The sequence below is a fragment of the Pseudomonas paraeruginosa genome (assembly GCF_003025345.2).
GTDB classification, from domain to species: domain Bacteria; phylum Pseudomonadota; class Gammaproteobacteria; order Pseudomonadales; family Pseudomonadaceae; genus Pseudomonas; species Pseudomonas paraeruginosa.
Genome location: NZ_CP020560.1, coordinates 5471149 through 5882500, shown reverse-complemented (window position 1 = coordinate 5882500; position 411352 = coordinate 5471149). Strand labels below are relative to the sequence as shown.

359 protein-coding genes, 4 tRNA genes, 3 rRNA genes, 1 other RNA gene, 6 pseudogenes and 1 CRISPR repeat array (2 of these 374 running past the window's edge) are annotated in these 411352 nt (G+C 66.9%); of the genes and pseudogenes, 199 read left to right on the top strand and 174 right to left on the bottom strand.

Translation table 11 applies throughout. The features are described 5' to 3' along the window. The 12 genes from B7D75_RS27830 to B7D75_RS27775 all read left to right on the top strand — a co-directional run. Positions 1 to 322, top strand: a 16S ribosomal RNA gene (locus B7D75_RS27830); it begins 1214 nt to the left of the window's first position. Between the two features lie 64 nt (positions 323 to 386). Beyond that, a tRNA-Ile gene (locus B7D75_RS27825) sits at positions 387 to 463 on the top strand. Between the two features lie 28 nt (positions 464 to 491). Then, positions 492 to 567, top strand: a tRNA-Ala gene (locus B7D75_RS27820). A 224-nt stretch (positions 568 to 791) separates the two neighbouring features. Beyond that, positions 792 to 3681 (top strand): 23S ribosomal RNA (locus tag B7D75_RS27815). 143 nt (positions 3682 to 3824) lie between these two features. After that, positions 3825 to 3940: ribosomal RNA gene (gene rrf / locus B7D75_RS27810) — 5S ribosomal RNA — on the top strand. The 16S, 23S and 5S rRNA genes sit together here with 2 tRNA genes alongside, the layout of an rRNA operon. A 402-nt stretch (positions 3941 to 4342) precedes the next feature. Continuing rightward, positions 4343 to 5314: a phosphate ABC transporter substrate-binding protein PstS gene (gene pstS / locus B7D75_RS27805; protein WP_012077967.1), complete on the top strand. Its 972-nt coding sequence runs from the start codon at positions 4343 to 4345 to the stop codon at positions 5312 to 5314. Between the two features lie 419 nt (positions 5315 to 5733). Beyond that, a complete protein-coding gene (locus tag B7D75_RS27800; RefSeq protein WP_079741203.1) occupies positions 5734 to 7767 on the top strand; it encodes an ABC transporter permease subunit in 2034 nt (677 codons plus the stop codon). A gap of 19 nt (positions 7768 to 7786) precedes the next feature. Beyond that, positions 7787 to 9463, top strand: coding sequence for a phosphate ABC transporter permease PstA (gene pstA / locus B7D75_RS27795; protein ID WP_012077965.1), 1677 nt, complete (start codon positions 7787 to 7789; stop codon positions 9461 to 9463). A 15-nt stretch (positions 9464 to 9478) separates the two neighbouring features. Then, the gene (gene pstB / locus B7D75_RS27790) at positions 9479 to 10312 is read left to right on the top strand and encodes a phosphate ABC transporter ATP-binding protein PstB (protein WP_034082758.1); all 834 of its coding nucleotides are present in this window, start codon (positions 9479 to 9481) and stop codon (positions 10310 to 10312) included. Between the two features lie 94 nt (positions 10313 to 10406). Further along, a complete protein-coding gene (gene phoU / locus B7D75_RS27785) occupies positions 10407 to 11135 on the top strand; it encodes a phosphate signaling complex protein PhoU (RefSeq protein ID WP_003156748.1) in 729 nt (242 codons plus the stop codon). A 117-nt stretch (positions 11136 to 11252) separates the two neighbouring features. Beyond that, the gene (locus B7D75_RS27780) at positions 11253 to 12155 is read left to right on the top strand and encodes a response regulator (RefSeq protein WP_053806874.1); all 903 of its coding nucleotides are present in this window, start codon (positions 11253 to 11255) and stop codon (positions 12153 to 12155) included. A gap of 115 nt (positions 12156 to 12270) precedes the next feature. Continuing rightward, entirely contained in the window at positions 12271 to 13170 is a 900-nt protein-coding gene (locus B7D75_RS27775; RefSeq protein WP_003154446.1) for a peptidoglycan DD-metalloendopeptidase family protein, read from the top strand. Positions 13171 to 13203: 33 nt separating this feature from the next. Here B7D75_RS27775 and B7D75_RS27770 read toward each other — a convergent pair whose 3' ends face one another. From B7D75_RS27770 to phoB, 3 genes are all read right to left on the bottom strand, one after another. Continuing rightward, positions 13204 to 14544 carry a hemolysin family protein gene (locus tag B7D75_RS27770; protein WP_012077961.1) on the bottom strand — a complete coding sequence of 447 codons (1341 nt, stop codon included), beginning with the start codon at positions 14542 to 14544 and terminating at the stop codon, positions 13204 to 13206. A gap of 102 nt (positions 14545 to 14646) precedes the next feature. After that, positions 14647 to 15978: a phosphate regulon sensor histidine kinase PhoR gene (gene phoR / locus B7D75_RS27765; RefSeq protein WP_041025438.1), complete on the bottom strand. Its 1332-nt coding sequence runs from the start codon at positions 15976 to 15978 to the stop codon at positions 14647 to 14649. 75 nt (positions 15979 to 16053) lie between these two features. Continuing rightward, positions 16054 to 16743 (bottom strand): phosphate regulon transcriptional regulator PhoB, encoded by a 690-nt coding sequence (gene phoB / locus B7D75_RS27760; protein ID WP_003096653.1) that lies wholly within the window; start codon positions 16741 to 16743, stop codon positions 16054 to 16056. Between the two features lie 175 nt (positions 16744 to 16918). On the opposite strand from phoB, the gene B7D75_RS27755 reads away from it, so the two are divergent. After that, the gene (locus tag B7D75_RS27755) at positions 16919 to 17302 is read left to right on the top strand and encodes a COG4315 family predicted lipoprotein (RefSeq protein WP_003154441.1); all 384 of its coding nucleotides are present in this window, start codon (positions 16919 to 16921) and stop codon (positions 17300 to 17302) included. A gap of 23 nt (positions 17303 to 17325) precedes the next feature. Here B7D75_RS27755 and ubiA read toward each other — a convergent pair whose 3' ends face one another. From ubiA to glcC, 3 genes are all read right to left on the bottom strand, one after another. Then, a complete protein-coding gene (ubiA, locus tag B7D75_RS27750) occupies positions 17326 to 18216 on the bottom strand; it encodes a 4-hydroxybenzoate octaprenyltransferase (RefSeq protein ID WP_043098697.1) in 891 nt (296 codons plus the stop codon). Positions 18217 to 18242: 26 nt separating this feature from the next. Continuing rightward, positions 18243 to 18779 (bottom strand): chorismate lyase, encoded by a 537-nt coding sequence (locus B7D75_RS27745; RefSeq protein WP_012077956.1) that lies wholly within the window; start codon positions 18777 to 18779, stop codon positions 18243 to 18245. 79 nt (positions 18780 to 18858) lie between these two features. Then, positions 18859 to 19614, bottom strand: coding sequence for a transcriptional regulator GlcC (gene glcC, locus B7D75_RS27740; RefSeq protein ID WP_003154433.1), 756 nt, complete (start codon positions 19612 to 19614; stop codon positions 18859 to 18861). 205 nt (positions 19615 to 19819) lie between these two features. On the opposite strand from glcC, the gene glcD reads away from it, so the two are divergent. The 9 genes from glcD to B7D75_RS27690 all read left to right on the top strand — a co-directional run bounded on the left by glcD (position 19820) and on the right by B7D75_RS27690 (position 26907). Next, a complete protein-coding gene (gene glcD / locus B7D75_RS27735) occupies positions 19820 to 21319 on the top strand; it encodes a glycolate oxidase subunit GlcD (RefSeq protein ID WP_107114604.1) in 1500 nt (499 codons plus the stop codon). Continuing rightward, on the top strand, positions 21319 to 22398 hold the full coding sequence (gene glcE, locus B7D75_RS27730; protein ID WP_052150424.1) for a glycolate oxidase subunit GlcE: 1080 nt from the start codon (positions 21319 to 21321) through the stop codon (positions 22396 to 22398). Before glcD ends, glcE begins: the two co-directional genes overlap by 1 nt. A 9-nt stretch (positions 22399 to 22407) precedes the next feature. Next, complete coding sequence (glcF, locus tag B7D75_RS27725) at positions 22408 to 23634, top strand: glycolate oxidase subunit GlcF (RefSeq protein WP_012077953.1); 1227 nt, start codon at positions 22408 to 22410, stop codon at positions 23632 to 23634. A gap of 4 nt (positions 23635 to 23638) precedes the next feature. Next, entirely contained in the window at positions 23639 to 24040 is a 402-nt protein-coding gene (locus tag B7D75_RS27720) for a heme-binding protein (protein WP_043098699.1), read from the top strand. 140 nt (positions 24041 to 24180) lie between these two features. Further along, positions 24181 to 24348 carry a rubredoxin gene (locus B7D75_RS27715; protein ID WP_003098330.1) on the top strand — a complete coding sequence of 56 codons (168 nt, stop codon included), beginning with the start codon at positions 24181 to 24183 and terminating at the stop codon, positions 24346 to 24348. 184 nt (positions 24349 to 24532) lie between these two features. Continuing rightward, positions 24533 to 24700 carry a rubredoxin gene (locus B7D75_RS27710; protein WP_003098329.1) on the top strand — a complete coding sequence of 56 codons (168 nt, stop codon included), beginning with the start codon at positions 24533 to 24535 and terminating at the stop codon, positions 24698 to 24700. Positions 24701 to 24751: 51 nt separating this feature from the next. Next, entirely contained in the window at positions 24752 to 25906 is a 1155-nt protein-coding gene (alkT, locus tag B7D75_RS27705; RefSeq protein WP_003153180.1) for a rubredoxin-NAD(+) reductase AlkT, read from the top strand. Between the two features lie 201 nt (positions 25907 to 26107). Next, positions 26108 to 26380 (top strand): HU family DNA-binding protein, encoded by a 273-nt coding sequence (locus B7D75_RS27695; RefSeq protein WP_003096630.1) that lies wholly within the window; start codon positions 26108 to 26110, stop codon positions 26378 to 26380. 134 nt (positions 26381 to 26514) lie between these two features. Continuing rightward, entirely contained in the window at positions 26515 to 26907 is a 393-nt protein-coding gene (locus tag B7D75_RS27690; RefSeq protein ID WP_003153182.1) for a hypothetical protein, read from the top strand. 72 nt (positions 26908 to 26979) lie between these two features. Here the strand turns inward: B7D75_RS27690 and B7D75_RS27685 are convergent, their stop codons facing one another. From B7D75_RS27685 to oxyR, 3 genes are all read right to left on the bottom strand, one after another. Continuing rightward, the gene (locus B7D75_RS27685; RefSeq protein ID WP_034082748.1) at positions 26980 to 28389 is read right to left on the bottom strand and encodes an aminoacyl-tRNA deacylase and HDOD domain-containing protein; all 1410 of its coding nucleotides are present in this window, start codon (positions 28387 to 28389) and stop codon (positions 26980 to 26982) included. Between the two features lie 89 nt (positions 28390 to 28478). Continuing rightward, positions 28479 to 30554 carry an ATP-dependent DNA helicase RecG gene (recG, locus tag B7D75_RS27680; RefSeq protein WP_107114603.1) on the bottom strand — a complete coding sequence of 692 codons (2076 nt, stop codon included), beginning with the start codon at positions 30552 to 30554 and terminating at the stop codon, positions 28479 to 28481. After that, positions 30551 to 31483, bottom strand: a complete 933-nt coding sequence (gene oxyR / locus B7D75_RS27675) for an oxidative stress transcriptional regulator OxyR (RefSeq protein WP_012077948.1) — start codon at positions 31481 to 31483, stop codon at positions 30551 to 30553. The genes recG and oxyR overlap by 4 nt, the downstream gene beginning before the upstream one ends. Positions 31484 to 31620: 137 nt before the next feature. Between oxyR and B7D75_RS27670 the strand changes: the two genes are divergently transcribed. The 3 genes from B7D75_RS27670 (at position 31621) to B7D75_RS27660 (ending at position 33959) form a co-directional block, all read left to right on the top strand. Then, positions 31621 to 32472: an NAD-dependent epimerase/dehydratase family protein gene (locus B7D75_RS27670; protein WP_107114602.1), complete on the top strand. Its 852-nt coding sequence runs from the start codon at positions 31621 to 31623 to the stop codon at positions 32470 to 32472. Then, the gene (locus tag B7D75_RS27665; RefSeq protein WP_034082740.1) at positions 32472 to 33272 is read left to right on the top strand and encodes an AraC family transcriptional regulator; all 801 of its coding nucleotides are present in this window, start codon (positions 32472 to 32474) and stop codon (positions 33270 to 33272) included. Before B7D75_RS27670 ends, B7D75_RS27665 begins: the two co-directional genes overlap by 1 nt. A 66-nt stretch (positions 33273 to 33338) precedes the next feature. Then, positions 33339 to 33959: a LysE family translocator gene (locus B7D75_RS27660; protein ID WP_012077944.1), complete on the top strand. Its 621-nt coding sequence runs from the start codon at positions 33339 to 33341 to the stop codon at positions 33957 to 33959. A 6-nt stretch (positions 33960 to 33965) separates the two neighbouring features. Here B7D75_RS27660 and B7D75_RS27655 read toward each other — a convergent pair whose 3' ends face one another. The 6 genes from B7D75_RS27655 to B7D75_RS27630 form a co-directional block, all read right to left on the bottom strand. Continuing rightward, positions 33966 to 34694 (bottom strand): hypothetical protein, encoded by a 729-nt coding sequence (locus B7D75_RS27655; protein WP_053814793.1) that lies wholly within the window; start codon positions 34692 to 34694, stop codon positions 33966 to 33968. A gap of 55 nt (positions 34695 to 34749) precedes the next feature. Further along, positions 34750 to 35130, bottom strand: coding sequence for a RidA family protein (locus tag B7D75_RS27650; RefSeq protein WP_003150736.1), 381 nt, complete (start codon positions 35128 to 35130; stop codon positions 34750 to 34752). Positions 35131 to 35191: 61 nt separating this feature from the next. Further along, positions 35192 to 37297: a bifunctional GTP diphosphokinase/guanosine-3',5'-bis pyrophosphate 3'-pyrophosphohydrolase gene (gene spoT / locus B7D75_RS27645; RefSeq protein ID WP_003096603.1), complete on the bottom strand. Its 2106-nt coding sequence runs from the start codon at positions 37295 to 37297 to the stop codon at positions 35192 to 35194. Between the two features lie 65 nt (positions 37298 to 37362). Next, positions 37363 to 37629, bottom strand: coding sequence for a DNA-directed RNA polymerase subunit omega (gene rpoZ / locus B7D75_RS27640; RefSeq protein ID WP_003096602.1), 267 nt, complete (start codon positions 37627 to 37629; stop codon positions 37363 to 37365). Between the two features lie 88 nt (positions 37630 to 37717). Next, a complete protein-coding gene (gene gmk / locus B7D75_RS27635; protein WP_003150735.1) occupies positions 37718 to 38329 on the bottom strand; it encodes a guanylate kinase in 612 nt (203 codons plus the stop codon). A 58-nt stretch (positions 38330 to 38387) separates the two neighbouring features. Beyond that, positions 38388 to 39251, bottom strand: coding sequence for a YicC/YloC family endoribonuclease (locus B7D75_RS27630; RefSeq protein WP_034082732.1), 864 nt, complete (start codon positions 39249 to 39251; stop codon positions 38388 to 38390). A gap of 182 nt (positions 39252 to 39433) precedes the next feature. On the opposite strand from B7D75_RS27630, the gene rph reads away from it, so the two are divergent. Together rph and B7D75_RS27620 are read left to right on the top strand one after the other, a co-directional pair. Continuing rightward, positions 39434 to 40153, top strand: a complete 720-nt coding sequence (gene rph, locus B7D75_RS27625) for a ribonuclease PH (protein WP_003096595.1) — start codon at positions 39434 to 39436, stop codon at positions 40151 to 40153. A gap of 44 nt (positions 40154 to 40197) precedes the next feature. Then, entirely contained in the window at positions 40198 to 40569 is a 372-nt protein-coding gene (locus B7D75_RS27620; protein WP_003150732.1) for a DUF4870 domain-containing protein, read from the top strand. A gap of 60 nt (positions 40570 to 40629) precedes the next feature. On the opposite strand, the gene B7D75_RS27615 is transcribed toward B7D75_RS27620, so the two are convergent. Continuing rightward, positions 40630 to 41409: an exodeoxyribonuclease III gene (locus B7D75_RS27615; RefSeq protein WP_003150731.1), complete on the bottom strand. Its 780-nt coding sequence runs from the start codon at positions 41407 to 41409 to the stop codon at positions 40630 to 40632. An 80-nt stretch (positions 41410 to 41489) separates the two neighbouring features. Here B7D75_RS27615 and pyrE point away from each other — a divergent pair, with 80 nt between their 5' ends. Both pyrE and B7D75_RS27605 read left to right on the top strand, forming a co-directional pair. Beyond that, complete coding sequence (pyrE, locus tag B7D75_RS27610; RefSeq protein ID WP_012077941.1) at positions 41490 to 42131, top strand: orotate phosphoribosyltransferase; 642 nt, start codon at positions 41490 to 41492, stop codon at positions 42129 to 42131. A 20-nt stretch (positions 42132 to 42151) separates the two neighbouring features. Continuing rightward, a complete protein-coding gene (locus B7D75_RS27605; RefSeq protein WP_003150729.1) occupies positions 42152 to 42769 on the top strand; it encodes a hypothetical protein in 618 nt (205 codons plus the stop codon). On the opposite strand, the gene B7D75_RS27600 is transcribed toward B7D75_RS27605, so the two are convergent. Continuing rightward, positions 42749 to 43213, bottom strand: a complete 465-nt coding sequence (locus B7D75_RS27600; RefSeq protein WP_003150728.1) for an acyl-CoA thioesterase — start codon at positions 43211 to 43213, stop codon at positions 42749 to 42751. The two genes, B7D75_RS27605 and B7D75_RS27600, sit on opposite strands and share 21 nt — an antisense overlap. 172 nt (positions 43214 to 43385) lie before the next feature. Here B7D75_RS27600 and B7D75_RS27595 point away from each other — a divergent pair, with 172 nt between their 5' ends. The 3 genes from B7D75_RS27595 (at position 43386) to B7D75_RS27585 (ending at position 46466) form a co-directional block, all read left to right on the top strand. Beyond that, the gene (locus tag B7D75_RS27595) at positions 43386 to 43769 is read left to right on the top strand and encodes a c-type cytochrome (protein WP_043098701.1); all 384 of its coding nucleotides are present in this window, start codon (positions 43386 to 43388) and stop codon (positions 43767 to 43769) included. A 77-nt stretch (positions 43770 to 43846) separates the two neighbouring features. Further along, complete coding sequence (locus B7D75_RS27590) at positions 43847 to 45175, top strand: D-arabinono-1,4-lactone oxidase (protein ID WP_074197294.1); 1329 nt, start codon at positions 43847 to 43849, stop codon at positions 45173 to 45175. A gap of 82 nt (positions 45176 to 45257) precedes the next feature. Then, entirely contained in the window at positions 45258 to 46466 is a 1209-nt protein-coding gene (locus B7D75_RS27585) for a DSD1 family PLP-dependent enzyme (protein ID WP_074197295.1), read from the top strand. Positions 46467 to 46538: 72 nt separating this feature from the next. Here B7D75_RS27585 and B7D75_RS27580 read toward each other — a convergent pair whose 3' ends face one another. Next, positions 46539 to 47489: a SphA family protein gene (locus B7D75_RS27580; protein WP_012077936.1), complete on the bottom strand. Its 951-nt coding sequence runs from the start codon at positions 47487 to 47489 to the stop codon at positions 46539 to 46541. 226 nt (positions 47490 to 47715) lie between these two features. Between B7D75_RS27580 and sphR the strand changes: the two genes are divergently transcribed. Next, a complete protein-coding gene (gene sphR / locus B7D75_RS27575; protein WP_107114601.1) occupies positions 47716 to 48786 on the top strand; it encodes an AraC family transcriptional regulator SphR in 1071 nt (356 codons plus the stop codon). 44 nt (positions 48787 to 48830) lie between these two features. On the opposite strand, the gene argB is transcribed toward sphR, so the two are convergent. The 4 genes and pseudogenes from argB to coaBC all read right to left on the bottom strand — a co-directional run bounded on the left by argB (position 48831) and on the right by coaBC (position 54066). Further along, the gene (gene argB / locus B7D75_RS27570) at positions 48831 to 49736 is read right to left on the bottom strand and encodes an acetylglutamate kinase (protein ID WP_003157944.1); all 906 of its coding nucleotides are present in this window, start codon (positions 49734 to 49736) and stop codon (positions 48831 to 48833) included. 16 nt (positions 49737 to 49752) lie between these two features. Next, positions 49753 to 52358, bottom strand: a pseudogene (locus B7D75_RS29875) (phosphomannomutase/phosphoglucomutase). Between the two features lie 36 nt (positions 52359 to 52394). Further along, positions 52395 to 52850 carry a dUTP diphosphatase gene (dut, locus tag B7D75_RS27560; RefSeq protein WP_003156469.1) on the bottom strand — a complete coding sequence of 152 codons (456 nt, stop codon included), beginning with the start codon at positions 52848 to 52850 and terminating at the stop codon, positions 52395 to 52397. Between the two features lie 7 nt (positions 52851 to 52857). Further along, positions 52858 to 54066, bottom strand: coding sequence for a bifunctional phosphopantothenoylcysteine decarboxylase/phosphopantothenate--cysteine ligase CoaBC (gene coaBC, locus B7D75_RS27555; protein WP_033997367.1), 1209 nt, complete (start codon positions 54064 to 54066; stop codon positions 52858 to 52860). Between the two features lie 139 nt (positions 54067 to 54205). Between coaBC and radC the strand changes: the two genes are divergently transcribed. Beyond that, a complete protein-coding gene (radC, locus tag B7D75_RS27550) occupies positions 54206 to 54880 on the top strand; it encodes a RadC family protein (protein ID WP_043098704.1) in 675 nt (224 codons plus the stop codon). Between the two features lie 356 nt (positions 54881 to 55236). Here the strand turns inward: radC and B7D75_RS29635 are convergent, their stop codons facing one another. Both B7D75_RS29635 and B7D75_RS27540 read right to left on the bottom strand, forming a co-directional pair. Further along, positions 55237 to 55431 (bottom strand): hypothetical protein, encoded by a 195-nt coding sequence (locus tag B7D75_RS29635; protein WP_196622112.1) that lies wholly within the window; start codon positions 55429 to 55431, stop codon positions 55237 to 55239. Positions 55432 to 55456: 25 nt separating this feature from the next. Beyond that, complete coding sequence (locus B7D75_RS27540; RefSeq protein ID WP_034082717.1) at positions 55457 to 57037, bottom strand: ABC transporter substrate-binding protein; 1581 nt, start codon at positions 57035 to 57037, stop codon at positions 55457 to 55459. Positions 57038 to 57392: 355 nt separating this feature from the next. Between B7D75_RS27540 and rpmB the strand changes: the two genes are divergently transcribed. Next, positions 57393 to 57629 (top strand): 50S ribosomal protein L28, encoded by a 237-nt coding sequence (gene rpmB, locus B7D75_RS27535; protein WP_003096556.1) that lies wholly within the window; start codon positions 57393 to 57395, stop codon positions 57627 to 57629. A gap of 11 nt (positions 57630 to 57640) precedes the next feature. Then, the gene (gene rpmG / locus B7D75_RS27530) at positions 57641 to 57796 is read left to right on the top strand and encodes a 50S ribosomal protein L33 (protein ID WP_003096555.1); all 156 of its coding nucleotides are present in this window, start codon (positions 57641 to 57643) and stop codon (positions 57794 to 57796) included. Positions 57797 to 57939: 143 nt separating this feature from the next. Here rpmG and B7D75_RS27525 read toward each other — a convergent pair whose 3' ends face one another. Beyond that, complete coding sequence (locus B7D75_RS27525) at positions 57940 to 58302, bottom strand: cupin domain-containing protein (RefSeq protein ID WP_012077931.1); 363 nt, start codon at positions 58300 to 58302, stop codon at positions 57940 to 57942. A gap of 67 nt (positions 58303 to 58369) precedes the next feature. Continuing rightward, positions 58370 to 59704 (bottom strand): aspartate aminotransferase family protein, encoded by a 1335-nt coding sequence (locus B7D75_RS27520; protein WP_107114600.1) that lies wholly within the window; start codon positions 59702 to 59704, stop codon positions 58370 to 58372. A 228-nt stretch (positions 59705 to 59932) separates the two neighbouring features. Between B7D75_RS27520 and B7D75_RS27515 the strand changes: the two genes are divergently transcribed. Together B7D75_RS27515 and B7D75_RS27510 are read left to right on the top strand one after the other, a co-directional pair. Next, positions 59933 to 61426, top strand: coding sequence for an aldehyde dehydrogenase (locus B7D75_RS27515; protein ID WP_053814790.1), 1494 nt, complete (start codon positions 59933 to 59935; stop codon positions 61424 to 61426). A gap of 146 nt (positions 61427 to 61572) precedes the next feature. Beyond that, positions 61573 to 62736, top strand: a complete 1164-nt coding sequence (locus tag B7D75_RS27510; protein ID WP_107114599.1) for an MFS transporter — start codon at positions 61573 to 61575, stop codon at positions 62734 to 62736. Between the two features lie 3 nt (positions 62737 to 62739). On the opposite strand, the gene B7D75_RS27505 is transcribed toward B7D75_RS27510, so the two are convergent. The 3 genes from B7D75_RS27505 to dadR form a co-directional block, all read right to left on the bottom strand. After that, on the bottom strand, positions 62740 to 64299 hold the full coding sequence (locus tag B7D75_RS27505) for a phospholipase D family protein (RefSeq protein WP_043098706.1): 1560 nt from the start codon (positions 64297 to 64299) through the stop codon (positions 62740 to 62742). 115 nt (positions 64300 to 64414) lie between these two features. Beyond that, a complete protein-coding gene (locus tag B7D75_RS27500; protein ID WP_058129681.1) occupies positions 64415 to 65734 on the bottom strand; it encodes an NAD(P)/FAD-dependent oxidoreductase in 1320 nt (439 codons plus the stop codon). Between the two features lie 177 nt (positions 65735 to 65911). Then, positions 65912 to 66400 (bottom strand): transcriptional regulator DadR, encoded by a 489-nt coding sequence (dadR, locus tag B7D75_RS27495; RefSeq protein ID WP_003096535.1) that lies wholly within the window; start codon positions 66398 to 66400, stop codon positions 65912 to 65914. Positions 66401 to 66553: 153 nt separating this feature from the next. Between dadR and B7D75_RS27490 the strand changes: the two genes are divergently transcribed. From B7D75_RS27490 to B7D75_RS27450, 9 genes are all read left to right on the top strand, one after another. Further along, entirely contained in the window at positions 66554 to 69121 is a 2568-nt protein-coding gene (locus B7D75_RS27490) for a YdbH domain-containing protein (protein WP_107114598.1), read from the top strand. 19 nt (positions 69122 to 69140) lie between these two features. Then, complete coding sequence (locus B7D75_RS27485) at positions 69141 to 69332, top strand: YnbE family lipoprotein (protein ID WP_003096523.1); 192 nt, start codon at positions 69141 to 69143, stop codon at positions 69330 to 69332. Between the two features lie 12 nt (positions 69333 to 69344). Then, the gene (locus B7D75_RS27480; RefSeq protein WP_003155682.1) at positions 69345 to 69689 is read left to right on the top strand and encodes a YdbL family protein; all 345 of its coding nucleotides are present in this window, start codon (positions 69345 to 69347) and stop codon (positions 69687 to 69689) included. A 356-nt stretch (positions 69690 to 70045) separates the two neighbouring features. Continuing rightward, positions 70046 to 71344, top strand: a complete 1299-nt coding sequence (dadA, locus tag B7D75_RS27475; protein WP_012077922.1) for a D-amino acid dehydrogenase — start codon at positions 70046 to 70048, stop codon at positions 71342 to 71344. After that, positions 71319 to 71672, top strand: coding sequence for a RidA family protein (locus tag B7D75_RS27470; protein ID WP_003098273.1), 354 nt, complete (start codon positions 71319 to 71321; stop codon positions 71670 to 71672). Before dadA ends, B7D75_RS27470 begins: the two co-directional genes overlap by 26 nt. Before the next feature lie 90 nt (positions 71673 to 71762). Then, positions 71763 to 72836, top strand: coding sequence for an alanine racemase (gene alr / locus B7D75_RS27465; RefSeq protein ID WP_053814786.1), 1074 nt, complete (start codon positions 71763 to 71765; stop codon positions 72834 to 72836). Between the two features lie 150 nt (positions 72837 to 72986). After that, positions 72987 to 73535: a cupin domain-containing protein gene (locus tag B7D75_RS27460; protein WP_003155686.1), complete on the top strand. Its 549-nt coding sequence runs from the start codon at positions 72987 to 72989 to the stop codon at positions 73533 to 73535. A 203-nt stretch (positions 73536 to 73738) separates the two neighbouring features. Next, positions 73739 to 74167: a c-type cytochrome gene (locus B7D75_RS27455; RefSeq protein ID WP_003096511.1), complete on the top strand. Its 429-nt coding sequence runs from the start codon at positions 73739 to 73741 to the stop codon at positions 74165 to 74167. Between the two features lie 208 nt (positions 74168 to 74375). Continuing rightward, positions 74376 to 76235, top strand: a complete 1860-nt coding sequence (locus B7D75_RS27450; RefSeq protein ID WP_079741201.1) for an acetyl-CoA hydrolase/transferase C-terminal domain-containing protein — start codon at positions 74376 to 74378, stop codon at positions 76233 to 76235. Between the two features lie 7 nt (positions 76236 to 76242). Here B7D75_RS27450 and B7D75_RS27445 read toward each other — a convergent pair whose 3' ends face one another. The 3 genes from B7D75_RS27445 to rep all read right to left on the bottom strand — a co-directional run bounded on the left by B7D75_RS27445 (position 76243) and on the right by rep (position 80840). Then, complete coding sequence (locus B7D75_RS27445) at positions 76243 to 76815, bottom strand: xanthine phosphoribosyltransferase (protein ID WP_003110452.1); 573 nt, start codon at positions 76813 to 76815, stop codon at positions 76243 to 76245. A gap of 163 nt (positions 76816 to 76978) precedes the next feature. Then, positions 76979 to 78697 (bottom strand): thiamine pyrophosphate-dependent enzyme, encoded by a 1719-nt coding sequence (locus B7D75_RS27440; RefSeq protein ID WP_107114597.1) that lies wholly within the window; start codon positions 78695 to 78697, stop codon positions 76979 to 76981. A 133-nt stretch (positions 78698 to 78830) separates the two neighbouring features. Continuing rightward, positions 78831 to 80840: a DNA helicase Rep gene (gene rep / locus B7D75_RS27435; RefSeq protein ID WP_003155692.1), complete on the bottom strand. Its 2010-nt coding sequence runs from the start codon at positions 80838 to 80840 to the stop codon at positions 78831 to 78833. Between the two features lie 187 nt (positions 80841 to 81027). Between rep and B7D75_RS27430 the strand changes: the two genes are divergently transcribed. After that, positions 81028 to 82701 (top strand): putative bifunctional diguanylate cyclase/phosphodiesterase, encoded by a 1674-nt coding sequence (locus tag B7D75_RS27430; protein ID WP_033997355.1) that lies wholly within the window; start codon positions 81028 to 81030, stop codon positions 82699 to 82701. On the opposite strand, the gene B7D75_RS27425 is transcribed toward B7D75_RS27430, so the two are convergent. Then, positions 82691 to 84079, bottom strand: a complete 1389-nt coding sequence (locus tag B7D75_RS27425; RefSeq protein WP_107114596.1) for a NorM family multidrug efflux MATE transporter — start codon at positions 84077 to 84079, stop codon at positions 82691 to 82693. The two genes, B7D75_RS27430 and B7D75_RS27425, sit on opposite strands and share 11 nt — an antisense overlap. Positions 84080 to 84225: 146 nt before the next feature. On the opposite strand from B7D75_RS27425, the gene B7D75_RS27420 reads away from it, so the two are divergent. Continuing rightward, positions 84226 to 85149 (top strand): LysR substrate-binding domain-containing protein, encoded by a 924-nt coding sequence (locus B7D75_RS27420; RefSeq protein WP_034082688.1) that lies wholly within the window; start codon positions 84226 to 84228, stop codon positions 85147 to 85149. 4 nt (positions 85150 to 85153) lie between these two features. Here B7D75_RS27420 and B7D75_RS27415 read toward each other — a convergent pair whose 3' ends face one another. Together B7D75_RS27415 and B7D75_RS27410 are read right to left on the bottom strand one after the other, a co-directional pair. Beyond that, complete coding sequence (locus B7D75_RS27415; RefSeq protein ID WP_162600469.1) at positions 85154 to 86083, bottom strand: fimbrial protein; 930 nt, start codon at positions 86081 to 86083, stop codon at positions 85154 to 85156. Positions 86084 to 86432: 349 nt separating this feature from the next. Further along, positions 86433 to 86921 carry a fimbrial protein gene (locus B7D75_RS27410; protein WP_079383617.1) on the bottom strand — a complete coding sequence of 163 codons (489 nt, stop codon included), beginning with the start codon at positions 86919 to 86921 and terminating at the stop codon, positions 86433 to 86435. Between the two features lie 978 nt (positions 86922 to 87899). Here B7D75_RS27410 and B7D75_RS27405 point away from each other — a divergent pair. After that, positions 87900 to 88949, top strand: a complete 1050-nt coding sequence (locus B7D75_RS27405; protein ID WP_043099358.1) for an HAD family hydrolase — start codon at positions 87900 to 87902, stop codon at positions 88947 to 88949. A 40-nt stretch (positions 88950 to 88989) separates the two neighbouring features. Here B7D75_RS27405 and betT (B7D75_RS27400) read toward each other — a convergent pair whose 3' ends face one another. Then, complete coding sequence (gene betT / locus B7D75_RS27400; protein WP_053814779.1) at positions 88990 to 90978, bottom strand: choline BCCT transporter BetT; 1989 nt, start codon at positions 90976 to 90978, stop codon at positions 88990 to 88992. A 1592-nt stretch (positions 90979 to 92570) separates the two neighbouring features. Between betT (B7D75_RS27400) and B7D75_RS30135 the strand changes: the two genes are divergently transcribed. Further along, on the top strand, positions 92571 to 92744 hold the full coding sequence (locus B7D75_RS30135; RefSeq protein ID WP_204101220.1) for a hypothetical protein: 174 nt from the start codon (positions 92571 to 92573) through the stop codon (positions 92742 to 92744). Positions 92745 to 93012: 268 nt separating this feature from the next. Then, positions 93013 to 93700: a CRISPR direct-repeat array (repeat unit 28 nt; unit sequence GTTCACTGCCGTGTAGGCAGCTAAGAAA). Between the two features lie 133 nt (positions 93701 to 93833). Here B7D75_RS30135 and betT (B7D75_RS27390) read toward each other — a convergent pair. The 3 genes from betT (B7D75_RS27390) to B7D75_RS27380 form a co-directional block, all read right to left on the bottom strand. Then, positions 93834 to 95819 carry a choline BCCT transporter BetT gene (betT, locus tag B7D75_RS27390; RefSeq protein WP_012077913.1) on the bottom strand — a complete coding sequence of 662 codons (1986 nt, stop codon included), beginning with the start codon at positions 95817 to 95819 and terminating at the stop codon, positions 93834 to 93836. Positions 95820 to 95944: 125 nt separating this feature from the next. Beyond that, a complete protein-coding gene (locus tag B7D75_RS27385) occupies positions 95945 to 97438 on the bottom strand; it encodes a YifB family Mg chelatase-like AAA ATPase (RefSeq protein WP_107114595.1) in 1494 nt (497 codons plus the stop codon). Positions 97439 to 97481: 43 nt separating this feature from the next. Beyond that, a complete protein-coding gene (locus tag B7D75_RS27380; protein ID WP_012077885.1) occupies positions 97482 to 97742 on the bottom strand; it encodes an accessory factor UbiK family protein in 261 nt (86 codons plus the stop codon). 439 nt (positions 97743 to 98181) lie between these two features. Between B7D75_RS27380 and glnK the strand changes: the two genes are divergently transcribed. From glnK to sutA, 4 genes are all read left to right on the top strand, one after another. After that, complete coding sequence (gene glnK, locus B7D75_RS27375) at positions 98182 to 98520, top strand: P-II family nitrogen regulator (protein WP_003096476.1); 339 nt, start codon at positions 98182 to 98184, stop codon at positions 98518 to 98520. Between the two features lie 40 nt (positions 98521 to 98560). Then, the gene (locus B7D75_RS27370; RefSeq protein WP_012077884.1) at positions 98561 to 99889 is read left to right on the top strand and encodes an ammonium transporter; all 1329 of its coding nucleotides are present in this window, start codon (positions 98561 to 98563) and stop codon (positions 99887 to 99889) included. 227 nt (positions 99890 to 100116) lie between these two features. After that, positions 100117 to 100542: a secondary thiamine-phosphate synthase enzyme YjbQ gene (locus B7D75_RS27365; protein WP_003156034.1), complete on the top strand. Its 426-nt coding sequence runs from the start codon at positions 100117 to 100119 to the stop codon at positions 100540 to 100542. Between the two features lie 77 nt (positions 100543 to 100619). After that, positions 100620 to 100937, top strand: coding sequence for a transcriptional regulator SutA (sutA, locus tag B7D75_RS27360; protein ID WP_003156037.1), 318 nt, complete (start codon positions 100620 to 100622; stop codon positions 100935 to 100937). Positions 100938 to 101000: 63 nt separating this feature from the next. On the opposite strand, the gene B7D75_RS27355 is transcribed toward sutA, so the two are convergent. Then, positions 101001 to 102386 (bottom strand): aminotransferase-like domain-containing protein, encoded by a 1386-nt coding sequence (locus B7D75_RS27355; protein WP_107114594.1) that lies wholly within the window; start codon positions 102384 to 102386, stop codon positions 101001 to 101003. A 139-nt stretch (positions 102387 to 102525) separates the two neighbouring features. Here B7D75_RS27355 and B7D75_RS27350 point away from each other — a divergent pair, with 139 nt between their 5' ends. Then, a complete protein-coding gene (locus tag B7D75_RS27350) occupies positions 102526 to 103695 on the top strand; it encodes an MFS transporter (RefSeq protein WP_053814775.1) in 1170 nt (389 codons plus the stop codon). Positions 103696 to 103772: 77 nt separating this feature from the next. Here the strand turns inward: B7D75_RS27350 and B7D75_RS27345 are convergent, their stop codons facing one another. From B7D75_RS27345 to lptM, 6 genes are read right to left on the bottom strand one after another with little or no spacing between them, the layout of a single operon-like run. Then, positions 103773 to 104471: an HAD family hydrolase gene (locus B7D75_RS27345; protein ID WP_012077881.1), complete on the bottom strand. Its 699-nt coding sequence runs from the start codon at positions 104469 to 104471 to the stop codon at positions 103773 to 103775. Next, complete coding sequence (gene xerC / locus B7D75_RS27340; RefSeq protein WP_043102157.1) at positions 104468 to 105379, bottom strand: tyrosine recombinase XerC; 912 nt, start codon at positions 105377 to 105379, stop codon at positions 104468 to 104470. The genes B7D75_RS27345 and xerC overlap by 4 nt, the downstream gene beginning before the upstream one ends. Before the next feature lie 19 nt (positions 105380 to 105398). Further along, positions 105399 to 106100, bottom strand: coding sequence for a DUF484 family protein (locus B7D75_RS27335; protein ID WP_012077880.1), 702 nt, complete (start codon positions 106098 to 106100; stop codon positions 105399 to 105401). A 30-nt stretch (positions 106101 to 106130) separates the two neighbouring features. Then, the gene (gene dapF / locus B7D75_RS27330; protein ID WP_058175265.1) at positions 106131 to 106961 is read right to left on the bottom strand and encodes a diaminopimelate epimerase; all 831 of its coding nucleotides are present in this window, start codon (positions 106959 to 106961) and stop codon (positions 106131 to 106133) included. Between the two features lie 9 nt (positions 106962 to 106970). Next, positions 106971 to 108218, bottom strand: a complete 1248-nt coding sequence (gene lysA, locus B7D75_RS27325; RefSeq protein ID WP_034082789.1) for a diaminopimelate decarboxylase — start codon at positions 108216 to 108218, stop codon at positions 106971 to 106973. 10 nt (positions 108219 to 108228) lie between these two features. After that, positions 108229 to 108369, bottom strand: coding sequence for an LPS translocon maturation chaperone LptM (gene lptM, locus B7D75_RS27320; RefSeq protein WP_003096430.1), 141 nt, complete (start codon positions 108367 to 108369; stop codon positions 108229 to 108231). Positions 108370 to 108622: 253 nt separating this feature from the next. Between lptM and cyaY the strand changes: the two genes are divergently transcribed. From cyaY to rnk, 3 genes are all read left to right on the top strand, one after another. Next, positions 108623 to 108958, top strand: a complete 336-nt coding sequence (cyaY, locus tag B7D75_RS27315; RefSeq protein ID WP_034082792.1) for an iron donor protein CyaY — start codon at positions 108623 to 108625, stop codon at positions 108956 to 108958. Further along, the gene (locus tag B7D75_RS27310) at positions 108936 to 109142 is read left to right on the top strand and encodes a DUF1289 domain-containing protein (protein WP_023443218.1); all 207 of its coding nucleotides are present in this window, start codon (positions 108936 to 108938) and stop codon (positions 109140 to 109142) included. The genes cyaY and B7D75_RS27310 overlap by 23 nt, the downstream gene beginning before the upstream one ends. 135 nt (positions 109143 to 109277) lie before the next feature. After that, positions 109278 to 109682 carry a nucleoside diphosphate kinase regulator gene (gene rnk, locus B7D75_RS27305; protein ID WP_003096424.1) on the top strand — a complete coding sequence of 135 codons (405 nt, stop codon included), beginning with the start codon at positions 109278 to 109280 and terminating at the stop codon, positions 109680 to 109682. 43 nt (positions 109683 to 109725) lie between these two features. Here rnk and B7D75_RS27300 read toward each other — a convergent pair whose 3' ends face one another. From B7D75_RS27300 to B7D75_RS27280, 5 genes are all read right to left on the bottom strand, one after another. Then, the gene (locus B7D75_RS27300; protein WP_053806871.1) at positions 109726 to 110442 is read right to left on the bottom strand and encodes a glycine-rich domain-containing protein; all 717 of its coding nucleotides are present in this window, start codon (positions 110440 to 110442) and stop codon (positions 109726 to 109728) included. Positions 110443 to 110483: 41 nt separating this feature from the next. After that, positions 110484 to 113318 carry a class I adenylate cyclase gene (locus B7D75_RS27295; protein ID WP_107114593.1) on the bottom strand — a complete coding sequence of 945 codons (2835 nt, stop codon included), beginning with the start codon at positions 113316 to 113318 and terminating at the stop codon, positions 110484 to 110486. 109 nt (positions 113319 to 113427) lie between these two features. After that, complete coding sequence (locus B7D75_RS27290; RefSeq protein ID WP_003157673.1) at positions 113428 to 113664, bottom strand: TIGR02647 family protein; 237 nt, start codon at positions 113662 to 113664, stop codon at positions 113428 to 113430. Positions 113665 to 113706: 42 nt separating this feature from the next. Continuing rightward, entirely contained in the window at positions 113707 to 114474 is a 768-nt protein-coding gene (locus tag B7D75_RS27285; RefSeq protein ID WP_034082824.1) for a substrate-binding periplasmic protein, read from the bottom strand. A 131-nt stretch (positions 114475 to 114605) separates the two neighbouring features. Continuing rightward, positions 114606 to 114881, bottom strand: coding sequence for a hypothetical protein (locus B7D75_RS27280; RefSeq protein WP_012077873.1), 276 nt, complete (start codon positions 114879 to 114881; stop codon positions 114606 to 114608). Positions 114882 to 114982: 101 nt separating this feature from the next. On the opposite strand from B7D75_RS27280, the gene B7D75_RS27275 reads away from it, so the two are divergent. Then, positions 114983 to 115963: a magnesium transporter CorA family protein gene (locus B7D75_RS27275; RefSeq protein WP_034082820.1), complete on the top strand. Its 981-nt coding sequence runs from the start codon at positions 114983 to 114985 to the stop codon at positions 115961 to 115963. Between the two features lie 39 nt (positions 115964 to 116002). On the opposite strand, the gene argH is transcribed toward B7D75_RS27275, so the two are convergent. Continuing rightward, a complete protein-coding gene (gene argH / locus B7D75_RS27270) occupies positions 116003 to 117397 on the bottom strand; it encodes an argininosuccinate lyase (RefSeq protein ID WP_034082817.1) in 1395 nt (464 codons plus the stop codon). 224 nt (positions 117398 to 117621) lie between these two features. Here argH and algZ point away from each other — a divergent pair, with 224 nt between their 5' ends. From algZ to B7D75_RS27230, 8 genes are all read left to right on the top strand, one after another. Then, positions 117622 to 118698 (top strand): alginate biosynthesis two-component system sensor histidine kinase AlgZ, encoded by a 1077-nt coding sequence (gene algZ, locus B7D75_RS27265; RefSeq protein ID WP_012077870.1) that lies wholly within the window; start codon positions 117622 to 117624, stop codon positions 118696 to 118698. 4 nt (positions 118699 to 118702) lie between these two features. Continuing rightward, the gene (gene algR, locus B7D75_RS27260; protein WP_003157680.1) at positions 118703 to 119449 is read left to right on the top strand and encodes an alginate biosynthesis regulator AlgR; all 747 of its coding nucleotides are present in this window, start codon (positions 118703 to 118705) and stop codon (positions 119447 to 119449) included. A 108-nt stretch (positions 119450 to 119557) separates the two neighbouring features. After that, positions 119558 to 120499 carry a hydroxymethylbilane synthase gene (gene hemC, locus B7D75_RS27255; RefSeq protein WP_012077869.1) on the top strand — a complete coding sequence of 314 codons (942 nt, stop codon included), beginning with the start codon at positions 119558 to 119560 and terminating at the stop codon, positions 120497 to 120499. Further along, entirely contained in the window at positions 120496 to 121251 is a 756-nt protein-coding gene (locus tag B7D75_RS27250) for a uroporphyrinogen-III synthase (RefSeq protein ID WP_034082813.1), read from the top strand. Before hemC ends, B7D75_RS27250 begins: the two co-directional genes overlap by 4 nt. Positions 121252 to 121277: 26 nt before the next feature. Then, positions 121278 to 122405 carry a uroporphyrinogen-III C-methyltransferase gene (locus B7D75_RS27245; RefSeq protein WP_003154603.1) on the top strand — a complete coding sequence of 376 codons (1128 nt, stop codon included), beginning with the start codon at positions 121278 to 121280 and terminating at the stop codon, positions 122403 to 122405. Beyond that, entirely contained in the window at positions 122402 to 123640 is a 1239-nt protein-coding gene (locus tag B7D75_RS27240) for a heme biosynthesis protein HemY (RefSeq protein ID WP_003154606.1), read from the top strand. Before B7D75_RS27245 ends, B7D75_RS27240 begins: the two co-directional genes overlap by 4 nt. Before the next feature lie 177 nt (positions 123641 to 123817). Then, positions 123818 to 124309: a disulfide bond formation protein B gene (locus B7D75_RS27235; protein ID WP_033997551.1), complete on the top strand. Its 492-nt coding sequence runs from the start codon at positions 123818 to 123820 to the stop codon at positions 124307 to 124309. Between the two features lie 262 nt (positions 124310 to 124571). Next, complete coding sequence (locus tag B7D75_RS27230; RefSeq protein ID WP_003154610.1) at positions 124572 to 125054, top strand: Rsd/AlgQ family anti-sigma factor; 483 nt, start codon at positions 124572 to 124574, stop codon at positions 125052 to 125054. 59 nt (positions 125055 to 125113) lie between these two features. On the opposite strand, the pseudogene B7D75_RS27225 reads toward B7D75_RS27230, so the two are convergent. Next, positions 125114 to 125742: pseudogene (locus B7D75_RS27225) on the bottom strand (FKBP-type peptidyl-prolyl cis-trans isomerase). A 125-nt stretch (positions 125743 to 125867) separates the two neighbouring features. On the opposite strand from B7D75_RS27225, the gene B7D75_RS27220 reads away from it, so the two are divergent. Then, positions 125868 to 126998 carry an AlgP family protein gene (locus tag B7D75_RS27220; RefSeq protein WP_107114592.1) on the top strand — a complete coding sequence of 377 codons (1131 nt, stop codon included), beginning with the start codon at positions 125868 to 125870 and terminating at the stop codon, positions 126996 to 126998. On the opposite strand, the gene B7D75_RS27215 is transcribed toward B7D75_RS27220, so the two are convergent. Next, entirely contained in the window at positions 126995 to 127474 is a 480-nt protein-coding gene (locus B7D75_RS27215) for a TIGR02444 family protein (RefSeq protein WP_053814768.1), read from the bottom strand. The two genes, B7D75_RS27220 and B7D75_RS27215, sit on opposite strands and share 4 nt — an antisense overlap. A 45-nt stretch (positions 127475 to 127519) precedes the next feature. Between B7D75_RS27215 and B7D75_RS27210 the strand changes: the two genes are divergently transcribed. From B7D75_RS27210 to B7D75_RS27185, 6 genes are all read left to right on the top strand, one after another. Continuing rightward, a complete protein-coding gene (locus B7D75_RS27210; protein ID WP_034079795.1) occupies positions 127520 to 129436 on the top strand; it encodes an ATP-binding cassette domain-containing protein in 1917 nt (638 codons plus the stop codon). Then, entirely contained in the window at positions 129436 to 130014 is a 579-nt protein-coding gene (locus B7D75_RS27205; RefSeq protein WP_012077863.1) for a mechanosensitive ion channel family protein, read from the top strand. The genes B7D75_RS27210 and B7D75_RS27205 overlap by 1 nt, the downstream gene beginning before the upstream one ends. A 6-nt stretch (positions 130015 to 130020) precedes the next feature. Continuing rightward, positions 130021 to 130779, top strand: coding sequence for a TerC family protein (locus tag B7D75_RS27200; protein WP_034079794.1), 759 nt, complete (start codon positions 130021 to 130023; stop codon positions 130777 to 130779). Positions 130780 to 130989: 210 nt separating this feature from the next. Then, positions 130990 to 131619, top strand: coding sequence for a LysE family transporter (locus tag B7D75_RS27195; protein WP_034079793.1), 630 nt, complete (start codon positions 130990 to 130992; stop codon positions 131617 to 131619). A gap of 106 nt (positions 131620 to 131725) precedes the next feature. After that, positions 131726 to 133627, top strand: a complete 1902-nt coding sequence (locus B7D75_RS27190) for a cytochrome c/FTR1 family iron permease (RefSeq protein ID WP_034079799.1) — start codon at positions 131726 to 131728, stop codon at positions 133625 to 133627. Between the two features lie 66 nt (positions 133628 to 133693). Beyond that, positions 133694 to 134176, top strand: a complete 483-nt coding sequence (locus B7D75_RS27185) for a YaiI/YqxD family protein (RefSeq protein ID WP_058136633.1) — start codon at positions 133694 to 133696, stop codon at positions 134174 to 134176. On the opposite strand, the gene B7D75_RS27180 is transcribed toward B7D75_RS27185, so the two are convergent. From B7D75_RS27180 to B7D75_RS27170, 3 genes are all read right to left on the bottom strand, one after another. Continuing rightward, the gene (locus tag B7D75_RS27180) at positions 134161 to 134634 is read right to left on the bottom strand and encodes a thioesterase family protein (RefSeq protein WP_012077860.1); all 474 of its coding nucleotides are present in this window, start codon (positions 134632 to 134634) and stop codon (positions 134161 to 134163) included. The genes B7D75_RS27185 and B7D75_RS27180 overlap by 16 nt on opposite strands. A 94-nt stretch (positions 134635 to 134728) precedes the next feature. Next, positions 134729 to 135397: an isoprenoid biosynthesis glyoxalase ElbB gene (gene elbB, locus B7D75_RS27175; RefSeq protein ID WP_034079791.1), complete on the bottom strand. Its 669-nt coding sequence runs from the start codon at positions 135395 to 135397 to the stop codon at positions 134729 to 134731. A 167-nt stretch (positions 135398 to 135564) separates the two neighbouring features. Next, the gene (locus B7D75_RS27170) at positions 135565 to 136155 is read right to left on the bottom strand and encodes a DedA family protein (protein WP_012077858.1); all 591 of its coding nucleotides are present in this window, start codon (positions 136153 to 136155) and stop codon (positions 135565 to 135567) included. Between the two features lie 243 nt (positions 136156 to 136398). Here B7D75_RS27170 and hemB point away from each other — a divergent pair, with 243 nt between their 5' ends. Together hemB and ppk1 are read left to right on the top strand one after the other, a co-directional pair. Further along, entirely contained in the window at positions 136399 to 137412 is a 1014-nt protein-coding gene (gene hemB, locus B7D75_RS27165) for a porphobilinogen synthase (RefSeq protein ID WP_033997560.1), read from the top strand. 17 nt (positions 137413 to 137429) lie between these two features. After that, the gene (gene ppk1, locus B7D75_RS27160) at positions 137430 to 139640 is read left to right on the top strand and encodes a polyphosphate kinase 1 (RefSeq protein ID WP_034079790.1); all 2211 of its coding nucleotides are present in this window, start codon (positions 137430 to 137432) and stop codon (positions 139638 to 139640) included. Here ppk1 and ppx read toward each other — a convergent pair. Next, on the bottom strand, positions 139627 to 141132 hold the full coding sequence (gene ppx, locus B7D75_RS27155) for an exopolyphosphatase (RefSeq protein WP_003150181.1): 1506 nt from the start codon (positions 141130 to 141132) through the stop codon (positions 139627 to 139629). The two genes, ppk1 and ppx, sit on opposite strands and share 14 nt — an antisense overlap. A gap of 199 nt (positions 141133 to 141331) precedes the next feature. Here ppx and trxA point away from each other — a divergent pair, with 199 nt between their 5' ends. From trxA to B7D75_RS27130, 5 genes are all read left to right on the top strand, one after another. Next, entirely contained in the window at positions 141332 to 141658 is a 327-nt protein-coding gene (gene trxA, locus B7D75_RS27150) for a thioredoxin TrxA (RefSeq protein WP_003150179.1), read from the top strand. A 243-nt stretch (positions 141659 to 141901) separates the two neighbouring features. Next, the gene (gene rho / locus B7D75_RS27145; protein ID WP_003096334.1) at positions 141902 to 143161 is read left to right on the top strand and encodes a transcription termination factor Rho; all 1260 of its coding nucleotides are present in this window, start codon (positions 141902 to 141904) and stop codon (positions 143159 to 143161) included. 70 nt (positions 143162 to 143231) lie between these two features. Further along, on the top strand, positions 143232 to 145220 hold the full coding sequence (locus tag B7D75_RS27140) for an acyltransferase family protein (protein WP_107114591.1): 1989 nt from the start codon (positions 143232 to 143234) through the stop codon (positions 145218 to 145220). A gap of 78 nt (positions 145221 to 145298) precedes the next feature. Further along, positions 145299 to 146765 carry a 4-hydroxy-3-polyprenylbenzoate decarboxylase gene (gene ubiD / locus B7D75_RS27135; RefSeq protein WP_034079788.1) on the top strand — a complete coding sequence of 489 codons (1467 nt, stop codon included), beginning with the start codon at positions 145299 to 145301 and terminating at the stop codon, positions 146763 to 146765. Further along, positions 146765 to 147733: a CDP-6-deoxy-delta-3,4-glucoseen reductase gene (locus tag B7D75_RS27130; protein ID WP_043099478.1), complete on the top strand. Its 969-nt coding sequence runs from the start codon at positions 146765 to 146767 to the stop codon at positions 147731 to 147733. The genes ubiD and B7D75_RS27130 overlap by 1 nt, the downstream gene beginning before the upstream one ends. Before the next feature lie 35 nt (positions 147734 to 147768). Here the strand turns inward: B7D75_RS27130 and glpT are convergent, their stop codons facing one another. Next, positions 147769 to 149115: a glycerol-3-phosphate transporter gene (gene glpT / locus B7D75_RS27125; RefSeq protein ID WP_043099479.1), complete on the bottom strand. Its 1347-nt coding sequence runs from the start codon at positions 149113 to 149115 to the stop codon at positions 147769 to 147771. A gap of 269 nt (positions 149116 to 149384) precedes the next feature. Continuing rightward, on the bottom strand, positions 149385 to 150362 hold the full coding sequence (locus tag B7D75_RS27120; RefSeq protein ID WP_053814767.1) for an NADPH:quinone oxidoreductase family protein: 978 nt from the start codon (positions 150360 to 150362) through the stop codon (positions 149385 to 149387). A gap of 153 nt (positions 150363 to 150515) precedes the next feature. Between B7D75_RS27120 and B7D75_RS27115 the strand changes: the two genes are divergently transcribed. The 4 genes from B7D75_RS27115 (at position 150516) to B7D75_RS27100 (ending at position 156090) form a co-directional block, all read left to right on the top strand. Further along, positions 150516 to 150935, top strand: a complete 420-nt coding sequence (locus B7D75_RS27115) for a flagellar basal body-associated protein FliL (protein WP_034079784.1) — start codon at positions 150516 to 150518, stop codon at positions 150933 to 150935. Positions 150936 to 151141: 206 nt separating this feature from the next. Next, on the top strand, positions 151142 to 152215 hold the full coding sequence (locus tag B7D75_RS27110) for an HlyD family secretion protein (protein ID WP_003150168.1): 1074 nt from the start codon (positions 151142 to 151144) through the stop codon (positions 152213 to 152215). After that, a complete protein-coding gene (gene rbbA / locus B7D75_RS27105) occupies positions 152212 to 154962 on the top strand; it encodes a ribosome-associated ATPase/putative transporter RbbA (protein ID WP_058175255.1) in 2751 nt (916 codons plus the stop codon). The genes B7D75_RS27110 and rbbA overlap by 4 nt, the downstream gene beginning before the upstream one ends. Before the next feature lie 3 nt (positions 154963 to 154965). After that, a complete protein-coding gene (locus B7D75_RS27100; protein WP_003150166.1) occupies positions 154966 to 156090 on the top strand; it encodes an ABC transporter permease in 1125 nt (374 codons plus the stop codon). A 9-nt stretch (positions 156091 to 156099) separates the two neighbouring features. On the opposite strand, the gene B7D75_RS27095 is transcribed toward B7D75_RS27100, so the two are convergent. The 5 genes from B7D75_RS27095 to B7D75_RS27075 all read right to left on the bottom strand — a co-directional run bounded on the left by B7D75_RS27095 (position 156100) and on the right by B7D75_RS27075 (position 158277). Beyond that, positions 156100 to 156558, bottom strand: a complete 459-nt coding sequence (locus B7D75_RS27095) for an EVE domain-containing protein (protein ID WP_012077848.1) — start codon at positions 156556 to 156558, stop codon at positions 156100 to 156102. Positions 156559 to 156923: 365 nt separating this feature from the next. Next, positions 156924 to 157535 carry a 5-formyltetrahydrofolate cyclo-ligase gene (locus B7D75_RS27090; protein WP_034079780.1) on the bottom strand — a complete coding sequence of 204 codons (612 nt, stop codon included), beginning with the start codon at positions 157533 to 157535 and terminating at the stop codon, positions 156924 to 156926. Between the two features lie 9 nt (positions 157536 to 157544). Beyond that, positions 157545 to 157723: non-coding RNA, 6S RNA (gene ssrS, locus B7D75_RS27085), on the bottom strand. A gap of 33 nt (positions 157724 to 157756) precedes the next feature. Further along, positions 157757 to 158071 (bottom strand): cell division protein ZapA, encoded by a 315-nt coding sequence (locus B7D75_RS27080; protein ID WP_003150162.1) that lies wholly within the window; start codon positions 158069 to 158071, stop codon positions 157757 to 157759. Next, positions 158068 to 158277 carry a TIGR02449 family protein gene (locus B7D75_RS27075; RefSeq protein ID WP_003096314.1) on the bottom strand — a complete coding sequence of 70 codons (210 nt, stop codon included), beginning with the start codon at positions 158275 to 158277 and terminating at the stop codon, positions 158068 to 158070. Before B7D75_RS27075 ends, B7D75_RS27080 begins: the two co-directional genes overlap by 4 nt. A gap of 187 nt (positions 158278 to 158464) precedes the next feature. Here B7D75_RS27075 and B7D75_RS27070 point away from each other — a divergent pair, with 187 nt between their 5' ends. Genes B7D75_RS27070 through B7D75_RS27050 form a run of 5 tightly spaced genes read left to right on the top strand, consistent with a single transcriptional unit; the run spans position 158465 to position 163286 of the window. Next, positions 158465 to 159019 (top strand): YecA/YgfB family protein, encoded by a 555-nt coding sequence (locus tag B7D75_RS27070; RefSeq protein WP_012077847.1) that lies wholly within the window; start codon positions 158465 to 158467, stop codon positions 159017 to 159019. 9 nt (positions 159020 to 159028) lie between these two features. Next, on the top strand, positions 159029 to 160363 hold the full coding sequence (gene pepP / locus B7D75_RS27065) for a Xaa-Pro aminopeptidase (RefSeq protein ID WP_003158101.1): 1335 nt from the start codon (positions 159029 to 159031) through the stop codon (positions 160361 to 160363). 7 nt (positions 160364 to 160370) lie between these two features. Beyond that, a complete protein-coding gene (ubiH, locus tag B7D75_RS27060) occupies positions 160371 to 161555 on the top strand; it encodes a 2-octaprenyl-6-methoxyphenyl hydroxylase (protein WP_053817909.1) in 1185 nt (394 codons plus the stop codon). A gap of 4 nt (positions 161556 to 161559) precedes the next feature. After that, positions 161560 to 162042, top strand: coding sequence for a hotdog fold domain-containing protein (locus tag B7D75_RS27055; RefSeq protein WP_033997565.1), 483 nt, complete (start codon positions 161560 to 161562; stop codon positions 162040 to 162042). Positions 162043 to 162068: 26 nt separating this feature from the next. Beyond that, positions 162069 to 163286, top strand: coding sequence for a 2-octaprenyl-3-methyl-6-methoxy-1,4-benzoquinol hydroxylase (locus B7D75_RS27050; protein ID WP_033997578.1), 1218 nt, complete (start codon positions 162069 to 162071; stop codon positions 163284 to 163286). A gap of 25 nt (positions 163287 to 163311) precedes the next feature. Here B7D75_RS27050 and B7D75_RS27045 read toward each other — a convergent pair whose 3' ends face one another. Further along, positions 163312 to 164133: a hypothetical protein gene (locus B7D75_RS27045; protein WP_012077843.1), complete on the bottom strand. Its 822-nt coding sequence runs from the start codon at positions 164131 to 164133 to the stop codon at positions 163312 to 163314. A gap of 493 nt (positions 164134 to 164626) precedes the next feature. Between B7D75_RS27045 and B7D75_RS27035 the strand changes: the two genes are divergently transcribed. The 5 genes from B7D75_RS27035 to gcvP all read left to right on the top strand — a co-directional run bounded on the left by B7D75_RS27035 (position 164627) and on the right by gcvP (position 172032). Beyond that, positions 164627 to 165625, top strand: a complete 999-nt coding sequence (locus tag B7D75_RS27035; RefSeq protein ID WP_034079775.1) for an extracellular solute-binding protein — start codon at positions 164627 to 164629, stop codon at positions 165623 to 165625. A 67-nt stretch (positions 165626 to 165692) separates the two neighbouring features. Next, entirely contained in the window at positions 165693 to 167321 is a 1629-nt protein-coding gene (locus tag B7D75_RS27030) for an ABC transporter permease (protein WP_034079774.1), read from the top strand. A gap of 141 nt (positions 167322 to 167462) precedes the next feature. Then, positions 167463 to 168545: a glycine cleavage system aminomethyltransferase GcvT gene (gene gcvT, locus B7D75_RS27025; RefSeq protein ID WP_107114590.1), complete on the top strand. Its 1083-nt coding sequence runs from the start codon at positions 167463 to 167465 to the stop codon at positions 168543 to 168545. 46 nt (positions 168546 to 168591) lie between these two features. Beyond that, complete coding sequence (gcvH, locus tag B7D75_RS27020; protein ID WP_034079797.1) at positions 168592 to 168981, top strand: glycine cleavage system protein GcvH; 390 nt, start codon at positions 168592 to 168594, stop codon at positions 168979 to 168981. 174 nt (positions 168982 to 169155) lie between these two features. Next, complete coding sequence (gcvP, locus tag B7D75_RS27015; protein WP_107114589.1) at positions 169156 to 172032, top strand: aminomethyl-transferring glycine dehydrogenase; 2877 nt, start codon at positions 169156 to 169158, stop codon at positions 172030 to 172032. Positions 172033 to 172064: 32 nt separating this feature from the next. Here gcvP and B7D75_RS27010 read toward each other — a convergent pair whose 3' ends face one another. The 4 genes from B7D75_RS27010 to B7D75_RS26995 all read right to left on the bottom strand — a co-directional run bounded on the left by B7D75_RS27010 (position 172065) and on the right by B7D75_RS26995 (position 176367). After that, a complete protein-coding gene (locus B7D75_RS27010) occupies positions 172065 to 172394 on the bottom strand; it encodes a DUF2388 domain-containing protein (protein WP_107114588.1) in 330 nt (109 codons plus the stop codon). A 109-nt stretch (positions 172395 to 172503) separates the two neighbouring features. Further along, positions 172504 to 172974, bottom strand: coding sequence for an NfeD family protein (locus B7D75_RS27005; protein ID WP_033997569.1), 471 nt, complete (start codon positions 172972 to 172974; stop codon positions 172504 to 172506). 206 nt (positions 172975 to 173180) lie between these two features. Then, positions 173181 to 174965 (bottom strand): GspE/PulE family protein, encoded by a 1785-nt coding sequence (locus tag B7D75_RS27000; protein ID WP_012077836.1) that lies wholly within the window; start codon positions 174963 to 174965, stop codon positions 173181 to 173183. 37 nt (positions 174966 to 175002) lie between these two features. Next, complete coding sequence (locus B7D75_RS26995; protein WP_034079771.1) at positions 175003 to 176367, bottom strand: CYTH domain-containing protein; 1365 nt, start codon at positions 176365 to 176367, stop codon at positions 175003 to 175005. A 113-nt stretch (positions 176368 to 176480) separates the two neighbouring features. Here B7D75_RS26995 and B7D75_RS26990 point away from each other — a divergent pair, with 113 nt between their 5' ends. The 3 genes from B7D75_RS26990 to argE all read left to right on the top strand — a co-directional run bounded on the left by B7D75_RS26990 (position 176481) and on the right by argE (position 179705). Next, on the top strand, positions 176481 to 177158 hold the full coding sequence (locus tag B7D75_RS26990; RefSeq protein WP_107114587.1) for a TIGR00153 family protein: 678 nt from the start codon (positions 176481 to 176483) through the stop codon (positions 177156 to 177158). A 46-nt stretch (positions 177159 to 177204) separates the two neighbouring features. Then, entirely contained in the window at positions 177205 to 178473 is a 1269-nt protein-coding gene (locus B7D75_RS26985; RefSeq protein ID WP_042911039.1) for an inorganic phosphate transporter, read from the top strand. Between the two features lie 80 nt (positions 178474 to 178553). Then, a complete protein-coding gene (gene argE, locus B7D75_RS26980; protein ID WP_012077833.1) occupies positions 178554 to 179705 on the top strand; it encodes an acetylornithine deacetylase in 1152 nt (383 codons plus the stop codon). On the opposite strand, the gene B7D75_RS26975 is transcribed toward argE, so the two are convergent. After that, positions 179681 to 180379: a MarC family NAAT transporter gene (locus B7D75_RS26975; protein ID WP_034079770.1), complete on the bottom strand. Its 699-nt coding sequence runs from the start codon at positions 180377 to 180379 to the stop codon at positions 179681 to 179683. The two genes, argE and B7D75_RS26975, sit on opposite strands and share 25 nt — an antisense overlap. Before the next feature lie 336 nt (positions 180380 to 180715). On the opposite strand from B7D75_RS26975, the gene argA reads away from it, so the two are divergent. Further along, positions 180716 to 182014, top strand: coding sequence for an amino-acid N-acetyltransferase (gene argA / locus B7D75_RS26970; RefSeq protein WP_107114586.1), 1299 nt, complete (start codon positions 180716 to 180718; stop codon positions 182012 to 182014). A 39-nt stretch (positions 182015 to 182053) separates the two neighbouring features. Here the strand turns inward: argA and gshA are convergent, their stop codons facing one another. From gshA to B7D75_RS26955, 3 genes are all read right to left on the bottom strand, one after another. Further along, a complete protein-coding gene (gene gshA, locus B7D75_RS26965; RefSeq protein WP_012077830.1) occupies positions 182054 to 183637 on the bottom strand; it encodes a glutamate--cysteine ligase in 1584 nt (527 codons plus the stop codon). A gap of 206 nt (positions 183638 to 183843) precedes the next feature. After that, entirely contained in the window at positions 183844 to 184206 is a 363-nt protein-coding gene (locus B7D75_RS26960) for a PaaI family thioesterase (protein ID WP_394420641.1), read from the bottom strand. A gap of 38 nt (positions 184207 to 184244) precedes the next feature. Then, positions 184245 to 186584 carry a Tex family protein gene (locus B7D75_RS26955; protein WP_107114584.1) on the bottom strand — a complete coding sequence of 780 codons (2340 nt, stop codon included), beginning with the start codon at positions 186582 to 186584 and terminating at the stop codon, positions 184245 to 184247. A 188-nt stretch (positions 186585 to 186772) separates the two neighbouring features. Between B7D75_RS26955 and amgR the strand changes: the two genes are divergently transcribed. Both amgR and amgS read left to right on the top strand, forming a co-directional pair. Then, positions 186773 to 187516, top strand: coding sequence for a two-component system response regulator AmgR (gene amgR, locus B7D75_RS26950; RefSeq protein WP_003096259.1), 744 nt, complete (start codon positions 186773 to 186775; stop codon positions 187514 to 187516). A 94-nt stretch (positions 187517 to 187610) separates the two neighbouring features. Continuing rightward, positions 187611 to 188930, top strand: a complete 1320-nt coding sequence (gene amgS / locus B7D75_RS26945) for a two-component system sensor histidine kinase AmgS (RefSeq protein WP_034079768.1) — start codon at positions 187611 to 187613, stop codon at positions 188928 to 188930. A 78-nt stretch (positions 188931 to 189008) separates the two neighbouring features. Here the strand turns inward: amgS and B7D75_RS26940 are convergent, their stop codons facing one another. The 3 genes from B7D75_RS26940 to rimB all read right to left on the bottom strand — a co-directional run bounded on the left by B7D75_RS26940 (position 189009) and on the right by rimB (position 191745). Next, positions 189009 to 189932, bottom strand: coding sequence for an LD-carboxypeptidase (locus B7D75_RS26940; protein ID WP_042911032.1), 924 nt, complete (start codon positions 189930 to 189932; stop codon positions 189009 to 189011). Between the two features lie 275 nt (positions 189933 to 190207). Beyond that, positions 190208 to 191113: a 30S ribosomal protein S6--L-glutamate ligase gene (gene rimK, locus B7D75_RS26935; protein ID WP_003096254.1), complete on the bottom strand. Its 906-nt coding sequence runs from the start codon at positions 191111 to 191113 to the stop codon at positions 190208 to 190210. A 131-nt stretch (positions 191114 to 191244) separates the two neighbouring features. Next, positions 191245 to 191745, bottom strand: coding sequence for a retropepsin-like aspartic endopeptidase RimB (gene rimB / locus B7D75_RS26930; RefSeq protein WP_003151001.1), 501 nt, complete (start codon positions 191743 to 191745; stop codon positions 191245 to 191247). Between the two features lie 140 nt (positions 191746 to 191885). On the opposite strand from rimB, the gene B7D75_RS26925 reads away from it, so the two are divergent. Further along, positions 191886 to 192281 carry an RNA-binding S4 domain-containing protein gene (locus tag B7D75_RS26925; protein WP_003151002.1) on the top strand — a complete coding sequence of 132 codons (396 nt, stop codon included), beginning with the start codon at positions 191886 to 191888 and terminating at the stop codon, positions 192279 to 192281. Between the two features lie 46 nt (positions 192282 to 192327). On the opposite strand, the gene B7D75_RS26920 is transcribed toward B7D75_RS26925, so the two are convergent. Further along, positions 192328 to 193131, bottom strand: a complete 804-nt coding sequence (locus tag B7D75_RS26920; protein WP_053817903.1) for a phosphatase PAP2 family protein — start codon at positions 193129 to 193131, stop codon at positions 192328 to 192330. A 111-nt stretch (positions 193132 to 193242) separates the two neighbouring features. On the opposite strand from B7D75_RS26920, the gene hslO reads away from it, so the two are divergent. After that, the gene (gene hslO, locus B7D75_RS26915; RefSeq protein WP_058136641.1) at positions 193243 to 194136 is read left to right on the top strand and encodes an Hsp33 family molecular chaperone HslO; all 894 of its coding nucleotides are present in this window, start codon (positions 193243 to 193245) and stop codon (positions 194134 to 194136) included. A gap of 115 nt (positions 194137 to 194251) precedes the next feature. After that, positions 194252 to 195793, top strand: a complete 1542-nt coding sequence (locus tag B7D75_RS26905; protein ID WP_003151006.1) for a phosphoenolpyruvate carboxykinase — start codon at positions 194252 to 194254, stop codon at positions 195791 to 195793. 54 nt (positions 195794 to 195847) lie between these two features. Here B7D75_RS26905 and B7D75_RS26900 read toward each other — a convergent pair whose 3' ends face one another. Then, on the bottom strand, positions 195848 to 196198 hold the full coding sequence (locus B7D75_RS26900; RefSeq protein WP_012077823.1) for a type 1 fimbrial protein: 351 nt from the start codon (positions 196196 to 196198) through the stop codon (positions 195848 to 195850). Between the two features lie 311 nt (positions 196199 to 196509). Between B7D75_RS26900 and B7D75_RS26895 the strand changes: the two genes are divergently transcribed. Continuing rightward, entirely contained in the window at positions 196510 to 197112 is a 603-nt protein-coding gene (locus tag B7D75_RS26895; RefSeq protein WP_034079764.1) for a nitroreductase family protein, read from the top strand. A gap of 16 nt (positions 197113 to 197128) precedes the next feature. Here B7D75_RS26895 and B7D75_RS26890 read toward each other — a convergent pair whose 3' ends face one another. Next, positions 197129 to 198037, bottom strand: coding sequence for a LysR family transcriptional regulator (locus B7D75_RS26890; protein ID WP_034079763.1), 909 nt, complete (start codon positions 198035 to 198037; stop codon positions 197129 to 197131). A 142-nt stretch (positions 198038 to 198179) separates the two neighbouring features. Between B7D75_RS26890 and B7D75_RS26885 the strand changes: the two genes are divergently transcribed. From B7D75_RS26885 to B7D75_RS26870, 4 genes are read left to right on the top strand one after another with little or no spacing between them, the layout of a single operon-like run. Next, positions 198180 to 199415, top strand: coding sequence for a 3-hydroxyacyl-CoA dehydrogenase (locus B7D75_RS26885; RefSeq protein WP_042911025.1), 1236 nt, complete (start codon positions 198180 to 198182; stop codon positions 199413 to 199415). 1 nt (position 199416) lies between these two features. Further along, positions 199417 to 201207: an acyl-CoA dehydrogenase C-terminal domain-containing protein gene (locus B7D75_RS26880; RefSeq protein ID WP_058129704.1), complete on the top strand. Its 1791-nt coding sequence runs from the start codon at positions 199417 to 199419 to the stop codon at positions 201205 to 201207. 26 nt (positions 201208 to 201233) lie between these two features. Further along, a complete protein-coding gene (locus B7D75_RS26875) occupies positions 201234 to 202397 on the top strand; it encodes an iron-containing alcohol dehydrogenase (RefSeq protein WP_058129804.1) in 1164 nt (387 codons plus the stop codon). Positions 202398 to 202419: 22 nt separating this feature from the next. After that, the gene (locus B7D75_RS26870; protein WP_107114583.1) at positions 202420 to 202863 is read left to right on the top strand and encodes an acyl-CoA thioesterase; all 444 of its coding nucleotides are present in this window, start codon (positions 202420 to 202422) and stop codon (positions 202861 to 202863) included. On the opposite strand, the gene B7D75_RS26865 is transcribed toward B7D75_RS26870, so the two are convergent. After that, on the bottom strand, positions 202845 to 203402 hold the full coding sequence (locus B7D75_RS26865) for a chorismate mutase (RefSeq protein ID WP_003157065.1): 558 nt from the start codon (positions 203400 to 203402) through the stop codon (positions 202845 to 202847). The genes B7D75_RS26870 and B7D75_RS26865 overlap by 19 nt on opposite strands. Positions 203403 to 203626: 224 nt before the next feature. Between B7D75_RS26865 and B7D75_RS26860 the strand changes: the two genes are divergently transcribed. Beyond that, positions 203627 to 203848 carry a carbon storage regulator gene (locus tag B7D75_RS26860; RefSeq protein WP_003157066.1) on the top strand — a complete coding sequence of 74 codons (222 nt, stop codon included), beginning with the start codon at positions 203627 to 203629 and terminating at the stop codon, positions 203846 to 203848. 68 nt (positions 203849 to 203916) lie between these two features. Here B7D75_RS26860 and B7D75_RS26855 read toward each other — a convergent pair whose 3' ends face one another. From B7D75_RS26855 to B7D75_RS26835, 5 genes are all read right to left on the bottom strand, one after another. Next, positions 203917 to 204324: a glycine zipper domain-containing protein gene (locus B7D75_RS26855; protein ID WP_012077815.1), complete on the bottom strand. Its 408-nt coding sequence runs from the start codon at positions 204322 to 204324 to the stop codon at positions 203917 to 203919. A gap of 98 nt (positions 204325 to 204422) precedes the next feature. Then, a complete protein-coding gene (locus tag B7D75_RS26850) occupies positions 204423 to 204938 on the bottom strand; it encodes a hypothetical protein (protein WP_012077814.1) in 516 nt (171 codons plus the stop codon). Between the two features lie 309 nt (positions 204939 to 205247). Beyond that, positions 205248 to 207569 carry an FdhF/YdeP family oxidoreductase gene (locus B7D75_RS26845; RefSeq protein ID WP_042911022.1) on the bottom strand — a complete coding sequence of 774 codons (2322 nt, stop codon included), beginning with the start codon at positions 207567 to 207569 and terminating at the stop codon, positions 205248 to 205250. Positions 207570 to 207576: 7 nt separating this feature from the next. Continuing rightward, a complete protein-coding gene (fdhD, locus tag B7D75_RS26840; RefSeq protein ID WP_107114582.1) occupies positions 207577 to 208416 on the bottom strand; it encodes a formate dehydrogenase accessory sulfurtransferase FdhD in 840 nt (279 codons plus the stop codon). Between the two features lie 58 nt (positions 208417 to 208474). Further along, a complete protein-coding gene (locus B7D75_RS26835; protein WP_003156381.1) occupies positions 208475 to 209395 on the bottom strand; it encodes a LysR family transcriptional regulator in 921 nt (306 codons plus the stop codon). A 174-nt stretch (positions 209396 to 209569) separates the two neighbouring features. Between B7D75_RS26835 and lysM the strand changes: the two genes are divergently transcribed. After that, positions 209570 to 210007: a peptidoglycan-binding protein LysM gene (gene lysM, locus B7D75_RS26830; RefSeq protein WP_003156384.1), complete on the top strand. Its 438-nt coding sequence runs from the start codon at positions 209570 to 209572 to the stop codon at positions 210005 to 210007. A 79-nt stretch (positions 210008 to 210086) separates the two neighbouring features. Here lysM and yrfG read toward each other — a convergent pair whose 3' ends face one another. Beyond that, complete coding sequence (gene yrfG / locus B7D75_RS26825) at positions 210087 to 210752, bottom strand: GMP/IMP nucleotidase (protein WP_042911019.1); 666 nt, start codon at positions 210750 to 210752, stop codon at positions 210087 to 210089. 125 nt (positions 210753 to 210877) lie between these two features. Between yrfG and nudE the strand changes: the two genes are divergently transcribed. Next, entirely contained in the window at positions 210878 to 211444 is a 567-nt protein-coding gene (nudE, locus tag B7D75_RS26820) for an ADP compounds hydrolase NudE (RefSeq protein WP_003096206.1), read from the top strand. Then, positions 211441 to 212262: a 3'(2'),5'-bisphosphate nucleotidase CysQ gene (cysQ, locus tag B7D75_RS26815; protein ID WP_058129707.1), complete on the top strand. Its 822-nt coding sequence runs from the start codon at positions 211441 to 211443 to the stop codon at positions 212260 to 212262. Before nudE ends, cysQ begins: the two co-directional genes overlap by 4 nt. Before the next feature lie 46 nt (positions 212263 to 212308). Here cysQ and fabY read toward each other — a convergent pair whose 3' ends face one another. From fabY to B7D75_RS26690, 25 genes and pseudogenes are all read right to left on the bottom strand, one after another. Then, positions 212309 to 214213: a beta-ketoacyl-ACP synthase FabY gene (gene fabY / locus B7D75_RS26810; protein WP_034079755.1), complete on the bottom strand. Its 1905-nt coding sequence runs from the start codon at positions 214211 to 214213 to the stop codon at positions 212309 to 212311. Between the two features lie 457 nt (positions 214214 to 214670). Beyond that, positions 214671 to 215603: a carbamate kinase gene (arcC, locus tag B7D75_RS26805; protein ID WP_012077808.1), complete on the bottom strand. Its 933-nt coding sequence runs from the start codon at positions 215601 to 215603 to the stop codon at positions 214671 to 214673. Between the two features lie 61 nt (positions 215604 to 215664). Beyond that, complete coding sequence (locus B7D75_RS26800) at positions 215665 to 216675, bottom strand: ornithine carbamoyltransferase (RefSeq protein WP_033999888.1); 1011 nt, start codon at positions 216673 to 216675, stop codon at positions 215665 to 215667. Between the two features lie 79 nt (positions 216676 to 216754). Beyond that, positions 216755 to 218011, bottom strand: coding sequence for an arginine deiminase (gene arcA, locus B7D75_RS26795; protein ID WP_034079753.1), 1257 nt, complete (start codon positions 218009 to 218011; stop codon positions 216755 to 216757). A gap of 21 nt (positions 218012 to 218032) precedes the next feature. Further along, complete coding sequence (gene arcD / locus B7D75_RS26790; RefSeq protein ID WP_034079751.1) at positions 218033 to 219481, bottom strand: arginine-ornithine antiporter; 1449 nt, start codon at positions 219479 to 219481, stop codon at positions 218033 to 218035. Positions 219482 to 220264: 783 nt separating this feature from the next. Then, positions 220265 to 221548: a C4-dicarboxylate TRAP transporter large permease protein DctM gene (dctM, locus tag B7D75_RS26785; protein WP_034079750.1), complete on the bottom strand. Its 1284-nt coding sequence runs from the start codon at positions 221546 to 221548 to the stop codon at positions 220265 to 220267. After that, on the bottom strand, positions 221545 to 222177 hold the full coding sequence (gene dctQ / locus B7D75_RS26780) for a C4-dicarboxylate TRAP transporter small permease protein DctQ (RefSeq protein WP_003105527.1): 633 nt from the start codon (positions 222175 to 222177) through the stop codon (positions 221545 to 221547). Before dctQ ends, dctM begins: the two co-directional genes overlap by 4 nt. Before the next feature lie 18 nt (positions 222178 to 222195). Next, positions 222196 to 223191: a C4-dicarboxylate TRAP substrate-binding protein DctP gene (gene dctP, locus B7D75_RS26775; RefSeq protein WP_043099527.1), complete on the bottom strand. Its 996-nt coding sequence runs from the start codon at positions 223189 to 223191 to the stop codon at positions 222196 to 222198. 240 nt (positions 223192 to 223431) lie between these two features. Beyond that, complete coding sequence (gene dctD, locus B7D75_RS26770; protein ID WP_012077802.1) at positions 223432 to 224820, bottom strand: two-component system response regulator DctD; 1389 nt, start codon at positions 224818 to 224820, stop codon at positions 223432 to 223434. Continuing rightward, positions 224817 to 226656: pseudogene (dctB, locus tag B7D75_RS26765) on the bottom strand (two-component system sensor histidine kinase DctB). Before dctB ends, dctD begins: the two are co-directional and overlap by 4 nt. A 61-nt stretch (positions 226657 to 226717) precedes the next feature. Further along, positions 226718 to 227263 carry a dTDP-4-dehydrorhamnose 3,5-epimerase gene (rfbC, locus tag B7D75_RS26760; protein ID WP_003153917.1) on the bottom strand — a complete coding sequence of 182 codons (546 nt, stop codon included), beginning with the start codon at positions 227261 to 227263 and terminating at the stop codon, positions 226718 to 226720. After that, positions 227263 to 228144, bottom strand: coding sequence for a glucose-1-phosphate thymidylyltransferase RfbA (rfbA, locus tag B7D75_RS26755; protein ID WP_003153915.1), 882 nt, complete (start codon positions 228142 to 228144; stop codon positions 227263 to 227265). The genes rfbC and rfbA overlap by 1 nt, the downstream gene beginning before the upstream one ends. Next, on the bottom strand, positions 228141 to 229049 hold the full coding sequence (gene rfbD / locus B7D75_RS26750; RefSeq protein WP_012077800.1) for a dTDP-4-dehydrorhamnose reductase: 909 nt from the start codon (positions 229047 to 229049) through the stop codon (positions 228141 to 228143). The genes rfbA and rfbD overlap by 4 nt, the downstream gene beginning before the upstream one ends. Beyond that, positions 229046 to 230104: a dTDP-glucose 4,6-dehydratase gene (gene rfbB / locus B7D75_RS26745; RefSeq protein WP_033999892.1), complete on the bottom strand. Its 1059-nt coding sequence runs from the start codon at positions 230102 to 230104 to the stop codon at positions 229046 to 229048. The genes rfbD and rfbB overlap by 4 nt, the downstream gene beginning before the upstream one ends. A 233-nt stretch (positions 230105 to 230337) precedes the next feature. Next, positions 230338 to 230413, bottom strand: a tRNA-Thr gene (locus B7D75_RS26740). 73 nt (positions 230414 to 230486) lie between these two features. Beyond that, positions 230487 to 232016, bottom strand: a complete 1530-nt coding sequence (locus tag B7D75_RS26735) for a DHA2 family efflux MFS transporter permease subunit (RefSeq protein ID WP_012077798.1) — start codon at positions 232014 to 232016, stop codon at positions 230487 to 230489. 10 nt (positions 232017 to 232026) lie between these two features. Beyond that, positions 232027 to 233211 carry an HlyD family secretion protein gene (locus B7D75_RS26730; RefSeq protein ID WP_033999894.1) on the bottom strand — a complete coding sequence of 395 codons (1185 nt, stop codon included), beginning with the start codon at positions 233209 to 233211 and terminating at the stop codon, positions 232027 to 232029. 14 nt (positions 233212 to 233225) lie between these two features. Beyond that, positions 233226 to 234698, bottom strand: a complete 1473-nt coding sequence (locus tag B7D75_RS26725; RefSeq protein ID WP_107114581.1) for an efflux transporter outer membrane subunit — start codon at positions 234696 to 234698, stop codon at positions 233226 to 233228. A 3-nt stretch (positions 234699 to 234701) separates the two neighbouring features. Next, positions 234702 to 235172 carry a MarR family winged helix-turn-helix transcriptional regulator gene (locus tag B7D75_RS26720; protein WP_003152836.1) on the bottom strand — a complete coding sequence of 157 codons (471 nt, stop codon included), beginning with the start codon at positions 235170 to 235172 and terminating at the stop codon, positions 234702 to 234704. Between the two features lie 400 nt (positions 235173 to 235572). After that, entirely contained in the window at positions 235573 to 236793 is a 1221-nt protein-coding gene (locus B7D75_RS26715; protein ID WP_107114580.1) for a methyltransferase, read from the bottom strand. A 68-nt stretch (positions 236794 to 236861) separates the two neighbouring features. Next, complete coding sequence (locus B7D75_RS26710; protein ID WP_003152840.1) at positions 236862 to 237554, bottom strand: ABC transporter permease; 693 nt, start codon at positions 237552 to 237554, stop codon at positions 236862 to 236864. Further along, complete coding sequence (locus B7D75_RS26705) at positions 237551 to 238246, bottom strand: ABC transporter permease (protein ID WP_053814745.1); 696 nt, start codon at positions 238244 to 238246, stop codon at positions 237551 to 237553. Before B7D75_RS26705 ends, B7D75_RS26710 begins: the two co-directional genes overlap by 4 nt. Positions 238247 to 238307: 61 nt before the next feature. Then, a complete protein-coding gene (locus B7D75_RS26700; RefSeq protein WP_003096156.1) occupies positions 238308 to 239060 on the bottom strand; it encodes an ABC transporter substrate-binding protein in 753 nt (250 codons plus the stop codon). A gap of 14 nt (positions 239061 to 239074) precedes the next feature. Continuing rightward, complete coding sequence (locus B7D75_RS26695; RefSeq protein WP_053814744.1) at positions 239075 to 239848, bottom strand: ABC transporter ATP-binding protein; 774 nt, start codon at positions 239846 to 239848, stop codon at positions 239075 to 239077. A gap of 248 nt (positions 239849 to 240096) precedes the next feature. Continuing rightward, a complete protein-coding gene (locus B7D75_RS26690; protein ID WP_043099537.1) occupies positions 240097 to 240786 on the bottom strand; it encodes a DUF502 domain-containing protein in 690 nt (229 codons plus the stop codon). A gap of 158 nt (positions 240787 to 240944) precedes the next feature. On the opposite strand from B7D75_RS26690, the gene B7D75_RS26685 reads away from it, so the two are divergent. After that, positions 240945 to 241682 (top strand): SDR family NAD(P)-dependent oxidoreductase, encoded by a 738-nt coding sequence (locus B7D75_RS26685; RefSeq protein WP_003152844.1) that lies wholly within the window; start codon positions 240945 to 240947, stop codon positions 241680 to 241682. 56 nt (positions 241683 to 241738) lie between these two features. Here B7D75_RS26685 and B7D75_RS26680 read toward each other — a convergent pair. From B7D75_RS26680 to B7D75_RS26645, 8 genes are all read right to left on the bottom strand, one after another. Continuing rightward, a tRNA-Phe gene (locus B7D75_RS26680) sits at positions 241739 to 241814 on the bottom strand. A gap of 113 nt (positions 241815 to 241927) precedes the next feature. Beyond that, on the bottom strand, positions 241928 to 243010 hold the full coding sequence (locus tag B7D75_RS26675) for an oxidoreductase (protein ID WP_107114579.1): 1083 nt from the start codon (positions 243008 to 243010) through the stop codon (positions 241928 to 241930). Between the two features lie 27 nt (positions 243011 to 243037). Then, complete coding sequence (locus tag B7D75_RS26670; RefSeq protein WP_003096100.1) at positions 243038 to 243310, bottom strand: oxidative damage protection protein; 273 nt, start codon at positions 243308 to 243310, stop codon at positions 243038 to 243040. A 42-nt stretch (positions 243311 to 243352) separates the two neighbouring features. Continuing rightward, complete coding sequence (gene mutY, locus B7D75_RS26665; RefSeq protein WP_003152859.1) at positions 243353 to 244420, bottom strand: A/G-specific adenine glycosylase; 1068 nt, start codon at positions 244418 to 244420, stop codon at positions 243353 to 243355. After that, positions 244417 to 246669 (bottom strand): AsmA family protein, encoded by a 2253-nt coding sequence (locus B7D75_RS26660; protein WP_107114578.1) that lies wholly within the window; start codon positions 246667 to 246669, stop codon positions 244417 to 244419. Before B7D75_RS26660 ends, mutY begins: the two co-directional genes overlap by 4 nt. Positions 246670 to 246774: 105 nt before the next feature. Next, on the bottom strand, positions 246775 to 247881 hold the full coding sequence (locus B7D75_RS26655; protein WP_107114577.1) for an NAD(P)/FAD-dependent oxidoreductase: 1107 nt from the start codon (positions 247879 to 247881) through the stop codon (positions 246775 to 246777). Further along, positions 247878 to 248114, bottom strand: coding sequence for a hypothetical protein (locus tag B7D75_RS26650; protein ID WP_012077789.1), 237 nt, complete (start codon positions 248112 to 248114; stop codon positions 247878 to 247880). The genes B7D75_RS26655 and B7D75_RS26650 overlap by 4 nt, the downstream gene beginning before the upstream one ends. Before the next feature lie 36 nt (positions 248115 to 248150). Then, positions 248151 to 248549 (bottom strand): acetyl-CoA sensor PanZ family protein, encoded by a 399-nt coding sequence (locus B7D75_RS26645; RefSeq protein WP_034079729.1) that lies wholly within the window; start codon positions 248547 to 248549, stop codon positions 248151 to 248153. Positions 248550 to 248710: 161 nt separating this feature from the next. On the opposite strand from B7D75_RS26645, the gene hisB reads away from it, so the two are divergent. The 8 genes and pseudogenes from hisB (at position 248711) to B7D75_RS26605 (ending at position 254438) form a co-directional block, all read left to right on the top strand. Beyond that, positions 248711 to 249304, top strand: a complete 594-nt coding sequence (gene hisB / locus B7D75_RS26640) for an imidazoleglycerol-phosphate dehydratase HisB (protein WP_003096088.1) — start codon at positions 248711 to 248713, stop codon at positions 249302 to 249304. Further along, positions 249304 to 249942, top strand: a complete 639-nt coding sequence (gene hisH / locus B7D75_RS26635; protein ID WP_012077787.1) for an imidazole glycerol phosphate synthase subunit HisH — start codon at positions 249304 to 249306, stop codon at positions 249940 to 249942. Before hisB ends, hisH begins: the two co-directional genes overlap by 1 nt. Before the next feature lie 3 nt (positions 249943 to 249945). After that, on the top strand, positions 249946 to 250206 hold the full coding sequence (locus B7D75_RS26630; protein WP_003150581.1) for a DUF2164 domain-containing protein: 261 nt from the start codon (positions 249946 to 249948) through the stop codon (positions 250204 to 250206). 48 nt (positions 250207 to 250254) lie between these two features. Next, the gene (gene hisA, locus B7D75_RS26625) at positions 250255 to 250992 is read left to right on the top strand and encodes a 1-(5-phosphoribosyl)-5-[(5-phosphoribosylamino)methylideneamino]imidazole-4-carboxamide isomerase (RefSeq protein WP_043100324.1); all 738 of its coding nucleotides are present in this window, start codon (positions 250255 to 250257) and stop codon (positions 250990 to 250992) included. Positions 250993 to 251002: 10 nt separating this feature from the next. Continuing rightward, positions 251003 to 251773 (top strand): imidazole glycerol phosphate synthase subunit HisF, encoded by a 771-nt coding sequence (hisF, locus tag B7D75_RS26620; protein WP_012077786.1) that lies wholly within the window; start codon positions 251003 to 251005, stop codon positions 251771 to 251773. A gap of 171 nt (positions 251774 to 251944) precedes the next feature. Continuing rightward, entirely contained in the window at positions 251945 to 252691 is a 747-nt protein-coding gene (locus B7D75_RS26615) for a substrate-binding periplasmic protein (protein WP_003150583.1), read from the top strand. Positions 252692 to 252780: 89 nt separating this feature from the next. Further along, positions 252781 to 253533 (top strand): substrate-binding periplasmic protein, encoded by a 753-nt coding sequence (locus tag B7D75_RS26610; protein ID WP_034079727.1) that lies wholly within the window; start codon positions 252781 to 252783, stop codon positions 253531 to 253533. Positions 253534 to 253683: 150 nt separating this feature from the next. After that, positions 253684 to 254438 (top strand): annotated as a pseudogene (locus B7D75_RS26605) (substrate-binding periplasmic protein). Positions 254439 to 254477: 39 nt separating this feature from the next. Here B7D75_RS26605 and B7D75_RS26600 read toward each other — a convergent pair. The 6 genes from B7D75_RS26600 to gpmI form a co-directional block, all read right to left on the bottom strand. Further along, the gene (locus tag B7D75_RS26600; RefSeq protein WP_034079726.1) at positions 254478 to 255959 is read right to left on the bottom strand and encodes a hypothetical protein; all 1482 of its coding nucleotides are present in this window, start codon (positions 255957 to 255959) and stop codon (positions 254478 to 254480) included. 67 nt (positions 255960 to 256026) lie between these two features. Beyond that, positions 256027 to 256803 (bottom strand): divergent polysaccharide deacetylase family protein, encoded by a 777-nt coding sequence (locus B7D75_RS26595; RefSeq protein ID WP_012077783.1) that lies wholly within the window; start codon positions 256801 to 256803, stop codon positions 256027 to 256029. Then, complete coding sequence (gene cptA / locus B7D75_RS26590) at positions 256803 to 258113, bottom strand: proteolytic complex protein CptA (protein WP_034079725.1); 1311 nt, start codon at positions 258111 to 258113, stop codon at positions 256803 to 256805. Before cptA ends, B7D75_RS26595 begins: the two co-directional genes overlap by 1 nt. 28 nt (positions 258114 to 258141) lie before the next feature. After that, positions 258142 to 259428 carry a murein hydrolase activator EnvC family protein gene (locus B7D75_RS26585; RefSeq protein WP_107114576.1) on the bottom strand — a complete coding sequence of 429 codons (1287 nt, stop codon included), beginning with the start codon at positions 259426 to 259428 and terminating at the stop codon, positions 258142 to 258144. A gap of 149 nt (positions 259429 to 259577) precedes the next feature. Next, positions 259578 to 260396, bottom strand: a complete 819-nt coding sequence (locus B7D75_RS26580) for a CPBP family intramembrane glutamic endopeptidase (protein WP_107114575.1) — start codon at positions 260394 to 260396, stop codon at positions 259578 to 259580. A 254-nt stretch (positions 260397 to 260650) separates the two neighbouring features. Further along, positions 260651 to 262198: a 2,3-bisphosphoglycerate-independent phosphoglycerate mutase gene (gene gpmI, locus B7D75_RS26575; protein WP_034081805.1), complete on the bottom strand. Its 1548-nt coding sequence runs from the start codon at positions 262196 to 262198 to the stop codon at positions 260651 to 260653. 325 nt (positions 262199 to 262523) lie between these two features. Between gpmI and B7D75_RS26570 the strand changes: the two genes are divergently transcribed. From B7D75_RS26570 to secB, 3 genes are read left to right on the top strand one after another with little or no spacing between them, the layout of a single operon-like run. Further along, entirely contained in the window at positions 262524 to 262943 is a 420-nt protein-coding gene (locus B7D75_RS26570; protein WP_003096058.1) for a rhodanese-like domain-containing protein, read from the top strand. Position 262944: 1 nt separating this feature from the next. Beyond that, positions 262945 to 263199: a glutaredoxin 3 gene (gene grxC / locus B7D75_RS26565; RefSeq protein ID WP_003155550.1), complete on the top strand. Its 255-nt coding sequence runs from the start codon at positions 262945 to 262947 to the stop codon at positions 263197 to 263199. A gap of 36 nt (positions 263200 to 263235) precedes the next feature. Continuing rightward, the gene (gene secB, locus B7D75_RS26560; protein ID WP_003096050.1) at positions 263236 to 263727 is read left to right on the top strand and encodes a protein-export chaperone SecB; all 492 of its coding nucleotides are present in this window, start codon (positions 263236 to 263238) and stop codon (positions 263725 to 263727) included. Between the two features lie 62 nt (positions 263728 to 263789). On the opposite strand, the gene trmL is transcribed toward secB, so the two are convergent. Next, positions 263790 to 264251, bottom strand: coding sequence for a tRNA (uridine(34)/cytosine(34)/5-carboxymethylaminomethyluridine(34)-2'-O)-methyltransferase TrmL (gene trmL / locus B7D75_RS26555; protein WP_003155552.1), 462 nt, complete (start codon positions 264249 to 264251; stop codon positions 263790 to 263792). Here trmL and B7D75_RS26550 point away from each other — a divergent pair. Continuing rightward, positions 264250 to 264717: a hypothetical protein gene (locus B7D75_RS26550; RefSeq protein WP_003155554.1), complete on the top strand. Its 468-nt coding sequence runs from the start codon at positions 264250 to 264252 to the stop codon at positions 264715 to 264717. The genes trmL and B7D75_RS26550 overlap by 2 nt on opposite strands. Positions 264718 to 265361: 644 nt before the next feature. Here B7D75_RS26550 and ntrC read toward each other — a convergent pair. The 4 genes from ntrC to B7D75_RS26530 all read right to left on the bottom strand — a co-directional run bounded on the left by ntrC (position 265362) and on the right by B7D75_RS26530 (position 269232). Further along, positions 265362 to 266792, bottom strand: coding sequence for a two-component system response regulator NtrC (gene ntrC, locus B7D75_RS26545; protein ID WP_012077778.1), 1431 nt, complete (start codon positions 266790 to 266792; stop codon positions 265362 to 265364). Positions 266793 to 266794: 2 nt separating this feature from the next. Beyond that, the gene (ntrB, locus tag B7D75_RS26540) at positions 266795 to 267871 is read right to left on the bottom strand and encodes a two-component system sensor histidine kinase NtrB (protein ID WP_003155555.1); all 1077 of its coding nucleotides are present in this window, start codon (positions 267869 to 267871) and stop codon (positions 266795 to 266797) included. Between the two features lie 270 nt (positions 267872 to 268141). Further along, the gene (locus B7D75_RS26535; protein WP_034081801.1) at positions 268142 to 268714 is read right to left on the bottom strand and encodes a DUF4124 domain-containing protein; all 573 of its coding nucleotides are present in this window, start codon (positions 268712 to 268714) and stop codon (positions 268142 to 268144) included. Continuing rightward, positions 268711 to 269232: a DUF4124 domain-containing protein gene (locus B7D75_RS26530; protein WP_058129727.1), complete on the bottom strand. Its 522-nt coding sequence runs from the start codon at positions 269230 to 269232 to the stop codon at positions 268711 to 268713. Before B7D75_RS26530 ends, B7D75_RS26535 begins: the two co-directional genes overlap by 4 nt. A gap of 284 nt (positions 269233 to 269516) precedes the next feature. On the opposite strand from B7D75_RS26530, the gene B7D75_RS26525 reads away from it, so the two are divergent. Further along, positions 269517 to 271721: a mechanosensitive ion channel family protein gene (locus B7D75_RS26525; protein ID WP_043100333.1), complete on the top strand. Its 2205-nt coding sequence runs from the start codon at positions 269517 to 269519 to the stop codon at positions 271719 to 271721. Here the strand turns inward: B7D75_RS26525 and B7D75_RS29970 are convergent. Both B7D75_RS29970 and glnA read right to left on the bottom strand, forming a co-directional pair. Beyond that, positions 271718 to 271843, bottom strand: coding sequence for a hypothetical protein (locus B7D75_RS29970; RefSeq protein WP_260394459.1), 126 nt, complete (start codon positions 271841 to 271843; stop codon positions 271718 to 271720). The genes B7D75_RS26525 and B7D75_RS29970 overlap by 4 nt on opposite strands. A 116-nt stretch (positions 271844 to 271959) precedes the next feature. After that, positions 271960 to 273369: a glutamate--ammonia ligase gene (gene glnA, locus B7D75_RS26520; protein WP_003096016.1), complete on the bottom strand. Its 1410-nt coding sequence runs from the start codon at positions 273367 to 273369 to the stop codon at positions 271960 to 271962. Between the two features lie 337 nt (positions 273370 to 273706). Between glnA and thiI the strand changes: the two are divergent. Together thiI and typA are read left to right on the top strand one after the other, a co-directional pair. Beyond that, positions 273707 to 275160 (top strand): annotated as a pseudogene (gene thiI, locus B7D75_RS26510) (tRNA uracil 4-sulfurtransferase ThiI). Positions 275161 to 275377: 217 nt separating this feature from the next. After that, positions 275378 to 277195 carry a translational GTPase TypA gene (typA, locus tag B7D75_RS26505; protein ID WP_003154709.1) on the top strand — a complete coding sequence of 606 codons (1818 nt, stop codon included), beginning with the start codon at positions 275378 to 275380 and terminating at the stop codon, positions 277193 to 277195. A gap of 83 nt (positions 277196 to 277278) precedes the next feature. Here typA and B7D75_RS26500 read toward each other — a convergent pair whose 3' ends face one another. Further along, positions 277279 to 277704, bottom strand: coding sequence for a helix-turn-helix domain-containing protein (locus B7D75_RS26500; protein ID WP_034081795.1), 426 nt, complete (start codon positions 277702 to 277704; stop codon positions 277279 to 277281). 83 nt (positions 277705 to 277787) lie between these two features. On the opposite strand from B7D75_RS26500, the gene B7D75_RS26495 reads away from it, so the two are divergent. From B7D75_RS26495 to B7D75_RS26455, 9 genes are all read left to right on the top strand, one after another. Then, a complete protein-coding gene (locus B7D75_RS26495) occupies positions 277788 to 278372 on the top strand; it encodes an SAM-dependent methyltransferase (RefSeq protein WP_012077771.1) in 585 nt (194 codons plus the stop codon). Positions 278373 to 278511: 139 nt separating this feature from the next. Beyond that, positions 278512 to 282114 (top strand): DUF2339 domain-containing protein, encoded by a 3603-nt coding sequence (locus B7D75_RS26490; RefSeq protein ID WP_107114574.1) that lies wholly within the window; start codon positions 278512 to 278514, stop codon positions 282112 to 282114. Then, positions 282111 to 283505 carry a DUF3999 domain-containing protein gene (locus B7D75_RS26485; protein ID WP_034081791.1) on the top strand — a complete coding sequence of 465 codons (1395 nt, stop codon included), beginning with the start codon at positions 282111 to 282113 and terminating at the stop codon, positions 283503 to 283505. The genes B7D75_RS26490 and B7D75_RS26485 overlap by 4 nt, the downstream gene beginning before the upstream one ends. A gap of 101 nt (positions 283506 to 283606) precedes the next feature. Further along, a complete protein-coding gene (gene estA / locus B7D75_RS26480; protein WP_058146480.1) occupies positions 283607 to 285547 on the top strand; it encodes an esterase EstA in 1941 nt (646 codons plus the stop codon). Positions 285548 to 285702: 155 nt separating this feature from the next. Continuing rightward, a complete protein-coding gene (gene gloA, locus B7D75_RS26475) occupies positions 285703 to 286233 on the top strand; it encodes a lactoylglutathione lyase (RefSeq protein WP_012077767.1) in 531 nt (176 codons plus the stop codon). 139 nt (positions 286234 to 286372) lie between these two features. Continuing rightward, the gene (locus tag B7D75_RS26470) at positions 286373 to 287383 is read left to right on the top strand and encodes a class 1 fructose-bisphosphatase (protein WP_012077766.1); all 1011 of its coding nucleotides are present in this window, start codon (positions 286373 to 286375) and stop codon (positions 287381 to 287383) included. Between the two features lie 4 nt (positions 287384 to 287387). Further along, entirely contained in the window at positions 287388 to 287990 is a 603-nt protein-coding gene (locus B7D75_RS26465) for a DUF924 family protein (protein ID WP_003151639.1), read from the top strand. A 71-nt stretch (positions 287991 to 288061) separates the two neighbouring features. Then, the gene (gene bamE, locus B7D75_RS26460; RefSeq protein WP_003151642.1) at positions 288062 to 288319 is read left to right on the top strand and encodes an outer membrane protein assembly factor BamE domain-containing protein; all 258 of its coding nucleotides are present in this window, start codon (positions 288062 to 288064) and stop codon (positions 288317 to 288319) included. After that, positions 288316 to 288885: a lipocalin family protein gene (locus tag B7D75_RS26455; RefSeq protein WP_033999910.1), complete on the top strand. Its 570-nt coding sequence runs from the start codon at positions 288316 to 288318 to the stop codon at positions 288883 to 288885. Before bamE ends, B7D75_RS26455 begins: the two co-directional genes overlap by 4 nt. A 146-nt stretch (positions 288886 to 289031) precedes the next feature. On the opposite strand, the gene B7D75_RS26450 is transcribed toward B7D75_RS26455, so the two are convergent. After that, on the bottom strand, positions 289032 to 290393 hold the full coding sequence (locus tag B7D75_RS26450) for a formimidoylglutamate deiminase (protein WP_003151646.1): 1362 nt from the start codon (positions 290391 to 290393) through the stop codon (positions 289032 to 289034). 100 nt (positions 290394 to 290493) lie between these two features. Between B7D75_RS26450 and hutC the strand changes: the two genes are divergently transcribed. From hutC to hutG, 14 genes and pseudogenes are all read left to right on the top strand, one after another. After that, positions 290494 to 291246, top strand: coding sequence for a histidine utilization repressor (gene hutC / locus B7D75_RS26445; protein WP_012077763.1), 753 nt, complete (start codon positions 290494 to 290496; stop codon positions 291244 to 291246). Continuing rightward, entirely contained in the window at positions 291243 to 291833 is a 591-nt protein-coding gene (locus tag B7D75_RS26440) for a HutD/Ves family protein (protein ID WP_058175210.1), read from the top strand. Before hutC ends, B7D75_RS26440 begins: the two co-directional genes overlap by 4 nt. A gap of 141 nt (positions 291834 to 291974) precedes the next feature. Beyond that, entirely contained in the window at positions 291975 to 292997 is a 1023-nt protein-coding gene (locus B7D75_RS26435; protein ID WP_053814729.1) for an ABC transporter substrate-binding protein, read from the top strand. A 15-nt stretch (positions 292998 to 293012) separates the two neighbouring features. Then, a pseudogene (locus B7D75_RS29870) lies at positions 293013 to 293485 on the top strand (hypothetical protein); the annotation flags it as partial. 9 nt (positions 293486 to 293494) lie between these two features. Next, the gene (locus B7D75_RS29865) at positions 293495 to 294304 is read left to right on the top strand and encodes a phosphate/phosphite/phosphonate ABC transporter substrate-binding protein (RefSeq protein WP_198927364.1); all 810 of its coding nucleotides are present in this window, start codon (positions 293495 to 293497) and stop codon (positions 294302 to 294304) included. A 324-nt stretch (positions 294305 to 294628) separates the two neighbouring features. Then, entirely contained in the window at positions 294629 to 296308 is a 1680-nt protein-coding gene (gene hutU, locus B7D75_RS26420) for a urocanate hydratase (protein ID WP_079986103.1), read from the top strand. A 140-nt stretch (positions 296309 to 296448) separates the two neighbouring features. Then, positions 296449 to 297885 carry a purine-cytosine permease family protein gene (locus tag B7D75_RS26415; protein ID WP_034081780.1) on the top strand — a complete coding sequence of 479 codons (1437 nt, stop codon included), beginning with the start codon at positions 296449 to 296451 and terminating at the stop codon, positions 297883 to 297885. Between the two features lie 99 nt (positions 297886 to 297984). Further along, entirely contained in the window at positions 297985 to 299514 is a 1530-nt protein-coding gene (gene hutH / locus B7D75_RS26410; protein ID WP_033999913.1) for a histidine ammonia-lyase, read from the top strand. Between the two features lie 207 nt (positions 299515 to 299721). After that, positions 299722 to 300690, top strand: a complete 969-nt coding sequence (locus B7D75_RS26405; protein WP_012077756.1) for an ABC transporter substrate-binding protein — start codon at positions 299722 to 299724, stop codon at positions 300688 to 300690. 24 nt (positions 300691 to 300714) lie between these two features. Further along, positions 300715 to 301566: an ABC transporter permease gene (locus tag B7D75_RS26400; protein WP_012077755.1), complete on the top strand. Its 852-nt coding sequence runs from the start codon at positions 300715 to 300717 to the stop codon at positions 301564 to 301566. Continuing rightward, positions 301563 to 302393 (top strand): quaternary amine ABC transporter ATP-binding protein, encoded by an 831-nt coding sequence (locus tag B7D75_RS26395; protein ID WP_052150478.1) that lies wholly within the window; start codon positions 301563 to 301565, stop codon positions 302391 to 302393. The genes B7D75_RS26400 and B7D75_RS26395 overlap by 4 nt, the downstream gene beginning before the upstream one ends. After that, positions 302390 to 303922 (top strand): HAL/PAL/TAL family ammonia-lyase, encoded by a 1533-nt coding sequence (locus B7D75_RS26390; RefSeq protein ID WP_043099168.1) that lies wholly within the window; start codon positions 302390 to 302392, stop codon positions 303920 to 303922. Before B7D75_RS26395 ends, B7D75_RS26390 begins: the two co-directional genes overlap by 4 nt. Continuing rightward, positions 303919 to 305127 carry an imidazolonepropionase gene (gene hutI / locus B7D75_RS26385; protein WP_034081776.1) on the top strand — a complete coding sequence of 403 codons (1209 nt, stop codon included), beginning with the start codon at positions 303919 to 303921 and terminating at the stop codon, positions 305125 to 305127. The genes B7D75_RS26390 and hutI overlap by 4 nt, the downstream gene beginning before the upstream one ends. Beyond that, positions 305120 to 305920, top strand: a complete 801-nt coding sequence (hutG, locus tag B7D75_RS26380) for an N-formylglutamate deformylase (RefSeq protein ID WP_058129736.1) — start codon at positions 305120 to 305122, stop codon at positions 305918 to 305920. Before hutI ends, hutG begins: the two co-directional genes overlap by 8 nt. Here hutG and B7D75_RS26375 read toward each other — a convergent pair. Further along, a complete protein-coding gene (locus B7D75_RS26375) occupies positions 305911 to 306876 on the bottom strand; it encodes a LysR family transcriptional regulator (protein WP_079383568.1) in 966 nt (321 codons plus the stop codon). The two genes, hutG and B7D75_RS26375, sit on opposite strands and share 10 nt — an antisense overlap. Before the next feature lie 64 nt (positions 306877 to 306940). Between B7D75_RS26375 and B7D75_RS26370 the strand changes: the two genes are divergently transcribed. Genes B7D75_RS26370 through B7D75_RS26360 form a run of 3 tightly spaced genes read left to right on the top strand, consistent with a single transcriptional unit; the run spans position 306941 to position 309509 of the window. Next, positions 306941 to 308191 (top strand): D-amino acid dehydrogenase, encoded by a 1251-nt coding sequence (locus B7D75_RS26370; protein WP_107114573.1) that lies wholly within the window; start codon positions 306941 to 306943, stop codon positions 308189 to 308191. Between the two features lie 24 nt (positions 308192 to 308215). Continuing rightward, the gene (locus tag B7D75_RS26365) at positions 308216 to 308566 is read left to right on the top strand and encodes a RidA family protein (protein ID WP_034081770.1); all 351 of its coding nucleotides are present in this window, start codon (positions 308216 to 308218) and stop codon (positions 308564 to 308566) included. 43 nt (positions 308567 to 308609) lie between these two features. Continuing rightward, on the top strand, positions 308610 to 309509 hold the full coding sequence (locus B7D75_RS26360; RefSeq protein ID WP_053814724.1) for a transporter substrate-binding domain-containing protein: 900 nt from the start codon (positions 308610 to 308612) through the stop codon (positions 309507 to 309509). Positions 309510 to 309513: 4 nt separating this feature from the next. Here the strand turns inward: B7D75_RS26360 and B7D75_RS26355 are convergent, their stop codons facing one another. Continuing rightward, positions 309514 to 309990: an NUDIX domain-containing protein gene (locus B7D75_RS26355; RefSeq protein WP_012077747.1), complete on the bottom strand. Its 477-nt coding sequence runs from the start codon at positions 309988 to 309990 to the stop codon at positions 309514 to 309516. Positions 309991 to 310172: 182 nt separating this feature from the next. Between B7D75_RS26355 and pip the strand changes: the two genes are divergently transcribed. The 7 genes from pip to B7D75_RS26320 all read left to right on the top strand — a co-directional run bounded on the left by pip (position 310173) and on the right by B7D75_RS26320 (position 318984). Continuing rightward, positions 310173 to 311144 (top strand): prolyl aminopeptidase, encoded by a 972-nt coding sequence (gene pip / locus B7D75_RS26350; RefSeq protein ID WP_012077746.1) that lies wholly within the window; start codon positions 310173 to 310175, stop codon positions 311142 to 311144. Next, positions 311141 to 311578, top strand: coding sequence for a D-aminoacyl-tRNA deacylase (gene dtd, locus B7D75_RS26345; RefSeq protein ID WP_012077745.1), 438 nt, complete (start codon positions 311141 to 311143; stop codon positions 311576 to 311578). The genes pip and dtd overlap by 4 nt, the downstream gene beginning before the upstream one ends. 457 nt (positions 311579 to 312035) lie before the next feature. After that, positions 312036 to 313613, top strand: a complete 1578-nt coding sequence (locus B7D75_RS26340) for a glucan biosynthesis protein G (RefSeq protein ID WP_012077744.1) — start codon at positions 312036 to 312038, stop codon at positions 313611 to 313613. Then, a complete protein-coding gene (gene mdoH, locus B7D75_RS26335) occupies positions 313606 to 316188 on the top strand; it encodes a glucans biosynthesis glucosyltransferase MdoH (protein WP_012077743.1) in 2583 nt (860 codons plus the stop codon). Before B7D75_RS26340 ends, mdoH begins: the two co-directional genes overlap by 8 nt. 240 nt (positions 316189 to 316428) lie before the next feature. After that, the gene (locus B7D75_RS26330) at positions 316429 to 317229 is read left to right on the top strand and encodes a transporter substrate-binding domain-containing protein (protein WP_003153866.1); all 801 of its coding nucleotides are present in this window, start codon (positions 316429 to 316431) and stop codon (positions 317227 to 317229) included. Positions 317230 to 317294: 65 nt separating this feature from the next. Next, complete coding sequence (locus B7D75_RS26325) at positions 317295 to 318257, top strand: amino acid ABC transporter permease (RefSeq protein ID WP_003153865.1); 963 nt, start codon at positions 317295 to 317297, stop codon at positions 318255 to 318257. Next, complete coding sequence (locus B7D75_RS26320; protein WP_012077741.1) at positions 318250 to 318984, top strand: amino acid ABC transporter ATP-binding protein; 735 nt, start codon at positions 318250 to 318252, stop codon at positions 318982 to 318984. The genes B7D75_RS26325 and B7D75_RS26320 overlap by 8 nt, the downstream gene beginning before the upstream one ends. 7 nt (positions 318985 to 318991) lie before the next feature. Here the strand turns inward: B7D75_RS26320 and B7D75_RS26315 are convergent, their stop codons facing one another. The 11 genes from B7D75_RS26315 to ubiE all read right to left on the bottom strand — a co-directional run bounded on the left by B7D75_RS26315 (position 318992) and on the right by ubiE (position 327759). Next, entirely contained in the window at positions 318992 to 319453 is a 462-nt protein-coding gene (locus B7D75_RS26315; protein WP_034081767.1) for a UPF0158 family protein, read from the bottom strand. A gap of 109 nt (positions 319454 to 319562) precedes the next feature. Beyond that, positions 319563 to 321506: a methyl-accepting chemotaxis protein McpK gene (gene mcpK / locus B7D75_RS26310; protein ID WP_107114572.1), complete on the bottom strand. Its 1944-nt coding sequence runs from the start codon at positions 321504 to 321506 to the stop codon at positions 319563 to 319565. Between the two features lie 211 nt (positions 321507 to 321717). Continuing rightward, complete coding sequence (locus B7D75_RS26305) at positions 321718 to 322425, bottom strand: 16S rRNA (uracil(1498)-N(3))-methyltransferase (protein ID WP_058146487.1); 708 nt, start codon at positions 322423 to 322425, stop codon at positions 321718 to 321720. Then, positions 322422 to 323225: a twin-arginine translocase subunit TatC gene (gene tatC / locus B7D75_RS26300; RefSeq protein ID WP_012077739.1), complete on the bottom strand. Its 804-nt coding sequence runs from the start codon at positions 323223 to 323225 to the stop codon at positions 322422 to 322424. Before tatC ends, B7D75_RS26305 begins: the two co-directional genes overlap by 4 nt. Continuing rightward, positions 323222 to 323647, bottom strand: coding sequence for a Sec-independent protein translocase protein TatB (gene tatB, locus B7D75_RS26295; protein WP_012077738.1), 426 nt, complete (start codon positions 323645 to 323647; stop codon positions 323222 to 323224). The genes tatC and tatB overlap by 4 nt, the downstream gene beginning before the upstream one ends. Positions 323648 to 323660: 13 nt before the next feature. Continuing rightward, positions 323661 to 323909, bottom strand: a complete 249-nt coding sequence (locus B7D75_RS26290; protein WP_003155137.1) for a twin-arginine translocase TatA/TatE family subunit — start codon at positions 323907 to 323909, stop codon at positions 323661 to 323663. Positions 323910 to 323934: 25 nt separating this feature from the next. Further along, on the bottom strand, positions 323935 to 324270 hold the full coding sequence (locus B7D75_RS26285) for a phosphoribosyl-ATP diphosphatase (protein WP_003155136.1): 336 nt from the start codon (positions 324268 to 324270) through the stop codon (positions 323935 to 323937). Then, a complete protein-coding gene (hisI, locus tag B7D75_RS26280) occupies positions 324263 to 324667 on the bottom strand; it encodes a phosphoribosyl-AMP cyclohydrolase (protein WP_003155134.1) in 405 nt (134 codons plus the stop codon). The genes B7D75_RS26285 and hisI overlap by 8 nt, the downstream gene beginning before the upstream one ends. A gap of 82 nt (positions 324668 to 324749) precedes the next feature. Beyond that, positions 324750 to 326351: a ubiquinone biosynthesis regulatory protein kinase UbiB gene (gene ubiB, locus B7D75_RS26275; RefSeq protein WP_003155133.1), complete on the bottom strand. Its 1602-nt coding sequence runs from the start codon at positions 326349 to 326351 to the stop codon at positions 324750 to 324752. Beyond that, entirely contained in the window at positions 326348 to 326974 is a 627-nt protein-coding gene (locus B7D75_RS26270) for a ubiquinone biosynthesis accessory factor UbiJ (RefSeq protein ID WP_107114571.1), read from the bottom strand. The genes ubiB and B7D75_RS26270 overlap by 4 nt, the downstream gene beginning before the upstream one ends. A gap of 14 nt (positions 326975 to 326988) precedes the next feature. Next, positions 326989 to 327759, bottom strand: a complete 771-nt coding sequence (gene ubiE / locus B7D75_RS26265) for a bifunctional demethylmenaquinone methyltransferase/2-methoxy-6-polyprenyl-1,4-benzoquinol methylase UbiE (RefSeq protein ID WP_034081760.1) — start codon at positions 327757 to 327759, stop codon at positions 326989 to 326991. 135 nt (positions 327760 to 327894) lie between these two features. On the opposite strand from ubiE, the gene B7D75_RS26260 reads away from it, so the two are divergent. The 3 genes from B7D75_RS26260 (at position 327895) to B7D75_RS26250 (ending at position 329693) form a co-directional block, all read left to right on the top strand. Continuing rightward, positions 327895 to 328170 (top strand): polyhydroxyalkanoic acid system family protein, encoded by a 276-nt coding sequence (locus tag B7D75_RS26260; RefSeq protein WP_003095874.1) that lies wholly within the window; start codon positions 327895 to 327897, stop codon positions 328168 to 328170. Positions 328171 to 328312: 142 nt separating this feature from the next. Next, positions 328313 to 328729, top strand: coding sequence for a phasin family protein (locus B7D75_RS26255; protein WP_034081758.1), 417 nt, complete (start codon positions 328313 to 328315; stop codon positions 328727 to 328729). Between the two features lie 10 nt (positions 328730 to 328739). Continuing rightward, a complete protein-coding gene (locus tag B7D75_RS26250) occupies positions 328740 to 329693 on the top strand; it encodes a phasin family protein (RefSeq protein WP_053814718.1) in 954 nt (317 codons plus the stop codon). Positions 329694 to 329736: 43 nt separating this feature from the next. On the opposite strand, the gene B7D75_RS26245 is transcribed toward B7D75_RS26250, so the two are convergent. The 10 genes from B7D75_RS26245 to B7D75_RS26190 all read right to left on the bottom strand — a co-directional run bounded on the left by B7D75_RS26245 (position 329737) and on the right by B7D75_RS26190 (position 342939). Beyond that, positions 329737 to 330354 (bottom strand): TetR/AcrR family transcriptional regulator, encoded by a 618-nt coding sequence (locus B7D75_RS26245; protein WP_012077735.1) that lies wholly within the window; start codon positions 330352 to 330354, stop codon positions 329737 to 329739. 41 nt (positions 330355 to 330395) lie between these two features. Next, positions 330396 to 332078, bottom strand: coding sequence for a class II poly(R)-hydroxyalkanoic acid synthase (gene phaC, locus B7D75_RS26240; protein ID WP_034081754.1), 1683 nt, complete (start codon positions 332076 to 332078; stop codon positions 330396 to 330398). Positions 332079 to 332383: 305 nt separating this feature from the next. After that, positions 332384 to 333241, bottom strand: a complete 858-nt coding sequence (gene phaZ / locus B7D75_RS26235) for a poly(3-hydroxyalkanoate) depolymerase (RefSeq protein ID WP_034081753.1) — start codon at positions 333239 to 333241, stop codon at positions 332384 to 332386. Positions 333242 to 333387: 146 nt separating this feature from the next. Further along, the gene (phaC, locus tag B7D75_RS26225; RefSeq protein ID WP_012077732.1) at positions 333388 to 335067 is read right to left on the bottom strand and encodes a class II poly(R)-hydroxyalkanoic acid synthase; all 1680 of its coding nucleotides are present in this window, start codon (positions 335065 to 335067) and stop codon (positions 333388 to 333390) included. A 417-nt stretch (positions 335068 to 335484) separates the two neighbouring features. After that, positions 335485 to 335856, bottom strand: a complete 372-nt coding sequence (locus B7D75_RS26215; protein WP_012077730.1) for a gamma-butyrobetaine hydroxylase-like domain-containing protein — start codon at positions 335854 to 335856, stop codon at positions 335485 to 335487. Between the two features lie 97 nt (positions 335857 to 335953). After that, positions 335954 to 337297 carry an ATP-dependent protease ATPase subunit HslU gene (gene hslU / locus B7D75_RS26210; protein WP_012077729.1) on the bottom strand — a complete coding sequence of 448 codons (1344 nt, stop codon included), beginning with the start codon at positions 337295 to 337297 and terminating at the stop codon, positions 335954 to 335956. Positions 337298 to 337325: 28 nt separating this feature from the next. Next, on the bottom strand, positions 337326 to 337859 hold the full coding sequence (hslV, locus tag B7D75_RS26205) for an ATP-dependent protease subunit HslV (RefSeq protein WP_003095852.1): 534 nt from the start codon (positions 337857 to 337859) through the stop codon (positions 337326 to 337328). Between the two features lie 120 nt (positions 337860 to 337979). After that, complete coding sequence (locus B7D75_RS26200) at positions 337980 to 338672, bottom strand: SPOR domain-containing protein (protein WP_012077727.1); 693 nt, start codon at positions 338670 to 338672, stop codon at positions 337980 to 337982. A 34-nt stretch (positions 338673 to 338706) separates the two neighbouring features. Next, positions 338707 to 340470 (bottom strand): arginine--tRNA ligase, encoded by a 1764-nt coding sequence (argS, locus tag B7D75_RS26195; protein ID WP_043100575.1) that lies wholly within the window; start codon positions 340468 to 340470, stop codon positions 338707 to 338709. Positions 340471 to 340719: 249 nt separating this feature from the next. Continuing rightward, entirely contained in the window at positions 340720 to 342939 is a 2220-nt protein-coding gene (locus tag B7D75_RS26190) for a primosomal protein N' (RefSeq protein ID WP_043100577.1), read from the bottom strand. 175 nt (positions 342940 to 343114) lie between these two features. On the opposite strand from B7D75_RS26190, the gene rpmE reads away from it, so the two are divergent. The 4 genes from rpmE to B7D75_RS26170 all read left to right on the top strand — a co-directional run bounded on the left by rpmE (position 343115) and on the right by B7D75_RS26170 (position 346964). Then, a complete protein-coding gene (gene rpmE / locus B7D75_RS26185; protein WP_003148783.1) occupies positions 343115 to 343330 on the top strand; it encodes a 50S ribosomal protein L31 in 216 nt (71 codons plus the stop codon). A gap of 74 nt (positions 343331 to 343404) precedes the next feature. After that, positions 343405 to 344157 carry a thermonuclease family protein gene (locus tag B7D75_RS26180; RefSeq protein WP_439795064.1) on the top strand — a complete coding sequence of 251 codons (753 nt, stop codon included), beginning with the start codon at positions 343405 to 343407 and terminating at the stop codon, positions 344155 to 344157. Continuing rightward, the gene (locus tag B7D75_RS26175) at positions 344154 to 345593 is read left to right on the top strand and encodes a M48 family metalloprotease (RefSeq protein WP_033999924.1); all 1440 of its coding nucleotides are present in this window, start codon (positions 344154 to 344156) and stop codon (positions 345591 to 345593) included. Before B7D75_RS26180 ends, B7D75_RS26175 begins: the two co-directional genes overlap by 4 nt. 102 nt (positions 345594 to 345695) lie before the next feature. Continuing rightward, a complete protein-coding gene (locus B7D75_RS26170) occupies positions 345696 to 346964 on the top strand; it encodes a malic enzyme-like NAD(P)-binding protein (RefSeq protein WP_107114570.1) in 1269 nt (422 codons plus the stop codon). Positions 346965 to 347068: 104 nt separating this feature from the next. On the opposite strand, the gene B7D75_RS26165 is transcribed toward B7D75_RS26170, so the two are convergent. Further along, complete coding sequence (locus tag B7D75_RS26165) at positions 347069 to 349540, bottom strand: penicillin-binding protein 1A (RefSeq protein ID WP_012077723.1); 2472 nt, start codon at positions 349538 to 349540, stop codon at positions 347069 to 347071. Between the two features lie 184 nt (positions 349541 to 349724). Here B7D75_RS26165 and pilM point away from each other — a divergent pair, with 184 nt between their 5' ends. The 11 genes from pilM to hemE all read left to right on the top strand — a co-directional run bounded on the left by pilM (position 349725) and on the right by hemE (position 365440). Next, on the top strand, positions 349725 to 350789 hold the full coding sequence (pilM, locus tag B7D75_RS26160; protein ID WP_003110888.1) for a type IV pilus assembly protein PilM: 1065 nt from the start codon (positions 349725 to 349727) through the stop codon (positions 350787 to 350789). Further along, the gene (gene pilN / locus B7D75_RS26155) at positions 350789 to 351385 is read left to right on the top strand and encodes a type 4a pilus biogenesis protein PilN (protein WP_003148777.1); all 597 of its coding nucleotides are present in this window, start codon (positions 350789 to 350791) and stop codon (positions 351383 to 351385) included. The genes pilM and pilN overlap by 1 nt, the downstream gene beginning before the upstream one ends. After that, positions 351382 to 352005 carry a type 4a pilus biogenesis protein PilO gene (gene pilO / locus B7D75_RS26150; protein ID WP_024916549.1) on the top strand — a complete coding sequence of 208 codons (624 nt, stop codon included), beginning with the start codon at positions 351382 to 351384 and terminating at the stop codon, positions 352003 to 352005. Before pilN ends, pilO begins: the two co-directional genes overlap by 4 nt. Then, entirely contained in the window at positions 352002 to 352526 is a 525-nt protein-coding gene (pilP, locus tag B7D75_RS26145) for a type 4a pilus biogenesis lipoprotein PilP (RefSeq protein WP_034082521.1), read from the top strand. The genes pilO and pilP overlap by 4 nt, the downstream gene beginning before the upstream one ends. A gap of 53 nt (positions 352527 to 352579) precedes the next feature. Further along, positions 352580 to 354724, top strand: a complete 2145-nt coding sequence (pilQ, locus tag B7D75_RS26140) for a type 4a pilus secretin PilQ (RefSeq protein WP_053814716.1) — start codon at positions 352580 to 352582, stop codon at positions 354722 to 354724. Between the two features lie 11 nt (positions 354725 to 354735). Further along, positions 354736 to 355254 carry a shikimate kinase AroK gene (aroK, locus tag B7D75_RS26135; RefSeq protein WP_003148769.1) on the top strand — a complete coding sequence of 173 codons (519 nt, stop codon included), beginning with the start codon at positions 354736 to 354738 and terminating at the stop codon, positions 355252 to 355254. A 49-nt stretch (positions 355255 to 355303) separates the two neighbouring features. After that, positions 355304 to 356410, top strand: a complete 1107-nt coding sequence (gene aroB / locus B7D75_RS26130) for a 3-dehydroquinate synthase (protein WP_012077719.1) — start codon at positions 355304 to 355306, stop codon at positions 356408 to 356410. 6 nt (positions 356411 to 356416) lie between these two features. After that, positions 356417 to 358063, top strand: coding sequence for an AAA family ATPase (locus B7D75_RS26125; RefSeq protein WP_053814715.1), 1647 nt, complete (start codon positions 356417 to 356419; stop codon positions 358061 to 358063). A gap of 225 nt (positions 358064 to 358288) precedes the next feature. Further along, positions 358289 to 362734: a glutamate synthase large subunit gene (gene gltB / locus B7D75_RS26120; protein WP_107114569.1), complete on the top strand. Its 4446-nt coding sequence runs from the start codon at positions 358289 to 358291 to the stop codon at positions 362732 to 362734. A gap of 28 nt (positions 362735 to 362762) precedes the next feature. Continuing rightward, positions 362763 to 364196, top strand: a complete 1434-nt coding sequence (locus tag B7D75_RS26115) for an FAD-dependent oxidoreductase (RefSeq protein ID WP_012077716.1) — start codon at positions 362763 to 362765, stop codon at positions 364194 to 364196. 176 nt (positions 364197 to 364372) lie between these two features. Further along, positions 364373 to 365440: a uroporphyrinogen decarboxylase gene (hemE, locus tag B7D75_RS26110; protein WP_034081245.1), complete on the top strand. Its 1068-nt coding sequence runs from the start codon at positions 364373 to 364375 to the stop codon at positions 365438 to 365440. A gap of 256 nt (positions 365441 to 365696) precedes the next feature. Here hemE and B7D75_RS26105 read toward each other — a convergent pair whose 3' ends face one another. Continuing rightward, positions 365697 to 367013 carry an MFS transporter gene (locus B7D75_RS26105; protein ID WP_053817865.1) on the bottom strand — a complete coding sequence of 439 codons (1317 nt, stop codon included), beginning with the start codon at positions 367011 to 367013 and terminating at the stop codon, positions 365697 to 365699. Positions 367014 to 367185: 172 nt separating this feature from the next. On the opposite strand from B7D75_RS26105, the gene B7D75_RS26100 reads away from it, so the two are divergent. After that, positions 367186 to 368091 carry a LysR family transcriptional regulator gene (locus B7D75_RS26100; RefSeq protein ID WP_012077710.1) on the top strand — a complete coding sequence of 302 codons (906 nt, stop codon included), beginning with the start codon at positions 367186 to 367188 and terminating at the stop codon, positions 368089 to 368091. A 90-nt stretch (positions 368092 to 368181) separates the two neighbouring features. Further along, complete coding sequence (locus tag B7D75_RS26095; protein WP_012077709.1) at positions 368182 to 368949, top strand: ParA family protein; 768 nt, start codon at positions 368182 to 368184, stop codon at positions 368947 to 368949. Positions 368950 to 368970: 21 nt separating this feature from the next. On the opposite strand, the gene B7D75_RS26090 is transcribed toward B7D75_RS26095, so the two are convergent. The 8 genes from B7D75_RS26090 to B7D75_RS26055 all read right to left on the bottom strand — a co-directional run bounded on the left by B7D75_RS26090 (position 368971) and on the right by B7D75_RS26055 (position 381780). Then, on the bottom strand, positions 368971 to 369786 hold the full coding sequence (locus tag B7D75_RS26090) for a universal stress protein (protein WP_012077708.1): 816 nt from the start codon (positions 369784 to 369786) through the stop codon (positions 368971 to 368973). Positions 369787 to 369898: 112 nt separating this feature from the next. After that, complete coding sequence (locus tag B7D75_RS26085) at positions 369899 to 370351, bottom strand: PaaI family thioesterase (RefSeq protein ID WP_058129742.1); 453 nt, start codon at positions 370349 to 370351, stop codon at positions 369899 to 369901. Positions 370352 to 370443: 92 nt separating this feature from the next. Further along, on the bottom strand, positions 370444 to 371721 hold the full coding sequence (locus B7D75_RS26080; protein ID WP_053814710.1) for a bifunctional O-acetylhomoserine aminocarboxypropyltransferase/cysteine synthase: 1278 nt from the start codon (positions 371719 to 371721) through the stop codon (positions 370444 to 370446). A 136-nt stretch (positions 371722 to 371857) separates the two neighbouring features. Then, positions 371858 to 372832 (bottom strand): sulfite exporter TauE/SafE family protein, encoded by a 975-nt coding sequence (locus B7D75_RS26075; RefSeq protein WP_034081254.1) that lies wholly within the window; start codon positions 372830 to 372832, stop codon positions 371858 to 371860. 136 nt (positions 372833 to 372968) lie between these two features. Further along, positions 372969 to 374429, bottom strand: coding sequence for a protein adenylyltransferase SelO (gene selO / locus B7D75_RS26070; RefSeq protein WP_053814709.1), 1461 nt, complete (start codon positions 374427 to 374429; stop codon positions 372969 to 372971). Between the two features lie 66 nt (positions 374430 to 374495). Next, on the bottom strand, positions 374496 to 377852 hold the full coding sequence (gene mscK, locus B7D75_RS26065; RefSeq protein ID WP_107114568.1) for a mechanosensitive channel MscK: 3357 nt from the start codon (positions 377850 to 377852) through the stop codon (positions 374496 to 374498). Positions 377853 to 377943: 91 nt separating this feature from the next. After that, positions 377944 to 379686 carry a potassium/proton antiporter gene (locus tag B7D75_RS26060; RefSeq protein WP_012077703.1) on the bottom strand — a complete coding sequence of 581 codons (1743 nt, stop codon included), beginning with the start codon at positions 379684 to 379686 and terminating at the stop codon, positions 377944 to 377946. A gap of 291 nt (positions 379687 to 379977) precedes the next feature. After that, a complete protein-coding gene (locus B7D75_RS26055) occupies positions 379978 to 381780 on the bottom strand; it encodes an acyl-CoA dehydrogenase (RefSeq protein ID WP_034081258.1) in 1803 nt (600 codons plus the stop codon). 279 nt (positions 381781 to 382059) lie between these two features. Between B7D75_RS26055 and B7D75_RS26050 the strand changes: the two genes are divergently transcribed. Then, positions 382060 to 382896, top strand: a complete 837-nt coding sequence (locus tag B7D75_RS26050; protein ID WP_012077701.1) for a 23S rRNA (adenine(2030)-N(6))-methyltransferase RlmJ — start codon at positions 382060 to 382062, stop codon at positions 382894 to 382896. 3 nt (positions 382897 to 382899) lie between these two features. Here B7D75_RS26050 and msrA read toward each other — a convergent pair whose 3' ends face one another. The 4 genes from msrA to aceE form a co-directional block, all read right to left on the bottom strand. After that, entirely contained in the window at positions 382900 to 383547 is a 648-nt protein-coding gene (msrA, locus tag B7D75_RS26045) for a peptide-methionine (S)-S-oxide reductase MsrA (protein ID WP_003156617.1), read from the bottom strand. Between the two features lie 89 nt (positions 383548 to 383636). Continuing rightward, positions 383637 to 386336: a phosphodiesterase DipA gene (dipA, locus tag B7D75_RS26040; RefSeq protein ID WP_033999943.1), complete on the bottom strand. Its 2700-nt coding sequence runs from the start codon at positions 386334 to 386336 to the stop codon at positions 383637 to 383639. A 425-nt stretch (positions 386337 to 386761) separates the two neighbouring features. Beyond that, entirely contained in the window at positions 386762 to 388405 is a 1644-nt protein-coding gene (aceF, locus tag B7D75_RS26030; RefSeq protein ID WP_034081261.1) for a dihydrolipoyllysine-residue acetyltransferase, read from the bottom strand. 144 nt (positions 388406 to 388549) lie between these two features. Continuing rightward, positions 388550 to 391198 (bottom strand): pyruvate dehydrogenase (acetyl-transferring), homodimeric type, encoded by a 2649-nt coding sequence (gene aceE / locus B7D75_RS26020; RefSeq protein ID WP_033999948.1) that lies wholly within the window; start codon positions 391196 to 391198, stop codon positions 388550 to 388552. Positions 391199 to 391479: 281 nt separating this feature from the next. Here aceE and glnE point away from each other — a divergent pair, with 281 nt between their 5' ends. The 15 genes from glnE (at position 391480) to wapR (ending at position 409826) form a co-directional block, all read left to right on the top strand. After that, a complete protein-coding gene (gene glnE, locus B7D75_RS26015; RefSeq protein ID WP_053817862.1) occupies positions 391480 to 394428 on the top strand; it encodes a bifunctional [glutamate--ammonia ligase]-adenylyl-L-tyrosine phosphorylase/[glutamate--ammonia-ligase] adenylyltransferase in 2949 nt (982 codons plus the stop codon). Between the two features lie 55 nt (positions 394429 to 394483). Next, positions 394484 to 395407: a branched-chain-amino-acid transaminase gene (ilvE, locus tag B7D75_RS26010; RefSeq protein WP_003156995.1), complete on the top strand. Its 924-nt coding sequence runs from the start codon at positions 394484 to 394486 to the stop codon at positions 395405 to 395407. A gap of 59 nt (positions 395408 to 395466) precedes the next feature. After that, positions 395467 to 396504 (top strand): lipopolysaccharide heptosyltransferase II, encoded by a 1038-nt coding sequence (gene waaF / locus B7D75_RS26005; RefSeq protein ID WP_034081263.1) that lies wholly within the window; start codon positions 395467 to 395469, stop codon positions 396502 to 396504. Beyond that, a complete protein-coding gene (gene waaC, locus B7D75_RS26000; protein ID WP_043101563.1) occupies positions 396501 to 397568 on the top strand; it encodes a lipopolysaccharide heptosyltransferase I in 1068 nt (355 codons plus the stop codon). The genes waaF and waaC overlap by 4 nt, the downstream gene beginning before the upstream one ends. Then, complete coding sequence (locus tag B7D75_RS25995) at positions 397565 to 398686, top strand: glycosyltransferase family 4 protein (RefSeq protein WP_034081266.1); 1122 nt, start codon at positions 397565 to 397567, stop codon at positions 398684 to 398686. Before waaC ends, B7D75_RS25995 begins: the two co-directional genes overlap by 4 nt. Next, the gene (gene rfaP, locus B7D75_RS25990; RefSeq protein WP_003156991.1) at positions 398683 to 399489 is read left to right on the top strand and encodes a lipopolysaccharide core heptose(I) kinase RfaP; all 807 of its coding nucleotides are present in this window, start codon (positions 398683 to 398685) and stop codon (positions 399487 to 399489) included. The genes B7D75_RS25995 and rfaP overlap by 4 nt, the downstream gene beginning before the upstream one ends. Further along, on the top strand, positions 399489 to 400223 hold the full coding sequence (locus B7D75_RS25985) for a lipopolysaccharide kinase InaA family protein (protein ID WP_003156990.1): 735 nt from the start codon (positions 399489 to 399491) through the stop codon (positions 400221 to 400223). Before rfaP ends, B7D75_RS25985 begins: the two co-directional genes overlap by 1 nt. Continuing rightward, on the top strand, positions 400220 to 400978 hold the full coding sequence (locus B7D75_RS25980; RefSeq protein WP_033999951.1) for a lipopolysaccharide kinase InaA family protein: 759 nt from the start codon (positions 400220 to 400222) through the stop codon (positions 400976 to 400978). Before B7D75_RS25985 ends, B7D75_RS25980 begins: the two co-directional genes overlap by 4 nt. Beyond that, positions 400975 to 402453, top strand: coding sequence for a lipopolysaccharide kinase InaA family protein (locus B7D75_RS25975; RefSeq protein WP_107114567.1), 1479 nt, complete (start codon positions 400975 to 400977; stop codon positions 402451 to 402453). Before B7D75_RS25980 ends, B7D75_RS25975 begins: the two co-directional genes overlap by 4 nt. A 104-nt stretch (positions 402454 to 402557) precedes the next feature. Then, positions 402558 to 404315: a carbamoyltransferase family protein gene (locus B7D75_RS25970; protein ID WP_003157006.1), complete on the top strand. Its 1758-nt coding sequence runs from the start codon at positions 402558 to 402560 to the stop codon at positions 404313 to 404315. After that, positions 404299 to 405435, top strand: coding sequence for a glycosyltransferase (locus tag B7D75_RS25965; RefSeq protein ID WP_107114566.1), 1137 nt, complete (start codon positions 404299 to 404301; stop codon positions 405433 to 405435). Before B7D75_RS25970 ends, B7D75_RS25965 begins: the two co-directional genes overlap by 17 nt. After that, positions 405429 to 406325 (top strand): antimicrobial resistance protein Mig-14, encoded by an 897-nt coding sequence (locus B7D75_RS25960; protein ID WP_033999954.1) that lies wholly within the window; start codon positions 405429 to 405431, stop codon positions 406323 to 406325. Before B7D75_RS25965 ends, B7D75_RS25960 begins: the two co-directional genes overlap by 7 nt. A gap of 3 nt (positions 406326 to 406328) precedes the next feature. Beyond that, on the top strand, positions 406329 to 407750 hold the full coding sequence (locus B7D75_RS25955) for a PIG-L deacetylase family protein (protein WP_107114565.1): 1422 nt from the start codon (positions 406329 to 406331) through the stop codon (positions 407748 to 407750). A gap of 72 nt (positions 407751 to 407822) precedes the next feature. Beyond that, positions 407823 to 408779, top strand: a complete 957-nt coding sequence (locus B7D75_RS25950; RefSeq protein WP_041025535.1) for a glycosyltransferase family protein — start codon at positions 407823 to 407825, stop codon at positions 408777 to 408779. A gap of 162 nt (positions 408780 to 408941) precedes the next feature. Then, the gene (gene wapR / locus B7D75_RS25945) at positions 408942 to 409826 is read left to right on the top strand and encodes an alpha-1,3-rhamnosyltransferase (RefSeq protein WP_003157001.1); all 885 of its coding nucleotides are present in this window, start codon (positions 408942 to 408944) and stop codon (positions 409824 to 409826) included. A gap of 24 nt (positions 409827 to 409850) precedes the next feature. Here wapR and B7D75_RS25940 read toward each other — a convergent pair whose 3' ends face one another. Together B7D75_RS25940 and B7D75_RS25935 are read right to left on the bottom strand one after the other, a co-directional pair. Beyond that, positions 409851 to 411044 carry an O-antigen ligase family protein gene (locus B7D75_RS25940; protein ID WP_107114564.1) on the bottom strand — a complete coding sequence of 398 codons (1194 nt, stop codon included), beginning with the start codon at positions 411042 to 411044 and terminating at the stop codon, positions 409851 to 409853. 7 nt (positions 411045 to 411051) lie between these two features. Next, on the bottom strand, positions 411052 to 411352 hold the end of the coding sequence (locus tag B7D75_RS25935) for a BUD32 family EKC/KEOPS complex subunit (protein WP_058129751.1). It continues 350 nt past the right edge of the window; only the last 301 of its 651 coding nucleotides appear in the window; the start codon falls outside the window, past its right edge; the stop codon is at positions 411052 to 411054.

Sequence of the window (411352 nt, the reverse complement as noted above, 5' to 3'; positions counted from 1 at the left end):
GGCTACACACGTGCTACAATGGTCGGTACAAAGGGTTGCCAAGCCGCGAGGTGGAGCTAATCCCATAAAACCGATCGTAGTCCGGATCGCAGTCTGCAACTCGACTGCGTGAAGTCGGAATCGCTAGTAATCGTGAATCAGAATGTCACGGTGAATACGTTCCCGGGCCTTGTACACACCGCCCGTCACACCATGGGAGTGGGTTGCTCCAGAAGTAGCTAGTCTAACCGCAAGGGGGACGGTTACCACGGAGTGATTCATGACTGGGGTGAAGTCGTAACAAGGTAGCCGTAGGGGAACCTGCGGCTGGATCACCTCCTTAATCGAAGATCCCAGCTTCTTCATAAGCTCCCACACGAATTGCTTGATTCACTGGTTAGACGATTGGGTCTGTAGCTCAGTTGGTTAGAGCGCACCCCTGATAAGGGTGAGGTCGGCAGTTCGAATCTGCCCAGACCCACCAATTGTTGGTGTGCTGCGTGATCCGATACGGGGCCATAGCTCAGCTGGGAGAGCGCCTGCTTTGCACGCAGGAGGTCAGGAGTTCGATCCTCCTTGGCTCCACCATCTAACAATCGTCGAAAGCTCAGAAATGAATGTTCGTGGATGAACATTGATTTCTGGTCTTTGCACCAGAACTGTTCTTTAAAAATTCGGGTATGTGATAGAAGTAAGACTGAATGATCTCTTTCACTGGTGATCATTCAAGTCAAGGTAAAATTTGCGAGTTCAAGCGCGAATTTTCGGCGAATGTCGTCTTCACAGTATAACCAGATTGCTTGGGGTTATATGGTCAAGTGAAGAAGCGCATACGGTGGATGCCTTGGCAGTCAGAGGCGATGAAAGACGTGGTAGCCTGCGATAAGCTTCGGGGAGTCGGCAAACAGACTTTGATCCGGAGATCTCTGAATGGGGGAACCCACCTAGGATAACCTAGGTATCTTGTACTGAATCCATAGGTGCAAGAGGCGAACCAGGGGAACTGAAACATCTAAGTACCCTGAGGAAAAGAAATCAACCGAGATTCCCTTAGTAGTGGCGAGCGAACGGGGATTAGCCCTTAAGCTTCATTGATTTTAGCGGAACGCTCTGGAAAGTGCGGCCATAGTGGGTGATAGCCCCGTACGCGAAAGGATCTTTGAAGTGAAATCGAGTAGGACGGAGCACGAGAAACTTTGTCTGAACATGGGGGGACCATCCTCCAAGGCTAAATACTACTGACTGACCGATAGTGAACCAGTACCGTGAGGGAAAGGCGAAAAGAACCCCGGAGAGGGGAGTGAAATAGAACCTGAAACCGTATGCGTACAAGCAGTGGGAGCCTACTTGTTAGGTGACTGCGTACCTTTTGTATAATGGGTCAGCGACTTATATTCAGTGGCGAGCTTAACCGAATAGGGTAGGCGTAGCGAAAGCGAGTCTTAATAGGGCGTTTAGTCGCTGGGTATAGACCCGAAACCGGGCGATCTATCCATGAGCAGGTTGAAGGTTAGGTAACACTGACTGGAGGACCGAACCCACTCCCGTTGAAAAGGTAGGGGATGACTTGTGGATCGGAGTGAAAGGCTAATCAAGCTCGGAGATAGCTGGTTCTCCTCGAAAGCTATTTAGGTAGCGCCTCATGTATCACTCTGGGGGTAGAGCACTGTTTCGGCTAGGGGGTCATCCCGACTTACCAAACCGATGCAAACTCCGAATACCCAGAAGTGCCGAGCATGGGAGACACACGGCGGGTGCTAACGTCCGTCGTGAAAAGGGAAACAACCCAGACCGCCAGCTAAGGTCCCAAAGTTGTGGTTAAGTGGTAAACGATGTGGGAAGGCTTAGACAGCTAGGAGGTTGGCTTAGAAGCAGCCATCCTTTAAAGAAAGCGTAATAGCTCACTAGTCGAGTCGGCCTGCGCGGAAGATGTAACGGGGCTCAAACCACACACCGAAGCTGCGGGTGTCACGTAAGTGACGCGGTAGAGGAGCGTTCTGTAAGCCTGTGAAGGTGAGTTGAGAAGCTTGCTGGAGGTATCAGAAGTGCGAATGCTGACATGAGTAACGACAATGGGTGTGAAAAACACCCACGCCGAAAGACCAAGGGTTCCTGCGCAACGTTAATCGACGCAGGGTTAGTCGGTTCCTAAGGCGAGGCTGAAAAGCGTAGTCGATGGGAAACAGGTTAATATTCCTGTACTTCTGGTTACTGCGATGGAGGGACGGAGAAGGCTAGGCCAGCTTGGCGTTGGTTGTCCAAGTTTAAGGTGGTAGGCTGAAATCTTAGGTAAATCCGGGGTTTCAAGGCCGAGAGCTGATGACGAGTCGTCTTTTAGATGACGAAGTGGTTGATGCCATGCTTCCAAGAAAAGCTTCTAAGCTTCAGGTAACCAGGAACCGTACCCCAAACCGACACAGGTGGTCGGGTAGAGAATACCAAGGCGCTTGAGAGAACTCGGGTGAAGGAACTAGGCAAAATGGCACCGTAACTTCGGGAGAAGGTGCGCCGGCTAGGGTGAAGGATTTACTCCGTAAGCTCTGGCTGGTCGAAGATACCAGGCCGCTGCGACTGTTTATTAAAAACACAGCACTCTGCAAACACGAAAGTGGACGTATAGGGTGTGACGCCTGCCCGGTGCCGGAAGGTTAATTGATGGGGTTAGCGCAAGCGAAGCTCTTGATCGAAGCCCCGGTAAACGGCGGCCGTAACTATAACGGTCCTAAGGTAGCGAAATTCCTTGTCGGGTAAGTTCCGACCTGCACGAATGGCGTAACGATGGCGGCGCTGTCTCCACCCGAGACTCAGTGAAATTGAAATCGCTGTGAAGATGCAGTGTATCCGCGGCTAGACGGAAAGACCCCGTGAACCTTTACTGTAGCTTTGCACTGGACTTTGAGCCTGCTTGTGTAGGATAGGTGGGAGGCTTTGAAGCGTGGACGCCAGTTCGCGTGGAGCCATCCTTGAAATACCACCCTGGCATGCTTGAGGTTCTAACTCTGGTCCGTGATCCGGATCGAGGACAGTGTATGGTGGGCAGTTTGACTGGGGCGGTCTCCTCCTAAAGAGTAACGGAGGAGTACGAAGGTGCGCTCAGACCGGTCGGAAATCGGTCGCAGAGTATAAAGGCAAAAGCGCGCTTGACTGCGAGACAGACACGTCGAGCAGGTACGAAAGTAGGTCTTAGTGATCCGGTGGTTCTGTATGGAAGGGCCATCGCTCAACGGATAAAAGGTACTCCGGGGATAACAGGCTGATACCGCCCAAGAGTTCATATCGACGGCGGTGTTTGGCACCTCGATGTCGGCTCATCACATCCTGGGGCTGAAGCCGGTCCCAAGGGTATGGCTGTTCGCCATTTAAAGTGGTACGCGAGCTGGGTTTAGAACGTCGTGAGACAGTTCGGTCCCTATCTGCCGTGGACGTTTGAGATTTGAGAGGGGCTGCTCCTAGTACGAGAGGACCGGAGTGGACGAACCTCTGGTGTTCCGGTTGTCACGCCAGTGGCATTGCCGGGTAGCTATGTTCGGAAAAGATAACCGCTGAAAGCATCTAAGCGGGAAACTTGCCTCAAGATGAGATCTCACTGGGAACTTGATTCCCCTGAAGGGCCGTCGAAGACTACGACGTTGATAGGCTGGGTGTGTAAGCGTTGTGAGGCGTTGAGCTAACCAGTACTAATTGCCCGTGAGGCTTGACCATATAACACCCAAACAATCTGACGATTGTGTGTTGTAAGGTGAAGTCGACGAACCGAAAGTTCGCATGAACCGCAAACACCTTGAAATCACATACCTGAATCCGGATAGACGTAAGCACAAGCAAACGGATATCCAACCGAATTGCTTGACGATCATAGAGCGTTGGAACCACCTGATCCCTTCCCGAACTCAGAAGTGAAACGACGCATCGCCGATGGTAGTGTGGGGTCTCCCCATGTGAGAGTAGGTCATCGTCAAGCTCCTATCCCAAAACCCCTGGCCAGCAATGGCCGGGGGTTTTGCTTTGGCGCGCGGAAAAAAGCGCGCTTTCTCGTTTCTTTTCTCGACCGTGAGTGCCGGCGGCGGCTGTCACAATTGCCCTGGAATCTACCCATCCTGCATGAAACGGATGGACGGCTATCTCCCCCAGGCGAAGCGAAAACGCGCCCAGAGAGCCTCCCCGGCCCTTCCCTGAAAGGCTGTAACCCCTGTTTTTCCTGGCTTTCAGGGGTGAGGTGGGGTTTCTCCCAAGGCTTGCGTAAAAATCTCGGAAAGCTGATGGCATTTCATCCAACTGTCATATTCCTTTCATAGAGTCTTCATGCGGCCTGACGATACTGGCCCCCGTTCCATCCAACCCCATCCTGTCCAAGGAGCAAGGCATGAAACTCAAGCGTTTGATGGCGGCCCTGACGTTCGTCGCCGCAGGCGTAGGCGCCGCTTCCGCGGTAGCCGCGATCGACCCGGCGCTGCCGGAATATCAGAAAGCCAGCGGTGTGTCGGGCAACCTGTCGAGCGTCGGCTCCGACACTCTGGCCAACCTGATGACCATGTGGGCCGAGGAGTACAAGCGCCTCTATCCGAACGTGAACATCCAGATCCAGGCTGCCGGTTCCTCCACCGCGCCGCCGGCCCTGACCGAAGGCACCTCCAACCTGGGCCCGATGAGCCGCAAGATGAAGGACGTCGAGTTGCAGGCCTTCGAGCAGAAGTACGGCTACAAGCCGACCGCCGTCCCGGTCGCCGTCGATGCCCTGGCGATTTTCGTGCACAAGGACAACCCGATCAAAGGCCTGACCATGCAGCAGGTCGATGCGATCTTCTCCGCGACCCGCCTGTGCGGCAGCAAGCAGGACGTGAAGACCTGGGGCGACCTGGGCCTGACCGGCGACTGGGCGAAGAAGCCGGTGCAGCTGTTCGGCCGCAACTCGGTTTCCGGCACCTATGGCTACTTCAAGGAAGAAGCCCTGTGCAAAGGTGACTTCCGTCCGAACGTCAACGAGCAGCCGGGTTCGGCTTCCGTGGTGCAGTCGGTCAGCCAGTCGCTGAACGGCATCGGCTACTCCGGTATCGGCTACAAGACCGCCAGCGTGAAGACCGTCGCCCTGGCCAAGAAGGAAGGCGCCGCCTTCGTCGAAGACAACGAGCAGAACGCCCTGAACGGCACCTACCCGCTGTCGCGCTTCCTCTACGTCTACGTGAACAAGGCGCCGAACAAGCCGCTGGATCCGCTGGAGGCTCAATTCCTCAAGCTGGTCCTGTCCAAGACCGGCCAGCAGGTCGTGGTCAAGGATGGCTATATCCCGCTGCCGGCCAAGGTGGCCGAGAAGGCGATCAAGGAACTGGGCCTGTAATCCGGTGACTTGAAAGGGCGGCACGTGTGGCCGTCCAGACATGAAGGCTCTGCCGGCGGGCGCCACGACCCGCCGGCCTTTCCCGCCAGCGAGGCTCTGCTGGCGGGCTTTGTTGCGTCATGTTGCTGTCATCTGTCTGTCATACAGAGCCTTTAGGGTGTCACCCCATGAACGACATGGCCAACTCCCCGATGAATTCCTCCCTTGCTCCCGAGCGGATTGACTTCAATACGCCAGCCCTGCAACGCAAGCGTCGCCTCCGTGCCCTCAAGGACCGCCTGACCCGCTGGTACGTGCTGGTCGGCGGCCTCGCCGTGCTGGCGGCGATCACCCTGATCTTCTTCTACCTGGCCTACGTCGTGCTTCCGCTCTTCCGCGGCGCCGACCTGGAGACCCGTGAAGCACTGACCCCGGCCTGGATGCAGCAGGCCCAGACGCCCCTGTTGCTCAGCATCGAAGAGCAGAACCAGGTGGCCATGCGTGTCGGCAGCCAGGGCGAGATCCTTTTCTTCAACGCCAAGACCGGCGTCGAGCTGAAGCGCGTCGCGCTGCCGCTGCCGGCGGGCAGCGAAATCCGTTCGATCGCCCAGGACCAGCCGGGCAGCCCGACGGTCGCCCTGGGCCTGTCCAACGGCCAGGTGCTGGTGTTCCAGCACACCTACAAGGTCACCTACCCGGACAACAAGAAGACCATCACCCCGGAGATCGCCTTCCCCTACGGCGAAACCCCGATCAGCCTGGATCCCCAGGCCCGTCCGCTTGATCACGTGAGCATCAATGCCGGCGACGACAGCCTGCTGCTGGCCGGTTCCGTCGACAGGCAACTGCTGTTGCTGAGCATGACCCGCGAGGAGAACATGCTGACCGGCGAGAGCACCCTCGACCAGGAGCGCATCGAACTCCCGCAGATCGCCGAGCCGGTCAAGGCCATCTACCTCGATCCGCGCAAGCAGTGGCTGTACGTGATCAACGGACGCGCCACCGCCGACGTGTTCGACCTGCACAGCCGCCAGTTGAACGGCCGCTACAAGCTGCTGGAAGATCCCGGCGCCGCCGTGACCGCGAGCACCCAGCTGCTCGGCGGCATCTCGCTGCTGGTGGGCGACTCCAAGGGCGGCATCGCCCAGTGGTTCATGGCCCGCGATACCGACGGCGAGCCGCGCCTGTCGCATGTCCGCGACTTCAAGCTGGACGGCGCGCCGATCAGCGCGATCGCTCCGGAGCAGCGGCGCAAGGGCTTCATCGCGCTGGACGAGAAGGGCAACCTCGGCGTCTTCCACAGCACCGCGCACCGTACCCTGCTGGTCCAGCCGGTGGCCGACTCTTCCGGCGTGATCAGCCTGTCGCCAAGGGCCAACCGCCTGCTGCTGGAGCAAGGCGGCAAGCTCCACCGCTTCACCCTGGACAACCCGCACCCGGAAATCTCCTGGAGCGCACTGTGGGGCAAGGTCTGGTACGAGAGCTACGACAAGCCGGCCTATGTCTGGCAGTCCACCGCCGCGACCACCGACTTCGAACCCAAGCTGAGCCTCTCGCCGCTGACCTTCGGCACCCTCAAGGCGGCCTTCTACGCGATGATCCTGGCCGCTCCGCTGGCCATCGCCGCCGCCGTCTACACCGCCTACTTCATGGCCCCGGCGATGCGCCGCAAGGTCAAGCCGGTGATCGAGCTGATGGAAGCGCTGCCGACGGTGATCCTCGGCTTCTTCGCCGGCCTGTTCCTGGCGCCCTATGTCGAAGGCCATCTGCCGGGCGTGTTCAGCCTGCTGTTGCTGACGCCGCTGGGCATCCTCCTCGCCGGCCTGCTCTGGAGCCGCCTGCCCGAGCGTATCCGCCTGAGCCTGCCGGCCGGCTGGGAAGCCGCGCTGCTGATCCCGGTGGTCATCGCCGTCGGCGCCTTCGCCCTGTGGCTGAGCCCGCATCTGGAGACCACCTTCTTCGGCGGGGACATGCGCCTGTGGCTGAGCCACGACCTGGGCATCACCTACGACCAGCGCAACGCCCTGATCGTCGGTCTGGCGATGGGCTTCGCGGTGATCCCGAACATCTTCTCGATCGCCGAGGATGCCATCTTCAGCGTGCCGCGCAGCCTCACCTATGGCTCCCTGGCACTCGGCGCCACGCCCTGGCAGACGCTGACCCGCGTGGTGATCCTGACCGCCAGCCCGGGCATCTTCTCGGCGCTGATGATCGGCATGGGGCGCGCCGTCGGCGAGACCATGATCGTGCTGATGGCGACCGGCAATACCCCGGTGATGGAACTGAACATCTTCGAAGGCATGCGCACCCTGGCGGCCAACGTCGCGGTGGAAATGCCCGAGTCGGAGGTCGGCGGCAGCCACTACCGCGTGCTGTTCCTCTCGGCGCTGGTACTGCTGACGTTCACCTTCGTGATGAACACCCTGGCAGAGCTGATCCGTCAGCGTCTGCGCAAGAAATACGCGTCGTTGTAAGCGGCGGAGGTATAGCTCTGTGAAACAGAAACAGGAAACCGTCAAAGCCTGGTTCGGCAGCGGCTCGCCCTGGGTGTGGCTGAACGCCGGCGCGGTGGCCATCGCGGTGATCATGACCATCGGCCTGCTGGCGGTGATCGCGGTGCGCGGCCTCGGTCACTTCTGGCCGGCGAACGTCATCGAGGCGACCTACCAGATCCCCGGCGAAGCCGCCAAGACCGTGATCGGCGAAGTGGTCCAGGCCGAGGAAGTGCCGCGTGCGCGGCTGCGCAGCGCCGGCATGCCGGTGCCGGAGGCCGGCCCCGAGTTCATGACCCGCGAACTGCTCAAGCTGGGCAACCGCGAGCTCTACGGCAGCGATTTCTCCTGGGTGGTCGGCGAGTGGCTGCAGGACATCAAGCGCCCCGAAGCGCTGATGGTTCTCGAACGCCGCGAGTGGGGCAACTTCTACGGCTACCTGCTGAGCGTCAAGGAGAACGGCCAGGTGGTCGCCGAAGGCGACGCCGCGGTAGCCGAACTGCAGAAGCGCATGCAGCGCGTGGATGACCTGTACGCCAAGCTCTACAAGCTGGAGAAAGGCGATATCGGTGCCATCAACCATGGCCTCGAGCGCCTGCGCCTGGAGGAGCGCAAGCTTCAGCTGGACGGCAAGCTGGACGCCGCCGCCCAGGCCGACCTGGCCGCCGGGCGCAGCGAGCTGCAGGCGCGCTACAAGGTGCTGGAGGAACAGCTCAACGGCCTGCACCAGGAGTTCAATCGCGACAGCGTGATGATGCGCGATGCCAGCGGCCGCGAGAGCGAGATCACCCTCGGCAAGCTGGTCCACGCCTACCAGCCCAACGCCATGAGCTTCGGCACCAAGTTCGTCTTCTACTTCAAGAAGCTCTGGGAGTTCCTCAGCGACGACCCGCGCGAGGCGAACACCGAGGGCGGTATCTTCCCGGCGATCTTCGGCACCGTGATGATGACCCTGGTGATGGCCCTGATCGTCACCCCGTTCGGCGTGATCGCCGCGGTCTACCTGCGCGAATACGCCAAGCAGGGGCCGCTGACCCGGGTGATCCGCATCGCCGTGAACAACCTCGCCGGCGTCCCGGCGATCGTCTATGGCGTGTTCGGCCTGGGCTTCTTCGTCTACGTGCTGGGCGGCTCCATCGACCGTCTGTTCTTCCCCGAGGCGCTGCCCGCGCCGACCTTCGGCACCCCCGGGCTGTTCTGGGCCTCGCTGACCCTGGCGATCCTCGCCGTGCCGGTGGTGATCGTCGCCACCGAGGAAGGCCTGGCGCGGATTCCCCGCGCAGTCCGCGAAGGTTCCCTGGCGCTCGGCGCGACCAAGGCCGAGACGCTGTGGAAGATCGTCCTGCCGATGGCCAGCCCGGCGATGATGACCGGCCTGATCCTCGCCGTGGCCCGCGCCGCCGGCGAAGTCGCGCCGCTGATGCTGGTCGGCGTGGTGAAACTGGCGCCGTCGCTGCCGGTCGACGGTAACTATCCGTACGTGCATCTCGACCAGAAGATCATGCACCTCGGTTTCCATATCTACGACGTCGGTTTCCAGAGCCCCAACGTCGAGGCCGCACGGCCGCTGGTATACGCTACGGCGTTGCTGCTGGTCGTGGTGATCGCCCTGCTGAACTTCTCCGCCATCGCGATCCGCAATCGCCTGCGCGAGAAGTACAAGGCCCTGGAAAACTGATTGAGGGAGCTTCCCATGCAACACGAGACCGCCAGCCACGGCATCAACTTCGATGCACTCGGACGCGACCGCCAGAGCCTCGACCTGGCTTCCGAAAGCGTCGAACTGGAAGTGCCCGGGCTGAACCTGTTCTACGGCGCCAAGCAGGCCCTGTTCGATGTCCGGATGAACATTCCGAAGCAGCGCGTGACCGCTTTCATCGGCCCGTCCGGTTGCGGCAAGTCGACCCTGCTGCGCTGCTTCAACCGGATGAACGACCTGGTGGACGGCTGCCGCGTCGAAGGCGAGATCCGCCTCGATGGCCACAACATCTTCGCCAAGGGCGTCGATGTCGCCGAGCTGCGCCGCCGCGTCGGCATGGTGTTCCAGAAGCCCAACCCGTTCCCCAAGAGCATCTATGAGAACGTGGTCTATGGCCTGCGCATCCAGGGCATCAACAAGAAGCGCGTGCTCGACGAGGCCGTCGAATGGGCTCTGAAAGGCGCCGCCCTGTGGGACGAGGTGAAGGACCGCCTGCACGAGTCGGCTCTCGGCCTCTCCGGCGGCCAGCAACAGCGCCTGGTGATCGCCCGGACCATCGCGGTGGAGCCGGAGGTATTGCTGCTCGACGAACCCTGCTCGGCGCTGGACCCGATCTCCACGCTGAAGATCGAGGAACTGATCTACGAGCTGAAGTCGAAGTTCACCATCGTCATCGTCACCCACAACATGCAGCAGGCCGCGCGGGTTTCCGACTACACGGCGTTCATGTACATGGGCAAGCTGATCGAGTTCGGCGACACCGATACGCTGTTCACCAACCCGGCGAAGAAGCAGACCGAAGACTACATCACCGGCCGCTACGGCTAGCGGTTCCCCGGAGGCGCGGCGAGCCCGCGGCCTCCGGCCCTTTCCGTAGCCAGTAGATGCCACCGGTCGCAGCGGTTCCAGAAGGATTCCCCACATGATCAACAAAGACAGTCTCACCCATCACATCTCCCAACAGTTCAACGCCGAGCTGGAGGACGTGCGCAGCCACCTCCTGGCCATGGGCGGGCTGGTGGAGAAGCAGGTCAACGACGCGGTCAACGCGCTGATCGACGCCGATTCCGGCCTCGCCCAGCAGGTCCGCGAGATCGACGACCAGATCAACCAGATGGAGCGCAACATCGACGAGGAGTGCGTGCGTATCCTCGCCCGCCGCCAGCCGGCGGCTTCCGACCTGCGCCTGATCATCAGCATCTCGAAGTCGGTGATCGACCTCGAGCGCATCGGCGACGAGGCTTCCAAGATCGCCCGCCGCGCCATCCAGCTGTGCGAGGAAGGCGAGTCGCCGCGTGGCTACGTCGAGGTGCGCCACATCGGCACCCAGGTGCAGAGGATGGTCCAGGAGGCACTGGACGCCTTCGCCCGCTTCGACGCCGACCTGGCGCTGTCGGTGGCGCAGTACGACAAGACCGTCGACCGCGAGTACAAGACCGCCCTGCGCGAGCTGGTCACCTACATGATGGAGGACCCGCGGGCGATCTCCCGCGTGCTCAACGTCATCTGGGCCCTGCGCTCGCTGGAGCGCATCGGCGACCATGCGCGCAACATCGCCGAGCTGGTGATCTACCTGGTGCGTGGCACCGACGTCCGCCACATCGGCCTGACCCGGATGAAGGAAGAGGTCGAGAACAACCGCGGCGAATGACCCTCTATCGGCAAGGCTCCTTGATCTGGAGCCTTGTTTCTTCGCGCCACCGCAGCAAGGCTTGGCATCCTGCCAGCAGGGAAGGCTATCCTAGGCGAACCTGTCCAGGAGAAGTCGATGAGCAAAGTCAGCGCGCTAGTGGTGGATGACGCCCCCTTCATCCGAGATCTGATGAAGAAAGGGCTGCGCGACAATTTCCCCGGCCTCCATATCGAAGAGGCGGTGAACGGCCGCAAGGCCCAGCAACTGCTCAGTCGGCAGGCCGTCGACCTGATCCTTTGCGACTGGGAGATGCCGGAGATGTCCGGCCTCGAGCTGCTGACCTGGTGCCGCGCCCAGGAAAACCTCAAGACCACCCCGTTCATCATGGTCACCAGCCGCGGTGACAAGGAAAACGTGGTCCAGGCGATCCAGGCTGGGGTCTCCGACTACATCGGCAAGCCATTCTCCAACGACCAGCTGGTGGCCAAGATCAGGAAGGCCCTCAGCCGCAGCGGCAAGCTGGAAGCCCTGGCCGCCCATGCGCCGCGCCGGGAGATCGCCAGCGGCATGGCCAACGATTCGCTGGCGGCGCTGACCGGCGGTCGCGCGGAGGTCATCAGGCCCGCCGCGTCACCGGCGAAGCCGGCCGCCATGCCGAAGCCGGCCGCCGCTCCCGCGGCCAGCGCGCGTCCCGCCGCCAGCGGCAATCCGCTGGGCCAGGCGCAGTTGCGCCTGCCACAGAGCAGCATGCCCTGCGTGATCAAGGCGGTCAGCCTGAAGGAAGCGCAACTGGTGGTGAAGCGTGCCGACCCGCTGCCGCAGGTGCTGGAAAGCGCGGTGCTGGACCTCGAGGAGAACAGCGACGTGGCGCGTCTCAACGGTTACCTGCACGCCATCGCCGCGCTGGAGCCGAAACCGGACAGCGACTGGCTGCTGCTGACCCTGCGTTTCGTCGATCGCGACCCGCAGAAGCTCGACTACCTGTCGCGCCTGATCGCTCGCGGAAGCTCCCAGAAGCACTACGTTCCCGGCGCCTGAACGGCATTTTCCCGACGATCCGTTCACAGCCCGCTCGCTGGCGTCTCGCTCCGGCAATGAAGCGCTGCTAGTCTTGCCGATTCGGGATAACCAGAACGACACGATCCGTGCAGTCATGCTAGGGCGCCTTCTTCTCCTCTGTGGCCTGTTCGCCGCGGCGGCTCCCGCCGCGGCCCTGACCATCTACAAGTACACCGACGCCAACGGCGTGGTGACCTACTCCGATCGCGCCGTGGCCGGAGCGCAGGTGTTCGTCTTCCGCGACCGGATGGTCGAGCGCCTGGAACGGGAAGTGAAGCTGGAGACGAAGAAGCACGCCGGCGGCGAGACCCTGCAGGTGCGCAACGATCTCTACGCGCCGGTCGAAGTCGAGCTGCGCATCCGCAACCCGCGCAATGCCGTCGGGGTGCCCGACGGGCCGATCCGCTGGGTGGTCCCGGCGCGCAGCCAGGTGCGCCTGGCGACCCTGGCGCCGCGCAAGGCCGGCAAGCCGATGAGCTACACGCCGAAGCTGCGCTACGCGCTCGGTGACCCGCGCCAGCAGCCGTTGCTCTACCGCTATCCGCTGCCCTGGCGCGGCGGGCCGTTCCGCCTGTCCCAGGGCGCCAATGGCAAGTACAGCCACTTCACCCCCAAGGGCCGCTACGCGATGGACATCGCCATGCCCGAGGGCACGCCGATCATCGCCGCGCGTGGCGGTACCGTGGTGAAGATCGAGAACAACCAGAGCGGACGCGGCAACAATCCCTCGGGCAACTTCGTGCGCATCCTCCACGACGACGGCACCATGGGCGTCTACCTGCACCTGATGCGCCACTCGGTGCTGGTCGCCGAGGGCCAGCGGGTCCAGGTCGGCACGCCGTTGGCGCGCTCCGGCAACACCGGCAACAGCAGCGGGCCGCACCTGCACTTCGTGATCCAGCGCAACGTCGGCCTGGCGCTGGAATCGATTCCCTACGACTTCGCCCAGCCGGTCGACACCCTGCCGAACTTCGCCATCGTCCGCGAGCCGTGAGAAACGCCGGCGCCGTGGCAGCGCCGGCTCGTTTCAGCCGAGCTTGACGACCTTGGCCAGGACGATCTTCGGACCGCGCATCTTCTTCACGATGATCCGCAGGCCTTCGGTGTCGAGGACTTCCTCTTCCTCCGGGACCCGCTTCAGGGTGTCGTAGACCAGCCCGGCGAGGGTGTCCGCCTCGACGTGGTCGAGGTCGATGCCGAGCAGGCGTTCGAGCTTGAACAGCGGCGTATCCCCGCGCACCAGCAGCTTGCCCGGCTGATAGGCGAGGATGCCGCGCTCGGTCTTGCGGTGTTCGTCCTGGATGTCGCCGACCAGCACCTCCAGCACGTCCTCCATGGTCAGGAAGCCGACCACCTTGTGGTCGGCCTCTTCCACCACGGCGAAGTGCGCGCCGCCCTTGCGGAACTGCTCCAGCAGGCGCGACAGCGGGGTGTGCTTGGTGACGATCTCCAGCGGGCGCACCAGTTCGTCGAGGTCGAAGGTCTCCGGCAGGCTGTCCAGCGCGGACAGCGCCAGCAGCAGGTCCTTGATGTGCAGCAGGCCGATGAACTCGCCCTTGTGGCTGTCCCAGACCGGGTAGCGGCTGTACTTGTGGCGACGGATCACCGCGAGGATGTCCGCCAGCGGCGCGTCATGCTCGAGGTAGACCAGGTCCTCGCGGGAGTTGGCCCAGTCGACCACCTCCAGCTCGCCCAGCTCCACCGCCGAGGCCAGCACGCGCATGCCCTGGTCGCTGGGATCCTGCGCGCGGCTGGAGTGGAGGATCAGCTTCAGCTCGTCGCGGCTGTAGTGGTGCTCGTGGTGCGGGCCGGGCTCGCCCTGGCCGGCGATCTTGAGGATGGCGTTGGCGCTGGCGTTGAGCAGCCAGATCGCCGGATACATCAGCCAGTAGAAGAGGTACAGCGGCACCGCCGTCCACAGCGACAGCAGCTCCGGCTTGCGGATCGCCCAGGACTTGGGCGCCAGCTCGCCGACCACGATGTGCAGGTAGGAAATGATGAAGAACGCGGTGAAGAAGGAGATCCCGCGGATCAGCTCCTCGGAATGCACGCCGAGCATCGCCAGCAGCGGCTCGAGGAGTTCGGCGAAGGCCGGCTCGCCGACCCAGCCCAAGCCCAGGGAGGCCAGGGTGATGCCCAGCTGGCAGGCGGACAGGTAGGCGTCCAGCTGGTTGTGTACCTTGCGCAGGATGGCGCCGCGCCAGCCGTGCTGCTTGGCGATGGTTTCCACGCGGGTGGCGCGGAGCTTGACCATGGCGAACTCGGCGGCGACGAAGAAGCCGTTGAGCAGGACGAGGAAAAGCGCGAAGAGGATCAGGCCGGCATCGGCGAAATAGGTGGCGATGCTGGTACTAGGAGAAGGGTCCATGAGGGTGTGCGGTAGCCAAAAGGCCCTTAAGAATGAGGGGCTGTGCCGTCGCTTGCAAGTCTTGGCCGCGCCCGCGTCCGCCCGTGGCGGCGCGGAATGCGGTCACTCCAGAGCCCTGCGCTCGCGTTCGGCGACCTGCGCCGGAGCGAAATGGCAGGTGAAGGTGCTGCCCTTGCCGGGCACGCTGCTGATTTCCAGGCGCGCGCGGTGGCGGATCAGCACATGCTTGACGATGGCCAGGCCGAGACCGGTGCCACCGGTGTTCGAGGCGCGGCTGGAATCGACCCGGTAGAAGCGTTCGGTCAGGCGTGGCAGGTGCTTGGGGTCGACACCGATACCGGTGTCCTGCACCGACAGGTGCGCGCCCTGTTCGTCGGCCCACCAGCGGATGCGGATCTCGCCCTCGTCGGGGGTGTACTTCACCGCGTTGAACACCAGGTTGGAGAAAGCGCTGCGCAGCTCCGCCTCGCTGCCCTTGAGCTGCACCGCGGGCGCGGCATCGAGGCTGATGCGGTGGTTGCGCCCGGCGGAGAGGGCCTGGGCGTCGTTGCGGATGCTGGCGAGGAGGGCGTCCACCGCCACCGGCTTGTTGTCGCCGGGGTAGTCGGTGGCTTCCAGCTTGGCCAGCAGGAGCAGGTCGTTGAGCAGGTTCTGCATGCGCCCGGCCTGCTGCTGCATCTGCTGCAGGGCGCGCAGCCAGCGCGGGTTGACGTCCTCGACGTTGTCCAGGAGGGTCTCCAGGTAGCCGGCGATCACCGTCAGCGGCGTGCGCAGCTCGTGGGAAACGTTGGCGACGAAGTCCTTGCGCATCTGCTCCAGCTGGTGGACCCGGGTGACGTCGCGGACCAGCATCAGATGCTCGCGGTTGCCGTAGAGGGTGATGTGGAACTGCAGGCGCAGGCGTTCGTTGATCGGCGAGGGGATTTCCAGCGGCTCGCGGTAGTCCTCCTGGTCGAAGTATTCCTTGAAGCGCGGATGGCGGATCAGGTTGCTCACCGGCTGGCCGCCGTCCTGCGGGGTCTTCAGGCCGAGCAGGTTTTCCGCGGCGAGGTTCCACCATTCCAGGTTGCCGTCGCTGTCGAGCATGATCACCGCGTCGCGCAGGGCCGCGGTGGATTCCTGGATGCGGTCGATCACCGCCTGCAGGCGCCCGCGGGCGCGCTGGTTGCGACGTTGCAGGTGGTAGATGTTGTCGAAGACTTCGCCCCACAGCCCGTAGCTGTCCGGTGGCGGCTCGTCGGGCTGGTGGTTGCGCAGCCACTGGTGCAGGCGCAGCAGTTGCCAGAGGGTCCAGCCGAGGTAGAGGCCCAGGCCGAGGGCCAGGGCCCAGCCGTAATGGCCGCTGGCCACGCCGAGCACGAGGCTGGCGGCCAGCACGAGAAGCAGGTGGCGGATCAGCGCTCCACGCCAGTCTTGGTTCACGACGGATTGCATCCTGTCCAGCGGCGGTCCGTCACGGACCGACCAGGGGTAACGGCTCCGGCCGCGGGGCGGCGGCCGGGAGCGGGGTCAGCTCTTGGTGGAGAAACGATAGCCGGTCCCGCGGACAGTCTGAACCAGATTTTCGTAGACCTCGCCCAGCGCCTTGCGCAGGCGACGGATATGCACGTCTACGGTGCGCTCCTCGACGTAGACGTTGCCGCCCCAGACCTGGTCGAGCAGTTGGCCGCGGGTATAGGCGCGCTCCTGGTGAGTCATGAAGAACTGCAGCAGGCGGTACTCGGTGGGGCCCATCTCGGCCGGCTTGCCGTCGATGGTCACGCGGTGGCTGATCGGGTCCAGCAGCAGCCCGCCGACCTCGATCGGCGCCTCGCTGTCGCCCGGGCCGGTGCGGCGCAGCACGGCCTTCAGGCGGGCGACCAGCTCGCGCGGCGAGAACGGCTTGGTGATGTAGTCGTCGGCGCCGACCTCCAGGCCCTGGATCTTGTTGTCCTCCTCGCCCTTGGCGGTGAGCATGATGATCGGGATGTCGACGGTCAGCTCGTCGCGCTTCAGGCGCCGCGCCAGCTCGATGCCGGAGGTGCCGGGGAGCATCCAGTCGAGCAGGATCAGGTCCGGCTTGCGGTCGACGATCACCGCGTGCGCCTGCTGGGTGTTTTCCGCTTCCAGACACTCGTAGCCGGCCATCTCCAGGGCCACGGCGATCATCTCGCGAATCGGTGCTTCGTCATCAACGATGAGGATTGTCTTGCCAACCATGGTCTTGCCTCGGGTCGATCTGTCTTGCGCCGCATTAGATAACGAAATTGTGTCAGGTATGTGACATAACGGCGTAGTTTCCGCCGACCGCCCGCAGCCGGACTATGCTCAACAGGTCCCGCTGCCGCCTCTCGCGGGCGGCTGAGGCTCCACCTGAAGCTACAGGAGAGACGCGATGAACAGAATCCACCTGGCGCTGGGTCTGGCGCTTGCCCTGCCGGCGTTCGCCGTGCTGGCCCAGGAAACGGTGGCGCCGGCCACCGAGAAGGACGGCGTGCTGGTCGATGGCAAGGGCATGACGCTCTATACCTACGACAAGGACAGCGAAGGCCAATCCGCCTGTTCCGGGCAGTGCGCGAAGAACTGGCCGCCGCTGGCGGCGGCCCAGGGCGCGCAGGCCAGCGGCGACTGGAGCCTGGTCGCCCGCGAGGACGGCACCCAGCAATGGGCCTACTACGGCAAGCCCCTTTATACCTTCATCCAGGACAAGAAGCCTGGCGACAAGAACGGCGACGGCAAGATGGGCGCCTGGCACGTCGCCCAGCCGGACATGGACTAGACGGTCGCCGGCCTGCGCGCCGCTCAACGCAGCGCGTAGTCGGCGACCGTGCCGAGGAAGATCGCCAGCCCCGCCCAGTGGTTGTGCAGGAAGGCGCGGAAGCAGGCCTGCGGGTCGCGGTCGCGGGTCGACCAGGCTTCCCAGGCGAAGCAGGCCGCCGCCACGACCAGGCCGAGGTAGAAGCAGGCGCCCAGCTCGAAGCGGTTGCCGGCCAGCGCCAGCAGGAGCAGGGTCAGGCCCTGCAGGCTGCCGATGATCAGGCGGTCGGCGTCGCCGAAGAGGATCGCGGTGGACTTGATGCCGATCTTCAGGTCGTCCTCGCGGTCGGTCATCGCGTAGTAGGAGTCGTAGGCCACCGTCCACAGCACGTTGGCCAGGAACAGCAGCCAGGCGCTGGCCGGCAGTTCGCCGCGCTCGGCGGTGAAGGCCATCAGGATGCCCCAGGAGTAGGCGGCGCCCAGTACCACCTGCGGGTAATAGGTGTAGCGCTTCATGAAGGGGTAGAGCGAGGCCACCGCCACCGCGCCGAACGACAGCCAGATGGTCGGCGCGTTGGTCAGCAGGACCAGCCCGAAGCTCAGCGCGACCAGGATGGCGAAGGTGATCCAGGCCTCGCGCACGCTGATCTTGCCGGTGGCCAGCGGGCGCGCCTTGGTGCGTGCGACGTGGCCGTCGAAATCGCGGTCGGCGAAATCGTTGATCACGCAGCCGGCGGCGCGCATCAGGGTGACGCCGAGGACGAAGATCAGCAGGTTCTTCAGTTCCGGCACGCCGTCCGCGGCGATCCACAGCGACCACAGGGTCGGCCAGAGCAGCAGGTAGATGCCGATCGGCCGGTCCAGGCGCACCAGTTGGACGAAGTCCCAGGCGCGGGGGTGCAGGCGGGCCAGCGGCTTGATCAGGGTGACGAACATGGGAACCTCCGGAGTCGACCGGAGGATTATACGTCGTCGATTCCCGCCTGGCCCCACAGGCGCGGCAGGAACACTTCCGCCACCAGTACCCCGAGCGCCCCGCGGGCGAAGCGTGAACGACGGCCCCACAGGCCTTCGTCACGGACCTCGGCGGGCAGGCCGGCCGCCGGATAGCGGCAGACCTCGATGGCGCCGCGCTCGAAGGCGCTGTCGCTGAACAGCAACTCGCCCAGCGAGCGGGTGCCGAGCAGCGCCAGGTCGAAGCCCGAGCCTTCCAGGGCGCTGCGCGCCGCCACGCTGCGGGCGAACACCCAGGGCCGGTCGTGGCCGTGCAGGTAGACCTCGCGTACCCAGCCGGTGCTGCCGGGCTCGACGCCCAGTCCCTGGCACTCGTCGTCGCGCAGGAGTTGCCAGCCTTCGAGCAGGGGCTCGACGCGGAACGCGCCGTCGGCCAGGGCGGTCAGGCGCCGGGTCAGCGAGCCCTCGTCGAACAGCCAGTCGAGGACGGCGGGGGAAACGCTGGACAGTTGGTCGGCGCGGAGCCAGGGCGCGTTGCTGGGCATGACGGGACTACGAGACGGCGGCAGAAGGCGGCGAGGGTAGCACGTTCGCCCGGCGGCCGGCCTGCGACGCGGCGGCGCGTCATTCCCAGCCGTTCAGGCGCAGGGTGGCGCGAACCAGGCGCTGTTCCTCCTGCTCGATCTCCCGCAGGTTGTCGCGGATGCTGTGGATATGTTCGCGCGCCGCCCGTTGCGCCTGCTCTGGCTGGCGCTCGCGGAGGGCCGCGTAGAGGCGCGCGTGCTGGCGGTCGATCTGGCGCTTTTGCGATGGCCGGTGATAGAGGTTGTTCACCGAGGCGAACACCGTGCTCAACATCAGTTCGTTCAGCGATTGCAGGGTATGCACCAGCACTGGATTGTGCGACGCCTCGCTGATCGCCCGGTGGAACGCATGGTCGCGGCGGGCGTGCTCGCGGGGATCGACCGGCTGGGTTTCGTCGTGGCTGGCGAGCATCTCGTCGTAGCGCCGGGCGAGCAGGACGAAGTCCGCCTCGGTGCCGCGCAGCGCCGCCAGGCGGGCCGCCTCGCCCTCCAGCAGGGCGCGGACTTCGAGCAGGTCGTAGAGGGTGCGCGGCTGGGAGCCGAACAGGTGCATCAGCGGACTGGCATCGGCGTTGCGGTCGAGGTCGGCGACGAACGACCCACGGCCATGCTCGGTATCGATGATGCCGCGTCCGCGCAGCACCCGCAGGCCCTCGCGCAGGGCCGAGCGCGAGCAGCCGAGCTTGGCCACCAGGCGCCGCTCCGAGGGCAGCGCCTGGCCGACCTTGAGCACGCCGTCGACGATCAGCCGCTCGATACGTTCGGCGACCTGGTCGGCCACCCGCTGTTTCTGCATGGAAGCTCCCGTTGCACTGGTAGGACCAGTTGGCTGTCGTTACTCACTATAGAGGCTGGTGGGCTTTCTACCATGCGCTTCGCGCCCATGGTTCCCGGCGAAACTGGTAGGACCAGTTCGATGCCTGCTGGACCCCGGCCGTCCGCGCGGTACAGGCTGTGGACGCTTGCTGATCCCGCCGACAACCACAACAAGGACAGCCGCCATGAACATCCTCTACGACGAGCGTCTGGACGGTCCGTTGCCGCAGGTGGACAGGGATGCCCTGCTGGCCGAATTGCGCCTCCGCCTGCCCGACCTCGAGCTGCTGCACGCCGCGGAAGACCTGCGTCCCTACGAGTGCGACGGTCTCTCGGCGTATCGCTGCACGCCGTTGCTGGTGGCATTGCCGGAACGTATCGAACAGGTCCAGGGCCTGCTCGCCCTCTGCCATCGGCTGGAGGTGCCGGTGGTGGCGCGCGGTGCCGGCACCGGCCTGTCCGGCGGCGCACTGCCGCTGGAGAACGGCGTGCTGCTGGTGATGGCGCGTTTCCGGCGGATCCTCGAGATCGACCCGCTGGGGCGTTTCGCCCGGGTCCAGCCTGGCGTGCGCAACCTGGCGATCTCCCAGGCCGCTGCCCCCCACGGCCTGTACTACGCACCGGACCCATCCTCGCAGATCGCCTGCTCCATCGGCGGCAACGTCGCGGAGAACGCCGGCGGCGTGCATTGCCTGAAGTATGGCCTGACCGTGCACAACCTGTTGCAGGTGGACATCGTGACCCTGGAGGGCGAGCGCCTGAGCCTGGGTTCCGCCGCCCTGGACAGCGCCGGCTTCGACCTGCTGGCGCTGTTCACCGGCTCCGAGGGGCTGCTTGGCGTGGTGGTGGAGGTCACCGTCAGGCTGTTGCCGCGGCCGCCGCTGGCCAAGGTGCTGTTGGCCAGCTTCGACGATGTGGAAAGCGCAGGGCGGGCGGTGGCCGACCTGATCGGCGCCGGCATCGTCCCGGCTGGCCTGGAGATGATGGACAACCTGTCGATCCGCGCCGCCGAGGACTTCATCCATGCCGGCTACCCGGTTGACGCGGCGGCGATCCTGCTCTGCGAACTGGACGGGGTGGAAGCCGACGTGCACGAGGATTGCGAACGGGTCCGCGAGCTGTTCCAGGCGGCCGGCGCCACCTCGGTGCGCCAGGCCCATGACGAGGCCGAGCGCCAGCGCTTCTGGGCCGGGCGCAAGAATGCCTTTCCGGCGGTGGGGCGGATTTCCCCCGACTACTACTGCATGGACGGCAGCATCCCGCGCCGCGAGCTGCCGCGGGTGCTGCACGGCATCGCCGAGCTTTCGCGCGAATACGGCCTGCGGGTGGCCAACGTATTCCACGCCGGCGACGGCAACATGCACCCGTTGATCCTCTTCGACGCCAACCTGCCGGGCGAGCTGGAGCGCGCCGAGGCGCTGGGCGGCAGGATCCTCGAGCTGTGCGTGGCGGTAGGCGGCAGCATCACCGGCGAACATGGCGTCGGCCGCGAGAAGATCAACCAGATGTGCGCTCAGTTCAATGCCGACGAGCTGACCCTGTTCCACGCCGTGAAGGCGGCGTTCGACCCGGCCGGGCTGCTCAATCCCGGCAAGAACGTGCCCACCCTGCATCGCTGCGCCGAGTTCGGCGCCATGCACGTCCACCACGGTCGACTGCCGTTCCCCGAACTGGAGCGTTTCTGATGAGCCAGCCGTATTTTGATCCGGACGCTGGCGCCGACCATGCCGGCGCGCTGCTCGAGCAGGTCCGCGACGCCCTGGCGCGGCGCGCGCCGCTGCGCATCGTCGGCGGCGACAGCAAGGCATTTCTCGGCAGGCCGGTTGCCGGCGAACCGCTGGCCCTCGCCGAACACCGCGGGATCGTCGCCTACGATCCCTGCGAACTGGTGATCACCGCCCGTGCCGGTACGCCGCTGGACGAGCTACAGGCCGTGCTGGCGCGCGGCGGGCAGATGCTTGCCTGCGAGGCGCCGGGGTTCGGCGGCCGGGCGACGGTCGGCGGGGTGCTCGCCAGCGGCCTGTCCGGACCGCGCCGGCCCTGGGCGGGAGCGGTACGCGATTTCGTCCTCGGCACGCGGCTGATCAGTGGCCTGGGCACCCACCTGCGCTTCGGCGGCGAGGTGATGAAGAATGTCGCCGGCTACGACCTGTCGCGGCTGCTGGCGGGCAGCTTCGGTTGCCTCGGGGTGGTCACCGAAGTGTCCTTCAAGGTGCTGCCCATGCCGCGCCGCCAGGCCAGTCTGAGTCTGGACCTGCCGGTGGCGGCGGCGTTGCGCAAGTTGGCGGAGTGGGGAAGGCAGCCAATGCCGATCAGCGCGGCCTGCCACGACGGCGAGGGTTTGCGCCTGCGCCTGGAGGGCGGCGAGGGCTCGGTACGCTCTGCGCGCGAGCGCCTCGGTGGCGAAGCGCTCGATGACGGCTTCTGGGCCGACCTGCGCGAGCAGCGCCTGCCGTTCTTCGCCGACCCGCGACCGCTCTGGCGCCTGTCGCTGCCGGCGCTGGCACCGGAGTCGCCGCTGCCCGGCCGCCAGTTGCTGGACTGGGGCGGGGCGCTGCGCTGGCTGAAGAGCGACGCGCCGGCCGCAGACATCCGCGAGTGGGCCGCCGCCCATGGCGGCCACGCCACCTGCTACCGCGCCGGCCACGTCGACGCGCCGTTCCAGCCGTTGCCGCCGGCTTTGCTCGGCCTGCACCGGGCGCTGAAGCGCCAGCTCGACCCGCAAGGCATCTTCAATCCCGGGCGGATGTACGCCGAACTCTGAGGAGACGCGATGCAAACCAACCTGTGCGAATCCGCCCGGCAACGCGCCGAGGCCGCCGAAGCCGAGCGCATCCTGCGCAGCTGCGTGCACTGCGGCTTCTGCAACGCCACCTGCCCGACCTACCAGGAGCTGGGCGATGAACTCGACGGTCCGCGCGGGCGGATCTACCTGGTCAAGCAGTTCCTCGAGCGCGACGAGGCCAGCGAGCGCACCCGGCTGCATCTCGATCGCTGCCTGAGCTGTCGCAACTGCGAAACCACCTGCCCGTCCGGGGTGGAGTACCACAAGCTGCTGGATATCGGCCGCGACCTCCTGGCCGAGCGCCTGCCGCGCAGCTTCGGCCAGCGCCTGCTGCGCGGCGGGCTGCGCCTGCTGGCGCCGCGGCCGGCGCTGTTCGGCGCGCTGGCGGCCGTCGCCGGGGGTGTGCGGCCGGTTCTGCCGGAACCCGTGCAGAGCAAGTTGCCACGCCGGATCGCGGCACCAGGAAAACGACCGCGGCCGCGGCATGCGCGGCGCGTGCTGCTGCTCGAAGGTTGCGTGCAGCCGGCGCTGTCGCCGAACACCAACGCCGCCGCCGCGCGCGTCCTCGACCGCCTGGGCATCAGCGTGACGCCGGCCGTCGCGGCCGGTTGCTGCGGCGCCGTGGATTTCCACCTGGATGCGCAGGAACGCGGCCGCCAGCGCGCGCGGCGCAACATCGACGCCTGGTGGCCATTGCTGCGCGAGGGCGCCGAGGCCATCGTGCAGACCGCCAGCGGCTGCGGCGCCTTCGTCAAGGACTACGCCTACCTGCTGCGCGACGACCCGCGATACGCGGCCAGGGCGCGCGAGGTCGCCGCCGCTGCCCGCGACCTGGTGGAAGTGCTTCGCGACGAGCCGCTGGAGTCCCTCGGCCTGCGCTGCGACCAGCGCCTGGCATTCCACTGCCCATGCACACTGCAGCACGCGCAACGACTGGGCGGGGCCGTGGAATCGGTGCTGCGGCGACTGGGTTTTCATCTCGCCGAAGTGCCCGACGGTCATCTCTGCTGCGGCTCCGCCGGCACCTACTCGCTGACCCAGCCGGCGCTGTCCCGGCGTCTGCGCGACAACCGCCTGGACGCCCTGGAAAGCGGCGCGCCGGATGTCATCGCCACGGCCAACGTCGGTTGCCAGGTGCATCTCGACGGCGCCGGGCGGACCCCGGTACGCCACTGGATCGAGCTGCTCGACCAGGCCTTGCCCGGAGGAGAGTGAAACCATGCGCAGCAAGCCGGTACTCGGCCGCGAGGACGTCACCCGTATCCTTGCCGCCGCCCGCGAGGAGGCCCTGCGCCAGGGCTGGGCGGTGAGTGTCGCGGTGGTCGACGACGGCGGCCATCCGCTGGCCCTGGAGCGCCTCGACGGCTGCGCGCCGATCGGCGCCTACATCGCCACGGAAAAGGCCCGCAGCGCCGCCCTCGGACGCCGGGAAACGAAGCGCTACGAGGAAATGATCAACGGCGGACGCAGCGCCTTTCTCTCGGTACCGCTGCTGCAGGCTACCCTGGAAGGCGGCGTGCCGATCCTGTTGGATGGCGAGGTCGTGGGAGCGGTCGGCGTCTCCGGCGTACGCGCCGAAGAGGATGCCCGGGTGGCGCGGGCCGGCGCCGAGGGCCTGTGAGGTGTGAGGCGACCGGCGGGCACCACCCATCTTTGGTTGGCCCTTTCGGCGTGGGCTTGCCGTTCGGGCAGGTTGGCGGACAGGGTGGATTTGTTATAGGTTGCCGGCGCTGAACCGTGGTAACCCGCCCGAGGTAAACAATGAAGAAGTGGCAATGCGTGGTGTGTGGACTGATCTATGACGAGGCCAAAGGCTGGCCGGAAGAAGGCATCGAGGCGGGAACGCGCTGGGAAGATGTGCCTGAGGACTGGCTTTGCCCCGACTGTGGCGTCGGCAAGCTGGACTTCGAGATGATCGAAATCGGCTGAGCCCCGGCTCGCCGGCGGAGAAGGCGGCCCCGGCCGCCTTTTTTCATGTCTGGCCAGCGGCCGCGCAGCGGTTATCCTTGAGTTCTGGGTCCGGTCATTGACTGTCCTGCCGGGGTGGCCCGGCAGCCCCGCCGTTGGCCGGCGAGCGACGCTGAGCTAGGTTCGACGAACGAGGAGGGTGGCGATGCGCAAGTGGCAATGCGTGGTCTGCGGCTTCATCTACGACGAAGCCCTGGGCCTGCCCGAAGAAGGCATTCCGGCGGGAACCCGCTGGGAGGACATCCCGGCGGACTGGGTCTGCCCGGACTGCGGTGTCGGCAAGATCGATTTCGAGATGATCGAGATCGCCTGAGCGAAATCCACAGAAGCGGCGCCCGGCGCCGGCAATCACAGAGGAACGGAAATGAGCGAGCGTGCGCCCCTGGTAATCATTGGAACCGGCCTGGCGGGCTACAACCTGGCCCGCGAGTGGCGCAAGCTGGACAGCGAGACGCCGCTGCTGATGATCACCGCCGACGATGGACGCTCCTATTCCAAACCGATGCTCTCCACCGGTTTCTCGAAGAACAAGGACGCCGACGGCCTGGCCATGGCCGAGCCGGGCGCCATGGCCGAGCAACTCAATGCGCGGATCCTGACCCATACCCGGGTCACCGGCATCGACCCGGGGCACCAGCGGATCTGGATCGGCGAGGAAGAAGTGCGCTATCGCGACCTGGTCCTGGCCTGGGGCGCTGAGCCGATCCGGGTGCCGGTCGAGGGTGATGCCCAGGACGCGCTCTACCCGATCAACGACCTGGAGGACTACGCGCGCTTCCGCCAGGCGGCCGCCGGCAAGCGCCGGGTGCTGCTGCTTGGCGCCGGGCTGATCGGCTGCGAGTTCGCCAACGACCTCTCCAGCGGCGGCTACCAGCTCGACGTGGTGGCGCCTTGCGAGCAGGTCATGCCGGGCCTGCTCCACCCGGCCGCGGCCAGGGCCGTGCAGGCGGGCCTGGAAAGCCTCGGCGTGCGCTTCCACCTGGGGCCGGTGCTGGCCAGCCTGAGGAGGGCCGGGGATGGCCTGGAAGCCCATCTCTCCGACGGCGAAGTGATTCCCTGCGACCTGGTGGTTTCCGCGGTCGGCCTGCGTCCGCGCACCGAACTGGCGTTTGCCGCGGGGCTGGCGGTCAACCGCGGGATCGTCGTCGACCGCTCCCTGCGCACCTCCCACGCCAATATCTATGCGCTGGGCGATTGCGCCGAGGTGGATGGCCTCAACCTGCTCTACGTGATGCCGCTGATGGCCTGCGCGCGGGCGCTGGCGCAGACCCTGGCGGGCAACCCCAGCCAGGTCAGCTACGGCCCGATGCCGGTGACGGTGAAGACCCCGGCCTGCCCGCTGGTGGTATCGCCGCCGCCGCGTGGAATGGATGGCCAATGGCTAGTGGAAGGCTCTGGGACGGACCTCAAGGTCCTCTGCCGGGATACCGCCGGTCGAGTCATCGGCTACGCCCTGACCGGGACGGCGGTGAACGAAAAACTGTCCCTGAACAAGGAGTTACCCGGTCTTATGGCGTAACTGCCTCCTGTCCTGGCCATTCTGCCGTCGAGACATGCGGCAAAATTGTCCGACGATACTGGCGCAGTCCTCGGGAGCATGCCATCCTCCTTCGCGTCTACCGCAGTCTAGAGCCTATGGTTCCGGTGGACTGCGGTGCCTTTGAGCGCTGCTGGGAAGACAGCACGGACACAAAAACAACAAACCGTCAAAGAGGCAACTATGCGTAAACCAGAACTAGCCGCCGCTATCGCCGAAAAGGCCGATCTCACCAAGGAACAGGCCAATCGCGTTCTCAACGCCCTGTTGGATGAAATCACCGGCGCGCTGAACCGCAAGGACAGCGTGACCCTGGTCGGTTTCGGCACCTTCCTGCAACGCCATCGCGGGGCCCGCACGGGGAAGAACCCGCAGACCGGCCAGCCGGTGAAGATCAAGGCCAGCAACACCGTCGCCTTCAAGCCCGGCAAGGCCCTGCGCGACGCGGTCAACTGATCGCCGGGAGCCCGGAGTCAGAGCGGCTCCGGGCTTCACCGAAGACCCTCCCGCGCTCATCGAAAGGACAGCTGTAGTCCATCGCTCGAACAGCTACAATGCGCCGCTCATTTCCTGGATATCGAGACGCGCGCATGAAATTTCGTCTTCTCCTGTGGATGCTCGGCCGCCTGATGGGCAAGGCCAGCCGCGACAACCCCGCCTTCCAGAAACAGCTCGAAGGCAAGGACCTGGTATTCCAGCTGCACACCCTCGATGGCAAGGTGGCGCGTCACTACGTGGTTCGGGACCTGCGCGTGACCAGCAAGCGCGGTAGCCATCCGCAACCGGCGTTTTCCCTTGGATTCAAGGACGGAGCCTACGGTTTCGCCGCCATGACCTCGAAGAACCCGCAGCTGGCGTTCATGCAGGGCATCCAGAACAAGGACATCCAGATCCAGGGAAATCCGGCGCTGGTGATCTGGTTCCAGGGCCTGGTGAAATACCTCAAGCCCAAGAAGAAGGCGCCGGAAAAGAAAGCCGCCTGACGGCGGCTTTCGAATCTTCTCCGAGCCACGCTCGTGGACCGGCGGTAGTGCACTACGCGATGGACTACCCGGTCATCCCGGCAGGCGATTGAACTGCGCCGCCAGTTCGCGCAGGGCGGCTTCGGCTTCCAGCACCTTCCGCACCGCATCCTCGGCCTTTTCCCCGGTGATCCCCAGGCGTTCGTACAGGCCCGTCGGAATCGCTTCCTGTGGGCCATCGCCAATACCCTGGTTGCGCAGCAGCCGGCTGGCCAGGCAGATCAGGTTGGCGTAGACCGCGTTCGGCCCGGTGTAGCCGGGGTCCTGCTGGAAGCGCAGGGCGCAGTAGAGGTCGTCCGGCATATCCCATACGCGCATCAGCCAGGCACCGATCTGCTCACGGGTGATTCCCAGCAGGTGCTGCTCGATGTAGGCGTGACCGAGATGCGGGTTGACTTCCAGGTGCCGGCAGATCAGCGAAAAGTGTGGCGGGAAGACATGCGCCAGGACCAGGTAGCCGAAGTTGTGCAGCAGCCCGCCCAGGTAGCTCAGGCCGGACTCCGGGCGCAACTCGCGCGGCATGGCGCGGGTCAGGCCCTCGATCACCGCTGCGGTGTAGATCGCCTGCTGCCAGTAGGGCGTGGCCTGTTGCGGCTGGTCCTTGGGCAGGGTGAGGGTCTTGCCCAGGGCCAGGCCGAGGGCCAGGTTGATCACCAGGTCGAAGCCGAGCACGCGGACGATCGCGTCCTCCACCGAGCGGATCTTGCCCGGCGCGGCGTAGTAGGGCGAGGCGGCCCAGCTGACCACCTGGGCGGCCAGCGCCGGGTCGGTCTCGACCAGGCCGGTAATGTCGTCGACACTGGCGTTGGGATCGACCCGCAGCTTGATGATCTTCTGCGCCGTCTGCGGTAGCGGGGGAATCTCGATGGTCTGCTCCAGGCGTTGCTGGATGCGTCGGGCGGTGAAGGCCTGTACCGCCTGGCTGATCTCCGCGCGATCGTCGTCCGGACGATCCAGGTTCAGGCTGATGTTCTCCAGCGGTTCGCCAAAGCGTGCGGCGCTAGCCTTGGCCAGCAGGCTGCGGAAATCATTGCTGGCGATTTCCAGGAGGATGCCTGGCTGGCCGGACTCGATCAGCAGGCGCGGTTCCTGCAGCAGGCGCTCGTCGTAGAGGCAGGGCGAACTGGTCAAGGGCGGCAGCGCCGGCAGGCGGTGCAACTCATGCTTGCCGAGCATCCGCTCCAGGCGCTCGGGCTTGATCGCCAGCAGCTTGCGGCCGGTCAGTTCGGTGAGCCGGGCGAGATCCAGCAGCTGGCTCTGCGGGAACAGCACCAGCAGGGTGCCGACGGCGTCGTCCAGCAGCACCGCCTGGACCCGGCGGGCTGCCGGCAGGTCCGTGCCGTCGGCCACTTCACGGCAGGCGATGCCGAGCTTGGCGAGCAGCTGGAGGATGACCTGAGGGGCGTGCGGAGCATCGGCGGAGGCCAGGGCGGCTTCTGTCATGACGAGACCATGAGATCTGGATTTTCCGTCAGTATAACCAGAGCTGCCTTAAGACTGAGACCTACGCCGACCGGCGAGAGCGAAATAGATCACACTTGGCCGTATTGCTGGCCATGCCGCAGCCAGCGCTCGAGCAGCGGGCTGACGTGCTGCGGCCAGTGCGCCAGCAGCGACTGGGCGGCGTCGCGCACTGCCGGCAGGAGATCGGCGTCGCGCATCAGGTCGGCGACCTTGAACTGCAACAGGCCGGTCTGGCGGGTGCCGAGCATTTCGCCGGGGCCGCGCAGCTCCAGGTCCTTCTCGGCGATGAGGAAGCCGTCGCTGGTCTCGCGCATGATGCCCAGCCGCTCGCGGCCGATCTGCGACAGGGGGGGATGGTAGAGCAGCACGCAGTGGCTGGCGGCGCTACCCCGGCCGACCCGGCCGCGCAGCTGGTGCAGCTGGGCCAGGCCGAGACGCTCGGGATTCTCGATGATCATCAGGCTGGCGTTGGGCACGTCGACGCCGACTTCGATCACCGTGGTCGCCACCAGCAATTGCAACATGCCTTCCTTGAAGGCCTCCATCACCACCGCCTTGTCCGCCGGCTTCATGCGTCCGTGGATCAGGCCGACACGCAGTTCGCCCAGCGCCGAGGACAGTTCTTCGTAGGTGGTCTCGGCGGCCTGGCAGGTCAGCTCCTCGGATTCTTCGATCAGGGTGCATACCCAGTAGGCCTGGCGCCCTTCGCGGCAGGCCGCGCGGACCCGCTCGATCACCTCGATGCGGCGGCTGTCGGCGACCAGCACGGTATTCACCGGTGTACGGCCGGGCGGCAGCTCGTCGAGGATCGAGGTGTCCAGGTCGGCGTAGGCGCTCATCGCCAGGGTTCGCGGGATCGGTGTCGCGGTCATGATCAGCTGGTGCGGGCAGAGCCGGCCGTCCACGCCCTTCTGGCGCAGGGCCAGGCGCTGTTGCACGCCGAAGCGGTGCTGTTCGTCGATGATCGCCAGGGCCAGGCGCTTGAACTTCACTTCGTCCTGGAACAGCGCATGCGTGCCGACCACCATCGGCGCGCCGTCGGCGATCCGTTCCAGAGCCGCCGCGCGGGCCTTGCCCTTGAGCTTGCCGGCGAGCCAGGCGACCTCGATGCCCAGCGGTTGCAGCCACTTGCCGAAGTTGACGAAGTGCTGCTCGGCGAGGATCTCGGTCGGCGCCATCAGCGCCACCTGGTAGCCGGCCTCGATGGCTTGCAGGGCAGCGAGGGCGGCGACCACGGTCTTGCCGGCGCCGACGTCGCCTTGCACCAGGCGCAGCATCGGCTCGTCCTGGGCCAGATCGTAGGCGATCTCGGCGCCGACCCGCTGTTGCGCGCCGGTTGGCTGGAAGCCGAGATTGGCGAGGAACTGCTGCGGCAGCCGACGGGCCGGCGGCAGGCGCGGGGCCGCCTGCGAGCGCACGGCTTCGCGCAGGCGTTGCAAGGACAACTGGTGGGTCAGCAACTCTTCGAAGGCCAGGCGCAGCTGCGCCCAGTGCCGGCCTTCGGCGAGCTCCTCGATATCGGCGTCCGGCGGCGGCCGATGCAGGTAGCGGATCGCCTGGTCGAGCGGGCCGAGCTGGTAGTCGCGGGCCAGCTCCGCCGGCAGCCAGTCGGGCAGGCTGCTGGGGCCGAGCAGGGCCAGGACCTGCTGGCTGAGCTGGCGCAGGCGCTGCTGGGTGAGGCCCTCGGTGGTCGGGTAGATCGGCGTCAGGGTCTGCTCCACCGGGATCGGCTCGTCGCCGTTCAGCGCGCGGTATTCCGGGTGGTAGATCTCCAGGCCGGAGGCACCCGGACGGACTTCGCCGTAGCAGCGCAGGTGGGTACCGCGCTTGAGGCCGTCCTTCTGCGCCTGGCTGAAGTGGTAGAAGCGCAGGCTGAGAGTGCCGCTGCCGTCCTGCAGGCGCACCAGCAGGCTGCGCCGGCGCCCCATCACCACGTCGGCGCCGGCCACCACGCCCTCGACCACCGCGTCGGCCCCCGGGCGCAGGGCGCCGATGGCGGTGACGCGGGTACGGTCCTGGTAGCGCAGGGGCAGGTGGAAGAGGATGTCCTGCAGGGTTTCCAGGCCCACGCGAGCGAGTTTTTCCGCCAGCGCGGCGCCTACGCCCTTGAGCGCGGTGACCGGGACCCTGGACAGCTCGGTCATGCGAGTTGCGGTTGTTCCTGGGTTTGCGGACGGGCCACCGAGCACAGGCGGATCGAGTCGGCCAGCACCTCGATGGCGCGCGGCCGCGGGAAGCTGGCGCGCCAGGCGATGGCGACGGTGCGGAACGGCACCGGCGCGCTGAACGGGCGGACCTCGATGACGCCCGGGGCGTAGTGGTGGCTGTCCACCGCGGAGAACGGCAGGACCGACACGCCGAGGCCGGAGGCGACCATGTGGCGGATGGTTTCCAGCGAGGAGGACTCCACCGTGGTGTGCTTGTTCTCGTCGCCCTTGCGCACGGTCGGGCAGGCCTCCAGCACCTGGTCGCGGAAGCAGTGGCCCTCGCCGAGCAGGAGCAGGCTCTTGTCGTTGAGCAGCTCGGAATCGATGCTGGCCTTGGCGGTCCAGGGATGGTCGGCCGGCATCAGCACATAGAAAGGCTCGTCGAACAGCGGCTTGGTCAGGACGTCGGCTTCCTGGAACGGCAGGGCGATGATGATCGCGTCGAGTTCGCCGGTGCGCAGCTTGTCGCGGAGGATGTGGGTGAAATTCTCCTCGATGTACAGCGGCATCTGCGGCGCGACCCGGTGCAGCTGCGGAATCAGGTGCGGGAACAGGTACGGGCCGATGGTGTAGATGGCGCCGACCTTCAACGGCGCGGCCAGCTGGTTCTTGCCGGCCTGGGCCAGCTCGCGGATGCCCTGGGCCTGTTCGAGGACCTTCTGCGCCTGGGCGACGATGCCTTCGCCCACTGGCGTCAGGCGCACGGCGCTCTTGCTACGCTCGAAGATCAGCACCCCCAGCTCGTCCTCGAGCTTCTTCACGCCGACCGAGAGGGTCGGCTGGCTGACGTGGCAACGCTCGGCGGCGCGGCCGAAGTGTTGTTCCTGGGCGAGGGTGACGATGTAGCGCAGTTCGGTGAGGGTCATGGCGGCTCATCCGTTAAGATCGGCCAAGCATAGCGGCTGCACCGCCGCGAACCAACCTTCGGGCGCATGATCGGGCGTGCATTGCAGACGATTCGACGCCTACACTGGCCGCCTTGTTGTAGGAAGGAGACGGCTTCATGTCGCAAACAGTGATGATCGCCGGTTGTGGCGATGTCGGTGGGCGCCTCGGCGAGGCGCTGCTGGCCGATGGCTGGCGGGTGCATGGCCTGCGTCGCTCGGTGGACGCCTTGCCGCAGGGGATCCTGCCGGTGGCCGGCGATCTGCAGGCTCCGGAGTGCCCCGCGCAGTGGCCGGGCGAGCCGCTCGACTACCTGGTATACAGCGCCGCCGCCAGTCAGCACGACGAGGCTGGCTACCGTGCCGCCTACGTCGATGGCCTGCGCCATGTGCTGGGCTGGTTACAGGCCCACGGCCAGCGGCCCAGGCGCCTGCTGTTCGTCTCCAGCACCGGGGTCTACGCGCAGACCGACGGCAGCTGGATCGACGAGGACTCGCCGGCGCTTTCCCAGGCCTATTCCGGACGGATCATGCTCGACGCCGAGCGGGTCGCGCTGGACAGCGGGATACCGGCTAGCCGCGTGCGCCTGGCCGGCATCTACGGGCCGGGCCGGGAATGGCTGCTCAACCAGGTGCGCCAGGGTTACCGGGTGGTCAGCGAGCCGCCGCTCTATGCCAACCGCATCCATGCCGACGATGCCGCGGGACTGCTGGCCTTCCTGCTGCGCGCCGACGCCCGTGGCGAAGCGCTGGAAGACTGCTACATCGGTGTCGACGACGCGCCGGTGGCGATGCACGAGGTGGTCGACTACCTGCGCCAGCGCCTGGGCGTCAGCCAATGGGCCGACGAGCATTCGGTACGCCGCGCCGGCAGCAAGCGTTGCAGCAACCGTCGTGCCCGCGCGCTCGGCTGGGTGCCGCGCTATCCCAGCTACCGCGAGGGCTACGCGGCGGTGCTCGGGGACGCCTGATGGCCGCCAACCGGCTGCTGGCGCGCCCCTGGCTGCCCGGCGTGGAGCTGTTCCATGCGGACTTCTCCGGCCAGGCGTTCGGCCGCCACAGCCATTCGGCCTTCGCCATCGGCTCGATCCTTCACGGCGTCGGCGGCTACCAGTGCCGCGGGCGGCGCCACGCGCTGCCGGCCGGCACCCTGTCGCTGATGAATCCGGAAGAGCCGCATACCGGGCACGCCGAATCCGAGCGGCTGGTCTACCGGATGCTCTATGTCGAAGAAGCGCGCCTGCTCGGCCTGCTCGGCCGCAAACAGTTGCCGCGCGGCTTCGGCGAATTGAACCCGGCCGACGACGGCAGCGTGGCGGCTGGTATGGCGCGGCTGGCCGAGGATTTCCAGCGCAGCGACGCATTGGCGCTGGAAAGCCGCCTGCTGGCCTTGCTCGAACAGGTATTCGTGCGCCACGGCGGCATGCGACCGGCGGCCGCGGCGCCGCGTGACGGCGGGACCACCGCGCGCCTGCGCGATTACCTGGAGGCGCATGCCAGCGAGGCGCTCGGTCTGGACCAGCTGGCGCAGTTGCTGCAGCGCCACCCGCGCCACCTGATCGAGGCTTTCCGGCGTGCCTACGGCGTGCCGCCGCATACCTACCAGCTGCAATGCCGGGTGCGCCAGGCCAAGCGCCTGTTGCTGGAAGAACGGCCGCTGGCGGAACTCGCCCAGCACCTCGGCTTCTACGACCAGGCGCACTTCTCCACGACCTTCCGGCGTTTCACCGGGGTCACACCGGGGCAGTTCCGGCGCAGCGCCAAGACCTGAGTTTTTTCCAATACGGCGCCCGCCGCACCGCACAGACTGGAGGCCTTCACGTTTCGAGGGGCCTTCATGTTCGCCGCGTTCGTCCTTGTCGCCAGTGCCCATTTCGCCGCCCTGCTGTCGCCGGGACCGGACTTTTTCCTGCTGGTGCGCGCCGCCCTGCTGCGTGGCCGGCGCCAGGCCGACGGGGTGGCCGCCGGCATCGCCCTGGCCAACCTCCTGAGCATGCTGCTGGTGCTCGGCCTGCTGGCCAGCGTGCCGGACCCGGCGCACAGCGCCTTGCGCTGGCTGCAGGCGCTCGGCGGTCTGTACTTCCTCTGGCTGGCGGGCCAGGCGCTGCTGGCGCACAGGCGACTGGAAATTCCGGCGCAGCGCGACCTCCCGTCCAGCGGCGGCTATCTGCGCGGGCTGCGCGACGGCCTGCTGGCGAGCAGCCTGAATCCCAAGCTGCCGATCTTCTATGCCGGGCTGTTCGGCGTGCTGGCGCGCTTCAGCCTGCCGGGCTGGGCGCTGGCCCTGTGCCTGGCGTGGATGAGCCTGGTGGTGCTGTGCTGGGACATGGCGCTGGTGCGCCTGCTGGACAGGCCGCGCTGGCGCGGCTGGTTGCAGCGGCGGGTAGGCGCGCTGGACCGACTCTGTGGCGTCCTGCTGCTGGCGCTGGGCGGCTGGCTGGTGCTGGCCGCCCTCTGAGAGGAGTCAGCGCTCCAGCAGCCAGACGCGCTTGCCCGGCACGTAGCTGGGCATCTCGTTGGCGCCGGCGGTGTTGACCGCCTCGAACAGTTGCAGCTCGTCGTCGTCCAGGCTGAACAGCAGTTCGCGGCCGCGGTTGCCTTGTTGCAGCCAGATGCTGTCGTTGTCGCCGCTCATCGCCGCGCAATCGCCGGCCAGGCACAGCGCGTAGCGTTCGGCGCCGGGAAGACCGCTGACCAGGCCGTTGGCCTGGAACTCGACCTTGCCGCCCTGGCCCTGGCCTTCGCGGATCTTCCAGCTGCCCTTCAGGTAGCTGCTGTACAAGGCTCGTTCGAAACCGCTGCCGGCAGGGCTGTTGGCCGCGGGTTGCGGGTCGAGACGGCGGAAACGCTGTTCCGGGCCGTTGGCGCTGGCCTGCTGGATCAGTTCCTTGCCGTCCACTGCGAGGCTCTCCTGGTTGTCGTCGCCATAGAAGGCAACCTTCCAGTGTTCGTCATCGCTCTTGCTCAGGGTCCCTTCGCCGAGTTCGAAACCGTTGCTGAAGGTGGCTTCGCCTGCCTTGCTGTCGAGCTTCCACTCCAGGTTGGGACCATAGGCGAGCAGGGCCTCGCGCAGCTTGCCGTCCTTGCTGGCGGCGTCGATGGCGGCCTGGTTGATCCAGGTGCCGGACGGATCGGACGTGCCGGCGCAACCGGCCAGCAGGGCGGCTGCGGCGAGGAAAATCACGCGGCGCATCGTGCTACTCCATGCAGGGCGACGGGGCCCTGGGGCCCCGTCGCGAACAACCGGCTTACTCGAGGACGACGATGGCGTCCATTTCCACCTGTGCGCCCTTGGGCAGGGCGGCCACGCCGATGGCGGCGCGCGCCGGGTAGGGCTGGGTGAAGTAGCGGCCCATGATCTCGTTGACCTTGGCGAAGTGCGACAGGTCGGTGAGGAAGATGTTCAGCTTGGCGACATCGTGCAGGTAGCCGCCGGAAGCCTCGATCACCGCCTTGAGGTTCTCGAACACCTGGACGGTCTGCGCCTCGAAGCCTTCCACCAGTTCCATGGTCTTCGGGTCCAGCGGGATCTGCCCGGATACGTAGACGGTGTTGCCGGCCTTGATGGCCTGGGAATAGGTGCCGATGGCGGCCGGGGCGTTGTCGGTGTGGATAACGGTCTTGGTCATGGGAACTCCTTGCTGAAATCGAGTGGGCGCGGGGGCGCCGGATGACACAGGAAAAAGCGGGTCAGCTGCGCAGGCGGGTGATCCGGATCACTCCCTTGAGGGCGCGCAGCTTCTTGATGACGCGGGCCAGGTGGACGCGATCGTGCACGCTGACGACCAGTTGTACGACGCTGATGCGGCCGTCGCGCTCGTCCATGCTGATCTTCTCGATGTTGCCGTCGGCCGCGTTGACGCTGGTGGCGAGCAGGGCGATCAGACCACGCTGGTGCTCCAGCTCGACGCGCAGTTCGACGTTGAATTCGCCGGTGACATCCTTGGCCCAGCTGAGCTGGATGCATTTTTCCGGGTTGTGGCGGACTTCGCTGATGTTCTTGCAGCTTTCCAGGTGCACCACCATGCCCTTGCCGGCGGACAGATGGCCGACGATCGGGTCGCCGGGAATCGGCGTGCAGCACTTGGCGTAGCTCAGGACCAGGCCTTCGGTGCCGCGGATCGCCAGCGGACCCTCGGCGCTCGGCGCTTCCTCTCCTTCGCTGGACAGCAGGCGGCGGGCGACCACGTAGGCCATGCGGTTGCCCAGGCCGATCTCTTCCAGCAGGTCTTCGAAGACTTCCATGCGGTACTCGGCGAGCACGGCCTGGATGCGTTCCTGGGGGATCTTCTCGAGGTGGCTGTCGAAGCCGGTGAGGGTCTTGTTCAGCAGGCGCTCGCCGAGGTTGATCGACTCGGAGCGGCGTTGCAGCTTGAGCGCGTGGCGGATATGGGTGCGCGCCTTGCCGGTGACCACGAAGCTCAGCCAGGCCGGATTCGGCCGGGCGCCCGGGGCGGTGACGATTTCCACCGTCTGGCCGCTCTGCAGCGGCTCGGAGAGCGGCGCCAGGCGGCGGTTGATGCGGCAGGCGATGCAGCTGTTGCCGACGTCGGTATGCACCGCGTAGGCGAAGTCGACCGCGGTGGAACCCTTGGGCAGTTCCATGATGCGGCCCTTGGGTGTGAATACGTAGACCTCGTCCGGGAACAGGTCGATCTTCACGTTCTCGATGAATTCCAGCGAGTTGCCGGCGCGCTGCTGCAGCTCCAGCACGCCCTTCACCCACTGTCGGGCGCGGGCGTGGGTGCCCTTGGGCGTCTCGTCGTTGGATTTGTACAGCCAGTGCGCGGCGATCCCGTGGTTGGCCATCTCCTCCATCTCGCGGGTGCGGATCTGGATCTCGATGGGCACCCCGTGCATGCCGAACAGGGTGGTATGCAGCGACTGGTAGCCGTTGGCCTTGGGAATCGCGATGTAGTCCTTGAAGCGCCCGGGGAACGGCTTGTACAGGCTGTGCACGGCGCCCAGCACGCGGTAGCAGGTATCGACCTTGTCGACGATGATGCGGAAGGCGTAGACGTCCATGATCTCGTTGAACGCCTTACGCTTGCCGCGCATCTTCTGGTAGATGCTGTAGAGGTGCTTCTCGCGGCCGATCACCTGGCCTTCCATGCCTTCGCGGGCGAGGCAGTTGACCAGCGACTCCTGGATCTTGCCGACGATCTCGCGGCGGTTGCCGCGGGCCTTCTTCACCGCCTGGCGGATGCGCTCGGCGCGCATCGGGTGCATGGCCTTGAAACCGAGGTCCTCGAACTCCACGCGCATGGTGTGCATGCCCAGGCGGTTGGCGATCGGCGCGTAGATTTCCAGGGTTTCCTTGGCGATGCGCCGGCGCTTTTCGCCGGAGAGCACTTCGAGGGTGCGCATGTTGTGCAGGCGGTCGGCCAGCTTGACCAGGATCACGCGGATGTCGCGGGCCATGGCCATGGCCATCTTCTGGAAGTTCTCGGCCTGGGCCTCGGCCTTGGTCTCGAAGTTCATCTGGGTCAGCTTGCTGACCCCGTCGACCAGTTCCGAGACGGTCTCGCCGAACTGCGCGGTGAGCGCTTCCTTGGCGATGCCGGTGTCCTCGATCACGTCGTGCAGCATCGCGGCCATCAGACTCTGATGGTCCATGTGCATGTCGGCGAGGATATTGGAGACCGCCAGCGGGTGGGTCACGTACGGCTCGCCGCTGCGGCGGCGCTGCCCGTCGTGGGCCTGCTCGGCGTAGTAGTAGGCGCGGCGGACCAGGTTGACCTGGTCCGGCCCTAGGTAGCTCGACAGTCTGTCGGCGAAGGCGTCTATGCCCGGCAAGGGTTCACCCCCTGCCCGTAGGCGGGTTGCGGCGCTCGCAGGCGACGTCGAGCCGAGGCCATGGCTTACAGGGCCTCGGTGTTGGCCTCGTCGTCGAACGCGGCGAACAGCGGTTCGTCCTCGACGATGTCTTCCTGCTGGACGACGTTCTCATCGACCAGGCCGGAAGCGATCTCGCGCAGGGCGACGACGGTCGGCTTGTCGTTTTCCCAGGCCACTTTCGGCTCCTTGCCGCCGGTAGCCAGCTGACGGGCGCGCTTGGTGGCGAGCATGACCAGCTCGAAACGGTTATCGACGTTGTCCAGGCAGTCTTCAACGGTGACGCGGGCCATGGTGTTCCTCGTAACGAAAAGTGAGCCCGACGTTTGCCGGGCGGACTGAATAGTCTAAAAAATCGCCAATCTTTATGGAAGAGCCGATTTAGGCGAGCAGACGACCGAGCAGTTCGGCGTGGCGTTGCTGCTGGGCGTCCTGGCGCAACTGGCGGGCGCGGAAGATCGCCTTGAGGTCGTCCAGGGCGTGGGCGAAATCGTCGTTGATCACCAGGTGATCGTACTCCACGTAGTGGCTCATTTCGCTGACGGCTTCGCGCATGCGCCGCTCGATCACCTCGTCGCTGTCCTGGCCGCGGTTGGTCAGGCGCTGGCGCAGGGCTTCCTGGCTCGGCGGGAGGATGAAGATCGACTGGGCCTCGGGCATCAGCCGGCGTACCTGCTGGGCGCCCTGCCAGTCGATCTCGAGGATCAGGTCGAGGCCTTCGGCGAGGGTCTTCTCGACCCAGCGCTGCGAGGTGCCGTAGAGGTTGCCGAAGACTTCGGCGTGCTCGAGGAACTCGTTGCGCTCGAGCATCTCGAGGAACTCCTCGCGGCGGGTGAAGTGGTAGTTGACCCCGTCCACCTCGCCCGGGCGCATGCCGCGGGTGGTGTGGGAGACGGAGACGCGGACCTCGGGGGCGGCGTCGAGCAGGGCCTTCACCAGGCTGGTCTTGCCGGCGCCGGAGGGAGCGGAAACGATGTACAGGGTGCCGGACATGGGATGTTCCTGGTGCTTCGTGAGGGTTGGAAAAAGATCGGGCGCAGGCGCCCGCCGGTCATTCGATGTTCTGCACCTGCTCGCGCATCTGCTCGATCAGGACCTTGAGGTTGACCGCGGCCTGGGTCGAGCGCGGGTCGAAGGCCTTGGAACCCAGCGTATTGGCTTCGCGGTTGAGTTCCTGCATCAGGAAGTCCAGGCGGCGGCCGGCGGCGCCGCCGGCCTTGAGGACCCGGCGGACCTCGCCGACGTGGGTGGTGAGGCGGTCGAGCTCCTCGGCGACATCGCTCTTCTGCGCCAGCAGGACCAGTTCCTGCTCCAGGCGCTGCGGATCGAGTTCGGCCTTGAGTTCGGCGAAGCGGTCGAGGATCTTCTGCCGCTGGTTGGCCAGCATGGTCGGCACCAGTTCGCGCAGGTTGCCGACTTCCACCAGCATCGCGTCGAGCCGTTCGTTGAGCAGCTTCGCCAGCTCCTGGCCTTCGCGCGAGCGGCCGGCCTTGAGTTGCTCCAGGGCCTGGCCGAAGGCTTCCAGGGCGGCGGCGTTGAGTGCCTGCGGATCGGCCGAGTCGGCCACCAGTACGCCGGGCCAGGCCAGCACGGCGAGCGGATCGAGAGGTGCCGGCTGGCGGATCAGGGCGGCTACGCCTTCGGCGGCGGCGACCAGCTGGCGGGCGCGCTCCTGGTCGACCTGCAGGCTCTTGCCGGCGGTCTCCTCGGCGAAGCGCAGGGTGCATTCCACCTTGCCGCGCGACAGGCCCTGGCGCAGCGCTTCGCGCACGGCACCCTCGAGGTCGCGGAAGGCATCGGGCAGGCGCAGGTGCGGCTCCAGGTAGCGGTGGTTGACCGAGCGCAACTCCCAGCTCAGGGTGCCGTGGGTACCGGCCTGCTCGACGCGGGCGAAGGCGGTCATGCTGTGCACCATGGGTCTACCTCGATAGTCGTGTGGGGAAGTGCGTCCGGCGCCGGCCGCGTGCGGCCCGCCGTGATTCGAGCCGGGCATTGTAACCCACGTCCGGCGGGGCCCGCACGCCGACGGTGGTTGAGAGCCAGGGCAGGCCTCTATAATGGCGGCCAATTCCGCTTTCTCAGTACAGGATAACCACGATGAATCGTCCCAGTGGCCGTGCCGCCGACCAGCTGCGCCCGATCCGCATCACCCGCCATTACACCAAGCACGCAGAAGGTTCGGTGCTGGTCGAGTTCGGCGATACCAAGGTGATCTGCACCGTCAGCGCCGAGTCCGGGGTGCCGCGCTTCCTCAAGGGCCAGGGCCAGGGTTGGCTGACCGCCGAGTACGGCATGCTGCCGCGCTCGACCGGTGAACGTAACCAGCGCGAGGCCAGTCGCGGCAAGCAGGGCGGCCGCACCCTGGAAATCCAGCGCCTGATCGGTCGCTCCCTGCGCGCGGCGCTGGACCTGAGCAAGCTCGGCGAGAACACCCTGTACATCGACTGCGACGTGATCCAGGCCGACGGCGGCACCCGCACCGCCTCGATCACCGGCGCCACCGTGGCGCTGATCGATGCCCTGGCGGTGCTGAAGAAGCGCGGCGCGCTCAAGGGCAACCCGCTCAAGCAGATGGTCGCCGCGGTCTCCGTGGGCATCTACCAGGGCGTGCCGGTACTCGACCTGGACTACCTGGAGGATTCCGCTGCGGAAACCGACCTGAACGTGGTGATGACCGATGCCGGCGGCTTCATCGAGGTGCAGGGCACCGCCGAAGGCGCGCCGTTCCGTCCCGCCGAGCTGAACGCCATGCTCGAACTGGCCCAGCAGGGCATGCAGGAGCTGTTCGAACTCCAGCGCGCCGCGCTGGCCGAATGAGCGGACGCCCGGCGCCCGCCGGGCCCTTGAAGAAGGAGCGCAACATGAACGAGGTATCCGAAGAGGTCGCTGCGAGCCCCGGCCAGGAAGCCCGGCAATGGGCGATGTTCTGCCATTTCGCGGCGTTCATCGGCCTGGTATTTCCCTTCGGCAGCCTGCTCGGGCCGCTGATCGTCTGGCAACTCAAGCGCGAGAGCGATCCGTTCGTCGACGCCCAGGGCAAGGAAGCGCTGAACTTCCAGATCACCGTGGCGCTGGCGATGTTCGTCAGCTTCCTGCTGATGCTGGTGGTGATCGGTTTCTTCCTGCTTGGCCTGGTCTGCCTGGCGGCGCTGGTGCTGACCATCATCGCCGGAATCAAGGCCAACGAAGGCAAGGCCTATCGCTATCCGTTCTGCCTGCGGCTGATCAAGTAGGCTGCACGGGAAATAGAAAAGCCGGCGCATGCGCCGGCTTTTTCGTACCTGGATCGAGCCTCAGATGCTCAGCTGCCAGTCGTAGTCGACGATCAGCGGCGCGTGCTGGGAGAAGCGCGGCTGGCGCGGCAGCTTGGCGTTGCGCACGAAGCGGCGCAGACCGGGGGTCAGCACCTGGTAGTCGAAGCGCCAGCCGAGGTTGAGCATCTCGGCCTGTTCGCTGTCCGGCCACCAGCTGAACTGGTCGCCTTCGCGGCTGACTTCGCGCAGGGCGTCGGCATAGCCGAGGTTGCCGAACACTTCGTCCAGCCAGGCGCGTTCGGGCGCGAGGAAACCCGGCATCTGCTGGCACTCGCGCCAGTTCTTCACGTCGAGCTTCTGGTGGGCGACGTACAGCGAGCCGCAGTAGATGTATTCGCGGCGCTTGCGGCGCTGTTTGCTCAAGTAATGGGTGAAATCGTCCATGAACTTGAATTTCTGGTTCAAGCTCTCGTCTCCGCTCTGCCCGGAAGGCAGCAGCAGGGTGGCGATACTCACCTTGTCGAAGTCGGCTTGCAGGTAGCGCCCGTAACGATCGGCCGTTTCGAAACCTAAGCCGCTGATCACAGCTTTGGGCTGCAAACGGCTGTAGAGTGCGACACCGCCCTGTTCGGGTAGCTCGGCATCGCAGGCATAAAGGAAGTAGCCGTCCAGTTGGAAGGACGGGTCATCCAGATCGAAGGCGGAGGCTCGGGTGTCCTGCAAGCAGATCACGTCGGCATTCTGTGCTTGCAGCCAACTGAGCAAACCGCGCTCGGCCGCAGCCTGAATACCATTCACGTTCACACTGATGATCCGCATAAATGGCCCCCAAAATCACGTGCGTGTATGATACCCGAGCTCAAACGGTTTAGCTAAATTCATGCGGCTTGGTGTCATTCATGCAGGCGTATCAGCGCGATTTCATTCGTTTCGCCATCGAGCGCGGGGTTCTGCGCTTCGGTGAGTTCACCCTCAAGTCCGGGCGCACCAGCCCCTATTTCTTCAATGCCGGCCTGTTCGACAGCGGCCTGGCGCTGGCCCGCCTGGGGCGCTTCTACGCCGAGGCGGTGATCGACAGCGGTATCGACTTCGACGTGCTGTTCGGCCCGGCCTACAAGGGCATTCCCCTGGCCGCCACCACCGCGGTGGCCCTCGCCGAGCAGCACCGGCGCGACCTGCCCTGGTGCTTCAACCGCAAGGAAGCCAAGGACCACGGCGAAGGCGGCACGCTGGTCGGCGCGCCGCTGAGCGGCCGGGTGCTGATCATCGACGACGTGATCACCGCCGGCACCGCGATCCGCGAAGTGATGCAGATCATCGACGCCCAGGGCGCCAGGGCGGCGGGCGTGCTGATCGCGCTGAACCGCCAGGAGCGCGGCAAGGGCGAACTGTCGGCGATCCAGGAAGTCGAGCGCGACTTCGGCATGCCGGTGGTGAGCATCGTGTCCCTGGAGCAGGTGCTGGAATATCTTGCCGGAGATGCTGAACTGAAGAAGCATCTGCCGGCGGTAGAGGCCTATCGCGCCCAATACGGTATCTGAACCTTTCACAAGGGACTGGCATGGTCGGACAGGATGTAGTGCGTTGTCTGGTGGCCCTGGGGCTGGCGCTCCAGGGGCTTTCCTTCGGCGTCCAGGCGGCGCCGGGCGGGGCGGTGGAGCTGTACCGCTACGTCAACGACAAGGGCGTGGTGGTGCTCGACCGCCAGGGTGTGCCGCCGCAGTACATCGGCAAGGGCTACCAGGTGCTCAACGACCAGGGCCGGGTGATCCGCACCGTACCGCCGGCGCCGACCGCCGAGGAGCTGCGGCAGCGCAAGGCGGCCCAGGCCCAGGCCAGTTCCGATGCGCAGTTGCTGCGCCTTTACTCCAGCGTCGAGGACGTCGACCGCGCCCGCGAGCGCCGGCTGGCCGAACTGGATGGATTGAGCAGCGTGGCGCGCGGCAACCTCCAGTCGCTCAAGCTGCAACAGGCCAACCTGCAGGGCCAGGCGGCCAGCCAGGAGCGCGCCGGCCGTCCGGTGGCGCAGGGCCTGGTGGACCAGCTGGATGACCTCAGGCAGGAAGAAGCGCGCCTGCAAGGCGAGCTCGATCGCTTCCAGAAAGCTCGCCAGGACGCGGAAAAGACCTATGCCGCCGACCGCGCGCGGCTGTCCCAGCTACTCGGTACGAGCCCCTGATTCCTCTGGGGCCTGCCGCTCGAACACCCTGATCTTCTCGCGCAGCCAGTCCGGCAGGGGCCGGCTCCGTCGCTCGCGCGCATCCGCATGGACGTAGACCAGCTCGCCGATGGTCAGCAACTGCTCGTCGCGCCAGATGCCCAGCTCGAAGACCAGGCTGCTGCGCCCCAGCCGCGCCACCCGGGTGCCGATCTCCAGCCAGTCGTCGAAATGCGCCGGCGCGCGGTATTCCAGGGTGCTCTTCAGCGCGAACAGGTCGCCGCCGCCGCGCAGCAGGTCGGCCGGGTAGGTCATGCCGAGCTGGCGGTAGTACTCGGTGATGGCGACGTCGAGATAGGTCAGGTAATTGCCGTTGAAGACGATTCCCTGGGGATCGACTTCCGCCCAGCGGACCCGCAGGGCATGGAAGAAGGTGAAGTGCCGCCTCTGTATCGTGTCGCTCATGCCGGTTCCTCGGCGCTGCTGGAACCTCGACTCTAGACCGCCGCCGGCCTGTGGAAAAGGGCTGGCCGCAGAACCCCCCGTCGCTGGCCCGCATTGCCCTCATCCTCCACCCGCCGCCGCCTTACTGTTGCCCGACAGCAACGCACGCGCTGCGCCACGAGAGAGGAACACCATGCCGTCCACGTCCCGCCCCGGGTCGAGTCTTCCACGCCTGCGCCACCTGGGGCTGCTGCCGTTGTGCCTGGCGCTGGTCGCCTGCGGGGATTCGGCGGAGCCGCCTCCGGCCGCCGACGTCCAGCGTGTCCCCGCCGACGCCGCGCTGGCGCAGGTCTATTCCGCTAGCTGCAAGCTCTGCCACGCCGATCCGGCTTCCGGCGCGCCGCTGACCGGCGCCGCCGCGGCCTGGGCGCCGCGCCTGGCGCAGGGCATGGACACCCTGCTGGACCACAGCATCAACGGCTACAAGGGCATGCCGCCCATGGGCATGTGCATGCAGTGCTCGGAAGAGCAGTTCCGCGCGTTGATCGAATTCATGTCCGCCGCACAAGACCGATAAGAGGTACCGGCATGCCAAGCCACCTGTCACGACGCCAGCTCCTGCAGCGGGCGGGGGCGCTCGGCGCCTTCGCCGCCCTGGCGGGCAATCCCGCGCTGGCCGAACTGCTTCGGGCGCCGCGCCTGATTCCCTGGCGCAACTGGTCCGGCGCGCAAAGCTGCCTGCCCCTTGCGCGGGAAGCGCCGAAGGACCTCGACGAACTGCTCCGGGTGATCCGCGAGGCTCCCGGGAAAATCCGCCCCGTGGGTTCCGGCCACTCCTTCAGCGCGCTGGTGCCGACCGATGGCACCCTGCTGTCCCTGGCCTACTTCAGCGGCCTGCTCGGTCACGACGGCGACACCCTGCAGGCCGAGTTCGGCGGCGGTACGCCGATGTCGCAGATGGGCGCGCCGCTCAAGGAGATCGGCCAGGCGCTGGTGAACATGGCCGATATCGACTACCAGACCCTGGCCGGCGCCATCGCCACCTCGACCCACGGCACCGGGGTCGGCTTCGGTTCCTATTCCGCCCAGGTCCGCGGCCTGCAGCTGGTCAGCGCCAGCGGCGAGGTGTTCGACTGCGACGCCGCGCGCCACCCCGAGGTGTTCGACGCCGCGCGCGTCTCCCTCGGCGCGCTGGGCGTGGTGACCCGGGTGCGCCTGCAGAACCGCGCGGCCTATCGCCTGCGCGAGCGGCAGTGGATCGCCAGGACCGAGGAACTGCTGGAGGACGTGGAGAAGAACACCCGCGAGAACCAGCATTGGGAGATGCTGGTGGTCACCCATTCCGACTATGCCCTGTCGATCGCCCTCAACGAGACCGAGGAGCCGAAGACCCCGCCGCCGGACCCGGAGGAGGAGGGCGGCAACCAGTTCGTCAGCCTCATCGAGGGGCTCGACAAGTACGTCAGCGACTTCCCCGAGACCCGCCGCACCCTGCTCAACAGCCTGCGCCATTTCGCCCGTTTCGACGAGCGGGTCGACGACTCCTACGCGGTCTACGCCAATGTGCGCAACGTGCGCTTCAACGAGATGGAGTATTCGGTGCCCGCCGAGCACGGCCCGGCCTGCCTGCGCGAGATCCTCGCGCTGATCCGCGGCAAGGACCTGCGTACCTGGTTCCCCATCGAGTACCGCTACGTGAAGGCCGACGACATCCCCCTGAGCATGTTCGAGGGCCGCGACAGCTGTTCCATTTCCGTGCACCAGCACTACAGCATGGACCATCACAACTTCTTCGCCGCGGTGGAGCCGATCTTCTGGAAGTACGCCGGGCGGCCGCACTGGGGCAAGCTGCATGGCCTCAACGCGCGCCAGTTGCAGACGCTCTACCCGCGCTGGCGGGAGTTCGCCGAGGTGCGCCAGGCGCTGGACCCGGACGGCAAGTTTCTCAATGCGCACCTCTCTTCCATCCTGGGCGTGACCTGAAAGGAGCGACGCCGTGAATCGACGCAAGTTCATGTTCGCCGGCCTCGGTGCCGGCGCGCTGCTGGCCGGTACCGCCGCCTGGCTGCGCCCCGCCGACCGCGGCGGGCCGTACGACGACTATTTCCGCGCGCTGAACCGCGAGCTGAAGGCCAACGGGCCGATGTGCCCGGTAATGCTCATCGACCTCGACCGGCTGGACCACAACATCGACGTGGTGATGCGCTCGGTCCGTCGTGGCGGCAAGCAGTTGCGCCTGGTGGAGAAATCGCTGCCCGCGCCGGGCCTGCTGGAATACATCGGCAAGCGTGCCGGGACGCGCCGGCTGATGTCCTTCCACCAGCCGTTCCTCAACCATGACGCGGTCGTCTTCCCGGATGCCGACATCCTGCTGGGCAAGCCGCTGCCGGTGCGTTCGGCGGAGCTGTTCTACCGCGAGCACAAGGGCTCGTTCGATCCGGCCCGGCAACTGCAATGGCTGGTCGACACGCCGCAGCGCCTGCGGCAGTACCTGGCGCTGGCCCAGGGGCTGGGTACGCGGATGCGCATCAACATCGAGCTGGATGTCGGCCTGCACCGTGGCGGAGTGGCCGACCAGGCCGGGCTGGGCGAATTGCTGGCGCTGATCGCGGCGCATCCGCAGCACCTGGAGTTCGCCGGCTTCATGGGCTACGACCCCTTCGTCGGGATGGGCGTGCCGGGCATCCTCGGCTCGCCCGAGGAACTGTTCGCCAGGGTCATGGCGCTCTACCAGGGCCATGTCGACTTCGCCCGCCAGCGTTTCGCCGCGCTGTGGACGCCGCAACTGACCCTGAATACCGCCGGCAGCCCCAGCTATCGCATGCACGAGAACGAGTCGCTGAGCAGCGAGGTCTCGGTGGGCACCGCCATGCTCAAGCCGAGCCACTACGACCTGCCGTCCCTGGCCGAGCACGTGCCGGCCGCCTACATCGCCACGCCGGTCCTCAAGAGCACCGGCGCGGTGCAGATCCCGGCGCTGGACGGCAAGTCGCGGCTGTTTTCCTGGTGGGACCCGAACCAGCGCGGCACCTTCTTCATCTACGGCGGCAACTGGATGGCCGACTTCGCCTCGCCCGCGGGGTTGCGCAGCAACGGCATCTACGGGCGCAGCTCGAACCAGGAGATGGTCAATGGCTCGCCGGCGGTGGGCCTGGCGGTGGACGACCAGGTCTTCCTGCGGCCGACCCAGAGCGAGTCGGTGCTGCTACAGTTCGGCGACCTGCTGGCGCTGCGCGGCGGGCGGATCGTCGAGCGCTGGCCGGTTTACGCCTAGGGCACGCCTGGCACTTTTCCTCGGCGATGGCGGCAGCCCGCAGATAGCGGGCCGCCGCTGCGTTCCGGCGTCTCAGAGTTCGAACGGGATGGTCAGCTTGGCCCACAGCATGTCGCCTTCGGGGCGGTTTTCCACGTCGAACTCCTTGGCCCAGCGGATTTCCGCGCTGGCGTACTTGAGGAAGGTCAGGTGCACGGCCGGGCCGATGGCGAAGACCTGGCCGCGCACGCCGTCGTCGACTTCCTCGCCGAAACCGAAGACCCGCACGGTGTCGCCGTTCTGCTTGTCGTCGGTGGTCTGCTTCAGGTAGTAGCCGTTCAGGCCCAGGCGCAGGTTGTCGGTCACCCGGTAGCTGGCCGAGTAGTCGAAGTGGAAGATCTGCCCCGAGCGGTAGTCGGTGTCGTGGTTCTCCATGTTGAAACTGTAGGTGGCCTTCAGCGACAGCTCGCTGCGCTCGCTGGGCAACCAGGTGAAGGAGAACAGTGGCTTGTAGGTATAGAAGTTGTTGCTGGTGTTGGCCAGGCGGTCGGCGTCGTACTTGCCGGTGGGGATGGTGATCTCCACGGCGGCGGCCAGGGTCAGGTCCTTGCCCCCGTCCCAGAGGATGATCGGCGCGAGGGTGACGTCGCCCTGGCTTTCCCGCTCGTCGCTCAGGCCGAACACGGCCACCCGCTGGCGAATGTAGGGTTGGGCGATGTAGCCGCCGAGGCGGCCGCCGAAGATCCGCAGCGGGCTCAGGTAGTCCAGGCGGGGGATGATCGCATCGGAGCTGATCTTCACGTCGGCGACCTTGCCGCCGAAGGAACTGATGTTCAGCTTCCGGGCTTCGTAGTGGTTGTAGTAGAGGTTGAAGGCGAACATGTGGTCCGGGAGGTTGTTCACGTCCAGCGGCAGGGTGAAGAAACCGTCGGTTCCGGGCCCGATGTTGTCCACGCCGCCTTCGGTGGCGTGGGCACAGCAACTGAGGGCGAGGGTGGCGCAGGCGAACAGGCGCAAGGGCCTGTGGGGGCGGATCGGATTCATGGGCGGGCTCTTATTATTGTCTGGCGATGCTCGGGGGCACGGCATAGGAATAAGCCCAATCGCGGCGCGGAGGCAGGGCATTGCCGGTCAGCCAGGGGGGGATTTGCGGACATTGCGCAATGCTTTGTTACATCTGCGCGGAACGCTATATGATGGGACGCTCATCCCATGTCGCGATCCACCGCCAGAACAAGAACGAAGCCGAGACCGGCTCAGGATTTCGCCCATGCACAACAATGCCGCCGACGCGCGCTACGAACTGGCCCAGGTATCCACTTTCCTGCTGCAGACGCTGGCCGAGGTGATCGAAGGCCATGGCGTCGATCCCGCGCGGCTGTGCCGGGGCCTGGGCTTCACCGTCGAAGACCTGCAGGACCCCACCCAGCGCATCTCCTACCGCCAGGCCGTGAGCATGATCCAGCGTGCCCTCCAGGCTCTGCCGGAGCGGGGGCTGGGGCTGTGGGTCGGCCACCAGAACGTGCTCGGCACCCTTGGCCTGCTGGGCCATGTGCTGTCGCTGTGCCGGACCTTGCGCGACGCGTTCGACATCGGTGTGCGCTACCAGCACAGTTCGGGCGGCATCGTGACTTCCAGCGTCTACCAGCAGGGCGACACTTTCTTCGTCGAAGTCGAATGCCACCTGCCCAGCAGCGACGTACAGGTGTTCGCCATCGAGGAGTTCTTCGCCAGCCTGCTGGTGTATGGGCGTGCCCTGGTCAGTCCGGGGTTCGAACCGTTGGGCATCGAACTCATCCATGCCGCTCCGCCCTATGTGGACGAATACCTGCGCCTGCTGGGTCCCCAGGTACGCTTCGGCTGCCTGCACAACCGCATGACGATCGCCAGCCATTGGCTGGACATGCGCCTGCCCAACCACAACCTGCCGGCGTTGCGCCAGGCGCTGGCCCTGCTCGAGCAGGAAAGCACCCAGGTGCACCGGAAACTCGACCTGGTCCAGGCGGTGGAACGGGCGATCGCCCGCGACCTCAGCCTGGGCAGCCAGATCGAAAGGATTTCCGCCGAACTGAACATGAGCAGCCGCACCCTGCGGCGTCGGCTGGCCGAGCACGGGCTGACCTTCGAGGCATTGCTGGAGCAGGTGCGGCGAGGGCGGGCGATGAGCCTGTTGGGCAATCCCGGGATGTCCATCGAACGTATCACCGAGGAAGTGGGGTACCGCGACATCCGCAGTTTCCGGCGCGCGTTCAAGCGCTGGACGGGGGTGAGCCCGGCGACCTTCCGCAGCGAGGGTGCGAGTCCGCTGGAGCAGGCGTTCGCGCTGGTCGCGCAACGCTGAGGGGGCACCCTCCTGGCGCGCCGGAGCGCGCCAGGACCGGGCGATCAGTGCCGCTTGCGGTTGCTGATCAGGGTGCCGACGCCGCTGTCGGTGAAGATTTCCAGCAGCACGGCGTTGGGCACGCGGCCATCGATGATGTGCGCGCTGGTCACCCCGCCCTGCACCGCTTCCAGGGCGCAGCGGATCTTCGGCAGCATGCCGCCGTAGATGGTGCCGTCGGCGATCAGCTCGTTGACCTGTTCGGTGGACAGCCCGGTCAGCACCTGGCCCTGCTTGTCCATCAGGCCGGCGATGTTGGTCAGCAGCATCAGCTTCTCGGCCTTCAGCGCCTCAGCCACCTTGCCGGCCACCAGGTCGGCGTTGATATTGTAGGACTCGCCGTTGCTGCCCACGCCGATCGGCGCGATCACCGGGATGAAGTCGCCCTTGACCAGCATGTTCAGCAGCTCGACGTTGACCCCGGTGACTTCGCCCACATGGCCGATGTCGATGATTTCCGGCTTGGTCATCTCCGGGGTCTGGCGGGTCACGGTGAGCTTCTTCGCGCGGATCAGCTCGGCGTCCTTGCCGGTCAGGCCGATGGCGCTGCCGCCGTGGCGGTTGATCAGGTTGACGATGTCCTTGTTCACCTGGCCGCCGAGGACCATCTCCACCACGTCCATGGTCGCCGCGTCGGTGACGCGCATGCCGTCGATGAAGTGGCTCTCGATCGACAGGCGCTTGAGCAGGTCGCCGATCTGCGGGCCGCCGCCATGCACCACCACGGGATTGATGCCGACCGCTTTCATCAGCACCACGTCGCGGGCGAAGCCGGCCTTCAGTTCCTCGCTTTCCATGGCGTTGCCGCCGTACTTGATCACCAGCGTCTTGCCGACGAAGCGGCGGATGTAGGGCAGGGCCTCGGAAAGGACCTTGGCAACCTGGGCGGCGTCATCGCGACTCAGGGTCATGGGGAGCTCCGACATGTCAGAAGGGCACGGGCAGCGAGGAATCCACTGCCTTCAGTTGGTTGCGGAAGACGGTCTTGATGCGCTCCAGTTCGTCCTCGGTATCCGCCTCGAAGCGCAGCACCAGCACCGGTGTGGTGTTGGAGGCGCGGACCAGGCCCCAGCCTTTGGGGTAGTCGACCCGCACGCCGTCGAGGGTGGTGATGTTGCCTTCGCCCCACTGCGCATCGCGTTGCAGCGCCTCGATGATGGCGAACTTGCTCTCCTCGGTGACGGTGATGTTGATTTCCGGGGTGGAAATGTCGCTCGGGAAGGCCGAGAACACATGCTCGCTGTCGCGCTGGTCCTGGCTGAGGATCTCCAGCAGGCGGGCGGCACTGTAGATGCCGTCGTCGAAGCCGAACCAGCGCTCCTTGAAGAACACGTGGCCGCTCATCTCGCCGGCCAGCAGGGCGCCGGTTTCCTTCATTTTCTTCTTGATCAGCGAGTGACCGGTCTTCCACATCACCGGACGGCCGCCGTAGCCGCTGATCAGCGAGATCAGGCGACGGGTGCACTTGACGTCGAAGATGATGTCGGCGCCCGGGTTGCGCGAGACCACGTCCTTGGCGAACAGCATCAGCAGGCGGTCGGGGTAGATGATGGTGCCGGTGTTGGTCACCACGCCGACGCGGTCGCCGTCGCCGTCGAAGGCCAGGCCCAGGTCGGCGTTCTCGGCCTTGACCTTGGCGATCAGGTCCTTCAGGTTCTCCGGCTTGCCCGGGTCCGGGTGATGGTTCGGGAAGTTGCCGTCGACCTCGCAGTACAGCGGGATCACGCTGCAGCCCAGGGCCTCGATCAATTGCGGGGCGATCACCCCGGCGACGCCATTGCCGCAGTCGACCACCACCTTCATCGGCTTGGCCATGGCGATGTCGTCGCGGATCTGCTTGAAGTAGCGCGGCAGGATATCGACCTGCTCGACGCTGCCGACCCCGGACGCCAGGTCGTTGTTCTCGATGCGTTCGCGCAGCGCCTGGATCTGCTCGTTGGCCAGGGTCTCGCCGGCCACCACGATCTTGAAGCCGTTGTAGTCCGGCGGGTTATGGCTGCCGGTGAGCATCACTCCGGACTTGCCCTCGAGCACGTTGGCCGCGTAGTACAGCACCGGTGTCGGCACCATGCCCACGTCGCTGACCTGGCAACCGCAGTCCACCAGGCCCTGGATCAGCCGCTCGACCAGTTCGGGACCGGACAGGCGGCCATCACGGCCGACGGCGACGCACGGCTCGCCGCGGGCGAGGCTTTCAGAGCCGATGGCGCGGCCGATCCAGTAGGCGGTCTCGGCGGTGAGGGTGTCGCCTACCACGCCGCGGATGTCGTAGGCGCGGAAGATGCTGGCGGGCAGCGTCGGGGCTTTTGCAGTGCTCATGATGGGGGTTTGCTCCAATCCCAGGAGGTCCTGGTCTTCATCGAGAATGTCGATATCCAGAATGTCGGTGTTCTGGAACAACGGATCTGCCAGTGCCGGCTCCTCGCGGGGAGGCGCTTTCGTCACCGCCACCGGTGCGACCGGCGCTGCCTTGGCAGGGCTGGGCGCGCTGGCCGGCTCCGGCTTGCGCCGCGGCTGGCGGGCCAGTGCCTGGATCAGCGGGGCGAAGCCCGGCAGGCTGGGCACAGGGGGTTTGGCAGTGCGTTGCCCGCCGAGTTCCTGAAGATACTGACCGAGGGTCAGGACATCCTGGTGCAGGCGGCGCAACAGCGACGAACGGGTGAGGTAGGCGCCGAGCACGCCGCCGAGCAGCGCCAGCAGCGCCGCGAGCCCCAGCAGCAACGGCGAGGCCTGGCTGGCCGCGGTGCTGCCGGGGGTGTAGTTCAGCTTCCAGTTCGGGTTGCCGCTGTCCAGCGCCTGTGCGCCCTGGTCCGGCGCTGCCGTACCGCGTTGCAGCAGCACCTGGGCCGGCGCCCCGGAGAACTGCTGGACCAGTTGCACCTGGCCGGCATCGTCCGGCAGGGGGGCAGGGCGCGCAGCAGCCGTTGCAGGTCGACCGCCAGCAGCAGCGTGCCCTGCAGGCTCTGGTCGGCGCCGCGCACCGGCGCGGCGCTGTACAGCAGCCAGCGCTGGCCGACCTTGTAGGCTTCGGCGGCGACGCTCTGGCCGCTTTCGACCCGGTGCAGGATGTCCAGGGCGGCGAAGCTGACCGGAGCGGGGCTGGCGTTGTCCTGGACGGCCTGGCCCGGCGCGTTCAGGTGGGCATCGACCACGCCGTCCCAGGCCAGCAGGCTGCGCTGGGCGGCCTCGATACGGGCGGCGTCGCCACTCTGCAGGGCTTCGAGGGCGAGGGGGCTGGCCGCGGCGGCGCGGGTGTCGGCGGCGAGCTGCTGCAGGGCCTGGCGCAGGGCGCCGGCCTGGCCGTTGGCCCAGGCGGCGTCCAACTGGCGTTGCTGCTCCTCGCCGGCGCCGCCGAAGACGCCGAACCACAGGAGCGCGCTGGCGGCCGCCACGCCCAACAGGCTGGCGCCGATGCCGGGCAGCAGGTCCTTGCCGTCGGCGCGTTCGGATGGCGCCTTGAGCTGTTTCTTTTCCGCTTCGAGCAGGTCGCCCAACTCGTTCCCTTCCTTGGCGGTGCGCTGGAAAAGCTTCATGCCGCGTCTCCTTGGCGTCTCGTCCTGTGGTCGGGATCAGTGGCTGCCGGAATGACCGAAGCCGCCGGCGCCGCGCTGGCTCTCGTCGAACTGCTCGACCAGCTCGAAATGCGCCTGCACCACCGGTACCAGCACCAACTGCGCGATGCGCTCGCCAACGGCGATGGTGAATGGCGACTCGCCGCGGTTCCAGCAGGACACCATCAGCTCGCCCTGGTAGTCGGAATCGATCAGACCGACCAGGTTGCCCAGCACGATGCCGTGCTTGTGGCCCAGGCCGGAGCGCGGCAGGACCAGGGCGGCGAGGCCCGGGTCGGCGATGTGGATGGACAGGCCGGTGGGGATCAGCAGGGTCTGACCCGGGCCGAGGACGGTGTCCTCCTCGAGCATGGCGCGCAGGTCCAGTCCGGCGGAGCCCGGCGTGGCGTATTGCGGCAGCGGGAAGTCGGTGCCCAGGCGGGGGTCGAGGATCTTGGCTTGGAGAGAGTGCATCGGTAACTCAGTTCTGGTTGAGGCGGTCGGCGATGAACCCGATCAGCTGGCGAGCGATCTTGCCCTTGCTGGTCTGGGCGAAGCTGCTCGGGTGCAGGTCGCGGTCGATCACCGTGATCGCGTTCTCGTCGCTGTTGAAGCCGATCGAGGGGTTGGCCACGTCGTTGGCGACGATCAGGTCGAGGTTCTTGTCCTTCAGCTTGCGTGCAGCGTAGTCCAGCAGGTTTTCGGTTTCCGCGGCGAAGCCCACGCTGAAGGGGCGATCCTCGCGCTGGGCGAGGGTGGCGAGGATGTCGGGATTGCGCACCAGCTGCAAGAGCAAGCCCTCACCGCTGGCAGGGTCTTTCTTCAGTTTGTGCGCGGCGACCACTTCCGGACGGTAGTCGGCGACCGCCGCGGAGGCGATCAGCAGGTCGCAGGGCATCGCCGCCTCGCAGGCGGCGAGCATGTCGCGGGCGCTGACCACGTCGACGCGCTGCACCCGGTCGGGGGTCGGCAGGTGTACCGGGCCGGTGACCAGGGTCACCCGCGCGCCGGCCTCCACCGCCGCTTCGGCGAGGGCGAAGCCCATCTTCCCGGAACTGTGGTTGGTGATGTAGCGCACCGGGTCGATGTTTTCCTGGGTCGGCCCGGCGGTGATCAGCACATGCACGCCGGTCAGCGCCTGGCGCTGGAAGCAGTCGGCGGCGCGCTGCGCCAGCTCGTCGGCCTCGAGCATGCGGCCGAGGCCGACGTCGCCGCAGGCCTGGCTGCCCGCTGCCGGGCCGAACAGGTGGAAGCCGCGCTGGCGCAGCAGTTCGGCGTTGGCCTGGGTCGCGGTGTCGCGCCACATGGCCTGGTTCATCGCGGGCGCCAGGGCGATCTGCGCATCGGTGGCCAGCACCAGGGTGGTCAGCAGGTCGTTGGCCACGCCCTGGACCAGGCGCGCCATGAGGTCGGCGGTGGCCGGGGCGATCAGTACCAGGTCGGCCCAGCGGGCCAGTTCGATGTGGCCCATCGCGGCTTCCGCCGCCGGGTCCAGCAGGTCGGTGTGCACCGGGTGGCCGGACAGCGCCTGGAGGGTCAGGGGCGTGATGAACTCGCGGCCGCCCTGGGTCATCACCACTCGGACTTCAGCGCCCTGGTCGCGCAGGCGGCGGACCAGTTCGGCGCTCTTGTAGGCGGCAATGCCGCCGCCCACGCCGAGGACGATGCGTTTCCGATAGAGCCGCTGCATAGGCCTGCCTTAATAAGGAAATGGATGACATGCGCGTCGGCAGACGCGCCTCCCCAGGTCGTCTGCCGCGCAAAAAGGATGGGCTAAGATAGCACAGCGTCCGCACGGGAACAGCGGGCCGGCTCGATGGGGAAAGCGAATGAGCATCCGCGATTGGCCCGAGGCCGAACGGCCTCGGGAGAAGCTTCTGGAGCAGGGCGCGGCGACCCTGTCCGATGCCGAACTGCTGGCGATCTTCCTGCGCACCGGGGTCACCGGTTGCAGCGCGGTGGAGCTGGCGCGGCGCCTGCTGGGCGAGTTCGGCAGCCTGCGAGCGCTGCTCGAGGCCGACCTGGCGGCGTTCTGTGGCCATCTCGGGCTCGGCGTGGCGAAGTACGCGCAATTGCAGGCGGTGCTGGAGATGGGCCGCCGCCACCTGGCCGAGCGCCTGCGCCGCGACTCGGTACTGGAGAGCCCGCAGGCGGTGCGCGACTACCTCAAGGCGCGCCTGCGCCATGAGCAGCATGAGGTGTTCGCCTGCCTGTTCCTCGATACCCGGCATCGTGTCCTGGCCTTCGAGGTGCTGTTCCAGGGCAGCATCGACGGCGCCAGCGTCTACCCGCGACAGGTGGTCAAGCGCGCCCTGGCGCACAACGCGGCGGCGCTCATCCTCACCCACAACCATCCTTCCGGCGACGCCCGCCCGAGTCTCGCCGACCGCCAACTGACCGCGCGGCTCAAGGAAGCGCTGGCGCTGATCGATGTGCGCGTGCTGGACCACTTCATCATCGGCGACGGCGAACCCCTGTCGCTGGCCGAATACGGCTGGATGTGAGGCTCGGGAAAGGCGCCGCGCGATGCCTGCCAGCAGGCGCCGGCGGATCAGTCCGCTGACCGGTCGGATCGCCAGCCAGTAGGGAGTGAAGCGCAGGCGGCTGGCGCGGTCGGGACAGAACGCCCGGGTTTCCGTGTGCAACAGGGTGCCGCCGGCGCTGCCCTGTGTGCAGCGGAAGCCGAGCACCAGCTTGGCGACGCCGGGCTGGGCGTAGCGGCGGAACTGCTCGCCGTCGGCGATGCGCTCCAGGGCGAAGTCGGCGCGCCAGAAGCGGCCGACCAGGCCGTAGGCGACGGCCTCGTCGCCGCGCCGCTCCAGGCGGGTGAACTCGTGCAGGCCGAAGCGTGGGCGGTTCGTCAGGTCGTTGTGCCGGCCCAGCAGGCCAGCCGCCCAGGAGCCTCGCGCAGGGCGAGAAGGGGGCGTACCAGCGGGTCGTCGAAGCGCACCTGGTCTTCCACCGCATCGGGCACGGCGGCGGCTGGCGCGGCGATCAGCCGCTGGTGGCGTTCGCTGAACTGGTAGCGCGGCAGGTAATGCTGGTCGAGATCCATCGCAACGCCCTCCCTGGCGTTTTCCTCAGGGTTTCACTGCGACCCGGGAAAAATCCTGGCGGCCGAACGGGTTGACCTGGTAGCCCTGTACCTCCTTGCGCGCCAGGGCGTAGGCGGTCGGGTGCGCCAGGGGCAGCCACAACGCCTGCTCGTGGATCAGCTTCTGCGCCTGGTGGTACAGCCTGCCGCGCTGCGCCTGGTCGCTGGCGGCCTTGCCGTCGGCGATCAGCTTGTCGAGCGCGGGCTCGCAATAACGGGCGAAGTTGAGCCCGGACTTGACGCTGGCGCAGCTGAATTGCGGAGTGAGGAAGTTATCCGGGTCGCCGTTGTCGCCGGCCCAGCCCATGAACAGCAGGTCATGCTCGCCGTTCTTGGCGCGACGGATCAGCTCGCCCCACTCGATCACGCGGATGCTGGCCTTGATCCCGACCTCGGCCAGGTCGGACTGGAGCAGTTGCGCGCCGAGGCTCGGGTTGGGGTTGAGCAGGCTGCCGGAAGGGCGGGTCCAGATGTTCAGCTCGGCAAGCTGCTTGCCAGCCAGCAGCTTGCGCGCCTGTTCGGGGTCGTGCGGGTAGGCGGGAATATCCCTGGCATAGCTCCAGGTGTTCGGCGGATAGATGCCGGTGGCGGCGCTGGCGCTGCCCTCGAATACCGCCTGCAGGTAGCTGGCACGGTCGAAGGCGAGGTTGATCGCCTGGCGCACCTCGGGATCGTCCAGTGGCGGATGCTGGGTATTGAGGGCGACGAAGGCGGTCATGAAGGCCGGCGTCTGCTCGACCTTCAGGCTGGCGTCCTTGCGCGCGCTCTCAACGTCCAGCGGCTTCGGCGACAGGGCGATCTGGCATTCGCCGCGGCGCAGCTTCTGCAGCCGCACGTTGGCGTCCGGGGTGATGGCGAAGATCAGCGCGTCGACCGCCGGCTTGCCGGCGAAGTACTCGGGATTGGCGGCGTAGCGCACCACCGCGTCCTTCTGGAAGCGCTTGAACACGAACGGGCCGCTGCCGATCGGCTGGGCGTTGAGCTTCTCCGGGGTTCCGGCCTTCATCAACTGGTCGGCGTACTCCGCCGAATAGATGGAGGCGAAGCCCATGCTCAGCATCGGCAGGAAGGTCGCGTCGGGGTGGTCGAGGACGAACAGCACCTGATGGTCGCCGCTTTTCTCCACTCGCTTGATCAACTGCGGCAACTGCATCGACTGGGCGTGCGGGAAGCCGTTCTGCGCCACCTTGTGCCAGGGATCGGCCGGGTCGAGCATGCGCCGGAAGCTGAATACCACGTCGTCGGCGTTCAGCGCGCGGCTCGGCTTGAAGTAGGCGGTGCGGTGGAAGCGCACGTCCTGGCGCAGGTCGAAGCGGTAGTTCAGGCCGTCGTCGGACACCGTCCAGCGTTCGGCCAGCGACGGCACCACCGCGCCCTTGCCGGCGTCGAACTCGACCAGGCGGTTCATCAGCACGTCGGCCGAGGCGTTGGTGGTGGTCAGCGAGTTGTACTGGACCACGTCGAAGCCTTCCGGGCTGGCTTCGGTGCACACGCTCAGGGCCGCTGCGGCGGCGGGTTGGGCAAACAGCAAGGGGGCGAGGAACAGGGAGAACGCGGCGAGGCGCATGACGGGCTCCATTCGAACGGTTAACATGCCCATCCGCAGCGGTTGGGCGCAGTCATGCAAGGCCGTTGGCGGCCTTGAGTCGCTACCCTAGACCATGCGGCGGGCAGCGACAACGAGGCAAGGCGACGAACGGCACCGGTGCGGACCCCGCACCGAGGCGGGCCGCGCCGCGCCATGGGGTGCTCACCCTTGCGGCGCGGGGCGCCTTTCTGATATAAAGCTGCGCTCTTTTCTGGGGCCACGCTCTCCTTCGTCGGGATGCAGCGGGTAAGACCCCGGTGAAACTGAGTATCGAACTTGAGTTAAAGCAGCCAACCCATGCCGGGTTGGGCATGAGGTTATAGAGGGCTGAGGCATGTCTAGAGTCTGTCAAGTAACCGGTAAGGGTCCGGTTACCGGGAATAACATTTCCCACGCACACAACAAAACCCGCCGCCGTTTCCTGCCGAACCTGCAGCACCACCGTTTCTGGGTCGAGTCCGAGAAGCGCTTCGTGCGTCTGCGCGTTTCCGCCAAGGGCATGCGTATCATCGACAAGCGTGGCATCGAGGCCGTCCTGGCTGACCTGCGTGCCCGCGGCGAAAAATTCTAAGGAGCTGAATCATGCGTGAATTGATTCGTCTGGTGTCCAGCGCCGGTACCGGCCACTTCTACACCACCGACAAGAACAAGCGTACCAAGCCTGAGAAGATCGAGATCAAGAAGTACGATCCGGTCGTTCGTCAGCACGTGATCTACAAGGAAGCCAAGATCAAGTAATTGATCCGGCACCTTGCGAAAAGCCCGCCTCCCGGCGGGCTTTTTCATTTCCGCGCGAATGCGGGCGCTCCGCGGCCGGCGCATAAAAAAGCCCGCCAGGCGGCGGGCAAGGGTAACAAGCATTCGGGGGATGAAGCCGGGGCTCAGGCCTTGGCTTCGAAGATCACGTAGACCTTGCGACAGGCCTCGAGCACCTCCCAGGTGCCCTGGAAGCCGGCGGGGATCACGAAGCGGTCGCCGGCGCGCACGGTCTTGGCGTTGCCGTGGCGGTCGCGCAGCACCGAGACGCCCTGGAGGATCTCGCAGTATTCGTGCTCGGTGTAGTTCACCGTCCACTGGCCGACGGCGCCCTCCCAGATGCCGGCGTTGAACTGCCCGCAGGGGCTGCCGTAGTGGTTGCGCACGCTCTGTTTCGGGTCGCCCTTGAGGACCTTTTCCGGCGCCGGGCTGTAGTGTTCCGGGGCGCTGTTGGCCTGGGCAAAGTCGACGATCTGTTCGATGTTCATGCTGACTCTCGGTTCTTGTGGTTCTGGCCAGGTTCTGGCGGGGCGGCGCCGGGCCGCCCGCCGGGGGTCAGGCGCTGGCGCGGATGGCCTGGGCCAGGCGCTCGACGATCTGGTCGATGTGGGCCCTGTCGATGATCAGCGGCGGCGACATGGCGATGATGTCGCCGGTCACCCGGACCATCAGGTCGTGCTCCCAGAAGCAGCGCTCGAAGACTTCGTAGCCGCGCTTGCCCGGCGCGTCCGCGTGCGGCGCCAGCTGCACGCCGCCGACCAGGCCGACGGCGCGGATGTCGGTCACGTTGGGCAGTTCGCGCAGGCTGAACAGGGCGTCCTGCCAGTAGCCTTCCAGTTCCACGGCTTGCTGGAGCAGGTTGTCGCGGCGGTAGATGTCCAGGGTCGCCAGGGCGGCGGCGCAGGCCACCGGGTGGCCGGAATAGGTGTAGCCATGGAAGAACTCGATGGCGCCCTGCGGGCCCTGCATGAAGGCTTCGTGGATCTTCTCGTCGACGAACACCGCGCCCATCGGGATGCTGCCGTTGGTCAGGCCCTTGGCGCAGGTGAGGATGTCCGGGGTCACGCCCCAGCGCTGCGCGGCGAAAGCTTCGCCGACGCGGCCGAAGCCGGTGATCACTTCGTCGAAGATCAGCAGGATGCCGTGCTTGCGGGTGATCTCGCGCAGTCGCTGCAGGTAGCCCTTGGGCGGCAGCACCACGCCGGCCGAGCCGGACATCGGCTCGACGATCACCGCGGCGATGTTCTCGGCGCCATGCAGGGTCACCAGGCGCACCAGCTCCTCGGCCTTTTCCGCGCCATGCTCGGGCAGGCCGACGGTGAAGGCGTTGCGGGCGACATCGAGGGTATGCGGCAGGTGGTCGACCCCTGGCAGCAGGTTGGCGGAGAAGGCCTTGCGGTTGTTGACCATGCCGCCCACCGACAGGCCGCCGAAGCCTACCCCGTGGTAGCCCAGCTCGCGGCCGATCAGGCGGGTGCGGGTACCCTGGCCGATGGCGCGCTGGTAGGCGAGGGCGACCTTCAGCGCGGTGTCCGCCGACTCCGAGCCGGAGTTGGTGAAGAACACCTTGTTCAGCCCTTGCGGGGCGATTTCCGCCAGGCGCGCGGCGAGTTCGAAGGGCAGCGGGTGGCCCATCTGGAACGGCGGGGCGTAGTCGAGGCTGGCGATCTGCCGGGCCACCGCCTCGCTGATCTCGCGCCGGCCGTGGCCGGCGTTGCAGCACCAGAGGCCGGCGGTGCCGTCGAGGATGCGGCGCCCGCCTTGGGCGATGTAGTGGATGCCTTCGGCGCTTTCCAGCAGGCGCGGCCGCGCCTTGAACTGGCGGTTGGCGGTGAAGGGCATCCAGAAGTTGTCGAGGCTGCTCGACTGCGGCTCGTTATTCATTGTCATAGGCCACCCAGGTTGCACGCGAGGGATGAAGACGCTGGTCCGGGCGAGTCTATGTTTAAAATAATGAACGTGACAAGGGATCCAGAGGGGTTCCTGTCAAATATATTGAAAACAGGCGCTGCTCTGGTTTAGGGTGGCGGACACCACGGGCCGCGCGCCCGCCTTGCAGAATCTGACAGCGCGCCTGTCTCCCAGGCGCCCAGAACACCAATAAGAGGACACGTTGTCATGACCACCCTGACCCGCGCCGACTGGGAAGCCCGCGCCAAAGACCTGAAGATCGAAGGCCGCGCCTTCGTCAACGGCGAATACAGCGACGCCGCCTCCGGCGAGACCTTCGATTGCCTCAGCCCGGTGGACGGTCGCTTCCTCGCCAAGGTCGCCAGTTGCGACCTGGCCGATGCCGAACAGGCGGTCAAGGTCGCCCGCAATGCCTTCGATTCCGGCGCCTGGTCGCGCCTGGCTCCGGCCAAGCGCAAGCAGACGATGATCCGCTTCGCCGACCTGCTGCTGGAGAACGCCGAAGAGCTGGCCCTGCTGGAAACCCTGGACATGGGCAAGCCGATCAGCGACTCGCTGCACATCGACGTCGCCAGCGCCGCCAACAGCCTGCGCTGGAGCGCCGAGGCGATCGACAAGATCTACGACGAGGTCGCCGCCACTCCCCATGCCGAGCTGGGCCTGGTGACCCGCGAGCCGGTCGGCGTGGTTGCTGCCATCGTGCCGTGGAACTTCCCGCTGCTGATGTCCTGCTGGAAACTCGGCCCGGCCCTGGCCACCGGCAACTCGGTGATCCTCAAGCCCTCCGAGAAGTCGCCGCTGACCGCCATCCGCATCGCCCGGCTGGCCGTCGAGGCCGGTATTCCGAAAGGCGTGTTCAACGTGCTGCCGGGCTATGGCCACACGGTAGGCAAGGCGCTGGCATTGCACATGGATGTCGACACCCTGGTGTTCACCGGTTCGACCAAGATCGCCAAGCAACTGATGGTCTATGCCGGCGAGTCGAACATGAAGCGCGTCTGGCTGGAGGCCGGCGGCAAGAGCCCGAACATCGTCTTCGCCGACGCCCCGGACCTGAAGGCCGCCGCCGAAGCCGCTGCCGGCGCCATCGCCTTCAACCAGGGCGAAGTCTGCACCGCCGGTTCGCGCCTGCTGGTGGAGCGCTCCATCAAGGACAAGTTCCTGCCCCTGGTGATCGAGGCCCTCAAGGGCTGGAAACCGGGCAACCCGCTGGATCCGGAAACCAACGTCGGCGCGCTGGTGGACACCCAGCAGATGAACACCGTGCTGTCCTACATCGAGGCCGGTCACAACGACGGCGCCAAGCTGGTCGCCGGCGGCAAGCGGACCCTGGAGGAAACCGGTGGCACCTACGTCGAGCCGACCATCTTCGACGGCGTGACCAATGCGATGAAGATCGCCCGCGAGGAAATCTTCGGTCCGGTGCTCTCGGTGATCGAGTTCGAGGATGCCGAGGAAGCCGTGCGCATCGCCAACGACACGCCCTACGGGCTGGCGGCGGCGGTCTGGACCAGCAACCTGTCCAAGGCGCACCTGACCGCCAAGGCCCTGCGCGCCGGCAGCGTCTGGGTCAACCAGTACGACGGGGGCGACATGACCGCTCCGTTCGGCGGCTTCAAGCAATCGGGCAACGGTCGCGACAAGTCGCTGCACGCCTTCGACAAGTACACCGAGCTGAAGGCGACCTGGATCAAGCTCTGATCGCCTGGGTCGGCCCTTCCGGGCCGGCTCCCTCGAGCCACCCCCGCGGCCGGGTTTCCTTCTGGAAGCCCGGCCGCTGTGCTTCGTGCGCCGGATGTATCCGCTCGCCCCGGCAAGGCTTCCGGGGTGCCAACGGGAGAATTGCAATGCGTTGGGGAAGCTATTTCGCCGTCTGTTCCGCAGTCATCAGCATCGGCCTCGCCCTTGGCCTGACCATGCCGCTGGTCTCGTTGCGCCTGGAGGGCTGGGGCTACGGCAGTTTCGCCATCGGCGTGATGGCCAGCACACCGGCGCTGGGCGTGCTGCTCGGCGCGATGATCGCCGGGCGCCTCGCCGCGCGCGTCGGCACGCCACGGCTGATGCAGCTGTGCCTGCTCACCGGCGCAGCCTCCATCGGCCTGCTGGCGCTGCTGCAGAGCTATCCCGTATGGCTGTTGTTGCGCCTGCTGATCGGCGTGCAGCTCACCGTGGTGTTCATCCTCGGGGAAAGCTGGATCAACCAGCTGGCGGTGGAGAAGTGGCGCGGCCGGCTGGTCGCGCTGTACGGCACCGGTTACGCCCTGAGCCAACTGTCCGGCCCGGTGCTGCTGACCTTCATCGGCACCGCCGACGACCGCGGCTTCTGGTTCGGTGTGTGCCTGCTGGTCGGCGGCTCGCTGTTGCTGCTGGGGCGCGGCGGGGCGCCCAGGGTCGATCCGCACAGCGCCTCCGGGCGTGGCCTGTGGGCCTTCTGCCGGGGTTTGCCGGCGATCGCCTGGGCGGTGGTGCTGTTCGCCGCCTTCGAGGCGATGATCCTCACCCTGCTGCCGGTCTACGGCTTGCGCCAGGGCTTTGCGCAAGCGGTGGCGCTGGCCATGGTCAGCACCGTGGTGGTGGGCGACGCCCTGCTGCAACTGCCGATCGGCTGGCTCGCCGACCGTGTCTCGCGCAGCGGCCTGTTCGGCGGCTGCGGCCTGGTGTTGCTGCTCAGCAGCCTGGCGATCCCGCTGCTGCTGCACACGCCGTTGATCTGGCCGTTGCTGGTGCTGTTCGGCGCCAGCGCCGGCGGGTTGTTCACCCTGGCGCTGATCCTGATCGGCGAACGCTACCGCGACGATGCCCTGGTCCGTGCCAATGCCCATGTCGCCCAGCTATGGGGGATCGGCTGCCTGCTCGGACCGCTGGCCACCGGCGCCACCAGCCAGTGGATCAGCGGTCACGCCCTGCCGTTGATGATGGCGCTGGGCGCGGCGGGCTTCGTGGTGCTGGTGCGGCTGCGCGGGGCGATCCCGGCGGAGGATGGAGCGAGCGGGCTGGAAGCGTCGGAGTGATCCTCAGAGCATCTTCTCCAGCCCGATCATTTCCGCGACCCAGGCATTCAGCCGTCGCCACAGGCTGCCCGGCTCATGCCGCAGGACCTGGGTCCGTCCGTCACGCTCGTCGACCCAGACCAGCTTCGGCCGGCTGCCGCTGCGGTCGATCCGCACCTGGTAGCTGACGCTGGGCGCCATGCCGTCCAGCGCCAGCTGCCGAACCTGTTCGGCCAGCAGCGGACTGTCGACGATGACCCCGACCTCGGTATTCCACAGTATCGAGCGCGGATCGAAGTTGAACGAACCGATGAACACCTTCCGCCGGTCGAAGACCATCGCCTTGCTGTGCAGGCTGGCGCTGCTCGACCCGTGCAGCCGCCAGGGCGCGCCGCTCAGTGGCTGGTCGGGTTTGGCGCGCAGTTCATACAGCTTTACCCCATGCTCCAGCAGTGCCATCCGGTAGGGCGCATAGCCGGCGTGCACAGCCGGTACGTCGGTGGCTTCCAGGGAGTTGGTCAGCAGGCGCACGCGCACGCCGCTGTCGGCCTTGCCGGTGAGATAGCCGAGCCCCTCCCTGGCCGGGACGAAGTAGGCCGAAACCAGGATCAGTTCCTTTTGCACACCCTGGAACAGGCCCGCCAGGTGCGGGCTGAGCAGCAGGTGCGGGTCGGGTTCGCCGCGGCTGAGCACCTTCAGCGGCGCGTCCCAGATCGCCTCGGCGCGCGCCCAGGTCAGGTTCTCCAGCCAGTTGCCCAGGCGGGGCTGGTCGGCGCGGTCGAACAGGTGGCGGATGTAGCCCGACTCCTTGACCGACTCCTTGCGCAGGTAGCGCTGCAGGCCGCGCCGCGCCGAGTCCAGCTCGCCGGGATAGGGCGCGCGCCAGAGGAAGTCCTCGATCGGCCGGCTGATGGCGCTGTTCCAGTACTGGTCGAAGCTGTGCGAGAGCTGGTTGGCGATCGGGCCGACGCCGAGCAGGTCGAGGTCGGTGAAATTCATCTCCGGCTTGGCGTTGAAATACTCGTCGCCGAGGTTGCGGCCGCCGACGATGGCCGCCGTGCCGTCGGCCAGCCACAGCTTGTTGTGCATGCGCCGGTGCTGCTGGGAAAGATTGAACAGCCGGCCGACGCCGCGCGTGATGCCGGTGGCGCGGCCCAGGTGCAGCGGATTGAACAGGCGCACCTGGATGTTCGGGTGGGCGGAGAGTACGCCGATCTCGTAGTCCCAGCCGTCGCTGGCGGTGTCGTCGATCAGGATGCGCACCCGCACGCCGCGGTCGGCGGCTTTCAGCAACTCGTAGGCGAGGGCCCGGGTGGTCAGCCCGTCGTGGACGATGTAGTACTGGATGTCCAGGCTGCGCTGTGCCGCGCGGATCAGCGCGGCACGGGCGACGAAGGCGTCCTCGCTGGCGCCGAGCAGGTGGAAGCCCGACTGGCCGGGGTGGTCGCGGCCCTGGATCGCGGCCTGCCTGGCCAGCCAGGTACCCTCGGCGGGCAGCGCCGCCGAGGGTTGCGGCGGGGGGGCGCTGGCACAGCCGGCGAGAGCCAGGAAGGCCAGCAGGAGTAATCGGCGCAGCAAGGACATCTCCCGTGGAAGCTCGGTCGTCCGGTCGATACCGGTGGTGCGAATTCTAGGAGTTTTCCCCGGAAGAGCGATGCGCCGCCTGATTTTTTCAGAATCCACCGAGCCTCGGGCGGGCTCAGCTCCCGAGTTTTTCCTTCAGCCGGTACCAGGCCATGCCCAGCGCCAGCAGCGGCGAGCGCAGCAGCTTGCCACCGGGGAAGGTGATGTGCGGCACCCTGGCGAACAGATCGAAGCCGTCGCTGTGCTGGCCACTGATGGCCTCGGCGAGCAACTGCCCGGCCAGGTGCGTGGCGTTCACCCCGTGTCCGGAATAGGCCTGGGCGAAGTACACGTTGGGTTGCCCCGGCAGGCGGCCGATCTGCGGCAGGCGGTTGGCGCCGATGCCGATCATGCCGCCCCACTGGTAGTCGATGCGGACGTTCGCCAGTTGCGGGAATACCTCCAGCATCTTCGGCCGCATGTAGGCGGCGATGTCGCTGGGGTCGCGTCCCGAGTAATGGCAGGCGCCACCGAACAGCAGGCGGTTGTCGGCGGAAAGGCGGTAGTAGTCGAGGGCCACGCGCTGGTCGCAGACCGCCATGTTCTGCGGCAGCAGCTGGCGCGCCAGCGCCTCGTCCAGCGGTTCGGTGGCGATCACGTAGCTGCCGGCCGGCAGCACCTTGCCGCCGAGCAGCGGGTTGAGGTCGTTCATGTAGGCGTTGCAGCCCAGCACCAGGGTCTTCGCCCGCACCCTGCCGGTGGCGGTGTGCACCTGGACTTCCGGGCCGTAGTCGATGCGCGTCACCGGCGACTGTTCATGCAGGCGCACGCCCAGTGCCTGCGCCGCGGCGGCTTCGCCGAGCACCAGGTTGAGCGGGTGCAGGTGGCCGGAGCCCATGTCGACCAGGCCGCCGACGTAGCGGTCGGAGCCGACCACGCTGCGCATCTCCGCGGCCGGGACCAGACGCATCTCATGGCGGTAGCCGAGGCCCTGGAGCTCTTCCATGTCCTCGCGGAAGCCCTGGTAGTCGCCGGGCTTGTTCGCCAGGTCGCAGTAGCCCCAGCGCAGGTCGCATTCGATGGCGTACTGCTCGACCCGGCGACGGACGATCTCCACCGCCTCCAGCCCCATCAGCTTGAGTGCCTTCACGCCGTCGGCGCCGATCACCGGAAGGAACTGCTCGACGTCATGGCCGACGCCACGGATCAACTGGCCGCCATTGCGCCCGCTGGCGCCCCAGCCGATCCGGTGCGCTTCCAGCAGGACCACGGAGAAGCCGCGCTGGGCCAGTTCCAGTGCTGTGTTCACCCCCGAGAAGCCGCCGCCGACGACGCACACGTCGGCCTGCTCTTCGCCGGCCAGGGGAGGGCACTCGATGCGTCGGTTGAGCGTGGCGGCGTAGTAGGAGGGGGCGTGTTGGGCGCTATGCACCGGCTGGTGAACGCGGGCGTTCATGTGCGGAATCCTGATTATTATGTTTGGAAAATTTGACGGAGCATAAACGTCAGTCGAGGCGCTCGCCAAGGGCGAAAATGGAAAAAACTGCGAGGTGTTGCCGGGATCGTGTGCGGAAACGACGGTGTTTCCCGTCTATGCCGGGAGTCCTGGCGGACTCCCGGAAAGCGTCGCGGGTCAATCCGGAACCGGTAGGTCGAGCGACTCCTTGACCTCTTCCATGACGATATAGCTCTTCGACTCGCGAACGTGCGGCAGTTTCAGCAGGATGTCGCCGAGCAGCTTGCGGTAGGAAGCCATTTCCGAGATGCGCGCCTTGACCAGGTAGTCGAAGTGGCCGGACACCAGGTGGCACTCCAGCACGTGCGGTAGCTTGAGCACCGCCCGGCGAAACTCTTCGAAGGTATCGCCGGACTTGTAGTCCAGGCTGATCTCGACGAACACCAGCAGGCTGGCCTTCAGGTGCTGTGGGTTGAGCCGGGCGTGGTAGCCCATGATCAGGCCTTCGCGCTCCAGGCGGCGCACACGCTCGGTGCAGGGGGTGGTCGAAAGGCCGACGCGTTCGCCCAGCTCGGTGAAGGAAATGCGCCCTTCCTCCTGCAGGATGCGGAGGATGTTGCGGTCGATCTTGTCCAGCTCGCGCTTGCTCTGATGCTGGGTACGCATGGATGGAGGCTCCCCGTCTGGCTCGGAAAATCCGGAAATTTTCCGCCAATATAACGTCGAAAGCAGGGAAAAACACTGGCCGGGGAAAACGCCTTGATCTTGCGCGAGGGCCCCGCCACCCTTCCCCGGGTCGGCAACGGACAGAGGTAGGACATGCGTTTGCGCAGAAGGACGACGTTGCTGCTGGTAGTTGCAGCGCTGTTGCTGCTGGCGTTCGGCTATGGCTGGCACGCCTGGCGCAGCCTGCTGCGCGAGCAGGGCGTCGAACGCCTGGAATGGCAGGGGCTCGGCCTGTCCCGCGAGGGCATCGGGCTGCGCCGGCTGGCGCTGGAGCGGCGCGGCGCGGATGGCGCCAGCCTGCGACTGGACGTGGAACACGCGCTGCTGCGCTGGCCCGGGCTGTCGGGTTGGCGCCCGCGCCTACCCGGCCTGCGGGTGGAGCAAGTGGCGCTCGCCTGGCAACCGTCCGCCGCGAGTTCCGACGATGATTCGGCTGCGCTGGACTGGACGTCCCTGCGCGAAACCCTCGCCTGGCTGCCGGAACAGATCCACCTCGAACGCTTCCATCTCGACCTGCCTTGTCCCGCCGGCCGCTGCGAGCAGCAAGGCGGGCTGGACATCGGCCGCCCGCCGGGAGCGCTGTTTCCGCTGGCCGCGCAGCTGCGCCTGCAACAGGAGGCACAGCAGGCCCAGCTTGACGCCCAGCTCTTCGAGGAGCCTGCCGGCTGGCGCCTGCGGGGGCGCGCGCAACTCGACCGGCAGGCGCTGCTGACGCTGGATAGCCAGCTCGCGCCAGCCGACGGCGACGGCCTCTGGCAGGGACGCCTGGAGGCGCCCGGCCTGCCGGACACCCGTGGCCTGGTGGCCTGGCTCAATCGCTGGCTGCCGGAGGCGCAGCGCCTGCCCGACGCACCGCAGGCCCTGCGCCTGCAGGCGGACTGGACGATCCGCCTGGCGCCTGGCAGCGACTGGCTGGAGCCGCGCCGGGTGCTCGACGGCGGTGGTTCGGCGGCGCTGCAGGTGCAGGCTCCGCAGGCCTGGCCGCTGCCCGGGCTGGGCAATGTACAGGGCGAACTGCAAGTCCAGCTGGATGGCGACGGCGGCGCCTGGCTGCCACGCCAGTTGCGCAGCGACTTGCGCCTGAGCCAACTGCACGGCGACTGGTTGCAGGCGCTGCCGGCCGAGCTGCGGCCGAGCGCGCTGGGCGTGCGCAGCGAACCGCTGGAGCGCGATGCGGATAGCGTCACGGCGCTGCGCCTGGCGCTTGCCAGCGAAGGCGCGAGTACGTTGAAGCTGGAGACGCGTGTCGACCTGCTGGGCATCTCGCCCTGGGCCGCCAGGCTGGTGGAGGGCCGCTTGCAGGTGGATGTGCCGCGTCTGCAATACCAGGGCTGGAAAGCCGAGCGACTGGTCGCGGAGATTCCCCTGGAGGGCCGGCTGGACGGGCAGCGCGCCAACCTCTCCTTCGGCAAGGGTGCGCGGTTGCAGGCGGCGTCCCTGGCCGAGCCGTCGATGCTGCAACTTGGCCAGCCCCGCCTCGACCTCGCCGGGACCGCTCTCGAACTCGCCTACCGGCCGCTGGCGCTGCATGTCGCCGGGCCGCTGCAGGCGCAGGTCGGACAACTGCGCCAGGCCAACCTCAAGCCGTTGGCCTGGTCCTTCAAGGGGCCGCTCGACACCACCCTCGAGCGCACCAGCCTGAAGGGACGGCTGAGCAATGGCGCGGGGCTGGCGGCGGACATCCAACTGCAGCGCGACGCGAAGACGCCCCTGGCCCTCTCCGCCAGGCTGGCCGAGGTGTTCTTCCGTACCGGCAATCCCCTGGCCGCGACCCTCGCCGACTGGCCGGGGCTGCTCGAACTGGGCAATGGGCGCGCGATCGCCGCGGCCGGCTGGAAGCTCGATGCGGCGGGCGCCTCATCCCTCGACCTGGACCTGACCCTGAAAGGCCTCGACGGCATCTACGACCGCAGCGAGCTGAAGGGCCTGGGCGGCAGCCTGGCCTTGCGCCTGCGCGGCGGTCAGTTGAGCCTGGACAGCCCCGGCCTGAGCCTGGCCGAGGCCAATCCCGGCCTGCCGCTGGGACCGGTGAGTTTCCGCGGGCGCTATGAGGCCCCGCTTTCCGCGCCGGGCAGCGGCCGTTTGAGCTGGCAGACGTTGCAGAGCGGCCTGTTCGGCGGGCAGGCGTCGGTCCCCGCGGGAAGCATCCGCCTGGGCCAGGCCGAGCAGAAATTCGCCCTGCGCCTGCAGGGCATACAACTCGGCGAGATTTTCCGGGTCTATCCGGCGGAGGGACTGGCCGGCGAGGGTACCCTGGACGGCGAGCTGCCGTTGATGCTCAACCGCTGGAAACCGAGCGTCGCCGGCGGCCAGGTCAAGGCCCGCGAGCCTGGCTTCCTGCGCTTCCGCTCGGCGAAGATCGAGGCGCTGGGGCGCAGCAACCCGGGGATGAAACTGGTCGCCGACGCCCTCGACGACTTCCACTATGACGTGCTGCAAAGCAGCGTCGATTATCATGAGAACGGCAAGCTGCTGCTCGGCCTGCGTTTGCAGGGTAGCAACCCGGACCTGGAGAAAGGGCGTCCGGTCAACCTCAACGTCAACCTGGAAGAGGATATCCCGGCATTGCTGACCAGCCTGCAACTGAGCGACCGGGTCAGCGAAACCATTCGCCAACGTGTGCAGGAGCGCATGCAGAAACGCAAGGCTTCGGCGCCATGAGCCACTCAGGAGAACCCCGATGCGCCTGTGCGCTTTATTCGCTGTCCTGCTGCTGGGCAGCCTGACGATGGCCTGCACGCCCACCGTGCAGCTGGCGGCTCCCAGCGAGCCGATCAACATCAATCTCAACGTGAAAATCGAGCACGAGATCTACATCAAGGTCGACAAGGCTCTGGACGGCATCATCAACGAGAACAGCGGCCTGTTCTAAAGGAGCGGATCCATGACAACCCGTAGCAAACTCGGCATCGCCCTGCTGGCCCTCGGCCTCAGCCTTTCCGCCATGGCGATGGACCTCGGCCAGGCCATGTCGGCCCTCGGCGGCGCCAAGGCCCAGGGTCTGGTCGGCGAGCAGGCCGACGGTTACCTCGGCGTGGTCAGCAACAGCGGCCAGGCGGCGGACATCGCCGCGCAGATCAACGCCGCGCGCCGCGCCGAATACCAGAAGGTGGCCAACAGCAGCGGCGCCTCGCTGGCCGACGTGGAGGCCATGGCCGGCAAGAAGGCGATGGAGAAAACCCCTGCCGGGCAGTACGTCCAGGTTGGCGGAAAATGGGTGAAGAAATAGCGCGGAGGCTCCGCGAGCGCTCTGGAACGCTGCTCCGGTCGCAAAGGCCGGGCGGCGTCCGCGGGATTTTCCCTGCCGCGAGCGGTTCCCCCAGGGACTCCTGTCGTTTTCCAGGGTTTCTGCGGCAGGCTTTCCCGAAAAAGCCGCTCCAGGCCTGAAGGCTTTCATTTAAATATGCGGTATTTTTCCGATTTTATGGTGGATGCGCCTCGGTAAAACCCCTCCTTGTCCGGTTTTTTACCTGAGTATCCTCCTAAAATCGGTGATTATTTCTGCTCGCCTCTTCCTATACTGCGCGTATCTACACGCTCAAAATAACAAACGTCCGCGGTTCCTCCGCGACGTGGGAGGCGACAATGCGAGTTCTGGTCCTTGGCAGCGGTGTCATCGGTACCGCCAGTGCGTATTACCTGGCCCGTGCCGGGTTCGAGGTGGTGGTGGTCGACCGTCAGGACGGTCCCGCGCTGGAAACCAGCTTCGCCAACGCCGGCCAGGTGTCCCCCGGCTACGCTTCGCCCTGGGCCGCCCCCGGCATCCCGCTGAAGGCCATGAAGTGGCTGCTGGAAAAGCACGCGCCGCTGGCCATCAAGCTCACCTCCGATCCCAGCCAGTACGCCTGGATGCTGCAAATGCTGCGCAACTGCACCGCCGAACGCTACGCGGTGAACAAGGAGCGCATGGTCCGCCTGTCCGAGTACAGCCGCGACTGCCTCGACGAACTGCGCGCCGAGACCGGCATCGCCTATGAGGGCCGCACCCTCGGCACCACCCAGCTGTTCCGCACCCAGGCGCAACTCGACGCCGCCGGCAAGGACATCGCCGTGCTCGAACGCTCCGGCGTGCCCTACGAGGTTCTCGACCGCGACGGCATCGCCCGCGTCGAGCCGGCCCTGGCCAAGGTCGCCGACAAGCTGGTCGGCGCCCTGCGCCTGCCCAACGACCAGACCGGCGACTGCCAGCTGTTCACCACCCGCCTGGCGGAAATGGCCAAGGGCCTGGGCGTGGAGTTCCGCTTCGGCCAGAACATCGAGCGCCTGGACTTCGCCGGCGACCGCATCAATGGCGTGCTGGTCAATGGCGAATTGCTCACCGCCGACCACTACGTGCTGGCGCTGGGCAGCTACTCGCCGCAGCTGCTCAAGCCGCTGGGCATCAAGGCTCCGGTCTATCCGCTGAAGGGTTACTCGCTGACCGTGCCGATCACCAACCCGGAGATGGCGCCGACCTCGACCATCCTCGACGAGACCTACAAGGTGGCGATCACCCGCTTCGACCAGCGCATCCGCGTCGGCGGCATGGCGGAGATCGCCGGCTTCGACCTGTCGCTGAACCCGCGCCGCCGCGAGACCCTGGAAATGATCACCACCGACCTCTATCCCGAGGGCGGCGATATCGGCCAGGCGACCTTCTGGACCGGCCTGCGCCCGGCGACCCCGGATGGCACCCCGATCGTCGGCGCCACCCGCTACCGCAACCTGTTCCTCAATACCGGCCACGGCACCCTGGGTTGGACCATGGCCTGCGGGTCGGGTCGCTACCTGGCCGACCTGATGGCGAAGAAGCGCCCGCAGATCAGCACCGAAGGCCTGGATATTTCCCGCTACAGCAATTCCCCGGAGAACGCCAAGAATGCCCATCCAGCGCCAGCACACTAACGAGCGTATGAGCCAGATCGTCGTCCACAACGGCACCGTCTACCTGGCGGGCCAGGTGGGCGAGGACATGTCCGCCGGCGTCGAACAGCAGACCCGCGAGACCCTGGCGGCCATCGAGCGGCTGCTGGAAGAGGCCGGCACCGACAAGACCCGGATCCTCTCGGTGACCATCTACCTGAAGGACATCGACGCCGACTTCGAAGGCATGAACCGCGTCTGGGACCAATGGCTGCCGCGCGGCGTCGCGCCGGCGCGCGCCACCGTCGAAGCCAAGCTCTGCGAGCCGGAGATCCTGGTGGAGATGTCGGTGGTCGCTGCGCTGCCCTGAGTTTTGTATGGCCCGGCCGGAGAGCCGGGCTTTTTTTCGCCTGATGAAAGGTGCGCGATGCCGCACCGCGCTGAAGAGAGACCCGTCGCCATGCGCCCCGCCCGTGCCCTGATCGACCTGCAAGCCCTTCGTCACAACTATCGCCTGGCCCGCGAGGCCACCGGCGCCCGCGCGCTCGCGGTGATCAAGGCGGACGCCTACGGGCATGGCGCGGTGCGCTGTGCCGAAGCGCTGGCCGGGGAGGCGGATGGCTTCGCCGTGGCCTGCATCGAGGAAGCCCTGGAGTTGCGCGCGGCCGGCATCCGCGAGCCGATTCTGCTGCTGGAAGGGTTCTTCGAGGCCGCCGAACTAGAATTGATCGTCGCCCATGATTTCTGGTGCGTGGTGCATGCCGCCTGGCAACTGGAGGCGATCGAGCGCGCCAGCCTGGCGCGGCCGCTGACCGTCTGGCTGAAGATGGATTCGGGCATGCACCGCGTCGGTTTCTTCCCCGAGGACTTCCGCGCCGCCCACGAGCGCCTGCGGGCCAGCGGCAAGGTGGCGAAGATCGTGATGATGAGCCACTTCTCCCGCGCCGACGAACTGGATTGCCCGCGCACCGATGAACAGGTCGCCGCCTTCGCGGCCGCGAGCCAGGGCCTGGAAGGCGAGATCAGCCTGCGTAATTCGCCGGCCGTGCTCGGTTGGCCGAAGGTGCCCAGCGACTGGGTACGTCCGGGTATCCTGCTCTACGGAGCCACGCCGTTCGAGCGTGCACATCCGCTGGCCGACCGCCTGCGCCCGGTGATGACCCTGGAATCGAAGGTGATCAGCGTCCGCGAGCTGCCGGCCGGCGAACCGGTCGGCTACGGCGCGCGCTACAGCACCGAGCGCAGCCAGCGCATCGGCGTGGTCGCGATGGGCTATGCCGACGGTTATCCGCGCCACGCGCCGGACGGGACCCTGGTGTTCATCGACGGCAAGCCGGGGCGCCTGGTCGGCCGGGTGTCGATGGACATGCTCACCGTCGACCTTACCGACCATCCACAGGCCGGGCTGGGCAGCCGGGTCGAATTGTGGGGGCCGAACGTCCCGGTGGGCGCCCTGGCGGCGCAGTTCGGCAGCATTCCCTACCAGCTGCTGTGCAACCTGAAAAGAGTGCCGCGCGTCTATTCCGGGGCTTGAGAAAAACTTTCCGAATTCTTTGCGCAGGCATGTCGACCAATCTGTTGTAAATACTGAACAGTGTTGCCATGATACGGCCGACTTGGGGTCGCCAGCCGTGTGCGGCCCCGTTTTGCCTTGCCTGCCAGAAGAATAAGGAGGACTCCACCCTTGGACGTCGGTGCTCGTCTGCAAACCATCCGAAAACTCAAAGGTCTTTCCCAGCGCGAACTCGCCAAACGGGCGGGTGTCACCAACAGCACTATCTCGATGATCGAGAAAAACAGCGTGAGTCCTTCCATCAGTTCGCTGAAGAAGGTGCTGGGCGGTATCCCCATGTCCCTGGTGGAGTTCTTCTCCCTGGACCTGGAGCAGGACAGCCATACGCAGGTTGTCTACAAGGCAGACGAACTGATCGACATTTCTAGCGGCGCGGTGTCCATGCGCCTGGTGGGCAAGGCGCACCCCAGCCGGGCGATCGCCTTCCTCGACGAAACCTACCCGCCGGGCTCCGACACCGGCGAGGAAATGCTCAACCACGAGGGCGAAGAGGCCGGCGTGCTGGTCGACGGGCGCCTGGAGCTGATCGTCGGCAGCGAGACCTATGTGCTAGAGCGCGGCGACAGCTACTATTTCGAAAGCAACAAGCCGCACCGTTTTCGCAATCCCTACGACGTGCCGGCACGCTTGATCAGCGCCACCACGCCCGCAAATTTCTGACCTGAAGCACAAGACCCCGCCGCGCCCGCAGGGCGCCGGCCGACAAGGGGCATGCGGGGCTGCGACCTAATGCCGCAAGGCTTTGCGAGGGTGTGCAATTGTTTCTGCCGGGCTTTCTTTGCCGTTATACTTGCGCCCGCCCGCGCGGCCCGCAGTGATCGGTATCGTGCCCGGGTGTGATAAGCCACGATGAGGGTGTAAGGGTGAACCTGATTAAAAAAATGCTGGCGGCCCAAGCTGCCGTGTTGGCCCTGTGGGCTGTAAGCGCTCAGGCTACGACCACTGACGATGCGATCGCCAAGCGCCTCGAGCCGGTAGGCAAGGTCTGCGTACAAGGCAAGGAATGCGAAGGCGTCGGCGCCGTCGCGGCGGCTGCCGGTGGCGGCGGCGCGCGTTCCGGCGAAGACATCGTCGGCAAGACCTGCAACACCTGCCACGGCACCGGCCTGCTGGGCGCGCCGAAAGTCGGCGACAAGGCCGAGTGGGGCAAGCGCGCGAAGGAACAGGGCGGTCTCGACGGCCTGCTGGCCAAGGCGATTTCCGGTATCAACGCCATGCCGCCGAAAGGCACCTGCGCCGACTGCTCGGACGACGAGCTGAAGGCCGCGATCAAGCACATGTCCGGCCTGTAAACGCGCCGAAGCCTGTGTTGAAAAGCCGCCTTCCGGCGGCTTTTTCGTATCCGCGGGGCGGGTTTTTTTCGCTGGCGGAGCATCCCGCCGGCAAACAGGGTCCAAACTTCCGGCTACCCATTCGCCGGAGGGCAACGTCTTGACCCGAACCTGTTCCATCGACGCCGCGGTCGATCACCTGCTGCAGACCATCGAGGGCCCGATCCGCCTGGGCCTGCCCCTCGGGCTGGGCAAGCCCAACCGGCTGGTCAATGCGCTCTACCAACGCCTGCGCACCTTGCCGGAACGCCAGCTCACGCTATACACGGCGCTTTCCCTGGGGCGTCCCGCCGCCGGTGGCGACCTGCAGCGGCGCTTCCTCGAACCGTTCGCCGAACGGGTCTTCGCCGACTACCCGGAGCTGGACTACCTGCACGCCCTGCGCCGCGACGAACTGCCGGCGAACATCCGCGTCGAGGAGTTCTACCTGCAGCCCGGCAGCCTGCTGGACAGCGCGCCGGCGCAGCAGCACTACATCAGTTGCAACTACAGCCACGTCGCCCGCGACATCAACGCCAAGGGCGTCAACGCCGTGGCCCAACTGGTGGCGCGGCATCCCGAACGACCGGGCAAGCTGAGCCTGGCCTGCAATCCGGACATCACCCTGGACCTGCTGCCGATGCTGGAGAAGCGTCGCGCCGCCGGCGAGGCCATCGTCGCCATCGGCGTGGTCCACGATGACCTGCCCTACCTGCCGGGCGACGCCGAGGTCGAGGAGTCGGTATTCGACCTGCTGATCGACGCGCCGGCGGAAAGCAGCCGGCTGTTCTCTACGCCGAACATGCCGGTCAACCTGCAGGATCACTGCATCGGCCTGCATGCCAGCGCCCTGGTGCGCGACGGCGGCACCCTGCAGATCGGCATCGGCTCGATGGGCGACGCGCTGACCGCCGCGCTGCTGCTGCGCCAGCGCGACAATGCCAGCTACCGCAGGCTGGTCGACGAACTGGGGGTGCGCGCGCGCTGGGGCGCGGCGGTCGAGCGCGATGGCGGCCTGGAGCCGTTCCGCCAGGGGCTCTACGGCTGCAGCGAGATGTTCGTACCGGGTCTGCTGGCGCTGGCAGAGGCCGGCGTGTTGGGCCGCCGGGTCTACCCCGACGAAGCGCGACAGCGTGCCGCCGAGCGCGGCGAGGCACCGGAAGAGGGCGGGGTGTGGCTGCACGGCGGCTTCTTCCTCGGCCCCCTGGCGTTCTACCAGCGCCTGCGCGAGATGTCGCTGGAAGAGCGCGCCGGTATCGGCATGACCGGTATCGGCTTCGTCAACAACCTGTACCGCCAGGAAGAGCTGAAGCGCCTGCACCGGCGCGACGCGCGCTTCATCAACAGCGCCTTCACCGTGACCCTGCTCGGCGCCGGGGTCGCCGACCAGTTGGAGGACGGCCGGGTGCTCAGTGGCGTCGGTGGCCAGTACAACTTCGTCGCCCAGGCCCACGAGCTGGAGGGCGCACGTTCGATCCTGATGCTGCGCAGCTGGCGCGAATCCGGCGGGGAAGTCAGTTCGAACATCGTCTGGCAGTACGCCCACACCACCATCCCGCGGCACCTGCGCGACATGGTGGTGACCGAGTACGGGATCGCCGACCTGCGTGGCAAGAACGACGCGGAAGTGATCGCCGCGCTGCTGGCCATCGCCGACTCGCGCTTCCAGCAGGCGCTGGCCGAGCAGGCCCAGGCGGCCGGCAAGCTGCCGAAGGATTTCGTCCTGCCCGAACGCTACCGCAATAACACCCCGGAGCGCCTGCAGGCTCTGCACAAGGCCCACGCCGCCGTGCTTCCGGAGTTTCCCCTGGGCAGCGATTTCGACGAGGTCGAGCAGGACCTGCTGCGGGCGCTGGGTTGGCTCAAGCGCAAGCTGAAGCTGAGCGAGATCCTCGAGCTGGGCAAGGCCACTCTCGATGCGCCGGAGCCCGAGGCCTACCCGGCGCACCTGCGGCGCATGGAGCTGGACGATCCGCAGGGGCTGCGCGAGGAGCTCTACCAGCGCCTGCTGCTGGCCGGCCTGCGGGCCAGCCAGGAAGAGCGGGGCTGAGTGGCGCTCAGTCGAGGAACTCGACCTGGCCGCCGGCCAGCGACTTGACCCGGGCCAGGGATTCGACCCGGTAGCCTTCGCTTTCGAGCAGGGCGCGGCCGTCCTGGAAGGATTTCTCGATGACGATGCCGAGCCCGGCGATGCTCGCGCCGGCCTGGCCGATCAGGTCGATCAGCGCCTTGGCGGCGTGGCCGTTGGCGAGGAAGTCGTCGATCACCAGCACATGGTCATGGGCGTTCAGGTGCTTGGCCGAAATGGCGATGGTGCTCTCGGTCTGCTTGGTGAAGGAGAACACCTTGGAGATGTACAGGTTGTCCTTCAGGGTCAGCGACTGGTACTTGCGAGCGAAGATCACCGGCACGCCCAGCTCCAGGCCGGCCATGACCGCCGGGGCGATGCCGGAAGCCTCGATGGTGACGATCTTGGTGATGCCCTGGTCGCGGAAGCGTGTGGCGAACGCGTGACCGACCTGCTGCATCAACTGCGGGTCGATCTGGTGGTTGAGAAAGGCGTCGACCTTGAGTACGTGCTCGGAAAGGACGATGCCTTCCGAGCGGATTTTGTCTTTGAGAATGTCCACGGGTGGCTTCCTGCGAAGCGGCTGTCGCTGATGAAGCGCGGCATTGTACCGTCAGCCGGCGCCGCGCGCGACGTCCTCTCGGACGAGCGAACATGATCGAATGGTCAGGAATCCGCCCGAACCCGGCGCGGCCCCGTGGCGGACGGGCCGCGCCTTTGCCGGCTCACTTCAGCAGATTGTTCACCAGCAGCGTCTCGACGTCCTTGAAGCGCCCGCTGAGCACGGCCTTGGCGGCGTACAGGGCGGTATCGGCGACCTGGCCGAACTCGATCTTCGGCGGCATCACCAGTTCCGCAGGGTTGGTATGCACGTCCAGCAACGCCGGACCGGGCTGGGCGAGGAAGTCGCGGACCGCCGCCTCGAGATCCTCGCAGCGGGTCACCTTGCGCCCGTGGAAGCCGATCACCTCGGCGAGACGGGCGAAGTCCGGGTTGAGCAGGTCGGTGTAGTTGTCCAGCAGGCCCTCGACCTTCTGCTCCAGCTCGACGAAGTTCAGCGAGGCGTTGTTCAGCACCACCACCTTGATCGGCAGCTTCTCCTGGATGGCCGTGAGCAGGTCGCCGAGCAGCATGGCCAGGCCGCCATCGCCGGAGATCGAGATCACCTGGCGCTCGGGGTAGGCCTTCTTCAGTCCCAGCGCCTGGGGCATGGCGTTGGCCATGGTGCCGTGGACAAGGCTGGTGAGGGTGCGGCGCTTGCCGTTGCTGTGGATGTGACGCAGCAGCCAGACCATCGCCGAGCCGCCGTCGGCGGTGAACAGCGCATCGTCGTCAGCGTGCTGGTCGAGCAGGGCGACCAGGTGCTGCGGATGGATCAGCTCGCCCTTGCCGGGTTGCTCCTCTTTCTCCAGGGTCTGTAGCGAGCGTTCGCGGTGCTTCAGGCATTCGTCGAGGAAGTCGCGTTCCTGGCGGGCTTCGAGCAGCGGCAGGAGCGCCTCGAGGGTGGGGATCACGTCGCCGACCACGCCGAGGTCGATGGGATGGCGCCGGCCGAGGTGGCTGCCGTCGCGGTCGACCTGGATCAGGGTGGCCTTCTGCGGGTAGAACTGCGCCCAGGCGAAGTCGGCGCCGAGCAGCAGCAGGGTGTCGCACTCGGTCATCATGTGGAAGCCCGACTCGATCCCGAGCATGCCGGTCATGCCCATGTTGAAGGGGTTGTCGTACTCGACGAAGTCCTTGGCCCGCGAAGTGTGCGAGATGGGCGCCTTGAGCCGGTCGGCGAGGGCCACCAGCAGGTCGTGGGCGCCCTGGCAGCCGGAGCCGGCGTAGATGCCGATCTTCTTGCCGTGGGCGAGCAGCCGGGCGACGTCCTGCAGTTCGGCGTCGCTGGGGCGCAGCACCGGTTGCGGGAAGTGCACCGAGAACGGCGGATCGTCCTTCACCGTGGCCTGGCTGATGTCCGCTGGCAGGATCACTACCGCCACGCCGCGCCGGTTGAGCGCCGCCTGGCAGGCCAGGGCCACCACCCGGCGCGCCTGCTCCGGGCTGTGCACCTGTTCGCAGAACACCGAGCAACTGGAATAGATCGCCTTGAAGTCGACTTCCTGGGGGAACTCCATGCCCAGCTGCGGGGTGACGATCTGGCTGGCGATCAGCACCATCGGCGCGCGGTTGCGCTGGGCCTCGTAGACGCCATTGATGAAGTGCAGGCTGCCTGGTCCGCAGGAGCCGGCGCAGGCGGTCAGGCGACCGCTGACATAGGACTCGGCGCCGGCGGCGAAGGCCGCGGCTTCCTCGTGGCGGACATGCACCCACTGGATCTGGCTGCGATGGATGGCGTCGGTGACATGGTTGAGGGTGTCTCCGACGATGCCATAGCAATGGCGGATGCCGGCGGCTTCCAGGGTTTCCACGACGATCTCGGCGACTTTCTTGCTCGACATGAAGCTGTCCTCGAATGGAATTCGTTAGCTAGCTAATTTTGGTCGCGAGCGGAGCGGCAAAAGTTCCTCGCCCGAGGCCAGGCATCGGGCAAGACACTTTTGTGAAAAACGAGACAGTCGAGGCGCGGCGGGCTCAGCGCTTGAGCATGGCGCGGATGTCGGCGAGGGCGGCGTTGCCCTTGGCCGCCTTGACCTCCTGCGGGGCGTCTTCCAGGCCTTCCCATTCGAGGTCTTCGGGGGGCAGCTCGTCGAGGAAGCGGCTCGGCGAGCAGTCGATGATCTCGCCGTACTGCTTGCGCTTGGCGGCGAAGGTCATCGCCAGGTTCTGCCGCGCGCGGGTGATGCCGACGTAGGCCAGGCGGCGCTCTTCCTCCACCGTGTCGGCCTCGATGCTGGAGCGGTGGGGCAGGATCTCTTCCTCCATGCCCATGATGAACACGTAGGGGAATTCCAGCCCCTTCGAAGCATGCAGGGTCATCATCTGCACGCCCTCGGCACCTTCCTCTTCTTCCTGCTGGCGCTCCAGCATGTCGCGCAGGACCAGCTTGGCGATGGCCTGCTCGATGGTCATGTCGCCTTCCTCGTCGCGCTCGAGGGTGTTCTTCAATGCCTCGATGAGGAACCAGACGTTGCTCATGCGGAATTCGGCGACCTTGTCGCTGGAGGCGTTCTGCCGCAGCCAGTTCTCGTAGTCGATGTCCATCACCATGCTGCGCAGCACGGCGATCGGTTCGTTCTCCGCGCACTGCCGGCGGATTCCGTCCATCCAGCGCTTGAAGCGCTGCAGGCGTTCGTGGAAGCGGCTGTCGAGGTGCTCGGCCAGGCCCATCTCGTCGCAGGCGGCGTACATCGAGATGTTGCGCTGGGTGGCGTAGTTGCCGAGTTTCTCCAGGGTCGCCGAACCGATTTCCCGGCGCGGCACGTTGATCACCCGGAGGAAGGCGTTGTCGTCGTCGGGGTTCACCAGCAGGCGGAAGTAGGACATCAGGTCCTTCACTTCCTGGCGGCCGAAGAAGCTGGTGCCGCCGGACAGCCGGTAGGGAATCTGGTGGTGCTGGAGCTTCAGCTCCATCAGCTTGGCCTGGTGGTTGCCCCGGTAGAGGATGGCGAACTCGCTGTAGGGCCGCTCGGTGCGCAGGTGCAGGGTGAGGATTTCCATGGCGATGCGCTCGGCCTCGGCGTCCTCGTTGCGGCAGCGGATCACCCGGATCGGGTCGCCGTGGCCCATCTCGCTCCACAGCTGCTTCTCGAACACGTGCGGGTTGTTGGCGATGAGGACGTTCGCGCACTTGAGGATGCGGCTGGTGGAGCGGTAGTTCTGCTCCAGCATGACCACCTTGAGCGAGGGGAAGTCTTCCTTCAGCTGCATCAGGTTTTCCGGACGCGCGCCACGCCAGGCGTAGATCGACTGGTCGTCGTCGCCGACCACGGTGAACTGCGCGCGGTCCTTCACCAGCAGCTTGACCAGCAGGTACTGGCTGGCGTTGGTGTCCTGGTATTCGTCCACCAGCATGTAGCGCACCCTGTTCTGCCATTTCTGGAGAATGTCCGGGTGTTCCTGGAACAGCTTCACCGGTTGCAGGATCAGGTCGTCGAAGTCCACCGCGTTGTAGGCGCGCAGGGTGCGCTGGTAGTGCAGGTAGACGATCGCCGCGGTCTGCTCCCTGGGGTTGCGCGCCTTTTCCAGCGCTTCCTCGGGAAGGATCAGGTCGTTCTTCCAGGCGCCGATGTAGTTCTTGATCTCGTCGACGCCGTCGTCCCCGGAATACTCCTTCTGCATGATGTCGGTCAGCAGCGCCTTGATGTCCGACTCGTCGAAGATCGAGAAGCCGGGCTTGTAGCCGAGCCGCTCATGCTCCTTGCGGATGATGTTCAGGCCGAGGTTGTGGAAGGTCGAGACGGTCAGGCCCCTGCCTTCGCCGCCGCGCAACAGGCTGCCGACGCGCTCCTTCATTTCCCGCGCGGCCTTGTTGGTGAAGGTCACCGCGACGATGTACTGGGCGCGGATGCCGCACTGCTGGACGAGGTAGGCGATCTTGCGGGTGATCACGCTGGTCTTGCCGGAGCCGGCGCCAGCCAGGACCAGCAGGGGACCGCCGACGTAGTTCACGGCTTCTTGCTGCCGGGGATTGAGTCGGGACATAGGAGCGGGCCGGAAGAGAGGGTCGAAGCGGGCGCGTATTCTAACAGGCTGGCTGGCATCGGGGAGAATTAGCGTGCAAGCTGTGACCGATCCCGAGATCGTCCATGCCATTTTGCTGTAGATTCCCTACCGCATTAGGATGATGCCGTTCGTTCTTTACGAAGATTCTTAAACTTTTGGAGGTTGCTTGTCAGCGCCCGCAGAACCCTTGCGCCTGCTCCTTCTGGCGGATACGCCAGATTGGGCGCCACTGCTAGGTGAACGCCTGAGAGCGTTGGGGCCTGCCTTTTCGCTGAGTGTCGTCAGCACCTGGGAGGGCGCCGCGACCCTGTTCGCCGCCGAGCCCCAGGGCCTGCTGCTGGCCACCCCCGCCTGCCTGCCGCTGGGCATTCCCTGCCCCTGGCCGGTGATCCTGCTGCTGCCACGCGAGCCGACGCAGGCGCCGGCCGGTGTGGTCGACTGGCTGGCCGCCGAGCAACTCTCCGAAGACGGCCTGCGCCGCTGCCTGCGCTACGCCCGCGAGCGCATGGGCCTGCAGGCGACCCTGCAACTGCTCGCCGAACAGGACCCGCTGACCGGCATCGCCAACCGCCAGGGCTTCCAGACCCTGCTCGCGGCGCGCCTGAGCGAATTCGACGGGCGTGGCCTGGTGCTCGGCCACCTCGACCTGGACAACTTCCGCCATGTCAACGACGCCCTTGGCCACCAGGGCGGCGACCGCCTGATCCTGCAGGTGGTCAACCGCCTGCGTGGCTTCATGGAGAACGGCGACCGCCTGGCGCGCCTGGGCAGCGACGAGTTCGCCCTGCTGCTGGACACCCGTCGCGATCCGCAGCGTGCCGAGCGGATCGCCGAACGGATCGTCGAGTGCCTCGGCGAGCCCTACTGGGTCGACGGCGAAAGCATCCTCCTGGGCTGCAGCCTGGGGCTTGCCCACGCCCGCGCCGACGAGGGCGCCGACCCGCTGATGTGGCACGCGCACATCGCCATGCAGCAGGCCAAGAGCCGCCAGGGCTGCACTTTCCATGTCTTCGACGAGCGCATCAATCGCGGCGTGCGCAGCCTCGCCGACCTCGAGGCCGAACTGCGCCGCGCCCTGCGCCGCGACGAGCTGGAGCTGCATTACCAACCGCGCCTGTGCCTGGACAGCGGGCGCATCGTCGGCCTGGAAGCGCTGGTACGCTGGCGCCACGGCGAGCGCGGCCTGCTCACGCCCAGCGATTTCGTGCCGCTGGCCGAGGAGAGCGGGCTGATCGTGCCGCTCGGCTACTGGGTCATCGCCCGCGCCCTGCGCGACATGCAGTGGCTCAATGGCCGCGGCCTGGCGCCATTGCACATGGCGGTGAACCTGTCGTTCCGCCAGTTCCAGGACAGCCAGCTGCTGCCGACCCTGCAACGGCTGATCGAGGAGCACGGCGTGGACGCGCGCTGGCTCGAATTCGAACTGACCGAGACCGCCGTGATGCGCCGCAGCGACCAGGTCCTGCAGACCATGCAGGCGCTCGGCCGGCTGGGCGTGCGCTTTTCGCTGGACGACTTCGGCACCGGTTTCTCCTCTTTCGTCCATCTCAACAGCCTGCCGATCACCCTGCTGAAGATCGACCGCAGCTTCGTCGGTGGCATGGACCTGCGCGCGGAGAACTTCCAGCTGGTGCGGGCAATGATCAACCTGGCGCACAACCTCAACCTGGAGGTGGTCGCCGAGGGCGTGGAGACCCTGCGCCAGCAGGAGCAGCTGCGCGACTTCGGCTGCGACCAGGTGCAAGGCTACTGGATCAGCCGGCCGCTGCCGCTGGCCGAGCTGGCACGCTTCCTCGAGCCCGGCGAGCGGCCGGGCCGCGAGATGCCGCTCAGTAGTTGAGCGCCGTCGCCTCCTGTGCGGAGGTCCCGGGCAGCAGGCGCGCGGTCTTCCATTCGAAGGCCAGGGTCAGGCCGATGGCGGCGCAGGCCAGTCCGCCGGCCAGCCCCCACCAGACGCCCTGGGCCTCCCAGCCGGCGGCAAATGCCAGCAGGCAGGCCAGCGGCACGCCGACCAGCCAGTAGCAGGCCAGGCCGACCAGGAAAGTGGTGCGGGCGTCCTTGAGGCCGCGGATCGCACCCATGGCGATGTTCTGGGTGCCGTCGAACAACTCGAACCAGGCGGCGATCGCCAGCAGCGAGACGGCCATCGCGGTCACCTCGCGGTTGACCGGGTCGGCATGGTCGAGGAACAGGCCGATGATGGTCTCCGGCATCCACCAGAACACCCCGGCGAAGCCCAGCATGCACAGCGCGCCGAAACCGATGCCGACGCGCCCGGCACGGCGCGCCTCGAGCAGGCGGCCGGCGCCGAAGTGCTGGCCGATGCGGTAGGTGGTGGCGTAGGACAGCCCCACCGGGACCATGAAGGCCACATACACCGCCTGGATGGCGATCTGGTGCGCGGCCAGGGCGTGGTTGCCGAGGATGCCCATGCACAGGGTGGCGACGGTGAACATCCCCGACTCGACCGCGTAGGTACCGCCGATGGGCAGGCCCAGGCGGAGGATCTCCGCGATCGTCGCCCGCTGCGGGCGTCCCAGCCCGCGCAGCAACGGATAGGCGGCGTAGGCCGGTTGCCGGCGGATATACAGGGCCAGCAGCAGCGGCATGCCGTTCATGACCAGAGCGGTGACCAGGCCGATGCCGCCCAGGCCCAGGCGCGGCAGGCCGAACAGGCCTTCGATGAAGGAATGATTGAGGGCCAGGTTGGCCAGCGCGCCGAGCACGCTGATCGCCATCACCGGTCCGGCGCGGTCGATGGCGCCGGTGAAGCCGCGCAGGACCATGAAGGCCATGTAGCCGGGCAGGGCGAAGACCAGGCTGCGCAGGAACTGCATGGCGCCGTCCACCGCCTGTGGCGCCTGGCCGAAGGCCAGCAGCAGCGGCCCCAGGTTCCACAGCAGCAGGCCGGCAGCCAGGGCCAGCGCGGCACCGACCCAGAGGCCGGCACGGGTGACCGCCGCGACGCCGGCGGGATCGGCGCTGCCCTGGCGGATCGCCGCCAGGTTGCCGACCGCCGCCACCACGCCGACGCAGAAGGTCGAGACGAAGGCATAGCTGACCGCGCCCAGGCCGCCGGCGGCCAGCGCGTCGGGGCCGAGCCTGCCCATCATCACGGTATCGGTGAAGACCATGGCGACGTAGGCCAGCTGGGCGGCGATCAGCGGCCCGGCCAGGCGCAGGATGGCTTTCAGTTCGACGAGCGAAAGTGGTGACATGGATGAGTACGAATCAGGTCAAGAGGGTTGCCGGCGCTACCCGTCGGCAGGGAGAATACGGTCATTCTCGGTGTGGCTGGCCGTCCCGCGCAAAAGGAAAAAACAGATGCCAGCCATGAGTTGAACTCATGGATAAAGGTTGCCGCATGTCTCGTCGCCTGCCGCCGCTGTATGCCCTGCGTGCCTTCGAGGCCGCCGCCCGGCATGCCTCCTTCACCCGCGCCGCCGAGGAGCTGGCGATCACCCAGAGCGCGGTGAGCCGGCATATCCGCACCCTGGAGGAGCATTTCGGCTGCCTCCTGTTCGAACGTCGCGGACGCCAACTCTTCCCGACCGAGCCGGCGCGGCTGCTGTTGCCGGGACTGAGCGACGGTTTCGGCGCGCTGGAGCGGGCCTGCACCGCCCTGCGCGTGGACGATGCCACCCTGCGCCTTAAGGCGCCCTCGACCCTGACCATGCGCTGGCTGCTGCCGCGGCTGAGTCGCTTCCGCCATCTCAATCCGGATATCGAGGTGCAGCTCACCAGCGCCTGGATGGATGTGGATACGGTGGACTTCCAGCACGAGCCCTTCGACTGCGCGGTATTGCTGGGTAGCGGCCAGTTCAGCGCGGAATGGGAAACGGCGCCGCTGTTCGCCGAGTGGCTGGTGCCGGTCTGCGATCCCGCCGAGGCCGTCGAACCCTGGACCCTCCAGCGCCTGCGCGACAGCGAGTTGCTGCATCCCACGCCGGATCGCCGCGACTGGCGGCGCTGGCTGCAGCGAACCGGGCTGGAGGACGAGGTGTCGCTCAAGGGCGGCCAGGTGTTCGACACCCTGGAACTGGGCATCGTCGCCGCCGCGCGCGGCTACGGGGTTTCCATCGGCGACCTGGTGATGGTGGCCGAGGACGTCGCCCTGGGCCGCATCGGCCTGCCCTGGCCGACCGCGGTGGCCAGCGGCGAGAGCTATCATCTGGTGTGGCCACGGGCGCGCAGCGGGCAGGAGCGTTTCCAGCGGTTGCGCGACTTCCTTCGCGCGGAGGTGGCGGCGATGCGCCTGCCGGCGGTGGAACTGCTGGATAGGGGATGAAGGTTCAGTTGTAGTCGATTACATAGGTCATGCTGGCATCCGCCTTGCCTGGCTTGATTTCGTCTGCCAACCGTACGTAGCTAGCGATGCCCGAGAACCGATAGATTTCGCCTTCCGCTTCCGACCGATGGTGTTCGATCCGTATCGAGCGCGCCTTGGCGAATGGCAGCTTGACGCCCTTATCGCTGACCAGGGCGATGCCTACCCCGCTGGCCACGGACGGTTGACCCGATCCCGAAAGAGCCAGCAAGCCGTCGGCACTGGAGTTCCCTTCAAAATAGACCTTTACCGGGACGGAGGTGTTGGGGTTCAACCCTTCGCAGCGAATGTCGAAGTTGAAGGGTCTGTTTTCGGCCTTTCCGGCTTGCAGATTATCGATAGTCTGCAAACCCATTGGTACATTGGTCACGCCATTGACGGAAGTACAGCCCGCGAACAGCACTTCATTGTTTATGTGCGTGCTGCTGTTTGTCGGTCGGATGGTATAGGTAAGCCCGCCACCGGACAGGGTCACATTGAAAGGGGTGGCAAGCTTTCCGGAAGCGACGCCGATATCGGTGCGTACAAGGCTGATCTTCACCTCCTTCGGGGCATAGCCAGTCAACGTCCTCCAGCTGAAAGGAGGGCTCCAGAAAGCGCTACTCGCATCCAGATTAAGTCCGACCCTGATCCCGATGCCTTTGATATTGGTCCGGTACACTTTGGGTTGGGTCGAGGCCTCCAGCCCATTGAGCGAGATCTGCCACAGCTCCTCGCTGGTACAGTAGTAACTGCCTCCCGCCGTGGACAGGGGGTAGGTGAATGTAGCCAGCTCATCGCCGATGGCTGCGCCTTTCAGGTTGATCTGAGCGGGCAGTGTGAAACTGGCATTCAGTCCGCGATCGATATTGTGCGAACATGCGGCGAAAGCATTCGTCCAGGCCAGGTTGGCCATGAACATTAGGAAGAACGCATACAAGCCATGTCGGTAAACTCCGATTATTGCTTTCCTACACATACACTTTGCTATTCGTTGGACAGGCGCGTTGCCTGATCTGGTATTCCAAATGTGGAAACCACCGTCAGGGGTGCACTACTGTTGGGTTGAAGAGACAGTATTTGTGTAAGTATATTCCTAGGAAATTAACTATAAATTGCCAATTTCCTTTTGTTCTGTAGGAAACTTCCTAGGTTCTTTTGAGAAGGTCACACTGACGGACGACGCTGGCCCCGTGAATCATGGCCTCACATAGAGGCGTTAGGGGCTGGTCGGAAGAAGCGCTGAATCGAGAAGGCGCGAAAGTTCAGTTGTATTCCAGTACATAGCTCAGAGTGGCGTCGGCCTTGCCCGGGATGACCTCGCCGGTCGCGACGTACTTCGCCTTGCCGGAAAAACCGTAGATCTCGGCGTCGGGCGCGCTGTTGCGCCAGGCCAGCGACACCGCGCGTTCCTTGGCGAAGGGCAGGGCCACGCCGTTGTCGTTCTTCAGCTCGATAGCGACCCCCTTGGCCACGCCGGCCTGGCCCTCGTCGCTCAGGCGCAGCAAGCCGTCGCGCACGGCATTGCCTTCGAAATAGATCTTCACCGGCGGCTTGGTGGTGGCGTTCATGCCGTCGCAGCGGATGGTCAGCGAGAATGGGCGTTCTTCCACCTGGCCCTGTTTGACCAGGGCGGCGTAGGGACGGCCCATGTCGACGGTCGGGTCGGAATAGGGGTTGTGGCAACTGGTGAAGTAGATGTTCTGGACCAGGGTAGTCCGCAGGCTGCTGCCGGTGATCGGGATATGCGTCATCGGGGTGGTGCCAAGATAAAACTCGGTGGCGAGATCGAATGGTGCGACCGTTCCGCGGCCCACCTCCATGCCCGTCCGGATGAACTCTATGGCCATGTAATTGGGGAATGGCATGGGATAGGGGTTGCTAGAGGGCCATGTAATCATTGCCTCAAACGGCGGGTATCGGGTTGGCCCCCAACTGCTTAATGCATAGAAGCCGAAGCGGATACCGACTCCCGGTACTCCCGTCTGGTAGACATTCTCGAAGCCGTCAGCGGGGACAAGGCCTGTCTTCAGGGCGGGCATGCCATAAGGGGCTTTCCAGCAACTCCACCATTGGACTCTACCCACTTCTGTGAAGGCTGTGGCCATGACACCGCCGATGGAAGCGGCCTTCAGTGGGATGATTGTGGGTAGCGGGGAAATGATGGCCGAGGTCTGGTTCGTGCCGGAGTTGAAGATACAGTCACCCAGCGCCGAACTGGTCCAGGCGCCGCACAGCAGGGTCAGTCCGGCAACGGCGACGAGGAGTGGCCGAGGGCTGTGGGACTGAGGGCGATGACGGGGCTGAGAACTCATGGCGATGGCTCCTGTTGATTTCTTGGTTGCCTGGAATGGCGCCGGATTAGATGGCAGACCTGGCGAGAAGGATGGAAGCCCACTGGAGGGTTAACTTAGAAAATGCGGCTGTGTTTGGATCGCCTGCTTTTGCCGGACGCCAATGGGATCTTAAGAAGGGGCCATGGCTGTTTCTAGTTGCCTATTCCGAGTGTTTAGTAGGAAAAGTCCTAAGACTATTTCTCTCGTCAACATTCCGCGGTTCGCGATACATCTTCTTCGGCATGCCGCCCCGGGACATCTCCTGGCGCGAACGCGACGCCTCGAGTCGCCGCCATCGCTGCACGGTCCGTTCGCCTGCGCTAGGGTCGTTGCTCGCCGTCCGCCGGGAGTGCGGGCGGCGGAGCCTATCCCTTCCATTGCCCACAGGGACCCGCCATGACCTTCGCCAAGGGAATACTCGCCGCGCTGGCGCTCGTCGGCGTCGCCAGCCAGGCCTGCGCCACCGAACTGGAGCACTGGCCGGCGCCCGCCGCCAGGCAACTGAACGCACTGATCGAGGCCAATGCGAACAAGGGCGCCTACGCCGTGTTCGACATGGACAACACCAGCTACCGCTACGACCTGGAGGAGTCGCTGCTGCCCTACCTGGAGATGAAGGGCGTGCTGACCCGCGACAGGCTCGACCCGTCGCTGAAGCTGATCCCGTTCAAGGACCGGGCCGGGCACAGGGAGAGCCTGTTCAGCTACTACTACCGGCTCTGCGAGATCGACGACATGGTCTGCTATCCCTGGGTCGCCCAGGTGTTCTCCGGTTTCACCCTGCGCGAGCTGAAAGGCTACGTCGACGAACTGATGGCCCATGGCAAGCCGATCCCGGCCACCTACTACGACGGCGACAAGCTGGCGCGGCTCGATGTCCAGCCGCCACGCGTGTTCAGTGGCCAGCGCGAGCTGTACAACAAGCTGATGGAGAACGGCATCGAGGTCTATGTGATCAGCGCCGCCCACGAGGAACTGGTGCGGATGGTCGCGGCCGACCCGAAGTACGGCTACAACCTCAAGCCGGAGAACGTCATCGGCGTCACCACCCTGCTGAAGAACCGCAAGACCGGCGAACTGACCACCGCGCGCAAGCAGATCGCCGAAGGCAAGTACGATCCGAAGGCCAACCTCGACCTCGAGGTCACCCCTTACCTGTGGACCCCGGCGACCTGGATGGCCGGCAAGCAGGCGGCGATCCTCACCTACATCGACCGCTGGAAGCGGCCGATCCTGGTTGCCGGGGATACACCGGACAGCGACGGCTACATGCTGTTCAACGGTACCGCGGAAAACGGCGTGCACCTGTGGATCAACCGCAAGGCCAGGTACATGGACCAGCTAGACGGCATGATCAGGGAGCATTCCGCCGCCCAGGCCAGGGCCGGCCTGCCGGTGACGGCGGACAAGAACTGGGTGGTCGTCACCCCGGAACAGATCCAGTAGACCTGTAGAGCGGCGGCCGGCGAGCGCCGGCCTCCCCCCTTCAGCGCACCACGTGCAGGAAGTGCAGGTGCTTCTCGTACTGGTCGAGGATGTCGCCGATCACTCCCTCGCGGCTCCAGCCCATCACGTCGTAGTCCTGGCCGCCTTCCTGCAGGTGGACCTCGGCGCGGAAGTACTTGCGCGACTCGCTGCAATCCTCGCTGTCGCGCATCACGAAGCTCGGCGTGGCGAAGGCACGCGGGCGGACCTCATAGACGAAGTCGGCCTCGCCACCGTGGCTGACTTCCAGGCGCACCCGACTGTCCTCGCCATCCCTCACCTGGACCTCGTAGCCCTGCTTGCGCAATTCGCCGGCGACTTCCTCGCAGGCCGGCCGCGCCACCTCGGCGATGAAGCGCTTGACGTGGCTGCGCCGCGGGAACATGGCGATGTTGCGCAGGCGCCGTTGCCAGCCGTCGTTGCCGGCGCCGCCGCCGTTGCGGCCGCTGGGGCGCGAGATGGTCAGCGCCTGGTAGCGGATGTCGCGCTTGGTGGCGTCCAGGTGCAGGGCCTTGAACAGGCCCCAGGTCGAGGTCATGAGGATGACCAGAAACGGCAGGGCGCTGGCGATGGTGGCGGTCTGCAGGGCCTTGAGGCCGTCGGCGAGCAGCAGGGCGATGGCCACCAGGCCCATCAGCACCGACCAGAATATCCGCTGCCAGACCGGTGACCGGTCCCTGCCGCCGGAAGCGATCATGTCCACCACCAGGGCGCCGGAGTCGGCCGAGGTGACGAAGAACACCACCACCATCAGCACCGCGAACAGGGAGACCAGGCCGCTCAGGGGAAAATGGTCGAAGAGCGCGAACAGCGCCAGCGAGCTGTCCTGCCTGACCACGTCGGCCAGGTCGGTGAGGCCCTGGTGGAGGATCATGTGGATCGCGGTGTCGCCGAAGATGGTCATCCACAGCAGGGTGAAGCCGGCGGGAACGAACAGCACACCGCAGACGAACTCGCGGATCGTCCGGCCGCGCGAGATGCGCGCGATGAACAGGCCGACGAAGGGTGACCAGGAGACCCACCAGCCCCAGTACAGCAGGGTCCAGCCGCCGATCCAGTCGGTGGGTTCGTAGGCGTAGAGATTGAAGGTCTTGTTGACGATGTCCGACAGGTAGGCGCCGGTGTTCTGCACGTAGGTCTGCAGGAGGAACACGGTGGGGCCGAAGACCAGCACGAACAGCATCAGCAATACCGCCAGGACCAGGTTCAGCTCGGAAAGGATACGGATGCCGCGGTCCAGGCCGCTGGCCACCGAGAGGGTGGCGAGGCCGCAGGAGACGACGATCAGCGCGATCTGCACGGTCTGGTTCACCGGCCAGCCGAACAGGTGGTGCAGGCCGCCGTTGATCTGCAGCACGCCGTAGCCGAGGGAGGTGGCGACGCCGAACACGGTGCCGATGATCGCGAAGATATCCACCGCGTGGCCGATGGGGCCATGGATGCGTTCGCCGATCAGCGGATAGAGCGCCGAGCGCAGGGCCAGCGGCAGGCCGTGGCGGTAGCTGAAGAAAGCCAGGATCAGCGCGACGATGGCGTAGATCGCCCAGGCATGCAGGCCCCAGTGGAAGAAGGTCAGCTTCATCGCCTCCTTCGCCGCCTGCACGGTATCCGGTTCGCCCACCGGCGGGGCGATGAAATGCATCACCGGCTCGGCGACGCCGAAGAACATCAGGCCGATGCCCATGCCGGTGGAGAACAGCATGGCGAACCAGGTGGTGTTGCGGTAGTCGGGCCGGCTGTGATCGGGGCCGAGCTTGATATCGCCGTAGCGACTGACGGCGAGGAACACCACGCTGACCAGGATCAGCGCCACGGCGAGGACATAGAACCAGCTGGCATTGCCGATGATCCATTGCTGGATCTGTTCGAACAGCGATTGCGCCTGTTCCCGGAGCAGGACGGTGAACAGCACCAGGGCCAGGATCAGGGCGGCGGAGGTAAAGAAAACCGGCGGGTTCAGGGTGCTACGCGGGATGTTGGGGGTCTCCATTGGGCAAGCTCTCCTTGCGGTCGGATGGTCACCAGAAGGCGAAGCACCCTAGCACAGCCCGATAGGCATTATTTTTTATAGGAAATTTCCTAATAGTTTTTCTGAATTGACTGTGCACTCATGGGAATCCAGCGCACGAAATGCCGGCTTTTGGTCCGGCCGATGTCGCCATGACGAGCAGGACGACGAGGGAGAGTCGCAGGGCGGAAGGTGGCGAGGTCCGCGGCGGTGGGGCTGGATTGCTCGTGGCCGGAGCCAGGCACGGCGGGCCTGGCCTGGCAAGGGCCTGATGACGACGCAGGCGTTGGAGAGTCCGGCGCAAACCAGAAGGCCGGCGAAAGCCTAATGGCGGTCAGGCAAGTCTTTGAGCGAGAGGCTTCTCGCTCAAGTCGATGAGAAGGCCCAAAAACGGCGCTTCCCTTGCTTAGCGCCGTTTTTTCTTTCCTGGCGGACATTGCCCCGAGGGGTGGCTTTTTCAGGGCGGGCGAATCATGGGAGCGGCGGATAACGGAGCGTTCGCCCTTCAAGGCAGTGAACAGCCGTTGTCTAGAACGTGAGCGGGCTTGGTATTGGGTGGTTCAGCTGCTTTTCGTGCCTGCCTCGACTTCTTGTTTCGCCCTCCCGCCAGACCGTCACAGGCCGGCGTCTGGTTCCGTAGGGCGAATAACCGCTTGCGGTTATCCGCCGCTTATCCGGAGTGTCGGCGGATACCGCCTGTGGCGGTATTCGCCCTACGGCTCTATATCGCTCGCGATTTCTGAGCTGCCTACACGGCAGTGAACGATAAGGCCGCTGTTGTTTGGAACTTGAGCGAGCCTGATGTTGGGTGATCTAGCTGCTTGTCGTGCCTGCCTCGACTTCTTGTTTCGCCTTCCCAGGCGAGTTCCTTTTGCAAGCGTCCAAAAGGAACCAAAAGACTCGCCCCGACATCCGGCCCCAGCCGCTTCTCGGCTGGGGTACCCTCGCTGCATCGTTGCTCCCGGAGGCCCGCCGCCACGGTCCTTCGTGGACCGGGGCGGCTCTCGCGGCGTCCTGCCGCTCGTCCCCCTGCGCAACGATTCCGCTCGGCCTCCTGACGGGGCGGGTTCGCCGCCCCACCACCTGGCGAGTAAGCAGGTCTTCGTGCCTGCCAGATCTCCGCAGGCCGGTGCCTGGTTCCGTAGGGCGGATAACCGCTTGCGGTTATCCGCCGCTTATCCGGGGTATCGGCGGATGCCGCCCATGGCGCTATTCGCCCTACACGCCCCGGAAACGCCGGACAACTCCCCCGAACATTTCCCCAGCCTCTTTCGGACGCCCAGGAATTGGATAAAAACCCAGTAGGAGGATGATGGAGGGGTCGCCAAGACCATCTTCCAAGATGCGCTCCAGCGGCAGAAACGACGCGGGCCGCAGGTGCTTGGAACACCTGCGACCCGCTAACCACAACCCAGCTTACTTAGGAGCTGACCCATGGCTAAGCCGAATGATACGTCTACCCCTTCCGTAACAGAACCGTCCCCCGCTTCATCCCCCTGCTGCCCACCTCGCAGGCCAACCGCTTTCCGCGCAACGCCACGCTGTACCTCGACACCCAGGCGCCGCCCGGCCAGTTGTTCGAGAGTGCGAAAGCGCGCCTGAAGTCGGCGATCAACGTCCTTGCCCTGACCTGCCTGCTCGACGAGAACGAAGAGCCCGGCGACACCCTCGCCTACATCAACGGCGCCTTGCTGAAGCTGGTCAGCGATGCCCTCTCCGAGATCGAAGCGGCACACCCACGCCAGTAGCGCCGTCCCAGGCGCGACGCCCCCGGCCTGGCCGGGGGCTTTGATATGTGATCCATACGAGTCCATTCGCGCGCGAACGGCGAGGTTTATCGCCCGTATCGGCCGTCGCGAAATGGCCTCCAAGGCCCGAAGCTTCCGACCCTTTTTTCGGACAGTTTCTTACACCCTTGAAAATCAATGGCTTGCAAAGGCTCGAAAAAAGAGGGTTTCAGGCCGGGAAAGCCCTGTATTTCTTTTTCCTTCAAATGGTTATAGGTTTTCTGGGCTAGTTCACTGCCGTGTAGGCAGCTAAGAAACGGAAAATCGCCCCGCGCCGGGCGAGCATTTAGTTCACTGCCGTGTAGGCAGCTAAGAAAACAGCGCAAAGGCACTGATCCCCTGCGACCAGGTTCACTGCCGTGTAGGCAGCTAAGAAAAATAGAGGGGCGCGATAGGTGCGACATTCCGGGTTCACTGCCGTGTAGGCAGCTAAGAAAGTCTGGCCTTCCTTGGGCTCGGCTGGAAGGATGTTCACTGCCGTGTAGGCAGCTAAGAAAAACGCTCTGCTGGCTCAACTGATCGAGAGCAAGTTCACTGCCGTGTAGGCAGCTAAGAAATTCTGCATCTGATTCAGTCGACCGATGTGCTTGTTCACTGCCGTGTAGGCAGCTAAGAAATGGACCGTCAGCATTGGCACGGACGGCCCACCGTTCACTGCCGTGTAGGCAGCTAAGAAAAGGCGCTGCTGCTAACGATGCTCGGCCTGGCCGCTCACTGCCGTGTAGGCAGCTAAGAAAGCACCGTCGCCGCCGTGGAACTTGTCCACCAGGTTCACTGCCGTGTAGGCAGCTAAGAAAAGTACGAAGCCGCCATGGCCGAGTGCTGGTACGTTCACTGCCGTGTAGGCAGCTAAGAAAAAAAGAGGGGCGCGATAGGTGCGACATTCCGGGTTCACTGCCGTGTAGGCAGCGAAGAAAAACGGAGGCTTCTCGCCAAGACGATGAGAAGCCCAAGAAAAACGGCGCTTCCCTTGCTCGAGGAAGCGCCGTTTTTCTTAACTGACGGGCATTAGGCGAAAGCCGGCCTTCTGGTTTGCCTGTCGTCCGTGCGTCAGCGCACCACGTGCAGGAAGTGCATGTGCCGCTCGTACTGGTCGAGGATGTCGCCGATCACGCCGTCGCGGCTCCAGCCCATGATGTCGTAGTCCTGGCCGCCCTCCTGCAGGTGGACCTCGGCGCGGAAGTACTTGCGCGCCTCGCTGCTGTCCTCGGTATCGCGCATCACGAAGCTCGGCGTGGTGAAGGCGCGCGGACGGACCTCGTAGATGAAGTCGACCTCGCCACCGTGGCTGACTTCCAGGCGCACCCGGCCGTCCTCGCCATCCTGCACCTGGACTTCGTAGCCCTGCTTGCGCAGTTCGCTGGCGACGTCTTCGCAGGCCGGTCGCGCCACTTCGGAAATGAAGCGGTTGACGTGGCTGCGCCGCGGGAACATGGCGATGTTGCGCAGGCGCCGCTGCCAACCGTCCGTCTCGCCCGCGGCGCCGCGCGTGGTGGGACGGGAGAAGGTCAGCGCCTGGTAGCGGATGCCGCGCTTGGTGGCGTCCAGGTGCAGGGCCTTGAACAGCCCCCAGATCGACGCCAGGAGCACGATGGAGAACGGCAGGGCGCTGGCGATGGTGGCGGTCTGCAGGGCCTTGAGGCCGTCGGCGAGCAGCAGGGCGATGGCCACCACGCCCATCAGCACCGACCAGAAGATGCGCTGCCAGAGCGGCGAGTGATCCTTGCCGCTGGAGGCCAGCATGTCCACCACCAGGGCGCCGGAGTCGGCCGAGGTGACGAAGAACACCACCACCATCAGCACCGCGATCATCGAGATGACGCTGCCCAGCGGGAAATGCTCGAGGAAGGCGAACAGCGCCAGCGAGCTGTCCTGGTTGACCACCTCGGCGAGCTGGGTGAAGCCATCCTGGAGGATCATGTGGATCGCGGTGTCGCCGAACACGGTCATCCACAGCAGGGTGAAGCCGGCGGGGACGAACAGCACGCCGCAGACGAACTCGCGGATCGTCCGGCCGCGCGAGATGCGCGCGATGAACAGGCCGACGAAGGGCGACCAGGACAGCCACCAGCCCCAGTACAGCAGGGTCCAGCCGCCGATCCAGTCGGTGGGCTCGTAGGCGTACAGGTTGAAGGTCTTGTTGACGATGTCCGACAGGTAGGCGCCGGTGTTCTGCACGTAGGTCTGCAGGAGGAACACGGTGGGCCCGAGGACCAGCACGAACAGCAGCAATACCACCGCCAGGCTCAGGTTCAGCTCGGAAAGGATACGGATGCCGCGGTCCAGGCCGCTGGCCACCGAGAGGGTGGCGAGGCCGCAGGTGGCGGCGATCAGCGCGATCTGCACGGTCTGGTTCACCGGCCAGCCGAACAGGTGGTGGAAACCGCTGTTGATCTGCAGCACGCCGTAGCCGAGGGAGGTGGCGACGCCGAACACGGTGCCGATGATCGCGAAGATATCCACCGCATGGCCGATGGGGCCGTAGATACGTTCGCCGATCAACGGGTAGAGCGCCGAGCGCAGGGTCAGCGGCAGGCCGTGGCGGTAGCTGAAGAAGGCCAGGATCAGCGCGACGATGGCGTAGATCGCCCAGGCATGCAGGCCCCAGTGGAAGAAGGTCAGCTTCATCGCTTCCTTCGCCGCCTGCACGGTGTTCGGCTCGCCCACCGGCGGCGTGGTGAAGTGCATCACCGGCTCGGCGACGCCGAAGAACATCAGGCCGATGCCCATGCCGGCGGAAAACAGCATGGCGAACCAGGTGGTGTTGCGGTAGTCGGGCCGGCTGTGATCGGGGCCGAGCTTGATGTCGCCGTAGCGACTCACGGCGAGGAACACCACGCTGATCAGGATCAGCGCCACGGCGAGGACGTAGAACCAGCTGGCGTTGGTGATGATCCACTGCTGGACGTGGTTGAACAGCGATTGCGCTTCTTCCTGGAGCAGGACGGTGAACAGCACCAGGGCCAGGATCAGGGCGGCGGAGGTAAAGAAAACCGGAGGGTTCAGGGTGCTCCGGGGTGCGGTGGGTGTCTCCATATACGCTAGCTCTCCTTGTGATCGGATTGCCCGCCGAAGGCGGAAGACGAAACAGCCTAACACATTCTGATAGCTAATCTGATTCGAGCGGATAGGATCGATAGTTTTGATGAATTGTCAGGGCCTCAACCTGACGCTGACGGCCGGTATTGCAGGGCTTCCGCGAGGTGCTGGCGCTCGATGTGCTGCCTTTCGTCCAGATCGGCCAGCGTCCGGGCTACCTTGAGTATGCGATGCAAGGCGCGCAAGGAAAGTTCCAGGCGCTCTCCGGCAGCCTCCAGCCAGCGACGGTCCGCTTCGGCGAGCGCACAGTTGCGGTGCATGCCCAGCAGGTCGAGGTGGGCGTTGGCACAGCCCTGGCGGGCCAGTTGCCGTTGCCGTGCGGCGCTGACCCGCTCGCTGACCTCGCGGGTGGTGGTTTCGCCGCGGCCCGGCTGCAGGCTGGTGCTTTCGCGGAGCACGCTGACGTGCAGGTCGATGCGCTCGAGCAGCGGTCCGGAGAGCTTGCCGCGATAGCGCTGGACCTGCTCCGGGGTGCAGCGGCAGCGGCCGCTGGGATCGCCGAGGTAGCCGCAGGGGCAGGGGTTCATCGCCGCCACCAGTTGGAAGCGCGCGGGAAAGCGCACCCGGCCGTTGGCTCGGGCGATGACGATCTCGCCGCTTTCCAGCGGCTCGCGCAGCACTTCCAGGACCTTGCGGTCGAACTCCGGCAGTTCGTCGAGGAACAGCACGCCCTGGTGCGCCAGGGTGATCTCGCCCGGCTGCGGGCGGCTGCCGCCGCCGACCAGCGCCGGTGCCGAGGCGGAGTGGTGTGGCTGGCGGAACGGCCGCTGCGGCCAGTGGCTGAGCGGGACGTGGCTGGCCACCGAATGGATCGCCGCGACCTCCAGCGCCTCGTCCTCGCCGAGCGTCGGCAGCAGGCCGGGCAGGCGGCTGGCCAGGAGCGTCTTGCCGGTGCCCGGCGGGCCGCTGAACAGGAGGTTGTGCGCGCCGGCGGCGGCAACCAGCAGGGCGCGCTTGGCCGTTGCCTGGCCCTGTACCTCGGCCAGGTCGGGATAGGGGCACGGTTCGCGGAGCAGCCCGCGCGCCTGGTAGGGCGACAGCGGCGACTGGCCGGAGAGGTGCCCGGCGATCTCCAGCAGGTGCTCGACCGCGTACACCGTCAGGCCGCTGGCCAGGCTGGCTTCTTCGGCATTTTCCTTCGGCACCACCAGAACTCGTCTTGCGTCGCGCGCCGCCATCGCGGCCGGCAATACGCCCCGTACCGGTCGGATCGCGCCGGACAGGGCCAGCTCGCCAAGGCACTCCAGGCCAGCGAGGGCGGCGCCGGGCAACTGGCCGCTGGCGGAGAGGATGCCGAGGGCGATGGCCAGGTCGAAGCGGCCGCCGTCCTTGGGCAGGTCGGCGGGGGCGAGGTTGAGGGTGATGCGCCGGGCGGGAAAGTCGAAGCCGGCGTTGAGCAGGGCGCTGCGCACGCGGTCCTTGCTCTCGCGTACCGCGGTCTCCGGCAGGCCGACCAGGGTCAGCGAGGGCAGGCCGTTGGCCAGGTGCGCCTCGACGCTGACGCAGGGTGCTTCGACGCCGACCTGGGCTCGGCTATGGACAATCGCCAGGGACATGGATCGCTCCTTGATCTCACGCCGCTCGCAGGAGGTTGGCGGATCAGTCGGCGGGCGGCGTCAGCTTGCTTTCGAGTTCCGCCACCTTGGCCTCCAGGGCTTCCAGGCGCGCGCGGGTGCGGGCGAGGACCAGCATCTGGCTGTCGAATTCCTCGCGGCTGACCAGGTCGAGCTTGCCGAAGGCGCTCTGCATCAGGGCGCGGAACTGCGACTCCAGCTCGGCCCTGGGCAACGGCGATTCGCCGGCGAACAGGCGGCTGGCTTGTTGGCTGAGGGCTTCGAAGACGGCTTTGGGCGGCAGCATGGCGAGGGTTCCGGTAACGAGTGGGCGGCAGTCTAGCACGATGTCGGAGTGGCTCGCGGAAGGGCGGTTGCACACTTTTTGCGCAACCGTCGGAGCGCCACTGCGCCGATTTGGTGCGCTGCCTGCGGGCCGGCAAGCCGCGTGACACCTGGGTTTACCGCTAAGGGCTTGAAAATCGGCGGATTTGCCGGAGCTGGCAAGCTTTCTGCTTTGGCCCGGATGAGGCGTGCACTGAAGCAGTACCGGTGCGGCAGATGAGGCGGTTGCGGGAGGCCGGCGGGTCGCGGCATCGAACGGCCGCAACAGGGCCAGGTCGGGGCGGAGGCCTCCGATCGTGCTTCCCAGAGGGACCGGCGCGTTACAAAGCCAGACACTGCGCTTAGACTGTCCTCGGGTTCGTTTTCCTGGGGCGAGTCCACCAAACACGGGAGAGAGTTTCATGAAGCTAGTCACTGCCATCATCAAGCCGTTCAAGTTGGACGACGTCCGCGAGTCGTTGTCCGAGATCGGTGTGCAGGGCATCACGGTGACCGAGGTCAAGGGTTTCGGCCGGCAGAAGGGCCACACCGAACTGTATCGCGGCGCCGAGTACGTGGTCGACTTCCTGCCCAAGGTGAAGATCGACGTGGCGATCGCCGACGACCAGCTGGACCGCGTCATCGAGGCGATCACCAAGGCGGCCAACACCGGCAAGATCGGTGACGGCAAGATCTTCGTGGTGAACCTGGAACAGGCCATCCGCATCCGTACCGGCGAAACCGATACCGACGCGATCTAAGCCCAACCGAACCCCCAAAAAGCCCCAGGAGAATACCAACATGACTCTGCGCAAGATCGCAGGGCTAGGAGCCCTATTGTCCCTCGCTTTGCCGGGCGTCGCCCTGGCCGCCGAGGAGCCCGTCCTGAACAGTGGCGACACCGCCTGGATGCTGATCTCCACTGCGCTCGTCCTGCTCATGACCATTCCCGGCCTGGCGCTGTTCTATGGCGGCATGGTGCGAGCGAAGAACGTGCTGTCGATCATGATGCAGTGCTTCGCCATCACCGGCCTGATCACCATCCTCTGGGTGGTCTACGGCTACAGCCTGGCGTTCGACACCGCCGGGATGGAAAAGGGCGTTCTCAATTTCAACTCCTTCGTCGGCGGGCTGGACAAGGCGTTCCTCAGCGGCCTGACCACCACCGGCCTGACTTCCGCCAGCGCGCTGTTCCCGGAAAGCGTGTTCATCACCTTCCAGCTGACCTTCGCGATCATCACCCCGGCGCTGATCGTCGGTGCCTTCGCCGAGCGCATGAAGTTCTCGGCGATGCTGATCTTCATGGCGGTCTGGTTCACCGTGGTCTACGCGCCGATCGCGCACATGGTCTGGAGCGGCGACGGCGCCCTGATGTGGGACTGGGGCGTGCTGGACTTCGCCGGCGGCACCGTGGTGCACATCAACGCCGGTATCGCCGGCCTGGTCGCCTGCCTGGTGCTGGGCAAGCGCAAGGGCTACCCGACCACTCCGATGGCGCCGCACAACCTCGGCTACACCCTGGTCGGCGCGGCCATGCTGTGGATCGGCTGGTTCGGCTTCAATGCCGGTTCCGCCGCTGCCGCCAACGGCACCGCCGGGATGGCCATGCTGGTGACCCAGATCGCCACCGCCGCGGCGGCGCTGGCCTGGATGTTCGCCGAGTGGATCACCCACGGTAAGCCGAGCGCCCTGGGCATCGCCTCCGGGGTGGTCGCCGGCCTGGTGGCCATCACTCCGGCCGCCGGCACCGCCGGCCCGATGGGCGCGCTGGTCATCGGCCTGGCCTCCGGGGTGATCTGCTTCTTCGCCGCCACCAGTCTCAAGCGCGCGCTGAAGTACGACGATTCGCTCGACGCCTTCGGCGTGCATGCGGTCGGCGGTATCGTCGGTGCGTTGCTCACCGGGATCTTCGCGGCGCCGTCGCTAGGCGGCTTCGGCAGCGTGGAAGACATCGGCGCGCAGTTCTTCGTGCAGTTCAAGGGAGTGGCCTTCACCGTGGTCTACACTGCGGTGGTGACCTTCGTCATCCTCAAGGTGCTGGACCTGGTCATGGGCCTGCGCGTCACCGAGGAAGAAGAGGCGGTCGGCCTCGACCTGTCGCTGCACAACGAGCGCGGCTACAACCTCTGATCCCCCTGGCGCCCGGCATGCCGCCGGGCGCCCCTCCAGCGCTCCCCGCGCGCCTCGCAACGAAAGTCCAGGTCATCCTCCAGGCCTCTGCCAGCACGCTTGCGCGACCTCCCGGGAGGTTGCGGAACCACCGCTTTTCACAGGTCTCGCTCTTACGCTCTTTGCTTTTTCAAATGCCGCGCTAGAATGCGCGGCGCGACGGACCGGAGCCGATTTGGAACAGCAGCATGTGGCAGCAGACCCTGATCACCTTGCGCCCACGTCCACGGGGCTTTCACCTGGTCACCGAGGAAATCCTCGGTGCCCTGCCGGAGCTGCGCCGCTGCCGGATCGGCCTGCTGCATCTGCTTTTGCAACATACGTCGGCTTCACTGACCCTGAATGAAAATGCCGACCCCGCCGTGCGCCGGGATTTCGAGCGCTTCTTCGAGCGCCTGGCGCCGCGGGGCGAAGTCGGCTATGAACACAACGACGAAGGTCCGGATGACCTTCCGGCGCATTTCAAGGCCAGCCTGCTGGGCTGCCAGCTGACCCTCCCTGTACGCGCGGGAGAGTTGGCGCTGGGCACCTGGCAGGGTATCTATCTCGGTGAACACCGGGACAGGGGCGGGGCGCGACGCGTGCTCGCCACCTGGCAGGGCGAGTCAGTATGAATTTTTTCCGGCGGCGCTCATCAAAACGCGCGGCTGGGCTATAACTAACCTGCTTTTGCAGCACCGAGAGGTTGACCATGAGCGAAGAAGAACTGGAACAGGACGAGCTGGACGGCGCTGACGAGGACGACGGCGAAGAGCTGGCCGCGGCCGACGACGGCGAGGCGGACAGCAGCGGCGACGACGAGGCCCCCGCCCCCGGCAAGAAGGCCAAGGCCGCCGCGGTGGAAGAGGAACTGCCCTCGGTGGAAGCCAAGCAGAAAGAGCGCGACGCCCTCGCCAAGGCGATGGAGGAATTCCTTTCCCGTGGTGGAAAGGTGCAGGAGATCGAACCCAACGTGGTGGCCGATCCGCCGAAGAAGCCGGACAGCAAGTACGGCAGCCGCCCCATCTGATTTCGCGTCACCTGGAAAGGCCCGCCTCCCTTCGGGGATGGCGGGCTTTTTCATGTCCGTCGCCTAGGCCCGCTTGCGGAACGCCTCGAAGAACGCCAGGGCACGCGGGTCGCCGGCATAGGCGATATTGATCCGCAGCCAGTCGCTTTCCTCGCCTTCCGGGCTGAAGGCGCTGCCCGGCGACAGCAGCACGCCCAGCCGCGTTGCCTGCGCCTGCAGCTCGGCGAAACCGCGCTCGCCGATGCGGGCCCAGACGAACATCCCGCCGACCGGTTCGGCGAACACTTCCCAGCCATTGTCCTCCAGCACCCGCAGGGCGGCCGCCATGTGCCTGGTCAGGCGCTGGCGCAGGCGCTGCACCAGCTTGCGGTAGCTGCCATTGGCGAGCATGGCGCAGACCACGCATTCGGCGAAGCGCTGGCTGCCGATGCTGGTGTACATCTTCACGTCGGCCAGGCGCCGGATCAGCTCGGGGCTGGCGACCAGGTAGCCGACCCGCAGCGAGCAGCTGAGGGTCTTGGAGAAACTCGCCAGGTAGATCACCCGGCGCAGCGAGTCGAGGGTCGCCAGGCGGGTGCCGGGGCCGTTCTGGAAGTCGGCGTAGATGTCGTCCTCGATGATGTGGAAGTCGTGCATCTCGGCCAGCTGCAGCACCCGGTGGGCTACCGGGGGGCTGAGACTGGTGCCGGTGGGGTTGTGGTACATGCTGTTGATGAACAGGAACTTCGGCCTGTGCGCCTGGAGGATCGCTTCCAGGGCGGCGATGTCCGGGCCGTTCCGGCCGCGGGGCACGCCGAGCATCTTCACGCCATGGAATTTCAGCAGGTTGAACAGGTTGTAATAGCCGGGATTCTCCACCACCACCACGTCGCCGGGCTCGAGCAGGGTCCGCACCAGCAGGTCGAGGGCGTGGCTGGCGCCGGTGGTGGTGAGGATCTGGTCCTGGTGGACATGGATGTCGATCAGGCGCAGGCGTTTCTGGATGTGCTGGCGTAACGTCGGCAGGCCCAGCGGGGTGCTGTAGTCGAACAGCCCGGCCAGTTCGCAGCGGGTGACCTGGCGGATCGCGTAGCTCAGCTGGTCGACTTCCCGCCAGCTGTCCGGGACCCAGCCGCAGCCGAGCTTGAGCTGCGTCGAGGCGCCGCTGAACTGGCCCCAGGCGCTTTCCCCGCCTTCCTGCCACTCGCTGTCGAGTTCGGCGTTGGCCGCGGGCGCCTCGGCGACGAAGAAGCCCGAACCGTGGCGCGATTCCAGCAACCCCAGGGCGACCAGGCGGTCGTAGGCTTCGATCACGCTGGACTGGCTCAGGCGGTTTTCCCGGGCCAACTGGCGGATCGACGGGACCCGCGTGCCGGCGCGGACACGATTGCCGCGCATCCAGCCGCTGACTCCTTCGACGATCTGCTGCACCAGTGGCGCGCTGGCCTCGCGATCGATCCTGAGTTGCATGCCTGGCTCACTGTTCGGTCTTTTTGGGCGAACAGTTAAGCACAAAACACGGAGGGCTGTTCCTTGTTCCGTGAGGACGCCGGAGCGGATAGTCGGGGCGCCCCTCCAGGGGCGACTCGATACCGGAACGGAGGAATGCATGAGCGATACCCGCCGCCACGCCACGCGCCTGGCCTTCGGCCTGTGCCTGATCACTTTCGCGGTGAACCTGCAGGCACCGTTGTACAGCGCCTACGCGCAGCTTTCCGGCTATGGCGCGGCGGCTACCGCCACGGCCTTTTCCGGCTATGTGCTTGGCGTGCTGCCGGTGCTGCTGGTGCTCGGCGGACTGTCCGAGCGGGTCGGGCGCAAGCCGCTGATCATCGTCGCGCTGTTGCTGTCGATGGCCGCCACCGTGGTGACGATGCTCTGGCCGCGCCTGGAGATGCTCGGCGTGGCACGTCTTCTGCTGGGCGTGGGCACCGCCCTGGCCTCGGCCACCGGCACCGTCTACATGAGCGAGCTGATGGCCGGCGAGGACAGCCGTACCTCGGCCAACTGGGTGACCGCCAGCACCTCGCTGGGCTTCGGTATCGGCGCGGCGCTGACCAGCCTGTTCCTGCTGTTCCAGGAAACCCTGGTGCCCGGCAGCTTCTGGGTGCAACTGGGGCTGGCCTGCGTTGCCCTGTTGGCGCTGGCGAGCCTGCCGGACAACGCTCCGCGCGCGCGCAATACGCCGATGCTGCGGCTGCCGTACTTCCCCGCCGGCAGCCTGCCATACAGCCTCTCGATCCTGCTGGCCTGGGCCACCGTCGGCCTGGTCATCGCCGTCCTGCCCTCGGTGCTGGCGGCGCACGGGCTGGCGCGCTGGTCCGGATTCTCGACCTTCACCGTGATCAGCTGCGGCCTGCTGTTCCAGCCGCTGGCGCGGCGCATGCCGCCGGCCCGGGCAACCTGCCTGGGGCTGGTGATCCTGCCGCTGAGCTACGCGCTGCTTGCCTGGGGCGCGAGCCACGGCTCGCTGGCGGCGGTGCTGTTCGGCGCGCTGGGTGCGAGCAGTTCCTGCTATGGCTTCACCTACCTGGGCGGGCTGTCGGCGGTGAACGCCCTGGCCGGCGCGGAGAAGCCGCGGGCCAATGCCGGCTATTTCCTGCTGGCCTACCTCGGCTTCAGCCTGCCGGTGATCTTCACCGGGCTGGTCGCCGACCGTTTCGGCGCCTCGACGGCGCTGCTGCTTTTCGGTGCGCTGCTGGCGGTAGGTGCCGTCCTGGTGGCGCTCTCCATCTCACGCGGTACAGAGGGCGTCAAGGCCGGCGCTTGCCATTCCTAGGGCGACGCTCGAGGCGGCCAGCATGGCTTCTTCAGGGCGTTTCCGCATTCCTGGCCGGGCGCCGACGCAGCCCGGCTTCATTGCAGACGGCCAAGCAACGCGGGCAACTCGGCGAGGCTGCGGATTTCCGCGCTCGGCTCTACCTCTCCGGCCCAGGGCTTGCCGGCCGGGTTGAACCAGATCGCGCGCATGCCGGCGCGTCGGGCGCCGGCGATGTCGTCGCTGGGATGATCGCCGATGTGCAGCGCCGCCGAGGCCTCGACGCCGGCGCGCTTGAGGGCCTCGCGGAACGGCGTCGGATCGGGCTTGCCCACGCCCAGCTCCTCCGCGCAGAGGGCGAACTGGAAGTAGTCGGCCAGGCCCAGCCGGCGCACGTCGGCATTGCCATTGGTGAGCACGCCAAGGGTGAAGCGGTTGGCGAGCAGCTCCAGGGTCGGGTGCACCTCGGGAAACAGGGTGACCCGATGGCGCGCTTCGAGGAATACCTGGAAGCCGGCCTCGGCCAGGCTCTCGGCTTCCGCCTGTGGATAACCGGCGTCGAGCAGGGCATGCAAGAGGATGCGCCGGCGCAGCTCGCTGAGTCGGTGGCGGAGCATCGGCTCGCGGTCCAGCAGGCGGGTACGGATCGCCCAAAGGTGCTCGATGGGCACCGGTCCCAGGCGCGCCGCGTTGCTCGCCAGCCACTCGCGGAGCAGGGCCTCGGCATTGTTCATCACCGGGGCGACGTCCCAGAGGGTATCGTCCAGGTCGAAGGTGATCAGTCGCAGGCTGCTCATGGGTCGTTGCCTCCGTCGGCGTTGCCCTTGCGCTTGGCGCGGGGGTGGGCGCGGTCGTAGACCGAGGCCAGGTGCTGAAAGTCCAGATGGGTATAGATCTGCGTGGTGGCGATGTCGGCGTGGCCGAGCAGTTCCTGCACGGCGCGCAGGTCGCCGGACGACTCCAGCAGGTGGCTGGCGAAGGAGTGCCGCAGCATGTGCGGATGCAGGTGCTGGCCAAGCTCGCGGACGCCCGCCTGGCGTACCCGCAGCTGGACTGCCCGGGGCGTCAGGCGCTTGCCGCCGCGGCCGATGAACACCGCGCCGTCTTCCGGAGTGGCCTGGGCGCGCAGCGGCAGCCAGGCCTCGAGCGCCTGGCGCGCGGCCTTGCCGACCGGAAGTTCGCGGACCTTGTTGCCCTTGCCGCGGACGCGCACCAGGCCTTCCTTGAGATCCAGCCATTCGAGATCGAGCCCGACCAGCTCCGACAGGCGCAGCCCGGACGAATAGAACAGCTCCAGCAGGGCCTGGTCGCGGCGGGCGATGAAGTCGTCCTCGACGGCGCCGTCGAGCAGTTGCAGGGCGCGGTCGGCGTCGAGGGTCTTGGGCAGCTTGCGCGGGCTCTTCGGCGCGCTGAGGCCGTTGGCCGGATCGTGCCGGCAGCGCCCTTCGCGCAGCAGGTACTGGTAGAAGCCGCGCGTCGCCGAGAGCAGCCGTGCCAGGCTGCGGCTGGACTGGCCCTGCTGGTGCAGGCGGGCGACGAAGGTGCGCAGGGTGCGGGTGTCGAGGGCGTTCCAGTCGGCAAGCCCGGCCTTTTCGGCGAGGGCGAGGATCTTCAGCAGGTCGCGCTGGTAGCCGTCGAGAGTGTGCGCGGAAACCTGGCGCTCGCTACGCAGGTGTTCGAGGAAGGCATCCAGGTCGGCGCGCATCTCGGACCGCCCGCCGCGCTCAGCGGACCGAGCGCAGCGGCGAGGAGAAGCGCGGCAGGACGCGGGCGAGGACCTCGGCGACGTAGCCGAGGAACAGGGTGCCGAGGGAGCTCTTGTAGTGCTGCGGATCGGGGCTGCCGATGGCGAGCACGCCGTGCAGGCCCTGGAAACTCAGGGACACCACCGCTGCGGAGCCGATCTCGTCGCGGTCGTTCTCGCCGAACAGGAACGCCAGTTCGTGCGGGCGCAGCACGCCGCAGACGGTCTTGCCGCCGGAGAGCAGGCCGCCGATGGCCTGGTGCGCCTCCGCGCTGCTCACCGAGCGGCCCACCGAGACGCTGCTGTCGCTGAACAGGATCAGGCTCACGTAGGGCACCTGGAACTCGTGGCGCAGGCTGTCCTCGACGGTGCTGACCACGTCTTCCAGGCTGGTCGCGTCGAGCAGGTCGAGGACCAGGCGGCGGGTCTTGTCGAACAGCCGGTCGTTCTCGCGGGCCACGTCCATCAGTTGCGAGAGCCGGTGGCGCATCTCGATGTTGCGCTCGCGCAGCAGGCGCACCTGGCGCTCCACCAGCGACACGGCGTCGCCGGGCTGGTGCGGGATGCGCAGCTCGGGGATCAGTTCGTCGTGTTCGACGAAGAACTCCGGATGCTGGCTCAGGTAGGCGGCCACCTGCTCGGCGTCCAGCGCTGCTGTCGGTTCCTGGCTTTTCTCGGTCATAAGCGTCTCGGTTCTGGCGGGCCGTGGCCCTTACAGGCGGACCTGGCCTTCGTACACGCGGACGGCGGGTCCGGTCATCATAACGGGCTGGCCGGGGCCTGCCCACTCGATGTGCAGGCGTCCGCCGGGGAGATCGATCTGTACCGGCGATTGCAGCCAGCCCTGGCGGATCCCGGCGACCGCCGCGGCGCAGGCGCCGGTGCCGCAGGCCTGGGTCTCGCCGACGCCGCGTTCCCAGACGCGCAGGCGCGCATGGTGCGGATCGAGCACCTGGAGGAAGCCGATGTTGGCCTTCTTCGGGAAGCGCGGATGGACTTCCAGTTGCGGACCGAGGGTGTGTACCGGTGCGCTGTCGACATTCTCGACGCGCAGCACGCCATGGGGATTGCCCATGGATACCGCGGCCAATTCGACGCGCTGGCCATTCACCTCTATCTCATAGGACAAGGCTTCGCGCTCGGCCTGGAACGGTACGTCGGCCGGGGCCAGGCGCGGCGGACCCATGTCCACCGTGACCTGGCCGTCCGGGCGGATATTCAGCTCGATGATGCCGCCCTTGGTTTCTACGCGGATGCTCTTCTTCACCGTCAGGCGCTTGTCCTGGACGAAACGGGCGAAGCAGCGCGCGCCGTTGCCGCACTGTTCCACTTCGGAGCCGTCGGCATTGAAGATGCGGTAGCGGAAGTCGACGTCGGGGCTGCTCGGGGCTTCGACGATCAGCAACTGGTCGAAGCCGACCCCGGTGTTGCGGTCGCCCCAGAGCTTGACGTGCTTGGGTTGCACATGGGCGTGCTGGCTGACCAGGTCGAGGACCATGAAGTCATTGCCCAGCCCATGCATCTTGGTGAAGCGCAAAAGCATGGTCTGGCCTCACTGCGGCAGCAGGCTTTCGCCGGCATAGAGCTCTGGGACGGTCTCGCGGCGACGAACCTCGTGGGCTCGCTCGCCGTCCACCAGCACCTCGGCGGCGCGGCCGCGGGTGTTGTAGTTCGAGCTCATGACGAAGCCGTAGGCGCCGGCGGAACGAATCGCCAGCAGGTCGCCCTCGGCGAGAGCCAGCTCGCGGTCCTTGGCGAGGAAGTCGCCGGTCTCGCAGATCGGCCCGACCAGGTCGTAGCGGCGCGGCGCGGCATCGCGCGGACGTACCGCCTGGACTTCCATCCAGGCCTGGTAGAGAGCCGGGCGGATCAGGTCGTTCATCGCCGCGTCGACGATGGCGAAGTCCTTGTGCCCGGTGTGCTTGAGGTACTCGACGCGGGTCAGCAGCACGCCGGCGTTGGCGACGATCGAGCGGCCCGGCTCGAACACCAGGGTAAGGTCGCGGCCGTGCAGGCGCTCGCGGATGGCGCGGATGTAGTCGCCAGCCAGCGGCGGCTGTTCGTCGCGGTAGCGCACGCCGAGGCCGCCGCCCAGGTCCAGGTGGCGGATGGCGATGCCCCTGGCGGCCAGGCGGTCGACCAGCCCGAGCAGGCGCTCGAGGGCGTCGAGGAAGGGCGCCAGCTGGGTCAATTGCGAGCCGATGTGGCAGTCGACACCGATCACTTCCAGGTGGTCAAGCTCGGCGGCGCGGGCGTAGATCGCCTCGGCCTCGTCGATGGCGATGCCGAACTTGTTCTCTTTCAGGCCGGTGGAGATATAGGGGTGGGTCTGGGCGTCCACGTCCGGATTGACCCGCAGCGACACCGGCGCTTTCACGCCGAGTTCCGCGGCCACCCGTTGCAGGCGCTCCAGCTCCTCGCTGGACTCGACGTTGAAGCAGTGCACGCCGACCTGCAGGGCGCGGCGCATGTCGTCGCGGCTCTTGCCGACGCCGGAGAACACCACCTTGGCCGGATCGCCGCCGGCCGCCAGGACACGCTCCAGCTCACCGCGGGAGACGATGTCGAAACCGGCGCCGAGGCGCGCCAGCACATTCAGCACCCCGAGGTTGGAGTTGGCCTTGACCGCGAAGCAGACCAGGTGCGGCATGCCGGCGAGGGCGTCGGCATAGGCGCGGTACTGCGCCTCGATGTGCGCGCGGGAATAGACGTAGGTGGGCGTGCCGAAACGTTCGGCGATGCGGGAAAGCGCCACCCCTTCCGCGAACAGCTCGCCGTCGCGGTAACTGAATGTGTCCATGGGCGCTCTCTCAGAAACCGTAGCGGTCTTTGCTGTGTTCTTTCTTGGCTTTTTCGTCGTCCGGCAGGTACAGCGGGCCTTTCTGGCCGCAGGCGGCGATGGAGCCGGCGAGGAGGGCGAGCGCGACGAAGGACAGGAACAGCCGCTTCATGACGGAATCCTTGTAGAAAACGTGAATTGTTCCGGAGTATACCGACCCCCCGGCGCCTTGCCTATGCGAGCCGGATCAGGTGCGCCGGGGCCTGTGGGGGTCATGGCGCGGCGCAGAGGAGTGCCCGGGGGTTTCCTCGAGGCTCGCGGCAAAAGAGCGCGGACTACGCCAATACCAGCGTAGAATGGTCGGAATAGGGCGCGATGAAGGTAGGCGCCCGCCTTTTTCCCGTTAGCGAATGCCGAGGCAATGCATGAGTACGATGAATGAAGTGCGCTTCCATGACCTGGTCGACGCGGTCCAGCAACAGGTTGAGGACGCCTTCGACGACAGCGGCCTGGACCTCGACCTGGAGAACGCCGGCGGGGTGCTCACCGTGCGCTTCGAGAACGGCTCGCAGCTGATCCTCAGTCGCCAGGCGCCGCTGTGCCAGCTGTGGGTGGCGGCGAAGTCGGGAGGCTTCCACTTCGACTATGACGAGACCAGCGGCCTCTGGCGCCATGACGCCAGCCGCGAGCCGCTGGGCGCCCTGCTCAACCGGGCGACCCTGGAGCAGGGGGGCGAGGATGTCGAGTTCCCCGGCCTCTGAGGCGCCGCCGGCCGTGGCCTCGCCCTGCCGGCGCCTGTGCTGCCTCGATGACGCGGACGTCTGCGTCGGCTGCGGGCGCTCCCTGGCGGAGATCCGCGAGTGGGGCAAGGCCGACGATTCGCGACGCCGGCAGATCAGGACGCAGGCCGCCCGAAGGCAAGCGCAGGCGGGCCGTCTCTCCTGATAGGGGGGATGTTGCTAATTCCTGCGACTGTGTTAGTGTCCGGGAAAACCCCGCCTTCGGGCGGGGTTTTTGCTTTTTTGCGATTCCTGCTTTTCATCGATCAACCGAACCGGACCAAGGAGCACGCCTGCGATCATGAGCACGCCGCCGATCACCATCACTCGTCTGGACCTGCAGCGCCTGGAGCGCCTGCTGGATGGCCTGGACGAATTCGGACCCGCCGCCGAGGCGCTGGAGGCCGAACTGTCGCGCGCCCAGGTGGTGGGGCATGACGAGATTCCGCCGGGCGTCGTGACCATGAACTCCACCGTGCGCTGCCGCGAGGAAAGCAGCGGCAAGGAATACACCCTGACCCTGGTCTACCCCGAGGACGTCGCCGGCGAAGGCAAGGTCTCGATCCTCGCCCCGGTCGGCACCGCGCTGCTGGGCCTGACCATCGGCCAGACCATCGACTGGCCGGCGCCGAGCGGCAAGACGCTGAAGCTGACCCTGCTGGAAATCGAATACCAGCCCGAAGCCGCCGGCGACTACGCGCGCTGATCCGTTTTCGCCCGTCGCCCTCCGGCGACGGGCACCCCGACTCTCAGTCGCCGCCTCCGCCCCCGCATCCCCCGCCGCCACAACCGCTGCCGCTGTCCCCACCGCTGTCGCCGCCGCAACCGTGGCGCGAATCCTGTCCGTCCGAAGTGAAGGCACTGCCACTGTCGCTGGTGCATCCGGCGCTGCTGCAACCGATGTGGCTGGCGCAGTAGACCGGTGTCGTGCCTTCCTGCCGGGGCGCGCAGTTCAGCGCGTAGCGGAAGCCGTCGGCGATCGCCAGTTCCGTGTCGAGGGCGAACAGCAACGGAAGCCGGCCGGGATTCCGCGGGTCGATCCCTTCGCGGCGGCAGGCCAGCTTCCAGGCGCGCTGGATGCCTTCCTGTGCCTGCTGCGGGCTGCGCATCGCCTGGGCCGGCGTGTGGTGGAGGAAACGCCCGAGTCCCTTGCGGCAGACCTGCTGGTAGAGGCGGGTATGCAGGATCAGCTCGTGCCAGGCGACGTCCACCACCTGGGACGGCATCGCGACCATCCGCTTGCCGGCCAGGCGACACAGCAGCAGGTATTCGCGCAGGCCGTGGAGGACGCGCTGGACCTGTTCCTCGGCAAGGTGCGGATAGCGTTCGCGAACCGCCTGGGCGACCCGTGGCGGCAGGCGCAGCTGCCGGATGAAACGCAGGCGCCGGCGGTCCAGGCCGCGACGGTAGAAATAGCCGCCGGCGAGCGCGGCGCCGGCCAGCAGGGTGATGCCGAGGATAGCCATGGATTACGTCCCTGTCGGGCCCCGCCTGGCGCGGCGGGGCGTCATTGCTCCAGCAGCGCCTGGTTCAGCGCCGTTTCCAGGACGCTTTTATAGCGCAGATAGTGGAGCGTCTGCGGCTGTTCGTCGGCGAACAGCCGCGACAGGTCGAGGTCGGTCAGGTAGCAGGGGTAGGGCTCGGCTTGCGCCCGGTGCGCGAGGATATGCCGGGCCACGGTGCGGTACAGGCCGGCGCCGTATTCCAGTTCGGAGAACTCGCGGTGGTCGCAGTACAGCGTGACCTGCACGCGCTTGCGTTCGCCGCGCTCCAGCACGGCCTGGATCTCGTACAGCGGATGGCTGGCCGGGGCCTCGGGAGCCTCGCGGGGTTCGATGCGTGCGAGCGCGCCAGCGCCGGCGAGCACCTCGTAATAGTGGATGTCCAGGCTTGCCGGTGTCGGTCCCGCCAGCGACAGGGCGCTGCGCCGGTAGAGCAGCGACTGCAGGAAGCGCTGCAACGGCGCGAGCAGGCTGCGTTCGTCGCGCAGCGCCTGGCGCTGGCGCCAGAGCGAGTTGCGTTCGTCCAGCAGGATGATTTCCGCGCTGTCGAAATCGCGCCGGTAGAACACCTGGATGCAGCCCGGGCGACCCATGGACAGGATCGGCCCGAGATCCTCGCCTTCCAGCGCGTGGCGATCCAGCTTCAGGGCGCTGTAGGCGCCGCGCTCGCGGCCCAGGTGCTGGAGCAGGCTGGGCAGGTCGGGCAGGCTGGCGTGACTGACCGACTCCGGGGACAGCTCCAGCAGGTGGTAGTGCTGGCGGACCTGTAGCAGGTAGCGGCTCGGCTGGCCGCCGAGCAGCAATCCGTAGGTTTCCCGGAACAGCGCCTCGACCCGCTGGGCGATGGCCTCGGCCCGGTTGCGGCAGAAGCAGCGCACCGCCAGATCGGGCGGTCGCGGCGGCGCGCCGGGCTTCTCGCGCACCGCGTCGAGGAAGTCGGCGAGACATTCGGGCAGTGCCTGGGGGCCTTCGTAATGACGCACCGTCAGCTCGTTCCAGCTGTTCAGGCCGAGCAGGTCGAGGGTCAGCACCAGGTTGTCGCGCACGCCGGCGTAGCCGAGCACGTCGGTCCGCCCGGTGGCCATGTGCAGGTTCATCTGGCTGTGGTGGCGCAGCGGGTCGATACCGACGTTGACCAGCAGCAGGGCCCTCTTCGATCGCCGTGGCTGGAGCAGCTCGGCGTCGTCGACGGAGGCCAGCGGCAGCGGCAGGAACTGCCGCAGGCTGGCGAGGATGCTGCTCAGCTCGGGTTCGCCGAGGTCGCTCTGTCCCGGGTGCAGGGAGAGGCGGGTGGCACTGTCGATGACGCCGTTGCGATGGCACCAGGCGAGCAGTTCGACCAGCCGGCCGGCGCGTTGCAGCGGCGCGTAGTCGGGCCATTCGCGCACGCCCAGGGCGCCGGGATAGATCGCCCAATGCGGTGGCGCGTGGTCGCTCCCGGCGGGGCGCTGAACCAGCGTCAGCACGTCTTCGCCCAGGTCCGGCGCGATTCCCGGGTTGATGTGCTCCACCTTGCCGGCCTTGCGCTCGAAGGCGGCATACAGGCGCCGGCCGAGCAGGCCGAGGTCGCGGCTGTCGATGCCGCTGTCGGCACCCTGCCGACGGGCGAACTGGAAGAGCAGGCGATAGCTGTAGGTCAGCTCGTTGACCACGCAGCGACGCTCCTCCAGTACCTGGCGCATCTTCCATTGGCTGCGGCTGTCGAGCAGGGCGAAGCGTCGAGGTTGCCACTGCCATTCCGCGGCGAGGCGCTCCATCGACTGCAATTGCCAGTCCTGTCGCGCCTGGCGCTGGCGACCGCCGAGCTTGCGTCCGACCTTGAGGTACAGGCAGCGTCGCACCAGTTCCAGGCGCTCAGGCGCCTGTCGTTCCTGCAGGTAGCGTTCGAGATGGCGGTAGACCAGGACATAGGGATCCAGCGCGTCGAGATCGAGCTGGCCGGCGAATACCTGCTCCTTGAAGCGCAGGGCGACGCAGCCGACCCGCGGGTGCTCGCTGGCGTAGGCCTCGGTGAGCAGCAGCTTGAGCAGCGATTTGTAGGGCGAGTCGATGGCCTTGGACAACTGCCAGAGCCCGGCGGCGATGAACTCCCGCGCGGGAATCCGTGCGAGATGGCCAAGGTCGAGAACTTCTTCGGCGCGGACGAAGCGCTTGCCGAGCAGGGCGCGGCAGTACTCGTCGTAGCGCTGTTCATGGGCCGGTGGCACCAGCCACCACAAGGGGGTGCGTCCGCCGAGCCAGATCGCGCTGCGGTAGAACTCGTCGAGCAACAGGAAGTGCTGGGTATTGCCGCCGTCGTCCTCGCCCCGGCCGAAGCGTTCGACGTCGATCAGGAAGCAGTGCGCCTCGCAGCCCTGGGCGCGGGCCCAGTCCTCGATCAGGGCGCATTTGCGGCGCAGTTCCCGGCGTGCGGCGGCGTCGAGGTCGGCGGCGTGGCAGACCCAGAGGTCGAGGTCGCTCTGTTCCTCCTGGGCCAGGCTGCCCAGGCTGCCCATCAGGAACAGGCCATGGATCGGCTGCTGTCCGGCGTCCTGTCGTCGCGGCTTGTAGCAGAACGAACGGGCCAGGCGCTGGGCTTCGGCGAGCGCCTGTGGGTCCGGCTCGAAGCCGCTCAGGCCAGCCGGCACGGTCGCCGAAAGGTAGCCCGGCAGCAGCGGATGGTTGATGTGGAACAGCAGCGGCAGCAGGCGCAGGACCCGCTCCTGGCGAGCGGACAGGGCCTGCCGGGCACGCTCCAGGCGGCCGGCAGTGATCGCCAGGAAGCGTTGGCGCAGCTGGCCGAGGACCTTGCGGTCGATACCGTCGTCGAGGTCGAGGCTGAGGGCGGGCTGTCGGTTCATGGGCGTCCGGGCACGGGCGGGACCAGACGCCGTGCCTGGCCCCCGACATACCTATGTATCGCCCGGTGGCGCGGCGGCTTGAGCGCCGGGCCACGAACGGGCGCTAGCCTCAGGCGCCCTTGAGGATGGTCAGCAGGCCTTGCGCCTGTTCCGCGGCGTCCAGTCCGAGGCTGGTCAGGTAGCCGCCGTCGGGCTGGTCGATCAGGCCCTTGTCGTGCAGCCGGCGGGCGGCGGCGATCGCCTTGCCGTCGGCGGTGTGGTGGACCTTGAGTCCTTCCTGGGTGTTGTTCAGGTTGAAGAGCGCCAGCAGTTCCAGTTCGTCGATCAGCTCGGGGGTGAAGGCCATGTCGGCTCCTTGCGGTGATGAGCACCGGTGAGTGTAGTTGGACTAGGGAACAGCGTCGGTGGCCTGGCGCCAGCCATCGAGGATCTTCTGGTAATCGCCGTTGGCGAGGATGCGCTGCATGCCCAGCTCGAAGCGCTCGAGCAGGTGTTCGGCCTGCGGGTGGCGGCGCGAGAACGACAGGTACAGTTCCGGGCGATGGATCGTGGCCACCGGCTGGAACTGGTCCTCCAGCTCGGGATGCTCGCTGAACAGCTGGCGGGCGGTGCTGCGGTAGGCCAGGGCATAGTCGACCCGGCCGCGCTGGAGCATGAGGAAGCCGTAGTAGTCCTTGCGCACCGGGATGCGCACCAGGTCGTGGCGACGATCGAAGCCGTCGCCGTATTCATAGCCGAGGGTCACCGCGACCTTCCTGCCGCTCAGCGCCCGCTCCAGGTCCGGCGGCTGCGCCGCGTCGCGTCGCGCCCAGAGCTGGATCTCGGCGCGGAACAGCGGCTGCCGCGGCAGGCGGTAGTCGGCGAGGATGTGCGGGTTCGGCGAGGTGTTGAAGCAACCGGCGATCAGGCCTTTCAGGGCCAGCTTCATGCAGCGCGAGTACGGGTATGGGTTGAGCTGAACCGGCGTATCGGCGGCCTTGAAGGCGGCCCGCACGATGTCCGCGCTCATGCCCTGGATGCGGCCATTCTTGTAGGCGGTATAGGGATACCAGTCGTCTTCGGCGCCGAGCACCAGGGGTTCTGCCGGAACGGCCGCCGCCCGGCCGCAAGCGGCCAGCAGCAGGCAGGCAGAAAGGAATTGGAACCAGGATCGCATCCGGTATCGCTCCGCGAAAGCAGGTGGCACGGAGAGTGGGCGCCACCTTTCTACCAGAGCGGCAGGCGTTTGCGAAACAAAACCGCGTGAATGCCAGGGATATTCGCCGGCATGGGGCGGGCCGGCCTCGCTCATTCGTCGTCCGGCAGCGTCGGCAGGGCGCGCAGCGCCTGCTCGTAACCGGCGCTGTCGAAGGCGCGGTCGGCGGCGAGCATGGCGTTGATCTCGTGGGCCAGCACATAGGCCATCATGCCCAGCGCCTCGTCGCGTTCGTAGCCGACCAGAGTCAGCTTGTTGAATACGGCGCGCGCCGCCGGTGGGTTTTCGCTGTCGATCTGGTTCTCGATGGCCTGGATCAGCTTTTCCTCGGCGAAGCCGTCTTCCTGGTTGTCGTCCTGTTCGCTCATCGGGCGTTCCTCGTTCTGGCGCAAAGTACCGCTTGTGCGGCGGCGGGAAGTTGTCCACCCTGCTTGGCCAATGGATGGCCGCGAGGGCAGCGATACTCGACATGATCACCTATTACGTTCTTTCCGGCGACCGCCTGGAGCGGCACGCCCATGCCGACAGCCAGCAGGGCCTGCCGCCAGGCACCCTGTGGATCGACCTGCAGCACCCGACCGCGGACGAGGAGCGCCTGCTCGAATCGCACTTGCAGGTGAACATCCCGACTCGCGAGGAAATGGCCGAGATCGAGGATTCCTCGCGCTTCTACGAGGACGGCAACGTCCTCTACATGACCACCTCGGTGGTCGGCGGGATCACCGAGCACCGGCCGAACACCGAGGAAGTCACCTTCGTCCTCAGCGAGAAGTGGCTGATCACCGTGCGCTACGCCGACCTGCGTTCGTTCCGCGAGTTCGAGAACCGCTGTATCCGCCAGCTCGACGCCAACCGCAGCAGCACCCAGTTGTTCGCCCTGATGATGGACAGCCTGGTGGACCGTATCGCCGACGTGCTGGAAGCGGTGCAGGGGCAACTGAGCAGCATGTCGCGGGAAATCTTCGCCGAGTCGACCACCCAGACCCGCAAGCCGAAGACCGACCTGCAGCAGATCATCAAGCACCTCGGGCGCAGCAGCTCGCTGCTGTCCAAGCTCAACGACAGCCTGCTCAGCATCAACCGGATGAACAGCTACTTCCGCCAGGGCTGCAATGGCTGGCTCTCCGAGCCGGCCAAGGTCCTGGCGAAGACCGTGGAGCGCGACGTGCGCTCGCTCGACGAGTACCTGGCGAAGATGTCCACCGAGATCAATTTCCTCCTCGACGCCACCCTGGGCCTGATCAACATCGAGCAGAACAGCATCATCAAGGTGTTCTCCATCGCCGCCGTGCTGTTCCTGCCACCGACCCTGGTGGGCACGGTGTACGGCATGAACTTCAAGGACATGCCCGAGCTGGACTGGTCCATCGGCTACCCGATGGCGCTGGGGATGATGGTGGTGTCGGCGATCCTTCCGTACCTGTGGTTCAAGTTCAAGAACTGGCTCTGAGGATCCGCGAGGCGGCGCCGGCCGGCGCCGCCGGGAGGCTCAGCGCTGGGCGAGCAATTGCCGGCCGCGGGCAACGGCGGCGCGGACCTGGTTCGGCGCGGTGCCGCCGATGTGGTCGCGGGCATTGACCGAGCCTTCCAGGGTCAGCACGGCGAAGACGTCGGCGTCGATCTGCTCGCTGAAGCGGCGCAGTTCGTCGAGGCTCATCTCGGCGAGGTCCTTGCCGCTGTCCACGCCATATTTCACCGCGTGGCCGACGATCTCGTGGCAATCGCGGAACGGCAGGCCCTTGCGCACGAGGTAGTCGGCCAGGTCGGTGGCGGTGGAGAAACCGCGCCGCGCCGCCTCGCGCATGACCTCGCGCCGCGGCCGGATCGCCGGGACCATGTCGGCGAAGGCGCGCAGGCTGTCGCGCAGGGTGTCGGCGGCGTCGAACAGCGGCTCCTTGTCTTCCTGGTTGTCCTTGTTGTAGGCCAGCGGCTGGCCTTTCATCAGGGTCAGCAGGCCGATGAGGGCACCGAACACCCGGCCGGACTTGCCGCGCACCAGTTCCGGCACGTCGGGGTTCTTCTTCTGCGGCATGATCGAGGAACCGGTGCAGAAGCGGTCGGGCAGGTCGATGAACTGGAACTGCGCGCTGGTCCACAGCACCAGCTCTTCCGAGAAGCGCGACAGGTGCATCATCGCCAGGCTGGCGGCGGCGCAGAATTCGATGGCGAAGTCGCGGTCGGAAACGCCGTCCAGGGAGTTGCCGCCGATGGCCTCGAAGCCGAGCAACTGGCAGGTGATCTCGCGCTGGATCGGATAGGTGGTGCCGGCCAGGGCGGCCGAGCCGAGCGGCATGCGGTTGACCCGCCTGCGGCAGTCGACCAGGCGCTCGTAGTCGCGGCCGAGCATCTCGAACCAGGCCAGCAGGTGGTGGCCGAAGGTCACCGGCTGGGCGGTCTGCAGGTGGGTGAAGCCGGGCATGATGGTATCGGCCTCCGCTTCGGCCAGGCCGAGCAGGCCCTGTTGCAGGCGGGTGATCTCGGCGAGGATGGTATCGATCTCGTCGCGCAGCCAGAGGCGGATGTCGGTCGCCACCTGGTCGTTGCGCGAGCGGCCGGTATGGAGTTTCTTGCCGGTGACGCCGATGCGGTCGGTGAGGCGCGCCTCGATGTTCATGTGCACGTCTTCCAGGTCGACGCGCCAGTCGAAGCTACCCGCCTCGATTTCCGCCTGGATCTGCTGCAGGCCGTCGACGATGGCGTCACGCTCGGCGTCGCTGAGCACGCCGACCTTGGCCAGCATCGTGGCGTGGGCGATGGAACCCATGATGTCGTGGCGGTAGAGACGCTTGTCGAAGTCGACGGAGGCGGTGAAACGGGCGACGAAGGCGTCGACGGGCTCGCTGAAGCGGCCGCCCCAGGACTGATTGGTCTTCTCTACGCTCATGGTATCTCTCGCTGCAACAAGAAACGGACAGGCCGCGCGGCCTGCGTGACGGGCAAAGTGCGACGATGATAGCAGGCCGGGAGGCAAAACCGGCGGCGCGTCGACGAAGCCGGAGCGAGCGGTGTTTCGCGGTTTTTTGCGGCAGATGGCATTTCGGTACTTTATTTCGCCCGTACGCCCGCGGCCGTCTTGCGGGCGTCACGGGCCTTGCGGAAACTCTGGCGATGCCTATCCGACTCAAGCCCGGCCGTTCGCCCCGGCCGGCCGTCCACGACGATTTCTTCATTCCCGAGCTCTGCGAGGCCGAAGCCCTGTTCACCCTGGTGCTGCTGGCGGAGCTGCTGGTGCTGGTGCTGGTGCTGGCGGAGCCGATGACGCCGAGCTTCAACTGGGTGCGCCTGGCCCTGGCCTCTCTGTTCGTGCAGTGGATCGTGCTGCTCTCGGCGGCGCTGTTCTGCCGCTTGCGGCCGTTGCTCGCGCGCCTGCCGGTGGCGCTGGCGGGGGGCGCCTGCAGCCTGCTGGTGGTGCTCCTGACCCTGGGCTGCACGGCGGTGGCCGAGCACTACCAGCTGGGTGGTGAACTGAGTCGTGCCGGCGAGGTCAACCTGTACCTGCGGCATGCGCTGATCGCGCTGATCATGTCGGCCCTGGTGCTGCGCTACTTTTACCTGCAGAGCCAATGGCGCCGGCAGCAGCAGGCCGAGTTGCAGGCGCGCCTGGAGTCCCTGCAGGCGCGGATCCGTCCGCACTTCCTGTTCAACAGCCTGAACAGCATCGCCAGCCTGATCGGGCTGGACCCGCTCAAGGCCGAGCATGCGGTGCTGGACCTGTCCGACCTGTTCAGGGCCAGCCTGGCCAGGCCCGGCACTTTAGTTACCTGGGAGGAGGAACTGGCGCTGGCGAGGCGCTATCTTTCCATTGAGCAGTATCGTCTTGGCGATCGCCTGCAACTGGACTGGCAGGTGCACGGGGTGCCGGCCAACCTGCCGATTCCCCAACTGACCTTGCAGCCGCTGCTGGAAAATGCGCTTATCTATGGCATCCAGCCGCGGGTCGAAGGTGGCCTGGTGCAGGTCGAGGCGGTCTATCGTGAAGGAGTGTTCCAGCTGTGTGTGAGCAACCCCTACGACGAGGCGCTCGAGTCGCCCCCGTCGAAAGGCACGCGACAGGCGTTACACAATATCGATGCACGACTTGGGGCACTTTTCGGGCCTAAAGCGAGTCTCAGCGTCGAGCGCCGTGACGGACGGCACTACACCTGTCTACGCTATCCATGTGCGCGACTCATGCAGGAAGCCTGAGCTTATGAATGTCCTGATTGTCGATGACGAACCTCTGGCGCGAGAGCGCCTGGCCCGATTGGTAGGGCAACTGGACGGCTATCGCGTCCTCGAGCCCTCGGCCAGCAATGGCGAAGAAGCGCTGACGCTGATCGACAGCCTCAAGCCCGATATCGTCCTGCTGGATATCCGCATGCCCGGTCTGGACGGCCTCCAGGTCGCGGCCAGACTCTGCGAGCGGGAAGCCCCGCCCGCGGTGATCTTCTGCACGGCCCATGACGAATTCGCCCTGGAAGCCTTCCAGGTCAGCGCCGTGGGCTACCTGGTCAAGCCGGTGCGCAGCGAGGACCTGGCCGAAGCGCTGAAGAAGGCCTCGCGGCCGAACCGCGTGCAGCTGGCCGCGCTGACCAAGCCTCCGGCCGCCGGTGGCAGCGGACCGCGCAGCCACATCAGCGCGCGGACCCGCAAGGGGATCGAACTGATCCCCCTGGAGGACGTGATCTTCTTCATTGCCGACCACAAGTACGTGACCCTGCGCCATGCGCAGGGCGAAGTGCTGCTGGACGAACCGTTGAAGGCCCTGGAAGACGAATTCGGCGAACGCTTCGTGCGTATCCACCGCAACGCCCTGGTCGCCCGCGAACGGATCGAACGCCTGCAGCGTACGCCGCTGGGGCATTTCCAGCTTTACCTGAAAGGACTCGATGGCGATGCGCTGACCGTCAGCCGACGGCATGTGGCCGGCGTCAGGCGCCTGATGCACCAGCTCTGACGAGCGCTGGCGATTCGCCGGCGCCCGGGGTGCGGCTATCGGGCCCAGCGTCCGCGCACCCGGGCGCGAACTGTTATGATGCGTGCATCCTTGTGCACGGAATATCCCATGTCGTCCCGCGAAATCCGCATCGCCACCCGCCAGAGCGCCCTCGCCTTGTGGCAGGCCGAATACGTCAAGGCGCGCCTGGAACAGGCCCATCCCGACCTGACCGTCACCCTGCTGCCGATGACCAGTCGCGGCGACAAGCTGCTCGACGCGCCGCTGGCGAAGATCGGCGGCAAGGGCCTGTTCGTCAAGGAGCTGGAGACCGCCCTGCTCGAGGGCGCCGCCGACATCGCGGTGCACTCGATGAAGGACGTGCCGATGGACTTCCCCGAAGGCCTTGGCCTCTACACCATCTGCGAGCGCGAAGACCCGCGTGACGCCTTCGTCTCGAACACCTACGCGAGCCTCGACCAACTGCCCGCCGGCAGCGTGGTCGGCACCTCCAGCCTGCGCCGCCAGGCGCAACTGCTGGCGCGCCGGCCGGACCTGCAGATCCGCTTCCTGCGTGGCAACGTCAACACCCGCCTGGCCAAGCTGGATGCCGGCGAGTACGACGCGATCATCCTCGCCGCCGCCGGCCTGATCCGCCTCGGCTTCGAGTCGCGCATCCGTTCCTCGATCAGCGTCGACGACAGCCTGCCCGCTGGCGGCCAGGGCGCGGTCGGCATCGAGTGCCGCACCGCCGACGCCGACCTGCACGCCCTGCTGGCGCCTCTGCACCACGCCGATACGGCGCTGCGGGTCACTGCCGAGCGCGCGCTGAACAAGCGCCTCAACGGTGGCTGCCAGGTGCCGATCGCCTGCTACGCGATTCGCGAGGGCGACCAACTGTGGCTGCGCGGCCTGGTCGGCCAGCCCGACGGCAGCCAGTTGCTGCGGGCCGAAGGGCGGGCGCCCCTGGCGCAGGCCGAGGCGCTGGGCGTACAGGTGGCCGACGACCTCCTGGCGCAGGGCGCCGAGGCGATCCTCGCAGCGGTCTACGGCGAGGCTGGGCATCCGTGAGCGCCTGGCGGCTCCTGCTGACGCGTCCCGAAGAGGAATGCGCGGCGCTGGCCGCCACCCTCGGCGAGGCGGGAGTCCACTGCAGCAGCCTGCCGCTGCTGGCGATCGATCCGCTGGAAGAGACGCCGGAGCAGCGCGCGCTGATGCTCGACCTGGATCGCTACTGCGCGGTGCTGGTGGTCAGCAAGCCGGCCGCGCGCCTTGGCCTGGAGCGGCTCGACCGCTACTGGCCGCAACCCCCGCAGCAGGCCTGGTTCAGCGTCGGCGCGGCGACCGCGGCGATCCTCGAGGACTACGGCCTCTGCGTAACCTATCCTGAGCAGGGCGACGACAGCGAAGCGCTGCTGGCGCTGTCGGCGTTCCAGGACTCCCTGCGCGTGCATGATCCGAAAGTGCTGATCATGCGCGGCGAAGGTGGCCGAGAATTTCTCGCCGAGCGCCTGCGCGGCCAAGGCGTGCAGGTGGACTACCTGCCACTCTACCGGCGCCGGGCTCCGGAATATCCTCACGGGGAGCCGCTGGCAAGGGTGCGGGCGGAACGCCTGAACGGCCTGGTGGTCAGCAGTGGACAGGGTTTGCAAAATCTGTATCAGTTGGCGGCAGCCGATTGGCCCGAGATCTGCCGGTTGCCGCTGTTCGTGCCCAGCCCGCGGGTCGCCGAAATGGCGCGCGAACTGGGCGCGCAACGGGTGATTGATTGCCGGGGCGCGAGCGCGCCGGCCTTGCTGGCGGCCCTGACGAGCGCCGCCTAGAACTTTCTTGACCAAAGGATGGACCTGTGAGCGAAGCAGTCACTCCCCAAGACGACGCACGAACTTCCACTTCCACCCCTTCTCCCACGCCTTCGGCACCCACGCGTTCCGGCGCCGGTACCGGCCTGGCGCTGCTCGCCCTGCTGGTGGGTTTGGCGGGCCTCGGCGCGGGCGGCTGGAGCTTCTGGCAGGTCCAGCAGTTGCAGGGCAAGGAACGCGACCAGCTGGCGCAACTGGACGACACCCGTGGCAAGACCGAATCCCTGGCCCAGCGCAACCAGCAACTGGCGGCGCGCCTGGACGCCCTGCCCACGGCGGACGAACTGGAAGCGCGGCGGCGCCTGGTGGTGGAGTTGCAAGGCGACCAGCAGCACCTCGGCGAACAATTGAAGAAGGTCCTCGGCCAGAGCCGCCAGCAATGGCGACTGGCCGAGGCCGAGCATCTGCTGCGCCTGGCCAGCCTGCGCCTATCGGCGCTGCAGGACGTGGGCAGCGCCACCGAACTGGTGCAGGGCGCCGACGACATCCTGCGTGCGCAGAACGATCCCGGCGCCTACGCCGCCCGTGCCAAGCTGGCCGCCAGCCTGGAAGCGTTGCGCGCGCTGCCGGAGCCGGACCGCACCGGCCTGTTCGTGCAACTGGCGGCGCTGCGCGAGCAGGTCAACCAGTTGCAGCCGCTCACCCCGACCTTCAAGGAAGGCGAAGGCGGCGCCAGCAACGTTGCCTGGGGCGACGGCAACAGCACCTGGGAGCTATGGTGGGAGAAGATCTCGCGCTACATTCGCATCGACTTCAACGCCGGCCAGGACATTCGCCCGCTGCTGGCCGGTGAACAGCTGGCGCAGGTGCGCCTGACCATCGGCCTGGCCCTGGAGCAGGCGCAGTGGGCTGCGCTGAACGGCAAGCAGGAGGTCTACCAGCAAGCGCTGAAACAGGCCCAGGATGTGCTGGACGGCTATTTCAACGTGGAGCTGGCCGACAGCCGCGCGTTGAAGCTGCGTATCGACGAGCTGGCGAAGCAGCCGGTCACCGTGCAGGCGCCTGACCTCGCGCCGGCACTGAGTGCCTTGCAGGCCTACGTGTCGCGCCGCGAGGCCGCCGGCAACCTGGCGCCCGAGCCGCAGGCGGCGCCGGCCGCGGAGGGTCGTCCATGAGACGCGTCTACCTCCTGATCCTGGCGGTGGTGCTGGTCGCCACGCTGGTGGGGCTGGCGATCTCCGAGCAGGCCGGCTACGTGCTGATCGCCTACAAGAGCTTCCGCTACGAATCCAGCCTGTGGTCGTTCCTCGCCCTGCTGGCGGTGGTCTGGCTGCTGGTGGTGCTGGTGCGCCTGGTCCTGCGCCTGCTCGGCAGCTCGGGGCGGGTGGTCAACCCCTGGTCGCGCTACAACCGCCGGCGTCGCGTACAGATGGCCGAGCACAGCGGCCTGCGCGATCTCGGCGAGGGCAACTGGCCGCAGGCGTTGCGCCATCTGCGGCGGGCGGCGGAGATGGGCGAGCGGCCGCTGATGCATTACCTCGGCGCGGCACGGGCCGCCAACGAACTTGAACGTTACGACGAGGCCGACGACCTGCTGAACCGGGCTCGCGAGCGCGAGCCCGACGCCCAGTTGCTGGTCGGCCTGACCCGCGCGCAGCTGCTGATCAATCGCGGCGACTACCCGCAGGCGCGCAATACCCTCGAGGAGCTCCACGGCCTGCAGCCCCAGCACCGCACCGTGCTGCGCCTGCTGCAGCAACTGTACGTCACCCAGCACGACTGGCAGGCGCTCTGCGTGCTGTTGCCGGAGCTGCGCAAGGAGCGCGTGCTGAAGGATTCCGAACTGCGCGACCTGGAACGCCGGGCCTGGGTGGCCTCCTTGCAGGAGGCCGGCGAGCGCGGCCTGAACGAAGGCGAGACGGCGCTGCAGCCGTTGACCCAGCGCTGGCAGAACGTGCCGTCGGCGTTGCGCGGCGATCCTGCTGTCGTCGCCGGCTATGCCGCCCAGCTTCTGCGCCTGGGCGCCGAGGAGGAGGCCGAGGAGGTGCTCCGCCACGCGCTCAAGCAGGGTTTCGACGCGACCCTGGTGCAGCTCTACGGGCAGGTGCGCGGGCGTGATCCGGCCAAGCAGTTGCAGGCTGCCGAAGGCTGGCTCAAGGAACATCCGGACGATCCCGGCCTGCTGCTGACCCTGGGCCGCCTGTGCCTGGTCAACAAACTCTGGGGCAAGGCGCGGGAGTATCTGGAAGCCAGCCTGAGCTTCCAGCGCAGCGCCGAGACCTGCGCCGAGCTGGGGCGCCTGCTGGCGCAACTGGGCGAAGTCGAGCGCAGCAACCAGCTGTTCCAGGAAGGGCTGGTCCTCCTCGATCGTCGCACGCCGGGCCTGCCGGTGGTGGTGGCCGGGGTCTGAGCGAAGGGGCGCCAGGCGCTGGCGCCCGCGACGGACCATCGGATGACCGTGGCACCTTGTCGCAGAGGGTCGGGAAGGGCTCGGAGCGGACCGCCGCAAGGCCGTCTTGCGGCTTGAAACGGGCGAAGGCTTTCCACTACCGTAGGCGGCCTTTCTTCTCCATCCCGTGGAACCGCCATGCTCCTGGCCAGCCCCCGCCTGCTTTTCCTTCTCGCGTTCCTGGCCTGTGTCGCCCTCATGGGCGGGGCGCTGTACCTGGAACACGCGGTGGGCCTGGAACCTTGCCCGCTATGCATCGTGCAGCGGATCTTCCTGGTCCTCATCGGCCTCGTCTGCCTCGCCGGCGCGATCCATGGGCCGGCCCGGGGCGGACGACGCATCTATTCCGTGCTGGTATTCCTGCTCGCCCTCCTTGGCGGTGCGACCGCCGCCCGTCAGGTATGGTTGCAGACGGTGCCGCTGGAGCAGTTGCCGGCCTGCCTGCCGAGCCTTGACTACATGATGGAGGCGCTGCCGTTCCAGGAGATCGTCCGCCTGGTTCTGCATGGCACCGCCGACTGTGCCGAGGTCAGTTGGACGCTGTTCACCCTGAGTCTTCCGGAGTGGAGCCTGCTGGCCTTCGTCGCCTATCTCGGCTTCTCCATCATGCAGTTCCTGCGCCGCGCCTGAGCGGCTCCTGCGCGTCGCCGCGTCGATCGTGGCGATTTCGGGAAAACCAGAGCGGATGCGGGATACCGATCAAACATCCGTATGAATTTTTCTGTACGGGCGTCTTGAAGGGGTCACCCCGGGGGCATAATCTGGCTTTCCGTAGCGCCGGAGTCCGCCCCTTGCACAGGTGTTCTCCACAGAGCGCAGAGAGTGCGTCAGCAATGCGTCTCGGAGCGGACGATGATTCTCCGGGACGTCCGAAGAGGGAAGCGAGGACAACATGCTCGAAAGCTGCCGTAATGCCCAAGAGCGGTGGGGGGGCGTGCACCAGTTGATCGATCGCTGGCTGCATGAGCGCCAGCAACTGGTGCAGGCCTTCGACGCCCTGAGCGGTATTCAGGCGCCGGCGCCCAACGCCGAAGAACTCCAGCATTTCTGCCAGTTGCTGCTGGACTACGTATCCGCCGGACACTTCGAGGTCTACGAACAACTGACCGCGGAAGGCAAGGCCTTCGGCGACCAGCGCGGTCTGGAACTGGCCAAGCAGATCTTTCCCCGGCTGGAAGCCATCACCGAGTCCGCGCTCAACTTCAATGATCGCTGCGACAATGGCGACTGCCGCGAAGGCGCCTGCCTGATCGCGGAGCTGAAGTCCCTGCGGCAGCAGTTGCACGAACGCTTCGAGCTGGAGGACTGCCTCATCGAGGTCCTGCACACCGCTCACAGCCAGAGCGATGCGGAGGGTTCGGCCGTCCCGGTCTGAGCCGAGGGCCTGCCTCCTCGGAACGGCGCGTTTCCCTATGGAGCGCGCCGTTCTTGTATTCAGCGGGCGCCCAGCAGTTCGATCTCGAAGACCAGCGGGGCGTCTGTCGGGATCAGGTCGCCGGCGCCTTCGTGCCCATAGGCCTGCGCCGAGGGAATCACCACTCGCCAGCGCGCACCGATGGGCATCGCCCGCAACACTGTGCGCCATCCTTCGATCACGCTGTCCAGGGCGAACCACTCGGCTCGCTCGCTTTCATCGAACACCTGGCCGCCAGCAAGCAGGCCGCGATAGCGGACCTGTACCTGGGTTGCGCTGCCGATGCCCATGCCCTGGGCGCGGCGCAGTTCACTGACGAGCACGCCGCCGGTCAGTTCGCGGACGCCGAAGCGGGCTTTTCGTTGGCCAGGAAGCGCGCTTCGACGGGCGTGGTGGGCGCTCGCGCCGGCGTGGAGTTGTCCTGTTGCGCCAGCAGCCGTTCGATACGCTCGGGCGGCAGCTCGAGCTCCTCTGCGCGATAGGCCCGTTCCGGTCCCCTGAGCAGCTCGGCAAGCTCCAGCCCGGGCATTTCCTGCAGCAGTCGGGTGCCCAGCCGAGCGCCTACGGCGTAGGCCAGCTCATCCCTGGGCGGGGCGGCGAAAAGCGGCAGCGGCAATAGCAGCAGGGCGATGAGGAGGTGGTGCGGCATGCGGTTTCTCCAGGCGATTCGGCGGGCCAACCTGACGGGCGCCGCTTGTAGCGCATCGAACCCGTTGGCGAGAGGGGCTGTGCGGGTCTAGTATGGGCGCAACCACGTCCGCCTGGAGGCACGTCATGTCGGCCAACAAGAAGCCCGTCACCACCCCCTTGCACCTGCTGCACCAACTTTCCCATAGCCTTGTCGAGCACCTGGAAGGTGCGTGCAAACAAGCGCTGGTCGATTCGGAAAAACTGCTGGCCAAACTCGAAAAGCAACGTGGCAAAGCCCAGGAAAAGCTGCACAAGGCGCGGACCAAGCTGCAGGATGCGGCCAAGGCAGGCAAGACCAAGGCCCAGGCCAAGGCGCGTGAGTCCATCAGCGATCTGGAAGAGGCGCTGGATACCCTGAAGGCGCGGCAGGCGGACACTCGTACCTACATCGTCGGCCTCAAGCGCGATGTACAGGAAAGTCTCAGGCTGGCGCAGGGCGTCGGCAAGGTGAAGGAAGCCGCCGGCAAGGCGCTGGAAAGCCGCAAGGCTAAGCCTGTCGCGAAACCGGCGGCGAAGGCGGCGGCCGCGAAGCCTGCCGCCAAGTCCGCGGCGAAGCCCGCTGCGAAACCGGCGGCCAAGCCGGCGGCGAAGACCGCTGCCGCGAAGCCTGCCGCCAAGCCCGCGGCGAAGCCTGCCGCGAAACCGGTGGCCAAGCCGGCGGCGAAGACCGCTGCCGCGAAGCCTGCCGCCAAGCCCGCGGCGAAGCCTGCCGCGAAACCGGTGGCCAAGCCAGCGGCGAAGACCGCTGCCGCGAAGCCTGCCGCCAAGCCAGCGGCGAAGCCTGCCGCGAAACCGGCGGCCAAGCCAGCGGCGAAGACCGCTGCCGCGAAGCCTGCCGCCAAGCCAGCGGCGAAGCCTGCCGCGAAACCGGCGGCCAAGCCGGCGGCGAAGACCGCTGCCGCGAAGCCTGCCGCCAAGCCCGCGGCGAAGCCTGCCGCGAAACCGGCGGCCAGGCCGGCGGCGAAGACCGCTGCCGCGAAGCCTGTCGCCAAGCCCGCGGCGAAGCCTGCCGCGAAACCGGCGGCGAAAACCGCGGCCACGAAGCCCGCCGCCAAGCCGGCGGTGAAACCTGCCGCGAAACCGGTCGCCGCTCCCGCCGCGAAACCCACCGCTCCCGCCGTCGCTACCCCGGCCGCCGCTCCCGCCAGCAGCCCTGCCGCTCCGGCAGCACCGGCTGCGGGCAGCAATGGCGCCACGCCGACCAGCGCCTCCTAAGGCGCGGTCTGTGAAGCCGCCGAGCCCAGCAGCCGCAGGGCCCGGCGGCCTTCTTCGGTGTCGATGCCCTGGCTGCAGGCCTGCAGCCAGGTGTCGGCCTTGCGTTCCGTTTCCTGTGCGTCCTGCCAGGCCATGGCCAATTCGGCCAGGCGCTGCAGCTGTTCCCGCTCCGCGCGTAGCTCCTGTGCTTTCACTTCCTCGCGTAGTCCTGCCAGGCAGGCATCCTGGAGGGCCGCTTCGCGCCAGGCGCTGCGCAGCCTGCGCAACGGCTCGATGACGGTCTCGCGCCATGGGCGCGCGACGGACTCCAGGGCCTGGGCCCGCTCTTTCGAGCAGCGCACGCCACGCCTGCCGAGCCAGGCGGCGACCAGCAGCAGGCAGACGTCCGCTCCCTGTTCCTGCAGCGCCAGGCACGCCGCTTCCACTCCCGGACGGGCATACACGTCCACCGCGAATCTCCAGACATCTCCAGTCATACAGCCTCACGCTCTGCGGGGGCGAAACTGATAAACTCCGCCGCCATGATCCGACTCCTCAATCTTACGCTACAGCGCGGGCCGCAACGCCTCCTGGAAGCTGCCGAACTGACCCTGCATGCCGGCCAGAAGGCCGGCCTGATCGGGGCCAATGGCGCTGGCAAGTCCAGCCTGTTCGCCCTGCTGCGTGGCCAGCTCGGCCAGGACGCCGGCGATTGCCAGCTGCCTGCCGACTGGCGCATCGCGCACATGCGCCAGGAGGTCGATACCCTCGAGCGTCTGGCCGTGGACTATGTGCTCGACGGTGACCTCCGCCTGCGCGAAATCCAGACGGCCCTGGCCGCCGCAGAAGCGGCGCACGACGGCACTGCCCAGGCACGCCTGCACACCGAGCTGGACAACGCCGACGGCTATACCGCCGATGCGCGGGCGCGAAAGCTGCTCGCCGGCCTGGGCTTCGGCAGCGAGCAGATGGAGCGCCGCGTCGGCGACTTCTCCGGTGGCTGGCGGATGCGCCTGAACCTGGCGCAGGCGCTGATGTGCCCGTCCGACCTGCTGTTGCTCGACGAGCCGACCAACCACCTCGACCTCGACGCGATCCTCTGGCTGGAGGACTGGCTCAAGAGCTATCCGGGCACCCTCGTGCTGATCTCCCACGACCGCGACTTCCTCGATGCGGTGGTGGACCACGTGGTGCACCTCGAGAACCGCAAGCTGACTCTTTATCGGGGCGGCTATTCCGCCTTCGAGCGGACCCGTGCCGAGCGCCTGGCGCAACAGCAGCAGGCCTACGAGAAGCAGCAGGCGCAGCGCGCGCACATGGAGAGCTTCATCGCCCGCTTCAAGGCCAAGGCCACCAAGGCGCGCCAGGCGCAGAGCCGGATCAAGGCGCTGGAGCGCCTCGAGGAACTGGCGCCGGCCCACGTCGATTCGCCGTTCAACTTCAGCTTCCGCGAGTCGGACAAGATTTCCCGGCCGCTGCTGGATCTCGGCGACGGCCGCCTCGGCTATGGCGACAAGCCGGTGCTGGAGAAGGTCAAGCTGCAACTGGTGCCCGGCGCGCGCATCGGTCTGCTCGGCCCCAACGGCGCCGGCAAGTCGACCCTGATCAAGACCCTGGCTGGCGACCTGCCCGAACTGGGTGGACGCCTGCTGCGCGGCGAGAACCTGGCGATCGGCTACTTCGCCCAGCATCAGCTCGACTCGCTCGATCCGCAGGCCAGCCCGCTGCTGCATCTGCAGCGTATCGCCCCCGGCGAGCGCGAGCAGACCCTCAAGGACTTCCTTGGCGGCTTCGACTTCCGCGGCGCGCGGGTAGACGAGCCGGTGCTGAACTTTTCCGGTGGCGAGAAGGCCCGCCTGGCCCTGGCGCTGATCGCCTGGCAGAAGCCCAACCTGCTGCTGCTCGACGAGCCGACCAACCACCTCGACCTGGAGATGCGCCTGGCCCTGACCATGGCCCTGCAGGAATTTTCCGGGGCGGTGCTGGTGGTTTCCCACGATCGCCACCTGCTCAAGAGCACCACCGACGAGTTCCTCCTGGTCGCCGACGGCCGCGTGGTGCCGTTCGACGGCGACCTCGACGACTACGCCCGCTGGCTGGTCGACTATCGCGCGCGCAAGGCGCCGCAGGCCGAAGCGCTGGCAAGCGTGCCGGCCGAACGCACCGACAGGCGCGCCCAGCGCCAGGCCGCCGCCGCGCTGCGCCAGCAACTGGCGCCGCACAAGCGCGAGGCCGACAGGCTGGAGCGCGAACTCGGCGCGCTGCACGAGAAACTCGCCGCCCTCGAGGCGCGGCTGGGCGACAGCGCATTGTATGAAGCGGCGAGAAAGGACGAATTGCGTGACCTGTTGTCTGAGCAGTCAGGCCTGAAGGCTCGAGAAGGCGAGCTGGAGGAACGTTGGCTGGAGGCGCTGGAAACCCTCGAAGCCTTGCAGAAAGAACTGGAGGCCAGTGAGTGATGGAAGACCTGCAAGTGTTGACGCAGACCTGGAGCGGGCCACTGGTGGTGGCGCTGCAGATCCTGCTCATCCTGCTGGTCGCCTGGCTGCTCCAGCGCCTGGTGCGGCGCACCGTCACCCGTATCGGCGAGCGCTATCCGGTGCCGCCGGAACTTCTCCTGCCGCTGCGTGGCGGCCTGCGCTGGCTGATCATGGTCAGTGCGCTGATCATGGTACTGGAGCGCCTGGGCGTGTCCGCCGAAGTGCTGTGGACCGCGCTGACCGGTTTCGCCGCGGTGGCCGCGGTGGCGTTCTTCGCCATCTGGAGCGTGCTCTCCAACCTGTTCTGTGCGCTGCTGATCTTCACCGTCGGGCCGTTCCGCATCGGCGATCGCGTGGAGCTGATCGACAGCGCCGACAAGCCGGGCGTCAGCGGACGCGTGGTTGCCATCAATCTGTTGTATACGACACTGGAAGAAACCCTCGAGGATGGCTCGCCGGGCCCGCTGCTGCAGGTCCCCAACAGCCTGTTCTTCCAGAAAGCCGTGCGTCGCTGGCGTGGGCCAGGTTTTTCAACTTCAACAAGAAACGGGAAATAAACATCTATGGAATGGCTTGCCAATCCTGAAATCTGGGTCGCGTTCCTGACCCTGACCGCCCTGGAAATCGTCCTCGGCATCGACAACATCATCTTCATCTCGATCCTGGTCGGACGCCTGCCGCCGGCCCAGCAACCGAAGGCGCGCTTCTTCGGCCTGGCCCTGGCGATGGGCACGCGGATCCTGCTGCTGCTCTCGATCACCTGGGTGATGCGCCTGACCACCGACCTGTTCCACCTGTTCGGCCAGGGTATCTCCGGACGCGACCTGATCCTGTTCTTCGGCGGCCTGTTCCTGCTGTTCAAGAGCACCATGGAGATCTACCACAGCCTCGAAGGCGCGGACGAGGAGCAGAAGAGCGGCGGCAAGGCCCATGGCTTCATGGGCATCATCATCCAGATCGCGATCATCGACATCATCTTCTCCCTGGACTCGGTGATCACCGCCGTCGGCCTGGTACAGAACGTACCGGTGATGGTCGCGGCGATCGTCATCTCGGTCGGCGTGATGATGTTGGCGGCCGGCACCATCAGCGACTTCATCGAGAAGCACCCGTCGCTGAAGATGCTCGCCCTGTCGTTCCTCATCGTGGTCGGCACGGTGCTGGTGGCGGAGTCCTTCGAGGTGCACGTGCCAAAAGGCTACGTCTACTTCGCCATGGCCTTCTCCCTGGCCGTGGAGGCGCTGAACATCCGCTTGCGCGGCGCCCTCGCGCGCAAGCGCGGCGAGGAGCCGGTGAAGCTGCGCAAGGGCTCGCCGGACTGAATTCGACCGGAGGGTGGGGCTCCTGCCCCACCGGTCGAGTGAGCACCTGCGGAAAAGCCCGGCATCTGCCGGGCTTTTTCCTGTCCGTTCGAACGCGTCCGCAAAGCCGGGACCATGCGCGTTGTCGGAAAGCCTGTGCGCCCGCCCCGCCTTGGTGCACACTGGCTCTTCGTCTCCGCCGTCAGCCGCGTTCGCTTTCCGAGGTGTGCAATGCTCGTCAGTACCTGGTTCGCCTTTTTCCTCGCTTGCTGGGCGATCAGCCTTTCACCCGGCGCCGGGGCCATCGCCTCGATGTCCTGCGGCCTGCAATACGGATTCGCCAGGGGCTACTGGAACGCGCTGGGCCTGCAGATCGGCCTGGCCTTGCAGATCGCCATCGTCGCCGCCGGCGTCGGCGCGCTGCTGGCCACCTCGGCGCTGGCCTTCAGCCTGATCAAGTGGTTCGGCGTGGCCTACCTGGTATACCTGGCGGTGCGCCAGTGGCAGGCGCCGCCGCAGGCCCTGAGCACCGATGGCGAGCGGCCCCTGGGGCGTCCGCTGACCCTGGTGTTGCGCGGCTTCCTGGTCAATGCCAGCAATCCCAAGGCGGTGATCTTCATGCTCGCCGTGCTGCCGCAGTTCATCGATCCGCACCAGCCGTTGCTGCCGCAGTACCTGATCATGGGCGGCACCATGATCGTCGTCGACCTGATCGTCATGGCCGGCTATACCGGCCTGGCCGCGCGGGTCCTGCGCGTGCTGCGTTCACCGCGCCAGCAGAAGCTGGTGAATCGCACCTTCGCCAGCCTGTTCGTCGGCGCCGCGGGTTTGCTGGCGACGGTGCGTCGCGCGCCGCTCTGAGCTGCCTGGCGTGGCCGCGCGGGCGTGATTGTTACAGAGTATTTCTTGCATGGGCGGGAAGGCGAAGGGACAATTTAATCTCTTCCATTCTCACTTCGTCTTCGCCATGCATCCTCCGAAAATCCTGTTGTGGCTGCTGCCGCTGGTCGGCGTGTTCAGCCTTGGAGCCTTTGCCGACACGGCCGTCGATCCCTCCCAAGCCTTGCATCTGTTGAGCTACCTGGCGGCCGACTACCCGCCGACGGTGAGCGACGGCAAGATCGTCGACCCCAGCGAGTACCAGGAACAGGTGGAGTTCGTCGGCAACCTGCAGGCGCTGATCCTGACCCTGCCGATGCGCCCCGAACGCGCCGACCTGGAGAAAGGCGTCGCCAGCCTGCGCCAGGCCATCGAGCAGCGCCTGCCGGGCAAGGACGTGGCCCTCCAGGCGCGCAACCTGGAAGCCCGCGTGGCGGACATCTACCAGGTGGTGCAGACTCCCGCGATCACCCCCGACCCGAGCCGCGCGGCGCCGATCTATGCCCAGCAGTGCGCGATCTGCCATGGCGACGCGGGCAAGGGCGACGGCCCGGCCGGCATCGGCCTGGAGCCGCCGCCGGCGAACCTTACCGAGCGCAGCCGCCTCGACCACCTGAGCCTCTACGACCTGCGCAACGTCATCGGCCTGGGTGTGGCCGGTACCGACATGCCGGCCTTCGCCGATCAGCTCGACGAACGCCAGCGCTGGGACCTGGCCAGCTACGTGGCCGGGCTGAGCGTCGGCAGCGCGCAGCCGGACAAGGCCCATGCCTACCCGCTGGCGACCCTGGCCACGCAGACCCCGGCCGAGATCGCCGAGCACGATGGCGAGGCCGCCGGCGAAAGCTTCCGCGCCCTGCGTGCCCATCCGCCGCTGGAGCAGCGTGGTCCGGGACAGTTGATCGACTACACCGCAGCGACCCTGGACAAGAGCTTCGCGGTGTATCGCGAAGGCGACCGCGACCAGGCCTACGACCTGTCGGTGGCGGCCTATCTGGAAGGCTTCGAGCTGGTGGAAAGTTCGCTGGACAACGTCGACGCCGACCTGCGTCGCTCCACCGAGAAGCAACTCATGGCCTACCGCCAGGCGCTGCGCGACGGCCTGCCGGAGGCCCGGGTCGCGCAGCAGCTGGAGCTGGCCAAGGGCAAGCTGGCGGAGGCCGCCAAGCAACTCGGCGGCGACTCGCTGAGCTTCTCCATCAGTTTCCTTTCCGCCCTGCTGATCCTGTTGCGCGAAGGGGTGGAGGCCATCCTGGTGCTCGCCGCGATCCTCGCCTTCCTGCGCAACACCGGGCAGGAAAGCGCCGTGCGCGGCGTGCACATCGGCTGGGGCCTGGCCTTCGTCGCCGGCTTCGCCACCTGGGCGCTGGCCGCCTATGTGATTAACATCGGCGGCGCCCAGCGCGAGCTGATGGAGGGCTTCACCTCGCTGTTCGCCTGCGTGATGGTGCTCTGGCTCGGCGTCTGGATGCACGACCGCCGGCACGCGGCGGCCTGGCAGGACTATATCCGCAGCAGCCTGGTGGGCGGCGGCGGCCGCTTCGGTTTCGCGGTGCTGGCGTTCTTCTCGGTCTACCGCGAGCTGTTCGAGGTCATCCTGTTCTACGAGACCCTCTGGCTGCAGGCCGGTCCGGCCGGGCACGACGCCGTGATCGCTGGCGCGGCGACCGCCGTGGTGCTGCTGGTCGGCCTGGCCTGGGTGATCCTGCGCGGCTCGGCGAAGCTGCCGCTGGGGTTGTTCTTCACCATCAACGCGGCGTTGCTCTGCGCCCTCTCGGTGGTGTTCGCCGGACATGGCGTGATCGCCTTGCAGGAAGCCGGGGTGATCGGCACGCGGCCCGTGCCGTTCTTCGACTTCGACTGGCTGGGGATCAAGGCCGACGCCTATTCGCTGGCGGCCCAGGGCCTGGCGCTGCTGGCCATCGCCGTACTCTACGGGCGCAGCCGGATCACCGAGCGCCGCCGCGCGGCGGCCAACGCCTCAGGCTGAGGCGGTTCGCGCAACGACGACGGCCGGTGCGATACTGGCCGTCGTCATTTCTACGGAAGTTCGTTCATGCGTATCTGGATCGATGCCGACGCCTGCCCCAAGGCGGCCAAGGAACTGGTCTGCAAGTTCGCCCTCAAGCGCAAGCTGGAAGTCTGGATGGTCGCCGGCCAGCCGCAGGTCAAGCCACCGTTCGCCTGCGTGCGCCTGGTGGTGGTGGAGAGCGGCATGGACGCGGCCGACGATTACCTGGTGGAGCAGGCCGAGCCCGGCGACCTGGTGATCTGCAGCGACGTGCCGCTGGCCGACCGGTTGATCAAGAAGCAGGTCGCCGCCCTCGACCCGCGTGGTCGCGAGTTCGATGCGCGGAACATGGGCGACAAGCTGGCCATGCGCAACCTGATGGCCGACCTGCGCGAACTCGGGCAGATGGGCGGTGGCCAGGCACCCTATGGCGATCGCGACCGCCAGGCCTTCGCCAACGCCCTCGATCGCCTGCTCACCCGCCTGCAGCGGGAAGCCGGCCTACGCGCGAATCAGCCGCACAAGTAGGTTCCGGTACCGACGGCCACCAGCGCACCGTCGTCGGCGTGCAGTTCCGAACGTATCACCGCCACCTTGTTGCCCGCGCGCAGCGGCACCGCGTGGGCGGTGAACCTCTGGCCGCGTCCCGGGCGCAGGTAGTCGATGCGCAGGTCGATGGTGCCCAGCTTCGACAGCCGCGCCATCCGCTCATGGCCGGGCAGTTCGCGGTGTCGCTCGAGGGCTCCGATCAGTGCCATCGCCCCGCCGGTGACGTCGAGGAGGCTGGAGATCACCCCGCCATGGAGAATGCCCTGGACGAAGTTGCCGATCAGTTCGTCCTTCATCGGCAGGTCGAGGACCACCCTTTCGCGCCCGAGGCTCACCACGTGGATGCCGAGCAGGCGGTTGAAGGGAATGCGCTGGAAGAAAGCCGCCACCAGTTGGTGGACGTCGTCAGGCAAGGAGTGGGAAGGCGTTTCGCTCATCGCGGCGTCTCGATCCGGGGGGATGAGACGCACGCTGGCGCAGTGGCGCGGTTTTGCAAAGGGCGGTGGCGCGACCGCCCTCGTGCTTGGCCGATCAGGCCTTGCCCTGATCCACCAGTTCGAGTACCCGGTCGACCAGCTTGTTGATGCCGGAGGCCGCCTCGGCGATCGACTGCGCGAGCATGTAGGCCGGTGTGCTCACCAGCTTGCGCGCGGCGTCCTCGACGATCTCGTCGACCGGCGCGTCGACGTGCTCGGCACCCATCTGCTTCAGCGCCTCGGCGGTGCCGGCATCGTTGCCGATGGTGCATTGCACCCCGGCGCCGTAGATCTTCGCCGCCATTGCCGGGGCGATGCAGATCAGGCCCACCGGCTTGCCGGCGTCGACGAAGCCCCTGGCCAGGGCCAGCACGTCCGGCTGCACCTGGCATTGCGCGCCGGCGATGGCGAAATCGCTGAGATTCTTCGCCGCGCCGAAGCCGCCGGGCACGATCAGCGCGTCGAAGTCCTCGGCGCGGGCTTCGCGCAGGTCCTTGATCTCGCCGCGGGCGATGCGCGCCGACTCGACCAGGACATTGCGGCTTTCCGGCATTTCCTCGCCGGTCAGGTGGTTGATCACGTGATGCTGGGCGATGTTCGGCGCGAAGCACTGCACCTGGGCGCCGCGCTGGCTGAGGCGGAGCAGGGTGATCACGCTCTCGTGGATTTCCGCGCCATCGTAGACGCCACAACCGGAGAGGATGACGGCAACTTTCTTGTGCATGAGGGCTTACTCCTTGGGAACGCAGGAACCGGGCCGGGCGCCCGCCTGGCCGGGGACTGGATCGCGCAAGCATAGCCAGCCACCGGCCCCGGCGGCCAGCCGGAGCGGAGGGTACAGGAGATTGGAGTACGCGCGCGGGGCGGCTGTTCAGTCGCGGTGGCGGGAATTCACTCGGATTTGTCGGTGTCGCTGCTCGCGCCGTTGCCGCGAGGCGTCTTGAAACGTCGCCACAACCAGAGCAGCAGGCCGATGACGACCAGTCCGCCGAGGACCATCAGTTCGTATTTCTTGATGTTGCCGAGCATGCCTTCCAGCACGCTGCCGAAATAATAGGCCGCCGAGCCCAGCGCGGCGGCCCAGACGATGGCGCCGATGCCATTGAGCAGGAGATAGCGTGCCGGCGGATAGCCGGACAGGCCGATGGCCACCGGCATCACCGTGCGCAGGCCATAGACGAAGCGGAAGCTCAGGACCCACAGGTCCGGGTGGCGGCGCACGTGCTCCAGGGCCTTGTCGCCGAGCTTCTGCCAGCGCGGCTTGCGCGCCAGCAGGCGGCGGCCGTGGCGGCGGCCCAGGAAGTACCAGAGCTGGTCACCGGCATAGCTGCCGAGGAACGCGGTGAGAATGACCGTATCCAGCTGCATGTAGCCGCGGAAGGCGAGGAATCCGGCCAGGACGAGAATGGTTTCGCCCTCGAAGAAAGTACCGAGAAAAAGGGCGAAATAGCCGAAGTCCTGCAGGAATTGTTGAAGCATCATCGGGGCAGCGAAGCGAAATGAACGCGCAGCCTAACTCGGTTGGAGGCCTGGGGAAAGCGTGATCATCATGGCCTGGATCATCGATCATGCAATGAATGGCCTTGGTGGCTGGCTTTTTGCGATGATTGGCGGTGCGGCAGGATGCCGCGACCTTGGGTCACTGTCATCGCTTGTTACCAATCCGTCATAATCAGGGACTATAACTGTCACACTGTGCCCGTTATCTGGGCCCTGGAGTACACCGTGAGCTTCACTCCCGCCAACCGCGCCTACCCCTATACCCGTCTGCGCCGCAATCGCCGCGACGATTTTTCCCGCCGCCTGGTCCGCGAGAACGTCCTTACCGTCGACGATCTGATCCTGCCGGTGTTCGTCCTCGATGGCGTCAACCAGCGCGAAAGCATTCCGTCGATGCCGGGCGTCGAGCGCCTGTCCATCGACCAGTTGCTGATCGAGGCGGAGGAGTGGGTGGCCCTGGGCATTCCCGCGCTGGCGCTGTTCCCGGTGACCCCGCTGGAGAAGAAGTCGCTGGACGCCGCCGAGGCGTACAACCCCGAGGGCATCGCCCAGCGCGCCACCCGCGCCCTGCGCGAGCGCTTCCCGGAGCTGGGCATCATCACCGACGTGGCGCTCGATCCGTTCACCACCCATGGCCAGGACGGCATCCTCGATGACGACGGCTACGTGCTCAACGACGTCAGCGTCGACGTGCTGGTGCGCCAGGCGCTGTCCCACGCCGAGGCCGGCGCCCAGGTGGTCGCGCCCTCGGACATGATGGACGGCCGCATCGGCGCCATCCGCGAGGCCCTGGAGTCCGCCGGGCACACCAACGTGCGGATCATGGCCTACTCGGCCAAGTACGCCAGCGCCTACTACGGTCCGTTCCGCGACGCGGTCGGCTCGGCCTCGAACCTCGGCAAGGGCAACAAGTCCACCTACCAGATGGACCCGGCCAACAGCGACGAGGCCCTCCATGAAGTGGCTGCCGACCTGGCCGAAGGTGCCGACATGGTGATGGTCAAGCCGGGCATGCCGTACCTCGACATCGTGCGCCGGGTGAAGGATGAATTCCGCGCGCCGACCTTTGTCTACCAGGTCAGTGGCGAGTACGCGATGCACATGGGCGCCATCCAGAACGGCTGGCTGGCCGAATCGGTGATCCTCGAGTCCCTGACCGCCTTCAAACGTGCCGGCGCTGATGGCATCCTGACCTACTTCGCCAAGCAGGCCGCAGAACAATTAAGACGGGGGCGTTGACCCCCTCGGGAAGATGAATGAATACGCAGCAAGGACTTGAAGAGATCGAACGCCTCGACACCGACGAAAACGTGGTGGCGAGCGTGGAAAGCGCAGTTGAAGTGAAGATGGCCGAAACGATCCCGGTGGAAACGCCACCCGCGGTGGTACCCAGCGTGGATGACAGCAGCCTGTACATTCATCGCGAGCTTTCCCAGTTGCAGTTCAACATCCGCGTGCTGGAACAGGCGCTGGACGAGTCCTATCCGCTGCTGGAGCGGCTGAAGTTCCTCCTCATCTTCTCGAGCAACCTCGACGAGTTCTTCGAGATCCGCATCGCCGGCCTGAAGAAGCAGATCACCTTCGCCCGCGAGCAGGCCGGCGCCGACGGCCTGCTGCCGCACCAGGCCCTGGCGCGGATCAGCGAACTGGTCCACGAGCAGGTGTCGCGGCAGTACCGGATCCTCAACGAGACGCTGCTGCCGGAACTGGCCAAGCACCAGATCCGCTTCATCCGTCGGCGCCACTGGACGCTGAAGATCAAGACCTGGGTGCGGCGCTTCTTCCGCGACGAGATTGCGCCGATCATCACCCCCATCGGCCTCGACCCGACCCACCCGTTCCCGCTGCTGGTGAACAAGAGTCTGAACTTCATCGTCGAGCTGGAGGGAATGGACGCCTTCGGCCGCGACTCCGGCCTGGCGATCATCCCGGCGCCGCGCCTGCTGCCGCGGATCATCAAGCTGCCGGAAGAGGTTGGCGGCGAGGGCGACAACTACGTGTTCCTCTCCTCGATGATCCACGCCCACGCCGACGACCTGTTCCCCGGCATGAAGGTGAAGGGCTGCTACCAGTTCCGCCTGACCCGCAACGCCGACCTCTCGGTGGATACCGAGGATGTCGAGGACCTGGCCCGCGCGCTGCGCGGCGAGCTGTTCTCGCGGCGCTATGGCGACGCGGTGCGCCTGGAGGTGGTGGACACCTGTCCGCAGAACCTGACCAACTACCTGCTCAAGCAGTTCGGCCTGTCCGAGAGCGAGCTGTACAAGGTCAGCGGCCCGGTCAACCTGACCCGCCTGTTCAGCGTCACCGGCCTGGAAAGCCATCCGGAACTGCAGTACCCGCCCTTCACCCCGGCGATCCCGCGTCTGCTGCAGAAGAAGGAAAACCTCTTCAACGTGCTCAGCAAGCTGGACGTGCTGCTGATGCACCCGTTCGAATCCTTCACCCCGGTGATCGACCTGCTGCGCCAGGCCGCCAAGGATCCGAACGTGCTGGCGATCAAGCAGACCCTGTACCGCAGCGGCGCCAACTCGGAGATCGTCGACGCCCTGGTCGAGGCGGCGCGCAACGGCAAGGAGGTCACCGCGGTGATCGAACTGCGCGCGCGCTTCGACGAGGAGTCCAACCTGCAGCTGGCCAGCCGCCTGCAGCAGGCCGGCGCGGTGGTGATCTACGGCGTGGTCGGCTTCAAGACCCACGCCAAGATGATGCTGATCCTCCGTCGCGAGGACGGCGAACTGCGCCGCTACGCGCACCTGGGCACCGGCAACTACCACGCCGGCAACGCCCGCCTGTATACCGACTACAGCCTGCTGACCGCCGACGTGGCGCTCTGCGAGGACCTGCACAAGCTGTTCAACCAGTTGATCGGGATGGGCAAGACGCTGCGCATGAAGAAGCTGCTGCATGCGCCGTTCACCCTGAAGAAGAACCTGCTGGAAATGATCAACCGCGAGGCCGCCCAGGCCGCGCTCGGCCAGCCGGCGCATATCATGGCCAAGGTCAACTCGCTGACCGACCCGAAGGTCATCCGCGCGCTGTACAAGGCCAGTCAGGCCGGGGTCAAGATCGAACTGGTGGTGCGCGGCATGTGCTGCCTGCGGCCGGGCATTCCGGGGGTCTCGCACAACATCCACGTGCGCTCGATCATCGGACGCTTCCTCGAGCACAGCCGCATCTACTACTTCCTCAACGGCGGCGACGAGAAGCTCTATCTCTCCAGCGCCGACTGGATGGAGCGCAACCTCGACATGCGCGTCGAGACCTGCTTCCCGGTAGAGGGCAAGAAGCTGGTGCAGCGGGTCAAGAAGGAACTGGAAACGTACCTGACCGACAATACCCAGGCCTGGGTGCTGCAGGCCGACGGCAGCTACCAGCGGCTCAGCCCCACCGGCAACCAGAACCCCCGCAATACCCAGGCGACCCTGCTGGAGAAACTGGCCGCGCCGGTGCTTACCGCACGTTGAGGGTGTAGCCGACCCGCTTCAGCCATTCGGCTTCCTGGGCGAAGTCGGCCTGGGTCAGCGGGTTGGCTTCCAGCCAACCGTCGGGGAAGGTAACCGAGAGGCTCTTCGGCTCGGCCTTGAGCTGCACCGAAGGCATTTCCTGGGTGCCACGGATGTGGTGGAACAGGATGGCGAAGCGCAGCACGATGCACAGGCGCACCAGCTTGTCGCCTTCCTCGGCGAACTCCGCCAGCTTGTCCGCCGGGATGTTGCGGCGATGCCCGCGCACCAGCAGCGCCAGCATCTGCTGGTCCTGGCGGGAGAAACCGGCGAGGTCGGAGTGCTCGATCAGGTAGGCGCCGTGCTTGTGGTAATGGTAGTGGGCGATGTCCAGGCCGATCTCGTGGACCCGTGCGCCCCAGCTCAACAGGTCGCGGTGCAGGTCGTCGTCCAGCCCCCAGGCGTCGCTGACTTCGCCGAGCACCTTGAGCGCCTTGGCTTCCACCCGCGAGGCCTGTTCCGGATCGACGTGGTAGCGCTCCATCAGCGAGCTGATGGTGCGCTCGCGCACGTCCTCGTGCTGGTGGCGGCCGACCAGGTCGTAGAGCACGCCTTCGCGCAGGGCGCCCTCGGAGTGGACCATCTGTTCCAGCTCCAGGGCGTCGAAGATCGCCTCGAGAATCGCCAGTCCGGCCGGGAAGATGGTCCGGCGGTCAGGCTTGATGCCTTCCAGGTCGAGCTTCTCCACGTCACCGAGTTTGAGCACCTTGCGCTTCAGCCAGGCCAGGCCGTCCGGGCCGATCTCGCCGTTGCCGTGGCCGCCGGCCTTGATCGCCAGCGCCACCGCGCGGATGGTGCCGGAGGCGCCGACCGCCTGCTGCCAGCCGAGGCGGCGCAGGCTGTTCTCGATGCCCATCAGCTCCAGGCGTGCGGCGGTATAGGCCTGGGCATAGCGGGCCGGGGTGATCTTGCCGTCGCGGAAGTAGCGCTGGGTGTAGCTGACGCATCCCATCTGCAGGCTTTCCCGCAGCTCGGATTCGAAACCCTGGCCGATGATGAACTCGGTGCTGCCGCCGCCGATGTCGCTGACCAGTCGGCGGCCGCCGCTGTCGGGCATGCTGTTGGCGACGCCGAGGTAGATCAGGCGGGCCTCCTCGCGTCCGGAGATGACCTCCACGGGATGGCCGAGGACTTCTTCGGCGCGGCGGATGAAGTCGCTGCGGTTGCGCGCCTCGCGCAATGCGTTGGTGGCCACCACGCGTACCGCGCCCTGGGGCATGCCGCTGATGAACTGGGCGAAGCGACGCAGGCAGTCGAGGCCGCGCTGGGTGGCCTCTTCGCTGAGATTGCGCTCCTCGTCGAGGCCGGCTGCGAGTTGGACCTTCTCTCCCAGTCGTTCGAGGATACGGACTTCGCCGTGGATGTTGGCCTTGGCCAGACAGAGGTGGAAGCTGTTGGAACCCAGGTCCAGGGCGGCAATCAGCGGGAATGCCTCGGCAGGTTTTTGCGGCATGCTTTGCAAGTCCATTGGAAAACTGCGCCATCCTGCCACGACAGGGCGAAGGTCGCCAATGCGGCAGCCGATCAATCGGGAATCACCCGACCAACGATAGAGACTCTCAATCGGATGTGCCTTTCGGCGAGGGTCAAGGCGGGATATGATGGTCGGCACTTTTCGCGTTTCAATTCGCGTCCGACTACGGAGAGATTCCATGAGCGAACATATCGTCAACGTTACTGATGCCAGCTTCGAGCAGGACGTGCTGAAGGCCGACGGTCCTGTGCTGGTGGACTACTGGGCCGAATGGTGCGGTCCGTGCAAGATGATCGCGCCGGTGCTGGACGAGGTCGCCAGGGACTACCAGGGCAAGCTGAAGGTCTGCAAGCTGAACATCGACGAGAACCAGGACACCCCGCCGAAGTACGGCGTGCGCGGCATCCCCACCCTGATGCTGTTCAAGGGCGGCAATGTCGAGGCGACCAAGGTCGGCGCGCTGTCCAAGTCGCAGCTGGCGGCTTTCCTCGACGCCAATATCTGAGTCGGGCCCGCGCCCCTCTGGAAAGCCCCGCGTTCCGCGGGGCTTTTTTTTGCATTCCTGTAGACGCCACGCCGACACGGTGTTAAATTCGGGCTCGCGACGTTTTTTCCGTCGCCTTCTGCATGCCGTCCCGGACGCACTTCCTACTCGAACTTTCTAGCGCTCCTGTCGCCCCTTGCGACACGGCTTTCCCAAGCTCGACGCTTTCTCCAATTCCTCTTTCTGCGTACCTATCTCTTTCCTATGAATCTGACCGAACTCAAGCAAAAGCCGATTGCCGAACTGCTGGAAATGTCCGATGCCATGGGCCTGGAAAACATGGCCCGTTCGCGCAAGCAGGACATCATCTTCGCCCTGCTGAAGAAGCACGCGAAAAGTGGTGAAGAGATCTCCGGCGATGGCGTGCTGGAGATTCTTCAGGACGGCTTCGGCTTCCTGCGCTCCGCCGACTCTTCCTACCTGGCCGGTCCCGACGACATCTACGTGTCGCCGAGCCAGATCCGGCGCTTCAACCTGCGCACGGGCGACACCATCATCGGCAAGATTCGCCCGCCGAAAGAGGGCGAGCGCTATTTCGCCCTGCTCAAGGTCGATTCGATCAACTTCGATCGCCCGGAGAACGCGAAGAACAAGATCCTCTTCGAGAACCTCACGCCGCTGTTCCCCAACGAGCGGATGAAGATGGAGGCCGGCAACGGCTCCACCGAAGACCTGACCGGCCGCGTCATCGACCTCTGCGCGCCGATCGGCAAGGGCCAGCGTGGCCTGATCGTGGCACCGCCGAAGGCGGGCAAGACCATCATGCTGCAGAACATCGCCAGCAACATCACCCGCAACAATCCCGAATGCCACCTGATCGTCCTGCTGATCGACGAGCGCCCTGAGGAAGTGACCGAAATGCAGCGCACCGTGCGCGGCGAAGTGGTCGCCTCGACCTTTGACGAGCCGCCGACCCGGCACGTGCAGGTCGCCGAGATGGTCATCGAGAAGGCCAAGCGCCTGGTCGAGCACAAGAAGGACGTGGTCATCCTGCTCGACTCCATCACCCGCCTGGCGCGGGCCTACAACACCGTGATCCCGAGTTCCGGCAAGGTCCTCACCGGCGGTGTCGACGCCCATGCCCTGGAGAAGCCGAAGCGCTTCTTCGGCGCCGCGCGGAACATCGAGGAAGGCGGTTCTCTTACTATTCTCGCCACGGCGCTGGTGGAAACCGGCTCGAAGATGGACGAGGTGATCTACGAGGAATTCAAGGGCACCGGTAACATGGAGCTTCCGCTGGATCGCAAGATCGCCGAAAAGCGTGTGTTCCCGGCCATCAACATCAACCGCTCCGGTACCCGTCGCGAAGAACTGCTGACCAGCGAGGACGAACTGCAGCGGATGTGGATCCTGCGCAAGATCCTGCACCCGATGGACGAGATTTCCGCCATCGAGTTCCTCATCGACAAGCTCAAGCAGACCAAGACCAACGATGAGTTCTTCGATTCGATGAAACGGAAGTAGTCTTCGAGAGAACTGGACGAAGGTGCTCCGGTCGACCGGAGCGCCTTTTTTCATGCCTGGAGGAAAGTCAATGTCGGGCCTTGCCTATCGACGGGATATCGATGGATTGCGAGCGCTGGCCATCCTGCCGGTGGTTCTCTACCACTTCGGCCTGGGTGGCATCTCCGGCGGTTACGTCGGCGTCGACGTGTTCCTGGTGATATCCGGCTACCTGATCACCTCGATCATCTCGCGCGAGCAGCAGGCCGGGCGGTTCAGCTTCGTCGATTTCTGGGCACGGCGGGCGCGGCGCATCCTCCCCGCGCTGTTCGTGATGATGGCGGCGAGCCTGGTGGTCGGCTGGTTCCTCATGGCGCCACGGGACTACGAGGAACTGGGGCGCTCGGTGCGCTACCAGACGATGTTCGTCTCGAACATCCTGTTCTGGAAACAGGACGGCTATTTCGATGCAGCCTCCGAATTCAAGCCGCTGCTGCACACCTGGTCGCTGTCGGTGGAGGAGCAGTTCTATATCCTCTTCCCGCTGCTGCTGGCGGCGATCTCCGGGCGCCTGCTGCGCTGGCGCCTGGCGATCCTCCTCGGTGTGCTGTCGCTGTCGCTGGCGGCCAGTATCTGGGCCCTGGGCCAGCGCCCGAGCAGCGCCTTCTTCCTGCTGCCGATGCGCGCCTGGGAGCTGCTGGTGGGCGCCGCGCTGGCGTTGCTGCCGGCTAGCCAACGGCGTTTCTCGCCGTGGAGCCTGCAACTGGCGGCGTCCCTCGGGGTGGCGGCGATCCTCCTGCCGGTGTTCCTCTACGACAGCCATACTCCGTTCCCCGGCCTCGCGGCGTTGCCGCCTGTGCTCGGTACCGCCCTGCTGATCTGGGCCAACGGCGCCGGCGAGACCTGGACCCGGCGCCTGCTGGGGCTGCCGCCACTGGTCTGGTTCGGCCTGATCTCCTATTCGCTGTACCTCTGGCACTGGCCGGTCTATGTCTTTGCCCAGTATCACGCCCTGGATGCCCTGGGCCAGCCGATGCGGCTGGGCTTGCTGCTGGCGAGCATCGGGCTGGCGGCGCTGTCGCTGCGTTATGTCGAGGCGCCGTTCCGCGAGCGCAGGCTGTTCGCCGGACGCCGGCAGATGCTCGGCGCGGCGCTGTGCGGCCTGCTGCTGCTGGGCGCCGCCGGCCAACTGGTACGGCACCATGACGGGGTGCCGTCGCGTCTCTCGGAGCAGGCCCTGCGCTATGCCAAGGCGTCCAAATGGCGGGATGGGCAGACCGACTGCATGTTCGACAAGCAGGCACTCGGCCAGGACACGATTTGCCGCTTCCCGGCCCGGATGTCCGCCGAGCGACCGTTGCTGATCAGTTGGGGCGACAGTCATTCCGCGGCCTTGAGTCCGCTGTTGCATGAGGTGGCGGCCGGTCGCCGGTTGCCGATATGGCAGGCTTCGCTGGCCGGCTGCCCGCCGCTGCTGGGCATGCGGGAAAAGGACAATTGCCTGCGCTTCAACCAGCAGATGCTCGACTTCGTCGAGAAACAGCGGCCGGTCGGGGTGATCCTCGCCGGACGCTGGGACATGTACATCTATGGTGACTCGCAGGACGGTGCGCGCCATATGCTGCGCGAGCCGGACGACGCGCCGGACAGCTCGATCGCCGAGGCGCTGCTGCGCCAGCGCCTGAGCGGGATGATCGACAGGCTGAACGCCGCCGGGACGCATGTCTGGCTGGTCAAGGATGTCCCGCTGCTGCCGTTCAAGGCGCCGGCGCGGCTGGTGCGGCTGAGCCTGAGCGGGGAGGACGTCGGGCAGGCGCGCTTCCCGTTCGTCGAGCATGCCGCTCGCGTCGCCTACATCGACGCGCTGTTCGACGCGCTGGCCGAGAGCAACCCCAAGGTCAGCGTGCTCGATCCCGCGAGCGTGCTCTGCGACGGCCAGGACTGTTTCGCCGAACGTGGTGGCTGGTCGCTGTACATGGACAACAATCATCTCTCCGGCCATGGCGCCCGCGCGCTCGCACCGTTGTTCGAGCCGGTGTTCCAGGACCTGGACGCGTCGCGCGTCGCCAGCCAGCACTGACCGAATGCCGCGTTTGCCTGCTGCCGGATGGGCCGGGAGCAGGTAGGATGTGGGGTCTTGCAGTGAATGGTTAGGCCAATGACATTCAAGGATCTCCGCGATTTCATCGCCCAGCTGGAGCAGCGCGGTGCGCTGAAGCGCATCCAGGTGCCGATTTCCCCCGTGCTCGAGATGACCGAGGTGTGCGACCGCACGTTGCGCGCCAAGGGCCCGGCATTGCTGTTCGAGAAACCGACAGGCTTCGACATGCCGGTGCTCGGCAACCTGTTCGGCACGCCGGAACGGGTGGCGCTGGGCATGGGCGCCGAGGATGTCGGCGCGCTGCGCGAGATCGGCACGCTGCTGGCGCAGCTCAAGGAACCCGAGCCGCCAAAGGGGTTCAAGGATGCCTGGGCCAAGCTGCCGATGTACCGCAAGGTCCTGTCCATGGCGCCGAAGGTGCTGAAGGACGCGCCCTGCCAGGAAGTGGTCGAGGAGGGCGACGACGTCGACCTCGGCCGGCTGCCGGTGCAGACCTGCTGGCCGGGCGATGTCGGGCCGCTGATCACCTGGGGCCTGACCGTCACCCGCGGGCCGAACAAGGAGCGGCAGAACCTGGGCATCTACCGCCAGCAGGTGATCGGTCGCAACAAGGTGATCATGCGCTGGCTCAGCCATCGCGGCGGAGCGCTGGACTATCGCGAGTGGTGCCAGAAGCATCCGGGCCAGCCGTATCCGGTCGCCGTGGCGCTGGGTGCCGATCCGGCGACCATCCTCGGCGCGGTGACGCCGGTGCCCGACACCCTTTCCGAATACGCCTTCGCCGGCCTGTTGCGCGGGCACCGTACCGAACTGGTCAAGTGCCGCGGCAGCGACCTGCAGGTGCCGGCCAGCGCCGAGATCGTCCTCGAAGGGGTGATCCACCCCGGCGAGATGGCCGACGAGGGTCCCTATGGCGACCATACCGGCTACTACAACGAGGTCGACCGCTTCCCGGTGTTCACCGTCGAGCGCATCACCCGCCGGCAGAAACCGATCTACCACAGTACCTACACCGGGCGTCCGCCGGATGAGCCGGCGATCCTCGGGGTGGCGCTGAACGAAGTGTTCGTGCCGATCCTGCAGAAGCAGTTCCCGGAAATCGTCGATTTCTACCTGCCGCCCGAAGGCTGTTCCTACCGGATGGCCGTGGTGACCATGAAGAAGCAGTATCCGGGCCACGCCAAGCGGGTGATGCTCGGCGTCTGGTCGTTCCTGCGGCAGTTCATGTACACCAAGTTCGTCATCGTCACCGACGACGACATCGACGCGCGCGACTGGAACGACGTGATCTGGGCCATTACCACGCGGATGGACCCCAAGCGTGACACGGTGATGATCGACAACACGCCTATCGACTACCTCGATTTCGCCTCGCCGGTCTCCGGCCTCGGTTCGAAGATGGGACTCGACGCCACCCACAAGTGGCCGGGCGAGACCAGCCGCGAGTGGGGTCGCGCCATCGTCAAGGACGAAGCGGTGACCCGGCGTATCGATGAACTCTGGTCGAGCCTCGGGATCGACTGATGCGTATCGTCCTGCAACCCTCCGGCGCCTGCCTCGAGCTGCTGCCGGGGGAACGGATCCTCGATGGTGCCCGGCGCCTCGGCTACGACTGCCCGCAGAGTTGCCGCAATGGCAATTGCCATATCTGCGCGGCGCTGCTGGTCGAGGGGCGGGTTCGTCAGGACGGCGAGGTACGCGATCACGGCGAACTCTTCACCTGCCTTGCCGAGCCGCTGGAAGATTGCGTGCTGCATTGGGACGGGGTGCTGGCGCCGGGCGAGCTGCCTTTGCGCAAGCTGACCTGCCAGGTGAGCTTCTGCGAAGAGGCCGGTGGCGATGTCTACCGGGTCGGCCTGCGTGCGCCGGCCGGCAAGCCGCCGCGCTACCACGCCGGGCAGTACCTGCTGCTGGAACGTGCCGGCGGCGATAGCGCGGCGTTTTCCCTGGCCTCCGCGCCGCATGCCGGGCGTGACCTGGAATTGCACGTCCTGGCCAAGGAGGACAGCGCCGTCGCGCTGATCGCCCAGTTGCAACGCGAACGCCTGGCGCGGGTCCAGCTGCCATTCGGCGATGCGCACCTGGCGGAACTGCCCGATGGACCGCTGGTGCTGATCGCCGCCGGCACCGGCATGTCGCAGATGCACAGCCTGATCGAGCATTGCCGCGCCGCCGGCTTCGCCCATCCGGTGCATCTCTACTGGGGCGTGCGGCGGCCCGAGGACTTCTATCGCCTGCCGCACTGGAAGGAATGGGAAGGGTTGCCGAACCTGTTCCTGCACCGGGTGGTCAGCGACCTCTGCGGTTGGGAGGGGCGTTGCGGCTTGCTGCACGAGGCGGTGCGCGAGGACTTCGCCGACCTGTCGAGCCTGCACGTCTACGCCAGCGGCTCGCCGGCGATGGTCTACGCGACCCTGGACGCCCTGGTCGAGGCAGGCATGGATGCGCACCAGATGCGCGCCGACGTGTTCGCCTACGCACCGCGCGACTGAATGCGGCTCCGGCCGGCGCCGGAGCCGCCGCGTCATCAGCCGGCCTGTTGCGGCAAGGCCTGGACCGCCGGTTTGCGCAGGGTAAGGCAGAGGAACAGGATAGCCAGCAGGCAGGCACCGATCAGCAGCTTGAAACCGCCGTCCCAGCCGAAGTGGTCCACCGTGTAGCCGACCAGGGCGTTGGCCGCCACCGAGCCGCCGAGATAGCCGAACAGTCCGGTGAAGCCGGCCGCGGTGCCCGCCGCCTTCTTCGGCGCCAGTTCCAGGGCCTGCAGGCCGATCAGCATCACCGGACCGTAGATCAGGAAACCGATCATGATCAGCGCGGCCATGTCGATGGCCGGGTTGCCGGCCGGGTTCAGCCAGTAGATCAGGGTGCCAATGGTCACCAGGATCATGAACACCACGCCGGTGGCGCCGCGATTGCCCTTGAACAGCTTGTCCGACAGCCAGCCGCAGAGCAGGGTGCCGGGAATCCCCGCCCATTCGTAGAAGAAGTATGCCCAGGACGACTTGTCGACGTTGAAGTGCTTGGCTTCCTTCAGGTAGGTCGGGGCCCAGTCGAGCACGCCGTAGCGCAGCAGGTAGACGAAAACGTTGGCCAGGGCGATGTACCAGAGCAGCTTGTTGCGCAGCACGTAGGTAACGAAGATCTCCTTGGTCGACAGCTCGCGCTCGTGGTGTTCGTCGTAGCCTTCGGGGTAGTCGTCCTTGTGCTTCTCGATTGGCGGCAGGCCACAGGATTGCGGGGTGTCGCGCATGGCGAAATAGGCGAACACGGCTACGCCCACGGCGACGATCGCCGGCACGTAGAAGGCCGAGCGCCAGTCGCCGAACAGCGCCAGGCCGAGCAGGAACAGCGGGCCGATCAGTCCGCCGCCAACGTTGTGGGCGACGTTCCACACCGAGACCACGCCGCCGCGCTCCTTCTGCGACCACCAGTGGACCATGGTCCGTCCGCTCGGCGGCCAGCCCATGCCCTGTGCCCAGCCGTTGATGAAGAGCAGGACGAACATGATCGCGACGCTGGAGGTAGCCCAGTGCGCGAATCCGAAAATGAACATCACCGCCGCCGACACCAGCAGCCCGAACGGCAGGAAGACCCGCGGGTTGGAGCGGTCCGAGACCAGCCCCATGATGAATTTCGACAGGCCGTAGGCGATGGCGATGGCCGACATCGCGACGCCCAGCTGGCCACGGCTGTAGCCATCCTCGATGAGGTAGGGCATGGCCAGGGAGAAGTTCTTGCGCAGCAGGTAGTAACCCGCGTAGCCGATGAAGATGCCGGCGAAGATCTGCCAGCGCAGACGCCGGTAGGTGCTGTCCACCTCGGCATCGGGCAGGGGCGCCTGGTGTGGCGCGGGACGAAAGATTCCGAACATCGCGAGCTCCGCTTGTTGTTGTGTCGCGCCTTTTTACGCGGTTGCGAACACTACATTTTTCGTAAATGAAAAAATAGCGGAAATGTTACAGGTTGAGTACATCGGTCGGAAACAAGAAAGCCCCGGTCGGAAACCGGGGCTTTCAGAGGGGAAGAGCGTCTGTCAGTGTAGGTTGTCGGCGTCGTTCCGCCCCCTGCGCTGCGTGACCTGTTCCCGTCGGCGGGCCAGGCAGGCGTTCCTAGCGACTTTTCCTGATATCGCGTGGAAATTCAGCGAACTTCCACGACCACCTTGCCGACCGCCTTGCGCTGACCGAGGGCGTCGATGGCGTCGCCCGCGCGTTCCAGCGGGAATCGCTGCGAGACCAGTGGCTTGAGCCTGCCTTCGGCGTGCCAGGCGAACAACTGACGGAAATTGTCGGCATTGTCCTGCGGCTGGCGTTGGGCGAACGAGCCCCAGAACACACCGACCAGCGAGGCGCCCTTGAGCAGGGGCAGGTTGGCCGGCAGCGAAGGGATGCTGCCGCTGGCGAAGCCGACCACCAGCATCCGGCCGTTCCAGGCGATGCTGCGGAAGGCCTCCTCGAACAGCTCGCCGCCCACCGGATCGTAGATCACATCGACGCCCTGGCCGCCGGTCAAAGCCTTGAGCTGCTCGCGCAGGCTGCCTTCGCTGTAGTTGACCAGTTCGTCGGCGCCAGCGGCCTTGGCCACGGCGAGCTTGTCCGGGGTACTGGCGGCGGCGATCACCCGGGCGCCCATGGCCTTGCCGATCTCCACGGCCGCCAGGCCGACTCCGCCGGAGGCGCCGAGCACCAGCAGGGTCTCGCCGGGTTGCAGGTTGGCACGCTGTTTCAGGGCGTGCATCGAGGTGCCGTAGGTCATGCCGAAGGCGGCGGCACTGGCGAAGTCCATGCCCTCGGGAATCGGCATGACGTTATAGGCGGGCACCTTGACCTGCTCGGCGAAGCTGCCCCAGCCGGTCAGTGCCATGACCCGGTCGCCGGGCTGCACATGAGTGACCTTCTCGCCGACCGCGGCAACCACCCCGGCGGCCTCGCCGCCCGGGGAGAACGGGAAGGGCGGCTTGAACTGGTACTTGCCTTCGATGATCAGGGTGTCGGGGAAGTTGACCCCGGCGGCATGCACGTCGAGGAGGATTTCGTTCTTCGCCGGGCTCGGGCTGGCGATCTCTTCCAGGACCAGGCTGCTGGCCGGGCCGAAGGCTTTGCAGAGGACGGCTTTCATCGGGGACGCTCCAGTTTGCGGTCCGGCCAGTGTAGGAGGGGGACGCCCATGGTCAATCAGCATCGCCGCAACTGATGGTCGCCCATAAATCCCGGACTTGGGCCTGGCCGAGAGTCTGGCTATGCTTGCGGCATTCGTCGAGGAGATGCGCCCGTGAGAACCCCCATTGCCCTGTCGCTGGCCCTGTGCCTGAGCCTGTTCCTGCCGTTCGCCACGGCCGAGGAGGCCGCGCCGGAAGGCGAGGGCGCGAACAAGCCGGTCTACGTCGACCTGACCCCGGCGCTGGTCGGCAACTACGGCAGCGGACCGCGCCTGCAATACTACAAGGCCGATATCGCCCTGCAGGTGGCCGACAAGGACGCGGCGACCAAGGTCGAGCACCATGAGCCGCTGATCCGCAACCAGCTGATCATGCTGTTCGCCCAGCAGACCGACCAGACCCTGGGTACGGTCGAGGCCAAGGAAAACCTGCGCCAGGAGGCGCTGAAGCAGGTCCGGCAGACTCTCGAGCAGGAAGAGGGCAAGCCACTGGTGACCGACCTGCTGTTCAACAACCTCATCGTCCAGCCCTGAGGTCAACTATCCGTTCTGTCCCGCGCTCCCGTAGGCGAAGCCCCGGGGGTTCTGCTTTCCTGTGAGGTCCGGTCGGGCGCGTCTGACGTGCATCAACACTCGCGCGCTCCGCTAAAGGGACAATCGAGCCAGTGAAGTTCGCGGCCGCCGCGCTTTCCAGCATGGAGCGCAGCCGCCGTGGCTGGCTGGACGTGCGAGGAGAAGGGATGAAACAGGAAAGCAAGCGGTGGCTGAGCCGCGTCCTGGTCGCGGCGGCGCTGGTCGGCGTGGGCCTGCTGGTCTGGCAGGTGTCGCGGCCGACCGGGCTGGGCGACGGATTCGCCAGCGGCAACGGACGCATCGAGGCCACCGAGGTGGACGTGGCGGCCAAGCTTCCCGGGCGGGTCGCCGAGATCGAGGTCGACGAGGGCGACTTCGTCACGGCCGGGGACATCGTGGCGCGGATGGACACCCAGGTGCTCGAGGCGCAGCTGGCCCAGGCCCAGGCCCAGGTGCGCCAGGCGGAGAACGCCAAGGTCACCGCGACCTCGCTGGTAGCCCAGCGCGAGAGCGAGAAGGGTACCGCCCAGGCGGTGGTGGCGCAGCGCCAGGCCGAACTGACCGCGGCGCAGAAGCGCTTCACCCGCACCGAGGCGCTGGTCAGGCGCAACGCCCTGCCGCAGCAACAGCTCGATGATGACCGGGCGACCCTGCAGAGCGCCCAGGCGGCGCTCTCGGCGGCTCGCTCGCAGGTGATCTCGGCGCAGGCGGCGATCGAGGCCGGGCGTTCCCAGGTGATCGAGGCGCAATCGGCCATCGAGGCGGCCAGGGCCAGTGTCGCCCGGTTGCAGGCGGATATCGACGACAGCCTGCTCAAGGCGCCGCGCAACGGCCGCGTGCAATATCGCGTGGCGCAGCCCGGGGAAGTGCTGCCGGCCGGTGGCAAGCTGCTCAACATGGTCGACCTGGCCGACGTCTACATGACTTTCTTCCTGCCATCCATGCAGGCTGGCAGGGTCGAGCTGGGCCAGGAAGTGCGCCTGGTGATCGACGCGGTGCCGGACTACGTGATCCCGGCCAAGGTGTCCTACGTCGCCAGCGTCGCCCAGTTCACCCCGAAAACGGTGGAAACCGCCAGCGAGCGGGAAAAGCTGATGTTCCGGGTTAAGGCGCGGCTCGATCCGGCGCTGCTGGAAAAGTACATCACCTACGTCAAGACCGGCGTGCCCGGCATGGCCTACCTGCGCCTGGACCCTGAGGCCGAATGGCCGGCCAACCTGCAGATCAAGGTTCCGCAATGACCATCGGCGGCGGCAGCGTGGCGAGCCTGGGGGGCGTCTCGCTGCGCTACGGCGAGACGCGCGCGGTGGATGACGTCAGCCTGGAGATCCCGGCCAACCGCATGGTCGGCCTGATCGGTCCGGACGGTGTCGGCAAGTCCAGCCTGCTTGCGCTGCTGGCCGGCGCGCGGAAGATGCAGGACGGCGAGATCCGCGTGCTCGACGGCGACATGCGCGACCGCCGCCATCGCCGGGCGGTCTGTCCGCGCATCGCCTACATGCCTCAGGGACTGGGCAAGAACCTCTATCCGACCCTGTCGGTGTTCGAGAACGTCGACTTCTTCGGTCGCCTGTTCGGCCACGACAAGGCCGAGCGTGAGCGGCGCATCGCCGACCTGTTGCAGAGCACCGGCTTGGCGCCGTTCGCCGAGCGCCCGGCGGGCAAGCTGTCCGGCGGCATGAAGCAGAAGCTCGGGCTGTGCTGCGCGCTGATCCACGATCCCGACCTGCTGATCCTCGACGAGCCGACCACCGGGGTCGATCCGTTGTCGCGCAACCAGTTCTGGGAGCTGATCGGCCGTATCCGCGCCGGCCGCGAGGGCATGAGCGTGCTGGTCGCCACCGCCTACATGGAAGAGGCCGAGCGCTTCGACTGGCTGGTGGCGATGGACGAGGGCAGGGTCCTGGCCACCGGTACGCCGCAGGAGTTGCGCGAGCGCACCGGGACGCAGAACCTCGAGTCGGCGTTCATCGCCCTGCTGCCGGAAAGCAAGCGCGCCGGCCACCACCAGCTGGTGATCCCGCCGCGGCCGCAAAACGAGGGCGCGCCGCGGATCGCCATCGAGGCCGAGGGCCTGACCTGTCGCTTCGGCGACTTCGTCGCGGTCGATCACGTCAGCTTCCGCATCGAGCGCGGGGAGATCTTCGGCTTCCTCGGTTCCAACGGCTGCGGCAAGTCCACCACCATGAAGATGCTCACCGGCCTGCTGCCGGCCAGCGAGGGCAGTTGCGCGCTGTTCGGCCAGCCGGTGGACGCCGGCGACATGGCTACCCGGCGGCGGGTCGGCTACATGTCCCAGGCCTTTTCCCTCTACGCCGAGTTGAGCGTGCGGCAGAACCTGGTGCTGCACGCCCGGCTGTTCCACCTGCCGGCCGAGGGCATCCCGGCGCGGGTCGACGAGATGTTGCGGCGCTTCGGCCTGGGGAAGGTCGCCGACGAACTACCCGACGACCTGCCGCTGGGGATTCGCCAGCGCCTCTCGCTGGCGGTGGCGGTGATCCACAAGCCGGAGATCCTGATCCTCGACGAACCCACTTCGGGGGTCGACCCGGTGGCCCGCGACGGCTTCTGGGAGCTGATGGTCGAGCTGTCGCGCCGCGACGGGGTGACCATCTTCATTTCCACTCACTTCATGAACGAGGCTCAGCGCTGCGATCGCATCTCGCTGATGCATGCCGGCAAGGTGCTGGCCAGCGATACCCCGGACGAGCTGGTGCGCCAGCGCGGCCTGCCGACCCTGGAGGCGACCTTCATCGCCTATCTGGAAGAAGCTGCCGGCGCCGCCGTGCCAGCGCAACCGGTCAAGGCGCCGGCTGTCGCGCAGCAGCCCGGCGATGGCCAGGGGCGCCAGGCGCAACGTGAACGCTTCAGCCCCCTGCGGCTGTTCAGCTACGCGCGCCGCGAAGCCATGGAACTGCGCCGCGATCCGATCCGCCTGACCCTGGCCCTGCTCGGCACCGCGCTGCTGATGTTCATCATCGGCTACGGCATCAACATGGACGTCGAGGACCTTTCCTGGGCGGTCCTCGACCGCGACCAGACCACCACCAGCCAGGCCTACGCGCTGAACATCGCCGGCTCGCGCTATTTCGTCGAACACGCTCCGATCCGCGACCCGGCCGACCTCGACCGGCGCCTGCGCAGCGGCGAGCTGAGCCTGGCGGTGGAGATCCCGCCGAACTTCGGCCGCGATCTCAAGCGTGGCTCCGATCCGGCCATCGGCGCGTGGATCGACGGAGCGATGCCGACCCGCGCCAGCACCGTGCTCGGCTACGTGCAGGGCCTGCACGCCAGCTACCTGGCGGACCTCTCGCGACAGGCCGGCGGGGCCGAGACCAGCGCGGCGGCCAGCACCGAGGTGCGCTACCGCTACAACCCCGACGTGGAAAGCCTGAAGGCGATGGTGCCGGCGGTGATCCCGCTGCTGCTGATCATGATCCCGGCCATGCTCACCGCCCTCGGCGTGGTGCGCGAAAAGGAACTGGGTTCGATCACCAACCTCTACGTCACCCCGGTGACGCGCCTGGAATTCCTGGTCGGCAAGCAACTGCCCTACATCGCCATGGGCATGATCAACTTCCTGCTGATGCTGGTCCTGGCCATCCTGGTATTCCGCGTGCCGCTCAAGGGCAGCTTCCTGGCGTTGACCATCGGTGCCTTCCTCTATGTGGTCACCAGCACCGGCCTTGGCCTGTTCCTCTCGACCTTCATGCGCAGCCAGATCGCCGCGGTGTTCGGCGTGGCCATCGCGACAATGATCCCGGCGATCCAGTTCTCCGGGCTGATCCACCCGGTATCCTCGCTGGAAGGCGCGGCGGCCTGGATCGGCAAGCTCTATCCGACCTCGCATTTCCTGGTGGTCAGCCGCGGCGCCTTCTCCAAGTCGCTGGGCCTGCCCGACCTCTGGACCTACTACCTGCCGCTGGCCGCGTCCATCGTGGTGCTGACCCTGCTCAGCGTGGCCTGCCTGAAAAAGCAGGAGGACTGAGGAGTGCGCAGCCTGGCCAACATCTTCAACCTGGGCATCAAGGAATTCCGCAGCCTCGGTCGCGACTATGCGATGCTGGCGCTGATCGTCTGGGCCTTCAGCCTGGGCGTCTACAGTTCCGCCACCGGCATTCCGGAGACTCTTCACCACGCGCCGATAGCGGTGGTCGACGAGGACCGCTCGCAACTCTCGTCACGCATCGTCAATGCCTTCCAGCCACCGTACTTCCGCCCGCCGGAAATGATCGACCATGCCGGGATGGACCGCGGCATGGACGTCGGGCTCTATACCTTCACCCTGGATATCCCGCCGGATTTCCAGCGTGACGTGCTGGCCGGGCGCAAGCCGTCGATCCAGGTCAACGTCGATGCCACCCAGACCGGTCAGGCGTTTTCCGGCGCGGGCTACATCCAGAACATCGTCGCCACCGAGGTACGCGAGTTCGTCAGCCGCTACCGGGCGGAGCCGAGCATGCCGGCGCAGATCGAGGTGCGCATGGCGTTCAACCCGAACCTGACCCAGGCCTGGTTCGGCGGGGTGATGGAAGTGATCAACCAGATCACCATGCTGTCGATCATCCTCACCGGCGCCGCGCTGATCCGCGAGCGCGAGCACGGCACCATCGAGCACCTGCTGGTGATGCCGCTGTCGGCCTTCGAGATCATGATGGCCAAGGTCTGGTCGATGGGACTGGTGGTGCTGGTGGCGGCCGGGCTGTCCCTGCAGTGGGTGGTGCGCGGCTGGCTGGACGTGCCGATCAGCGGCTCGGTGGGGCTGTTCCTGCTCGGCGCCGGGCTGCACCTGTTCGCCACCACCTCGATGGGCATCTTCCTTGGCACGGTGGCGCGCTCGATGCCGCAGCTCGGCTTGCTGACCATCCTCGTGCTGCTGCCGCTGAACATCCTCTCGGGTGGCACCACGCCGCGAGAGAGCATGCCGGAACTGGTGCAGCACATCATGCTGGCGGCGCCGACCACGCACTTCGTCAGCCTGGCCCAGGCGATCCTGTTCCGCGGCGCCGGCTTCGACATCGTCTGGCCGCAGTTCGCCGGCATCGTGGCGATCGGCTCGGCATTCTTCTTCGGCGCGCTCTGGCGGTTCCGCCGGACCATCTCGCAGATGGCCTGAGCGATGGGCTCAGCGCTTGCCCAGCGGGAGGATCGCCTGCCACTCCTCGGCGCTCACCGGCATCACCGACAGGCGGCTGCCTTTCTGCACCAGGGCCAGGTTGGCGAGGGCCTCCTGGGCTTTCAGCCGGGCCAGCGGCACGACTTCGGCGAAGGCCTCGACGAAGCTGACGTCACGGGCGCTCCAGGGATTCTTCTCGGCGCTGGCCTTGGGGTCGTGGTAGGGACTGGCGGGATCCAGGGCGGTGGGGTCGGGATAGGCCTCGCCTTCGATGCGCGCGATGCCGGCGATGCCTGGCTGCGGGCAACTGGAGTGATAGAAGAAGAACAGGTCGCCAGGGTTCATGCTGCGCATGAAATTGCGTGCCTGATAGTTGCGCACGCCATCCCAGCGGGCGGTTCCGAGACGTTTCAGGTCGAGGATCGAGAGTTCGTCCGGCTCGGATTTCATCAGCCAGTAGGCAGGCATGAACTTTGCTCCTTTTTCGTAGATGTACGTAGGAAACGTCTGCGCGTGACCACCGGTCGCCGGTGCAATTGCGTATGACTCCAGCTTATCGGAAAATGCCGTTTTTCAGCGGGGCAGGTGCTCAGGCGATAAGATAATCGCAAGGACCGGCCTCGAAAATTGCCTGGAAGGGGGAGGCAATCGATGAAGCGCAAGCCAGACTTGCTGTGGGTTTTGGTCATCATCTTCGGACTTGGGGTCGTCACCACCGGTTATACCCAGAGCCTCTGGGAGCGACAGGCCAGTACGCCCGCCCAGGTGACGCAACAGCCGTAAGACTCGCCGGGTATCGCATGGAACGCGGTACCCAGGGTTCTCCCTCCTTCCTAGCGTTTCCCCGCCACGTACCAGCCCGCATCGGTCACCGTTCCCGCCAGGGGAATGTCCCAACTGGCCAGTGCCAGTCGATCCACTTTCTGGCATTCGTGCGCCAGGCCGATAAGCGTCGGTTTGTGACCTTTTTTGCGCCTCGCCAGGTAGGCCAGGCTGCGGTCGTAGAAGCCGCCGCCCATGCCCAGGCGCCCGCCCTGTTCGTCGAACCCCACCAGCGGCAGCAGTACCAGGTCCAGCGCCCAGGCCTTGCGCTGGCGGCCGGCGTCGGCCAGCGGTTCGCTGATGCGGAAGCGGTTGCGGGTCCAGCGTTCGCCGCTGCCGACCCGCTGGAACACCATGCGCGTCCGCGGCCAGGGCGCGAGGACCGGCAGGTAGGTGGCCTTGCCGCGCTTCTGCGCCGCACGCAGCAGCGGGCGCGGATCGATCTCGCCATCGTTGGGCAGGTACAGGGCGATATGGCGGGCACGGCGGAAAAGGGGATGCTGCGCCAGTTGCCGGTAGAGGGCGCGGGCGGCGAGGCGTTGCTGCAGGGGGGAGAGCGCGCGGCGCGCCTGGCGGAGCTTGCGGCGCAGGGCCGGGCGGCTGAGGTCTTGCGATTCGATCATGTGGAAAGGTAGCTCCCCGGTCGTGCCGCTGTCGGGTTAGCCCTTGAACCCGAAAGTTCAAGGTGGCGGTTGCAGTAGACCTTAAGGCTTTCCGTCGTGCGGACATGCACACCGGCCCAACTGGCAACCTCCGTTGTTGCAGTTATCGGCTCAGGGACATCACCGACTGGCCAACACACCAGGGAGCGGAGGCCAGTATACCCGAATTGGCCGGGTCCGGGTCAGGCTTCACTGGCATCCGACGGATTCGCCAGGGCGCGGTCGACGCGATCGAGCAGCTCGCGCACGCGCTCGCGGGTCGAGCTGCTTTCCTGGTCCAGGCGCTCCTTGCGGTGCAGCAGGTCGTGGGTGATGTTGAGGGCGGCCATCACGGCGACCCGGTCGGCGCCGATGACCTTGCCGCTGGAGCGGATCTCGCGCATCTTGCCGTCCAGGTAGCGGGCGGCGCTTTCCAGGTTGGCGCGCTCGTCGTCGGGGCAATTGATGCAGTATTCCTTGTCGAGAATCTGCACGGTGAGGGTATTCGACTGGCTCATGTGTCCTGCTCCAAGGCTTTCAGACGCAAAATCATCGCTTCGACCTTGTGTCTCGCCATTTCGTTCTTTTCGATCAGATGAGCGCGCTCTTCGCGCCAGGACTTTTCGTTCGCCCGCAGCAGCCGGTTCTCCGCCTTGAGCTGTTCCAGCTTCTGGAGCAGCTGGTCGAACTTGGCCGTCAACAGTTGCAGATCGGCGTCTTCCATGGGCTCTCGCTTGGGAATGGGGTGATTGGACAACTATATAGGATCGCCCCCGGTCGGGGCCAATGCCCCGGGCGGAGCGGCGCGCCGGCAACCGGTCGCATGGTCTTGCCGGGCCGGGCGGTGCTAGGATAACCATCTTCATTTCACGTGTAGCGCCCCAATGGCGCCCAGCCGTCAGGGTCCCCAGATGTCCACTCAGAATTCCGCCTACAGCGCCTTTTCCTCCCTCCTCGCCGAGGCGGCCCTGCCGGTCTCGCCGGCCGAACTGCATGGCCACCTACTCGGCCGGGTCTGCGCCGGCGCCGGCTTCGACGAGGCCGCCTGGCAACACGCCGCCGCCGAGCTGCTCGGCGGCGCGCCGGGCGAGCGACTCGAGGCCGCGCTGTCCGGCCTGCTCGGCATGGTGCGGCAGGACTTTTCCGCCGGCGAGGTCGCCGTGGTCCTGCTCCTGCCCGACGACGAGACTCCGCTCGCCCAGCGTACCGAGGCGCTTGGCCAGTGGTGCCAGGGTTTTCTCGCCGGTTTCGGCCTGACTGCCCGCGAGGGCAGCCTGACCGGCGAGGCCGAGGAAGTGCTGCAGGACATGGCCGCCATCGCCCAGGTCCAGGGCCAGCTGGAAGACAGCGAGGACGGCGAGACGGACTATATGGAAGTCATGGAATACCTGCGGGTCGCTCCGCTGCTGCTGTTCGCCGAATGCGGCAAGCCGCTGGAGCCCGCTCCCAAGCCTTCACTGCACTGAGGTTTCTGCATGATCCGTATCCCCAGGTCGGAGTACGCCCGTCGGCGCAAGGCGCTGATGGCGCAGATGGAACCCAACAGCATCGCCATCCTGCCGGCGGCGCCGATGTATATCCGCAACCGCGACGTCGAGCACGTCTACCGCCAGGACAGCGATTTCCAGTACCTCACCGGCTTCCCCGAGCCGGAGGCGGTGATGGCGCTGATTCCCGGCCGCGCCCACGGCGAGTACGTGCTGTTCTGCCGCGAGCGGGATCCGGAGCGTGAGCTCTGGGACGGCCTGCGCGCCGGCCAGGACGGCGCGATCAGCCAGTACGGCGCGGACGACGCCTTCCCCATCGGCGACATCGACGACATCCTGCCCGGCCTGATCGAAGGTCGCGACCGGGTCTACTATGCCCTTGGCGCCAACCCCGACTTCGATCGCCGGCTGATGGACTGGATCAACGTGATCCGCTCCAAGGCCCGCCAGGGCGCGCAGCCGCCGAACGAGTTCGTCGCGCTCGACCATCTGCTGCACGACCAGCGCCTGTACAAGAGCGCCAATGAAGTGAAGGTCATGCGCTATGCCGCCGAGGTCTCGGCCCAGGCGCACATCCGGGCGATGGAAGCCTGCCGGCCGGGGCTGTTCGAGTACCACCTGGAAGCCGAGCTGGAATACGAGTTCCGCAAGGGCGGGGCGAAGATGCCGGCCTACGGCTCGATCGTCGCCGCCGGGCGCAACGCCTGCATCCTGCACTACCGCGAGAACGACGCGGCGATCAAGGACGGCGACCTGATCCTGATCGACGCCGGTTGCGAGATCGACTGCTACGCCAGCGACATCACCCGCACCTTCCCCGCCAATGGCCGCTTCAGTCCCGAGCAGAAGGCGATCTACGAACTGGTGCTGGAAGCCAACATGGCGGCGTTCGACTTCATCGCCCCCGGCCGCCACTGGAACGAGGCCCACGAGGCCACCGTGCGGGTCATCACCGCCGGTCTGGTGCGCCTGGGCCTGCTGCAGGGCGACGTCGACGAGCTGATCGCCCGCGAGGCCTACAAGGCCTTCTACATGCACCGCGCCGGCCACTGGCTGGGGATGGACGTGCACGACGTCGGCGAGTACCGCGTCGGCGGCGAATGGCGGGTGCTCGAACCGGGCATGGCGATGACCGTCGAGCCGGGCATCTACATCGCCCCGGACAACACCTCGGTGGCGAAGAAATGGCGCGGTATCGGCGTACGCATCGAGGACGACGTGGTGGTCACCCGCAATGGCTGCGAAGTGCTGACCAACGGCGTACCCAAGACCGTCGCCGGGATCGAGGCGCTGATGGCCGCGGCGAAGAGCGAGGCGGCCTGAGGTGACCATGAGCAAGGCCAACCTGGCGATCATCGGCGGCGGCCTGGTCGGCGCGTCGCTGGCCCTGGCCCTGCAGGCCGGCGCCCGCGAGCGTGGCTGGTCGATCGTGCTGATCGAACCCTTCGCGCCCGGCAATGCCTACCAGCCCAGCTACGACGCCCGTTCCTCGGCGCTGTCCTATGGCAGCCGGCAGATCTACGAGCGCCTCGGCCTGTGGCCGGCGATCGCCGAGCGCGCCGAGCCGATCCTGCATATCCATGTTTCCGACCGCGGCCGCTTCGGCGCCACCCGCCTGACCGCCATCGAGGAAGGCGTGCCGGCGCTGGGCTACGTGGTGGAGAACGCCTGGCTCGGCCAGTGCCTGTGGAAGGCGCTCGACCCCGAGGTGGTGCGCTGGCACTGCCCGGCCGAAGTGAAGACCCTGGAAGCCCGGGAGGGCGGTTACCGGCTTACCCTCGACGACGAGACGCAACTCGATTGCGAGCTGGCGATCCTCGCCGATGGCGGCCGTTCCGGGCTGCGCGAACAACTCGGCATCGCCGTGGAGCAGACGCCGTACCGGCAGACCGCGCTGATCGCCAACGTATCGCCCTCCGAGGCGCACCTCGGGCAGGCCTTCGAGCGTTTCACCCCGAGCGGGCCGATGGCCCTGCTGCCGTTGCCGGAGAATCGTTGCGCGCTGATCTGGACCCGCCCCGGCAAGGACGCCGAGCGCCTGCGCGGCCTCGACGACGCGGCCTTCCTCGGCGAGCTGCAGGCGGCCTTCGGCTACCGCCTCGGCGCTTTCCGCCAGGTCGGCGCACGACACTGCTACCCCTTGCACCTGGTCGAGGCCCGCGAGCAGGTGCGCCCGCACCTGGTGGTGCTGGGCAACGCCGCGCACAGCCTGCACCCGATCGCCGGCCAGGGTTTCAACCTGTCGCTGCGCGACACCCTGGCGCTGGTCGATGCCCTGCTTCACGACGACGCGGCGCTGGGCGACTTCGCCGTGCTGCAGCGCTACCTCGACGGGCAGCGCCTGGACCAGCAGCTCACCGTCGGCTTCTCCGACCGGGTGACCCGGCTGTTCTCCAACGACCGCGCGCTGCTCGGCGCCGGGCGCAACCTCGGCCTGCTCGGGCTCGACCTGCTGCCGCCGGCCAAGCGCTGGTTCGCCCGCCAGGCCATGGGTCTCGGCGCGCGGCCGCTGTAGCGCCATGCCCGTCTGGACGTCGGCGCGCAAGGCCCGCCTGCTGCGCCTCGCCATGAACCTCTACCCGCCCTTCCTGGGGGCGGGCATTCGCGTGCGCCATATCGCCAGCGACTTCCGCGAGGTGCGGGTGCGCATGGGCCTGAACCGGCTCAATCGCAACTACGTGGGCACCCAGTTCGGCGGCAGCCTCTACTCGATGACCGATCCGTTCTTCATGCTGATGCTGATGGAGAACCTCGGCGCCGACTACATCGTCTGGGACAAGGCCGCCAACATCGAATTCGTCAGCCCGGGCAAGGGACCGGTGCATGCGCACTTCAGCATCGACCAGGCGCTGCTCGACGAGGTCCGCGAACGGACCGCGGGCGGCGAGAAGTACCTGCCCCGCTTGCACGCCGAGGTGCGCGACGATGCCGGCACCCTGGTGGCGCGGGTGCAGAAAACCCTGTACGTGCGGCTCAAGCCGCGCGTGCGGAACGCGGCCTGAGGAGGCCTCCAGTGGAGAACGAGGATATGCACGCGGATCTGGTCATCGTCGGCGCCGGCATGGTCGGCAGCGCCCTGGCCCTGGCGCTGGAGGGCAGCGGCCTGGAGGTGCTGCTGGTGGATGGCGGCTCGCTCGACGTGGCGCCGTTCGAGCCGGAAGCGCCCTACGAGCCGAGGGTCAGCGCGTTGTCCGAAGCCAGCCGGCGGATCCTCCAGCGCCTGCACGCCTGGGACGGCGTCGTCGCGCGCCGCGCCGAACCCTATCGCGAGATGCAGGTGTGGGACGGCTCCGGCACCGGCCAGATCGGCTTCAGCGCCGCCAGCGTGCATGCCGAGGTGCTCGGCCATATCGTCGAGAACCGGGTGGTCCAGGACGCCCTGCTGGAACGCCTGCACGATTCCACTACCGGCCTGCTGGCCAACGCGCGCCTGGAACAGATGCGCCATTCCGGCGACGACTGGCTGCTGACCCTGGCCGACGGTCGCCAGCTGCGCGCGCCGCTGGTGGTCGCTGCCGACGGCGCCAACTCGGCGGTGCGCCGCCTGGCCGGCTGCGCCACCCGCGAATGGGACTACCTGCACCACGCCATCGTCACCAGCGTGCGCTGCGAGAAGGCGCACCGAGCCACCGCCTGGCAGCGCTTCACCGACGACGGTCCGCTGGCCTTCCTGCCGCTGCCGGACCGCGGCGACGAACACTGGTGTTCGATCGTCTGGTCGACCACCCCGGAGCAGGCAGAACGCCTGATGGCGCTGGACGAGGATGGCTTCCGCGCCGCCCTCGGCGACGCCTTCGAACAGCGCCTGGGTGCCATCCTGCAGGCCGACCGGCGCCTGTGCATCCCGTTGCGCCAGCGTCACGCCAAGCGCTATGTGGAGCCAGGGCTGGCGCTGGTCGGCGACGCCGCGCACACCATTCACCCGCTGGCCGGGCAGGGCGTCAACCTGGGGTTTCTCGACGCGGCGGTGCTGTCCGAGGTCCTGCTGCACGCGCTGGAGCGCGGCGAGCGCCTCGCCGACGAGCGCGTGTTGAGCCGCTTCGAGCGACGGCGGATGCCACACAACCTGGGCATGATGACGGCGATGGAGGGCTTCGAGCGGCTGTTCCAGGCCGACCAACTGCCGCTGCGCTGGCTGCGCAACGCCGGCCTGCGCCTGGTCGACGGCCATCACGAGGCCAAGGCGCTGTTCGTTCGCCAGGCGCTTGGCCTGAGCGGCGATCTGCCGGCGTTGGCGCGGGTCTGACGGCGCACGGCAGAGGCTCCGCTTCTCAGAACAGCGCCGCGCAGTCGCGCATGACCTGCGCCTTGTTGCGCAGGTAGAGACCGAACAGGTTGCGCGCGGCGTCTTCGTCCACCTCGATCTCCATTGCCTCGACGAAGGCGTTCACCGCCGCGGTGGCGTGGGCGAAGTGATCGCTCTCGGTGCCGCCGGTATGCACCGTGACCCAGGCCACGGTGGCGCGGGCGCGTTCGGCGGGCACGCCCATGTCGCGGCTGAACCATTCCTTGTACAGCGGATGGATGTACTCCACCTCGCCGTGGGTATAGACCTCGTGTACCAGAGTGGTCAGCAGGCCCTGCATCAGGTCGCGCTCGCGCAGGCGCTGGCGGTCGGTCCAGTCCTTGAAAGCCTGCGCCGAGGGCAGGCAGTTCTCGCGCAGCAGCCACTGGTCGTCGCCGCACAGGGTGGTGGCCATGGTATAGAAGAGATCGGCGTGTACCGTGTTGCCGAGCGCGCCGAGGTCTTCGTCGGTGATCCGCTGCAGGCTGCCGCAGGCGCGGTAGAGCTGGTCGGCCGCCGTCGAGCCCTGTTCCGAACGGGCCAGCAGGGTGAGGCGGTTGGCCAGCCCGGACACGCTGGCCGCCGAGTTGTTGGTCTTCGACCAGCTGGCGAAGAACTTGCGCAGCGGGCCGACCGCCTGGCGCCGGGCGGTGACCCGGGCGAAGGCGTCCTCGATGTCCAGCAGCGCTCCCTCCTCGTCCCAGAAGGCCTTGAACAGCGCGTGGCGCAGGGTGCCGGCGGGCATGTCGTTGAGCACCGGCTCGATGACGCCGAGCAGCCGGCTGTGGGGTGTGATGACGTGGTTCATGGCTAACCTCCTGTCGGTTCTTGTTGTTCTTGCGATGGCTTGCTTTCTTTACTTGCGTGGCCCGCAGGGGCCGGCGGTTGGTGGCGGCGACGGCCCAGCCGCGGCGGGTGGCTAGCAGCGCCAGGAGGACCACCGCGTAGACCGAGTCGTTCTGCGCGGTGCCGAGGCCGTACGGCGGACCGCTGAGATGGATGCCGATATGGATGAACATGGCGACCTGGGAAAAGAGGACACAGAACCCCACCGCGTACGATGACAGCAGCGGAATCCGGAACAGGTCACGGGATACTAGAGGGCGTTGCCCGTCCATGGACGCCTCCCTGCCAGAATTGGCAGGCAGCGCCACGCGGATGGCGAAGGCGACGAGCAGGGTCAGCACGGCGAGTATCCTGAACGCCATGCGTGGCGAAATACCCCGACACATTTAGCCGCACGGATTCGCAAGCGAGATTTCTTATCATTCGTGCCTGTTTCCGCTGACGAGGCTGTCTTCATGCAGGCAAGCAAAGCTCTACTCGCCGCCCTGGCCCTGGGCATCACCGGCCTGGCCCAGGCCGCCGACGAGGTGGTGGTGTACTCCTCGCGCATCGACGAGCTGATCAAGCCGGTGTTCGATGCCTACACCAGCAAGACCGGCGTGAAGGTCAGGTTCATCACCGACAAGGAAGCGCCGCTGATGGCGCGGATCAAGGCCGAAGGCGCGAACACCCCGGCCGACCTGCTGCTCACCGTGGACGCCGGCAACCTCTGGCAGGCCGAGCAGATGGGCCTGCTGCAGCCGTTCAAGTCAGCCACCATCGAAGGCAACATTCCTCCGCAGTACCGCTCCAGCACCGACAGCTGGACCGGCCTGTCGCTGCGCGCGCGGACCATCGTCTACTCCACCGAGCGGGTCAAGCCGGAAGAACTGAGCACCTACGAGGCCCTCGCCGACAAGCAATGGGAAGGCCGCCTGTGCCTGCGCACGGCGAAGAAGGTCTACAACCAGTCGCTGACCGGGACCCTGATCGAGACCCACGGCGCGCAGAAGACCGAGGAAATCCTCCAGGGCTGGGTGAACAACCTGGCCACCGACGTGTTCGCCGACGACAACGCGGTGATCCAGGCGGTGGACGCCGGCCAGTGCGACGTCGGCATCGTCAACACCTACTACTACGGGCGCCTGCACAAGCAGAACCCGAACCTGCGGGTCAAGCTGTTCTGGCCGAACCAGGCCGACCGCGGTGTCCACGTCAACCTGTCGGGCATCGGCCTGACCCGCCACGCACCGCATCCCGAGGCGGCCAAGGCGCTGGTGGAATGGATGACCGGGCCCGACGCCCAGGCGCTGTTCGCCGGGATCAACCAGGAATTCCCGGCCAACCCGCAGGTCGCGCCGTCAGCCGAAGTCGCCAGTTGGGGCAGCTTCAAGGCCGACAGCATCCCGGTGGAAGTCGCCGGCAAGCGCCAGGCCGAGGCGATTCGCATGATGGACCGCGCCGGCTGGAACTGACCGCCGGCTATACTCGGCGCCCCGGCTCGTCCGAGCGGGGCGTCGTTCGTTCCGCACCGAGGATTTCGTGGCCCATCCCGCTCCCCGCCGCTGGTACCCCATCACCTTCACCGTTGCCGCGCTGGTGCTGCTTCCGCTCAGCGTGCTGCTGCTGAGCTGGCTGGAGATCGACCGGGAAATCTGGAGCCACCTGTGGGATACCCAGTTGCCGCGCCTGCTCGGCAACACCCTGACCCTGGTGCTCGGCGTCGGCGTCGGCGTGACCCTGCTCGGCGTCAGCCTGGCATGGCTCACCAGTCTCTGCGAGTTCCCCGGGCGACGCTGGCTGGACTGGGCGCTGATGCTGCCCTTCGCGATCCCGGCCTATGTGCTGGCGTTCGTCTTCGTCGGCCTGCTGGACTTCGCCGGGCCGGTGCAGAGCCTACTGCGCGAATGGTTCGGCAGCGGCCTGCGGCTGCCGCGGGTGCGTTCCACCGGCGGGGTGATCCTGGTCCTGGTGCTGGTGTTCTATCCCTACGTCTACCTGCTCGCGCGCAGCGCCTTCATCGCCCAGGGCAAGGGCCTGATGGAAGCGGCGCGGGTGCTCGGCCTGTCGCCGTGGCAGGCGTTCCTGCGGGTCGCCCTGCCGATGGCGCGCCCGGCCATCGGCGCTGGCCTGGCGCTGGCGGTGATGGAGACCCTGGCCGACTTCGGCGCGGTCTCGGTATTCAACTTCGACACCTTCACCACCGCCATCTACAAGACCTGGTACGGCTTCTACAGCCTTTCCAGCGCCGCCCAGCTGGCCAGCCTGCTGTTGCTCGGGGTATGCCTGGTGCTGCTCGGCGAACGCCGCACGCGGGGCAAGGCCAGGGCCGCCAGCGAGCGGCCACGCGGCGCGCCGTTGTACCGCCTGCGCGGTGCCAGGGCGCTGGCGGCGAGCGCCTGGTGCGGGCTGGTATTCCTCTGCGCCTTCGTCATTCCAGTGGCGCAACTGGCGGTCTGGTTCTGGCGCCAGGGCCGCTTCGATCTCGACGAGCGCTACTGGGACCTGATCGGCCACACCCTGGCGCTGGGCGCCGGCGCCGCCCTGGCCACGGTCGCCGTGGCCCTGCTGCTGGCCTTCGCCGTGCGCCTGGCGCCGACCCGCGGCATCCGCGGCGCGGTAGGGCTGGGCAATCTCGGTTACGCGCTGCCGGGCTCGGTCCTGGCGGTTTCGATCATGCTGGCCTTCAGCTGGCTGGACAATCACTGGGTAATCCCGCTTTCCACCGTCTTCGGCGGCGCCGGCAAGCCACTGCTGCTGGGCAGTCTGTTCGCCCTGCTGCTGGCCTATCTGATCCGTTTCATGGCGGTGGCCTACGGGCCGCTGGAAAGCGGCCTGGCGCGGATCCGCCCGTCGTTGCCGGAAGCCTCGCGCAGCCTCGGCGTGGGCGGTCCGCTGCTGTTCCTGCGGGTCTACCTGCCGTTGCTGCTGCCGGCCTCGTTGAGCGCCGCGCTGCTGGTCTTCGTCGATGTGCTCAAGGAGATGCCGGCGACCCTGCTGATGCGTCCCTTCGGCTGGGATACCCTGGCCGTGCGGATCTTCGAGATGACCAGCGAGGGCGAATGGGCGCGCGCCTCGCTGCCGGCCCTGACCCTGGTGCTGGTCGGCCTGCTACCGGTGGTCGGGTTGATTCGCCGCTCCGCCCACCACTCCGATCGCCGAGCCCAGTAACCATGCAGGTCGTAGGGTCTATGGAAGGATCCTGGCTTGCGCCACTGGTGTCCTGCCTCGGGGCTTGCGGCTACAATGCGCGCGATTTCGTGCCGGCGGTTCCCGCCGACGGCACCCGCTACGCCCGGAAGGAGAATACCCATGGGATTGCGCACCCCGCTTTACGAGCTGCACGTCGCGCTCGGCGCCAAGATGGTCGACTTCGGCGGTTGGGACATGCCGCTGCACTACGGTTCCCAGGTCGAGGAGCATCATCAGGTCCGACGTGACTGCGGCGTCTTCGACGTGTCCCACATGACCGTGGTGGACGTTGCCGGCGAGCAGGCCAGGGCCTATCTGCAGCACCTGCTGGCGAACGACGTGGCGCGCCTCGGCGAGACCGGCAAGGCGCTCTACAGCGCGATGCTCAACGAAGAGGGCGGGGTGGTCGACGACCTGATCGTCTACCTGACCGATAACGGCTACCGGGTGGTGGTCAACGCCTCGACACGCGACAAGGACATCGCCTGGATGCAGGCGCAGGCCGCCGGCTTCAGGGTCGACCTGAAGGAGCGCGGCGACCTGGCGATGCTCGCCATCCAGGGCCCCAACGCGCGCATGCACACGTCCGAACTGGTATCCCCGGCGCGCGCCGCGCTGATCCGTGATCTCAAGCCGTTCCAGGGTCGCGCCGAGGGAGACTGGTTCCTCGCCCGCACCGGCTACACCGGCGAGGATGGCCTGGAAATCATGCTGCCGGCCGCCGAGGCACCGGGCTTCCTCAACGAGCTGGTTGGCGCCGGGATCTCCCCGGCGGGCCTCGGCGCGCGCGACACGCTGCGCCTGGAGGCCGGACTCAACCTCTACGGCCAGGACATGGACGAAAGCGTTTCTCCGCTTGCCGCCAACATGGCCTGGACCGTAGCCTGGGAGCCGGCTGCGCGGGGCTTCGTCGGCCGCCGCGCGCTGGAAGCGCAGAAGGCCGCCGGCGACCAGCCGAAGCTGGTCGGCCTGATACTGGAGGAGCGTGGCGTGCTGCGCGCCCACCAGGTGGTGCGGGTGGCTGGCGTGGGTGAGGGGGAGATCACCAGCGGCAGCTTTTCGCCTACCCTGAACAAGTCCATCGCGCTGGCCCGCGTGCCGGCCGCCACCGGCGACCGCGCCGAGGTGGAAATCCGCGGCAAGTGGTATCCGGTACGGGTGGTCCAGCCCAGTTTCGTGCGTCACGGCAAGCCCCTGATCTAACCTGGCAATGGCGACCGCCGTCGCCTCCGACTTCGAGGAAAACAAGATGAGCAATATTCCCGCCGAACTGCGTTACGCCCAGAGCCACGAATGGGCCCGCCTGGAAGCCGACGGCAGCGTTACAGTGGGCATTTCCGACCATGCCCAGGAAGCCCTTGGCGATGTGGTCTTCATCGAGCTGCCGGAGCTGGGCAAGACCCTCGCCGCCGGCCAGGAAGCCGGCGTGGTCGAGTCGGTGAAGGCCGCCTCCGACATCTACTCGCCGATCGGCGGCGAAGTCATCGCTATCAACGAAGCCCTGGCCGACACCCCGGAAGACGTCAACAACGACCCGTACGCGTCCTGGTTCTTCAAGCTCAAGCCGAGCAATCCGGCCGAGCTGGACAAGCTGCTCGACGCCGCCGCCTACCAGGCCGCCGTCGACGCGGAAGGCTGAGCCGCCGCGTAGCCGCGACAAAACCCGCTATCCTTGGACAAGGCCTCGATGATTCGAGGCTTTGTTCTTTTCGAAACGGTGAAAACAGATTTTCGCCGTCGCTGTTTCCTCATTCGATATCCGTTCGGCGACGATCGCTGGCAGGGCGATGCCGCCCCCAACGAGAGCGAAGCCATGTCGCAGACGCCGTCCCTCGCCCAGCTCCAGCCCGCCGATGCCTTCCTGCGCCGCCATCTCGGCCCCGATCCGGCGGAGCAGCAGGCCATGCTGGATTTCCTCGGGGTTTCCACTCGCGCCGAGCTGATCGTGCAGACGGTGCCGCCGGCGATCCGCCTCAACCGCCCGCTGGAACTGCCCGCCGCGCTCGACGAACAGGCCGCCCTGGCGCGCCTGCGCAGCTATGCCGAACTCAACCAGCGCTGGACCAGCCTGATCGGCATGGGCTACCACGGCACCGTGACGCCGCCGGTGATCCTGCGCAATGTGCTGGAGAATCCCGGCTGGTACACCGCCTATACGCCCTACCAGCCGGAAATCGCCCAGGGCCGCCTGGAGGCGCTGCTGAACTTCCAGCAGTTGACCATCGACCTCACCGGCCTCGACCTGGCCAGCGCCTCGCTGCTCGACGAAGCCACCGCCGCCGCCGAGGCCATGGCCCTGGCCAGGCGGGTGGCGAAGGCCAGGAGCAACCGTTTCTTCGTCGACGCGCATTGCCATCCGCAGACTGTCTCGGTACTGCGCACCCGCGCCGAGGCGTTCGGCTTCGAGCTGGTCATCGACGAGCCGGACAACCTGGCCACCCATGCCGTGTTCGGCGCCCTGTTGCAGTACCCGGACAGCCGCGGCGAGATCCGCGACCTGCGCCCGCTGATCGACCTGCTGCACGGCCAGCAGGCGCTGGCCTGCGTCGCCAGCGACCTGCTCGCCCTGCTGCTGCTGACCCCGCCGGGCGAGCTCGGCGCCGACGTGGTGCTCGGCAGCGCCCAGCGCTTCGGCGTGCCGATGGGCTACGGCGGGCCCCACGCGGCATTCTTCGCCACCCGTGACGCGTACAAGCGGGCGATGCCGGGGCGGATCATCGGTGTCTCCCGCGACGCGCGCGGCAACCCGGCACTGCGCATGGCCCTGCAGACCCGCGAGCAGCACATCCGCCGGGAAAAGGCCAACTCGAACATCTGCACCGCCCAGGTGCTGCTGGCCAACATCGCCTCGCTCTACGCCGTCTACCATGGGCCGCAGGAGTTGAAACGCATCGCCCAGCGCGTCCAGCGCCTGGCCGCGCTGCTGGCGGCGGGACTGGAGAGCAAGGGGTTGCGGCGGCTCAACCGGTATTTCTTCGACACCCTGACCTACGAGGTCGGCGAGCGGCAGCCGGCGATCCTCGAACGGGCGCGGGCGGCGCGGGTCAACCTGCGCGTGGTCGACGACCGGCGGCTGGCGCTGAGCCTCGACGAAACCTGTGACGCGGCGACCCTGGCGAGCCTGTTCGAGATCTTCCTCGGCGCCGGACACGGACTGGAGGTGGAGCGCCTGGATGCCGGCGTGGTGGCCGACGGCATACCCGCCGTGCTGCAACGCACTTCGGCCTACCTGCAGCATCCGGTGTTCAATGCCCATCACAGCGAGACCGAGATGCTCCGCTATCTGCGCCAGCTGGAAGGCAAGGACCTGGCGCTGAACCAGGCGATGATCCCGCTCGGCTCCTGCACCATGAAGCTCAACGCCAGCAGCGAGATGATCCCCATCACCTGGCTGGAATTCGCCGAACTGCATCCGTTCGTGCCGCGCGAGCAGGCCGAGGGCTATCGCCGGATGATCGACGAACTGGAAGCCTGGCTGCGGGCGATCACCGGCTTCGACGCGATCTGCATGCAGCCGAACTCGGGAGCCCAGGGCGAATATGCCGGGCTCCTGGCGATCCGCCGCTACCACCAGAGCCGTGGCGACAGCCAGCGCGACATCTGCCTGATCCCCGCCTCGGCGCATGGCACCAACCCGGCCTCGGCGATCATGGCCGGCATGCGGGTGGAGATCGTCGAGTGCGACGTGCGTGGCAACGTCGATCTCGACGACCTGCGCCTCAAGGCGGCCGAGGCGGGCGAGCGGCTGTCCTGCCTGATGATCACCTACCCCTCGACCCATGGCGTCTACGAGGAAGGCATCGGCGAGATCTGCGAAGTGGTCCACCGCCACGGCGGCCAGGTCTACATGGACGGCGCCAACCTCAATGCCCAGGTCGGCCTGGCGCGGCCGGCGGATATCGGCGCCGACGTCTCGCACATGAACCTGCACAAGACCTTCTGCATTCCCCACGGCGGCGGTGGGCCGGGCATGGGGCCGATCGGGGTGAAGCGGCACCTGGCGCCGTTCGTCGCCAATCACCCGGTGATCCGCGTCGAAGGGCCGGATCCGCTGAACGATGCGGTCAGCGCGGCGCCCTGGGGCAGCGCCAGCATCCTGCCGATCAGCTGGATGTACATCGCCATGATGGGCCCGCAGCTGGCCGACGCCAGCGAGGTGGCGATCCTCTCCGCCAACTACCTGGCGAACCGCCTGGACGGCGCCTTCCCCGTGCTCTATCGCGGGCGCAACGAGCGCGTCGCCCACGAATGCATCCTCGACCTGCGGCCACTCAAGGCGCAGACCGGGATCACCGAGGAGGATGTGGCCAAGCGCCTGATGGACTACGGCTTCCACGCCCCGACCATGTCCTTCCCGGTGCCGGGCACGCTGATGGTGGAGCCGACCGAGAGCGAGTCGAAGGCGGAGCTGGATCGTTTCGTCGAGGCGATGCTGAGCATCAGGGCCGAGATCGGCAAGGTGGAGAGCGGCGACTGGCCAGCGGAGGACAACCCGCTGAAGCGGGCGCCGCATACCCTGGCCGACGTCACCGGGGTCTGGCAGCGGCCCTACGAGATCGCCGAGGCGGTGACCCCGAGCGCGCATACGCGGGCGTTCAAGTACTGGCCGGCGGTGAACCGGGTGGACAATGTCTACGGCGATCGCAACCTGTTCTGCGCCTGCGCGCCGCTGGAGGACTACCGCGAGTGACCTCGCCTCCGGGCGGAGGCGAGGCGGGGCGCTTACTGCTGGATGGCGGACTGCTCGCCGCCGGCGAGGATCGCGCTGGCCAGTTCCATGTCGCTGGCCTGCAGCTCCGGGTTGTCGCTGCGCAGCTTCTGCAGCGCGGCTTCCAGGTATGGACCGCGGATCGCGCCGTCGCTGGCGAGGTAGCTGCCGGCATCGTCCTGCGCGGCGACGATCAGCTTGTGATCGTGGCGGAAGGTCAGGTAGGTAGAGGCCGTGGTGGCGCCCGAGGAAATGATGTTGCGCCAGAAGGTATCGGCCGAGGCCGAGCCCAGCGGCAGGGCGGCGATGGCCAGGGTGGCGGCGGCGAGTTTGAGCGAACGCATGGGGGAACTCCTGATAGGGGGCTGCGTGCTACATCAGATCGTGTTTCCCGGCCCCGAGTTCCGCCGCGGGTGTCCGTTCGGTCTGTTTTTCCTTGCCGCGCAGCCCCCGTCAGCCGGGAGCTGCAGCGTTTCCGGGGACGGCCGGTTCGACGCGCAGCAGGGCGCCGTCCTGGCCGGTCACGCGGACCAGGGCGCCGCGCGGCAGGTCGGGACCGCTGACCAGCCAGAGCGCGCCCTCGACACGCAGTTCGCCGAGCCCGCCGACGATGGCCCGGTGCAGCGGGAAGCTGCGGCCGAGCAGGTCGTCGCCGCGCCGGTGCAACCCGGGGGTTGCCCGGCACCCGCCGGCCATGCGCCGGCGCCGCCACTGCTCGCCGGCGGTCAGGGCGGAGAGCCCGGCGAACAGCAGAACCTGCCAGGGCCAGGCCAGGCCCGGCAGGAAGGCGCCGAGCGCGCCGACGCAGGCCGCGGTCAGGCCGGTCCGCAGCAGGTAGCCGCCGGCGCCGAAGATTTCCAGGAGCAGGAGCACCGTGCCGAGCGCCAGCCAGTCCCAGAAGTCCAGTTGCAGCAGGGGTTCCATCGGCCGGCCCTCAGCTGCGCGGCGGCGCGACGCCGCCGGGCGGGGCGCTTGCGCCGTGGGGCATGGGCCGGGCGGCCGGGTGCCGAAGCGTCGTCGCGGGGACGACGAGGGAAGCGATCGCCATCGTCTACATCCTTGTCAGTGGGCCGCGTCGGCCCGTCCGGCTCTGTGCCGTGCAACCGTCGGATCTCCGCCGACGGGACTCGCTACTTCTGCTCGCTGTGCGGGGTCACGCGCAGCACTTCCTCCAGCGTGCTGAGTCCGGCGGCGACCTTCTGCGCGCCGGACAGGCGCAGGCTGCGGGTGCCTTCCTTGTAGGCCTGGCGGCGCAGGGCGACCAGGTCGGTGTCGGCGGTGATCAGCTCCTTCAGGCTATCGCTGAGCAGCATGATTTCATACACGCCGGCGCGTCCGCGGTAGCCGGTATCGCGGCATTCCAGGCAGCCCACCGCCTGGTGCGCGCCGCTGGGCGGCGGGGCGCTCCAGGGGCGGGTCAGCTCGTGCCAGTCGCTGTCGGCCAGTTGCATCGGTGCCTTGCAATGCGGGCAGAGCGTGCGCACCAGGCGCTGGGCCATGACCCCGAGCACGGTGGCGCGGATCAGGTAGTAGGGCACGCCCAGTTCGAGCAGGCGGGTGATGGCGGTGGGCGAGTCGTTGGTGTGCAGGGTGGAAAGCACCAGGTGTCCGGTGAGCGCGGCCTGGATCGCCATCTCGGCGGTCTCCAGGTCGCGGATCTCGCCGACCATGATGATGTCCGGGTCCTGCCGCAGCAGGGCGCGCACGCCGCTGGCGAAGGTCAGGTCGATGTTGTGCTGCACCTGCATCTGGTTGAAGGACGGCTCGATCATCTCGATCGGGTCCTCGATGGTGCAGACGTTCACCTCGTCGGTGGCCAGCTGCTTGAGCGTGGTGTACAGCGTGGTGGTCTTGCCCGAGCCGGTGGGGCCGGTGACCAGGATGATGCCGTTGGGCTGGCGCGTCATGCTCTGCCAGCGGCGCAGGTCGTCGGCGGAGAAACCGAGCTGGTCGAAGCTCTTGAGCAGCACTTCGGGATCGAAGATGCGCATCACCATCTTCTCGCCGAAGGCGGTGGGCAGGGTCGACAGGCGCAGTTCGACTTCCGCGCCGTCCGGGGTCTTGGTCTTGACCCGGCCGTCCTGCGGCTTGCGCTTCTCCGCCACGTTCATCCGGCCCAGCGACTTCAGGCGGCTGACCACCGCCATGGTCACCTGCGGCGGGAACTGGTAGACGTTGTGCAGCACGCCGTCGATGCGGAAGCGCACGGTGCCCTGCTCGCGGCGCGGCTCGATGTGGATATCGCTGGCGCGCTGCTGGAAGGCGTACTGGAACAGCCAGTCGACGATGGTGACGATGTGCGCGTCGTTGGCGTCCGGCTCCTGGTCGGCGGCACCCAGGTTGAGCAACTGCTCGAAGTTGCCGACGCCGCTGATCTTCTGGTCCGGCGAGGTGGCGCCGCTGACCGAGCGGGCCAGGCGGAAGAACTCGACGGTATAGCGCTGGATGTCCGCCGGATTGGCCACCACCCGCTTGATCGGCCGCTTGAGCACGTGCACCAGGTTGCTTTCCCAGCCCTGTACGAAGGGCTGGGCGCTGGCGACGGTGACTTCCTCCGGGCTCACCGCGACGGCGAGGATGCCATGGCGCTGGGCGAAGGCGTAGGACATCAGCGGGGTCACCGCGGCGACGTCGATCTTCAGCGGGTCGATGCGCAGGTAGGGCTGGCCGGCGTATTCGGCCAGCCACTGGGTCAGGGTCTCCAGGTCGAGCTTGCGTCCGGGCCGCTTGAGATCCTCGACCTGCTGCGCGGCGAGGAACTCCAGCGGATGCTGCTGGTTGCGCACCGCGCTGCGGCGGATCGCCAGGCACTGTTCGGCCTGGTCCTGCCCGACCCGGCCCTGGGCGACCAGCTCGCGGAGCAGGTCGCCGAGGTCCAGCACTCGGTCCTGGGCAGCGGTGGCGAACACGGACATGCGGACTCCCTTGGGATGATGGCGGTAGCGGCGAAGCTTATTTCATCAGCGCCTTCCAGGGTTTGAGCGTGAGCACAGTATGGGCCTGCGCGGCGCGGGCGGCCAGGCGCTCGGCGTCGGCGGGCTGTCGCAGCAGGTCGAGTAGCTTGGCCAGTTCGCCGTACAGGCGGTCGGCTTCCGGCAGGGCGAGCACGCCGCGCGCCAGGCGCAGCCAGGCAAGCATGCGTTGCAGGCGCGGCGCCTGGTCGGCGAGCAGCTCGGGGTGCTGGTGGGCGCGTGCCAGCGGCGTGGCCTGGGCCTCCTCGGCGAGGCTGCGCAGCAGCCATTTGCCCAGCGCGGCGGCGCCCTGGCGGTTGCCGCGTTCGTTGCGCGACTCGGTCCAGGCCTTGGCCAGCAACCAGCGCGAGGCATTCAGGGAGAACAGGCCCCAGCGGGTCTCGTCGAGTTCGGCGCGGAACAGTTGCGGCGCTTGCTGGCGCAGCGTCTCGTCGTCGCGGCCGCGCTCGATGCGCGGCGCCCAGTCGGCGAGGAGGGCGTCCAGCGCTTCGCGCAGTTCGCGACTGCTGGCGCGCGGCACCGCCTGGCCGAGGCTGCCGAGCAGGGTGCGCAGGTCCTGCAGTTGCTGCAGCCAGTCTTCGAGCAGGCGCCAGTGGCCGTTGAAGCGATACTGCTCGGCGAGGCGCTGGCTGCTGCCGAGCAGGTACCAGGCGATGGCGGCGAAGGCGCCGTCCACCGGAGTCTCCGCCAGCAGCTTCTGCGCCGGCGGGTCGACCTCGTAGCTGTTCGGGTCGAACAGGCGGTAGCCGCGCTCGGCCTTGCTGATGTCGCAGGGCATCAGCGGCAGGTCGGCGGCCAGTTCGGCGGCCAGCTCCAGCAGCGCGGCGGCTTCGCCCTGGCGCAGCTCCAGCTCCAGTTCGCAGATTTCCTCTTCGTCCTTGCCGGCGACCACCTTGCCCAGGTCCAGGGCCGCCTCCACAACCACCCGGGCCTTGCCGCGGCCCCAGGCGATCTCGGCGCGCTGGCGCACGAAGTCGGTGCTGAAGATCGGCTTGAGCTGCTTCTTGTCGAGGTCCTTGAGGGCCGCCGGCCAGCACTTGTCGTCGAGTTTCTTCAGGTCGAGCCTGTCCTTCTCCAGGTACCAGTCCCACTCGTTGCGCTCGGACAGCCCGGCCACGCTCTGCCCGCGGCTCTTCAGGGTCTGGATGTACTGCTCGCCGTCGCGGCGCATGCGCAGGGCGACCTTGGCCCGGGCCAGCTCGCGGCCGGGGGTATCGTAGTACTGGTTGTACAGCTCGCGGCGCTCCCAGCCCGACTTGTTGCGTTTCTTCAGCAACGGGTGCTCCTGCAGGGCTTGGAGGGTGGCGCGGCTGACGCGGAGTTTGATTTCGGTTTCTTTCTGCATGGGAGTTATCCGGCTCGGGACGCCAGGCGTCCGCGGGTGAACGTGTTCCAGATCAAGTGCGCGTGGAGTGGGTCGCCTATACTTTCCGACATTTCCACCGGGGGAGGCGCTGCATGCCGACCAATCCGTTCATCAGTCTGTTCGGTCGCTCGCCGATCGGGCCGATGCAGCAGCACATCGCCAAGGCCCATGAATGCGCGGCTGGCCTGTTGCCGTTCTTTCGCGCGGTGATCGCCGAGGACTGGGCGCAGGTCGAACAGGTTCAGCAGGACATGGTGCGACTGGAGCAGGAAGCCGATCGGCTGAAGAAGAACGTCCGGATGCACCTGCCCAAGAGCCTGTTCCTTCCGGTGCCGCGCTCCGATCTGTTGGAACTGCTCAGTGTACAGGACAAAGTCGCCAACCGCGCCAAGGACATCGCCGGGCTGATGCTCGGCCGGCGCATGCGCATCCCGCCGCCGCTGCAGGGACAGATGCTCGCCTACGTGCAACGTTCGGTGGACGCCAGCGCCCAGGCGCTGCGGGTGGTCAACGAGCTCAACGAACTGCTCGAGACCGGTTTCGGCGGTCGCGAGACCAGCCTGGTGGAGAGCATGGTGGAGGAACTCGAAGCCATCGAGAATGACACCGACCGCATCCAGGTGGAGGTGCGCCGCGAACTCTTCCGCCTGGAGGGCGATCTGCCGCCGGTGGACGTGATGTTCCTCTACCAGGTCATCGAATGGATCGGCGACGTCGCCGACCGCGCCCAGCGGGTCGGCAACCGCCTGGAGCAATTGCTGGCGCGTTGAGCGCCGGTCTTCCTTACGCCTTCTGCCCGCACACGGATTCCCGCCCATGTCCCTGATCGCCGACCACGGCTTCGTCTTCCTGGTACTGGCCTGTCTGTTCGGTTTCTTCATGGCCTGGGGCGTCGGCGCCAACGACGTCGCCAACGCCATGGGCACCTCGGTGGGCTCGCGGGCGCTGAGCATCCGCCAGGCGATCCTGGTGGCGATGGTCTTCGAGTTCTGCGGCGCCTACTTCGCCGGCGGCGAGGTGACCGAGACGATCAAGAGCGGTATCGTCGACCCGCAGTACATGACCCCCGACCTGCTGATCTTCGGCATGCTCTCGGCGCTGCTGGCCGCCGGGGTCTGGCTGATGCTGGCGACCATCAAGGGCTGGCCGGTGTCGACCACTCACTCGATCGTCGGCGCGATCATCGGTTTCGCCTCGGTCGGCGTCTCGGTGCAGGCGGTGCACTGGGAGGCGATCGGGCCGATCGTCGCCAGCTGGGTGGTGACCCCGGTGCTCTCCGGGCTGCTCGCCTTCGCCCTGTTCCGCAGCGTGCAGTGGCTGGTGCTGCACGCCGAGGATCCGTTCCGCAGCGCGCGGCGCTACGTGCCGCTGTACATGTTTCTGGCCGGTTTCATGGTCGCCCTGATGACCGTCGGCAAGGGCCTGAAGCATGTCGGCCTGGACCTGTCCGGCGCACAGACGCTGGGCCTGGCGCTGCTGGTCGGCGGCCTGGTGACGGGCCTGGGCATCGTCCTGCTGCGGCGTATCCGGCCCGTCGACGGTGGCGATTCGCGCGGCGGCTTCGCCAGTGTCGAGCGAGTGTTCGCCGTGCTGATGATCTTCACCGCCTGCTCCATGGCCTTCGCCCATGGCGCCAACGACGTGGCCAACGCCATCGGCCCGGTGGCTGCGATCGTCGCGGTGGTCCAGGCCGGCGGCGACCTGGAGCTGGTGGCACGCTCGCCGGTGCCGCCCTGGGTGCTGCTGCTCGGCGCGGTGGGCATCGTCATCGGTCTGGCCACCTACGGTTACCGGGTGATCGCCACCATCGGCCGGGAAATCACCGAGCTGACGCCCAGCCGCGGCTTCGCCGCCGAACTGGCGACCGCTTCCACCGTGGTCGGCGCCTCGGCCATCGGCCTGCCGGTATCCACCACCCACACCCTGGTCGGCGCGGTGCTCGGCATCGGCATGGCGCGCGGTATCGGCGCCCTCAACCTGCGGGTGATCGGCTCGATCTTCCTGTCCTGGGTGGTGACCCTGCCGGCCGGCGCGCTGCTGGCGATCCTGTTCTTCCTGGTCCTGCGCGCGCTGTTCGGCGCCTGAGCGGCGGCAGGCCGGGGCGGGCAGGTTTTATCCGCCGCCGCGATAGGCCATGATGGGGCTCGACCCGTGTGGAGAGTCCCATGCCGTTGCCGTCCCTGAAAGACCAGTTCGGCGCGCTGATCGCCGCGTCTTCCGTCAGTTGCACCCAGCCTGACCTGGACCAGACCAACCGTCCGGTGGTCGACCTGCTGGCCTCCTGGCTGGGCGACCTGGGCTTGCGCTGCGAGCTGCTCGAGGTCGCGCCGGGCAAGTTCAACCTGCTGGCCAGCTACGGCAGCGGCCCAGGCGGCCTGGTCCTGGCCGGGCATACCGACACCGTGCCCTACGACGAAGCGCTGTGGAGCAGCGATCCGCTGCGCCTGGACGAGCGCGACGGCCGCTGGTACGGCCTCGGCAGTTGCGACATGAAGGGCTTCTTCCCGCTGGCCATCGAGGCCCTGCTGCCGTTGCTCGACCAGCCGTTCCGCCAGCCGCTGATGATCCTCGCCACCTGCGACGAGGAAAGCTCGATGGCCGGCGCCCGCGCCCTCGCCGAAAGCGGGCGGTCGCTGGGGCGGGCGACGGTGATCGGCGAACCGACCAGCCTGCGGCCGATCCGCCTGCACAAGGGGGTGATGATGGAGCGCATCGATATCCTCGGGCAGAGCGGCCATTCTTCCGACCCGAACCTCGGGCGCAGCGCCCTGGAGGCCATGCACGCGGCGATCGGCGAGCTGATGACCTTGCGTGGCGAGTGGCAGCGGGCCTGGAACAACCCGCAGTTCAGCGTGCCACAGCCGACCCTGAACCTCGGCTGCATCCACGGCGGCGACAACCCCAACCGCATCTGCGGCCAGTGTTCGCTGGAGTTCGACCTGCGGCCGCTACCGGGCATGCAGCCCGAGCAGCTGCGCGAAGCGATCCGCCAGCGCCTGCGGCCGCTGGCCGAGCGGCACCGGGTGACGATCGACTACCAGCCGCTGTTCCCGGCCGTGCCGCCGTTCGAGCAGGACCGGGACAGCGAGCTGGTGCGCGTCGCCGAGCGCCTGACCGGGCACCGCGCCGAGGCCGTGGCGTTCGGTACCGAGGCGCCGTATTTCCAGAGCCTGGGCAGCGAGACCCTGGTCCTCGGCGCCGGCGACATCGCCTGTGCCCACCAGCCCGACGAGCATCTGGAACTGGCGCGCATCGAGCCGATGGTCGGCGTGCTGCGCCAGCTCATCCGCCACTATTGCCTGACCCCCGCCGCCTGAAGCGCGGCATGGCCGGCGACCAGCTCGAAGCCGCCGTTGATGACGAACTGCACGCCCATCGCCACCAGCAGGAAGCCGACCACCCGCGAGATGGCGTCGATCCCGGATTCGCCGAGGAATCTCATGATCCGTCCGGAGCTCTGCAGGGCGATCCAGAAGACCAGCGCGGTAAGCAGGGTCACGGTGATCGCCGCCAGGTGGATGGGCAGCGGAATGCTGCCGTAGGTGGATTGCAGGGTCGACGCCGAGCTGACCACCAGGGCGATGGTTCCCGGCCCCGCGGTGCCGGGCAGGGCCAGCGGGACGAAGGAGAGGTCGCGGAAGTGCGGGGTGATCTTCTCCTCGTCCGACAGCAGGTCGTGCTGGACCTCGGTCTCGTCCGGCGTGGTGGCGGGGAACAGCATGGTGAAGCCGATGTAGGCGACGATCAGCCCGCCGGCGATGCGCAGGCCGGGAATGGAGATGCCGAATACCTGCATCACCAGGCTGCCACCGTAGAAGCTGACGAGCATGATCAGGGCCACGTAGAGGCTGGCCTTGAGAATCTGCCGGTTGCGCTCGGCCGGTGGCAGGCCGCCGCCGAGACCGAGCAGCAGCGAGACGCTGGTCAGCGGGTTGGCCACCGGCAGCACGGCGAGCAGGCCGACCAGGACGTGATGGAAGTATTCGCTCATGGATTTTCCTCGTTCGCGTGGGGCGCGCCGCATGGCACGGCGAACGAGGCAGCCTAGCGAAAAAGCCCGGCACGGGATAACCAGGGGTTTTCGGATAGTTTTTTTCAGAAATAGTGGTAAAACGGTCCGTTGCGGATGCGCGGCCCTTACCATGGTCGTATCCCGCCGCTCCGGAGCCGCCCAGGGTTTAAACTCGTGCGCGATCCATCCGTCTCGTTAACCAGGAAGTGAGGAGAAGCCTGTCGATGTTGCTGCGACGACGATAACGGCGCCCTTCGGGCCGTCCCGGCCGCTCACGCTTTGCTCTCGCTCACGAAACGACAGGCTCCTCCCACCATGCCCGACTACGTCAACTGGTTACGTCACGCTTCGCCCTACATCAACTCGCACCGGGACCGGACCTTCGTGGTCATGCTCCCCGGCGAAGGGGTGGAGCATCCCAATTTCGGCAATATCCTCCACGACCTGGTCCTGCTGCACAGCCTCGGCGCGCGCCTGGTGCTGGTGCACGGCTCGCGCCCGCAGATCGAGTCGCGCCTGGCCGCGCGCGGCCTGGCCCCGCGCTACCACCGCGACCTGCGGGTGACCGATGCGCCGACCCTGGAGTGCGTGATCGACGCGGTCGGCAGCCTGCGCATCGCCATCGAGGCGCGCCTGTCGATGGATATGGCCGCCTCGCCGATGCAGGGCGCGCGCCTGCGGGTCGCCGGCGGCAACCTGGTCACCGCGCGGCCGATCGGCGTGGTCGAAGGGGTCGACTATCACCACACCGGCGAGGTGCGGCGGATCGACCGCAAGGGCATCGGTCGCCTGCTCGACGAGCGCAGCATCGTCCTGCTCTCGCCGCTGGGCTACTCGCCGACCGGGGAAATCTTCAACCTGGCCTGCGAGGACGTGGCCATGCGCGCGGCCATCGACCTGGAGGCGGAAAAGCTGATTCTCTACGGCGCCGAGCAGGGCCTGCTGGACGCCTCCGGCAAGCTGGTCCGCGAATTGCGCCCGCAACAGGTGCCGGCGCACCTGCAGCGGCTCGGCAACAGCTACCAGGCCGAACTGCTGGACGCCGCGGCCCAGGCCTGCCGGGCCGGGGTCAAGCGCAGCCATATCGTCAGCTATACCGAGGACGGCGCGCTGCTCAGCGAGCTGTTCACCCGCACCGGCAACGGCACCCTGGTCGCCCAGGAGCAGTTCGAGCAGTTGCGCGAGGCGGGCATCGAGGACGTCGGCGGGCTGATCGAGCTGATCCGCCCGCTGGAAGAGCAGGGCATCCTGGTGCGCCGATCCCGCGAGGTGCTGGAACGCGAGATCGAACAGTTCAGCATCGTCGAGCGCGAAGGGCTGATCATCGCCTGTGCCGCGCTCTACCCGATCGCCGATTCGGAGGCGGGCGAGCTGGCCTGCCTGGCGGTGAACCCGGAGTACCGCCACGGCGGGCGTGGCGACGAACTGCTGGAGCGGATCGAGGAGCGCGCCCGCGGCCTCGGCCTGAAGACCCTGTTCGTGCTCACCACGCGGACCGCGCACTGGTTCCGCGAGCGCGGCTTCCAGCCCAGCAGCGTCGAACGGCTACCGGCGGCGCGCGCCTCGCTGTACAACTTCCAGCGCAATTCGCAGGTGTTCGAGAAGAGCCTGTGATCCGCCGGCGCGTCCCTGGCAGGGGACGCGCCGGCTCGCTCAGTTGCTGATCAGGCCGAGGATGCTCGCCTGGTAGGCGGCGACGAAGGTATCGAAATCGCCATCCTGGTCGCGTTCCAGCTCCGCCTGTTCGGCCAGGGAGGCGCTGGCCATCTGCTCGAAGCGTGCCTGCTCGTCGGCGGCCAGCGGATGCTGGCGGAAATACTCCGCATGTTCGCGGCTCTGGCGCAGGGAGAACGCCTCGAAGCTCTCGCCGCGTTCGCGCATGACCTTCAGCACCTGCGCCGAGGGCGTCAGCTCCGGATCGGCGACCTTCGCCCGCTGCGCCGCCAGCGCCGCCGCGTGCGCCTCGCCGCCACGGGCGCGGTCGAGCAGCGCGGCGGTGTCGGCGATCCGCTCGAGCAGTTCGCTAGCCCAATCCTTCAGCTCCACCGGCTGGCCGCGGCGGCGCAATTGCAGGCCCGGCCGCCGGCCTTCCTTGACCACGGCCAGGAAGTTGTCGGTGGCATCGCTGCATTCGCCGTTCAGCAGCGGGCTGTCGCTGAATGCGCAGAACAGCAGGAAGGCGTCCAGGAAGCGCGCCTCGTCGAGGTCGATGCCCAGCGGCAGGAACGGATTGATGTCCAGGCAGCGCACTTCCACGTACTGCACGCCGCGTGCGGCCAAGGCCTGCACCGGACGCTCGCCGGTGTAGGTGACGCGCTTGGGACGGATGCTCGAGTAGTACTCGTTCTCGATCTGCAGGACATTGGTGTTCAGTTGCACCCATTCGCCGTCCTGCTTGGTGCCGATCTTCTCGTAGGCCGGGTAGGGCGTGCTGACCGCCTTGCGCAGGCTGTCGATGTAGCTCTGCAGGTCGTTGTAGCAGGGCGTCAGGCCGGCCTGGGCGTTGTTCTGGTAGCCCAGGTCGCTCATCCGCAGGCTGGTGGCGTAGGGCAAGTAGAGGGTGTGCTCGTCGAAGCGCTCCAGCTGGCTCGGGCGGCCGCGCAGGAAGCCGGCATCGAGCGCCGGCGAGGCGCCGAACAGGTACATCAGCAGCCAGCTGTAGCGACGGAAGTTGCGGATCAGGGCGATGTAGGCGGCGGACTGGTAGTCGCGCTCCGCCAGCTCGCTGCCCTCGGCCTGGCGCAGCAGTGGCCAGAGCTTCTCCGGCAGGGAGAAGTTGTAGTGGATGCCGGCGATGCACTGCATGGTCTTGCCGTAGCGCAGCGCCAGGCCCTTGCGGTAGACGTACTTCAGGCGGCCGATCATCGAGTTGCCGTAGCGGGCGATCGGGATGCTCTCCTCGTCCGGCAGCTCGCAGGGCATCGACGGGCTCCACAGGTATTCGCCGTCCAGCTGCGAACTGGCGAAGCGATGGATGCGCTCGAGGTCGCCCAGGGTGTCGGCGACGTCGGTTTCCGTGGGCGTGATGAATTCCAGCAGCGCCTCGGAATAGTCGGTGGTGATCTGCGGATGGGTCAGGGTCGAGCCCAGGGCGCGGGGATGGGGGGTGAGCGCCAGCTTGCCGTCGCTGTCGACGCGCAGGCATTCGCGCTCGATGCCGTGCAGGCACTCGGTCAGCAGGGGCAGGTTGGCTGCGGCGCCGAGCAGAGCCAGGCGGCGGGAAAGAAGATCGCTCAAGTCGGGATTCCTTGTGATCGCGTCCCAGGTCGGTCGCCCCAATATGAGGGTGGACCGAGCGGTCTACAAGAGGGAGGACGTAAATGCGTTTTCGCTTCGTCCGCGGCCGACCGTCGTGCTCTCCGCGGGGAGCCGTCGAGCCGGGCGGTCGGCGCGGATCGGGATCGCCGTCGCGCGCCAATCTGCCGCATGCCGGCCGTGCCGGCTTACAGCTGGGCGAAGGTGCCTTGTCCCTTCGCGACCAGCCGGTCGCCCTGCAGCACCTCGGCTTCCACCACCAGGCTGCGGCGCCCGGCATGGAGCACGCGGGCGATGCAGCGCACCTCGCCGTCGGCGACGGCGCGGATGTAGTTGATCTTGCATTCCAGGGTGACGCTCTGGCGGTCGAAGCCATGGGAACTGGAGCAGGCCAGGCCCATGGTCACGTCCATCAGCGAGAACAGCGCGCCGCCGTGCATGACCCCGCCGCGGTTGCGCAGGTGCGCGGCCATCGGCAGGCGCACCTCGGCGACGCCGTCGCCGAGGCTTACCGGGTCCAGGCCGACCAGTTCGCTGAAGGCGCTGATCATCTGCTCGCGGGCGGGCATCTCGCTCATGGACGGCTCCGTCATTTCTTCTTCAGTTGCCTGGCGTTGGCGAACAGCGCGGCCATGGCGTTGTTCGCCGGCGGTGCGCTCTGCCCGCGCGAAGCGCCACGCTCCTGGCGTGGCTGGCCGCCGCCGGCGGGACGCCCGCCGCGCTGGCCTTCGACCTTCTCGCCGGGGGTGTCGCTCATGCGCATGGACAGGCCGACGCGGTTGCGCGGGATGTCCACCTCCATGACCTTGACCTTGACGATGTCGCCGGCCTTGACCACCTCGTAGGGATCCTTGACGAACTTCTCGGACAGCGCCGAGATGTGCACCAGGCCGTCCTGGTGGACACCGATGTCGACGAACGCGCCGAAGTTGGTGACGTTGGTCACCACGCCCTCGAGGACCATGCCCGGCTTGAGGTCCTTGAGGCTCTCGACGCCTTCCTGGAACTCCGCGGTCTTGAACTCCGGACGCGGGTCGCGGCCGGGCTTGTCGAGTTCCTTGAGGATGTCGGTGACGGTCGGCAGGCCGAAGGTCTCGTCGGTGAACTTCTTCGGCTCGAGGCGCTTGAGGAACGCCGAGTCGCCGATCAGCGAGCGGATGTCGCGCCCGGTGTCGGCGGCGATGCGCTGCACCAGCGGGTAGGTTTCCGGGTGCACCGCCGAGGCGTCCAGCGGGTTGTCGCCGTTCATCACGCGGAGGAAGCCGGCGGCCTGCTCGAAGGTCTTCTCGCCCAGGCGGCTGACTTTCTTCAGCTCGTCGCGGGTGCGGAACGCGCCGTTGGCGTCGCGGTGCGCGACGATGTTCTGCGCCAGCGTCGAGTTGAGGCCGGAGATGCGTGCCAGCAGGGCGGCGGAGGCGGTGTTGACGTCGACGCCGACGGCGTTCACGCAGTCCTCGACCACCGCGTCCAGGCTACGCGCCAGTTTCAGCTGGGACACGTCGTGCTGGTACTGGCCGACACCGATCGACTTGGGCTCGATCTTCACCAGCTCCGCCAGCGGGTCCTGCAGGCGGCGGGCGATGGACACGGCGCCGCGCAGGGACACGTCCAACTCGGGGAACTCCTTCGCCGCCAGTTCGGAGGCGGAATACACCGATGCGCCGGCCTCGCTGACCATGATCTTGGTCAGCTTCATGCCCGGATACTTCTTGATCAGTTCGCCGGCCAGCTTGTCGGTCTCGCGGCTGGCGGTGCCGTTGCCGATGGCGATCAGCTCGACCTGGTGCTTGGCGCACAGCGCGGCGAGCACGGCGAGGGTCTGGTCCCACTGGTTCTTCGGCGCATGCGGGTAGACGGTGGCGGTGTCCAGCAGCTTGCCGGTGGCGTCGACCACCGCGACCTTGACCCCGGTGCGCAGGCCCGGGTCCAGGCCGAGGGTGGCGCGCGGGCCGGCCGGGGCGGCCAGCAGCAGGTCATGCAGGTTGCGCGCGAAGACGCTGATCGCCTCGTTCTCGGCGCCGTCGCGGAGTTCGCCGAACAGGTCGGTTTCCAGGTGGGTGTAGAGCTTGACCTTCCAGGTCCAGCGCACCACTTCCGCCAGCCACTTGTCGGCGGCGCGGCCCTGGTTGGACAGGCCGAAGCGCTCGGCGATCATGACTTCGCATGGATGCAGGGTGCCCGGCGCTTCCTCGCCGACCTTCAGCGAGGCGCTGAGGACGCCTTCGTTGCGTCCGCGGAAGATCGCCAGGGCGCGGTGCGAGGGGGCGCTTTTCAGCGGCTCGTCGTGTTCGAAGTAGTCGCTGAACTTGGCGCCTTCCTGTTCCTTGCCGGGCACCACGCGGGCGGTCAGGGTCGCTTCGTTCTTCATGAACACGCGCAGCTTGTCGAGCAGGGCGGCGTCTTCGGCGAAGCGCTCCATGAGAATGTACTTGGCGCCTTCCAGGACCGCCTTGACATCGGCGAAGCCTTTCTCCGCATCGACGAAGCGCGCTGCCTCGCTTTCCGGGACCAGGGTCGGGTCGTCGAACAGTGCGTCGGCCAGTTCGCCGAGGCCGGCTTCCAGGGCGATCTGGCCCTTGGTGCGGCGCTTCTGCTTATAAGGCAGGTAGAGGTCCTCGAGGCGGGTCTTGGTGTCGGCGAGCTTGATGTCGCGGGCCAGTTCGGGGGTCAGCTTGCCCTGTTCCTCGATGCTGGCCAGGATCGCGCCGCGGCGTTCTTCCAGTTCGCGCAGGTAGCGCAGGCGCTCTTCCAGCATGCGCAACTGGGTATCGTCGAGGCTGCCGGTGACCTCTTTGCGGTAACGGGCGATGAAGGGAACGGTGGAGCCCTCGTCGAGCAGGGCGACGGCAGCGGCGACTTGCTGCGGTTGAACGCGGCCGGAGGGCAGTGCGGAGAGCTCCTCGGCGATACGGGTGTTGATGCTGTCCATTGATCCACCTGGTAAAACGAACGAAAACGGGCCGTGTAGACAACGTCCCGCCGCAAAAGCGCCGCATTATACCCGCCAAGTTTCGCCTTGGAGGGCGGCTGGTCGGGGAAAAATCTGCTAACAATGGACAGTCCGGCCCAGCCGCTACCTGGGCGATAATGCCCGTCTGACTCATTCTGGGAGTTTCTATGTCGAACCCTGCCGCCCTGGCCGAAGGTGAAAAGATCCTCGTCGTCGACGACGACGCCCGCCTGCGCCGCCTGCTCGAACGTTTCCTCGACGAGCAGGGCTACCGCGTGCGCGCGGTGGAGAACACCGAGCAGATGGATCGCCTGCTGTCCCGCGAACTGTTCCAGCTGGTGGTCCTCGACCTGATGCTTCCCGGCGAGGACGGCCTCACCGCCTGCCGCCGCCTGCGCGAGCAGAACAACCAGGTGCCGATCATCATGCTCACCGCCAAGGGCGACGAGGGCAGCCGCATCCAGGGCCTGGAACTGGGCGCCGACGACTACCTGGCCAAGCCGTTCAACCCGCGCGAGCTGCTGGCGCGGATCAAGGCCGTGCTGCGCCGCCAGGCGCCGCTGGTGCCGGGCGCCCCCGCCGGGGCCGACGAAGTGGTGACCTTCGGCGACTACCAGCTGTTCCTCGCCACCCGCGAGCTGAAGAAGGGCGACGAGGTGCACATGCTGACCACCGGCGAGTTCGCTGTGCTCAAGGCACTGGTGCAACACGCCCGCGAACCGCTGACCCGGGACAAGCTGATGAACCTGGCCCGTGGTCGCGAATGGGACGCCCTGGAGCGTTCCATCGACGTGCAGATCTCGCGCCTGCGCCGGCTGATCGAGCCGGATCCGTCCAAGCCGCGCTATATCCAGACGGTCTGGGGCGTCGGCTACGTGTTCGTCCCGGACGGCAACGCGCGCAAGGCCTGAGCCTCCGCGCGGCCGGTGCAGCGATGCACCGGCCGCGTCGTCTTACCCGCAACAGGCGTCGGCCCCGTCCGCCGGCGCGCAACCGGTCCGATCGATGAAAACGCCGCTCTGGTTCCCGCAAAGCTTCTTCGCCCGCACCCTCTGGCTGGTGCTGATCGTCGTGCTGTTCTCCAAGGCGCTGACCCTGGTCTACCTGCTGATGAACGAGGACGTGATCGTCGACCGCCAGTACAGCCACGGCGCGGCGCTGACCATTCGCGCGTTCTGGGCCGCCGACGAGGAGTCGCGCGCGGCGATCGCCAAGGCCTCCGGACTGCGCTGGGTGCCGAGCAGCGCCGACCAGCCCGGCGAGCAGCACTGGCCGTACACCGAGATCTTCCAGCGACAGATGCAGATGGAGCTGGGCCCGGAAACCCAAACCCGCCTGCGCATCCACCAGCCCTCGCAGCTCTGGGTGCGCGCGCCGAACCTCGGCGAAGGCTGGCTGGCGGTACCGCTGTACCCGCATCCACTGCGTGGCCAGCGGATCTGGAGCGTGCTCGGCTGGTTCCTCGGCATCGGCCTGCTGTCCACCGCCGCCGCCTGGATCTTCGTCCGCCAGCTCAGCCAGCCGCTCAAGCGCCTGGTGGTCGCCGCCCGCCAGTTCGGCCAGGGCCGCAGCGTGCGCCTGCCGCTGGGGCCGGAGACGCCGAGCGAGATGGCCGAGGTATACCGCGCCTTCAACCAGATGGCCGAGGACATCGAACAGGGCGGACGCGAGCGCGAGCTGATGCTGGCCGGCGTTTCCCATGACCTGCGCACGCCGCTGACGCGCCTGCGCCTGTCGCTGGAGCTGCTGCCGGAAAGCGAGCGGGAGATGGTCGAGGACATGGTCCGCGACATCGAGGACATGGACGCGATCCTCGACCAGTTCCTCGCCTTCATCCGCGACGGCCGCGACGAACCGGTCGAGGAAGGCGACCTGACCGACCTGGTGCGCGAGGTGGTGGCCCCCTTCAACCAGAGCCGCGAGCAGGTGCGCATGGCCCTGCAACCGGTGCCGGCCATGCCGTTGCGGCGGGTGTCGATGAAGCGCCTGCTGGCCAACCTGATCGACAACGCCCTGAACCACGGCGGCGGCTCGGTGGAGGTGGCCAGCTACGTGGCCGGCGAAAGCGCGGCGCCCTACGTGGTGCTGAGCGTGCTCGACCGTGGACAGGGCATCGATCCGGCCGAGGTGGACAGCATCTTCAATCCCTTCATTCGCGGCGACAAGGCGCGCGGCGGCAAGGGCACCGGCCTCGGCCTGGCGATCGTCAAGCGCATCGCCGCCCAGCACGGCGGCAGCGTCGAACTGCGCAACCGTGATGGCGGTGGCCTGGAGGCGCGGGTCTGCCTGCCGCTGGGGTTGCTGCTGCCGCGCGGCGCGGCCTGATACCCGACGGGAAGCCGCCGCTCCAGCGGCAGTTCCCGCCCCCTCTCGCGCTTGCGCAGAGGGGGAGCGCCCCCGTCCCTACCAGCGCAACCGGTTTCCCTCGAGCACCGCGGTCTTCCCGTAGGGCCAGGCCCGGTTCTGTGCTCCATGCCCGCTGGGCAGGTGGTGGTAGAGCGGCACCTCGATGGCGGCGGCGTATTCGCCGAAGATCCGCTCCAGGCTGTGGGCGACTTCCTTGCGCGGGCAATCGGTGAACGAGCCCAGGCAGATCGCGCCGAGCTGGCGTGCATCGATGCTTTCGAGCAATTGCCAGAGGCTGCGCTCCAGGCGGTAGTAGGGTTCGCCTACGTCTTCCAGGACCAGGATCGAGCCCGCCGGGGCGTGCAGGCCGCCAAGGGTGCCGGCCATGCTGGCCAGGGCCGTGAGGTTGCCGCCGATCAGCGCGCCTTCGACCCGTCGCTGGTGGCCGCCGAGATGTTGCACCGGCAATTCGTGGTCGCGGTCGGCCAGCAGGCGGCTGACCGAGGCCAGCGAGGCCAGGCGCTCCTGCTGCTCGCGCGGAGCGCTCAGTGGCGACAGGCCGAGGCCGGTGGCCACCGGGCCGTGGATCGCCGGTAGGCCGTGGCGGTGGAAGGCGCTGAGCAGCACCGAGATGTCGGAGAAACCGATCAGCGGCCGTGGCGAGGCGGCCTGCAGGCGGCCCCAGTCCAGTCCCGGCAGCAACTGGCCGCAGCCGTAGCCGCCGCGCAGGCACCAGACCGCCGTGACATCCGGCATGTCGAAGGCGTTGTGCAGGTCCTCCAGGCGTTGCTCCACGGTGCCGGCGAGGTAGCGGTAGCGCGCTTCGACGTGGCGGCCGAGGTGGTAGTCCACGCCGTGCACTTCCAGTTGGCGCAGGGTCGCCTCCAGCACGTCGGTGGCGATGGCCGAGGCCGGCGCGATCAGCGCCACCCGGCCGTCGATGGGCTGCCAGGTCTGGTCGGAGGAGGGACGAGAAGTCATGCGGCGGTTCCGTGAAGCGTCAGGAAAGGATTCGAGTGCCGGAAGAGCCAAGGGTTCGGCGGGGTTTCCGGCATCGGTTGCGGCGGTGCTTCATTCAAGCGTGGCGTGGGCGTTCTGTCGAGACTGGCTGCCGCTCGTTCGCCGGGACGACGTGGTGCTTTGCGCTGGATCGGGGCTGACCTCCTGTCGGGACATCGTGCCGGTCGGAGCCCCCGGCCCGGTCATCCGTGGCCGGTCGTTCGCCGGCGCAACGCGATGCGTTGCGAAAGCCCGGATCACCCCTTTCCCTTCGTTCTGGCCAGGTGGGGGCCGCCGTTCTTTTCCAGGTACTGGATGATGATTCCGGCGATATCCTTGCCGGTGGTGGACTCGATGCCTTCCAGGCCCGGCGAGGAGTTCACCTCCATCACCAGCGGGCCGTGGTTGGAGCGCAGGATATCCACCCCGGCGACGTTCAGGCCCATTACGCGTGCGGCGCGGATGGCGGTCATGCGTTCTTCCGGGGTGATCTTGATCAGGCTGGCGCTGCCGCCGCGGTGCAGGTTGGAGCGGAACTCGCCGGGCGCTGCCTGGCGCTTCATCGAGGCGATGACCTTGTCGCCGACCACGAAGCAGCGGATGTCGGCGCCGCCGGCTTCCTTTATATACTCCTGGACCATGATGTTGTGCTTGAGTCCCATGAATGCCTCGAGAACCGATTCGGCGGCCTTCTCGGTTTCGCAGAGGACCACGCCGATGCCCTGGGTGCCTTCCAGCAGCTTGATTACCAGCGGTGCGCCACCAACCATCTCGATCAGGTCCGGGACGTCGTCCGGGGAGTGGGCGAAGCCGGTCACCGGCAGGCCGATGCCCTTGCGCGAGAGTAGTTGCAGCGAGCGCAACTTGTCTCGCGAGCGGGCGATGGCGACCGACTCGTTGAGCGGGAACACCCCCATCATCTCGAACTGGCGCAGCACCGCGCAGCCATAGAAGGTCACCGAGGCGCCGATCCGCGGGATCACCGCGTCGAAGCCTTCCAGCGGCTGCCCCCGGTAGTGGATCTGCGGCTTGTGGCTGGCGATGTTCATGTAGGCGCGCAGCGTATCGATGACCACCATTTCATGACCGCGCTCCCGCCCGGCTTCCACCAGACGGCGGGTCGAGTAGAGCCGGGGGTTGCGCGACAGCACGGCGATTTTCATTCAGCACCTGTGGATGGTTTGGACCGGCTGGCGGACAGCGACGGCGAGGATGAGGGTGGTCGTTGCGGCAAGCGCGGGGCCTGCCGTTTCGAAAAGGATTGGAGGTTTGACAGGCGCGCTCCGGGAATGGCTCAAGCCGGACTCCCGTCGAGCAGGTTGATACCGTTCACGGCGGGTAGCGCCGCTGGCGACTCGGGGCGGTCCTGGACATAGGCCAGGGCCGGGTTGACCACCAGTTGCCCGGCGATCAGCGCCTTGGAGCCGAGCAGCACGCGGTAGCGCATGGACTTGCGGCAGGCCAGGGTGAATTCCACCGGCCACATGCGGTCGCCCAGCGCCAGGGTGGTGCGAATCACGTAGCGGGTCTGGGCCTGGCCGTTGGAGCTGCGGATGGTCTTGCGCGCGACCATCGGCGCTTCGCAACGGTGCCGGCGCTGCACCAGGGTGCCGAGGTGGGCGGTGAAGCGTACCCACTTCTCGCCGTCGCGCTCGAAGGGAACGATGTCCGAGGCGTGCAGGCTGGAGGTGCTGGCGCCAGTGTCGATCTTCGCACGCAGCCCGACCATGCCCAGTTCGGGAAAGGCGATCCACTCGCGCAGACCGATGACGGAAAGCTGGTCGAATGTCTTCACGGGTAGGCATTCCAGGCGTTTTGCCGGCATTCTAGCAGGGCTATGGGCGGCCGCCAGACGGCCCCGCGGTTGCCGAGACGAACCTAGCGGCTGTCTGTGACAGCCGCGAGACAACGGCGCAATGGAGACGGGAAACGGCAGTGAGCGAGAAAGACGACGACAAGGTGCGCCTGGACAAGTGGCTCTGGGCGGCGCGGTTCTTCAAGACCCGGGCGCTGGCCAAGGCCGCGATAGAGGGCGGCAAGGTGCATTGCGGCGGCGAGCGCTGCAAGCCGAGCAAGGAGCCCCGGCCAGGGGAGGAGCTGACCATTCGTACGGGCTTCGACGAACGGACCGTGGTGATCCGCGCGCTTTCCGTAGTCCGCCGTGGCGCGCCGGAAGCCCAGGCGCTCTATGAGGAAACCCCGGCGAGCCTGGAGCGGCGCGAACAGGCGGCGGCGCTGCGCAAGGCTGGGGCGCTGGGCGTGCAGACCGACGGGCGGCCGACCAAGAAACAGCGGCGGCAGATTCATCAGCTGCGCGGTGGCCAGGAATGACCTGAAGGGCGCCGGCCTTTGCCCGGGAGGGGAGGCCGGCGAAGGCTCAGGCGGAGTCGCGGATCGCGCTCAGGCGGCCGATCAGCGGCAGTTTCGCCAGCAGACGGAACAGCGGCTCGGTGGTTCGCACCAGCCAGGCGCTGGCCGTGGCCGCCAGCGGCGTGTAGCAACCCCAGGCGAGGGCCAGCAGGGCCATCTGCAGGCCGCCGATGTAGTCGTCCTGGCCCCAGTGGGCGCCGGCCACCAGGCGCGGCAGCATGAACAGCACGGCCAGGGTCCAGACCAGCAGGAACTGGCCGGCGCGGCGGGCGAACAGCGACATGAACAGCGCCCAGATCAGCAGCACAGAAGCGTGGTCGCCGGGGAAGCTGCGCTTGGAGCGGTCCTTGATTTCCCACACGCGCTCCCAGTCAGGGAAGTGGTCGCTGAGGTGGATGGCGTTGTCCATCAGCATCGACAGGCTGGCGTGCTGCCAGTGCAGGTGGTGGGCGAGTTTGGCGTAGAGCACGCGGATCACCACGAGGATCAGCAGGGTCACGATGAAGCCGAAGGTCAGTCGCCGCACCTGGCTGGCCGGCACCAGCCAGTCGCCGCGGACCAGCAGGCAGAGCAGGATCACCCCGACCACCGCGTCGAACGGCCGGGTGCTGAGCAGGCCCCAGAGCTTCAGCCAGGTTTCGTTGAGGGCGAGGGAGCCGTTGAGTCTGTCGAACAGCCAGAAATCGAAGCCGTTCATCAGTTCGCGGGTGGGGCCCCAGAGCCACAGGACCAGCAGCAGGAGCGCCAGAAGATGACAGGTGGCGAACTTGCGCCATTGCCAGGCCGCTTGGAACGGAGAGGCATTATCCATAGAATCGTTTCCCCTATCGGCGCCGGGTCGGCGTACGACTGTCACGAAGCGCGCTTTTATAGGCCTTTGTCACTCACTTGTCATTCCCTCATTCGTAGCGTTGTGTCCCGCATGTCCCATTCAGATCAGAGCCAGCGTTTCCTTTTCGACGATACCGACGTGCGCGGTGAAATGGTCGACCTCGAGCGCAGCTACAGCGAAGTCCTGGCCAAGCATCCCTATCCGGAACCGGTCGCGCAATTGCTCGGGGAGATGCTCGCGGCGGCCTCGCTGCTCTGTGGCACGCTCAAGTTCGACGGCCTGCTGGTGTTGCAGGCGCGTTCCAGCGGCGCGGTGCCGCTATTGATGGTGGAATGCTCCAGCGACCGTCAAGTGCGCGGCCTTGCCCGCTATTCGGCGGAGGCCATCGGCGCCGGCGCCGGCATGCAGGAACTGATGCCCGAAGGCGTGCTGACCCTTACCGTGGACCCGGTCAAGGGGCAGCGCTACCAGGGCATCGTCGCCCTGGAAGGGGTGAACCTGGCGGAATGCCTGTCCAACTACTTCGCCAGTTCGGAACAGCTGCCGACCCGCTTCTGGCTCAATGCCGATGGTCGCCGCGCCCGTGGCCTGCTGTTGCAGCAGCTGCCCGCCGACCGCCTGAAGGATCCCGAGGCCCGCGAGGCCAGCTGGCAGCACCTGATCACCCTGGCCGACACCCTGACCGCCGAGGAGCTGCTGGCGCTGGACAACGAGACCGTCCTGCACCGCCTTTACCACGAGGAAACCGTGCGCCTGTTCGAGCCGCAACCGCTGGTCTTCCATTGCAGTTGCTCGCGGGAACGTTCGGCCAACGCCCTGGTCAGTCTCGGGCAGGCCGACTGCGAGCGGCTGCTCGAGGAAGAGGAGGGGGCGATCACCATCGACTGCCAGTTCTGCAACCAGCGCTACCTGTTCGATGCCTCCGACGTCGCCCAGTTGTTCGCCGGCGCAGGCAGCCAGGGGCCCTCCGCGACACGCCACTGACGGTTTTTCATCCAGCGGGCTTTTCTGGCATAATCCCGCAACTTTTTTCCTGTAGTGATTTTTTTGAAGCGCTACGAAGTTTGGAGGACTCGGCCTCTGGCCGACGGGGAACCACATGACGCAAGCCAACAACGCCGTGTACACCGATATCAGCGCCGCCCAACTGGTAGAAGAAGCCATTCGCCGCGGTGAAGGCGAACTGGCCGCCAACGGCTCGCTGGTCGTTCGCACCGGCCATCGCACCGGCCGTTCGCCGGTCGACCGTTTCATCGTCGAAGAGCCGAGCACCAAGGATGCCATCGCCTGGGGCAACATCAACCGCCCGTTCCCGGCCGACAAGTTCGATGCGCTGTGGGCCCGCGTGGAAGCCTTCAACAACGCCCAGGACCATTTCGTCTCCCATGTTCATGTAGGGTCCGCCGAGGCTTACTACCTGCCGGTCAAGATGACCACCGCCACCGCCTGGCAGAACCTCTTCGGCCGTTGCCTGTTCATCGAGCCGGAGCAGTACAACCCGGCCGGCAAGGACGAGTGGCAGGTCCTCAATGTCGCCAACTTCGAGTGCGTGCCCGAGCGCGACGGCACCAATTCCGACGGTTGCGTGATCCTCAATTTCGCCCAGAAGAAAGTGCTGATCGCAGGCATGCGCTATGCCGGCGAGATGAAGAAAGCCATGTTCTCCGTGCAGAACTTCCTGCTGCCCGAGCGCGACGTGCTGCCGATGCACTGCGCCGCCAACATCGGCGAAGCGGGCGACGTGACCCTGTTCTTCGGCCTGTCCGGCACCGGCAAGACCACCCTGTCGGCCGATGAGAGCCGTTACCTGATCGGCGACGACGAGCACGGCTGGGGCGAGGGCGTGGTGTTCAACGTCGAGGGCGGTTGCTACGCCAAGTGCATCGACCTGTCCGAGAAGAACGAGCCGGTCATCTGGAAGGCCATCAAGTTCGGCGCCGTGCTGGAAAACGTGGTCCTCGACGAGGAGCGCGTACCCGACTACGCCGACGACAGCCTGACCCAGAACAGCCGCGCCGCCTACCCGCTGGAGCACGTCGAGAAGCGTTCCGAGAAGAACCTCGGCGGCGAGCCCAACGCGGTGATCTTCCTGACCTGCGACCTGACCGGCGTGCTGCCGCCAGTGTCGATCCTGAACAACGAGCAGGCGGCCTATCACTTCCTGTCCGGCTACACCGCGCTGGTCGGTTCCACCGAGATGGGTTCCGGCGGCGGCATCAAGTCGACCTTCTCCACCTGCTTCGGCGCCCCGTTCTTCCCGCGTCCGGCCGGTGTCTACGCCGAGCTGCTGATCAAGCGCATCAAGGCTTTCGGCTCCAAGGTCTACCTGGTCAACACCGGCTGGACCGGCGGCGGCTACGGCGTCGGCAAGCGCTTCAACATCCCGACCACCCGTGGCGTGATCGCCGCGATCCAGAGCGGCGCGCTGGTCGATGCGGAAACCGAGCACCTGGACATCATCAACCTGGACGTGCCGAAGGCCGTTCCGGGCGTCGAGACCAACCTGCTCAACCCGCGCAACACCTGGGCCGACAAGGCTGCCTACGACGAGGCGGCGAAGGGCCTGGCCAGGCAGTTCATCGAGAACTTCAAGAAGTTCGAGGTCTCCGACGCGATCAAGGCCGCGGGTCCGCAGTTGTAAGCTGTTTCGTAGGCCATGAAAACCGCCTTCGGGCGGTTTTTTCATGGCCGTTCATCAGGGGTAGCTGACAGTCACCAGGTAGCTGCCCGGACGGCGGTAACTGGCGGCCAGGTCGTAGCGCGCCGAGAAATCCCGGCCTCCCAGGCTCAGGTCGCTGGGCTGCAGGCTGCGCACCTCGCCGGTGCGCATGGAGCGGATGCTGACGTCAGCGGTACGCGCATGCATGGGGCAACCGCTGAGGCGGAAGCTGCCTCGCGACTCGCCCTGCTGCGAGGCGTTCATCGAGCACGGCGGCTCGACGATGGCACCCGTGAAGTAGATGACCCCACTGATGCTGTCGGCGAAAAGATTACTGGAAATTCCTACAAGAAGACTGAACAAAGCCAGTCGGCCCATCCTGTTCATGACCTTGACTCCTAGGTGAATACATCCTTTTTCTGCCTGGCACGGCTGGAAGGGGCCCTCTTCCAGTGGCTGGCATTGGAGTGGAATATAGGACAATTCCTAAAGAAAATTCCCTCCTAGGAATAATCTTAGGATTGATTCTGTAAGCAGCTGCTGTGGGTTATCGTCGGATTATTCGAGGAGTGATCCGCCTTATCGTGAATGTCCTAGGCCGGACCACCCTTTGCTCCACCCCGCGCCGGATGTATCGTGGCTCTCCTTCGCCGGCCTCTCGTCCGGCGCTCTGTTTCCCCCCGTAGTGGATCTAGCCCATGCATATCGAAGAAGCCGTCCGTAGCCGCCGTGCCATCAAGGGTTACGACCCTTCCTTCAGCCTGAGCCGCGAAGAGAAGGACCATCTCCTGGACCTGGCCCTGCATGCCCCCTCCGCCTTCAACCTGCAGCACGTGCGGCTGGTCGAGGTCAGCGACCCGCAACTGCGCGCACAGTTGCGCGAAGTGGCCTGGAACCAGGCACAGGTCACCGATGCGGCAATGCTGGTGGTGGTCTGCGCCCAGCTCGACAGCTGGGAGCGCAATGCCCAGCGGGTCTGGGATGGCGCTCCGGAGGCCGTGCAGGCCTTCATGGCCGGGGCCATCGATACCTATTACCGCGGCAAGCCCCAGGTGCAGCGCGACGAGGCCATGCGCAGCTGCGGCCTGCTGGCGCAGACCCTGATGCTGGTCGCTCGCGGCCAGGGGCTGGACTCGTGTCCGATGGATGGCTTCGACTTCGACGCCGTGGCCCGGCTGATCAACCTGCCGGACAACCATGTGATCGGCCTGATGGTGGCGGTCGGCAGGAAGGCCGTGGAGCCTTGGCCGCGCACCGGCAAGCTGCCGCGGGAAGAGCTGGTCGTCCGCGACCGCTTCTGAGAGTGGGGACGCGCGGCTAGCCGGGACCGCTGGCACTGACCTGGCGGATCTGCTCCACCAGCCATTGCAGGGCGATGTCGCGTTCACGCTGGGCCAGGTAGACCAGCTCCAGGTGGAAGGGCCCGAGATCGAACGGCAGGTCGAACGTTTGCAGCGGCAGAAGGCGTTCGAAGTGATGCGCCAACTGGCGTGGCAGCACCCCGACCAGGTCGCTGTAGGCGGCGATGTGCGCCGCTTGCAGGTAATTCGGCGTGGTGTAGACGACCTGCCGCTTGAGTCCCTGGCTGCCCAGCCATTGGTCGACCATGCCCTTGGTCTGCCCGCCGTGGACCCACAGGTGCTGCAATTCCAGGAAGGTGGCCAGGTCGGGGGGCTGCGGCAGCAGCGGATGCCCGCACCGGGCGATCAGCCGTAGCGTCTCGCTGGCCCAGTGGCGGCGCTGGAATCGCGCCGGGATACCCTCGAAGCGGCCGAGCACGAGGTCCAGCTCGCCCTTGTCCAGGGCTTCGGCCGGCAGGCTCGGGGCCAGGTGCTGGATGGCGATGGAGATTCCCGGGGCGCGTTCGCTCAGGCGGCGCATCAGGCTCGGCATGCAGATCAGCTCGACGTAGTCGGTCACCGCCACGGTGAAGCGTTGCCGGCTGCGCCCCGGATCGAAGCCTTCGCCATCGCCCAGGCTCTGTTCGATCTGCCGCAGCGCCGCGCGGATCGGTGCTTCCAGTGCCAGCGCCCGAGGTGTTGGTTGCATGGTCCGACCGGCGCGGACCAGCAGCGGATCGTCGAGCAGTTCGCGCAGGCGGTTCAGCGCGTTGCTCACCGCCGGCTGGCTCAGCGCCAGGCGCTCCGCGGCGCGCGAGACGTTACGCTCGCGCAGCAGGGCGTCGAGCACGCGCAGCAGGTTGAGATCGAAGGTTTGGATATTCACTGGCTGAATTCCAGATATCACAAGACTAAATTTCAAAAATAATACGACCTTCCCCTAAGGTAGTGGTCGCTTTTTGTGCGGCTGGACTGCCTCAGGTTTCGTCCGGCGTTTCTCCTGCGCTCGCCATAACGAGGACAAGACCATGAGCCAGAGTTTCTCCTTCCGCCAGGCCGCAGTGATCGGCGCCGGTACCATGGGCCGCGGCATCGTCATCTGCCTGGCCAACGCCGGGCTCGATGTGCTCTGGCTGGACAGCAACCCGCAGATGCTCAACCAGGCGCTCGGCGCCGTGGCCGATACCTACGCGCATAATGTGCGCCAGGGACGCATCGACGAGGACGAGGCGGCCGTGCGTCGTGCACGGATCACGCCGGTGCAGCACCTCGCCGCGATGCGCGAGGCGGACCTGGTGATCGAGGCGGTCTACGAGAATCTCGAACTCAAGCAGTCGATCTTCCGCGAACTGGATGCGGCGCTGAAGCCGTCCGCGGTACTGGCCAGCAACACCTCCTACCTGGACATCGACGCCATCGCCGCGGTCACCGGCCGCCCTGGCCAGGTGCTCGGCCTGCACTTCTTCAGCCCGGCGCACATCATGAAGCTGCTGGAGATCGTGCGCGGCGCGAAAACCGCCCCGGCGGTACTGGACGCCGCCCTGACGCTCGGCGAGCGGATGGGCAAGGTCAGCGTGGTGGCCGGCAACTGCCATGGCTTCATCGGCAACCGCATGCTCGAGCCCTACGCCACCGAGGCCCGCCTGATGCTGCTGGAAGGCGCCCTGCCGCATCAGGTGGACCAGGTCCTGCAGGAGTTCGGCTTCGCCATGGGGCCGTTCCGCATGTACGACGTGGTCGGCATCGACCTCGAATGGCGCGCCCGCGAGCTGGCCGGAGTCGGCCAAGACCAGCCGGCGGTACAGGTGGACAACCGTCTCTGCGAGATGGGCCGCTTCGGCCAGAAGAGCGGCGCCGGCTATTACCGCTACGCACCGGGCAGTCGCCAGGCCGAGCACGATCCCGAGGTGGACGCCCTGGTGGTGCGGAGCGCCGAGGGGCTGGGTTACGCGCGGCGCGAATTCGCCGCCGCCGAGATTCTCGAGCGCTGTCTGCTGGCGCTGGTCAACGAAGGGGCGAAGATCCTCGACGAGGGCATCGCCGCCAGCAGCGCCGATATCGATACCGTGTACCTGAACGGCTACGGCTTCCCCGCCGCGGAGGGCGGCCCGATGGCCTGGGCCGACCGCCTCGGCGCGGCCGGGCTGCTGCAACGCCTGCGTTTCCTCGAGCAGCGCCATGGCGCGCGCTGGAAGCCGGCGGCCCTGATCGAGCGCCTGGCCGGCGAGGGCCGGGCTTTCGCCGACCTGCGGGAGGCACGCTGAAATGAGTTACCAGGCTCCGCTGCGCGACATGCGCTTCGTGCTCCACGAACTGTTCGATGTCGGCGCGCACTGCGAATTGCTGGGCAACGGCATCGATCGCGAGCTGATCGACGGCGTGCTCGAGGAGGGCGCGCGCTACACCAGCCAGGTGGTGGCGCCGCTCAACCGCAACAGCGACGAGGAAGGCGCGAAGCTGAAGGACGGCGTGGTGAGCACCCCGACCGGCTTCCGCGAGGCCTACCGGCAGTACAGCGTGAACGGCTGGGCGAGCATGACCGGGCCCACCGAATACGGCGGCCAGGGCTTCCCGCAGATGGTTTCGGCCTGCTTTCACGAGATGCTGATGGCCGCCAGCCTGTCGTTTCGCGTCTACTCGGGCCTCACCGAGGGCGCTGTGCTGGCCCTGTACAAACACGGCGACGAGGCGCTGCGGCGCGACTACCTGGGCAAGCTGGTGAGCGGCGAATGGGCCGGCACCATGTGCCTGACCGAACCCCAGGCCGGCACCGACCTGGCCCTGCTGCGCACCCGCGCCGAGCCCCGCGCCGACGGCAGCTACGCGATCAGCGGCAGCAAGATCTTCATCAGCGGTGGCGAGCAGGACCTCACCGAGAACATCGTCCACCTGGTGCTGGCGCGCCTGCCGGACGCTCCGGCGGGGGTGAAGGGCATCAGCCTGTTCCTGGTGCCGAAGTTCATCGCCCGTCCCGACGGCTCCCTGGGCGAGCGCAACAGCCTGGGCTGCGGCGCCATCGAGCACAAGATGGGGATCAAGGGCGCCTCCACCTGCGTGATGAACTTCGACGGCGCCAGGGGCTGGCTGCTGGGCCAGGCGAACCAGGGCCTGGCCTGCATGTTCACGATGATGAACGACGCGCGCTTCCAGGTCGGCCTGCAGGGCCTGGGCATCGCCGAACGGGCCTTCCAGGGTGCCCTCGGCTACGCCCGCGAGCGCCTGCAGTCGCGCGCCCTGGTCGGCCCGCAGGCGCCGGACAAGGCCGCCGACCCGATCATCGTGCATCCGGACGTGCGGCGCATGCTGCTGACCCAGAAGACCCTGGTCGAAGGTTGCCGCATGCTGGCGGCCTGCTGCGCCCGCCAGCTCGACCTCGAGCATGGCCACCCGGACGCCGATGGTCGCCGCGCGGCGACGCGCCGGGCGGCGTTGCTGATCCCGATCGTCAAGGCGTTCCTCACCGATGTCGGCCAGGAAGTCGCCAGTCTCGGCGTGCAGGTGTATGGCGGCCACGGCTTCATCCGCGAATGGGGAATGGAGCAATTGATGCGCGACAGCCGCATCACCCAGATCTACGAAGGCACCAATGGGATCCAGGCGCTCGACCTGATCCGCCGCAAGCTGCTCGCCGACCAGGGCGGCGAACTGCTGGCCCTGCAGGGCGAACTGGCGGCGGCCTGCGAGGCGCTGCAGGGGCGCGCGGTGCTGGCGCCATTGGCCGAGCGGGTAGGACGGCGCCTGGCGGAGTGGCGGCAGCTCACCGGCCAGGTGCTCGAGGCCTGCGCCCGCGATCCCCAGGAAATCGGCGCCACTTCGGTGGACTTCCTCCAGTACAGCGCCTACGTGCTGCTGGCGGCGCTCTGGCTGCAGGCCGCGGCACGTGCGCAGGAGGCCCTGGACACTGGCTCCGCCGAAGGCGACTTCTACCGCGCCAAGCTGCGCGGCGCCGACTTCTACCTGCGGCGCATCCTGCCGCGCGCGAGCATGCACCGCGAGGCCCTGCTCGGCGGCGCCGAGTGCCTGATGGCCCTGCCCGAGGAGCACTTCTCGTTCTGATGGGCGCCACGCCCGGGGAGATCGATATGCAGCCTTTCAGTTTCGCCACCACCGCGCAGATACTCTGCGAAGCCGGCTCCGCCGTCCGCCTGGCGGAGCTCTGCCAGGAGCGCCGCGCGCGCCGCGTGTTGATCGTGACCGACCCGGGGATCATCCGGCTCGGCCTGCTGGATGCCGTGCTGCCCGGCTTTGCGCGCCTGGGGCTGGCCGTCGAGGTCTACGGCCAGGTCCTCGCCGATCCGCCCGAGGCGGTGGTCGAGGCCGCGCTCGAGCGGGCGCGGGCACTGGACGCCGAGCTGGTGGTCGGTTTCGGCGGCGGCAGTTCGATGGACGTCGCCAAGCTGGTCGCGTTGCTCGCCCACCCCCAGGCGCGGCAGGGCCTGGGCGAAGTGTTCGGGGTAGGCAACGCGCGCGGGCCGCGCCTGCCGCTGATCCAGGTGCCGACCACCGCCGGCACCGGCTCCGAGGTGACGCCGATCGCCATCGTCACCACTGGCGATACCACCAAGATGGGCGTGGTCTCGCCCTACCTGCTGCCCGACCTGGCGCTGCTCGACGCCGACCTGACCCTCGGCTTGCCGCCGGCGGTCACCGCGGCGACCGGTATCGACGCGATGGTGCATGCGATCGAGAGCTATACCAGCAGGCTGAAGAAGAACCCGCTCTCCGATCTGCTGGCGCGGGAAGCGCTGCGCCTGCTGGCGGCCAATCTGGACCGGGCGGTCCGCGCCGGCGGTGACCGCGAGGCACGCCAGGCCATGCTGCTGGGCGCCTGCCTGGCCGGCCAGGCCTTCGCCAATGCGCCGGTGGCGGCGGTGCACGCCCTGGCCTACCCACTGGGCGGACACTTCCATATCCCCCACGGCCTGAGCAACGCGCTGGTGCTGCCGGAGGTGATCCGCTTCAACGCGCCCGCCGCCAGCGAACTCTATGCCGAACTGGCGCCGCTGTTGCTGGGCGAACGCTTGCGCCCGGGCGATCGCGATGCGCTGACCGCGCAACTGATCGACGAGCTGGCCCGGCTCGGCCCGCGCAGCGGGCTTCCGAGCCGGCTGCGCGACGCCGGGGTGGAGGAGGCGGCGCTGCCACGCCTGGCCGCCGACGCGATGCTCCAGCAGCGCCTGCTGGTCAACAACCCGCGTGAGGTCGGCGAGGCGGATGCTCTGGCGATCTACCGCGCGGCCTATTGAGCCCCTTCAGCGAGGAATGGGCATGACGACTCCCGGGCGACCGCTGCGCGAGCAGTACCGCCACTTCCAGCCGATCACCACGCGCTGGCACGACAACGACATCTACGGCCACGTGAACAATGTGACCTACTACGCCTTCTTCGATACGGCGGTGAATACCTACCTGATCGAGCGCGGCGGCCTGGATATCCATGGCGACGAGGTGATCGGCCTGGTGGTCAGCTCCAGTTGCGACTACTTCGCCCCGGTGGCCTTTCCCCAGCGCATCGAGATGGGCCTGCGGGTGGCGCGGCTGGGCAACAGTTCCGTGCACTACGAACTGGCACTGTTTCTCGAAGGGGAGCGGGAGGCCCGCGCGGCCGGGCGTTTCGTCCACGTCTTCGTCGAACGCCACGGCAGTCGCCCGCAGGCCATCCCCCTGCGGCTACGGGAAGCGCTGGCCGCGCTTCAGGGCGAGGCCCAGTGACAGATGTCGCCCGCCGCCCGTGACAGGGCGATGGCGTGCAGGTCGTCCAGGCGGTCTTCGCGAATCTGCCGCTGCAGCGCCTGGTCGAGTCGCGGCCGGCAATCGTCGCCGCGCAGTTCGGCGAGCGCCGGCGCATAGCCCTGCAACAGTTCCAGGTTGAGCTGGTTGAGGCGCTCGCGGATGGGCTCCAGATCGATCACCTGGCCCGCCCCGGGCAGCGGCCGGCTGAGCAGGCGATACTGGACCAGCTTGTTCGCCTCGATCTGCGCGGCGAACAGCAGGCGCACCTGCTCCGCGTCGACCCCATGGCCAGCGGCCTGACCGGCGAGCATCTGCAGCTGCTGCTCCTCGCGCGGGCTGTCCTGCACCGCCTTGCCCGACTGCGCCTTGCTCAGGGCTACCTGATCGGCTAGTTGCAAACGCTGGCTGCTCAGGCTGAGCAATTGCTGCAGGGCCGGGGACAGCGGCTGGGCCTGGAGCAGCGGGCCGGGCAGGAGCAGGGCGGCTAGCAGGCCCCAGCTGGCGAACGACGGGCGCATGTGGAAATCTCTGGCTGGATTGATATCGGGCACGCTAGCAAAGCGGGCCCGGTGCGACAATCCAGGCAGCGTGGGGAGGCGATAGGGAAGCTGGGGATGGGACATTTCTGATTGAACGTTTGCAGTCTCGACGCTGGGACAATGTTCTGTGACCATCCCTCCACACCATTTCATTCACCAAAGGGGCCGGTTTGCCCCTGCTACGACTGGCAAGGACGCGGAACATGGGTTTCCTGATACTCTCCCGCCGAGAAGGCGAAGGCATCACCCTGTCCCTCAAGGCCGACTACCCGGCGGAGGAACTGATTCGGCAATTGCGCGAAGGCGGTATCCGGATCCTGGTCACCGACATCATCGGTAATCAGGCTCGGGTCGGGATCGAGGCGCCGCGAGGCGTCCTGATCGTTCGCGACGAACTGAAGGCGTCGCCGCCGCCGAAAGGCTGACGAACGGTAGAAACGAAAAAGCCTCGCAGTCGCGAGGCTTTTTCTTCGGCGTCCGACGAACGCCGGGATCAACGATGCTTGTGCTTGCGGTGTTTCTTTCCGCGATGACCGTCGTCGTTGTCCTTGCCCAGGTTGTTGCCGACCGCCCCGCCCGCCGCGCCGCCCAGGCCGGCGCCGATCGCCGAGCCGGTGCTGCCGCCGAGCTTGTCGCCGATCACCGAACCACCAGCTGCGCCCAGGCCACCGCCGAGGGCGGCCTCGGTCTTGCGTCCGTCCTTGGCGGTCATCGCACCGCCTGCGGCGCCGCCCAGGCCGGCGCCGATCGCCGCGCCGGTGCTGCCACCGATGGCGCCACCGACCACGTTGCCCAGGGCGCCGCCCACGCCGCCGCCGACGGCGGTCTTGGTGGAGTCGCCGGCAAGCGCGGTTTGTGCGCTCAGCAGGGCGAGCGCGATTACCAGGAGAGATTTACGCATCGTGCGTGCCTCATCGATCAATCGGGAATGAAATACGGTCGTTCGCACAAAGGCCGGACCTGGTGGCCCGGCCTTTGTGCTGGATGGAGCGGCGAGGATCAGTCGTCGTAGTAGCGACGATGATGCTTGTGGCGCTTCCACTTCTTGTACTGGCCATAGTGATGGCCGTTGTCGTGGCGGTAGTAGCCGTCGCGATAGCCGGCGCGGCGGTAGTAGCGACGGTCGCGGTAGTCGTCATCGTCGTCGTAGCGGCGGTTGCCGTCGCCATAATGGTTGCCCAGCGCGCCGCCACCGGCGCCGCCCAGGGCTGCGCCGATCAGGCCGCCGGTGCTGCCGCCGATCTGCCGGCCGATGACGTTGCCGCCGGCGGCGCCGAGGCCGCCGCCGATCGCCGCTTCGGTCTTGTTGCCGCGTCCGGCGCCGACCGCGCCGCCCGCAGCGCCACCGATGCCGCTACCGATCGCGGCGCCGGTGCTGCCGCCGACCGCATCGCCGACGACCGAACCCAACACCCCGCCCAAGGCGCCGCCGATGGCCGCGCGGGTGTCGTCGCCTGCGAAGGCGGTGCCACCGACCAGACTCAGGGACAACAGGAGTATCGAGGAATACTTCATAGAGAGTTTCTCTCTGTGGGGATGACGGCTGCGATGCTGGGGTTGGCCCCCATCGCTGACAAGCACCAGCCGACGATTGGTAGAGCAAATTCGAAATATTCCAAGTGCTTGTTTTTTATGGGGAACTTTCTTCAGTGGCGGCGGTCGTAGACCGAATGCGAAACGCGATTTCAGGGCCGAAATCGGTATTTTTGCTGGCGGGATGCTGGCCATTCTAACGCCGACGAGCGGCCTGCCTTCAAGGCCTTTCATCGACTTTTTCCTTAAGACGCCGCCTCCTGTTGCAGGAGGCGGCGTTTTTCGTGGGCTTCAGATAATGCGCCCGTCGCCCGTGGCCTTTTCCAGGCGTACCGCGATGAACTTCGAAGTCGGCGTATGGCTGCCGACGCCGACGCTTTCCAGCGGCACCAAGGGATTGGTTTCCGGGTAGTAGGCGGCTGCCTGGCCGGCCGGGATGTCGAAAGCGAGCAGGGTGAAGCGGCGTACCCGGCGCTCGACGCCGTCGCTCCACAGCGAGACCAGGTCGACCTTGTCGCCGGGCTGGTAGCCCAGGCGGCGGATATCCGCCTCGTTGGCGAACACCACCTCACGCTGGCCCTTTACCCCGCGATAGCGATCGTCCAGGCCGTAGATGGTGGTGTTGTACTGGTCGTGAGAGCGCAGCGTCTGCAGGATCAGGTCGGGTTCGCGACCGCTGTCGCGCACTTGCGCCGGCAGCAGGTCCCGCGGCAGCGGATTGGCGACGAAGTTGGCCTTGCCGCTGGCGGTGTTCCAGCGTCGCTCGCCAGCGGCGTTGCCCAGGTAGAAGCCGCCGGGATGCCGGACGCGGCGATTGAAGTCGGCGAAACCGGGGATGGTGTCGGCGATCAGCTCGCGGATGCGCTCGTAGTTGGCGATCAACGCGTCCCAGTCCACCGGATGGTTGCCCAGGGTAGCCTTGGCGATGCCGGCGATGATCGCCGGTTCCGAGCGCATCTGCTGCGACAGGGGCTCCAGTTGTCCGTAGGACGCGTGGATCATGCTGAACGAGTCTTCCACCGTGACCGCCTGCGGGCCTTCGACCTGGCGGTCGATGTCGGTACGCCCCAGGCAGGGCAGGATCAGCGCGTCGCGCCCGGTGGTCAGGTGGCTGCGGTTTAGCTTGGTGCTGATGTGCACGGTCAGTTCGCAGGAGGCCAGGGCCGCGTGGGTACGCGGGCTGTCCGGGGTGGCCTGGGCGAAATTGCCGCCCAGGCCGATGAAGACCTTCGCCTTGCCGGCGAGCATCGCGGCGATCGCCTCGACGGCGTTATGCCCGTGGTGGCGCGGCACCTTGAAGCCGAAGCGCCGCTCCAGCGCGTCGAGCAGCGCCGCCGGCGGCCGCTCGTTGATACCCATGGTGCGGTCACCCTGCACGTTGCTGTGGCCGCGTACCGGGCAGAGTCCCGCGCCGGGGCGGCCGAGGTTGCCGCGCAGAAGCTGCAGGTTGACGATTTCCTGGATGATCGCCACCGAGTGATGGTGCTGGGTGATGCCCATCGCCCAGCAGACGATCACCCTCTGCGCCCGGCGGTACATCCGCGCGGCCTGCTCGATTTCCTCCAGGCTGAGGCCGGACTGGCGCTCCAGGTGCTCCCAGGGCGTGGCATCCAGCTCGGCCAGGTAGGCCTCGACGCCATCGGTGTGTTCGGCGATGAAGGCGTGGTCGAACACCGCCTCGCCACCCTCGGCCTGGGCTTCGCGTTCCCAGGCGAGGAGAAACTTGGCGATCCCGCGGATCGCCGCCATGTCGCCGCCCAAGGCCGGGCGGAAGAACGCGGTGTTCAGCGGCGAGGAGCCGTTGGTCAGCATCTCCAGCGCATTCTGCGGATGCTGGAAGCGCTCCAGGCCGCGCTCCTTGAGCGGGTTGAAGCAGACCACCTGGGCGCCGCGCTTCACCGCCTCGCGCAGCGGCTCGAGCATGCGCGGGTGGTTGGTGCCGGGGTTCTGGCCGAGGATGAAGATCGCGTCGGCGTGCTCGAAGTCGTCGAAGGTCACGGTGCCCTTGCCGACCCCGATGCTACGGCCCAGGGCCACCCCGCTGGCCTCGTGGCACATGTTCGAGCAGTCGGGGAAGTTGTTGCTGCCGAAGGCGCGGACGAACAGCTGGTAGAGGTAGGCCGCTTCGTTGCTGGCCCGCCCGGAGGTGTAGAACTCGGCCTGATCGGGGCTTTCCAGGCGGTTCAGGTGTTCGGCGACCAGGGCGAAGGCGGCGTCCCAGGTGATCGGTTGGTAGTGATCGCTGGCCGGGTCGTAGCGCATCGGACCGGTGAGGCGGCCCTGGTACTCCAGCCAGTAGTCGCTCTGTTCGCGCAGGGCGCTGACGCTGTAGCGGGCGAAGAACGCCGCGTCCACCCGGCGCTTGGTGGCCTCCCAGTTGACCGCCTTGGCGCCGTTCTCGCAGAACTTCACCCGGCCGTCTTCCGGCGAGTCGCCCCAGGCGCAGCCGGGGCAGTCGAAGCCGCCGTTCTGGTTGGTCTTGAGCAGGGCGCGGAGGTTCTTGAACGGCTGTTTGCTGTCCAGCCAGAAGTGCGCCACGCTGCGCAGCGCGCCCCAGCCGGCGGCGGCACCGGCGTAGGGCTTGTAGCGGGGTTGGAGGGGTTGCAGGCTCATGACGGGCTCACTCGGTGACGGCCGGCGCCGGGCTGTAGACCCGCGGGGCGCTATGGTGGGGCTGGTGGACCAGGTTCAGGTGATGGCGCCGCGCCCATTGCACGGTAAGGCCGGTGGGCGCCGAGAGACTGACCAGCGTGCCGATCCCGGCACGCACGGCCTTGTGGATGAGTTCCAGGCTGCAGCGGCTGGTGACCACCGCGAAGCCGCTGGCGGCGTCCAGGCCCTGGCGGTGCAGGGCGCCGATCAGCTTGTCGAGTGCGTTGTGCCGGCCGATGTCCTCGCGGCACAGGCGCAGGTCGCCATGGCCGTCGAAGTACAGCGCGGCGTGCAGCGCGCCGCTGTTGCGCGCCAGTCGCTGGGCCTGTTCGATGCGCTGGCGCAGCCCGGCGAGGTGGGCTGCCGGCGGTAGCGCCCGCGGCGCCCGCGCCGGCAGCTGCGGCAAGGCCTGTTCCAGGGCTTCCACGCCGCACAGGCCGCAGCCGGAGGTTCCGGCCAGCTGGCGGCGTTGGCGCTTGAGATGCCAGAACGCGCGGCTGCTGATCTCGACCTCGGCTTGGAGGGAGTCGCCCTGGCCGCTGACGCGGATTTCATAGATTTCGTCGATGGACTCCACGAAGCCGCTGCTGAGGCTGAAACCGCGGACGAAATCCTCGATATCCTCGGGCGAGGCCATCATCACCGCCTGGTTCAGGTCGTTGTAGCTGATCGCTAGGGCACATTCGGCGGCAAGGGAGGCCTGGCCGACCCGCTGCGGCAGGTGCAGGTCGGCGTAGCGGTAATCGTCGGGAACGGCGGAAGGCGCCCAGGTATCCGCGGATACCGGGCAGGCAGGCTGGCAAGGCATGGGCTGGGCCCTATCGTTCTAGGTGTGGCACCAGCCTAGGCCTGTCGCGGAGCAGCGTCTAATCGGTTGTGCCGATACCATGATCGACAGTGTCTATCATGTTGTCGGGAGACAGCCAGGCGCGCGCCTCCTCGAAGCATGCCTCGGCCAGGGCCGAGCGCGGCTGGCCGCTGCGGATGATCAGGCCGAGCGGGGCCAGGGTATGGGCGTCCTCAATGGGGATCAGGCGCAACTCGACGTCGACTTCGCTGCCCAGCGGCATGATCGCGCAGCACAAGCCGCGCTGCACCGCCTGCAACAGTTGCTGCACCGAGTCGGTCTCCAGGCGCGCGACAGGGCTCAGGCCGCGGCTGCGGAAGTTGTGGTCGATCGACTGGCGGAAGTGCATGCCCGCCGAGAGCAGCCCCAGTGGCAGGCCGGCCAGGTTTTCCCAGTTCAGCACCGGGCTGTCGAGCGGGAAGTGCCGGGGATGATGGAGCAGGCCCATGCGTGTCTCCGCCAGCTCGACGCCCTCGAAGTGGCTGCGGTCCAGGCGGTCCAGATAGGAGACGCCGAGGTCGAACTGGTTACGTGCCAGGCCTTCGAGGACCTTTTCAGAACTCAGGGAATACAGCTGGAAGCGCAGCTCCGGATGACGCCCGGCCATGTGCTGGACCAGGCGCAGCGGGTCGAAGCTGGCCAGCGGCACCACGCCCAGGCGCAGGGTGCCGACCAGTTGTCCACGGCAGGCGGCGGCCTCGGCGTACAGGCCTTCCTGGGCCGCCAGCAGGCTGCGGGCCCAGGCCAGCACGCGGTCGCCGGCCTCGGTGAAGCCTTCGAAGCGCTGGCTGCGGCGCACCAGCTCCAGGCCGAGTTCTTCTTCCAGGTTGCGCAGGCGCATGGACAGGGTCGGCTGGGTGACATGGCAGCGCGCGGCGGCCTGGCCGAAATGGCGGGTTTCGTCGAGGGCGCAGAGAAATTTCAGCTGCTTGATGTCCATCGGCGCTTCCAGGGAGGGGTTGTCGCGGAATCTTAACGCGAATGGACGCAGTGTTTCGGAACGGCGGAGCGGCCTTGGGGATATTTCGCCGGATTTTGCAGTCTAGACTTGGCTAGTCGCGGATCGGGATTGCGCCGGCCGCTTGCAACCGTAACCGTAAAGGGAGAACCAAAGATGGGTATTTTCGCGTTCGTGAAGGAAGCCGGTGAAAAGCTGTGGGATACGCTGACGGGGCATGAGGCACAGGCGGCCGAGTCGCTGAAGGAGCACGTCGCCAAGGTCGGCCTGGGCAACCCGAACATCCAGGTTTCGGTGGAAGGCGACAAGGTCATCGCCTCGGGCGAGGTGGCCACCCAGGAAGAGAAAGAGAAGATATTGCTGGCGCTGGGCAACGTCGCCGGCGTCTCCTCGGTGGAAGACAAGATCACCGTGACCCAGGCCGCTCCGGAAGCGCGCTTCGTCACCGTGAAGAAAGGCGACACCCTGAGCGCCATCGCCAAGGCCGAATACGGCAATGCCAACGCCTACATGAAGATATTCGAGGCCAACAAGCCGATGCTCAGCCATCCGGACAAGATCTATCCCGGCCAGGTCCTGCGTATCCCCGACTGATCGCGGCGCCTTTCCCGACCCCGCCCGCGTGGCGGGGTTTTCATTTCGATGTTGCGCAGTGCGATCCGTGCCGATATCCCTACAGCAGTCCTTCGAGCAAGCGCCGGTAATCCTCCTGGGCGGCGAACTCCTCGGTGTCCCTGGGCTGGCCACGGCTATCCGGATGGCGTACCGCCAGCAGGTGGGCGACGCCGTAGGCGCGGGCGCTGCGCAGGATCGGCAGGCTGTCGTCGATGAACAGGCTGCGCTGCGCGTCGAAGCCGAAATCGGCCTGCAGGGCGTTCCAGAAGCGCGCGTCCTCCTTCGGGTAGCCGTAGTCGTGGGAGCTGATCAGTCGGTCGAAATAGGGCGCCAGTTCGATCCGTTCCAGTTTCAGCGACAGCGAGTCGCGGTGCGCGTTGGTGATCAGCGCCACGCGCTTGCCGGCCTGGCGCAGGGTGGCGAGGAAGGTATCGGCATGCGGGCGCAGCGAGATCAGGTGCGCCACCTCGTGCTTGAGCTCACGGATCGACAGGCCCAGCTCGCGGCTCCAGAAGTCCAGGCAGTACCAGTTGAGCTGGCCGGCGTGCTCGCGGAACAGCGGCTCGAGCACGGCGTCGGCTTCGGCGCGACTCAGGCCGTTGCGTTCGGCGTAGCGTCGGGGCAGGTGTTCCAGCCAGAAGTGGTTGTCGAAATGCAGGTCGAGCAGGGTGCCGTCCATGTCGAGCAGCACGGTGTCGATGGCGGACCAGGGCAGGATGGGCATGGCGGCTCTTGTCGCGGTTCGTCGCGATCGATGGGGAAATCTGTCGCTTGCCATCGATCTCCGACAGGGATAATCGGAAAAGCCGGGGTATGATAACCCGCCGGCTTCGCCAAGGAGTTATCCACATGCGTCAGAAACCCACCGTACTCGCCAGCGAGATCGTCGCGAAGAGCCGACTGTTCGCCGTCGAGGAGCTGCAACTGCGCTTCAGCAATGGTGTCGAGCGTACCTACGAGCGCCTGGTCGGCAAGGGCCAGGGCTACGGTGCGGTGATGGTGGTGGCCATGCTCGATGCCGAGCACGCGGTGCTGGTGGAGGAATATTGCGCCGGGGTCGACGAATACCAGCTGTCGCTGCCCAAGGGCCTGGTCGAGCCGGGCGAGGACATCCTCGCGGCGGCCAACCGCGAGCTCAAGGAGGAAGCGGGCTACGGTGCCCGGCAACTGGAGCACATTACCGAACTGTCGCTTTCGCCGGGCTACATGAGCCAGCGCATCCAGGTGGTGCTGGCGCGCGACCTCTACGAGGAGCGCCTGCCGGGCGACGAGCCGGAGCCGATGGGTGTCGATCGCATCAGCCTGCGCGAACTGTCGAGCCTGGCCCAGCACGCCCAGTTCAGCGAAGGCCGCGCCCTGGCCGCGCTGTACCTGGTGCGCGACCTGCTCACCCAGCGCGGCGAGTACCAGGCATGAGGCCGGTGCCCTGGGGCGAATTGGTGGCGCTGGTGCGGCGCGCCGGCGAGGCGATCCTGCCGCACTGGCGCGCCGAGGTGGCGGTGCGCTCGAAGGCCGACGAGTCGCCGGTGACCGCCGCCGACCTGGCCGCGCACCATATATTGGAGGCGGGATTGCGGGCGCTGGCGCCGGACATTCCGGTGCTTTCCGAAGAGGATTGCGAGATACCGCTGAGCGAGCGCGGCCACTGGCGGCGCTGGTGGCTGGTGGACCCGCTGGACGGCACCAAGGAGTTCATCTCCGGCAGCGAGGAGTTCACCGTCAACGTGGCCCTGGTCGAGGATGGCCGGGTGCTGTTCGGCCTGGTCGGCGTGCCGGTGAGCGGGCGTTGCTACTACGGTGGCGCCGGGCTCGGTGCCTGGCGCGAGGAGGCCGATGGCCGCGCGCAACCGATCAGCGTGCGCCTGGAGCCCGAGGAAGCCTTCACCGTGGTGGCCAGCAAGCGCCACGGCAGCCCGGCCCAGGAGCGCCTGCTGGATGGCTTGAGCGAGCGCTTCGGCGATCTGCGGCGGGCCAGCATCGGCAGTTCGCTGAAGTTCTGCCTGCTGGCCGAGGGCGCCGCCGACTGCTACCCGCGCCTGACGCCAACCTCGCAATGGGACACGGCCGCCGCCCAGGGTGTGCTGGAGGGTGCCGGCGGCGAGGTGCTCGACCTGCATGGCGCGCCATTTACCTACGAGCCGCGCGAGGACTACCTCAACGGTTCCTTCCTGGCCCTGCCGCGCGCCGCCGAGTGGCGTAGCGAGCTGATCCAGCTGGCGCGCGCGCTGGACTGAAACGAAAAGGCCCGGTCTAGCCGGGCCTTTTCGCTTGTGGCAGCGCTCAGTCGAGCATGTCGCTGAAACGCGCGTCCTTCTTGTATACCAGCGGCTGGCTGAAGCCGGGCACGGTCACCTGCTCGGCGCTGACCTCGATGGCCTGCTCGTCGATCAGGTCCTGGCCGAAGTTGTAGATGATCTCCAGGTCGCCCCGCAGCGCGCGCTGGTCGTAGGCGCGGGCGGCGGCGCGGGTCTGCTCGCGCTTCTCGACATAGGCGGCGAAAGCCGCCTCGCCATGGCGCCTGCGCAGCATCTTCTCGGCGATCCGCGGCGACAGCACCACGCCGCTGGCGTTGTTACCGCCGAAGCCCTTGGAGTTGATGAAGCACACCTCCAGCGGCTTGTCCTGGCGTACGTCGCGATTGGAGATGCTCAGGCGCTGCTGGTGGACATCGTCGGCGACCTTGTCGATGGTCTTGATCCCAGGAAGGATGCCGTACTTGAAGGTACCCAGGGCGGAAATCAACTGGTCGGCGCTGGCGGTGGCCAGGGAGTGGCCGACGTAGGCCTTTACCGCGGTGACCGGCCAGCCGTCGATGCCGAAGGCGCTGGCTACGCGGTCGAGGATTTCCGATTCGGTGACCCGGTTGGCCGGCGTGCTGGAGCCGTGGGCGTGGACGAAGCTGGCGTGGCGCACGGTGTCCAGGCCGACGATCTGCACCGCGCTGGCCACCGCCTTGGCTACCGTCAGGTAGTTGCCCGGGCCGGGGGCGGAGATGGACTTCTTGAAACCGTCGGCATTGATGAACACGTCGGTCACCGCGCCGTGGATGTCGGCGCCCAGGCGCAGGGCCAGCTCGTCGTCCATCAGCACCACGTACTGGCTGGACTCGGCCAGGGTGAAGCCGCAGTTCTCGCCGAACGGCCGGCTGGCGCGGCGGAAGTCCACCTCGTCGCGGCCTTCGATCAGGCGCAGGCCTTCCTCGGTGGCCAGCGCGCCCATGGCGCTGTAGCCCTCGATGCACTCAGGCAGGATCGGCGCCTCGCTGTTGCCGACGATGACCACCCGGGCCTGGCCGCTGGTGATGACGTCGATACCCTTCTGCAGGTTGTAGAGGAAGGTGGCGCAGGCGCCGGTGATGCTGCCGGTCATGCCGACGCTGCCGAGCACGTAGGCATTGATGAAATCGGTGGGCATGCTGTTGAAGCCCAGCGGCAGTTGCTTGGCCGAGACCCGGTGGCCCTTCAGGCGGGACTGCATCAGGCCGCCGAAACCGTTGTCGTCGAGCTGGCTCATGATGCTGCCGGAGAACACCGCGATCTCGTCGGGCTGGACGTTGTCGACGATGGTCTGCCAGTCGATGCCGGTGGAACGGATCGCGTCGGTCGCGGCGACCACCGACATCTGCAGGCCGCGCGGATGGAAGCGCGAGTTGTACAGTTCGCCCGGCTCGAAGCCGGTGGGCAACTGGCCGGCGGACTTGACCGTCAGCGGGCGGTAGCTGTCGACCTTGAATTCGCAACGTTCGTGGATGCTGACCAGTACTTCGCCGTCGGCGGCGGGAGTCACCGACCAGTTGCCCGGCAGCGGTTCCGGGAGCTGCTTGGGCGAGGCCTTGAAGGTCAGCGCCTGGCCTTCGGCCGGGGTCGCCTCGAGGACCTTGTGCCAGTGCACGGCATCCGGGTCGAGGTACTGCGGTTCGATGCGCCGTACCAGGGTCGAGGCGAAGATCCGTTCGGCGTAGCGCCGCTCGATGTCTTCCGGGGACAGCGGTGTGCCGTCTTCGGCCAGGTAGCGGCCGCCTTCGGCCTTGACCAGTTTCATCATGACCGCCAGGCCGGCTAGGGTTTCCTGGCGCGCCTGCGGGTCCATCGATTCGATGACCATGCGCCGGAAGCCGTGGTGGAAGGAACTACGGCCTGCTGCGTTGTAGCCACCGAAACCAACAATGACCGGTAGTCGAGACATCACTCAGAAACTCCTTCGAATAGTCGTTCGCGTGCCGGGCTGCTGCCTGGTCCGGAGCGGGAAGCGCGTGGCGGCGATGGCGGCCTTTCCCGTCGGCGAGGCGAGCTTCACGGACCCGGGCACGAGCCAGTGGCCGTTGAAATGATCAGGGTGACTATGCTGACGTGAATCATGACCATCGAGTCACGTATTTTCCTACTGAATACCGCGTTGCGTGGGCGTTCCACAAGTGCTGGCGGTCTGCCGCGGGGAGATTGGCGGCCATGGCCGGGCTGTTGGCGGAGGTGGCGCGGGGGTGTTGGGAGCATCGCTTCCGCGGAAGCGGGCGTTCGCGTGGAAGAGGACGCCGCCGTGGCGCGCAGAAAGGCGGCCGATAGCGCCTGACTCCATTCGCCCTGCGCTCGCCGGCCGGTCGGCGGGAATGAAGAAGGGCCGCGGAGCGGCCCCTGGGGAGATTTCAGCGGTACTCGATGCCCGCCTTGCGCGTGCTGACCCGGGTGCCGGCCTTGCCTTCGGTGATCGCGACGATATCGGCGAGCGAACCGATCACCGCGTCCTTGCCGGTGGCGCGGGCGAACTCGATGGCCGCCTGGACCTTCGGCCCCATGGAGCCGGCGGCGAAGCCGAGGCGTTCCAGTTCGTCCGGGTGGGCCTGGGCGATGGCCTTCTGGGTCGGCTTGCCCCAGTCGATGTAGGCCGCGTCGACATCGGTGGCGATGATCAGGATGTCGGCCACCAGCTCCTGGGCCAGCAGCGAGGAGCAGAGGTCCTTGTCGATCACCGCCTCGACGCCGCTGAGCTTCTTCCCGGCCTCGTCATACATGGTCGGGATGCCGCCGCCGCCAGCGCAGATGACGATGGTGCCTTTCTCCAGCAGCCATTTCACCGGACGGATCTCGAAGATCCGCTTCGGCCGCGGGCTGGGCACCACGCGGCGGAACTTGTCGCCATCCGGGGCGATGCTCCAGCCCTTCTCGGCGGCCAGGCGTTCGGCCTCCTCCTTCGAATAGACCGGGCCGATCGGCTTGGTCGGGTTCTGGAACGCCGGGTCCTTACCGTCCACCTCGACCTGGGTGAGGATGGTGGCGAACGGCACTTCGAACGGCAGCAGGTTGCCCATCTCCTGTTCGATCATGTAGCCGATCATGCCCTCGGTTTCCGCGCCGAGGACGTCCAGCGGGTAGGGCGAGACCTTGTCGTAGGCGGCGCCCTGGAGGGCCAGCAGGCCGACCTGGGGGCCGTTGCCGTGGGCGATCACCAGCTCGTTGCCGGGCGCCACCTTGGCGATCTGTTCGGCGGCGATCCGCACGTTTTCCCGCTGGTTGTCCGCGGTCATGGGTTCGCCACGGCGTAGCAGGGCATTACCGCCCAATGCGACGACGATACGCATATCGGTTACCTCCGGAAGGTGGCTGCGCCCCGGCCGCGTGGGCCGGGGCACAGGAGCGCGGTCAGATGTCGGCGAGGGTCGAGACGAGGATCGCCTTGATGGTGTGCATGCGGTTCTCGGCCTGTTCGAAGGCGATGTTGTAGGGCGACTCGAAGACGTCCTCGGTCACCTCGATGCCGTTGGCCAGGTTCGGATACTGCTCGGCGATCTGCTTGCCGACCTTGGTCTCGCTGTTGTGGAACGCCGGCAGGCAGTGCATGAACTTGGCCCGCGGGTTGCCGGTGGCCTTCATGATCTCCATATTGACCTGGTAGGGCAGCAGCTCCTTGATCCGCTCGCCCCAGGCTTCCACCGGCTCGCCCATCGACACCCAGACGTCGGTGTGGACGAAGTCCACGCCCTTCACGGCTTCCTTCGGATCTTCGGTGAGAGTCAGCTTGGCGCCGCTTTCCTCGGCGAACTTCTTGCATTGGGCGACGAACTCGTCGTGCGGCCAGAGCGCCTTCGGCGCGGCGATGCGTACGTCCATGCCGAGCTTGGCGCCGATCAGCAGCAGGGAGTTGCCCATGTTGTTGCGCGCGTCGCCCAGGTAGGCGTAGCTGATGTCGTGCAGCGGCTTGTCGCTGTGCTCGCGCATGGTCAGCACGTCGGCGAGCATCTGGGTCGGGTGGTATTCGTCGGTCAGGCCGTTGAACACCGGTACGCCGGCGTATTTCGCCAGTTCCTCGACGATCTCCTGCTTGAAGCCGCGGTACTCGATGGCGTCGTACATCCGGCCGAGGACCCGCGCGGTGTCCTTCATGCTCTCTTTGTGGCCGATCTGCGAGGAGTTCGGGTCGATGTAAGTGACGTTGGCGCCCTGGTCGTAGGCCGCCACCTCGAAGGCGCAGCGGGTACGGGTGGAGGTCTTCTCGAAGATCAGGGCGATGTTCTTGCGTTGCAGGTGCTGCTGCTCGGTGCCGGTGTACTTGGCGCGCTTCAGGTCGCGGGAGAGGTCGAGCAGGTAACGCAGCTCGCGGGTGCTGTGGTGCATCAGGCTGAGCAGGTTACGGTTGTGCATGTTGAAAGCCATGATTGATCTCCTTGTGGGAAGTCGGTGGGCGGCGCCCCTCCTGGGGACGCCGCCGTTGAGCTCGAGAGAGGATTGTCTGTCAGTAGTCGATCGGGTCGCGGATGATCGGGCAGGTCATGCAGTGGCCGCCGCCGCGGCCGCGGCCCAGTTCGCTGGCGCTGATGGTGATGACCTCGACGCCGGCCTTGCGCAGCAGGGTGTTGGTGTAGGTGTTGCGGTCATAGCCGACCACCACGCCCGGCTCCAGGCAGACCACGTTGTTGCCGTCGTCCCATTGCTCGCGCTCGGCGGCGAAGCTGTTGCCGCCGGTCTCGACCACGCGCAGTTTCTTCAGGCCGAGGGATTCGGCGACCACTTCGAGGAAGGTCTTTTCCTCGCGGCGGATGCTCATGCCGTAGGGGCTGCTCGCATCGGGGCGCAGGCTGAAGGGCACGATTTCCTTGACCACTTCCGGGAAGACCGTGACCAGGTCGCGGTCGCAGAAGCTGAACACGGTGTCCAGGTGCATCGCCGCGCGCGACTTCGGCAGGCCGGCGACGATCACCCGCTCGGCGGCGCCCTTGGCGAACAGCGACTGGGCGACCTGGCCGATGGCCTGACGCGAGGAGCGCTCGCCCATGCCGATCAGGACCACGCCGTTGCCGATCGGCATCACGTCGCCGCCTTCCAGGGTCGAGGAGCCGTGGTCCTTGTCCGGATCGCCGTACCAGATCTCGAATTCGGCGTTGGCGAACTCGGGGTGGAACTTGTAGATGGCGGTGGTCAGCAGGGTTTCCTGGCGTCGCGCCGGCCAGTACATCGGGTTCAGGGTCACGCCGCCGTAGATCCAGCAGGTGGTGTCGCGGGTGAACTGGGTGTTCGGCAGCGGCGGCAGCAGGAAGCTGGAGTGGCCCAGGTACTCGCGGTACATCTTGAGGATGTCGGCGCCTTCGCTGGCGGGCAGGTCGTCAGCGGCCACGCCGCCGATCAGGTACTCGGCCAGCTTGCGCGGCTCCAGGCTTTCCAGCCAGGAACGCAGCTCGCTGGTCAGGCCCAGGCCTACGCTGTCGGCGGTGATCTTGCGATCGAGGATCCACTTCAGCGCTTCCGGGTTCTGGATGGTCTCGGTCAGCAGGTTGTGCATTTCGAGGACGTCGATGCCGCGTTCGCGCATCTTGGTGACGAAGTCGAAGTGGTCGCGCTTGGCCTGGTTCACCCAGATCACGTCGTCGAACAGCAACTCGTCGCAGTTGCTCGGGGTCAGGCGCTGGTGGGCGAGGCCGGGCGAGCAGACCATCACTTTGCGCAGTTTGCCGGCTTCGGAGTGGACGCCAAGTTTGGTTTTTTCCGTGCTCATTTCACGTCTCCAGTGGAGTAATCAGAGGGTGAGGAAACCGTCGTAGAGGCCGTAGGCAGCCACCAGGGCGCCAATGACGACTGCGGCGAAGATCAGTTTTTCGATTCCGGTGAAGATCGGCTGGCCGACTTCGTGCTTGGCCTTGGCGAAGAGGATCGCGCCGGGCGCATACAACAGGGCGGACAGCAGCAGGTACTTCAGGCCCCCGGCGTAGAGCAGCCAGACCGCGTAGGCCACGGCGATGCCGGCGATGACCAGGTCCTTGCCACGTTCGCGGGAGTCGTTCTCGTAGGTTTCGCCTTTCAGTGTCAGCAGCAGGCCATAGGCGGCGGACCAGAAGTACGGGATCAGGATCATCGAGGTGGCCAGGAGCAGCATCTTGGTGTACGGGTCCATGCCGTCCGGGTCGCCCGAGGTGAAGAACACCACCACCAGGAACACCTGTACGCAGATGTTGGTCAGCCACAGGGCGTTGGCCGGCACCTGGTTGGCGTTCTCGCGGCGCAGGAACTCCGGCATGGTGTGGTCCTTGGCGGCGGCGAACATGATCTCGGCGCACAGCAGCACCCAGGAGAGCAGCGCGCCCAGCAGGGAGACCAGCAGGCCGACGCTGATCAGCACCGCGCCCCAGTGGCCGACGATATGCTCCAGCACCAGCGCCATCGACGGGTTCTGCAGCTTGGCCAGTTCCGGCTGGGTCAGCACGCCCATCGACAGCACGTTCACCAGCACCAGCAGGAGCAGGACGGTGATGAAGCCGATCACGGTGGCCTTGCCGACGTCGGAGCGTTTTTCCGCGCGGGAGGAGAAGATGCTCGCGCCCTCGATGCCGATGAACACCCAGACGGTGACCAGCATCATGTTGCGTACCTGGTTCATCACGCTACCCAGGTCCGGGTTGCTCTTGCCCCAGATGTCGGCAGTGAAGATGTCCAGCTTGAAGGCGAACAGGCAGATCAGGATGAACAGGAACAGCGGCACGACCTTGGCCACGGTGGTGACGGTGTTGATGAACGCCGCCTCCTTGATCCCGCGTAGCACCAGGAAGTGCAGGGCCCAGAGCAGCACCGAGGCGCAGACGATGGCGGCGACGGTGTCACCCTTGCCAAAGATCGGGAAGAAGTAGCCGAGGGTGCTGAACAGCAGGACGAAGTAGCCGACGTTGCCCAGCCAGGCACTGATCCAGTAGCCCCAGGCCGAGGAGAAACCCATGTAGTCGCCGAAGCCGGCCTTGGCGTAGGCGTAGACCCCGCCATCGAGTTCGGGCTTGCGGTTGGCGAGGGTCTGGAAGACGAAAGCGAGGGTGAGCATGCCGACGGCGGTGATCGCCCATCCGATCAGTACGGCGCCGACGTCGGCGCTGGCCGCCATGTTCTGCGGGAGGGAGAAGATGCCTCCTCCGATCATCGATCCGACAACCAGAGCCGTTAGCGCTCCTAGTCGGAGTTTTTGGCTGGCTTCTTGGGACATTTCAGAATCTCCCTATAGGAATTGAGAGTGAAGTCATTAGGCGGCAGCGGCTATTGTTGAATGCTGATCTACGTCAATAGCTTCCTACTCAAAGTAATTTGATGACGCATTCCTGTAAGTCGGTGGAAAGGAAAGATAGAAGAGGAATCTAACGCGTGCCTGCCATAGGCAGTTTTTTCATGAGATAGCGAAAAGCGTCCGAATTGACCCGGGGAAAACTTGAAATTGTTCGAAATCGGGCTATAAGCCGCGGATTCCGGCGGATCTTTGATGCCGGTCAATGAAACTGGCGAGACGGTATTCTGACTTTCGCAAAGCCTTTCGTCGTCTTGTTGACGGTTTTCGCAGGTAGCTCCGGCGGCGTACCCCGGTTTTGTTGCAATTGTTCGATGGTGGTTTTTTTATTTATAAGTAAAAATAATTTTCCGGACTTACCAAAGAACGAAAAAGCACAAGGGGAGATATGAAAAAGCCCGGCCTGAGCCGGGCTTTTTCATGCGGTTTCCAGGGTATGGAAGCCCGCGGGGTGACCGGGGTCGCCGGTCGCCCGCCGCGCATGCTGGCGCACGTCGGCACGAGGGGGGGGCCGTCACCGGTTCGTGGCCGGAAGACGCGGCTCGCCGGGGCGAACCGAAAGCCGGTGCCGAAGCACTGGAAGTCGTGGAGCAAGCGGCGTGCCAGCGTGCGCGAGCCCGGTCGATGGGGGGCTTCGCCTTCGACGTGAGCGGATTTCTGCCGAAAGTCCGTCGGCTCGGCGGGGGTTTCCGCCGAGCCTCGTGCATATCAGCTCATTCCCAGCCAGTTCGGCAGGGCCATGGACACCGCCGGGATGTAGGTGACGATGATCAGGAACACCAGCAGGATCATCAGCCACGGCAGCGCCGCGCGGATGGTCGCGCCCAGCGGCATGCCGGTGACCGCCGAGGTGACGAACAGGTTGAGGCCGACCGGCGGGGTGATCAGGCCGATCTCCATGTTCACCACCATGATGATCCCCAGGTGGATCGGGTCGATGCCCAGTTCCATGGCGATGGGGAAGAAGATCGGTGCCAGGATCAGGATGATCGCCGAAGGCTCCATGAAGTTGCCCGCGATCAGCAGCACGATATTCACCACCAGCAGGAACATCCATGGCGAAAGTCCCAGTTCCGTGACCCAGCTGGCGATGCTCTGCGGTATCTGCTCGGTGGTCAGCACGTGGGCGAAGAGCATGGCGTTGGCGATGATAAACATCAGCATGATGGTCAGCTTGCCGGACTCCAGCAGGACCTTGGGGCATTCTTTCAGGCGCATGTCCTTGTACACGAACAACGCGACGAAGGCCGAGTAGACCGCGGCGACGGCGGCGGCCTCGGTGGGGGTGAAGGCGCCGGAATAGATGCCGCCGAGGATGATCACCATCAGCAACAGGCCCCACAGCGCTTTGCGTGCGCTGGCCAGCCACTCGCGCAGGGTGACCCGCGGCATCGCCGGAAGCTTCTTCACTCGCGCGACGATGTAGATCACCACCATCAGGATCAGTCCCAGTAGCAACCCCGGAACCACGCCGGCGATGAACAGCTTGCCCACCGAGGTCTCGGTGGCGGCGGCGTAGACCACCATGACGATCGACGGCGGGATGAGGATGCCGAGGGTGCCGGCGTTGCAGACGATGCCGGCGCCGAACGCCTGTGGATAACCCGAGCGGACCATGCCGGCGATGGCGATCGAACCCACTGCCGCCACCGTCGCCGGCGACGAGCCGGACAGCGCGGCGAACAGCATGCAGGCGAGCACCGCGGCGATCGCCAGGCCGCCGCGGATGTGCCCGACGCAGGCGTTGGCGAAGTCGATCAGGCGCCGCGCCACGCCGCCGGTGGTCATGAACGCGCCGGAGAGCAGGAAGAACGGGATCGCCAGCAGGGTGTAGTGCTCGGAGGTCTCGAACAGCTTGATCGCCAGCGAGCGCACCGAGTCCGGGCTGAACAGGAGGATCGTCAGTGCGCCGGAGAGACCCAGGGAGACGGCGATCGGCACGCCGATGAACATCAGCAGGAACAGCAGCAGGAAGAGGAACAGGATGGTCATGCTTTCGGCTCCTCGTGCTCGGTCAGCTTCAGCGCGTCGGCGGCCTCGTCGGCCAGGCCCAGGCCGGTCTGGCGGTTGCGCAGGATGCGTACGAGGATCTCGGCGAAACGGATGAACACCAGGGCGAAGCCCACCGGCACGATCAGGCCGATGTGCCATTGGCGGATGCCGAAGTGGTCGAGGTCCTCGGCGCCGATGCCGGCGATGAACAGGGTCTTCACCCAGTCGTAGCTGGCCACGCAGAGCAGGCCGGCGTAGCCGAGGCAGGCCAGGCAGGCGATCACGCCGAGCACTCGCTGTACCGGTCGCGAGGCCAGCTTCACCAGTACGTCCACGCCGAGGTGCCCGGCGGTGCGTACGCCGTAGGCGATGCCGAGGAAGATCAGCCAGGCGAACAGCGCCTTGGTCAGGGCGTTGCTCCAGGTCATCTCCTGGGCCAGGGTGAGGACCCCATCGCCGATGGCGAGCAGCGTCTCGTTGCCGCCCTCCCAGAGGTCGGCGAGATCGTAGAGCAGCGTATAGAGGTTATTGAGGACTACATAAACGAAGGTAACCAGCGTCATGGCGGCGAGGAGGAAGGCGATCAGGCCTTCCTCCAGGCGCGCCCAGACGCGCGCGAGCGCGTGCATGGGCTTTCCCTCTTCTTCTTATTGAGCCTGGTTGGCGGCTTCGGCGGCCTTGATCAGGTCGGCGCCGATCTCGCCTTCGAACTTCTTCCACACCGGCTGCATGGCCTTGCGCCATTCGGCCCGCTGTTCGGGAGTGAGTTCGATGATCTCGCTGGTCTTGGCCTCGACGATGCGCTGCTTGTCACCCTGGTTGAGCGCCTCGGCCTGCTTGTTCACCTCCACGGTGACCTCGTCCATGGTCTTGGCCAGCACGCCGCGCACGTCTTCCGGGAGGCCGTTCCAGAACTTGGTGTTGGTGATCACCATGTAGTCCAGCACGCCGTGGTCGGATTCGGTGATGTATTTCTGCACCTCGTGCATCTTCTGCGAGTAGATGTTCGACCAGGGGTTCTCGGTGCCGTTGACCACGCCGGTCTGCAGGCCCTGGTAGACCTCGGCGAAGCTCATCTTGCGCGGGTTGGCGCGGATCGCCTTGAACTGTTCCTCGAGCACCTTGGAGGCCTGCACGCGGAACTTCAGGCCGCGAGCGTCCTTCGGCTCGCGCAGCGGCTTGTTGGCGGACAGCTGCTTCATCCCGTTGTGCCAGTAGCCGAGGCCGGTGATGCCCTTGTCCTGCATCGAGGTCAGCAGCTCCTTGCCCTGCGGGCTCTGCTGGAAGCGATCCACCGCCTGGATGTTGTCGAACAGGAACGGCAGGTCGAAGATCTGCAGTTTCTTGGTGTACTGCTCGAACTTGGCCAGCGACGGCGCGATGATCTGCACGTCGCCCAGGAGCAGGGCCTCCATTTCCTTGCCATCGCCGAACAGCGACGAGTTCGGGTAGACCTCCACCCTGACCTTGCCCGGCAGGCGTTCCTCCACCAGTTTCTTGAACAGCAGCGCGCCCTGGCCCTTGGGCGTGTGCTCGGCGACGACGTGGGAGAACTTGATGACGATCGGGTCGGCCGCCTGGACGATTCCGGCGACGGTCAGGGAAAGTGCGCAGACGAGCGCCTTCGCGGTGTGCTTGAGCATGAGACTTCCTCTTTGTTCTTGTCTGTCTTTATGGAGAGGACGGACGCCCTCTCGGCGTAACCGAACAAGGGAAGTCTAGGCAGCGCAGCGGCAGTTGCTGCGCGAGTGGAAAAAAGCGCCTGGTCTTCTGCTTGTTGGAACGCTTCAAGAAGCGGGGAGCAAGCCTTGTGCCAGCCGTGCGGTGCCATGGAGGGTCGATATCGAGGAGCGAAAGGCGAATGGGTGGCGATATTCCGCCATTCAGTCGCCATCCTCTGGCGGATTCTCGCCAGGCGTGTTGAATGGCAGGCCGTGCTTGCGCAGCTTGTCGTGCAGCGTCTTGCGCGGAATGCCGAGGGCCTCGGCGACGCTGCGCAGCGAATTGTGCGGGCGTTCCAGCTCGGCGGCGATCAGCGAGCGCTCGAAGGCCTCGACCTTGGCGCTAAGGTTGTGCGGCTCGTCGGCGGCGTCGGGCAGCGCGCCGTCATCCAGGCTAAGGCCGAGACCGAGGGCGAAGCGCTCGGCGGCGTTCTGCAGCTCGCGCACGTTGCCCGGCCAGTCGTAGGCCAGCAGCCGCGCCGATTGCCCGGCGTCCAGCTCGCGCGGGGGCAGGCCATGGCGCATGGCGCCGGCTTCGGCGAAGTGGCGGAACAGCAGCGGGATGTCCTCGCCGCGCTCGCGCAGCGGCGGAATGCGTAGGCTGGCGACGTTGAGCCGGTAATAGAGGTCGGCGCGGAAGCGTCCCTGGTCGGCGGCCTGGCGCAGGTCCTCCTTGGTCGCGGCGATGATGCGGATGTCCAGCGGAATCAGCTGGTTCGAGCCGAGTCGCTCGACCACCCGCTCCTGCAACAGGCGCAGCAGCTTGACCTGCACGTCCAGGCTCATGCTCTCGATCTCGTCGAGGAACAGGGTGCCGCCGTTGGCGTACTCGAACTTGCCGATGCGGCGTTTCTGCGCGCCGGTGAAGGCGCCGGCCTCGTGGCCGAACAGCTCGCTTTCCACCACCGACTCGGCAAGGGCGCCGGCGTTGATCGCGACGAACGGACCGTCACGGCGGCTCGACAGGTCGTGCAGGGCGCGTGCCACCACTTCCTTGCCGGCGCCGGTCTCGCCGAGGATCAGCACGTCGGCCTGGATCGCCGCCAGCGAGCCGACCTGTTCGCGCAGGCGCTGCATGCCGGCCGACTTGCCGATCAGGCGGCCGTGCAGTTCATGGCGCTCGGCCAGGGCCAGGCGCAGGGTGCGGTTCTCCAGGACCAGGCGGCGTACTTCCAGGGCACGGCGCACGCTGTCGAGCAGGGCGTCGCTGGGGAAGGGCTTTTCCAGGAAGTCGTAGGCGCCGCCGCGCATGGCCTGGACCGCCAGCGGCACATCGCCGTGGCCGGTGATGAGGATCACCGGCAGGTCGGCGTCCTGTTCGTGCAGTTGCCCGAGCAGCTCCATGCCGTCCACCCCGGGCATGCGGATGTCGCTGACCACCACCCCGGGCCAGTCCTTGCACTGCGCGGTGTCCAGCTGGCGCGCGTCGTCCAGGGTCGCGGCCTTGAGCCCGGCGAGGTCGAGCGTCTGGCGCAGGGCCTGGCGCAGGTGCGGATCGTCGTCGATCAGCAGGACCTGGGTCTGGGCATCGAATGGCGCGAAGGGACTCATGCGCGGGTTTCCTCCTGGGGCATGGCGGCGACGCCGGGGGTTCCCGGCAGCAAGTGCAGGCGCACCACGGCGCCGCCCTCGAGATGGTTGCCCATTTCCAGGCGGCCACCGAGGGCGCGCAATAGGTTATCGCAGATGGCCAGGCCGAGGCCGAGCCCTTTCGCGGTGGTCTTGGTGGTGAAGAAGGGTTCGTGGGCGTGGGCCAGGGCCTCTTCGGAGAAGCCTGGCCCGTTGTCGCGCAGGGTCAGGGTCACGCCGTGCGCGTCCTGGCTGGCGATTACCCACAGGCGTCGCGGCGGAGCCTTCTCGGCGAGCGCGTCGAGAGCGTTGGTGAGCAGGTTGCCGAGGATCTGTCGCAGCCGCGTCTCGCCGGCCTGGACCCACAACGGGGCGTCCGGCACGTCGCGCAGCAGCTCGACGTTCATCGCCCGCCGCCGGCTGGCGACCATCGACAGGGCGTCCTCGATCGCCGGCTGCAGCTGTACGTTCTCCGGCGCGCGCCGCGCGCCGCGGGCATAGGCCTTGAGGTGGGCGATGATCGAGGCCATGCGGGTGGTGAGGTCGCTGATCTGTTCGAGGTTGCCGCGGGCGTCCTCGGTGCGCTGGTGGTCGAGCAGCACCCGGGCGTTGTCGGCGTAGCTGCGGATCGCCGCCAGCGGTTGGTTCAGCTCGTGACTGATGCTCGCCGACATGGTGCCCAGGGCGGTCAGCTTGCCGGCCTGGACCACTTCGTCCTGGGCGCGCATCAGCTCGCGCTGGGCCTGCTCGCGTTCGTGGACTTCCTGCTGCAGTTGCGCGTTGGCGTTCTCCAGCTCACGGGTGCGCTCCAGTACGCGTTCCTCCAGCTGGCGCTTGGCTTCGGCCTCGAGGGCGATGCGGTCGAGGTAGTGACGGCGGCTGAGGGTCAGCAGGGTGAGCAGCAGGAGCAGGGCGAGGAGGGTCGCGCCGCCGATCAGCAGGACGCTGCGCACCGGTCGCTCGATCAGCGTGCGCGGCGCGTAGATGCTCACCGTCCAGCCGGTCTCCGGCAGCGTCTGGCTCTGGCTCAGCCAGGCGCTGCGCTGCAGGTGCAGGGGCTTGGGGTCCTGCACGGGGTAGGGGATGTTGGCGTGGATCTGCTCGCGCTCCGCCTCGCTCAGCGGCCGGCTGGCGTGGAAGCGCCAGTCCTCGCGCGAGGAGAGGATCACCACGCCGTAGTTGTCGATCACCAGCAGCTGCTCCGGGGAATTGCCCCAGAGCCGTTCGATGTGTTCGAGATCGACCTTCACCACCAGCACGCCGATGATCCGCGAGCCTTCCTTCACCGCGCTGGCGAAGTAGTAGCCGCGCTTGATCGAGGTGGTGCCCAGGCCGAAGAAGCGCGCCAGGCGACCCTGCATGGCTTCGCGGTAGTAGGGGCGGAAGGCGAAGTTGCGGTGCACGAAGCTGTCCGCCTGGGCCCAGTTGGAGGCGACCTGGGTGGTGCCGTCCGGTTGCAGCAGGTAGATCACGTCGGCGCCGGTGCGCCGGCGGATATCGGCCAGCGCCTCGTTGGCGATCTTCTGCAGCAGCGGGTCGCCAGGCTGTTGCAGGGCCTGGCGAAGTACCGGCAGGCCGCCGAGGATCTGGGGCAGTTCCTCGTAGCGGCGCAGAGTGCCGAGCAGGTTGGCGACGTAGAGGTCGAGGGTCTGGCGGTTCTGCTCGGCCAGTTGCTCGCTGTAGTAGCGCTCGGCGAAATACTGCAGCGGCCAGAGCAGCGGGGCGAGGAGCAGGGCGAGGATGACCAGCGAGCGCCAGCGATGGAAATAGGCTTTCAAGAGCAACGAACCTGCCGTGGCTGCGGATTATCCGGGGCATCCCGGGCGGGAATGCCCCTAAATTACCACGCCTTGCGGCGAGCCCGATCGCCCGTAGGCGTTCAGGGGAAGTAGTCGGCCTCGGCGAAGGCCTTGGCCTGGCGGTCCTTCTCGGAGAGCAGCGGGGCTTCCCGCAGCGGCCAGTCGATCTTCAGGTCGGGGTCGTTCCAGACGATGCTGCGCTCGTATTCCGGCGCCCAGAAGTCGGTGGTCTTGTAGAGGAACTCGGCGTATTCGCTGAGCACCACGAAACCGTGCGCGAAGCCGGCCGGGATCCACATCTGCCGCTTGTTCTCCGCGCTCAGCCGCTCGCCGACCCACTGGCCGAAGGTCGGCGAGCCGCGCCGCAGGTCGACGGCCACGTCGAACACCTCGCCGAGGGTGGCGCGCACCAGCTTTCCCTGGGCCTGCTGGATCTGGTAGTGCAGGCCGCGGAGGACGCCACGGGCCGAGCGCGAATGGTTGTCCTGGACGAAGCTGACCGGATGGCCGCAGGCTTCCTCGAACGCGCGCTGGTTGTAGCTTTCGAAGAAGAAGCCGCGGTCGTCGCCGAACACCCTGGGTTCGAAGAGGATCACGTCGGGAATCGCCAGGCGGGTCGCTTTCATCAGTACACGGTCTCGGTCAGCAGTCGCTTCAGGTATTGGCCGTAGCCATTCTTGGCCAGCGGCGCGGCGAGTTTTTCCAGTTGCGCGGCGTCGATCCACTTCTGCCGGTAGGCGATCTCTTCCGGGCAGGCCACCTTGAGGCCCTGGCGGTTCTCCAGGGTGGCGATGAACTGGCCGGCCTCGAGCAGCGAGTCGTGGGTGCCGGTATCCAGCCAGGCGTAGCCGCGGCCCATGATCTCCACGCTGAGCTGGCCACGCTCCAGGTAGGCGCGGTTGACGTCGGTGATCTCCAGCTCGCCGCGCGGCGAAGGTTTCAGGCCCTTGGCGATGTCCACCACCTGCTGGTCGTAGAAGTACAGGCCGGTGACCGCATAGTTCGATTTCGGCTTGAGCGGTTTCTCTTCCAGGCTGATGGCCTTGCCGCCCTGGTCGAACTCGACCACGCCGTAGCGCTCCGGGTCCAGCACGTGGTAGGCGAAGACGCTGGCGCCGCTCTCGCGCTGCGACGCGCTGCCGAGCAGTTCGTGGAAGTCGTGGCCGTAATACAGGTTGTCGCCCAGGACCAGCGCGCAAAGGTCGTCGCCGATGAACGATTCGCCGATCAGGAAAGCCTGGGCCAGGCCGTCCGGCGAGGGTTGCACGGCGTATTGCAGGTCCAGGCCCCAGTGGGCGCCGTCGCCCAGCAGTTGCTGGAAGCGCGGGGTGTCCTGCGGAGTGGAGATGATCAGGATCTCGCGGATGCCCGCCAGCATCAGGGTACTGAGCGGGTAGTAGATCATCGGCTTGTCGTACACCGGCAGCAGCTGCTTGGAGATGGCCAGCGTGGCCGGGTGCAGGCGGGTGCCCGAGCCCCCGGCGAGGATGATGCCCTTGCGTTTCATAGTGGTCCCTGTTCGCTCAGTTCCTGGATCATGCGTCCGGCATGGTAGCGCCAGTCGGGCAGCACCAGGCCGAAGACCTGTTGCAGCTTGCGGTTGTCCAGGCGCGAGTTGGCCGGACGTTTCGCCGGTACCGGGTAGTCGGCGGTGGTGATGGGCAGGACCCGCTGCGGCTCCGTCTTCAATTCCCAGCCCCGCTCCAGCGCCTGCTCGATGACGAAGCGCGCATAGAGGTGCCAGGAGGTCTCGCCGCTGGCGACCAGGTGGTAGGTGCCGCTGGCCCGCGTCGCCAGATCGGCGTCCCAGCGCAGGCGCTGCAGGGCCTGGGCGGTGACGTCGGCGATCAGTTCGGCGCTGGTCGGTGCGCCGAACTGGTCGGCCACGACCTTGAGTTCGTCGCGTTGCCCGGCCAGGCGCAGCATGGTCCTGGCGAAATTCCCGCCGCGCGCGGCGTAGACCCAGCTGGTGCGGAAGATCAGGTGGCGGCAACCACTGGCGCGGATGGCCTGCTCGCCTTCCAGCTTGGTCTGTCCATAGACGCTGAGCGGGCCGGTCGGCGCGTCCTCGGCGAAGGGCGCGCTGCCCGCGCCGTCGAACACATAGTCGGTGGAGTAATGCACCAGCCAGGCGCCGCAGGCCGCGGCCTCCTCGGCCAGCACCGCGACGGCGCGGGCATTGATCAGGCGGGCGTTGTCGGCATCGCTCTCGGCCTTGTCCACTGCGGTATAGGCACCGGCGTTGACGATGAACTGCGGCCGCTCGGCGCGAACCAGTCGCGCCAGGCCTTCGGGGTCGGCGAGGTCGGCGCGCCGGCGGTCGCAGACCAGCAGTTCGCCCAGCGGCGCCAGGGCGCGCTGCAGCTCCCAGCCGACCTGGCCGTTGGCGCCGAGGAGGAGGATCCGGTTCATGCGTACTGCTTACCCACCCACTCGCGGTAGGCACCGCTGGTCACGTTCGCCACCCAGTCCTGGTTGTCCAGGTACCAGCGCACGGTCTTGCGGATGCCGGTCTCGAAGGTTTCCGCCGGCTTCCAGCCCAGCTCGCGCTCCAGGCGCGTGGCATCGATGGCGTAGCGGCGATCGTGGCCCGGGCGATCCTTGACGAAGGTGATCTGCTCGCGATAGCTGTGGCCATCGGCGCGCGGTTGCTCCTGGTCGAGGATGGCGCAGAGGGTCTCGACCACGTCGAGGTTGGCCTTTTCGTTCCAGCCGCCGACGTTGTAGGTCTCGCCCAGCTGGCCGGCTTCCAGGACCCGGCGGATGGCGCTGCAATGGTCCTTGACGTAGAGCCAGTCGCGGATCTGCTGGCCGTCGCCGTAGATCGGCAGCGACTTGCCGGCCAGGGCGTTGTGGATCACCAGTGGGATGAGCTTTTCCGGGAAGTGGTAGGGGCCGTAGTTGTTCGAGCAGTTGGTGGTCAGCACCGGCAGCCCGTAGGTGTGGTGGTAGGCCCGCACCAGGTGGTCGGAGGCCGCCTTGGACGCCGAGTAGGGGCTGTTCGGCTCGTAGCGGTTGTTCTCGGTGAAGGCCGGATCGCTCGGTGCCAGCGAGCCATAGACTTCGTCGGTGGAAACGTGGAGGAAGCGGAATGCCGCCTTCGCTTCCGGCTCCAGCGCGCCCCAGTAGGCGCGCACTTCTTCCAGCAGGCGGAAGGTGCCGACGATGTTGGTCTGGATGAAGTCCTCGGGGCCGTGGATCGAGCGGTCCACATGGGATTCCGCGGCGAAGTTGAGGATCGCCCGCGGCTGGTGCTCGGCGAGCAGGCGGGCTACCAACTGGCTATCGCCGATATCGCCGGCGACGAAGGTATGCCGGGCGTCGCCGTCGAGGCTGGCGAGGTTCTGCCGGTTGCCGGCGTAGGTGAGCTTGTCGAGGCTGACCACCGGCTCGTCATGCAGGGCCAGCCAGTCGAGCACGAAATTGGCGCCGATGAAGCCGGCGCTGCCGGTCACGAGAATCGTCATGAGTCATACCTTGTTCAAGCAGTGGTTGTCCGTAGGGCTGCTTCGGCACGTCCCGCCAAGGTGTACCAATCGATCGTGAAGACGACGATTAGTACGGGAAAGTGGCGTTCCTGCCAACCCCAGATCTGGTAGGTGCATATGACCCGGCATTCTATGCGAAGTGCCATCATCGGGCGGCAGCTAGGAGGATAAAACAAAAAAGCCCCGCGCGAGGCGGGGCTTTCGGGGATTCATGGTGCCGGCACCAGGAGTCGAACCCGGGACCTACTGATTACAAGTCAGTTGCTCTACCAGCTGAGCTATACCGGCGAAGAGGGCGACATTATAGCCAGCCGCCGCCAGGAGTAAACCACTGATTTTCCTGCCCGAATGCCGTTCGTCCTCAGTGCCCGGAGGCGGCCGCGCCGGGCTTGGCGCCGAACGGCGGGCGGGCCAGCCAGATGATCACCAGCAGGGCGAGGAACAGCCAGCCGAGCATGGTGAAGTAGTCGATGGTGGACATCATGTAGGCCTGGCTCTGCACCATCCGGTCGAGCAGCGCCGCGTTCGTCTGGGTGTTGCCGCCGAGTTGAGCGAGGGTTTCGTGGGTGGCCGGGTCGTAGAGGCTGATGTTCTCGCTCAGGTAGGCGTGGTGCTGGATGGCGCGGCGGTTCCAGATCCAGGTGGTCAGCGAGGCGGCGAAGCTGCCGCCGAGGGTGCGCAGGAAGGTGGCCAGGCCGGAGCCATCGGCGATCTGGTCCGGCGGCAGGTCGGAAAGCAGGATGCTCAGGATCGGCATGAAGAAGAACGCCACGCCGAGCCCCATGATCAACTGCACGATGGCGATGTGCTGGTAGTCGACCTCGGTGGTGAAGTTGGCGCGCATGAAGCAGGTGATCGCCATCGCCAGGAACGACAGGCCGGCGAGCATGCGCAGGTCGAAATGGTTGGCGTAGCGGCCGACCAGCGGCGAGAGGAACACCGGCAGGATGCCGATTGGCGCGGCGGCCAGCCCGGCCCAGGTGGCGGTGTAGCCCATCTGGGTCTGTAGCCATTGCGGGAGCAGCAGGTTGATGCCGAAGAACGCGGCATAGCCCAGCACCAGCGCCAGGGTGCCGGCGGCGAAGTTGCGGTGGGCGAACAGGCGCAGGTTGACGATCGGATGGCGGTCGGTGAATTCCCAGATGACGAAGAAGGCCAGGGCGATCGCCGCGATCAGCGCGCCGCCGACGATGAAGTTCGACTCGAACCAGTCCAGGTCGTTGCCCTTGTCGAGGACGACCTGCAGGGCGCCGACGCCGATCACCAGGGCGATCAGGCCGACGTAGTCCATCGGCGCCTTCCTGATCACCACCGGGCGCGCCTTCAGTTGCTGGTAGACGACGAAGGCGGCGAACAGGCCGACCGGCACGTTGATGAAGAAGATCCACGGCCAGCTGTAGTCGTCGGTGATCCAACCGCCGAGGATCGGCCCGGCGATCGGCGCCACCACCGTGACCATCGCCAGCAGGGCCAGCGCCATGCCGCGTTTCGCCGGTGGGTAGATGGAGATCAGCAGGGTCTGGGTGATCGGGTACAGCGGCCCGGCGACGAATCCCTGCAGGGCGCGGAAGCCGACCAAGGAAGGCATCGACTGGGCGATGCCGCAGAGGAACGAGGCGAGTACGAACAGCAGCGCGGCGGCGATGAACAGGCGCACCTCGCCGACCCGCCGGGCCAGCCAGCCGGTCAGCGGCAGGGCGATGGCGTTGCTCACGGCGAACGAGGTGATCACCCAGGTGCCCTGTTCCGAACTCACCCCGAGGTTGCCGGAGATGGTCGGCAGGGCGACGTTGGCGATGGTGGTGTCGAGCACCTGCATGAAAGTCGCCAGGGACAGGCCGATGGTCGCCATCACCAGGCTGGGCGGGGAGAAGCTGCTGCTTTCGCTCATGCTGGCTGGCTCAACGCTGGGCAGTCTTGCCGTGGTCTTCGGCGAGGTTGGCTTCGATCAGGCGTTCGATCAGCTTGTCGGCGGAGGCCAGTTGCTGCTGGTAGACATCGGTGGAGAACAGCGCTTCGCGCGGTGGCTGCTGGGCCAGGGCCGGGCCGCTCTGGTCATGCAGGTCGACCTTGACGTCCATCGACAGGCCGATGCGCAGCGGATGCTTCTGCAATTCTTCCGGATCGATATGGATGCGCACCGGCACCCGCTGGACGATCTTGATCCAGTTGCCGGTGGCGTTCTGCGCCGGCAGCAGGGAGAACGCGCTGCCGGTGCCCACGCCGAGGCTGTCGACGGTGCCGCTGTAGCGCACGTCGCTGCCGTAGAGGTCGGAGCGGATCTCCACCGGCTGGCCGATACGCATGTGCTTGAGCTGGGTTTCCTTGAAGTTGGCGTCGATCCAGATCTGCTCCAGCGGGACCACCGCCATCAGCGCATTGCCCGGTTGCACGCGCTGGCCGACCTGCACGCTGCGCTTGGCGACGTAGCCGGTGACCGGCGCGACGATGGTCGAGCGGGCATCGTCCAGGTAGGCCTGGCGCAGTTGCGCGGCGGCGGCCTTGACGTCCGGGTGGGAGGTGATCTGGGTGTCGTCGACCAACGCGCGGTTGGTGTTCAACTGCTGTTCCGAGCTGGTCAGCGAGGCTTTCGCGCTGTCCAGGGCGTCGCGGGCATGGGCCAGTTCTTCCTGGGAAATGGCGCCGTCGTCGGCGAGGTTCTTGCGCCGCCTGTAGTCGGCCTCGGCCTTGGCCAGCGCGACCTTGCGCGTGGCGACCTCGGCGCGATAGCCGTCGACGTTGCTGAACAGGCCGCGTACCTGGCGCACGGTATGGGCCAGGTTGGCCTCGGCGCGCTGCAGGGCGATGTCGGCGTCGCTGGGATCGAAGCGCACCAACTCCTGGCCCTTGCGCACCAGGTCGCCGTCGTCGGCGCCGATGCTGACCACGGTGCCGACGATCTGCGGCGTGATCTGCACCACGTTGCCGTTGATGTAGGCGTCGTCGGTGTCCTCGTGCCAGCGCCCATAGAAGAATTCCCAGGCCACGCTGGCCAGGGTGCCGAGGATGATCACGGCGAGCAGGATCAGCAGCCAGCGCTTGCGCTTCGGGTTGCCGGCCGGGGTTTCGCTGTTGGCGGTCGTCATGGTGGGTGCCTCGTTCATTCGGCCGGCGCGTTGGCGAGCGCGGCGGAGCGGGAGTCGGGTTGGAAGCCGCCGCCCAGGGCCTGGACCAACTGGACGGAGAGATCGATCTGCTGGCTCTGCAGGCTGGCCAGCTGGCGTTCGGCGACCAGTAGTTGCTGTTGCACGCTGAGGGCGTCGAGGTAGCTGCCGACGCCTTCGCCGTAGCGACGCATGGCCAGGTCGAAGTTGGACCTGGCGATATCGCGGGCCTGGTGCTGGTCGACCACCTGCTGCTCGAGGGAGCGCAACTTGCCCAGGTCGTCGCTGACCTCGCCGAGGGCCTGGACCAGGGTCTTGTTGTACTGGCCGACGGCCAGGTCGTAGTCGGCGTCGCGTCCGGCCAGGTTGGCGCGGCGGCGGCCACCGTCGAAGATCGGCAGGGAGATCGCCGGCGCCACCTGGAAGAAGCGGCTCGGCGCCTGCAACACGTCGCTGGTGTGCAGAGCGGCGAGGCCGGCCATCGCGCCGAGATTGAGGTTGGGATAGAACTCGGTCTTCGCCGAATCGATGTCGCGGCTCGCCGCCTCGACCCGCCAGCGCGCGGCGACGATGTCGGCGCGGCGGCCGAGCAGCTCCGCCGGGAGTACCGCGGGCAGACTCAGGCTGGCCGGGTTCAGCGGTTGCGGCCGCTGCAGTTCGAGACCGCGATCGGGCCCCTTGCCCAGCAGCACGGCGAGGGCGATGCGGGCGCTGGCGATGTCCTGCTCGGCGGCGCTGAGCTGCTGGCGGGCGGTGGCCAGCTGGGTCTGCGTCTGTTGCAGCTGGACCTTGCTGTCGAGCCCGGCGCTCATGCGTTTCTGGCTCAGTTCGGTCATGCGCTGCGAGCGCTTCAGTTCTTCCTCGGCGAGATCGCGCACGGTGAAGGCATGGTCGAGATCGCTGTAGGCGCGGGCGATGCTTGCCGACAGGCCGATGCGCGCGGCCTGGCTGTCGACCTGCGCCGCATTGGCCCGGCCGAGGGCGGCTTCCCAGGCGGCGCGTTCGCCGCCCCAGAGGTCGAAGTCGTAGTTGAAGCCGAGCGACAGGTACTTGATCGCCGAGTAGCGCCCGCCGAGCGGTGCTGGGGCGACGCTGGTCGGCGCGCGGACTCCGGAATAGCTGGCCTTGGCGTCCAGCGTCGGCTGGCGCGCGGCATCTTGCGCCTGGGCCGTTGCCGCTGCCTGGCGCGCACGCGCCTCGGCGATCTGCAGGTCCGGCGTGCCTTGCAGGGCCTCGGCGATCAACTGGTCGAGCTGGCGGTCGCCGAGCCCGGTCCACCAGTCCTGGCGCGGCCAGGCCGCTGGCGACAGGGCTACGCCGTCCAGGCTTCTGCCTGCCTGGAGGGCGCCAGCCTGTTGCAGACGGGCGTTCGGCTCCAGGCCTTCGGAAGTGACGCAGCCGGCGGCCAGGAGAATCGCCGAGGCCAGGGCCAGCCGCTGTGGCCAGGGATGGAAAAGGGGGTGCGGCATGGATCAGGACTCCTGCAGGCTGGCCCGAGGGCAGCCGGCGTGTAGCAGAACCTTGGTCAGCAGATGGGTCAGCGTCTGCAATTCTTCCGTGCTCAGGCAGGCGACCAGCTCGTTCATCGCCGCCGAGGCGATCTGCGGAAGCTGCTCCTGCACGCGCCGCCCGGCTTCGCTGAGTTCCAGGCGCACGCAACGGCGGTCCTCGGGGCAGCGACCGCGCAGGAGCAGGCCCTTCTTTTCCAGGCGCGCCAGCATGCGGGTCATCGAGCCGCTGTCCAGCGACAGCTCGCGGCACAATTCGACCGGGCTGTTGGCACGGTTCAGACCGACGAAGATCAGCACCTTGAACTGCGCGGCGGTGATGTCCAGCGCGGCGAGGTGCTTCTCGAGGATGCGGTCCTTGGTCGCGGCGCTGACGCCGATGAGCTGGCCAATGGAGCCCTTGAAGGGAAAATCGGAAGCGCTGTAGTGACCCATGGGGGAGAGATCGCTGTCTGGGCAGTAAAGTGTTTCAAAATAATACTGCCTAGGCAGCGATTAACAAGAGGTCAGCTGTTGCAATGAAAGAACAATCCGTTCCTTCGAACGTTATCCGATGCCGTTTTGCAACTATTGCTGATGCTGGAGTCCACTTTCGAATTAACCGGAAAGCCAGGCTTATGCACAAGCGGGCAAAGAATAGGAAGGAAACGCTCTAAGAGCCGCTGCGGTTATTTCTCTTGTTATCAAGCTATTGTTTTATATGGATTTTCTTTTTTCTGTTCATTTTTTGAACAGCATTGTCCGTGCCTGGATACGGGCCTCCCGGCAGATGTTTCCCATAACTTGTCACCAGACTTATCCACAGGTTGTGTGGGTAAACCTCTGAAACGCCGTGTCAGCTGCGTTCCGCAAGGATCAGCAGGTTGCGCGGAGACAGGGAAGACGGACAGAACTCGCCCAGGCGAACGGCGTAGCCCTGTTCGACCAGGTACAGGCAGCGGTCCAGCAGCAGCCAGAGTTCCAGCGGGCGACGGAACAGGGCGCGCACCAGTTCCAGGTTGCGAACCACAGCCAGGCGCCGCCAGCCGGCCGCCTCCAGCGCCTGCCAGTCGCGTGCTTCCGGCTCGGGAAGCCCCTTGAGAAGGGCGATTTCGCGGCAGTAGTCGGCGTATGGACGTGCCAGCCAGGCCAGCGGAAGGGAAGGCACGCTGAGGTACTCGTCGATCCCGCGCAGTTCGCGTTGCAACAGGTCGAAGCCCAGGCGCCGGGCCATCGACTGGTCGCGCTGACGACGTACCCGCTGGCTGGCGGTGACGGTCTCGCTGAGGGGCAGGCGCAGGTCGTCGAGCGATAGCGCGAGCGGCGATCGGCCTGCCGCTTGCGACAGCGGCTGGTAGAAAGGCCCCGGAATGCGGTTGTAGCAGCATGGCGCCACCGCCAGTTGGCGACAGCCGGCCTGGCTGGCCAGGCGCAGCAGGCGCAGGTGCAGTTCGCCGCAGGCGTGCAGGGCCACCGGCGTATGTTCGGGAAGCAGGCGTTCGGCGCAATCGGCGGCGAGCACGTCCTGCCGGAGGTGATGGGCGGAGAGACCCAGGCGGTCACTCAGGCGTTGCCCGTCGGCGACCAGCGCCGGGTCGTGCTCGAGGCAGGTCAGCGGCTGCCCGGTGTGGGCCAGCAGGCGGCCGAGATGGCCCTTGCCGGAGCACCAGTCGAGCCAGTGGGCGGCTGGCCGGGCGAACCGCAGGCGCCCGGCGAACAGGCCGATCTGCTGCCACTTGCGTCCCGGTACGTCGACATTGAAGCGGTTCGGTGCCTGCGGGCGCTCCGCCAAAGGCAGTTCGCCGACCGCGCCCAGCGCCGCGGCCCGGGCGGCGAGTTGCGGATAAGGGGCGGGTGCGGCCAGGCGGGTGGGCTGGTTGTGCTCGGCATCGGCCTGTTCGAGGCTGCGCCCGCGCAGCCATGACGCCAGCTCGGCGTGTTCGGCTTCCCACGCCAGGGTCGTTTCGCTGAACGGCCGGGGCCGCCAGAGCCGCTGGTGTTCGAGCAGGAACGCATCCAGCGCGAGGAAGCGCTGCGACAGGGCGTCGCCACTGAGGAAGGAAAGAGTTTCGGACACGATGCGAGCGGTGGCGGCAAAACGGGGCGGCGATTATAGCCGCCCCGCGGGCATCGGAAAGCGCCCGCTCAGCGGCCCTGGGTGGCGTCGACCCGCAACCAGCGTTCGATCAGGCGGAAGATCCGCGTCAGCACGATGGTGATCACCAGGTACAGCGCGCCGGCCAGGCAGAAGAACAGCATCGATTCGTAGGTGCGGGCGATGATGGTGCGGGCCATGCCCATGATGTCGAACAGGGTCACGGTGTAGACCACCGCGCTGGCCTTGAGCATCAGGATCACTTCGTTGCTGTAGGCCGGCAGGCCGATGCGTACCGCGCGCGGCAGGATGATGTGCCAGAGCGCCTGGCGCCGCGACATGCCGAGGGCGCGGGCGGCCTCCACCTCGCCGACCGGCACCGAATGGATCGCGCCGCGAAGGATCTCGGCGATGTAGGCGGCGGTGTGCAGGGTCATGGTCAGCAGCGCGCACCAGTACGGATCGCGCAGGTAGGGCCAGAAGGCACTCTTGCGCACTTCCTCGAACTGCGCCAGGCCGTAGTAGACGATGAACAGCTGCAACAGCAGCGGCGTGCCACGGAAGAAGAAGATATAGGCGTACGGCAGCGCGCGCACGTACCAGTGCCGCGAGGCGCGGGCGATGCCCAGCGGCAGGGCCAGGGCGAGCCCGGCGACCACCGCGATCGCCAGCAGCTCCAGGGTCAGCGCCGCGCCCTGGAGCATCTTCGGCATCCACTTGAGGATCAGCTCCCACTCGCTCATAGCTCGTTCCTCACGAAACCACGGCCGGCGCGACGCTCGAGGAAGTGCAGGGCGACCATGATGACGACCGTGAGGCTCAGGTAGATGGCGGCCGCGGTCATGTAGAAGGTGAAGGGTTCCTTGGTCGCGTTGGAGGCGACCTGCGCCTTGCGCATGATCTCGTCGAGGGTGATCAGGGAGACCAGCGCGGTGTCCTTCAGCAGGATCAGGTACAGGTTGCCCAGGCCGGGCAGGGCGACCCGCCAGATCTGCGGCAGGACGATGCGCCAGAAGATCCGCCCGGAGGACAGGCCGAGCGCCTGGCCGGCTTCGCGATGACCGCGCGGGATGGACAGCAGGGCGCCGCGAAACACCTCGGTGGCGTAGGCGCCGAAGCACAGGCCGAGGGCCAGGGTGCCGGCGGCGAACGGCGAGAGCGCCAGGTCCGGCTTGCCGAACAGGTCGCCGAGGGCGTTCAGGCCGCTCACCGTGCCGAAATAGATCATCAGTACCCAGAGCGTTTCCGGCACGCCACGGACGATGGTGGTGTAGGTGCCGCCGAGGAAACGCAGAGCCGCGTACTTCGAAGTCTTCGCGATGGCGCCGAGGAGGCCGAGCAGCAGCCCCACGCAGACCGCCGCCAGCGACAGCTTGAGGGTCATCCAGGTACCGGCGAGCAACTGGTCGCCGAACCCATGCAGGTCGAGAATCATGAGAAGTCAGGCCTGAAGGCGGCCGGCGCCGGGACGCGCCCGGCGCTGGCCTGGCTTGGCATCAATAGATGCTGAAGGGGAAGTACTTGTCGTTGATCTTCTTGTAGGTACCGTCGGCGACGATTTCCTTCAGCGCGGCGTTGAGCTTCTCGCGCAGCGGGTCGCCCTTGCGCACGGCGATGCCGATCTTGTCGTTGTCGAACACCGGTTCGCCCTTGAACTCGAACTCCTTGCCGGCGTCGCTCTTCAGCCAGTCGTACTGCACGAACTTGTCGGCCAGCACGCCGTCCAGGCGCCCCGAGGAGAGGTCGAGGTAGGCGTTCTCCTGGGTGTCGTAGAGCTTGATGGTGACCACGTCGGCCATGTTGTCTTCCAGCCAGGTGCCGGCGATGGTGGCGCGCTGGGCGCCGATCACCTTGCCCTTCAGGGAGTCCTTGTCGGTCTTGAAGTCGACGCTCTTCGGCGCGACGAACTGCAGCTTGTTGGTGTAGTAGGGATCGGTGAAATCGACCGCCTGCTTGCGCTCGTCGGTGATCGACATGGACGCGACGATGAAGTCGAACTTCTTGGCGTTCAGCGCCGGGATGATGCCGTCCCAGTCGGAGGTCACCACCTCGCACTCGGTCTTCATCTTGGCGCACAGCGCCTTGCCGATGTCGAGGTCGAAGCCGACCGCCTGGCCGCTGGCGTCGATGCCGTTGAAGGGCGGGTAGGCGCCTTCGGTGCCGATGCGCAGCTTGTCGGCGGCGCTGGCGTCGAGGGCGAAGGCCAGGGTTGCAGCGGCGGCCAGCAGGATCTTCTTATAGTTCTTCATGCGGTGTTGCTCCGTTAGCGGTGGCTGGACATGAACTGTTTGCAGCGCGCCGACTGGGGGTTTTCGAAAACCTGTTGCGGCGTTCCCTGCTCTTCTACCAGGCCCTGGTGGAGGAATACCACCTCGCTGGAAACCTGGCGGGCGAAGCTCATTTCGTGGGTGACCAGCAGCATGGTCCGGCCCTCTTCGGCGAGCGCACGGATCACGTTAAGCACTTCCTGTACCATTTCCGGGTCGAGCGCCGAGGTGGGCTCGTCGAACAGGATCACCTTGGGCTGCATGGCCAGGGTCCGGGCGATGGCCGCGCGCTGCTGCTGGCCGCCGGAAAGCTGCGCCGGATAGCTGTGGCGCTTGTCGGCGATGCCGACCTTGGTCAGCAGGCCCTCGGCGATCTCGATCGCCTCGGCCTTGCTCTTGCCCAGCACGCGGCGCGGCGCCTCGATCACGTTGTCGAGGATGCTCATGTGCGGCCACAGGTTGAAATTCTGGAAGACGAAACCGAGCTCGCTGCGCAGCCGGTTGATCTGCTGGCTGTCGGCGGCGACCAGGTCGCCGTTCTTGCTCTTCTTCAGGCGCAGCTCTTCGCCGGAGACCAGGATCTGGCCCTGGTGCGGGTTCTCCAGCAGGTTGATGCAGCGCAGGAAGGTGGACTTGCCCGAGCCGGACGATCCGAGGATGGAGATCACGTCGCCGTCGCGGGCGGTGAGGGAGATGCCCTTGAGCACTTCGAGGTCGCCGTAGCGCTTGTGCAGGTTACGGATTTCCAGTGCGGGGGTGGCCTCGGCCATGGATTTTCCTCTTGTTATTCGGATTGGAAGGGCCTTCCTGGCGAAGGCAAGCTAGCACAGCGTTTCAACCGGAGCCAAGCAGGCGACGTGCCTCTGGAGCGGGGTTGGCGGCATCTTGTCGCATCGCTGCAGTGCGCTGTCGCGTAGGAACAAAACTGTCGGCTTTCGTCGGAAACTCCCAGGGAAGCCTGACCTGAAGCGGAGCCCGGACGTTGCGGGCTGCCCCGTTCGCGGGCGCGTCGCGCGGCCTAGGTGCGCGCCGCTGGCTCTTCCCCGTCCGCTCCGCCCAGGACCTTGGCCGCGGCCAGTGGCGGCGGCGGGGTGATGCCCATCGACACGTAGATGCTGGTGAAGGTGTCCATGCCGATCTGTGCCGGTTTCACCCATTCCACAGGAACGTAGAGCAGGCCGCCGCCCACCGGGATCGGCGCGGTCGGCACCAGGATCGCGTAGTGCGCGCGGCCGTCCAGCTCCACCGCTTCGGGGTTGGGCATCAGCGCCAGCACGGCGGCGCCGTCGCCGCCGAAGAAACACCACACCGGGCTCATCGCGGCGATGTCGGCGTCCTGCTTCTTGTCCAGTAGGCCGACGAAGCGGTCGGCCAGGTTGTACAGGTTGCCGATCAGCGGGGTGCGCCGCAGGGTCAGGTCGAAGAGGTGGGCCAGCGGTCGCTTCAGGCCGAGCTGCACGCCGAGGCCGAGCAGGTAGATGGCTACCAGCAGCAGCGCGGTACCGAGCAGGTAGGCCAGTGGCGAATCGCCGGCGAGCGGCTGGCCGATGGCGGCGAAGCCGCGGCCGATCAGGCTGGAAGGACCGACGAAGCGGTTCAGCAGGCTGACCACCCAGGCCAGCAAGGCTACGGTGAGTACCAGCGGGAGCATCAGCAGCAGGCCGGCGAGCCAGGTGGTGAGCAGGGAGTTGAAGCTTCTCTTCAGCATCGGTCGGGTGTCCGGGCAAGGTCCGCCTAGTCTATCGGCACCGCCTGGCTCGCGCTCGGCCGTTCGCCGGGATGGGCGAAAGATCCGCCGCGGCGATTCGTCATTCCTTGTAGGCTGTGCGAATCGCGTTCATTCCTGCAGGTCTTCACGGAGGGTGTATGGCGGAGAGAAAGACCCTGTTGCTGACCGGGGCGAGCCGCGGTATCGGGCATGCCACGGTGAAGTACTTCAACGCCGCGGGCTGGCGGGTGTTCACCGCGTCGCGGCAGAGCTGGGCCAGCGAATGTCCCTGGGCGGACGGCGAGGAGAACCACATCCACCTGGACCTGGAGGACATTCCCGGCGTCGAGGCCAGCCTGGAATTGATCCGCGACAAGCTCGGCGACGGCCGGCTGCACGCGCTGGTGGACAACGCCGGCATCTCGCCCAAGGGCGAAGGCGGCGAACGCCTCGGCGTGCTGGAGACCGACTACGCCACCTGGCTGCGGGTGTTCAACGTCAACCTGTTCTCCACCGCGCTGCTGGCGCGCGGCCTGTTCGCCGAGCTGAAGGCGGCGCAGGGAACGGTGATCAACGTGACCTCCATCGCCGGCTCGAAGGTGCATCCGTTCGCCGGGGTGGCCTACGCCACTTCCAAGGCGGCGTTGTCCGCGCTGACCCGCGAGATGGCCCACGACTTCGGCCCGCATGGGGTGCGGGTGAACGCCATCGCGCCGGGGGAGATCGACACCTCGATCCTCTCGCCGGGCACCGAGGAGATCGTCGAGCGCAGCATCCCGCTGCACCGCCTCGGCCGGCCGGAGGAGATCGCCTCGCTGATCTACTTCCTCTGCACCAGCGGCGCGTCCTACGTGAACGGCGCGGAAATCCACGTCAACGGCGGGCAGCACGTCTAGGCGAACGGCGGAAAGCAAAAAGGCCCACCCGGAGGTGAGCCTTTTCGTCGTATTCATGGTGCCCAGGGACGGAATCGAACCGCCGACACGGGGATTTTCAATCCCCTGCTCTACCAACTGAGCTACCTGGGCAACGGGGCGCAATTAAACGGGTTTAGCGCGGCAGTGTCAACACCGGCGAAGAAATTTTTTTTGTTTTTTAACGCCTTACGATCCCCGCGCGGTTTCCGCCGGACTGCCGGGCCTCAGTTCCAGGCCTGGCGTTCCTCGTCGCGCAGTTCCACCGGCAGGCCCCGGCCTTCCTCGGCGGAGCGTCGTGCCAACTCCAGCAGGGCCATCAGCGCGCAGGCCTGTTCCGCCGACACCGGGTTGTCCGACTGGCCGCGGATGGCGGCGGCCAGCGCCTGGTAGTAGCGGCTCTGGTCGCCGGCCGGGGTGACCAGCGACTGGCGCAGGCCCTGGCCGTCGATGTGCTGCAGCAGGTCGGGATCGCGGCCCCAGCCGGCGGAGCCGGGGCACAGGCCCTGGAGCAACTGCGCTTCCTGGATGTCGGCGCCGGCCTTGAGCAGGCTGCCGTGGTCGCCGTGCACATTGAAGCGTGGCGCCGGATTGGCGGCGAGCATGCTGGCGCGCAGCGCCACCTGGCAGTGCGGATAGTCGAGCAGGACCTCGAACCAGTCGTCGGTCAGCGCGCCCTCGCGCAGCCGGCGCAGGTGGCCGTGCACCCGCTGCGGTACGCCGAACAGGCACAGCGCCTGGTCGAGCAGGTGCGGGCCGAGGTCGAACCACAGCCCGGAGCCGGGCAGGTCGTGTTCGCGCCAGCGGTCGCGGACCTGCGGGCGGAAGCGCTCGATGGCCGATTCGAAGTAGCGTACCGGGCCGATGCTGCCGGCCTGCAGGGCGGCCTCCACGGCGAGGAAGTCGCTGTCGAAGCGGCGGTTCTGGAACACCGAGAGCACCTGCCCAGGCCGCTCGCGGGCGAGGTCGGCGAGGCGCCGGGCTTCGGCCAGGGTGACGGTGAACGGCTTGTCCACCACCACGTGCTTGCCGGCGCGCAAGGCCCGTTCGGCGAGGTCGGCGTGGGTGGCGTTGGGCGTGGCGATGACCACCAGGTCGATGTCGACGGCCTCGATGGCTTCATCCGGATCGGCGCTGACCCGGGTTTCGGGCAGGTCGGCGTGCACCCGCCCGGCGTCGCGCGAGACCACGCGCTCCAGGCGCAGCGCAGGCACCGCGCGGATCAGCGGGGCGTGGAAGGTCTTGCCGGCGAAGCCGTAGCCGATCAGCGCGGTGCGGATCGGAGGCGGGCCAGAGAGGGATGGGGTCATGGCGGCCTCCGTCGGGCGGGGTGGGGGTCAGGCGGATGGCGGCACGTAGCCGTCGGCCTTGGCGTAGTCCTCGCCGGAGAGGAACTTGTCCATCTCCTGCTGGAGGAACTTGCGATCCTCGGCGTTCATCATGTTCAGGCGACGCTCGTTGATCAGCATGGTCTGGTGCTTCTGCCACTCGTCCCAGGCCTTGCGCGACACATTGTTGTAGATGTCCTCGCCCTTGGCGCCCGGATACGGCGGGCGGTCGAGGCCGGGCAGCTCTTCGTGGTACTTGCGGCACATCACGGTGCGGCTCATGGTCGTTCTCCTGCAGTTGCCGCCGGGCCGCGGGCCCGGCATTCACGCGGCTGTGCCGCGTCCGAGTTCCTGTTCTGCGCGCTTGAGCAGCTTCTTCACCGGAGCGGCGAGGCCCAGGCGCGGCGGGGTGGCGAGGTTATACCAGAGCCAGTCGGCCTCGGCCACGGCGGGCGGAGCGGCTTCCACCGCCACCAGCCAGGGCTCGATGGCCAGTTGGAAATGACTGAAGGTATGGGTCAGGCCGCTCAGTTCGCGGCGCTCGCCAAGGGCCAGCGAATGCCGGGCGGCGAGTGGCGCGAGGTCGTCGAGGTCGTCCAGCTCGGGCAGGCTCCAGAGCCCGCCCCAGAGTCCGCTGGACGGCCGCCGGTAGAGCAGGATGGCGCCCTCGCGATTGGCCAGGATCGGCATCAGCGTGCGTTTCTGCGGCAGGGCCTTGCGCGGCTTGGGCTGCGGGTAGTCGGTCTCGCGGCCGAGCAGGTGCGCGCGGCAGCCGGCCAGCAGCGGGCAAAGCAGGCAACTGGGCTTGCTGCGCGTACAGAGAGTGGCGCCGAGGTCCATCATCGCCTGGGTGTAGTGGTTGACCCGGGCGTGCGGGGTGAAGCGCTCGGCGGCCTCCCACAGCGCCCGGGCCACCTTCGGCTCGCCGGGATAGCCGTCCTGCGCCAGGTAGCGCGCCAGCACGCGCTTGACGTTGCCGTCGAGGATCGGCGCGCGCAGGCCCATCGACAGGCTGGCGATGGCGCCGGCGGTGGAGCGGCCGATGCCGGGCAGCTCGGCGAGCTGCTCGACGTCGCGGGGAAATTCCCCGGCATGCCGCTCGACCACGATCCGCGCGGTCTTGTGCAGGTTGCGCGCACGGCTGTAGTAGCCGAGCCCGGTCCACAGGTGCAGGACTTCGTCCTCGGCCGCCGCGGCCAGCGCCTGGACGTCGGGCAGGGCCTCCATGAAGCGGTCGAAGTAGCCGAGCACGGTGCTGACCTGGGTCTGTTGCAGCATGATCTCCGAGACCCACACCCGGTAGGGGGTGATGTCCTGCTGCCAGGGCAGGTCCTTGCGACCGTGGCGGTCGTACCAGTCGAGGACCGCGCCGTTGAAGCCTTCAGGTGTCATTTGCGGTTGAACAGCCCTTTGAGTGCGTCTTTCAGCTCGGGACTGATCTTGTCGCCGAGCTTCTCTTCGAGTTTTTCGTTGAGGCGATTGCCGGCCAGTTTCGCGGCGACCTTGCCCAGGCCTTCCCTGTCCAGGCGGCAGGCCTTGGCGCCGAGTTCCAGCGGGCCGCGGCAGAGCAGCGGCCATTCGATGCCGGCGTAGCGCTGGTTGACCTGGCAGGCCGGGTCTGGCATGTCGCTCTTGTCGCCCTGGATCTCCACGCCGATGCGATAGTCCATGCCCAGCACGCGCAGGTCGATATCGCCGTGGCCGCTCACCGCCAGGCCTGGAATGGCCGCCTTCAGGTCAGGGTTGCTGGCCACGCCGTTGGTGAAGTTCAGGCTGCCCTTGAGCTCGCGGAAAGGCGTGTCCTTGCCGCCGTGGCTACCGGCGAGAGCCTTGCGGTTGAGGGTAGCGATGCCCTGGCAGAGCTGCTGCTCCAGGTTGGCGTCGGGCAGTACGCCGTTGATCAGGCTGAAACGCGCGCTGCCGTTGAGATGGTCGATCCAGGACTTCTCGCTGTTGCCGCTGGTGCGGATGTCGGCGTCGAGGTCGAGCAGTCCCTTCACCGGCGGCTTCTTGCCCTGGGCTTCGAGCAGGCGCTCCACCGGCACGTTGGCGATGTGCTTGGTGGCGGTCAGCACGGCGCTGTCCTGGCGTACGTCGAGGTTGGCCTTGGCGTTGAAGCGGCCGTTGTACAGCCCGCCGCGCATGTCGTCGAGGCTGATCACGCCGCCCTGGCCGCGCAGTTTCAGGCTGGCGTCGTCGATCGGCAGTTTCTCGATGGTCAGCCGGCCGACGTTCAGCGCAACGTCCAGGTCGAGCTTGCGCAGGGTCGCCATGGGCAGCAGCGGCGCGTCGCTCCAGGCCTGCCTGGTCGGTTTCTCCGGTAGCGGCGTGTTGCCCTGGGCGGCACTGGCCACGGTGGCGTCGACTTCCGCCTTGCGCGTGGCGCTGGCGGCATCCTGGGCCTGCCTGGCCTTGGCCGGCAGGTAGCGATCCAGGTCGAGCCTGTCGGCCTTGAGCTGGGCGCGCAGCGATTGCCTGGCGAAGTCGGTGATTCCGAAGCGGCCGCTGAAGGTGCTCTCGTCCAGGCCCAGCTTGAGGTCTTCGAGATTCAGGCTGTTGCGGCTACCGGCCAGGCGGGTATTCAGCTCGAACTTGCCGAGGGTATTGGCGTCGGCCATGGCCGGCAGGATCACGCCGATGCCGGCGAGGAACTCGCGCAGGTTCATCTGCGCGATCGACAGGCCGCCGCTGAACTTGGCGTCCTTGTCCAGCTCGCGGGCCTTGAGTTCGCCGAGTGCGCGCAACTGGTTGACGCTCAGTTTCAGGCCGTTCCACTCGGCGATCTGCGCCGACTGGTCGAGCAGCAGCTGGCCCTGGGCGGAGAAGGTGACGGTCTTGCCCTGCAGCGGCTCGCCCGAGGCCTCGCCGGAGAGCCTGGCGTCTTCCAATTGGTAGCGCTTGAGCGCGGTGTCGAAGCGCAGGTTGCCGGTCAGTTCGGTCTTGGCCCGCATCACCGGCTGGTTGGTGCCCAGGTAGGCGTTGAGCTTCAGCGCAATGCTGCTGCCTTCGCGTATCGCGCCGGTGCTCAGCTCGATGCCCTCGACGTTGTACTGCTTGCCGCTGGCTTCGTCGGTATAGGTGACGCGGGCGTTGTTGACGTTGAGGCTGTCGATGTCGAGCTTGATCGGCGTGCGCGGGCTGTCTTTCTGCGGCGCCTGCTCCGGTGCTTGCGCCTGGGCGCCCTTGCCGTCCGTTGCCGGCGGGGTGGCGGCACGAGCGGCCGGGGCCTGGGGCTGGGCCGGCTTGCCGATGTTTTCCCAGTTGCCCTTGCCCTGCTTGTCGCGGACCAGGTCCAGGCTCAGGCCTTCGACGCGGATCGCGCTCATCTGCACATCCTTGCGCAGCAGCGGCAGGACCCGCACCGACAGGCCGAGCATCTGCAGGTCGGCGAACGGCTTGGTCGGCGTGGCGACGCTGGCGATGCTGGTGTCGTGCAGCTCCAGGCCCAGCCAGGGGAACAGGCTCCAGCCGATGTCGCCCTTCAGGTCCAGCTCCAGGTTGGCCTTGTCGCGGGCGATCTGGCGGATTTCGTCCTTGTAGTCATTGGGATCGAACAGGTGGGTCAGGGCGAAGCCCAGGGCCACGACGAGCAGTAAGAGCCCCAGGAGGAACAGCCCCAGGACCTTGCCGAATGCTTTCATGGACGAATCCTTTGTGCTGGCGGCGATGAATGTGCGGGCGAGTATAACAACGGCGTTTTCGCAGGCCGACCCTGGATTCCTTCGAAGCGAAACGAAAAAACCGCGTCAGAGCGCCCGCGCGACCCGCTCGGCGAGCGCCAGGCTGGCGGTGAGGCCCGGCGACTCGATGCCGAACAGGTTGACCAGGCCGGGCAGGCCGTGCTCGGCAGGGGTTTGGAGGACGAAGTCGGCGGCGGGTTCCCCGGGCCCGCCGAGCTTGGGCCGGATACCGGCGTAGCCGGCCACCAGGCGGCGTGGGTCGAGGCCGGGGAAATAGCGCGAGATGGCCTGGGCGAAGGGCTGGCGCAGGGATTCGTCGACGCGGTAGTCGACCCGCTCGAGGTAATCGACGTCGGGACCGAAGCGCAGCTGGCCGCCGAGGTCGAGGGTGGCGTGGATGCCGAGGCCGGCGGTGCGAGCCTCGGGCATCGGGTAGACCAGGTGGCGGAACGGCGAGCGGCCGCTGTAGGAGAAGTAGCGGCCCCGGCACAGGTGCAGGGTGGGCACCAGGGCTGGGTCGAGGCCTTCGGTGCGTTGCGCCAGTTCCTGGGCGAACAGGCCGCCGGCATTGATCACCCAGCCCGCGCGCAACTGGAAGGGTTCGCCGACGCTCCGGCCTTCGGCGTGCCAGCCGCCGTCGCGACGCTCCAGGCAGTCGACCCGGGTGTCCAGCGCCAGCTGTGCGCCTCGGCGCTCGGCGGCGGCCTGCAGGGACTGCAGGAAGGCATGGCTGTCGATGATCCCGGTGCTCGGCGAGAACAGCGCGGCTACGCCACGGACCTGCGGTTCCAGTCCACGCAGACCGGCGCCGTCCAATGGCGACAGGTCGTCGACCCCGCAGGCACGGGCATTGTCATGCAGGGCCTGGAGCTTTTCCCGCTCGCCGTCCTCCACCGCCACCAGCAGCTTGCCGATGCGCCGGTGGCCGACGCCGTGGCGCGCGCACCAGGCATACAGGCGTTCGCGGCCCTCGACGCAGAGTTCGGCCTTGAGCGAGCCGGGTGGGTAATAGAGGCCCGCGTGGATGACTTCGGAGTTGCGGCTGGAGGTGTGGCTGCCGGCCAGGCGTTCGCGCTCCGCCACCAGTACACCGTGGCCGGCTTCGGCCAGGCGCGCGGCGCAGGCCAGGCCGAGGACTCCGGCACCGATCACTAGTACGTCGATATCGTTCATGCGTCGCTGACCGCGCGCTGCAGGACCGCGTCGATGGCGGCGCGCGCCTGCGGGCTGTTCTTCCAGCAACTGGAGCCGGTCAGCGCCGCGCCGCCGGCGAGGATGCTCGCGGCGTCGCTGTCGCGCAGCCGGGCGAAGCTGTCCAGGCCCATCTGTTCCAGGCGTTGCAGCACGGTCGGGCCGACACCCTTGAGGGCGAGCAGGGCGGCGCGTTCGGCGGCGGAAAAGGACATGGCGGAACTCCTTGGCGTGGACCGCCGCCGAGCATATCAGAGGCTGTCCAGCGGCAGCCCGTGACGCGCGGCGAGGGCGCGGGATTCCAGGTGGCCGTCCGGGGCGGCCAGGCGCAGCGGCTTGCCGGCTTCATCGGCCAGGCGCCGGGCTTCGTCGAGGAGGCGTCGGCCGACCCCGCGGCCGCGGGTGATGCCGCGCACGCAGAGATGCGACAGGCGCCAGGCGTCGGCATCGCGGCGCAGCAGGGCGGCGCCGAGCAGGCGGTCGTTGAAGCGGCCGGCGATCAGCTCGCCGGCGGCCAGCCCGGCTTCGACCAGCGCGGCGGCGTCGGCATGCGGGGCGAACAGCCAGTGCGGCGCGTCGGCATAGATCTTCGCCAGGTCCAGGCGATCCTGGACGCTGGCCTGGGCGAGGGTTTCGACGATCACGGGCATGCGGCTGTCCTCGGCGGGATGAAAGGCTGCGCAGTGTAAGGCCTGGCCCACCGCCCGTGGGGCGATTCGCGCCGACGGTCGCGGCTGGCAGCGCCCGCCCGGGCCTGCCTATAATGCTGGCCCTCTTATAATTACGTGCAGTGTTAGCTGTGGAGCTGGTGATGGCCGAACGCAAGGCATCCGTCGCGCGCGACACCCTGGAGACCCAGATCAAGGTTTCCATCGACCTGGATGGGACCGGCAAGGCCCGGTTCGACACCGGGGTTCCCTTCCTCGACCACATGATGGACCAGATCGCCCGCCACGGCCTGATCGACCTGGACATCGAGTGCAAGGGCGACCTGCATATCGACGATCACCACACCGTCGAGGACATCGGCATCACCCTCGGCCAGGCCTTCGCCAAGGCCATCGGCGACAAGAAGGGCATCCGCCGCTACGGCCACGCCTACGTCCCGCTCGACGAAGCGCTGTCGCGGGTGGTCATCGACTTCTCCGGGCGTCCCGGCCTGCAGATGCACGTGCCGTTCACCCGCGCCAGCGTCGGCGGCTTCGACGTCGACCTGTTCATGGAATTCTTCCAGGGCTTCGTCAACCACGCCCAGGTGACCCTGCACATCGACAACCTGCGTGGGCACAACACCCACCACCAGATCGAGACCGTGTTCAAGGCCTTCGGCCGCGCGCTGCGCATGGCCATCGAGCTGGACGAGCGGATGGCCGGGCAGATGCCGTCGACCAAAGGGTGCCTGTGATGCAGACGGTAGCCGTGATCGACTACGGCATGGGCAACCTGCACTCGGTGGCCAAGGCGCTCGAGCACGTCGGCGCCGGCCGGGTGCTGGTGAGCAGCGACGCGGCGGTGATCCGCGAGGCCGACCGGGTGGTGTTCCCCGGGGTCGGCGCGATCCGCGATTGCATGGCCGAGATCCGCCGCCTGGGCTTTGACGCCCTGGTCCGCGAGGTCAGCCAGGACCGCCCGTTCCTCGGCATCTGCGTCGGCATGCAGGCATTGCTGGAGCGCAGCGAGGAGAACGACGGGGTCGACTGCATCGGTCTGTTCCCCGGCCAGGTGCGTTTCTTCGGCAAGGACCTGCGCGAAGCCGGCGAGCACCTGAAGGTGCCGCACATGGGCTGGAACCAGGTGAGCCAGGCGGTGGAACACCCGCTGTGGCACGAGATTCCCGACCAGGCGCGCTTCTACTTCGTGCACAGCTACTACATCGAGGCCGGCAATCCGCGCCAGGTGGTGGGGCATGGGCACTACGGCGTCGATTTCGCCGCCGCGCTGGCCGAGGGCTCGCGTTTCGCCGTGCAGTTCCACCCGGAAAAGAGCCATGCCCACGGCCTGCAACTGCTGCAGAACTTCGTGGCCTGGGACGGGCGCTGGTAGGCCATGGCCAGGGCGAAGAGCAAGACGCCGATCCTCCAGCTGGACGCCGCGCAGACCCAGGACGCGGTGCTGGCGATCAAGCGCTTCATGGAGGACCGCTTCGAACTGGAGCTGGGCTCCTTCGAGGCCGAGGAGCTGCTCGACTTCTTCGCCCGCGAGTTCGCCCCGCACTTCTACAACAAGGCGATCCTCGACGTGCAGTCGTACCTGAAGGAACGGTTCGAAAGCATCGAGAGCGACGTCTGGGCGCTGGAAAAGAGCTGAGTTTCCGCGCGTCCGTCCACCGAACAGAGACTTGAACAGGGTTCACCGATGCTGATCATTCCCGCGATCGACTTGAAAGACGGCGCCTGCGTGCGCCTGCGCCAGGGCCTGATGGAAGACGCCACGGTCTTCTCCGACGATCCGGTGGCGATGGCCGCCAAATGGGTCGATGGCGGTTGCCGTCGCCTGCACCTGGTGGACCTGAACGGCGCCTTCGAAGGCAAGCCGGTCAACGGCGAGGTGGTCACCGCCATCGCCCGTCGCTACCCGGACCTGCCGATCCAGATCGGCGGCGGCATCCGCTCGCTGGAGACCATCGAGCACTATGTCCGCGCCGGCGTCAGCTACGTCATCATCGGCACCAAGGCGGTCAAGCAGCCCGAGTTCGTCGGCGAGGCCTGCCGCGCCTTCCCGGGCAAGGTCATCGTCGGCCTGGACGCCAAGGACGGTTTCGTCGCCACCGACGGCTGGGCCGAAGTCAGCGAAGTCCAGGTGATCGACCTGGCGCGCCGCTTCGAGGCCGACGGGGTATCCGCCATCGTCTACACGGATATCTCCAAGGACGGCATGATGCAGGGCTGCAACGTCGAGGCCACCGCGGCGCTGGCCAACGCCACGCGGATCCCGGTGATCGCCTCCGGCGGCATCCACAACCTCGGCGACATCCAGAAGCTGCTGGATGCCGGCACCCCGGGGATCATCGGCGCCATCACCGGCCGGGCGATCTACGAAGGCACCCTGGACGTGGCCGAAGCCCAGGCGCTGTGCGACAACTTCAAGGCCTGAGGCGACCCGTATGGCACTGGCAAAACGCATCATCCCCTGCCTCGACGTGGACAACGGCCGCGTGGTCAAGGGCGTCAAGTTCGAGAACATCCGCGACGCCGGCGACCCGGTGGAGATCGCCCGGCGCTACGACGAGCAGGGCGCCGACGAGATCACCTTCCTCGACATCACCGCCAGCGTCGACGGGCGCGACACCACCCTGCATACCGTCGAACGCATGGCCAGCCAGGTGTTCATCCCGCTGACCGTCGGTGGCGGCGTGCGTAGCGTGCAGGACATCCGCAACCTGCTCAACGCCGGCGCGGACAAGGTCTCGATCAACACCGCCGCGGTGTTCAACCCGGAGTTCGTCGGCGAGGCCGCCGAGCGCTTCGGCTCGCAGTGCATAGTCGTCGCCATCGATGCGAAGAAGGTTTCCGCGCCGGGCGAGGCGCCGCGCTGGGAAATCTTCACCCATGGCGGGCGCAAGCCCACCGGGCTGGACGCGGTGCTCTGGGCGAAGAAGATGGAAGACCTGGGCGCCGGCGAGATCCTCCTGACCAGCATGGACCAGGACGGCGTAAAGAGCGGCTACGACCTCGGCGTGACCCGCGCCATCAGCGAGGCGGTGAACGTGCCGGTGATCGCCTCCGGCGGCGTCGGCAACCTGGAGCACCTGGCCGCCGGCATCCTCGAGGGCAAGGCCGACGCGGTGCTCGCGGCGAGCATCTTCCACTTCGGCGAGTACACGGTGCCCGAAGCCAAGGCCTACCTGGCCAGCCGCGGTATCGTGGTGCGCTGAGGCGCGCTGCGCCGCGGCGCACAGGGCCGATGATCGGCTAGCCATTCCTGAGCGCGAGTCGACACTCGCGCGGCTTTCTTTCAGGTACAGTCACGCCCCCCGCATCAGGTGCCGCTAGAGCGCCGATGCCCTGCCATAACGACAAACATTGCGACCGACAGGGAGTCCTCCATGTCCATCTTCCGTCTGGCTCTCGGCTGCGTCGGCAGCCTGGCCCTGCTTTGCGCTAGCGCCCTGGCGCGCGCCGAAACCCTGGTCCTGCTGACCGAGAACCTGGTGCCGTTCAACATGGCGGTGAACGGCGGCAACTACGCCAAGGACGATGGCATCAGTGGCATCAGCACCGATACCGTGCGCGCCGCCTGCGAGCGCGCGCAGATCGAGTGCCAGCTGATCCTGCGTTTCCCCTGGGACCGGGTCTACCAGCAGGCGCTGAGCGAGCCCGGCTATGGCGTGTTCTCCACCGCCCGCACGCCGGAGCGCGAGGACAAGTTCAAGTGGGTCGGCCCGCTGGCGGTCAACGACTGGGTACTGATGGCCCGTGGCGACAGCACGATCCACCTGAACAGCCTGGAAGACGCCGCGCGCTATCGCATCGGCGGCTACAAGAACGACGCCATCAGCCAGCATCTGGTCGATCGCGGCCTGCAGGTGCAGCTGGCGCTGCGCGACAACGAGAACGTCGACAAGCTGGCCAGCGGGCAGATCGATCTCTGGGTCACCGCCGATCCGAGCGGGCGCTACGTCGCTCAGCGCGAGGGCCTCAAGGAGGTGAAGGTGGTCCAGCGTTTCCACACCGCCGAGCTGTTCCTGGCGCTGAACAGGGAAACCCCGGACGAGCTGGTGCAGAAGTTGCAGACGGCGGTCGACGCGCTGCGCAGCGAAGGCTTGCTGAAGCAGATCCGCGAGCGCTACTGAGGCCCGCCGGCGATGCTGGCAAAAGGCTGGCCTGGCGGCGCGGCGCTGGTTATCCTGCCTCGCTCCAGGCTCCCGACAGGATGAGAACAATGAAAAGACGCCTGCTCTTCGCGCTGCTCGCAACCCTGCTGCTGGCCGGCGGCGCGCGCGCCGAAACCGATCCCGACTACAGCATGGTGCTGCTCACGGAGAACTTCCCGCCGTACAACATGGCGATCAACGGCAAGAACTTCGCCCAGGAAGACAACATCGACGGCATCGCCGTGGATATCGTCCGCGAGATGTTCAAGCGTGCCGGCATCAAGTACAGCCTGACCCTCCGCTTCCCCTGGGACCGCATCTACAAGCTGGCGCTGGAGAAGCCCGGCTACGGGGTGTTCGTCACCGCCCGCCTGGCCGAGCGCGAGGACAAGTTCAAGTGGGTCGGTCCGATCGGCCCGGACGACTGGGTGCTGCTGGCCAAGGGCGACAGCCCGATCACCCTGGGCAGCCTGGACGAGGCGAAGAAATACCGGATCGGCGCCTACAAGGGCGACGCCATCGCCGAGTTCCTCGGCAAGAACGGTTTCGAGGCCGACCTGGCGCTACGCGACCAGGAAAACGCGCAGAAGCTGGTCAAGGGCCAGATCGATCTCTGGGCCAGCGGCGATCCCGCCGGGCGCTACCTGGCCAAGCAGGAAGGCGTGACCGGCCTGAAGACGGTGCTGCGCTTCAACAGCGACCAGTTGTACCTGGCGCTCAACCGCGAGACTCCCGACGACGTGGTGCAGAAGCTCCAGGCAGCCCTGGACGAGATGCGCAAGGAAGGCTTCGTCGAGGACATCCTCAACAGCTACCTCTGATTCGCTCCGGTCGGCCGCCTGGGGAGCCGGCCGGGGAAACGCCTTTGCCGGCTTCGCCGGCAATGCCAAGGAAGGCCGACGAGCTGGGTATTTCGTCCCGACGCAGGGATGCCGCTAGCCAATAACGATAACCAAGCGAGCGGTGTGACCATGCTGAAAGTCCTGATCCAGACCCTTATCCTGGGGGTGTTGCTGGGGGCCTCCGCGGCCCGTGCCGAATTGCCCGCCGACTACAAGGTGGTGCTGCTGACCGAGAACTTCCCGCCCTTCAACATGGCGGTGGACGACAAGAACTTCGCCCGCGACGACGGCATCGACGGCATCAGTGCCGACATCGTCCGGGAGATGTTCAGGCGTGCCGGCATCGGCTATTCCCTGAGCCTGCGCTTCCCCTGGGACCGCCTGTACCGGTTGACCCTGGACAAGCCCGGCTACGGGCTGTTCTCCATGACCTACACCCCGAGCGGGTGCCGCAGTTCAAGTGGGTCGGTCCGCTGGCCGACACCAGTTGGGTGTTGCTGGCGCCGGCTGGCAGCAAGATCGCCGTGAAGAATCTCAAGGACGCCGCCCGCTACAAGCTCGGCGCCTACAAGAACGACGCGGTCAGCCAGCACCTGGAAGCCCAGGGCATCCCGGTGATCAACGCCCTGCGCGACCAGGAGAACGTGAAGAAGCTTACCGGCGGGCAGATCGACCTGTGGGCCACCACCGATCCGGTCGGTCGCTACCTGGCCAAGCAGGAAGGCGTGTCCGGCCTGCAGACGGTGCTGCGTTTCAACGAGGCCAAGCTCTACCTGGCGTTGAACAAGGACACCCCGGACGAGGTGGTGGAGCGCCTGCAGAAGGCCCTGGAGCAGATGCGCCAGGAAGGCTTCGTCGACGAAGCCGTCGCCAACTACCTCTGAGCCTGGCGGGCGCCCCTCCGCCGGTGTGGCGGGGGGCGCTCAGTCCAGGTCGTAGGCTTGGACGCCGAGGTCGCGGCTGTCGTACCAGTTGCCGCGGGCCCAGAACACCCGGTCGTGCGTCCCGTCGAAGCCGAGCACGCCGAGGTAGCCGGCGATGTCCAGGCGGCGCCAGGACGCACCCCAGTCGTCCGAGTAGTACACCGCGTCGGCGGAGACGCTCGCCGGCTCCTCGTCGGGATACAGCCACAGCGGCACTTCGTAGTGGCTCATGGTGTTGGCCAGCAGCACATTCCTGCCTGCGTAGAACTCGCGTAGCCCGGAACTGGACGGCAAGGGCCAGAACGGGCTGGGCAGCTTGCCGGTGATCTTCCATTCGAGCGCGTCGCGATCAAGCTCGGCGATCAGCGAGCGCGATTCGTCCGGGCGGTCGAGCACCGCGATCACCCGACCGTCCGCGTTCTGTTCCAGGCGCTCGACGGCCACGCCGTCGGTGCGCCGGATCGCGCCCATCTGCCAGCGTCCGCCCTCGCGGCGCAGTTCGGCCTGGGTGGTGACCAATACCGGGGTGGTCAGGTAGCGCCCCTCGGGTGGGCCATAGAGGAAAGTCTGGCTTACCCAGATCGCGGCACGCTGCGCGTCCAGTTGCGCGACGTGCGCCTTGATCTGCCCGTGCTTGCCGTTGTAGTCGCCCCAGTTGACGCCGTTCGGCGCCAACTCGCGGGCGTAGGCGAGGTCTACCAGCAGCGGCGCGGAGGTGGCGATCGACTCGACGCTGGCGCCGCGGTCGGGCGAATAGAACAGCCCGCTCGGCTGGCCGGGTTCCCGGCCGCCATCGGCACCGCCGTATTCGAAATCACCCCAGACCCAGACTTCGTCCTTGCCGTGGAAACGCGGCGCGAGAGCCCAGCCCAGTCGATTCGCCTCGGCCATGAAGCCTTGCTCGAGCCGGCGCCAGCTCTTGCCCTGGTCGTCGCTGCGCAGCACCACTGTCTGCTCGCGCTGACCGTTGTCCTTGGCCGGGCTCCGCAGGCCGGTGAGCAGGAAGACGCTGGAACCGTCCGGCGTGACTTCCAGGCAGGCGGTCTCGCCGAGCCGCGCCACTTCGTGGAACACGCCGTCGGCACCCAGGCGCGAGACATAGGTGGTCTCCGGATCGCCGCCGGATAGCAGCATGCCGTTGAGGAAGTTGAAGAGGTGGGGTTCGGATTCTTCTTCCCTGGGCTGGGCGGCCGCCACCAGGTCCAGGTCGATGACGCCCGCGGGCAGTGCCTGCTCGTCGCGGCCGATCTCGCGCCGGCCCACCAGCCAGGTGCCGGCGGGCGTCGCCCGCACGCCGGTGCAGAATTGCTCCATGGCGCGCTGGTCGATGTTCTCGACCTTGCCGACGCTGCTCTCACCGGGGCTGGCGCCGCCTATCTCGAACTTGGCACTGGTCAGGATCCAGATGAAACCGAGGGGAATCGCGCCAACGGCCAGCAGGGCGGCGGCGAGCAGAGGCATGGGAGGGGAAGTGCGGGCCATCGGTGCGTCCGTGCAGGAATGACGAGGACGTCACCTTAACCGCTGCCGCGACGCCGGTAAACCAGCTTCAGTGTGGCGCCTGGCGCGGGTTGACGTTGCGGTTGCCGCGTTCGCCGATGAGCATCTGCGGCGGTACCAGCTCGATGCCCTGGGCGCGCAGCTTCGGCAGCTCCCGCGCCAGCACGTCGAGGGTGGCCTTGTGCGGGTGGCCGATGAGCAGCGCCGAACCCTGCCTGCGGGCCAGGGCGACGCCGGCCTGCAGTTGTGCGGAGACCGCTTCCGGAGTGGCTTCGTTGTCGAGGAACACATCGCGCGAGACGCTCGCCAGGCCGATCCGCTGCGCCTCGCTGGCGGCCACGGTGGCGGCGCTGGTGCGGCTGTCGACCAGGTACAGGCCGCGTCGTTGCAGTTCCTCGGCGAGCCAGGCCATCGCCGGGCGCACCGCGGTCATGCGGCTGCCTTCATGGTTGTTCAGGCCCTGCACGAACGGCACCTTGGCCAGGGCCGCGTCGAGCCTGCGGGCGCGCTCCTCCTGGGTCAGTTCCGGGCGCCAGGCGTAAGGGCCGCCGGCCGGGTCCATCGGCATGTGCAGGATCACCGTGCGCCCGCGCTGGTGCGCTTCGCGCGCCAGTTCGGCGGCGTGCGGGGTTTCCGGGATGATCGCCAGGGTTACGCCGGAGGGCAGGTCGAGGACCCGGCGGTCGCGCGCCAGGTTCTGCCCGAGGTCGTCGATGACCACGGTCAACAGCGGCGGGCGCTGGTAGGGGGCGGACTCCTGGCGGGCCTGGGCCTGGCTGGAGAGCAGCAGGCACAGGCCCAGCAGGGCGACACGGAACCTCGACATCAGTTGCCGCGAGTGACGCTCAGCCCCTTCAGCAGGCTCAGGGCCTGGCCGAGCTGGTAGTCGGAGTCCTGCGGGCGGGCGGCGGGCGCCGCGCGCTTGCCGGTCGGTCGGTCGGCGCCGCCGTTGCCGTTGGCCAGGTGGCCCTGCAGGTCGGCTTCCTTGAAGCCCTCGAAGCTGCTCTGCTCCTGGGTCACCTTGGCGCGTCCGACCTCGATGTCCGGGACGATGCCCTGGGCCTGGATGGAGCGCCCGTTGGGGGTGTAGTAGAGCGCGGTGGTGAGCTTCAGGGCGCGGTCGTTGTTCAGCGGCAGCACGGTCTGCACCGAGCCCTTACCGAAGCTGTCGGTGCCCATCAGGATCGCGCGTTTCTGGTCCTGCAGGGCTCCGGCGACGATTTCCGCCGCCGAGGCGCTGCCGCCGTTGATCAGCACCACCAGCGGCACCTTGTCGCTGGGGTCGGCCGGGTCGGCGCTGAAGCGCAGCTCGGAGTTGGCGATGCGGCCCTTGGTATAGACGATCAGGCCCTTGGTGAGGAAGGCGTCTGCCACTTCCACGGCGGATTGCAGGACGCCGCCGGGGTTGTTGCGCAGGTCCAGGACCAGGCCCTTGAGGCGGCCCTTGTTGTCCTTGCGCAACTGGTTCAACGCCTTGACCACTTCCTCGCCGGTGTTGACCTGGAACTGGGTGATGCGCAGGTAGGCGTAGCCGGGTTCGAGGACCTGGCTCTTGACGCTCTTGACCTTGATGATGGCGCGCTTGAGCTCGACATCGAACGGCCGGCCGCCGTCGCGGACGATGGTCAGGGTGATCGGCGAGCCGGCCTTGCCGCGCATGCTGTCGACCGCCTCGGTCATCGACTGGCCCTTGGTCGGCTTGCCGTCGATCTGCACGATAAGGTCGCCGGGCTGGATGCCGGCGCGGGCCGCCGGGGTGTCGTCGATCGGCGAGACCACCTTGATGAAGCCGTCTTCGCTGCCGACCTCGATGCCCAGGCCGCCGAACTCGCCGCTGGTGCTTTCCTGCAGCTCGGCGAAATCCTCCGGGCCTAGGTAGGCGGAGTGCGGGTCGAGGTTGCTGAGCATGCCCTTGATGGCGTTCTCCAGCAGGGTCTTGTCGTCCACCGGCTCGACGTAGGCGGCCTTCACCCGGTCGAGGACCTCGGCGAAGGTGCGCAGCTCGTCGAGGGGCAGCGGGGCACTGCTACCGTTGGCCAGTGGCGCGGCGTCGGCCGGGGCGTCGGCAGCCTGGGCCGCGCCCGCGCCGAGCAGCAGGGCCAGCGCCAGGGTGGTGGGACGGAAGCAATGCAGCATGTTCAACTCCTAATCACGAGTTCGGCGCCTATCCCTGCGCGCGGCACCAGGTGGTAGGGTCCGCCGGGCGGCCCTGATGGCGAATGGCGAAGTACACGGCCGGACTGCTCTGGCCGCCGCTGGTTCCAACGGTGGCGATCGGGTCGCCGGCCTTCACGGTGTCGCCGGCGTCTTTCAGCAGGCTCTGATTATGGCCATAAAGGCTGAGGTAGCCGCCACCGTGGTCGAGAATGACCAACAGGCCGGCTCCGCGCAACCAGTCGGCGAACACCACGCGTCCGCCATGCACGGCGCGGACGGTGCTGCCGGCGCTCGCCGAAATCAGTACGCCGTCCCATTTCGCCCGCGGATCGTCGCCGCGCTGGCTGCCGAAGCGCGCCACGACGCGGCCATTCACCGGCCACGGCAACTTGCCGCGGGCCGAGCCGAAGGCGCCGCCATAGACCGCGCCAGTGCTTGAGACCAGCGGGCCCGGCGCGGGTTCGCGCGGTGGGCTGGTGACGCGCCCGGGGGCGGCCTGCTGCTGGCGCGCCCGCTCGCGTTCGGCGGCCAGCGCGCGCTGGCGCTCGTGCTCCGCCGCGGCGGCGGCTTCGCGGGCCTGGCGGGCGAGGGTTTCCTCGATGGTTCGCAGCACCTTGGCCAGCTCGGCCTGGTCCTGCTGGCGGGACCTGAGCTTCTGGTCGCGCTCGCGGTAGTCGCTGTTCAGCTTGGCCAGGGCCTGCTGGCGCTCCTTGCGGGTCGCCGCCAGCGCCTCGCGGCGGCTGTCCAGCTCGCCCTGCTTGCTCAGCTGTTCGGCTTTCTGCGCAGAGATGTCCTGCTCGACGTTGGCCAGCTGGCGGAGGGTTTCGTTGAAGCTGGCGAGCTGTTCGAGGCGGGCCTTGTTGATGTAGTCGTAGTAGGTGAGGGTGCGGCTGAACTTTTCCGGGTGTTCCTGGTTCAGCAGCAGCTTCAGGTATTCCTCGCGTCCGCTCTGGTAGGCCGCGCGGGCCTGGATGGCGAGGAGGCGCTGTTGCTCAATGCGCGCGTCCTGGAGTTTTTTTTTCTCCCCATCCAGCCGTTTCAGCTCGGCTTCGCTCTTGTCCAGCTCGTCCTGCAGGGCCCTGATCTGCTTTTCCAGGTCACCCATCTCGGTCTCGGTGGACTTCAGCTGCTTCTGCACGCCGCTCTTTTCCTGCTGGATGCCGTCCAGCAGCTTCTTCAGCTCGCCGATGTCCTTCTGCGTCTGTTCCAGCTGGCGTTGGGTGTCGGCGCGCTCGTCGGCGAAGGCCGGAGCGAGGCAGGCGAGGGAGAGCAGGAGAGGAAGGAGGCGGAGCATGGGGTGGCGGGCACCTGGGAATTGGACCGGCCTAGTATGCCCGTGGCCGCCATTAAAAAAAACGCCCCGCACCGCGGGCCGTGGGGCGCTTGCGCTTATTTCGGCCGGATGGCGCTGGTGGATGTCCGGACGGGCGAAGGTCGCGAGCATCAGGCGGGACTGTAGAGGGGATAGGTGAACAGCAGCAGGTGCGTCAGGTTGAGGCCGAAGTGGAACAGCGTCGCTACCCACAGGCGCCCGCTCCATAGCCAGGCCAACCCGTAGATCAGCCCGGCGAGGCCGGCGAACAGCATCAGCAGCGGGCCGCCGGCGAAGTGCGCCAGGCCGAACAGCGCCGAGGCCAGCGCCAGGGCGGGCCAGGGACCCAGCCATTGGCCCAGGCGTTGCTGCAGGTAGCCGCGGAACAGCGCTTCCTCGGCGAGGGAAACGAAGAACAGGTTGGCCAGGACGAACTGCCAGAGCCAGGCCGGCGCGTGGAGTTCCGGCCGCAGCAGGCCGACGCCGACAGCCAGCAGAAGCAGCGCCGGCACCGCCGCCACGAGCAGCAGCCAGTGCCAGGGGCGGCCGGGAGCGCGGGCTTCGTCGCGGAACAGGCTCGGCAGGCAGGCCAGCAGCAGGAACGGCACCAGTGCCTTGTCGAAGTTGAAATACATGGTGAGCGGCAGGCTCTGCGGGCCGACCACCGCCTTGTCCAGCACCCTGGGGTTGGCGAAGCCGGGTAGCAGGTGCAGGAACAGGCCCACCGCGCCGGCGACCAGCAGCAGTTCCAGGCCCACGGCCCAGGCGCGGCGTACCGCCAGGCGCCGGCGTAACAGGGCGAGGACGCCCAGTGCAGCCAGGGCGGCGACGGCAGGCGGAGCGAGAACCCCGTCGTAGAGGGCGAGGCAGCAGGTCGCGAGCAGCAAGGCGAGGGCCAGCAGGCGCTGGAAGGACAGGGCGAGGAGCGAGGTGGCGAGGAGGAACCACATCGGCGGAAATCCTTGTAGGGCAGATGGAAAAGACAGCGCGGGCAAGGCTAGCACGGGCCTCGGCGGCCCTGCGGAGGGTTCGGGAGAAGATGCTGAAAATGAAAACCGCGGCACAGGCCTCGATGCCGGTGGTCAAGCCTGTCGGCCGATCGGCAGCGCCCGCCTGCGAGGCGAATGACGTCGCAGGCATTATCCGCCGATGGCCCGCAGAAGCGGCGAATAACCGCAACGCGGTTATTCGCCCTACGAGGGAATCAGTCGAGGATGACGATGCTGCGCCCGGTCATCTCCGCCGGCTGCTCCAGCCCCATCAGGGTCAGCATGGTCGGCGCCACGTCGGCCAGCACGCCGCCTTCGCGGATGCTCAGCTTGCGCTTGCCGACATAGACGAAGGGCACCGGTTCGCAGGTGTGCGCGGTGTGCGCCTGGCCGGTGGACTCGTCCTCCATCTGCTCGACGTTGCCGTGGTCGGCGGTGATCAGGGCTTCGCCGCCGACCTTGTCCAGTGCCTCGACGATGCGACCCATGCAGGTGTCCAGGCACTCCACGGCCTTGACCGCGGCCTCGAAGACGCCGGTGTGGCCGACCATGTCGCCGTTGGCGTAGTTGACCACGATCACGTCGTAACGCTGCTGCTCGATGGCCTCGACGATACGGTCGGTGACTTCCGGCGCGCTCATCTCCGGTTGCAGGTCGTAGGTGGCGACCTTCGGCGAGGGAATCAGGATGCGCTCCTCGCCTTCGTAGGGTTCCTCGCGGCCGCCGGAGAAGAAGAAGGTCACGTGGGCGTACTTCTCGGTCTCGGCGATGCGCAGTTGGGTCTTGCCGTGCTTGGCCAGGTATTCGCCGAGGACGTTGGTCAGCGGCTCCGGCGGGAAGGCGCAGGGCGCCGGGATGCTCGCCGCGTACTGGGTCAGCATGACGAAGCCGGCCAGCTGCGCCGCGCGCTGGCGGGGGAATTCCCCGAACGCCGGCTCGACGAAGGCGCGGCTCAGCTCGCGGGCGCGGTCGGCGCGGAAGTTCATGAAGATCACCGCGTCGCCGTCCTCGACCCGCACCGCTTCGGCGCCGGCCGGGACCACCGCGGTGGCCTTGACGAACTCGTCGCTCTCGCCGCGGGCATAGGCGGCCTCGAGGGCGGCCACAGAGGAGTCGGCGGTGAACTCGGCCTTGCCGTCGACGATCAGCTCGTAGGCGGCCTGGACGCGGTCCCAGCGGTTGTCGCGGTCCATCGCGAAATAGCGGCCGATGATCGAGGCGATGCGACCCTTGCCGAGCCCGGCGAAGGTGGCGTCGAGGCGCTCCAGCGAGGGCTGGGCGCTTTTCGGCGGGGTATCGCGGCCATCGAGGAAGGCGTGCAGGTAGATCTTGCCGGCGCCGCGCCTGGCGGCCATCTGCGCCATCGCCACCAGGTGGTCTTCATGGCTGTGCACGCCGCCCGGGGAGAGCAGGCCGAGGATGTGCACCGCCTTGTCGGCGGCCACGGCCTTGTCGACCGCGCCGGCGATCACCGGGTTGTCGAAGAATTCGCCGTCACGGATGGCCTTGGTGACGCGAGTGAAGTCCTGGTACACCACGCGGCCGGCGCCGAGGTTCATGTGGCCGACCTCGGAGTTGCCCATCTGCCCGTCGGGCAGGCCGACATCCATCCCGGAGCCGGAGATCAGTCCGTGCGGCTGGGTCGCCAGGAGGCGGTCCCAGACCGGCTTCTTCGCGGCGTAGATGGCGTTGTAGTCGGGGCTTTCGCTGTGGCCGAAGCCGTCCAGGATGATCAGGACCAGGGGTTTGGGCGTGGCAGTCATATGTCCGGCTCTATTTCCGCGGGGTTCAGAAACTGACCAAGTTCAGTGGGAACATTGTCGTTTAGGACGTAGGAAGAGGCTGATTGATTAAAGCGATCACGCCGATTCGCACGCGTTCGCCACTCTCTTCGCCGTCCTCGTCCCGCTCGAGCCGCACCCAGGCTGGGTCTGGCCAGCTTCACAGAAAAGGACCGGCATTCTAACCGTGAAGTTTCCTGCGACGCCATTTCCTGGAGCCGAGCGGGGCACCGGTCGGCGGGTTCCCCCCTGGCCGGCGCGGTCTGTATACTGGCCGGCATTTTTTACGCCCTGGATATCCGTCACCATGCAATTCGTTTCCCGTCTGATCGAGTTCGCCACCAACCACTACCTGCTGGTCGCGGCGCTGCTGGTTCTGCTGGTCCTGCTGTTGCTGCACGAACTGCGCAAGGGCGGCAAGAGCCTGTCGACCCGCGAGCTGACCGCGCTGGTCAACGCCGACCAGGCGGTGGTCCTGGATATCCGCCCGGCCAAGGAGTTCGCCAGCGGGCATATCGTCGACGCGCTGAATATCCCGGCCGACAAGCTGAACAGCCGCATGACCGAGCTGGAGAAGTACAAGGGCAAGACCATCATCCTGGTCGACGCCATGGGCCAGCATTCCGGCACCTGGGGCGGCGTCCTCAAGAAGGCCGGCTTCAACGCCGCCAAGCTGTCCGGCGGGATCGGCAGCTGGCGCGGCGACAACCTGCCGCTGGTGAAGTGACATGCCGCCCGTCGTGATCTACACCACCGCCTGGTGTCCCTACTGCATCCGCGCCAAGCAGCTGCTGCAGCGCAAGGGCGTGGACTTCCAGGAGATCGCCTGCGACGGCAAGCCCGAGCTGCGCGCCGAGCTGGCGCGCAAGGCGGGATCGAGCACCGTGCCGCAGATCTGGATCGGCGAGACCCATGTCGGCGGTTGCGACGACCTTCATGCACTGGAGCGCGCCGGCAAGCTGGACGCGCTGCTGTCTGCCTGAAACCATTCATGAATTGACCCAAGGGAAGGCCCGAAAATGACCGAGCAAGCTACCAACGGCGCTGCCGACGAACAGCAACCCCAGTTCTCCCTGCAGCGTATCTACCTGCGCGACCTGTCGTTCGAATCGCCGAAGTCCCCGGAAATCTTCCGCCAGGAATGGAACCCGTCCATCAGCCTGGACCTGAACACCCGCCAGAAGCAGCTGGACGGCGATTTCTACGAGGTGGTCCTGACCGTATCGGTGACCGTGAAGAATGGCGAGGACACCACCGCCTTCATCGCCGAAGTGCAGCAGGCCGGTATCTTCCTGATCAAGAACCTCGATCCGTCGAGCATGAGCCACACCCTCGGCGCGTTCTGCCCGAACATCCTCTTCCCGTACGCCCGCGAAGCCCTGGACAACCTGGTGGTGCGCGGTTCGTTCCCGGCGCTGATGCTGTCGCCGGTGAACTTCGATGCCCTGTACGCCCAGGAAATCGCCCGCATGCAAGCGTCTGGCGAAATCCCGACGCCGTCGGTGCAATAAGCCTCGCGCTTTGCCAGGAAGCCCGCCTCGCGCGGGCTTTTTCATGCCTGCCGTCCGGCTCCTCAGGCCGTGGCGAAGCCGAGTTGGCGCCAGGCTTCGTAGACGGTCACCGCCACCGTATTGGACAGGTTCAGACTGCGGCAGCCTTCGCGCATCGGCAGGCGCAGGCGTCGTTCGGCCGGCAGGGCGTTACGCACCTCTTCCGGCAGGCCGCGGCTTTCCGGGCCGAAGAGGAAGGCGTCGCCGCGCTGGTAGGCCACTTCGTGGAAGGCCCGCGATCCCTTGGTGGTGAAGGCGAACAGGCGCGGCTGGCCGAGGGCTTCCAGGCAGTCCTGCAAGTCCGGGTAGCGGCGCACGCTGGCGTACTCGTGGTAGTCCAGGCCGGCGCGGCGCAGGCGCTTGTCGTCCAGTTCGAAGCCGAGCGGCTCGATCAGGTGCAGGCTGCAGCCGGCGTTGGCGCAGAGCCTGATAATGTTGCCGGTATTCGGAGGAATCTCCGGTTGAAACAGGATTACATGGAACATGCAGGGCTCCGGAGCAGATAACGGGCGGCATTCTACCGCCGTCACCTACGATCTGCGGCGCCAGCGCTGGAAAGTCTGGGGCGCGCTGGTGTTGCTCGGGCTGTTGTTCGGGCTGATGCTGGGCAGGCTGTTCGGCCCCGGCTCGCTGCCGGAGGCTGTGCCGCAATTGCTGGCGGTGGAGCAGAGTGATGAAGGCCTGCTCCTGCGCTTCGACCGCCAGGCCGCGATCACGGCGGCGCGGGTGGAGGGTGCCCTGACCTTGCGTATCGCCGCCCGCGGCGTGACGCAGCAGGGCGACGGGCGCTGGCAGGGCCAGCCGCTGCGTTGGCGTATCCGCGAAGAGGGGAAGATGCTGCTGCTGAGCCTGGTCTCGACCCGCCCCCTGGAGGGGCGCTGGCAATGGTCGGAGAGCGGGGGGGACTGGCGCCTGGCCGTCGAACTGCAGGGGCTCGACGGCCGGGAATAAAAGGGGGAATTCTCAGCCTGCCTGTACCGAGGTCCCCAAACGGGAGGGCGGAGCGCGGATCGCGGTGCCGCCGGGATAAAAGAGGGGAGTTCTCAGCCTGCCTGTACCGAGGTCCCCGAAACGGGTGTGGCGGTTGCGCGCGGATGCTGCGCCTGCCGCCGGGTGTAAAAGGGGGGATTCCCCAGCCTGCCTGTACCGAGGCCCCCGAAATCGTCGTTGTCTGCTTCAATGCAGGGGCTGTGCCAATTTTGAAGGGGCTGGCGGCGTGCTGGCTTGCCTGGGGGTTCTGTGGATAAGTCTGTGGGCGAGCTGGTGATTAAAGTCTCTGGAAGCCCGTGGATCAAGGGCTTGGCGGCATCCCAGGGGATTGTGGGAAGTTGATTGCGGAAAAATGACGGAGCGGGCTTTTCCGCCAGCGATTCCTGCCGATTTGTCGCCTGCTGGTGCACGCTGCCCAAAATCCGGGCAAGGACCGCAGCCCCGCCGAGCCGGCGGATATTGGCCTGCGCCACGGTTCGGCGGGCGGTGCCGGGTGGGTACGGTGCCGAGGCCGGGGCGGCGTCTCGCTTGGCAGGGGCGGCGCGACGGGCCATGAAAAACGGGGCCCGAAGGCCCCGTTGCTCGCTCATGGGAGCAGTGGCGCTTCAGTCGTCGCCTTCGTCGTCGGCTCCATCGACGTTCATCCCCAGTTCCTTGATCTTGCGGGTCAGGGTATTGCGGCCCCAGCCGAGCAGCACGGCGGCATCGCGGCGGCGCCCGGCGGTGTGCTTGAGGGCGGTCTCGATCATGATCCGTTCGAAGGCTGGCACGGCGCTGTCCAGCAGGTTCGACTGGCCGCGCGCCAGGGCCTGGTCGGCCCACTGGCGCAGGGCCTGCTCCCAGTTCGCCGCCGGGGTGCTGTCCTGCGGCTGGGTGAGCAGCTCCGGCGGCAGGTCGTCGATGTGCACCTCGCGGCCGGAGGCCATGACGGTTATCCAGCGGCAGGTGTTCTCCAACTGGCGGACGTTGCCCGGCCAGCCGAGGTTCTTCAGGTAGTCCTCGGTCTCCGGCTTCAGCAGTTTGGGTTCCACCGCCAGCTCCTGGGCGGCGCGGCTGAGGAAGTGCCGGGCCAGGGCCGGGATGTCCTCGCGGCGGTCGGCCAGGCGCGGGATGTGGATGCGGATCACGTTCAGGCGATGGAACAGGTCCTCGCGGAACTTGCCGTCGCGCACCAGGCTTTCCAGGTTCTGGTGGGTGGCGGCGATGATCCGCACGTCGACCTTCACCGGGGTGTGCCCGCCGACCCGGTAGAACTCGCCGTCGGCCAGCACCCGCAGCAGGCGGGTCTGGGTGTCCGCCGGCATGTCGCCGATCTCGTCGAGGAACAGGGTGCCGCCGTCAGCCTGCTCGAAGCGCCCGCGGCGCTGGGCGGCGGCCCCGGTGAAGGCCCCCTTCTCGTGGCCGAACAGCTCGGATTCCATCAGGTCCTTGGGGATCGCCGCCATGTTCAGCGCGATGAACGGCGATGCCGCCCGCGGACTGTGGCGGTGCAGGGCATGGGCGACCAGTTCCTTGCCGGTACCTGACTCGCCGTTGATCAGCACGGTGATGTTGGAGTGGCTGAGGCGGCCGATGGCGCGGAACACCTCCTGCATCGCCGGCGCCTCGCCGATGATCTCCGGCGTGCGCGCCTGGTTCGCCGGCAGCTCCAGGCCCTGCTGCTCCTGGGCGTGCTGGTTGGCGCGCTTGACCAGCGAGACCGCCTCGTCGACGTCGAACGGCTTGGGCAGGTACTCGAAGGCGCCGCCCTGGTAGGAGGCCACCGCGCTGTCCAGGTCGGAATGCGCGGTCATGATGATCACCGGCAGGCGCGGATGCAGCTCGCGGATCTGTGCCAGCAGGTCGAGGCCGCTGGCGCCGGGCATGCGGATGTCGGAGATGATCACGTCCGGCTGCTGCCGGCCGAGGCGGCCGATGACACTGTCGGCGCTGTCGAAGCTGAGCGTGGTCATGCCTTCCTGCTGCAGGGCTTTTTCCAGTACCCAGCGGATGGAGCGGTCGTCGTCGACGATCCAGACGGTCTCTGATCGGCTCATGGTCAATGCACTCCTTGTTCCAGGGGCAGGAACAGACTGAACACGGTATGGCCGGGGTGGCTCTCGCATTCAATCAGCCCCTGGTGCTGGCTGATGATGTTCTGGGCGATGGCCAGGCCGAGTCCGGTACCGTCCGGGCGGCCGCTGACCATGGGGTAGAAGATGGTTTCCTGGAGCTCGGCGGGAATGCCCGGGCCGTTGTCGATGATCTCCACCTTGCACACCAGGCGGTGCCGCGTGTGGCCGATGGTGAACTGGCGCAGGGTGCGGCTGCGCAGGGTGATGCGACCCAGGCGCAGGTCGTTCTGCCCGGCGATCGCCTGCATGGCGTTGCGTACCATGTTGAGCACGGCCTGGATCATTTGCTCGCGGTCGAGCAGCAGGTCGGGGATGCTCGGGTCGTAGTCGCGGACCAGGGTGATGCTGCCCTGGCTTTCCGCCTCCACCAGGCTGCTGACCCGTTCCAGCACCTCGTGGATATTGGTCGGCGCCAGGTTCGGCAGTTTGTTCGAGCCGAGCATGCGGTCGACCAGATTCCGCAGTCGGTCGGCTTCCTCGATGATGACGTTGGTGTAGTCCTTCAGCGATTCTTCCGGCAGTTCCCGGGACAACAACTGCGCCGCGCCGCGGATGCCGCCGAGCGGGTTCTTGATCTCGTGGGCCAGGCCGCGCACCAGCAGCTTGGTGGTCTCCTGCTTGGACAACTGCGCCTCTTCGCGGGTGATCCGCATCAGCCGGTCGCGCGGATGGACTTCGAGCAGCAGCAGGGTCTCGTTGCGGTTGAGGATCGGGGTCACCGCATAGTCCACCGTGATGCTGATCCCGCTGATCGAGGTCAGGGTGGCTTCGCGCTTGGTGAACGGGTGCGCCTGTTCCACCGCCTGGCGCAGCGAGTTCAGGGCTTCCGGCGACTCGGTGAACAGCTCGCTGATGAATTGCCCGTGGCTGCGCTGGCCGCTGACGGCGAGGAGCATCTCCGCCGCCGGGTTCATGTACTCCAGGCGCAGCTCGCCATCGAGCAGGATCACCGCGGTGGTCAGGTTGTCGAGCAGCAGTCGGTGCAGGGTATCGGTCGGCATGGCGGGCAGCTGTTCCAAGGTTGGGCAGGAAAATGCAAAAAGCAAACCAGGCGCCGAAAAGGCGCGTTTTTTCTGCCGAGGCGCTGGCTAGAGGTGCGCCGGGAAGGTTTTCGGCGACCAGCGGTGACCCGAAATGGGGACAGTATAGAAAGTGGTGCGGGTATTCGCACCAATCTGGTGCATTGGCGTGGCAAGCGGCGTTTTCGCCAGGACAGCCTGGGAAAAAACCGGAAAATCCTGCCCACGGCGATGCGGGCAGGGAAAGTTCGGCTAGCGTGCTGCCGGCTGTACCGCACTGACCAGCGGCGTATCGAACTCCTGCAGGGGCTGGGCGGCGATGCTCACCCGGTGCAGGTGGAACGGCTGGCTCGGCGTGCTTTCCACGGTCATGCCGTCGGCATCGATGATTTCCACTGCGACCTGGTGGGTGCCGCGATCGAGGTTCTTCAACGGGAACACCGGGCTGCGTCCCGGCGTCCCGGCAGGCTTGCCGTCGAGCAGCAGGCGATAGCGATGGCCGGGCAGCAGCGCCGGCTCGCTGGTGACGGTGACGATGACGTCGCCGCTGTTCTCGCGCAGGGTCGCGTCCGGCTCGGGGAAGAGGATACGCAGCAACTGGTAGGCTGGCGGCTTCACCTCGATCGGCGCCGCGGGCGGGCGATAGCGGATGCCCGGCGGCGCCACGCTGTTGCTCGGCGCCAGCTCGACGCGCTGGGCCTTGCGCCCGCTGGGCGGCTGGTCGGTGTAGACGCGGTTGCCCTCGGCGTCGATGTAGGTATAGACCCCCGCCTGCGCGGCACAGGCCAGGCACAGCAGGACGGCGGCGAGAAGGCGCGGGATCACCGCTTCTTCCCCAGGTGCACGCGCTGCACGGTGAAGCTGACCGGCGGGCTGGCCTGCAGCACCCGCTCGCCGTTGAGCACCTGTACCGCCAGGCTGTGGTCGCCGCGGTCGATCTCATGCAGGGTGAAGCGCGTACCGCTGCTCGGCGTGCCGTAGGGCTTGCCGTCCAGCACCAGTTGCAGCTGGTGCCCGCTGCGCAGGGCCGGGCGGATGCTGACGCTGACGTTGAAGGTGCCGTTGTTGGCGCGCAGCGCCTCTTCCGTGGGCAGGTCGCTGAGGGCGAGGATCTCGTAGGCGGCGGAGGCCTCGCCGCCGACGGGCGTTGCGTCGGCCGGGGCCTTGGCCGGCGTGTCGATGCCCACGGTATTGGTCGGCTGCAGTTCCACGGTCTGCGCCTGCACGCCGTCCGGCGGCTGGTTGGTGAACACCTTGTTGCCGTTGGCGTCGGTGTATTGGTAGATCTGCGCCCCGGCCGGCAGGGCGGCGGCCAGGAGCAGGCAACTGATGATCAGGCGCATGGACGGTCTCCGGGTGAACCTGCCAAGCGTTGCACCGCATCGGCGCGCTGGCAAGCCGTGCATTGTGCGGCATGCGGGTATTCGAAGGTGTGCGCTGGGGCACGTTGGCGGTCGCTGTGCCTTCGGCTGCGGCCAGGTTCGTCTCAGCCGGCGCTGGTGGACGAACCCTCGTTGCGCCAGAGTGTCTGTGCCTGCGCCGCCGGCCGGCGGACCCGTTCGAAACGGCGGGCTCGCGGCTTGTATGATGCGGCTGTTTCGCTTTCTCACTGGGGACTGCCTTTCTCGTGCCGATCATCACCCTGTTCTCCCTTCGCTCCCGCGCCCTGGCTGGCATGCTGCTGTGCCTCTGCCTCGCCCTGTTCTATTCGCCGCCCGGCGCGGCGGCCCTGCCGAACCCGCTGGCGGGTTCCTCCGGTGGCGAAAAGGTCAGCGATGCGCAGTTGGAGCAATCGCTGAACCAGGTGATCCAGACCCTGGAGAACGACAGGCAGCGCGCCGATCTGTTGAAAAAGCTGAAACAGCTGCGCGACGTCACCAAGAAGGGCAAGGAAAGCGAAGGCGGGGTGCTGGGCCTGATCGGCGATACCCTGACCAGCCTGGAAAAGCAGTTCCAGGGCGCGAACAGCCCGGTGGCGCTGTGGGGCAACCAGTTCCAGCTGGCGCGCGCCGAGCTGGAGGAGCGCTTCCCCAGCTGGCGCGACCTGCCGTCGATGGTCTTCGACTTCTCGGTGGTGATCCTGCTCTGGGCCTGCCTGGCCAGCGCGCTGCTCTGGCTCAGCCGCCGGATGCGCGCGCGCTTCGGCTTGTCCGCCGAGCTGCCGCAGCATCCGAAGACCCGCGACCTGCTGCTGTTCGCCCTGCGCAAGCTGGGGCCCTGGCTGGTGGCGTTCTTCATCACCCTGTACCTGTCGGTGGTGCTGCCGGACTCGCTGAGCAAGACCCTGGCGATGGTCATGGCCTATGTGCTGGTCTGCGGCACGCTGTTCTCCGCGCTGTGCGTGATCTCCCTCTCGCTGCTCAGCGGCCCGCATCGCCAGCGCGCCCTGGATATCCTGCGGCGCCAGGCGTTCCGTCCGCTGTGGCTGATCGGCAGCCTCGCCGCGCTGGGCGAGGTGGCTCACGATCCGCGGCTGATCGCCGGGCTCGGCGAACACACCTCGGTCTGCCTGAGCACCCTGGCCAACGCCAGCGCGGCACTGTTCACCGCGCTGTTCGTGATGCGCTTCCGCCGGCCGATCGCTCACCTGATCCGCAACCAGCCGCTGGAGCGTCGCCTCAAGCGCCGCAGCCTGCATGACCTGGTGCAGCTGGTCGGTTCGCTGTGGTTCGTGCCGGTGCTGGTGCTGGTGGGGATTTCCCTGTTCGCCACCTTCGTCTCCGCCGGCGACAGCAGCTCGGCCCTGCGTCGGGCGCTGGTCTGCGCGCTGCTGGCGGTGGTGGCGATGACCGTGATCGGCCTGATCCGCCGGCGCTCCGGCCGGGTCGGCGCCGGCCCGCGGCGCAGCGCGCCGTATATCGAGCAGTTGCAGAGCTTCGGCTATACCCTGCTGCACATTTTCGTGGTGCTGTTCTTCATCGAGGTTTCCCTGCGTGTCTGGGGCATGTCGCTGATCCGCTATGCGGAGGGCGACGGCGAGCAGATCAGCATGAAGGTGGTCAGTTTCGGCACCACCCTGCTGGTCGCCTGGCTGATCTGGATCCTCGCCGACACCGCGATCCAGCACAGCCTCGGCCTGGGCGGCAAGAGCCGGCCGAACACCCGCGCGCTGACCATGCTGCCGCTGATCCGCAACGTGCTGTTCGCCACCATCGCGGTGATCGCCCTGATCGTCGCCCTGGCCAACATGGGCATGAACGTCACCCCGCTGCTGGCCGGTGCCGGCGTGATCGGCCTGGCCATCGGCTTCGGCGCGCAGTCGCTGGTGGCCGACCTGATCACCGGCCTGTTCATCATCATCGAGGACTCGCTGTCGATCGACGACTACGTCGACGTCGGCGGCCACCTGGGCACGGTCGAGGGCCTGACCATCCGCACCGTGCGCCTGCGCGACCTGGACGGCGTGGTGCATACCATCCCGTTCAGCGAGATCAAGAGCATCAAGAACTACTCGCGCCAGTTCGGCTACGCGATGTTCCGCTGGCCGGTGCCGGCGAGCATGCCGATCGACGACGCGGTGGCGCTGGTGCGCGAGGTGGCGATGGAGCTGCGCAGCGACCCGGCGGTCTACCGCAACCTGTGGTCGCCGATGGAATTGCAGGGCGTGGAGAGCTTCGACAACGGCCAGGCGGTCCTGCGCTTCCGTTTCAAGACCGCGCCGATCAAGCAGTGGGAAGTCCAGCGGGCGTTCAACCTGCGCCTGCGCCGGCGCCTCGACCAGGCCGGCCTGGAATTGTCGATGCCGCGCCTCAACGTGCAGTTGAGCCGGGCGCCCAGGGCGAGGTCCGCGGAGCCGGACGAGCAGGGCGCGCCGGCGGACGGCGGCATCTAGCACTGCAGGGTGATCCGGCAGATGCGACGCAGGTCGCGGTCGTGGATATCGCGGCATTCGGTGCCGGCCTGGGCGGGCAGGCTGAGGACGGCGGCGAGCAGGAGCCAGAGCGAGTGACGCATGGACGGTCCTCGTCCTCGGGGCGGGGAACGCGGCAAGTCTAAATGCGGTGGCCCATAAAAAAGGCCTCCCGAAGGAGGCCTCAAGAGGGTGACTCGTTGTTATAGGAAACGGTGGGTCAGACGCTGTAGTACAGGTCGTATTCCAGCGGGTGCACGAAGGTGCGCACCTTGATCTCTTCTTCGCTCTTCAGCTCGATATAGGCATCGATGAACTCGTCGGTGAACACGCCGCCCTTGGTCAGGAACGCGCGGCCCTTGTCGAGCTCTTCCAGCGCCTCTTTCAGGCTGCCGCAAACCTGCGGGATTTCCTTCGCCTCTTCCGGCGGCAGGTCGTACAGGTTCTTGTCGGCGGCATCGCCGGGGTGGATCTTGTTCTGGATGCCGTCCAGGCCGGCCATCAGCAGCGCGGCGAAGGCCAGGTAGGGGTTGGCTGCCGGGTCCGGGAAGCGCGCTTCGATACGGCGGGCCTTCGGGCTGGAGACGTACGGGATGCGGATCGAGGCGGAGCGGTTGCGCGCCGAGTAGGCCAGCATCACCGGGGCTTCGAAGCCCGGGACCAGGCGCTTGTAGGAGTTGGTCGAGGGGTTGGTGAAGCCGTTCAGGGCCTTGCCGTGCTTGATGATGCCGCCGATGAAGTACAGGGCTGTCTCGGACAGGCCGGCATAGCCTTCGCCGGCGAAGGTGTTCTTGCCGTCCTTGGAGATCGACATGTGCACGTGCATGCCCGAGCCGTTGTCGCCGTACAGCGGCTTCGGCATGAAGGTCACGGTCTTGCCGTAGGCGTCGGCGACGTTATGCACGCAGTACTTCAGGGTCTGCACTTCGTCGGCCTTGGCGACCAGGGTGTTGAACTTCACGCCGATCTCGTTCTGGCCGGCGGTAGCCACTTCGTGGTGGTGGACTTCGACCACCAGGCCCATTTCTTCCAGGGCGTTGCACATGGCGGTGCGGATTTCATGGTCGTGGTCGACCGGCGGTACCGGGAAGTAGCCGCCCTTCACGCCCGGGCGATGGCCCTTGTTGCCGGACTCGATGTCGGCGTCGGTGTTCCAGGAAGCCTGCTCGGAGAAGATCTTGAACATCGAGCCGGAGATGTCGGACTTGAACTTCACTTCGTCGAAGATGAAGAACTCCGGTTCCGGGCCGACGAACACGGTGTCGCCGATGCCGGTGGACTTCAGGTACTCCTCGGCGCGCTTGGCGATGTTGCGCGGGTCGCGCTCGTAGCCTTGCATGGTGCTCGGCTCGATGATGTCGCAGACCAGGATCAGGGTCGGTTCTTCGGTGAACGGATCGAGGACGGCGGTGCTGTCGTCCGGCATCAGGATCATGTCGGAGGCTTCGATGCCTTTCCAGCCGGCGATGGAGGAGCCGTCGAACATCTTGCCGGCTTCGAAGAACTCATCGTCCAGCGCGTCGCGAGCCGGCATGGTGACGTGTTGCTGCTTGCCCTTGGTATCGGTGAAGCGCAGGTCTACCCACTTCACGTCATGGTCTTTGATCAGTTGGTGCGACTTGTACGACATGCTGTCCTCCAGGAGGGATTAGAGCTGGGAGCTTTTTTCTGTGCCCCAGTATCGGGTGATGCCGGCCGGAATACTCCGCCAGGGCAACCTGCCTCACAAGTGAGCAAGTTGCGTGCCAGTGCACGGAAACGGGCAGGGCCTCATGGTTGGCGGGGTCGGACCTGCTTTTGCACGGCTCTGCGGGTTTCGCCTGCACCGTTATGGTGCTCCATGTTGGTGCATCATTCCATTTTGGTGCACTGAAAATAACTACGCATATTTCTGCTCAATACATGAGCAATTTCGGATATAATTTCGCCCCTTTTTTTCCGTCGCCCCGCGCGTTCGCGTCCCCCGCATGAAACTCATCGTCAAGACCTTCCAGGAAATCACCATCAAGAGCCGGCCGGTGCGCAAGCGCTTCATCCGGCAACTGGCGAAGAACATCCGCGCGGTGCTGCGCGACCTGGATCCGGAACTGAAGGTCGAGGGCGAGTGGGACAATCTCGAAGTGGAGACCGCCGTGCTCGACGCCAGGGTCCGGCGCGAGATGATCGAGCGCCTGACCTGCACCCCGGGCATCGGTCATTTCCTCGAGGTCCACGAGTATCCGCTGGGCGATTTCGACGACATCCTCGCCAAGTGCAAGGTGCACTTCGGCGACCAGCTGGCCGGCAAGATGTTCGCCGTGCGCTGCAAGCGCGCCGGCAAGCACGCGTTCACCTCGATGGAGGTGGAGCGCTACGTCGGCAGCGGCCTGCGCCGCGAATGCGGGGCCGCCGGGATCGACCTGAAGCAGCCGGAAGTCGAGGTGCGGATGGAAATCCGCCTCGACCGCCTGTTCGTCATCCATCGCCAGCATCCGGGCCTGGGCGGCTATCCGCTGGGCGCGCTGGAGCAGGTGCTGGTGCTGATGTCCGGCGGCTTCGACTCGACCGTGGCGGCCTACCAGATGATGCGCCGCGGGATGATCAGCCACTTCGTGTTCTTCAACCTCGGCGGCCGCGCCCACGAACTCGGGGTGATGGAAGTCGCCCACTACCTGTGGGAGAAATACGGCCGCTCGCAGCGCGTGCTGTTCGTCAGCGTGCCGTTCGAGGAAGTGGTCGGCGAGATCCTCACCAAGGTCGACGACAGCTACATGGGCGTGACCCTCAAGCGCATGATGCTGCGCGCCGCCAGCCGCGTGGCCGAGCGCCTGGGGCTGGACGCGCTGGTGACCGGCGAGGCGATCTCCCAGGTGTCCAGCCAGACCCTGCCGAATCTCTCGGTGATCGACCGGGTCACCGATACCCTGGTGTTGCGTCCGCTGATCGTCAGCCACAAGCAGGACATCATCGACACCGCCCGGCAGATCGGCACCGCCGAGTTCGCCCGACACATGCCGGAATACTGCGGGGTGATCTCGGTGAACCCGACCACCCAGGCCAAGCCCTACCGCGTCGAGCACGAGGAATCGAAGTTCGACATGGCGGTGCTCGAACGCGCCCTGGAGCGCGCCACCCAGCGCACCGTCGACCGGGTCATCGACGAACTCGGCCAGGACCTTTCGGTGGAAGAGGTGGCCGAGGTGCTGCCCGGTCAGATTGTCATCGACATCCGCCATCCTGACGCCCAGGAAGACGAACCCCTGGCGCTGGAAGGCGTCGAAGTCCAGGCGCTGCCGTTCTACGCGATCAACAGCCGCTTCAAGGAACTGGACGCGAACCGCCAGTACCTCCTGTATTGCGACAAAGGGGTGATGAGCCGCCTGCATGCCCATCACCTGCTCAACGAGGGCACATCAATGTGCGTGTTTATCGTCCGGCTTAAGCAGCCGGGCTTGTTCGGCGGCAGCATCCGCCACCGTCCTCCCGACACGTCCGCCGCCTAGGCCGATGCCCGCCCTTCGGCGCGCCGGCCGGACCGGGGCAGCGTCCGCCCGCTGCCCGCCCCTTAATTGAAGAAGCATGTCGTGTCGGACGCCGCCCTGTCCGACCCCCACCACCGCCGCGAAGCCGCGCTTCGGGCGTCAAACGAGACAAGACTTGTGATCGAAAATCTGCGCAACATCGCCATCATCGCCCACGTCGACCATGGCAAGACCACCCTGGTGGACAAGCTGCTGAAGCTGTCCGGCACCCTCGACCGCAAGGAAGCGGAAAGCGAGCGGGTGATGGACTCCAACGACCAGGAAAAAGAGCGTGGCATCACCATCCTGGCGAAGAACACCGCGATCAAGTGGAACGGCTACAACATCAACATCGTCGATACCCCCGGCCACGCCGACTTCGGCGGCGAGGTGGAGCGCGTGATGTCGATGGTCGACTCCGTGCTGCTGGTGGTCGACGCCCAGGACGGCCCCATGCCGCAGACCCGCTTCGTGACCCAGAAGGCGTTCAAGGCCGGCCTGCGTCCGATCGTGGTGGTGAACAAGATCGACCGTCCGGGCGCGCGTCCGGACTGGGTCATCGACCAGATCTTCGACCTGTTCGACAACCTCGGCGCCACCGACGAGCAACTCGACTTCCCGATCGTCTACGCCAGCGCCCTGAACGGCATCGCCGGCCTCGACCACGAGAAGATGGACGACAACATGGACGCGCTGTTCCAGGCGATCATCGACCACGTCCCGGCACCGGTGGTGGACACCGAGGGTTCGTTCCAGATGCAGATCTCGCAGCTGGACTACAACAGCTTCCTCGGCGTGATCGGTATCGGTCGCATCACCCGCGGCAAGGTCAAGTCCAACACCCCGGTGGTAGCGATCAGCGACGACGGCAGCAAGCGCAACGGCCGCATCCTGAAGATCATGGGCCACCATGGCCTGCAGCGCGTCGAGGTGGCCGAGGCGGAAGCCGGCGACATCGTCTGCGTCAGCGGCATGGAGGAGCTGTTCATCTCCGACACCCTGTGCGACCCGCAGAACGTCGAGGCGCTGCCGCCGCTGACCGTCGACCAGCCGACCGTGAGCATGACCTTCCAGGTCAACGACTCGCCGTTCGCCGGCCGCGAAGGCAAGTTCGTCACCAGCCGCAACATCAAGGAGCGCCTGGAGAAGGAACTGCTGCACAACGTGGCGCTGCGCGTCGAGCAGGGCGACAGCCCGGAGAAGTTCAAGGTTTCCGGCCGCGGCGAGCTGCACCTGTCGGTTCTGATCGAGACCATGCGCCGCGAAGGCTTCGAGCTGGCCGTGGGCCGCCCGGAAGTGGTGATCATCGAGAAGGACGGCGTGAAGCAGGAACCCTACGAGAACGTCTCCATCGACATCGAGGAGCAGCACCAGGGCCCGGTGATGGAACAGATGGGCCTGCGCAAGGGCGACATGACCAACATGATCCCCGACGGCAAGGGTCGCCTGCGCCTGGAATACGTGATCCCGGCCCGTGGCCTGATCGGTTTCCGCAACGCCTTCCTGACCATGACCTCGGGCACCGGCATCCTGACCTCGACCTTCGACCACTACGGTCCGGTCAAGGCCGGCGACGTCGCCCACCGCCAGAACGGCGTGCTGGTCTCCATGGCTACCGGTACCGCGCTGACCTACTCCCTGGAAACCCTGCAGGACCGCGGCAAGCTGTTCCTCTCCCCGGGCGACGAAGTCTACGAAGGCCAGCTGGCCGGCATCCACAGCCGCGACAACGACCTGGTGATCAACCCGACCAAGGCCAAGAAGCTCGACAACATGCGCGCTTCCGGCAAGGACGAGACCATCCAGCTGACCCCGGCGCTGAAGTTCACCCTCGAGCAGGCCCTGGAGTTCATCGATGAAGACGAGCTGGTGGAAGTGACGCCGAAGTCGATCCGCCTGCGCAAGAAACTGCTCAACGAGAACGATCGCAAGCGCTACGAGCGCAGCAAGGTCTAAACCGTTGCCGTACCGGCGCGCCGCAACGGCGCGCCTCGCGGCCGGCAGGCGGGGCAGGGGTGCCCGGCCTGCCGGCCGTTTTGCTATGCGCCGGGGACTTTCCGGCGTGGCTTGATGGTTCCCGCGGCAGCCGCCCGCAGCAGGCGGCGGAACGTCGGACAGGCCATGTGCTCGCGTGCCGGGCAGCCCGCGGCATGCCGCAGGCCGTCGCGCATGGCGGTGAGGCGGCGGATCGTCCGGTCCAGTTCGTCGGCCTTGGCCGCCAGCGTCTCGCGGTCGATCCGCAACGTACCGTCGGCTGCGCTCATGCCGGCGATCTCGTCCAGCGACAACCCCGCGGCGCGGCCCAGCCCGATCAGCGCCAGGCGCTCCAGTACACCTGCATCGAAGCGCCGGCGCAGGCCGTGGCGGCCGCTGGAGGCGATCAGCCCCCTTTCCTCGTAGTAACGCAGGGTCGAGGCCGGTACCCCGGAACGCCGCGCGACCTCGCCTATGTCCAGTTGCCGCATGCCCTTGACCTCAAGTCGACTTGAAGTGGAAGACTAGCGTTTCGGCACCTGGGCCGTGACGAAATACAGACGAGGTGAACCTCATGTGGGACGAACGCTATGCCGCCGAAGAGTATGTCTACGGAACCGAACCCAACGCTTTCCTGAAAGAGCATGCGCAGCGGCTGGCCGGGCCGGTGCTGAGCGTCGCCGAGGGCGAGGGGCGCAACGCGGTGTTCCTCGCTTCGCTGGGCCTGGAGGTGCTTGGCGTGGACGGTTCCGCCGTCGGCCTGGCCAAGGCGCGCCGGCTGGCCGAGGCGAAAGGCGTGTCGATCGACACCCTGGTGGTCGACCTGGCGGACTACGAACCGCCGGCAGCGGCGTTCGGCGCGGTGGTGTCGATCTTCGCGCACCTGCCCGGTCGGTTGCGCGGCAGACTCAACCGCCTGCTGGAACGTGCGCTGCGGCCGGGCGGTATCTTCCTGCTGGAGGCCTATCGGCCGGAGCAGCTCGGTCGCGGCACCGGCGGCCCGGCGGATGTCGACATGCTGGTGAGCCGCGCGGCGCTGGAGGCGGAGCTGCCGAATTGCGAGGTGCTGCTGGCGCGGGAGATCGAGCGCGAGGTGGTCGAGGGTCGTTTCCACACCGGCGCGGCCTGTGTGGTCCAGTTCATCGCCAGGAAGAGGTAGCTCGCCACGGGGCGGGCGTCGGAATGCGTCGAATGTCGGGAATGCGGGCTGTATACTCCCGGCGCGGGTTCCGGCCTGGCAGGATGGCCAGGCCAGGTATCAGTGGATCGTGGTACCTAATTGATCAAGGATTCGACGCATGCAATGGATTTTCATGCTGGTAGGCCTGATCCTCGGCGGCTTCGCCGGGGATTCGCTGGTCGGCGCCATCCTCGGCGGCCTTTCCGGCCTGGCCCTGGGACAGGCTTTCTCGCTGCAGAACCTGGCGCAACAGAACGAGCGCCTGCGCAAGCAGATGAGCGAGTTCGCCGAACGCTTCGAGCGCGGCACCGAGGTCATCCACGAGCGCCTGCTGCGCGTGGAGCGCCAGGCGCAGGACGTTCCGGAAAGCGTTTCCGCGCCGGCCGCCGGCATCGACCAGCCGCTCGCAGACACGCCTCCCGCGCCTCCCGCCGAGGTTGCGCCGCCGCTGGACTGGGAGATCGAGCTGCCGGCCGTCGAGGCTGCGCCGCCTCCGCCTGGTCCCCTGGAACCCGTCCAGCCCGTCGAGAGACAGCCGGCGTTCCAGCCTGAGGACCAGCCGGCGCCCCGCCGCGCCCCAACAGCGGTTCCACGCGAACCCTCGCTGGTCGAACGTGGCTTCGCCGCGGCCAAGGGCTGGCTGTTCGGCGGCAATACGGTATTGCGCATCGGCGTGGTGCTGCTGTTCATCGGCCTGGCCTTTCTCCTGCGCTATGCCTCGGAACGGGTGGTGGTGCCGGTGGAATACCGCTACGCCGGGGTGGCCCTGGCGGCGCTGGCGCTGCTCGGCGTCGGCTGGTGGCTGCGCGAGCGGCGCGCCGCCTACGGCCTGCTCCTGCAAGGCACCGGTATCGCGGTGCTGTACCTGACGATCTTCGCCGCGATGCGCCTGCATCCGCTGATCTCGCCCGGCGCGGCGCTGGTCCTGCTGGTGGTGGTGACGATCTGCTCGGCGTTCCTCGCCGTGCTGCAGAACGCCATGGGCCTGGCGGTGGTGGCGGCGCTCGGCGGCTTCGCCGCGCCGATCCTGACCTCCACCGGCAGCGGCAACCATGTGGCGCTGTTCAGCTACTTCGCCCTGCTCAACGCCGGGATATTCGCCATCGCCTGGTTCCGCGCCTGGCGCCTGCTCAACCTGGTCGGCTTCGTCGGCACTTTCGGCATCGGCTTCGCCTGGGGCCTGCGTTCCTACACGCCAGGGCTGTTCGCCAGCACCGAGCCGTTCCTGCTGCTGTTCTTCCTGATGTACGTCGGCATCGGCCTGCTCTTCGCCCGGCGCAAGCTGCTGGAAGCCGCCCAGGCGCCCGAGGAGCGCGGCGAACTGCTGCGCTGGTCGGCGCGACAGGCCGACTACATCGATGCCACGGTACTGTTCGGCCCGCCGCTGGTGGGGTTCGGCCTGCAATGCGCGGTGATCGGCCACATCGGATTCGGCATGGCTTTCAGCGCCCTGGCGTTGGGCCTGTTCTACCTGGTGCTGGCGCGTGTGCTGCGGGGGCATGCGTCTGCCGCACGTACCAGCCTGCTGGTGGAGGTGTGCCTGGCGCTGGGGGTGGTCTTCGGTACCCTGGCCATTCCGCTCGGCCTGGACGCGCGCTGGACCTCGGCTGCCTGGGCCGTCGAAGGCGCCGGCATCTACTGGCTCGGCCTGCTCCAGCGCCGCCGCCTGGCACGGATCTTCGCCCTGCTGCTGCAGGGCGGTGCGGCGCTGGCCTACCTGAATGGCTTGCGACCGGGCGAGACGACGCTGCTGGAGGGCTCGCCGCTGGGCGCGCTGATGCTCGGCGCGGCGGCGCTGTTCAGCTTCTGGCAACTGCGTCGCGCGCCGGCGAAAGCGCTGGCCGACTGGGAGCCTGCCTGCCAGCCGTTGCTGGCGGCCGCCGGCCTGGCCTTCCTCTATCTGGTCGCACCGCTCTGCCTGGCCGTCGACGACACCGCCATCGCCTGGGCCGTGGCCGGCCTGGCGAGCTTGTTCGCCGGCCTGCGCCTGGGCTCGCGCACCTTCCTGTTCTGCGCCTTCGCCGTGCAATTGCTGGGCGGTGCGCTATTCCTCCTGCATTTGCAGGGCGGCGATGGCCAGGGTGGGGTATTCGACTCGGGCTGGCGCGGCTTGATGACCGCCTCGCTGATCGGCCTGGCGCTGATCGGCGGCATGCTGCTGGCGGCGCGCGACCCGCTGGTGAGGGACGACAGTCGGCTGCTCATGGGCCTGAGCCTGGTGCTGCTGGCCGGCCTGGCGTTCGTCAACCTGGCGGTGCTGTTCGTCCTGCCCTGGCGCAGCGCCAGCGCGGTATGGGCCGGTAGCGGGCTGCTGATCATCTGGCTGAGCCTGGTGCTGCGCCAGCGCCTGAGTTTCTACTTCGGCCTCGCCTTGCAGGTGGTAGGAGGCCTGGCATTTCTCCTCGCCGGGCCGTCGCTGCTCGGCTCGCTGAGCGGAGACGGCCTGCGGCCCCTGGCTCATTCCGGGTTCTGGACGCCGGCAGTGCTGGCCCTGGCGGCGCTGGTCGGCGCCTGGCGGCTGCGCCGCGCCGGCGAGCACGAGCGGGCGCTGGGGATCGGTACCATCGGCCTGGCCGAGCTGTCGCACCTGCTGCTGCTCTGGGGCGCGGGCTGGTGGACGCTGACCGCGCTGTGCGAGACCACCCGCTTCGTGCCTGCTGGCCTGCGCGAGCATGCGCTGCTGCTGCTGGCCTCGGCGACAGTGGCGTCGTGGATGCTGCTGGCGCTGCGCGAGCGCTGGCGCGAGCTGGCCCTGCTATGCCTGGCGCTGGTCCCGGTGGCGCTGTTGGCCCTGGCGAGCGTCTGGCGCTTCGATTACCAGCCGTTCGGTGAATTCGGCTGGCTGGCCTGGCCGCTGCTGTTCGCCACGCACCTGCTGTCGCTGCGACGTCTCGCCCCGCTGTTGCCGAGGCGCGCGCTGGGCGCCGCCCACGTGCTCGGCTGCTGGCTGTTGCTCGGGGTGCTGGCGCTGGAGCTGCGCTACCTGTTCGCCCTGCTCGCCGAACAGTACAACGCCTGGCGTTGGCTGGGCTGGGCGCTGGTGCCGAGCGCCTACCTGCTGCTGGTGGCCGGCGGGCGGAGCCTGCCCTGGCCGCTGCGCGACTTCCCGCGGGAGTATCGGCTGCTCGCCGCTGCGCCGGTGGCGCTGTTGCTGTTCGGCTGGTTCTGGAGCGCCAACCTGTTCAGCGACGGTGCCGCCGAGCCGCTGCCTTACCTGCCGCTGGCCAACCCGCTGGAGCTGGGGCTGCTGATCGTGCTGTTCGCCCTCTACCGCTGGAGCGACGCCAGTCTGGCCCCGCTCGTCGACGGCAATGCCAGCGTGCGCCTGGGGCGCCAGGCGCTGGCCGGCGCCTCGCTGTTCGCCCTGCTGACCCTGGCGGTGTGCCGCGCCGCGCACCACCTGGGCGACGTGCCGTTCCAGGCCGACGCGCTGGCCGCGTCGATGCTGGTGCAGGCGGGGCTGTCGCTGGTCTGGACGCTCTGCGCCCTGGGCCTGACCATCGCCGGTACCCGTCTCGGCCGGCGCGACCTGTGGATGGTCGGCGCGGCGCTGGTCGGCGTGGTGGTGATCAAGCTGTTCTTCGTCGAGCTGGGCAACAGCGGCAGCCTGGAGCGGATCATTTCCTTCATCGGCGTCGGCGTCCTGCTGCTGATCGTCGGCTATTTCTCACCCTTGCCTCCGCGTCGCGCCGAGGTTGCAGCGGAGGCCGAGCAGCCATGACGCGCTCCATCCTGTATCGAACCGCCAGCCTGTTCCTGCTGGGCGCCTGGCTTGCCGGACCGTCTTCGGCGAAGGAAGCGCCGGAGGACTTCAGCCACCTGGTGCCGCTGGCCCTGCAAGGCGAGGGTCCCTGGTACCGCCTGAGCGTGCCGATGAGCGTGCAGTTGTCGGCGGCCCACGCCGACCTGCGCGACCTGCGCGTCTTCGACGGCGAGGGAGCGGCCCTGCCCTACGCCCTGGTGGCCGGCAGCGAGCGACAGGCCAGCACGCCGCACCAGGCCGAGGTACGCCTGTTCCCCTTGCGCGGCTCATCGGCCAGCGATGCGGCGCAACCGAATCTGCGGGTGCAGCGCAATACCAGCGGCACCATCGTCGAAGTGCTGCCGGCCAGCACGGAGCCGGCAGGCGAGACCCTGCGCGGCTGGCTGGTCGACGCGAGTGCGGTGAAGTTTCCCCTGGAGCGCCTGCAACTGGACTGGAACAGCCCGGAGGAGGGCTTCCAGCGCTTCTCCGTGGAAGCCAGCGACGATCTCGAGCGCTGGCAAGCCTGGGGCGACGGGCAGATCGCCCGGCTGACCTTCAATGGCGAGCGCATCGACGTCAGCGAGGTCCGGCTGCCCGCTCGGCAGGCCCGCTACCTGCGTCTTTTGTGGCCCGCCGACGCGACCGCGGTGGAGCTCAGGAGCGCGCGCGTGCACGGCAGCACCCGGACCACCGAGCCAGCCCCGATGCTCTGGTCCGAGCCGCTGCCCGGGCGCCAGGAGAAGGACGGCGAGTACCGCTGGCAATTGCCGCTGGCGCTGCCGGTGCAGCGGGTGCGGGTGTCCCTGGAGCAGGCGCAGGCCCATACCATCGCGCCGGTGGAGCTGTCCGGCCGGGGGCACGCGGAGAAGGCATCGTCACGCCGGGAGATTGCCTGGAACTCTCTTGCACGTGGCGTTCTGTACCGTCTGCCGATCGATGGTCGGAGCGTGCAGGAAAACGAGCTGGAGCTGCCGGGCTGGCCGGTGCGCGAACTGCGTCTGCGCGTGGATCCGCGCGGCACCGGCCTTGGTGCGGCGGCACCGGGCCTGAGCGTCGGCCTGCCGGCCAGTGAACTGGTATTCCTGGTGCGCGGCAGTCCTCCGTACCGCCTGGCGTACGGCAAGGCCGCCGCGCAGTCGGCCGCGCTGCCGCTCGGCGTGCTGATTCCCGGCTACACCGAGAGCAAGCGTGGCACCCTGGGTAGCGCCAGCCTGGCCGCCGCGCTGGAGGTCGCTGCGCCGGTAGCCGTACCGGAGGCGGGAACCGACTGGAAGAAGATCGGCCTGTGGGCGGTACTTCTGCTCGGGGTCGGTCTGCTGGTAATAATGGCAATGAGCCTGCTGCGCTCGCCGCCGAACCGCTCATGAGCCCGCCCCGGGCTATGCTGTTCGGCTGACGAGGGCTTTACGACGGGCGCCCCGGGCGCTCGCGGCGTCCCGACAATAAAAACAAATCACGGAGTAAGAGAATGATCAGAATGGCGCTCAAGCCACTGGCGGCGGCCTGCCTGCTGGCTTCGCTGTCCACCGCCCTGCAGGCTGCCCCCTCGCCCTATTCGACCCTGGTGGTGTTCGGCGACAGCCTCAGCGATGCCGGGCAGTTTCCCGATCCCGGCGGTCCGGCCGGAAGCACTTCGCGCTTCACCAACCGGGTGGGACCGACCTACCAGAACGGCAGCGGCGAGATCTTCGGACCGACCGCGCCCATGCTGCTCGGCAATCAGCTCGGCATCGCCCCGGGCGACCTGGCTGCCTCGACCTCGCCGGTCAACGCCCAGCAGGGCATCGCCGACGGCAACAACTGGGCGGTGGGCGGCTACCGTACCGACCAGATCTACGACTCGATCACCGCGACCGACGGCTCGCTGATCGAGCGCGACAATACCCTCCTGCGCAGCCGCGACGGCTACCTGGTGGACCGCGCCCGCCAGGGCCTGGGCGCCGATCCGAATGCGCTCTACTACATCACCGGCGGCGGCAACGACTTCCTCCAGGGACGCATCCTCAACGACGTCCAGGCGCAACAGGCCGCCGGCCGCCTGGTGGATAGCGTGCAGGCCCTGCAGCAGGCCGGCGCGCGCTACATCGTGGTCTGGCTGCTGCCCGACCTGGGCCTGACCCCGGCTACCTTCGGTGGTCCCTTGCAGCCTTTCGCCAGCCAACTCAGCGGCACGTTCAACGCCGAGCTGACCGCCCAGTTGAGCCAGGCCGGCGCCAACGTCATTCCGTTGAACATCCCGCTGCTGCTCAAGGAAGGCATGGCCAACCCGGCTTCCTTCGGCCTGGCCGCCGACCAGAACCTGATCGGCACCTGTTTCAGCGGCAACGGCTGCACCATGAACCCGACCTACGGGATCAACGGCAGCACGCCCGACCCGAGCAAATTGCTGTTCAACGACAGCGTGCACCCGACCATCACCGGCCAGCGGCTGATCGCCGACTACACCTATTCGCTGCTGTCGGCGCCCTGGGAACTGACCCTGCTGCCGGAAATGGCCCACGGCACCCTGCGTGCCTACCAGGACGAATTGCGCAGCCAGTGGCAGGCGGACTGGGAGAACTGGCAGAACGTCGGCCAGTGGCGTGGCTTCGTCGGCGGCGGTGGCCAGCGCCTGGACTTCGACTCCCAGAACAGCGCCGCCAGCGGCGACGGCAACGGTTACAACCTGACCCTCGGCGGCAGCTACCGGATCGACGAGGCCTGGCGCGCCGGGGTCGCCGCCGGCTTCTACCGGCAGAAGCTGGAAGCCGGCGCCAGGGATTCCGAGTACCGGATGAACAGCTACATGGCCAGCGCCTTCGTGCAATACCAGGAAAACCGCTGGTGGGCTGACGCGGCGCTGACCGGCGGCTACCTCGACTACGACGACCTGAAGCGCACGTTCGCCCTGGGTGGCGGAGAACGCAGCGAGAAAGGCGACACCAATGGCCACTTGTGGGCGTTCAGCGCGCGCCTGGGCTACGACATCGCCCAGCAGGCCGACAGTCCCTGGCACCTGTCGCCGTTCGTCAGCGCCGACTATGCGCGGGTCGAGGTCGACGGCTATTCCGAGAAGGGCGCCAGCGCCACCGCGCTCGACTACGACGAGCAGAAACGCAGCTCGAAGCGCCTGGGGGCCGGCCTGCAAGGCAAGTATGCGTTCGGCAGCGATACCCAGCTGTTCGCCGAGTACGCCCACGAGCGCGAGTACGAGGACGACACCCAGGACTTGACCATGTCCCTCAACAGCCTGCCGGGCAATCGCTTCACCCTCGAAGGCTACACCCCGCAGGATCGCCTCAACCGTGTCTCCCTGGGCTTCAGCCAGAAGCTGGCGCCGGAGTTGTCGCTGCGCGGCGGCTACAACTGGCGCAAGGGCGAGGACGATACCCAGCAGAGCGTCAGCCTGGCGCTGAGCCTGGATTTCTGAGGACCTCGTGGCCGGCGTCCGGGCGGCGCCGGCCACATTCCCGCCGACGGAACGATCGGCGCGTGCCGGCATCAAGAGAGTAGTACCCCGCTGTTACTCGCTGCCCGGCGGTCCGCCATACACTGCCGCTCCGTTTCGTTCGAGGGAATCGCCCGATGAGTTTCAACACCGAAGTACAGCCCGGCATCTGCATGGAGCCGGATGCCGTCACCCAGGAATACGTGTTCAACCACACCATGCTGCGGGTCAAGGACCCGAAGCGCTCGCTCGACTTCTACTCGCGGGTGCTGGGCATGCGCCTGTTGCGCCGCCTCGACTTCGAGGAAGGCCGCTTCTCCCTGTATTTCCTCGCCATGACCCGTGGCGAAGAGGTACCCGACGCGGTGGACGAACGCCAGCGCTATACCTTCGGCCGCCAGTCGGTCCTCGAGCTGACCCACAACTGGGGCAGCGAGAGCGACGACAGCCAGTACCACAACGGCAACCAGGACCCGCGCGGGTTCGGGCACATCTGCTTCTCGGTGCCGGACCTGGTGGCGGCCTGCGAGCGTTTCGAGACGCTCGGGGTGAACTTCGTCAAGCCGCTGGACCGAGGCATGAAGAACGTCGCCTTCATCAGCGATCCCGACGGCTATTGGGTGGAAATCGTCCAGGCCAGCCTGAACGGCGAGATGGGGCGCGGCTGACGACCGTCGATCGGTTGCGCGCCGCGGAAATGAACCGCGCCGCCGCCGCCGATCTCCAACCGGCGGTTGCGCGGAGTCAAGCGTGGCCGCCAATTCCGCGTTAAACTGCGCGGGTTTTTTCCTCTCTCCGGAGCCATCCATGTCCCGCGTTACCCTGAGCCGCTATCTGATCGAGCAGACCCGCAGCCACAATACCCCGGCCGACTTGCGCTTCCTCATCGAGGTCGTGGCGCGTGCCTGCAAGGAAATCAGCCATGCGGTGTCCAAGGGCGCGCTGGGTGGCGTGCTCGGCAGCATGGGCACCGAGAACGTGCAGGGCGAGGTGCAGAAGAAGCTGGACGTGATGTCCAACGAGATCCTGCTGGAAGCCAACGAATGGGCCGGCAACCTGGCCGGCATGGCCTCGGAGGAGATGGACCACCCCTACCAGATCCCGGGGCGCTACCCGAAAGGCGCCTACCTGCTGGTCTTCGACCCGCTGGACGGTTCCAGCAACATCGACGTCAATGTCTCGGTCGGCACCATCTTCTCGGTGCTGCGCTGCCCCAACGAATACCTGAACCAGAACGATACCCTGCGCGAGGAAGCCTTCCTCCAGCCGGGCACCACCCAGGTCGCCGCCGGCTACGCCATCTACGGCCCGCAGACCATGCTGATGCTGACCCTCGGCAACGGCGTCAAGGGTTTCACCCTGGACCGCGAGCTGGGCAGCTTCGTCCTCACCCACGACAACATCAGCGTGCCGGAAAGCACCGCCGAGTTCGCCATCAACATGTCCAACCAGCGCCACTGGGAGGCGCCGGTGAAACGCTACGTCGAAGAACTGCTGGCCGGCAAGGAAGGCCCGCTGGGCAAGAACTACAACATGCGCTGGATCGCCTCGATGGTCGCCGACGTACACCGCATCCTGACCCGCGGCGGCGTCTTCATGTATCCGCGCGACGCCCGCGAGCCGGAGAAGCCCGGCAAGCTGCGCCTGATGTACGAGGCCAACCCGATGTCCTTCATCATCGAGCAGGCCGGCGGCGCCGCCACCAACGGCACCCAGCGCATCCTCGACATCAAGCCGGAGAACCTGCACCAGCGCGTCGCGGTGTTCCTCGGCTCGAAGCAGGAAGTCGAGCGCATCACCGGCTACCACAAGGAGTAAGCCGATGAGCGCGCCCTGGCAGACCCTGCTCGACTGGTGGTTCGGCGCCTCCAGCGACGCCGCCGAGGTGGTTGCCCAGCGCAACGGCCTGTGGTTCGGCAAGAACGTCTGCCAGGACGCCGACGCCGGCGGCCGCTTCGGCGAGCTGGTGAACCAGGCGCTGGACGGCGGCTTGCAGGAATGGACGGCCAAGGCCGACGGCTGGCTGGCGCTGATCCTGCTGCTCGACCAGCTACCGCGCATGGTCTACCGCGATACCCCTCGCGCCTACGCGGGCGACGCCCGTGCCCAGCGCCTGGTGCGCGAAGGCATGGAAAAGGGCCTTGACCGCCAGTTGCCGCCGATCCGCCGGGTGTTCGTCTACCTGGTGCTGGAGCACGCCGAGGACCTGCCCAGCCAGGAGCGGGCGGTGACCTGCTTCCGCGAACTGCGCGAGCAGGTCGGCGGCACGGCGCGCGAGCCGTTCGACAGCTTCTGCGACTACGCCGAACGGCACCATGCGGTGATCGCCCGCTTCGGCCGTTTTCCCCATCGCAACGCCATTCTCGGCCGGCCTTCGAGCGAAGAGGAGACGGCGTTCCTCAGGGAACCCGGTTCGCGTTTCTGACTCCAAGGCTCCGGATTTCCCCGCGTGTGCCAAGCTGTAGGCAGCGCTTCCCCCCGAACAAGGAGTTCCTCATGGCGTCGTTCCGTACCCTGGCCGTGGCCGCCTTCTGCGTCGTCCTGGCCGGCTGCAGCAAGATCAACCAGGAAAACTATTCCAAGCTCAAGGCCGGCATGAGCAAGGCCGAGGTCGAGGCGATCCTCGGCAAGCCCACCGAGTGCTCCGGCGCGCTGGGCATGTCCAGCTGCACCTGGGGTGACGAGAAGGCCTTCATCAGCGTGCAGTACGCCGCCGACAAGGCGCTGCTGTTCTCCGGCCAGGGCCTCAAGTGATCGGTCTCCCCGTCCGGGTGCTCTGCACGCTGTGGCTGGGCTTGCTGCTGGTCGGTTGCGCGGGTTCGCCGAAGAGTCCGCCGGCCACCGAGCAGGTCGACCTGCAGCGCTACCAGGGCACCTGGTACGAGCTGGCGCGCTTGCCCATGTTCTTCCAGCGCAACTGTGCGCAATCGGAAGCGCATTACCGCCTGCAGGACGACCAGAGCATCCAGGTGATCAACCGCTGCCTGACCCAGGATGGCGAGTGGGAGCAGGTTGAGGGCCGGGCGGTCGCCCAGCAGCCGGGCCGCACCGACAAGCTGTGGGTGCGCTTCGACAACTGGTTCGCCAATCTCTTCCCCAACGTGGCGCGCGGCGACTACTGGGTGCTGGCGGTGGACGACGATTACCGCACCGCGCTGGTGGGCAATCCGAACCGCGAATACCTGTGGCTGCTGTCGCGTACCCCGCAGGTCTCGCGGCAGACCCGCGAGCGGCTGCTGGCAGAGGCGCGTAGCCGCGGTTACGCGGTGGACGAACTGATCTGGCGGGTACCTGACGGCCAGGTGAAGCGGAGCCAATGAAGGAACGCCCCGCCGGGGCGTTTTTTCTTTCCGGCGCCGTCCACGGCTGGCGGATGGCTTGGGACGTCTCGGCGTTTAGCGCCCGACGGCTCGATCGAACGAGTAGGGCGGATACCGCAACGCGGTCATTCGCCGCTGCCCAGGGGTCAACCCAGCAGTTCCCCCAGCACCTGGGCGAACGCCCGTGCGCTGCGTTCCTCCTCGGCATGCCGGCCGTCACGCACGGTCCATCTGCCGGCCACCATCACGTCGCGCACCTGGCGGTCGCCGCCGGCGAACAGCCAGCGGTTGAGCAGGGCGTCGCCTTCGGCGCTGGCCAGGTAGGGGTCGTTGCCGTCAAGGACCAGCAGGTCGGCGCGGCGGCCCACGGCGAGGCCGCCGATCGGCTGGCCGAGGGCCTGGGCGCCGCCAGCCAGGGCCGCGTCGTAGAGGGTGCGGCCGATGTTCGGCTGGTCGGCGCGATAGAGCCGGTTGCGCTTCCGGTCGCGCAGGCGCTGGCCGTATTCCAGCCAGCGCAGTTCCTCGACCACGCTGAGCGAGACATGGCTGTCGGAGCCGATGCCCAGGCGTCCGCCCTGGGCGAGGAAGTCCGTCGCCGGGAAGATACCGTCGCCGAGGTTGGCCTCGGTGCTCAGGCACAGGCCGGCCACCGCGCCGCTGCGCGCCATCGCCGCGACCTCTTCGGGATCGGCGTGGGTCGCATGGACCAGGCACCAGCGCTGGTCGACCGCGACGTTCTCGTACAGCCATTGCAACGGCCGGCATCCGCTCCAGGCCAGGCAGTCGTCGACTTCCTTCTGCTGTTCGGCGATATGGATGTGGACCGGCAGGTCGTCGTGGCCGGCGTCCAGGACCGTGGCGATCTGTTGCGGGGTCACCGCGCGCAGGGAGTGGAAGCACAGGCCCAGGGATTGGCCCGCCGCTCCCAGCGGCGCGCGCAGGCGCTGGAGCAATTCCAGGTAGGCCTCGCTGTCGTTGAGGAAGCGCCGCTGGCCCTCGCTGGCCGGCTGGCCGCCGAAGCCCGCGTGGCTGTAGAGCACGGGAAGCAGGGTCAGGCCGATGCCGGCGGTGCTGGCGGCACGGGAGATGCGCAGGGACAGTTCGGCGGGATCGGCGTAGGGACGGCCGTCGAGGTCGTGGTGGACGTAATGGAATTCCGCCACCGACGTGTAGCCGGCCTTGAGCATCTCGATGTAGAGCTGGCGGGCGATGACCTCGATCTGCTCGGGCGAGAGCCGGCCGACCATCCGGTACATCAGCTCGCGCCAGGTCCAGAAACTGTCGTTGGGATTGCCGGCGACCTCGGCGAGCCCGGCCATGGCGCGCTGGAACGCATGCGAATGGAGGTTGGGCATGCCCGGCAGCACGGCGCCGCCGAGGTGTTCGGCGCCGTCGGCACTGGCGTCGGGATGAATGGCGGCGAGGACTCCGTCCGCGGAAATCTCGAAACGGACATTTCGCGCCCAGCCTTCCGGCAGCAACGCACGTTCAGCGAAAATAGCGGACATAATCAGCTCACACGCGGTCTGTTTTATTTGTATATACATATACAGACGATCAGGCGGTGCGTAAACTCACTTCATCGACGCCTCGACAAGGAGTCTCTCCGTGACGTCCTCTTCTTCCGATCGATCCCCGCTGGCCTCGCAACTCGGCGAGGTGCCGGCGCCGCTCTACGCGCGGGTCAAGCAGATGATCGTCAGCCAGATCCAGTCGGGCGCCTGGCCGCCGCACCACCGGGTGCCGTCCGAGAGCGAACTGGTCAGCCAGCTCGGCTTCAGTCGGATGACCATCAATCGCGCCCTGCGCGAACTGACCAGCGACGGCCTGCTGGTGCGCATGCAGGGTGTCGGTACCTTCGTCGCCGAGCCCAAGGGCCAGTCGGCGTTGTTCGAGGTGCACAACATCGCCGACGAGATCGCCGCCCGCGGGCATCGCCATCGTTGCCAGGTGATCACCCTCGGCGAGGAGGTCGCCGGCCCCGAGCGCGCCCTGGCGCTGGACGTGCGCGAAGGCCAGCGGGTGTTCCACTCGCTGATCGTGCATTACGAAAACGACATCCCGGTGCAGATCGAGGACCGCTACGTGAACGCCGCGGTGGCGCCGGACTACCTCAGGCAGGATTTCACCCGGCAAACGCCCTATGCCTACCTGACCCAGGTGGCGCCGCTCACCGAGGGCGAGCATGTGGTCGAGGCGATCCTCGCCGAGCCGGCGGAATGCAAGCTGCTGCAGATCGAACGCGGCGAGCCGTGCCTGCTGATCCGCCGCCGCACCTGGTCCGGGCGTGTCGCGGTGACCGCCGCGCGGCTGCTGCACCCGGGTTCCCGCCACCGTCTGGAAGGACGCTTCACCTCATGAGCGAATTCCGCATCCTGCGCGCCGTCGACTACCCGAGAATGCCGTGGAAGAACGGCGCCGGTTCCACCGAGGAGATCGCCCGCGACGGCGGTGACGGCCTGGACGGCTTCGGCTGGCGCCTGTCGATCGCCGATGTCGGCGAATCCGGTGGTTTCTCCCGTTTCGCCGGCTACCAGCGGATCATCAGCGTGCTGCAGGGCGGCGGCATGCGCCTGCGGGTGGATGGGGCGGACACCCCGGCGCTGCGCGAGCGCCAGCCCTTCGCTTTCTCCGGCGACAGCGAGGTGCATTGCACCCTGCTCAATGGGGCTATCCGCGACTTCAACCTGATCTACTCCCCGCAGCGCTACCGGGCGCGCCTGCAATGGCTGCGGGTGGAGGAGGCTCTGGACTGGCACGGCTCGGCGAGCACCGTGTTGCTGTTCGCCCAGCAGGGCGAGGTCGCGGTTTCCCTGCAAGGCCAGTCCTGTGGCCGGCTGGGCGCCCACGACTGCCTGCAGGCCGAAAGGCTCGAGGGCTTGCAGCACTGGCGCCTGGCGGCGCACGAGGCGGCCTGGGTCTGTGCGGTGGAGCTCGAAGCGCGGTAATTCTCCGGCGATGCGAGGAAAAAGCGTCTACACCGAAAGGGTAGGCGCTTTTGTCTATCCAAGGAATGTAACGTTATTGATCCAGTATTTCTAATGTCTATATGGTTCCGCATGCCGTCCGACTCCAACCGGGAGACCCGCATGCCCCCGCTTCGCCAGTTCCTCGCCGTCCTCGCCCTGAGCGCCAGCCTCGCCAGCCAGGCCGCCGCCGGGCCGCAATGCCCGTATCCGGGCAAAGTGGTGTTTGCCGGGCTCAACTGGGAAAGCGGCATGTTCACCACCGACCTGCTGCGCTACGTGCTGGAAAAAGGCTACGGCTGCGAGACCGACGCGCTGCCGGGCAACACCGTGACCATGGAGAGCGCCCTGCGCCAGAACGACATCCAGGTCACCGGCGAGCAGTGGGCCGGGCGCAGCCCGGTATGGCGCGCGGCGGAGGAGGCGGGCGAGGTGTTTTCCGTCGGCGAGACGGTGAAGGGTGCCACCGAGGGTTGGTGGGTGCCGGAATACCTGGTCGAGGGCGACCCGCAGCGAGGCATCGAGGCGAAGGCGCCGGAGTTGAAGTCGGTCGCCGACCTGCCGCGCTACAAGGAGCTGTTCCGCGATCCGGAGGAGCCCGGCAAGGGGCGCTTCTACAATTGTCCGACCGGCTGGACCTGCGAGGTCGTCAACAGCCAGAAGCTCAAGGCCTACAAGCTGCAGGACAGCTACACGAATTTCCGCACCGGTACTGGGCCGGCGCTGGACGCGGCGATCAGCGCGGCATTCCGCCGAGGCGAGCCGGTGCTTTTCTACTATTGGTCGCCGACCCCGCTGATGGGCCGCTACAAGCTGGTACAGCTGGAAGAGCCGCCGTTCAGCGCAAAGGCCTGGGCGACCCTGTCCGATCCGAAGAATCCGGATCCCATCGGCTCCCGCTCCTTGCCGGCGAAGATCACCATCGGCGTTTCCCGCGATTTCCATGACAAGGCGCCGGCGCTGGTCGAGCTGTTCCGCCGGGTCGAGATTCCCCTGCCGCTGTTCAACGCCCTGCTCGCCGACATGGCGCAGCATCACCGCGATGTCGGCGAGGTGCGCGCACGGTTTCTCCGCGAGCACCGCGAGATATGGAGCCGCTGGATGCCGGCGGAGGTTGCCGCCCGTCTCGATGCCTCCCTGAAGTAAGCGCCGGAGGACGTCGTGGCGCATTACCTGAGCGGGCGTCAGCGTACCCGGGTGCTTCGCCTGCTAGGCAGGCTCCAGGCGCTGGGCGGTGCTGCCGGGCCTGGCGCCGTTCGCCTGCCTCCAGATGTCGTTGCAGCATGAGCTGATCCATGGCCATCCGGCTCGCTGGCCGGCATTCAACGCGCTGCCCGGCTACCTGTCCCTGGCGGCCTGGTATCCCTGCCCGCTGTATCGCGACGGCCACCTGCGTCACCACCTCGATGACCGACTGACCTATCCGGGACGTGCACGCGCTGCTGCTGGCCAGGCTCTGGCTGTACCTGCTGGGCGTCGCCTATCCGGCGCTCGGCCTGAGCATGCTGCGTTCGTTCACGAACACCGGCCGGCCGCCGAGCCGGCGCAGTGGCGATTTCCTCCTGCCCGGCTATGGTCGTCTATGGCGGCGCCACGGTTGGCGGCCGGTGGATGCGCCGGCGCATCCCGAGCACTGGCGGCAGATGGAGCAGGCGATGATCGATACCCCGGTGGTGGCGGCGCTGGACATGTATGTCGAGCCGGACTGCGTCAGGCAGGCCGGTCGCGGTTTCATCGACGAAGTCTGCCGGCGCCTGGGCGTACGCCGTTGCGCGCCGGCCGCCGCCGAGCTGGCGGTGCAGTGGCGGCAGCCGAACCTGCTGTTCGCGCAGGCCTGCGGCTATCCGCTGGTGACCCAGTTGCAGGGCCAGGTAGCGGTGCTCGCGGTGCCCAGCTACGACCTGGCGGACTGCGCGCCGGGTGAACATTGCAGCCTGTTCGTCGCCGCCGAGGGCGAGGCGCGGCGGCGTCTCGACGAGTTCCGCGACACCCGCCTGGCGCTGAACGGGCACGATTCCAACAGTGGCATGAACCTGCTGCGCCACGCGCTGGCGCCGCTGGGACGCGATGCCGCGTTCTTCGCCGAGGTGCGGATCAGTGGCGGTCACGTGCGCAGCCTGGCCATGGTCGCGGCGGGGGAGGCCGAGCTGACCTCGGTGGACGCGCTGACCTTCGCCTACCTGCAACGTCACGCCCCGGAACGCCTGGCCGGGCTGCGCGTGCTCGGACGCAGCGCGCCGAGCCCGGCCCTGCCGCTGATCACTTCGCTGCGCTGGAGCGCGACGCAACGCCGCGAGCTGTTCGAGGCGCTGAACCTGACCCTGGTCGACTGCCCGGAACTGGCCCGGACCCTGGCGCTGAAATCCTTCCTCCCGGCTGGCGAGGAACATTACCGGATCCTCCTCGACTACGAGCGGCAGGCAGAGGGCTGGGGCTACCCACATTTGCGCTGAGCGGTGTTACCGAATGCCCCATTCGGGGGCGTGGATACCTGCCAGGAGAATGTGCGCGATCGTTCGGCGCGCTCGCCGCCTAGGATCATCGCCATTTCTCGATTTTAAAAAATATCATTTTAATCAATGGCTTGTTCCTGATCTGCGGGATGCTGGAGAGCGTTCGGCAGGTGCCCAGCGGCGGACTTGGCCCTGCCTTTGCTTATACTTGTATGTACAAGCATAGATGTGTCAGGTGAGCCCGCCGCAAACCTCTGCTTCCACCCGAATTCAGGCGCCCGCATGGGCGCCAGCCGTTCAACGCTACGCCCCCAGGAGCCTGCCGTGACCACCCCGAGCAAATTCCGCGACATCGAAATCCGCGCCCCGCGCGGCAACACGCTGACCGCCAAGAGCTGGCTGACCGAAGCGCCGCTGCGCATGCTGATGAACAACCTCGACCCAGAGGTGGCCGAGAATCCCAAGGAACTGGTGGTGTACGGCGGCATCGGCCGCGCCGCGCGCAACTGGGAGTGCTACGACAGGATCGTCGAGACCCTCAGGCAACTGAACGACGACGAGACCCTGCTGGTGCAGTCCGGCAAGCCGGTCGGGGTGTTCACGACCCATGCCGACGCGCCGCGCGTGCTGATCGCCAACTCCAACCTGGTGCCGCACTGGGCGACCTGGGAACACTTCAACGAACTGGATGCCAGGGGCCTGGCGATGTACGGCCAGATGACCGCCGGCTCGTGGATCTACATCGGCAGCCAGGGCATCGTCCAGGGCACCTACGAAACCTTCGTCGAGGCCGGTCGCCAGCATTACGACGGCAACCTCGCGGGCCGCTGGGTGCTCACCGCCGGCCTCGGCGGCATGGGCGGCGCCCAGCCGTTGGCGGCGACACTGGCCGGAGCCTGCTCGCTGAACATCGAATGCCAGCAGAGCCGTATCGATTTCCGCCTGCGCAGCCGCTACGTCGACGAACAGGCCAATGACCTCGACGACGCCCTGGCGCGCATCGCCAGGTACACCGCCGAAGGCAAGGCGATCTCCATCGCCCTGCTGGGCAATGCCGCCGAGATCCTTCCGGAACTGGTGCGGCGCGGCGTGCGTCCGGACATGGTCACCGACCAGACCAGCGCCCACGACCCGCTCAATGGCTACCTGCCGGCCGGCTGGACCTGGGAGCAATACCGTGACCGCGCGCAGACCGACCCGGCCGGCGTGGTCAAGGCGGCCAAGCGCTCCATGGCCGTGCATGTGCAGGCCATGCTGGCATTCCAGAAGCTGGGCATCCCGACCTTCGACTACGGCAACAACATCCGCCAGATGGCCAAGGAAGAGGGGGTGGCCAATGCCTTCGACTTCCCCGGCTTCGTCCCGGCCTACATCCGCCCGCTGTTCTGCCGTGGTATCGGCCCGTTCCGCTGGGCCGCGCTGTCGGGCGATCCGCAGGACATCTACAAGACCGACGCCAAGGTCAAGGAACTGATTCCCGATGACGCCCACCTGCACCGCTGGCTGGACATGGCTCGCGAGCGCATCAGCTTCCAGGGCCTGCCGGCGCGCATCTGCTGGGTCGGCCTGGGCCTGCGCGCCAAGCTCGGCCTGGCCTTCAACGAGATGGTACGCAGCGGCGAACTGTCGGCACCGATCGTGATCGGCCGCGACCACCTCGATTCCGGCTCGGTGTCCAGCCCGAACCGCGAAACCGAGGCCATGCAGGACGGCTCCGACGCCGTCTCCGACTGGCCGCTGCTCAACGCCCTGCTGAACACCGCCAGCGGCGCCACCTGGGTCTCGCTGCACCACGGCGGCGGGGTCGGCATGGGCTTCTCCCAGCATTCGGGCATGGTGATCGTCTGCGACGGCACCGATGCAGCCGCCGCGCGCATCGCCCGGGTGCTGACCAACGATCCGGGCACCGGGGTCATGCGCCACGCCGACGCGGGCTACCCGATCGCCATCGACTGCGCCAGGGAACAAGGCCTGAACCTGCCGATGATCACCGGCAAGCGCTGACGGCGCCGGCGGCTTCCGGCAGCGCCGGGAAGCCGCCGGATACGGCCTCACGTCGGCGGGGACGTGGCGGTGGCCGCTTACTGCCCGGTCCGGGCGACAACAAGAATGGCGGCGAGCGAGCCGCAGCGGAGTACAGCAGCATGACCCAGGGCAGCGACAGCAAGCCTCTGATCGAACGGCGCTCGATCGACTATATCCCGGCGAACGAGCGCCACGGTCGCCTCTACAGCCAGTTCACCCTCTGGCTGGGGGCCAACCTGCAGATCACCGCCATCGTCACCGGCGCCCTCGCCGTGGTGCTCGGCGGCGATGTGTTCTGGTCGCTGGTCGGCCTGCTCCTCGGGCAGGTCCTCGGTGGCGCCGTGATGGCCCTGCACGCCGCGCAGGGGCCGCGGCTGGGGCTGCCGCAGATGATTTCCAGCCGGGTGCAGTTCGGTGTCTACGGCGCCTGCATCCCGATCGCCCTGGTATGCCTGATGTACCTGGGCTTCACCGCCACCGGCACGGTACTTTCCGGGCAGGCGATCGGCCAGATGACCGGACTCGGCGACAGCGCCGGGATCCTCATCTTCGCCGCCTTCATCGTCCTGGTGACGGTGCTCGGCTACCGCGTCATCCACATCATCGGGCGGATCGCCAGCGTCCTCGGCATCATCGCCTTCGTCTACCTGTTCAGCCGCGTGTTGCTGCTCGGCGACATCGGCGAACTGCTCGCCATCCGCCATTTCAGCTGGGCCTCGTTCCTCCTCGCGGTGTCGCTGTCGGCGTCCTGGCAGATCGCCTTCGGCCCCTACGTGGCCGACTATTCGCGCTACCTGCCGGCATCCACCTCGGGCTGGAAGACCTTCCTCGCCGTCGGCCTCGGCTCGGTGCTCGGCGCCCAGGCTTCGATGGTGCTCGGAGTGCTCGCGGCGGCCATGGCCAACGGCCAGTTCGCCGGGCGCGAAGTGGCCTATATCGTCGGCCTGGGCAGCAGCGGGACGATCGCCGCGCTGCTCTACTTCAGCATCGCCTTCGGCAAGGTGACCATCTCCACGCTGAACTCCTACGGCAGCTTCATGTGCATCGCCACCATCATCAGCAGCGTGCGCGGCCAACTGGAGATCACGCGTCTGCAGCGCCTGTTCTTCGTCCTCGCGATCGTCGGCGCCTCCACGGTCATCGCGCTGCTCGGCCAGCATTCGTTCCTGGCGGCGTTCAAGTCCTTCATCCTGTTCCTGCTGACCTTCTTCACCCCGTGGAGCGCGGTGAACCTGGTCGATTACTACTTCATCACCCGCGAGCGCTACGACGTGCCGGCCCTGGCCGATCCCGACGGTCGCTACGGCCGCTGGAACGTACCGGGCATCGCCGTCTATACCCTCGGCGTGCTGGTGCAGATGCCGTTCCTGGCGACCAAGCTGTATACCGGGCCGATGGTCGAACACCTCGGTGGGGTGGACATTTCCTGGATCATCGGCCTGGTGGTCCCGGCCGTCCTCTACTATCTGGTGGCCCGGCGCAAGGCCTCGCGCCAGGCGCCCGCACGGATGGTCCTGCCGCAGGACCCCGGCGCCTTCGCCGAGCGGGGGGCCTGAAGCGCATTGCCGGAGGCGCGCGAGCGGCGCCTCCGGTTCCCGGAAACACCGTGAATGGATAGCGAAGCCGCCGGCAGCGAACGGCCAAGGAGACCCTCGATGAGCCTGCACCTGAAACCCGGCCAGCTGACCCTGGCCGAACTGCGTCAAGCCTACCTCGCTCCGCTGCGCCTGAGCCTGGACGCCAGCGCCGAGGCGCCGATCGCCGCCAGCGTGGCCTGCGTCGAGAACATCATCGCCGAAGGCCGCACCGCCTATGGCATCAACACCGGCTTCGGGCTGCTGGCCTCGACCCGGATCTCCCCGGCCGACCTGGAGAAGTTGCAGCGTTCCATCGTCCTTTCCCATGCCGCCGGGGTCGGCGAGGCGCTGGACGACGCCATGGTGCGGCTGGTCATGCTGCTCAAGGTGAACAGCCTGGCACGCGGCTTCTCCGGCATTCGTCGCAAGGTCATCGACGCGCTGATCGCGCTGCTCAACGCCGAGGTCTACCCGCACATCCCGCTGAAAGGCTCGGTGGGCGCCTCCGGCGACCTGGCGCCGCTGGCGCACATGTCCCTGCTGCTGATCGGTGAAAGCAAGGCGCGCCATCGCGGCGAGTGGTTGCCGGCAAGAGAGGCGCTGGCGCTGGCCGGACTGGAGCCGCTGACCCTGGCGGCCAAGGAAGGCCTGGCCCTGCTCAACGGCACCCAGGTCTCCACCGCCTACGCCCTGCGCGGCCTGTTCGAGGCCGAGGACCTGTTCGCCGCCGCCACCGTCTGCGGCGGCCTCAGCGTCGAGGCGATGCTCGGCTCGCGGGCGCCGTTCGACGCGCGCATCCACGCGGCGCGCGGCCAGCGCGGCCAGATCGACGTGGCCGCGGCCTACCGCGACCTGCTCACCGCCAGCAGCGAGGTGGCGCGTTCCCACGAGAAGTGCGACAAGGTCCAGGACCCTTACTCGCTGCGTTGCCAGCCGCAGGTGATGGGCGCCTGCCTCACGCAGATGCGCCAGGCCGCCGAGGTGCTGGAGATCGAGGCCAACGCGGTGTCCGACAACCCGCTGGTGTTCGCCGCCGAGGGCGACGTGGTTTCCGGCGGCAACTTCCACGCCGAGCCGGTGGCGATGGCCGCCGACAACCTGGCCCTGGCCCTGGCCGAGATCGGTTCGCTGTCCGAGCGGCGCATCTCGCTGATGATGGACATGCACATGTCGCAGCTGCCGCCGTTCCTGGTGGCCAATGGCGGGGTCAACTCCGGCTTCATGATCGCCCAGGTCACCGCCGCCGCCCTGGCCAGCGACAACAAGGCCCTGGCCCACCCGGCCAGCGTCGACAGCCTGCCGACCTCGGCCAACCAGGAAGACCACGTATCGATGGCGCCCAACGCCGGCAAGCGGCTCTGGGCGATGGCCGAGAACGTCCGCGGGATACTCGCCGTGGAATGGCTGGGTGCCTGCCAGGGCCTGGATTTCCGTGAAGGCCTGAAGAGTTCGCCGAAGCTGGAGCAGGCCCGTGGCCTGCTGCGGGCCAAGGTACCGTACTACCAGGAGGACCGTTTCTTCGCCCCCGACATCGAGGCCGCCAGCCAGCTCCTGGCCAGCGGCTGCCTGAACGCGCTGCTGCCGGCCCGGCTGTTGCCGAGCCTGTAGGCGTTCACGACCCGTATCCATGGAGAAAGGAGGCATGCCATGCCTGTTGGGCGTCCGCGAGAGCGGGGCGCCCGCAGATGCCCAGGGAGGGCTGCAATGGAAACAGCGGCGCCTGCGCTCGCCGTCCAATAACAACGATCAGGGCCGCCCGCGGCCCGCAGGTTTTCCAACTGCCTTTGCCCAATCGCACATCCGGAGCGTCCAACCATGCGATACAAGAAGTCGATGTTGAGTGTTTTCTGTGCCCTCGGCCTGCTCGCCGCCTCGGCGGGCGCCCAGGCCGAGGGTTGGTGCGAGTCCGGCAAGGCGGTGAAGTTCGCCGGGCTCAACTGGGAAAGCGGGACGCTGCTCACCGAGCTGATGCAGTTCGTCCTGGCCAAGGGCTACGGCTGCGCCACCGACAGCCTGCCGGGCAACTCGATCACCATGGAGCAGGCGCTGAGCACCAACGACATCCAGGTCTTCGCCGAGGAGTGGATCGGCCGCAGCGACGCGTGGAACAAGGCCGCGGCCGCCGGCAAGGTGGTCGGCGTCGGCGCGCCCATCGTCGGCGCGGTGGAGGGCTGGTACGTGCCGCGCTACGTGATCGAGGGCGATCCGCAGCGCAAGCTCGAGGCCAGGGCGCCGAACCTGCGCTCGATCGCCGACCTGGCGCAGTACGCCGAGGTCTTCCGCGACCAGGAGGAGCCGGACAAGGGACGCTTCTACAATTGCCCGGCCGGCTGGACCTGCGAACTGGAGAACAGCGAGATGCTGAAAGGCTACGGCCTCGAGGGCAAGTTCACCAACTTCCGCCCCGGCACCGGCCCGGCGCTGGATGCCGCGGTGCTGTCGAGCTATCGGCGCGGTGAACCGATCCTCTTCTACTACTGGTCGCCGACGCCCCTGATGGGCCGCGCCGACCTGGTGCGGTTGGAGGAAAAGCCCGGCGTCGACAAGAGCATCCGCATCCAGGTCGGCCTGTCGCGAACCTTCCACGACCAGGCGCCGGAGCTGGTGGCGGTGCTGGAGAAGGTCAACCTGCCGATCGACCTGCTGAACGCCAACCTGGCACGGATGGCCAAGGAGCGGATCGACGCGGCGCGGCTGGCGCGCGAATTCCTCGAGAAGCACCCCGAGGTCTGGCATGCCTGGGTCGACGCGGACGCGGCGAAGAAGATCGAAGCGGCACTCTGATTCCACGACCGACGAGAGCAGACCATGTTTCCCGAACGCCTGACATTTTCCATCGCCGACTGGGTCAACGGCTGGGTCGACGCCCTGGTGACCAACTACGGCGACCTGTTCCGCAAGATCTCCGACACCCTCCTCTGGGCCATCGTCAACCTCGAAGGCCTGCTCCGCGCCACGCCCTGGTGGCTGCTGCTGGCGATCGTCGCGGCGATCGCCTGGCATGCCACCCGGCGCCTGCTGCCGACCCTGGTGATCACCGGGCTGCTGTTCCTGGTCGGCGCCGTGGGCCTCTGGGACAAGCTGATGCAGACCCTCGCGCTGATGCTGGTGGCGACCTTCATCTCGGTGCTGATCGGCATCCCCCTGGGCATCCTCGCCGCGCGCAGCAACCGCCTGCGCGCGGTGCTGATGCCGCTGCTGGACATCATGCAGACCATGCCCAGCTTCGTGTACCTGATCCCGGTGCTGATGCTGTTCGGCCTGGGCAAGGTGCCGGCGATCTTCGCCACCGTGATCTACGCCGCGCCGCCGCTGATCCGTCTCACCGACCTGGGCATCCGCCAGGTCGACAACGAGGTGATGGAGGCGGTCAACGCCTTCGGCGCCAACCGCTGGCAGCAATTGTTCGGCGTGCAGCTGCCGCTGGCCTTGCCGAGCATCATGGCGGGGATCAACCAGACCACCATGATGGCCCTGTCGATGGTGGTGATCGCCTCGATGATCGGCGCGCGCGGCCTCGGTGAAGATGTCCTGGTGGGAATCCAGACGCTGAACGTGGGCAAGGGCCTGGAGGCCGGCCTGGCGATCGTCATCCTCGCGGTGGTGATCGACCGCATCACCCAGGCCTACGGCCGTTCCCGGCACGAGGCGAGCAAATGAGCGGGGCGCAGATGAACAAGATCGAAGTGAAGAACGTGTTCAAGATCTTCGGCCCGCGCGCCGACGCCGCCCTGGCGCTGATCCGCCAGGGGCGGAGCAAGGCCGAGGTGCTGGCGCAGACCGGCTGCGTGGTCGGCGTCAACGACCTGTCGCTGTCCATCGGCGCTGGCGAGATCTTCGTGATCATGGGCCTTTCGGGTTCCGGCAAGTCGACCCTGGTGCGCCACTTCAACCGCCTGATCGACCCCACCAGCGGCGAGATCCTGGTGGATGGCGAGGACATCCTGCGCTACGACATGGAAGCCCTCCGGCAATTCCGCCGGCGCAAGATCAGCATGGTGTTCCAGAGTTTCGGCCTGTTGCCGCACAGGAGCGTGCTCGACAATGTCGCCTACGGCCTGAAGGTTCGCGGCGAAAGCCGGGCGCAGTGCCACGAGCGGGCCCTGCACTGGATCGCCACGGTGGGCCTGAAGGGCTACGAGAAGTCCTACCCGCACCAGTTGTCCGGCGGCATGCGCCAGCGCGTCGGCCTGGCTCGCGCGCTGGCCGCGGACACCGAGATCATCCTCATGGACGAGGCCTTCAGCGCCCTCGATCCGCTGATCCGCGCCGACATGCAGGACCAGTTGCTGGAGCTGCAGAAGACCCTGCACAAGACCATCGTCTTCATTACCCACGACCTCGACGAGGCGGTGCGCATCGGCAACCGCATCGCGATCCTCAAGGATGGCCAGCTGATCCAGGTCGGCACGCCACGGGAAATCCTCCACCAGCCGGCCGACGACTACGTCGACCGCTTCGTCCAGCGCCGGGTGGCGAACCTATGAGCGGCGTAGCGAGCGTGGTGTTCGGCGACCGGCCGCTGCGCTGGCAGGAGGTGGTCGCGGTGGCGCGGCATGGCGCGCGCCTGGAACTCTCGGCGGAGGCCTGGGCGCGGATCGACAACGCCCGCGCCATCGTCCGGCGCATAGTCGCCAGCGGCGAGCGCGCCTACGGTATCAGCACTGGCCTGGGCGCGCTGTGCAACGTCCTGCTGGAGGGCGAGCAGCTCGCCGAGCTGTCGCGCAATACCTTGCTCAGCCACGCCTGCGGGGTCGGCGAGCCGCTGCGCGACGAGCAGACCCGGGCGATCATCTGCGCCGCCATCGCCAACTACAGCCAGGGCAAGTCGGGGCTCGACCGTTCGCTGGTGGAAGCGCTGCTGGCGCTGCTCAACCGCGGCATCACGCCGCGGGTGCCGGCGCAGGGCTCGGTGGGCTACCTGACCCACATGGCGCACATCGGCATCGCCCTGCTCGGCGTCGGCGAGGTCAGCTACCGTGGCGAGGTGGTGCCGGCCGCCGCGGCGCTGGCGGCGGAGGGCCTGTCGACGGTGCGCCTGGGCGCCAAGGACGGGCTGTGCCTGGTCAATGGCACGCCGTGCATGACCGGTCTCGCCTGCCTGGCGCTGGACGACGCGCAGCGCCTGGCGCAGTGGGCCGACGTGATCGGGGCGATGAGCTTCGAGGCCCTGCGCGGGCAACTGGCGGCGTTCGACGCCGAGATCATCGCCCTCAAGCCGCATCCCGGGATGCAGCGGGTCGGCGCCAACCTGCGCGCCCTGCTGGCCGGCAGCGAGGTGCTGGAAAGCGCCCGCGGCATCCGTACCCAGGACGCCCTGAGCATCCGTTCGATCCCGCAGATCCACGGCGCCTGCCGCGACCAGCTGGCCCACGCGGCGCGGCAGGTCGAGACCGAACTCAACTCGGCCACCGACAATCCGCTGCTGCTGGGCACGCCGCAAGCCTACCGGGTGGTGTCGCAGGCCAACCCCCACGGCGAGTCGGTGGCGATGGCCGCCGACCTGCTGGCGATCGCCGTGGCCGAGCTGGGCGGGGTCGCCGAGCGCCGCGTGGATCGCCTGGTCAACCCGCTGGTCAGCGGCCTGCCGGCCTTCCTGGTGGGCAAGCCGGGGGTCAACTCGGGGATGATGATCACCCAGTACGTCGCCGCCTCCCTGGCCGGCGAGAACCGCCAGCTGGCGCAACCGGCGGTGGTCGACAACTTCGTCACCTCGGGCCTCCAGGAAGACCACCTGAGCCTCGGCACCAGCGCCGCGCTCAAGCTCGGCAGGGCCCTGGAGAACCTCCGGCGGATCCTCGCCATCGAGTACCTGCTGGCCGCCCAGGCCTTCGAGTTCCTCGCCCCGCAGCGCCGCGGCCAGGGCACCGCGGCGGCCTGGGGCATCCTGCGCGAGCGCGTGCCCGCGTACGACACCGACCGCTGGCTGGCCCCCGACATCGCCAGCGCGGCGGCCATCCTCGGCGAGCAGAGCAGCCTCGCCCGGGTGGCCGCGAGCATAGGAGACCTGCAATGAAACGACTCTGGCAGCATTGCCATGCCGCCACCCTCAGGAACGGCAAGTACTCGATCGTCGAGGACGCCGTCCTGGTCACCGACGGGCCGCTGATCCACTGGATCGGCCCGCGCGCCGAACTGCCGCCCGGCGACTACGCCGAGCGCATCGACCTCGGCGGCGCCTGGCTGACGCCGGGGCTGATCGACTGCCACACCCACGCGGTGTTCGGCGGCAACCGCAGTGGCGAGTTCGAGCAGCGCCTGGAGGGCGTCAGCTACGCCGAGATCGCCGCCGCCGGAGGCGGCATCGCCAGCACCGTGCGCGCCACCCGCGAGGCCAGCGAGGAAGAGTTGCTGGCCAGCGCGCGCAAGCGCCTGGACCCCTTGCTGCGCGATGGCGTGACGGCGCTGGAGATCAAGTCCGGCTACGGCCTCGATCTGGCCAGCGAGGCCAAGATGCTGCGGGTCATCCGCCGCCTCGGCGAGCAACTGCCGGCGACCGTGCGCAGCACCTGCCTCGCGGCCCATGCCTTGCCTCCGGAATACGCCGGACGCGCCGACGACTACATCGGGCATGTCTGCACGACGATTCTGCCCGCGCTGGCGAAGGAAGGCCTGGTGGATGCGGTGGACGCCTTCTGCGAGCACCTGGCGTTCTCCCCGGCGCAGGTCGAGCGGGTATTCATCGCCGCCCGCGAGTTGGGCCTGCCGGTGAAGCTGCACGCCGAGCAGCTGTCATCGCTGCATGGCTCCAGCCTGGCGGCGCGCTACCAGGCGCTGTCGGCCGACCACCTGGAGTACATGACCGAGGAGGATGCCCGCGCCATGGGTGCGGCGGGCACCGTCGCGGTGCTGCTGCCGGGCGCCTTCTACCTGCTGCGCGAGACCCGGTTGCCGCCGATCGACGCCCTGCGCCGGCACGGCGTGGCCATGGCCGTGGCCAGTGACCTCAATCCCGGCACTTCGCCGGCGCTGTCGCTGCGCCTGATGCTGAACATGGCCTGTACCCTGTTCCGCCTGACCCCGGAGGAAGCGCTGGCCGGCGTCACCCTGCACGCCGCCCGGGCGTTGGGCCTGGAGGCCAGCCACGGCAGCCTGGAGGCCGGCAAGCTGGCCGATTTCGTCGCCTGGGAGATCGAGCGCCCGGCGGAGCTGGCCTACTGGCTGGGCGGCGATCTGCCGAAACGTGTCATTCGCCACGCCGAGGAGGTATACCGTGGATGAAGTCCTGAGTTTCACGCGCGGCCGCGTGCCGCTGCTGATCAGCATGCCGCACCCCGGCACGCGCCTGACTCCGGCGGTGGACGCCGGCCTGGTGGAGGAGGCGCGGGCGCTGACCGATACCGACTGGCACATTCCCCGGCTCTACGATTTCGCCGAGGAACTGGGTGCCAGCACCCTGGCTGCCCACTATTCGCGCTATGTGGTCGATCTCAACCGCCCTTCCGACGACAAGCCGCTGTACAGCACCGCCACCACCGGCCTGTATCCGGACACCCTGTTCGACGGCCGGCCGCTCTACCGCGACGGCATGGCGCCGTCGACGGAGGAGCGCATGCGTTACCTGGCCGAAGTGTGGACGCCCTACCACCGGACCATCGCCGAGGAGCTGGCGCGGCTGAAGGCCGAGTTCGGCTACGCCCTGCTGTGGGACGCCCATTCGATCCGCTCGCACGTGCCGCACCTGTTCGACGGCCGGCTGCCGGACTTCAACCTCGGCACCAACGCCGGCGCCAGTTGCGATCCCGAGCTGGCGGTACGCCTGGAAGCGGTCTGCGTCGCCGCCGACGGCTACAGCCATGTGCTCAACGGACGCTTCAAGGGCGGCCACATCACCCGCCACTACGGCCAGCCGGAGCAGCATGTCCATGCCATCCAGCTGGAGCTGGCGCAGTGCACCTACATGGAGGAGCGGGTGCCGTTCGCCTACCGTGCCGACCTTGCCGAACCGACCCGCACGGTCATCCGCGCGCTGCTGGAAGCCCTGCTGGCCTGGGGCCGCGAACGCTACGCCTGAATCGCCGGCACCGCCCGCAGGCGCTCCTCGGCCTGGCGGGCGAGCATCCGCAGCAGCGGGGCGAGGGTGTGCGGCGGGGTTTCGTCGGCGCGGGTGATGGCGTAGAGGGTGACCGGGAAGGCCGGGCTCAGCGGACGGATCGCAGTGCTGCGCGGGTCGGCGCCGAGGGCGGTGAAGGGGTCGACCAGCGCCAGGCCGGCGCCGGCTTCCACCAGGGCGCGGGCGAGGGCGTAGGTCTGCACGGCGATCTTCACTTGTGGCGGCGGCTCCACGGCACTGAGGTAATCCTCCAGGCGGGCGAACAGCGGGTCGGCGGTGGACAGCCCGATCAGCGGCGCGCCGGCCAGCCCGGCCAGGCTCAACGGTTGCTGCCGCTCCGCTTCGGGCCAGTGCTCATGGGGTGCCAGGGCCACCAGAACGCCGCTGGCTATGGCTTCGCCGCGCAGGCCGGGATGGTCCGGCTGCTTCAGGCTCAGGGCCAGGTCCAGCTCGCGCATCAGCAGGCCCTGTACCAGTTCGCGCGAATGCAGGGTGGCCAGTTCGCAGGCGCTTTGCGGATAGCGCGCGCTCCACTCGCCGATCGCTCGCGGCAGCAATGACAGCGCCAGGGCCGGGGTGGCGCCGATGCGCAGGTTGTGGCCCGGCTGGCGCCGCAGGTTCTGCGCCAGGCGCCGCACCGCCTGCAGGCTGTCGCTGAGCTTGGCCACCTCGCGCTCCAGCTCCAGTGCTTCCGGGGTCGCCAGCAGCTTGCCGCGCACCCGCAGGAACAGCGGGAAGCCCAGCTGTTGCTCGGCGTGCTGCAGAACCTTGCTCACCGCTGGCTGCGATACGTGCAGCAACTGCGCGGCGCCGCTGACCGAGCCGGCCTGGCGGATCGCCTGGAACACTTCGATGTGGCGGAGCTTCATCGGCGCGGACCCATAACCTGAACTTATACCCTGGCCATCTTTATTCATTGTCCTGTCGCTGTCATCCGCGCCTATCGTCGAAGCCCTGGATATCACCTGGATAGCGACTGTCATGGTTCAGCGGGTTTGCATCATCGGCGCCGGCGTCGTCGGCCTGGCCACGGCCTACGCCCTGGTTCGCGAAGGATTCGAGGTGACCCTGGTGGAGGCGCGCGAGCGGGGTGGCCTGGAGACCAGCTACGCCAACGGCGGCCAACTGTCCTATCGCTACGTGGCGCCGCTGGCCGATAGCGGCGTACCGATCCAGGCGCTCGGCTGGCTGCTGCGCGACGACGCGCCGCTGCGCCTGCGGCCGCGCTTCGATCCGGCGCAGTGGCGCTGGCTGCTGGGCTTCCTCGCGGCCTGCCGCGGTTCGCTGAACCGGCGCAATGCCGCGCACCTGCTGCGCCTGGCGTTGTTCAGCCAGCGCACCCTGCAGGTCTGGCGCGAGGACGACGGCCTCGTCGGCTTCGACTGGCGGCGCAACGGCAAGCTGGTGGCATTCCGTCGCGCGGCGAGCTTCGAGCACGCGCGCCAGGGCCTGGCGGATCCCGCCGCCCAGTTCGTCCTGTCCGCCGCCGAGTGCCGCGCGCTGGAGCCGGCCCTGGCCGAGGTGCCGCTGGTCGGTGCCATCCATACGCCGGACGAGGAGGTCGCCGACTGCCACGCCTTCTGCGTGCGACTTGTCGAGCGCCTGCAGGCTTCCGGACGTTGCCGGCTGCTGTATGGCCGCCGGGTGACGAAGATCGCCGAGGCGGGCAGGGCGGTGCGTGGCGTCGAGGTCGGCGGCGATCTCATCGAGGCCGAGCATGTGGTACTGGCCGCCGGCTACCGCAGCGCCGAGTTGATGCTGCCGGGTCTGCGCCTGCCGCTGTACCCGCTCAAGGGCTACAGCCTGACCTTGCCGATCGGCGCGCAGCACCGGGCGCCGGAGACTAGCATCACCGACTACGACCGCAAGATCGTCTATGCGCGGATCGGCGAGCGGCTGCGGATCGCCGCGATGGTCGACATCGTCGGCTTCGATCCCGCTCTCGAACCCGCCCGCCTGGCGCTGCTGCGCCAGCAGGCGCGGGACACCTTCCCGCTGGGCGGTGACTTCGATGCCGCCGCCGAGTGGGCCGGCATGCGTCCGGCCACCCCCACCGGCGTGCCGCTGGTGGGCAACGGCGGCTACCGCAATCTCTGGCTCAACCTCGGCCACGGCGCGCTCGGCTTCACCCTGGCCTGCGGCAGCGGGCGCCTGCTGGCCGAACTGATCGGTCGACGCACGCCGAGCATCGACACCACCGGCCTGCTGCCGCGCGGCGCGCTGGCCGGCTGACTTCCCCCGAACTGGAGCATTCCCATGCAACCGACTCGTATCGCCACCAACGACCGCCTGTCCGCCGCGGTCTGCTTCGAGGCCCTGGTGTTTCTTTCCGGCCAGGTGCCGGACCAGGCCGAGGACATCCACGGCCAGACCCGCGAGGTACTGGCGAAGATCGACGCGCTGCTGGCCGAGGCCGGGTCGCGCAAGGAGCGTATCCTCAGCGCGACCATCTACCTGAAGAACATCGCCCGCGATTTCGCCGCCCTGAACGAGGTCTGGACCCAGTGGTTGCCGACCGGCCAGGCGCCTAGCCGGACCACCGTGCAGGCGGAACTGGCGCGTCCGTCGGTGCTGGTGGAGATCACCGTGGTGGCGGCCAGGGGCTGACTTCCTTTCCATAGCCATAAGAAAAAAAGAGGCAGAACCTCCGATGAAAACCCTTGTATCCAGCACTCTCGCACTTTCCCTGTCGCTCGCCATCGGCGCCGCGCAGGCCGAGGAACTCAGCGGCACCCTGAAGAAGGTCGCCGACAACGGCACGATAACCCTGGGTTATCGCGATGCCTCGGTGCCCTTCTCCTACCTTGGCGACAACAGCGGCCGGCCCATGGGCTATTCGGTGGACCTGGCCGGCAAGGTGGTGGAGCGGCTGAAGGCCACCCTCGGCAAGCCGGAGCTCAGGGTGAAGTACAACCTGGTCACCTCGCAGACCCGCATCCCGCTGGTGCAGAACGGCACCGTCGACCTGGAATGCGGCTCCACCGGGGTCACCGCCGAGCGGCAGAAGCAGGTGGCGTTCTCCTACGGCTTCATCTACGTCAAGGGCCAGTTGCTGACCCGCAAGGACAGCGGCATCGCCCACTTCGACGATCTCAAGGGCCGGAACGTGGTGACCACCGCCGGCACCACCAACGAGCGCTACCTGAAGAACTACAACGCCGAGCACAAGCTGGGGATGAACGTGGTCAGCGCCAAGGACCACGGCGAAGCCTTCCAGATGCTGCAATCGGGTCGCGCGGTGGCCTTCTACATGGACGATGCGCTGCTCTATGGCGAACGCGCCAAGGCGCGCCAGCCGCACGACTGGGTGGTGGTCGGCGAGCCGCAGTCGCGGGAGATCTACAGTTGCATGGTGCGCAAGGACGACCCGCAGTTCCTCGCCCTGGTCAACGAGACCCTGGCCGGGCTGTACCGTTCGGGCGAGATCCAGGGCATCTACCAACGCTGGTTCCAGCAGCCGATCCCGCCCAAGGGGCTGAACCTGGAGTTCCCCATGACCAGCGAGTTGAAGGCGATCCTCGAGAAGCCCACCAGCGATCCGGTGCAGTGAGCGTCTAGCGTTGCAGGCCGAGGTGGCGGATCGACGGCGTCGCTGCCTCCAGGCGCGACCAGACGTCGTCGGCCAGTTCGGCCGGATAGAAGGAGGGCAGGCCAGGCAGCTCGTCGCGGGCGATCCAGCCGACCTCGCGGATATCGAACTCGTCGCCGCCCAGGCCCTTCAGGTTGGCCAGGGTCGGTTCGCCGCGCCAGTCGTCGATGCGGTAGAACAGCTCCATGTGGAAGCGCCCGGCGGCGGGTTCGGCGAACTCGCGGACGTAGACCAGCGGGCCGACGTCCACCCGCAGGCCGGTTTCCTCGAGGAACTCGCGTCTGACGGTGTCCTTCGTCGACTCGTCGCGTTCCGACTCGAAGCCGCCGCCGGGCGGAATCCAGTAGATGTCGCCGCCGACCTCGTGGCGCACCAGCAGGATTCGCTGCTCCACCACCAGCAGGCCGGCGGCGCGGATGCGGTGTCGCAGGGCCTCGCCCATGTTCGCCCTCCCGGCGCGATGCGCCATTGTCTGGATTGATCGTTTGCCATCTTCGCGCGGCGGAGACCAAAGCCGCTCGGTTTTTTTTCCGGCGCCGAAGTATCATGCGCGGCAGAGCAAAGGACGGGCCCCGCTGTCGACGTTTGCGCCGGGGGCCGAACACATCGCCTCGGGAGCGCATCATGCTAGTTCTGTATCCGGAAATTAAACCCTACGCCCGCCACGAGCTGGCCGTCGACGAACCGCATGTGCTGTATGCCGACGAAAGCGGTTCGCCGGACGGATTGCCGGTGGTCTTCGTCCATGGCGGTCCCGGCTCCGGTTGCGATGCCCTGTCGCGACGCTTCTTCGATCCCAATCTCTATCGCATCGTGACCTTCGACCAGCGCGGCTGCGGGCGTTCCACACCGCACGCCAGCCTCGAGAACAACAGCACCTGGGACCTGGTGGCGGACATGGAGCGCCTGCGCGAGCACCTGGGGATCGAGAAGTGGGTGCTGTTCGGCGGTTCCTGGGGCTCGACCCTGTCGCTGGCCTATGCGCAGACCCATCCCGAGCGGGTCCATGCGCTGATCCTGCGCGGCATCTTCCTCTGCCGCGCGCAGGACATCCACTGGTTCTACCAGGAAGGCGCCAGCCGCCTGTTCCCCGATTACTGGGAGGACTACATCGCGCCGATCCCGCCGGAGGAGCGCGGCGACCTGCTGGCGGCCTTCCACAAGCGCCTCACCGGCAGCGACCAGATCGCCCAGATGCACGCGGCCAAGGCCTGGTCGACCTGGGAGGGCCGCACCGCGACGCTGCGTCCAAACCCGCTGGTGGTGGACCGCTTCACCGAACCGGGCAGGGCGCTGTCGATCGCGCGTATCGAGAACCACTTCTTCGTCAACCAGGGCTTCCTCAGGCCCAACCAGTTGCTCGACGACATGCACCGCATCGCCCACCTGCCTGGCGTGATCGTGCATGGCCGCTACGACGCCATCTGCCCGCTGGACAATGCCTGGGCCCTGCATCAGGCCTGGCCGAACAGCGAGCTGCAAATCATCCGCGATGCCGGCCACACAGCCAGCGAGCCGGGCATCGTCGACGCGCTGGTGCGCGCCACCAACGAGATTGGCCGGCGTCTGCTCGACCTGCCGCCGGAGGCCGAATGAAGGCGTTGCTGCAGCGCGTCGGCGCGGCGCGGGTGGAGGTCGGCGGGGAGATAGTCGGTTCCATCGATCGCGGCCTGCTGGTGCTGGTCGGGGTGGAGCCGGAGGACGGCGAGCGCTGCGCGGCGAAGATGCTGCACAAGCTGCTCAACTACCGGGTGTTCGGCGACGCCGAGGGCAAGATGAATCGCTCGCTGGCGGACGTACAGGGCGGACTGCTGCTGGTCTCGCAGTTCACCCTGGCGGCGAATACCCGCAGTGGATTGCGCCCGAGCTTTTCCAGCGCGGCGCCGCCGGCGCAGGGCGAGGCGGTGTTCGAGCACCTGGTGAAGCTGGCGCGCGTAGCGCATCCGCAGGTGGCGACCGGTCGCTTCGGCGCCGACATGCAGGTGCACCTGGTCAACGATGGCCCGGTGACCTTCCTGCTGGAGTGCTGAGGGGGGATTCGCGGGAAGTTTCCCGCTGCGTTTGCAGGGAGGGTCGGCAGCGCCGGAAGGGTTAATTTTTGTGACAGATACATGGCCTTTTGTCACATCCCCGGTGCATCATCCGCACGCCGATTTCATGCTGTACAGGACAGGCCGCCTGGCATCCCGATGCGAGGCGGGGCGGCCTGCAACCCAAAGGACGGGAATCATTCCGCCCGGGCAGGGTCGGAACCTCTGGAGTCGCTAGCCGACGAGCGGCATGCTTCCAGGTTTTCCAGGCCCGGTGCACGTAACGCGAATGACTGGAAACAGGCATTCTTTTGTCAGATCGCGCCAAATCTGGCTATCTATCGGGTTTGGCAGCGAATGTGGCGAAACCATGTTCGACCGGCACCCAGGTGCCGAGGGAGACCCCTGAACGGTCAGGGCGTCTTCAGTAATTCATGTTCACGGACGAGGGGGCCTCGTGATTTTCCGTTCCGTTTCAAACACCGATTTCCGCGCCCGCGTGCGCACCCTGTTGCTGGCCGGCTCGACCGCGCTGGCGTTCGTCGCCGCCCCGGTATGGGCATTCAGCATCGACGACGTGGCGAGCAAGGCCAAGGACCTGGCTGGCGACAAGTATTCCGCGCCGACCAGCAACCTGCCATCGGAATTCAGCGAAATGAAGTTCGCCGACTACCAGCAGATCCGCTTCATCAACGAACGCGCCTACTGGGGCAAGCTGAAGACGCCGTTCAAGCTGAGCTTCTATCACCAGGGCATGCACTTCGACACGCCGGTGAAGATCAACGAGGTGACCGCCACCACGGTCAAGCCGATCAAATACGATCGCACCAAGTTCGATTTCGGATCGCTGAAGTTCGACGAGAATGCCACCAAGGACCTTGGCTACGCCGGCTTCCGCGTGCTCTACCCGATCAACCAGGCCGACAAGCAGGACGAGATCGCCACCTTCCTCGGCGCGAGCTATTTCCGCGTGGTCGGCAAGGGCCAGGTCTACGGCCTGTCCGCGCGCGGCCTGGCGATCGACACCGCATTGCCGTCCGGCGAGGAGTTCCCGCGCTTCCGCGAGTTCTGGATCGAGCGGCCGAAGGCGCAGGACAAGCAACTGGTGATCTATGCCCTGCTCGACTCGCCGCGCGCCACCGGCGCCTACCGCTTCGTCCTGCGTCCGGGCAAGGACGCGGTGATGGATGTGCAGGCCCGCGTGTTCCTCCGCGAGAAAGTCAGCAAGCTGGGCCTGGCGCCGCTGACCAGCATGTACCTGTTCGGCTCCAACCAGCCGTCCGAGCAGCACAACTTCCGTCCCGAGCTGCATGACTCCAGCGGCCTGCAGATCCATGCCGGCAACGGCGAGTGGCTGTGGCGCCCGCTGAACAATCCGAAGCACCTGTCGGTGAGCACCTTCAGTGTCGAGAACCCGAAAGGTTTCGGCCTGCTCCAGCGCGGCCGCGAGTTCTCCCGCTACGAAGACCTGGACGACCGCTACGACCTGCGCCCGAGCGCCTGGATCGAGCCGAAGGGCGACTGGGGCAAGGGCACCGTGGAACTGGTGGAGATCCCGACCCCGGACGAAACCAACGACAATATCGTCGCGTTCTGGAACCCCGAGACCCAGCCCGAGGTCGGAAAGCCGCTGGACTTCGCCTATCGCCTGCACTGGACCATGGATGAAGACGAGCTGCACGACCCGAAGTCCTCCTGGGTCAAGCAGACCATGCGCTCGGTCGGCGACGTGAAGCAGAAGAACCTGATCCGCCAGCAGGACGGCAGCACCGCCCTGGTCGTCGACTTCGAAGGGCCGGCCCTGAAGGACCTGGCGCCGGATGCGCCGGTGACCACCCAGGTCAGCACCGACAGCAACGCCGAAGTGGTGGAGAACAGCCTGCGTTACAACCCGGTCCTGAAAGGCTGGCGCCTGACGCTGCGGATCAAGGTCAAGGATCCGAAAAAGCCGGTGGAAATGCGCGCGGCGCTGGTCGACGAGGCGCAGAAGCCACTGAGCGAAACCTGGAGCTATCAGCTGCCTGCCGATGAATAACCCATCTACCCCGAAAGCGCCGCTGGCCGACTACCTCGCTCATCTTCCCCTGGCGGAAGAGGAGCGGGCCCGGCTCGGCGAGTCCGCTTCCTTCTCCGAGCTGCATGCTCGCCTGGCGGGAGAAGGTGCCGCCAGCGAAGCCGGGGGCGATCCCGCCCTGGCTTCGGTACGCGCCCGCCTGCAACTGGGCAGCCCCGAACTGGACGACGCCGAGATGTTCGGCGTCGACGCCCAGGGCCGCACCTTCCTCAAGATTTCCCCGCCGATCCGCCGCACCAAGGTGATCCCCGAGCCCTGGCGCACCAACATCCTGGTGCGTGGCTGGCGTCGGCTGACCGGCCGCAGCAACCCGCCCAAGCCCAAGCGCGCCCTGCCGCGCGCGCGCTGGCAGCGGGTCGGCTCGCTGCGCCGGTTCATCCTGCTGCTGCTGATGCTGGCGCAGACCTCGGTCGCCACCTACTACATGAAAGGTATCCTGCCGTACCAGGGCTGGGCCTTCGTCGACCTGGAGGAACTTACCCGGCAGAGTCTCCTGGACACCGTCCAGCAGGTCCTGCCCTACGTCATCCAGTTCGGCATCCTGGCGCTCTTCGCGATCCTCTTCTGCTGGGTCTCGGCCGGCTTCTGGACCGCCCTGATGGGTTTCTGGGAGCTGCTCACCGGGCGCGACCGCTACCGCATCTCCGGCAGCAGCGCCGGCAGCGAGCCGATCGCCGCCGACGCGCGCACCGCGATCGTCATGCCGATCTGCAACGAAGACGTGCCGCGGGTGTTCGCCGGCCTGCGGGCGACCGTCGAGTCGATGGCCGCCACCGGCGAGATGGAGCGCTTCGATTTCTTCGTCCTCAGCGACACCAACGATCCCGATATCGCCGTCGCCGAGCAGCAGGCCTGGCTCGAGCTGTGTCGCGAGACCAGGGGCTTCGGCAAGATCTTCTACCGTCGCCGCCGGCGCCGGGTGAAGCGCAAGAGCGGCAACATCGACGACTTCTGCCGGCGCTGGGGCGGCGATTACCGCTACATGGTGGTGATGGACGCCGACAGCGTGATGAGCGGCGACTGCCTGGCCAAGCTGGTGCGGCTGATGGAAGCCAATCCGGAGGCGGGGATCATCCAGACCGCGCCGAAGGCGTCCGGCATGGACACCCTGTATGCGCGCATGCAGCAGTTCGCCACCCGCGTCTACGGCCCGCTGTTCACTGCCGGCCTGCATTTCTGGCAGCTCGGCGAGTCGCACTACTGGGGGCACAACGCGATCATCCGCATGCAGCCCTTCATCGACCATTGCGCCCTGGCGCCGTTGCCGGGCAAGGGCTCGTTCGCCGGCGCAATCCTTTCCCACGACTTCGTCGAGGCCGCGCTGATGCGCCGTGCCGGCTGGGGCGTGTGGATCGCCTACGACCTCGACGGCAGCTACGAAGAACTGCCGCCGAACCTGCTCGACGAACTCAAGCGCGACCGCCGCTGGTGCCACGGCAACCTGATGAACTTCCGCCTGTTCCTGGTCAAGGGCATGCACCCGGTGCACCGCGCGGTGTTCCTCACCGGGGTGATGTCCTACCTGTCGGCGCCGCTGTGGTTCTTCTTCCTCGTGCTTTCCACCGCGCTGCTGGCGGTGCATCAGCTGATGGAGCCGCAGTACTTCCTGGAACCGCGGCAGCTGTTCCCGATCTGGCCGCAGTGGCACCCGGAGAAGGCCATCGCGCTGTTCTCCACCACCCTGACCCTGCTGTTCCTGCCCAAGCTGCTCAGCGTGATGCTGATCTGGGCCAAGGGCGCCAAGGGGTTCGGCGGGGTGATCCGGGTGACCCTGAGCATGCTCCTGGAGATGTTCTTCTCGGTGCTGCTGGCGCCGGTGCGGATGCTCTTCCATACCCGCTTCGTGCTCGCCGCCTTCCTCGGCTGGTCGGTGCAGTGGAACTCGCCGCAGCGCGACGACGACGCCACCCCCTGGAGCGAGGCGATCCGCCGGCATGGCATGCAGACCCTGCTGGGCCTTGCCTGGACCCTGCTGGTGGCCTGGCTCAACCCGCGCTTCCTGTGGTGGCTGTCGCCGATCGTCGGCTCGCTGATGCTGTCGATCCCGGTGTCGGTGATTTCCAGCCGGGTCAAGCTGGGCCTGCGCGCCCGCGACGAAAAGCTGTTCCTGATTCCCGAGGAGTACGACACTCCGCGCGAGCTGCGCGCGACCGACGAATACACCTACGAGAACCGCTGGCATGCGCTCAAGGACGGCTTCCTCAAGGCCGCCGTCGATCCGTTGCTCAACGCCCTGGCCTGTGCCATGGGCACGGCTCGCCACAACCGTGCGCAAGCCATCGAGACGGTGCGCGGCGAGCGTATCGGCAAGGCCATCGAGAAGGGCCCGGAACAGCTCGACGGTGCCACGCGCCTGGCCCTGTTGAGTGACCCGGTAGCACTTTCGCGCCTGCATGCGCAGGTCTGGGAAGAGAACCGCGACGATTGGCTCGGCCGCTGGCGCAAGGCCGAGGCGGACGACCCCCACGCGGCCAGCGTACCGCTGGCCCAGGTAGTGCCCGGCGACGCCGGCCTGCTGCCCGCCGCCCAGTCCTGATCCCATGCCCCCGGTGGAGCGCCGCCGGGGGCATGGTCTGTTTCTTGCCTGTTTTCCCCGCGCGGCGCTGCTGTTACCCTGCGCCGGCAATCCAGAAAGTCTCGTATCGTTCGCCAGCCGAGGTACCATCGGCCGCCTTTTCGCGCAGCCGGTCAGGGCCTGTTGCGCCCGCCCGGGACGGCGACACGACGAGAGCATCCGTTCGACGACTGTGTTTCCAAGACTGCTGGGGAGTGGGGAATGAAAAAGTATCTTGCTTCATTGGTTCTGGGCGTCTGCGCCCTGCTGGGCGTGGCTTCGGTCCAGGCGGCCGGCGCGGTGGAGGACGCGGTCAAGCGCGGCACCCTGCGGGTCGGCATGGACCCGACCTACATGCCGTTCGAGATGACCAACAAGCGTGGCCAGATCATCGGCTTCGAGGTCGACCTGCTCAAGGCCATGGCCAAGTCCATGGGCGTCAAGCTGGAGCTGGTTTCCACCAGCTACGACGGGATCATCCCGGCGCTGCTGACCGGCAAGTTCGACATGATCGGCTCGGGCATGACCCTGACCCAGGAGCGCAACCTGCGCCTGAACTTCTCCGAGCCCTTCATCGTGGTCGGCCAGACCCTGCTGGTGCGCAAGGAGCTGGAAGGCAAGATCAAGTCCTACAAGGACCTGAACGACCCGCAGTACAGCATCACCTCGAAAATCGGCACCACCGGCGAGATCGTCGCCCGCAAGCTGATCAGCAAGGCCAAGTACCACGGCTTCGACAACGAGCCGGAAGCGGTGATGGACGTGGTCAACGGCAAGGCCGACGCCTTCATCTACGACTCGCCCTACAACGTGGTGGCGGTGAGCAAGTTCGGCGCCGGCAAGCTGGTCTACCTCGACCAGCCGTTCACCTACGAGCCGCTGGCCTTCGGCCTGAAGAAAGGCGACTACGACAGCATCAACTTCATCAACAACTTCCTCCATCAGATCCGCGAAGACGGCACCTATCAGCGCATCCACGACAAGTGGTTCAAGAACACCGAGTGGCTGAAGGAAATGGAATGAACCGCTGACGGCCCCCGCGAAGGGGGCCGTCGTACCTGCGCATTCCATCGTTCGAGAGAGTTTCCGTGACCAAGAAGAAACGTTCCGTCTGGCCCTGGCATCTGCTGACCGGGTTGATCCTGCTGGCCCTGGCCTGGGCCCTGTGGTTCTCCACCTCGCTGATTTCCTATGAATGGCGCTGGAACCGCGTCCCGCAGTACTTCGCCTACCAGGCCGAGGAGCCGCTGCGGGCCAGCGAAATCGGCCGGGTCGATGGCATCCAGGAGCAGGGCAGGGACGCGCGCGTCACGCTGCTCGGCGACAGCGGCGAGCAGCAGGTCCTGACCGTTGCGGCGGACAGCCTGCAGTTCGCCGAGGGCGACGACGTGGCCGAGGGCGACGTGGTCGGGGTGACCCGCCACTGGGCCGCCGGTCCGCTGCTATGGGGCCTGTGGACCACCCTCTGGCTGTCGCTGGTGTCCGGCGCGATCGGCCTGGCGATCGGCCTGGTCGCCGGGCTCTGCCGGCTGTCGAAGAACCCGACATTGCACGACCTGTCGACGATCTACGTCGAACTGGTACGCGGCACGCCGCTGCTGGTGCAGATCTTCATCTTCTATTTCTTCATCGGCACGGTGCTCGACCTGTCCCGCGAGTTCGCCGGGGTCGCCGCGCTGGCGCTGTTCACCGGCGCCTACGTGGCCGAGATCATTCGCGCCGGCGTGCAGTCCATCGCCCGCGGGCAGAACGAGGCTGCCCGTTCCCTGGGGCTCAACGCCAGCCAGTCGATGCGCCACGTGATCCTGCCGCAGGCCTTCAAACGCGTGCTGCCGCCGCTGGCCGGGCAGTTCATCAGCCTGGTCAAGGACACCTCGCTGGTCTCGGTGATCGCCATCACCGAACTGACCAAGAGCGGCCGCGAGGCGATCACCACCTCGTTCTCCACCTTCGAGATCTGGTTCTGCGTCGCCGCGCTGTACCTGCTGTTGAACCTGCCCCTTTCGCACATGGCATCCCGACTGGAGCGGAGGCTCGGACAAAGTGATTGAAGTACGCAACCTGCTGAAGGTCTTCGATACCCGCGGCCAGGTGGTGCGCGCGGTGGACGACGTGAGCACGCGCGTGGCCAGGGGCGAGGTGCTGGTGGTGATCGGCCCGTCCGGCTCGGGCAAGTCGACTTTCCTGCGCTGCCTGAACGGCCTGGAGGAATTCGACGAGGGTTCGGTGAGCATCGACGGCGTCGACCTCGCCGACCCGAAGACCGATATCAATGCCTACCGCCGCGAAGTCGGGATGGTCTTCCAGCATTTCAACCTGTTCCCGCACATGACCGTGCTGGAGAACCTCTGCCTGGCCCAGCGCGTGGTGCGCAAGCGTGGCAAGGCCGAGCGCGAGGCGAAGGCGCGGGCGCTGCTGGCCAAGGTCGGCATCGGGCAGAAGGCCGACGAATATCCCTCGCGCCTGTCCGGCGGCCAGCAGCAGCGGGTGGCGATCGCCCGCGCGCTGTGCATGGATCCCAAGGTGATGCTGTTCGACGAACCGACCTCGGCGCTCGATCCGGAAATGGTCGGCGAGGTGCTCGACGTGATGAAGACCCTCGCCGTCGAAGGCATGACCATGGTCTGCGTGACCCACGAAATGGGCTTTGCCCGCGAGGTGGCCGACCGCGTGCTGTTCTTCGACCACGGCAAGCTGCTGGAGGACGCGCCGCCTGCGCAGTTCTTCGACAACCCGCAGGACCCGCGGGCCCAGGCCTTCCTCCGCCAGGTCCTCTAGCGCCGCGCTAGGCGAACGGCTTGCCCGGCGGCGACAGGAGCGACGTCGGGCTCTGTCGCGCGGCCGGCTGGATATCGTTGTCCTCCAGCCAGTCCAGCGCCCATTCGCGCAGGCGCTCGCCCTGGTAGCGATACCAGTCCTGCAGCAGCTCCGGATATTCCATCAGCGAATGCTTGAAGGCCTTGAACGGCTTGCGGCTCTGCAGCGCGTTGGCCAGGGTCGCGTAGGCGTGCGGTTCCTCCACTTCGCGCAGGAAGTCCTGCATCAATCCCAGTGACTGGGTGGTGCTCAGCGGATCGATCAGCAGCAGACGCTCCGGCTCGTTTTCCAGCAGCGCCTCGAGTTCCGGGTCGGGGGCTTCGGCGGAGATCAGCAGCACCTTGCCGCTGTACAGGTCGAGGTAGTGGTCGATTCCCGGGGTATCCAGGGCGAAGGCCAGTTCGTCGATATCGATGGTCATCGGGCGCATGGCGTCATCTCCCAAAAGGCGAAAGCCTGATCCTACGCAAAGGCGCCCCTCCTGTCCGCTTTCGATGGACGGGAGGGGCTGCGGTCGCAGAAAGGATCCTCTCGGGATGTTACAGGCGGAAGCGCCCCACCTGCGCCTGCAGCCGCGTGCCCAGGCGTGCCAGCTCGCCGCTGGCGGCGGCGGTCTGCTCGCTGGCGGCGGCCGACTGCTCGGCGACGTCGCGCACATTGAGCACACTGCGGTTGATCTCCTCGGCCACCGTGCTCTGCTGCTCGGCGGCCGTGGCGATCTGCAGGTTCATGTTCTGGATATCGGAGACGGTGCGGGTGATGCTGTCCAGCGCGACGCCGGCGCGGCGCGCCAGCTCCACCGTGCTGGCGGTGAGCGAGCGGCTGTTCTCCAGGCGATCGGCGGCCTCGCCGGCGCCCTGCTGGAGACGCTGGATCAGGCCCTCGATCTCGGCGGTGGAGTGCTGGGTGCGCTGGGCCAGGCCGCGCACCTCGTCGGCGACCACGGCGAAGCCGCGTCCGGCCTCGCCGGCGCGGGCAGCCTCGATGGCGGCGTTGAGCGCCAGCAGGTTGGTCTGCTCGGCCACCGACTTGATCACGTCGAGGACGCTGCCGATCTGTTCGCTGTCGTTCCTCAGGCGCGCCATGGCTTCGCTGGAGCCGTCCATCTCGGTGGCCAGGCGTTCGATGCGGGTCACCGCCTGGTCGACCACCGCGTCGCCCTGGCGCGCCTCTTCGTCGGCCTGGCGAGCGGCCTGGGAAGCCAGTTCGGCGTTGCGCGCGACGTCTTGCACGGTGGCGGTCATCTCGTGCATGGCGGTGGCGACCTGGTCGGTCTCGACCTTCTGGCTGTTGACCCCGGCTCGGGCCTGCTCGGTGACCGCCGAGAGTTCCTCGGCGGAGCTGGCCAGCTGGCCGACACCGTCGCCGATCTGCCCGACCAGTTCGCGCAAGCTGTCGCCCATGCGCTGCATGACCCGCTGCAACTGGCCCAGTTCGTCGCGACGCTGGAGGGTCAGGGGATTCTGCGGACGCTTGCCGAGGTCGCCGGCGGCGATGGCCTCGGCCAGCGCGAGGGCTTCGTCCAGCGGCCGGACGATCTGCCGGTTGATCGCCCAGCCGGCGACGCAGCCGAAGGCCAGGGCCAGCGCGGCGATCAGCCAGAGGCTGGCGCGGTCGCGGCTGGCGGTGCTTTCGCGCAATTGGCGACCGGCTTCGGTGAGGGTCTGGCCGGCCCGGGCCATATCCTGGGTGCTGCTCTGCATCACCTGCTGCGCCTGGCGCGTGCGAGCGACGCCGGCGCGGAACTGCTCGATGCCGCCACGGTAGTCCTGGAGGCTGCGCATGGCCTGTTCCAGCGCCGCACCGGCCTCCTCCGGCAACTGTCCGCGTAGCGCCGTGCCGGCCTGGCGCAGTGCGTCGAACGCGTCGAACGCGGCCTGCTCGGCCTTGTCGCTGCGCTCGAAGACATAGCCACGCACCTGGTAGCGCACCATGAGCAGTTGTTGGTGCAGGTCGGCTACCGCGCGGCTGCGTTGCAGCGCCTGCGGATCGCCGGCCTGTCGCGCGAGGCTGGCGTCCATCAGTTCTTCCAGGCGGGCGAAGCTGTCCAGCGCCTGTTGCGCGCTGCCCACCAGCACACCGCGGGCGGCGCTGCGCTGCTGGTCGGCGGCGGCGAGGTCGTCGAAGGCCCCGCGGTAGGCCTCGATCGCCTCGGCCTCACGGGCCAGGGCGGCCGGGTCGAGTTCGCTGTCGCGCAGTTGCCGCAGGCGCTCGAGCATGCCGGTGAGTATCCGGCGCAGCCGCTCGGCCTGGCGCGGGTCGCTGCCGGCGTCGAACGCCAGGTGCGCCTGCTCGGCCTGCTGGGCCTGTTCCATGAGCGTGGCCACCTCGGCGAGCTGCTCGCTCAGCGCGGTCTGGTGCGTGAGCGTGCGGTTGCTGCTGACCACCACCAGCAGAAGCAGCGCGAGGAGGACACCGAAACCGAGCATCAGCTTGCGGCTGACGCTCAGCTTGGCCAGTTGGAGAACCCACCAATCGTACATCGTCATTACTCCAGGCAGTGCGACACCCTGGGGTGGCAGCCCCATGGCGTGGCGGAACAGGTAATGGCTCAGCGGCGCGCGCCCTGTGGATGGGCGCGGAGGGACCGGTACATGGCCGGCGGGCGAGGTTTATGGTTGTCGTGCGGAGCCCTGCGCGACAGAGGTTGTCGGCCGTGTAGGAAAAACCTTCAGTTTTTTTGCCAGAGGCGCTTCAGAACAGCCGGGCGAGCAGGGCGGTGACCGCGGTTTCCACGCGCAGGATGCGTTCGCCGAGCTGCACCGGATGCAGACCGGCCTCGCGCAGCTTGTCGACCTCGTAGGGAATCCAGCCGCCCTCCGGGCCGATCGCCAGGGTCACCGGCTTCTCCACCGCGCGCGGACAGGCCGGCCAGGGGCCGGGATGGCCGACCAGGCCTAGGCTGCCGGCGGCCAGGGCCGGCAGGCGGTCTTCGACGAAGGGCTTGAAGCGCTTCTCGACGATGATTTCCGGCAGCACCGTATCGCGGGCCTGCTCCAGGCCGAGGACCAGGTTCTCGCGGATCGCCGACGGGTCGAGGAAGGGGGTCTGCCAGAAGCTCTTTTCCACGCGGTAGCTGTTCAGCAGCACCAGCTTCGGTACGCCCATCGCGGCGATGGTCTGCAACACCCGGCGGAGCATCTTCGGTCGCGGCAAGGCCAGCAGCAGGGTGATCGGCAGCTTGGCCGGCGGCGGCTGGTCGAAGCGTACCTCCAGGGTCGCCTCGCGGGCATCGAGCTGCAGCAGGCGGCCTTCGCCCATCCAGCCGCCGAGGCGGCCGACCCGCAGGGTGTCGCCGTTCTCGGCGCGGTGCACTTCGTGCAGGTGCCTGAGGCGGCGATCGTGCAGGACCGCGCGATCCGCCGAGACGAAGTCGGCATCGTCGAGCAGCAGCAGGTTCACTGGCGGGTGGCCGGGGGCTGGTCGCCGTCGCTGGCCGGTTGGTCGTCCGGATGCTCGCCGCGCTTGCGTACCAGGCGGCCGAACAGCAGGCCGATCTCGAACAGCAGCCACATCGGCACCGCGAGCATGGTCTGGGAGAAGATGTCCGGCGGGGTCAGGACCATGCCGACCACGAAGCAGCCGATGATCACGTACGGGCGGATCTTCTTCAGGTACTCGACGTCGACCACCCCGATCCAGATCAGCAGCACGGTGGCCACCGGGATCTCGAAGGCGACGCCGAAGGCGAAGAACAGGGTCAGGACGAAGTCCAGGTAGCTGTTGATGTCCGTCATCATCGCCACGCCCTCGGGGGTCACGCTGGCGAAGAAGTGGAAGATCATCGGGAACACCAGGAAGTAGGCGAAGGCCATCCCGGCGTAGAACAGGATGATGCTGGACACCAGTAGCGGCAGCGCCACGCGCTTCTCGTGCTTGTACAGGCCGGGGGCGATGAAGCCCCAGACCTGCGCGAGGATCACCGGCATCGCCAGGAACAGCGCCACCACCATGGTCAGCTTGAACGGCGCGAGGAACGGCGAGGCGACGTCGGTGGCGATCATGCTGGTGCCTTCCGGGAGGAAGCGGCGCAGCGGCTCGGAGACCAGGGTGTAGATCTTCTGAGAGAAATAGAACAGGCCGGCGAAGATCAGGAAGATCGCCGCCACGCTGCGCAGCAGGCGGGTGCGCAGTTCGGTCAGGTGCGAGACCAGCGGCATTTCCTGGTCGTGCTCGGGCTGTTCGGGTTTTTCGGCGCTCATGGATTACGCGGCGTCTCGGGCGGTTGCGAGGAAATGGGGGCAGGGGCGGCCGGCGGCGTCGCCGCTGCGTCCGCGGGCGGAGGCGCAGGCGTGCTGGCCGCTGGCGGCGTAGGCACGCCAGGCGCCGGGCTGTCGTTGGCTGGAGGAGGGTTTTCCTGCGGCGGATTCTGGCCGGTCAACGGCGCCAGCAGCTTCTGCGCTTCGCGCTCCATCGAGAGGATGTGCTCGTTGTGCAGTTGCCGACGAATCTCGTCGGCGCCGATTTCCCGTTCCACTTCCTGCTTGATGGTATTGAAACTGCGCTTCAGGCGGCCGATCCACAGGCCGGCGGTACGCGCGGCGCCGGGCAGGCGCTCGGGGCCGAGCACCAGCAGGGCGATCAGCCCGACCAGCAGCAGTTCGCTGAAGCTGATTCCGAACATCGATGGCTACCCGTCAGTCCTTGCGCGCCGGCTCTTCGACCTTCTGGGCCTGGGCGTCGATGGTGTGCGGCTGGTTCAGCGGCTGTGCCGGCTGGGCGGCGGGCTGCTCCTTCTTGTCGTCTTCCTCGGTGTTCACCGCCTTGCGGAAGCCCTTGATCGCCTCGCCGACATCGGAGCCGAGGTTCTTCAGGCGCTTGGTGCCGAACACCAGCACCACCACGATCAGAATGACGATCCAGTGTTTCCAGTCAAAAATGCCCATGTCGTATTCCTCGTATGTGTAGGGTTCAGGCCGATGGTTGGCGGGCGGCTTTCTCGGCGTGGCCGGAAAGGCCGAAGCGGCGCTCCAGTTCGTCCAGCACGGCTTGCGGATGCTGGCCGAGGGCCGAGAGCATCACCAGCGAGTGGAACCAGAGGTCGGCGGTTTCGTAGATCAGCTCCTGGCAGTCGCCGCTGGCGGCGGCGTCCTTGGCGGCGATGATGGTTTCCACCGACTCCTCGCCGACCTTCTCCAGGATCTTGTTCAGTCCCTTGTGGTACAGGCTGGCCACGTAGGAGCTGTCGGGCGCGGCGTTCCTGCGCTCCTCGAGCACCGCCGCCAGGCGGGTCAGGGTGTCACTCATGCTGGTGTCCTGCGTGTTCGTAGATGGCGTCCGGGTCCTTCAGCACCGGATCGACGACCTTCCAGTCGCCATTCTCGTAGACCCGGTAGAAGCAGCTTTCCCGGCCGGTATGGCAGGCGATCCCGCCGACCTGCTCGACCATCAGGATGACCACATCGGCATCGCAATCCAGGCGCAGCTCATGGAGCTTCTGCACGTGTCCGGACTCTTCGCCCTTGCGCCACAGCTTGCCACGCGAGCGCGACCAGTAGATCGCCCGGTTCTCGCTGGCGGTCAGGGCCAGCGCCTCGCGGTTCATCCAGGCCATCATCAGCACGCGCCCGGTCTCGTGATCCTGGGCGATCGCCGGGACCAGGCCGTCGGCGTTCCAGTGAATCTCATCCAGCCAGTCTTTCATGGTCTTTCCACGTTCGTTGCCGGTGCGTTGCCCGCGTTTCCGGCGGAAATAGGGGTAGTGTGCCAGCCGTGGACGCGACTGGCTATCGGCGCAGGATCAGGAACACCCCGCCGGCCAGCATCACCCAGGCCGGCCAGGCTTCCAGCTGCTGGCCGAGGCCGACCTCGGCGGCGCCGACCAGCAGCACCGCGCCGACCAGGCGTCCGAGCCAGTCGTGCCGGGAGCTTTTCCACTCCGGTGGCGGCGCATTGTGGGCGTGCGGTTGTGACAGGCGTTCGAGGGTGTCGCGGGCCATCTGCGACAGGTGCGGCACCTGCTCGACCTGTTGCTGGAAATTGCGCAGCAGCTGTTTCGGGCTGACCCGTTCGCGCATCCAGCGCTCCAGGAACGGCTGGGCGGTGGCCCACAGGTCGAGTTCCGGATACAGCTGGCGGCCGAGGCCTTCGATGTTCAGCAGGGTCTTCTGCAGCAGCACCAGTTGCGGCTGGATCTCCATGTTGAAGCGGCGCGCGGTCTGGAACAGGCGCAGCAGGACCTGGCCGAAGGAGATGTCCTTCAGCGGCTTCTCGAAGATCGGTTCGCAGACGGTACGGATCGCCGCCTCGAAATCGTTGACCTTGGTTTCCGCCGGGACCCAGCCGGAGTCGATATGCAGTTGGGCGACCTTGCGGTAGTCGCGCTTGAAGAAGGCGATCAGGTTGCGCGCCAGGTAGTCCTGGTCCTCGTCGGTGAGGCTGCCGACGATGCCGCAGTCCACCGCGATGTATTGCGGGCTCCAGGGCGCGCGGGTGCTGACGAAGATGTTGCCGGGGTGCATGTCGGCATGGAAGAAGCTGTCGCGGAACACCTGGGTGAAGAAGATCTCTACGCCGCGCTCGGCCAGTGCCTTGAAGTCGGTGCGCTGGTCGCGCAGGGTTTCCAGGTCGGTCACCGGGATGCCGTAGATGCGCTCCATCACCAGCACCTTGGGCCGGCACCAGTCCCAGTAGACCTGCGGCACGTAGAGCAGCGGCGAGCCTTCGAAGTTGCGTCGCAGCTGCGAGGCGTTGGCCGCCTCGCGGAGCAGGTCGAGTTCGTCGACGATGGTCTTCTCGTAGTCGCTGACCACCTCCACCGGGTGCAGGCGCCGCGCTTCGCTGGAGACCCGCTCGGCGAGGCGGGCGAGGATGAACAGCCAGGCGATGTCGGAGCGGATCACCGGTTCCAGGTTCGGCCGGATCACCTTCACCACCACTTCCTCGCCGCTCTTCAGGCGCGCGGCATGGACCTGCGCCACCGAGGCGGAGGCCAGCGGCTCGCGTTCGAAGCGGGCGAAGACCTGCTCGATCTTCGCTCCGAGCTGCTCCTCGATGCGCTTGACCGCCAGCTCCGGCGGGAAGGGCGGCACCTTGTCCTGCAGCCAGGCCAGTTCGTTGGCGATGTCGTCGGGCAGCAGGTCGCGACGGGTCGAGAGAATCTGCCCGAACTTGATGAAGATCGGCCCGAGGTCCTGTAGCGCCAGGCGCAGCCGCGCGCCGCGGGTCAGTTCCAGCTTGCGCCGTGGCAGCCAGCGCCAGGGCAGAGCGGCGCCGAGCAGGCGCAGCCACCAGGGCAGCATCGGCAGTTCGAGGATCAGGTCGTCCAGGCGGTAGCGGACGACGACGCGCTGGATGCGCAGCAGGCGGCGGAAAGCGAGGAGCTTCATGCGTCGGGCTTGGTCTTTTGGCTGAGGCGCTCGACGCGCGCGTCGAGACGATCGAGGGCCAGCTTCAGCTGGTCCAGTTCGGCGAAGCGGGCTTCGGCTTCGTGCTGGCCGACCAGCGTGCGGCTTTCCTCGGCAAGATAGTCGGCCAGGTTCAGGCGCAGGCTGTGCAGGCTCTGCGCGCTCCAGCGCGAAGCGTCGCGCAGGCCGCTGCCGAGCACCTGGGTGGCGAGCGGGCCGAGCCAGCGCGACAGTTCGTACTCCCAGTCCAGCTCCAGGCTCTGCAGGATGCCGGCGAGTTCCAGCAGGGCCGCGCTGTCGCCGTCCATGCTGACTTCCGGGCTGTGCAGGACGCGGGTCTTGTCGCGCGCCAGGGCCAGGTGCAGGAGGTTGCCGGCCGGGGCGCGCAGGGTGCAGTCGACCTCGGCCTCGTGGTGCGCGGAGAAATGCAGGCCGTCGCCGGCTGGCAGGATGAAGACCCGCAGCGCCGGGCTCAGGCAGTCGACCTCGATGACCTTGCCGGCCAGCCGGCGCAGGCGCGGCAGCGCCGTCCCGTCGAGGCGCAGGACGCGATTGATGCCGGTTTCGGCGGCGGCCAGCACGGCCTGGATCAGCAGCGAGCTCATCGGCGCGCCCCCGGTTAAGGCTTGATACCGCGATGCAGGGCGACGATGCCGCCGGTCATGTTGTGGTAGGTCACGCGGTCGAAGCCGGCTTCCACCATCATCGCCTTGAGGGTTTCCTGGTCGGGGTGCATGCGGATCGACTCGGCCAGGTAGCGGTAGCTCTCGGAGTCGTTGGTGACCAGCTTGCCCATCAGTGGCAGCAGGCTGAACGAATAGGCGTCGTAGGCCTTGGACAGCAGGCTGCTGCTCGGCTTGGAGAACTCCAGCACCAGCAGGCGGCCGCCGGGCTTGAGCACGCGCAGCATGGAGCGGATCGCTTCGTCCTTGTGGGTGACGTTGCGCAGGCCGAAGGCGATGGTCACGCAGTCGAAGTGGTTGTCCGGGAAGGGCAGCTTCTCGGCGTCCGCCTGGACGAAGCTGACGTTGCCGGAGACGCCCTTGTCGAGCAGCTTGTCGCGGCCGACCTTGAGCATCGAGGCGTTGATGTCGGCCAGCACCACCTCGCCGCTCGGGCCGACCAGGCGCGAGAACTGCCGGGTCAGGTCGCCGGTGCCGCCGGCGATGTCGAGCACGCGGTTGCCGCTGCGTACGCCGGAGAGTTCGATGGTGAAGCGCTTCCACAGGCGATGGATGCCGCCGGACATCAGGTCGTTCATCAGGTCGTACTTGGCCGCCACCGAGTGGAAGACCTCGGCGACCTTCTTCGCCTTCTGGCTTTCCGGAACGTTCTGGTAGCCGAAGTGGGTGGTGGGCTCGGCGTCGGCGCCTTTGCGGGGATCGTTCATGACGTTCTCACCTGGAAAGAATGCCGGGCATTCTAACAGGATGTGGGGAAAGTGCTGTGCCGCCGTCCGACGGCGCGGGTGCGGTGTTTTGTCTGGCCGCGTATAGTTTTGCGATCTGCAATCAGGAGTCGATCCATGTCGCGTATCCACATCGAACGTCCGCACAGCCTGGGGCTGGACGCCGCACGGGCCAAGGCGGAGAAACTGGCCGAACGTCTGGCGAAGGAGCACGGCGTGCAGTGCGAATGGCAGGGCGACGAGCTGACCTTCAAGCGCAGCGGCGTCGACGGCAGGATCGCGGTGGGGGCGGACAAGGTCGCGGTGGACGTCAAGCTCGGCCTGATGCTCTCGGCCATGAGCGGCCTGCTCAAGGGCGAGATCGAGAAGGCCCTGGACAAGGCGCTGGCCTGATCCCTCCGGGCGTCGTCGTCCTGGCGGCGCCCATCTTCCGCTTAGTATGCGGTTTCTAATTTTCCCCGATACCTTGCTCTCACGCTGCCAGCGTTCCGGCGGCGCCTGCGGTTTCTTCGACCCAACGCGCGTGAGGTGCCCCATGGCCAAGATTGCCCTGAAGAAACAGACCGTCCCCGAATCCTCTTCCCTGCTCTCCGAGATCCGCCACTACGCCCGCCAGATCTGGCTCGCCGGGCTGGGCGCGTATTCCCGGCTGGGAGCCGAAGGCAGCGACTACTTCAAGGAATTGGTGAAAGCTGGCGAAGCCCTGGAGAAAAAAGGCAAATCGCTGGTCACAAGTCAGGTCGATTCGGCCAATGACAGTGTCAAGACCGGCCTCTCTTCGGTGAAGGGAAAAGTCGAAGACCAGCTCGACAGGATCGAGCAGGCATTCGACAGCCGTGTCGCCAGCACGTTGAACCGGATAGGCATACCTTCCCGGAACGATGTCGAAGCACTCTCTGCTAAGCTGGATGAGCTGAGCGCAGTGCTCGAGCGTGTCGCGAGAACCCAATAAGGAGAGCAGGATGGCTGGCAAGAAGAAGAGCGAAAAAGAGTCCAGTTGGATCGGCGAGATCGAGAAATACTCGCGGCAGATCTGGCTGGCTGGTCTGGGGGCCTACTCGAAGGTCAGCAAGGACGGCAGCAAGCTGTTCGAGACCTTGGTGAAAGACGGCGAGAAGGCTGAAAAAGAAGCGAAGTCCGATGTGGACGCGCAGGTCGGCGCGGCGAAGGCGTCCGCCCGCTCTGCGAAGAGCAAGGTCGACGAGGTTCGGGACCGTGCGCTCGGCAAGTGGAGCGAGCTCGAGGAAGCCTTCGACAAGCGTCTGAACAGCGCCATCTCGCGTCTCGGCGTTCCGAGCCGCAACGAGGTGAAGGACCTGCACAGCAAGGTCGATACGCTGACCAGGCAGATCGAGAAGCTCACCGGCGTCAGCGTCAAGCCGGCGGCCAAGGCAGCGGCCAAGCCAGCGGCGAAACCGGCGGCCAAGCCAGCAACGAAAACGGCGGCCGCCAAGCCTGCGGCGAAAACCGCGGCTGCCAAGCCGGCGGCAAAACCCGCGGCCAAGCCTGTGGCGAAAGCCACCGCCAAGTCCGCGGCGAAAACCGCGGCCAAGCCGGCGGCGAAGACTGCAGCCAAGCCGGCAGCGAAGACCGCGGCGGCCAAGCCGGCAGCGAAGACTGCAGCGGCCAAGCCCGCAGCGAAGCCTGCCGCCAAGCCGGCGGCGAAAGCCGCAGCGAAACCGGCTGCGAAGCCGGCCGCCAAGCCAGCCGCTGCGAGCGCCGCCAAGCCGGCGACGAAACCGGCCGCCAAGCCGGCTGCGAAAAAGCCTGCGGCGAAGAAGCCGGCCGCCAAGCCCGCCGCGGCGAAACCGGCCACTCCAGCTGCCTCCTCGAGCGCTCCCGCAGCGCCGGCCGCCGCCCCCACTGCCAGCACTCCGGCAGCGAGCGCTCCGACGACGCCGAGCGGCCAGAACTGAGTCCTGGCAGCAACGCACACGCCCGGCACCCGCCGGGCGTTTTTCATTCCGGCCCCAGGTATCGTTGCGCCAGGCTTTCCGCCGAGCGCCGGGCTTCGCTACGCAGGTGCGGAGCGACCAGCATCATGATCTGGTAGACCACCGTGCGTACCTCGCCCTTGTCGCCCAGTACCCGCTGGTAATCCAGGGAGAACAGCAGGGTCAGGGTGATCTGCTCGACCAGTTGGTCGAGCGCCGGCGCATCGCTGTGCAACTGGCGATCGGCCTTGAGCCGGGCCAGCAGGGTGGCCAGGGTTCGCTTCAGGGCGCCGAGCCAGGTCCGGGTGCCGCGGGCCAGGCGGGGCAGGCGTCCGGTCAGGTTGGACAGGTCCTGGAACAGGAAGCGGTAGTGGGCGAGACGCTCGACGATCAGGTGCAGGAACAGCCAGTAATCCTCCGCGCCCAGTCGCACTTCCTCGGGTGGATCGAGCAGCGGCGCCAGCTCCGCCTGGAAGCGCTCGAACAGCGCCAGCACCAGCGGCTCCTTGCCGTGGAAGTGGTAGTAGAGATTGCCCGGGCTGATGCCCAGTTCGTTGGCGATCTCCAGGGTCGAGACGTTGGGTTCGCCCTGCTCGTTGAACAGCAGCAGCGCGCATTCGAGGATACGGTCGCGTGTCTTCATCCGTGCTTCTTCCGGGTTCGTGCGGCCCGGCCCGGGAGCTTTCAGCGTATGTGGACGTAGGTGCCGGGAGCGGCTTCCAGGGCTGGATGGGCGGCGCTGCCGAGGTTGAAGCCGGGCTCGCCCAGTTCGCCCGAGCGCTCCTGCAGCCAGCCGAGCCAGACCGGCCACCAGCTGCCTTCCTCGCGCTTGGCGTCGTAGTACCAGGCGCGCGGGTCGCTGCTCAGCTTGTCATTCTCGAAATAGCAGGCCTTGGGGTTGCCGGGTGGGTTGAGGATGCTCTGGATGTGCCCGCTGTTGGACAGGATGAAACGCCGCTCGCCACCGAGCAGCAGGGCCGAGCGGTAGACCGCGTCCCAGGGCGTGATGTGGTCGGTGATGCCGGCGACGTGGAAGCTGTCGATCGCCACCTTGCCCAGGTCGACCGGGGTACCGCCGACTTCGAGGGCGCCCGGGCGGGTCAGCGGGTTGTGCTTGAACAGGTCCAGCAGCTCCCCGTGGAAGGCCGCGGGCAGGCGCGTGTTGTCGTTGTTCCAGTAGAGGATGTCGAACGCCGGCGGCTGCTTGCCGAGCAGATAGTTGTTGACCCAGTAGTTCCAGATCAGATCGTTGGGGCGCATCCAGGCGAACACCCTGGCCATGTCGCGGCCGTCCAGCACACCGTGCTGGTAGGAGCGGCGCTTGCTGTTCTCCAGGGTCTGCTCGTCGGCGAAGAGCATCGCCGGGCTTTCCACCTGGCTGTCAAGCAGGCTGACCAGGTAGGTGGCGCTAGCGACCTTGCGCAGTTGCCGGCGCACCTGCAGGTGGCCGAGCAGGGCGGCCACGGTGAGCCCGCCGGCGCAGGCGCCGGCCAGGTTCACGCTGCGGCTGCCGGTGATCTCGCGGCAGGCCTCGATGGCCTGGTCGAGGGCCTCGACATAGGTGCTAAGACCCCATTCGCGGTGCTGCGCGTCGGGGTTGCGCCAACTGACGACGAAGACCTGCAGGTTGTTCTTCAGGGCGTACTGGATGAAGCTCTTTTCCGGCGAGAGGTCGAAGATGTAGTACTTGTTGATCTGCGGCGGCACGATCAGCAGTGGCCTGGCGTAGCGGCGCTCGCCCAGCGGCTTGTACTGGATCAGCTCCAGCACCTCGCTGCGGTACACCACCGCGCCCTGGGTGGTGGCCAGGTTGCGGCCGATCTCGAAGGCGGTCCTGTTCACCTGGCTGGGCATGCCGCCGTTGTGCAACAGGTCCTCGAGCAGATGGCGCACGCCGTTGAGCAGGCTGATCCCGCCTGTGTTGAACAGTTCCTTCAGCGCCAGCGGATTGATCAGGCTGTTGCTCGGCGCGACAGCGTCGGACAGCAGGGCCACGAGGAAGCGCGCGCGGGCGCGGTCGTCGCGATCCAGGTTGCTCTCGTCGATCCAGGCGAGCAGTTGCTTCTGCCAGGCCAGGTAGGCCTGCAGGGTGCGCCGGTAGAAGGGATTCAGACGCCAGGAAGGATCCTGGAAGCGGGCGTCCTGCGGGTTCGGCTGGTGCAGGGTGTCGCCCAGCAGCACCTTGCCCAGCTGGCCGCCGAAGGCGACCAGGTGCCGCGCGCTGTGCAGCGGCTGACGCAGGCCGTGGACCGCCAGGCTGCGGACCGTGGTCAGCAGGTCCTTGCCGCGCAGGCCGACGATGGCGCTCTGCGCACTCATGAATTCGGCGGGCACCGGCACACTGCCCGTATCCTGCTTTTCTCGCATGGACCATACTCCGTCGTAGGACCACCGTCATGGATGCCTCGGGCGCCAGCGCGCCCTGGCTCGGAATACTCAGTTATAGCCTGTGGATTCCGTTTCACCCGGGACAGAACCGCGCACCTCCCTGAACAGGGAGGATGCCGCCCGAAGCTGGGGCAGCAAGCCCTGTACCACAACGCCGGGACGGGCGTCGCAGAGCCCGCGCCGTCGCGGCGAAGCCAGGCGCCATGCGCCGTTGCGGAACATCGACTATGAACCTGCACCATGACGAAGCAGTGTCTGCTGCCACGGCGTTGCCGCGCGGCGGTTCAGCCGGTCCTGGGCAGGAACGGACGCGGGTGCATGACTGCCCGCCGGCGCTCCTCGGCGAGGAATTTCATGATGATCGGCGCCACCGATTCGGCGCGGGTCACCAGGAACAGGTGGCCGTCGTCGATCACATGCAGTTCGGCGTTGGGAATGCGCCAGGCCAGCACGCGCATGTTGATCAGCGGAATGATCGGGTCGTCGTCGCCGGCCAGCACCAGGGTCGGCTGGCGGATCCGGTGCAGCCAGTGGATGCTGGTCCAGCCGAGCCCGGCGAACAGTTGCCAGTAGTAGCCCAGCTTGCCCGACGAGCGAACCTTGCTGGCATGTGCCATGGCCAGCCTGGGGTCGCGGCGGAAGGCGCCGCCGTAGATGTCCGGGGCGATGTGCACGCCGTAGGATGGCTGGATGTAGCGTCGCGGGCTGGCCATGCGCATCAGCACCTTCGGCTTGCCCGGCACCATCACCGCGCCGGCCGAAGTGGCGGCGAGGATCAGTTTCTTGCAGCGCTCCGGGTAGTCGTGGGCGAACTGCTGGGCCAGCGCGCCGCCCCAGGACACGCCGATCGCGTTGACCTGACCATAGTCCAGGTAGTCGAGCATCCGCGCCGCCAGCTTGGCCAGGCCGGGAAAGCGGTAGGGCACGCTGGGCGTCGATGAGCCGCCGACGCCGGGGACGTCGAAGGCGATCACCTCCAGCTCCGGGTCGAGGGCCTGGACGAAGGGAAAGACCAGTTCCAGGTTGGCGCCGATGCCGTTGAAGATCAGCAGCGGAGTGGTGCCTTCCTTGCCCGGACGCACCGCGGTGCGGATGGTCTGGCCGTCCAGGTCGATGGTCCGGAAGACGAAGGGCTGGGGCATGCTAGGGGTCCTTGGCGGCGGCGCCGCGCTCTCGGCGGCGCGAGGCCTGGCCGGCTTGCGCGCGGCGCGGGGCCGCGCCGGAGGCGCTGCCGGGGCTTCGTCGGCGGAGGCCGCGGGCTCCCGCGGCGATTCGGGGCGGTCGCTGTTCATCGTTCGTGCACGTAGGTGCCGGGCGCGGCTTCGCCGGCGGGATAGGTCTTGTTGCCGAGGCCGGCGGGCGCCTTGCGGGTCTTGCCGGAGCGCTCGGCCAGCCACTGCTGCCAGTGCAGCCACCAGGAGTCGGCATGCTTGCCGGCTTGCTCCAGCCAGGCCTTGGGCTCGGCCGGCAGTTCCGGGTTGGTCATGAAGCGCGCCTTGGGGTTGCCCGGTGGGTTGAGGATGCTCTGGATGTGGCCGCTGTTGGAGAGAATGAACTCGCACTTGCCGCCCAGCAGCCTGGCCGACTTGTAGCATGACTCCCAGGGGGTGATGTGATCGTTCAGACCGGCGACGCAGTAGAAATCGCAGGTCACCTGCCTGAGATCGATGGGCGTGCCGGACACTTCCAGGGCGCCGGGGCGGTTCAGCGGGTTGCTCTTGAACAGCTCGACGAATTCGCCGTGCAGCGCGGCGGGCAGGCGTGTGGTGTCGTTGTTCCAGTAGAGGATATCGAACGCCGGCGGCTGGTTGCCGAGCAGGTAGTTGTTGACCCAGTAGTTCCAGATCAGGTCGTTCGGGCGCATCCAGGCGAATACCTTGGCCATGTCCTTGCCCTCCAGCACGCCGGACTGGTAGGAGCGGCGCTTGGCGGCCTCGAGGGTCTTCTCGTCGGCGAACAGGGCGACCTGGGTATTGAGCTCGAAGTCGAGCACACTGACCAGTTGGGTGAAGGCGTTGACTTTCTTCTCACCGCTGGCCACGTAGTGGCCGACCAGGGTCGCGGTGGTGATTCCGCCGGAACAGGCGCCGAGCAGGTTGAGGTCCTTGCTGCCGGTGATCGACAGGACCACCTCGATGGCCTCCTTGAGCGCCTCGATGTAGGTGGTCAGGCCCCACTCGCGCTGCGACTTGGTCGGGTTGCGCCAGCTGACGATGAAGGTCTGCACGCCGTTGCGCAGGCAGAAGCGCGCCAGGCTCTTGTCCGGCGACAGGTCGAAGACGTAGAACTTGTTGATCTGCGGCGGCACCACCAGCAGCGGCCGCTCGTGCACCGATTCGGTGATCGGGCGGTACTGGATCAGTTCCAGCACGTCGTTGCGGAACACCACCGCGCCTTCGCTGGTGGCGAGGTTCTTGCCCACCTCGAAGGCGTCCATGTCCACCTGGCTGGGCATGCCGCCGTTGTTCACCAGGTCCTTGGCCAGGTGTCCGAGACCGTCCAGCAGGCTCTTGCCGCCGGTCTCGAAGAAGCGCTTGACCGCCGCCGGGTTGCTCAGGCTGTTGGTCGGCGACATCGCCTCGGTCAGCAGGTTGATGACGAACTGGCCGCGGCTCACGTCCTGCGGCGACAGGTCGCTGTGGCTGATCCAGCTCTGCAGTTCCTTGCGCCAGGCCAGGTAGGTCTGCATGTAGCGCTTGTACAACGGGTTCTGGCTCCAGGCCGGATCGGAGAAGCGCCGGTCGTCGTCGGCGGGACGCAGCTCCGACTGGCCAAGCAGCACGTTCTTCAGTTCCAGGCTGAAGTGCGCCACGTGCCTGGCGCTGTGCAGTGGCTGGCGGACGGCCTGAAGCAGGACCATGCGCGCGGAAGTGAGCAGGTCCTTGCCGCGGATGCCGATCACCGGGTTCAGGTTGAGGGTGTTCTCCGCAGCTTGCTTGGGAAGCTCGTTATTGTTCTTCTGACTCATCGGCAACGCTCCATTGTTCGAGGCGAAACAGGGGACCGCAACGAAGCCGACGGACGGGCTGTCCGGCCGGCTACTGCTCGACTACCAGCCCACCCGCACGACTCAGGGCGGGGCGGACACACGCCAGGGAAGGACCCGGACAAGGGGGCTGCACCGTCTTGGTTACGCGAGTTTCCGCTGGCGTGCAAGCTGGCAGAAGCGGCGGTGACCGGAGCGTTCGGGCGGGCGGGGAGCCAACCTGCGGACTAGAGCGTCGCTGTCGCGCAGGATAGGTCATTCGCCGTGGCGAGCGCGCCGACCGGATGTCTGGTCTGGCAGTCTGCGGGGCGAATGTTGCAAATGACGTGCCCTCGTACGGGGCAGCGGGGAAAAATCCGTCGGCGCCGTGTACCCCGGGAGGGCACGCGGCGCCACGTTTCAGAGCATCAGCTTGACCACCGACTCGTCGGGGTCGCGGGATTTGCCGGCGCTGGCCAGCTCGACCAGGTACTCGGCCCATAGCTGATCCCTGCGGGTCGCCAGTTCATAGAGATAGTCCCAGGTGAACAGACCGCTGTCGTGACCGTCGTCGAAGCTCAGTTTCAACGCGTACTGGCCGGCCGGCTCGACGCCGACCAGGGCGACGTTCAGCTTGCCGTACTGCAGCACCGGGTTGCCGTGGCCCTGGACCTCGGCGGAGGGCGAGTGCACGCGAAGGAACTCGGCGGGCAGGTCATAGCTCTCCTCGCCGTAGCGCAGGGTCAGTTTCTTCGAGGCTTTGTGCAACTGGATGGCGGAAGGGATACGCATCGCATCGGACTCGCGGAAGGGCGGAGCACAAGGATACCCCGCTTCGGGGCAAGCCGGCCCGCCGCCACGGGCGGGCCGTGGCGGCGGTGAACGGCGGTCAGAGGATATAGCGGGACAGGTCCTCGTCCTCGGCCAGTTCGCCCAGGTGGCTGTTGACGTAGCCGGCGTCGATCCGGATCGGCTTGTCGCTGTGCTCGCTGGCCAGGTCTGCGGCGCTGAACGACACCTCTTCCAGCAGTCGCTCGAGCAGCGTATGCAGGCGCCGGGCACCGATGTTCTCGGTCTTCTCGTTGACCTGCCAGGCGATCTCGGCGAGACGCTTGATACCGTCCTCGGCGAACTCGATGCCCAGGCCCTCGGTCTTGAGCAACTCGCGGTACTGCTCGGTGAGCGAGGCGTGCGGCTCGGTGAGGATCCGCTCGAAGTCGTTCGGGCTGAGGGCCTTGAGTTCCACGCGGATCGGCAGGCGGCCCTGCAGTTCCGGGACCAGGTCGCTCGGTTTGCTCAGGTGGAAGGCGCCGGAGGCGATGAACAGGATATGGTCGGTCTTGACCATGCCCAGCTTGGTGTTCACCGTGCAGCCCTCGATCAGCGGCAGCAGGTCGCGCTGCACGCCCTCGCGGGAGACGTCGGCGCCGCCGGCGTTGGCGCGCTTGGCGATCTTGTCGATCTCGTCGATGAAGACGATGCCGTGCTGCTCCACCGCTTCCAGGGCGCGGGCCTTGAGCTCTTCCTCGTTGACCAGGCGCGCCGCCTCCTCGTCGCGAATCATCTTCAGGGCATCGGCGACCTTCAGCTTGCGGGTCTTCTTCTTGCCCTTGCTCATGCCGGAGAACAGGTTCTGCAGTTGGTTGGTCATCTCCTCCATGCCGGGCGGAGCCATGATCTCGACGCCGGCCGGATTGTCGGCCACCTCGATGTCGATTTCCTTGTCGTCCAGCTGGCCTTCGCGCAGGCGCTTGCGGAACAGCTGGCGGGTGTTGCTGTCCTCGCGCGCCGGCTCGTCGCCGAAGCCCATGGCGGGACGCGCGGCGGGCAGCAGGGCGTCGAGGATGCGCTCCTCGGCGGCGTCCTCGGCGCGGTACTTGACCTTCTGGATCTCCTGCTCGCGGAGCATCTTCACCGCGGCGTCGGCGAGATCGCGGATGATCGACTCGACGTCGCGGCCGACGTAGCCGACCTCGGTGAACTTGGTCGCCTCGACCTTGATGAACGGCGCGTTCGCCAGGCGCGCCAGGCGCCGAGCGATCTCGGTCTTGCCGACGCCGGTGGGGCCGATCATGAGGATGTTCTTCGGCGTCACCTCGGCGCGCAGCTCGGCCGGCAGCTGCATGCGCCGCCAGCGGTTGCGCAGGGCGATGGCGACGGCGCGCTTGGCGTCGTCCTGGCCGATGATGTGGCGGTTGAGTTCGTGGACGATCTCGCGGGGCGTCATGGACATTCGTTTACTCCAGCGGGGGACGCGCGCCTCAGACGGCGCTGTCCAGCTCCTCGATGGTCAGGTTCTGGTTGGTGAAGACGCAGATCGAGCCGGCGATGTTCAGCGCGGTCTCGGCGACTTCCCGAGCGCTCAGCTCGGCGTTGTGCTGCAGCAGGGCCAGGGCCGCGGCCTGGGCGAAGCCGCCGCCGGAGCCCATGGCGATCAGGCCGTGTTCGGGTTCGACCACATCGCCGTTGCCGGTGATGATCAGTGAGGCGTCCTTGTTGGCGACTGCCAGCATGGCTTCGAGACGGCTCAGGGAGCGGTCGGTGCGCCAGTCCTTGGCCAGCTCGACGGCGGCGCGGACCAGGTGCCCCTGGTGTTTCTCCAGTTGCTGCTCGAAGCGTTCGAACAGAGTGAAGGCATCGGCGGTGGCACCGGCGAAGCCGGCCAGGACCTGACCGTGGTAGAGGCGCCGGACCTTCTTGGCGTTGCCTTTCATCACGGTGTTGCCCAGGGAAACCTGGCCGTCGCCGCCCATGACGACTTTGCCGTTGCGGCGGACAGATACGATGGTGGTCAAGGGGGAGATCTCCACACTGCGGGGCCGGATGCCCGGAATGCTGGGAGATATAGGGGCGATCCGCGGCTTTTCAACCGCGCCCCGCGCCGTGCGTCGGGACGCCCGGCGCGGGGCCCGCGTTCAGCGGGCCTTGCGTTGCTGTAACAGGAGGTTGCTGAAACCGTTGGAGGACAGCGTCTTCTGCGCCTGGGACAACTGGTCGCGGCTGTTGAAGGGGCCGACCATCACCCGGTACCAGGTCTCGTCGCGGACGTTGCCGGCCTCGACGTTCACCGACTGCCCGAGCAGGATGATCTGCGCGCGCACGCGGTCGGCGTCGGACTGCTTGCGGAACGAGCCGGCCTGCAGGAAGAACTGGGTGCTGGCGGCGACCACCGCCTTGGGCAGCGGCGGCGGCACCTGGCCGGCGAGGGCGGCCTTGGCCCGCGCTTCGTCGGCCTTGGCCAGTTCGGCGGGGGTGGGCGGCGGAGGGGCCTTTTCCGGTACCGCTTCGGGCGGCACCACGACTTCGGACTCCGGCAGCAAGGTATAGAACTCGTACTTCGGCTTGGCCTGGGCCGGCGTCTGCGCCGGTTGCTGGGCCTGGGCGTTCTGCTGCTGCGGCTGCTTGCCCTGCACGGTGGCCGGGCGCTGGGCATCCGGGCGTTCGCGCTGGACGTCCTTGCGCCCGGGTTCGAGCTTCATCAGGAACATGATGAAGCCGCCGATGGCCAGTCCGGCGACCAGCCAGACCCAGCCGGGAACGCCGTTCTTCGCGGCGGGCGCCTGGTAGCGGCTGGCGCCGCGCTTGGGGGCGGGTTTCTTCTTTGCCATGGGGGTTCCCGGACTCCTGTTCGGGCGGGTTCGATTACATGCGTTCCAGGGTCTTCAGACCGAGCAACTCCAGGCCCTGTTCCAGGGTACGGCCGGTCAGCGCGGCGAGACGCAGGCGGCTGTCCTTCTGCGCCGGGTCCTCGGCGGTGAGGATCGGGCAGTGCTCGTAGAAGCTGGAGAACAGTCCGGCCAGCTCGTACAGGTAGGCGCAAAGCAGGTGCGGAACGCCCTTGAGCGCGACGTTGTTGAGCAGGTCGCCGAATTGCGCCAGTTGTGCGGCCAGGGCCAGCTCCTGGGGCTGTTCGAGGACGATCCTGCCGCCCAGTTGCTCGCGGCCCTGGCCGAGCTTGCGGAACACGCTGGCCACGCGGGTGCAGGCGTAGAGCAGGTAGGGCGCGGTGTTGCCTTCGAAGCTGAGCATCAGCTCGAAGTTGAAGCTGTAGTCGCTGGTGCGGTGCTTGGACAGGTCGGCGTATTTCACCGAGTCGATACCCACCACCCGGCCGATCTCGCGCAGCTGGGCCTCGTCGAACGGCTCCTCGCCGCGCTCGACGCGCTGCTCGTTGCGTTCCTTGACCAGGGCATAGGCGCGGCTCTCGGCTTCTTCCAGCAGGTCGATCAGCTTCACCGTACCGCCGTCGCGGGTCTTGAACGGACGCCCGTCAGCGCCGTTCATGGTGCCGAAGCCCATGTGCTCCAGCTCCATGTCGGCCGGGACGAAGCCGGCGCGCCGCGCCACTTCGAATACCTGCTGGAAATGCAGGGCCTGGCGCTGGTCGACGAAGTACAGCGCGCGGTCGGCGTGCAGCACGTTGTGCCGATAACGCATGGCGGCCAGGTCGGTGGTGGCATAGAGGTAGCCGCCACCGGCTTTCTGCACGATCACCGGGAGCGGATTGCCCTCGGCGTTCCTGAACTCCTCGAGGAAGACGCACAGCGCGCCGTTGTCCTCGGTGAGCAGGCCCTTGGCGGTCAGGTCGGCGACTACCTGGGCGAGGTCGTCGTTGTAGGCGCTCTCGCCCTTGACGTCGGCCATGCTCAGTTTCACGCCGAGACGGTCGTAGACCTTCTGGCAGTGCGACAGGGAAATCTCGTTGAAGCGCGTCCACAGGCGCAGGCAGTCGGGGTCGCCGGCCTGCAGCCTGACCACCAGTTCGCGGGCGCGGTCGGCGAACTCGGGAGACTCGTCGAAGCGTTTCTTCGCCGCGCGATAGAAGACCTCCAGGTCGTGCAGCTCGGCCTGGGCGTCCACCGGCTGCTCTTCCAGGTAGGCGAGCAGCATGCCGAACTGGGTGCCCCAGTCGCCGACGTGGTTCTGCCTGATCACCGTGTCGCCGAGGAACTCGAGGACGCGCGCGACGGCGTCGCCGATGATGGTCGAGCGCAGGTGGCCGACATGCATCTCCTTTGCCAGGTTCGGCGAGGACAGGTCGATCACCACGCGTTGCGCCGGGCCGGCCTTGCGCACGCCGAGACGCTCGTCGGCGAGGGCGCGGTCGAGGCTGGCGGCGAGCCAGACGTGGTCCTGGAAGAAGTTGAGGAAGCCGGGGCCGGCGATTTCCACCTTGGCCAACTGCTCGTGGGCGGGCAGCGCCTCGACCAGCCTGGTCGCCAGGTCGCGCGGTTTCATGCCGGCCGGCTTGGCCAGCATCATCGCGATGTTGCTGGCGAAATCGCCGTGGCTGCGGTCCTTGGTGTTCTCCACCTGGATGTCCGGGGTCAGGCCGGCGGGCAGGGTGCCGTCCGCGGTCAGTTGGTCGAGGGCTTGCTGGATCAGCTGGCGAATCGTGTCTTTCATCGTTCTCTCCGTGCTCGCGGGCAGAGGGGGCGGCGCGCGACGGTCAGGCAGTGGAAGGGCCGGCGGATGCGGCGCTCCGGAGTTCAGTCCCCGCGGGGTGCGCAGGGTGGCCGGTCGAGGCTCAGAACCGCGCATTATCCGTGGGTGGACAGATGTTGCCAACCGTTGCAGCGATCAGCCGACAGTTTGCGCCTGGCGTCGCTGGTTCCGCCTGACCCCTGTCAAGTGGGGTGTCTTCCTGGACGCCCATCAGAAAAGGTCGATCGGATCCACGTCCAGCGACCAGCGTACCTGGCGTCCGCCGGGTAGCTGTTCGAGGGCTTGCAGCCAGGGCGCCAGCAGGCGGTGCAACGGCGCCCGGCTCATGCACTGCAGCAGCAACTGCGCGCGGTGCTTGCCGGCGCGCCGCTCCATGGGCGCCGGCACCGGTCCGAGCAGTTCCACCTCCGGACCGCCGATCTGCTCCAGCAGTTGCTCGGCGGCGCCGCAGGCGCTGTCGAGGAAGGCTTCCGCCTGGCCCGGCTTGTGCGCCTCGGCGCGCAGCAGGGCGAGGTGGGCGAAGGGCGGCAGGCCGGCGGCGCGGCGCTCGCTGAGGGCCTGCTCGGCGAAGGCGAAGTAGCCGTCTTCGGTGAGCTGGACCAGCAGCGGGTGGTCGGCCAGGTGGGTCTGGATCAGTACCCGCCCGGGTTCCTCGGCGCGCCCCGCGCGGCCGGCGACCTGGACGATCTGCTGGGCCATGCGTTCGCTGGCGCGGAAGTCGGCGGAGAACAGGCCGCCATCGGCGTCGAGGATCGCCACCAGGGTGACCCGCGGGAAGTGATGACCCTTGGCGAGCATCTGGGTGCCGACCAGGATGCATGGCTCGCCGCTGTTGATGGTAGCGAAGAGGTCGCGCATGGCGTGCTTGCGCGAGGTGCTGTCGCGGTCGATGCGCAGCACCGGATGATGTGGGAATAGAATCCGCAGGCGCTCCTCGGCGCGCTCGGTACCGGCGCCCACCGGGCGCAGGTCGAGCTTGCCGCATTGCGGACAGTTCATCGGTGGGCGCTGGCGATGGTCGCAGTGGTGGCAGCGCAGCTCACCGCTGCCCTGGTGCACGGTCATCCGCGCGTCGCAGCGCGGACACTGGCTGATCCAGCCGCAGTCGTGGCACAGCAGGGTCGGGGCGAAACCGCGGCGGTTGAGGAACACCAGCACCTGCTGGCCGGCCGCCAGGGTGTCGCCGATGGCCTGTTGCAGGGGCCGGGAAAGCCCGGCGTCGAGCGGCATGCTCTTCACGTCGAGGCGAATGAACTTCGGCGGTTGGGCACCGCCGGCGCGCTGGGTCAGGCGCAGCAGGCCGTAGCGGCCGGCCTGGGCGTTGTGCAGGCTTTCCAGGGCGGGAGTGGCCGAGCCGAGCAGGATCGGCACGTTCTCCAGGCGCGCACGCACCAGCGCCAGGTCGCGGGCGTGATAGCGCAGGCCGTCCTGCTGTTTATAGGAGGCGTCGTGTTCCTCGTCGACGATGATCAGTCCCGGACGCTTCAGCGGAGTGAACAGCGCCGAGCGGGTGCCGATGACGATATCGGCCTCGCCATCCCGTGCGGCGAGCCAGGCGTCGAGGCGCTCGCGGTCGGTCAGGGCCGAGTGCAGCAGGGCGATGCGCGCGTTGAAGCGCCGCTCGAAGCGGGCCAGGGTCTGCGGGCCGAGGTTGATCTCGGGAATCAGTACCAGCGCCTGGCGGCCGGCGGCCAGGGTCTCGCGGATCAGTTGCAGGTAGACCTCGGTCTTGCCGCTGCCGGTGACGCCAGCCAGAAGGAAGCAGTGGAAGCTGCCGTGGCTGGCGCGGACCGCCTCGAAGGCGGCGCGCTGCTCGGGGTTCAGCGGCAGCTCCGCCTGGGCCAGCCAGCCGCCTTCGCGCGGCGGGGTGCTGTGGCGCCGCACCTCCAGTTCGACCAGGCCTTTTTCCTTGAGCAGGTCGAGGCTGTCCTTGTTTATCTCCAGCTGGTTCAGCAACTCATGGGAAACCCCGTGCGGATGCTGCTTGAGAATCGCCAGGGCCTGACGCTGGCGCGGCGCGCGGGCCAGGCGCGGGTCGTCGAGGCTGGATTGCTCGACGGCGTGCCAGAAACGCTGCTGGCGGGCCTCGGCCGGCTCGCCCTGGCGCAGCAGGTTGGGCAGCGCCCAGGACAGGCTGTCGCCGAGGCTGTGCTGGTAGTACTGGGCGGTCCAGCGGCATAGCTCGAGCAGGTGGGCGGGCATCGGCGGCTTGGCGTCGAGCACCCTGAGCGCCGGCTTGAGCTTGTCCTCCGGCACTTCGGAACGGTCCGTCACCTCTATCAGAACGCCAATCATCTCGCGGCGCCCGAACGGCACCAGCAGGCGTATCCCCGGTTGCAGGGCGCTGCGTGGAATCCCGCGTGGCGCCCGATAGTCGAACAGGCGTCGGAGGGGCGAAGGCAGGGCGAGGCGTAGGATCAGGTCTGACACTCAGCGGCTTCCGGGGATGAAGGAAACGAGGACCGGGCCGGCGATGTTAGCAGACGACCGGCGGGCGGGGTCGCTTGCATAGATGAAACGGTCTGGTATGATCCACGCCCTTAATTACGTGCGGTGCCCGGTAAAAGCGCTGGGTGGCGGCACACAACGCCCCGAGGATCAAATCATGAAAGCGGACATCCATCCGGCTTACGAAGCTATCGAAGCTACCTGCAGCTGCGGTAACGTCATCAAGACCCGTTCCACCCTGTGCAAGCCGATCCACCTGGACGTGTGCTCCGAATGCCACCCGTTCTACACCGGCAAGCAGAAGGTGCTGGACACCGGCGGCCGTATCGACCGCTTCAAGCAGCGTTTCGGCGTATTCGGCGCCACCAAGTAAGCCGCTTGCCGCGAACGCGCGCAATGCTTCTTGTCGCTGTATCGAGAAAGGCGTCCCTGGTGGGCGCCTTTTTCATGTCCGTGATTTCTGTCGCCGCCGGCGCGGCGGAGGCCTGCCGTCCCACCGGGACCTTGCAGAGCGTCGAGGTGGCGCGGGTGGTGGACGGTGACACCGTGCGCCTGCGCGACGGCCGGAGTGTGCGGCTGATCGGCATCAACGCGCCTGAACTGGCGCACAACGGCCGTACCACCGAACCCTATGCCGAAGCCGCGAAGCAGCGCCTACAGGCGCTGGTGACGGCCGGCGGCGGGCGTCTCGGCCTGCAGCCGGGGCGTCAGGCCCGCGATCACTACGGCCGGACCCTGGCGCACCTGTTCGACGCCAGTGGCGGCAATCTCGAGGCGCGCCTGCTCGGCGAAGGCCTCGGCTACCTGGTGGCGGTGGCGCCGAACACCGAGCTGACGGCCTGTCAGCAAGCCGCTGAACGTGCCGCGCGATCGGCTAATCTGGGAGTGTGGAAGCGTTCGCCGGTGCTGTCGGCGGAGCAACTGTCGCAGAGCGGTTTCGCCGTGGTTCGCGGACGGGTGCTCGAGGTCGAGCGCAACCGGGGTGGCATCTGGCTGGAAATGGACGGTCCGCTGGTCCTGCGGATCGAGCCGAAGGTGCTCAAGGCATTCGATGCGAAGCGGGTGATGCAGATGGCGGGGCGTTCTCTGGAAGTGCGTGGCTGGGTGGTCGACCGTTCCCGGCGGGGCGCGGTGCCGGCCGGCAAGGCGCGCTGGCAGTTGTCGGTGACCGACCCGGCGATGCTGGAGTGGCTTCCATGAGGATCGTCTGGCTCCTGATGCTGGTGCTGGGAGTCGCGACGCTGGGCGGTTGCGCGGTGAACCCGGCCACCGGCAAGAGCGACTTCGTGATGATGAGCGAGCAGCAGGAGCTCGGCATGGGCGCTCGCTACAACCAGGAAATCCTCAAGCAGTTCCCCCGCTACAATGACGAAAAACTCCAGGCCTACGTGCAGCGGGTCGGCGAGCGGGTCGCGCGCAGCAGCCATCGCAGCAACCTGCAGTACCACTTCACCGTCATCGACTCGCCGGACATCAACGCCTTCGCCCTGCCGGGCGGCTACATCTATATCCATCGCGGACTGATCGCCTACCTCGGCTCCGAGGCCGAGCTGGCCGCGGTGCTCGGCCACGAGGTCGGCCACGTCACGGCGCGTCACAGCGTGCGCCAGCAGAGCCAGGCCAGCGCCTGGAACATCCTCGGCCAGGCGGTGGCGATCGGTACCGGCGTCGGTGCCGCCGGCGACCTGGCGAACGTGCTCGGCACCGCCTTCGTCCGCGGCTATGGCCGTGACATGGAGCTGGAGGCCGATGGGCTGGGGGCCCAGTACCTGGCCCGCGCCGGCTACGATCCGACGGCGATGATCCAGGTGGTGCGGGTGCTGAAGAACCAGGAAGACTTCGCCCGCGCGGAGGCGGCGCGCAATGGCCAGGCGGTGCAGGCCGGCGGTTACCACGGCCTGTTCGACACCCACCCGGACAATGATCGGCGCCTGCAGCAGGTGGTCGGTCCGGCGCGGCAACTGGCCAACGGACAGCAGGAAGTCGGCCGCGACGTGTTCCTCCGCCACCTGGAGGGCCTGCCCTTCGGCGACTCGGCCGCGGCCGGGGTGCGTCGCGGGCAGAATTTCTACCATGCCGAGCTGGACTTCACCCTGAGCTATCCGGCGGGCTGGAAGATCCTCAACCAGCCGAGCGCCCTGCTCGGCTATCCGGCGGACGAGCAGTCGTTCATCGGCATGAAGCTGGTGCCCCATGATGCCCGCCTGACGCCCGCGGAGTTCCTGCGCAAGAACGCCGGGCAACGGCTGGCCCGGGAAGAGTCGCTGCAGCAGGCCGGGCTGAACGGCTACACGGCGGTGGTGCCAGGCAACCCGGCGCGGCGGGTGGCGGTGATCTACCAGGGCGACCGGGCCTACCTGTTCGTCGGCGTGGTCAAGGTCGGTTCCCTGGAGACCCAGGACGACCGTTTCCTCGGCGTGATCCGCAGCTTCCGTCCGCTGCGCGACAAGGAGCGGGCCCTGGCGCAGCCGCGACGCCTGCACCTGGTGCAGGTCAAGGCGGGGCAGACGCTGGAGCAATTGGCGGCTGGTGGCGAGGGGTCATTGAGTGACTCCGTGGCTCGTCTGCGTCTGCTGAATGACCTTTATCCGAGCGGTGAACCCCGACCGGGCGATTGGCTTAAAGTCGTACGCTAGAGGTCTTGACAGCCGGGTCCTGACGATCTTGTGGGGCGTCGTCTTCTTGCGTATGCTCGGTCGCCCCGTCTGTCCAACAAGCAATAAAGCGGAAGTGCCCAAATGTCCGATCTTAAAACCGCTGCCCTCGAATATCACGCACAACCCCGTCCGGGAAAACTGAGTGTCGAGCTGACCAAACCCACCGCTACCGCCCGGGACCTGTCCCTGGCCTACAGCCCGGGTGTCGCCGAGCCGGTGCGTGAAATCGCCCGCGATGCCGAGCTGGCCTACCAGTACACCGGCAAGGGCAACCTGGTGGCAGTGATCTCCGACGGCACCGCGATTCTCGGCCTGGGTAACCTGGGCCCGCTGGCCTCCAAGCCGGTGATGGAAGGCAAGGGTGTGCTGTTCAAGCGCTTCGCCGGCATCGACGTGTTCGACATCGAGGTCGACGCCGAAAGCCCGCAGGCCTTCATCGATACCGTCAAGCGCATCTCCATCACCTTCGGCGGCATCAACCTCGAGGACATCAAGGCTCCCGAGTGCTTCGAGATCGAGCGCGCGCTGATCGAGCAGTGCGACATCCCGGTGTTCCACGATGACCAGCACGGCACCGCCATCGTTACCGCGGCGGGCATGCTCAACGCGCTGGAGCTGGCCGGCAAGAAGCTGGAAGACGCGAAGATCGTCTGCCTCGGCGCCGGCGCCGCCGCCATCTCCTGCATGAAGCTGCTGGTGAGCATGGGCGCCAAGGTCGAGAACATCTACATGATCGACCGCAAGGGCGTGATCCACGCCGGCCGCGACGACCTGAACCAGTACAAGTCGGTGTTCGCCACCGAGACCGACAAGCGCACCCTGGCCGACGCCCTGGATGGCGCCGACGTGTTCGTCGGCCTGTCCGGCGCCAACCTGCTGGAGCCGGAAGATCTCAAGCGCATGGCGCCGAGCCCGATCGTGTTCGCCTGCTCCAACCCGGACCCGGAGATCAAGCCGGAACTGGCCCATGCCACCCGCAACGACGTGATCATGGCCACCGGTCGTTCCGACTATCCGAACCAGGTCAACAACGTGCTCGGTTTCCCCTTCATCTTCCGCGGTGCCCTGGACGTGCGCGCCACGCGCATCAACGAAGAGATGAAGATCGCCGCCGCCCTGGCCCTGCGCGACCTGGCCAAGCAGCCGGTGCCGGAGGACGTCTGCGCCGCCTATGGCGTGGACAGGCTGGAATTCGGCCGCGAGTACATCATTCCGAAGCCGATGGACAAGCGCCTGATCAGCGTGGTGTCCGATGCCGTGGCCAAGGCTGCCATCGAGACCGGCGTGGCGACCCTGCCGTATCCGAAGAACTATCCGCTGAAATCGGTGGATGACGTCTTCAACGGCTGATCGAGCCGTCGGATAAGCCGGATAAAAAGAAACCCCGCCTTGGCGGGGTTTCTTTTTGCCTGCGCCTCGCGCTCCGTCGTCGCCAACGAAGCGCAGGCGCCGGTTCAGAACAGGTCGATCGGCGCGCCTTCGTCGTCCGGCAGCGGGCTGCCGGGGAAGCTGCCCGGCGGCAGTTCATTGACCGAGGGCGGGGTGTCTTCGTTCTTGAACATCTCGAAATAGGCGCCGGGCGTGCCCGGCGCGGCAGAGCGGCCGGTGACCGGATCGATGCGCAGGCTGACGATGCCTGGCGGCTCGGCCATGGTGTGCATCGGCTTGTCCTTGAGGGCGAAGCCCATGTACCTGATCCAGATCGGCAGCGCGACGGTGCCGCCGTACTCGCGGCGACCCAGGGTCTCCGGCTGGTCGAAGCCGACCCAGACGCTGGTCACGTAGTCGGAGTTGTAGCCGGAGAACCAGCCGTCCTTGGAGTCGTTGGTGGTGCCCGTCTTGCCGGCCAGGTCGGTGCGCTTCAGCGCCAGGGCGCGGCGCCCGGTGCCGCGCTTGATCACGTCCTGCAGCATGCTGGTCATGATGTAGGCGGTGCGGGCGTCGATGATCCGCTCCGCCGGGGTCGGCTCGAAGGTGGTCCGAGCGTTGGCGGCGACCTGCTGGGCTTCGATCGAACCCTCGCCTTCGGCGCTCTCCGGAGCCTCCGGCTCGCCAGGATTGCCGGCGTCTTCCGTATCCTGCGCAGCGGCCTGTTCCTCCACCGGCACGCGGGGCGGGTTGGCCTGGTACAGCACCTGGCCATCGCGGCTTTCGATGCGTTCGATGACGTACGGATTGACCTTGTAGCCGCCGTTGGCGAACACGCTCCAGGCGCCGGCGATCTCCATCGGCGTCACCGTCGCGGTGCCCAGGGCCAGGGAGAAGTTGCGCGGCAGTTCGTCGCGCTGGAAGCCGAACTTGGTGATGTAGCTGATCGCCCGCTCGATGCCCACGCCCTGCAGGACGCGGATCGAGACCATGTTGCGGGACTTGTACAAGGCTTCGCGCAGCGGGATCGGGCCGAGGAAGGTGTTGGTGTCGTTCTTCGGTCGCCAGACCTTGTCCAGGTACTCGTCGACGAACACGATGGGCGCGTCGTTGACCAGGCTGGCGGCGGTGAAGCCGTTGTCCAGGGCAGCGCTGTAGATGAACGGCTTGAAACTGGAGCCCGGCTGGCGCTTGGCCTGGATCGCGCGGTTGTAGTTGCTCTGCTCGAAGGAGAAGCCGCCGACCAGCGAGCGGATCGCGCCGTCCTGCGGGTCGAGGGAGATCAGCGCGCTCTGCGCGGCGGGGATCTGCACGAAGCGCAGGGTGCCGTCTTCCTGGCGCTGCACGCGGACCTGGTCGCCGGCCTGGGCCACGTCGGCGGGTTGGCGCGGCAACGGGCCCATGCTGTTGTTGCTGAGGAAGGGGCGCGCCCACTTCATGCTGTCCCAGGTCACGGCTTCTTCCTTGCCGTCGCGGGTCATCACCATGATCCCGCTCTTTTCCACCTGGGTGACGATCGCCGGCTCCAGGCCGCCGATGCTGCGCTGCTGGCCGAGATGCTTGAGCCAGGCGTCGCGCGTCTGGCCCGGCAGGCGGGTTTCCGGGCCGCGGTAGCCGTGGCGCTGGTCATAGTCGATGAGGCCGTCGCGGACCGACTGGCTGGCGGCGTTCTGCAGGTCGCTGCGCACCGTGGTGATGACCTTGTAGCCCTCGGTGTAGGCCTCGCTGCCATAGCGGCCGACCATCTCGGCGCGGGCCATTTCGGCAATGTAGGGCGCGTTCAGCTCGGGGGTCTGCACGTGGTAGGAGGCGTTGATCGGCTCATCGATGGCGGCCTGGTAACGCTGCTGGTCGATGAAGCCGAGCTTGAGCATGCGCTCGAGGATCCAGTCGCGCCGCTCCGTGCTGCGGGTCGGGTTGACCAGCGGGTTGTAGCGCGAGGGCGCCTTCGGCAGACCGGCGATCATCGCCATCTCGGCCAGGCTCAAGTCTTTGATCGGCTTGCCGTAATAGACCTGTGCGGCAGCCTCGATGCCATAGGCGCGGTTGCCCAGGTAGATCTTGTTGACGTAGAGCTCGAGGATCTCGTCCTTGGTCAGCTGCCGCTCGATCTGCAGGGCCAGGAGGATTTCATTGATCTTTCGCGAGAAGCTTCTTTCATTGGTAAGGAAGTAGTTCTTCGCCACCTGCATGGTGATGGTGCTGCCGCCAGTCTGGATGTGACCGCTTTTCAATAATTGCGCGGCGGCGCGCATTAGGCTTTTCACATCGACGCCATAATGGTTGGCGAAATTGTCGTCCTCGGCGGACAGCAGGGCATGGATGAAGTCCTGCGGGATGTCGGCGAAGCGGATCGGGGTCCGGCGCATCTCGCCGAACTCGGAGATCAGCTTGCCGTCCTCGCTGTAGACCTTGAGGGGGATCTGCAGCTGGACGTTACGCAGAGCCTCCACCGAGGGCAGGCTGGGACTCAGATAGAGATAGGCGCCGCTGAAACTGAGCAGCACTCCACAAATCAGGGTGACGCAAGTCCACCACAGGAACTTCAGCAGGCGCATGGGTAGATTCGGATTTCCAGGAAAAAGAAAGAGTTAAGCGAATAGGACAGGAAAAAGGCAAAAGCTGTTCACATTATAAGCAATTTTTCTGTGACCTAGCCATTTGCCTGGCCTTCAGCTCTGGTATCTAATGTGAAAAAAGAAGAATCGTTCGTAAGTATTGAACGCTAATAGGGAATTGGTCGTGCTAGGGCTCATAAAAAAGAAAGCGAATACCTTACTGGGGATCGACATCAGTTCGACCTCGGTAAAGCTCCTTGAGTTGAGCCGCTCCGGAGGCCGCTACAAAGTGGAGGCCTATGCCGTCGAGCCGCTTCCGCCGAACGCAGTCGTGGAAAAGAACATCGTCGAGCTGGAAGGGGTCGGCCAGGCGTTGTCACGGGTGCTGGTCAAGGCGAAAACCAACCTGAAATCGGCCGTGGTGGCCGTCGCCGGTTCGGCGGTGATCACCAAGACGATCGAGATGGAGGCCGGGCTTTCCGAGGACGAACTGGAAAACCAGCTGAAGATCGAGGCCGACCAGTACATCCCCTATCCGCTGGAGGAGGTCGCCATCGACTTCGAGGTCCAGGGTCTTTCCGCGCGCAATCCCGAGCGCGTGGACGTGCTCCTGGCCGCCTGTCGGAAAGAGAACGTCGAGGTGCGCGAAGCGGCCCTGGCGCTGGCCGGCCTGACCGCCAAGGTGGTCGACGTCGAGGCCTACGCGCTGGAGCGTTCCTATGCGCTGCTGAGCAGTCAGTTGGGTGCCGACACCGACCAGTTGACCGTGGCGGTGGTGGACATCGGCGCGACCATGACAACGCTCAGCGTCCTGCACAACGGCCGCACCATCTATACCCGCGAGCAGTTGTTCGGCGGACGCCAGCTCACCGAGGAGATCCAGCGGCGCTACGGGCTTTCGGTGGAGGAAGCCGGTCTCGCCAAGAAGCAGGGTGGTCTTCCGGATGACTACGACAGCGAAGTCCTGCGTCCGTTCAAGGACGCCGTGGTCCAGCAGGTTTCCCGTTCGCTGCAGTTCTTCTTCGCCGCCGGCCAGTTCAATGACGTCGACTACATCGTCCTGGCGGGCGGCACGGCGTCGATCCAGGACCTCGACCGGCTGATCCAGCAGAAGATCGGCACCCCGACCCTGGTCGCCAACCCGTTCGCCGACATGGCGCTGAACGGCAAGGTGAACGCCGGCGCCCTGGCCAGCGACGCGCCGGCGTTGATGATCGCCTGCGGCCTGGCGTTGAGGAGTTTCGACTGATGGCACGGATCAACCTTCTACCCTGGCGCGAAGAGCTGCGCGAGCAGCGCAAGCAGCAGTTCCTGGTGATCCTCGGTGGCGTGCTGGTGGCCTCGGCGGCCCTGGTGTTCCTCGGCGACCAGTACTTCACCGCCGCCATCGAGAACCAGAATGCGCGCAACGACTTCCTGCGCAAGGAAATCGTCGTGCTGGACGCGCGGATCAAGGAGATCAGCGAGCTGAAGTCGCGCCGCCAGCAGTTGCTCGAGCGGATGAAGATCATCCAGGACCTGCAGGGCAACCGCCCGATCATCGGCCGGGTGTTCGACCAGCTCGTGCGCACGCTGCCCGACGGCGTGTATTTCACCGACCTGAAGATGACCGGCAGGAATATCGCCATCGCCGGCGCGGCCGAGTCCAACAACCGTGTCTCCAACCTGATGCGCAACATGGACGCGTCCGAATGGCTGACCGCGCCGACCCTGAACGAGGTCAAGGCGGTGACCCAGGGGGCGGTGGACCAGGCCAACGTGTTCCAGTTGACCGTGCAGCAGACGCAGCCGGGCGAGCAGGATGCCAAGGCCAAGAATGGGGTTGCGCAAGGAGCCAAGAAATGAGTCTGGCCAGTTCCCTGGAAAGTCTGCGCAAGATCGACATCAACGATCTCGACCTGAACAACATCGGTTCCTGGCCGGCGGCGGTCAAGGTCATCGTCTGCGTGCTGCTGACCGCGGCGGTGCTTGCGCTGGGCTACAACTTCCACCTGAGCGACATGCAGGCGCAGCTGGAGCAGCAGGCCGCGGAGGAGGAGACGCTCAAGCAGCAGTTCTCCACCAAGGCCTTCCAGGCCGCGAACCTGGAAGCCTACAAGGCGCAGATGAAGGAGATGGAAGAGTCCTTCGGCGCCTTGCTGCGGCAACTGCCCAGCGACACCGAGGTGCCCGGCCTGCTCGAGGACATCACTCGCACCGGACTGGGCAGCGGGCTGGAGTTCGAGGAGATCAAGCTGCTCCCCGAGGTCACCCAGCAGTTCTACATCGAGCTGCCGATCCAGATCAGCGTGGTCGGTGGCTATCACGACCTGGCGACCTTTGTCAGCGGCGTCTCCAGTCTGCCGCGGATCGTCACCCTGCATGACTTCGAGATCAAGCCGGTCGCGCCCGGCAGTACGTCCAAGCTGCGCATGAGCATCCTGGCCAAGACCTACCGCTACAACGACAAGGGGCTGAAGAAATGAGAGCCCGTCTGATCATGAGCAGCCTGCTGCTCGCCAGCCTGGCCGGATGCGGCGGCGGCTCCGACTTCGCCGACCTGCAGACCTACATGGACGAGGTACGGGCGCGTCCCAAGGGCACCATCGAGCCGTTGCCGAAGTTCCAGCCGTACGAGGCCTTTACCTATAGCGCCGCATCGCTGCGCAGTCCGTTCCAGCCGCCGGTGAAGATCGACCTGACGGTGCGGCAGAAGGGCAACAAGGTGATCAAGCCCGACGAGACGCGGGTCAAGCAGTTCCTGGAAGGCTTCAACATCGAAACCTTCGAGATGGTCGGCACCCTGTCCAATGCCCAGGGCACCTTCGCCCTGGTGAAGGGGGCGGGTGGCGTGCACCGGGTGAGGGTCGGGGACTACCTGGGGCGCAACGACGGCAAGGTCGTCGGCATCAGCGAAGGAAAAATAGACGTGATCGAAATCGTTCCTGACGGAGAGGGGAACTGGCTGGAGCGTCCGCGCAGCCTGACTCTCAAGGAACGCTCCTGAGGGCGGGGAAAAACATGCATAACCAACAGCAGTCTGTACAACGGAGTCGGACGATGAACAGTGGCCTCTCGCGCCTCGGGATCGCTTTGCTGGCCGCCATGTTCGCGCCGGCCTTGCTCGCCGCGGACCTGGAGAAACTCGACGTGGCGGCGCTGCCCGGAGACCGGGTCGAGCTCAAGCTGCAGTTCGACCAGCCCGTCGCCACGCCGCGCGGCTATACCATCGAGCAGCCGGCGCGGATCGCCCTCGACCTGCCGGGGGTGCAGAACAAGCTCGGCACCAAGAACCGCGAACTGAGCGTGGGCAATACACGCAGCGTCACGGTGGTCGAGGCGAAGGACCGCACACGGCTGATCATCAACCTGACCACGCTGTCGTCCTACACCACCCGGGTGGAGGGCAACAACCTGTTCGTGGTGGTCGGCAATTCGCCGGCCGGCGCCAGCGTCGCTTCCGCCGCTCCGGTCAAGGCGAGCCCGGCTCCGGCCAGCTACGCCCAGCCGATCAAGCCCAAGCCGTACGTGCCGGCGGGCCGCGCGATCCGCAATATCGACTTCCAACGCGGCGAGAAGGGCGAGGGCAATGTGGTCATCGACCTCTCCGACCCGACGCTGAGCCCGGATATCCAGGAGCAGGGCGGCAAGATCCGCCTGGACTTCGCCAAGACCCAGCTGCCCGACGCGCTGCGGGTTCGCCTGGACGTCAAGGACTTCGCCACCCCGGTGCAGTTCGTCAACGCCAGTGCGCAATCCGACCGTACCAGCATCACCATCGAGCCGAGCGGGCTCTACGACTACCTGGTCTACCAGACCGACAATCGCCTGACCGTCAGCATCAAGCCGATGACCGCGGACGACGCCGAGCGGCGCAAGAAGGACAACTTCGCCTACACCGGTGAGAAGCTGTCGCTGAACTTCCAGGACATCGACGTGCGGTCGGTGCTGCAATTGATCGCCGACTTCACCGATCTGAATCTGGTGGCCTCGGATACCGTGCAGGGCAACATCACCCTGCGCCTGCAGAATGTGCCGTGGGACCAGGCGCTGGACCTCGTGCTCAAGACCAAGGGCCTGGACAAGCGCAAGCTCGGCAACGTGCTGCTGGTGGCGCCGGCCGACGAGATCGCCGCACGCGAGCGTCAGGAGCTGGAAGCGCAGAAGCAGATCGCCGAACTGGCGCCGCTGCGTCGCGAGCTGATCCAGGTGAACTACGCCAAGGCGGCGGACATCGCCAAGCTGTTCCAGTCGGTGACCAGCGAGGGCGGTGCGGAAGGCAAGGAAGGCGGGCGCGGCTCGATCACCGTGGACGACCGCACCAACAGCATCATCGCCTACCAGCCGCAAGATCGCCTGGATGAGCTGCGGCGGATCGTTTCGCAACTGGACATCCCGGTACGCCAGGTGATGATCGAGGCGCGCATCGTCGAAGCCAACGTCGGCTACGACAAGAGCCTCGGCGTGCGCTGGGGCGGTGCCTACCACAAGGGCAACTGGAATGCCTACGGCAAGGACGGCAATATGGGGATCAAGGACGAGGAAGGCCTGAACTGCGGTCCCATCGCCGGCAACTGTAGCTTCCCCACCGTGGGCACCAACAAGTCGCCGTCGCCGTTTGTCGATATTGGCGCGAAGGATGCCACTTCCGGGATCGGTATCGGCTTCATCACCGACAACATCATCCTCGACCTGCAACTGTCGGCGATGGAAAAGACCGGCAACGGCGAGATCGTCTCCCAGCCCAAGGTCGTGACCTCGGACAAGGAAACCGCGAAGATCCTCAAGGGCCAGGAAGTGCCGTACCAGGAGGCCAGCTCCAGCGGTGCCACCAGTACCTCCTTCAAGGAGGCCGCACTGTCCCTCGAGGTGACCCCGCAGATCACGCCGGACAACCGGATCATCGTCGAGGTCAAGGTCACCAAGGACGCGCCGGACTTCGATCGTGCCCTGAACGGAGTACCGCCGATCAACAAGAACGAGGTCAATGCCAAGATCCTGGTCAATGACGGCGAGACCATCGTCATCGGCGGTGTATTCAGCAACACCCAGAGCAAGTCGGTGGACAAGGTGCCGTTCCTCGGCGACCTGCCCTACCTGGGGCGGCTGTTCCGGCGTGATACGGTCTCGGACGTGAAAAACGAACTTCTGGTTTTCCTGACACCGCGGATCATGAATAATCAGGCCATCGCAATCGGTCGCTGATATCGAACAACGTGGTCAACCTGATCCTCGTCGGCCCGATGGGTGCTGGAAAGAGCACCATCGGGCGCCTGCTCGCCAAGGAGCTGCATCTCGCGTTCAAGGACTCCGACAAGGAGATCGAACAGCGTTGCGGCGCGAATATCCCATGGATCTTCGATGTCGAGGGCGAGGCCGGTTTCCGCGAGCGCGAGCAGGCGATGCTCAGTGAACTCTGCGCCACCGACGGAATGGTCATCGCCACCGGCGGCGGCGCGGTGATGCGCGACGGTAATCGCCAGATTCTGCGTGCCGGCGGACGGGTGGTCTACCTGCATGCCTCGGTCGAGCACCAGATCGCGCGGACGGCCAGGGACCGCAACCGGCCCTTGCTGCAGAAGCCAAACCCGGGGCAGATCCTGCGCGATCTCATGGACCTGCGCGACCCGCTCTACCGTGAAATCGCCGACGTGGTGGTGGAGACCGACGAGCGGCCGCCACGCCTGGTGGTGCAGGAAATTCTCGAACGCCTGCGCAAGTTGCCGCCCCGCTGAGGCGCGGCGAATTGCGTTATCCTATCGCCCTTTCCTGTCTGGGGGCCTCATGCGCACACTCAACGTCGATCTAGGCGAGCGTAGCTATCCCATCTACATCGGTGAAAACCTGCTGGGCGACGCCCAGTGGTTCGCACCACACATCGTCGGCCGGCGGGTCGCGGTGATCAGCAACGAAACGGTCGCGCCGCTTTACCTCGAAACCCTGCTCGGGGCGCTGGAGGGCCGCGAGGTCACTCGGGTGGTGCTGCCCGACGGCGAGGCCTACAAGCAGTGGGAAACCCTGCAATCGATCTTCGATGCCCTGCTGCAGGACCGGCATGACCGCAAGACCACCCTGATCGCCCTCGGCGGCGGGGTCATCGGCGACATGGCCGGGTTCGCCGCGGCCTGCTACCAGCGCGGCGTCAACTTCATCCAGGTGCCAACCACCCTGCTGTCCCAGGTCGACTCCTCGGTGGGCGGCAAGACCGGAATCAACCATCCACTGGGCAAGAACATGATCGGCGCGTTCTACCAGCCGCAGGCGGTGGTGATCGACACGGCGTCACTGAAGACCCTGCCGGCTCGCGAGCTGTCCGCGGGCCTGGCGGAAGTGATCAAGTACGGCTTTATCTGCGACGAGCCGTTCATCACCTGGCTGGAGGAGCACATGGATGCCCTGCTGGCGCTGGAGCCCGCGGCGGTCACCGAAGCCATCGAGCGCTCCTGCGCGGCGAAGGCCCGCGTGGTGGGCGCCGACGAGCGCGAGTCGGGGGTGCGCGCCACGCTCAACCTCGGTCATACGTTCGGCCACGCGATCGAGACCCAGCAGGGCTATGGCGTCTGGCTGCACGGCGAAGCGGTGGGGGCGGGAACCGTGATGGCACTCGAGATGTCGCATCGGTTGGGCTGGCTGAGTGCCGCCGAGCGCGACCGCGGTATCCGCCTGTTGCGCCGAGCCGGCTTGCCCGTGGTGCCGCCGGCCGATATGACGGCGGAAGATTTTATGGAACACATGGCTGTCGACAAGAAAGTGCTCGATGGCCGACTGCGTCTGGTTTTGCTGCAAGGACTGGGGAACGCCGTGGTTACCGGCGATTTTCCCCGTGAGATCTTGGACGCGACCCTGCGCACCGACTATCGGGCCTTGGCCGACCAGCTTGGAGATGAATGAGGTCCCATGACCAGCTTGCATGCCGATGAGGCCTTCCTGGGCCACTACCAGTTCAGCCACGACCCGTTCGCGCCACGCGTGCCGGGCTTCAAGTTCTTCCCGGCGCAGCGCAAGCCGGTGCTTGGCCAGTTGCATCACCTGGCCCGCTACAGCCAGCTCCTGCTGCTGGTGACCGGCCCCCTGGGCAGCGGCAAGACTCTGCTGCGCCAGGCTCTGGTGGCCAGCACCAACAAGGACGCGGTGCTCAGCGTGGTCATCTCGGCGCGCACCGCCGCCGACGAAACCTCCCTGCTGCGCCAGGTGGCCCAGGGCCTGAGCATCAACCAGGCGAGCCTGGAAGCGATCCTGACCAAGGTCGCGCAACTGGCGATCACCGGCCAGGACGTCTACCTGATGGTGGACGATGCCGAGCAACTCCAGGACAGCGCGCTGGAAGTGCTGTTGCTGCTGGCCTCCGGCACCAATGAAGGACGCCTGCATGTGTTCCTGTTCGGCGAGCCGTCGCTGTTGCCGCGCCTGGAGGTGTTCTCCGAGGGCGAGGAACGTTTCCACGCCATCGAGCTGCAGCCGTACAGCGAAGAGGAAACCCGCGACTACCTGGCCCAACGCCTGGAAGGCGCGGGGCAGGGCATCGAGCTGATTTCCAACGATCTGCTGGTGGATATCCACGAGCAGTCGGAAGGTTGGCCGGGAGCGATCAATCAGGTCGCCCGCGATGCCCTGATCGAAGCGATGCTGGCCAACCGTGGCGCAGCGCGCAAGGCAACCGGAGGGTCTTTCAACTTGCCGAAGAAGCATCTGGTGATTCTTGCGGTCGTGGCCATCGGCGTGATCGCCGCCTGGTTCATGCAAGGCAAGAGCAAGCCGGAGGCGCCGCAGAACGCCTCTACCGAATTGTCGATGAACGGCGCCGCGCCGGCCCAGGCCCAGCCGCCGGGCAGCGGTCCGGCCGTGGAATTCAACGGTTCCAGCCAGCCCCTGCCGCTACCGCTGGTCGGCGAGTCGCAGCCGGTGATTCGCGAGCCGCTGGCCCAGGCCGCCGGACAGGGTAGCGATGACGAGGGCGGCCTGCCCTCCGCCGTCGTGCCGCCTACCGTGTCCAGCACGGCGCCGCCGGTGACGCCGCTGGCCAACAATGGCGTGACCCCGATGCATCCGGTTCCGCCGGCGCCGGCCGAACCGGTGGCGACTCCGGCTCCGGTTCCAACCCCGGCTCCGGCCGCGCCGGTGGCCAGCGCCCCGGTCAGCAAGCCGACCCCGGCCCCCGCCCCGGCCAAGCCGGCCGCCAGCAAGCCGACCACCACCGCCGCGGCGAAACCGGCCCCGGCTCCGGCCGCCAAGCCGGCCAGCGGTGGCGGTGCGGGCAGCCAGTGGTATCGCAGCCAATCTGGTGGTAACTTCGCCCTGCAGATCCTCGGTACCGGCTCCGAAGCCAACGCCCAGGCGTTCATTCGCCAGCAGGGCGGCGGCGATTTCCGCTACTTCAAGAAAACCCTGCAAGGCAAGCCTTTCTACGTCGTCACCTATGGCAGCTTCCCGAACCGTGCCGCCGCCCTGGCCGCAGTGAAAAAACTGCCGTCCAAGGTGCAGGCCGGCAAGCCGTGGCCGCGTACCTTCGCCAGCATCCAGCAGGAGATCGGCCAGGCGCATTGACCCCGACCTGCCGTCGCCTCTCGACGAAACTCGCCAGTCGTTAGCATGACTGGTGGGTTTCGTCTTTCATTTTGGCGACATTGAATTTCATTTTCTCGCCGCAAAATTTGTGAGGCCTTGTGCACCTATGTACAATGGCCTCCCTTTGCCTGTCGAAAACTCGCCGCATGAGCGGGTGACGGGCGAAGTAGATGACTAAAAAAGTTTTGCCGGTGAGAGTTCCTTATGAAAGCAGGTCTGTACCATCCTGAAACGTTCAAGGATAACTGCGGATTTGGCCTGATCGCCCATATGCAGGGCGAGCCGAGCCATCAACTTCTGCAAACCGCAATCGAAGCACTGACCTGCATGACCCACCGCGGTGGGATCAATGCCGATGGCAAGACCGGGGACGGCTGCGGGCTGCTGATCCAGAAGCCCGACCTGTTCCTGCGCGCCGTCGCCAGGGAAGCCTTTTCTGTCGACCTGCCCGAGCAATACGCGGTGGGCATGGTGTTCTTCAACCAGGACCCGGTGAAAGCCGAGGCGGCACGCGAGAACATGAATCGCGAGATCGTCGCCGCCGGCCTGGAACTGGTCGGCTGGCGCAAGGTGCCGATCGATACCAGCGTCCTCGGCCGCCTGGCGCTGGAGCGCCTGCCGCAGATCGAGCAGGTGTTCATCGGCGGCGCCGGCCTGAGCGACCAGGACTTCGCCATCAAGCTGTTCAGCGCACGGCGCCGCTCGTCGGTGGCCAACGCCGCCGATAGCGACCACTACATCTGCAGCTTCTCGCACAAGACCATCATCTATAAGGGCCTGATGATGCCGGCCGACCTGGCCGCCTTCTATCCGGACCTTGGCGACGAGCGCCTGCAGACGGCGATCTGCGTATTCCACCAGCGCTTCTCCACCAACACCCTGCCGAAATGGCCGCTGGCGCAGCCGTTCCGCTTCCTCGCCCACAACGGCGAGATCAATACCATCACCGGCAACCGCAACTGGGCCCAGGCGCGGCGGACCAAGTTCACCAACGAACTGATCCCTGACCTGGAAGAACTCGGCCCGCTGGTGAACCGCGTCGGCTCCGACTCCTCGAGCATGGACAACATGCTCGAACTGATGGTCACCGGCGGCATGGACCTGTTCCGCGGCCTGCGCATGATCATCCCGCCGGCCTGGCAGAACGTCGAGACAATGGACGCCGACCTGCGCGCGTTCTACGAGTACAACTCGCTGCACATGGAGCCCTGGGACGGCCCCGCCGGCGTCGTGCTGACCGACGGTCGCTACGCCGTCTGCCTGCTCGACCGCAACGGCCTGCGTCCGTCGCGCTGGGTCACCACGAAGAACGGCTACATCACCCTGGCCTCGGAAATCGGCGTCTGGGACTACAAGGCCGAGGACGTCATCGCCAAGGGCCGGGTCGGCCCGGGGCAGATCCTCGCGGTGGACACCGAGACCGGCCAGGTCCTGCACAGCGACGACATCGACAACCGCCTGAAGTCGCGCCATCCCTACAAGCAATGGCTGCGGCAGAACGCCCTGCGCATCCAGGCGACCCTGGACGACGATCATGGCGTGGCCAGCTACGACGCCGACCAGCTCAAGCAATTCATGAAGATGTTCCAGGTCACCTTCGAGGAGCGTGACCAGGTGCTGCGTCCCCTCGGCGAGCAGGGCCAGGAAGCGGTGGGCTCGATGGGCGACGATACGCCGATGGCGATCCTCTCCCGGCGCATCCGCTCGCCGTACGACTACTTCCGCCAGCAGTTCGCCCAGGTCACCAACCCGCCGATCGACCCGCTGCGCGAAGCCATCGTGATGTCCCTGGAAACCTGCCTGGGCGTCGAGCAGAACATCTTCGAGGAAGCCCCGCACCACGCCAACCAGGCGATCCTCACCACCCCGGTGATCTCGCCGGCGAAGTGGCGGACCATCATGACCCTGGAGCGCCCGGGCTTCGACCGCCATTTCATCGACCTCAACTACGACGAGTCGATGGGCCTGGAAGCCGCGGTGCGCAACATCGCCGACCAGGCCGAGGAAGCCGTGCGCGGCGGCAAGGTGCTGCTGATCCTCAGCGACCGCCATATCGCTCCCGGCAAGCTGCCGGTGCACGCGGCCCTGGCCGTCGGCGCGGTGCACCATCGCCTGGTGCAGACCGGGCTGCGCTGCGATTCCAACATCCTGGTGGAAACCGCCACCGCCCGCGATCCGCATCATTTCGCCGTGCTGATCGGCTTCGGTGCCTCGGCGGTCTATCCGTTCCTCGCCTACGAGGTGCTGGCCGACCTGATCCGCACCGGTGAGGTGCTGGGCGACCTCTACGAGGTGTTCAAGTACTACCGCAAGGGTATCTCCAAGGGCCTGATGAAGATCCTCTCGAAGATGGGGATTTCCACGGTAGCGTCCTACCGTGGGGCCCAGTTGTTCGAGGCGGTGGGCCTGTCCGACGAGGTCACCAACCTGTGCTTCACCGGCGTCGCCAGCCGCATCCAGGGCGCGCGCTTCGTCGATATCGAGAACGAGCAGAAACTGCTGGCCGCCGAGGCCTGGAGCAACCGCAAGCCGATCCAGCAGGGCGGCCTGCTGAAGTTCGTCTATGGCGGCGAATACCATGCCTACAACCCGGACGTGGTGAATACCCTGCAAGCTGCCGTGCAGCAGGGCGATTACGAGAAGTTCAAGGAATACACCGCGCTGGTGGACCAGCGTCCGGTATCGATGATCCGCGACCTGTTGCAGGTGAAGAGCGCCGCGCAGCCGCTGGCGCTCGACGAGGTGGAGCCGCTGGAAGCGATCTTCAAGCGCTTCGACGCCGCCGGGATTTCCCTCGGCGCGCTGTCGCCGGAGGCCCACGAGGCGCTGGCCGAGGCGATGAACACCCTGGGCGGTCGCTCCAACTCCGGCGAGGGCGGCGAGGACCCGGCGCGCTACGGCACGCTGAAGAGCTCGAAGATCAAGCAGGTGGCTACCGGCCGCTTCGGCGTGACTCCGGAATACCTGGTCAACGCAGAGGTCCTGCAGATCAAGGTGGCCCAGGGCGCCAAGCCCGGGGAGGGCGGCCAACTGCCGGGCGGCAAGGTCAACGGCCTGATCGCCCGCCTGCGCTATGCGGTGCCCGGCGTGACCCTGATCTCGCCGCCGCCGCACCACGACATCTACTCCATCGAAGACCTGGCGCAGCTGATCTTCGACCTCAAGCAGGTCAACCCGCAGGCGCTGGTATCGGTGAAGCTGGTATCCGAGCCGGGCGTCGGCACCATCGCCGCCGGCGTGGCCAAGGCCTATGCGGACCTGATCACCATCTCCGGCTACGACGGCGGTACCGGTGCCTCGCCGATCACCTCGATCAAGTACGCCGGCTCGCCCTGGGAACTGGGCCTGGCGGAAACCCACCAGACCCTGCGCGGCAACGACCTGCGCGGCAAGGTCCGGGTGCAGACCGATGGCGGCCTGAAGACCGGCCTGGACGTGATCAAGGCGGCCATCCTCGGCGCCGAGAGCTTCGGCTTCGGCACCGCGCCGATGATCGCCCTGGGCTGCAAGTACCTGCGCATCTGCCACCTGAACAACTGCGCCACCGGCGTGGCGACGCAGAACGACAAGCTGCGCAAGGACCACTTCATCGGCACCACCGCGATGGTGATCAACTTCTTCACCTTCATCGCCACGGAAACCCGCGAGTGGCTGGCGCGCCTCGGCGTGCGCAGCCTGGGCGAGCTGATCGGCCGCACCGACCTGCTGCAGATCCTTCCCGGCGAGACCGACAAGCAGCGGAACCTGGACCTCGAACCGCTGCTGGGCAGCGACCTGATCCCGGCCGACAAGCCGCAGTTCTGCGAGGTGGAGAAGAACCCGCCGTTCGACCAGGGCCTGCTGGCCGAGAAGATGGTCGAGCTGTCGAAGGCCGCCATCGAAGGCCTGAGCGGCGGCGAGTACGAGCTGGACATCTGCAACTGCGACCGATCCATCGGCGCGCGGGTATCCGGCGAGATCGCCCGCCTGCACGGCAACCAGGGCATGGCCAAGACGCCGGTGGTGTTCCGTTTCAAGGGCACCGCGGGTCAGAGCTTCGGCGTGTGGAACGCCGGTGGCCTGCACCTGTACCTGGAAGGCGACGCCAACGACTACGTAGGCAAGGGCATGACCGGCGGCAAGCTGGTGATCACCCCGCCCAAGGGCAGTCCGTTCAGGACCCAGGAATCGGCCATCGTCGGCAACACCTGCCTGTACGGCGCCACCGGCGGCAAGCTGTTCGCCGCCGGAACCGCCGGCGAGCGCTTCGCCGTGCGCAACTCCGGTTCCCATGCGGTGGTGGAAGGCACCGGCGACCACTGCTGCGAATACATGACCGGCGGTTTCGTCTGCGTGCTGGGCAAGACCGGCTACAACTTCGGCTCCGGCATGACCGGGGGCTTCGCCTACGTCCTCGACATGGACAACACTTTCGTCGACCGCGTGAACCACGAGCTGGTGGAAATCCAGCGGATCAGCGGCGAGGCGATGGAGGCCTATCGCAGCCACCTGCGCAAGGTCCTGGTCGAGTACGTGAACGAAACGGCAAGCGAGTGGGGCGCGAACATCCTGGAAAACCTGGATGACTACCTGCGTCGGTTCTGGCTGGTGAAACCGAAGGCGGCCAGCCTCGGTTCGCTGCTGACCAGCACCCGTGCCAACCCGCAATAAGCGCCCGAAGTTGTGATGAGGTTTCGATATGTCTGAACGTCTGAATTCCGACCGCCTGAACAACGACTTCCAGTTCATCGAAGTCGGGCGCAAGGACCCGAAGAAGAAGCTGCTGCGCCAGCGCAAGCGCGAGTTCGTGGAGATCCACGACCTGTTCAAGCCGCAGCAGGCCGCCGACCAGGCGCACCGTTGCCTGGGCTGCGGCAACCCGTACTGCGAGTGGAAGTGCCCGGTGCACAACTTCATCCCGAACTGGCTGAAGCTGGTCTCCGAAGGCAACATCCTGGCCGCCGCCGAGCTGTCGCACCAGACCAACACCCTGCCGGAGGTCTGCGGTCGGGTCTGCCCGCAGGACCGCCTCTGCGAGGGCGCCTGCACCCTCAACGACGGCTTTGGCGCGGTGACCATCGGCTCGGTGGAGAAGTACATCACCGATACCGCCTTCGCCATGGGCTGGCGCCCGGACCTGTCCAAGGTCAAGCCGACCGGCAGGCGCGTCGCGGTGATCGGTGCCGGCCCGGCCGGCCTTGGCTGCGCCGACGTGCTGGTGCGCAACGGCGTGACGCCGGTGGTGTTCGACCGCAACCCGGAGATCGGCGGCCTGCTGACCTTCGGCATTCCCGAATTCAAGCTGGAGAAGCATGTCCTCAGCCGTCGCCGCGAGGTGTTCACCGGCATGGGCATCGAGTTCCGCCTGAACACCGAGATCGGCAGGGACGTGACCATGGAACAACTGCTCGACGAGTTCGACGCCGTGTTCATGGGCATGGGCACCTACACCTACATGAAGGGCGGTTTCCCCGGCGAGGACCTGCCGGGCGTGCACGACGCCCTGGACTTCCTGATCGCCAACGTGAACCGCAACCTCGGCTTCGAGAAGTCGGCCGAGGACTTCGTCGACATGAAGGGCAAGCGCGTGGTGGTCCTGGGCGGCGGCGATACCGCGATGGACTGCAACCGCACTTCGATCCGCCAGGGCGCCAAGTCGGTGACCTGTGCCTATCGCCGTGACGAAGAAAACATGCCGGGCTCGCGCAAGGAAGTGAAGAACGCCAAGGAAGAGGGCGTGAAGTTCCTCTTCAACCGCCAGCCCATCGCCATCGTCGGCGAGGACCGGGTGGAAGGCGTGAAGGTGGTCGAGACCCGTCTCGGCGAGCCGGACGCCCGCGGTCGCCGCAGCCCCGAGCCGATCCCCGGCTCCGAGGAGATCATCCCGGCGGAAGCCGTGCTGATCGCCTTCGGCTTCCGGCCGAGCCCGGCGCCGTGGTTCGAGCGGTTCGAGATCGCCACCGACAGCCAGGGCCGCGTGGTGGCTCCGGCGCAGGCGCAGTTCAAGCACCAGACCAGCAACCCGAAGATCTTCGCCGGTGGCGACATGGTCCGTGGTTCCGACCTGGTGGTGACGGCGATCTTCGAAGGACGTACCGCGGCCGAAGGCATCCTCGACTACCTGGGCGTCTGAATCGCGGCGCGGTGAGCGCTGCGACAAATCACCGCGATAGACAAAAGGCACGGCCCCCGCCGTGCCTTTTGTTTTGTGCTTTGCGACAATAGCGGCCCTTTTCGCCCGCCGGCCTGTGGATAAGCCCCTTCCGCACGCGCCCGCGTGAAGCCAGCAGCCTTTGATCGGATGCCGTTATGACTGCCCTGAAGAACGACCGCTTCCTCCGCGCCCTGCTCAAGCAGCCCGTCGATGTCACCCCCGTCTGGATGATGCGCCAGGCCGGTCGTTACCTGCCGGAATACCGTGCCACCCGTGCCAGGGCCGGTGATTTCATGAGCCTGTGCATGAACCCGGAGCTGGCCTGCGAAGTGACCCTGCAGCCGCTGGACCGTTACCCGCAGTTGGACGCCGCGATCCTCTTCTCCGACATCCTGACCATTCCCGATGCCATGGGCCAGGGCCTGTACTTCGAGACCGGCGAAGGCCCGCGCTTTCGCAAGGTGGTCTCGTCGCTGGCCGACATCGAGGCGCTGCCGGTCCCCGATCCGGAAAAGGACCTGGGCTATGTGATGGACGCCGTGCGCACCATCCGCCGCGAGCTGAACGGCCGCGTACCGCTGATCGGCTTCTCCGGCAGCCCCTGGACCCTCGCCACCTACATGGTCGAGGGCGGCTCGAGCAAGGACTTCCGCAAGTCCAAGGCGATGCTCTACGACAACCCGCGAGCCATGCACGCACTGCTGGACAAGCTGGCGCAATCGGTGACCAGCTACCTCAACGGGCAGATCCGCGCCGGCGCCCAGGCCGTGCAGATCTTCGACTCGTGGGGCGGGAGCCTGTCGGCGGCGGCCTACCAGGAGTTCTCCCTGGCCTACATGCGCAAGATCGTCGATGGATTGATCCGCGAGCACGACGGACGCCGGGTGCCGGTGATCCTCTTCACCAAGGGAGGCGGCCTGTGGCTGGAGTCGATGGCCGAGGTCGGCGCCGAGGCGCTGGGCCTGGACTGGACCTGCGACATCGGCAGCGCCCGTGCGCGCGTCGGCGAGCGGGTAGCCCTGCAGGGCAACATGGACCCCTCGGTACTATATGCCAACCCGGCGGCGATCCGCGCCGAAGTCGCGCGGATCCTGGCGGCCTACGGCAAGGGCACGGGGCATGTATTCAACCTTGGCCACGGTATCACCCCGGAAGTCGACCCGGCCCATGCCGGCGCTTTCTTCGAGGCGGTGCACGAGCTGTCGGCGCAGTACCACGGCTGAGTCGGAACGAAGGGGCGCTGCGGCCAAGGGCGGTCAGCCAAGCCGTTGAGCGAGCGCTCTCTTGCTCAGGTCGATGAGAAGGCTTCAAAAACCGGCGCTTCCCTGGCATGCAGAAGCGCCGTTTTTTCTTGATTGACGGGCATCAGGCAGCACCCGGTTTTTGCGAGACGTTTCGGTTTTTCTTCGCTGCCTGCACGGCAGTGAACGGCAGGCACAGCAACCAGCTAGACCGCCAAACCCGAAGCCCGCCCGGGCTTCAGTGGGCGGGCTGCGCCAGGGTATTGCCCGGTAGTGCCGGCAGCCGCGCCAGGTGCAGCGAGACCAGCACGGCGAGCACCAGCAGCGAGCCGACGAACAGGCCGATGCCGTTCCAGCCGTAGTAGTGCCAGAACACCCCGCCAAGGGTGCCGGCCAGGCTCGAGCCGACGTAGTAGCTGAACAGGTACAGCGACGACGCCTGGCCCTTGGCGCGCTGGGCGCGGCGGCCGATCCAGCTGCTCGCCACGGAGTGCGCGCCGAAGAAGCCGAAGGTGAACAGCAGCAGGCCGGCCAGCATCAGCGGGATCGGTTCGAACAGGGTCAGCAGGAGGCCGCCGAGCATCAGCAGGATCACCGCCCAGAGCACCTTGCGCCGGCCCAGCTTGTCGGCCAGCGAGCCGACCCAGGCCGAGCTGTAGATGCCCGAGAGGTAAACCACCGAGAGCACGCCGACCACCGCCTGGCTCATGTGGTAGGGCTCGGCCAGCAGGCGGTAGCCGATGTAGTTGAACAGGGTGACGAAGCTGCCCATCAGCAGGAAGCCGATCAGGAACAGCCAGGGCAGGCCGGCATCGCGGAAGTGCAGGCGGTAGCCGTTGAGCAGGGTCGCCGGCTTCAGCGGCGCCGGCCGGAAGTGCTTCGATTCGGGCAGAACGCGCCAGAACACCAGCGCGGCGACCAGGGCCAGGCCACCGAGGACCGCCAGCGCGGCATGCCAGGAGATGAAATCGACCAGCACGCCGCTGATCAGCCGCCCGCTCATCCCGCCGATGGCGTTGCCACCGATGTACAGGCCCATCGACAGGCCGATGTGCTGCGGATGGATCTCCTCGCTGAGATAGGTCATCGCCACCGCGGCCAGGCCGCTCAGGGACAGGCCGACCAGCGCGCGCATCAGCAGCACGCCATGCCAGGTGGGCATCACTGCGCTGCCGAGGGTGAACAGCGCGGCGGCCAGCAGCGAGACGACCATTACCGGCTTGCGGCCGATCGCATCGGAGATCGGTCCGGTGACCAGCAGGCCGAGGGCGAGCATGGCGGTGGCCACGGACAACGCCAGGCTGCTTTCCGCGGCGCTGATGGAAAATGCCTTGGACAGCACCGGCATCATCGGCTGGATGCAGTAGAGCAGGGCAAAGGTGGCGAAACCGCCGGAGAACAGCGCCAGTGAGGTGCGCATGAACTGTGGGGTGCCTTTTTCGATATGGCGTTCGACTTCGGTGGCGGCTTCCAGCACCTCGTTGGCTGCTTCGCGGGCCGCCTCGATTAACGCGGGTTCTTCTTCGGCCTGGGGCCGGACTTGCAGGTTGCTCACGGGGTACCTCTGGGTATGGCGGCGAGCAGGCACAACGAGGCCGCGCCACCTGGATTCAGGGACAAGGGGTCGTTGTTGGAGGTTATGTGGCAAAGGATATAGATAGGTTTATATGATTTCCAATATATTGATCGACACGATTGATACGTAAAAAGACTTGATCGGGGCTCGCTTGGAACTTAGACACCTGCGCTATTTCATCGCCGTCGCCGAGGAACTGCACTTCGGCCGCGCCGCCGAGCGCCTGGGCATTTCCCAGCCACCCCTGAGCCAGCAGATCCAGGCCCTGGAGGAAGAGATCGGCGCGCGCCTGTTCGAACGGACCAACCGTCGCGTCGAACTCACCGACGCCGGCCGGCTGTTCCTCGACGAGTCGCGCCAGGTGCTGGCGCAGGTGGACAAGGCGGTACTGCTGGCGCGCCGCGCGCACCTGGGCGAACTGGGCGAACTGAAGATCGGCTTCACCTCCTCGGCGCCGTTCACCTCGACCATTCCCAGCAGCATCCACGCTTTCCGCAAGGCCTATCCGGAGGTGCACCTCGACCTGCAGGAGATGAGCAGCCGCCAGGTGCTCAGGGCGTTGCTCGAGGAAAGCCTGCAGGTCGGGGTGATCCGCCCGCTGGCGCTGCCGGACACGGTGCACTCGGTGGAGCTGTTCCGCGAGCCGCTGGTGGCGGTGCTGCGCGCCGATCATCCGCTGGCGGCCGGCAGCGAGGATGGCCTGGCGATCGCCGCGCTGGCCGAGGAGCCTTTCGTGTTCTTCCCGCGCAGCTACGGCACCGGGCTCTACGACCAGGTCATCGCCCTGACCCGCCAGGCCGGCTTCAGCCCGCGCATCGCCCAGGAGGCCAGCGAGGCGATGACCATCATCGGCCTGGTCTCGGCCGGGCTGGGGGTGTCGATCCTGCCGGCGTCTTTCCGCCGCACCCGGGTCGACGGCGTGGTCTACCGCACCCTGGGCGATCCCGAGGCGACGACTGCGGTATGGCTGGTCCGCCGGCAGAACGAGGGCTCGCCGCTGGCGCTCTCCTTCATCGATCTGGTGACCCGCGAGGCGGCCAGCCTGCACCGGCGCTGAACCGCTCTACGTCAGGACCGAGACGGCGCTCGCGCTTGCCCGCGGCTTTGCCTATCATCCGGGATCTGGCTCGGCTCACGGAGATTTCCCATGCGGCGCGTGGTGTTCAATCAGAAAGGCGGGGTAGGCAAGTCCAGCATCGCCTGCAACCTGGCGGCGGTCAGCGCGGCGGAGGGCTACCGCACCCTGCTGGTGGACCTGGACGCCCAGGCCAACTCCACGCACTACCTGACCGGGCTGACCGGCGAGGACCTGCCGGTGGGGATCGCCGACTTCTTCAAGCAGACCTTGTCTTCCGGGCCCTTCAGCAAGAAGGGCAGGGTCGACATCCACGAGACGCCGTTCGACAACCTGCACATCGTCACCGCCAGCCCCGAACTGGCCGACCTGCAGCCGAAGCTGGAGTCGAAGCACAAGATCAACAAGCTGCGCAAATTGCTGGACGAACTGGACGATGACTACGAGCGGATCTACCTGGACACCCCGCCGGCGCTGAATTTCTATACGGTATCTGCGCTGATCGCTGCCGATCGTTGCCTGATTCCCTTCGATTGCGACAGTTTCTCCCGCCAGGCGCTGTATGGCCTTCTCCAGGAGATCGAGGAACTGCGTGACGACCACAACGAAGACCTGCAGGTCGAGGGCATCGTGGTCAACCAGTTCCAGCCGCGCGCCAGCCTGCCGCAGCAACTGCTCGACGAGCTGGTGGCGGAGGAACTGCCGGTGCTGCCGGTGTACCTGATGAGTTCGGTGAAGATGCGCGAGTCGCACCAGGCTTGCACCCCGCTGATCTTCCTCGAACCGCGGCACAAGTTGACCCAGCAGTTCGTCGAGTTGCACGGGCTGCTCGAAAGCTGAACAGCCTCTCCGGCAGCGCTTCTACGAGGTAACCAGGACGTCGCAGCTCGGCTGGCGCAGGTAACGCTGCGCCAGGTTGCCGAGCAGCGCCTGCATCAGCGCGTTGCGGCTGTGCCGGCCGAGGGCGAGCAGCTCCGGCTGGCGCTGCTTCAATGCGGCGTCCAGGCTGTACGGCAGCACGCCGGGAACCACTTCGTGGCTCAGCTGCGGCCCGACGCCCGGCAGGCGCTCCTGCTCGTCGCTCAGCAACTGTTCGATCAGCCCGGCCTGGGTGGCCAGGTGCGCGGCATTCTGCCTGGGCAGGCCGAGCACGCCGTCGTCGGGGGACTCGAACACGTGCAGGGCGTGCAGGTCGGCTTCCACCGGCAGCAGGCGGTAGGCCTGGCGCAGCGCGGTACAGGCGCACTGGGAAAAGTCCAGGGCGCTGAGCGCCTGGCGGTAGGGTTGGTCCGCCTCGCGTACGGCGAGCAGCACCGGCACCCGGCTGCGCCGTGCCACCTGGTCGAGCGTGGTGTTGGCGAAGCGTTCGAAGGTCTTCTGGTGGTGCGCGCCCATCAACAGCAGGTCCGGTTCGAGCGCCCGGGTCTGCTGCAGGATGCCGTCGATCGGCTGGCCCCTGAACAGATGGATCGCGCAGTCCTCGTCGAGGCCGGCTTCCTGGCGCTTGAACTGCAGCATGGTGCCGACGGTCTTCACCGCCTCCGCCGAAAGGCCCGGATCGTACACGTGCAGCAGGCTGACCCGCGCGTCGTGCTGGCGGGCCAACTGGGCGGCGCGGGCGAGGGCGACGTCGGCTTCCGGGGTGAGGTCGTGGGCGACCAGGAGGTGGCGGATCATGGCGGACTCCATGGGATGGCTACGCTGGCCTCCCCACTGTCGCGCCGCGGCCCCGGGCGGACCTTGATCCACGGCAGAGAAAACGTTCGCCGGACCCTGCGAAATCTGCCAGTCAGGGCTTCGCGTGGCTGCGCAGCTGGTACAGCGCGGCGCTTTCCGCGACCACCTGGCCCTGTTCGTCGGTGAGTTGCAGCTCCAGGCTGTATTCGGCCTTGCCGCGCTCGCCGGCCTCGGCTTCCAGCTGGCGGATGCGCTCGGCGTCCAGGCGCGCCTCGACGCGGATGTCGCCCTTGGCCGGGCGGCGGAAGCGCAGGGTCATCTCCTTGACTACGGGATAGAAGCGGGCGCTGTCGAAGCTGGTCAGGAACAGTGCGCCGCCGGGGATTTCGGCGAGGGTGAAGAGCGCCCCGGCGTACATGCTGCCGATATGGTTCTCGTTGCCGGAAGCCGGCATGCACAGGCGCACGTAGCCGGGTTCCAGCGCTTCGGCCTTGAGTCCGCTGCGCTGGACGAAGGCGATCTTTTCCTCGGTCAGGTGTCGGGCGAGTTCCGTGGGCAGCGGCATGGCGGGCTCCTGGGCGTGGTGGTGCCACCCAGCCTAGCCGGACGGCCAGGGCGGGCAAGGACCTGAACGCTCGCCCGGACTGACCGATTCGCTCAGCGCGCGGCCGCGGCCAGGGCCTGGTCGAGGTCGGCGAGGATGTCGTCGATGTGCTCGATGCCGACCGACAGCCGCACCATGTCGTCGGAGACCCCGGCGCGCGCCAGTTCCTCGGCGTTCAGCTGGCGGTGGGTGGTGCTCGCCGGATGGCAGGCGAGGGACTTGGCGTCGCCGATGTTGACCAGCCGCAGCACCAGCTTCAGCGCGTCGATGAAGCGTGCGCCGGCGGCACTGCCGCCCTGGATGCCGAAGGACAGGATCGCCGCCGGGCGGCCTCCCAGGTAGCGCTGGGCCAGGGCGTGCTCGGGGTTGTCGGGGAGGCCGGCGTATTTCACCCAGGCCACCTGCGGATGCTGCTGCAGGTAGCGGGCCACGGCGAGGGCGTTGTCGCAGTGGCGTTCCATGCGCAGCGCCAGGGTTTCCAGGCCCTGCAGGATGAGGAAAGCGTTGAATGGCGAGAGCGCCGCACCCATGTTGCGCAGCGGTACCACCCGGCAGCGGCCGATGAAGGCGGCGGGGCCGAAGGCCTCGGTGTAGGTGACGCCGTGGTAGGACGGGTCGGGGCTGTTCAGCAATGGGAAGCGCGCCTTGTGCGCCGCCCAGTCGAACTTGCCGGAGTCGACCACCATGCCACCGATGCTGGTGCCGTGGCCGCCCATGTACTTGGTCAGCGAATGCACGACGACGTCGGCGCCGTGTTCGAACGGCCGGCAAAGTACCGGGGTGGCTACCGTGTTGTCGACGATCAGCGGTACGCCGTGGCGGTGCGCGGCGTCGGCCAGGGCCCGCAGGTCGATGATGTTGCCCGCCGGGTTGCCGATGGTCTCGCAGAACACCGCCTTGGTCCGCTCGTCGATCAGCGCCTCCAGGGCGGCGATGTCGTCGTGGGCGGCGAAGCGCGCCTGGATACCGATGCGCGGCAGGGTGTGGGCCAGCAGGTTGTAGGTGCCGCCGTAGAGCTTGGCCACCGAGACGATGTTGTCGCCGGCCTCGGCGACGGTCTGGATCGCGTAGGTGATGGCGGCCATCCCCGACGCCACCGCCAGTGCCCCGACCCCGCCTTCCAGCGCCGCGACGCGCTGTTCCAGTACGTCGTTGGTAGGGTTCATGATCCGTGTGTAGATGTTGCCCGGCACCTTCAGGTCGAACAGGTCGGCGCCGTGCTGGGTGTCGTCGAAGGCGTAGGAGGTGGTCTGGTAGATCGGCACCGCCACCGCGCGGGTGGTCGGGTCGGGGCTGTAGCCGGCGTGGACGGCCAGGGTCTCCAGTTTCATGCAGCGTTCCTTCGGGCAGATTGGAAGGATGCAGCATGGAAAAGCGCGCCGGGCGGGTCAATGCGCCCGGGCAAGGAAAAGCGCGCCTGGTCAGACCGTTGTGTTCGCCGCTTATGCCTGAGCGGCGGCGTCGGTTTCAGCGCAGGCCGATGTAGATGTTGTAGGCGCTGATCAGGCTGATCAGGGTGCCGACGATGACCAGCAGGGTGCGTGGTGACAGCCTCTTGCACAGCAGGGCGGCGAACGGCGCGGCGAACAGGCCGCCGAAGACCAGCCCGGCGACCATCTTCCAGGTGTCCGGCTGGCCGGCGAGGAGGATGAAGGAGGTGGCGCTGGCGATGGTCAGGAAGAACTCGGCGAAGTTCACCGAGCCGATGGTGGTGCGCGGGTCGCTGCCCGAGCCGATCAGGCTGCTGGTGACCACCGGGCCCCAGCCGCCACCGCCGGCGGCATCGACGAAGCCGCCGAATAGCGCCAGCTTGGCCACGTGGCGCGGTGCCCGGCGCTTGATCACCTGGCGATAGGCCTTGCTCAGGATGTACAGGCCCATCAGCAGCAGGTAGGCGGAGATGAAGGGCTTGAGCTGGTGGCCGTCGAAGCGGGTGATCAGCACGGCGCCGAGCACGGCGCCGATCATTCCCGGCAGCAGCAGGCGCAGGAAGAGTGACTTGTTGACGTTGCCGAGCTTGACGTGGGAAATCCCGGAAAAGCCGGTGGTGAACACTTCGGCGATGTGCACGCTGGCGCTGGCCGCGGCGGGCGTGGCTCCGGCGCTGAGCAGGAAGGTGGTGGCGGTGATGCCGTAGGCCATGCCCAGCGCGCCGTCGATCACCTGGGCGAAGAAGCCGACCGCCACTGCGCTCCAGAAGCTGCGGCTGGTGAGGGCGTTCTCGATGATCTCGAAGCCGCTGGTGCCACCGTTGTCGAAGAACAGGCGCCAGGCCAGGAAACCGAGCAGGCCGACCAGGATCAGTACCGCCGCCCACATGGCGGCGCGCAGCACCGGATGGTCGTCCGGGTGGGTGACGAAATCTTCGACGGGCGGCAGACCCAGAGCCTGGTGTTCGGTGTTGATCGAACTCTGGCTGAGATCGAGGTCGCGTATCTTCATGCGGCACGGCGCCTGACAGGGGTGGTAGAACAGGCTGGAATAAGACTGGCCGCGAAGATAATCGGCTTTTCTTAGTGCGTCTAAGAAGTTTTCCGCAGGTGTTTATTCCGTTTTTGCCTGTAGCGCCTGCCGCCCCTCAGGAAGAACAGCTTATCTCCAGATGCCGCCCCCAGTCCGGCGGACGGCGGGTGAAGCGCTCCATGCCCGGTTGTTCCTCGAAGGGGCGAGCCAGTACCCGGTGCAGCAGGCGGACTTCCGTGTAATCGCCCTGTTCCGCCGCTTCGATGGCCTGTTGCGCCAGATAGTTGCGCAGCACGTAGAGCGGATTCACCGCGTGCATGCGCTGGCGCCGCGCGGCCTGTTCGCCGCCTTCTGCCTCGACGCGGCGGCGATAGGCCTCGCCCCAGCGGTCGAAGGCTTCGCGGTCGACGAAGTCGTCGCGCAGGCGGGCCAGCGCCTGCTCCGGGGCATCTTCGCCGAGGCGACGGAAGAACAGCGAGTAATCCACGGCGCTGCCCTGCATGCGCTGCAACAGTTCCTGGACCAGGGTCTGGTCGTTCTCCACGGCGACGCCCAGGCCCAGGCGCCGGCGCATCAGGTCGAGATAGTGGGCCTGGTAGAGGGGCAGGAACAGTTCGAGGCTGGCGCGCAGTTCGTCCACTTCCACCAGTGGCGTCAGCGCCTGGGCCAGGGCGGCCAGGTTCCAATGGGCGATCGGCACCTGGTTGCTGAAGGAGTAGCGGCCGCTATCGTCGGAGTGGTTGCAGATGTGGTTGGCGTCGAAGTCGTCGAGGAAGGCGTAGGGCCCGTAGTCGAAGGTAATGCCGAGGATCGACATGTTGTCGGTGTTCATCACCCCGTGGCAGAAGCCGTAGGCCTGCCAGCGGGCGATGAGTTCGGCGTTGCGCTCGACGACCTGGCGGAACATCGCCGCGTACGGCCGCTCGGCTGCGCCGCAGTCGGCGAAGTGGTGTTCCAGGACGAACGCCGCCAGCTGTTTCAACTGGTCGTGCTGGCGGGTGTAGTAGAAGTACTCGAAGTGGCCGAAGCGCACGTGGCTGGGCGCCAGGCGCAGGAGCATCGCTGCGCTTTCCTTTTTCTCGCGCCAGACCGGCGTGCTCGAACCGATCACGCAGGCCGCCCGGCTGCTGGGAATGCCCAGCGCCGGCAGGGCCTCGGAAGCGAGGAACTCGCGGATCGACGAGCGCAGCACGGCGCGTCCGTCGCCCATCCGCGAATAGGGCGTCTGGCCGGCACCCTTGAGGTGCAGGTCCCAGTGTTCGCCGGCCTGGTTGAGCACTTCGCCGAGCAGCAGGCCACGGCCGTCGCCCAGACGCGGGTTGTAGGAGCCGAACTGGTGGCCGGAATACACCATCGCCCGCGGTTCGGCTGCCGACCACAGCTTGTGCCCGCCGAACAGTTCGGCGAACACCGGCTCGTCGCTGGCCTCCGCGGGCAGGTCGAGCAGCGCCAGGGCGGCCGGGCTGGCCACCACCAGGCGCGGCTCGGCGATGGGGTCGGGCAGGACTTCGGTGGAGAAGGCGTCGCCCAGGCGGGCGAAACGGTTGTCGAAGTCGAGGTCGTCGAGTGATTTCAAGAGAGGCCTCCGGCAATTCCCGAGCATTGTGCTGGGATTTGCCGGAGGGCGTCCAGGCCCGCCGGCTCAGCGGGTCGGTTCGGCGGGGCCGTCCTGGCCCTTGAGCGCGGGCGGATTGCCGGCGCCGCTGTGCTGCGGCTCGCCGACGAACAACTGGACCTGCTGGCCCTGGAGGTTCTTGACGAACACGTCGACCTGGTTGAAGGCCATGTCGATCCTGTTTTCGCGGAAGCTGGTGGCGATCTTCGTCAGGATCTCATCGGTGGACGGGTTGCGGTCGGCCAGCTCGCGCACGTGGAAGCGCAGCTCGTAGTCGAAGGTACTGGCGCTGATGGTCAGGAAGTACAGCAACGGTTCCGGATCGCGCAGCACCCGTGGGTTTTCCTTGACCGCCTGCATCATCAGCTTGCGCGCCAGCGGCAGATCGGTCTCGTAGGCCAGGCCGATCTTGATGGTGACCCGGGTCACGGTGTCGCTCAGCGACCAGTTCACCAGTTGCCCGGTGATGAAGGTCTGGTTCGGGACGATGATTTCCTTGCGGTCGAAGTCGGTGATGGTGGTGGCGCGGATGCGGATCCGGCTGACCGTGCCGGACAGGTTGCCGATGGTCACCACGTCGCCGATCCGCACCGGGCGCTCGAAGAGGATGATCAGGCCGGAAACGAAGTTGGAGAAGATCGCCTGCAGGCCGAAGCCGAGGCCCACCGAGAGCGCCGCCACCAGCCATTGCAGCTTGTCCCAGCTGACCCCCAGGGTGGACAGGGCGCTGACGATGCCGATGCCGCTGATGGCATAGGAAAGCAGCGTGGTAGTGGCGTAGGCGCTGCCCTGGGCCAGGGTCAGGCGCTGCAGCACCAGCACCTCGAGCAGGCCGGGCAGGTTGCGCGCCAGGGCTACCGTGACCACCGCGATGGCCAGCGCGGCGAGGAAGTCGCGCAGGCTGATCGGCACGCTGGTGGCCGCTTCGCCGGTGCCGGCGGTGTACTGGTAGAGGGTGACGTTGTCGAGGTAGGAGATCACGCTGATCAGGTCGGCCCAGACCCAGTACAGGCAGACGATGAAGCCGATCAGCAGGGCCAGGCGGATCAGCCGCAGCGATTGCTGGTTGATCTGCTCGATGCCGAGGGTCGGCTCCTCGACGTTGGTTTCGCCGTCGGCGCCTTCCTTCGCCGCGTGCTGCCGCTTCGCCAGCGCCCGCGCATAGGCCAGGCGCCGGGCCGCCACGCTCAGGCCGCGGACGAAGGCGGCCTCGATGACGAACCAGAGCATCAGCAGGTAGAGGGTGTCGATGAGACGGTCGGTGAGCTTCAGCGAGGTGTAGTAGTAGCCGAAGCAGACCGCGACGAAGAGCGCCAGGGGCAACGCGGTGAAGAGCATGCCGACCAGCATCTTGATCAGCGACGGGCGTTCCTCGCCCGGGCTGCTGAACAGCAGGCGGCTGAGCAGCCAGGCCATGGCCGCGTAGCCGAGCAGAACCACGGCGATGCCGATGACGTCGTCGGCCAGGCTCGCCGGCTGGTGCTCGGCCACCGTCACCACGCCGACCAGCGCCAGCACCACCACGCCGAGGCGGACCAGTTGCCTGTCGAGGAAACCGACCTGTTCGCGGCTCCAGTGGAAATGCCGCTCGGCGATGCCGCCCGGGGTGAGGATGCGGTGCGCGGTATAGAACAACAGCCAGACCTGGGCCATTTCCAGCAGGGCGCTGCCGAGGGTGGCGTTCTGCCCGCGGGCGTCGAGCAGCAGGGCCAGGCCGGCGACGGCGAAGGTCAGGGTGCCGGGCAGCGCCAGGAGGATGGTGATCAGGATCGCCAGTGGTGTGTGCAACTGGCTGTCGCGCTTGAAGTGACCGATGTCGTCGTTCAGCTCCGCCAGCTTGTCGTACAGGTAGCGGCGCTTCCACAGCAGCGCGGCGATCAGCAGGACCAGCGGCAGGAACAGCAGCGGGCGGTCGACCAGGCCCTCGCCCAGCTCGCGCACGCCGGAGCCCCAGGGAATCTCGGTGAGCTGCGCCTTCAGCAGGCTCGGAGTCATCTTGAACCAGGAGAGGTCCAGCGGCTGGTTGCTGGGGATCCAGAACATCTGCTCGTCGAGGGTGGTGCGCAGGCTCTCGCTGGTGGACAGCAGCTGCTTCTGGTTCAGTTGCAGGGTGATGGCTTCGTTGAGCAGCGCGTTGAGTTCGTGGTTGAGGCGTTCGAGCAGCTCGGAGCGGGTCGCCAGCAGGGTATCGAGATCCTGGCGCAGCTCCGGCGTCACCTGCTCGCTGGGTTGCCGGGCGAGCAGGTCGTCGAGGTACTGCTGCGGGTTGGCCAGCTTGTCGCGCTCCTGGTTCAGCTCGAACTGGCCGAGGCGCAGATCGGCGATCTCGTCGGCCAGGCTCTGGTCGGCCTTGATCTTCGGCAGCGCCTGCTTCTGCTTGTAGAGGATGCGCGACAGCAGCAGGCTGCCGCGCAGCACGTTGATCTGTTCCTCGAGGGCCTGGTTGGACTGGGTCAGGTTGTCCAGTTGCTGCCTGGTCTCGAGGTTGCGCCGGGTGAGCACGTTGAGGCGGTCGGTGGCGCGCAGCAGGTAGTCGGAGAGACGCAGGTTCTTGGCGTTCTCCCGGCTCAGCAGGCTGTCGGTGCCGGCGCCCTGGGCGCCTTCCTTGGACAGCTCGGCGACGGTCTTTTCCGACTGCTCGCGGCGCTTCTCGCTGATCAGCGCCTGCAGGTCGAGGGTTTCCTTTTCCAGGCGGGAGATTTTTTCGGTGAGCAGGTCGTGCTGGCTCTTGCCGAGATCCTGCAGCAGGTTGTTGCCGGCCAGCTCCTGGCGCAGCAGCTGGCTCTGCACGCCCAGCGCGGCCTGCTCGGCGAGCAGCTCGCCACGGCGGTCGGCGTTGATCGCCTTGCCGCTTTCCTTGCCGGCCTTGAGCAGCGAGCCGATCTCCAGGATCCGCGCCTGCATGCTGCTGATCCCGGCCTGGGCCCGCTCCGGGCGGGTCTCGGCGGTGATCGACAGGCTGTTCGCCTCGCCCAGCGCCTTCTGCCATTCGGCTTGCTGGGTGGTGCGCTCGTTGAGCAGCATTTCCAGGCGGGTCGCGCTCTCGCCACTGTAGCGCTCGCTCACCGGACGCTCGCGGGTTTTCTTCAGGCGCTCCAGTTCGCGCTGGTTGTCCTCGATCTGGCGCGGCGCGTCGCTCAGGCGCTTCTTCAGGTCCTCCAGGCTCTGGAGCGCTTCGTCGCGCGCGGCGAGGAACTTGAGGGTCTGTTCGAGGCTGGCCTTGGCGACCTTCTGGTCGGCTTCGGCGAGCTTGCGCTCGGCCAGCTTGTCGAGGCTCTGCTGGACCTCCTCGGCCGAGGGCGGCTCGCCCTGGGCGAAGGCGGGCAGGCCGGCGAGGCAGAGGCTCAGGAAAACGGTGGCGATCAGGAGGCGGAGGGCAGGCATGGTCGAGAACGGACTCGAAGAAGGGTGAGTGCAGGTTAGTGGCGGCCCCGGGGCGCCGCAAGACGCCCCGAAGCGGGTATTCGACAGGAGATCAGAGGAAAAGTCCCGGGCCCGCGCGACCTTCCGGGAATTTCACACCGACCTTGCGGATGCGGTTGCCTTCCAGGGCGGCGACGGTCCAGGTCAGGCCGTTCCATTCCACCTGGTCGCCGATCACCGCCTCGCCGCCGATCTCGTGGGCGATGAAGCGGCCCAGCGGCTGTTCGCCGTCGACGCCGTCGAGCTTCAGGCCATAGAGGGATGCGACCGCCGACAGCTGGGCGTCGCCTTCCAGCACGAAGTCGCCGAAGAAACGCGCGCCGAGGCCGCGATCGGGGGCCTGGCTGAACAGCTTGCCGAGGGCCGGCAGGTCATGCTCGTGGCCGATCACGCAGAGAATGTCGTCGGCCTCGAGGATGGTGCTGCCCGACGGGTGGAGCAGCTGGGTGCCGCGGAACAGCGCGGCGATCCGGGTGCCCTCGGGCATCTTCAGCTCGCGCAGGGCGGCGCCGATGCACCACTTTTCCTTGTTCAGGTGATAGACGAACAGTTCCCACTCGCTGGTCGGGTGGATCTCCAGGCCGGCCCGGGAAATCGGCGCCGGGTCCGGCGGCACCACCACCCGCAGCAGCTTCGCCGCCCAGGGCAGGCTGGTGCCCTGTACCAGCAGCGAGACCAGGACGATGAAGAAGGCCACGTTGAAGAACAGCTGGGCGTTCGGCAGGCCGGCCATCAGCGGGAACACCGCGAGGATGATCGGCACCGCGCCGCGCAGGCCGACCCAGGCGATGAAGGCTTTCTCGCGGTCGTGGAAGGCGCGGAACGGGATCAGCCCGATCAGCACCGACAGCGGCCGCGCCACCAGGATCATCCATAGCGCCAGGGCCAGCGCCGGCAGGGCGATCGGCCACAAGTCGTGGGGCGTGACCAGCAGGCCGAGGACCAGGAACATGCCGATCTGCGCCAGCCAGGCCATGCCGTCGAGCATGTGCAGGATGCCATGGCGACTGCGGATCGGCCGGTTGCCCAGCAGCAGGCCGCACAGGTAGATGGCCAGGATGCCGCTGCCGCCGACGGCGTTGGCCAGGGCGAATACCAGCAGGCCGCCGCTGATCACCAGCAGCGGGTAGAGCCCGCCGGCCAGGTGCATGCGGTTGATCAGTTGCAGCAGCAGCCAGCCGCCGCCTAGACCGAGCAGCGCGCCGAGGCCGAACTGCTGCAGCAGGTGCAGGACGAAGCCCCAGCTGAGGCCGGTCTGGCCGCTGGCGAGCATTTCGATCAGGGTCACGGTGAGGAAGACCGCCATCGGGTCGTTGCTCCCCGACTCGATCTCCAGGGTTGCCGTGACCCGTTCGTTGAGGCCCTTGCCGCCGAGCAGGGAGAACACCGCCGCGGCGTCGGTGGAGCCGACGATGGCGCCGATCAGCAGGCCTTCCATCCAGTGCAGGTCGAACAGCCAGGCGGCGGCGATGCCGGTCAGGCCGGTGGTGACCAGCACGCCCAGGGTCGCCAGCGACAGCGCCGGCCACAGCGCCACGCGGAAGCTGGAGACGCGGGTGCGCAGGCCGCCGTCGAGGAGGATCACGGCGAGCGCCAGGTTGCCCACCAGGTAGGCCATCGGATAGTTGTCGAAGACGATGCCGCCGACCCCGTCGTTGCCGGCGATCATGCCGACGGCGAGGAAGATCACCAGGATCGGGATGCCCAGGCGGGAGGACAGCGAGCTGACCAGGATGCTCATGCCGACCAGCACCGCCCCGATCAGGAAGAAATTGTTGACGGTGACGGCGTCCAAGGTCGGCCTCCTCGCGGCGAGACAGGGGGAAGGCGACGCTACGGGTCGGTTTTACGTAGGGGAATTACGTAGACAGGATGCAGGCCGCATGCCAAGTGATTCTAACCTGCGAATTTGGCGGGCTGCAAAGAGGTGCCGGCGGTTTTTTCAAAGGAATTCCGCGGCTTCGGCGTTGTCGTGGCGGTTCGCTCGTGTTTCGCCGCCGGACCCTTCCCAAATGGCGGGCGCTGGACAGCGCGGCGCGCATAAAAAAGCCCCGGACGTGACCGGGGCGGGAAAGGGCAGGCAGGCTCAGAACCAGTCTTCCTGCATGCTCGAACAGACATCGTCGCGGGCTTCCAGCAGCGCCAGTTCGTGGTGGCAGCCGGGCACTTCCCAGGTCAGGAAGTAGCGCGCGGCCTGCAATTTGCCGCGATAGAAACCGGTGTCGGCGGAGTCGCCGCGGGCCAGCCCTTCCTCGGCGCGGATCGCCTGCTCCAGCCAGCGCCAGCCGATCACCGCATGGCCGAACACCTTCAGGTACAGCGCCGAGTTGGCCAGGCCCTGGTTGACCTGGCCCTGCATCAGGTCGCCGAGCAGCGCCAGGGTCACCTCGGACAGCCGCGCCACCAGCCGTTCCAGCGGCTGGCGCAGGGCGGCCAGGGACGGATGGGCTTCGGCGCGCCGGCAGGCGTCCTGGATCAGGCGCGTCAGCTGGCGCAGGCCGGCGCCGTTGTTCTGCCCGACCTTCCGCCCCAGCAGGTCGAGCGACTGGATGCCGTGGGTGCCTTCGTGGATCGGGTTCAGGCGGTTGTCGCGGTAGTACTGTTCCACCGGGTATTCGCGGGTATAGCCGTGGCCGCCGAGGATCTGGATCGCCAGCTCGTTGGCCTTCAGGCAGAACTCCGAGGGCCAGGACTTGACGATCGGCGTCAGCAGGTCGAGCAGTTCGTGGGCCTGGCGGCGCTGTTCGTCGTCCTCCAGGGTCTGGCTGTCGTCGAACAGGCGCGCGGCGTACAGGCCCAGGTCGAAGGCGCCTTCGACGTAGGCCTTCTGGGCCAGCAACATGCGTCGCACGTCGGCATGGCGGATGATCGGGACCTGTGGCGCGGATGGATCCTTGCCGTCCGGCAGGCGACCCTGCGGGCGTTCGCGGGCGTATTCGAGAGAGTAGAGGTAGCCGGCGTAGCCGAGCATCACCGCGCCCATGCCGACGCCGATGCGCGCCTCGTTCATCATCTGGAACATGTAGGCCAGGCCCTGGTGCGGCTTGCCCACCAGGTAGCCGACGCAGGCGCCGTTGTCGCCGAAGTTCAGCGCGGTGGAGGTGGTGCCGCGATAGCCCATCTTGTGGAACAGGCCGGCGAGGATCACATCGTTGCGCGGTCCGAGGCTGCCGTCGGCGTTGACCAGGAACTTCGGCACGATGAACAGCGAGATGCCTTTCACCCCGGGCGGAGCGTCCGGCAGCTTGGCCAGGACCATGTGTACGATGTTCTCGGACAGCGGGTGGTCGCCGCCGGAGATGAAGATCTTGTTGCCCCTGATCCGATAGCTGCCGTCGGCGGCCGGTTCGGCGCGGGTGCGGATGTCGGAGAGGGAGGAGCCGGCGTGCGGTTCGGTGAGGGCCATGGTGCCGAAGAAGCGGCCCTCGATCATCGGTTGCAGGAAGCGCTGCTTCTGCTCCTCGCTGCCGAAGCTCTCGATCAGGTTGGCGGCGCCCATGGTCAGGAACGGATAGGCCGAGCTACCGACGTTGGCCGCCTGGAAGTGGGCGAAGCAGGCCTGCGACAGCAGGGTCGGCAACTGCATGCCGCCTTGCTCGAAGCTGCGGGTGGCGTTGAGGAAGCCGGCGTCGAGGAAGGCATCCACCGCCGGCTTCACTTCCGGAATCAGCGTGGCTGAGCCATTCTCATAGAGCGGCTCGTGTTCGTCGCCCTTGCGGTTGTGCGGGGCGAACAGCCTTTCCGCCAGGCTGCGCGCGGTGCCGAGCGCGGCGTCGAAGGTTTCGCGGTTATGTTCGGCGAAGCGCGGGCGCTGGGTCAGGGCTTCGGCATCGAGGACTTCATACAGCTCGAACGCCAGGTTGCGGGAACTGAGCAGGGTTTCGGACATGGCGACCTCGGCGAAGGGAATCGTGGGCGGCTGCGCGGAGCATCGGCGCCGCGCGGCGCGAATATGCCGGGGCAGTCTAGGCTGGTGAATGAAGGTCGCCAACCAACATCGATATGCGTGATACAGGCGCCAAACCTGCGACGGCGCGGCCGCTGCCGAAGCCTTGGCGAGGCTGGTAGAATCCGCGCCCCGCCTGCCGGCGGGGGCCTGCGCCGACGCGTTGTCGGCGCGTATCCGCCGGAGATCGCCGGCAACGGCGGCGCCCAAGGAGCAGTCATCATGAACTACCGTCACGCCTACCACGCCGGCAACCATGCCGATGTCTTCAAGCACCTGGTGCTGGCGCGGATCTTCGCCCTGCTCGGGCGCAAGGACACGCCGTACGCCTACCTGGACAGCCACTCCGGGGTCGGCCTCTACGACCTGCAGGGTGACGAGGCCAGCCGCACCGGCGAGTGGCAGCAGGGCATCGCCCGCCTGTGGGAGCGCGAAGGGCTGCCCGAGCAGCTGGATGATTACCTGGACGTGGTCCGCCATCTGAATCCGGACGGTTCCCTGCGCTACTACCCGGGCTCGCCGGAACTGGCGCGGCGCCTGACCCGCGCCCAGGACCGCGTGCTGCTCAACGAACTGCATCCCGAGGACGGCCGCCTGCTCAAGGCCAACATGGCCGGTGAGCGGCGGGTCGCCGTGCACCAGGGCGACGGCTGGCTGCTGCCGCGGGCGTTCCTGCCGGCGCCGGAGAAGCGCGCGGTGCTGCTGATCGACCCGCCCTTCGAACAGGCCGACGAACTGCAGCGTTGTGTCGCCGCGCTCGACGAGGCGATCGGACGGATGCGCCAGACGGTGGTGGTGATCTGGTATCCGATCAAGGACGAGCGCCAGCTCAAGCGTTTCTACCAGGCCCTGGAACGCAGCGCAGCGCCGAAGCTGCTGCGTGCCGAGCTGCACGTGCATCCGATCGACGCCGCCGAGCGCTTCAATGGCTCCGGGCTGGCCATCGTCAATCCGCCGTGGCCGCTGGAGGACGAACTGCGCGACCTGCTGCCCTGGCTGGCCGAGGCCATGGCGCAGAGCCAGGGTGGCTGGCGTCTCGACTGGCTGGTGGCCGAATAGCCGTCAGGCCGGCAGGCACACCCCGGTGCCGCCCAGGCCGCAGTAGCCGTTGGGGTTCTTCGCCAGGTACTGCTGGTGGTAGGCCTCGGCGTAATAGAACGGCGGCACGTCGGCGATCTCGGTGGTGATGCGGTCGTAGCCGGCCTTCGCCAGTTCGGCCTGGAAGCTTTCCCGGCTGGCCATGGCCGCGGCCTTCTGGGCGGCGTCGAAGGTGTAGATCACCGAGCGGTACTGGGTGCCGATGTCGCCGCCCTGGCGCATGCCCTGGGTCGGGTCGTGGGCTTCCCAGAACACCTTCAGCAGTTGTTCGAAGCTGGTCTCCTGCGGGTTGTAGACCACCAGCACGACCTCGCTGTGGCCGGTCAGGCCGGAGCAGACCTCGTCGTAGGTCGGGTTCGGCGTGTAGCCGCCGGCATAGCCCACCGCGGTCACCCAGACCCCCGGCTGCTGCCACAGGCGGCGCTCGGCGCCCCAGAAGCAGCCCATGCCGAACAGCACCTGCTGCATCCCGGCGGGGAACGGCGCGGTCAGCGGGCGGCCGTTGACGAAGTGCGCCTCGGGCAGCGGCATGGCGCTTTCACGGCCCGGCAGGGCCTGCTCCGGGGTGGGCAGTTCGCTTTTCTTGGTGAGGATTTCAGAACGCAGAACCATGGCTCTCGTCTCCTGCTCGGGGTAGGCGAATGACTCGCGGATGAGGAGAGAGTACAGCCTTTCCGCGACAGCGGGGGAGGCCTCGGCGATCAGTGCAGGGTGCGGCAGGGATAGCGCAGCAGGCTGGTGTTGAGCAGGTCGCTGGGGATCGGCCGGTCGAACAGGTAGCCCTGGCCGATGTCGCAGCGGTTGCGCCGGAGGAAGGCCAGTTGCTCGGCGCTCTCGACCCCCTCGGCGACCACCTTGAGCTTGAGGTTGTGAGCCATGGCGATCACCGCCGAGGTGATTTCCATGTCGTCCTGGCTGTCCGGGATGTCCTTGATGAAGCTGCGGTCGATCTTGATCACGTCGATGGGGAATTTCTTCAGGTAGCTCAGCGACGAGTAGCCGGTGCCGAAGTCGTCCATCGCCAGGGTCAGGCCCAGGCTCTTCAGGCGCTCGAGTTGCTGGCGGGTATCGTCGGTGGCGTCCAGCAGCAGGCTTTCGGTGAGCTCCAGCTCCAGTTGGCTGGCCGGGATGTTCTCTTCGTGGAGGATCGCCGCGATCGAGCCGACCAGGTCCGGGTCGGTGAACTGCTTGGGCGACAGGTTGATGGCGATCTGCAGCTCGCCCAGCCCGGCCTCGGCCAGTTCGCGGGCCTGGCGACAGGCTTCGCGGATCACCCACTTGCCGATCGGCACGATCAGCCCGGTTTCCTCGGCCACGCTGATGAAGCGGTCCGGGCGGATCATGCCTTTTTCCGGATGCTGCCAGCGCAGCAGGGCTTCCAGGCCGAGCAACTGGCCGCTGCGCAGGCACAGCTTGGGCTGGTAGTGCACCGCCAGTTCGTTCTGCGCCAGGGCGCGGCGCAGGTTGCTCTCGACGAACAGCTTGTAGCTGGCCTCGGCAGTCAGCGCCTCGGTGAACACCTGGACCTGGTGCTTGCCGTTGGCCTTGGCCTTGTGCAGCGCGAGGCCGGCGTACTTCATCAGGGTCTGCGGGTCGCAGCCGTGCTGCGGGGCGCTGGCCAGGCCGATGGAGCCGGTGATGTTGATCAGCTGGTTGTCGACGAACAGCGGCTTGTCGAGCATGTGCAGGACCTGCGCGGCGATGCTTTCGCCCTTTTCCACCGCGGTATCGTCGAGCAGCACGGCGAATTCGTTGCTGGCGAAGCGCGCCAGGGTGGCGCCGTCGCCGAGGCAGCTGCGCAGGCGTCGGGCCAGGCTGACCAGCAGCTTGTCGCCGGTCTGGTGGCCGAGGCTGTCGTTGATCCGCTTGAAGTTGTCGATGTCCACCAGCAGCAGGCTGAGCGGACGGTCGCCGCTGCTTTCCAGGCGCTCCTCGAGGGCGCCGATGAAGTAGTGCCGGTTGGCCAGGCCGGTGAGGTTGTCGCGGTAGGCGAGTTTCTCGATGTGCTGCTGGGCCAGCTTGTTCTGCGTGATGTCTTCGTAGATGCCGATGTAGTGGGTCAGCTCGCCGAGGTCGTCGTAGACCTTCGACAGCGACAGCTGGCCCCAGTACGGCTCGTGGTTCTTGCGTCGGCTGCGGAACTCGCCCTGCCAGCTGTTCTGCTGGGTCAGCGCCGAGCGCGCGTCGAACAGCAGTTCGCTGAGGTTCTCCAGCGCCGGCAGCTCGGACAGGCGGCGATTGCGTACTTCGTCGGCGCTGTACTGGGTGATCGAGGTGAAGCTGGGGTTGACGTATTCCACCACGCCGTCGCGGTCGATCAGCAGGAAGGCGCTGGCGCTCTGTTCCACCGCGCGCTGGAACAGGTGCAGGGCGCTGGAGACATTGCGCCGCTCGTGGTTCATCAGGACCTGCGCGTACTGGTCGGCGAGCTCGCCGGCGAAAGCGATCTCGTCGCTCTGCCACATGCGGTTTTCGCCGGCATGTTCCAGGCAGAGTACGCCGACCACTTCGCCGCCGATGCGGATGGTGGCGTCGAGCAGGGCGTTGATCCCCAGCGGCTTCAGGTAGTCCTTGTAGAGTTCCTGGGTGCGCGGATCGCGCTGCGCGTTATGGGCGTCGATGGCGCGTCCGCCGTTGACCGCCTCGAGGTAGGCGGGATAGCGGCTGGCGTCGATGCCCTGGGGCTTCTCGTACTGGTCGAGGTCGCGGCGGTAGACGGTCACCGCTTCCAGGCGCTGGTCGTCGTGCAACCGCCAGATGCCGGCCCGCGCCGTACCGTAGGCTTCGCAGGCGGCCTGGGTGATCAGTTGCGCGGCTTCCAGCAGCGGGTCGCTGGACAGGTAGCGGTGGCGGGCCAGGCGGACGATCAGGTTCTGCTGGGTGCGCGAGCGCAACAGGTGCTGCAGGTGGTCGTCCTGGGAACGCTGATAGAGATCCAGGGAGGCCTTCAGGCGCAGGTTCTGCGACTCCAGGTCGAGCAGGTCGTCGCTGTGCTCGGCGAGCGCCGGTCGTTCGTCGACCATCAGGTAACCGTGCAGCAACTGGCGGCCGTGCTGCTTGAACGGTTCGCCGAATTCCAGCACGTGCAGCACGCCGTTGGGCGTGTGCAGCTTGTAGCCCACCTGGTAGTAGGGGCGTTGCACCAGTTGCTGCTGGATCCGCTCGTGCAGGTGGTGGCGGGCCTGGGGCTCCATCAGGCTGGCGTAGGGCGCATCGAGCAGGGCGCAGAGCGTGGTCGCCGGCAGGCCGAGCTGGCGCTCGCAGGCGGGATCGAGGAACAGCAGGGCCCAGCTCGGCTCGTTCAGCCGCTCGAAACGCAGCAGCCCGAGCCGCGATGGCACGGGGAGCTGCGTGACAACCTCGGCCGCCGAACGGCTGGCGGCATCGGGATGACTTTTCATGCGAGGCTGATTCCAGGTACTGAGCGAGGGGGAGGCCTCGACCCGTTTCGATGGGGTGCTGGCAAAGGGTGCATGATGCCGATTGGTCTGACAAGTAACTCTGTATCGGCCCGGCAGGCCCCAAGTTAAGCGTTCGCCGGAAAAAACCGCCGGACGGTCGGAGGATTGCCGGGTTCCCGGAAAAGCCTTGTTTTTCTTAGGGTTGGCGCTGGGTGCGGAAACTTTCGTCGCCTGCCTGCCGCTCGCCGTGCCTGGCGCGGGACGCCTGGTGGCGGGGCGGGCTTGCGCCTGGATGGCGAGTGGGAGGCGGGGATCGCGCCGAGGCCCGGGTGGACAAAAAAAGCCCCACCATCCGGTGGGGCCGAGAGACGAGCGTGGCTTGCTCGCGAGAGGGGCTGGCCGCTCCCCCGGGAGCGGCGCAGGTATTACAGGAGCAGGGTGCGGATGTCCGCCAGCAGCTCGCCCAGGCGCTTGGTGAAGCGCGCCGCGGCGGCGCCGTTGATCACCCGGTGATCGTAGGACAGTGACAGCGGCAGCATCAGGCGCGGCTGGAAGGCCTTGCCGTCCCACACCGGCTGCATGGTCGCCTTGGACACACCGAGGATCGCCACTTCCGGCGCGTTGACGATCGGCGTGAAGCCGGTGCCGCCAATATGGCCGAGGCTGGAAATGGTGAAGCAGGCGCCCTGCATGGCATCGGCGGAGAGCTTCTTGTTGCGGGCCTTGTCGGCCAGCTCGGCGGCCTCGGCGGCCAACTGCAGGAGGCTCTTCCGGTCGACGTCGCGGATCACCGGGACCAGCAGGCCGTCCGGGGTGTCCACGGCGAAGCCGATGTGCACGTATTTCTTGCGGATCAGCGCCTTGCCGCTGGGGGCCAGCGAACTGTTGAAGTCTGGCAGTTCCCTGAGCAGGTGGGCACAGGCCTTGAGCAGGATCGGCAGCACGGTCAGCTTGACCCCGGCCTTCTCCGCCGCGGCTTTCTGGGCGACGCGGAAGGCTTCCATATCGGTGATGTCCGACTGGTCGAACTGGGTCACGTGCGGCACGTTCAGCCAGCTGCGGTGCAGGTTGGCGGCGCCGACCTGCATCAGGCGGGTCATCGCCACTTCTTCCACTTCGCCGAACTTGCTGAAGTCGACTTCCGGGATCGGCGGGATGCCGGCACCGCCGGTGGCTCCCGCGCCGCCGGACTTGGCGCGCTGCAGCTGCTCCTTGACGAAGACCTGGACGTCTTCCTTGAGGATGCGGCCTTTCGGACCGCTGGCCTTCACTTCGCTCAGCTCGACGCCGAACTCGCGGGCCAGCATGCGCACGGCCGGGCCGGCATGCACCTTGGCGCCGTCGCGGCTGGGCGCGCCGACCGGGGCCGCGGCATCAGCCTTGGCCGGCGCGGGGGCCGCCGTGGCGGGCTTCTGCTCGGCGGCGGGTGCCGCGGCCTGGGCCGGAGCGGCCGCCGGCTTCTCTTCGGCTGCCGGAGCGGCGCCTTCGACCTTGAGCTTGAGGATCAGGTCGCCGGTACCGACTTCGTCACCGACCTTGATCGTCACGCTTTCCACCACACCGGAGGCCGGCGAGGGGATTTCCATGCTGGCCTTGTCGGACTCCAGGGTGATCAGCGACTGGTCGGCCTCGACGGTGTCGCCGGCCTTGACCATCACCTCGATGACGTTGGCCTTGCCGGCCGAGCCGATGTCCGGGACGTTGATGTCCTGGACGCTGGCCGCGGCGGGGGCTGCCGGCTTGCTTTCGCTCGGGGCGGGAGCAGGCGCTTCGGCTTTCGGCGCTTCCTGCTGGGCAGGCGCTGCCTCGGTCTTGGCCTCGGCGGGCTGTTCGCCGCCTTCCACTTCCAGCTCGAGGATCTCGTCACCTTCCTTCAAGGTGTCGCCGACCTTCGCCTTGATGCTTTTCACCACCCCGGCCTTGGGGCAGGGGATTTCCATGCTGGCCTTGTCGGATTCCAGGGTCAGCAGGCTCTGGTCGGCCTCGACCTTGTCGCCGGGCTTGACCAGCAGCTCGATGACTTCACCCTCACCGTTGCCGATGTCGGGTACGCGAATGAGTTCGCTCACATTCCTCTCCTTTTACGTGCCACCACCGCTGTGCGGCGCGCAAAACAAAGACTTTTGGTCCTTGGTTCGTTGTGAGCCGGCGTCGCCCGGTGGCGGCGCCGGCGTGCTCGAAACCCCTCGCTGCCGAGGGGAGTATGGAGCGAATTAGCAATCCAGCGGGTTGCGCTTCTCCGGATCGATACCGTACTTGGCGATGGCCTCGGCCACCACTTTCGGCTCGATGTCGCCGCGATCGGCCAGCGCCTCGAGCGCGGCCAGCACCACCCAGTGACGATCCACCTCGAAGAAGTTGCGCAGCTTCTTGCGGCTGTCGCTGCGGCCGAAGCCGTCGGTGCCGAGCACCTTGTACTCCTTGGAGGGAACCCACTGGCGGATCTGCTCGGCGTAGAGCTTCATGTAGTCGGTGGAGGCGATCACCGGGCCGCGACGGCCGCCCAGGCACTCCTCGACGTAGCTCTGCTTCGGCTTCTGGCCCGGGTGCAGGCGGTTCCAGCGCTCGACGGCGAGGCCGTCGCGACGCAGCTCGTTGAAGCTCGGCACGCTCCAGACGTCGGCGCCGATGCCGAAGTCGTTGCGCAGCAGCTTGGCCGCTTCCTCGACTTCGCGCAGGATGGTGCCGGAGCCCAGCAGTTGCACGTGGTGAGCGGCTTCCTTCTTGTCCTCCTCGAGGAGGTACATGCCCTTGATGATGCCTTCCTCGGCGCCCTTGGGCATGGCCGGCTGGACATAGTTCTCGTTCATCACGGTGATGTAGTAGAAGATGTCCTGCTGCTCTTCGATCATCTGCCGCGAGCCTTCGCGGATGATCACCGCCAGTTCGTAGGCGTAGGTCGGATCGTAGGTGCGGCAGTTCGGGATGGTCGAGGCCAGCAGGTGGCTGTGGCCGTCCTCGTGCTGCAGGCCTTCGCCGTTCAGCGTGGTGCGCCCGGCGGTGCCGCCGACCAGGAAGCCGTGCGCGCGGCTGTCGCCGGCGGCCCAGGCCAGGTCGCCGATGCGCTGGAAGCCGAACATCGAATAGAAGATGTAGAACGGCAGCATCGGCTGGTTGTGGGTGCTGTAGGAGGTCCCGGCGGCGATCCAGCTGGACATGGCGCCGGCCTCGTTGATGCCTTCCTCGAGGATCTGGCCTTTCTTGTCCTCGCGATAGAACATCACCTGGTCCTTGTCCACCGGCTCGTAGAGCTGGCCGACCGAGGAGTAGATACCGAGCTGGCGGAACATGCCTTCCATGCCGAAGGTACGGGCCTCGTCCGGCACGATCGGGACGATGCGCGGGCCGAGTTCCTTGTCCTTGACCAGTTGCGAGATGATCCGCACGAAGGCCATGGTGGTGGAGATCTCGCGATCGCCGGAGCCATCGAGCATGGCCTTCAGGGTCTCCAGCGGCGGAACCGGCACGCTCATGCTCTTCTGCCGGCGCACCGGCATGAAGCCGCCCAGCGCGGCGCGGCGCTCGGCCAGGTACTTGGCTTCGGCGCTGCCTTCTTCAGGCTTGTAGAACGGCAGGTTCTCCAGGTCGGCATCCTTGACCGGGATGTCGAACTTGTCGCGGAACGCGCGCAGGCTGTCCACATCGACCTTCTTCACGTTGTGCGCGATGTTCTTCGCTTCGCCGCTGCCGGTGCCGTAGCCCTTGATGGTCTTGGCCAGGATGACGGTCGGCTGGCCCTTGTGGTTGACCGCCTGGTGGTAGGCCGCATAGACCTTGTAGGGGTCGTGGCCGCCGCGGTTGAGCTTCCAGATTTCCTCGTCGGAAAGGTCCTTGACCATTTCCAGCAGTTCCGGACGCGCGCCGAAGAAGTGCTCGCGCACGTAGGCGCCATCTTTCGCCTTGTAGTTCTGGTATTCGCCGTCGATGACCTCGTCCATGCGCTGCTGCAGCAGGCCGGCGGTGTCCTTGGCGAACAGCGGGTCCCAGAAGCGGCCCCAGATGACCTTGTTGACGTTCCACTCGGCGCCGCGGAACACGCCTTCCAGCTCCTGGATGATCTTGCCGTTGCCGCGTACCGGGCCGTCGAGGCGCTGCAGGTTGCAGTTGATGACGAAGATCAGGTTGTCGAGTTTCTCGCGGCCAGCCAGGGAGATCGCGCCGAGGGATTCCGGCTCGTCGCACTCGCCGTCACCCATGAAGCACCAGACCTTCTGCTTGCCGGCGGGGATGAAGCCACGGCTTTCCAGGTACTTCATGAAGCGTGCCTGGTAGATCGCCTGGATCGGGCCAAGGCCCATGGACACGGTGGGGAACTGCCAGAAGTCCGGCATCAGCCAGGGGTGCGGGTAGGAGGAGAGGCCGTTGCCGTCCACTTCCTGGCGGAAGTTCTCCAGTTGTTCCTCGCTGATGCGGCCTTCGAGGAAGGCGCGGGCGTAGACGCCGGGGGAGGCGTGGCCCTGGAAGAACACCAGGTCGCCGCCGTGTTCGTCGGTGGGGGCCTGGAAGAAATAGTTGAAGCCGATGTCGTAGAGGGTCGCCGAGGAGGCGAAGGTGGAGATGTGGCCGCCCAGGTCCGGGTCGTGCTTGTTCGCCCGCATCACCATCGCCAGGGCGTTCCAGCGTACCAGGGAGCGGATCCGGCGTTCCATGAACAGGTCGCCGGGCATGCGTGCTTCGTGGGTTACCGGAATGGTGTTGCGGTAGGGCGTGGTGATCGCGTAGGGCAGCTGGGTGCCGCTACGGCTGGCCAGCTCGCCCATGCGGGTCATCAGGTAGTGAGCGCGGTCTTCACCTTCGCGGTCGAGTACGGACTCCAGGGCGTCCAGCCATTCCTGGGTTTCGACGGGATCGAGGTCTTGCATGGCTTGCTCCAGGGCGGAAAGGCTTCCAGAATCGGATGCCATAGGTGAGCGGCCGGCCTCGTGGGCGACCGCAGCTAATTCTTGGATGTTCTCCGGGGGTGTACCCGGCTACTTGTAGTTTTACTACAGATCAGTCTGAGAAACAGCCCTCTGGATACAATTTTTAGTAGTAAAACTACATTTCGATTGTCGCTGTCAGGCTATAAGGCCCGCTGTAGAGCCTTTCCGACGTTGTGCGTCGAGCCTGTGGTCTTCGGTCGGAAGCCCAAACAGGATAGACCATGAGCCTGCCTTCGCCGGTGAATCTGCCGGCCACCCTGCTGCCCGCCGCCGAACGCGCCGGGAATGCCCTTCGTAACGCCGTCGCCACCCTCGATGAAGCCGCTCCGGCCCGTCTCGACGCCTGGCCCGCGCAGCGCCTGGAGGACTATCGGCGAGTGGCTGCGGCCAGTGATTTCGTCGCCGAGCAGACGGTGCGCGACCCGGCGATGCTGCTGGAGCTGGCCGAGCGCGGCGAGCTGGAGAACCCGCTGGCGCCCGGCGAACTGCGCGGCCAGTTGCAGGCGCGGCTGGAGGATTGCGCCGACGAGGACGAGCTCGGTCGTCGCCTGCGGCGTTTCCGCACCCGCCAGCAGGTGCGCATCATCTGGCGCGACCTGACCCGCCGCGCGGCGCTGGCGGAAACCTGTCGCGACCTGTCGGCCCTGGCCGACGCCTGCATCGACCTGGCCTGCGAGTGGCTCCATCGGCGCCAGTGCGAGCAGTTCGGCACGCCGATCGGCCGGCGCTCCGGCGAGGCGCAGCGGATGGTGATCCTCGGCATGGGCAAGCTGGGCGCGGTGGAGCTCAACCTGTCGTCGGACATCGACCTGATCTTCGGGTACCCGGAGGGCGGCGAGACCGAGGGGGCGAAGCGTTCGCTGGACAACCAGGAGTTCTTCACCCGCCTGGGGCAGAAGCTGATCAAGGCGCTGGACGCGATCACCGTCGACGGCTTCGTCTTCCGCGTCGACATGCGCCTGCGCCCCTACGGCTCCAGCGGGCCGCTGGTCTACAGCTTCGCCGCGCTGGAACAGTACTACCAGGACCAGGGGCGCGACTGGGAACGCTACGCGATGATCAAGGCGCGGGTGGTCGGCGGCGACCGGCAGGCCGGCGAGCAACTGCTCGGCATGCTGCGGCCGTTCGTCTACCGGCGCTACCTGGACTTTTCCGCCATCGAGGCGCTGCGCACCATGAAGCAGCTGATCCAGCAGGAGGTGCGGCGCAAGGGCATGTCGGAAAACATAAAGCTGGGCGAGGGCGGCATCCGCGAAGTGGAATTCATCGCCCAGGCCTTCCAGCTGATCCATGGCGGACGCGACCTGAGCCTGCAACAGCGGCCGCTGCTGAAAGTGCTGGCGACCCTGGAGGGGCAGGGCTACCTGCCGCCGGCGGTGGTCGAGGAGCTGCGCGGCGGCTACGAGTTCCTGCGCTACGCCGAGCATGCCATCCAGGCACTGGCCGACCGCCAGACGCAGATGCTGCCCAGCGACGAATACGACCGCATCCGCGTCGCCTTCATCATGGGTTTCGCCAGCTGGGCCGCATTCCACGAGCGCCTGAGCCACTGGCGGGGGCGCATCGACTGGCATTTCCGCCAGGTGATCGCCGACCCGGACGAGGACGAGAGCGGCGAGGCCGACTGCGGTGGCGTCGGGGCCGAGTGGATTCCGCTATGGCAAGAGGCGCTGGACGAGGAGGCGGCCGGTCGGCAGCTGGCCGACGCCGGATTCGTCGATGCCGCGGCGGCCTGGAAGCGCCTGAGCGACCTCCGTCATGGTCCGCAGGTGCGGGCCATGCAGCGTCTCGGCCGGGAGCGCCTGGATGCCTTCGTTCCGCGCCTGCTGGCGATGACCGTGGAAAATCCCCAGCCGGACCTGGTGCTGGAACGGGTCCTGCCGCTGGTGGAGGCGGTGGCGCGGCGTTCCGCCTACCTGGTGCTGCTGACCGAGAATCCCGGCGCGCTGGAGCGTCTGCTGACGCTGTGCGCGGCCAGTCCGATGGTCGCCGAGCAGATCGCGCGGTTCCCGATCCTGCTCGACGAGCTGCTCAACGAGGGGCGCCTGTTCCGTCCTCCGCAGGCCGCCGAGCTGGCCGCCGAGCTGCGCGAACGGCTGATGCGGATTCCCGAGGACGACCTCGAGCAGCAGATGGAGACCCTCCGCCACTTCAAGCTGGCCCACGGCCTGCGGGTGGCGGCCTCGGAGATCGCCGGCACGCTGCCGTTGATGAAGGTCAGCGACTACCTGACCTGGCTGGCCGAGGCGATCCTCGTCGAGGTCCTCGAGCTGGCCTGGCGGCAACTGGTGCAGCGCCACGGCCGGCCGCTGCGCGCCGACGGCACGCCGTGCGATCCGGATTTCGTCATCGTCGGCTACGGCAAGGTCGGCGGGCTGGAGTTCGGCCACGGCTCGGACCTCGACCTGGTGTTCATCCATGATGGCGACCCCCAGTGCGAGACCGATGGCGCCAGGTCCATCGATGGCGCGCAATTCTTCACCCGCCTGGGGCAGAAGATCATTCACTTCCTCACCGCGCAGACCCCGTCCGGTACTCTCTACGAGGTCGACATGCGCCTGCGTCCGAGCGGCGCGGCCGGCCTGCTGGTGAGTTCGCTGGGAGCGTTCCAGCGTTACCAGGAGCAGGAAGCCTGGACCTGGGAGCACCAGGCGCTGGTCCGCGCCCGCGTGCTGGCCGGCTGCCGGCGCGTGCAGGCGGCCTTCGAGACGGTGCGCGCCGAGGTGCTGGCGCGGCCGCGCGATCTCGACGCGTTGCGTACCGAAGTCAGCGAGATGCGCGCCAAGATGCGCGACAACCTGGGCACCCGCGCGACCGCCGCCGGCACTGCCTCGAATGCCTTCGAGGCCTCGGCAGCCTTCGATCTCAAGCACGACGCCGGTGGTATCGTCGATATCGAATTTATGGTGCAATATGCGGTTCTAGCTTGGTCCGGAGAACACCCGGCGCTGCTCGAATTCACCGACAACATCCGCATTCTGGAAGGACTGGAACGGGCTGGCCTGATCGCCAGCGAGGACGTCCGTCTCCTGCAGGAGGCCTACAAGGCCTATCGCGCAGCCGCACACCGCCTGGCACTGCAGAAGGAGGCCGGGGTCGTGAGCGGCGAGCACTTCCAGACGGAGCGGCGAGAAGTGATCAGGATCTGGCGCGGGCTGCGGCTCGGCTGATCCGCTCAGGCACGTAACGCAAGTACGTAACGAATATCTGAAGGAGCTGGCAACTATGTCGATGGCCGATCGTGATGGCGTGATCTGGTATGACGGTGAACTGGTGCAGTGGCGCGACGCGACCACGCACGTGCTGACCCATACCCTGCACTATGGAATGGGTGTGTTCGAGGGCGTGCGTGCCTACGACACCCCGCAGGGCACGGCGATCTTCCGCCTGCAGGCGCACACCGACCGGCTGTTCGATTCGGCGCACATCATGAACATGCAGATCCCGTACAGCCGCGACGAGATCAACGAGGCGACCCGCGCCGCCGTGCGCGAGAACGACCTGGAAAGCGCCTACATCCGCCCGATGGTGTTCTACGGAAGCGAAGGCATGGGCCTGCGCGCCAGCGGCCTGAAGGTCCATGTGATCATCGCCGCCTGGAGTTGGGGCGCCTACATGGGCGAGGAAGCCCTGCAGCAAGGCATCAAGGTGCGCACCAGTTCCTTCACCCGCCACCACGTCAACATCTCGATGACCCGCGCCAAGTCCAACGGCGCCTACATCAACTCGATGCTGGCCCTGCAGGAAGCGATCTCCGGCGGCGCCGACGAGGCCATGATGCTCGATCCGGAAGGCTACGTGGCCGAAGGTTCCGGCGAGAACATCTTCATCATCAAGGACGGCGTGATCTACACCCCGGAAGTCACTGCCTGCCTGAACGGCATCACTCGTAACACTATCCTGACCCTGGCCGCCGAGCACGGCTTTAAACTGGTCGAGAAGCGCATCACCCGCGACGAGGTCTACATCGCCGACGAGGCCTTCTTCACCGGCACCGCCGCGGAAGTCACGCCGATCCGCGAGGTGGACGGTCGCAAGATCGGCGCCGGCCGCCGTGGCCCGGTCACCGAGAAGCTGCAGAAAGCCTATTTCGACCTGGTCAGCGGCAAGACCGAGGCCCACGCCGAGTGGCGTACCCTGGTCAAGTAAGCACCGAAGAAGGGTGTGACAGGGAGGCGAAAGCCTCCCTGATCATTTCCGGAGCCTGAATGAGAATTCTGATCGTAGGTCCCTCCTGGGTGGGGGACATGGTGATGGCGCAGACCCTGTTCCAGTGTCTGCGCCAGCGGCATCCCGAGTGCCTGATCGACGTACTGGCGCCCGAGTGGAGCCGGCCGATCCTCGAGCGCATGCCCGAGGTGCGCCAGGCCCTGAGCTTCCCGCTCGGCCACGGCGTGATGGACGTCGCCACCCGGCGCCGGATCGGGCGCGGCCTGCGCGGTCAGTACGAGCAGGCGATCCTGCTGCCCAACTCGCTGAAGTCGGCGCTGGTGCCCTGGTTCGCCGGGATACCGAAGCGCACCGGCTGGCGCGGCGAGATGCGCTACGGGCTGCTCAATGACATCCGCAAGCTCGACAAGCAGCGCTACCCGCTGATGATCGAACGCTTCATGGCGCTGGCCTTCGAGCCTGGCGTCGAGTTACCGAAACCCTATCCGCGGCCGCGCCTGCGGATCGATGACGGCAGTCGCCAGGCGGCGCTCGACAAGTTCGCCCTGAGCCTGGATCGCCCGGTGCTGGCGCTGTGTCCCGGTGCCGAGTTCGGCGAGGCCAAGCGCTGGCCGGCGGAACACTACGCCGCGGTCGCCGAGGCGAAGATCCGTGCCGGCTGGCAGGTCTGGCTGTTCGGCTCGAAGAACGACCATCCCGGTGGCGAGGAGATTCGCCAGCGCCTGATCCCGGGATTGCGCGAGGAGTCCTTCAACCTTGCCGGGGAGACTTCGCTGGCCGAGGCCATCGACCTGATGTCCTGCGCCGGCGCGGTGGTGTCCAACGATTCCGGCCTGATGCACGTGGCGGCCGCCCTGGACCGCCCGCTGGTGGGCGTCTACGGCTCCACCTCGCCGCAGTTCACCCCGCCGCTGGCGGAACGAGTGGAGATCGTCCGCCTCGGTCTCGAGTGCAGCCCCTGCTTCGAGCGCACCTGTCGCTTCGGCCACTACAATTGCCTCCGCGAACTGCCGGCTAGCCTGGTACTGCAAGCCCTGGACCGGCTGGTCGGCGATCCGGCAGAGGTCGCCGGATGAGGGTGTTGCTGGTCAAGACTTCGTCCCTCGGCGACGTGATCCATACCCTGCCGGCGCTTACCGACGCCGCCCGGGCGCTTCCCGGCATCCAGTTCGACTGGGTGGTGGAGGAAGGCTTCGCCGAGATTCCTGCCTGGCATCCGGCGGTGGCGCGGGTAATACCGGTGGCCATCCGGCGTTGGCGCAAGAACCTCTGGCAGACCCTGCGCAACGGCGAATGGCGGCGCTTCAAGCAGCGTCTTGAGGAAGTCGACTACGATCTGGTGATCGATGCCCAGGGCCTGCTGAAAAGTGCCTGGCTGACCCGCTACGCGGGCAGGGCCCCGGTCGCCGGCCTCGATCGCGATTCGGCGCGCGAACCGCTGGCCAGCCGCTTCTATCGGCGTGTCTACCCGGTGGCCTGGGGGCAGCACGCGGTGGAGCGTACCCGCCAGTTGTTCGCCCAGGCGCTGGATTATCCCCTGCCCGATTCGGTCGGCGACTACGGCCTGGATCGCGAGCAACTGGCCGACGCCGATGCCGGCGCGCCCTATCTGGTGTTCCTGCATGGCACCACCTGGGTCACCAAGCACTGGCCGGAAGCCTACTGGCGCGAACTGGCCGAGCGCATGTGCGAGCGCGGCTGGTCGGTGCGCCTGCCCTGGGGCAGCGCCGCCGAGCGGGAGCGGGCTGAACGGCTGGCCGCAGGGTTGGAAAATGCCGCGGTGCTCCCCAGATTATCGTTGGCCGGCATGGCCAAGGTGCTTGCCGGCGCGCGTGCCTGCGTGGCGGTGGATACCGGGCTCGGCCACCTGGCGGCGGCGCTGGATGTGCCGACGTTGTCGCTGTTCGGCCCGACCAACCCGGGTTTCACCGGTGCCTACGGGCGTTCCCAGGTCCACCTGGGTAGCGACTTCCCTTGCGCGCCGTGCCTGAAGAAGACCTGTACCTACCAGCCGACCGAAGAGGACCGCAAACTGTTCGACCTCAAGCGTGAACAGCCGCTGTGCTTCACCCGGCTGAATCCCCAGCGCGTGGCCACCCAGCTGGAAGCCATGCTGCTGGCCCCGGAGATGCTCCGATGACCCTGGCATTCATACTCTACAAATACTTCCCGTTCGGCGGCCTGCAGCGCGACTTCATGCGCATCGCCCTGGAATGCCAGCGGCGCGGGCACGACATTCGCGTCTATACCCTGATCTGGGAAGGCGACGTGCCGGACGGCTTCGAGGTGCTGGTGGCGCCCGTCCGCTCGCTCTTCAACCATCGGCGCAACGAGAAGTTCACCGCCTGGGTCGCCGCCGACCTGGCGAAGCGCCCGGTGCAGCGGGTGGTCGGCTTCAACAAGATGCCCGGGCTCGACGTCTACTACGCCGCCGATGCCTGCTTCGAGGAGAAGGCCCAGACCCTGCGCAACCCGCTGTATCGCCAGTGGGGCCGCTACCGTCATTTCGCCGGCTACGAGCGGGCGGTGTTCGACCCGGCCTCGAAGACCGAGATCCTGATGATCTCCGAGGTGCAGCAGCCGCTTTTCGTCAAGCACTACGGCACCCAGGCCGAGCGTTTCCATCTGTTGCCGCCGGGGATCAGCCAGGATCGCCGGGCGCCGGCCAACGCGGCGGAGGTGCGCGCGGAATTCCGTCGCGAGTTCGGCCTGGAGGACGACGACCTGTTGCTGGTGCAGATCGGTTCCGGTTTCAAGACCAAGGGCCTGGATCGCAGCCTCAAGGCCCTCGCCGCGCTGCCCAAGGCGCTGCGCAAACGCACCCGGCTGATCGCCATCGGCCAGGACGACCCCAAGCCGTTCCTGTTGCAGATCGCCGCCCTCGGTCTCAACGACCAGGTGCAGATCCTCAAGGGCCGCAGCGACATCCCGCGTTTCCTGCTCGGCGCCGACCTGCTGATCCACCCGGCCTACAACGAGAACACCGGCACCGTACTGCTGGAGGCCTTGGTTTCCGGCCTGCCGGTGCTGGTGACCGACGTCTGCGGCTATGCCCATTATATCGCCGAGGCCGACGCCGGGCGGGTGGTGCCGGGGCCGTTCGAACAGGATGTGCTCAACCGCATGCTCGCGGAAATGCTCGAGGACGCCCCGGCGCGCGCCGCCTGGGCGCGCAACGGTCTGGCCTATGCCGATAGCGCCGATCTCTACAGCATGCCGCAGCGCGCCGCCGACCTGATCCTCGGGGAGGCCCCATGAGACTGGTGCTGCAGGAGCCTTTCAAGGGCCTGTGGGCCGGGCGCGATCCGTTCGAGGCGGTGGAGGCCTTGCAGGGCAAGGTCTACCGCGAGCTGGAGGGACGCCGCACCCTGCGTACCGAGGTCGACGGACGTGGCTACTTCGTCAAGATCCATCGCGGCATCGGCTGGGGCGAGATCGCCAAGAACCTGCTCACCGCCAAGCTCCCCGTGCTCGGCGCGCGCCAGGAGTGGCAGGCGATCCAGCGCCTGCACCGGGCCGGCGTGGCGACCATGACCGCGGTCGCCTACGGTGAGCGCGGCGGCGATCCGGCGCGGCAGCATTCCTTCATCGTCACCGAGGAACTGGCGCCGACCACCGACCTCGAGATCTTCACCCAGGACTGGCGCGAACGACCGCCGGCGCCGCGGCTCAAGCGCGCGCTGGTGGAGGCGGTGGCACGGATGGTCGGAGACATGCATCGCGCCGGGGTGAACCATCGCGATTGCTACATCTGTCATTTCCTGTTGCACACCGACAAGCCGGTGACGGCCGACGATTTCCGCCTCTCGGTGATCGACCTGCACCGCGCCCAGACCCGCGACGCCACGCCGAAACGCTGGCGCAACAAGGATCTGGCGGCATTGTATTTCTCCGCGCTGGATATCGGACTGACGCGTCGCGACAAGCTACGCTTCCTGCGCACCTACTTCCGCCGGCCGCTGCGCGAGATACTGCGCGACGAAGCCGGCCTGCTGGCCTGGATGGAACGCAAGGCGGAAAAACTCTACGAACGCAAGCAGCGTTACGGAGACCTGCTCTGATGGCGGGGTGGACCCTCGAACCCGATTACCGGCACCTGGCCGCCGATTTCGGCAGCCTCGACAGCGTTTTCGCCCTGGAGGGCGAGCGCCTGACCCGCGACCCGTTGTCCGAAGTCATCCGCATCGAGCGCGATGGCGTGCGCTACTACGTCAAGCGCTACCGCAGCGCCGGCAAGGGCCTGCGCCGCTACCTGGCGCGGCCGCGGATCAAGGCCGAGTGGCAGAACCTCAGGCGTTTCGAGAAATGGGGCATCCCGACGGCCGAAGTGGTCGCCTGGGGGCTCGAGCGCAAGGCCGGGGCCTTTCAGCGCGGGGCGATGATCACCCGCGAGCTGCCGGGCACCGAGGACCTGTCGGTGCTGGCCTGCAACCAGGACCCGCGGCTGAAGGACCCGCGCTGGGTGGACGGCGTCAGCCGGCAGATCGCCAGGGCGACGCGCCTGATGCACGACCAGCACTTCACCCACAACGACCTGAAGTGGCGCAACCTGCTGGTGGATGGGCAGCCCCTGGTGTACTTCATCGATTGTCCGAATGGCGCGTTCTGGTGGGGGTTCATGCTGCGCTACCGGATCACCAAGGACCTGGCCTGCCTGGACAAGGTGGCCAAGTACCACCTGTCGCGCACCCAGCGCCTGCGCTTCTACCTGCAATATCGCCGTCGCCGGCACCTGAACGAATCCGACAAGAAACGCATTCGCCAGGTAGTGGCTTTCTTCGAGGGGCGCGAATGAGCGTTTTCATTGCCGCGCAGGATCACGACCTGCTCCAGCGCAACCGTCTGGACAGCTTCGACGCCCTGTGGGCCTTGCAGCTGGACGCCGTGGACGAACCGAACACCGAGCGGGGCGGCTGGAGCAGCGTCTATCGGCTTGACCTGGGCGACTGCGCCTATTACCTGAAGCGCCAGAGCAACCACCTGACCCGCAGCCTGCGCCATCCGTTGGGCGAGCCGACCTTCGCCCGCGAGTTCCGCAACATCGAGCGCTACCGTGCGCTGCGCATTCCGGCGCTGCAGGCGGCATTCTTCGCCCAGCAGGCGGTCGGCGGCGAACGCCAGGCGATCCTCCTGACCCGCGCCCTGGACGGCTGGCAGGACCTGGACACCTGGCTGGCGTCCTGGCACGACCTAGCAGAAGAGCGACGCCGGGCGATCCTCCGGGCGGTAGGCAGGCTGGCGCGCCAGCTGCACGCGGCCGGGCAGATGCATGGTTGCTTCTATCCCAAGCATGTATTCCTCCGTGAGGGGGACGATGGCGTCTTCGAGGCCTGCCTGATCGACCTGGAAAAAACCCGGCCAATCTGGTTCGGCCGCCGTGACCAGGTCAAGGATCTGGAGCCCATGCTGCGCCGCGCGCCGGACTGGAGCGAGGCGGACGTGCGCGAATTCATCTGCGCCTATGTCGACGAACCGGTCGACGCGGCCGAAGTCGAGCAGTGGTACCGCCTTCTCGACCAGCGCCGCCGGCGCAAGGAGTCGCGCCGATGAGACTGGCCGAACTGCGGGCCGCCGGGCGGACGCCGCGACTGCCGTTGCGGGTGACCCTGGCGGATGGCGCCGGCGCTGCCGAGCTGCGCCTCGACAGCCTGCTGCGGGTGCTGCCCGGGCAGCGCTACGTCGGTGCCGGCGAATGGCGCGGGCGCAAGGTGCTGGCCAAGCTGCTGGCCGGCGGCAAGGCCGCCCGGCATTTCCAGCGCGAACTGGAAGGCGCGCGCCTGCTCGCGGCCCAGGGCCTGACCACCCCGGCGTTGCTGGCCGATGGACTTCAGGAGGGCGAGGGCGGCTGGCTACTGTTCGACTACCTCGACGCGGCGCAGAGCCTCGGTGATGCCTGGCGCGCCGTGGAGACCCAGGCGCCGCTGGGCGATGCCCAGCAAAAGGTGCTCGGCGAAGCCCTGGCGGCGATCGGCGAGCTGCATGCCAAGGGGCTCTGGCAGGACGACCTGCACCTGGACAACCTGCTGCGCCACGATGGCCGCCTGTACCTCATCGATGGCGGCGGCGTGCGCGCCGAGACGCCCGGGCAGCCGCTGTCGCGCCAGAAGGTGCTGGAGAACCTCGGGGTGTTCTTCGCCCAGTTGCCGGCGATGCTCGATCCGTACCTGGAGGAACTGCTGGTGCACTACCTGCTGGCCAACGGCGAACACGCGCTGCCGCTGGAAGCCTTGCAGAAGGAAATCGCCAGGGTACGCCGCTGGCGGCTACGCGACCTGCTGAAGAAGGTCGGTCGCGACTGCAGCCTGTTCAGCGTCGCGCGCGGTCCGTTCCGCCTGTTCGCCGCCCGCCGCGCGGAAGCCGAGGCGCTGGCGCCGCTGCTGGAAGACGCCGACCGGCTGATCGCCAGCGGCCACGTCTACAAGGACGGTGGCGCGGCGACTGTCGCCCGGGTCGAGGCAAATGGCCGCACCCTGGTCATCAAGCGTTACAACATCAAGGGCCTCGGCCATTGGCTGAAGCGTTTCTGGCGGCCCAGCCGGGCCTGGGCGTCCTGGCGCGAAGGCAATCGCCTGGAGTTCCTCGGCATCGCCACCGCGCGGCCGCTGGCGATGCTCGAACGGCGCTGGTGCTGGCTGCGCGGGCGCGCCTACCTGATTACCGATTATCTTGGCGGTCAGGATATAATCGCTCGTTTTAAGCCTTTCCTGGATATGCCCGAGGGCGCAGGTTCGCCTCCGGAGGCCGAGCTGGCGGCGCTGGATCGGCTGTTTTCGACGCTGATCCGCGAGCGCATCAGCCATGGCGACCTGAAGGGGCACAATCTGTTCTGGCAGGCCCGGGAGGATGGCGGCGAATGGGCGCTGATCGACCTGGACGCGATGCAGAAGCACCGCAGCCAGGCGGGTTTCGCCCGGGCGTACGCCCGCGATCGCGCGCGCTTCCTGCGCAACTGGCCACAGGACAGCGGCCTCCACCGGCTGCTGGAGCAACGGATTCCCCGTCCCGGCGACGACGTCGGGACGTGACGCAACAAGCAACGACCACCGTCCGCGGCGGTCGACGAGTTAAACGAAAGCCGCGGTTGCCGGTCCCACTCCGCAACCGCGAGCTGCTTTGAAGAGGTTCTACCGTGGCATTGACCGTCCTAGGCCTGTCTGGCGCCGTAAGCCATGACCCGTCCGCCGCCCTGTACATCGACGGCAAGCTGGTCGCGGCCGTCGAGGAAGAGCGCTTCGTGCGCGACAAGCACGCGAAGAACCGCATGCCCTACGAATCGGCGAAGTTCTGCCTGGAACAGGCCGGGATCAAGCCGGCCGATGTCGACGTGGTGGCGATACCCTTCGCTCCCATCAGCATCATGGAGAAGGCCCGCTGGCACTATGCGAGGCGTTACGCCTACGCACCGGACCGTGCCCTGGACGCGATCCTGCTCGGCAACCGTCGCTACAAGCGCTACTACAAGCGCATCGAGTGGTGCCTGCAGCAACTCGGCTTCGATCTGAAGAAAATCAAGATCCAGCCGGTCGAGCACCACCTGGCACACGCCTCCAGCGCCTACCATTGCTCCGGGTTCAAGGAAAAGACGGCGATCCTCGGCATCGACGGCAAGGGCGAGTACGCCACCACCTTCTTCGGCTGGGGCGAGAACGGCCGGATCCACAAGATCAAGGAGTTCTACGATCCGGACTCGCTGGGCGGCCTGTACGGCGCGATCACCGAGTACCTCGGCTTCGACATGCTCGACGGCGAGTTCAAGGTCATGGGCATGGCTCCCTATGGCGACGCCAGCAAGTACGATTTCTCCCGTCTCGCCAAGTTCGAGAACGGCGAACTGGTGATCAACACCGACTATGCCAACGTCATCGGCTTCCGTCGCTACAAGGAGAAAGGCAAGGGCTACTACTTCTCGCCCAAGCTGATCGAGTGGCTGGGACCCAAGCGCGAAGGCGACATCGCCGACGACCCCTACATCCACTACGCCGCCAGCATCCAGGCGCTGTTCGAGAAGCTGGCGCTGGAAATGATGGACTACTACCTCGGCGACATCATCCGCGAGACCGGCAAGGTCGCCTTCGCCGGCGGTTGCGCGCTGAACGTCAAGCTGAACCAGAAGATCATTTCCCGTCCCGAGGTGAAGGAACTGTTCGTTCAGCCGGCGGCCAGCGACGCCGGCACCGCGGTCGGCGCGGCGGCCTATGTGTCGCACCAGCGCGGCGTGCCGGTGGAGAAGATGGAGCATGTCTACCTCGGCCCGGAGTACTCCAACGAGGACGTCATCGCCGCCTGCGCCCGCCACGAGGCTCGGCCGCAATGGATGAAGATCGACAACCGCAGCCGGCGCATCGGCAGGATCCTCGCCGACGGCAACCCGGTGGCCTGGTTCCAGGGACGCATGGAGTTCGGTCCGCGCGCCCTTGGCGGCCGTTCTATCCTCGGCTGCCCGAGCGTGCCGGGCGTGGCCGACCGGATCAACGCGCAGATCAAGTTCCGCGAGCGCTGGCGGCCGTTCTGCCCGTCGATGCTGGATACCGTCGGCCCGCAGATGTTCAAGATCGACCATCCGGCACCGTTCATGACCTTCACCTTCGAGGTCAACGAAGAGTGGAAGGACCGCGTGCCGGAAGTGGTGCACGAGGACGGCACCTCCCGTGCCCAGGTGCTGAAGCGCGACTTCAACCCGCGCTACTACGACCTGATGAAGGAGCTGGAAAACCTCACCGGCAACGGCGTGGCCCTGAACACCTCGCTGAACCGCCGTGGCGAGCCGATGATCTGCTCGCCGACCGATGCCCTGAACATGTTCTTCGGCTCGGACCTGCAGTACCTGATCATGGAAGACATCCTGGTCGTGAAGGAGGGCGTGGACTGGTATGACTCGGTCGGCTGAACCACGCGTCCTGCAGTTCTGTCACGGCTACGACGGGCCGTTCCTCGACTGTGCCCGTCAGTACGCCAGCCTGTTCGCCGGGACCCCGTACAAGGTCACCACGGTGTTTCTCTCCGGTCGCTCCGACCCGGAGGTGGCGGCCCGCTGCGCCTCCGACGAGGTGCTGTTCCTCGAGTATGGCTCGAAGGACATCCGCGGCCTCAAGCTGAAGGCGATCCGCGACCTGCGCGAGATCGCCCGCTCGCGCGATTTTCGTTTCTGCATCGCCCATCGTTTCAAGCCTATCTGGGTCGCCAGCCTGGCCACCCGCCTGCCGATCGTCGGTGTGCACCACGCCTTCGGCGACTACCAGCGCCTGTCCCGGCGGGTCTTCGCCGGCCTGCTGAGCAAGCGCCTGAGCCTGCTGGCGGTATCCGACGCGGTGCGTGACGACATCCGTCGCTGCCTGCCGAAATGGCCGGCGGAGCGGATCGAGACGCTCCACAACCGCATCGATGTCGCCGCGCTGCAGGCCGAGCAGGTCGAGCGCCTGAGCGCGCGCCGGCAACTGCGCCTGCCCGACGAGGCCTGGGTGGTCGGCAATGTCGGCCGCCTGCATCCGGACAAGGACCAGGCCACCCTGCTGCGTGGCTTCGCCGCCGCGCTGCCGCGCCTGCCGCAGAACAGCCTGCTGGCGATTCTCGGCAGCGGTCGCCTGGAAGACCGGCTCAAGGACCTCGCCTGCGAGCTGGGGATCGGCGAGCGCGTACTGTTCCTCGGCCAGGTCGAAGAGGCCCGGCGCTATTTCAAGGCGTTCGATGTCTTCGCCCTGAGTTCCGACCACGAGCCGTTCGGCATGGTCCTGCTGGAGGCCATGGTCGCCGGCGTGCCGTTGATCGCCACCGCCTGCGGCGGCGCCCGCGAAGTGGTGGAAGGCGTCGGTATCCTCTTCCCGCTGGGCGACGAGACGGCCCTGGGCGAAGGCCTGACCCATCTCGCGGCGCTCGACCGCCGGCAGCGCGAAGCCTGTGCGCGGCTGATGCTCGAGCGGCTGGAGACGCGCTTCTCCGACGCCGCGGTGCGTCGTGAATTCTGGCGCCTGCCGATGATCGCCGGCTTCGCTTCGGAGTCTGCATGCTGAACCGGTTGCGCGTCTTCCGCGAACGCGGTTGGCGCGAAGTGGACGCCTCGACCTACGCCCAGGCATGGCAGCGTTTCGGTGGCAGCGTGGCGACCCATCCGCGGGTGGTCGAGCAGCTCGCCGAACTGGCTGGGATCCCGGTGCGCTACCTGGGCTGGGAAAGCGCTGGCGAACTGTGCGCGGCGATCCCGACCTGGGGACGCCACCTGGCGCTGTCCAAGGACGTGCTCAAGCGTCGCGGGAAGAAGGGCCTGTATGACCTGGGCAACGCCGAGCTGATCCTGCCGGTAGCCGCCGAGGCCCGCGTCGCGTTGCGCCACGCCGGTCGCTACCTGTCGGCGCTGCACGAGCGAAACATCGTCACCTTGCGTGCGCAGGCCGAGCAACTGGCGTTCGCCCGCGCGCCGGAGGATTTCTCCAAGAAGTTCCGCTACAACCAGCGCCGCGAAGTGCGCCTGGTGGAAGAGGCCGGCGGCCAGGTGCGTCAGGCCGACAGCTTCACCCCGGCCGAGTTCGCCGCCATCTACCTCGAGCTGTTCCAGCGTCGCTGGGGCTTCCCGGCCACCGGCGCGGCGCGCATGGCCGAGGTCTTCGAGCGCCTGCGCGACCTGCTGCGTGGCTCGGTGCTGCTGCTCGACGACCGGCCGATCGCGGTCCAGGTGCTCTACCGCGTCGAAGCGCCGGGTTGGCTCAGCGTCGAGTACATCAACGGCGGCGTCGATCCGCAGACCCGCGAGTTCAGCCCTGGCAGCGTGCTCAGCTACCTGAACACCCAGGCCGCCTGGGAAGAGGCGCGGGCGCTGGGCAAGCCGTTGCGTTACTCCTTCGGCCGCGCCGACCGCGAGTACAAGGATCGCTGGTGCCATCCTTCGCCGGTCTTCCAGGTCTGACCCATGAGCGCGCGCAAACAGCAATTGCTCAAGCGTCATCGGCGCAACAAGCGGATCGGCCTGCTGCTGGCGATGCTGGTGGCGCTGGCCGTCGGCGTGCTGGTCAGCCCCTGGTTGCTGCCGGTTCTCCTGCCGTGCCTGTGGATCGCCCATGAGGCCTGGTTCGCCGATCACCTGTTCTATTCGCCTGGCGAGGACTATCGCTACCGTTTCGATGAGCGGGTCGAGGCCCTGCCGGTGCGCGCGCTGGACGGCGGCAGGCTGCAGGTGGATGGCGAGTTGCGTGCGGACGATACGCTGTTGCTCGGCATTGCCGTGCGTGCCGGCTGGCTGGGACGTTTTCTCGAGCCGGCGGTGCTGATCGAGGGTGGCGCGCAGGTCGATGCGCAAGCTTTCGAGCGTGGCGTGAACGGCCTGCGCTACCTGAACCTGACGGGACTGGCCGAAGCACTGGCCGCAGGCCGGATACGCCTGCGCGGCCGGCATTGCCGGCTGCTCGGCGAGCCGAGCCTGTGGCGCGCGCGGCATCCCGACTACCGCGAGCGGCGGGTGATGGTCATCGCACCGCACGCCGACGATGCCGAACTGGCCGCCTTCGGCCTGTACAGCCAGGCCCGCGAGGCCTGGATCGTGACCCTGACCGCCGGCGAGATCGAGACCGAACACTTCCGGCGCATGGGGCTGGACGGGGTCGCCGCGGCGCGACTCAAGGGCCGCCTGCGCGCCTGGGACAGCCAGGCCGTACCGGCCTGGGGCGGCGTGCCCGCCGAGCGTTGCGTGCAACTGGGCTATTTCTGCCTGCAACTGCCGGCGATGCAGGCCGAGCCGGAGGCCGTGGTGCCTTCGCGCGAGGCCGGCCTGAGCGATACCCGCCCGTTCCGCCAGTTCAATCGCCTGCGCCTGGCCAGCGATACCGACGGTCTGTCCACCTGGCGCAACCTGCTGGCCGACCTGCGCGAACTTATCCTGCTGGCGCGACCCGAGGTCATCGTCCTGCCGCATCCGCATTTCGACCCGCATCCGGACCATGTGCGCGCCCAGCAGGCCGTGCGCGAGGCGCTCGAGGGCCTGGACTGGCAACCGCGGACGCTGCTGCACTATGCCAACCACCTGCACGACAACGATCGCTGGCCGATGGGCGATGCGCACATGGGCGTCAGCCTGCCGCCGCTGACCGAAGAGTGTCCGCCGCTGCTGCCCTGGACGCTGCCGCTGGAGCCGGCGCGCCAGGTGGACAAGGCCATGGCGCTGGGCATGATGCACGACCTGCAGCCCCGTCCACCGTTCAAGCGTCGCCTGCGTCGGCGCCTGCAAGGCTGGCTCGCCGGGCGCCGCTGGCCGGCCTATGGCGAGGACGAGTTCATGCGCAAGGCGGTGCGGCGGCAGGAACTGTTCTGGGTGGAGTCACTGGATGGTGATGCATGATGCTTCGGTCGTACGGCCAGGTATGTTCGAGCCGCCATGCTGTCGCGTGGCGGCCGTGAGGATGAAGGTCTGATGAAAGTTCTGTTTCTGGTGCAGAAAGAGCAGCGTGCGATCCTGGACCGTCTGTACGACGGCATCGCCGCCCACTGCGAATGCGACACCCGTTGGCTGAGCAGCGAAGAGCAGGCCGACCTGCGCGGGTATTTTCGCAAGCATGTGGACGTCTCGCGCTACGACCGGATCCTGTTCTTCCTGCGCTTCAAGAAGGAAATGCGCCAGGTCCGTTTCATCCGCAGCGTGCCCAACCTGGTGATCCTCGAGCACGACGCCTACCAGAACTACATTCCCTGCAAGTACACCGGCAAGTTCAGCGCCCATTACCGGCGCCTGCCCTGGGCGCGGGTGATCAGTTCCGGCCATACGGTCAGCGAGCGCCTGCGCGAGGAGGGCTTCGACGCCGTGTTCGTGCCCAAGGGCTACGACCAGACCCTGCTGCATGACCTGGAGCTCGAGCGCGATATCGAGCTGGCCTTCGTCGGCAGCACCGGCAGCGTGGCCTACAGCGGACGCAAGGCCTTGCTCGACGAACTGGGCAAGGTGGAGAACCTTCTGGTGACCAAGACCAGGTCCGGCGAGGAATACCTGCGGACGCTCAATCGCATCCGCTTCTTCGTCAGTGCCGACGTCGGCATGGGCGAATACATGATCAAGAACTTCGAGGCGATGGCCTGCGGCTGCGTGCTGCTGGCTTTCGACCAGGGCGAGCGGGAAAACGAGGCCCTGGGTTTCCGGGACATGGAGAATATCGTGCTGTACCGCTCGGTGGCGGACATCCAGGAAAAGCTCGCGATATTGCGCCTGGATACGGCCCTTGCCGAGCGGATCGCACGAAGCGGCCAGGCTTTGGCCATCGAACGATTCAGCTTCGCCGCTGTCGGTCAGAGTATCGTCGAGGCCATGCGTCCCGCGTTGCGTGCAGCGGAGAACCCCGGGTGGCTGGAGAGTACCTGGCGGCGTATTTTTACCTGAAGACAGCGGCCGCGAAGAGCCGGGGCTTCAGGCGTGTTTGCTATTGTTCAGCTTGTTTTTCGCGGGCTGGGGGGAGGTGAAAGACCGATGAAGATCGCAGGATCGCTCATGGATGTCTGGCGCTTTGTGTGGGGACGTGAAGGACAATTAAGGTTGTAGATTATGGCGCTCGTCGATGATGGCTCGCAGCCATTGGTTTCCGTGATCATCGCTTCCTATAACCACGAAAAGTACATCGAAGCGAGCATCGCCAGCGTGGCTGCGCAGACGTACTCCAACGTGGAGCTGCTGGTGGTGGACGATGGCTCCAGCGATGGCAGCGTCGAACTCCTGCGCGGCCTCCAGGCGAAGTACGGCTTCGATCTCAGGGTCCAGCAGAACCAGGGGCTGTCGAGAACACTCAACGAAGCGATCGCCAGGGCCCGGGGCGATCTCATCGTGCCTTTCGGCTCGGACGACATCATGTTGCCGCAACGCCTGGAAAAACAGGTGGCGCACCTGCATGGCAAGCCCGAGGTGGGCATCTGCGCGGGCAATATCGAGATCATCGACTCCAATGGCCGGGTCATGCCGGGAAAGGAGCAGCGCAAGCGCGACCTGCCGTTCCGCCGCCTCGACTTCGACGACCTGTTCCTCGATCGCAAGCCGGGACCCATGGCGCCTACCCTGATGTTCCGCCGGGAAGCCCTGGAGAAGGCCGGCGGCTTCGATCCGGACATCCGCCTGGAGGACGTCTACATCGAGCTGGCGGTGACCAGGGCCGGCTATGTCATCGATATTCTCGGCGAAGTCCTGGCCCAGTACCGCAAGCATCCCACCAATACGTACAAGAACGTGCGTTTCATGGTGGACAACGTATTCAAGACCTACAGTCAGTTCAGCGATCACCCCGACTACGAGCAGGTGATCATGCGTTTCCGCAACTCGATGTTCCTCAAGTGCTCGAACCGGGACAAGGTGCTGGCCCGGGAGCTGCTTTCCGGCTTGCCGTTGAAGTACTGGAACGAAAAGACCTTCCGCGGCATCGCGCGGCTGTTCTTCTCCTAGCTCGGATGAACCCGGACCGCCTCCTCAGGAGGCGGTTTCGTTTTTGTCGAGGGCGCTTTTCTGCACCCACAGGGCGTACAGCAGGGCCAATGGAATCCAGATCAGGAACCAGTGCTCCTTGGGGCGGGGCAGGAAGGCGTTGCCTTCCGTGAGGCCGGAAGCCAGGCCGAACATCAGCCAGGTCGAAGCCAGCAGAACGGCGGGAGATTGCCGGTTCTTCCAGGCGAAGGCGAAGGCCAGGGCGTAGATTGCCAGCCACAGCAGGAGACCGATGATCCCACCGGCGAACAGCACCCCCAACTCGATATTGTGCGGATCGGCGAGCAGCATGCCGTTGCTCAGGGCGATGCGCATCGGATGATCGTATCCGTGCCCGAGCCACGGATGCTCGCCGATCTGGCGCAGGGCGTCGGCCCAGATTTCCGGGCGGAAGGAGGCTCCCCTCTGGATGATCGCCTCCGGATACAGAACATAGGCCAATAACGCCCCGGCGACGGCCAGTGCGAGGGCGATGAGGCTTTTTTTCCTGTCTCCGGCCAGGACTAGCCAGACCAGGCTGGCTGCGAGTCCGACCAGGGGGGTCCGCGAGCCGGTAGCCACGAGAAGGCCGCCGAGAACTGCCAGCGAAAGCAGTGGCAAGGGTGCCAGGACGTGGCGAGACTGCATCCAGTAGACCAGCCACAGGGCTGTGAACGCGCCATAGACATGGGCGCTCAGCAATGGATTGTAGAGGGCGCCATAGCCGGTAAGACGTAGCGGACTGGCGTCCCAGTGATACTGAAGCAGGGTTACAACGGCCGAGACGAGCGCTCCCACGGCCGCCAGCCAGGTCGCGGTCCTGAGGCGCCGGGGAGCCTCGAGCGCCAGGATGGCGGCGCAGAAGAACAGGAGAGCGATATACAGAGGGCGCTTGAGCAACGAGCCGGTGGAGTTCTCGGGGGTCGACCAGGAAAGGCTGAGCATCATGTAGCCGCTGAAGGCGAGGAAGGCGATGAACAGCGGCGAGCCGGCCAGCGGGCGAAGCAGTCGTGGTTGCAGTATCACGTACAGCAGCGTCGGCGCCGCCAGCAGGATATAGAAGAGACGGTGGTAGTCGGAGCGGTCGCCGATCCAGAACATACCCGTGAGCAGGGCCAGCCAGCCGAGGGGCAGGACCCAGTGGCTAAGCGCATGGCTGGTGGGGTGGCGAAGGCGGGCCAGTCGGGTGATTGCGAACATTCCTTGCTCAATCCAGTTGCAGTTGCTTGAGTAGCTGCTCGAGTGTCCAGTGGACCTGGCTGCTGCGCAGGTAGGCCTTGAGTACCAGGTGCTGCTTGTCGTCGAGGAACCAGAGGCGGTCCTGCTCGTAGCGCAGCAGGTGCTTGAAGTTGCGGATGCGCTGGGTGGCGCCGAGGGCGCTGCGCTGGACCCGCAGGTCGGCGATGTCGATCAGGCCCATGCGGCCTTCCGGGGTACGCACCACGTTGCCCAGATGCAGCGAGCGGAAATACACGCCCCTGGCGTGCAGCGTGGCGATCAGCTCGCCC

Coding starts and splice junctions, on each gene's coding strand:
- pstS (WP_012077967.1), top strand. CDS start 4,343: ATGAAACTCAAGCGTTTGATGGCGGCCCTGACGTTCGTCGCCGCAGGC.
- B7D75_RS27800 (WP_079741203.1), top strand. CDS start 5,734: ATGCAGCAGGCCCAGACGCCCCTGTTGCTCAGCATCGAAGAGCAGAAC.
- pstB (WP_034082758.1), top strand. CDS start 9,479: ATGCAACACGAGACCGCCAGCCACGGCATCAACTTCGATGCACTCGGA.
- phoU (WP_003156748.1), top strand. CDS start 10,407: ATGATCAACAAAGACAGTCTCACCCATCACATCTCCCAACAGTTCAAC.
- B7D75_RS27780 (WP_053806874.1), top strand. CDS start 11,253: ATGAGCAAAGTCAGCGCGCTAGTGGTGGATGACGCCCCCTTCATCCGA.
- B7D75_RS27775 (WP_003154446.1), top strand. CDS start 12,271: ATGCTAGGGCGCCTTCTTCTCCTCTGTGGCCTGTTCGCCGCGGCGGCT.
- B7D75_RS27770 (WP_012077961.1), bottom strand. CDS start 14,544: ATGGACCCTTCTCCTAGTACCAGCATCGCCACCTATTTCGCCGATGCC.
- phoR (WP_041025438.1), bottom strand. CDS start 15,978: ATGCAATCCGTCGTGAACCAAGACTGGCGTGGAGCGCTGATCCGCCAC.
- phoB (WP_003096653.1), bottom strand. CDS start 16,743: ATGGTTGGCAAGACAATCCTCATCGTTGATGACGAAGCACCGATTCGC.
- B7D75_RS27755 (WP_003154441.1), top strand. CDS start 16,919: ATGAACAGAATCCACCTGGCGCTGGGTCTGGCGCTTGCCCTGCCGGCG.
- ubiA (WP_043098697.1), bottom strand. CDS start 18,216: ATGTTCGTCACCCTGATCAAGCCGCTGGCCCGCCTGCACCCCCGCGCC.
- B7D75_RS27745 (WP_012077956.1), bottom strand. CDS start 18,779: ATGCCCAGCAACGCGCCCTGGCTCCGCGCCGACCAACTGTCCAGCGTT.
- glcC (WP_003154433.1), bottom strand. CDS start 19,614: ATGCAGAAACAGCGGGTGGCCGACCAGGTCGCCGAACGTATCGAGCGG.
- glcD (WP_107114604.1), top strand. CDS start 19,820: ATGAACATCCTCTACGACGAGCGTCTGGACGGTCCGTTGCCGCAGGTG.
- glcE (WP_052150424.1), top strand. CDS start 21,319: ATGAGCCAGCCGTATTTTGATCCGGACGCTGGCGCCGACCATGCCGGC.
- glcF (WP_012077953.1), top strand. CDS start 22,408: ATGCAAACCAACCTGTGCGAATCCGCCCGGCAACGCGCCGAGGCCGCC.
- B7D75_RS27720 (WP_043098699.1), top strand. CDS start 23,639: ATGCGCAGCAAGCCGGTACTCGGCCGCGAGGACGTCACCCGTATCCTT.
- B7D75_RS27715 (WP_003098330.1), top strand. CDS start 24,181: ATGAAGAAGTGGCAATGCGTGGTGTGTGGACTGATCTATGACGAGGCC.
- B7D75_RS27710 (WP_003098329.1), top strand. CDS start 24,533: ATGCGCAAGTGGCAATGCGTGGTCTGCGGCTTCATCTACGACGAAGCC.
- alkT (WP_003153180.1), top strand. CDS start 24,752: ATGAGCGAGCGTGCGCCCCTGGTAATCATTGGAACCGGCCTGGCGGGC.
- B7D75_RS27695 (WP_003096630.1), top strand. CDS start 26,108: ATGCGTAAACCAGAACTAGCCGCCGCTATCGCCGAAAAGGCCGATCTC.
- B7D75_RS27690 (WP_003153182.1), top strand. CDS start 26,515: ATGAAATTTCGTCTTCTCCTGTGGATGCTCGGCCGCCTGATGGGCAAG.
- B7D75_RS27685 (WP_034082748.1), bottom strand. CDS start 28,389: ATGACAGAAGCCGCCCTGGCCTCCGCCGATGCTCCGCACGCCCCTCAG.
- recG (WP_107114603.1), bottom strand. CDS start 30,554: ATGACCGAGCTGTCCAGGGTCCCGGTCACCGCGCTCAAGGGCGTAGGC.
- oxyR (WP_012077948.1), bottom strand. CDS start 31,483: ATGACCCTCACCGAACTGCGCTACATCGTCACCCTCGCCCAGGAACAA.
- B7D75_RS27670 (WP_107114602.1), top strand. CDS start 31,621: ATGTCGCAAACAGTGATGATCGCCGGTTGTGGCGATGTCGGTGGGCGC.
- B7D75_RS27665 (WP_034082740.1), top strand. CDS start 32,472: ATGGCCGCCAACCGGCTGCTGGCGCGCCCCTGGCTGCCCGGCGTGGAG.
- B7D75_RS27660 (WP_012077944.1), top strand. CDS start 33,339: ATGTTCGCCGCGTTCGTCCTTGTCGCCAGTGCCCATTTCGCCGCCCTG.
- B7D75_RS27655 (WP_053814793.1), bottom strand. CDS start 34,694: ATGCGCCGCGTGATTTTCCTCGCCGCAGCCGCCCTGCTGGCCGGTTGC.
- B7D75_RS27650 (WP_003150736.1), bottom strand. CDS start 35,130: ATGACCAAGACCGTTATCCACACCGACAACGCCCCGGCCGCCATCGGC.
- rpoZ (WP_003096602.1), bottom strand. CDS start 37,629: ATGGCCCGCGTCACCGTTGAAGACTGCCTGGACAACGTCGATAACCGT.
- gmk (WP_003150735.1), bottom strand. CDS start 38,329: ATGTCCGGCACCCTGTACATCGTTTCCGCTCCCTCCGGCGCCGGCAAG.
- B7D75_RS27630 (WP_034082732.1), bottom strand. CDS start 39,251: ATGGTGCACAGCATGACCGCCTTCGCCCGCGTCGAGCAGGCCGGTACC.
- rph (WP_003096595.1), top strand. CDS start 39,434: ATGAATCGTCCCAGTGGCCGTGCCGCCGACCAGCTGCGCCCGATCCGC.
- B7D75_RS27620 (WP_003150732.1), top strand. CDS start 40,198: ATGAACGAGGTATCCGAAGAGGTCGCTGCGAGCCCCGGCCAGGAAGCC.
- B7D75_RS27615 (WP_003150731.1), bottom strand. CDS start 41,409: ATGCGGATCATCAGTGTGAACGTGAATGGTATTCAGGCTGCGGCCGAG.
- pyrE (WP_012077941.1), top strand. CDS start 41,490: ATGCAGGCGTATCAGCGCGATTTCATTCGTTTCGCCATCGAGCGCGGG.
- B7D75_RS27605 (WP_003150729.1), top strand. CDS start 42,152: ATGGTCGGACAGGATGTAGTGCGTTGTCTGGTGGCCCTGGGGCTGGCG.
- B7D75_RS27600 (WP_003150728.1), bottom strand. CDS start 43,213: ATGAGCGACACGATACAGAGGCGGCACTTCACCTTCTTCCATGCCCTG.
- B7D75_RS27595 (WP_043098701.1), top strand. CDS start 43,386: ATGCCGTCCACGTCCCGCCCCGGGTCGAGTCTTCCACGCCTGCGCCAC.
- B7D75_RS27580 (WP_012077936.1), bottom strand. CDS start 47,489: ATGAATCCGATCCGCCCCCACAGGCCCTTGCGCCTGTTCGCCTGCGCC.
- sphR (WP_107114601.1), top strand. CDS start 47,716: ATGCACAACAATGCCGCCGACGCGCGCTACGAACTGGCCCAGGTATCC.
- argB (WP_003157944.1), bottom strand. CDS start 49,736: ATGACCCTGAGTCGCGATGACGCCGCCCAGGTTGCCAAGGTCCTTTCC.
- dut (WP_003156469.1), bottom strand. CDS start 52,850: ATGCACTCTCTCCAAGCCAAGATCCTCGACCCCCGCCTGGGCACCGAC.
- coaBC (WP_033997367.1), bottom strand. CDS start 54,066: ATGCAGCGGCTCTATCGGAAACGCATCGTCCTCGGCGTGGGCGGCGGC.
- radC (WP_043098704.1), top strand. CDS start 54,206: ATGAGCATCCGCGATTGGCCCGAGGCCGAACGGCCTCGGGAGAAGCTT.
- B7D75_RS29635 (WP_196622112.1), bottom strand. CDS start 55,431: ATGGATCTCGACCAGCATTACCTGCCGCGCTACCAGTTCAGCGAACGC.
- B7D75_RS27540 (WP_034082717.1), bottom strand. CDS start 57,037: ATGCGCCTCGCCGCGTTCTCCCTGTTCCTCGCCCCCTTGCTGTTTGCC.
- rpmB (WP_003096556.1), top strand. CDS start 57,393: ATGTCTAGAGTCTGTCAAGTAACCGGTAAGGGTCCGGTTACCGGGAAT.
- rpmG (WP_003096555.1), top strand. CDS start 57,641: ATGCGTGAATTGATTCGTCTGGTGTCCAGCGCCGGTACCGGCCACTTC.
- B7D75_RS27525 (WP_012077931.1), bottom strand. CDS start 58,302: ATGAACATCGAACAGATCGTCGACTTTGCCCAGGCCAACAGCGCCCCG.
- B7D75_RS27520 (WP_107114600.1), bottom strand. CDS start 59,704: ATGACAATGAATAACGAGCCGCAGTCGAGCAGCCTCGACAACTTCTGG.
- B7D75_RS27515 (WP_053814790.1), top strand. CDS start 59,933: ATGACCACCCTGACCCGCGCCGACTGGGAAGCCCGCGCCAAAGACCTG.
- B7D75_RS27510 (WP_107114599.1), top strand. CDS start 61,573: ATGCGTTGGGGAAGCTATTTCGCCGTCTGTTCCGCAGTCATCAGCATC.
- B7D75_RS27505 (WP_043098706.1), bottom strand. CDS start 64,299: ATGTCCTTGCTGCGCCGATTACTCCTGCTGGCCTTCCTGGCTCTCGCC.
- B7D75_RS27500 (WP_058129681.1), bottom strand. CDS start 65,734: ATGAACGCCCGCGTTCACCAGCCGGTGCATAGCGCCCAACACGCCCCC.
- dadR (WP_003096535.1), bottom strand. CDS start 66,400: ATGCGTACCCAGCATCAGAGCAAGCGCGAGCTGGACAAGATCGACCGC.
- B7D75_RS27490 (WP_107114598.1), top strand. CDS start 66,554: ATGCGTTTGCGCAGAAGGACGACGTTGCTGCTGGTAGTTGCAGCGCTG.
- B7D75_RS27485 (WP_003096523.1), top strand. CDS start 69,141: ATGCGCCTGTGCGCTTTATTCGCTGTCCTGCTGCTGGGCAGCCTGACG.
- B7D75_RS27480 (WP_003155682.1), top strand. CDS start 69,345: ATGACAACCCGTAGCAAACTCGGCATCGCCCTGCTGGCCCTCGGCCTC.
- dadA (WP_012077922.1), top strand. CDS start 70,046: ATGCGAGTTCTGGTCCTTGGCAGCGGTGTCATCGGTACCGCCAGTGCG.
- B7D75_RS27470 (WP_003098273.1), top strand. CDS start 71,319: ATGCCCATCCAGCGCCAGCACACTAACGAGCGTATGAGCCAGATCGTC.
- alr (WP_053814786.1), top strand. CDS start 71,763: ATGCGCCCCGCCCGTGCCCTGATCGACCTGCAAGCCCTTCGTCACAAC.
- B7D75_RS27440 (WP_107114597.1), bottom strand. CDS start 78,697: ATGTCGAGCAAGAAAGTCGCCGAGATCGTCGTGGAAACCCTGGAAGCC.
- rep (WP_003155692.1), bottom strand. CDS start 80,840: ATGTCCCGACTCAATCCCCGGCAGCAAGAAGCCGTGAACTACGTCGGC.
- B7D75_RS27425 (WP_107114596.1), bottom strand. CDS start 84,079: ATGTCACCACTTTCGCTCGTCGAACTGAAAGCCATCCTGCGCCTGGCC.
- B7D75_RS27420 (WP_034082688.1), top strand. CDS start 84,226: ATGTCTCGTCGCCTGCCGCCGCTGTATGCCCTGCGTGCCTTCGAGGCC.
- B7D75_RS27415 (WP_162600469.1), bottom strand. CDS start 86,083: ATGGCCAACCTGGCCTGGACGAATGCTTTCGCCGCATGTTCGCACAAT.
- B7D75_RS27410 (WP_079383617.1), bottom strand. CDS start 86,921: ATGACGCATATCCCGATCACCGGCAGCAGCCTGCGGACTACCCTGGTC.
- B7D75_RS27405 (WP_043099358.1), top strand. CDS start 87,900: ATGACCTTCGCCAAGGGAATACTCGCCGCGCTGGCGCTCGTCGGCGTC.
- betT (WP_053814779.1), bottom strand. CDS start 90,978: ATGGAGACCCCCAACATCCCGCGTAGCACCCTGAACCCGCCGGTTTTC.
- betT (WP_012077913.1), bottom strand. CDS start 95,819: ATGGAGACACCCACCGCACCCCGGAGCACCCTGAACCCTCCGGTTTTC.
- B7D75_RS27385 (WP_107114595.1), bottom strand. CDS start 97,438: ATGTCCCTGGCGATTGTCCATAGCCGAGCCCAGGTCGGCGTCGAAGCA.
- B7D75_RS27380 (WP_012077885.1), bottom strand. CDS start 97,742: ATGCTGCCGCCCAAAGCCGTCTTCGAAGCCCTCAGCCAACAAGCCAGC.
- glnK (WP_003096476.1), top strand. CDS start 98,182: ATGAAGCTAGTCACTGCCATCATCAAGCCGTTCAAGTTGGACGACGTC.
- B7D75_RS27370 (WP_012077884.1), top strand. CDS start 98,561: ATGACTCTGCGCAAGATCGCAGGGCTAGGAGCCCTATTGTCCCTCGCT.
- B7D75_RS27365 (WP_003156034.1), top strand. CDS start 100,117: ATGTGGCAGCAGACCCTGATCACCTTGCGCCCACGTCCACGGGGCTTT.
- sutA (WP_003156037.1), top strand. CDS start 100,620: ATGAGCGAAGAAGAACTGGAACAGGACGAGCTGGACGGCGCTGACGAG.
- B7D75_RS27355 (WP_107114594.1), bottom strand. CDS start 102,386: ATGCAACTCAGGATCGATCGCGAGGCCAGCGCGCCACTGGTGCAGCAG.
- B7D75_RS27350 (WP_053814775.1), top strand. CDS start 102,526: ATGAGCGATACCCGCCGCCACGCCACGCGCCTGGCCTTCGGCCTGTGC.
- B7D75_RS27345 (WP_012077881.1), bottom strand. CDS start 104,471: ATGAGCAGCCTGCGACTGATCACCTTCGACCTGGACGATACCCTCTGG.
- xerC (WP_043102157.1), bottom strand. CDS start 105,379: ATGCGCGCCGACCTGGATGCCTTCCTCGAACACCTGCGTAGCGAGCGC.
- B7D75_RS27335 (WP_012077880.1), bottom strand. CDS start 106,100: ATGACCGAGAAAAGCCAGGAACCGACAGCAGCGCTGGACGCCGAGCAG.
- dapF (WP_058175265.1), bottom strand. CDS start 106,961: ATGCTTTTGCGCTTCACCAAGATGCATGGGCTGGGCAATGACTTCATG.
- lysA (WP_034082789.1), bottom strand. CDS start 108,218: ATGGACACATTCAGTTACCGCGACGGCGAGCTGTTCGCGGAAGGGGTG.
- lptM (WP_003096430.1), bottom strand. CDS start 108,369: ATGAAGCGGCTGTTCCTGTCCTTCGTCGCGCTCGCCCTCCTCGCCGGC.
- cyaY (WP_034082792.1), top strand. CDS start 108,623: ATGAGTACGATGAATGAAGTGCGCTTCCATGACCTGGTCGACGCGGTC.
- B7D75_RS27310 (WP_023443218.1), top strand. CDS start 108,936: ATGTCGAGTTCCCCGGCCTCTGAGGCGCCGCCGGCCGTGGCCTCGCCC.
- rnk (WP_003096424.1), top strand. CDS start 109,278: ATGAGCACGCCGCCGATCACCATCACTCGTCTGGACCTGCAGCGCCTG.
- B7D75_RS27300 (WP_053806871.1), bottom strand. CDS start 110,442: ATGGCTATCCTCGGCATCACCCTGCTGGCCGGCGCCGCGCTCGCCGGC.
- B7D75_RS27295 (WP_107114593.1), bottom strand. CDS start 113,318: ATGAACCGACAGCCCGCCCTCAGCCTCGACCTCGACGACGGTATCGAC.
- B7D75_RS27290 (WP_003157673.1), bottom strand. CDS start 113,664: ATGGCCTTCACCCCCGAGCTGATCGACGAACTGGAACTGCTGGCGCTC.
- B7D75_RS27285 (WP_034082824.1), bottom strand. CDS start 114,474: ATGCGATCCTGGTTCCAATTCCTTTCTGCCTGCCTGCTGCTGGCCGCT.
- B7D75_RS27280 (WP_012077873.1), bottom strand. CDS start 114,881: ATGAGCGAACAGGACGACAACCAGGAAGACGGCTTCGCCGAGGAAAAG.
- B7D75_RS27275 (WP_034082820.1), top strand. CDS start 114,983: ATGATCACCTATTACGTTCTTTCCGGCGACCGCCTGGAGCGGCACGCC.
- argH (WP_034082817.1), bottom strand. CDS start 117,397: ATGAGCGTAGAGAAGACCAATCAGTCCTGGGGCGGCCGCTTCAGCGAG.
- algZ (WP_012077870.1), top strand. CDS start 117,622: ATGCCTATCCGACTCAAGCCCGGCCGTTCGCCCCGGCCGGCCGTCCAC.
- algR (WP_003157680.1), top strand. CDS start 118,703: ATGAATGTCCTGATTGTCGATGACGAACCTCTGGCGCGAGAGCGCCTG.
- hemC (WP_012077869.1), top strand. CDS start 119,558: ATGTCGTCCCGCGAAATCCGCATCGCCACCCGCCAGAGCGCCCTCGCC.
- B7D75_RS27240 (WP_003154606.1), top strand. CDS start 122,402: ATGAGACGCGTCTACCTCCTGATCCTGGCGGTGGTGCTGGTCGCCACG.
- B7D75_RS27235 (WP_033997551.1), top strand. CDS start 123,818: ATGCTCCTGGCCAGCCCCCGCCTGCTTTTCCTTCTCGCGTTCCTGGCC.
- B7D75_RS27230 (WP_003154610.1), top strand. CDS start 124,572: ATGCTCGAAAGCTGCCGTAATGCCCAAGAGCGGTGGGGGGGCGTGCAC.
- B7D75_RS27220 (WP_107114592.1), top strand. CDS start 125,868: ATGTCGGCCAACAAGAAGCCCGTCACCACCCCCTTGCACCTGCTGCAC.
- B7D75_RS27215 (WP_053814768.1), bottom strand. CDS start 127,474: ATGACTGGAGATGTCTGGAGATTCGCGGTGGACGTGTATGCCCGTCCG.
- B7D75_RS27210 (WP_034079795.1), top strand. CDS start 127,520: ATGATCCGACTCCTCAATCTTACGCTACAGCGCGGGCCGCAACGCCTC.
- B7D75_RS27205 (WP_012077863.1), top strand. CDS start 129,436: ATGGAAGACCTGCAAGTGTTGACGCAGACCTGGAGCGGGCCACTGGTG.
- B7D75_RS27200 (WP_034079794.1), top strand. CDS start 130,021: ATGGAATGGCTTGCCAATCCTGAAATCTGGGTCGCGTTCCTGACCCTG.
- B7D75_RS27195 (WP_034079793.1), top strand. CDS start 130,990: ATGCTCGTCAGTACCTGGTTCGCCTTTTTCCTCGCTTGCTGGGCGATC.
- B7D75_RS27190 (WP_034079799.1), top strand. CDS start 131,726: ATGCATCCTCCGAAAATCCTGTTGTGGCTGCTGCCGCTGGTCGGCGTG.
- B7D75_RS27185 (WP_058136633.1), top strand. CDS start 133,694: ATGCGTATCTGGATCGATGCCGACGCCTGCCCCAAGGCGGCCAAGGAA.
- B7D75_RS27180 (WP_012077860.1), bottom strand. CDS start 134,634: ATGAGCGAAACGCCTTCCCACTCCTTGCCTGACGACGTCCACCAACTG.
- elbB (WP_034079791.1), bottom strand. CDS start 135,397: ATGCACAAGAAAGTTGCCGTCATCCTCTCCGGTTGTGGCGTCTACGAT.
- B7D75_RS27170 (WP_012077858.1), bottom strand. CDS start 136,155: ATGATGCTTCAACAATTCCTGCAGGACTTCGGCTATTTCGCCCTTTTT.
- ppk1 (WP_034079790.1), top strand. CDS start 137,430: ATGAATACGCAGCAAGGACTTGAAGAGATCGAACGCCTCGACACCGAC.
- ppx (WP_003150181.1), bottom strand. CDS start 141,132: ATGCCGCAAAAACCTGCCGAGGCATTCCCGCTGATTGCCGCCCTGGAC.
- trxA (WP_003150179.1), top strand. CDS start 141,332: ATGAGCGAACATATCGTCAACGTTACTGATGCCAGCTTCGAGCAGGAC.
- rho (WP_003096334.1), top strand. CDS start 141,902: ATGAATCTGACCGAACTCAAGCAAAAGCCGATTGCCGAACTGCTGGAA.
- B7D75_RS27140 (WP_107114591.1), top strand. CDS start 143,232: ATGTCGGGCCTTGCCTATCGACGGGATATCGATGGATTGCGAGCGCTG.
- ubiD (WP_034079788.1), top strand. CDS start 145,299: ATGACATTCAAGGATCTCCGCGATTTCATCGCCCAGCTGGAGCAGCGC.
- B7D75_RS27130 (WP_043099478.1), top strand. CDS start 146,765: ATGCGTATCGTCCTGCAACCCTCCGGCGCCTGCCTCGAGCTGCTGCCG.
- glpT (WP_043099479.1), bottom strand. CDS start 149,115: ATGTTCGGAATCTTTCGTCCCGCGCCACACCAGGCGCCCCTGCCCGAT.
- B7D75_RS27120 (WP_053814767.1), bottom strand. CDS start 150,362: ATGAAAGCCGTCCTCTGCAAAGCCTTCGGCCCGGCCAGCAGCCTGGTC.
- B7D75_RS27110 (WP_003150168.1), top strand. CDS start 151,142: ATGAAACAGGAAAGCAAGCGGTGGCTGAGCCGCGTCCTGGTCGCGGCG.
- rbbA (WP_058175255.1), top strand. CDS start 152,212: ATGACCATCGGCGGCGGCAGCGTGGCGAGCCTGGGGGGCGTCTCGCTG.
- B7D75_RS27095 (WP_012077848.1), bottom strand. CDS start 156,558: ATGCCTGCCTACTGGCTGATGAAATCCGAGCCGGACGAACTCTCGATC.
- B7D75_RS27090 (WP_034079780.1), bottom strand. CDS start 157,535: ATGATCGAATCGCAAGACCTCAGCCGCCCGGCCCTGCGCCGCAAGCTC.
- B7D75_RS27080 (WP_003150162.1), bottom strand. CDS start 158,071: ATGAGCCAGTCGAATACCCTCACCGTGCAGATTCTCGACAAGGAATAC.
- B7D75_RS27075 (WP_003096314.1), bottom strand. CDS start 158,277: ATGGAAGACGCCGATCTGCAACTGTTGACGGCCAAGTTCGACCAGCTG.
- B7D75_RS27070 (WP_012077847.1), top strand. CDS start 158,465: ATGTCCACTCAGAATTCCGCCTACAGCGCCTTTTCCTCCCTCCTCGCC.
- pepP (WP_003158101.1), top strand. CDS start 159,029: ATGATCCGTATCCCCAGGTCGGAGTACGCCCGTCGGCGCAAGGCGCTG.
- ubiH (WP_053817909.1), top strand. CDS start 160,371: ATGAGCAAGGCCAACCTGGCGATCATCGGCGGCGGCCTGGTCGGCGCG.
- B7D75_RS27055 (WP_033997565.1), top strand. CDS start 161,560: ATGCCCGTCTGGACGTCGGCGCGCAAGGCCCGCCTGCTGCGCCTCGCC.
- B7D75_RS27050 (WP_033997578.1), top strand. CDS start 162,069: ATGCACGCGGATCTGGTCATCGTCGGCGCCGGCATGGTCGGCAGCGCC.
- B7D75_RS27045 (WP_012077843.1), bottom strand. CDS start 164,133: ATGAACCACGTCATCACACCCCACAGCCGGCTGCTCGGCGTCATCGAG.
- B7D75_RS27035 (WP_034079775.1), top strand. CDS start 164,627: ATGCAGGCAAGCAAAGCTCTACTCGCCGCCCTGGCCCTGGGCATCACC.
- gcvT (WP_107114590.1), top strand. CDS start 167,463: ATGGGATTGCGCACCCCGCTTTACGAGCTGCACGTCGCGCTCGGCGCC.
- gcvH (WP_034079797.1), top strand. CDS start 168,592: ATGAGCAATATTCCCGCCGAACTGCGTTACGCCCAGAGCCACGAATGG.
- gcvP (WP_107114589.1), top strand. CDS start 169,156: ATGTCGCAGACGCCGTCCCTCGCCCAGCTCCAGCCCGCCGATGCCTTC.
- B7D75_RS27010 (WP_107114588.1), bottom strand. CDS start 172,394: ATGCGTTCGCTCAAACTCGCCGCCGCCACCCTGGCCATCGCCGCCCTG.
- B7D75_RS27005 (WP_033997569.1), bottom strand. CDS start 172,974: ATGGAACCCCTGCTGCAACTGGACTTCTGGGACTGGCTGGCGCTCGGC.
- B7D75_RS27000 (WP_012077836.1), bottom strand. CDS start 174,965: ATGTCCGTGTTCGCCACCGCTGCCCAGGACCGAGTGCTGGACCTCGGC.
- B7D75_RS26995 (WP_034079771.1), bottom strand. CDS start 176,367: ATGCAGAAAGAAACCGAAATCAAACTCCGCGTCAGCCGCGCCACCCTC.
- B7D75_RS26990 (WP_107114587.1), top strand. CDS start 176,481: ATGCCGACCAATCCGTTCATCAGTCTGTTCGGTCGCTCGCCGATCGGG.
- B7D75_RS26985 (WP_042911039.1), top strand. CDS start 177,205: ATGTCCCTGATCGCCGACCACGGCTTCGTCTTCCTGGTACTGGCCTGT.
- argE (WP_012077833.1), top strand. CDS start 178,554: ATGCCGTTGCCGTCCCTGAAAGACCAGTTCGGCGCGCTGATCGCCGCG.
- B7D75_RS26975 (WP_034079770.1), bottom strand. CDS start 180,379: ATGAGCGAATACTTCCATCACGTCCTGGTCGGCCTGCTCGCCGTGCTG.
- argA (WP_107114586.1), top strand. CDS start 180,716: ATGCCCGACTACGTCAACTGGTTACGTCACGCTTCGCCCTACATCAAC.
- B7D75_RS26960 (WP_394420641.1), bottom strand. CDS start 184,206: ATGATCAGCGCCTTCAGCGAACTGGTCGGCCTGGACCCGGTAAGCCTC.
- B7D75_RS26955 (WP_107114584.1), bottom strand. CDS start 186,584: ATGGACAGCATCAACACCCGTATCGCCGAGGAGCTCTCCGCACTGCCC.
- amgR (WP_003096259.1), top strand. CDS start 186,773: ATGTCGAACCCTGCCGCCCTGGCCGAAGGTGAAAAGATCCTCGTCGTC.
- amgS (WP_034079768.1), top strand. CDS start 187,611: ATGAAAACGCCGCTCTGGTTCCCGCAAAGCTTCTTCGCCCGCACCCTC.
- B7D75_RS26940 (WP_042911032.1), bottom strand. CDS start 189,932: ATGACTTCTCGTCCCTCCTCCGACCAGACCTGGCAGCCCATCGACGGC.
- rimK (WP_003096254.1), bottom strand. CDS start 191,113: ATGAAAATCGCCGTGCTGTCGCGCAACCCCCGGCTCTACTCGACCCGC.
- B7D75_RS26920 (WP_053817903.1), bottom strand. CDS start 193,131: ATGGATAATGCCTCTCCGTTCCAAGCGGCCTGGCAATGGCGCAAGTTC.
- hslO (WP_058136641.1), top strand. CDS start 193,243: ATGTCCCATTCAGATCAGAGCCAGCGTTTCCTTTTCGACGATACCGAC.
- B7D75_RS26905 (WP_003151006.1), top strand. CDS start 194,252: ATGACGCAAGCCAACAACGCCGTGTACACCGATATCAGCGCCGCCCAA.
- B7D75_RS26900 (WP_012077823.1), bottom strand. CDS start 196,198: ATGAACAGGATGGGCCGACTGGCTTTGTTCAGTCTTCTTGTAGGAATT.
- B7D75_RS26895 (WP_034079764.1), top strand. CDS start 196,510: ATGCATATCGAAGAAGCCGTCCGTAGCCGCCGTGCCATCAAGGGTTAC.
- B7D75_RS26885 (WP_042911025.1), top strand. CDS start 198,180: ATGAGCCAGAGTTTCTCCTTCCGCCAGGCCGCAGTGATCGGCGCCGGT.
- B7D75_RS26880 (WP_058129704.1), top strand. CDS start 199,417: ATGAGTTACCAGGCTCCGCTGCGCGACATGCGCTTCGTGCTCCACGAA.
- B7D75_RS26875 (WP_058129804.1), top strand. CDS start 201,234: ATGCAGCCTTTCAGTTTCGCCACCACCGCGCAGATACTCTGCGAAGCC.
- B7D75_RS26870 (WP_107114583.1), top strand. CDS start 202,420: ATGACGACTCCCGGGCGACCGCTGCGCGAGCAGTACCGCCACTTCCAG.
- B7D75_RS26865 (WP_003157065.1), bottom strand. CDS start 203,402: ATGCGCCCGTCGTTCGCCAGCTGGGGCCTGCTAGCCGCCCTGCTCCTG.
- B7D75_RS26860 (WP_003157066.1), top strand. CDS start 203,627: ATGGGTTTCCTGATACTCTCCCGCCGAGAAGGCGAAGGCATCACCCTG.
- B7D75_RS26855 (WP_012077815.1), bottom strand. CDS start 204,324: ATGCGTAAATCTCTCCTGGTAATCGCGCTCGCCCTGCTGAGCGCACAA.
- B7D75_RS26850 (WP_012077814.1), bottom strand. CDS start 204,938: ATGAAGTATTCCTCGATACTCCTGTTGTCCCTGAGTCTGGTCGGTGGC.
- B7D75_RS26845 (WP_042911022.1), bottom strand. CDS start 207,569: ATGAGCCTGCAACCCCTCCAACCCCGCTACAAGCCCTACGCCGGTGCC.
- fdhD (WP_107114582.1), bottom strand. CDS start 208,416: ATGCCTTGCCAGCCTGCCTGCCCGGTATCCGCGGATACCTGGGCGCCT.
- B7D75_RS26835 (WP_003156381.1), bottom strand. CDS start 209,395: ATGGACATCAAGCAGCTGAAATTTCTCTGCGCCCTCGACGAAACCCGC.
- lysM (WP_003156384.1), top strand. CDS start 209,570: ATGGGTATTTTCGCGTTCGTGAAGGAAGCCGGTGAAAAGCTGTGGGAT.
- yrfG (WP_042911019.1), bottom strand. CDS start 210,752: ATGCCCATCCTGCCCTGGTCCGCCATCGACACCGTGCTGCTCGACATG.
- nudE (WP_003096206.1), top strand. CDS start 210,878: ATGCGTCAGAAACCCACCGTACTCGCCAGCGAGATCGTCGCGAAGAGC.
- cysQ (WP_058129707.1), top strand. CDS start 211,441: ATGAGGCCGGTGCCCTGGGGCGAATTGGTGGCGCTGGTGCGGCGCGCC.
- fabY (WP_034079755.1), bottom strand. CDS start 214,213: ATGTCTCGACTACCGGTCATTGTTGGTTTCGGTGGCTACAACGCAGCA.
- arcC (WP_012077808.1), bottom strand. CDS start 215,603: ATGCGTATCGTCGTCGCATTGGGCGGTAATGCCCTGCTACGCCGTGGC.
- B7D75_RS26800 (WP_033999888.1), bottom strand. CDS start 216,675: ATGGCTTTCAACATGCACAACCGTAACCTGCTCAGCCTGATGCACCAC.
- arcA (WP_034079753.1), bottom strand. CDS start 218,011: ATGAGCACGGAAAAAACCAAACTTGGCGTCCACTCCGAAGCCGGCAAA.
- arcD (WP_034079751.1), bottom strand. CDS start 219,481: ATGTCCCAAGAAGCCAGCCAAAAACTCCGACTAGGAGCGCTAACGGCT.
- dctM (WP_034079750.1), bottom strand. CDS start 221,548: ATGACCATCCTGTTCCTCTTCCTGCTGCTGTTCCTGCTGATGTTCATC.
- dctQ (WP_003105527.1), bottom strand. CDS start 222,177: ATGCACGCGCTCGCGCGCGTCTGGGCGCGCCTGGAGGAAGGCCTGATC.
- dctP (WP_043099527.1), bottom strand. CDS start 223,191: ATGCTCAAGCACACCGCGAAGGCGCTCGTCTGCGCACTTTCCCTGACC.
- dctD (WP_012077802.1), bottom strand. CDS start 224,820: ATGAGTCCCTTCGCGCCATTCGATGCCCAGACCCAGGTCCTGCTGATC.
- rfbC (WP_003153917.1), bottom strand. CDS start 227,263: ATGAAAGCGACCCGCCTGGCGATTCCCGACGTGATCCTCTTCGAACCC.
- rfbA (WP_003153915.1), bottom strand. CDS start 228,144: ATGAAACGCAAGGGCATCATCCTCGCCGGGGGCTCGGGCACCCGCCTG.
- rfbD (WP_012077800.1), bottom strand. CDS start 229,049: ATGAACCGGATCCTCCTCCTCGGCGCCAACGGCCAGGTCGGCTGGGAG.
- rfbB (WP_033999892.1), bottom strand. CDS start 230,104: ATGACGATTCTCGTGACCGGCAGCGCCGGCTTCATCGGCGCCAATTTC.
- B7D75_RS26735 (WP_012077798.1), bottom strand. CDS start 232,016: ATGAGCGAAAGCAGCAGCTTCTCCCCGCCCAGCCTGGTGATGGCGACC.
- B7D75_RS26730 (WP_033999894.1), bottom strand. CDS start 233,211: ATGACGACCGCCAACAGCGAAACCCCGGCCGGCAACCCGAAGCGCAAG.
- B7D75_RS26725 (WP_107114581.1), bottom strand. CDS start 234,698: ATGCCGCACCCCCTTTTCCATCCCTGGCCACAGCGGCTGGCCCTGGCC.
- B7D75_RS26720 (WP_003152836.1), bottom strand. CDS start 235,172: ATGGGTCACTACAGCGCTTCCGATTTTCCCTTCAAGGGCTCCATTGGC.
- B7D75_RS26710 (WP_003152840.1), bottom strand. CDS start 237,554: ATGAGCGAGTGGGAGCTGATCCTCAAGTGGATGCCGAAGATGCTCCAG.
- B7D75_RS26705 (WP_053814745.1), bottom strand. CDS start 238,246: ATGATTCTCGACCTGCATGGGTTCGGCGACCAGTTGCTCGCCGGTACC.
- B7D75_RS26700 (WP_003096156.1), bottom strand. CDS start 239,060: ATGAAGAACTATAAGAAGATCCTGCTGGCCGCCGCTGCAACCCTGGCC.
- B7D75_RS26695 (WP_053814744.1), bottom strand. CDS start 239,848: ATGGCCGAGGCCACCCCCGCACTGGAAATCCGTAACCTGCACAAGCGC.
- B7D75_RS26690 (WP_043099537.1), bottom strand. CDS start 240,786: ATGCTGAAGAGAAGCTTCAACTCCCTGCTCACCACCTGGCTCGCCGGC.
- B7D75_RS26685 (WP_003152844.1), top strand. CDS start 240,945: ATGGCGGAGAGAAAGACCCTGTTGCTGACCGGGGCGAGCCGCGGTATC.
- B7D75_RS26675 (WP_107114579.1), bottom strand. CDS start 243,010: ATGACCCCATCCCTCTCTGGCCCGCCTCCGATCCGCACCGCGCTGATC.
- B7D75_RS26670 (WP_003096100.1), bottom strand. CDS start 243,310: ATGAGCCGCACCGTGATGTGCCGCAAGTACCACGAAGAGCTGCCCGGC.
- mutY (WP_003152859.1), bottom strand. CDS start 244,420: ATGACACCTGAAGGCTTCAACGGCGCGGTCCTCGACTGGTACGACCGC.
- B7D75_RS26660 (WP_107114578.1), bottom strand. CDS start 246,669: ATGAAAGCATTCGGCAAGGTCCTGGGGCTGTTCCTCCTGGGGCTCTTA.
- B7D75_RS26655 (WP_107114577.1), bottom strand. CDS start 247,881: ATGAACGATATCGACGTACTAGTGATCGGTGCCGGAGTCCTCGGCCTG.
- B7D75_RS26650 (WP_012077789.1), bottom strand. CDS start 248,114: ATGTCCTTTTCCGCCGCCGAACGCGCCGCCCTGCTCGCCCTCAAGGGT.
- B7D75_RS26645 (WP_034079729.1), bottom strand. CDS start 248,549: ATGCCCGTGATCGTCGAAACCCTCGCCCAGGCCAGCGTCCAGGATCGC.
- hisB (WP_003096088.1), top strand. CDS start 248,711: ATGGCCGAACGCAAGGCATCCGTCGCGCGCGACACCCTGGAGACCCAG.
- hisH (WP_012077787.1), top strand. CDS start 249,304: ATGCAGACGGTAGCCGTGATCGACTACGGCATGGGCAACCTGCACTCG.
- B7D75_RS26630 (WP_003150581.1), top strand. CDS start 249,946: ATGGCCAGGGCGAAGAGCAAGACGCCGATCCTCCAGCTGGACGCCGCG.
- hisA (WP_043100324.1), top strand. CDS start 250,255: ATGCTGATCATTCCCGCGATCGACTTGAAAGACGGCGCCTGCGTGCGC.
- hisF (WP_012077786.1), top strand. CDS start 251,003: ATGGCACTGGCAAAACGCATCATCCCCTGCCTCGACGTGGACAACGGC.
- B7D75_RS26615 (WP_003150583.1), top strand. CDS start 251,945: ATGTCCATCTTCCGTCTGGCTCTCGGCTGCGTCGGCAGCCTGGCCCTG.
- B7D75_RS26610 (WP_034079727.1), top strand. CDS start 252,781: ATGAAAAGACGCCTGCTCTTCGCGCTGCTCGCAACCCTGCTGCTGGCC.
- B7D75_RS26600 (WP_034079726.1), bottom strand. CDS start 255,959: ATGGCCCGCACTTCCCCTCCCATGCCTCTGCTCGCCGCCGCCCTGCTG.
- B7D75_RS26595 (WP_012077783.1), bottom strand. CDS start 256,803: ATGTCGAGGTTCCGTGTCGCCCTGCTGGGCCTGTGCCTGCTGCTCTCC.
- cptA (WP_034079725.1), bottom strand. CDS start 258,113: ATGCTGCATTGCTTCCGTCCCACCACCCTGGCGCTGGCCCTGCTGCTC.
- B7D75_RS26585 (WP_107114576.1), bottom strand. CDS start 259,428: ATGCTCCGCCTCCTTCCTCTCCTGCTCTCCCTCGCCTGCCTCGCTCCG.
- B7D75_RS26580 (WP_107114575.1), bottom strand. CDS start 260,396: ATGTGGTTCCTCCTCGCCACCTCGCTCCTCGCCCTGTCCTTCCAGCGC.
- gpmI (WP_034081805.1), bottom strand. CDS start 262,198: ATGACTGCCACGCCCAAACCCCTGGTCCTGATCATCCTGGACGGCTTC.
- B7D75_RS26570 (WP_003096058.1), top strand. CDS start 262,524: ATGCAATTCGTTTCCCGTCTGATCGAGTTCGCCACCAACCACTACCTG.
- grxC (WP_003155550.1), top strand. CDS start 262,945: ATGCCGCCCGTCGTGATCTACACCACCGCCTGGTGTCCCTACTGCATC.
- secB (WP_003096050.1), top strand. CDS start 263,236: ATGACCGAGCAAGCTACCAACGGCGCTGCCGACGAACAGCAACCCCAG.
- B7D75_RS26550 (WP_003155554.1), top strand. CDS start 264,250: ATGCAGGGCTCCGGAGCAGATAACGGGCGGCATTCTACCGCCGTCACC.
- trmL (WP_003155552.1), bottom strand. CDS start 264,251: ATGTTCCATGTAATCCTGTTTCAACCGGAGATTCCTCCGAATACCGGC.
- ntrC (WP_012077778.1), bottom strand. CDS start 266,792: ATGAGCCGATCAGAGACCGTCTGGATCGTCGACGACGACCGCTCCATC.
- ntrB (WP_003155555.1), bottom strand. CDS start 267,871: ATGCCGACCGATACCCTGCACCGACTGCTGCTCGACAACCTGACCACC.
- B7D75_RS26530 (WP_058129727.1), bottom strand. CDS start 269,232: ATGCGCCTGATCATCAGTTGCCTGCTCCTGGCCGCCGCCCTGCCGGCC.
- B7D75_RS29970 (WP_260394459.1), bottom strand. CDS start 271,843: ATGCGTCACTCGCTCTGGCTCCTGCTCGCCGCCGTCCTCAGCCTGCCC.
- glnA (WP_003096016.1), bottom strand. CDS start 273,369: ATGTCGTACAAGTCGCACCAACTGATCAAAGACCATGACGTGAAGTGG.
- B7D75_RS26500 (WP_034081795.1), bottom strand. CDS start 277,704: ATGCGGCAACTGGACATAGGCGAGGTCGCGCGGCGTTCCGGGGTACCG.
- B7D75_RS26495 (WP_012077771.1), top strand. CDS start 277,788: ATGTGGGACGAACGCTATGCCGCCGAAGAGTATGTCTACGGAACCGAA.
- B7D75_RS26490 (WP_107114574.1), top strand. CDS start 278,512: ATGCAATGGATTTTCATGCTGGTAGGCCTGATCCTCGGCGGCTTCGCC.
- B7D75_RS26485 (WP_034081791.1), top strand. CDS start 282,111: ATGACGCGCTCCATCCTGTATCGAACCGCCAGCCTGTTCCTGCTGGGC.
- estA (WP_058146480.1), top strand. CDS start 283,607: ATGATCAGAATGGCGCTCAAGCCACTGGCGGCGGCCTGCCTGCTGGCT.
- gloA (WP_012077767.1), top strand. CDS start 285,703: ATGAGTTTCAACACCGAAGTACAGCCCGGCATCTGCATGGAGCCGGAT.
- B7D75_RS26470 (WP_012077766.1), top strand. CDS start 286,373: ATGTCCCGCGTTACCCTGAGCCGCTATCTGATCGAGCAGACCCGCAGC.
- B7D75_RS26465 (WP_003151639.1), top strand. CDS start 287,388: ATGAGCGCGCCCTGGCAGACCCTGCTCGACTGGTGGTTCGGCGCCTCC.
- bamE (WP_003151642.1), top strand. CDS start 288,062: ATGGCGTCGTTCCGTACCCTGGCCGTGGCCGCCTTCTGCGTCGTCCTG.
- B7D75_RS26450 (WP_003151646.1), bottom strand. CDS start 290,393: ATGTCCGCTATTTTCGCTGAACGTGCGTTGCTGCCGGAAGGCTGGGCG.
- B7D75_RS26440 (WP_058175210.1), top strand. CDS start 291,243: ATGAGCGAATTCCGCATCCTGCGCGCCGTCGACTACCCGAGAATGCCG.
- B7D75_RS26435 (WP_053814729.1), top strand. CDS start 291,975: ATGCCCCCGCTTCGCCAGTTCCTCGCCGTCCTCGCCCTGAGCGCCAGC.
- B7D75_RS29865 (WP_198927364.1), top strand. CDS start 293,495: ATGGAGCAGGCGATGATCGATACCCCGGTGGTGGCGGCGCTGGACATG.
- B7D75_RS26415 (WP_034081780.1), top strand. CDS start 296,449: ATGACCCAGGGCAGCGACAGCAAGCCTCTGATCGAACGGCGCTCGATC.
- hutH (WP_033999913.1), top strand. CDS start 297,985: ATGAGCCTGCACCTGAAACCCGGCCAGCTGACCCTGGCCGAACTGCGT.
- B7D75_RS26405 (WP_012077756.1), top strand. CDS start 299,722: ATGCGATACAAGAAGTCGATGTTGAGTGTTTTCTGTGCCCTCGGCCTG.
- B7D75_RS26400 (WP_012077755.1), top strand. CDS start 300,715: ATGTTTCCCGAACGCCTGACATTTTCCATCGCCGACTGGGTCAACGGC.
- B7D75_RS26395 (WP_052150478.1), top strand. CDS start 301,563: ATGAGCGGGGCGCAGATGAACAAGATCGAAGTGAAGAACGTGTTCAAG.
- B7D75_RS26390 (WP_043099168.1), top strand. CDS start 302,390: ATGAGCGGCGTAGCGAGCGTGGTGTTCGGCGACCGGCCGCTGCGCTGG.
- hutI (WP_034081776.1), top strand. CDS start 303,919: ATGAAACGACTCTGGCAGCATTGCCATGCCGCCACCCTCAGGAACGGC.
- B7D75_RS26375 (WP_079383568.1), bottom strand. CDS start 306,876: ATGAATAAAGATGGCCAGGGTATAAGTTCAGGTTATGGGTCCGCGCCG.
- B7D75_RS26370 (WP_107114573.1), top strand. CDS start 306,941: ATGGTTCAGCGGGTTTGCATCATCGGCGCCGGCGTCGTCGGCCTGGCC.
- B7D75_RS26365 (WP_034081770.1), top strand. CDS start 308,216: ATGCAACCGACTCGTATCGCCACCAACGACCGCCTGTCCGCCGCGGTC.
- B7D75_RS26360 (WP_053814724.1), top strand. CDS start 308,610: ATGAAAACCCTTGTATCCAGCACTCTCGCACTTTCCCTGTCGCTCGCC.
- B7D75_RS26355 (WP_012077747.1), bottom strand. CDS start 309,990: ATGGGCGAGGCCCTGCGACACCGCATCCGCGCCGCCGGCCTGCTGGTG.
- pip (WP_012077746.1), top strand. CDS start 310,173: ATGCTAGTTCTGTATCCGGAAATTAAACCCTACGCCCGCCACGAGCTG.
- dtd (WP_012077745.1), top strand. CDS start 311,141: ATGAAGGCGTTGCTGCAGCGCGTCGGCGCGGCGCGGGTGGAGGTCGGC.
- mdoH (WP_012077743.1), top strand. CDS start 313,606: ATGAATAACCCATCTACCCCGAAAGCGCCGCTGGCCGACTACCTCGCT.
- B7D75_RS26330 (WP_003153866.1), top strand. CDS start 316,429: ATGAAAAAGTATCTTGCTTCATTGGTTCTGGGCGTCTGCGCCCTGCTG.
- B7D75_RS26315 (WP_034081767.1), bottom strand. CDS start 319,453: ATGCGCCCGATGACCATCGATATCGACGAACTGGCCTTCGCCCTGGAT.
- mcpK (WP_107114572.1), bottom strand. CDS start 321,506: ATGTACGATTGGTGGGTTCTCCAACTGGCCAAGCTGAGCGTCAGCCGC.
- tatC (WP_012077739.1), bottom strand. CDS start 323,225: ATGAGCGCCGAAAAACCCGAACAGCCCGAGCACGACCAGGAAATGCCG.
- tatB (WP_012077738.1), bottom strand. CDS start 323,647: ATGTTCGGAATCAGCTTCAGCGAACTGCTGCTGGTCGGGCTGATCGCC.
- B7D75_RS26290 (WP_003155137.1), bottom strand. CDS start 323,909: ATGGGCATTTTTGACTGGAAACACTGGATCGTCATTCTGATCGTGGTG.
- B7D75_RS26285 (WP_003155136.1), bottom strand. CDS start 324,270: ATGAGTGACACCCTGACCCGCCTGGCGGCGGTGCTCGAGGAGCGCAGG.
- hisI (WP_003155134.1), bottom strand. CDS start 324,667: ATGAAAGACTGGCTGGATGAGATTCACTGGAACGCCGACGGCCTGGTC.
- ubiB (WP_003155133.1), bottom strand. CDS start 326,351: ATGAAGCTCCTCGCTTTCCGCCGCCTGCTGCGCATCCAGCGCGTCGTC.
- B7D75_RS26270 (WP_107114571.1), bottom strand. CDS start 326,974: ATGAGCTCGCTGCTGATCCAGGCCGTGCTGGCCGCCGCCGAAACCGGC.
- ubiE (WP_034081760.1), bottom strand. CDS start 327,759: ATGAACGATCCCCGCAAAGGCGCCGACGCCGAGCCCACCACCCACTTC.
- B7D75_RS26260 (WP_003095874.1), top strand. CDS start 327,895: ATGTCGCGTATCCACATCGAACGTCCGCACAGCCTGGGGCTGGACGCC.
- B7D75_RS26255 (WP_034081758.1), top strand. CDS start 328,313: ATGGCCAAGATTGCCCTGAAGAAACAGACCGTCCCCGAATCCTCTTCC.
- B7D75_RS26250 (WP_053814718.1), top strand. CDS start 328,740: ATGGCTGGCAAGAAGAAGAGCGAAAAAGAGTCCAGTTGGATCGGCGAG.
- B7D75_RS26245 (WP_012077735.1), bottom strand. CDS start 330,354: ATGAAGACACGCGACCGTATCCTCGAATGCGCGCTGCTGCTGTTCAAC.
- phaC (WP_034081754.1), bottom strand. CDS start 332,078: ATGCGAGAAAAGCAGGATACGGGCAGTGTGCCGGTGCCCGCCGAATTC.
- phaZ (WP_034081753.1), bottom strand. CDS start 333,241: ATGCCCCAGCCCTTCGTCTTCCGGACCATCGACCTGGACGGCCAGACC.
- phaC (WP_012077732.1), bottom strand. CDS start 335,067: ATGAGTCAGAAGAACAATAACGAGCTTCCCAAGCAAGCTGCGGAGAAC.
- B7D75_RS26215 (WP_012077730.1), bottom strand. CDS start 335,856: ATGCGTATCCCTTCCGCCATCCAGTTGCACAAAGCCTCGAAGAAACTG.
- hslU (WP_012077729.1), bottom strand. CDS start 337,297: ATGTCCATGACGCCCCGCGAGATCGTCCACGAACTCAACCGCCACATC.
- B7D75_RS26200 (WP_012077727.1), bottom strand. CDS start 338,672: ATGGCAAAGAAGAAACCCGCCCCCAAGCGCGGCGCCAGCCGCTACCAG.
- argS (WP_043100575.1), bottom strand. CDS start 340,470: ATGAAAGACACGATTCGCCAGCTGATCCAGCAAGCCCTCGACCAACTG.
- rpmE (WP_003148783.1), top strand. CDS start 343,115: ATGAAAGCGGACATCCATCCGGCTTACGAAGCTATCGAAGCTACCTGC.
- B7D75_RS26180 (WP_439795064.1), top strand. CDS start 343,405: ATGTCCGTGATTTCTGTCGCCGCCGGCGCGGCGGAGGCCTGCCGTCCC.
- B7D75_RS26175 (WP_033999924.1), top strand. CDS start 344,154: ATGAGGATCGTCTGGCTCCTGATGCTGGTGCTGGGAGTCGCGACGCTG.
- B7D75_RS26170 (WP_107114570.1), top strand. CDS start 345,696: ATGTCCGATCTTAAAACCGCTGCCCTCGAATATCACGCACAACCCCGT.
- B7D75_RS26165 (WP_012077723.1), bottom strand. CDS start 349,540: ATGCGCCTGCTGAAGTTCCTGTGGTGGACTTGCGTCACCCTGATTTGT.
- pilN (WP_003148777.1), top strand. CDS start 350,789: ATGGCACGGATCAACCTTCTACCCTGGCGCGAAGAGCTGCGCGAGCAG.
- pilO (WP_024916549.1), top strand. CDS start 351,382: ATGAGTCTGGCCAGTTCCCTGGAAAGTCTGCGCAAGATCGACATCAAC.
- pilP (WP_034082521.1), top strand. CDS start 352,002: ATGAGAGCCCGTCTGATCATGAGCAGCCTGCTGCTCGCCAGCCTGGCC.
- pilQ (WP_053814716.1), top strand. CDS start 352,580: ATGAACAGTGGCCTCTCGCGCCTCGGGATCGCTTTGCTGGCCGCCATG.
- aroB (WP_012077719.1), top strand. CDS start 355,304: ATGCGCACACTCAACGTCGATCTAGGCGAGCGTAGCTATCCCATCTAC.
- B7D75_RS26125 (WP_053814715.1), top strand. CDS start 356,417: ATGACCAGCTTGCATGCCGATGAGGCCTTCCTGGGCCACTACCAGTTC.
- gltB (WP_107114569.1), top strand. CDS start 358,289: ATGAAAGCAGGTCTGTACCATCCTGAAACGTTCAAGGATAACTGCGGA.
- B7D75_RS26115 (WP_012077716.1), top strand. CDS start 362,763: ATGTCTGAACGTCTGAATTCCGACCGCCTGAACAACGACTTCCAGTTC.
- hemE (WP_034081245.1), top strand. CDS start 364,373: ATGACTGCCCTGAAGAACGACCGCTTCCTCCGCGCCCTGCTCAAGCAG.
- B7D75_RS26095 (WP_012077709.1), top strand. CDS start 368,182: ATGCGGCGCGTGGTGTTCAATCAGAAAGGCGGGGTAGGCAAGTCCAGC.
- B7D75_RS26090 (WP_012077708.1), bottom strand. CDS start 369,786: ATGATCCGCCACCTCCTGGTCGCCCACGACCTCACCCCGGAAGCCGAC.
- B7D75_RS26085 (WP_058129742.1), bottom strand. CDS start 370,351: ATGCCGCTGCCCACGGAACTCGCCCGACACCTGACCGAGGAAAAGATC.
- B7D75_RS26080 (WP_053814710.1), bottom strand. CDS start 371,721: ATGAAACTGGAGACCCTGGCCGTCCACGCCGGCTACAGCCCCGACCCG.
- B7D75_RS26075 (WP_034081254.1), bottom strand. CDS start 372,832: ATGAAGATACGCGACCTCGATCTCAGCCAGAGTTCGATCAACACCGAA.
- mscK (WP_107114568.1), bottom strand. CDS start 377,852: ATGCCTGCCCTCCGCCTCCTGATCGCCACCGTTTTCCTGAGCCTCTGC.
- B7D75_RS26055 (WP_034081258.1), bottom strand. CDS start 381,780: ATGTCCGAAACCCTGCTCAGTTCCCGCAACCTGGCGTTCGAGCTGTAT.
- B7D75_RS26050 (WP_012077701.1), top strand. CDS start 382,060: ATGAACTACCGTCACGCCTACCACGCCGGCAACCATGCCGATGTCTTC.
- msrA (WP_003156617.1), bottom strand. CDS start 383,547: ATGGTTCTGCGTTCTGAAATCCTCACCAAGAAAAGCGAACTGCCCACC.
- dipA (WP_033999943.1), bottom strand. CDS start 386,336: ATGAAAAGTCATCCCGATGCCGCCAGCCGTTCGGCGGCCGAGGTTGTC.
- aceE (WP_033999948.1), bottom strand. CDS start 391,198: ATGCAAGACCTCGATCCCGTCGAAACCCAGGAATGGCTGGACGCCCTG.
- glnE (WP_053817862.1), top strand. CDS start 391,480: ATGAGCCTGCCTTCGCCGGTGAATCTGCCGGCCACCCTGCTGCCCGCC.
- ilvE (WP_003156995.1), top strand. CDS start 394,484: ATGTCGATGGCCGATCGTGATGGCGTGATCTGGTATGACGGTGAACTG.
- waaF (WP_034081263.1), top strand. CDS start 395,467: ATGAGAATTCTGATCGTAGGTCCCTCCTGGGTGGGGGACATGGTGATG.
- waaC (WP_043101563.1), top strand. CDS start 396,501: ATGAGGGTGTTGCTGGTCAAGACTTCGTCCCTCGGCGACGTGATCCAT.
- B7D75_RS25995 (WP_034081266.1), top strand. CDS start 397,565: ATGACCCTGGCATTCATACTCTACAAATACTTCCCGTTCGGCGGCCTG.
- rfaP (WP_003156991.1), top strand. CDS start 398,683: ATGAGACTGGTGCTGCAGGAGCCTTTCAAGGGCCTGTGGGCCGGGCGC.
- B7D75_RS25985 (WP_003156990.1), top strand. CDS start 399,489: ATGGCGGGGTGGACCCTCGAACCCGATTACCGGCACCTGGCCGCCGAT.
- B7D75_RS25980 (WP_033999951.1), top strand. CDS start 400,220: ATGAGCGTTTTCATTGCCGCGCAGGATCACGACCTGCTCCAGCGCAAC.
- B7D75_RS25975 (WP_107114567.1), top strand. CDS start 400,975: ATGAGACTGGCCGAACTGCGGGCCGCCGGGCGGACGCCGCGACTGCCG.
- B7D75_RS25965 (WP_107114566.1), top strand. CDS start 404,299: ATGACTCGGTCGGCTGAACCACGCGTCCTGCAGTTCTGTCACGGCTAC.
- B7D75_RS25960 (WP_033999954.1), top strand. CDS start 405,429: ATGCTGAACCGGTTGCGCGTCTTCCGCGAACGCGGTTGGCGCGAAGTG.
- B7D75_RS25955 (WP_107114565.1), top strand. CDS start 406,329: ATGAGCGCGCGCAAACAGCAATTGCTCAAGCGTCATCGGCGCAACAAG.
- B7D75_RS25950 (WP_041025535.1), top strand. CDS start 407,823: ATGAAAGTTCTGTTTCTGGTGCAGAAAGAGCAGCGTGCGATCCTGGAC.
- wapR (WP_003157001.1), top strand. CDS start 408,942: ATGGCGCTCGTCGATGATGGCTCGCAGCCATTGGTTTCCGTGATCATC.
- B7D75_RS25940 (WP_107114564.1), bottom strand. CDS start 411,044: ATGTTCGCAATCACCCGACTGGCCCGCCTTCGCCACCCCACCAGCCAT.